Origin of the sequence: Streptomyces sp. NPDC058279 (assembly GCF_042881255.1) — a bacterium.
In the GTDB taxonomy this organism is placed as follows: domain Bacteria; phylum Actinomycetota; class Actinomycetes; order Streptomycetales; family Streptomycetaceae; genus Streptomyces.
The window spans coordinates 414,276-857,631 of the sequence record NZ_JBHVYA010000001.1 but is presented as its reverse complement, the minus strand read 5'-3'; the positions used below and the strand labels follow the sequence as shown (position 1 = coordinate 857,631).

Below are 443,356 nucleotides of genomic sequence, written 5' to 3'. Positions count from 1 at the left end.
CGACGCGCGGGACAAGGACTCGGGGAAGGAAGTGCTGGTCAGGCTGGTCGAGTACGCCGGTCGGGTGCACACCGCCCGGCTGCTCGACGCCGTCGGCGCGCCGCCGGGGCCGCACTGACCGCAGGACGTGGCGGGGCGTCGAGGGAACGGAGGCGGGGCGGGTTACGTGCGGGCGCGGGCGGAGCGGGCCGGACGGGCACCCGCCGTTCCTCTTGAGTCATTTCCGCGCCGGAGGTCCGTCCTCCTTGCCGGGAAGGAGCCGGTGGGGAAGGCTTGCGGACGACCGAGCAGGGTGGGGCGCGGCCACGTGGGCCGCGCCGACGGGGAGGGGCTCCACATGGCACTGGACAAGCAGCTCGACTGGCTGTTGGACGATTTGACGCGCAGGGTGCCGCAGGTGCGGCACGCGGTGGTGCTGTCCAACGACGGGTTGGTCACGGGTGCGAGCGCGGGGTTGGCGCGCGAGGACGCCGAGCACCTGGCGGCGGTCGCGGCCGGACTGCAGAGCCTCGCGAAGGGCTCGGGGCGGCATTTCCGGGCGGGGGACGTCCGTCAGACGATGGTCGAGTACGACGAGGGGTTCCTCTTCGTCATGGCGGCGGGCGCGGGCAGTTGCCTGTGCGCGCTGAGCGCCGCGGAGGCGGACATCGTGCAGGTCGCCTACGAGATGACGCTGATGGTGAACCGGGTGGGCGAGCACTTGGGCGTCACGGAGCGCCGGATCACGGGCGGCTGAGCGGAGTTATCCACAGGCCCTGCGCGGGTCCGTCGCTCTCGGTTACGGTCTTCACACAGAGTGATCGTCACTCGTGGGGGAGGACCGTGATGAAGAGTGATGTGCGGGCGGCCGTACTGGACGTGCCCGGGCTGACCGTGCCGCGGGCGCGGGCGGAGGTATCGGCGGGCACGCCGCAGGAGCAGTTGCTGGGCGCCGTCCAGGCGGCCCGGGAACTGGGTTTGAAACGGGGTGAGTTCGCCCGGGCCGTCCAGCTGGGGCTGGTGCGTGCCGGACCCCGGGCGCCGAGCGGGGCCGCCCGCTTCACCCGGGGGGAGCTGGACCGGGTCCGTGCGGCCGAGGGTTTTCCGCAGGCGTTGCGCGAGCGGGTCGAGACCGTGGCCGGCGCGGACGCCGCGGCCGAGGTGTTGGGGGTCGGGCCGAGCCGGTTGACCCGGCTCGCGCGCTGCGGGCACCTCACCCCGATCGGCTACCGGATCAACCGGTACCGGGCCGTGGTGTGGCTCTATCTCGCGGCGGAGCTGCGGGAGTTCGCAGCCCGGGAAGCCGCGATGCTGACGGGGATCGCCTCCCCGGCGGACCGGGAGCTGATCGCGGCCAAGACGGACCTGCGGCCGCGGGCGTGGCGCGGGCGGCATGTGGGACTGCTGCTGAGACGAACCGCCGATCCCTGGGAGCGGGCGGCCGTAGTGGCCTCCGTCCTCCAGGACGAAGAGGTGCGGGCGGTGGTGCCCGACCCGGCGGAGCGGATCGTGCTGGCCGCCCTCGCCCCTCCGCCGCCGTACGGGCATCCGCAGCTTCCGGCGGCCGCGGCCGTGGCGTCGCGGCTGCTGCGGGCGCAGGAGCCGGATGAGATCCACTGGTACCGCACCAGCCTGGACTTCGCCCTGACCGGGGCGCGCGGTCAGTCGAAGTCGACGGGGGAGAGGGGGCCGACGTAGACCCAGGCCCCGCCCTCCCGGGAGAAGCCGCTCAGTTCGTGCAGGGAACCGGTGTGCCGGCCCTCGCGGTAGTGCGCCCGGAACTCCACCGACCCCTCCGTCTCGAACATCCCGCCCCGCTCGGTGGCGAGGACCTCCAGCCGCTCCCAGCGCTGACCCGGGTCCAGTTCGAGCCCGGCGGGTCGGGTCGAGGAGTGCCAGGAACGCAGCAGGTAGGCGGTGTCGCCGACGGCGAACGCGCTGAACCGGGAGCGCATCAGCAGTTCGGCGGTGGGCGCCTGCCGTTCGCCGGAGTGGAAGCGGCCGCAGCACTGTGGGTAGGGGGCGGGCAGCCCGCAAGGACAGGGGAGGGCCGGCGTGGGCATGGTGGGGCTCAGCTCTTCGGGGACGAGGGGGTGGACGACGTGGACGTGGAAGACGGAGCGGACGAAGGAGACGCGGACGGGTACGGGCGGAAGAGGCCCTCCTGCACGACCGAGACGAGGAGCCTGCCCTCCAGGTCGTAGATACGACCGCGGGCCAGGCCCCGGCCGCCGTGGGAGATGGGTGACTCCTGGTCGTACAGGAACCACTCGTCGGCCCGGAACGGCCGGTGGAACCACATGGCGTGGTCCAGGGAGGCCATGTCGAAGCCACGCATGCCCCACAGGGGTTCGACGGGGATGCGCACGGCGTCGAGGAGGGTCATGTCACTGGCGTAGGTGAGGGCGCAGGTGTGGACGAGGGGGTCGTCGCCCAGTGGGCCGACGGCGCGCATCCACACGGCGCTGCGCGGATCGGCGTCCTTGAGCTCCTGCGGAATCCAGCGGAGCCGGTCCACGTACCGGATGTCGAAGGGCTGTCGGCGGGCCATCCGCTCCAACGCCTCGGGCAGCGCGCCCAGGTGCTCACGGATCTCGTCGACCAGCTTCGGGAGCGTGTCCGGATGCGGGAAGTCCAGTCGAGGAGGCAACTGGTGCTCGATGCCGCCCTCCTCCGGGTGATGGAAGGAAGCGGTCAGATTGAAGATGGTCTTGCCCTGCTGGACCGCGGTGACGCGGCGCGTGGTGAAGGAACGCCCGTCGCGCACCCGTTCCACCTGGTACACGATCGGCACCCCCGGGATGCCGGGGCGCAGGAAGTACGCGTGCAGCGAGTGGACGGGACGGTCGCTCTCGGTGGTGCGGCCGGCGGCCACCAGTGCCTGGCCGGCGACCTGCCCGCCGAACACGCGCTGGAGGGACTCCTGGGGGCTGGCGCCCCGGAAGATGTTGACCTCGATCTGCTCCAGGTCGAGCAGATCGACCAGTCTCTCGGCGGGGTTCGTCATCAGGGGATCTCCACTGTCAGGTCCGACGGTTTCGGCGGGTCCGGTGAGTCCGGTGGCGCGGGCTTGCGGGGGCGGGTCAGAGCCCACCGAGCTCGCCGACCGAGGTGACGCGGATGACCGCCCGGCCCTCCTCGTCGGAAGCCGCGAGGTCGACCTCGGCACTGATGCCCCAGCCATGGTCCCCGTTGGGGTCGGCGAAGGTCTGCCGGACGCGCCACAGGCCGTGCGGCGCGTCCTCCTCGATCTGCAGGAGCTTGGGCCCGCGCGCGTCGGGGCCGGTGCCCAGGTCGTCGTACTCGTCCCAGTAGCGGTCCAGGGCCTCGCCCCAGGCGTCGGCGTCCCAGCCGGAGTCGCCGTCCAGCTCGCCCAACACGTTGACGTGGTCCAGGGCGGCCAGCTCCACCCGGCGGAACATGGCGTTGCGGACGAGCACCCGGAAGGCGCGCGGGTTCGCGGTGACGGGCTTGACCTGGTCGGCCTTCTCCTGGGCCTCCTCCGCCGTCTCCACCTCCGGGTTCGCCAACTGCTCCCACTCGTCGAGCAGGCTGGAGTCCACCTGGCGCACCAGTTCGCCCAGCCAGGCGATGAGGTCCTGGAGGTCCTCCGACTTCAGGTCGTCGGGGATGGTGTGGTCGAGCGCCTTGTAGGCGCTCGCCAGGTAGCGCAGCACGATGCCCTCGGTGCGGGCCAGCTCGTAGTAGGAGGTGAACTCGGTGAAGGTCATCGCCCGCTCGTACATGTCGCGGATGATCGACTTCGGGGAGACCGGGTGGTCACGCACCCAGGGGTGGCTCTTGCTGTACACGTCGTAGGCGTGCAGGAGCAGCTCTTCGAGCGGCTTGGGGTACGTCACGTCCTGGAGCCGCTCCATCCGCTCCTCGTACTCGATCCCGTCCGCCTTCATCGCGCCCACGGCCATGCCGCGTTCCTTGTTCTGCTGCGCGGCCAGGATCTGGCGGGGGTCGTCCAAGGTGGATTCGACGACCGACACCATGTCCAGGGCGTAGGAGGGGGACTCCGGGTCCAGCAGGTCGAAGGCGGCGAGCGCGAAGGTGGACAGCGGCTGGTTCAGCGCGAAGTCCTGCTGGAGGTCGACGGTGAGCCGGATGCTGCGGCCCTCCGCGTCCGGTGTGTCGAGTTGTTCGACCACTCCGCCGTCGAGCAGCGAGCGGTAGATCGCGATCGCCCGGCGGATGTGGCGCAGTTGGGCCTTGCGCGGCTCGTGGTTGTCCTCCAGGAGGTGGCGCATCGCCTGGAAGGCGTCTCCCGGCCGGGCGATCACCGAGAGCAGCATGATGTTGGTGACCTTGAAGCGCGAGGTGAGCGGCTCCGGGTCGGCGGCGATCAGCTTCTCGAAGGTGGTGTCCGACCACGCCACGAAGCCCTCGGGAGCCTTCTTGCGGACCACCTTGCGGCGCTTCTTCGGGTCGTCGCCCGCCTTGGCGAGGGCCTTCTCGTTCTCGATGACGTGCTCGGGCGCCTGCGCGACGACATAGCCCGCCGTGTCGAAGCCGGCCCGCCCCGCCCGGCCGGCGATCTGGTGGAACTCGCGGGCACGCAGCGTCCGCACCCGGTTGCCGTCGTACTTGGTGAGCGCCGTGAACAGCACCGTGCGGATCGGGACGTTGACACCCACGCCCAGGGTGTCGGTACCGCAGATGACCTTCAGCAGGCCGGCCTGCGCCAGCTTCTCCACCAGGCGGCGGTACTTGGGCAGCATGCCGGCGTGGTGCACACCGATGCCGTGGCGGACGTAGCGGGAGAGGTTCTGGCCGAACTTGGTGGTGAAGCGGAAGTTGCCGATCAGCTCCGCGATCTTGTCCTTCTCCTCGCGGGTGCACATGTTGATGCTCATCAGCGACTGCGCCCGCTCGACCGCCTGGGCCTGGGTGAAGTGCACGATGTACACCGGAGCCTGCCGCGTTTCGAGCAGCTCGGTGATGGTGTCGGTGATCGGCGTGGTGACGTACTCGTACGACAGCGGGACCGGCCGGGTCGCGGAGCGGACCACCGAGGTGGGCCGCCCGGTGCGTCGGGTCAGGTCCTCCTCGAAGCGCTTCATGTCACCGAGGGTCGCCGACATCAGGACGAACTGTGCCTGCGGCAGTTCCAACAGCGGGATCTGCCAGGCCCAGCCGCGGTCCGGCTCGGCATAGAAGTGGAACTCGTCCATGACGACCTGGCCGATGTCGGCGTACTTCCCGTCGCGCAGGGCGATCGAGGCCAGTACCTCCGCGGTGCAGCAGATCACCGGCGCGTCCGCGTTCACGGAGGCGTCGCCGGTCAGCATGCCGACGTTCTCGGTGCCGAAGAGCTTGCAGAGGTCGAAGAACTTCTCCGAGACCAGCGCCTTGATCGGAGCGGTGTAGAAGGTGACCTTGTCCTGGGCGAGGGCGGTGAAGTGCGCACCCGCCGCGACGAGGCTCTTTCCGGAGCCGGTCGGGGTGGACAGGACCACGTTCGCCCCGGAGACGACCTCGATCAGCGCCTCCTCCTGCGCCGGGTACAGGGTGATGCCCTGCTCCTCCGCCCACGAGGAGAAAGCCTCGAAGAGGGCGTCGGGGTCGGCGTTCGGCGGGAGCTGATCAATGAGGGTCACACCCCCCATCTTGCCTGGCTTCCGACCGGATCAGGCAACCGGCGGCCGGAAGGAAGATCATCGACTGTACGCTGTGCCGTCGACGCGGCCCGAGCGAATCAGTCACCGGGGCCCGATATCACCGAACCGGGGCGGGAAAAGAACCATGATGGGTCCGGCGCACTCTCTGTCCGGCGCGGCGGCCTGGCTGGGGGTGGGTGCGGCGGCCGCGGCCGCGGGACACCCGATGCCGTGGCCCGTCCTCGTCGTCGGCGCGCTCATCTGCGCGGGGGCCGCCCTCGCCCCCGACCTCGACCACAAGTCGGCGACGATCTCGCGCGCCTTCGGCCCCCTGTCGCGAGGGTTGTGCGAGGTGGTCGACAAGATCTCCTACGCCGTCTACAAGGCGACCCGCGCCCCGCGCGACGCCCGCCGCTCCGGCGGACACCGCACCCTGACCCACACCTGGCTGTGGGCCGTGCTCATCGGTGCCGGGTCCTCCGCCCTGGCGGTCACCACCGACCGCTGGGGCGTTCTCCTCCTGCTCTTCGTCCACCTCGTACTCGCCGTCGAGGGCCTGCTGTGGCGGGCCGCCCGGATGTCCAGCGACATCCTGGTGTGGCTGCTGGGCGCCACCAGCGCCTGGATCCTGGCCGGCGTGCTCGACCAGCCCGGCAACGGAGCGGGCTGGTTGTTCACCGGGGCCGGCCAGGAGTACCTGTGGCTCGGCCTGCCGATCCTGCTCGGCGCCCTGGTCCACGACATCGGCGACGCGCTGACCGTCTCCGGCTGCCCGATCCTGTGGCCGCTGCCCATCGCCGGCAAGCGTTGGTACCCCATCGGGCCGCCCAAGATGATGCGCTTCCGCGCCGGGAGCTGGGTGGAGCTCAAGGTGCTCATGCCGGTGTTCATGCTGCTCGGCGCGGTGGGCGGCGCGGGGGCCCTGAACTTCATCTAGTGCTGTGGCCGGGAAGGTCCACCGGGTCGCGGCGCCCGGCACGGCACCTCCCTGCGTTGTCGGACCACGGAAGTACGTCCGGTACGAGCCGCGGCCCTCCGCCTCGCGATGCACCGCACCTGGGGGCACCTCCCAGCGGTAGCCGGGGGAACCGCGACCCGGCACACCTTCCCGGCCACAGCACCAGCGCACCTGCGACGCGTCCGGGGGAAAGGTCCGGCGGAAAGCAGGCCGAGCCGCCCGGCCACGATCCGCCGAGTCGGCAGGGTGCGGTTCGCGCCGTTTTGCCGCGCGTGCGCCGCAGCGGTGCGGCAGCGCCGTCGCCCGGCGGGAAGACGGTGCCCACGGGTGCGCCAACGCCCCGTAGGGCGGGAGGGCGTCAGGCCGTTGCCGCCGGCGGCACGACGCGTACCGGCTCATTACGGCCACCGACCGGGCAGCGCCGGTTCCGCCCGGCTGTATAACGTTCGGCGGGCGTGACCACCGCCCGTGCGGGGGCGAGGAGCGGGCTGTGAGCGGGATAGTGATCTATCTGCCGCCGGGGAACGGGGGCACGGCAGGCGCGGAGCCGGGCGAGGGCCCGGTGACGTTACGGCTCGGGCCGGGGGAAGTGGCCCGATTCGGGCGCGGCTCGGCCACCACCCCCGTCGAACTCCGCCTCGTCGACGCCGCGATCTCCCGGCTGGCGGGCGAGATCCGGGTCACCGACGACCACTGGCAACTCAGCAATCTCAGCGCGACGCAAAGCTATCTAGTGGAGAACCCGGAAGGGGCCGGCGAGTACCTGCGGGTACCGCCGCGCCGGGCCGGCGCGCCCATCCCCTTCGAGTTCTCCCGGGTCGTGCTGCCGACCCGGCGCGACACCACCGTCTCCTTCCAGGTCTTCGCCCCCGATCACGTCTACCTCGACCCGGACGGCCTCGGCGGCGCGGGCGGCCAGTGGGGCGGGCGAACGGTCACCGCGTACTCACTGGACGAGACGGCCACCTACTTCCTCGTCCTGCTTGCGCTCTGCGAACCGCGGCTGCGCGACGAGTCACCGGTCGCGGTGCCGACCACTCCCCAGGTCGTCGACCGGCTCAGGGGCCATCCGGCCTGCGGCAGGCTGACGGGCCGCGCGGTCAGCTCGCACATCGACTACCTCGCCGAGGAGAAGATGCGCGTCGCCGCGCCCGGCGAGCAGGACCCCGGCCGCGCCGCCCGCCGCAACGGCAAGCGGGAGTCGATCGTCGGCCTCGCCCTGCGGTTCGGGCTCGTACGGGAAGAGCACCTGGCACTGCTGCCGCCCCGCAACGGGATCCGGCGCGACGAGCCGACCGGAGGAGGGAACGGTGCACGGCCCGGCCGACACCTCGGGAAGTGACTGTACGGAGCTGCTTCCGCGCGGCTACCGCGTCGGGAGGTGGGAAGTCACCGAGCCCATCGCGGCCGGCGGGTGGGGCACCGTCTACGCGGGACGCGCGATCGGGCAGGACCGCACGGCTGAGGACCGCACGGCTGAGGACCGCACGGCTGAGAACCGCACCGCTGAGGACCGCCCCGCCGGTGAACGGCCGGCGGACGACGGCGCTGCCGGTGACCGCCCGGCCGAGGACCGGCTGCCGGAGGACGGTGTCGCGCTCAAGTTCCTGCCCACATCCGGGCTCGCCCCGCGCCAGGCCCGCAGCGTCGTGGACACGGCACGGCGTGAGGTCGAACTCGGCCGCCGCGCCGGCCACCCCCGGCTGATCCGCCTCCTGGACTCCGTCGTACTCGCCGAGCCGGGCCACCCCTTCCTCGACGGCGCCCTCGTCCTCGTGATGGAACGGGCCCGGCGCAGTCTCCGGGACCTCCTGCGCGCGGGCGCCGTGAGCGAGTCCGAAGGCGCCCGGCTGATCACCGAGATCTGTGAAGGGCTCGCCCACCTGCACCGCACCGGCTGGGTGCACGGCGACCTCAAACCGGACAACATCCTGCTCATGGCGGACGGTTCCGTCAGACTCTCCGACTTCGGTCTGGCCGCCGAACTCACCGGCACCGACGGCACCCACGGCTACGCGCCCCCGATGGGCACCTTCGACTATCTTCCGCCCGAGCGCCGCAAGGCCCCCCTCGGGGAACACGGCGTCCAAGTCCGGCCCAGCGCCGACATTTGGGCGCTCGGCATCGTGATCCACGAGGTTTTCGCGTCCGGAGCCCCACCCTTCCCCGGTGCTACGCCCATGGCGCGCGTCGCCGCGGCGCAGGAGTACGCCGAAGGCCGCGCCCCCCTGCGCCTGGACCCCGCCGTACCGCCCTTCTGGCGTGCCCTGGCCGCCGACTGCCTGGCCCCCACGCACGCCGCCCGCGCCGCCCACACGGCGCACAACCTCCTCGCCCGCATCACCGCTCGGTCCCAGGCGCGCCGGCAGCCCCGCACGGCCCCCGCGGCCCCGCTGGGCAGGGCCGTCCGCGTCGCGCTCGTGTCCGCGCTGGTGTGCGGGACGGCCGCGGCGAGCGGACCGTACGCCACCCCCCGCGGCGCGTCCGACCCGAACACCGAACCCACCGGCCGGATCCGGGTGTTCAACGCCGAACCGAGCTGCACCACCCGCACCGACCGGGACCCGGATTGCAGCCTCGGCCTCGCCATCGACCCCCGGCGGCCCTACACCTCGGACAACGTCGTCCCGACGAGGGTGTGGCAGGGCGACGAGCTGACCGTCGACTGCCTCCTCGCGCACGGCATTCCCATCATCGACGAGCGGGACGCCTGGTCCCCGCAGTGGTTCCGGGTCCGTCTGCCCGCCGGCACGGCACGGCCCACCGCCTGGCTGCCCGCCGTCCGTACCAAGGACCGCCCCGACGTCCCTCCCTGCCCCGCGCCGGCCTCCGGCCGCTGATCGGTAGGCCGACACCGCCCATCCCGGCGCGCGCGTCTCCCTACTCCAAGCCTTCCTCCTGCCGGAGACGTTCGCTGCCCGAACCCTCCCTATCCGAGACCCTCCGCGGCTGTCACTCCGGATCGTTCCGGATGCCCTGCCCCCGGCACCCGCGGCTAGCTTGCGGGCAGTCGGCGGGCCGACCGTGCGCGCACCGCGCCCCGGAACGCCGAACACCCGCACAGCACAAGGTGATGGCGAAGCGAAGGAGCTGCACGTGCGTGGCACAACAGCTGGGCGCGCGAGATCCGTAACGGCGCTCCTCCTGGTCGCGGCGACCGCGACCGCCCTCGGCGGTGGTCCCGCGTCCGCACGGGGCAAGGCCGACGTGCCCGGTCCCCTCGGGCACACCATGACGGCCGAGTCGTACTGCGACATCCCCCCGGACCGGGACATCGCCGTGACCCGGAAGGTCTACGAGGTCGGACAGCGCCGGGGAGTGTCCGACAAGGTGATGCTCGCCGGCTTCGAGACGGGCTGGGTGGAGTCCCGGATGAACAACCTGGACTGCGGTGACCGCGATTCGCTGGGTGTCTTCCAGCAGCGGCCTTCCCAAGGCTGGGGTTCCCCCGAGCAGGTCCTGGACGTCGACTACGCGGCGAACAAGTTCTTCGAGGTGGCCCAGCAGATGGAGCCCGGCATGGAGGGCGGCAGCGCCGGGGAACTCGCCCAGGCCGTCCAGCGATCCGGCTACCCGGAACGCTACCCGCAGGCGGAGGGCGTCGCCCGGCAGCTGCGGGAGGAGGCGTTCCAGCCCTACGGGACGATCGGCGCCAAGTACGACGGCACGGGCGGACAGGCCGGCCCACTGGGCCGACCCCTGCGCGCCGAAGAGCCCGCCCAACTGGGCGGACGGTTCCAGCTGTTCCAGAACGGGATCGTGATCTGGCATCCGGACGTGGCGTTCGCGGTGTACGGGGAGATCTTGAACAGGTTCTGGGCGACGGACGCGGAGCGTCGTTGGGGTTTTCCGACGATGGACGAGGCGGACGCGGCGCGGGCGCCGGACGGGACTCGGGGCCGGTACCAGTTCTTCGAGCAGGGCCTGTTCATGTGGTCGCCGCAGACGGGCACGCACGTCGTGCACGGTGCGATCTACGAGGCGTTCCACGCGGGTGGTCACGAGGGCGTGTTCGGCTATCCGGTCGGTGACGAGAGCGACGAGCCGGGCGGCAAGGTCCAGCGGTTCCAGAAGGCATCGATCCACTGGAGCCCCGACCGGGGCACCTGGACCACCACCAACTGACCGGGAGACGGCATGAGATCGCTGATCCTCCGGCGCCTGGCCAAGGCCGGCGCGCCGCTGCTCGCCGCCCTCGCGGTCACGCTCTTCCCGGCGACCGCCGCCGGCGCCTCAGAACCGGACGGCTCGATCGGGCGCGGTGAGGTCATGGACCGCGCCTGGTCCTGGGTTGCCGAACAGGTGCCCTACAGCCAGAGCGGCTGCTACGCCAACCGGTTCGGCTGCTACCGCCCCGACTGCTCGGGCTTCGTGTCGATGGCCTGGCACCTGGGCTCGTCACTGACGACGTGGAGCCTGTGGAACGTCACCGTCGACATCCCCGCCGCCGATCTGCAGCCCGGTGACGCGTTGTTGCGCGACTCCGGCGGCACCGACCACGTGGCGCTGTTCGTCCGGTGGGCCGACGCCGCCCACACCCAGCCGGTGGTGCGCGAGACGTACGACTTCGGGCACGTGGCCGAGGAGCGGGTGTGGGGCGACGGCCTGCGCGGATTCACCCCCCGCCGCTACAACACGCTGGACGACCTGATGCCGTACGGCGCGATCAGGGCCAAGTACGACGGAATGGGGGGCCTGGACAGCGTGCTGGGGCCACCCACCTCCGGCGAACGCGACTCCATGATGGGCGGCCGCTTCCAGGGCTTCCGCAACGGGATCGTGATCTGGCATCCGGACGTGGCGTTCGCGGTGTACGGGGAGATCTTGAACAGGTTCTGGGCGACGGACGCGGAGCGTCGTTGGGGTTTTCCGACGATGGACGAGGCGGACGCGGCGCGGGCGCCGGACGGGACTCGGGGCCGGTACCAGTTCTTCGAGCAGGGCCTGTTCATGTGGTCGCCGCAGACGGGCACGCACGTGGTGCACGGTGCGATCTACGAGGCGTTCCACGCGGGTGGTCACGAGGGCGTGTTCGGCTATCCGGTCGGTGACGAGAGCGACGAGCCGGGCGGCAAGGTCCAGCGGTTCCAGAAGGCATCGATCCACTGGAGCCCCGACCGGGGCACCTGGACCACCACCAACTGACCCACCACCCCTACCCATCGACCAGGAGGTCATCGTGAGTGAGCACCGCCCCACCCGCAGGCATCTGCTGAAGTCCGTCGGCGGGCTCTCCGCCGCCATGGCCCTCGGCGGCGCGGGCGTCCTCGGGACGGCAGCCGCGGCGAGCGCGGCGGGCGACGGCTTCGGGCTGCGCATCGTCGACCAGAACGAGGGCGACGCCCGCATGTGGTACTACCGCTTCCAGACCGACGCGATCGGCTGGCAGCCCGCCGTCAACGTCCTGCTGCCCGACGACTACCACACCAGCGGTCGCACCTACCCCGTCCTCTACCTCTTCCACGGCGGCGGCACCGATCAGGACTTCATCACCTTCGACCGGCTCGGCATCCGCGCGTGGACCGCCGGCAGGCCGATCATCGTCGTGATGCCGGACGGCGGGCACGCGGGCTGGTACTCCAACGCCGTTACCTCCAACACCGGCCCCAGGAACTGGGAGTTCTTCCACATCAATCAGCTCCTCCCATGGGTGGAGGCGAACTTCCGCACGTTCGCCGAGTACGACGGCCGCGCCGTCGCCGGGTTCTCCATGGGCGGTTTCGGCGCCCTCAAGTACGCGGCCAAGTACTGGGGCCACTTCGCCTCGGTGAGCTCCCACTCCGGCCCCGCCAGCGTGCGCCGGGACAACGGGGCGGTCGTGCACTGGGCCAACCTGTCCTCCGCCGCCCTCGACCTGGCCGGCGGGACCGTTTACGGCGTGCCGTGGGACCAGGGCCGCGTCACCGCCGACAACCCCGTCGAACGCGTCGAGAGCTACCGCAACAAGCGGGTCTTCCTCGTCGCCGGAACCAGCCCCGACCCGACCAACGCGTTCGACTCGTTCAACGAGACGCAGGTCCTCGCGGGTCAGCGGGAGTTCCGCGGTCTCCTCGACCGGGCCGGGATCCCGCACGAGTGGCACGAGGAACCCGGCGGCCACTTCGTCCGCGACTACATGATGTGGCGCGACCTCGACGGCATCATCGACCGCCTCCGCAAGGCGTAGGGGCGCCCCGTACGGCCTCGCGGACGCCACCGACCCACGCGTGGCGTCCGCGAGGTCACCGCCACCCCGCGAGGCCACAGCCACCCCGCGAGATCCCGCCACCCCGCGAGATCCCGCCACCCCTCGCGAGCCCCCGTCACTTCCGCGAGGCAGGGCCTCAGCCGTGCCAGGACCGCCACAGCGCCGCGTAGGCGCCGTCCGCCGCGACGAGTTCCTCGTGCGAGCCGAACTCGCTGATCCGGCCGTCCTCGACCACCGCGATCACGTCCGCGTCGTGCGCGGTGTGCAGCCGGTGCGCGATCGCGACGACCGTACGGCCGTCCAACACCCGGGCCAGCGAACGCTCCAGGTGCCGGGCCGCCCGCGGGTCCAGCAGCGAGGTGGCCTCGTCCAGCACCAGCGTGTGCGGATCCGCCAGCACCAGACGGGCCAAGGCGACCTGCTGCGCCTGCGCGGGAGTCAGCGCCGCGGCGCCCGACCCCACCTCCGTGTCCAGCCCGGCCGCCAGGGACCGCGCCCAGCCGTCCGCGTCCACCGCCTCCAGCGCCGCCCACAGCTCGGCGTCCCCCGCACCCGTCCTGGCCAGCCGCAGGTTGTCCCGCAGCGAGCCCACGAAGACGTGGTGCTCCTGATTGACCAGCGCCACGTGCTCGCGCACCCGCTCCGCCGGCATCCGCGACAGCCGCGCCCCGCCGAGGGTGACCTCGCCGGTCCGTGGCGCGTAGACGCCCGCCAGCAGTCGGCCCAGGGTCGACTTGCCCGCCCCCGAGGGACCGACCAGCGCCATCCGGGTCCCCGGCGGCACGGACATCGACACCCGGTGCAGCACGTCCACGCCCTCCCGGTAACCGAACCGCACCTCATCGGCGCGGACCGTCCGCCCCCGTGGCGAGACGGACGCGTCGCCGCCGTCGGGTTCGATCTCGTGGATGCCGACCAGGCGGCCCAACGACACCTGCGCCACCTGGAGTTCGTCGTACCAGCGCAGGATCAGACCGATCGGGTCGACCATCATCTGGGCCAGCAGGGCGCCCGTCGTCAGTTGCCCCACCGACATCCAGCCGCGCAGCACGCAGTATCCGCCGATCATCAGCACGGAGCCGAGGATCGTCACGTAGGTGACGTTGATGACGGGGAAGAGCACGGACCGCAGGAAGAGGGTGTACCGCTCCCACGCGACCCAGCGGCCGATGCGCTCTTCCGACAGAGCCACCCGACGTCGTCCGAGCCGGTGCGCCTCGATGGTGCGGCCGGCGTCCACCGTCTCCGTCAGGGCCGCCGAGACCGCGGCGTAGCCGGCCGCCTCGGAGCGGTACGCGGACGGCGCCCGCCGGAAGTACCAGCGACAGCCGATCACCAGCACGGGCAGGGCCACCAGCGCGGCGAGCGCCAGCGGCGGCGCCGTCACCGCCAGCGCCCCGAACAGCAGCCCCGCCCACACCACGCCGACCGAGAGCTGCGGCACTGCCTCCCGCATCGCGTTGGCCAGCCGGTCGATGTCGGTGGTGATCCGCGACAGCAGGTCACCGGTCCCGGCCCGTTCCAGCACTCCGGGCGGCAGCGCGACGGAACGCACCAGGAAGTCCTCGCGCAGGTCGGCCAGCATCTCCTCGCCGAGCATCGCCCCGCGCAGCCGGAGCATGCGGACGAAACAGGTCTGGACGGCCAGCGCCAGTGCGAACAGCAGCCCCACGCGGGGCAGGTGGAGTTCGCGGACTCCTGCCGCCAGGTCGTCCACGACCCGTCCCAACAGGTACGGGCCCACCATCGAGGCGATCACCGCGATCGCGTTGACGCCCACCAGCACCGCGAAGGGCCGCCGGTGCCGTCGGAGCAGGCCGCGCACATAGCCCCGTACGGTCGCGGAGGTGCCGACGGGCAGCGTCGTGGCCGACTCGGGGGCCGCCGGGTCGTAGTGCGGCGGTGCCACGCCGATCATGCGGACTCCTCGATCTCGCTGAGTTCTTCGTCGAGCCGGCCGGTGATCTCCGCGCCCAGCGCGGTCAGGGGCAGCCCGTCGAGGCGCTGTTCCTCCTCCGTCTCGCGCGTCACGACCGCCCGGTAGCGCGGTTCGTCGCGCAGCAGTTCCCGATGGGTCGCCGCGGGCAGGGCCACGCCCTCGTGGATGAGGACGACCCGGTCGGCGCGGTCCAACACCAGCGGTGAGGAGGCGAGGACCACCGTCGTACGACCGGCGCGCAGCCCCGCGATACCGTCCGCGATGCGCGCCTCGGTGTGCGAGTCGACCGCCGAGGTCGGTTCGTCGAGCACCAGCACCTCCGGGTCGGTGACCAGCGAGCGGGCCAGCGCGAGCCGTTGGCGCTGCCCACCCGAGAGCGACCGGCCGCGCTCGGTGATCCGGGCGTCCATCGGGTCCGTCACCCCCTCGGGCGCGGACTGCGACACGGCCTCCAGTACGTCGCCGCACCGCGCGGCCTCCAACGCGGCCGCCGGGGTCACCGCCCCGGACGCCGGTACGTCGAACAGCTCCCGGAGCGTGCCGGACAGCAGCACCGGATCCTTGTCCTGTACGAGGACCAGTCGGCGGGCCGTGTCCAGCGCGAGCTCGTCCAGCGCCACGCCTCCCAGCAACACCGAGGCGTCGTCGTCGGTGACGGTGGGATGGCCGCCCAGGCGTTCCGCGAGCCGACCCGCGAGGTCGGGGTCCCCGCACACGACGGCGGTGAACCGTCCCGAGGGGGCCAGCAGCCCGGTCCGCGGGTCGTAGAGGTCCCCGCCCGGGGCCGGCGCCGGTACGGCGTCCGCCGTCTTCGGCGCCTTCGCTCCCTCGGCGCGGGTCAGCCGCAACACCCGGGCCGCGCGGGTGGCGGAGGGCCGCGAGAACGAGTAGGCCATGGCGATCTCCTGCACGCTGCGCAACGGGTAGAGCGACAGCGACACCGCGCTGAACACGGCGACGAGTTCGCCGACGAGGAGCCGTTCGTCCAGGACCAGCGAAGAGCCGTACCAGACCACCGCGATCAGCAGCAGCCCCGGCAGGAACACCTGGACGGCGGAGATCAGCGCCCACATGCGCGCACTGCGCACCGCGGCCGTGCGTACCTCCTGGGAGGCCGCGCGGTACCGGCCGAGGAACAGTTCCTCGCCGCCGATTCCGCGCAGGACGCGCAGGCCGGCCACGGTGTCGGCGGCCAGTTCGGTCGCCTTGCCCGCCTTCTCCCGCTGGACGTCGGCGCGTCGGGTGGCGCGGGGGAGCAGCGGCAGGGAGGAGAGGGCCAGCAGCGGCATCCCGACGGCGACCACGACGCCGAGGGACGGCGCGTACAGGACGAGGGCGACGCAGACGGCGACGAGCGAGGCGGCCGCCGCGAGGAAGCGGGAGACGGCCTCGACGAACCAGCCGATCTTCTCCACGTCGGCCGTCGATACGGCGACGACCTCACCGGCCGCCACCTGGCGGGTCAGGGCCGAGCCGAGGTCGGCGGTCTTGCGGGCGAGCAGTTGCTGCACCCGGGCGGCGGCGGTGATCCAGTTGGTGACGCTGGTCCGGTGCAGCATGGTGTCGCCGAGGGAGATGGCGACACCGAGCAGCGCGATCAGCGCGCCGACGAGGAGCAGCCGTCGTCCGTCGCCGTCCACGGCCGCTTCCACGCCGAGGCCCACCGCGAACGGCAGCCCGGCGATGGCGCAGTGGTGGACCAGCCCCCAGCACAGGCTCTTGGCCTGTCCGCCCAGTTGGGTGCGGCCCAGCCAGAGCAGGAGACGCGGGCCGGAACGGGCGTCGGGCACCCCGGGATCCGGATGCGGGAGATCGCTGATCTGCATGACGCCCCAAGACGGTCGAGTGACTCAAACCACACAAGGTTCGTCTTCCGGACCAAGCCCCCGCAAACGATTTTCTGGCCGCGCCGATCGTCGGCAGCGAGGTTTGCGGGCGCGGCGCTTGGTGTACGGGCCGCTCAACTGCGCTACGCGGTGCGGTGGGACGGGGAGGCCGTGGTCAGCAGACCCGCTCCGCCGGGGCGTCGGACAGGATGTCGAGGAGGCCGCCGAGCACATCGCGCTGCGCGGCGGTCAAGGGTGCCAGGATCTCCTCCGCCGCGGCGGTCCGCGCGTTGCGCAGTCGGCGCAGAGTGGCGCGGCCGGTGTCGGTGAGCTCGATCCGGATGACCCGCCGGTTGGCGGGGTCGGGCGCCCGGCGCACGCAGTCGGCCGACTCGAGCCCGTCGACCAGCGTCGTCACCGCTCGGGGGACGACTTCGAGACGGGCGGCGAGCTGCGCCATCCGCGGCGGTTCGGCGCCGTCGTAGTGCGAGACCAGCCGGAGCAGCCTTGACTGGGCTGGAGTGATCCCGAGGGGTTCGAGATGACGTTTTTGGATGCGGTGGAGCCGGCGGGTCAGGCGCAGCAGCTGCTCGGCGAGGACGCCGTCGTCGCTGTCGGGCGCGTCGACGCCGTCCGCGCCGGTCACGGTGTTGTCGGAAGCGGTGCTCATGCTGCGGTCCTCATAATGGGAAGAGTATCAGGACCAGACTCATTGTGAGTATAGGTAACAATGAGCTATGCTCAGCAGAGTCTCGTCAGAAGGAGGCCCATGCGCCCCAAGGAACCCGAATGGACGCCGTCCAAGGAATCCCTCGACCCGAACCGTCCCGACCCCGCGGAACAGCCCCGCCAGCTACGCCGCATCATGGGGCTGTTCCGGCCCTACCGGGGCCGCCTCGCCGTGGTCGGCGGACTCGTCGCCGCCTCCTCGCTGGTCTCCGTCGCCTCGCCGTTCCTGCTCAAGGAAATCCTCGACGTGGCGATCCCGCAGGGGCGGACGGGCCTGCTGAGCCTGTTGGCCCTCGGCATGATCCTCACCGCCGTGGTCACCAGCGTGTTCGGCGTGCTCCAGACCCTGATCTCCACCACCGTCGGCCAGCGCGTCATGCACGACCTGCGCACCGCCGTCTACGCCCAGCTCCAGCGCATGCCGCTGGCCTTCTTCACCCGCACCCGCACCGGTGAGGTCCAGTCCCGCATAGCCAACGACATCGGCGGCATGCAGGCCACCGTCACCTCCACCGCGACGTCCCTCGTCTCCAACCTCACGGCCGTGATCGCCTCCGTCGTCGCGATGCTCGCGCTCGACTGGCGGCTGACCCTCGTCTCGCTCCTGCTGCTGCCCGTCTTCGTGTGGATCAGCCGGCGGGTCGGGCGCGAGCGCAAGAAGATCACCACCCAGCGGCAGAAGCAGATGGCGGCGATGGCCGCCACCGTCACCGAGTCCCTGTCCGTCAGCGGCATCCTGCTCGGCCGCACCATGGGCCGCGCGGACTCCCTCACCCAGTCCTTCGCGGAGGAATCCGAGAAGCTGGTCGGGCTGGAGGTGCGCTCCAGCATGGCCGGGCGCTGGCGGATGTCCACGATCGGGATCGTCATGGCCGCCATGCCCGCGCTCATCTACTGGGCCGCCGGCATAGCCCTCCAGACCGGTGCGCCCTCGCTCTCCGTGGGCACCCTCGTCGCCTTCGTCACCCTGCAGCAGGGCCTGTTCCGGCCCGCGGTGAGCCTCCTGTCGACCGGCGTGCAGATCCAGACCTCGCTCGCGCTGTTCGCCCGGATCTTCGAGTACCTCGACCTGCCGGTGGAGATCACCGAACGCGAGGACCCGGTACGGATCGACCGCGCGAAGGGCGAGATCCGGCTGGAGGACGTGCACTTCGCGTACGACGTCAAGAGCGGGCCCACGCTCACCGGCATCGACGTCACCGTCCCCGCCGGCGGCTCCCTCGCCGTGGTCGGCCCCACCGGATCAGGCAAGAGCACCCTCAGCTACCTGGTGCCCCGGCTCTACGACGTCACCGACGGACGGGTCGCCCTCGACGGGATCGATGTCCGCGACCTCGACTTCGACTCGCTGGCCCGGTCGATAGGCGTGGTCTCCCAGGAGACCTACCTCTTCCACGCCTCCGTCGCCGACAACCTGCGCTTCGCCAAGCCGGACGCCACCGACGAGGAGATAGTGGAGGCCGCCCGCGCCGCCCAGATCCACGACCACATCGAGTCCCTGCCCGACGGGTACGACACGCTGGTCGGCGAGCGCGGCTACCGGTTCTCCGGAGGGGAGAAGCAGCGGCTGGCCATCGCCCGCACCATCCTGCGCGACCCACCGGTCCTGATCCTCGACGAGGCGACCAGTGCGCTGGACACCCGTACGGAGCACGCCGTGCAGCGGGCCATCGACAAACTGTCCGCCGGCCGCACCACCATCACCATCGCGCACCGGCTTTCCACCGTGCGCGACGCCGATCAGATCGTCGTCCTGGACGCCGGACGGATAGCCGAGCGCGGTACGCACGAGGAACTCCTCGCGGCCGACGGCCGGTACGCCGCCCTCGTCCGCCGGGACCGGGACGCCGAGTCGGCGCCGCCGTCGGCCGACGCCGAGCAGCCGGCCCGTACCCGCACGGCCCGCACGAAGCCGTTGAACGGGAACGCCGCCCACGGCGGCCCGGCGGAGGAAACCGTCCCCGCTCCCATGAACGTCTGACGGTATGACCGGCGAGCCACCGGAACCGCCGCCCGCCAGACAGGCCGTCCCCCCGGCGGACAGGCCCGTCACCCCGACGGACGAACGGGACGGTCACATGCGCGTCACAGGGCGACGACCCCGGTAAGGGCCGGAGCCCCGACCGCTTCACGGGCCAGGAGGCGGCGGATCTCGCGGACGGCCGCGCCGCCCGCCCGGTTGGCCCCGATGGTGGAGGCCGAAGGGCCGTAGCCGATCAGGTGCACGCGCTCGTCACGGACCGCTCGGGTGCCATCGAGCCGGATGCCACCGCCCCGTTCCCGCAGACGCAGGGGAGCCAGGTGATCGATGGCGGCCCGGAAACCGGTGGCCCACAGGATCAGGTCGGCGTCCACGCTCCGCCCGTCGTCCCAGGCGACCCCCGTCGGGGTGATGCGCGCGAACATCGGCCGGCGTTCCAGCACCCCCGAGTCCAGCCCGGCCCGCACGGCGTCGTTCAGCGCCAGTCCGGTCACACTGACCACGCTCTGCGGGGGCAGCCCGCGGCGTACCCGCTCCTCCACCAACGCGACGGCGGCCCGGCCCTCGGTCTCGCCGAAGCGGGAGTCGCGGAAGACCGGCGGGCGGCGGGTCACCCACGTGGTCGCCGCCGCCACCTCGGAGATCTCCAGCAGGTGCTGCACCGCCGACGTGCCCCCGCCCACGACCACCACCCGGGCCCCGGCGAACGCGGCCGGCCCCGGGTAGTCCGCGGTGTGCAGCATCCGACCCCGGAACGTTTCCCGGCCCGGGTAGCGGGGCCAGAACGGCCGGTCCCAGGTGCCGGTGGCGTTGATCAGGGCGCGGGCCGCCCACCGCTCGCCGGACGCCGACTCCACCAGCAGCCGCCCGTCCGTGCCCTCCCGTACCGCCGTGACGTGCACCGGTCGGCGCACGCGCAGCCCGAAGCGCTCCTCGTACGTGGCGAAGTACTCCCCGATGACCTCCGACGACGGCCGCAGCGGGTCGGCGTCGGTCAGCTCCATGCCGGGCAGCGCGTGCATGCCGTGCACCTTGCCGTAGGTGAGGGACGGCCAGCGGAACTGCCAGGCCCCGCCCGGGCGGGGCGCGTGGTCCAGGAGGACGTGGTCGACGCCCGACCGGGCCAGATGGTAGGCGCCGGACAGGCCGGCCTGCCCCGCGCCGATGACCACCACGTCCACCGCCACCGGGTCCCGCTCCACGAAGTCGTTCACGGTTCTACCAACCCCGGACCGCCCCGCACTCTTCCCCACGCCCGACCACGTGGGCGCCGGCCGGGTGGTCAGGCCGCCCGGTGCTCCCCGAGCCATTCGTACGCGGTCTCCACGTCGAACGCGCCCGGCCCGCCGCGGAACATCAGGCCGGCCGAGGCGAAAGCGGGGTGGCCGGCGGCGCCCGCCGCGGAAGGGATCGCCAGGCACTCCATGCCCGCCGCCCGGGCGGCCTCCGCGCCCGGCGCCGCGTCCTCGACCACCACGCAGTCGGCGGGGTCCGCGCCGAGCCGGCGCGCCGCCTCCAGGAACACATCGGGGTCCGGCTTGCCGTGCGCGACCTCCTCGGCGGAGACCACGACGCCCAGCAGGGCCTCCAGACCGGTCCCGGCCAGCACGGTCTCGATCGCCTCGCGCGAGGAGCCGGACGCCACCGCCGTGGGCACGCCGTCGGCGTGCAGCCGCTCCACGAACCTGCGCATCTCGGGGAACGCCTCGGTCCCGGCGCGGGCCGCCCCCGGGTGGGCGCGCGGCCCGTACCGCTCCTCGCGGTTGTCAGGCGTCTCCCGCGTCCCGATGTCGACGAGGGGGGAGTGCTGTTCCCGGGGTTCCCGGTTGGACTCGGGTGCGCCGTGCCGTTCAAGGGCGCGTCGCCCGGACTCGTAGGGGTTCGGCTCGCTGTCCACGAGGGTGCCGTCGAGATCGAATATGACGGAAAGCATCCGTTGTGCCCGTCCTGCCGGTCGTATTCGTGCACGACCATCTTGTCAGGGTTTGCGCGCTTCTCTTCCCACTGCCTCGACCAGCGGGAGCAGCCTGTGCGGCACCCGCTCGCGCAGTGCGACTTCGGTACGGGTGCGGACGACGCCCGGAAGTCGGATGAGCCGCTGGATGACGTCCTCCAGGTGTGCGTTGTCCCGGGCCGCCACCCGCGTCAGCAGATCCCCGCCGCCCGTGATGGAGAACGCCTCGATGATCTCGGGCACCGCCGCCAGGGCGTCGCCCACCTCGTCCAGATGCCCCTGGGTGACTTCGATGTGGACGAATGCCAGCACCGGGTGGCCGAGCGCGGCGGGGGAGAGGACCGGGCCCGTCCCGGTGATCACCCCGGTACGCTCCAGCCGGTCCAGCCGGGCCTGCAGGGTGCCGCGGGCGACGCCCAGCAGCCGGGCGTACTCGCGCACACTGGTGCGCGGCTGCTCGATCAGCAGGCGCAGGATGCGGGTGTCGAGCTCGTCCACCGCCATGCCGCGACTGTACCAACGGCCCGGGCCACCCAGCCGGGCCCGCACGCCCGGGCGGCGCGGGCCGGCGGCACCGCCCGCGAACCGGGCGGCAATCCGTGCGCGCAAGGCGCATCCGAACCCGCCCGACGCACGGAACCCCCTACGGAATGCCGAGCGGAAGCCCGTGCGGAATCCTGAACGGGGGCACGAGAGTCGAGACAGCCATGACGGGAGCGCCATGACGGACGCGCAGGCCACCCACTGCCTGGTCACCGGGGCCACCGGCTACATCGGCGGCCGACTGGTACCCGAGCTCCTCGACGCGGGGCACCGGGTCCGCTGCCTGGCCCGGACTCCCGCAAAACTGCGCGACCACCCCTGGGCCGGACGCGCCGAGGCCGTGCGCGGCGACGTCACCGACCCGGCGTCGGTCGCCGAGGCGATGCGCGGTATCGACGTCGCCTACTACCTCGTGCACTCCCTCGGCTCCGGCTCCGGCTTCGAGGGCCGCGACCGCGAGGCCGCGCGCGTGTTCGCGGAGCAGGCCCGGGCGGCCGGTGTCCGGCGCATCGTCTACCTCGGCGGGCTCACGCCGGAGGGGATCGCGCCGCGGGAACTCTCCCCCCACCTGCGCTCCCGCGCCGAGGTCGGCGAGATCTTCCTCGACTGCGCCGTCCCGGCCACCGTCCTGCGGGCCGCCGTCATCATCGGTTCCGGCTCCGCCTCCTTCGAAATGCTGCGCTACCTCACCGAGCGGCTGCCCGTCATGGTCACGCCCAGCTGGGTCGGTACGCGCTGCCAGCCCATCGCGGTCCGCGACGTGCTGCGCTACCTCGTCGGGAGTGCCGGCATGCCGTCCGAGGTCAACCGGGCCTTCGACATCGGCGGCCCGGACGTGGTCACCTACGAGGACATGATGCGCCGCTACGCGGAGGTCGCGGAGCTCCGCAAACGGCTCATCATGCGGGTGCCGATGCTCACCCCCGGTCTCTCCAGCCACTGGATCGGCCTGGTCACCCCCGTCCCGAGGGCGTTGGCGAGGCCGCTCGCCGAATCCCTCCGGCACGAGGTGGTCTGCCACGAGCACGACATCGCCGCCTACGTCCCCGACCCGCCCGGCGCCCCGCTGCCCTTCGACCGGGCCCTGGTCCTCGCCCTCCAGCGGGTGCGCGAGGCCAAGGTGACCACCCGCTGGTCCTCCGCCGGTGTCCCCGGCGCCCCCAGCGACCCGCTGCCCACCGACCCCGACTGGGCCGGCGGCAGCCTCTACACGGACCGGCGGGAGCTGCCCGTCGACGCGTCCCCCGCCGCGCTGTGGCGGGTAATCGAGGGCATCGGCGGCGACAACGGCTGGTACTCCTTCCCGCTCGCCTGGGCGGTACGGGGCTGGCTCGACCGGCTCGTCGGCGGCGTCGGCATCCGGCGCGGCCGCCGGGACGCGGCCACGCTGCGGGTAGGCGACAGCCTGGACTTCTGGCGGGTGGAGGAGATCGAACCGGGAGCCCTGCTGCGGCTGCGCGCCGAGATGCGGCTGCCCGGCCTGGCCTGGCTGGAGCTGCGCGCCGACCCCGATCCGGCGGACCGCCGACGCTCCCGCTTCCACCAGCGCGCCCTGTTCCACCCGCGCGGGCTGCTCGGCCACTTGTACTGGTGGAGCGTCTCGCCCTTCCACGCCGTGGTGTTCGGCGGGATGGCGCGCAACATCGCCAAGGCCGCCGAACGACTGGAACGCGAGCTGCACCGGGGCGCATCCGTTCCGCCGTCCGCCGCCGAAGTACCCGGCGCAAGCAGCACCTCACAGCCCTGACCCGGAGCGAGAGCCCATGAACGTCGCGGTGGTCCTCTACACCTCAGACCTGCGCGTGCACGACCATCCGCCGCTGCGTGCCGCGCTGTCCTCGTGCGACCGGGTGGTGCCGCTCTTCGTCCGGGACCAGGCCATCGAGGAATCCGGGTTCGGGGCACCCAACCGCCGCGCCTTCCTGGCCGACTGCCTCGCCGGGCTGGACGACGCACTGCGCGAACGCGGCGGGCGCCTGGTGATCCGCTCCGGGGAGGCCGTCCCCGAAGTGCTGGCCCTCGTACGGGAGGCGGACGCCGACGAGGTGCACATGGCGGCCGGGGTGAGCGCGTACGCCCACGCCCGGGAGGAACGGCTGCGCGCCGCCTTGGAAGCGGAAGGCCGCCGGCTGTACGTACACGACATGGTGGTGACGGCCGTGGCCCCCGGCGCCCTGCGGCCCGCCGCCTCCGACCACTTCGCCGTCTTCACCCCCTACCTGCGCCGCTGGACGGAACTGCCCCCGCGTGCCGTCACCGCGGCCCCGCGGGCGCTCCGGGTCCCCGGCTCCCTGCGGTCCGATCCGGTGCCCGAACGCGCGGCCGTCACCGGGATCTCCCCGGGGCTGGCGCGCGGTGGCGAGCGCGAGGGCCGCCGGCTGCTGACCGCGTGGCTGCGCGCCGGCGTCGACGGCTACCACGACGCCCACGACGACCTGGCCGGCGACGCCACCTCCCGGCTCTCTCCCCACCTGCACTTCGGCACCGTGTCGGCCGCCGAGACCGTCCACCGTGCCCGGGCCGTCAAGGGCCCCGGCGCCGAGGCGTTCGTCCGGCAGTTGTGCTGGCGCGACTTCCACCACCAGGTGCTCGCCGCCCGCCCCGACGCGGCCCACCGCGACTACCGGGAGCGCCGAGACCACTGGCGCAGCGGCGGCGACGCGCAGGAGGAGATCCGGGCCTGGAAGGAGGGCCGCACGGGCTACCCCGTCGTCGACGCGGCCATGCGCCAGCTACGCCACGAGGGCTGGATGCACAACCGGGGCCGACTGCTGGCCGCGAGCTTCCTCGCCAAGACGCTGTACGTCGACTGGCGGATCGGTGCGCGCCACTTCCTGGATCTGCTGGTGGACGGCGACCTGGCCAACAACCAACTGAACTGGCAGTGGGTCGCCGGCACGGGCACCGACACCCGGCCCAACCGGGTGCTCAACCCGGTCCGCCAGGGCGTGCGTTACGACCCCGACGGCGCCTATGTGCACCGGTGGGTGCCGGAACTCGCGGGGCTGCCCGCGCCCCGGGTGCACGAACCGTGGCGGCTGCCGGCGGCGGAGCGGGCCCGGTACGACTACCCGGAGCCGGTGGTGGAACTCGCCGACGGGCTCGCGCGTTTTCGGCAGGGGCGGGGGAGCGCGTGAGCCGCTGCCAGAGCTCCCGCGCCCTATGGTGAGCGGGTGGACCCCGTGCCGCCCCGCCAGCCCGTGCAGTGTCCGCACGACCCCGTGCCGTCCCACGGCCCCGTGCCGCCCGATGCCCCCGAGGAACCCCCGGGGCCGCCGCCGCTGCCCGCCGCCGCGCTGAGCACCGGCGCGGTGGCCCGACGCCTGGGGGTCTCGCCGACCACGCTCCGGTCCTGGGAGCGCCGTTACGCCATCGGCCCCGCCCGCCGCGAGCGCGGTCGGCACCGCCGATGGACCCCCGCCGACATCGCCCGACTGGAGTTGATGTGCCGGTTCACGGCGCAGGGCGTGCCCCCGTCCGAGGCCGCCAGGGCCGCGCTCGACGCAGCCGCCGACGGCTCGGGGACGGCCCGCCCGGCGACCGTGACGCCGGGCGGGTCCACCGCCCTTCCGCTCGGGGAGGTGCGGGCGGAGTGCAGAGGGCTCGCACGGGCCGCCGTACGACTGGACGCGCCGGCGGTCGAGCACCTCCTGGACACCGCGTTGGCGCAGTTGGGCCCGGTCGTGGCGTGGGAGGAGGTGATCGCGCCGACCCTGCACGCCGTGGGCCGCAAGTGGGCCTCGGCGGGGGAACGTTACGTCGAGGTGGAGCACCTGCTGTCCTGGCACGTCTCCGGCGCGCTGCGCCGCCTGCGGCCCGCCCCCCGGCGCTACGAGGCGCCTCCCGTGCTCCTGGCCTGCGCCCCCGGGGAACAACACAGCCTGCCCATCGAGGCGTTGGCCGCCGCCCTCGGGGAGCGTGGCCTGCCGGTCCTGATGTTCGGGCCGGCCCTGCCCGCCGAGGCGTTGCGCGAGGCCGTGCGCCGTACGGGCCCGCGTGTCGCCGTCCTCTGGGCCCAGTCGAGCACCACCGCGGACCACGCCCTGGCCCGCGCGGTCGCCGGTATCGCATGGGGGCCGCACGGCGCCCGGGGGCACTCGGCGGTGCTGCCGGCGGGGCCGGGTTGGGGCGCGGGCGTCTCGGGCCCACGCGTCGAGCGGCTGTTCGGACTGCGCTCGGGTCTCGCGGTCATCGAGCGGCTCGTGTCGGCGCCGGATCCCCGAGCGAGTGGCGCAGCACCAGCAGCGCCCGGCGCATGTGGCTCTTGACGGTGCCCAGCGGCAGCCCGGTCCGGGCCGCGATCTGGGACTGGGTCAGGTCGCCGTAGAACGCCAGCCACAGCACGCGTTGCTGGGCCGCGGGCAGTCGGGCCAGTTCGCCGAACACCACCATGCGGTCGAGGGCCTGTTCGGGCTCCGGCGGCGCGTGGGCGGCGGGGGACCGGACGTGTTCGCGCAGCGCGTGGACGGCCGCCGCGGTGACCCGGGTCCGCCGCGTCCTGGCCTCCAGCGCGTCGGCCACCTTGTGACGGGTGATGCCCGTGAGCCACGCCCCGAGGCCGCCCGGACCGGGGCGGTACTGCCGCCGGCCGCGCCAGGCGGCGAGGAACACCTGCTGGGTGACGTCCTCGGCCTCGCGTTCGTCACCCAGGGCGCGGCGGGCGAGGGAGTGCACCAGGGGCCGCCAGCGACGGTAGGCGGCCTCCACGCAGCGCTCGTCACCCGCCGCGAAGCCGGCCGCCAAGCGTGCCTCCCGGGACGGGCCGCCGCCGGGGGTGCGCCCCGCCCGCGCCGGCTCGTGGATCAGGTCGTCCATGAGTCCGAGCGTGGCGAGCCCGGGCGGCCGGGCCAAGTCGCACCGTTTCCGCATCGAATCCCCCACCCGTGGCGTACATGACACGCTCCGGTCACCCCATCGGCGCGACGGACCGTCTAGGGTCCAAGGATGAGCGACTTGTTGCTGGTGAGACACGGTGAGACGGCCTGGAGCGCCACCGGACGGCACACCGGCCTGACCGACGTCCCGCTGACCGCGCACGGCGTCGAGGAAGCCATCTCCCTCGCCCCGTTCTTCCGCGACCGCCACCCCGCCCTGGTGTTGACCAGCCCGCTGCGCCGGGCGGTGGCCACCGCGGAACTCGCCGGGCTCTCGGGCGGAGTCCCCGACGCCGACCTGCACGAATGGGATTACGGCGGCTACGAGGGCATCACCACGGCCGATATCCGGCGGACCCGGCCCGACTGGTCGCTGTGGACCGACGGCGTCCCGCCGGGCGACGCGGAACACCCCGGGGAGAACGCCGAGCAGGTCGGCGCCCGCGCCGACCGCGCGCTGGCCCGGGTGGACAAGGTCCTGCGCGAGGACCGCGGCGACGCCGTCGTCGTCGCCCACGGCCACTTCCTGCGCGTCCTGACGGCGCGCTACCTCGGCCTGGCCCCGCAGGACGGACGCCTGTTCCTGCTGCGCACCGGCACGGTCGGCGTCCTGTCCACGGAACACGGCCTGCCCGTGGTGGCGGGTTGGAACACCCGCCCCTGAGCCGCGCTCCTGAGCCCCGCGCCGCCGCCCGCTCCCGGCGCCGCTCCGCCTCGCGCACCATCCCCCGGTGCCCGAGCATGCGTATATGGCGCAGGACGGTACGGGCGGCGACGGTGACCGGCGGCGCGGCGGCGATGACGACCGGCGGACCGCGGAGGCCGACGCGGGACTCAAGGCCGACGCGATCGGTTTCCTCGACGCACTCGTCATCGGCCTGAACTCCACCTCGCCCGCCTACTCGTTGGCGGCCGTCATCGGCCCGATCGTCGCGGTGGCCGGTATCTACGCACCGGGCGTGATGCTGGCGTCGTTCGTACCGATGCTGCTCATCGCCGCCGCCTTCTACTACCTCAACAAGGTCGACCAGGACTGCGGGACCACCTTCTCCTGGGTGACCCGGGCCATGGGCCCCTGGGCGGGCTGGTTCGGCGGCTGGGCGATCACCATGACCGGCGTCCTCGTCATCGGCTCGCTCGCCGACGTCGCGGTGCGCTTCGGGCTGCTCGCCGCCGGCCTCGACGGCCTCGCCGCGAACGAGGCGGTCCGTCAGGCGCTCGCCGTCGTCGTCATCCTCGCCATGACCGCCGTCTGCGTCATCGGCACCGAGATGTCCGCCCGGGTCCAGGACGTGCTGATCCTGGCCCAGGTGGTGTTCCTCCTGGTCTTCGCCGTGGCCGCCATCTACCGCGTCTACGCAGGCACCAGCGGCCTCGGCGCGGTCAGACCGTCCGTCGAATGGCTCAACCCCTTCGGGGCGGGTGGCGCGGCGCTCACCGGCGGACTGCTGCTCGGCGTGTTCATCTACTGGGGTTGGGAGTCCGCCGTCAACCTGACCGAGGAGGTGGAGGACTCCGCCACCGCGCCCGGCAAGGCGGGCATCTGGTCGACCGTCGTGCTGTTGGTGACCTACCTGGCCGTCGGCTACGCCGTCGTCGCCTACGCCGGGACCGGCTTCCTGGCGCGCAACGCGGGCCAGGAAGAGGCCGTCTTCGCCCTGCTCGCCCACGACGTGATGGGCGGCTGGGACTGGATGGTGCTCCTGGCGGTCTGCACCTCCGCGCTCGCCTCCACCCAGACCACGATCATCCCCGCCTCCCGCACCGCCCTGTCGATGGCCCGCCGGCACGCGCTCCCGCCGTCCCTGTCCCGGATCCACCCCCGCTTCCGGACTCCGGACGTGAGCACGTGGTGGGTGGCCGGCATCGCCATCGGCTGGTACCTCGTCGTCAACCAGATCAGCGAGAACGCGCTCCTCGACTCGTTGACCGCGCTCTCGCTGCTCATCGCCTTCTACTACGCGCTCACCGGGCTGGCCTGCGCCGTGTACTACCGGCGCCACCTGCTGGACAGCTGGCACAACTTCCTGCTCATCGGGCTCGGCCCGGTCGTCGGCGCGGGGCTGCTGACCTGGCTGCTGGTGGAATCCGTGAAGGACATGTCGGACCCGCAGACCTCGGCCGGGGGCGTCTCCTGGCTGGGGATCAGCCCGCCGCTGCTCATCGGCATCGGCATCGCCGGCGTCGGCGTGCTGGTCATGTGCTTCTGGCGGCTCCGGGACGCGCGGTTCTGGCAGGAGCGGCGCGGGGTGGCCGACCCGGCGCTCGTCCCGGGCCGGCACCGCCCGTCGCCCTGAGGGCCGTCCGTGACGCGCGAGGCGCGTCGGAAAGGGAGAGGAGTACACGATGTCGGTGGTCCTGGGGTACGACGAATCGCCCGGCGCGGAGCGGGCCCTGCGGGTCGCCCTGGAGGTCGCCGCCGCCTTCGGCGAGCCCCTCGTCCTCGTCTTCGGCGCGGCCGCGCCGGGCGGCACCGGAGAGGAGTACCGGGCCCACCGGGAGGCCGTCCGGCAGGCGGGCCACAGCGCTCTCGCCCACGCCGTCGCCGCGGCGGACGAGGCGGGCGTCCCCTCGACGGTCGAGGTGGCCGACGAGAAGCCCGCCCAAGCCCTCCTGGACGCGGCCGGACGCCACCGGGCGCGGGTGATCATCGTCGGCACCTGGGGCGACAGCCCCATCCGCGGCGCCCTGCTCGGGTCGACGCCGCACAAGCTGCTGCACCTGTCGCCGGTACCCGTGTTGTGTGTGCCGACCGAGGAACCGGCCTGATCAGGGGTTGCCCGTGGCGGGGTTGCCCGTGGGCGACGGTCACTCGGCGATTTCGGTGCGCTCCCACCACTCGTAGACGGGTACCCGCCCCTGCGGGGCGTCCCGGAACCGGGACGTGGCCCGGAAGTGCTCGTATCCGCCGCGGTGCGCCACCTTCACGTCCTCGCCCGGTGCGGGGGCCGGGACCAGACGCTCCGGAAGGTCGTCCGGGCCGCCCTCGAGGGCCGCTGTGGTCGCCATGGTCGTCATGGGACCAGTCTCGCCACCCGCCGGGCCCGGCGCACTTCGGCGGGCCGCTCCCGGGGCAGGCGGGCAGAATTGAAGAGGCCGCCCGAGCCCGCCGCGCGGGCGCCGGACAGCCAGCTCGCGCTCGGCGCGCGGAAGGGGGTGGTGATGCCACCGGACCGGCAAGGGGGCGGCGAGGCGGACCCCGGTCCCGTACGGGGCGCCGAGGACCTCGGCCCCTTGCGGTCGGAGCCGGGCTCGCTTCTGGAGCACGTGCCGGTCGCCGTCCTCGGCTTCGACGACGAGGACCGGGTCTGCTACTGGGGTCCCGGCGCGCGCAGCCTCTTCGGCCACGAGTCCGGCGCCGTACTGGGCCGCCCCGCGGCCGTGCTCTTCCCCGGCCGCGACCCCGGCGCCGCCGCGCTGCTCGCCGAGCGCGCCCGCGCCCTCGGCTACTGGCGCGTGCGGCTGCCCGCGCTCCACCGGGACGGAACGGTCTTCGACTGCGGCTTCCGCGTCTTCCCGCTCACCGGCAGCACCGGCCGCTCCGTGGTGATGGGCCTGGCGAGCAGAAGCGTCGAGCTGGACCGGGTCAAGACCAACCTGGCCTTCCTCGACGCGCTCTTCGAGACCTGCCCGATCGGCCTGGTCATGCTGGACGAGGAGCTGCGGTACGTCCACCTCAACCAGGCCCTCGCCGACATGGACGGCATCCCCGTGGACGAGCACCTCGGCCGCCGTATGACGGACATCATGATCACCTCCGACGGCGGGGAGTACCAGCGCCTGCTGAAGGCCGTCGCCCAAGAGGGCCGGACCGTGGTGGACACCCTCGTCGGACTGCGCACCCGGGGCCACCCCGACCGTGACCAGGTGCGGTCCGTGAGCCTGTTCCCGCTCAGCGGCGCGGTGGGCACCCGACGTGGCGTCGGCGGCCTCCTGGTGGACGTCACCGACCGCGAACGGGCCATCATGGAGGCCACCGCGGCCCGGCAGCGGCTCGCGCTGCTGGACCGCGCCGCGGCCGGCATCGGCACCACCCTCGACCTCAACGTCACCGCGCGCGAGCTGGTCGAGGCGGTGGTCCCGGAGTTCTGCGACGCCTGCGTGGTGGAACTGGTGCAGTGGATGTACGAGCCGGAGATCTTCGACCCCCGGCTGCCGCTCGTCACCCGCCGGATCGCACAGGGCACCACTCTCCCGCCGCCCGCCGACGAGCTGTTGGCCGGCCTGGAGCGGGTCACGTACCCGCCCGGCTCCAGCATCCACGCCATGCTCGACACCGGCCGCCCGCTCTCGGTCCCGGTGAACGACGACTTCGTGACCAGGACCGTCACCCACCGGGAGCGGGCCCGGTTGCTCCTGGAGAGCGGCCTGGGCTGCATCCTCATCGCCCCGCTGATCGCACGCGGCACCGTCCAGGGCATCACCATGTTCGGGCGCTCCGCGGCCCGGCCGGCCTTTGCCGAGTCGGACCTCGCCCTGGCGTCCGAGTTGGCCTCGCGGGCCGCCCTGTGCCTGGACAACGCCCGCCTCTACGGCCGCGTCCAGGACATCGCGCTCACCCTCCAGCGCGCCCTGCTGCCCAGCGCCCCCGTCGCCGGCCCGCACGCCGACATCGCCCACCGCTACCTCCCCGGCAGCCGGGTCACCGAGGTCGGCGGGGACTGGTACGACGTCATTCCGCTGCCCGGCGACGAGCTGGCCCTGCTCGTCGGGGACGTGATGGGCCACGGCGTCCCGGCCGCCGCCGCGATGGGCCGGCTCCGCATCACGGCCAAGGCGCTCGCCGGGCACACCCCCGACCCCGAGGCCCTGCTCGCGGAACTCGACGCCTGCGCCCAGGAGGCCGGCATCGAACTGGCGACGTGCCTCTACATCCGCTACGACCCCCACACCGGCCACGCCCGCGTCGCCAGCGCCGGGCACCCCCCGCCCCTGCTGCGCCACCCCGACGGCACCGTGGAGCGGATCGGCGACGTGCTGGGCATCCCCCTCGGGGTGGGTGGCGTGCCGTTCCGCTCGACCGCGACGCTGATCCCCGAAGGCGCCGTCGTGGCCCTCTACACCGACGGGCTCGTCGAAGCCCGCGGCCAGGACATCGACGCGGGCATCGACGCCCTGCGCGACCAGCTGCGCGCCCCGGTGGACTGCCTGGAGGAGACGGTGGACCGCATCCTGGCCCGGCTGCTGCCCGACACCGCGACCGACGACACCGTCCTCGTCCTCGCCCGGCTCCGCCGCGCACCCCGCACGGGGCCACAATGAGAAGGGAGATCTTCCCGCGGGTGCCGGAAAGGCGAAGCCGATGACGTACGCAGCCGTCAGCGCATTGAGCCACGCCGGGCTGCTGCGCGAGCACAACGAGGACAGCCTGGTCATCGGGCCGTGGACGCTGTGCGCCACCGAGACCCGCAACCCGCAGCTGTTGGTGTTCCCTCTCGGCTCGCCGCTGGTCGTCGCGGTCGCCGACGGCATCGGCGGACAGGCGGCCGGCGAGGTCGCCAGCGCGCTCGTCGTGCGGCGGCTCGCGGAGCTCGGGCCGTCGCTGGACGGCGAGGACGCCCTGCGGGAGGCCCTGGAGCTGTGCAACCGCGCGGTCTACGACGCCGCCGAACGGGAGCCGGAGCTGACCGGCATGGGCACCACCGTCGCCGGTACCGTCGTCCTGCCGGAGTCCGTGCTGACCTTCAACGTCGGCGACAGCAGGGTGCTCGACGCCTCCGACGGGGCGCTGCGCCAGGTGAGCGTCGACGACAGCCCGCCGCTCCCCCCGGGCCGCCGCACGACCTCCCTCATCACCCAGGCACTCGGCGGCGCCCGCGCCTTCCACGCCGTCACCCCGCACGTCCGCACCTCCCCGCTCGCCGTCGGCAGCCGGTACCTGATCTGCACGGACGGTCTCACCGACCCGGTGCCCGAAGACGTCCTAGACGCGCTGCTGCGCGAGCACGACGACGGCCGCGCCGCCTTCGAGCTGTGGAAGGCCGCCATCGACGCGGGCGGACCGGACAACATCACCCTGGCCCTGGTGCGCATCGGCGAGGCGTGACACGCCCTGGTAGTCGCGCCCTGGTCCGTTGGCGTCCAGGGGCCGACTCCACCGCCGGTTCGGTGTGCCAATGGCCCAGTACTGCGGGCCCGGCTTGAGCCAGTGGGCCTCCGGATGGTTATCTGTGTCGTATCCATGTACTGACGGCGCCACGCGGCGCCGGACGGCAACGAGGCCGCTCCGGACCGTGGCGCCTTCGCCGTGCCCATACGCCGCCCACCACCCCCGGGCGGACACCGGCCCGGCGCGCACCATCGCGAGGGGGGCGGCACACCGCCGTGAAGAGGATGTTCGTGGCTCCGGACCCGGGGCTGATGAGACTCAGGAACTCGCTGCGCGCCGTCGTCGGCGTGGGGCTTGCCGTCGCCGCCGCCCAGGTCGTGGGTCTCTCCCTGACCGCCTCCATCACCGGGGGGCTGGCCGCCCTGCTGGCGCTCTTCACCGTGCTCGACGCGAGCGTGCGCGCCCAGCGGGTGACCACCGCCCTGCTGCCCGTCGCCGGCTTCCCGGTGCTCGCCCTGGCCACCGCCCTGCACGGCCTGCCGCTCGCCCGCGACCTCGCCTTCCTCGCCGTCGTCTTCGCCGGTGTCTACGCACGCCGCTGGGGGCCGCGCGGCCACGCCCTCGGCGTCTTCGCGTTCATGAACTTCTTCATCACGCAGTTCCTGCACGCGGTGCCCGCGCAGCTGCCGGAACTGTTCGCCGCCGTCGGGCTGGCCCTGCTCGCGGCAGGCGCCGCCCGGTTCGTGCTCTGGCCCATCGAGCGCCGCACCCCACCCCCCGCCGCCCCGCCCGGCCTGCCCGGCACCGGGCTGGCCCGACCCACCACCCGGCAGGCGTTCCAGGCCACGGCTGCCTGCGCGTTCGCGCTCGGCATCGGGCAGGCGCTCTCCGAGGACCGCTGGTACTGGGCCGTGGGCACCGCATGGTGGATCTTCGTGAACACCGCCTCGCGGGGCGAGACCCTCGTCCGCGGCTTCCGCCGGGTCGTGGGCACCGTCACCGGGATCGCCGCCGGACTGCTGGTCGCCGTACCGCTGCACGGCGCGCCGGCGCCGACCGCCGCGCTGGTCGCCGTATGCGTCTTCGGGATCTTCTACACCGCCGCGCCGTCGTACTCGTGGATGATGTTCTTCGTCACCGTGATGGCCGGTCTGCTCTACGGTCTCCTCGGCGTGCTGCATCCCGGCCTGCTCCTGCTGCGCTTCCAGGAGACCGCCATCGGCGCCCTGGGCGCCGCCCTCGCGGTGGTGCTGGTACTGCCGGTGACCACGCACGCCGCCAACGACGCCTGGATCCAGCGCGCCCTGCACTGCGTGCGGGCCTCCACGGCGGCCTCCCTCGACCGCCTCGCCGGCCACCCCGACGCGGACCCGGCCCCGCACGCCGCCGAACTCGAACTGCTCCTGGGCCGCGTCCGGATGGCGCTCGGGCCCCTGGTGCACCCGCTGAGCCCGCTGCGCGCCCGCAAGGCCCGCGCGCGGCAGGTCCTGGAGCTGCTCGACGCGTGTGCCCGCGAGGTACGGGGCCTGGTGGCGGTCGCCGCCGACCCGCAGGCATCGCACGACGCCCGGCTCGCCGCCGCGTGTTGGCGGGTCGAGGCCGCGGTGGAGGCGCTGACCGCCCCGCGGGACGGCGTCCACCCCGCGGTTTCGGCCATGGAGTCCCGGCCCGATCCGGCCGAACCCGTCCTCGCGCACCTGCACGGTCTGGAGCACGCGCTCGTGGCGCTGCACGTCCCGCTGCGGACCCACCCGCGGGCTCCGCTCGTGGTCAGCGCCTGATCGCCGGCCACTACGGGTGCCGAACAGGCGGGCATGTTACGGCACCTGAGGACGGCTTCCCCGGCCGTTCCGCGTAGATCACCCGGAGGAGTGTTCCGGCCGTCGTCCCCCCGCGCCGCTGACCTGCCCCGTGTACAACGGGTGAGGTTCACCGCACATTCATTCGGCATGTCCAGGGTGGATCTGAACGGACAGGGGGTAACGGCCCGGAATGGAAATTCCTGAACAGCGCTCGGGCACCGCTCAGGTGTGGGAGGCCGCCGAGGAGTTCATCCGGCTCTTCCACCACGAGAACCCCGAAGCCGGGGATCCGAACGCCCGACTGGCCGCCGTGCGCGCCGAACTCGCCGGGACCGGAACCTACCGCCACACCCCGACCGAGCTCGTCCACGGTGCCCGGGTGGCCTGGCGCAACAGCAACCGCTGCATAGGCAGGCTCTACTGGAACTCGCTGCGGGTGCGCGACCGCCGCGAACTCGCCGACGCCGACGCCATCGCCGAGGAGTGCTTCGCGCACCTGAGGGAGGCCACCAACGGCGGCCGGGTGCGGCCCACCATCACGGTCTTCGCCCCCGACGCCCCCGACCGCCCCGGTCCGCTCATCTGGAGCGAGCAGCTCGTCCGCTACGCCGGGTACGGCGACCACCCCTCCATAACCGTCGGCGACGCCCGCAACGCCCCGCTGACCGGGGCCCTGCTCGACCTCGGCTGGTCGGGCGGTCCCGGCACCCCCTTCGACCTCCTGCCGCTCGTCGTCCAGGGCGTCGACGACAAGCCCCGCTGGTTCGACACCCCGGCCGATGCCGTGCTGGAAGTTCCGATCCGCCACCCCGACGGACCCGACCACTGGGACGACTGGGGACTGCGCTGGCACGCCGTCCCCGCCATCTCCAACATGTGCCTGGAGATCGGCGGCATCCACTACCCGGCCGCGCCGTTCAACGGCTGGTACATGGGCACCGAGATCGGCGCCCGCAACCTCGCCGACACCGACCGCTACAACCTCCTCCCCGCCGTTGCCCGCAGGATGGGCCTCGACACCTCCAGCGACCGCTTGCTCTGGAAGGACCGGGCGCTGGTGGAGCTGAACCGAGCGGTCCTGCACTCCTTCGACGGGGCCGGGGTGAGCATCTCCGACCACCACACCGAGTCCCGTCGGTTCCTCTCGCACCTGGAGCGCGAAGAGCGCAAGGGCCGCCAAGTGGGCGCCGACTGGTCCTGGATCGTCCCGCCGATCTCCGGGGCGGCGACCCCGGTCTTCCACCGCACGTACGAGGACCGGCCGAGCGCCACCGCGTACGTCCACCACGCCGGGGCCCACGAACGGGCCAAGGGACGGGACTTGGTCTAGACCTTCTGTTACCGTCGTTTTCGACCGGATCCGGGACGGCGGAATGAGGCACCTGTGGATGGCGCGCGCAGCACGGAGCAGGGCGGCGGACACCGGGCCTACATCGGCTCGTTCACCTCGGGGGGCGGCCGCGGCATCACCACCGCGGCCGTGGATCCGGCCACCGGGGCGCTGACGCCCCTGGCGGTCACCGAGACGGCCGAAAACCCTTCCTGCCTCACCCTCGACCGGGACACCGGCGTGTTGTACGCGGTGAGCGAGGCCGAGGACGGTGGGGTCGCCGCCTACCGCACCGGGGCCGACGGGCTGACCGCCCACGGGCCGCTCGTCCCCGTCGGCGCCTCGGGGCCCACCCACCTCAGCCTGGCGGGGCGGCGACTGCTGACCGCCAACTACACCTCGGGCAGCGTCAGCAGCCTTCCGCTCGACCCGGAAGGCATCCCCTCCGGGCCGCCGGCCGTCGTGGCCCACCAGGGCTCGGGACCCGACACCGAACGCCAGGAGGGGCCGCACGCCCACCACGTGACGCCCGACCCGAGCGGCCGCTGGGTGCTCAGCGTGGACCTCGGGACCGACTCCGTACGGGTCCGGGCCCTCGACGCGGCGGAAGGCGGGCCGCGCCTTCACCGGGAGACCGCGCTGCGGCCCGGCTCCGGCCCGCGCCACCTCGCCTTCCACCCGGACGGGGAGACGGTCTACGTCCTGCACGAGCTGGAGCCGCTGTTGACCGTCTGCCGCTGGGACGCGCGGGAGGGGCGGCTGGAACCGGCCGACGAGGTCGCGGTGCTCGCCGAGAAGGCCCCGGCGGACACCCGGCCCTACCCCTCGGTCGTCACCGTCTCGCCCGACGGGCGGTTCGTGTGGGCCGCCGTCCGGGGAGTCGACACCATCGCCGCCTTCTCCCTCGCCGACGGGCCCGCCAAGCCCCGGCTCACCGCGAGCGTGGGCTGCGGCGGCGTCTGGCCGCGCGACCTCGTCGTGGACCCCTCGGGACGCAGGCTGTACGTGGCCAACGAATGGTCCGGCGACGTCACCTGGTTCGACCTGGACGCGGCGACCGGCGAGCCGCGCCGGGCGGGCTCCATCGAGGTGCCGGCTGCCGCCAGCGTGGTCTTCGGGCCGTAGGGATGTCCGCCCGGCCGTGACGCACGAGGGCCCGCGCACCGGTGATCACCGGTGCGCGGGCCCTCGTGCGTGTGCCGGGCAGGGATCAGTGGGCGGAGGCGCCCAGGGTGATCCCGAGGGCCGCGCTGTACTGGGCGACGGCCAGCTTGCCGAGCGCGGGGTAGGCGCCGAGCACCTCGGCGGTGGCGCAGTCGGCCTCCTTGCACGCGGTGTCCAGCAGCCCCTCGGCCGCCTCCGGGCCGATCAGGTAAGGCGCCAGGGCGAGCTGCGTGGAGCCCTCGGTGCGCAGCTGCTCGGCGATCGCGGCCACCGAGCCCTCCTGGTCCAGCGCGGCGGCCTTCACCGGCACCGCGAGGCGCGCGGCCAGCAGCATGCCGGTGATCCCGGCGGCCTGGACGGCCTCCTCGCCGCCGGTGGTGGCCAGGATGATGCCGTCGGCGGCCGTGGTGACGGTGAACAGCCTGGCCCGGTCGGCGCGCGCCAGCCCCGCCTCGGAGAGCCGCACGTGCAGGCCCTCGGCGAGCAGCGGGTGCGGACCGAGGACGTCGGCCAGTTCGGCGGCGGCCGAGGAGTCCATCAGCGCCTGGCGGACACGGCGCAGCAGGTCGCTGTCCGGGCCGACGAGCAGCGGCACGACCACGGCGTCCGGGCCGGTCGGCGCGGGCACCTCGTGGCCGGCGGCGCGGGCGAACTCCGCGCGCGCGGCGCGCTCCCGCGCGACGGCGGTGAGCACACCGGCCAGGGAGGGGAACTCGGAGCCTTCGGAGTCGTCACCCTCCAGGTAACCGATCCGGCCGTCCAGGCCGGGCAGCTCGGAGCGGCCGATGCTCAGGATCTCTTCCGCGAGCCCGCGCGAGGCGGCCGAGGCGGCACCGGGCACGGCGAGCACCAGCGCGGGCGCGCCCTCGGGCGCCACCGCGGGCTCGGGGCGGCGGTGCCGTCCGGCAGGGCGGGGTCGCGGCATTCGTACGGGCAGGCCATTTGCGGGCCCAGTGGGGGAGCTCATGGCGCCGCATGCTACTGGTTTATCGGAACCGGTTGTTCAAGCAGGGTCATTTCCGGCGGCTTCTGTCCGTATTTATCCGCTGAATGTGAGACACGGTCGACTGTAATGGCCATGTATCGTCCATACCTCGGCCGGAACCGCTCAACCCGCCGTCGGCAGCCGCCAGTCCACCGGGGCCGCGCCCTGCCGTACCAGCAGGTCGTTCACCTTGCTGAACGGCCGCGAGCCGAAGAACCCGTTGGCGGCCGACATGGGGGAGGGGTGCACGGACTCCACCGCCGGCAGTTCGCCCAACAGCGGCCGCACGTTGCGGGCGTCCCGCCCCCACAGCACCGACACCAGCGGCTTGCCGCGCGCGGCCAGCGCGCGGATCGCCTGCTCGGTGACCGCCTCCCAGCCCTTGCCGCGGTGGCCGCCGGTCTTGCGGGGGGCGGTGGTGAGCGCGCGGTTGAGGAGCAGGACGCCCTGACGGGTCCACGGGGTCAGGTCGCCGTTCGCCGGACGGGCCACGCCGAGGTCCGCGTTCAGCTCGCGGAAGATGTTGTCCAGGCTCGGCGGCCACGGGCTGACGTCGGGCGCGACGGAGAAGGACAGGCCCATGGCGTGTCCCGGCGTCGGATAGGGGTCCTGCCCGACGATCAGCACCTTGACCTCGTCGAAGGGCTGCTGGAAGGCGCGCAGCACGTTCGATCCGGCCGGCAGGTAGGTTCTGCCCGCCGCGATCTCGGCGCGCAGGAAGTCGCCCATCGCGGCGACCTGCGCCGCCACCGGCTCCAGAGCGCGGGCCCAGCCCGGCTCGACGATCTCGTTCAACGGTCGCGCTGCCACGGGCAGTCACTCTACTGGCCCATCCGCATTCCTATCGACGCAGGACCGCCGCCCGCACGCACAGCACGTCCGGCAGGTGCTCCGCCAGCAACTGCCAACTGTCCCCGTCGTCATGACTCGCGTACAGCTCGCCGTTGCGGTTGCCGAAGTAGATCCCCGCCGGATCCGCGTCGTCCGTGCAGAGCGCGTCCCGCAGCACCGTCCCGTAGTGGTCCTCGGCCGGCAGGCCCTGCGACAGCGGTTCCCAGTTCGCCCCCGCGTCCCGGGTGCGGAAGACCCGGCAGCGGTGCTCCGCCGGGACCCGGTCGGAGTCGGCGTTGAGCGGGAAGACGTAGGCGGTGTCGGGTCGGTGCGGGTGGGCGGCCACCGCGAAGCCGAAGTCGGACGGCAGCCCGGCGCCGATGTCGGTCCAGCCGGCGCCCGCGTCGTCGCTGCGGTACACCCCCCAGTGGTTCTGCAGGTACAGCCGGTCCGGGTCGGCGGCGTCCCGGGCGATCTTGTGGACGCACTGCCCGAACTCCGGCCGCGGGTCGGGCAGGAACACGGCGGAGACCCCGTCGTTGGACGGCGTCCAGCTCGCTCCGCCGTCCGTCGTCCGGAAGACGCCGGCGGTCGAGACGGCCACCGTGACCGCGTCCGGGTCGGCCGGGTGGGTGATCACCGTGTGCAGACCCTCACCGCCGCCGCCCGGCACCCAGCGGGAGCGGGTGGGGTGTTCCCACAGGGCGCGCACCAGCTCGAAGGACTCGCCGCGGTCGGTCGAGCGGAACAGCGCCGCCGGTTCCGTCCCGGCGTAGACCACGTCCGGGGCCTCGGGCCCCGCCGGCTGGAGCTGCCAGACCCGCTCCAGCGAGGCGCCGGTGTCCTGCGGGAACCTCACGGCGGCGGTGCTCGGCTCGCGCCAGCCGGCGCCGAGATCGTCGGAGGTGAAGACGGACGGCCCCCAGTGCGCGCTGTCGCCGCCCACCAGCAGTCGCGGTGTGGAGCCCCGTACGTCGATGGCGACGGCGGACACCGCCTGGGCGTTGAAATGGGGCCCCTCGAACTTCCAGGGGTCGGCGTCGGCGCGCCGGCCGATGAAGAGCCCCTTGCGGGTACCCACGAGCAGTAGCACGTCGGACATGGCCGACACCTCCGGACGTTCCGTCCTGCACGGCAGCTTTCGGCCAGTGTGCACCCGCCCGCTGACAGCGGCCCGGAGCGGCGCCTCCCCGGCGATGTCGCGGCTGCCGGAGGACTCGACCGCCCGGTAGTACGAGGGGTTTCGTAGTACGAGAGCTTTCGTAGTACGGTGATCCTCGTACTTGCCGCCGGTCGCCCCGGCGCGCGTCCCCCGGTCACCCCTGGAGAGCCTGATGAGTGCCGCCCCGGCCGACTTCGCCGCCCTGTTCCAGCCCTACACCGTGCGCTCGGTGACCATCCCGAACCGCGTGTGGATGGCCCCGATGTGCCAGTACAGCGCCGAGCCCACCGGCCCCCGCGCGGGCGTGGTCAACGAGTGGCACGTCGCCCACTACGCGGCCCGCGCCGTCGGCGGCACCGGCCTGATCATCCAGGAGGCCACCGCCGTCTCCCCGGAGGGTCGGATCACCCCGTACGACCTCGGCCTCTGGAACGACGCCCAGACCGAGGCGCTGCGGCCCGTCACCGCCTTCGTCAAGGCGCAGGGCGCGGTCCCGGGCATCCAGATCGCGCACAGCGGGCGCAAGGGCTCCACCGAGCGCCCCTGGAAGGGCGGTCGACCGGTCGGCGCCGAGGCACACGGCTGGCAGCCGCTGGCCCCGAGCCCGGTGCCGTTCGACGAAGGCGACCCCCTGCCGCACGAGTTGACGATCGAGGAGATCCGCGCGATCGTGCGCCAGTTCGCCGACTCGGCCCGGCGCGCCCTGGCGGCCGGCTACGAACTCCTGGAGATCCACGGTGCCCACGGCTACCTGATCGGCGAATTCCTCTCCCCGCACAGCAACCGGCGGACCGACGCGTACGGCGGCTCCTTCGAGAACCGCACCCGCCTCGCGCTCGACGTCGTGGACGCCGTGCGCGAGGTGTGGCCCGAGGAACTGCCGCTGTTCTTCCGGATCTCCGCCACCGACTGGCTGGAGGAGGGCGGTTGGACCGCCGACGACACCGTCCGGCTGGCCGGACTCCTCCGAGCACACGGCGTGGACCTGCTCGACGTCTCCACCGGCGGCCTCGCCCCGCGCGTGAGCATCCCGGTCGGACCCGGATACCAGGTGCCCTTCGCGGCCCGGGTCAAGCGCGAAACCGGTCTGCCGGCGGCGGCGGTGGGGCTGATCACCGAGCCCGCGCAGGCGGAGAAGATCGTGGCCAACGGCGAGGCGGACGCGGTCCTGCTCGGCCGTGAACTGCTCCGTGACCCGTACTGGGCCCGGCGCGCCGCCGTCGAGCTGGGCGTGGCACCCCGCACGCCCTCCCCGTACCACCGGGCCTGGTGAACCGGGGGCGGCGCCCGACCGCCGACGGCCCGGCCCCGTCCGTGTCCTACGATGGTTCTCGTACCTCGGAGGAACGCCCCGCGCCGCCGGGCCGACCGACCGGATCAGTGAGCGAGCGAGTGGAGGATCAGATGCCGGAACCGGCCGCCGCCACTCGCCCGCTCGCCCATCCCGAGACCGCGGAGATCCGGCTGGAGGGCGTCCTGCACGCCCTGTCCGACCCCGTCCGGCTGTCCATCGTCCGCGAACTGGCCGCGGCCACCGAGGGACTGGCCTGCTCCTTCTTCGTGCTCCCGGTCACCAAGTCCACGACCACCCACCACTTCCGCGTCCTGCGCGAGGCCGGCGTCGTCCGACAGACCTACCGCGGCACCACCAAACTCAACGACCTGCGCCGCGCGGACCTGGAATCCCTCTTCCCCGGTCTCCTCGACACCGTCCTCACGGCGGCCACCGCGGAAGCGGTCCGGCTGACCGGCGCGCCCGCCTGACCGGCCCGTACGCCTATCGGGTGGCCCGCCCGAGCGGTCCGTACGCCCGAGCGCTACGTCCCCGCCGCGCCCAGCAGGCCGGCCCAGTCCGGGATCTTGACCGAGCGGCGCCCCAGCGAGCGGCCCAGATCAGCCTCCGCCGTCTCGATGGCCAGCCAGCCCGGCCACCGCACCGGCCGAAGTCCCGCCGCGCGCATCGCGTCCAGGGGGTCCGGCCCCGGCTCGCGGCGGGCCAGTACGCCCGCGTCCTGGAGCAGGGAGGACGCCGTCTCCTTGGCGCACGGGCGATTGGTGCCGATCACCCCGGTCGGGCCCCGCTTGATCCAGCCCGCGACGTACTCGCCGACCGAGGCCCGGCCCTCGCGCAGCACCCGGCCCGCCGCGTGCGGGACGGTGCCCGTCGTCGGGTCGAAGGGCAGCCCGGGCAGCGGCACGCCCCGGTAGCCCACCGAGCGCAGCACCAGCCGCGCCTCGATGTCCTCGTACCCGCCCGTGCCGCGCACCCCGCCCCGGCCGTCGGGGGCGGTCCGCTCGAACCGCACCGCGCCGGCCCGCCCGTCGGGGCCGGCCAGCACTTCCACCGGCCGCAGGTAGAACCGCAGCCTGATGTCCCGGTCCGCCCCGGCCGGGACCGCCGTGACCCAGGCGCGCAGCACCTCCAGGTTGCGCCGGGCCACCGCGGGCAGCGCCGCCGCCGTCCCCGGGTCCTCGTACGCGGGGTCGAGCGCCAGCTCGGCGGGGTCCACCCGGACCCCCACGCCCGGCAGCGTGCCCAGCTCCCGGAGTTCCTTGGTCGTGAACTTGCCCTGTGAGGGCCCCCGCCGGGCCACCATCGACACCGCGCGCACCCCGCTGGCCGCGAGGGCGCCCAGTGCGGCCTGCGGCATGTCGGTCGGTGCGAGCTCGGGCACGCCGCGGGCCAGGATCCGGGTCACGTCGACCGCGACGTTGCCGGCGCCGATCACCACCGCCGACGCCACGCCGGAGAGGTCGAAGGCCGAGTCCGCCGCGTCGGGGTGCCCGCTGTACCAGGAGACGAAGGCCGTCGCGGAGTGGACGCCGGGCAACTCCTCGCCGGGGATGCCCAGATGCCGGTCCTGGGCGGCGCCGACGCAGTACACCACCGCGTGGTACATCTCGCGCAGCCGCTCCGTCGGCAGGGCCGGACCGCCCACCTCCACGTTGCCGAGGAAGCGGATCCGTTCGTCCTCCAGCACGGAGCGCAGACTTCCGGTCAACGACTTGATCTTCTCGTGGTCGGGTGCCACCCCGTACCGCACGAGCCCGTACGGAGCCGGCAGCCGGTCCAGTACGTCCACCCGGACGCCCGGCACCTCGCGTTGCTGGACCAGGGTCTGCGCGACGTAGACCCCGCTGGGGCCCGAACCGACGACGGCGACACGAAGCACGGCGGAGCTCCTCCCGCAGGTGCTTCCCAGCATGACACCGGGTGCCGTACCCGTCAGCCCGTCGCGCGCATCCGGTGGACACCGGCGCGCCGGTCGGCCGCCGGGCGCCCGCACATGCGCCGCGCCTCATACCTGCGCCTCACCGGTTCAGCGGAGGAAAGGTTCCGCCGGGCGGTCCCCCGGCCGGCGGGACGCCGAGCTCCCAGTCCAGCCCGTACCGCTGGAACAACTCCGCCCGCAGCCGCGCCGAGGGCATCGGCGCCCCCGGCAACAGCACCGCCACCACGGAACCCATCAGCAGCGCCCGCAGGAGGGGGTAGTCGGTGTCCACGTCCGCCGAGCCGTACCGGACGACCGTGTCCCGCAGCAGCTCCGCGAGCCGCTGCTGCTCCGCGCACCGGACGAAACCGTCGGCCTGGAGGATGCCCGCCATGTGGGTGCGCATCAGCCGGGGCCGGTCCACGGCGAGCCCCAGGATCGCGTCGATGGCGCGGGCCATGCGCTCGCGGCCGTCGTCGGTGCGGGGCGGCCGCTCCAGGGCCGCCTCCAGGGTCTGGTGCATCAACCGGTGGACGGCGGATTGGAGCAACTGGCGTTTGCCCGGGAAGTAATACGAGACGAGGCCCCGGGCGGCGCCGGCCCGGTCGGCGATGTCGCCGAGGGTGGTGGCCTCGTAGCCGCGTTCGCCGACCAGCTCCACCGTCGCCTGGAGCAGCCGCTCCCGGGAACGTCTCCGCAATTCTTCATTGACCGATGCGCTGCGCGGGACCATGCTTACTCCTGCGTTGACTGGCTCCGAGCCAATATACTCAGCGCGCGGTCTGCTGTTCTGGGCGACGCGGGGGATCGCCCAGAACGGCCGGTCCGGGCAGCGGGTCCGGGCCGGCGGTCCGGGCCGGGCGGCCGCTCAGCCCTGCCCGAAGCCGGGCAGCTCGAAGTGGGCGCCGACGCCCGCACCGTCCACATGGACGACCTGCCGGCCGACGCGGACCGTCTGACTTCCACCCGCGCGCCAGGAACCCTGGGTGCCCTCGGCCCCGCCGAGGGGCGTCCACACCTCCAGGAACGTGCTCCCGTCGGTGTTCGTGCCGGTCTCGACCAGGCCGTCGCCCTCCGGCCGCAGGGCTCCGACGTCCTCCCCGGGGGAGCCGACCTCGTGGTGGAAGGTGACCTGCCGGCCGTCGTAGGAGGTGGTCCCGGCGAAGCCGCGGCTGTCGGCGTAGCAGACCCCGCTCTGGAGCCACACGACGTGCTCGTCCTCGCGCAGCGGTCCGCCGTCTCGGCTGATTCCGGCGCGCAGCCAGGCGCCGGGGGTGGGTGCGTCCATCCCCCCAGCCTGCCGGCCGGCACTACGCGAGCGCGCTCAGGCCCGGGACGAGCGCCACCGCCAGCGGGAGGGCGGGGATCAGGGTCGCCAGCGCCGTCAGTCGCAGCCGCCGGGCGGGGGACAGCCGTGGGGTGGCCGACAGCAGCCGCCGCACCCGCTGGGGCACGTGCGCCTCGGGGGCGGCGCCCAGGCCGAACACCCCGCGGTCCTCGTTGAGACCGACCAGGGCCAGCGCGACGGTGAGCCGCCCGAACCGCCGCGAGGCCACGTCGTCGGCGGCGAGTTCCACCAGGCGGTGCATCTCCGCCTCGAACGCCGCGAACACCGGTACCTGCGGGAAGCCCCCGGCCAGCGCCCGTGAGCAGTGCAGCAGCCAGTCGTGGCGGGCCGCGACGTGCCCCTGCTCGTGCGCCAGCACGGCGTCGAGTTGGCTGCCCTTCAACCGGCCCAGCGCGGCCGTCGTGACCACCAGCTGCGGGACCGTACCCGGCTGCCACCACGCCTCGGGCCGCGGCCCCTCCAGGACGACGAGCCGCGCGGCCTGCGGGTCCTCTCCGGGCAACAGCGGGGCCCGCTCCAGCAGTTCGGCCCCGCGGACGCGCCGCCGGGCGCGTGCCCGCAGCACCTCACGGGTCAGCATCGCGCCGGTCCACAGACCCCCGCCCGCCAGTACCAGCGCGGTGGCCGCGGCCCACACCCCGCCCGCCGCCCCCAGCGCGTAGGCGTCGACCACCCCGCGCGGCGCGACGGCGAAGAGCCGCCCGCGTACCGCCTGCCAGGCCGCCGCCGCGCTCAGCAGCATCGACAGCGCCAGGCACAGCAGCACCGCGCCCACCACGCACTGCCACGCCCACAGCGCCACGACCGGCTCACGTTCGGGCCACTCGGCCCGAGCCAGCAGGCGGGGGGCGAACACCGCGGTCAGTGCGCCGAGCAGCAGGAGAACGGCGGGGACCATCATGGCCGCCACCCTATGAGTGGGGCACTACCTGCGGGTACGGTCCGCGCCATTGGTGACGCAGGACACGTTTCGCCGTCGCTCACATGCTCAGAAGCATCGCCAACATCCCGATTCCCATGGTCAGTCGGCAGGCCCGGGTCAGCTCGCCCGGCGCGTCCGCGGCCGGCCCCCCACCCACCGCGACCGGCTGCGCCCCGCCGGCCGCCACCAGCCGGGCCCCGCCCAGCAGGACGTACGCCGCGAAGTACACGAGCAGGGCGCCCGTCACCAGGGGCAGCCCCGCGCCCGGTCCGTGGCCGGATCCGGGCCCGTGCGAGTGGCCGGCGCCCGCCGACAGCCCGAGGTAGGCGAGGTAGGCCATGGCCAGCGAACCGACCGCGTGGTGCGCGTGGTGGCCGTGGCGCGGGCCGCCGCGCAGCAACCACAGCGCGTGCGCGGCGGCCGCGCAGAAGACCCCCAGCAAGATCGCGGGCCCCCACGGTCCGATGCCGGACGGCGTGGCCATCACCGCCATCCCGAATCCCATCAGGGCCTCGCCCATCGCCGGGCCGCGCGCCGCCCGGTCCGCTCTGCGCGCCCGCAGCAGGCAGTACGTACCGCTGGTCGCGCAGAGTGCCACGAGCAGCCAGCCGGAGACGGCTGAGGCGGCGGAGGGCAGCGCGGATCCGTGCACGGCGGAACCTCCCGGTTCGTCGGCGTCAGGGGAAGAGATGCCCCTGCGGACGGGCCCGCACGCCGCCCCGGGATAGGCTCTGTCTGCCGTACCCGGCATGTCATATGCCGATCAGATGAACGGAGTCGTCGATGTCGACCGCACACCCCGCCGCCCCGAGCTACCGGCCCGCCGTCGAGACGGACGTACCGGAGCTGGTGGCGCTCGTCGAGTCGGCCTACCGCGGTGACGCCAGCCGGGCCGGCTGGACCACGGAAGCGGACTACCTGGACGGCCAACGCACCGACCCGGAGGGCGTCCGCCAGATCATCGGAGCCGCCGACGGCATGCTGCTCGTCGTCGAACGGGCCGGCGAACTCGTCGCCTGCTGCCAGCTCGAACACCGGGGCGACCACGCCTACTTCGGCATGTTCGCCGTACGCCCCGGGCTCCAGGGCGGCGGCCTCGGCAAGGAGGTCCTGGCCGAGGCCGAGCGACGCGCCCGCGAGGAATGGGGCGCCAAGGAGATGCGGATGACGGTGGTCAACGTACGGGAGGAACTCATCGCCTACTACGAACGCCGCGGCTACCGGCGCACCGGCGAGCTGAGCCCCTTCCCGTACGGCGACGAGCGCTTCGGCATCCCGCTCCGCACCGACCTGGCCTTCGAGCTGCTGGTCAAGTCGCTGTAGCGGAACCGGGCCGGCCGCCTCAGGCCGTGAAGCGGCCGGTGCTGCGGATCTCGGGGAAGCCGGTGAGCGCGCCGTCCAGTCCCAGGGCCCGCGCCAGCCGCAGGTGGTCCAGGGAGTCGACCGTCCAGCCGGTCACCCGCAACCCCGCCGTGTGCGCCGCCTCCACCGTCTCCAGCGTGGTCCGACGCAGCCTCAGGGCGAGCGTCCGGGCGTGGGCGGCGAGCGCCCGGTCCACGATGTCGGCCCCGTGCGGGTCCGCGTAGAGGGTGGTGCGCAGGCCCGGCACCCGCCGGGCCACCCCGGCCAGGACCGCGTCCTGGTACGAGGCCACTTCGATGCGGGAGCTCAGGTCCCGGCGCAGGACCAGTTCCGCGAGCACCCCGGCGGCGGCCTCGTCGTGGACCGACACCTGGAGCGGGGTGCGCACCGCTTCGAGCACCTCCTCCAGGACCGGCACGCGTTCGCCGTCGCCGGCGTCCAGCTCGCGCAGTTCCGCCAGGGTCAGTTCGGCGACGGCGCCCACGCCGTCGGTCGTGCGGTCGACCGCGCCGTCGTGGAGGACGACGAGCGCGCCGTCCTTGCTCAGGCGGACGTCCAGCGCGATGACGTCCATGCCGCAGCGTTCCGCGCGGACGAAGGACCGCAGGGTGTTCTCCGGTTCGACACCCATGACCCCGCGGTGACCGATGGTGAGGAAAGTCAAGGTTCTCTCGCTTCCGTCGACGGCGGCTGCCGCGCGGTCCCGGTGTCCCGACCGGCCGCGCGCGGTGAGGACGCATGCTAGTGCGCGGCGCCCGCGAGGGGACCGCCCGTGCGCCGTCCCGCAGGGGCCGCCCGGCCGCTTCCCGCCAGGGTCGGGCGCCCGGTCGCGGCGCGGCGCCGTCACCCGCGGGTGGGCGCGTCCCGTAGGCGTTGACGCGCGGAGTCTTGCTTCTTCAGCTTATGACTACTAGTCATATGCCTATTCGAAGCACATCCTGACTCGGGACGCGCCCGGCGCGGCCCTGCCGGAGGCATCGTGAAGTTTTCCGTGATCTTCGAAGCACAGTTGGCCGACCCGACGGTGGAACAGGAGCACCAGGTCATCCGCGACTGCGTGGAACAGGCCGTGCTCGCCGAGCGGGTGGGATTCGACCGGATCTGGGCCGTCGAGCACCACGCGCTCAAGTGGTACGCACACATGTCCAGCCCGGAGATCTTCCTGACCTGGGTCGCGGCCCGGACCAGCACCATCCGCATCGGCCACGGCGTCGTCTGCATGCCCTTCCGCTTCAACCACCCGGTCCGTGTCGCCGAGCGGGCCGCGATGCTCGACCTGCTCTCCGGCGGACGGCTCGACCTGGGCGCCGGACGCGGCGGCACCACCCAGGAGACCTCGCTGTTCGGGGTGGACAAGGACAACACCACCGCCGAGGTCGAGGAGGCGCTGCGGATCATCGGGCGGGCCTGGCAGGCGGAGGAGCTGGAGTACCACGGCGAGCTGCTGGACATCGGCCCGCACCCGATCCTGCCCCGCCCGGCCCAGACCCCCCACCCGCCGCTGTTCCTGGCGTGCAGCCGGGCCGAGACGCTGGAGCAGGCCGCCGAGCTGGGCGTGGGCGCGCTGGTGATGGGTTTCGCCGGGCCCGAGTCGATCGCGGGCATGCGGGCCGCGTACGACGCCGCGATCGCCCGGCGGGACGGGAAGCGCTTCGTGTCGAGCGCGGTGAACGACCACTTCTCGGTGCTCTGCCCGACCATCGTGCTCGACGACCCCCGGGAGGCCCGCCGCATCGGCATCCGAGGCCAGCGGTTCTTCGCCCAGTCCATCGGCCACTGGTACGGCGGGGCGGGCGTGCCCGACGAGGCCGTGGTGGCGGGCGCCGACGAGGCGGCGGGGATGCGCGAGGCGGCCGAACAGGTGGTGGCCCGCCTCCACGAACTGGAGATCCCGGTGCGGCCCACGTCGACGGCCACCTTCAACGCCGATCACGCCTACGGGAGCGCGCGGGAGGCCATCGCGTACGTCGAACGGCTCCGTGCGGCCGGGGCCGACGAGGTGATGTGCCTCATACAGATGGGCACGGTGCCCCAGGAAGCGTGTCTGGAGACCCTGCGGCAGTGGGGGGACACCGTGATCCCGCACTTCCGCAACGCGGCGGCGGGCAAGGACGGATGAGCGACCGGGACGACCGTATCCGCAGCAGAGGACGGGAAGAATTCCCGTGGAGTGGGGGGTAGCGCAGGATATTTTCCCGAGTCTCCTCTTGAACAGGAGAGCCTCGCCCGCTTACGCTGCTCGGACGTGAGGTTCTCCTGTGGAGGAAGTGACATGACGGAAACTCTTGTGCCGGGCACCGGTGGCGCCGTGATAACCGCCGGGACGCGGGTGGTCGACCACCCGGCGTGGCCCGAGCTCAAGGCCGCCGTGGAGGAGATCCGCCCCTGGCAGGCCGCGGACGGCTCCATCGACCTCGACGCGGAGGGCGCCCCCGGACGGGCCGACGTCGCCGCCGCCGTCGAGCGGGTGATCGCGGGTGTCGAAGCCCTGTCGCCGCTGCTCCCGCACGCCGCCGCCTACCACCGGGCCCTCGTCGCGGACCTGCGCAAGTGGGCCGAGGCCGGTTTCCCCGTGCCGGACTTCCTGGACTCCCTGCTGGCCTTCCACCCGGCCGCCGAGCGCGCCGACGGCCTCCAGCACCTGGTGATCTTCCCGATGTACACGCAGAACGGGAACCCGCACCGCAACCTCGAGGCCGTCGTCCTGAAGATGGTCTGGCCCGAGTGGCTCTCCGAGCTGGAGCGCACCCGGTACGACAACCCGCTGTTCCTCGGCATCACCTTCGAGGACTTCACCCCGGGCTACGACACCCACTCCGCCGTGCTCTTCCCGGAGACCATCGCCGTCCGCCAGGCCCCCGAGCGGTTCACCTGGGGTGGCATCTTCTGCGACCGCGAGGCCGCCCGCTACCGCAAGGTCACCGCGGCCGCCGTCGACATCCTGGGCGTCGAGCTGCCCGAGGACATCGCCCGGATGGTCGAGGACCAGGAGCGCTGCGAGAAGGCGTTCGTCCTGTGGGACATGGTCCACGACCGCACCCACAGCCACGGCGACCTGCCGTTCGACCCCTTCATGATCAAGCAGCGCCAGCCGTTCTGGATGTACGGCCTGGAAGAGCTGCGCTGCGACCTCACCGCCTTCAAGGAGGCCGTGAAGCTGGAGTCCGAGGGCAACGAGCACGGTCGTGACGTGCAGTACGCCGTCCTCTTCGACCGCATGTTCCGCTTCCCGGTCTCCGGTGACCGCAACCGGAACTACGACGGGCTCGGCGGCCAGCTGCTCTTCGCCTACCTGCACAAGCACGACGTGGTGCGCTGGACGGACAACACGCTCAAGATCGACTGGATGCGCGCCCCGCAGGTCACCAACCAGCTCTGCGCCGAGATCGAGGACCTCTACCGGGCCGGCATCGACCGCCCGAAGCTCGTCCACTGGTTCAAGGCGTACGAGCTCGTCTCCACCTACCTGGCCCCGCACCCGGGCTCCAAGTGGGCCAAGGGCCCCGACGCCCTCGACCTGACGCTGCCGCCGCGCAAGCTCGTGGACGACGTGCTTCCGGACGAGTTTCCGCTGAGCATGTTCTACGAGGCGCTCGCCAAGAAGCTCAAGGGAGTGATCGCCTCCACGAAGGGCATCACTGCTGTGAACGCTGACGACGCGCAGCGAGTGGCCGCGTGACCACTCGCCCTCAGGAGGCTGCACGGATGAACGGCTCGGGGAACGACAACGCGACCCTCCATGGAGCGGTGGTGGCGGTGGCCGGCGCCGGCGGGCCCGCCGGGCGCGCCGCCCTGCTGCGCCTCGCCGAGGCGGGCGCGACCGTCGTCGCGTCGGACGCCGACCCGGCGCGGCTGGCCGAGGCCGTGGACGCGGCCCGGTACGCGCACGGCGGCGCCACCGTCATCGGGGACACCGTCGACCTGCTGGACCTCGCCGCCACCAAGGCGTGGGCCGAGCGGATCGAGAAGGACTACGGCCGCGTCGACGGCCTGGTCCATCTCGTCGGCGGCTGGCGCGGGAGCACCTCCTTCACCGAGACGGACCTGGCGGACTGGAGCTTCCTGGAGAAGCTGCTGATCCGCACCGTGCAGCACACCTCGCTCGCGTTCCACGACGGCCTGCTCCGCAGCGACCGCGGCCGCTACGTCCTGATCAGCCAGTCCGGCGCCCACAAGCCGGTGGCCAACAACGCCGCCTACAACGCGGGCAAGGCCGCCGCCGAGGCGTGGACCCTGGCCATGGCGGACTCCTTCCGCAAGGCGGGGGGCGAGGACGGCCCGCAGGCGGCGGCTGCCATCCTGGTCATCAAGGCATTGGTGCACGACGCCATGCGCGCGGAGCGCCCCAATGCGAAGTTCGCGGGCTTCACGGACGTCAAGGAGCTGGCCGAGGCCATCACCGGCGTATGGAACCAGTCCGCCCCCGATGTGAACGGACAGCGCCTGTGGCTCACTCCGCAACCGTGAGAACCGCTAGCGGGACGACCGACGCGCGCCGCCACCACGACCCGGCGGTGCGCGGATTCGCCAGCGACAACTACGCGGGGGTGCACCCGGAGATCCTGGAGGCCGTCGCGTTGGCCAACGGGGGCCACCAGGTCTCCTATGGCGACGACGAGTACACCGAACACCTGCAGAAGATCTTCCGCAGCCACTTCGGCCCGTACGCGCAGGCGTTCCCCGTCTTCAACGGCACCGGCGCCAACGTCACCGCCCTCCAGGCGATGACCGACCGCTGGGGCGCCGTGGTGTGCGCCGAGTCGGCGCACATCAACGTCGACGAGGGCGGCGCGCCCGAGCGGATGGCCGGTCTCAAGCTCCTCACCGTCCCGACGCCCGACGGCAAGCTCACCCCCGAGCTCATCGACCGGCAGGCGTGGGGCTGGGAGGACGAGCACCGCGCCATGCCGCAGGTCGTCTCGATCACCCAGAACACCGAACTGGGCACGGTCTACACGGTCGAGGAGATCCGGGCGATCTGCGAGCACGCGCACTCGCTCGGCATGAAGGTCCACCTCGACGGCGCCCGGATAGCCAACGCCGCTGCCTCGCTCGACGTGCCGATGCGCGCCTTCACCAACGCGGTCGGCGTGGACGTGCTCTCGTACGGCGGCACCAAGAACGGCATGATGGCCGGCGAGGCGGTGGTCGTGCTGAACCCCGACTCCGTGCGGCAGATGAAGCACATCCGCAAGATGTCGATGCAGTTGGCGTCGAAGATGCGGTTCGTGTCGGTGCAGCTCGAAGCGCTGCTCGCGAAGGACCTGTGGCTGCGCAACGCCCGCCACGCCAACGCGATGGCGCAGCGGCTCGCGGCGGGCGTCCGCGAGACGGACGGTGTCCGCATCCTCTACCCGGTGCAGGCGAACGCGGTGTTCGCGCGACTGCCGCACGAGGTGTCGCGGCGTCTGCAGAAGCGTTACCGCTTCTACTTCTGGGACGAGATCGCCGGCGACGTCCGCTGGATGTGCAGCTTCGACACCCAGGAAGAGGATGTCGACGGCTTCCTCCAGGCGTTGAAGGAAGAACTCGCGCGATAAATCGATAGTCATGCGACTTGCTGCATAGGTATGCTCCTGGATCATGGAACTGATCCAGGAGCATCCCGACGTTTCCGCCTATCTCGCCGCCGATGAGGCGATCGACCACGGGCACCCCCTCGTGGTCGAGACCGCCGACGCGCTGTGGACCGCCACCGGCGGCGACGCCTACACCTACGCCGAAGCGGCGTTCGAGTTCGTCCGCGACACGATCCCGCACTCCCGCGACGCCGGAGACCCGCGCGTCGCCTGGCGCGCCTCGGACGTGCTGGGCACCCGCAACGGCATCTGCCACGCCAAGTCCCACGCCCTCGTCGCCCTGTTGCGCGCCAAGGGGGTGCCGGCCGCGCTCTGCTACCAGCGGCTCACCGAGGACGACGGCTCCGAGCCCCTCCTCCACGGGCTGGTCGCGCTCCGGCTGCCCGGCGGCGACCGCTGGGCGCGGCTGGACCCGCGCGGCAACAAGCCGGGCGTGGACGCCCGGTTCGACCTCGAACGGGAGCGACTCGCCTTCCCTGTCCGCCCCGAGCTGGGCGAGGTCGACTACCCGACGCTCTACGCCGGCGCGCACGCCGGCGTGCTCACGGCGCTCCGGGAGTCCGCGGACCGGTCGGAGCTGTGGCGGAGGCTCCCGACGGCCTTGTGACCGCCCTCGGCCCCGTCCCCGGCCCCGTGTCCGCGCAACGGGCCCGGGCCGGGCGCCGAGGACGTGGGGTGCCCCGGCCGGGCGGCTTAGCCCGCTTCCTTGACCTGGGCCGGGGTCGGGGCGGTGCCGCCCAGGTGCGCCGGGAGCCACCACGCGTCCTCGGGGCCCTTGGGCTTGGCCGGATACGCGCGCTGGGCGGCGTCCAGCAGTTCCTGCACCCGCTCGCGCAGGCGCCGCGTGATGGCCCCGGCGTACTGGTCGGTCGGGGCCTCCAGCGGCTCGCCCACCCGCATCGTCACCGGGATGTGGCTGCGCTTGAGGTCCTTCGGGCGGCCCTTGGTCCACAGCCGCTGGGTGCCCCACAGCGCGACGGGGATCAGCGGGACGCCGGCCTCCTGCGCCATCCGGGCCGCACCCGACTTGAAGCTCTTGAGCGTGAAGGACTGGGAGATGGTCGCCTCGGGGAAGACCCCGATGATCTCACCGGAGCGCAGGGACTCCAGGGCGTGCTCGTACGCCGTCTCACCCTGCGCGCGGTCCACCGGGATGTGCTTCATCGCGCGCATCAGCGGGCCGGACACCTTGTGCCGGAACACCGATTCCTTCGCCATGAACCGCACCAGCCGCTTCTGCGGGCGCGCGGCCAGACCGGCGAAGATGAAGTCGAGGTAGCCGATGTGGTTGGACACGAGGACCGCCCCGCCCTTGCGCGGGATGTTCTCCGTGCCCTTCATGTCGATACGGATGTCCAACGCGCGGAAGAGCGTGTGCGCGGCGCCGATCACGGGAGGGTAGACGAGCTCAGCCATGGTGGGGAGACCCCGCTTTCTGCCTGGGGAGGTGCTCCCGGCTGGAAGTTACGGAAGCGTAGGTACGCGACCATGGGGATGGTGCCCCACATACCGGCCGATGAGCCAGCCCGGACGCGCATGCCCGGGGAGATTCTCGTCACGCCGGGAATGCGGCGCACCGACGGGGCGCTCGGATCAGCGTACGACCGAAGCCGGAGCAGGGGTACCGAAGGGAGCCGAGGTGCGGGTGCGCGGGGACGGAGCACGGCTGGGCGTGGCCGAATTGGGCGTGCGGCCGGGGGAGCGGGCCACCCTGGTCCAGTTCTCCAGCGCGTTCTGCCGGCCCTGCGCGGCGACCCGGCGGATCCTCGCCGACGTCGCCTCGATGGTGGACGGCGTCGCGCACGTGGAAGTGGACGCCGAGTCGAACCTGGGACTCGTGCGCGCCCTCGGCATCGAGAAGACCCCCACCGTGCTGGTGTTGGACGCCACCGGGCGGATCGTCCGGCAGGCAGCCGGGATGCCGAGGAAGGCCGACGTGATCGCCGCCCTCGGAGCCGTCCTGTGACGTGCCGGGTGGGCCGCGGGTTCCGTACGCGCCGGTGCGCGCGCCCGTACCCGGCGTGACGCGCCCGACATCTGGCCGGTGCGGCTTGACTGTGTACACGGGAGATCGCCAGGCTGACCGCATGAGGTACGAACTCCTGCTCTACGGACGGGTGCATGTGGACCTGGTCCGCTGTGCGAGCGCGCGCTGTCGGGATCACTGAACGCCCCCGACCCCCGACCCCCGATCGTGCCCGCGCCCGGCGCGGCAGAAGGAAGACCCCTCATGACGGCCCCGACGGCTCCGTCCCCCCGTTTCGCCACCGGCACGGCCGGATCGCCCGATCTCCTTCGTTCCGTCTTCCGGCACCACGCCGCCGGAGTCGCGGTCATCACCGCCACCACGGGCGGCGGCGCCCCGGTGGGGTTCACCGCGACGTCCTTGAACTCCGTCTCCGCCGACCCGCCGCTGCTCTCCTTCACGATCGGCACCGGCTCCTCCACCTGGCCCGCGATACGCGACTCGGACCACCTCGGCGTGCACATACTCGCCGAGCACCAGCGGGAGCTGGCCGGACTCTTCGCGCGCAGCGGCGCCGACCGATTCGGGCCGGACACCGACTGGGCCCAGGGCCCGCACGGGGTACCGGTGCTGTCCGGGGTGCTGGCCTGGCTGGTGTGCCGGGTGGTGGCGCGGGTGCCCGCCGGCGCGCATCGGGTGATCATCGCCGAGGTGGTGTCCGGGAACCCCGCGGTGCCCCCCGGCGGCGAAGGCCGTCCGCTCCTCTACCACCAGGGTCGCTTCAACGCGTTGCGGGACTGAATCGTCCCTGCTGGGGCGGGTTCGGGCGGCGTTGGCCAGATCACAGTTCGACGGCCTTGCAACCGGGGAAGACCCACTGTGTACTGACGAGTAACATTCTGTTCGGGGCGCGGGTCGCCCCGATCGGGATCCGCCCGACAAGGCGCCTATGCTGCCTGCACAAGGCGGTACCAGAAAAAGACGATGCGGTAGGAGAGTCGGCGTGAGCCTGAGGATCGTTGTCTGTGTGAAGTACGTACCCGACGCCACCGGCGACCGGCACTTCGCCGATGACCTGACCGTCGACCGCGACGACGTCGACGGTCTGCTGTCGGAACTCGACGAGTACGCGGTCGAGCAGGCGCTCCAGATCGCCGACGCGGCGGACGAGGCGGAGATCACCGTCCTGACCGTCGGTCCCGAGGACGCCAAGGACGCGCTGCGCAAGGCGCTCTCCATGGGCGCCGACAAGGCCATCCACGTCGAGGACGACGACCTGCACGGCTCCGACGTCATGGGCACCTCGCTCGTGCTCGCCAAGGCCATCGAGAAGGCCGGCTACGACCTGGTCATCACCGGCATGGCCTCCACCGACGGCACCATGGGCGTGCTCCCGGCGATCCTCGCCGAGCGCCTGGGCGTCCCGCAGGTCACCCTGCTCTCCGAGGTCAAGGTCGAGGACGGCACCGTGACCGGCCGCCGCGACGGCGACACCGCCAGCGAGCAGCTCCAGGCCTCCCTGCCGGCGCTCGTCTCGGTGACCGACCAGTCGGGCGAGGCCCGCTACCCGTCCTTCAAGGGCATCATGGCGGCCAAGAAGAAGCCGGTGGAGTCCTGGGACCTGGAGGAGCTGGAGCTCGACGCCGACGAGGTCGGCCTGGAGGGCTCCTGGACCAAGGTCGACTCCGCCGCGCAGCGCCCGGCCCGTACCGCCGGCACGATCGTCAAGGACGAGGGCGAGGGCGGCAAGCAGCTGGCCGAGTTCCTGGCGGGCCAGAAGTTCATCTAAGAGCTTCAGCCGGCACCCTCTCGATCGCCCCCTGACTACTTCGCATTCGCAGGAGCACTCCCATGGCTGAAGTCCTCGTCTACGTCGACCACGTGGACGGCGCCGTCCGCAAGCCCACCCTCGAACTGCTGACCCTGGCCCGCCGCATCGGCGAGCCCGTCGCGGTCGCCCTCGGCGCCGGCGCCGAGAACACCGCCGCCGTGCTCGCCGAGCACGGCGCCGTCAAGGTGCTCACCGCCGACGCCCCCGAGTTCACCGAGTACCTCGTCGTGCCGAAGGTGGACGCGCTCCAGGCCGCGTACGACGCGGCGTCCACCGCGGGTTCCCCGGCCGCCGTGCTCGTCCCGTCCTCCGCCGAGGGCAAGGAGATCGCGGCCCGCCTCGCGGTCCGCATCGGCTCCGGCATCATCACCGACGCCATCGACCTGGAGGCGGGTGACGAGGGCCCGGTCGCCACGCAGTCCGCGTTCGCCGCGTCCTTCACCACCAAGTCCCGCGTCTCCAAGGGCACCCCGGTCATCACCGTCAAGCCGAACTCGGCTCCGGTCGAGGCCGCCCCGGCGGCCGGCGCCGTCGAGGCGCTCGCCGTCACCTTCGGCGCCCTGGCCACCGGCACCAAGGTCGTCTCCCGCACCCCGCGCGAGTCCACCGGCCGTCCGGAGCTGACCGAGGCCGCGATCGTCGTCTCGGGCGGCCGCGGCGTCAACGGCGCCGAGAACTTCCACCTCATCGAGGACCTCGCGGACTCCCTCGGCGCGGCGGTCGGCGCCTCGCGTGCCGCCGTCGACGCCGGCTGGTACCCGCACACCAACCAGGTCGGCCAGACCGGCAAGTCGGTCTCCCCGCAGCTCTACATCGCCTCCGGCATCTCCGGCGCGATCCAGCACCGGGCCGGCATGCAGACCTCGAAGACCATCGTGGCCATCAACAAGGACGCCGAGGCCCCGATCTTCGACCTGGTCGACTACGGCGTGGTCGGCGACCTCTTCACGGTCGTCCCCCAGCTGACCGAGGCGATCAAGGCGCGCAAGGGCTGACCTGCGCTTCTCTTCTCCGTCGTGCGCCCTCGGGGCCGTGTGGTGTTTCTCACCACACGGCCCCGAGTCGTTTGTCCCGAGCGGCGGAGGGACCATTGACGGAGCGGAACCCCATGGCTAAATTCTGCTATGCGGATCTAAGCTTCCGTGAAGCGGAAAAGAGGAGAGTGCACGATGGGTCAGCAGGAGAAGGTGGCGACGAGCCTCGCAGGCGCGGTCAGCGAGGGCATCAGCGCCTCCCTCGCCCCGGTGGACGCGGAACTCGCGCGGCACTACCCGGGTGACCCCGGGACCCGTCAGCCCATCCACACGGTCTACGTCCCCGGTGACGTCTTCGCCGCCGACACCATCCGCTCCTGGGGCGACCAGGCCCTCGCGGCCCTCGACGAGCACGCCCCGGACGCCGCCACCTTCGCCAAGGTGCTCGGCATCTCCGACGAGCTGGCCGTCCCCGTCTACGACCGGGTACGCGCCAAGCTCGCCTCCGAGCCCATCGAGGACCTCCGCGTCGACTTCGAGGACGGCTTCGGCGTCCGCTCCGACGAGGAGGAGGACCAGGCCGCCGCACGCGCCGCCCGCCTCGTCTCGGAGGCGTTCGCCAACGGCACGAACGCCCCGTACATGGGCATCCGCATGAAGTGCATGGAGTCCAACGTCCGCGACCGCGGCATCCGCACCACGGACGTCTTCCTCTCCGGGCTCCTGGAACGGGGCGACCTGCCCGAGGGCCTCGTCCTCACCCTCCCGAAGGTCACCTACGCCGAGCAGGTCACCGCCTTCGTCGAGCTGTTGGAGGCGTTCGAGACCGCCCGGGGCCTGCGCCCGGGCCGGATCGGGTTCGAGATCCAGATCGAGACCAGCCAGTCCATCCTCGCCTCGGACGGCACCGCCACCGTGGCCCGCATGATCGAGGCCGCCAAGGGTCGCGCCACCGGCCTGCACTACGGCACCTTCGACTACAGCGCCTGCGTCGGCGTCTCCGCCGCCTACCAGTCCAGCGACCACCCCGCCGCCGACCACGCCAAGGCGATCATGCAGGTCGCGGCCGCGGGCACCGGCGTACGCGTCTCCGACGGCTCGACGAACGTGCTGCCGATCGGCACCACCGAGCACGTCCACGAAGCCTGGAAGCTGCACTACGGGCTCACCCGGCGTGCCCTCGCCCGCGCCTACTACCAGGGCTGGGACATGCACCCCGGGCACCTGCCGACGCGTTACGCGGCCGTCTTCACCTTCTACCGCGAGGGGCTGGAAGCCGCGGCGGCGCGGCTGAAGGCGTACGTGGCCAAGATCGAGGGCGACGTCATGGACGAGCCCGCCACCGCCAAGGCCCTGGCCGGCTACCTGGTCCGCGGCCTCGACTGCGGGGCCGTCGGCACCGACGAGGTCACGGCGCTGACCGGCCTCACCCGCGCCGAACTCGACGCGTTCGCCATCCCGCGCCGCTCCGCGACGCTGAAGGCGAACGCCTGAGCCCAGGCGGCCCCGGACCCCGCTCGCGGGGTTCAGGCCGGCGGGGGGAGTTCGCCCGAGCCGCGCGGGACGAGGCGGGTCGGCAGTTCGACGCGGGCCGGGGGCAGATCGGCGCCCGCCAGGCGCCGGAAGAGCCGGTCGGTCGCGACCCGTCCCAGGGCCGCCGCGTCCTGGGCGACCACCGTCACGCCGGGGCGCAGCAGGTCGGCCAGTTCGAAGTCGTCGAAGCCGACCAGGGCGACGGGGCGTCCCTCGGCGGCCAGGACGCGTACCACCGTGACCGTCACCCGGTTGTTGCCCGCGAACAGGGCGGTGACCGGGTCCGGGCCCGCCAGCATCCGGCGGGCGGCGGCCGTGACGGGCGCCGGGGCGGTCGGGCCGAGGGCCACCCAGGACTCGTCCACGGGCAGGCCGGCGGCCGCCATCGCGGCGCGGTAGCCCCGCAGGCGTTCCGTCGCCGTGTGGATGTGGGGATGGTCGCCGATGAAGCCGATCCGGCGGTGCCCCGCGGCTATCAGGTGCGCCACCCCGTCCCGGGCGCCGCCGAAGTTGTCCGACAGGACCACGTCCGCGTCGATGCGGCCCGCGGGGCGGTCCACGAACACCGTGGCCACGCCCGCGCGGATCTCCGGCTCCAGGTACCGGTGATCGTCCCCGGCCGGGATCACGATCAGGCCGTCCACCCGGCGGGCGCACAGGGCGAGGGCCAACTCGCGCTCCCGCTCGGGATCTTCGGCGCTGGAGCCGTTGATGAGCAGCGCCCCGTGCGCGCGGGCCACCTCTTCCACGGCCCGGTTCAAGGGTCCGTAGAAGGGGTCGGCGAGGTCCTCCAGGACCAGGCCCACGGTGGCGGTGCGGCCCTTGCGCAGCACGCGGGCGCTGTCGTTGCGGCGGAAGCCCAGGGCGTCGATGGCCTCTTGCACGCGCCGCTCGGTGTCGGGCGTGACGCCCGGCTCGCCGTTGACCACCCGCGAGACCGTCTTGAGGCCCACGCCCGCCTGGGCGGCCACGTCCTTCATCGTCGGTCGGTTGCCGTAACGGGGTACGGACGAGCGGCGGGTGTGGGGCACGGGACCTCCGGCGGAGCGGTCGGGCGGGACACGGGCGGGCGTCGGACAGGGACCCGGGACAGGGCTCTGACCTTGAGGATAAGCACTCCGCCGGGGAGCGGGTTTCCGTGGCAGGGTGAGGCGGGCAAGCCACTGGGGGCTTCGAGGCGAACCATCGGAGAGGGGTAGACGTGATTGTCTGGATCAACGGCGCGTTCGGTGCCGGGAAGACCAGCACGGCCCGCGAACTGACCGGACTCCTGCCGGACGGCACGGTGTTCGACCCGGAGTTCGTCGGGGACGCGCTGCGGACGCTGCTGCCCCGCAAGCGGCTCGCGGAGGTCGACGACTACCAGGACCTGCCGAGTTGGCGGCGGCTCGTGGTGGAGACGGCGGCGGCGATGCTGGCGGAGCTGGGCGGGGTCCTGGTGGTGCCGATGACGCTGCTGCGCCAGGAGTACCGCGACGAGATCTTCGGTGGCCTCGCGGCGCGGCGGATACCGGTGCGACATGTGCTGCTGGCCCCAGCGGAAACGATTCTTCGCCAACGGATCGCGACTCGGGAGGAGCCGGGGGCGCCCGAGCAGGTCGACGTCCGGGTCAGACAGTGGGCGTACGACCACATCCCCGCCTACCGACAGGCGTTGGGCTGGCTGACGGCCGACGCCCACGTCGTCGACAACGGACGGCTGACGGTGCGGGAGACCGCGGAGCGGATCGCGGACGCCGTACGGACGGGGGCGGCGCCGGTCTGCGAGATCGTCCAGACGCCCGAGCCGACGCGGGAGACGGTCGCTTCGGGGGTGCTGCTCTTCGACGAGGCGGGCCGGGTGCTCCTCGTCGATCCGACGTACAAGCCGGGTTGGGAGTTCCCGGGCGGCGTCGTGGAGTCGGGCGAGGCGCCGGCGTGCGCGGGGGTGCGGGAGGTCGCGGAGGAGCTGGGCCTGACGCTGGAGCGGTCGCCCGAGCTGCTGGTGGTCGACTGGGAACCGCCGGTGTCCCCGGCGTACGGGGGGCTGCGGCTGCTGTTCGACGGGGGGCGGCTGGGGGAGCGGGAGATCGCGGGGCTGCGGTTGCCGGGGCCGGAGCTGCGGGAGTGGCGGTTCGCCACCGAGACGGAGGCCGCCGGCATGCTGCCGCCGGTCCGCTTCGAGCGCCTCCGCTGGGCCCTGCGGGCCCGCGAACGCGGCCGCCCCCTGTACCTGGAGGCGGGCCGCCCGGTCCCGTAGGCCGGCCCGTCCGGTGAGCCGCCCGGTCCGGGGTGGCGTAGTCCTGCCGGTCCGTAGTCCCGGCGGGTCCGACGGGCACGCGGTTCCGGCGGGTCCCGCCGGGCACGGTCAGGCGGTCGCGACGGCCGTGGCAGCGGCCCGGAGGGTGTCGGCCGCGGCGCTGGTCAGCGGGTCGCCGTGGCCGAAGCAGGCCATCGACGGCGCCAGATCGGCCAGGTGCCGGAAAGAGGCGACGGCTCGGGCGCGATCCACGTTGAACACGCCCGGCATGACCCGACCGACCCCCGCGACGCAGTCCCCGGTGAACAGCACGCCGTGCTCCGGCAGGTGCACGGCGACGCTGCCCGGCGTGTGTCCGGGCGCGTGCACGATCACCGCGCCGTCCCCGAACGGCAGCCGTTCCCCGTCCTCCACCTCCTGGTCCACCCGGGTCGGCGGCGCCTCCGGGACGGTCAGCCCGTGCGCGTACAGGGGGACTTCCCAGGTCTGCAACACCGGCTCCGGCACCGGCTCCTCGCCCCTGATCACGGGAGCGTCCAGGCGGTGCGCCACGACCCGCGCACCCCACCGGTCGGCGAGTTCACCCGCCGCGCCCACGTGGTCGCGGTGGCAGTGGGTCAGGACGATCCGCTCCAGCCGCTCCGGGAGCAGGCCCAGCGAACGGATCGCCCCCTCGATCGCGTCCGCGGCCCCCGCGTGCCCGGCGTCGATCAGCGTCAGGTCCGCGCCGTCGCGCCACAGGTACGCCTGGCCGATGGGGAAGCGGAGCATGTGCAGACGGTGGGGTACGACCTCCACCAGGTCGAGTTCGGTCATGGGTCGAACGTAGGCCGGGAGGATCCGCTTCCGGCGCGCGGTTCACCGGAAGCGGAGTTCACCCGTGGCGTAGATCGGGTCGCCGCGGATCGGGCCCGCGCGGATCGGGCCGCCGTGGCTCGGCCCGCCGTGGCTCGGGCCCGTGGGCATCGGGCCGTCGTGGCTCGGGCCCGGCGTTTCTCAGGCGCGCTTGGAGCGGGCGTAGTTCACGAGGAACAGGGCCTCCGCGACCGCCAGGCGCTCCAACTCCTGCGGGGAGACGCTCTCGTTCACCGCGTGGATCTGCGCCTCGGGCTCACTCAGACCGATCAGCAGCATCTCCGCGTCGGGGTACAGCGACGTCAGCGTGTTGCACAGCGGGATCGACCCACCCATGCCGCTGACCTGCATCTCCTGGCCCGGGTACGCGACTTCCATGGCCGCCGCCATCGACGCGTACGCGGGGCTGCTCGTGTCCGCCCGGAACGGCTGCCCCTGGCCCACGACCTCCAGCTCCAGTCGGGCCTGCCACGGGGTGTGCGCCACCAGGTGGGCCTGGAGGAGCTTGATGGCCTCCGCGGTGTCCACGCCCGGCGGCACGCGCAGGCTGATCAGCGCACCGGCGCTCGCGTGCACCGAGGGAGTCGCGCCGGCCACCGACGGGCAGTCGATGCCGAGGACGGTGACGGCCGGGCGGGCCCACAGCCGGTCCGCGATCGTGCCCTCCCCGATGAGCCCCACGCCCTCCAGGACCCTCGCGTCGGCGCGGAAGTCGGCCTCCGGGTACTGGAGGCCCTCCCAGACCGCGTCCGAGGCCAGCCCGTCGACCGTCGTGGAACCGTCCGCCGCGCGCAGCGAGTCCAGGAGGCGGATCAGCGCGGCCAGTGCGTCGGGGGCGACACCGCCGAACATGCCGGAGTGCAGGTTCCCGGCCAGGGTGTCGATCTTGACCTTGACGAGGGTCATGCCGCGCAGCGTGGCCGTCACCGTCGGCAGGCCCAGCCGGAAGTTGCCGGCGTCGCCGATGACGATGGTGTCGGCGGCCAGCAGCTTCGGGTGCGCCTCGGCGTACTGCTGGAGCCCGCCGGTGCCCTGCTCCTCCGAGCCCTCGACGATCACCTTCACCCCGACCGGCACGCCACCGTCGGCCTTGAGCGCGCGCAGCGCCAGCAGGTGCATGATGAAGCCGCCCTTGCAGTCGGCGGCGCCGCGCCCGTACCAGCGGCCGTCCCGCTCGGTCAGCTCGAAGGCGGGCGATATCCAGGCGGCGTCGTCCAGCGGCGGCTGTACGTCGTAGTGGGCGTAGAGCAGGACGGTCGGCGCGCCCTCGGGGCCGGGCAGGTACCCGTAGACCGACTGCGTGCCGTCGGGCGTGTCGAGCAGGGCCACGTCCTGGAAGCCCTCGGCGCGCAGGGCGTCCGCCACCCAGTTCGCGGCGGCCTCGCTCTCGCTCCGGGGGAACTGCGAGAAGTCCGCCACCGACCGGAAGGCCACCAGCTCGGCCAGCTCCTGCCGGGCACGGGGCATCAGCGAGGCGATGGTCTCGGCGACCGGAATCGGCGACATGGGCACGCTCCTCTTGGGTGCGACGTTGGTGTACGTGTACGCCTCCCGCATCCGCGTGGTGCGCGTCAGGGGCACGGCGAAAGGACAGCATCGATCCTCGCACAGCGAGGCGAGACGATCTCCCGCCGTAGGATTTCCCCGGCATCCGAGGAACAGCCTGATCAGGAGCAGCAGCACATCGTGAGCAGCGACGACGAGGTACAGGGCCCGAGCGCGGAGCAGAACGACGCCGGGCGGGCCGAAGAGGAGAGCGCCGGGCCGACCGGCGAGGTGTGGGACGTGGTCGTGGTCGGGGCCGGCCCGGCGGGGGCCTCGGCGGCCCACGCGGCGGCCGCGGCCGGGCGGCGGGTCCTGCTGCTGGAGAAGGCCGAACTGCCCCGCTACAAGACCTGTGGCGGCGGCATCATCGGCCCCTCGCGGGACGCACTGCCGCCGGGCTTCGTCCTTCCCTTCAAGGACCGGATCAACGCGGTCACCTTCTCGATGAACGGGCGGCTGACCCGAACCCGGCGTTCGCGCGGCATGTTGTTCGGGATGGTCAACCGGGCCGAGTTCGACGCGGCACTGGTCGCGGAGGCGGAGAAGGCCGGCGCCACCGTCCGTACGGGGACGGCCGTGAGCCGCGTCGAGCAGCACGGGGCGGCGGTGCCCGACCGGCGCACGGTGGCCGTGGTCCTCGCGGACGGAGAGACGGTACTGGGCCGGGCCGTGGTCGGCGCGGACGGCAGCGCCAGTCGGATCGGCGCCCATGTCGGCGTCGAGATGGAGCAGGTCGACCTCGGTCTGGAGGCGGAGATCCCGGTCCCGGAGACCGTCGCCGAGGACTGGAAGGGGCGGGTGCTCATCGACTGGGGTCCGCTGCCCGGAAGTTACGGCTGGGTCTTCCCCAAGGGCGACACCCTCACGGTCGGCGTCATCTCGGCTAAGGGCGAGGGCGCCGCGACGAAACGCTACCTGGACGACTTCATCGCCCGCCTGGGCCTGGCGGGCTTCGAGCCGGCCGTCTCCTCGGGGCACCTCACCCGTTGCCGCACGCCGGAATCGCCGCTCTCGCGCGGCCGGGTGCTGGTCGCGGGGGACGCGGCCGGGCTGCTGGAGCCGTGGACGCGCGAGGGCATCTCCTTCGCGCTGCGTTCGGGGCGGCTCGCGGGCGAGTGGGCCGTGAAGATCTCCGAGGCGCAGGACGCGGTGGACGCCCGGCGCCAGGCGCTGAACTACGCCTTCGCGGTCAAGGCGGGGCTGGGCGTGGAGATGGGCGTCGGCAAGCGCATGCTGGCGCTCTTCGAGGCGAAGCCGGGGCTGCTGCACGCGGCGATCACCGGGCTGCGCCCGGCCTGGATGGCCTTCGCCCGGATCACCCGCGGGTCCACGACGCTGGCCGAGTTGGTCCGCTCGTACCCGCTCGCCCGCAAGGCGCTGCACGTGTTGGACGCGCGCCAGGCGCGCCGGCGTCAGGACTGAGGCGGGGGCGCGAGGCCGCCGCCCGGCCCGGCCACGGGCGCGGGCGGCACCTCGCTTGGTCGCGAGTGCCTGGCGCCTTGTGCTCGGCGCCTCGTGCTTGGTGGCTGGTGCCTGTTGCGGGTCACGGGGGTCGTGGCCGCCGGCGCCGTGGCCGGAGGGGGCGGGCGACCAGGAGGTTCGGGTAGGCGTTACGTGGTGTACGCGGCGCCGGGCACGTAGACCGGGTTTGGCGGATCGCCACCGCGGTCGGGTTCGACCGTCAGTCTCGCGCCATCAACACGATGCGGTGCCCTGCCGTCGGGCCGTACCGGGGCGAGTCGGCTGCTCGGGCGGGCTGACGAAGGCCCACGAGGGCGTGACGGGACGACAGGGGGGCTGCTCGGGGGCAGGTCGTCGGGCCGCGTGAGTGTCCCGGATCGCCCGCATGGCCGAAGGCGGCTCCTGCCTTCCCGGGTGCGAGGCCGGGTCAGCGCGACACGGTGAGGCGGAAGACCGGGTGGTCCACGGCGATGGCCCGCAGTTCGGCGTCGGAGGACTTCGCGGTGACGCCCTGGAAGAACTGGGCCACCTGCCACCCCCACCGCTCCAGGTAGGTGCGCAGCACCGCCGCCTTCTGCGCCGGGTCGGTCATCTCGGTGACGGTGAAGGCGCGGACTTTGCGACCGACGCGCAGCTCGCCGCCGCCGGCGGCGCGGATGTTGTCGACCCACTGCGAGTGGCCGCGGACCGAGACCAGGTACGGGGAGCCCTCGAAGGTGTGCGGATTGACCGGGATCCGCTGCATCCGGCCGGAGGTACGGCCGCGCACCGACAACTCGGCGCTGCCGGCCACGCTGATGCCGAGTCGGGCGAGCTTGCCGAAGAGGGCGTTGAAGCGGATGCCGAGTCGGCTGCGCCCGGCGTAGTAGGGCTTGGGGGTGGACGCGCTCATGACGGCCTCCGCGGCGGTGGGAGAGCGGCGCTCTCGCTTGAGATCAGTGTGCACGGAGCGTCGCTCCAAAACGAGAGCGGTGCTCTCTTAGGTGAGCATCATACTGGGAACAGGGCGCCGCTCTCATTCTTGAGCACTGCTCCGTTCGCATGACACACTGACCGGCATGAGCACCGTGCGAGGGGCCCGCGAACGGGCCCGCGTCGAGGTCACCGCCGCCATCAAGGACGAAGCGCGCCGCCACCTCGCGGAGGAGGGCGCCGCCAAACTCTCGCTGCGCGCCGTCGCCCGCGAACTGGGCATGGTCTCCTCCGCCCTCTACCGCTACTTCCCCAGCCGGGACGAACTCCTCACCGCGCTGATCATCGACGCCTACGACAGCGTGGGCGCCGCCGCCGAGGAAGCCGACGCCGCCGGCCGCGCGGCCGGCGGCGCGCCCCGCGCCCGCTGGGTCTGCGTCTGCGAGGCGGTCCGCGCCTGGGCGCTGGAGCACCCGCACGAGTTCGCGCTGATCTACGGCTCCCCGGTGCCCGGCTACAGCGCGCCCCTCGATACCGTCGGCCCCGCCTCCCGCGTCGCCAACACCTTCATCGGAATCCTCCGCACCGCCCACGCCGGCCACGGCCTGGCCCTGCCCCCGCTGCCCCAAGCCCTGCGCCCCGAGGGCCTGCGCATGACCGCCGACTTCGCCGAGGGCCTGCCGCCCGAGGTGACCGTGGCCCTGGTCGCCGCCTGGGCGCAGTTCGTCGGCCTCATCTCCTTCGAGCTGTTCGGTCAGTTCAACCGGGTCGTCGAGGACCGCGCCACCTTCTTCGCGTACGCCGTGGACCGACTGGCGCACGACGTGGGGCTGTCCGCCGACCCGCGCGGCTGAGGCGACGGTCGCACCCTGGTCCGGCCCGGCGATCGGCTGATGGAAACGATTCGTCGCTCTTCTGTTCGTCGTATGAACACCGGCCGGTTCGACCCGTTCCGCACTGCCGCGCGTCTACTGTTCCTCGGGTCAACCCTGCCGCCGTCGGAGGAACAGCCATGGCCCGCGCCCGCGCCGCGAAGGCGCTGTACGCCGTTGTGACCGTCCTCTTACTGGCCGCCCCGGCGCCGGCCTGCGAGGCGTCGGGGCGCTCCACAGCGGCGGAAGCCCGCGCCGCGACCCCGTCGGCCCCACCAGCCCTGTCGGCCCCATCAGCTCCACCGGGCCTGTCCGCCCCCCGGCCCGCTCCCGCACCGGTCGCGCCGCCCACCCCCCGGCTCCCGGGCGTCCGGGGCCTGGAGATCGCCGTCCCCGCCTACGTGGGGGCGGACGACCCGATGCTGTGGGACCTGACCGCCACCGGCCCGGCCGTGTCGGTGGTCGTCCTCAACCCGGGCAACGGCGACTCCCCCTTCGGCGCCCGCTGGCAGGCCCGCGCGGACGCCCTGCGCGGCGGCACCACGGCGACCGGCGAGCGGCCCAAGGTGCTCGGCTACGTCCACACCGACCACGGCAACCGCGACCCCGCCGCCATCCTGGCCTCCGTCGACAACTACCTGAAGACACCCGACGGCCGGCTGCACGTCGACGGCATCTTCTTCGACGTCGTCAGCCGGGACTGCGGCCCGGCCAACGCCACCCGCGACCTCTACGAGCGGCTGCGCCGCTACGTCGAGGACACCGTGCACGCCGTCGACCCGGCCCTGCCCGACCTGGTCGTGAACAACCCCGGCACCGCCATAGCCGACTGCTACCTACAACCCGGCCACCGCACCGCCGACATCTTCGTCACCTTCGAGGACACCTACGCGGCCTACACCTCCGGCGGCCGGCTCGGCGGCAACGTGTTCGACGAGTCCGGCGGCTACCGGGTCGGCAGCGAACTCGACCCCACCGGCACGGCGTTCTGGCACCTCGTCCACGACGTCCCCGACGCCTCCGCCATGCGCTCCACCCTCCGCACCGCCTTCGATCGCGGCGCGGGCTACGCCTACGCGACCAGCGCCGCCATGCCCAACCCCTGGAACACCCCGCCGGCTTGGCCCTCCTCCGGCCAGACCGCCTTCGCCGCCACGGTCGGCCGGCCCGCCTCCCCGGATCCCGCAGCCCAGTAGGTCCTGTGGCCGGGCAGGCCTTCCAGGAGCGCGGCCAAACCGGCGTCGCTCACGGGCTCGTAGAATTCCCAGGGCGCCAGGCAACCGGGCACCACGAACGATCGGGGCGGGGCCGGCCCCAACCCGGTTGCGGCGGTCACGGCCTCGAAGTCCGCTTCCACCTGCTCGATCGTCGGCCCTGGTCCCGAGTACGGGGCCTGCGGCGACGCCGGCTCCGCCACCCACCCGGAACGCTCAGGGTCCGGGGTCAGCAGGGCACCGCCGACGACCCGGATGCCGGTCAGCAGGACGCCGGCCCGGCTCACGGCGCCGGCTGCCGGGGCCGCTCCCGTCCTCGGCCTCGGCTCCGGCCTCGGCTTCGATGGTTTCCCCAGTCCCGCTCATTTGCCTCCCACCCCGTCACTGCGCTGCCCGGGCCGGTCGGACCGGTGCCGTCAGATGATGGGGGAGGTCTCCGTCCACAGCCGCGCGAGCGGGTGGTCGATGCCGCCGTCCGGGCCGGTGCCGGTGCCGGTCAGGGGCAGGCGGTTCCAGAGGGCCGTGTACAACCAGGCCGCCTCGCCCGTCAGGTCGAGGTCCGCCGGGGCGTCCGTGTCGCCCCGCACCGTGCGCGGCGGTTCCTGCGACAGGTGCACCGTCCACACCGCGCCGGTGTCGGTCGCCCGTATCCGCACGACGCGCGGCTCCGCGCTGCGCACCCGACTGCGCGAGCGCGCGTGGAAGCCGGTCAACAACTCGTCCACCCCGTCCTCGGCGAACTGCGGCGTCACCGCCGAGAACGGGACGCCCAACGCCGCCTGCGCGTCGAACCGGTGGACAGTTGTCTCGTGCGCCTGACGCCGGGCCCAGAACCCCAGGGGTGACGGCGCCGTCGGCAGGAACGTCCAGCACTCGACATCCGCCGGGGCCTCGCCCAGCGTCCGCACCAGCGCCGCGTGCCCCTCCCGGAACCACGCCAGCAGCTCCGGTCCGGTCAGCTCCGGGGCGTCCGGGAACGGACCCGGCTCCCTGACCCGGTCGCCGACGTACCCGGCCGCCCAGCGGTGTACCGCTCCCGTGTGCCGCAGCAGATCGGCGACCCGCCAGTCGGGGCAGGTGGGTACGAGGGCGTCCGTACCCGCCTGTTCGGCCGCCTCCGCCATCAGTTCGCCCTCGCGGGCCAGCGTGTCCACAAAGTCGATGATCTTCATGGAGGGGAGTGTGCCGGCCACCACTGACACAGGTCACCCGATAATGGGGACATGGAAGGCGAACTCTTCCCGCGCGAGCGGACCGAGATCGCCCCCGGCGCGGTGCACGTGCCCGACTGGCTGGACCGGCGCCGACAGCGCGAGCTGCTCGCCGCCTGCCGCGCGTGGGCGCGCCCGCCGGCGGGCCTGCGCACCGTACACACCCCCGGCGGAGGGACGATGACCGCCCGCCAGGTGTGCCTGGGGCTGCACTGGTACCCGTACGGATACGCGCGCACCGCCGTCGACGGCGACGGGGCGCCGGTCAAGCCGATGCCCGCCTGGCTCGCCGAACTGGGGCGGAGCGCAGTCGCCGACGTCTACGGGCGGCCACCGGACGAGGCGTACGACATCGCCCTCGTCAACTTCTACGAGGGTGACTCCCGCATGGGCATGCACCGGGACTCCGACGAGAAGTCGCCGGCGCCCGTCGTCTCGCTCAGCCTCGGCGACTCCTGTCTGTTCCGCTTCGGCAACACCACCTCGCGCGGCCGCCCGTACCGGGACGTCGAACTGCGCAGCGGCGATCTGTTCGTCTTCGGCGGACCGAGCCGGCTCGCCTACCACGGCGTGCCGAAGGTCCTGCCCGGCACCGCTCCGCCCGAGCTGGGTCTGACGGGGCGGCTGAACATCACACTGCGGGTCGGCGGCCTCCTGCCGTGAGCGGCGTCCGGCGACCCCCGCTCGTGCGAGGATCGCTGTCATGAACGGCAACGGGGCCCCGCGGCGGGTGGGGGACGCGTCCACGGTGTCCACGGTCTCATCGGCGGGCTCCGCCGCCGACCGGGCCGCGGCCGCCACGAGGACGAAACTGGAGCGGGGTCGGGGCGCGCTGGGCCCCGCACTGGAACTCGTCCACACCGGTCGGGCCCCGACCCGGGCGGTGCTGACGGCCGAGCTGGGCGTCACCCGCGCGACCGCCGGAGCCGTGGCCGCCGAACTGGAGGCACTCGGTCTGATCCGCGTCGACTCCCGCCCCGGTGGCGCCGGCGGTACCCAGGGCCGGCCCTCGCACCGGCTCGCCGTGGAGGAGAACGGCCCCGTCGCGCTCGCCGCCCAAGTGCACTCGGACGGCTTCCGGGCCGCGCTCGTCGGTCTCGGCGGCCGGATCGTGGCCACCGCCCCCGGCAAGGTCACCGTTTCCGCCGACCCGGCGCAGGTCCTCGGCGCGGTCGTCGACGCGGGCGCCGCGCTGCTCGCGGAGTCCGGGAGGCGCTGCGTCGGCGCGGGCCTCGCCGTGCCGTCGGCGGTCGCGGAGCCGGAGGGCACGGCACTGAACCCGCTGCACCTGGCCTGGCCGGCCGGTTCGCCGGTCCGGGCCATCTTCGCCGAACGGGTGAAGGCGGCCGGGATCGACGGCCCCGCCTTCACCGGCAACGACGTCAACCTCGCCGCGCTCGCGGAGCACCGGCACGGCGCGGGCCGCAGCGCACAGCACCTGCTGTGCGTGGCCACCGGCCACCGGGGAGTCGGCGGGGCGCTGGTGCTCGACGGCCGGCTGCACAGCGGCAGCGCCGGTCTCGCCCTGGAGGTCGGCCACCTCACCGTGAACCCGGAGGGTCGGGCCTGTCACTGCGGCAGCCGGGGCTGCCTGGACGTGGAGGCGGACCCGCTGGCCTTCCTGACGGCGGCGGGGCGCACGCCCGGCCCCGAGGTGTCACTGCTCCAGCAGGCGCGGGACCTGCTGCGCGCCGAGTTCGCGGACCCGACCGTACGGACGGCCGCCGAGGAACTCATCGACCGGCTGGGACTGGGGCTCGCGGGCCTGGTGAACATCCTGAACCCGGACCGGATCATCCTGGGCGGTCTGCACCGGGAACTGCTCCACGCGGACCCCGAGCGGCTGCGTGCGGTGGTCGCGGACCGGAGCCTGTGGGGACGCAGCGGCGGGGTGCCGATCCTGCCCTGCACCCTGGACCACAACAGCCTGGTCGGCGCGGCGGAGCTGGCCTGGCAGCCGGTGCTGGACGACCCGCTGGGAGCGCTGGGCGCGGCGGCCTGACCGGGACCGGCGGCGGCGAGCGCGACGGCCTCCACATGCGACGGCCTCGCAGGCCACGGCCCGGCGCCCGACGGCTCCGCGGACGATGGCCCTGCGGTGGCCCGGCCGCGGCGGCCCCGGACTAGCCGGGCCGGGCTCCGGCCCGGGCCGATACCGGCACGGTGGTGGCGACGGCCGCGGGCTCCACGGCGTAGAGCGCCGCCGGGGCGTGCTCCCGTACGGCCTTGGGGGAGATCCGGACGGTGCGGGTCGGCGCCGCCGGGGCGGGGGCGGCCCGCATGGAGAACCACACGACCTTGCCCGGCCCGTCCTGCTGGTGCCGGGCGCCCCACGCCTCGCTGATCGCCGCGACGAGCGCGAGACCGCGTCCGCAGGTCTCCAGGGCGGCGGACTCGCGCACCACGGGCAGCCGGGGATCGCTGTCGTGCACCGAGACGGTGAGCCGGCCGAGCCGGAACTCGATCTCCACCCGGCACACCTTGTCCGGCTGTGCGTGCCGGTGCACGTTGCTGAGCAGCTCCGTCACTCCGAGCGCGGCCCGATCGATGAGGGGGTCGAGCTGCCAGTGACGCAATTGCGCCGAAACGATTCTGCGGATCTGGCCGATCCGCGCGGGCAAGGCCTGCAGTTCGACGACGCAGTGCCTGCGGGAATGACTTATCACGGCTGCGACTCCCCGACATGAGTGTTACGGGTGCTGCACCCTCTGTGACGCCTCACCAGGGTCACCCACGGTGGGCCGGTGTGCAACCGAACGGGCACGACGATCTGGGCCGGGCCGCCGCGTACCGTCCGAAAGTCATCGGTGGGCCGTCTCAAAGCCGCCCACGGCCACCGGCCGGCGGCCTGCCGGCGGCCCACTCGCGCGGTCTCCCCGTAGCCCCTCCGCGCCGGCCCTAAAGCAATTCGCATGGAGACCCAAAGGAACTGTTTGCGCAGGTGGGGGAGGTACATTGCGAAGGCAGGGGGTCATGGAAGTGATGAAGGAGCAAGGCGCATGAGCACGACCAGCACCACCGCCAGGGCCGATGATGTCGACCGCAGCGACGCCGAGTACCGGGCCTGGCTGAACGAAGCCGTGCGCAAGGTCCAAGCCGACGCCAACCGGTCCGCCGACACCCACCTCCTGCGCTTCCCGCTCCCCGAGGAGTGGGGAATCGACCTGTACCTGAAGGACGAGTCGACGCACCCGACGGGCTCCCTCAAGCACCGCCTGGCCCGCTCCCTTTTCCTGTACGCGCTGTGCAACGGCTGGATCCGTCCCGGCCGCCCGGTCATCGAGGCGTCCTCCGGCTCGACCGCCGTCTCCGAGGCGTACTTCGCCAAGCTGATCGGCGTCCCGTTCGTCGCCGTCATGCCGCGCACGACCAGCCCGGAGAAGTGTCGCCTCATCGAATTCCACGGCGGCACCTGCCACTTCGTGGACGACTCGATGAAGATGTACGAGGAGTCCGCCGAACTGGCCGCCCGCACCGGCGGGCACTACATGGACCAGTTCACGTACGCGGAGCGGGCCACGGACTGGCGCGGCAACAACAACATCGCGGAATCGATCTACCAGCAACTGCGCCTGGAACGCTATCCCGAGCCCACCTGGATCGTGGCGACGGCCGGAACCGGCGGCACCTCCGCGACGATCGCGCGCTACGTCCACTACATGCAGCACGACACCCGGATCTGCGTGCCGGACCCGGAGAACTCCTGCTTCTTCGACGGCTGGACCCAGGGCGACGCGAACGCGAGCAGCGATTGCGGCTCGCGCATCGAGGGAATCGGCCGTCCCCGGATGGAACCGAGCTTCGTGCCGGGCGCCATCGACCGGATGATGAAGGTGCCGGACGCGGCGAGCGTCGCCGCGTGCCGGGCGCTGGAGCAGGCCATCGGGCGCAAGGCGGGCGGCTCGACCGGCACCGGCCTGTGGAGCGCACTCAAGATCGTCTCGGAGATGGTGGCCCAGGGCCGCACGGGCAGCGTCGTGACCCTGCTGTGCGACCCGGGCGACCGCTACCTCGACAAGTACTACTCGGACGACTGGCTGGCGGCTCAGAACCTGGACATCGCCCCGTACACGAAGACCATCGAGACGCTGCTGACGACGGGGGCGTGGCGGGAGCCCTCGGCCTGACCGCCCCCGCATGCCGCCCGGCCCGGCCGCGCAGGCCGCCGGGCCCGGCCGCGCGGCCGGCGTACCGTCACCGCCCGGCCTCCAACCGGGCGTCGAGCGCGCCGACCGCCGAGCGGAACGAGCGCCCGAGCCCGGGGCGGGCGGCGGCGAGGGCGAAGCGGAACGGGGCCGGTCCGTCCGCCGCGAAGGTCCACTGCACCCGGGTGCCGGAACCGGAGGGGCTGAGCCGCCACTCCTCCAACAGTGCCCGGATGCCGGGGACGTTGGTCTCGTCCACCCGGTACGCGTAGCACCGCTCCCGCTCGGCCGCCACGACGGTCTCCCGGAACCGGACCCCGCCCACCAGCGCTATCTCGCGGCCCGCGCCGTCGTGCGTGGACCGGGCCAGGGTGACGGCCTTGAACCAGGCGGGCCAGTCCGCCACCTGCTCGGCGAGCGCCCGGTAGACCGGAGCCGGCGGCTGGGTCACATGCGCGGCGAAGACGAACCGGACCGGCGCCGTCCCGGCGAAGTCCAGTTCCACGGCACGGAGTCGGCGGACCATCGTGATACCCCCTGCGGGAACGCGGTGCGAAGCGGCGGCGCCGAACGGCGGTGCGGGCACCCTACCCGCCCACCTGTCGGATGTCTCCGGGGCACCCCCTTCGCCTCAGGAGGTGGCCGCCACCCCGGCCGCCACTTCGGCCGCCACCCGGGTCGGCAGCGCCGGCAGGTCGGCCGGGAACAGCAGGGTGAGCTCGTCCGTCCCCGGGTCGCTGAGCTGGGCGACGCGTCCCGCGTGCCGCTCTACCATCGACTCGAAGGTCTGCCGGGCGGTGCGGCCGTTGCCGAAGGCCGGGCCCTTGGGCAGCTCCGTGAAGTACGCCAGCAGCGCTTGCGCGGTCCCCTCGCCCAGCCGGTACTCGTGCTCCTCCGCCTGCTGCTCCACGATGCGCAACAGCTCCCGCGGCCCGTAGTCCCCGAAGGTGATGGTCCGGGAGAAGCGGGACGCGACACCCGGGTTGACGGTCAGGAACCGTTCCATCTCCGCCGTGTAGCCGGCGACGATCACCACCACCGCGTCCCGGTGGTCCTCCATCAACTTCACCAGCGTGTCGATCGCCTCGCGTCCGAAGTCGCGACCGGAGTCCTCCGGTGCCAGGGCGTACGCCTCGTCGATGAACAGCACCCCGCCCCGCGCCCGTTCGAACGCCTCCTGCGTACGGATCGCGGTGGACCCGATGTGCTCGCCGACGAGGTCCACCCGGGACACCTCGACCAGATGACCCCGCTCCAGCACGCCGAGGGAGGCGAGGATCTCCCCGTAGAGCCGGGCGACGGTGGTCTTGCCGGTGCCGGGGGAGCCGGTGAAGACCAGGTGCCGGCGCACCGACGCCGCCTTGAGGCCCGCCTGCTGCCGCCTGCGCCCCACCTCGATCATGTCGGTGAGGGCCCGCACCTCACGCTTGACGCTGTCCAGGCCCACCAGCGCGTCGAGTTGGCCGAGCACCTCACCGGAGCCCCGGGCGGGCGCGGCGGCGGGGACCGGCTCGTCGGCGGGGCGGGGCGCCGGTACCTCGGCGGCCCCCGGTGAGGTGCGGGGCGCGGCCGTCACCGTACGGATTCCCGCGCGCTCGCGGGCGGGGCCGCCGCCGGCGGCCGACCGGGCGGCGAGGCGCGGCCCGGATTCGTCGCTGGTGCAGTCCTCCGCGACGGGGCCGTCCTCCGCGAACTCGTAGCCGCCGCGCGCACAGCGCTCGGTGTGGCACTTGGCGAGCGAGGTACGGCTGCCGTCGATCACATGGAAGCCGAAGCCGGAACTGCCGCTCACGCGGCAGGCGGTGAAGGTGCCGCGACCGCCCGCCGAGACGTAGAAGCCGGCCTCGGAGGGGGAGGTGACCACGCAGCGCTCCAGGACCGGGTCGGCGCCCTTGGTGACGATCACGCCCGTCTGGACGGAGTCGACGGCGCAGTTCGCGAGGGTGCCGCCGCTGCCGTGGTCACGGAACCAGGCGCCGGTCGCCGCCTCCCGGATGCGGCAGTCGTCCAGTTGCGCGGTGGCCCCGTCGCTCACCGAGACGGCCGTGTTGCGCACCTGGGACAGGTCGCTGTCGACCACGTCCACGCGCGAGCCCCGGTCCAGCACGAACAACGCGTCCGGGACGTCGTGCACCCGGCAGGAGTCCAGCGAGGCCGTGGCCCCGTCACTGATCCACACCGCCGGATAGTCACCCGTGCTGTCGTGGATCTCGCAGGACCGGGCATCGACCCGGGTCCCCGGGTCCCACACCGACAGGCCGTTGCGGCCGAAGCGGCGCACGGTGGTGCGGCTCAGCGTGAGCACCGAACGCGAGCGCAGGTCCACCGCGTTCTCCGGGATGTCGTGGATGTCGCATCCGTCGAGCGTGAGAACCGCGTCGGTGTCGAGGGTGACCCCGTCCGCCGAAGTGCGGTGCACCGCGCAGTCGGTGAGGCGGGCCGAGGCCCGCGAGGCGACCTGCACCCCGGCGCCCTTGATCTCGTACACCTCGCACCCCAGAGCCTCCAGGCCGGAGCCCTCGCCGGTGACGGCGATGCCCGCGCCCGTGGCGTGGTGGACCCGGCAGCGCTCCAGGCGCGGGTGACCGCCCCGTACCGAGATCCCGCTCTGTCCGGCCGTAACCACCTCGCACTCCTCGAACACACCGCCGCCGCCGTCGAGTACGGCGATCCCGATCCCGGCCGGGTTCTCCACCGTGCAGCGGCGCACCAGGGGCCGGGCGCCGGCGCCGCGGACCTCGATGCCGGCCGAGGAGCGGGTGTTGACCCTCAGGTCGGTCAGCTCGGGCGAACCGTCCTCGACGAGCAGCGCCGGCGCCGTGCGGTCCTGGCCCTCCAGGTACAGGTCCTGCACCACGGCAGAGGCGCTCACGGTCAGGGCGACGCCGTCGGGCGGGGCGATGCGCACGGACCCGACCGCGCCCTCCGGTCCCCGCAGGGTGACGGCGTGGCGCAGCACCAGGTTCTCCCGGTAGGTGCCGGGCGCGATGGACAGGACGTCCCCGTCCCCGGCGACGGCGAGCGCGGCGGTCAGCGTCGCGTACTCCCCGGAGCGGCGCCGCCAGCGTGAAGACCCGCCGTGTGTCAGCTGGACCGTGCCCTGAGCCATGGTGCTGTCGCGCCCCCACCCTCGTCTTCGCGTCGACGGCGATCACCGCCGCGGCCTGCGCCGCGATCCGTCCGCGGCCGGCCTGCCCGGTCCACCGTAGCGCGCGCGGGGCCGGTGAGTTGCCAGGTCAGCTGCCCGCGCCCGTCCGGCCCCAATCCGGCCCGACCGCCGCCCACGCCCGGTCCAGGCGTATGTACCGCCGATGCATCAGTCGCCGTACGATCAGCCGGCGGATCGTCTCCACCAGCGCGGCCACGCCCAAGGCGGCCGCCAGGCCCGCCATCACGGAGTGGAACGCGGCGGCCGAGGAGGCGAGCGGCTGCCCGACGAGCCTGCCGCTGGTGTCCGTCCATATCCGGAACCTGTCCCCGGGCCGGGGCGGTTCCTCGGCGGCCGGCACGGTCCCCTGGTGGCTGGTGCCGTCCGGCGCCGTCCACGAGGCGAGGATCCGCGTCCGCTGGGGTGTCTGCGGCCCCGCCGACCTGTCGGCGGTCACGCCGTCCGCGAGCGTGCTCTGCGCCGGCCGGAGCACCACGGCCGGGACCAGGTACCGCTCCTGCCGCTGCTCGCGCACGGCCTGCTGGAGCGTGTCGTCCACCCGCGTGCCCGCGAACCAGCCGATGGCCGGGGCGAGCACGAGGACGCACACCGCCGCGGCCAACGCCAGCCACGCCTCGAAAAGATCAGTTCTGCGGCGCAGCGGATTGCGCCGCCAACGCCACACACCCACTGCTGTCCACACGGTCCGGCACCCCCTCGCCTCCGCCTGCCTGCGCGTCCCAGCTTCCCGCATGCCCGGCGGACGCGCATTCCGGAACGCGAGAGACGCGCGCATCCGGCCGCGCCCGGTCCGGAACACGTTCCCCCGTGCCCCGACCCCGGCCGCTGCCCCAGCGTCTCGAATGATCCAACGGTGCCGCCGTGCCCGCCGGTTCCCCGCGGCGGGCGGAGCCCCTCGAAGGTGTTATTCCAGAACGCGCACCTCGTCGCCGACGCGCACCGTCCCCAGCCGCACCGGCACCAGTTGCCGTCCGAACGCCAGGGACTTCCCGATGCGCCGGTGCCTGGCCAGCGTCTTCAGCGGCTCCTTGCCGCGTTCCCCGGTCACCTGGTCGGTGGTCGTGACGACGCACCGCCCGCACTCCCGCACCCCGCGGAACACGGCGTCGCCGACGGCGACGCGCCGCCAGCCGTCCTCGGCCCACGCCTCGGCGCCGGCCACGACCAGGCTGGGGCGGAAACGGTTCATCGGCAGCGGCCCCTCCGCCGGATGATCACCCTCGGCGATCAACGCGTTCAGGGCGTCCAGCGAGGCCAGGGTGGTGACCAGCAGCGGATACCCGTCCGCGAGGCTCACCGTCTCGCCCGGCAACGCGTAGTCCGGGTCCACGGGCCGGCGTACGGCGGGGTCGTCCAGGTACACCAGACGGGCGGGCAGGTCGAGGTAGGCCGAAAACCAGTCGGCCGCGGTCCTCGCCGCCACCACGGTCTCGATCTTCTTGCCGAACAGGACGACCGGCTCCAGCGGACCGGCCTCCGGTACCTCCACGATCAGATCCGCCATGCCCGGGGCCGAAAGCGCCACCCGGCCGCCCTCCAGCGGGCGGGCCGAAGCCAACGCCAACCGGGCCTGTTGACGTTGCGTGATGATCGCGCCCTCGATGTCGATCACGGCCCATCGGCGGTCGGCCGCGAGCCCCCAGGGCTCCACGGCCACCGCGTCGGGAGCGATCCCCGCCACCGACTTGACGGGATGGACGTGGAGCGACTGGACGTACAAATTCGACATGAGTGCATCTTGCCAGTCGCCGCCCCCGCGGACCCCGGCACCTCCGAGCGGCCCCGCCTAGTAGCCGCGCCCCTGGTAGGGCCGGCCGTACGGGTCCTCGTACGAGGGGACCTGCGCGGGCGCCTGCATCGGTCGCGGAGCGGCCGGGCGCATGGCCTCGTACCCGGTGCCGGGCGCGACCGGGCGCGGCTGCTGCGGCTGCGGGGCGTATCCGGCGCGGGCGCCCACCGGCTGCTGCTGCGGCACGAAGGGAGCGGGTGCGTGCTGCAGCGGCACGGGCATCTGGGACTGCATCTGCATCTGCGGTGCGGGCTGCTGCTGCTGGTACGGGTACCCGTACGCCGGCGCGCTCTGCTGCTGCGGCATCGAGGGCGCGGACGGCAGGGCGGGCAGGGCGGACGGGAGGGCCGGCAGGTACCCACCGCTCGAGTAACCGGAACCGGGGGTGTCGTAGGCGGCCGGAACGCGGATCGGGGCGATCTGCGGAGTGCCGCGTTCGGCGACGAGGGAGTCGTAGATGGGGGTGTCCGGGAAGGAGGGCGCGGAGTAGTAACCGCCGCCATAAGTGGAGCGGGGGGAGGTCATGGGACCTAAGTTAAGCCCACGACTTCACGGGGTCCATAGCGAGGTGTCGTCAACACCGCCCTGACCTGCATATTCGCAGGTCAGGGCCACAGCTTTCACTTCACGTTCACCTGCACGATTCGCGACTTCCACCCCACCTTGTCTCTACTCGTACTCACCGGTTGGGTGTTGCACACACTTGGCGTTGACGCACCGTCACGATTCGGAATCCCTCGTGTGACCTCGTATGACGCCCCTTCAGTCGGTCCGCGACCGGCCGACGCCGGGTCAGGCGTCGCTCGGCCGGGCATAGGTCCGGCCCTTCCACGCGGCGCCTCGGCCCCGGTAGTGCAGCACGGCCGAGTCGACGGTCATCAGGAGGTAGAGCAGGGCCGTGAACGGAAGCAGCGGAGCGAGGGCGGCGGGCTGGCGGTAGTAGCGCAGCATCGGCAGGTAGGTGCCGGCCATCAGCAGCCAGGCCGCGCCCCCCGCCCACGCGACGGCCGGACGGTCCAGGGCGAGCCCGGTGAAGAGCGCGGCCGGCGGCATCAGGTAGACGAGCGCCAGCCCGGCCACCGTCCCCGCGAGCAGCAGCGGTTGGTGGCGCAGTTGGGCGTACGCGCTGCGCGACACCATCCGCCACAGGTCGCCCAGCTCCGGGTACGGGCGCACGCTGTCCACCCGCTCCGCCAGTCCGAGCCAGATCCGGCCGCCCGAGCGCCGGACGGCCCGGGCGAGCGAGACGTCGTCGATAACCGCCTGCCGGATCGAGTCGGGCACCCCCGCGCGGACGGCGGCCTCCGTGCGCAGGAGCACACAGCCGCCGGCCGCCGCGGCCGTGCGCCCGGCGGGGCGGTTGATCCGGCGGAAGGGGTACAACTGCGCGAAGAAGTAGACGAAGGCCGGTACGACGAGCCGCTCCCAGAACGTGGCCACCCGCAGCCGCGCCATCAGCGAGACCAGGTCGAGGCGGGCGGAGGTCGCGGCGGCGACGAGTTCGCGAAGGCTGTCCGGCTCGTGCGCGATGTCGGCGTCGGTGAGCAGGAGGTACTCGGGCTCGGTGGGGCGGGCGGTGCGCGCGTGCGCGATGCCGTGGCGCAGCGCCCAGAGCTTGCCGGTCCAGCCGGCCTCCGGGGCGCCGGGGGAGACGATGGTGAGGGGCAGCCCCGGGAGTTCCCCGGCCAGGCGCCGGGCGAGGTCCGCCGTACCGTCCGTACTTCCGTCGTCCACGAGGATCACCTCGGCGGCGCCGGGGTAGTCCTGGGCGAGGAGCGAGGGCAGGCTGCGGGGCAGCACCTCCGCCTCGTCCCTGGCCGGGACGACGATCGCGACGGACGGCCAGCGGGCGGGGGCGGTGCGCGGGGGGAGGCGGACGTCGGTGCGCCAGAACATGCCCTGGGCGAACGTGAGCCAGAGCCAGGCGGTGAGGGAGGCGTAGGCGGCGGTGAGGAGGAGGCCCATGGCCGCAGTGTGCCGAACCGGACGGGGCCTGTCGCGCACCCGGGAGCCGTGGCGCCCCGCGCGTCCGGGCCGTGCGGGGGCCGGTTGGTCGCCGTCCCGGCAGTGGGGCTCGCCGGGGGCGACGCCGCCGGGCGGGGCGGTGGGTGGTCGCCGGTAGCGACCCCTCGGGCGCGGGGCGCGGGGCGCGGGCACGTCGGCCGACGCGACGCGGGCCGGGTGGTCGGATCGTCGGGCCGACGACGGCGGCGGCCGGAGCGGGCGCCGCGTCGCGGTGTGCCGGGTCCGGTGCGGCCGGGGGGCTTCCCCGCGAGGGCGGCCGGCGGGGCGGCGTCGGCCGGCCGCGGGTCCGGTGCCGCGTCGGCCGGCTGCCCGCGCCCGGACAGGGCGACCGCTGGTCCCCCGGAGGCGCGGCGTGGCGAAGGCGAGGACGAAGGCGTCGGGACGACGGTGTCGGTTGCGCGGCCCGTCCGGGTCGGCAGGCCGGTGTGACACGCTCGGTCGTGGAGTGGCACCGGGGTGGGGCGGGGGCCGGGCGGGGGCCGGGCGGGGGCCGGGTGAGGAGCTTGGTCGCGGGGCCGGCGGTCCGCGTCGTTTAAGGTGACCAGGTGAAGATCGCCCTCATGGACTCCGGAATCGGCCTCCTCGCGGCGGCCGCCGCGATGCGACGGCTGCGGCCCGACGCCGATCTGCTGTTGTCCAGCGACCCCGACGGGATGCCCTGGGGGCCGCGTACTCCCGCCGACCTCACCGGGCGGGCCCTCGGCGTCGCCCGGGCCGCCGCCGAGCACCGCCCGGACGCCCTGGTCGTCGCCTGTAACACCGCCTCCGTGCACAGCCTGCCCGCCCTGCGCGCGGCGCTGGAACCCGCCATCCCCGTCATCGGCACCGTGCCCGCGATCAAGCCGGCCGCGGCTTCGGGCGGCCGGGTCGCCATCTGGGCGACGCCGGCCACCACCGGAAGCCCGTACCAGCGCGGGCTGATCGCGGAGTTCGCCGCCGGAGCCCAGGTCACCGAGGTGCCCTGCCCCGGCCTCGCCGACGCCGTCGAGCGCGGCGACGAGGAGTCCGTCGTGCGGGCCGTCGCCGCGGCCGCCGCGCTGACCCCGGCCGACGTCACCGACGTCGTACTCGGCTGCACGCACTACGAGCTGGTCGAGGCGCCGATCCGGGCCGCCCTCGCCGAACGGACCGGCGGGGCGGAGCTCGTCTTCCACGGCTCCGCCGAGGCGGTCGCCGTACAGGCGCTGCGCCGCATCGGTGCCCGCCCGGAGCCGGGTCTGCCGCGCACCGGCGGGCTGACCGTCCTGCTCGGCGGGCAGCCGGGGTCCCTCCCGGCCGCCGCGCTCGGCTACGCCGAAGGCCGGCTGCTCGTGGAGGGCGCGCCGCTCGCGCACTGAGCCCACCCGAGGCCCCGGCCCCGGCCCGGCCCGTTCGGGCGTGTCGCGCCGGCGATGAGTTTCCCGCCCCGACGGAGTCGTAAGGGTGACGGGTACCTCACGTGACCGAAGGGCGGCAGGCCATGATCTTCACCCACGTACTCGCGGTGGCCCCGGTCGGCGACATCGAGGTCGCCGTCCCCTGGTACGAGCGGCTCCTGGGCAGGCCGGCCGACGCGCGACCGATGGCCGGCCTCGCCGACTGGCACATCTCCCCGTCCGCCTGGGTGCAGGTCTTCCAGTCCCCGGAGCACGCGGGGACGACCCTGCTCAACCTCGTGGTGGACGACCTGGACCGGGCGCTCGCGGAGTTGGCCGGTCGCGGCATCACGGCGGGGGAGGTCCAGCCGGGTGCGCAGGCGGTGCGGTTCGCCGCCGTGCACGACCCCGACGGCAACCGGATCACCCTGATCGAGAACCCGGTGGCCTGACATCGTCCAACCAGCACCGCCCAACCAACGCTGTCCAACCTCCCCTCTCCCGGCCCGATGGGGCAAACGGGTGGCCCTCGCGGCGGCCCGTGGGTATCGTGGGGTGCGGAACGAGACGAAACGTCTCGTTCTGTAGGCGGTCGATCAAGGACGGACCCCGCCCGGGTCCCGCGCCGCCGACCCCGCCCCATCCGCCGACGAAGGGATCGCCCTTGCGCGCTCGCGCCCCACTCGCTTCCACCCAGATCGTCCTGTCCGAGGTCACCAAGCGGTACGACACCCGCCTCGTCCTGGACCGCGTCGGCTTCACGGTCCGCCCCGGTGAGCGGGTCGGTATCGTCGGTGACAACGGTTCCGGCAAGTCGACCCTGCTCCGGCTCCTCGCCGGCCGGGAGCGCCCCGACCACGGACGGGTCACCGTCACCGCGCCCGGCGGGGTCGGCCACCTCGCCCAGACCCTCGACCTGCCCCCGACCGCCCGGGTCCGGGACGCGATCGACCTCGCGTTGGCCGAACTGCGCGCGCTGGAGCGCCGCATCCGCTCCGCCGAAGCGCGGCTCCGACAGGCCGGTCCCGAGGAACTCGCCGCGTACGCCGACCTCCTCGCCGCATACGAGGCCCGCGGCGGCCCGGACGCCGAACGGCGGGTGGCGACCAGCCTGCGCCGGCTCGGCGAGCGCACCGCCCCCGACCCGGAGCGGCGACTGGGCACCCTCTCCGGCGGGCAGCGCTCACGGCTGGCCCTCGCCGCCACCCTGGCCGCCGAACCGGAACTGCTGCTGCTCGACGAACCGACCAACGACCTCGACGACGAGGCCGTTGGCCGGCTGGAGGAGCACCTGCGCGCCCACCGCGGCACCGTCGTCGTCGTCACCCACGACCGGCTCTTCCTGGACCGGGTCACCACCGCCATCCTGGAAGTCGATCAGGACCGCCGCACCGTACGCCGGTACGGCAACGGATACGCCGGATACCTCGCTGGTCGCGCCGCCGAACGCGCCCGCCGGCAGCGGGAGTACCAGCGGTGGCGCGAGGAGGTGCGGGACGCGGAGCGGCTCGCCGACACCAACATCGACCGGTTCGCGGCGATCCCGCGCAAACTGCCGCGCGGCTTCAGCGGGGCCGGTGCGTTCCGGGCCCGCTCGCGGACCCACGGCGCGGCCGGCCGGATCCGGGCCGCCCGCGAGCGTCTGCACCGGCTGACCGAGAACCCGGTGGCGGCGCCCCCGAGCCCGCTCCGCTTCACCGGGCGGTTCACGGCGGCCACGACGGGCGTGGTGGAGGTGAGCGAAGTCGCCGTGCCCGGGCGGCTCGCACCGACCTCCTTCCGATTGGAACCCGGTGAACGGCTCCTTGTCACCGGGCCCAACGGAGCGGGAAAGTCCACCCTGTTGCACGTCCTCGCGGGAGAACTCGCGCCCGGACGGGGCGCCGTACGCACACCCCGGCGCGTGGGTCTGCTGCGTCAGGACGACCCCTGGGGTCGGGAGTCCCGGTCCGTGACCGAGCTGTCCGGGCCGGAGTACGCGGACCGGGTGGCCACCCTCGGCCTGCTGGCCCCCCACGACCTGAGCCGCCCCGTCCGGGACCTCTCGGCGGGTCAGCGCCGCAAGCTGGAACTGGCCAGGCTGGTCAGCGGCCCGCTGGACCTACTGCTCCTCGACGAGCCGACCAACCACCTGGCCCCGGCCGTGGTGGAGGAACTGGAGGCGGCGCTGGTCGACTTCACCGGGACCCTGGTCCTGGTCACCCACGACCGGCGGCTGCGCGCCGCCTTCCGAGGCCGCCGGCTGGAGCTGACCCCGCACCACCCTCAACCGGCCGCGGACCCGGACCCGGCTCCGGACCCGGCTCCGGCCCCGGCTCCGGCCCCGGCTCCGGCGAGCCGCTGAGCCAACGGCCGCAGTCCGTCCGCGTCCAGCACCCGCCCGCCGAACCCGGGCAGCGGCACGTGCAACGGCCCGGTCCACCCGCCCGGGATCGCCCCCTGGCCGTACCGCGCGCCGGCCAGGGTCCCGGTCACCGCCGCCACCGTGTCGGTGTCCCCGCCCAGGTTCACGGCGGCCCGGACGGCCTCGGCGAACCCGGTGGTGGTGCGCAGCGCCCACACCGCCGAGCCGAGACAGGGCCACACCGCCCCGTTGAACTCGGTGGGCAGGTCGGGGTGCCAGGCCGGGTCGAGCACGCGGGCGTAGCGCTCGCGGTGGTCCGGGTGCACCGCGCCCAGCACCTCGGGGAGGGCGCCCAGCGCGTCGCCTTCGCCTCCCGGGCCCTGCACCGGATCGTCACCGGCCGCCACCCGGCGCTGCGGGACGCCCTGGTCGGGCTGCTCCCCGGCTAGGCGTCCGCGAGGAGGGAGGCGGGCGGCGCCGTGTCGGCGGGCGTGGGCGCGGGACGTGGGTACGCTGCACCCATGACGGGTCACCCCCCGGGTCCGCTCTGGACGGGCCGCGCCTCCAACCGCGTGCAGTGGCTGCTCGCCGCGGCCGGCGCCGCCTGCCTGGCGCTCGCCGTCGAGCTCGCCGTCGACGCCAACCGGACCTCCGGGACGGTGCCGCTGGTCATGTCCGTGATCGGCTGCCTCGCGGCCGGCCTGCTCATCCTCTTCGGCACCCTCGCCTTCGTCCACGTCGCCGTCACCGTCGACTCCCGGGCCGTGGAGATCCGCTGCGGCCACATCGGGCTGCCCCGCCGCACCATCCGGCTCGCCGAGGTGGCCTCCGCCGAGTTCGTACCCCGGATCACCCCGCAGCACTGGGGCGGATGGGGCTACCGCTGGCGCCCCGAGCGGGGCACCGCCGTCATCGTCCGCCGGGGCGAGGGCCTCGAGCTGCGCCTGGACGACGGGAAACTGTTCACCGTCACCGTCGACGACGCCGAGAACGCCGTCCGGGTCATCCGCACCCACCTGCGGGCCCTGGCCCACTGAGCCTCCCGAGGGACCGCGCGGGGCGTGGGGACGTACACTCCGCCCAATGAGCACCAGTGTCACCCGAGCGGCCGGGAACGAGCCCGCGCAGTCCAGCGCACCGGAGAGCGGCGCCACCGCCCTGCACCGCCTGCGGGGCGCCTGGCCGACCCGGGCGGCGCTCGCCGCGCTCGCCGGGGCCCTGCTCTACCTCAGCTTCCCACCCCGCCCCCTGTGGTGGCTGGCCCCGTTCTCCCTCGCCCTGCTGGCCGGCTGCCTGCGCGGTCGCCGAGCCCGGGCCGGCTTCGGCCTGGGCTTCGTGTTCGGGCTGGGCTACCTGCTGCCGCTGCTGGTGTGGACCAGCGAAGGCGTCGGCCCGGTCCCGTGGATCGCCCTCGTCACCCTCGAAGCGCTCCTCTTCGGGCTCACCGGCCTCGGCATCGCCCTGGTCGGCACCCTCCCCGGCCGGGCGCTGTGGGCCTCCGCCCTCTGGATCGCAGGCGAGGCGCTGCGCGCCCGGGCGCCCTTCGGCGGCTTCCCCTGGGGCAAGCTCGCCTTCGGCCAGGCCGACGGCTTCTTCCTGCCGCTCGCCGCGCTGGGCGGCACCCCGCTGCTCTCCTTCGGGGTCGCCCTGTGCGGATTCGGCCTGTACGAGGCCGTCTGCGTCGCCCGCTCCCGGCCGGGCCGCACCGCCGCCGCGCTCGCCGCGCTCATCGTCGCCCTCCCGGTCGGCGCGGCCCTCGCCGCCCGGCCGCTGGTCTCGGACGCCGCCGAGGACGGCACCGCCGTGGCCGCCGTCGTCCAGGGCAACGTCCCGCGCGCCGGGTTCGACTTCAACTCCCAGCGGCGCGCCGTACTGGACAACCACGCCAACCGCACCCTCCTGCTCGCCGACGACGTCAAGGCCGGCCGGGTCCGGCAGCCCGACTTCGTCGTCTGGCCGGAGAACTCCTCCGACATCGACCCCTTCAGCCAGCAGGACGCCCACGACGTCATCGACCGGGCCGTCAAGCGCATCGGCGTGCCCGTCGCCATCGGCTCAGTCCTGGAGCCGCCGACCGGCCCGCTGCGCAACACGATGATCCTGTGGGACCCGGTCAAGGGTCCGACCGCGACGTACGACAAGCGCAAGATCCAGCCGTTCGGCGAGCGCATGCCGATGCGCTCCTTCGTCCGGATCTTCAGCAAGGACGTGGACCGCGTACGCCGCGACTTCGGCCCGGGCAAGGACCCCGGCGTGTTCGACATGGCCGGCAGCCGGGTCGGCATGGTGACCTGCTACGAGGCGGCCTTCGACGACGCCGTCCGCTCCACCGTCCAGGCCGGCGCCCAGGTCATCGCCGTACCGAGCAACAACGCCACCTTCGGCCGGAGCCAGATGACCTACCAGCAACTGGCCATGGACCGGGTGCGGGCCGTCGAACACAGCCGGACCGTGCTCGTCCCCGTCACCAGCGGCGTCAGCGCCGTCATCCGGCCCGACGGCACGGTCGTCCGGCAGACGAAGATGTTCACCGCCGACGCGCTGGTCGCCGAGATCCCGCTGCGCTCGACGTCGACCCCGGCCACCCGGCTCGGACCGCTGCCCGAGTACGCGCTGCTCCTGGTGGCCGCCGGGGCGCTCGCCTGGGCGGCGACCCGCCGGGTTCGCGCCCGCCGGGCCGCATGACGCGGGTGACCGACACCCGACCTCGTAGGGTCGGGCCATGACCACACCTGACTACATACGCGCGATCCGCGAGGCCGGGGCGGGGCACCTGCTGCTCCTGCTGCCCGGCGTCACCGCCATCGTCGTCGACGACCGCGACCGGATCCTGCTCGGCCGCCGCGCCGACACCGGCCTCTGGTCGGTGATCGGCGGCATCGCCGAACCGGGGGAGCAGCCCGCCGAGACGGCGGTGCGCGAGGTGTACGAGGAGACCGCCGTGCGGTGCGTCGCGGAGCGGGTCGTGCTCGTCGAGATGTTGGAACCGATCACCTACCCCAACGGGGACGTCTGCCAGTTCCAGGACATCACCTTCCGCTGCCGCGCCACCGGCGGCGAGGCCCGCCCGCACGACGGCGAGCTGCTCGAAGTCGGCTGGTTCGGCGCGGACGCCCTGCCCCCGCTGGAGCCCTTCGCCGTGCGGCGCGTCCGGCGCGCGCTGCGCGACGAACCGACCTGGTTCCGGCCCCCGGCCCCGGCCGTCGACTGAGGCTCAGCCCGCGACCGCCGCCTCCCGGTACAGCTCCACGGCCTGGTCGCCCATCACCGCGCTGTACGACACCTCCGGGACCAGGCCGCCTTCCTGGTACCCGCCCAGCACCCCGGCCAGGGCGCCGTTCACCAACCAGGGGCTGCCGCTCGTGCCGCTGCTGAGGTCGGGACAGTCGACGCGGCGCTGGGTCGGCGAGAACAGGCTGGTGGCGTTGGTGCAGCGCAGTGGGGAATCGTCACTGCTCGGGTAGCCGACGATCGTCACCGTCGCGTCCGCCGGCTGCTCGGACGCCACGGGGAAGCCGCCCACCGCGTCCTCCACCTGCCGGGACCCCGAGGTCGGGGCGACCGACGCGAACGCCACGTCCTCGTCCGGGTCCCGCTCCTGCGTCCAGCGCGGCGCGACGTACACCCCGGTCACCTTCCACAGCCCGTAGGGGGCCTTCCCGTCCCGGTAGCCCGGCGCGAACACCGTGCTGTCGGGGTTGTCCAGGCAGTGCGCGGCGGTGGCGATCACGCTCCGGTCGTCGCTGTGCACCACGGCGGCGGTGCAGAAGTGCCCCCCGTCCAGGCCACTCGCGAACAGTGCGCCCACCCGGTCGGCGGCGATGCCCGGGTCGGCCCGCGCGGTCACGCCGAGCGGCGGCGCGGCCCCGGCGTCCGGCAGATCGACGCTCAGCAGCGCGGCCATCGCCGCCAGCGCGAGCAGGACCCGGGACGCCCGCCGGACGCGGGAGGAGCCGGTGGGGGCGGCCTGTCGGGGGAGCATGCGGCGGATCATGCACCTGAGCCTGCCCAGCGAGCCTGTGGCCGGCGCCCCCGATTCCATAAGAATCCGCTGTGAATCCCCGATCGGGCATGTGGGAAGTGCCGAAACGGCCCGCATTTCCGACACGTCCGCCGGACGAAAGGCACGAGTCCGCAGGCGGAAGCGGCGAGTCTATGGACGACCCGGACGGTTTCCGGGGCCGGTGTTGTGCACCGCGGAGGGTGATCACGCGGCCCGGCGCCCCTAGCCTCGCCGCAGGAGCACGAACGAGGGGCGGTACCCGGTGAACTGGCTGATCCACGATTACCGCGAGAGCGATCTCGCCGCGGTCGTCCATCTGATCGACACCACGGCGGAACTCGGCCAGGAGTCCGTCTTCTCGCTCGCCGAGTGCATCAGCGCGCTCACCGACCGGCAGCCCTGTGTGGTCGCCGTCCACCAGGGCGTCCCGATCGGTGCCGCGCTCGCCTGCGTCACCGGGGAACGCGCCTGGGTGATGCGCATCGCGATCGCCGCGGGCTGGCGCGGCCGCGGCCTGGCCAGCGCACTGCTCGTCGAGCTGGAGCGGCGGCTGATCGCCGCCCGCGTGGGGCGGATCGCCTACGTCCTGCCCGAGGAGGACCTGCTGGGCGAAGGGCTGCTCAACGCCGGCTACACCCGTCAGCCCGCCGTCGCCTACTTCGAGAAGACCGAGCCGTTGCACGGGCCGGCGGCCGGCCTCCTCGACGACCTGGGCGGCCGGTTCCTGCCCAACGACCTGTGGGCGAAGGTCGCCGGGATGGAGAAGGAGAAGGACCTCATCGAGCGCCGGGTGGTCCTCCCGCTCGCCGAACCCGAACGGGCCGCCGCGCACGGGGTGCGACCGCCGCGCGCCATCACCCTCTTCGGGCCGCCCGGCACCGGCAAGACCACCTTCGCCCGCGCCATCGCCTCCCGCCTCGGCTGGCCCTTCGTGGAGCTGCTGCCCTCCCGGCTCGCCGACGAGGGCAACCTCGCGGCCGCGCTGCGCGACGCCTTCGCCCGGATCGCCGAGCTGGAGCGGGTCCTCGTCTTCATCGACGAGGTCGAGGAGATCGCACCCGTACGGACCGAGCCGGCGCAGCCCGGCGGCATCCACGGCGTGACGAACGAGCTGCTCAAGCTGATCCCCGGCTTCCGGGAGGGCGACGAGCGGCTGCTGGTCTGCGCCACCAACTCCATCCGCTCCCTGGACCCCGCCTTCCTGCGGCCCGGGCGCTTCGACTACCTGATCCCGATCGGCACCCCGGACGCCGGGGCGCGCGCCGCGATCTGGTCCCGCCACACGGCGGGCCGCCCGGACGTCGACGTGGCGGCGCTGGTGGAGGCGACCGAGCTGTTCACCCCGGCCGACATCGAGCACGCGGCGCGCATCGCGGCCCAGGTGTCCTTCGAGCGGGACCTGGAGGCGGTGGGCGCCCGCGGCGCGTCGGCCGCGCAATTGGGGGCGGGCACGGGGGACTACCTGGCGGCGGTCGCGCAGTGCCGGCCGACGGTGACCCCGGCCATGACGGGCGAGTTCGCGGCGGACATCACGGCGCACGCCCGCTTCTGACCGCCGGGCACGCGCGTCACCGGCGTGCCCCACCACAGACGTGCCTGCCACGGACAGGCCGGCCAGGAAGGCCCGCGGCCGCCGCTCACCCGAGCGGTCGCGGGCCTTCGCGCGCGTGGGCCCGCTGCCGGAACCCGGACGCCGGATGCCGCGACCCGGATGCCGGGAGCGGGCCCGGGCCCTACGCCCGACAGCGGTAGGTGAACTCGACGGCGTCGGCCCGCCGCCCCGGCGCATCGAGGCGCAGCTCGGCCCGCGCGGCGTACGTGCCGACCCCTTGGAAGGTCCACAGCAGGTGCAGCCGGGCCTCCTTCCGCCCGCTCGGCACGCGTTCGGTGAGCTGCTCGGATCGCTTCCCGTCGCTGCGCTCCCAGTGGTAGGTCAAGGTGCCGGGGCGCCCGTTGGTCCGTACGACGGCCACCACGTCGGCGGCCGCGTCGCAGCCGGGCCCCTCGGGGTCGGTGGTCACCGCCACGTCCCGGACGGCGAAGGCCGGGCCGAAGCGCTGCCAGCCCAGGTAGCCGAGGACGGCTACCAGGACCACGGCGGCCAGGGTGTACCGACGCCACTGGCCCCGGCGGCGGCCCGGGGCCGCCGCAGGCACGGTCACCGGGAACGGCGCCGGGATCGCCGTGGTGACGCCGGGGCCGAACCGCAGCACCGGTCCGTCGACCCGGTCGGGCGCGGCGCCTGGGACGGTCCGGGGGGTGTCGAACCGCAGGGTGCCGCCCGGCAGCCCGCTGTCGGCGGGGCCGCCGTCGTACCGCTGGGTGGGAACGTCCCGGCGCCGGGTGTCGGTCGGCGGCTGCGGCGGGCCGCTGAACCAGTGGCTGCCGAGGACGGTGGCGCTGTAGTCGTCGCCCTCCGCGGGGTGGGGATCGTTCATCGCGGCGGCTCCTGGCACCTGGGGATGGCCTTCGAGACGATCACGGGCTTCCCGGCGGACGGTGTCGTGGTGACGCGGACGCTCAGATGGCAGCCCGCCCCGCGGGTGAACGTGTGGGCCCGGGTCACCGGCCCCGTACCGGCCCGCACCGGCACGGAGTCCGTGCCGTCCGCGACGCGCAGGTCCGCGAGGTCGTTTCCGAGGAACCACTCCAGTACCACCGTCGCCGGGCCGCCCTTCACATCGAGGGACACCGTCACCTGTCCGGTGCTCGGGCCGGTCAGCAAGGTGGCCTCGACCCCGGAGACGGTGACCGTCGGGGTCGGGCTCGGCTTCGCGGTGGGGGTCGGCTTGGTGGGCGTCGGTGTCGGCGCGGGCGTCGGGCTCTGGCTCGAACTCGGCGTCGCGGACGGCGAAGCCGAGGCCGAAGGGAAGACGGACGTGGAAGGCGACGGCGACGGCGACATCGACGCCGAGGGCGTCGGTGTCGCGGACACGGAGGCACCCGGGACCGGCACAGGCCCCCCACCGCCAGGCGGGCCCGCGCTCGACGTCGCGAACGCGCTCAGCGTCGCCGCCCCGCCGGACTCCCCGGCGACGGCCTCGTACGAGAACAACAGCAGCGCCCCGATCACCAGCATCGCGGCCGCCGCGAGCGCGCCGCGCCGCCCCGGCGACCAACCGGCGGGCGCAGGGGGGAGGACCGTCGTCGCGAGCGCGGTGGTGCCGCCCGCCGTGGCCCCGGCCGACGGGAACAGCAGCGGCAGCAGCGCCGCCAGGGCCGCCAGCTTCCGCTGCCCGCGCTCCTCCCAGCCCGCCCCGTAGCCGGCCAGCGCCACCTGCTCCAACTCCGCCACGAACGCCTCGGCGTTCTCCGGCCGCTCCTCCGGCGTCTTGGCCAGACCCCGGCGGATCAGCGGGCGGACCGGCTCCGGCGCCTGCGACTCCGGTACCGGACCTTCCACGTGCTGGACCGCCAGCTCGGCGAAGTTCGTCCCCCGGAACGGCTTGTGTCCCGTCACGCACTCGAAGAACGTCGCCGTGGCCGCGTACACGTCGGCCGCGGGCGAGGCCGGCCGACCCTGCCACTGCTCGGGCGCCATGTAGGCCGGGGTGCCCGCGACACCCGGGGTGGAGCCGCGCCCGGCCGCGATCCCGAAGTCCACCAGTTTCGAGGAGCCGTCCGCCGCGACCAGCACGTTCTCCGGCTTGTAGTCGCGGTGCACCACCCCTTGCCGATGGGCGGCGGCCAGCCCCAGCAGGGAGCCCTTGAGCAGCACCAGGGCGGCCTCCGGGTCGGTGCCGCCGGACTGCTTCAGCAGGGCGCGCAGGGAGATCCCGTCGACGAGTTCCATCACGATGGCGGCGCCGCCGGGCGCCTCGGCGTACTCGCAGTACTCGTAGAACGCCACCACGTGCGGGGAGCGCAGGCCGCCCAGGAGCCGGGCCTCCGCCCGGAACTCCCCGACGAAGGCCGGGTCCTCGCGCAACCGCTCGCCGAGGTACTTCACCGCGACCGGCGTGCCGGTGGCGTCGTGGACGCAGAGCACCACCCGCCCGCTGCCGCCCGCGCCCAACTCCCGGACCGGCGTATACCCGGGAACCGTCCACACGTCGTTCATCGTTCCCCCTCCGTGGCCCCACCCTGTCCCGGCGCCGGTCCGTACGGCCGGCCACCCCCTGGGACACGGTTTCCGCCATGGCCGGTTCCCGCCCGGACGGGGTGTCTCGGGCGGGGTAGGGCGGAAGCGGAACGGGTCGGTCGGAAGGGGCGAGGCGGTAGGGGTGAGGCGGTAGGGGTCAGGCCACTGCGCGTTCCGCGCCGATCATGGCGTGCAGCCGATCGGCGGCGGCCCGTCCGAAGGACGGATCGTTGATGTGGGTGTCGTAGTCGTGCAGCCGGGCGGCGCTGCCCCGCAATCCGTCGCGCAGTGCCGTGAACAGGGCCCGGTCCGCGCCGGGGTCATGGTACGGGCCACCGGGGGCGCCCAGCGTCGACAGTCCGCGCAGTGGGACGCACACCTCCGTGGGCCCGGTCGCCACCCGGAGCTTGGCGGCGACCCGGCGGCCGAGTTCCGCGCATTCGGCCGCGGTCGTACGGATGACGGTGATCGACGGGTTGTGGACGCGGACCCGCCGGTAGCGGACCCGTTCGGGAAGGCTCTCCAACGGACCGAACTTCACCATGTCCAGCGCGCCCAGGCTCACCACCTGAGGGACACCGGCCCGCCCGGCCGCGCTGAGCCGGTCGGGCCCGGCCGTGAGGATGCCCCCGCACAGGTCGTCGGCGAGTTCGCTGAGGGTGAGGTCGAGGACGCCCGCGAAGATGCCCTGACCGGCCAGCTTCTCCAGGGTGCGCCCGCCGCTGCCGCTGACGTGGAAGACCAGCACCTCGTAGCCGAGTTCGGTCAGCCGCTCCCGGGCCGCGTCCACGCCGATCGTGGTGACGCCCGCCATGCTCGCGGCGACCAACGGCCGTGAACCCGCTCCCAGCCGGGCCGGTCGGCGCTGCTCCAGCCCGGCCCGGGCATGGCCCTTGGCCATGGCGGCGATCGCCTCCACCGCGTTGGTGAGCACCGGGGCGGAGACGCTGTTGATCCCCGCGATGTCCACGACGCTGTACATCATCGTGATGTCCGCGGAGCCGATGTACGGGGCCACGTCGCCGGAGGCCATGGAGGAGACCATCAGCTTCGGTACGCCCAGGGGCAGGGCGCGCATCGCCCGGGTGGCGATGGAGGTCCCGCCGCTGCCCCCGATCGCGAGGACCCCGTGGAGCCGGCCCTCGGCGTGCAGGCGTAACAGCGTCGCCTCGGCGCCCTGCGCCATGGTGGTGACGGCGGCCCCCCGGTCGGCGGCAGCCCGTAGCTCCGACAGTTCCGTCCCCGCTGCCCGTGCGACCGCCTCGCGCGGTATCTGCGCGGGTATCCGGGGCTCGCCCATGATTCCTGTGTCGACCGTGATCACTTCGACGCCGGCCCGCAGCAGCCTCTCGCGCAGCCAGCCGTACTCGACACCCTTGGTGTCCAGGGTTCCCACCAGCACGACATTCGTCATATCTGCAATGTCCAGGCACGTGGGGTTTGTTGGCAAGTCAAGGTCGGGCCAACCCCTCCAATAGGTGCAACAACCGCTCCAGGAAGGGAACTTGACCTGCGATGAGCTTGTTTCTGGCCACCGGGGGAGAGAACCAGGCCACCCGGTCCAGTTCCGGGAACTCCGCCTGCCGGCCGGAGTGCGGAGGCCACTCCATGGTGAAGGTGCCGGGCACCATCAGCGCCGGGTCCAGGTCGGCCCGTACCGCCCAGACCGTGACCAGTTTCCCGCCGGTCATCCGGACCTCGCCGAGCGGCAGGTACGGGCCCTCGGGCGGGGGCAGGCCGATCTCCTCGGTGAACTCGCGGCGTGCCGCGTCCAGCGGTTCCTCGTCCTGGCCGTACTCGCCCTTGGGGATGCCCCACCCCCCGGCGTCGCGCCGCTCCCACAACGGTCCGCCCAGATGGCCCAGCAATACCTCGACCCCGGCCTCCGCCGTGGCCCCGCCCCCGCCCTCGACCGCGTCCTCGGCCCCGGTGTCGGCAGCGGTCCCCGCCTCGCGGAACAGGAGCAGCCCGGCGCTGCGCTTTTGCGTCATGGGGCCATGTATGCCCCGCCGCGCGTTCCGTCAGTGATCGTGCGGGCCCTCACGGTGGACCGGCCCGTGCGCGCCCGCGCAGTGCGGATCGGGCCCCTGCCCGTCCTCCCCGGCGCGGCCGACCGACAGCAGGGCCTCCTGGACGTGGTCCACCTGGAGGGTCGTGTGGGTGATCCCGTACTCCTTCTCCAGCAGCCGCTCCAGGTCCCGGCGTACGGCGTGGCAGTCGCCGGCCGGCTCCACGAGCACGTGCGCGGAGAGCGCCGCCTGCCCGGAGGTGATGGTCCAGATGTGCAGGTCGTGCACCTCGGTCACCGGCGGGTGCCCGACGAGGCGGTCGCCGACCGCGTCCGGGTCCGTGTTCGCCGGGGCGGCCTCCAGGAGGATCCGGCCCGACTCGCGGACCAGGCCGTAACCCGCCTTGACCATCAGCACCACCACGACCAGCGAGGCGATCGAGTCGGCCTGGCGGAAACCGGTGGTCAACACGATCAAACCGGCCACGGCGGTCCCGATGAAGGCGAACAGGTCGTTCAGGATGTGCTGGTAGGCGCCCTCCACAACCAGGGAGGTCCGGTTCGCCTTCGAGATGCACCAGGCCGCCGCCACATTGACGACGATGCCCGCCAGCGCCGTGATCAGGACCAGGCCGCCCGCCACCGGCGGCGGATCGATCAGCCGCCGCACCGCCTCGTACGCCAGCCACACCGCCAGCAGCAGCAGGGTCAGCCCGTTCGCCTGGGCGGAGAGTATCTCCGCGCGCTTGAGGCCGTAGGTGAACCCGCCGCGCGCCGGGCGGGCGGCGAGCCGCATCGCGATCAGCGCGAGGACGATCGAGACGGCGTCGGTCAACATGTGGGCGGCGTCGGAGACCAGGGCCAGCGACTGGGCCAGGACGCCGATGACCACCTCGACGGCCATGAAGCCGCCGATCAGGCCGAGGGCGATGGCCAGCCAGCGCCGGTCGGCGTCCGCGGCCACCCCGTGGCTGTGCCCGGCGTGCCCACCGTGCCCGGAATCCCCGGAGTGCCCGGTATCCCCGGCGCGCCGGTGGTCGTGCCCGTGGTCGTGCCCGGTCATGGCGTCCCCCGTTTGTTCGGTTCCGACGCCTGAAGTCAAGCGCACGTCGCGCGCATCGGCAAAGGCTGCAACGGGGACCGTTGTCATTACCCATAACACCCCGCTGACCAGGTGTTATGCCGCGCCGCCCGGATCGTGGGAAAATCTGTCCATGGTCCAGCGACCCGGTGCGCCGGCCGCACCCGAACTCGTGCTGGAGACCGCCCGGGGCTCCACCCCCATCAGCCCGGGCCGGACGTACCACGTCGGGCGCGACCCCCTCTGCGAGATCTGTCTGGACGACGCCCGCGTCTCCTGGCACCACGCGATCCTGCGCCCCGAGGGCGACCACTGGACGGTCGAGGACGAGGGCAGCACCAACGGCACCTGGGCCGACGGCCACCGCATCCGCGAATGGAGCGTCGGCCCCGGCAGCGAACTGCGCTTCGGCAGCGCCGAGGACGGCCCCCGCGCCGTCCTCCTCGGCCCCGCGCCCGAGCGCACCCCCGCCCGCCCGTCCTCCGTCGCGAACCCCGCCCTGTCCGGCACCTTCCACCGGCCGGCCTCCGTACGACGGCTGCCCGCCCGGACCGTCCGCATCGGCCGGGCCCCCGACAACGACCTCGTCGTCGACGACCTCGTCGTCTCCCGCCGCCACGCCGAACTGCGCGCCCTGCCCGACGACAGCCACGAGATCGTCGACGTCGGCAGCCACAACGGCACCTACCTCAACGGCTCCCGCGTCGAGCGGGCCCCCGTCGCCGAGGGGGACATCGTCGGCATCGGACACACCGCCTTCTGCCTGGTCGGCGACCAACTCCAGGAGTACGTCGACACCGGTGAGATCTCCCTCGACGTCCAGGACCTCGCCGTCACCGTCGACCACGGCCGCAAGGTCCTCCTCGACCACGTCTCCTTCCCCGTCGGCGCCAAGTGCCTGCTCGCGGTCGTCGGCCCCAGCGGCGCCGGCAAATCCACCCTGCTCGGCGCGCTCACCGGGCTGCGCCCCGCCGACCGGGGCACCGTCCTCTACGACGGACGCGACCTCTACCGCGACTACGCCGAACTGCGCAGCCGCATCGGCCTCGTCCCCCAGGACGACATCCTGCACGCCCAGCTCACCGTGCGCCGGGCCCTGACCTACGCCGCCGAACTGCGCTTCCCGCAGGACACCGCGAAAGCCGAGCGGCAGGCCCGGGTCGACGAGGTCATCCGGGAACTCGGACTCGCGCAGCGCGCCGACCAGACCATCCACAGCCTCTCCGGCGGCCAGCGCAAGAGGGTCTCCGTCGCGCTGGAACTGCTGACGAAGCCCTCCCTGCTCTTCCTCGACGAACCGACCTCCGGACTCGATCCCGGCATGGACCGCTCCGTGATGCACATGCTGCGCGGCCTCGCCGACGACGGCCGAACGGTGATCGTGGTCACCCACAGCGTGCTCAGCCTGGACGTGTGCGACCGGCTGCTGGTCCTCGCCCCGGGCGGACGCGTCGCCTACTACGGGCCGCCCGGGGAAACCCTCGGTTTCTTCGGCTTCGCCGAATGGCCGGAGGCGTTCGAAGCCTTCGAGAACCAGCAGGACCGGGACTGGGCGGCCGAGTACCACGCCTCGACCCTGTACCGGACCTACGTCCGAGGACCGGGCCGGCAACCCGCGGCGGCCGGCGGCGCCGCCGGACCGGCCGGCTTCGTCACCGCGCCGCCGAAGGCGCAGAGCTGGGGAGCGCAACTGTCGACGCTCGTCCGGCGCTACGCCGCCGCGCTCGGCGCCGACCGCACCTTCCTCGCCATCATGGTCGCGCTGCCCTTCGTGATGGGCGCGATGGCCCGCGCGCTGGCCGCCGGCTCCCTCACGCAGGAGACGGCCGTCAACGCCCTCCTCATCCTGTGCGTGGGCGGCGTCCTCACCGGTGCGGCGAACGCGGTACGCGAACTGGTCAAGGAGCGGACCATCTACCAGCGCGAGCGGGCCGTCGGGCTGTCGCGCTCCGCCTACCTGATGTCGAAAGTGGTGGTCCTGGGCACGGTCACCGTCGCGCAGGCCGTGGTGTTGACCCTGGTGGCGCTCCTCGGCGTGAGACTCAACGCCCCCGGCGGCAAGGGGGTGCTCCTGCCTCCGCTCGTGGAGATCACGATCGCCGTCGCCCTGTTGTCCTTCACCGCGATGATGCTCGGCCTGCTCGTCTCCGCGTTGGTCCGGAAGGAGGAGGTCACCATGCCGCTGTTGGTCCTCCTCGCCATCGTGCAGGTGGTCTTCTGCGGCGCCCTGCTCCGGCTGAGCGGCGTGCCGGTTATCGGGCAACTGGCCTGGCTGGTTCCCTCGCGCTGGGCGCTCGGCGCCATGGCCGCCACCATCGACCTCGGCGCGATCGTCCCCGGCAAGGTCACCGACGACCCGCTGTTCGCCCACTCCGCCGGGGTGTGGCTGCTCGACATCGGGATGCTCGTCGCGCTGTCCGTGCTGTTCGGTGTGCTGGTCTCCCGGCTGCTGCGCCGGCACGAACCCGCCATCATGCGGAAGTAGCCCGGTGACCTCGATGACGAGCCCTGGCAACACCGCGGACTTCCGGCCCACGCACGTCGTACCGCAGGAGGGACTGCCCGCCTGGGAAGCGCCGGACGTGTCCCGGCCGACCGCCGCCCTGGACCCGTTCCTGCCCGTGCAACTGCTGTCCCGGCAGGGCGAGTGGGGCGAGATCCTGTGCGCCAACGGATGGTCCGCGTGGGTGGACGGCCGCCTGCTGGTGGCGGTGCCGCAGCCGCCGCCGACGGGCGGGCGGCCCCTCGCGCGCAGCGAGGACCCCACCCCGCTGCTCGCCCGCAGCGCCGACGTGTTGGAGCGCTACCGACGGGCGGCGGACCAACTCGCCGCCGGGCGCGTGGACACCGAGGGCTTCCGCAGGGGCACGCGGGGACTGCGGGCGGGCGTGGTGATCGACGGGGAGTCGGTGTGGCTCTACGACGAGGCGGCCGGGCGGTGGCTGTACGGCGCAGGCGGTCCGGCCGCGACCTACGCCGTAGTCTCCGGGCCGGGCTCCGCGGCCGGGCCGCGGCCGCCCGATGGGTCGCGATCCGGTGCGCCGGACGACGCGGGAGCGCCCGCGCCGGACGAGGGCGCGCCGGACGACGCCGGACACGAGTCGACCCTGGTCGTGGAGTTCCCGGAGAGCGGCGAGCGGTGATGTCCGTCGAACCGCTCGGCGGTCGGGCCTCCGACCTGCGCGGCAAGCGGATCGCCGGGTATCAGGTGGAGAGCGAGATCGGGCGCGGCGGGATGGCGGTCGTCTACCGGGCCTTGGACCTGCGGCTGGACCGGACGGTGGCGTTGAAGCTGCTCGCGCCCGAACTCGCCCGCAACGACACGTTCAGGCAGCGGTTCGCCCACGAGTCGAAGGTGGCCGCCGCCATCGACCACCCCCACATCGTGCCCGTCTTCGAGGCGGGCGAGACGGACGGTCTGCTGTACATCGCGATGCGCTACGTCGCCGGGCAGGACCTACGGGCCCTGCTGGACCGGACGGGCCCGCTGCCCGTCCGTACGGCGGCGCGCATCGCGGCGCAGGTGGCGTCCGCGCTGGACGCGGCCCACGCCCACGACCTGGTCCACCGGGACGTCAAGCCGGGCAACATCCTGGTGGCGGAGGGCACCGACAGCGACCACCCCGAGCACGTGTACCTGACCGACTTCGGGTTGACGAAGAAGTCGCTGTCGCTGACCGGGTTCACCAGCGTCGGACAGTTCGTGGGGACCCTCGACTACGTCGCGCCGGAGCAGATCTCCGGCAAGCCGGTCGACGGGCGCTGCGACGTGTACGCCCTGGGATGCGTCGTGCAGGAGATGCTGACGGGTGTCCCGCCGTTCCGGCGTGACGACGACATGGCCCTGCTCTGGGCTCACCAGTTCGATCAGCCGCCTCCGGTGACCTCGCTGCGGCCCGACCTTCCGCCGGCCGTCGACGAGGTGTTGGGCAAGGCGCTGGCCAAGTCGCCGGAGCAACGCTGGCGCGACTGCCTGGAGTTCACGGGGGCGCTGCGGCGGGCGGGGGAGGCGATGGGGCCGGCGGGGGAGACGGCGGCCTCCGCACGCCCGGCGACCCGGCTCGCGGACGCCCTCGGGTCCGCCGCCGACCGGGGTCCCGCACCGCCACCGCCGCGTTGGGCGATGCCGGTGTTCCGGGCGCGCGGCGGCGGTGCGTGAGGCGGATCGGGGTGCGTCGCGGCGGATCGGGGAGAGACGCGGCGTAGGGACAGCGGTCAGGAGTCGGAGACGAGGGCGGAGCGGCAGAGCACGTACGCCCTGACGTCGGCGTGCGCGGCGGAGGCGTACCAGCCCTTGCGGCCGTCCGGTCCGGCTACCGGGTGACTGGCCAGCACGGGCCCGGAGTTGCCGTTCTCCAGCGAGTAGCCGCCGGACTGCACGAGCATGCCGTCGGGGCAGTAGACCGCGCTGGCCGAGATCTCCCGGGGTGTCGCGTCCCGCACCCCGACGGGACCGGCGAGGTAGCGGGCGCCGGTGGGCGTCGCTCCGATGGGGAGTGCGGCGGACAGGGTCAGGGCGACTGCGGAGACGGCAAGCAGGCCGCCGGCATGGAGCGGCCGGAACAGGCCTTTAAACGTGTTCACGGAGGTGAGGTTGGCATGCGGAATCGATTCGCCGCCGAATCGATCCGGGCCGGTTCACCCGTACGGACCATCGGTTGGTCGCCGCGCGGGCGGGGCAACCCCTCAGGTCAGGGCCTCGCGGGACGCTCCGCCCGGGCCACCGGCCCCCGATGGCGCAACGGACGGGCCACGAGGGCGCCGACGTAGCCGGCCACCGCGCCCCACAGCAGGGCCAGGCCGACGGTGCGCCACAGGACCGGGGTGAGTTCGACCCTGCCGCCGAGGCCGCCCACGTCGCCGATCCCCAGGAGCGACAGACCGAAACCGGCCCGCACCCCCACCAGCAGACAGATCGCCAGGACGGCCAGGGCCAGTGCCACGCCCAGGTGCAGCGCGTGCCGCCAGGGCCGGATCCCGGCCGGCGAGCGCACGGCGGCCAGCACGCCCGTGCCCGACAACAGCACGGCGGCGATCACGACCAGCCACCACCAGCGGGAGTCCCGCTCCGCCAGGGAGGACACGTCGACGGTGGAACGCCCCGGACCGCGCAGTACCTGGTCCAGCGCGTGCGGCAACGGCAGCCCGAACGGCCCCTCGACCCTGCCCTCCCAGGCCCCGCCCAACCCCACCGACAGGGCCGGCCACGCCAGGTTCGGCAGGCCCAGCAACACGACCGCCAAGGTGCGTTCGGCATGCCCCCGGGTGGCCGCCACCACGAGTCCGACGACGACCCCTAGCGCGACGTACGCGAGGAGCAGCACCAGGGTGGCGAAGGCGACCGGGCGCACCGCCGTGTGGAAGCGGACCAGTGCGGTCGGCAGCGGAGCGCGCCGCGACACCAGCAGGGACACGACCAACAGGCCGACGATCCAGGCCAGTCCGCCGAGCAGGGTCGCCGGCAGGTCGGCCGCGAAGCCCACCGTCGGGCTGGAGCCGGTCAGTTCGCCGATGTCCGAGAGCAGCGAGTCGCCGGGGGCGAGGGCGAAGGTCTGCCGGGCCGCGAGGCCGGTCCCCAGCAGGGCGAGCAGCCAGAGCGCGGTCAAGGGGACGGCTCTGCCCAGTAGTTCGCGCGGGCCGGCCACCGCCCGGCCGCGCAGGGGCCGCAGGAAGGCGCAGCCCGCGGTCAGCGCCCCGGCCAGGCCCACCGACAGCGGCAGCACGGAGAGCTCCAGCGTGGCCCCGGCCAAGGAGCCGGCCCCGCCGGAGGCGTCGACGGATCCGCCGGCCGCCAACACGACCACGGCGGCGACCACGCGCGGGTAGGCGCCGTCCGGCAGGCCGCCGGCGCCCGCGCAGGCCGCCCCGGCCGCGGCGACGGCGAACATGACCGCGAACCCCGCCAGTACGGCCGCGAGGCCGTCACGCCAGGACTTCGCGCCGCCGAAGGCCGTCGTCGTCGAGGGACTGCTCACCCCGCAAAGGTGGCACCCCCGGCTTGCGGCCACCACCCGGAGGGCGCACACAATGGTCCGCAGGAGTGCGATACACGCGGATGTAATCGGATATGTCCGTACGGCAGCTGCGGAACGTCCACGGGGTCCCGGGCCGCCTCCGCAGGGGAAGAAGAGCCCGTGACCACGCAACCCTCGGGTGAGGAACCGCCGCGGCCACCCCGATCCGGGCAGCCGTGGAACGTCCCACGGCCGCCGTCCGGCTCTCCTCCGTCCGGGCCGCCCTCGGGCCCCCTTTCGGGTGGCGGCGGCCGACACGGCGGTCCGCCGCCCTCGTCCCCCTCCGGGCCTCCCGCCGGACCCCCCTCGGGGGCGGGCGCACCGCCGCCCAAGGGGCCGTGGTGGCGCTCCGTACCCCGGCTGGCCACGGCCGTCGTCGCGGTGGCGGCCGTCGCGGCCCTCGTGGTCGTCCTCACCCGGCCCGGCGGCACCCCGTCGGGCAAGGCCGGTGGTGAGGTCTTCCTCCAGCCCGCCTCCGCGACCGGACCCGCCCCCTTCACCGAATCCACCGCCGCCGACCAGGGCACGCCGCCCCCGCGCAGCCCGTCCCCGCAGGCACCGAGCGCCGCCGCGACCGGCACGGCGACGACCGGGACGACGGTCACCCGCAGCGTCAGCGGGGCGGCGCCCGGGCTCTACGGCGGAACGAAGGACGTCGCCAGTTGTGACGTGGAGAAGCAGATCAAGGCGCTGTCCGCCCAGCCCGCGAAGAACGCGGCCTTCGCCTCGGCGCTCGCCGCCGCACCCACCTCCGTCCCCGGCTACCTGCGCTCGCTGACGCCCCTCCAACTGGGCGTCGACACCCGGGTCACGAACCACGGCTACCGCGACGGCAAGGCCGTCGCCTACCAGGCCGTGCTCCAGGCCGGGACGGCTGTGCTGGTCGACGACAGGGGCGTACCCCGGGTGCGCTGCGCCTGCGGGAACCCGCTGGCGCCGCCGGTGGCGCTCAAGGGCGGCGAACCGAAGCGGACCGGGCAGCCGTGGCCCTCGTACCGGCCCTCCCGGGTGGTGGTCATCGCGCCGTCGGTCACCGTCGTGAACAAGTTCGTGATCTACGACCACCAGGACGGGCGCTGGGTCGAGCGCGACCGGCACGACCACCAGGGCAAGCACGACAAGACGGTGGCGCCGCCGGTGGTCGAGGAGCCGCCGTCGGGGTCGAAGCCGCCCACGCTCTCGCCGCCGCAGTCCCCGCCGACCTCACCTCCCGGGTCGCCGGCCTCGCCACCCGAGTCCCCGCTCTCGCCCCCCGAGTCCCCGCTCTCGCCACCGGAGTCGCCGCCGACCTCCCCTCCGGAGTCCCCGGGCACCTCTTCCGCACCCGCGCCCGGCTTGGTACGCCCGGAGCCGGACACCTCGCACCCCACGGCGAGCACGGCCACGGCGAGTGCGCAGACCCCGAGCTCGGCCACCCCGAGCTCGGCGACCCCGAGCACCGGCACCCCCAGCCACGCCGCACCGGCGGAGCCCGCGCATCCCGCACCGCCCTCGGCCGACGCCTCGGACCTTGCCGACCTGGCCGACCCTTCCGCACCGGCGACGTCCGGTCACACGTGAGACGCTGGCTGTATGGACCAGCGGGGAGAGACGGCCCCCGAAGTCGACTGGCCCGCGCGGCCGGACACCAGCCTCGCGCTGAACCGCATGGGCACGTTCGACTGGGACCTCGACAGCGGGCAGATGCACCTCGACCCGACCGCCCTCGAGGTGCTCGACCTGCGCCCCGACGAGTTCAACGGCACCCCCGACGGACTGCGCGCCCGCCTGGTGTCCGGCGAGGAAGCGCGCGTCGACGCGCGCGTCGCGCAGGCCCTCAAGGAGGGCCGCAGCCACTACGGCGCCTACTTCCGCAGCCGGCGACGTGACGGCAGCGCCGGCTGGACCCACATCCAGGGGCACATCCTGCGCGACCCGCGGGGCCGCCCCTACCGGATCATCGGCATCCTGCGCGACGCCGCCCACGACCCGGGCGAGCCGGGGGCGGACGGGGCGCACGACGAAGGCCGGCGCCGGATGACCGGTGTCGTCGAACGCACCACCGCGATCCTCGCGCACGCCCGCACCGTCAACGACGTCACCGACGTCCTCAAGGACCCCGAGGCGCTCGGACACCTCGGGGCGGTCAGCGTCATGCTCGGCGTCGTCGACGGGGGCCGGATCCACCTGGTCGCGGAGGGCCGGCTGGGTTCGTACGTCCCCGAGATCGAGTACACCCGCATCGACGCGCGCTTCCCGATGAGCGAGGCCGTCCGGGGCCTCAGCCCGGTCTTCATCGCCTCGCGCGACGACTTCCGGGAGCGCTACCCGCTGCTGTGGCCCTACATCGAGCCGCTCGAAGTGTGCAGCGGCGTCTATCTGCCGCTCATCGCCCAGGGCCGGGCCATCGGCGCGCTCGGACTCCTCTACACCCGCGCCGGGGACTTCACCGCCGAGGAACGCAACGTCCTGATGGCACTGGGCAGCGGCATCGCGCAGAGCCTCCAGCGGGCCATCCTCTTCGAACAGGAGCACGACCTCGCCGAAGGGCTCCAGCGGGCCATGCTGCCGCGCCGGATCCCGGAGGTCGCCGGGGTCCGCATCGCCGTCCGCTACCGGGCCGCCAGGGTGGGTCGGGACATCGGCGGTGACTGGTACGACGTCATCCCCCTCGGCGACGGCCGGGTCGGGGTGATGATCGGCGACGTGGAGGGGCACGACACGGACGCGGCGGCCGTCATGGGCCAACTCCGCATCGCGCTGCGCGCCTACGTCGCCGAGGGGCACACGCCCGGCACCGCGATGGCCCGGGCCTCGGCGTTCCTGCGCGAGCTGGAGACGGAACGCTTCGCCACCTGCACCTACGCCGAGGTGGACCTCAACACCGGGACCGTGCGCATGGTCCGCGCCGGTCACCTGGACCCGGTCCTGCGGCGCGGCGACGGCAGCGCCCACCGGGTCCAGGCGGCGGGCGGCCTCCCGCTCGGGCTGCGTCCGCCCGAGGGCGCCGGCGCCCTGCCCGGGTCGGGCACCGGGTACCCCGTCACCGCCCTCGACCTGCACCCGGGCGACACGCTGGTGCTGTGCACGGACGGCCTGATCGAGCGGCCCGGAGGGGACTCCGAGACGGGCATGCGCGAGCTGATGGACGCGGTCCGTGCCGGTCCGACGGACGTCGAGGAACTCGCCGACGTGCTCTGCGAGCTCATCGGCGACGCGGGCGGCGGCGACGACATGGCGCTGCTCCTGCTGCGCCGTCGCGGTACGCCCGCCCCGCGCGGCGGCGGTCCGCTGCACCACCGGCTCGACCCGGGCGATCCGGCGGCCCCGGCCCACGCCCGGCACCTGATCCGCGCGGCGGCGCAGGCGTGGGGCGCCCGGGCCCGCGCGGACGAGATCGTGCTCGCCGCCGACGAGCTGATGACCAACGCCCTGGTCCACACCGACGGCGGCGGCAACGTCGGCATGCGCCAGACCGCGCAGGGGCGGATCAGGGTCGAGGTGGAGGACTCCAGCAGCGCCCTGCCACACCGCCGGGAGGCGGGGGAGTGGGCGATGTCGGGGCGCGGCCTGCTGCTGGTGGAGGGGTTGGCGGACGGCTGGGGGGTGGAACCCAGGGGCGCCGGGAAATGCGTGTGGTGCGAGTTCGAGGTTCCACCGCCGTCCGGTTGAGGGGACCGGCCGGAGCGCGGAGCCGCCGGGCGCCTGTTGCGGTGCCGGACTTTGGCGAGCGCCGGCTCGGCGCGCTGCCGGGCTCGGCACCACACCGGGCTCGGGCGCCCCACGGGTGGCCCGGGGCCGCGGTGCAGGGTCCGGAGGGCGGGGTCGGCGCCGGGGTGGGGGCAGGCGGTGCCCCCGGCCCGCGCCTCCCCCACGGGTGGCCCCGCCCCGGGAGGGGCGAATGGCTGAAACCGCGGGCGTGGCACGGGGAACACGCGCTCGTCGACCGGTCTCCCGTTCGATGCTGCCGGTGTGTCGAACCGACGTCCGCTGCTCCGCGCTTGCCTCCCGGGTCCCTTCCGCCTGTCCCACCCCGCCTTCCCGACCGCCCCGGTCGTCCCCCGGCTCGTCCCCCTGCTCACCTCCCTCCTCGCCTCCCTGCTGTGCACCGCACTCATCGCGCCCCCCGCGCGGGCCGCCGACGACGAGGCCATCGAGACCGCCCGTACCTCCCGGCAGATCGCCCCCGGAGTCGGCCTGGAGTCCTACGACCGCCTCCAGGCCGACCGGTGGCTGCGGATCGACGAACTCGTCGCGGACCTCGGCGGACCCGACGGCGTACGGGCCGAGTACCTCGGCGGCCCCGGACGGAACCCGGCGCACCCCGAGACCCTCGCCGAAGCCGCCGCCCGGCATCCGGTCGGGCCCGGGCGGCGGATCGTCGGCGCGGTCAACGGCGACTTCTTCGACATCCGGGCCACCAGGGCCCCCCTCGGCCCCGGGCTGCGCGCGGGACGGCTCCTGCACTCCGCCTCGCCCGGCCCCGGCGGCGGCGTGGCCATCGGCTTCGGCACCGAGGGCGACGGCCGGCTGCTGCGCCTCGGCCTCGCCGGGACCGTGACCCTGCCGGGCGGCGCGGTCCGGCCCCTGGCCGGCTACAACGCCGCCCGGCCGCCCGCCGACGGCTTCGCCCTCTACACGGAGGACTGGGCCGGTACCGCCCTGCCCGCCGCGGCCACGCGGGCCGTGGAACTCCGCGACGGCCGGGCGACCGGCCCCGCCCGGCAGCCGCCGGGCCGCCCCGCCCCCGGCACGACCCTGCTCGTCGCCACCGGGACCGCCGCCGCCGAACTCGCGGCCCTGCGGTCCGGGGACCCGGTCGCCGTGACGGCCCGCCCGGTCGCCGCCTCCGCCGGACCCGCCCCCGTAACGGCCTTGGGCGGCCGGGAACCGCTGGTCCTGGCCGGAATTCCGCAGGACCACGACGGGGAACGCAACAACGCCGCCGCCCCGCGCACCGCCGTCGGCCTCGCGCCGGACGGGCGACGGCTGCACCTGGTCACCGTCGACGGCCGGCAACGCGACAGCGGCGGCCTCACCCTGACCGGGCTCGGCCGGATGATGCACAGACTGGGCGCGTTCGACGCCCTCAACCTGGACGGCGGCGGTTCCTCGACGCTGCTCGCCGGACGGAGCGGGGCCACCGCGCTCACCGTCGAGAACTCCCCGTCGGACGGCACGCTCCGCCCCGTCCCCAACGGCCTGGTCCTCACCGTCCCCGCCGGCTCGGGCCGGCTCGCCGGGTACCGCGTCGAGCCCCTGACCGGCCCGGCCCGCGCCTTCTCCGGCCTCACCCGCACGCTCCACGCCACCGGCCACGACTCCGCGCTCGGCCCCGCCCCCGGCGCCCCGCGATGGTCCGCCACCGGCGGCCGTGTCGACCCGGACGGGGTCTTCCACGCGCTGCGGCCCGGTCCCGCCACCGTCACGGCCCGGCGCGGCCCGGCCGCCGGCGCGCTGCGCCTCGACGTCCTCGGCCCCCCGACCCGGATCCGGCCCACCAGCGACCGGATCGGCCTCACCGGGACCGCCGAGGCCGCCGGGTTCGGGCTGACCGGCTACGACGCCCAAGGCGCGGCCGCGCCGATCGAACCCCGGGACGTGACGCTCCGGTTCGACCGCTCCCGCTGGAGCGTCACCGACGACGGCCGGGGCGCCTTCCGCGTGAGCGCCCGGGTCCCGCACGCCACCGGGCGGCTGGGCATCACCGTCCCGGCCACCGGGGCCACCGCCGAACTCGCCCTCGGAGTGGGCCTGGAGGAGTTGCCGCTCACCACCCCGGACGACACCGCCCGCTGGACCGGGCCGGGCGCGGCGGCGGCCCCCGGCGCGCTGGCCCTGACACCCGCCCGCGGCCCGGCGTCCGCCACCCCGCCGGGCCCGGTCCCCGTGCCGGAGCTCGCCCGTTCGGTGTCCCTGTGGGTGACGGGGGACGGCTCCGGAGCCCGCCCCACCGTGTACCTGGCCGACGCCGACGGGACCGCCGTCGCCCTGCGCGGACCCGCCGTGACCTGGTCGGGGCGGCGCCGGGTCAGCTTCCCGCTGCCGAAGGGGGCGCAGCCGCCGCTGCGCGTGACCCGGCTCTCGGCGGCGCCCGGGACCCGGCCCGGCCGGCTGCTGTTGGACACCCTGACGGCCGCGACCCCGCCGACCGGTCCGGCCCCCGCCACGCCGGCGGCCACCGACCCCGTCGTGGGAACCGCCGCCCGGGTGGCGGCGCGGCCCTGGCGGTTCGCGGTGGTCCCGGCCGGGCAGGCACCACCACCGGGCGTCGACTTCGTGCTCGGCGGCGGCCGGTCCCGCCCCGGAGACGTGCACCGGGGGGTACGGTTCCTGACGCTCGACAGCGGCCACCGCACACTGGACGCGGGCGCCGGGCTGGCACGGATGAGGGCGGTGCGCGCGGCGTTGGCGACCGCCGCCCGCGAGCCGGACACGGGCGCGGTGGCCGTCGTGGAACGCCATGCGCCCCAGAGCGTCGACCGCAAGGAGGCCGCCCTGCTGGAGGGGCTGCTCGCCGAGTTCCGCCGCACCACGGGGAAACGCGCGGCGCTGCTGACCCTCGACGCGCCCCGCTTCGCCGCCGGCCGCTCCGAGGGGGTCCTGTCGGTCTCGGCGGCCCGCGCCGAGCGGACCCTGATCGGCGTCGACGCCTTCGCCGCCGGGGACTGGCTCTCGGTACGGCCCGGCGCCTGACATCCGGTCAGAGCCGCACGAGGGTCACCTCGGTGGCCTTGACACTGGTCCACACCTCGGCGCCGTCGACCACGCCGAGCTCGGCCGCCGCCTCCGGGGTGATCTCCGCGACGAGGTCGGGCGCCTCGGCGGAGGCGACGAGCACGCGCAGCCGGCTGCCGACCGCGGTGACCTCCCGTACGGTGCCGGGCCACACGTTGCGCGGACTGCCGTCCGGTCGCGTCCGGTGCACGGACACCGCCTCCGGGGCGATGATCGCCAGCGCCTCCGACCCCTCGGGCAGCGCCTCGGGCACCACCAGCCGCCCCCCTCCGGCGAGTTTCAGCCCCTCCGCGGTGGCGGTGCCCGGCCAGGCGTTGCGGCCCAGCATGCGGGCCACCCACGGGGAGCGCGGATGCCGGGTGACCTCGGCGGGCGGGGCGTCCTGGAGGGTCTGCCCGTCGGCGAGCACGAGGACCCGGTCGGCCAGCGACACCGCCTCGACCGGATCGTGCGTGACGATCAGGCAGACACCGCCGAAGCCGGCCAGGTGGGTGCGCAGGGTGTGCCGGACGCGCGCCCGCGTCGTCTGGTCGAGGGCCGCGAGCGGCTCGTCGAGCAGAAGCAGCCGGGGCCGCGCCGCGAGCGCCCGGGCCAGCGCCACGCGCTGCGCCTGCCCGCCGGACAGTTGCGCGGGCTTGCGCCGGGCCAGATGGCCCACGCCGAGCCGGTCCAGCCACTCCTGCGCCTGCGCGCGGGCCGCCGCGCGCGGCACCCGGCGGGCGCGCAGCCCGTACGCCGTGTTGGCGAGGGCGCTCAGGTGCGGGAACAGCGCGCCGTCCTGCGGGACCCAGGCGACCTGCCGCCGGTGCGGGGGCAGGTCGGTGACGTCGGTGTCGCCGAGCCGCAGGGTCGCGTGGGCGCGCGGGGTCAGCCCGAGCAGGGCGCGCAACAGGGTGGTCTTGCCGGCGCCGTTCTCGCCGACGACGGCGATCGTGGTGCCGGGCCCGGCGTCCAGGGTCAGCCGGTTGAAGCCGGTGACCTCGGCGTGCAGCGGCCATCGGCCCTCGTCCGGCCCCCCGTCCCCGTCCCGGTGCGCGGTGGCCGGAGTGACCGGGACGGGGGCGGGGAGGGGTTCGGTGACCTCCCCGGCGATGGTGGTGGCACCCTTGGTGGAGGTACCCGCGCCCGGGGTGCCGGTCCAGCGACCGCGCAGTGCGATCAGCACCCCCATCGCGATCGCGAGCAGCAGCAGCGACACGGAGGTGGCCGCCTCGGGGCTGTCCTGGAGCAGCAGGTACACCTGGAGCGGCAGCGTCTGGGTGGTGCCGGGCAGGTTCCCGGCGAAGGTGATGGTGGCGCCGAACTCGCCGAGCGCCCGGGCCCAGGTGAGCGCCGCGCCCGCGATCAGGCCGGGCGCCACCATGGGCAGCGTCACGGTGAAGAACACCCGTACCGGCGTGGCGCCCAGGGAGGCGGCGGTCTCCTCGTAGCTGCGTTTCAGACCGCCGAGCGCGCCCTCCAGGCTGATGACGAGGAAGGGCATCGCGACGAAGGTGGCGGCGACGACGGCGCCCGAGGTGTGGAACGGCAGCGTGATGCCGAATGTGCCCTCCAGCCACGGCCCGAGCAGCCCCCGACGGCCGAAGCCCAACAGCAGTGCCACGCCGCCGACGGTGGGCGGCAGCACCATCGGGAGCAGCACGAGGGACCGTACGAACGCCTTTCCCTTGAAGTCCACGCGGGCCAGCAGCCAGGCGAGCGGCACACCGAGGAGGAGCGAGAGCCCGAGCGCCCAGAAGGAGACGAGCAGTGACAGCTTGAGCGCCTCCTCCACGCCGGGGCTGCCCAGATGGGTACCCAACTCGCCCCACTGGGTGCGGGTCAGGATGCCGACGAGCGGCAACAGCAGGAACGCCACGGCGAGGAGCGCGGGCAGCGCCAGGGCCGCGGGCGGCCGGACGCGGGTACGGATTCTGCTCATGAGGCGGTTCCTGGCTGGGGCTCCCGGCGGGGCCGGGTCGCGATGTCTGCCGGGCGGCGTTCCGGAAGGGGAAGGGTAGGGCCTGTACGGGCGTCCGCGCGCGGGTGGCGCGGCAACGGCGGGAGGGACTGCCCGTCCCCCCGGACCGGGCAGTCCCTCCCGCCGCGTTCGGCCGCGCGCGCCGTTACGGCTTCTGGAAGCCGGCGTCCTGAAGGATCTTCTGCGCCTCGGGCGAGCTCAGCCAGGCCACGAAGGCGGCGGCGGCTTCGCCGTTCTTGGACTGCTTGATCGCGGCGGCGGGGTAGGAGGCGACCGCGTTCTGGTCGTCCGGGATGTCCACCGTGACGACCTTGTCACCCGACTTGGCGGAGTCCGTCTTGTAGACGAGACCGGCATCGGCCTCGCCCAGCTCGACCTTGCTCAGCACGGCGCGGACGTTGGCCTCCTGGGATACCGGCTTCACCTCGATCTTCTGCGCGTCCAGGATCTGCTTGCTGTACCGGCCGACCGGTACCTCGGGCGCGGCGAGTACGACCTTGAGCTTGTTGTCCGCGAGGTCCTTCAGCTCGTCGATCTTGAACGGGTTGCCCTTGCCGGCGGCGATGACCAGGCGGTTCTTCGCGATGACCGTCGCGTCGTTCGTCTCGGCCTTGAGGCCGTCCATCGTCTTGGTGTCGGCGGTGACCAGCGCGTCGGCCGGGGCGCCCTGCTTGACCTGCGCGGCGAGCTCCTGCGACCCGGCGAAGGAGAAGGTCACCTTCGTACCGGGGTGCGCCTTCTCGTACGCGGTGCCCGCCGTCTTGAAGACGTCGGTGAGCGAGGACGCGGCGAGGACGGTGAGGTTCGCCGCCTTGGTCTCGGCGGAGGCGGACGCGCCGGACGAGGCGCTCGGCGAGGCCGTCGCGTCGCTCTTCTTGTCGGCGCCACAGGCGGCGAGGGCCGGCACCAGGAGGGCGGCCGTCAGGGCGGCGGCAGCGGCGCGGCGGCGGGTCAGGGTCGGGGACATGAGCGGGTGCTCCTCGGTCGGGTCGGCGGCCGGCTCGGGTGCCGGGGCCGCGCGGTGGTGACCCGCGCCGGGGACGGGCGGAGCGGGTGGGGACGTTCGGTGGTGTGGGCGGGGGTCGCGACCGTGGTCAGGCGCGGTCCACGTGCACGCTGGTGGACTTCACGCGGGCGGTGGCCTGCATGCCGACCGCCAGGCCGAGCTCTTCGACGGCCTCACGGGTGAGCAGCGACACCAGGCGGTGTGGGCCGGCCTGGATCTCCACCTGGGCGGCCACGTCGCCGAGCGTGACGGCCGTGACGATGCCCGGGAAGGCGTTGCGCGCCGAGGTGTACGGCTCCTCCTCGTCGCTGTGGGCGCCTTGGCCCACCTCGACGGAGAAGGCGGCCAGGGCGCGGCCGTCGATCAGCCGGCGTCCGCCCTCGTCACGATGGGTCGCGACCCGGCCGGCGTCGGCCCAGCGGCGCGCCGTGTCCGGGCTGACGCCCAGCAGACGCGCGGCCTGTCCGATGGTGTAGGACTGCATGTGCGACAAGGTAGGGGCACCGTCGGCGCATCTGCAATTCCCTCGGCTGGTTGTACGTGGCACTTGCCAGGGTGTTGTGGTATCCGCCGAAAGTCGTTCCGCGTCGGGCCGCCCGTCTCGGTAGGGTCGGGACATGGCTGATGAGGTGACGGGAACGGTCCGGGTGGACGCGTGGATCTGGTCGGTGCGCCTGACCAAGACCCGCTCGATCGCGGCGACGGCCTGCCGCGCGGGTCATGTGAAGGTCAACGGCGAACGCGCCAAACCCGCCCAGGCCGTGCGCGAGGGCGACGAGATCCGGCTCTTCCACGCGGGCCGCGAGCGGATCGTGGTGGTGCGCAGGCCGGTGGCCAAGCGGGTCGGCGCGCCGGTGGCCGCCGAGTGCTACATCGACAAGAGCCCGCCGCCGCCCACCCCCGTCGAGGCGGCCGTGGTCGGCATCCGCGACCGCGGCGCGGGTCGGCCGACGAAGCGCGAGCGCCGCGAGATCGAGTCCCTGCGCGGCCGGTAGAGAGGTGGCGCCAGAGCCGGCCCGGCCGGGCCGGCCCGGTCAGCTCTTGCGGTACGCGTACGCCTCGCCGGCCGCGGCCTCCACCGCGTCCACCGGGGCGCCGGCGGAGACGGCCACCACCGCCGCCACCGCCCCCTCCAGGAACGGGGCGTCGACCAACCGGCAGCCGTCCGGCAACTCACCGTCCACCAACAGCGACTTGACCGTGAGCACCGAACTGCCCAGGTCCGCCAGGATCGCCACGCCCGCGCCCTGATCCACCTCCCGTGCGCCGGCCACGATCAGCTCCGCGCTGGTGCCGAGCCCGCCGTCCCCGGTCCCGCCCGCGACGGCGATGCGCACGGCCGGCGCGCCCCCGGCCAGGCCCCGGGCGAGGCCGGCCACCGAGCGCGCGACCTCGGCGCTGTGCGAGACCAGCACGATGCCGACATCGGCCCGCGGCGCGCTCACGCCCCGTCCTCCGCGACCTCGGCCAAGGCGTTCAGCAGCAGCGCCGACGAGGTCGCGCCCGGGTCCTGGTGCCCGATGCTGCGCTCGCCCAGGTAGCTGGCCCGGCCCTTACGCGCCTGGAGCGGCACGGTGGCCCGCGCTCCCTCCTCCGCCGCGTCGGCCGCCGCGCGGTAGGAGGTGCCCAGCGCGGCCACCCCCGGCACCAGCGCGTCCAGCATCGTCTTGTCGCCCGGCGCCGCGCCGCCGAGCTGCGCCACCGCGCCCACACCGGCGTACAGCGCCTCGCGCAGCGCGTCGTCGGAGACCGCGGGGGCGTCGCCGAGTTCCTTGCCCGCCCGGCGCAGCAGCGTCCCGTACAGCGGTCCGGACGCCCCGCCCACCGTGGAGATCAGGGTCCGTCCGGCCAACTGGAGCACCTCGCCCGGGGAGGTCACGGCCGGTTCGCCGGAGGCGAGGGACGCCCGCACGGCCATGAAGCCGCGCAACAGGTTGCTGCCGTGGTCGGCGTCACCGATGGGGGAGTCGAGTTCGGTCAACCGGTCCGCCTCGCGTTCGACGGCCGCCGTGGCGGTGTCCATCCAGCGCCGGAAGAAGTCTGTGTCACGCACCGGATCTCCTCGCCTCACGTCCGCCCGACCGGTCCCGTACCGCCACCATACGATCCGCGGGCGCGCCGGCGGGGCTTTGACGGCGGCCCGGAGCGGTCACCTGACGGCCGCTCATCGCCCCCACCGCAGGGCGGCGGTCCGGACCGGGGCGTCCCACAGGCGCAGCAGTTCCTCGTCGGCCCGGCACAGGGACACCGAACAGCCCGCCATGTCCAGGGAGGTGACGTAGTTTCCGACGAGCGTCCGGGCGATCGGCACCCCCCGCTCGGACAGCACCCGGGCGACTTCCGCGTGGAACCCGTACAGCTCCAGCAGCGGGGTCCCGCCCATCCCGTTGACCAGCGCGATCACCGGCCCGTCGGCGGGACCCACCTGCGCCAGGTCGTCGAGTACGGCGCCCACCGCCACGTCGGCGATCTCCCGCGCCGTCATCATCGCGCGCCGCTCCCGGCCGGGCTCGCCGTGGATCCCGATGCCCAGTTCGAGCTCGCCGACGGGCAGGTCGAAGGTGGGACTGCCCTTCGCGGGCGTGGTCACGGCGCTCAACGCGACACCGAAGCTCCGCGAGGACTCGTTGACCCGGCGGGCGAGCGCCGCGACCTGCTCCAGCGGCGCGCCCTCCTCGGCGGCCGCCCCGGCGATCTTCTCCACGAACAGGGTCGCGCCGGTGCCGCGCCGTCCGGCGGTGTAGAGGCTGTCGGTGACGGCGACGTCGTCGTTGACCAGTACCTGTTCGATCCGTACGCCGTCCTCGCCCGCGAGGTCCGCGGCCATCTCGAAGTTCAGCACGTCCCCGGTGTAGTTCTTGACGACGAACAGGACGCCCTGCCCCGAGTCGACCGCGGCGGCGGCCCGCACCATCTGGTCGGGCACCGGCGACGTGAACACCTCTCCGGGGCAGGCGGCCGACAGCATGCCCGGGCCCACGAACCCGGCGTGCAACGGCTCGTGCCCGGAGCCGCCCCCGGACACCAGCCCGACCCGTCCGCCGGTCTTGGCGTCCCGCCGTACGACGACCCTGCGCTCGACGTCGACGTCCAGGTCGGGGTGCGCGGCGGCCAGCCCGCGCAGCGCGTCGGCGACGACGGTCTCGGCACTGTTGATCAGCATCTTCACGAGGTTCTCCCGGTGCGGCTGGAGTGGTGCGCGTGTCTGCCCATGCTGACGGTAGGCGGCCCGGTCCGGGGGACGACACCCCACAGGGCGGCGCCGACCCGGTGGGGCGAGCCGGGCTCCGGGGCGGGGACAGCCACTTCCAGCGTCCCACTTCGGCGGGCGGGACGCCCTGCGGGCGGGGTCCGGTTCGGGCCGTGGATGTTCTTCGGGCGACGGGGCAATCCGGCGGCCCGGCGGCGCCGAAGACCCGGCGTGAGGATCCACCGAGCCACCGTCGTCCGCTCCGCCCGCGCGGCGTCGAGCGGCCTGTTGTCGGGCTACGCCGCCCTGGCCGTCGCCGAACTGGCCTCGGCCGCCGTACGGCCCGAGGCCGGCCCGGTGACCGCGGTCGGCGGGGCGGCCGTCGACCGTACGCCGGCCGCGCTCAAGGACTGGGCGATCCGGCACTTCGGCGCCGACGACAAACTCGTCCTGCGGCTCGGCATCCTCGCCGTCCTCATGCTGACGGCCGTCGCGCTCGGCCTCCTCGCCCTGCGCCACCGTCGCTCCGCTTCCCTCGGGGTCCTGCTGCTCGGTGTCGTCGGCGGGGCCGCCGCCGTCACCCGCCCCGACTCCGGCGGCCCCGCCGACGTCCTGCCGTCCCTGGTGGGCGCCCTCGCCGGGGCGGCGCTGTTGTCCGCGCTCAGCGGCCGGCCCGCCGGAGCCGCGGGCGCGGGGACCGGCGCCGGTCCCGACCGCCGGCGGTTCCTGCTGACGGCCGGCGGCGCGGCCGTCGCCGCCACGGCCGCCGGAACCCTCGGCCGCCTGCTGAACTCCTCGCGGGGCCGGGACGCCGCCGCCTCCCGGGCCGCCGTACGCCTGCCCGCGCCCGCCTCGCGCGCCCCGGCCGTCCCGCGCGGCGCGTCCCCGCGCATCCCCGGCATCAGCCCGTTCACCACGCCGACGGCGGACTTCTACCGCGTCGACACCGCCCTGGTGGTACCCGCGGTCACCACCGACGGCTGGCGGCTGCGGGTTCACGGCAAGGGCGTCACGCGGCCCCGCACCTACACCTACGCCGACCTGCTCGGCCGCCGGCTCATCGAGCGCGACATCACCTTGACCTGCGTGTCCAACGAGATCGGGGGCCCGTACGTCGGCACCGCCCGCTGGCTCGGCCTACCCCTGGCCGACCTGCTGCGCGAGGCGGGCGTACGGCCCCCGTCCAAGGGCGGTCCGGCCGACCAGCTCGTGGCGCGCTCGGTGGACGGCATGACCCTCGGCACCCCCGTCGAGGCCGTCATGGACGGCCGTGACGCCATGCTCGCCCTCGGGATGAACGGCGAACCCCTGCCCCTCGCCCACGGGTTCCCGGTCCGGATGCTCGTGCCGGGACTGTACGGATACGTCTCGGGCTGCAAGTGGATCGAGGACATCGAACTGACCACCTTCGCCGCCTACGACCCGTACTGGGTCCGCCGGAAGTGGGCCCGCGAGGCACCCGTCAAGACGCAGGCGCGCATCGACACCCCCAAGCCGTTCGCCCGGCCCGCGCCCGGCGCCGTCATGGTCGCCGGGGTGGCCTGGGCGCAGCACCGGGGTGTCGACCGGGTCGAGGTACGCGTCGACGACGGCCCGTGGGAGCCGGCCGACCTCGCGGCCGAGGCCACCGCCGACACCTGGCGGCAGTGGTCCTACCGCTGGCAGGCAGCCCCCGGCGGACACACCCTCACCGTCCGCGCCACCGACCGGTCCGGGACCACCCAGACCGAGGAACGCACCCCCACCATCCCCGACGGGGCGAGCGGCCGGCACTCGGTCGTCGTCAGCGTCGGCTGACCCTTCCACCCCTCATCCGGACCGTCGTCGCACGGCCCGTCACGACCAAGGAGAACCCTCGTGAACAGTCTTCGTTTCCGCCGTACGGCCCTCGCCGTCGCCGCCGCGGCCGTGCTGCCCTTCGCCCTCGCCGCCTGTTCCTCCGACTCCGGCGGGGAGGCGGGCTACGGCAGCGCCGCCTCCGGGCCGGCCGATCCCGCCGCCGGCGCCGCCTCGCCCGCCACGTCGACGGACGCTCCGTTCGGTCCGGCCTGCGCCGGGGTGCCCCGACAGGGCGCCGGCAGCTTCGACGGGATGGCCAAGGACCCGGTGGCCACCGCCGCCTCGAACAATCCGGCGCTGTCCACGCTCGTCGCGGCAGTCAAGAAGGCCGGGCTGGTGGACACGCTCAACAACGCGAAGGGCATCACGGTGTTCGCGCCGACCGATGACGCCTTCGCGAAGATCCCGAAGGCCGACCTGGACAAGGTCCTCGCCGACAAGGCCACCCTGACGAAGATCCTCACGTACCACGTGGTCGGTCAGGAGCTGACGCCGGCGCAGTTGGAGTCCGGTTCCTTCGAAACCCTGGAGAAGGGCACGCTCACCACGGCGGGCTCCGGCGGGTCCTACAAGGTCAACGGCACGTCCGACGTGGTCTGCGGCAACGTCTCGACGGCGAACGCCAAGGTCTACATCGTCGACACCGTCCTGATGCCCAAGTAGCGGCCCACGGCGGCTCGGGCGGCGGGCACGGGGCCCGGGCCGGCGGCGCCTCAGGCGCCCTGTTCCCTCAGCCGGCGGCCGACCTCACCGAGGCCGGCCGCCAGCGCGTCGAGCTGTTCGGGGGTCAGGACGTCGACGAGGATCTCGCGGACGGTCGCCACGTGCCCGGGCGCCGCCTCCTCCAGTCGGGCGAGGCCGGCCTCGGTGAGGACGGCGAAGACGCCGCGCACATCGGAGGGGCAGCTTCGCCGGCGGACCAGTCCCGCCTTCTCCATCTGGGTGATCTGGTAGGTCAGCCCGCTCTTGGAGTTGAGCAGACCGTTGGCCAGTTCGGTCATCCGCAGTTCCCGATCGGGCGCCGCGGCGAGGCGGACGAGTATCTCGTACTGGGGGTGCGAGAGCCCGGCGTCCTCTTTGAGCTGCTGGTCGAGGCGGCGGTTCACCAGGGCGGATGCGGCGAGGAAGCCGTTCCAGGCGCGCATCTCGCGGTCGTCCAGCCAGTTGGTTGCAGCCATGACACCAGCCTACACGTGTTGTTCCAATTTGAATCAATGCCTTAGGGTCGGGACCCTCGGTTCGAATTTGAACAACCGGCGAACCGCCGCCCGACCGGAAGGATCCCCCCATGACCAGCGCCTCCGCCGCCACGACGCAGGCTCCGGCCGCCGCACCGGCCGCCTCCACCCCCGCCTCCACCGCCCACGCGACCCCGACCACCGTCCACGACACCGGCCTGCTGCTCCTGCGCCTGGTCCTCGGCCTCACCATGGCCGCCCACGGCACCCAGAAGCTGTTCGGCTGGTTCGACGGCGGCGGCATCAGCGGCACCGGCCGGTTCTTCACCGCGAGCGGCTACCCGGCCGGCGACGCCATGGCCGCCCTCGCCGGACTCACCGAGACCCTCGGCGGCCTCGGTCTCGCCGCCGGGCTGCTCACCCCGCTCGCCGGCGCCGCAGTCGTCGGCACCATGATCAACGCCATCGCCGTACACGGCGCCGGATCGTTCTTCGCCCCCAAGGGCATCGAATACGAACTGCTGCTGACCGCCGGCGCCGCGACCCTCGCCCTCACCGGCCCCGGCCGGTACGCCGCCGACCGGCTGCTGCCCGTCCCGGCGTTGCGGACGCCCCGCCCGGCCCACCGCCTGCTCGCCGTCGCCCTCGGCGTGGTCATCGGGGCCGCCCTGCTCCTCGTGCGGAACTGATTGGCCCCCGCCGTTCGCGGGAAGAGCGCAGCAATGACACAACCCATCGAAGACTACGCACTCATCGGCGATCTGATGACCAGTGCACTGGTCGGCCGAGACGGGTCCATCGACTGGCTGTGCCTGCCCCGCTTCGACTCGGCCGCCTGCTTCGCCCGACTCCTGGGCGACGAGGAGAACGGCCACTGGCGCATCGCCCCGGCCGGCGCCGCCGACGACGACGGGTGCACGCGCCGCGCCTACGTCGACGACTCGCTCATCCTGGAGTCCGTCTGGGAAACCGAGGACGGCACGATCAAGGTCACCGACTTCATGCCGCAACGCGACGTCATGCCCGACGTCATGCGGATCGTCGAAGGGCTGTCCGGCACCGTCACCGTACGCAGCACCCTGCGCCTGCGGTTCGACTACGGCGACATCGTGCCCTGGGTCCGGCGGCGCGACGGCGACCGCGTCGCCATCGCCGGACCCGACTCCGCGTGGTTCCGCAGCGAGCCGCCCGTCCGCACCTGGGGCGAGGACAACAGCACCCGCTCCGAGTTCACCGTCACCGCCGGCGAGAAGGTCGCCTTCGTCCTGACCTGGCACCCCTCCCATCAGCCCCGACCCGACCCCCTCGACCCGGACGAGGCGCTCGAACAGAGCCTCGCCGACTGGCACGACTGGGCCGCCCGGTGCGCCTACGTGGGCCCCTACCGCGAAGCCGTCGTCCGCTCCCTGATCACCCTCAAAGCCCTGACCTACGCCCCCACCGGAGGCATCGTCGCGGCCGCCACGACCTCCCTGCCCGAGGAGCTCGGAGGCGTACGCAACTGGGACTACCGCTACTGCTGGCTCCGCGACGCCACCCTCACCCTGGGCTCCCTGCTCGCCACCGGCTACCACGAGGAGGCCCGCGACTGGCGGGCCTGGCTGCTGCGCGCGGTGGCCGGTGACCCCGCCGACCTCCAGATCATGTACGGGATCGCCGGCGAACGCAGGATTCCCGAGACCGACCTGCCCTGGCTGCGCGGCTATGCCGACTCCGCCCCGGTGCGCATCGGCAACGCGGCCGTGGACCAGCTCCAGCTCGACGTGTACGGGGAGGTGATGGACGCCCTCTATCTGGCGCGGGCCGGCGGGCTGCCCACCGAACGGCACGCCTGGAGGATCCAGCTCGCGCTCCTCGACTTCCTGGAGCGCAACTGGCGGCGGCCCGACGAAGGGCTCTGGGAAGTGCGCGGCCCGCGCCGCCACTTCACCCACTCCAAGGTGATGGCCTGGGTCGCCGCCGACCGCGCCGTCAGGACGTTGGAGCACGACCCCTCCATGCCGGGCGACGTGGCACGCTTCCGGGCCATAAGGGACGAGGTCCACGCCGACGTCTGCGCGAACGGCTACGACCCCGAGCGCAACACCTTCACCCAGTACTACGGCTCGCGCGAACTGGACGCCGCCACCCTGCTCATCCCCAGGGTCGGCTTCCTGCCCCCCGACGACCCGCGCGTGATCGGCACCGTCGACGCGGTGCGCGAGGAACTCGGCGGCAGCGGGTTCGTGCGCCGCTACAGCACCGAGGGGCCCTCCGTCGACGGACTGCCCGGCGACGAGGGCGTCTTCCTGGCCTGCTCCTTCTGGCTGGCCGACGCCCTGCACCTGACGGACCGCGGCAAGGAGGCCCGCGAGCTGTTCGAACGGCTGCTGGACGTCCGCAACGACGTGGGCCTGCTCGCCGAGGAGTACGACCCGGTCGCCGGACGCCAACTCGGCAACTTCCCGCAGGCGTTCAGCCACATCGGGCTGGTGAGCACCGCGCTCCTGCTCGGCTGGGGCCCGCCCCGGGACTGACACGCCAGCGCCGGTGCCGGGTTTCCCCGGCACCGGCGCTGCCGATCGGCCGCTCCGCCCGGCGCGGGCCCCGCGCTCCGCGGACCTACGCGGTGGCGACCAGGGCCTCCGGCTCGGCGTCGTCCTCACCCTCGGCGTCCTCCGGGATGCTGACCAGCCAGCGGCTGTCCTGGCGCGGCCGCAGGTACAGGGCCCAGTACAGGGTGGCCACGGCGGTGATCCCGCCCGTCCACAGCAGGTAGCGCGTCTCCTGCTGCGTGAGGATGTACGCGAACACGGCGATCAGCAGCACCGGCACGACCGGCCACAGCGGCATCCGCCAGGCGGCCTTCTCGCGGTGCGCGCCACGGCGGCAGAACAGCGCGGCCACCGCGACCAGCAGGTACATGCCGGTCACCGAGACGCCGGTGACCCCGTACAGCGTGTCCAGGTTGACGAAGCACATCGCGGCGCCCGGCAGGCCCACCAGCAGGGTCGCCACCCACGGCGAGCCGAAGCGGCCGAGCTTGGCCAGCGCGTTGTTGACCGGCTCCGGCCACGCCTTGTCGCGGGCGGAGGCGAACAGCACGCGGGAGTTCTGGATGACCATGACGATGCCCGCGTTGATGATGGCGAGGGCGACACACAGGCTCACGAAGGTGCCGACGGCCGAGTTCGACCAGGCGGTGACCATCGCGCCGAGGTCCCCCGCGCTCAGCGCGTCGAGGTCGGGGGCGCCCACGGTGATGGCGATGACCGGGACCAGGATCACGGCCGTGGAGATCGCGAGGGTGGCGAGCACGGTCCGCGGGACGTTGCGCCGCGGCTTCTCCAGCTCCTCCGACAGGTAGACGGCCGTCGAGAAGCCCTGGGTGACGAACAGCGCGATCGCGAGGCCGGAGACCACCATCATCGCCGTCACGGTCGACGTGCCGCCGCCCTCGGCGGCCACCGAGCCGTGCACCAGCGCGTCGGCGCCCCGCTCGCTGTGGGCGAAGCCGAGTACGGCGACCAGCGCGGCCGCCACGACCTCCAGCACCAGGAAGATGCCGGTGATCCAGGCGTTGGCCCGCAGGTCGAGCAGGCCGGCGAGGGTCGCGAGCAGCATCACCGCGCCGCCGGCGACCGGGGCGGGTATGTGGACGACCGGGGCCAGGTAGTCGGCCGTGCCCATGGCGATCACGGGCGGCACGATCATCACGACCAGCAGCGAGAGCACGAAGACCAGCCAGCCCGCGAGCTTGCCCGCCATGGTCGACACCATCGCGTACTCACCACCGGCGCTGGGGATGAGCGTGCCCAGCTCCGAGTAGCAGAACGCCACGCCGATACAGAGCAGCGAACCGATGGCGATGGTGAGGGCGGTCCAGGTCCCGAGGCCGGCGAACAGGTCGGGAACGACCACGAAGAGCGTCGAGGCGGGCGTCACGCACGAGAGCGTGAGCAGCGTTCCGCCGACCACACCGATGGAGCGCTTGAGCTTTTGGGGGACGGGCGCGGTCGCGGGGGCGAGGGCCTGCGGGGCGCTGATCGTGTCAGTCATCAGTGCGGGGTTCCGATCGGCAGATGCGGGGGAGTGAGCGCGGGAGCGGTATCGCCTCCGGGGCGGTGGTGAGCAAGGTGTTCCGGTGGCTCCCGAGCCGTCATGCAATCTCCGCGAGATCCGCAGGTCAAGAGCTGTTCATGTGCGGATTCCCTTGTCCGCGGACCGCCGGTAACCCGTTTCCGGCGTCAAGAGGGCGTAAACACTGCCCGCACGTGGGTACGCAAACCGCACGTAGATCAGCGCGAATTTTCCTCCGCTTTGCCGAGCGGGGCCCCTACTGTGACCGGCGCGGGCCTCAGCCGGTCGGTCCGGTGCGCCACGCCAGCAGCAGGGCGATGTCGTCCGGCCGGTCCGCGGTGGCCTCGGCCCCGCCCGCCAGCCGGTCGGCGGTCTCGGCCAGCGGGACGGGTGGGGCGGCGGCCAACGCGGACCGCAGCCGTTCCACCCCGGCGTCGATGTCGGCGCCCGGCCGCTCCACCAGTCCGTCCGTGTACAGGGCGAGCAGCGCGCCCGGCTCCAGCACGAACTCCGTCACCGGGTAGGAGGCGTCCGCGGCGACGCCGAGCACCACCCCGCCCGGCAGGTTCAGCACCTCCGTGCGGCCGCCGGGATGGCGCAGCAGTGGCTGCGGGTGGCCGGCGCGGACGGCCCGGGCCCGTCCCGTCGTCCGTTCGAGCTCGACGTAACAGCAACTGGCGAACTGGCCGGGGTCCAGGTCGATCAGCAGCCGGTTGGTGCCGCTCACCACCTGCTCCGGTGTGTTGCCGCCCAGCGCGAAGGCCCGTACCGCGCTGCGCAACTGCCCCATCGTGGCCGCGGCCGCCACCCCGTGGCCCTGGACGTCGCCGATGACCAGCGCCAGCGTGTCCGGGCCCGTCTCCGTGACGTCGTACCAGTCGCCGCCCACGTCCATGCCGACCGTCCCGGGCAGGTACCGGCCCACCGTGACCACGTGGTCGCGCACGGGCAGCCGGTGCGGCAGCAGCGCCGACTGGAGCCCGCGGGCCAGGGCCGCCTCGCTGTCGTAGCGCCGGGCCCGCTCCAGGGCCTGCGCGATGAGCCCGGCGAGCGCGGTGAGGACCGTACGCTCCTCCGCGCTGAAGCCGCGCGGCGTGTCGAAGCCCAGGATGCACGAGCCCACCGGGCGGCCCGAGGCGATCAGCGGCAGGAACGCGCGGGCCCCGACGTGGGTGTCCAGGGGGATACCCGGATAGGCCGCGGCCAGGTGCTCCATCGACTCGAAGAACAGTGGACGGCCCGACGTCAGGGTCTCCACGCCGGGCAACCGCACGTCCAGGCCCACTCCGTCGAAGCGGTCCAGGAAACCCCGGGGGAAACCCGTCTCCCACGCCAGGTGCAGATGGCGTTCATCGAGCAGGTAGATCGCCAATTGACGACCGCCGAAGGCCGGCAGCAACTCCTCGGTGACCACCGCCGACACCTGCCGGGCGGTCACGGCCTCCGTCAGCGCGATCGCCAACGCCACCGGCCGGTACAGGGCGGAGGACCCGTCGCCGTCGGAACCGGCGTCCCGACCCGAGGGGTACGGGTCCGACCCGGCGGCCCCCATCGTCACCGTCACCCCGTCCGGCCCCGGGTGCAGGCCGATCGACAGCCACGTCCCGGACGGCGGGTGTCCTTGCCGGGCCATGAAGTACACCGGGTCGGGGGCCATGAACACCGCCCGGAAGTGGTCCTCGTACGCCGGATGACCGAGCCAGGGCAGCGCCTCCCACAAGACCTCACCGAGCGGTTGCCGCTCCTCGGCGGCGAACAGGGCCACGGCGGCGGCGTTCGCGTAACGGATCCTGCCCTGCCGGTCCATCGACAGCACGGCCTGCGTCAGGCGGTCCACGGCCGTCTCCGCGCCGACCCGGGGAACGGTCGGCGGCGGGCAGAACGGGTCGCCCTCCCACACCACCGGCTCGCCGCCCGCGGTGAGCGCCGCCAACTCGGCCGCCAGCCGGGCGGCGATGTTCCGCATCCGCTCCCGATCCGCGGGACCGACTGCGACGCCCGGGGTCGCCGGGCGCAACACCATCAGCACCCCGAACCGCTCGTCCCCGGCCGTGACGGGCTCGTACAGCGACCCGAACGTGAACGGCAGCCCGGCCGTCAGCTGCGGGAAGCGCCGCATCGCCGACTCGGCGTCGGGCAGGTGCACCGCCTGCCCCGCGCGGTACGCCTCCGCGACCGGGTAGGGCCGGTTCACGTGCATCCGCCACCAGGGCCGGAACAGCCGGCCCGGGAGCCCGTCCAGCGCGGCCAGCCGCAGCAGCCCGTCCGCACGCGAACGCAGGTAGACCCCGCCCGCGTAGCCGCCGACGGCCTCCACGGCGGCCATGGCGGCCCGTGCCAGCACCCGGACCAAGGCGTCGGTGGCCGGGCTGCCGCTGTCGGGTCTCGCCGTCACACAGCCAGGATGCGCCCGGTACGGTGGCCCCGCACCGCCGCGCGGGCCCCGTCCGCCGCGCCCACTGACCCGAACGCCTCCCCCGTGCGGGGGACGGTCCGCGTCCGACGGCTGTCCGCCGGGCCGCGACCGGGGAGGGTCTCGGCATGCGACAGCAGTACGACACGTCGAAGCCCCCGCCCGCCTTCTCGGAAGCCGACGCCCTCACCCTGCGGACCGCGCTGGACGCGCTCGGCGGGGTCCGCGGGCTCGACGCCCTCGATTTGCCCTGCGGGCACGGCGACACCGCCAGACTGCTCGCGAGCGGTGGCGCCCGGCGCACCGTGGGCGTCGACGACTGCCCCGACCGCATCCGCCGGGCGCGCGAGACCCACCACGACGCGCGGATCGAGTACGTCGTCGCCGACGCCGCCGGAATGCCCCAGCTGGGCCCCTTCGACCTGGCGACCGCCGTCTACCTCTTCAACCGGGCCCCCGACCGGGAGGGGCTGCACGCCCTGTTCCGGTCCGTACGGGCCAACCTGCGGCCCGGGGGCCGGCTGCTGGCCATCGTGCCGAACCCGGGGGCGTTCCCCTGCCCGGACTGGGCCCCGTACGGCGTACGCGTCCTGGACCGCGAACCGCACGACGAGGCCCCGCTCGTCCGGGCCCAGTTCGTCAACCGGCCGGACGCGCACTTCGAGTTCCGCGCCTGGACCCACGCCGACTTCTGTGAAGCGGCGGTCGAGGCGGGCTTCGCCACGGCCGGCTGGCAGCCCGTACGCACCCCGCCGCCCGACGCGGAACGTGACGAGGCGTTCTGGGCGGCCTACCGGGCCCGGCCCGTCAGCTCCCTGATGACCTGCCTGGCCTGAGCGTGCGGCCGGTCACCCGGCGCCGCCCGTGCCGCCCGTGCCGCCCGTGCCGCCCGTACGTCACACCGGGGACACCTCGAACACCCCGACGCCCGTCACAGCTCCGCGGCGGCCCTGACCAGGTCCACGATCCGGTCACGGGCCGCCCGACCCTCCGGCACGGGCAGCAACGGGTAACCGTGCGGCAGCCCCGCCGCCTCGTGGAACTCCACCTCCACACCGGCCGCCCGGGCCCGCCGCACCAGCTCCCGGCTGTCGGTGGTCAGCACGTCCCGGGTCCCCGTGAACACCGTCAACGGCGCCAATCCCTCGAAGGACCCGTGCAGCGGGCTCACCCGGGGGTCGTCGGCGGCCAGGGTGCCCGCGTAGAGCCGCCCGGCCTCGGCCAACCCGGGCCGTGCCAGCAGCGGGTCCGACCGCTCGATGCGCGGCTGCGCGGAATGGCTCATCGTCACGTCCAGCCACGGCGAGATCAACACGATCCGGGACGGCTGCGCCCCGGTGCGGTCCCGCAACCGCTGTGCGGCGGCCAACGCCAGACCGGCCCCGGCGGAGTCCCCGATCAGGACCGTCCCGCCCGCCCCGCCGCTCTCGATGAGGCCGCTCAGCAGATCGGCGGCGACCGGAACGGTCCGGTCGGCGGTCCCGCGCGGGGCCAGGATGTAGGCCGGTACGACGACGCGGGCCCGGGCCCGCTCGACCAGGGTGCGGATCATCGTCCAGTGCGGCCGGACCAACTCGTTGATGTACGCGCCGCCGTGCACGTAGAGCACCTGCGCCACCGCCTCGACCCCGCGCGGCGAGATGTCGTACACCGGCCACGCCCCGACGAAGGCCCGCGAGACCTCCGCGACCCGGCCCAGCGAGCGGGGCGGCAGATGCGACGCCGGCCGCCGGGCGGTCTGCGCCACCAGCGCGCGCACCGCCTCGGCGCTCGCGAACCGTCTTCGCCGCCCCGTCGCGATCAGCGCGACCGACAGCGCCCTGCTGCGCAGACTCGGCACGCCCCCCACCTCCCCGTTCCCCTGCTCCCGGCCCGGTCCCGGCCGGCCCTGCCCCGTCACGTGAGGAGCATAGGCGTGAAGCTGCGCTGTCGACCCGCTTAAGAAAGTCTCGATGGACCGATCACCGGGCCGCTCGGCAGATTGGTCCCGTCATCCTCAGAAACCGCACGGGCCCGCACGCCCGCGACGGCACCCCTCGCATGCCTGGAGCCACCGCATGAAGGCACTCGTCAAGCACAAGGCCGAACCCGGGCTGTGGCTCATGGACGTCCCCGAGCCCGAGTACGGCCCCGGCGACGTGCTGATCAAGGTGCTGCGGACCGGTATCTGCGGGACCGACCTGCACATCCGGGCCTGGGACGGCTGGGCGCAGGGCGCCGTCAAGACGCCGCTGGTGTTGGGCCACGAGTTCGTCGGCGAGGTCGCGGCCCTCGGCGCCGACGTCCGGGACATCGAGGTCGGCGCGCTGGTCAGCGGCGAGGGCCACCTGGTGTGCGGCAAGTGCCGCAACTGCCTCGCCGGGCGTCGGCACCTGTGCCGCAGCACCGTCGGCCTCGGGGTCGGGCGGGACGGCGCGTTCGCCGAGTACGTGGTGCTGCCCGCGCAGAACGTGTGGGTGCACCGGACCGCCGTGGACCTGGACGTGGCGGCCATCTTCGACCCGTTCGGCAACGCCGTGCACACCGCGCTGTCGTTCCCGCTGGTCGGCGAGGACGTGCTGATCACCGGCGCCGGTCCGATCGGCATCATGGCGGCCGCCGTGGCCCGGCACGCCGGCGCGCGCAGCGTCGTCATCACCGACGTCAGCCCCGAGCGCCTCGACATCGCCCGCAAGGCCGGTGCCACGCTCGCGCTGGACGTGCGGGAGGCGACGATCGCCGACGCGCAGGCGCAGCTCGGGCTGCGTGAGGGCTTCGACGTCGGCCTGGAGATGTCGGGCCGCCCCGAGGCCATGCGCGACATGATCGACAACATGACGCACGGCGGCCGGATCGCGATGCTGGGCCTGCCCGCGCAGGAGTTCCCCGTCGACTGGGCGAAGGTCGTCACCTCGATGATCACCATCAAGGGCATCTACGGCCGCGAGATGTTCGAGACCTGGTACGCGATGACGGTGCTGCTGGAGGGCGGGCTGGACCTCAGCCCGGTCATCACCGGCCGCTACTCCCACACCGACTTCCAGGCCGCCTTCGACGAGGCGGCGACCGCGCGCAGCGGCAAGATCATCCTGGACTGGACGGCCTGACCGCCGCCCGGGGAAGTCGGGGTGGCCCCACCGCCGTCCCGACTTCCCCGGGGCCCCGCCGCGGCCCATGCCCGGCCCCCGTGCCATCCCCCTCCGGCCGGGTCCCGCACCCACCCCCCTTGCGGGGCCCGGCCCCCCTCCCTCCGCCGACCAGGAGAAAGAGAGCACCGCCCCATGTTCGAGACCGTCCGCGCCGACCTGCGCACCACCCTCGACGAGATCCGGTCCGCCGGCCTGCACAAGCCCGAGCGCGTCATCGGCACCCCGCAGAGCGCGTCCGTCGCCGTCACCTCCGGCGGCTCCGCCGGAGAGGTCCTGAACTTCTGCGCCAACAACTACCTCGGGCTCGCCGACCACCCCGAGGTGGTCGCCGCCGCCAAGGACGCGCTGGACCGCTGGGGCTACGGCATGGCCTCGGTCCGCTTCATCTGTGGCACCCAGGAGGTGCACAAGGAGCTGGAGGCCCGGCTCTCGGCGTTCCTCGGGCAGGAGGACACGATCCTCTACTCCTCCTGCTTCGACGCCAACGGCGGCGTCTTCGAAACCCTGCTCGGCGCCGAGGACGCGGTGATCTCCGACGCCCTCAACCACGCCTCGATCATCGACGGCATCCGCCTGTCCAAGGCCCGCCGCTACCGCTACGCGAACCGCGACCTGGCGGAGCTGGAGACCCGGCTCAAGGACACCCAGGACGCCCGCCGCCGCCTGATCGTCACCGACGGCGTGTTCTCGATGGACGGCTACGTCGCCCCGCTCGCCGAGATCTGCGACCTCGCCGAGCGCTACGACGCCATGGTCATGGTGGACGACTCGCACGCCGTCGGCTTCGTCGGCCCCGGCGGGCGCGGCACCCCGGAACTGCACGGGGTCATGGACCGCGTCGACATCATCACCGGCACGCTCGGCAAGGCCCTCGGCGGCGCCTCCGGCGGCTACGTCGCCGCCCGCGCCGAGATCGTCGAGCTGCTGCGCCAGCGCTCGCGCCCGTACCTCTTCTCCAACTCCCTCGCCCCGGTCATCGCGGCCGCCTCCCTCAAGGTCCTGGACCTGCTGGAGTCCGCGGGCGACCTGCGTGAACAGCTCGCCGCCAACACCGAGCTGTTCCGTACGAAGATGAGCGCGGCCGGGTTCGAGATCCTGCCCGGTGACCACGCCATCGCCCCCGTGATGATCGGCGACGCGGCGGAGGCGGCGCGCATGGCGGAGCTCCTGCTGGAGCGCGGCGTGTACGTGATCGGCTTCTCCTACCCGGTGGTGCCGATGGGCGCGGCCCGCATCCGCGTCCAGCTGTCGGCCGCCCACTCCACGGCGGACGTCGAGCGCGCGGTGGCCGCCTTCGTCGACGCCCGCGCCGCCCTCACGACCGCCGGGGCCTGAGACCGGCGGCGCCCGGGGCGCCGCCGGCCTTGATCACACGGGCCCGGTACCGCCCCACGGAATCCCCCGCCGGGCGGCCCCACCCGGAACAGCTCGCCCGCGACCGGGCCCGGGGGCTGGGCCGCGCCGGACTGCCCGGTGCGGTCTGGGCGGTGCGAACCTCCGCAGGCCGGCCCACCGCCTGCGGCGGGCGCCTTTGGCCTGCGGCCACCCGCGCCCGGTGCTGGCCGCCCGCGGGTCGGCCGGCCCCGGGCTCCCGGGCCTGCTCCCGCGCTCCGACGCGCTTGGCGCCGGCCGGGCGTGAGCCTGCCCGGGCCGGGCCCACCCGATGCCCGGGGCCCTGACCTCGACCACCCGCGCCGGCCCGTCGCGGAGACGTCCGTCCCGCGACGTCGGGACCGGAGCCGCCCGCGCCCGGGGTCGCGCAGAGGCCTCGGGCCTCCCGGGGGTTTCGGAGGGGCGCGGCCTGCGACAATGGCCGGGTGATCGACCCCCGCCGGCTGCGCGTCCTGCGGGCCGTGGCGGACCACCGTACGGTGACCGCCGCGGCCGCGGCCCTCTACCTGACCCCCTCCGCCGTCTCCCAGCAGCTCGCGGCGCTGGAGCAGGAGACCGGGCACGCCCTGCTGACCCGCAGCGGCCGGGGGGTGCGCCTCACCGCCGCCGGGGAGATCCTGCTCGGCCACACCCACGAGGTGCTGGCCCAACTGGAGCGGGCGGAAGCCGAACTCGCCGCCTACGCGGGCGGCTCGGCCGGCGAGGTCACGGTGGCCGCCTTCGCCACCGGCATCGCCGAGGTGCTCGCGCCGGCCATCGTCCGGCTGGCCGTGGACCACCCGGGCATCCGGTTGCGGGTCCGCGACGCGGAGGGCGACCAGAGCCTGCCGCTGCTGCTGGACGGCGAAGCGGACCTGGCCCTGGCCGTGGAGTACCGCGGCGCCCCCGGCGCGGACGACGGCCGACTGTCCGTCCTCCCGCTGTACGCCGAACCCTTCGACGCGGTCCTGCCCGTGGGGCACCCCCTGGCCGGGCTCCCGTCGGTGTCGCTCGCGGAACTGGCCGACTCGGACTGGGTGGGCCAGTACCCCGGCAACCCGTGCCACGACGTGACGCTGCTGGCCTGCGAACTGGCCGGTTTCCAGCCCCGCTTCGCGCATTCCTCCGACGATTTCCGCGCCGTGACCGCCTTGGTGGGCGCGGGCGCCGGCGTCGCCCTGGTCCCGCGCTCCGCGCTGCGCGGCATGGACCTGAAGGAGGTCCAGGTCCGCCCAGTTTCCGGCCCGGCCGCCACCCGACGCGTCTTCGCGGCGACCCGCCGGGGCGCGGAGACCCACCCGCTGATCGCCCCGGTCCTGGCCGCCCTGGCCCGCGAGGCGGAACGCGTCCCGGCGCACTGAGGCCCCGTGGCGAAGCCCCAGGCGCCGCACTCCGGCCGCCCGGCGGCGCCCGGTGGAGCCATGACGACTGCCCCGGCCGACGCCCTGTCACGACGGGTCGGCTCCGACCACTCGCCTGGCCGCGGGGCCTACCCGCCCCCTCGACCGTTCGCGCTACGGAACGGACCGGTCGGGCAGCGGCGCTCAGCGGTGGCCGCGCCGGCTCCCCGCCCTGTGCTCGCGGTGCGGGCCGGCGTCTCCATCCCCACCGGGCGTCCGTGTCACCGCTGGACCGGTCGGCCGGAGCCGTCCAGGACGAGCCGCTCTGCCGGGGTGCCCCCGCTCCGGTACCGGCCGCCGCCGGCGGTCACGCCGTCCCCGGCCCATCGGCTCCGTACGGCCGGCCCGGTGGCGGACGGCCCCTTGCCCAGGGGCCGGTCGCATCGGGGGCCGCGCGCTCGCGCGGCCGGGCCCCGGCGCCGCCTCAGACCCTGCGCACCTCGACCCCCGCCTTCGTGAAGGCGTCAGCGACCGCCTCCGGCAGGCCGGTGTCCGTCACCAGGACGTCCACGGCGTCGGTCGCGCAGATCCGGGCGAAGGCGCGCACCCCCAACTTGCTGGAGTCGGCCGCGATCACCACCCGGCGGGCGCGTTCGCACAGCAGGCGATTCATCGCGGCCTCGTCCTCGTGCCGGGTGGCCGCGCCGTCCGCCGGGTCGAAGGCGTCGACACCCACGACGGCGGTGTCCATGCTGAGCTGCCCCAACACCTGCTGCGCCAGCGGGCCGGTCAGTTCGTACGACTGCGGCCGGGCCACCCCGCCCGTCAGGACGATCTTGAACTGTGGCCGGATCACCAACTCGCCCGCGATGTTGAGGGCGTTGGTGACCACGGTCAGGGCGGGAGAGCCGGGCGAGCCGGTGGCGAGGTCCGGACGGGCGGCGAGGGCCCGGGCGACTTCGGTGGTCGTCGTCCCGCCCGTCAGGCCGATCACCTCGCCGGGGGCGATCAGGGCGGCCACCGCCCCACTGATCCTGCCCTTTTCGGCGGCCCGGCGGGAGGTGCGGTAGCGCAGCGGAAGCTCGTAGGAGACCCCGTGCGGTACGGCACCGCCGCGCGTGCGGACCAGCATCTGCTGCTCGGCCAACTGGTCGAGATCGCGCCGGATGGTCGCGGCGGACACGCCGAGCAGCTCGGCGGCCGGCTCCACCTCCAGCCCGTCCCGCTCGACCAGCAGATCCAGCAGTCTCTGCCAGCGTTCCTTGCGGGTCATGACCCCACTCCCACTTTCCCGGCCCGCCCGTCGGCCCACCGCTTGAGATTAACCCAGACGTTCGAGCGGCACATGCTTGAAGTTGCGTGAAACAGCCCGATACCGTGCAAGAAAACGCATCCGTCGCACCACTGCTCCAGGGAGCCCGTATGAGTCACGTCGCGCATGAGTTGGCCACGCAACCCGCCTGCTGGGAGCGGGCCGCCGAACTGGCCCCAGCGCGGCGGGCGGTGCTGCCCCGACCGGGGGAGCGCGCCGCGATCGTCGGATGCGGGACGTCGTTCTACATGGCGCAGGCGGCCGCCGCCTTGCGCGAGGAGGCCGGACAGGGCGAGACCGACGCCTTCCCCGCCTCGGAGTTCCCCCGCCACCGGCGCTACGACCGGGTCGTGGCGCTGACCCGGTCCGGGACCACCACCGAGGTGCTCGACCTGCTGGCCGGCCTGCGGGACGCCGGCGTGGCGACCACCGCCGTCATCGGCGACCCGGACACGCCCGTCATGACCCTCGCGGACGAACTCGTCGTACTGGACTTCGCCGACGAGCGGTCCGTCGTACAGACCCGGTTCGCCACCACGGCCCTGACCCTGCTGCGCGCGCACGTCGGGGCGCACGGGGCCGCCGCCGTCGCGGACGGCCGCACCGCGCTCGCCGAACCGCTCCCCGAAGGGCTGGAAACCCGAGGGCAGTTCACCTTCCTCGGACGCGGCTGGAGCGTCGGCCTGGCTAACGAGGCCGCGCTCAAGATGCGCGAGGCCTCGCTCTCCTGGGCCGAGTCCTACCCGGCGATGGAATACCGGCACGGACCGATCAGCGTCACCGGGCCGGGAACCGTCACCTGGTCCCTGGGCGAGACCCCCGAGGGGCTCGCGGAGCAAGTCCGGGCGACCGGCGCCACGTGGGTGGCCGGGCGGCTCGACCCGCTCGCCGAGCTGGTCCGGGTCCACCGGCTGGCCCTCGCCGTCGCCGGCCACCGCGAACTCGACCCGGACGCGCCGCGACACCTGACCCGCTCCGTGATCCTGACGGCGGGCGAGGAGGCGGTCCGATGAGCCTCGTACCGGCGGGCGCGCTGGTGGCGGAGGCGGCCGCCGCCGGCCGCGCCGTCGCCGCCTTCAACATCATCACGCTGGAGCACGCCGAGGCGGTCATCGAGGGCGCGGAGCGGGTCGGCCTGCCGGTCATCTTGCAACTCAGCGAGAACGCGGTGAAGTTCAGGTCCGGGCGGCTGCTCCCCATCGCGCGGGCGGCCTCCGCGTGCGCCGAGGCCGCGGGGGTGTCCGTCGGACTGCACCTCGACCACGTCAAGAGCTCCGAGCTGCTGAGGCAGGCCGTCGACGCGGGCTTCGGGTCGGTGATGTACGACGCCGCCCACCTGCCGTACGCCGAGAACCTGGAGGCCACCCGTTCCGCCGCCGACTGGGCGCACGCCAACGGCCTGTGGATCGAGGCGGAGCTCGGCGAGGTCGGCGGCAAGGCCGGCGCCGCCCCGTTGGATCCGCATGCGCCGGGCGCCCGTACCGATCCGGACGAGGCGAGGCGGTTCGTGGCCGACTCGGGGGTGGACGCGTTGGCCGTCGCCATCGGCAGCAGCCACGCCATGACCAGCCGGACGGCGTCGCTGGACCACGGGCTCCTGGCCCGCCTGGCGAAGGCGGTGGAGGTGCCGCTCGTCCTCCACGGCTCCTCGGGGCTCCCGGACGCCGAACTCGCGGCGGCCGTCGCGGGGGGCATCCGCAAGGTCAACATCGGCACCGCGTTGAACGTGGCCATGACCGGGGCGATCCGTGCCCATCTCACCCCGGCCGACCCCCGCCCCTACCTCACGGCCGCCCGCACCGCCATGGCGGCCACGGCCGCGGCCATGATCACCGCTCTCGACTGAACCCGAGCCACACCCGGCCGGCTCCTGCGGGGCGGCCGCGTCGAGCCGGCCGTGGAAAGGTGGGCGAGCACTGGGCGACGACATCGCCGACCTGGGCGAGGGCCGCGTTTCGCGTGTCCATGCCGGGAGCCCAGTCCGCCGCCCTTCCGGATTCTTGTAACAGGTTCTACTCTGCCCCCGCCGACGAACCGACCGCCGACGGACGGACCGCGAGAGACCCGGAGGGGCCGTGCACCTCGAATACACGCCTGAGCAGGAGCGGTTGCGCGGCGAACTGCGCGCGTACTTCGCCGAGTTGGTCCCGCAGGACGTCTACGCCCGCTACCAGGACCCCGCCGCCCAGAAGCGCTTCTACCGCGAGACCATCCGCCGGCTCGGGGCCGACGGCTGGCTCGGGGTCGGCTGGCCCCAGGAGTACGGCGGGCGCGGGATGTCGCCGATGGACCAGTTCATCTTCTTCGACGAGGCCGCGCAGGCCGTCGTACCGCTCCCGCTGATGGCGCTGAACACCGTCGGCCCGACCCTCATGCAGTTCGGCACGGACGAGCAGAAGGCGTACTTCCTGCCCCGTATCCTCTCGGGCGAGATCGACTTCGCCATCGGTTACAGCGAGCCCGACGCCGGCACCGACCTCGCCGCGCTCACCTGCAAGGCGGTGCGGGAGGGCGACGAGGAGACCGGTACCTACGTGGTCAACGGCCAGAAGATCTGGACCACCAACGGCGACACCGCCGACTGGGTCTGGCTCGCGGTCCGCACCGACCCCGACGCCCCCGCGCACAAGGGGATCAGCATGCTCCTCGTGCCGACCTCCGACCCCGGCTACTCGTGCACCCTGATCAACACGCTCGCCTCGCACGACACCACCGCGAGCTACTACGAGGACATCCGGGTCCCCGCGAGCCGACGCGTCGGCCGGGAGAACCACGGTTGGCGCCTGATCACCAACCAGCTCAACCACGAGCGCGTCACTCTCGCCGCCCACGGCACCATGGCCATCCGGGCCCTGCACGACGTCCAACGCTGGGCGGCGGAGACCGAACTCGCCGACGGCCGACGGGTCATCGACCTCTCCTGGGTCCGCGGCCGACTCGCCCGCACCCATGCCCGGCTCGACGCGATGAAGCTCCTCAACTGGCAGATGGTGAACGCCGTCCAATCCGGCACCCTCACCCCCCAGGACGCCTCCGCCGTCAAGGTCTACGGCTCGGAGGCCCGCCGCGACGCCTACGCCTGGCTGATGGAGGTGGTCGGCGCGGCCGGCTCCCTCAAGGACGGCTCTGCCGGCGCGGTCCTGCACGGCGAACTCGAACGCGGCTACCGCAGCGCCGTGATCTTCACCTTCGGCGGCGGCAACAACGAGATCCAGCGCGAGATCATCTCCTGGATCGGCCTCGGCATGCCCCGCGTCCGCCGTTGAGAACCGCTGCGCACCGGTCCCGGCACACGGGAGGGTGTGCCGGGACCGGGACGGGGGGCGGGACCGGGGGCGGGGCGGTCAGCCGAGGCGGAGGAGCGGGGTGGACGGGGCTCCGGCGGTCGGGGCGAGGGTGGTCGGGGCGAGGGTGGCGCGGAGGGTCGGGATGCGGGTCCAGGGGAGGCCGAGGGCGCGGGCCGCGTAGCGGAGGGTGACGTGGTCGGCTCCGTCGGCGGCTTCGCGCAGGGTCCTCATCGCCTCGTCCCGGTCGGGGAAGCCGGCCCTGCCGGTGGGCGGGGCGTGCGGCGTCCTGCGTTCGGGCTCCAGCCCGTGGATGCCGGTGAGCCGGTGGGACAGGTCGGCTGCCGCGCCCAGGGTTACCGGGCGTTCGTCGAGCAGGGCCTGTGCGACCGGGTTGTGGCCGATGGCTTCCGCGAGCGGCAGGTGGTACAGCCGTGCGGACGCCGCCGTGAGGGTGATGGTGTCGTTGACCGTGCGGACGGTGCCCCGGGCACCATGGCCTGCCTCGCCCTCCTACGGGACGCGGCGCGCGAGTTCGCCACCGGACACCACACCACGCACTGGTGGCCCTACCTCACCGCACCGGCCGCGACCCGGCTCGCCCCCCTCTACCCGGAACGCCCCCTCCACCTGGAGGACGACGCCCTCATCCCCCTTCCCGGCGCGGGGATCGACGATTACATCGCCTCCCTGCCCTCGCGGCGCCGGGTCGGCATACGCCGCGAACGCCGCGCCTTCGCCGCCGTCGGGCTCGACGTGCGCCACCGACTGCTCGAAGACTGCTTCGAGGACGCCGGGGTGCTGCTGGCCGGACATCAGCAGGGTCACGGGCACGACCGGGACGGGATCGACGCGATGACCGGGCTGCTGAAGCGGCAGGCGGCCGCGATGGGCAGCGAGGCTCGGGTGGTGAGCGCCCACGACGGGCAGCGGATGATCGGGTTCTGCCTGTACTACCACTACGGGACCACGACGTGGATCCGCGCGGTCGCCGTCGACCGGCACCATCCCGCTCCCCACCTGTACTTCAACCTCATGTACTACCTGCCCATCCAGGACGCCTACGCCCATGGCACGACGGGCTTGCACGCGGGCATGACGACCGTCGAGGCCAAGCGGCGGCGGGGCGCCGTGGTGTCCGGCCTGTACGCGCTGGTCGACCGACCCGGTCAGCAGCCGCCGGAGACGGTGGCGGTGGAGCCGATGGCGAGGGTGGCCGGGGTGGCGCAGCAACCGGCGCCGCCGGTCTCCTCGGCGGCCTCCGGCTGATCGAAGAGGCCCGCGCCGCCGCAGACCCCGGTCTCGGGGAGGGTGAGTTCGACGCGTGCGGCGGCTTCGTGGTCGCCGGCGAGGTGGGCGGCGATGGAGCGGACCTGCTCGTAGCCGGTCATGGCGAGGAAGGTGGGGGCGCGGCCGTAGGACTTCATGCCGACGAGGTAGACGTCCTTCTCGGGGTGGGACAGCTCGATGTTCAAGGCCCTGGGGGACCCCGTCCGTCTGCGCCTGTTCTCCTCCGTCGCCTCCCACGAGGGCGGCGAGGCGTGCGTGTGCGACATCTCCGATGTCGGCGTCTCGCAGCCGACCGTCTCCCACCACCTGAAGAAGCTGAAGGAAGCCGGTCTGCTGACCTCCGAGCGGCGCGGGACCTGGGTGTACTACCGGGTGGAGCCCTCCGTGCTCGCGGCCATGGGCGCACTGCTGTCGGGCGCGACCCGGACGGCCTGAACCGCCGGCGCGTCACCGCGCGCGAAGATGACCGCGACGAGGGCCAGGCCCACGACGACGCCCACCGCCTGCATGCCGATGAAGCCGGGCACCGAGCCGGGGGCGATGCCGGCGAAGGTGTCGGTGAAGGCGCGGCCGATCGTCACCGCCGGGTTGGCGAAGGAGGTGGAGGAGGTGAACCAGTAGGCGGCGCCGATGTACGAGGCGACCGCGACGGGCGCGAAGCGCAGCCGGTCGGTCCGGGCCAGGCCGAAGATCAGCATGATCAGGCCCGCGGTGGCGACGACCTCGGCCAGCAGCAGGTGTCCGGCGGAGCGGTCGTGCCGCGACCACCTGACCAGCGGCTCACCGAACATGGCGTCCGCCAGGACCGCCCCCGCTATCGCGCCGACGATCTGCGCGGGCACGTACACGGCCAACTCCCGGGCGTTGACGCCGGCGCCGCCGCGGCGGGCCGTCCACCACTCGGCCACGGTGACGGCCGGGTTGAAGTGCGCGCCCGACACCGGGCCCAGGAGGGCGATGAGGACGCCGAGCCCGAAGACCGTGGCGGTGGAGTTGGCCGGCAAGCGCAGGGCCACGTCATCGGTGAGCCGCGTGGCCTGGATGCCCGAGCCGACGACGATCGTCACGAGGGCCGCGGTGCCGACCAGTTCGGCGGCGGCGCGGGAGATCAGGGGGGTGCGCGGCGGGGTCGCGCCGGGGGCGGGCCGCGGCGCCTCGGCGGCTGGGAACGACTCCACCGCGGGGGCGGTGCCGACGGGGTCGGTGGCGGTCACGGCAGGTTCTTCTCCTCGGGCGGGCGGGACGAGCACCCACGGGTGCTGCGGGGTCATGGGCAGGACTGCTTGACGTTCGCTTCGGCGGTGCGGCGGGCGGTGGACGCGAGGTCGGCGAACCGACCGGCGAGCGCCTCGATGACATCGGGGCGCAGACGGTAGTAGGTGAACCGTCCACACGGCTCCGTCTCCACGACGCCGGCCTCCCGCAGCACTCTCAGGTGGTTGGAGAGGTTCGTCTGGCGCGCGCCGGTCTCCTCGACCAGATGCGTGGTGCAGAGCGTTTCCCTGGCCAGCAGGGTCACGACCCGGAGCCTGAGCGGGTCGGCCAGCACCCGGAGCAGGTCAGTGTCGACTGACGTCATCATGGACTGATATTTTCACATCAGCCAGGGCAGACAACAGTCCGGGCCCGATGAAGGAAGAATCGATGCCCTCCACCCCGCTCGCGTCCGTGTTGTTCGTCTGCGTCCACAACGCGGGCCGTTCCCAGATGGCGGCCGGCTTCCTGCGTCACCTCGCGGGGGACCGGGTCGAGGTCCGCTCCGCCGGCTCCCTGCCCGGAGAGCGGATCAACCCGTCCGCCGTCGCCGCGATGGCCGAGCTGGGCATCGACATCTCCGACCAGAAGCCCAAGGTCCTCACCCCCGAGGCCGCGCAGGCGTCCGACTACATCATCACCATGGGTTGCGGCGACGCCTGCCCGTACTTCCTCGGCAAGACGTACCTCGACTGGCGGCTGGAGGACCCGGCCGGCCAGGGCGTGGCGGCCGTCCGCCCCATCCGCGACGAGATCAAGGGTCTCGTCGAGGGCCTGATCGCCGAGATCGACGCCCCGGGGCAAGGCTGAGCGCGGCCCAACCGCCTGCGTGGCGATCACCGCGGAGGGACGGGAGAATGGATCTGCCGGGTGGGCGCGCCTCCGGCCGACCCGCTGACTCCCGTCTCCCCACCGCCGTCCCACGGCGGTGTCAGGGAGGGACACAGGTGATCGCCCATGTGCAGATGGCTCGCGTACTCGGGAACGCCGCTGTTGCTCGACTCCTTGCTGTACAAGCCCGCACACTCGCTGATCGACCAGAGTCTGCACGCGCGCATGGGCGTGGAGACGACGAACGGTGACGGGTTCGGCGTCGGCTGGTACACGGGCGAGGACGCCACTCCGGCCGTGCTCCGGGACATCGGTCCCGCCTGGAACAACCGCACCCTGCGGGAGATCGCGGACCACGTCCGCTCCCCGCTCTTCTTCGCCCACATCCGGGCGTCGACCGGTACCGCGGTCCAGCAGTCCAACTGCCACCCGTTCCGGCACGGTCGCTGGATGTGGATGCACAACGGCGCCATCGCGGACTTCCACTTGCTGCGCCGGGACCTCTGCCTCCTCGTGGACCCGGCCCTCTTCTCCGACATCGAGGGAACCACCGACTCCGAGGTGATGTTCTACCTCGCGATCACCTTCGGCCTGGACCAGGACCCGGCCGGCGCCGTGGCCCGGATGGTGGGGGTGGTGGAACGCAGCGGCCGGGAGCACGGTGTGGAGTTCCCGATGCAGATGACGGTCGCCGTGACCGACGGGGAGCGGGTGTGGGCCTTCCGGTACTCCAGCCGGGGAGCCTCGCGGTCGCTGTACTACAGCAGCCGGGTGGACGCGCTGCGCAAACTGCATCCCGACGCGGCCTTCCTGCAGACCGTGTCCGAGGAGACCCGCCTCATCGTCTCCGAACCCCTCTCCGATCTGCCCGGCGCCTGGAACGAGGTCCCGGAGGGCAGTTACGGGGTCGTCCAGCCCGGGGCCGACGAGCTGTACCGCTTCACCCCCGAGCCGGCCTAGCGATGCCGCGGCCGTACCCGCCGATCGCCGAACACGGCCTGATCGGCGACCTGCAGACCTGCGCGCTCGTCTCCTCCGAGGGGGTGTTGGACTGGTTCTGTTCCCCCCGCTTCGACTCTCCCAGCGTCTTCGCCGGGCTCCTCGACCACGACCGCGGCGGCTACTTCTCCCTCACCGCGCAGGCGGTGGCGCCGACGGGGGCGGGGGTAGCGCGCGGCGTCGCGCCCGCCGCGCCGGACCCCGGAGCGGCGATCGTCACCCGACAGCTGTACCTCGCCGACACCGCCGTCCTGATCACCCGCTTCCTCACCCGCGAAGGGGTCGGTGAAGTGGTCGACTTCATGCCCGTCCGCGAGGAGCGGACACCCACCGACCGCCACCAGGTGGTGCGCGTCATGAGGGTGGTGCGGGGATCCATGCGCTTCGCCATGGAATGCCGACCCCGCTTCGACTACGGCCGCGCCCCCCACGCCCTGACCCTGCACGACCACGCCGCGTGCTTCGCCGGACCCGGCGTCACCGCCCACCTGCAAACCGCCGGCCAGGTACCGCTCGAAGCCGACGGAGACGACGTACGCGCGACGGTCGCGCTGACGGCGGGGCAACGCGCCGCCGTCGTCCTGACGGTGTGTGACGCCGGTGCCCCGCCCCCGCCGCCCCCCGACGCCGTGGACATGGCACGGGAGTTCACGGACCTGAGCCGCTTCTGGCACCGCTGGATCGGGCGGTGCCGCTACCGCGGCCGCTGGCAACAGATCGTCAACCGCTCCGCCATCACCCTCAAGCTCCTGACCTACGGGCCGACGGGCGCCCCGATCGCCGCCGCGACCACGGGCCTGCCCGAGCAGGAGGGCGGCGAGCGCAATTGGGACTACCGCTACACCTGGGTGCGGGACGCGTCCCTCGCCGTACGGGTCATGCGCGACCTGGGGTTCACCGCCGAGGCGAACGCCTTCCGCGGCTGGCTGGCGGACCGGTTCCGGGACGGCGGGGCACCCAACGGCGAGCCGCTCCAGATCATGTACCGCGTCGACGGCGACCCGCACCTGCCCGAGGAGGTCCTCGGCCATCTGTCGGGGTGGCGCGGCTCCGCCCCCGTGCGCGCCGGCAACGGCGCCGCCGACCAACTGCAACTCGACATCTACGGCGAGGCGGTCTACGCCCTCGCCCAGGCGGGCCAGACCCCCGACGTGGTGGGATACGACGACTGGCGGCGCTCCGCCGCCCTGCTGGACTGGCTCTGCGACCACTGGGACCGCCCCGACGACGGCATCTGGGAAACCCGCGGCGGCAGCAAGGACTTCACCTACAGCCGGCTCATGTGCTGGGTCGCCCTGGACCGGGGCATCCGCCAGGCCGTGGCAACCGCCCGCCCCGCGGACCTGACGCGCTGGACCGCCGTACGCGACGTCCTGCTGGACCAGATCATGACGCGAGGGTGGAGCAGCGAGCGCCGGGCGTTCGTCCAGCGGTACGACAGCTCGGTCCTGGACGCCTCGCTGCTGATGATGCCGCTGGTCGGATTCATCCCGCCGAAGGACCCGCGCTGGCTGTCCACCCTGGACGCGATGGATCGCGAACTCGTGTCCGACAGCCTCGTCTACCGCTACGACCCCGAGGCGTCCCCGGACGGTCTCAGGGGCTCCGAGGGCACGTTCTCCCTGTGTTCCTTCCTCTACGTGTACGCCCTTGCCAGGGCCGGACGGGTCGAACAGGCCCGCTACGCCTTCGACAAGATGCTCACCTACGCCAATCACGTCGGCCTGTTCGCCGAGGAGATCGGGCCCACCGGCGAACAACTGGGCAACTTCCCACAGGCGTTCACCCACCTCGCGCTGGTCACCGCGGCCCTCGCGCTCGACGCCGAACTGGACGAGGAACCATGACGGACCCGACCGGGAAGGCCGGCGGACCGCAGGAGCCGGAGCTCCTGCGCACCATCCTGCGCGCACCCGGCTACCTCAAGGCCCTCTGCTTCTCCGCCTTCGTCGGCATCCCGGTGTCCCTGGTCGCGTTCTGGTTCCTCGCCGGGCTGCACGCGCTGGAACACGCCGTATGGGTGTCCCTCCCGCACGCCATGGGCCGGGACGCGCCCCCGTGGTGGTGGCCCCTGCCCCTGCTGTGCATCGCCGGGGTCGTCGTCGGTCTGGTCGTCAGGCACCTCCCGGGCGCCGGTGGGCACGTCCCGGCGGCGGGACTGGCCACCGGCGGCACCAAGCCGGCTGCGCTGCCGGGCGTGCTGATCGCGGCGGTGGCGAGCCTGCCGCTCGGCGCGGTCCTGGGACCCGAAGCACCCCTGATCGCACTGGGCGGCGGCCTGTCGCTGCTCCTGCGCGACGTGACGAGGGCCCCGACGAGCCCGTTGACCACCGCGGTGCTCGGCGCGGCCGGAGCGGGAGCCGCCATCGCGGCGATCTTCGGCAACCCGCTGATCGCCGCCGTCCTGCTGATCGAGGTGGCGGGAGTGGGCGGACCCAGGCTGTTCGCGGTGACGCTCCCCGTTCTGCTCTCCAGCGGCATCGGCTCCCTGGTCTTCACCGGCTTCGGGCGGTGGACCGGTCTGGGCACCGGCAAACTCGGCCTCAAAGTCGCCGGGCCGGACCGACTGGATGCGCCGGACGTGCTCTGGGGGGTGGTCATCGCCCTCGGCTGCGCCCTCCTCATGCGCCCGGTGCAGTTCGTGGCGCGCCGGGTCGCGCTGTTCGTCGCCGGAGGCGGTTGGCCGCGTACCGTCCTGTGCGCGCTCGGCGCAGCCGCCTGCGCCGCCCTCTACGCCCTGATCACCGGCCGCTCCCCGGCGGAGGCCGCCCTGTCCGGTCAGGCCACGCTGGCGCAGTTGGCCGCCGATCCACAAGCCTGGGGCACCGGCGCGCTGATCGCGGTCCTGCTGTTCAAGGGCGTCGCCTACGCGCTCTGCCTGGGCAGCCTGCGCGGTGGTCCGATCTTCCCGGCGCTCTTCCTGGGTGCGGCGGCCGGCGTGCTGCTGGCGTCCCTGCCCGGCCTGGGCGTCGTACCGGCGATGACAGCGGGCATGGCCGCCGTCACCGTCGCCGTCCTGCGGCTGCCGGTCAGCAGCGTGGTGCTCGTGGTCCTGTTGCTGGGCAGCCCCGCGATGATGCCGATCGCGATCCTCGCCGCCGTGATCGCCTTCGTCACGACCGAACTACTGCCCGCGCTCCCGGTCCTGCCGCCGGCCGAGCCGGCGCCGGCGCCCGCGGGCCGGCCCGGGGCGAGCGCCGACGCGGGAGCGACCGGGGCCCCTTGACGGCGATCACCCCGCCTGCGGAACGCCCTCCGGAGCCGTTCACCCCCGGGCGTGCGGGTCTTCCGGGGCGAGCCGGGCGGTCAGGGCGGCGAGGTCGGGCAGGAACCAGACGTGCCGACCGCGGTTCGCCTCCCGCACGAGGTCCCGCAGGGCGGTACCGGAACGCAGGTGGGGGGAGAGGTCTCCCACGACCACCAGCCGGAGGCGGTACGTGACGAACTTCTGCATGATCGCCCCGGCCAGCCCGGTGCTCAGGTCGAAGAAGCGGTCGTCGAACCGGGCCGTCGGGACGGCGACGGCGACCACGTTCGGGTCCTGGAAGGCACTGCCGATCAAATGGTCCAAGGCATCCTGCTCGGTGGCGATCCGCGCCCCTTCGGCGTCGCAGACCAGGACGGACACGCCATGCTGTGCCACCACCACGTCAGCCACGGCCGGCCTCCCGAGCGGTGTCGTCCGCCAGGATGCCGTTGCCGGGGCCCAGCACGCCGTCGATGAGGAGCAGCAGGTCGGCGCTCGCGCCGGGATTGCCGAGGATCACGATCTTCATTCGGGCCCGCTCCTTGTCGTAGAGGGTCTGCACGCGCAGGGGTTCGGGGGTGTCGCGGGGGGACCGGCCCGCGGCGGTGACCAGGGTGCCCAACCGGCTCGCCGCGTCCGGGCCGATCGCGTCGATCTCGACGATGCTCGACACCTCCACGTGCCCGCGCGGGGTCCCGGCCCCGGGTGCCGGCCCGCCGGACGCCCCGGCGGTGAACGCCTCGAAGTCCTCGCGGGCGATCCGGTACTGCTTGCCGATGCGCACGGCCTTGAGGCGGCCTTCGCGCACGTACGCACGGACGGTCCGTACATGCAGGCCGAGGCGCTCCGCGACCTCCCCGACCGAGTACAGCTCTCGTTCAGCACTCTCCATGAGTATGCATCGTACTCCAAACAGCCTTATGCAGGCGCGATAGGGAAGGATGGGGAAGTTTTCGTGCGTCGGGCGTACGTCAGCCCCAGCCCGGACGGCTTCACGCCCACTCGTCACCTCCGCCTCACCGGACGCCTGCCGCCCACCATCCCCGCAGGTCGCGCCGACGGTCGCCGCCAGGTCACATCTTGAGAGCGATGCGCCGCACGGGCCCCGGGAGTCGCCCCTCGGCGTACACAGGGCGAACGCCAGCGGCCATACTGGACCGTCCGGGGAGGGCGTAGCACACGACACGGGGGCGGCTGCAAGACATGGCGGAGTCCAGACTGATCCAGGGCCGGTACCGGTCGCTCGATCTGATCGGGCGCGGCGGCATGGGCGAGGTATGGCGCGCCCGGGACGAATCGCTGGGCCGCCAGGTCGCCGTCAAGTGCCTCAAGCCCCTCGGCCCCGAGCAGGACAACCACTTCACCCAGGTGCTGCGCGAACGCTTCCGTCGCGAGGCGCGCGTCGCCGCCGCGCTCCAACACCGCGGCGTCACCGTCGTCCACGACTTCGGCGACGACAGCGCGGCCGGCGGCCCGCTCTACCTCGTCATGGAACTCCTGGACGGCCGCAACCTCAGCCAACTCCTGGAGGACAACGAGTCGCGTCCGCTCCCGGTGGACATCGTCGTCGACATCGCCGAGCAGATGGCCGCGGCGCTCGGCTACACCCACGACCAGGGCGTCGTGCACCGCGACCTCAAGCCCGCCAACATCATGCGGCTCACCGACGGCACCGTGAAGATCTGTGACTTCGGCATCGCCCGCCTCGCCCACGACATCGGGTTCACCGCCAAGCTCACCGGCGGCGGCATGGCCATGGGCACCCCCCACTACATGTCGCCCGAACAGATCGCGGGCGGCGAGGTCGACCACCGCAGCGACCTCTACTCCCTCGGCTGCGTCCTGTACGAGATCGCCACCGGCGCCCCGCCCTTCGACCTGGGCGACTCCTGGTCCGTCCTGGTCGGCCACCGCGACACCGCGCCCGTACCGCCGCGCGAGCACCGACCCGAACTGCCGGAATACTTCGACCGGCTGGTCCTCGAACTGCTCGCCAAACGGCCCGAGGACCGCCCGGGCGACGCCCGTCACCTGCACCGACGGCTCGTGGAGCACCGGCTCGGCCCCGGCGGCCCGGCCGGCGCACCCGCCCCGCTGCCCGAGTGGGCCCGGGGGATGACCGCCGGGCGCAAGGCCGGCATCGACGCCCGCCCCGCCAGCGGGGAATGGGCCGTGCTCACCGGTTCCTGGACCACCGCCCGGCCCGGCGTGACCCGGCCGATCGAGCGGCCCGACGCCGCCGCCGACCCCCGGCTCACCCTCGCCGTGGGAATCGCCGTGCCCCGCGGCGCGGCCACGGCCGCCCCGGAGCACCCCGACGCGCTCGACGCCGCCCACGCCCGCGCGCACGCCCTCAGCCGCGACGGTCGGCCCGAGGCGGCGCTGGCCGGTTACGCGGCCGTGGCCCGGGGGCGGGCCCGGGTGTTGGGGCCCGACCACGCCGACACCCTCGCGGCCCGGCAGGAGGAGGCGTACGAGCTGGGTCGTCTCGGGCGTCACCGCGAGGCGTGCGAGATCTACGGCGAGGTGGTCGCCGCCCGGACCCGCGCCCTGGGCCCGCGCCACCCCGACACCCTGCGCTGCCGGCACAACCTCGCCTGCGCGCTGGGCGCCCTCGGCCGGTACGAGGACGCCCACCGCGCCGCCGCCGAGGTCGCGGCGGACCGCGCGGCCGTGCTCGGCGCCGAACACGCCGACACGTTGCTGACCCGGTACGAGGTCGCGTACGCGCTCGGCCGCCTCGGCCGCTGGGACGAGGCGCTGGCCGGCTTCCGGCAGGTCGCCGCCGTCCGCGAACGCGTCCTGGGCCGCGACCACCCCGACGCCCTCGCCGCCCGCTACGAGACCGGCATCGCGCTCGGCCGCACCGGGCGCGCCGCCGAGGCCCTCGAAGTGTTCCGCGCCCTGGTCCGCGACCGCACCCGTGCCTACGGGGCCGCCGACCCGGAGACCCTGCGCGCCCGGCACGTCTTCGGCGTGAACCTGGGCCGGTTGGACCGCTGGGAGGAGGCGGTCGCGGAGGCCCGCCAGGTCGAGCGGACGCGCGCCGAGGTGCTGGGCGCCGAGCACCCGGACACCCTGGTCAGCCGCCGCGAACTCGCCGTCGGCCTGGGCCGGCTGGGCCGCTGGCACGAAGCGCTGCCCCTGTACCGGGAACTCTCCGGCATCCGCGAACGGTCCCTCGGCGAGGGGCATCCCGACACGGTGCTGGCCCACGCCGACGAGGCGTACTGTCTGGAGCGACTCGGCCAGGTGTGCTACCAAGAGCCATGACGACGACCTCGGCGCCCTTCCGGCAGGCGGCCTACGACGCGGTGATCGTGGGCGGCGGACACAACGGCCTGGTGGCCGCCGCTTACCTGGCCCGGGCGGGCAAGTCCGTACTGGTCCTCGAACGGCTCGGTCACACCGGCGGCGCCGCCGTCTCCACCCGCCCCTTCGCGGGCGTGGACGCCAGGCTCTCGCGCTACTCCTACCTGGTCTCCCTCCTCCCGGCGAAGATCGTGCGCGATCTGGGCCTGGACTTCGCGGTACGCGGGCGCACGGTCTCCTCGTACACACCCGTCGAACGCGCCGGCCGGCCGGGCGGACTGCTCATCGGCGGCTCCGAGGCCCGCACGCGGGAGTCCTTCGCCCGGCTGACCGGCTCCGACCGCGAGTACGAGAGTTGGCGCGCCTTCTACGCGACGACGGGCCGGCTCGCCCGCAAGGTGTTCCCGACCCTCACCGAGCCGCTGCCGACGCGCGCGCGGTTGCGGGCCCGCATCGACGACGAGGCCGCCTGGCGGATGCTGTTCGAGGAACCGCTCGGCCGGGCCGTGGAACGGCACTTCGCCGACGACCTGGTCCGGGGCGTGGTGCTGACGGACGGCCTGATCGGCACCTTCGCCGACGCCCACGACCCGTCCCTCGCACAGAACCGCTGCTTCCTCTACCACGTCATCGGCGGCGGCACGGGCGACTGGAACGTCCCCGTCGGCGGCATGGGCGCGCTGACCGACGCCCTCGCGCGGGCCGCTCGGGCGGCGGGAGCGGAGATCCTCACCGGGCACGAAGCACTGCGGATCGACACGGACGGAACGGGCGCGCCCGCGGAGGTGACGTTCCGGACGGCGACCGGGGAGGGCGCCGTCGCGGGACGCGCGGTCCTGGTGAACGCCTCGCCCCGGGCGCTAGCCGAACTGCTGGGCGAGGCCCCGGCCGCTCCGGCGGAGGGCGCCCAGCTCAAGGTGAACATGCTGCTGCGGCGACTGCCCCGGCTGCGGGACCGCTCGGTCGACCCGCGCGAGGCGTTCGGCGGCACCTTCCACATCGCCGAGGGGTACGAGCAACTCGCACGGGCCCACGCCGAGGCCGCGACCGGTGAGCTGCCCTCCGTACCGCCCTCGGAGATCTACTGCCACTCGCTGACGGACCCTTCGATCCTCGGGCCCGAACTCGCCGCCCGCGGCTACCAGACGCTGACCCTGTTCGGTCTGCACACCCCGGCCCGGCTCTTCGAGAGGGACAACCAGGGGGCGCGGGAGGTGCTGTTGGCCGGTACCCTCGCCCAGCTCGACGCGCATCTGGCCGAGCCCCTCACCGAATGCCTCGCCCTCGACGCGGACGGCCGGCCCTGCATCGAGGCCAAGACCCCGCTCGACCTGGACCGCGAACTGCGCCTGCCCGGCGGGCACATCTTCCACCGCGACCTGTCGTGGCCCTACGCGGACGGCCAGGACACGGGTGCGGGTCGTTGGGGGGTGGAGACGGCCCACCCGAACGTGCTGCTCTGCGGGGCGGGTGCGGTGCGCGGCGGCGGTGTGAGCGGGGTTCCCGGTCACAACGCCGCCATGGCGGTCCTCGGACGCTGAGCCCTTGCGCCCGGCCCGTAAACGAGCCGGCCGCACGGAACCCGGCCGCTACCCGGCCTCTACGCGGGCTGTTCGACCGGTTCGATGACCACGATCGGGATCTCGCGGTCCGTCTTGGCCTGGTACTCGTCGTACGCGGGCCAGTGGCCCACCATCAGCGGCCAGTACGCGGCGCGTTCCTCGCGGTTCGCGGTGCGCGCGGTGGCGTGGAGGATCTTCGGGCCGACCTGGACCCGGACCTCGGGGTGGGCGGTCAGGTTCTTGTACCAGAGCGGGTCCTCGGGGTGGCCGCCCTTGGACGCCACGACGAAGTACCGGCCGTCGGCCTCCCCATAGATGAGCGGGGTGCGCACGGGCTTGCCGGAGACCCGGCCGAGGGTGGTGAGCAGCAGGGTCTGGGTCCCGTTCCAGAACTGGCCCTCGGCTCCGCCGGAGCCGACGTACAGCTTGACGTGGTCGAGCGTCCAGCCGGGCTTGGGGTCGATGGGGTGGTCCCAGTCGATGTCGTTCATGTTCTGCCTGCCTTCGCGTGTCGAAAGGTCAACGAACCTCGGCATTGAACCGCAACGCGGGCGGGGATACGGGCATTCCGCCCGCCCGCGCCGCTCAGTCGGTCGAGCGCGTCCACCCCGTGACCTCCAGGCGGGCGGCGTCGGCGGGGCGGTCCTCGGCGAAGAGCAGGCGGGCCGGTTCGGCGACGCGGATGACGTCGACGTAGACACCGCGTCCCACATAGCGACCGGTGGCGGTGTGGCGCAGGCGCAGCCGGACCTCGTGGCCCGCCCAGGGTGTGAGGGAGGCTTCGAGGCGGTGCCAGATGCGGCCCGACCAGCCGTCGGCGCGGCCCAGGGGCCACGCCTCGGGCGCGCCGCCGGTGGCGCGCACGGTGGTGAAGGGCAGCGGCTGCCAGCTCTGCCCGTCGGGGGAAACCTCCAGGTGGAAGGCGCCTTCGCCCGGCACGGTGTCCCACCACAGGGCGCAGCGCAGCCGGGCGGCCGCGGTGGTGGGGACGAGCGGGGGCAGGGTGAGGGTGCCCGAGCCGCCCGGGGTCATGCCGGAGAACCAGGCGGGGCCGCCGTGCCGGGTGCGGACGGGTACCGCGCGGGCGAAGCGGTTGCCCGTGGCGACCCGGGGCGCGCTGCCGGCCCGCCAGGTCCGCACGGGGTGGACGGAGTTGCCGAGCAGGATCAGGAAGGAGTCGGTGGAGGGGTCCAGGACCAGCGAGGTGCCGGTGAAGCCGGTGTGGCCGGCGGAGTGCGGGGTGGCCATCGCGCCCATGTACCAGTGCTGGTAGAGCTCGAAGCCCAAGCCGTGGTCGTCGCCGGGGAAGGCGGTGTTGAAGTCGGTGAAGAGCAGTTCGACGGAGGCGGGCCGCAGGATGCGCTTCCCGGCGTAGACCCCGCCGTCGAGCAGGGCGCGGGCGAGGACGGCCAGGTCCCAGGCGGTGCCGAAGACGCCCGCGTGGCCGGCGACACCGCCGAGGGCGTACGCGTTCTCGTCGTGGACCTCGCCCCACACCAGACCGCGGTCCAGACCGGACCAGGGCGGACGCTGGACCTCCGTGGCGGCGATGCTCCGGCGCCAGGAGAGCGGTGGGCGGTAGCGAGTGCGGTGCATCCCGAGCGGAGCGGTGATCTCTTCGCGGAGCAGGGTGTCCAGTGTGCGAGCGGTGATCCGTTCCAGGAGCAGTTGGAGCGCGATGAGGTTCAGGTCGGAGTACCGGTACACGGTCCCGGGCGTGTCCTGGGGTCGCACCGACCACAGCAGCCTCAGCTGCCCCTCGCGCGTGGACTCCTGGTAGAACGGCGCCCACGAACGCAACCCCGAGGTGTGGGTGAGCAACTGCCGGACGGTGACCAGCTCCTTGCCGCCTCCGGTGAACTCCGGCAGGTAGCGGTCCACCGGAGCCTCCAGCTCCAGGCGCCCCCGCTCCATCTGCTGCACGGCCAGCAGCGAGGTGAACAGTTTGCTGAGGGAGGCCAGGTCGAAGACGGTGTCCTCGGCCATCGCGATCCGTTCGGCCGCGGGGAACTCCCGGACCCGGTCGGTGCGGCCGTCGTAGTCCGCGTAACGGACCGCGTCGCCCATGGCGCGGTGGAGCGCGACGGTGCGGCCGCGGCCGGCGAGGACGACGGCCCCGGCGTAGTACGGGTGTGCGGGGGAGGGGCCGAGGAAACGCCGGGCCTCCTCCGCCACCCCTTCGAGGTGCTTCTCCAGCAGGCCGGCCTGGCGCGCGGAGCCGTACCGCAGCTTCAGCCCCTGGAGGGCGAGCCGTTCGGCCGGGTTGCCGCGCGCGCCCGCCGCCCCGGGGAGGGCGGCCTGGAGGACGAGCACACCCCCGAGGGCGAGCAGCCGCGCGCCCAGTCGCCTGCGACTCAGCCCGCCGGGCGCGGCCCCGGCGACGCCCCGACCCCTACGGGCCGCGCCCGCGCCGCTCGCGCCCGCGCCGCTCGCCGGTCCCGCCTGCGCGCCGCTCGCCGGTCCCGCCTGCGCGCCGCGGGTCGGTCCCGTACCGCCGCCCGCGCCCGCGCCCGCCGGTCCGGTCCACGCCCCGCCGACTCCGGTCCCATCGACCGGGCCCGCACCCGCCGTTCTCCCGTCGTCGCCCCCGACCGCCCCCGTGAACTCGTCCATGACCGGTCCTCCCGTCCGCCGTCGCACCCTCTCGCAGTATCTGCCCGCGCGGCCCGTGCCTCCCGCACCGACCGGCCCGCAAAGAATCTGACGCGGCATCAGAAAAGCTCTTCCCTCGACCGGCGCGCTGCGGCATCCTCACGCCCATGGAGACGGAGCTGAGCAAGAAACTGGGAGTCGAGCACGCCATCTTCGGCTTCACGCCCTTCCCGGCGGTCGCCGCTGCCATCACCCGTGCGGGCGGATTCGGCGTACTCGGCGCCGTCCGCTACACCGCGCCCGACGACCTCAGGCGCGACCTCGAATGGATGCAGGAGCACACCGACGGCAAGCCTTACGGCCTCGACGTCGTCATGCCCGCCAAGAAGGCCGTCGACGGCGTCAGCGAAGCCGACATCGAGGCGATGATCCCGGCGGGACACCGCGCCTTCGTCCGCGACACCCTCGCCAAGCACCACGTGCCCGAGCTCGCCGAGGGAGAGGCGTCCGGCTGGCGGATCACCGGCTGGATGGAACAGGTCGCCCGGGACCAGCTCGACGTCGCCTTCGACTACCCCGTCAAACTCCTCGCGAACGCGCTCGGTTCCCCGCCCGCCGACGTCATCCGCCGCGCCCACGACCACGGCGTCCTGGTCGCCGCCCTCGCCGGCAGCGCCAAACACGCCCGCCGGCACGCCGAGGCCGGCATCGACGTCGTCGTCGCCCAGGGCTACGAGGCCGGCGGCCACACCGGCGACATCGCCACGATGGTGCTGGTCCCCGAGATCGTCGACGCCGTCGCACCCCTGCCCGTCCTCGCCGCCGGAGGCATCGGCAGCGGCGCACAGATCGCCGCGGGCCTCGCCCTCGGCGCACAAGGGGTCTGGCTCGGTTCGCTCTGGCTCACCACCACCGAAGCCGATCTGCACTCCCGTGCGCTCACCGCCAAACTCCTCGCCGCCGGCTCCGGCGACACCGTCCGCTCCCGCGCCCTCACCGGCAAGCCCGCCCGCCAATTGCGCACCGAGTGGACCGACGCCTGGGACGACCCGGACGGGCCCGGCGCGCTCCCCATGCCGCTCCAGGGCCTGTTGGTCGCCGAGGCCGTGTCACGCATCCAGAAGTACGAGGTCCAGTCGCTGCTCGGCACCCCGGTCGGCCAGATCGTCGGCCGGATGAACAGCGAACGCAGCGTCCAGGCCGTCTTCGACGACCTGACGAGCGGTTTCGAGAAGGCCATCGACCGCGTCAACCGCATAGCCGGCCGCCGGACCCGAGAGGCGTGAGCAGATGCCCGACACCAACGGCTTCTGGGCCCAGGCCACCGCCGAGCCCGACCGCACCGTACTGACCACCCCCGACGGCGAGCAGTGGAGCGCGGGCCGGCTGCACGCCGACGTCAACCGACTCGTCCACGGGCTGCGCGCCGCCGGGATGGAACGGGGCGACGCCTTCGCCGTCGTCCTGCCCAACGGCGTCGCGTTCCTCACCGCCTACCTCGCCGCCTCCCAGGCCGGTTTCTACCTCGTCCCGGTCAACCACCACCTCGTCGGCCCCGAGATCGCCTGGATCGTCGCCGACTCCGGGGCCAAGGTGCTCATCGCGCACGAGCGTTTCGCCGAGGCCGCCACCGCGGCGGCCGACGAGGCCGGCCTGCCCGCGAGCCACCGCTACGCCGTCGGGACGGTGACCGGTTTCCGCCCGTACGAGGACCTCCTGGCCGGGCACCCGGCCACGCCCCCCGCCGACCGCACCCTCGGCTGGGTCATGAACTACACCTCCGGCACCACCGGCCGGCCGCGCGGCATCCGCCGCCCGCTGCCCGGCAAGCTCCCCGAGGAGACGTACCTCGGCGGCTTCCTCGGCATCTTCGGCATCCGGCCCTTCGACGACAACGTCCACCTCGTCTGCTCGCCGCTCTACCACACCGCCGTCCTCCAGTTCGCGGGCGCCGCCCTGCACATCGGGCACCCGCTGGTCGTCATGGACAAGTGGACGCCCACCGACATGCTGCGCCTGATCGACCGGTACGCGTGCACCCACACCCACATGGTGCCGACCCAGTTCCACCGCCTCCTCGCGCTCCCACAGGAGACGAAGGACGCCTACGACGTCAGCTCCATGCGGCACGCCATCCACGGCGCCGCGCCCTGCCCCGACCACGTCAAGCGGGCGATGATCGACTGGTGGGGCGGCTGTGTGGAGGAGTACTACGCGGCCAGCGAGGGCGGGGGCGCCTTCGCCACCGCCGAGGACTGGCTGAAGAAGCCGGGAACCGTCGGCAGGGCCTGGCCGATCAGCGAACTCGCCATTTTCGACGACGACGGCAACCGGCTGCCGCCCGGCGAACTCGGCACCGTCTACATCAAGATGAACACCGGCGGGTTCAGCTACCACAAGGACGAGGGCAAGACACGCAAGAACCGCATCGGCGACTTCTTCACCGTCGGCGACCTGGGACTGATGGACGAGGAGGGCTACCTGTTCCTCCGGGACCGCAAGATCGACATGATCATCTCCGGTGGGGTCAACATCTACCCGGCCGAGATCGAGTCCGCCCTGCTGACCCACCCGGCGGTCGCGGACGCCGCCGCCTTCGGCATCCCGCACGACGACTGGGGCGAGGAGGTCAAGGCCGTCATCGAGCCCGCCGAGGGCTTCGAGGCGGGCGACGCGCTCGCCGCCGAGATCCTGCACCATTGCGAGCGGCGGCTGGCCGCGTACAAGCGGCCCAAGACGGTCGACTTCATCGAGACGATGCCCCGCGACCCCAACGGCAAGCTCTACAAACGACGGCTGCGTGAGCCGTACTGGGAGGGGCGGGAGCGCGCCATGTGACCCACCGGGGGGACGTTCTGGCAAGTTGGCCGACATGAGTACGGCAACGCACAGAACGCCCCTGACCGACTGGACCGTCGTGGTCCCCGTGCTGGCCCTCGTCGCGCTCGTCCTGAGCTGGGGACGCGACCTGCCCGCCGTCGCGGTGGCGCTGGTCGCCCTCTGCCTGGCGGGCGCGGTCCTGGCGGCCGTCCACCACGCGGAGGTGGTGGCCCTGCGGGTCGGTGAACCGTTCGGCTCCCTCGTCCTGGCCGTCGCCGTCACCATCATCGAGGTGGCCCTGATCGTCACCCTGATGGCCGGCGGCGGCGACAAGACCTCCTCGCTGGCCCGGGACACCGTCTTCGCCGCCGTCATGATCAGCTGCAACGGCATCGTCGGCGTGTCCCTGTTGGTCGGCGCGCTGCGCAACCGGGTGGCCGTCTTCAACGCCGAGGGCTCGGGTGCGGCGCTCGCCACCGTCGCGACGCTCGCCGCGCTCAGCCTCGTGCTGCCCACGTTCACCACCTCGAAGCCCGGCCCCGAGTTCTCCAGCGCCCAGCTGACCTTCGCGGCCTGCGCCTCGCTCGCGCTCTACGGCCTGTTCATCGCGGTCCAGACGGTCCGTCACCGCGACTACTTCCTGCCGGTGGACACGCGGGGGAGCGCGTCGGGGCCGGCCGTCGCAGCGGCGGCCCGGACGGTGGCCGGTCACGGAGGCGGGGACGGGGCTGGGGGCGCGGACGGCGACGGCGACGGGGAGGGAGACCACGCCGTGCCGCCGAGCTTCCGAACCGCCCTGATCAGCCTCGGTCTGTTGCTGGTCGCACTCGTCGCGGTGGTCGGCAACGCGAAGGCCGTCTCGCCGACCATCGAGCGGGGTGTCGCCGACGCCGGACTGCCGCACGCCGTCGTCGGTGTGATCATCGCCCTGCTGGTGCTGGCCCCCGAGACCCTGGCGGCCGTGCGCGCCGCCCGCCGGGACCGGATGCAGACCAGCCTGAACCTGGCCTACGGCTCCGCCATCGCCAGCATCGGCCTGACCATCCCGTCCATCGCGCTGGCCTCGGTCTGGCTCTCGGGACCACTGCTGCTCGGTCTCGGCGCCCTCCACATGGTCCTGCTGACGCTGACGGTGGTGGTCAGCGCCCTGACGATCGTGCCGGGGCGGGCGACGCTGCTCCAGGGCGGGGTGCACGTCGTGCTCCTCGCCGCCTACCTGTTCCTGGCCGTGAGCCCGTAGCCGGCGGCCCCGCGGGCTGCGGAGTACGGGCTCACGGGTCGGGGGTCAGCCGTCGAAGTCCGTGCCCCGGCTGACGGATTCCCAGGCGTCCGCTTCGGCGCGGACGCCTTCGTCGTGGGCGCGGATGAACTCGACGGCGTCATTGCCCAGTACGAGCCGCAGTGGGGTCTTCGGGGCGTCCAGGGCGGCGAGGATCGCGGGGACCGCCTTGACGGGGTCCCCGGGCTGGTGGCCGTCGCTCGCCGGGAGCCCGACGCGGACCGGGCCGACGATGTCCTCGTACGCCGCGAGCGGGGTCGTGGACCGCAGCGCGCCGCCGCCCGCGAAGCCCGTACGGAACGAGCCGGGTTCCACGATGAGCACCTTGATCCCGAAGGGGGCCACCTCGGCCGCGAGCGCCTCGGTCAGGCCCTCCAGGGCGAACTTCGTCGCGCAGTAGGCACCGACACCGGGGAAGGCCAGCCGTCCGCCCATGCTGCTCATCTGGACGATCGCGCCGGACTTGCGGGAGCGCATGTGGGGGAGTGCGGCGCGCTGGAGCGCCGCCGGGCCGAAGAAGTGCAGGTCCATCAGCTCGCGGAGTTCGGCGTCGGTCGCCTCTTCCACGGCGCCGACCAAGCCGCGACCGGCGTTGTTGACCAGGACGTCGATGCGGCCGAAGCGCTCCACGACGCCGTCCACGGCCTCTTGGGCGCGGGCCGTGTCCGTCACGTCGAGGGCCAGCGGGACCAGCCGGTCCGGGTGCTCGGCCGCCAGGTCGTCGAGGGCGCCGGTGCGGCGGGCGGCCGCCACGACCGTGTCACCGGCGGCCAGCGCCGCCTCGGCCAGGATCAGGCCGAACCCGGAGGACGCCCCGGTGATCAGCCAGACCCGGCTTTCGGACGCGCCCGTCGGATACTGAGTCGTCATCAATCCCCCTGTGAGTCAACGGCGTTAGTGGATCACCGGCGATCCTCGCACCGGATTGGCCGCCGCGTCAGCCGCTTCCGGGACCGGGGGCATCCGGCCCCTCGTCGGCGACCGCGCCGGACCGGCGCAGCCGGCGCAGGGTGAGCCGTTCGTGGGCCAGACGGCCGACGAGGGAACCGCCGTAGACGACGAAGCCGACACCGACCAGCCAGGACTGGACGACGAGGAGGGTGCCGAACGGCCCGTAGGTGACGGCGCTGGACGCGATCAGCGGGGAGAACACCAATTGGGAGAAGACCCGTAGGCCGAGCAGGCCGAGGCTGGTGGCGACCGCCCCGGGGAACAGGGCCCGCCAGCGCACGCGCCCGCCCAGCAGGAGACGCTGGGAGGTCCAGAAGAAGAGCACCGTGCCCGCGAGGTCGCTCACCGTGCCGATGGCGATGCCGAACGCGTTCTGCGAGGGAGCGGGGATCTCGACCAGGAGGGCGAGGTAGCAGACGAGCAGGGCGAGCCACACGACGTGCCGCCACATGGTGTGCCAGCGGGCGGTGGGCAGGTCCCAGACCTTCTCGTAGCCGGTCTGGACGGCCGAGCCGAACGTCAGGCCGAAGACGGCGAGGGCGGCCAGACCGAAGGCGGTGGTCCGCTCCAGCGCCAGGTCGGCGGCGCTGAACAGCATCTCGACCCGGGCCCGCGAGGCCTCCGTCACCCCCAGGGCCTGGCCCAACCAGCGGCCGAAGCCGGAGCCGCTGCCGGGCGCGGCGGCCGCGACGACCACCAGCAACGGCACGAGGGTCAGGAATCCCAGGGCCGCGAATCCCATCGCCCGGTGCATCAGCTCCATCTGGCGCCCCCGGCTCCAGGCCAGCCCGACGAGGGAGGCCCGGAGCCGGTCATGCGGCGGACGGGGCTTCGAGGTCACACCCTTCACCTACCCGGCCGCACCCCGATCGCCTCGGAGGCGCCGGTGAAAACGGCCCGAAGGGGTGGTGTCCGGCGCCCGCGCGGCGGACTCCGCTCCGCGGCGGCCGTCAGGCCCGTCCCGGCGTCTCCTCCCGCAGGTCCCGGATCCGCTTGATCTTGCCCACCGACCGCTCCAGCGTCTCCGGATCCACCACCTCCACCCGCACGGACACCCCGACGCCCTCCTTCACGGCCCGGACCACCGAGGCGGCCGCCGCTTCCCGTTGCGCGGCGTCCGCCCCGCGCCGGGCCTCGACCCGGACGGTCAGCGCGTCCATCCGGCCCTCGCGGGTCAGTCGGAGCTGGAAGTGCGGGGCCAGGGCCGGGACGCGCAGCAGGATCTCCTCGATCTGCGTCGGGTAGAGGTTCACCCCCCGCAGGATGATCATGTCGTCGCTGCGGCCCGTGATCTTCTCCATCCGGCGGAAGGCGGGCCGGGCGGTGCCCGGCAGCAGCCGCGTCAGGTCCCGGGTGCGGTAGCGGACGACGGGCATGGCCTCCTTGGTGAGCGAGGTGAACACCAGCTCCCCCGGCTCGCCGTCCGGGAGTACCGCCCCGGTGATCGGGTCGACCACCTCGGGATAGAAGTGGTCCTCCCAGATGTGGAGCCCGTCCTTCGTCGAAGCGCATTCCTGCGCCACCCCGGGCCCCATCACCTCCGACAGCCCGTAGATGTCCACGGCGTCGATGCCGAGCCGGTCCTCGATCTCCCGGCGCATCTCCTCCGTCCACGGCTCCGCGCCGAATATCCCCGTACGGAGCGAGGTCGAGCGGGGGTCGATGCCCTGGCGCTCCATCTCGTCCAGCAGCGTCAGCATGTAGGAGGGGGTCACCATGATGACCTCCGGTCGGAAGTCCTGGATCAGTCGGACCTGGCGGTCCGTCATGCCCCCGGAGGCCGGCACGACCGTACACCCGAGCCGTTCTGCGCCGTAGTGCGCGCCGAGGCCGCCGGTGAAGAGGCCGTACCCGTAGGCGATGTGCACGACCTGCCCCGGTCGCCCGCCCGCCGCGCGGATGGAGCGGGCGACGACATCCGCCCAGGTCGACAGGTCCCCCTCGGTGTACCCCACCACCGTCGGCCGGCCGGTGGTTCCGCTGGAGGCGTGGATGCGGCGCACGTCCGAACGGGGTACGGCGAACATCCCGAAGGGGTACTGGTCGCGCAGGTCGGCCTTGGTGGTGAAGGGGAAGAGGGAGAGGTCGGCGAGGGAACGGCAGTCGTCCGGGTGCACGCCGGCCTTGTCGAAGGCGTCGCGGTAGAAGGGCACCCGTTCGTAGACCCGGCGCAAGGTGGTACGCAACCGGCCGAGCTGGAGGGCCGCCAGCTCGGCACCGCTCAACGACTCGCCCGCGTCCGGTCCGGGGCCGCGCCCCGGCAGGCCGTCTCGGTCCCGCTCCTCACCAGCGAAGTCCGACATGTCCTCACCCCATCGTGAAACGTACCGACCGATCATTCGGTAGCCTGCCGGAGAGTGCGGGCCAAAGCAATGACTCGAACGAGTGATCGGTGCTGCCGGCGCCGTGGGACCGGGCGGGAGTGGTGCCCGGGCCGCCGTTCGCCCCACCGGTCCGGCGGTGGTTCACTGTCCGCATGCCGCTCGCCGACTACGGAGTGCTGTCCGGAACACTGCACCGCCACTTCCGTGACGAACCCGATGCCCGGGGCCGCTGGTTCCACGTCAACCTGGAGGTCGACACACCCGACGGCCGCTACCGGTGCGCCGTCGACGTCGACAGCGAGGACGCCGCGATCGGCGTGCGGTGGAAGGTCCTCACCCTCGCGGCCTCGGTGCTCGAACCCGCCTCCGCGCTCGCGCCCGGCCACCACGACCTCGCCCGCACCTCCGGATCGGGCGCCGTCGACTTCCAGCGCCACCCCGCACTGGCCGGCCGGCCCGGCCGCGCGATCGCCCGGCTGCGCGCCCTCCTCGGCCGGCCGGCCCCGACGCACCCCTGGATCTCGGGCTCCTGTCTGGAAGCGTCCCGGGCGCTGGAGCCGCTCCTCGTACCCGGCCGGCCCGTCCTGGTCTTCGGAGAGGTCTTCGACCGCGGCGGCCCGGGCATGCGCAACATCCACCAGAACCAGGGCGATCCGTACGGCAGCCGCTGGTGGGCGGACAACGGGACCTGGCAGGACGGCGCGACGATGACCAGGAGGGACGACGGCTGGTACGACGTCTTCCTCTCCAGGTTCTCCACCCAGGCCGACCGGACCGGTCCCGACGGCCGGCCCGCGTGAGGCGGCCCCACCCGCGGTCTCAGCGGCTGGCGTCCGCCTCCGTGGCCACCGCCTTCGCCCAGCGGTAATCCGCCTTCCCGCTCGGCGAGCGCTGGATCGCGGGCGCGACGACGAGCTGGCGCGGGATCTTGTACCCCGCGAGCCGCGTCCGGCAATGTGCCTGGATCTCCTCCAGCGTCGGCTCCGGCGCCCCCGCGCGCACCTGGACCACCGCCGCGACATGACTGCCCCACGTCGGGTCCGCCACCCCCGCGACCAAGGCGTCGTACACGTCCGGGTGCGACTTCAACGCCTGCTCGACTTCCTCCGGGTAGACCTTCTCGCCCCCGGTGTTGATGCACTGCGAGCCGCGCCCGAGCACCGTGACGATCCCGTTCTCGTCCACCGTCGCCATGTCGCCGAGCAGTACCCACCGCTCCTCGCCCTTGCGGAAGAAGGTCTCGGCGGTCTTCACGGGGTCGTTGTAGTACCCGAGCGGCACGTGCCCGCGCTGCGCGAGACGCCCCGGCCGGCCCACCGGCACCGGCTCGTGAGTCACCGGATCCACCACCTGGGTACGGTCGTTGACCTCCAGCCGGAACCCCTTCTCCGGGCCCGAGTCGTTCGCCGCGCGGCCGTTGGAACCGGACTCCGAGGAACCGAAGTTGTTGAGCAGCACCACGTGCGGCACCAGCCGCTGGAACTCCGCCCGGACCGTCTCCGACATGATCGCCCCGGACGAGGAGACGCTGAACAGCGAGGACAGGTCGGTCCCCCTGAGCGGGCCGTTCAGCGCGTCGATGAGCGGCCTGAGCATCGCGTCGCCCACCAGGGACACGCTGGAGACCTTCTCCTTCTCGATGGTGCGCAGCACTTCCTCGGGCGCGTACTTGCGGTGGATGACCACCCGCTGGCCGTAGTTGAAGGCGATGAACGAGGTCAGCGTCGACGTGCCGTGCATCAACGGGGGCGCCGGGAAGAACGTGAGCCCCGCGCCGCGCGCCGCCACCCGTTCGGCCAGTTCCTCCGGCCGCTTCACCGGCTCGCCCGACGGCTCGCCACCGAACAGCCCGGCGAAGAAGAGGTCTTCGGCCCGCCACATGACGCCCTTGGGCATCCCGGTGGTGCCCCCGGTGTAGATGATGAACAGGTCATCGGGGGAGCGGGGCGCGAAGCCGCGCTCCGGGGACCCGGCCGCCTCCGCGTTCTCGTACGCGACGGGCGCGATGGCGGGCTCCGGGGTGCCCGCGGGGGCCCCGCCGACCCGGATCAGGTGCCGGAGCCGGTGCGTCTGGGGGAGGGCGGCGGCCACCCGCTCGGTGAACTCGCCCTCGAAGACGAGCGCGGCGAGGTCGGCGTCGTTGTAGAGGTAGACCAACTCCTCCTCGACGTAGCGGTAGTTGACGTTCACCGGGACCAGTCGCGCCTTGAGGCAGGCCAGCACCGTCTGGAGGTATTCCACGCCGTTGTAGAGGTGCAGCCCCAGATGCTCGCCGGCCGTCAGGCCGCTGTCGAGGAGGTGGTGCGCGAGACGGTTCGCCGCCGCGTCCAGTTCCGCGTACGTCAGGCGGCGCTCGGCGCCGGTGCCCGGGTGGTCCACGTAGACGAGGGCCTCCCGATCGGGTACCACGTCGACGACCGACTCGAACAGGTCGGCAAGGTTGTACTCCACCGTTCCTCCTGACCCGAAAGTGTCCATGGCTGACCCCATGGCCGGCCCGGCTCGGCGGTCATTAGAGCGCCGGGACGGTCAACTGGGAAGGCGCGCAACAAGAAAACTGACTGTGTGTCAGAAAACTATTGAACTGCATCCTCCCCTCCTGCAACCTGTTCTAGGTCTTCAGACGGGAGGACGGCAATGGGTGGGACGGAACACCTGACCGTGGAACGCCACGGCGCCACGCTGGTGCTCACCATGAACAGGCCGGAGGCGAAGAACGCGCTCTCGCTGCCGCTGCTGGTCGGGCTGTACGACGGCTGGCTGGAAGCCGACGCGGACGACGCCGTGCGCTCGGTGATCCTGACCGGTGCGGGCGGGGACTTCTGCGCGGGGATGGACCTCAAGGCGCTGGCCGGGCAAGGGATGGCGGGCGACCAGTACCGGGACCGGCTCAAGGCCGACCCCGACCTGCACTGGAAGGCGATGCTCCGCCACCACCGGCCGCGCAAACCGGTGATCGCGGCGGTGGAGGGATACTGCGTCGCCGGCGGCACCGAGATCCTCCAGGGGACCGACATCAGGGTCGCGGGCGAAGGGGCCACGTTCGGCCTGTTCGAGGTCAAGCGGGGCCTGTTCCCGATCGGCGGCTCGACCGTCCGGCTGCCACGGCAGATCCCGCGCACCCACGCGCTGGAGATGCTGCTGACCGGCCGGCCGTACACGGCGGCGGAGGCGGCCCGGATCGGCCTGATCGGGCGCGTGGTACCGGACGGATCCGCGCTGGAGCGGGCCCTGGAGATCGCCGAACAGATCAACGCGTGCGGACCGCTGGCGGTGGAGGCGGTGAAGGCGTCCGTCTACGAGGCCGCGGAGCTGACCGAGACGGAGGGGCTGGCCGCCGAGTTGAAGCGCGGGTGGCCGATCTTCGAGACGGCCGACGCGAAGGAGGGGGCCCGGGCCTTCGCGGAGAAACGCCCACCGCGCTACCGGCGGGCCTGAGCGCCGGCCGCGCGGTGGGCGGACGGGTGGGCGGCACGGCCGATACGCCGGTACCGCCGTGGCCGGGTGCCGCCCTCTTACGGGGGCCCGGCGGCCGGTACCGGGACGGCCGAGCCGGGCGGCCGGGGCGAGTCGCTGTGGCGTGTTGTACGACGGTGGGCCGGTCGTCGGCCGCGCCCCGTGCGGTTCGGGTGGGCCCGCCGGAGGTGGCTCGCGTCGGGCGCCGGGGGCCGGCCGGGCCAGGTCACCCGACGATCGACGTGGCCCCGGAGCGACCCGCTCCGACCGTTCCCCTCCGACCCGGGACCGCGTTGTCCGACCCCGGCCGGACCCGGCAGACCGATCGGAAGGTCCCCCCGTCCTGCCGGAAGCCCGGCAGGACGACGGAAGTCGACGGCCACGCGGCCCGGCTTCCGCCGATCCGCTGGTTCACCCGTACCGGTCGCGCCGGTCGGTCCGGCCGGACGGCTGGAACCACCCCGAACCGGTTTCCTCGATCCCGACCGGCCGCCGGCCGGGTCATGGCCTCGGCGGACGGTGGCAAGGCCGCTGGTCCCGCCTTCGGGCTTCCGCCGGTCGGCGGGGCCGCCTCTTTCGGCCGTCCCGGCCAGGTCCGGCCGGAGGGCCCGATCCCGGCCGCCTGGCCGGAGTGCCGAACCGACCCCCGGCCGGCCGGCCCCCGGCCGCCGGCCTACCGACCGCCACCCGGCCCCGGCGGGTGGATCGGACCGGACCGGTGGTGTCCGGCGTGTGACCCGTCGTGCCCGCAGATAGGAGCCCAGCCCATGACCGCAGCCGAAGCCGCCGCGCCGCCGCCCGAGGTGTTGCGCGCGCCCCTCGTCGTCGAGTTCCCGTTCACCCGGTCCCTCGGGCCCGTGCAGAGCGCCTTCCTCACCGGTCTGCGCGACCGCGTCGTACTCGGCGTCCGGACCACCGCCGGACAGGTGATGGTCCCGCCCGTCGAGTACGACCCCGTCACCGCCGAGGAGATCCGCGAGCTGGTCCAGGTCACCACCACCGGCACCGTCACCACCTGGGCCTGGAACGACGAGCCGCGCCCCCACCAGCCCCTGGACCGGCCCTTCGCCTGGGTGCTCGTCACGCTCGACGGCGCCGACACCGCCCTCCTCCACGCCCTCGACGCACCGGGGCCCGACGCCGTCCACACCGGAATGCGGGTCCGCGTCCGCTGGGCCGCCGAACGTACCGGTGCGATCACGGACATCGCGTGCTTCGAGCCCCACGAAGGTCCCGCGCCCGCGGAGCCACGACCCACCCCGCACGACGCCCACTTCGCCGACCCCGTCACCGGCATCGTCGCCGAGGCCCGGCTCGACTACACCTACAGCCCCGGCCGCGCGCAGACCGCGTACATCAACGCCCTCTCCGGGCGGCGGACCGTCGGCGAGCGCTGCCCCTCCTGCCACAAGGTGTACGTGCCCCCGCGCGGCGCCTGCCCCACCTGCGGCGTCGCCACCACCGACCGGGTCGAGGTCGGCCCGGCCGGCACCGTCACCACGTACTGCGTCGTCAACATCAAGGCCCGCAACCTCGACATCGAAGTCCCCTACGTCTACGCCCACATCGCCCTCGACGGCGCGGACCTCGCCCTGCACGGTCGGATCGGCGGCATCCCCTACGACCAGGTCCGCATGGGCCTGCGCGTCGAACCGGTGTGGACCGAAGGCGGCCGGTACCCCGACCACTACCGCCCCACCGGCGAACCGGACGCGGACTACGACGCGTACAAGGAGCTCATCTGATGCCCACGACGAACAGGTACGCCCGCGAGGTCGCGGTCGTCTCCTTCGCGCAGAGCGACCACCGGCGCCGCACCGACGAACTCAGCGAAGTCGAGATGGTCATGCCGGTGCTCCACCAGGTGCTGGCCCGGACCGGCCTCAAGACCGGCGAGATCGGCTTCACCTGCTCCGGCTCCAGCGACTACCTGGCCGGCCGGGCCTTCTCCTTCACCATGACCCTCGACGGCGTCGGCGCCTGGCCGCCCATCTCCGAGTCCCACGTCGAGATGGACGGCGCCTGGGCCCTCTACGAGGCCTGGGTCAAGATCCAGACCGGGGAGGCCGACACCGCGCTCGTCTACGCGTACGGGAAGTCGTCGCCCGGACCGGTACGCGACGTCCTCACCCGCCAACTCGACCCCTACTACCTCGCCCCCCTCTGGCCCGACTCCGTCGCCCTGGCCGCCCTCCAGGCCCAGGCGCTGATCGACGCCGGCGAGACCGACGAGCCCACCCTCGCCGCCATCGGCGCCCGCAGCCGGGCCTCCGCCGCCGGCAACCCGCACGCCCAGCTCAGCGGCGCCGTCCCGCAGGGCGACTACCAGGTCCGGCCGCTGCGCACCGGTGACTGCCCGCCCATCGGGGACGGCGCGGCGGCCGTCATCCTGGCGGCCGGCGACACAGCCCGCCGGCTCTGCGAGCGGCCCGCCTGGATCACCGGCATCGACCACCGGATCGAGGCGCACGGCATGGGCCTGCGCGACCTCACCGACTCGGCCTCCACCCGCCTCGCCGCCGCCCACGCGGGCCTCTTCGAAGCACCCGTGGACACGGCGGAGCTGCACGCGCCGTTCTCCTCCCAAGAAGTCGTGCTGCGCAAGGCCCTCGGGCTCGACGAGGGTGTGCACGTCAACCCGTCCGGCGGGGCCCTGGCCGCCAACCCGATCATGGCCGCCGGTCTGATCCGCATCGGCGAGGCCGCCGCCCGCATCCACCGCGGCGCGTCCGACCGCGCCGTCGCGCACGCCACCTCCGGCCCCTGCCTCCAGCAGAACCTGGTCGCCGTCCTGGAAGGGGACCGAGCATGAGCAAGGCCGCCACATCGAAGGAGCGCGTGGCCGTCGTCGGCGTCGGCCAGACCAAGCACGTCGCCGCCCGCCGCGATGTCTCCATAGCCGGACTGGTCCGCGAGGCCGCCGTACGCGCCCTCGCCGACGCCGAGTTGACCTGGGCGGACATCGACGCCGTCGTCATCGGCAAGGCACCCGACTTCTTCGAAGGGGTGATGATGCCGGAGCTGTACCTGGCGGACGCCCTCGGCGCGGTCGGCAAGCCCATGCTCCGCGTCCACACCGCCGGTTCGGTCGGCGGGTCGACCGCGCTCGTCGCCGCCAACCTGGTGGCGGCCCGCGTCCACCGCACCGTCCTGACCCTGGCCTTCGAGAAGCAGTCCGAATCCAACGCCATGTGGGGCCTCTCGCTGCCCGTCCCCTTCCAACAGCCGCTGCTGGCCGGCGCGGGCGGGTTCTTCGCGCCGCACGTGCGCGCGTACATGCGGCGCACCGGGGCTCCCGACACGGTCGGCTCCCTCGTCGCGTACAAGGACCGGCGCAACGCGCTGAAGAACCCGTACGCGCACCTGCACGAGCACGACATCACCCTGGAGAAGGTCCAGGCGTCACCGATGCTGTGGGACCCGATCCGGTACTCGGAGACCTGCCCCTCCTCGGACGGGGCCTGCGCGATGGTGCTCACCGACCGGGCGGGCGCGGCGCGCTCGCCCCGGCCGCCGGCCTGGGTCCACGGCGGGGCGATGCGCAGCGAACCGACCCTGTTCGCCGGCAAGGACTTCGTGTCCCCCCAGGCGGGCAAGGACTGCGCGGCCGACGTCTACCGGCAGGCCGGGATCACCGACCCGCGTCGGGAGATCGACGCGGTGGAGATGTACGTGCCGTTCTCCTGGTACGAGCCGATGTGGCTGGAGAACCTGGGTTTCGCCGAGGAGGGCGAGGGCTGGAAACTCACCGAGGCCGGGGTCACCGAACTCGACGGCGACCTGCCCGTCAACCCGTCGGGCGGTGTCCTGTCGACCAATCCCATCGGCGCCTCCGGCATGATCCGCTTCGCCGAGGCGGCCCTCCAGGTACGCGGTCAGGCGGGGGAACACCAGATCGCGGGCGCCCGCCGGGCCCTCGGGCACGCGTACGGCGGCGGGGCGCAGTTCTTCGCGATGTGGCTGGTGGGGGCCGAACCGCCCACGTGCTGAGGGACGTTGCGCCGGACGGCCGCGACCGGTTCCCATCGGGGCGACCCGTTCGGCGGGGCCTGTGCGGCGCCCGCCCACGTGGTTAACCTGGCCCTCGGACGACGTACCGGGAGGAGCACGCACGTGGCCGAGAGCATGACTTCGCAGGCCCCCGCAGGCTGGGGAAAGCCGGACCTGGATCTCAGCGGGGCCGACTGGCGATCGAGCAGCCGGGGCACCGGAGACGTACAGATCGCCTTCGTGGAAGGGTTCATCGCGATGCGCAACAGCGAGCGGCCCGACAGCCCGTCGCTGATCTTCGCGCCGGACGAGTGGCGCAAGTTCGTCCTGGACGCCCGGGGCGGAGAATTCGACCTGACCTGACCTGACGCCCGCGCGGTCCGCCGCCGGCACCGGGCGCGGAGCCGCCGCCCGGTGCCTGGCGGGGGTGGACCCGTTCTGCGATCATGGCCGGCATGACGATCAACCGCCGAAAGGGCGATGCCGCGTAACCGTCCCGGCGCGCTACGCGCCCGACGAGGACCGTTCGACGGCCGCCGGCCGCCCGCCTGGACCCGTGAACTGCCGCCCTTGGACCGGCTGTCGCCCGCCGCGAGCGCGCTGATCCACCACGTGCTGCGCGGTCGTGCCCCCGACCTGGCCGTCCGGCTCGCGCTGTACCGCGCCTTCCTGGACCGTCCCGGCGGCCGGCTCCTCCTGGTGCGCCCGACCGTCCCGGCCTGCCCCGGCTGCGCGCTCGACGACATCGCCGCGGTGCGCGACGAACTGGCCGACCTGTACCGCGGGTTGACACCCGAGGCGCGGTCCGCGCTGGGGCGCGTACTGCGCACCCTCGACGCCGAGTTCCGCCGTCGCACCCTCCCCGATCCCGCACCCGTACCCGTGGGGCGCGACCGGTCCGGGCGCCCGCTCCCGTGGTGGCGGCGCCGACTCTACGAGGGCACGTGAAGGCGCCCGCCGGGGCTCGGAGCCGTTCGCCCGCAGCCGAAGTCGTTCGCCGGGAGCCCAAAGCCGCCCGATCCGCCGGCGGCCGGAGCACAGTGGCCGCATGGACGAGATCACCCGGCTCCACCTCTTCCACACGCAGGCACGGGCGTTCGAGAAGGCGGCCCGCACGGCGCTGGACCCCGGCGGCCGGCCACCCCTGGTCCCCTCCTGTCCGGGCTGGTCGGTGTCGGACCTCGTGGGCCACCTGGGCTCGGTGCACCGCTACCTCGCGCACATCCTCCGGGAGCGGCTGACCGAGGCCCCCGACCCCACCGACCTCTCCCTCTACGGGCTCCCCTCGGACCCCGCCGCGTTGGCCGCATGGCCCATGCCGGACCGGACGCCCGGCCTCGATCCCGCGCCGGAAGGCTTGACCGACTGGTTCGCCGAGGGCGCCGCGACCCTGGAGGAACTGTTCCGCGCGCTCGGACCGGACGTGCCGGTGTGGACCTGGTCGGCGACGAAGACCAGCGGTTTCTGGCAGCGGATGCAACTGATCGAGCTCGCGCTGCACCGCTGGGACGCGGAGGCCGCCACGGGCACCCCGGCGCCCGTCGACCCCCGGATCGCGGCCGAGGCCGTCCCCCACACCTTCGAGGTGATGGCCCCGGCCCGGCGCTTCTGGAAATCCGCCCCACCGGGCGCCGGGGAGCGGTACCGCTTCCGCCGGACCGATGCCGCCGGGTCCTGGACGGTCACCTTCAGCGGGGACGAGGTGCTCCTGGAGCGCGGTGCCGCCGGTGCGGTGGACGTCGAAGCCGCCGGGACGGCCTCGGACCTGGCGCTGTTCCTCTGGCAGCGGCTGCCGGCCTCCGCGTTGACGGTCACCGGCGACGCCGACCGCCTCGACCACTACTTCACGCTGGTCCCGCCGGTCTAGGCACGGGCGGGAGCAGCGGTCCCCCGCCGAGCCCCGGCCGAGCCCCCGCCCAGCCCCGGCCGAGGCGGTGCCCCGCCCCGGCCGGGGTACGGCGCGGCCCCGGCGTGGAAGCGGGGCCCGGGGCCGGAAAAGCCGTCCGGACACGTACCATGGCGGCATGTCCTTCCTCCGCCGCCACCGCGCCGCCACCCCCGCCGGCCCGGACTTCGACGTCCTCGCCATGGACCCGGGGGACTGGCCGGGCAACCTCGGGGCCGGGCTGCTCCCCGCCCCCGACGGCAGCTGCCAGGGTGTCTTCCTCCGCTACGACCTCTTCGGCGGCCGCGGCCCCGCGATGATCATCGGCAACCTCCCCGAGGGCTCACCCGCCCGGGAGCTCGCCGACAAGCAGGTCCCCTTCGAGGTGGCCCAGCTCCTGGACGCCCTGGAGAACGACGAGGACGTCGAGGTCACCGGGGTCGAGGACTGCCCCGTCATGCAGGGCGACAACCTCCTCATCGTGCGCAAGGTCAAGCTCTCGGAGTCCCGCATCTCCTGCGTCCAGTTCGACCGCAGCGACAACGTGCTGGTCACCATCGCCAGCTGGGACCGCCCGATCACCGACGACCTCTACGCCCTGCTGAAGCCCCTTCCGGCGGAGCTGTTCCAGCAGGGCTGAGAGGCCCGGCGCGGCGCCGGGCGCCCCTACGCGTCCGCGATGTCGTTCGCCGCCACATAGCCGAACGTCATCGCGGGACCGATCGTCGATCCGGCCCCCGCGTAGCTGTGGCCCATCACCGCCGCACTGGCGTTGCCCGCCGCCCACAGGCCCCGGATCACCGAGCCGTCTGCCCGCAGCGCCCGTGCCCGCGCGTCCGTGACGATGCCGCCCTTGGTCCCCAGGTCCCCCGGCACGATCTTGAAGGCGTGGAACGGCGGCGCCCAGATCGGCGCCAGGCACGAGTTCGGCTGGACGTTGGGGTCCGTGTAGTAGTGGTCGTACGCCGTGTCACCGCGGTGGAAGTCGGGGTCGGAGCCGTTCCACGCCTGTGCGTTGAAGCGGTTCAAGGTCGCCCGCAGCGCGGCGGCCGGCACTCCGATCTGCCCGGCGAGCGCGTCCCAGGTCCACGCCTTCTTCGCGGCCCCCGCCTCGTACCAGGCGTCCGGGAAGGGCAGCGTCGGAAGGATGTCCTTGAACAGGTACCGGTTGCGGTAGTTCTGGTCCACGATCAGCCAGGCCGGGATGTGCGAGCCGGGCGCGCCCCGGTCCTTCTCGTACATCACGTGCACCACGTCGCTGTAGGGGGCCGCCTCGTTGACGAACCGGGTGCCGTTCGCGTTCACCATCAGTCCGCCCGGAAGGGTTCGCTCCGCCAGGCAGAAGTACGGCTGGCCGGGTAACGGGATCGACGGCCCCCACCAGGCGTCCGCCATCAGCGCGAGCGCCGCCCCCACCCGCTGACCTGCCCTGATGCCATCGCCGGTGTTCTCCTTCGCGCCCACCGACCACTCGGTGCCGATCGGCTGCTGCTGGTACTGGGCCCGCATCGCCGCGTTGTGCTCGAAGCCGCCGGACCCCATGATCACGCCCTTGCGGGCGCGTACGACCGCCCGTACGCCCTCCTTCTCCACCACCACCCCGGTGACCGCCCCGCCCTCCTGGACCAGATCGACCAGCGGACTGTCGAGCCACACCGGCACCCCCGCCCGCAGCAGGCCCGCGCGCAGCCCCGCGGCCAGCGCCTGGCCCATGGTCAGCGGTTTCTCGCCGCGCAGCGCCGCCGCCGTGCCCCGCGCCAGGCACTCGGTGGACACCGCGAGCCCCTTCGCGGTGACCGCCGCGAGGTTGAGCCACTTGTAGTCCTGGCTGAACACCACCATCCCGGCGGGCACCGGCATGTAGGCCGGATTGAGCCGGGCGAGTTCGGCACCGAGCAGATTCCCGTCGATCTGGTCGGGCTCGACGGAGCGCCCGTTCGACAGACCGCCGGGCAGGTTCGGGTAGTAGTCGCTGTAGCCGTCCATGAAACGGAACTTCAGCGGGCTGTGAGCCATGACGAAGTCCAGCATGCGGGGCCCGTTGGCGAGGAACGCCCGCTGCCGGTCGACCGGTACGTCGGGACCGACCACCGCCGCGAGGTACGTCGCGGCCTTCTCCGGGGTGTCCGGCACCCCGGCCCCGAGGATCACCGAGTTGTTCGGCAGCCAGATCCCGGCGCCCGAACGGGCCGCGGACCCGCCGAAGGTGGGGGCCTTCTCGACCACCAGCACGCTCAACCCGCGCCCGGCGGCCGTCAGCGCGGCGGTCATCCCGGACGCCCCCGACCCGACCACGACGACGTCGTACTCGCCGAGCGGAGCCCCGTCGGAGGCGGAGTCGGCCGCGGCGCGCGCGGCGGCGGCCGGCAGCACGGTGGCGGCGAGCACCCCGGCCCCGGTACCGGCGAGGACCGTCCGGCGGGCGGGGAACGGGGCGCGTGCGTGATCGGACCGTTCGGACATGGGCGGGCTCCGGGGAGTGGGAGGGGGCGACTGTTCCAGCACGTCTGATGCTGTGTCAGAAACCTGTTCGGAGGATCATGTGATGTCAAGGCCCCCGACTCGGCCACCCGGATGGCGCCGCCCCGTACGCACACGAGCGAGGCCCCGCGGCGGTGGGAGCCACGGGACCTCGCGTACGGGGGGCGCGGTGCGTCAGCGGGTGCCGACCACCGCGCGGACCGCCCTGCGGGCCATCCCGCAGTCGTCGTGCAACCGGCGCAGCAGCAGCCGCTGCTCCTCGCCCGAGGACAAGGCGCCCGCCGGCAGCGGCTGCATCGGGGCGGTGGCCTGCATCGAGCGCTGCACCGCCGTTTCGGACATCCGGATCTCCCGGGTCAGGATCAGCATCAGGTTGACCAGGAACGCGTCCCTGACCGCCGGCCCCTGCTGCTGCGCCAGCCGGCTGATCTGACCGCGCGCCGCCGGTGCGTCGCCCAGTACCGTCCACAGCGTGGCCAGGTCGTAACCCGGCAGGTACCAGCCCGCGTGCTCCCAGTCGAGCAGGACCGGCCCCGCCGGGGAGAGCAGCAGGTTCGACAGCAGGGCGTCACCGTGGTTGAACTGCCAGGACGTACCGGCCAGTTTGAGACCGTGCAGCAGCTTCTGGAGGTCGCCGAAGTCCCGGTCGGTCAGCAAGCCGAGCTGGTGGTCGCGGGCGATCCGACGGGTGTAGTCCAGCGGGTGCCCGAACAACTCGGCCGGCGGTCGCCACTGGTTCACCCGGCACACCGCTCCCAGCGCGGCCCGTACGTCGGCCCGCGGCGGGGCCTCGACGGGATGCCGCTGCAGGGCCGCGACCCGACCCGCCATCCGCTCGACGACCAGGACGCAGTTCTCCGGGTCGGCGGCGATCAACCGCGGCACCCGGACCGGCGGACGGTGCCGGACGAACGCCCGGTACGCAGCTATTTCGTGCCGGTACCGCTCGCGCCACTCGGGCGAATGGTCCAGTAAAACCTTCGCGACGGCGGTCATCCGGCCCGTCGTCCCCACGAGGAGGACCGACCGGCCGCTGCGCCGCAGCACCTGCACGGGCGCGAACTCGGGACAGATCCGCTGCACCGAGGCGAGCGCCGTGCGCAGTTGGGCGCCCTGCGGCCCCGAGAGGTCGATTCTTCCGCTGAGCGGCTGGGCCCCGGTCCCCGGCATCCGCCGGGCCCGTACGGCGCCCTGCGCCGGGGCGGCCGGCCGGCCGGGGTCGAGGTAGGGGCCGCCGCCCGCCTGGAGCGTGCGGTGCGGCCGGACCGGGGCGGACACGGAGGACGTTGCTGCGTACATGGCGTTTACGGTTCCCTTCGTGCGCCGACGAGTTGCGTACGCCGCCCCGCCGGATCCCGTGCTTCACCCTGGGGAGTTCCGCCGGGGGCCGGGTCGGGGAGGCGCATTCCTACATGACACCCCGTCGCGGGTGGCACACCATCTGGCGGACCCTGGCGAACCCTGGCGAATAGTCGCTGGGCACCTGACGGCGGGCTAGTGTCAAGTCAGCCGAGAACCTGGGGGCTTGACGTGAGCAAAGGTCCAAACACCCGTCTGAACGACCTGTTCGGCCTGGCCGGCTGGTCCAAGGGCGAACTGGCGAGGATGGTCAACCGGCAGGCGGCCGCGATGGGTCACCACCAACTGGCCACCGACACCTCGCGGGTGCGGCGCTGGATCGACATGGGGGAGACCCCGCGCGAACCGGTGCCCACGGTACTGGCAGCACTGTTCACCGAGCGGCTCGGTCGTGTCGTGACCATCGAGGACCTCGGGTTCGTACGGCAGCGGCGCACCGCGAAGCGGCAGCCGGACGGGGTGCAGGAGAACCCCGACGGAGTGCCCTGGGCGCCCGAACGCACAGCCGCGGTCCTCACCGAATTCACGGGAATGGACCTCATGCTCAACCGTCGCGGTCTGATGGGCGCGGGAGCCGCGCTCACCGCCGGCTCAGTCCTCAGCAACGCCATGTACGACTGGCTGCACACCGATCCCGCCACCGCCAAGGACGCGCACCGCTTCGGCGGGGGCGCCCACCAGGCCGACCCGACGGGGTACGACCGCTACGAGGCGGCCCCGATCGGCTCGCAGGAGATCGACGCCCTGGAGCGCTCCGTCGAGGTCTTCCGCGCCTGGGACGCCTCCCGGGGCGGCGGACTCCAGCGCAAGGCCGTGGTGGGCCAGCTCAACGAGGTGGGCGGCATGCTGGCCTACCACCATCCCGACCACCTCCAGCGCCGGCTGTGGGGAGTGGCCGCCAACCTGGCGGTCCTCGCCGGCTGGATGTCCCACGACGTCGGCCTCGAACCCACCGCCCAGAAGTACTTCGTCATCGCCGCGCACGCCGCCCGCGAGGGCGGGGACCGGCCGCGGGCGGGCGAGGCCCTGTCCCGGGCGGCCCGTCAGATGGTGCACCTGGGCAAGCCCCACGAGGCCCTGGACCTGATGAAGCTGGCGAAGTCGGGCTCCGGGGAGGAGACCCTGCCGCGCACCCGCGCCATGCTCCAGACCATCGAGGCGTGGGCGCAGGCGGCCATGGGCAAGGGCCAGGCCATGCGCCGCACCCTCGGGGAGGCCGAGGACCTGTTCGTCTCCGACAAGGGCGACGTGCCGCCGCCGTCCTGGATGCAGCACTTCGACGAGGCGGACCTGCACGGGATGCAGGCGCTGGCCTTCCGGACGCTGGCCGACCACGACCCCACGGCCGCGCCGATCGCCCAGCGCCACGCCAAGGAGGCACTGCGGCTGCGCGCCCAAGGACACCAGCGTTCGCAGATCTTCGACTACATCTCCATGGCCTCGGCCTGCTTCATCGCCGACGATCCGGAGCAGGCCGACCGGTACGCCCGGCTCGCCCTGGTGTCGATGAACGAGACGTCCTCGCACCGGACATGGGACCGACTGCGCGAGATGTACCGGCTCACCGGCCAGTACTCCGGCTACCCGCGGATCGAGGACCTGCGCGAGGAGATCAAGTTGGCCCTCCCGGACACCCCGGTGGAGGTGAGCACGGTCTGACGGGAAAGGCCGCGCCCGGCGGCGCGGCCCGGAGAAGACCCGGTTCTCGGAAGGTTCTTGCCCGTAGACCGTCGGGCGTGGTCAGAAACCGATCCGGGCCACGAGCACGCAGGCGTCGTCCTCGCGCTCGTTGTCCCCGAACTCCTCCAGCACGATCCGTACGCAGTCCTGCGCGGACCGCGCCGCCGAGAACCGCGGCGCGAGCGCGAGCAGCCGCTCGGTCCCGTCCGCCCGGCTGAACTCGATGCTGCGCGGGGTCAGTCCGTCCGTGTGCAGGACCACCACGTCACCCGCTTCCAGTCGTTCCTCGGCCTGGCCGTACACCGCCCCGGAGGTCGCCCCCAACAGCACCCCTTCCGGCGGCTGGAGCGAGCGGCCCTGGCCGCCGCGGAACAGCAACGGCGCGGGATGGCCGGCCTGCGCCCAGGACAGCAGGCGCAGCTCGGGATCGTAACGGCAGCAGACGGCCGAACCCAGCGCCGGCTGCACGGAGGTCTCCAGCAGTTGGTTGAGCCAGCCCATCAACGGGCCGGGCTCGATGCCGGCCATGGCCATCCCGCGCAGCGCGCCGAGCATCATCGCCATCCCGGAGGTGGCGGTCACCCCGTGCCCGGTCAGGTCGCCGACCGTCAGCAGCGAGCGTCCATCGGTCAGTTCGAGGGCGTCGTACCAATCGCCGCCGATCAGCGCGCTGCTGGCGGAGGGCAGGTAGTGCGCCGCCACGTCCAGGGCGCCGGTGCTGTCGTGCGGGAACCGCAGCGAGCCGCGCCACGGGGGGAGCACGGCTTCCTGCAGCTCGACCGCCAGCCGGTGCTCGGTGCGCGCGATCTCCCGGCGACGCTGGAGCGAGTCGCGGGATTCGCGCACCGCGCGCTGGCTGCGGCGCAGTTCGCTCACGTCGCGCAGCACGGCCCACATCGATGCCGTACAACCGTCGGAGTCGAGCACCGGCTCGCCCCTCATGTGCAGCGTCCGGACCCGCCCGTCGGCCCGGACGATGCGGAACTCGCCGTCTATGGGCTTGCCGTCCACCAGACAGTCGGTGACCATCGCGGTGAGCAGCGGCTGGTCTTCGGAGAACAGGGTGGAACCCAGCTCGTCCAAGGGCAGCGCGCCGGCTTCCGGGGACCGGCCGAAGATCTGGAACAACTCCTCGGACCAGGTCACCTCGTCCGTCAACAGGTTCCACTCGGCGCTACCGACCCGGGTCTGGCGGTCCTCCACCGGGGGTTCGGGCGCCGCTCCGGGCGGCGCGACGGACTGCTCGGGCGCGGGCGGCAGGCCCTCCTTGAGCTGGCCGAGGTGTTGGCCCAGGTCGTCGAGGTGGTGGACGGCGAGGTCGCACAGCGCGCGCTGCCAGCGGCCCTGGGCGTCGTCGTCGTCCACGACGGTGTCGCGGCGCACGGCGTCCACTTCGCCCCGCAGGCGCCGGGTCTGCGAAATCAGTGCGTCCACCGACCCCGGCTCGGGCGGCTGCGCGGGACGGTCCGCGAACAGGTGGGACGGCATGAGAACTCCGATACAGGCGCGGCACGGCCATGAAGGAAGGACCGGTAACGACTGTTGCACAGGCCGCGACGGCCTGTAAGGCGTTTGGCAACATCCGCTACGGGGTTGCTCAGGGCATATGCCGCAGGCCTTCGGGGCCTCCTTCGTATGTACGAATGTTTCCGGTCAGCCGCCCGCCGCGGGCTACACCTCCAGCGGCACCGGGTGGACCTCGGCCGCCGGGTGCCCGGTCCGCTCGTGGATGCGCCGAACCGCATCGGCGTCCGGTGCCTCGGACAGGCAGTACACCGTGCCCGACTCGGGGTCGGCCCACGCCTGCTTGAAGTGCACGCCTTCCTGCGCCTCGATCGCCAGGTCCGCCCGGTGCGCCTCCATCAGCTGGTCGGCGGTGATTCCCTGCATGCCGGTGTGGATGTCCATGAACGTGGCCATCGCCCCGCACCTCCTCGCTGTCCCGGTCGAGTCCGATTCCTGCACCTCCCATCGTCCACCTGCGGCCGGAAAACCGCTGTCCGATCGGATGGATTCGAGCGCACGCGCGAGGAGCGCGAGCCCCCCGGGCGCTCCGAGTGCTCCCGGGCGCCGGTCACCACCCGGCAGCGGGACCCCTCGAACGAAGGACCCCGCTCCGCGCGATCACATCCCACCCTGTCCGGTGATCGCTACGCTACGCACCGGCAACGCGTCGACGGCGTCCACGTCGGTGGATCCGCGCAGGGTGGGGACACGACGACATGACCGGACAGAGTCCCGACGCGGACCGGCGCGGCCGGCGCTCCTTCCTCACCCGCCTCGTCGCGGCGCCGACCCTCGCCCTCGTCACCCGAGCCGGATCGGACGCCGTCGCCCCGCAGCGCGCCGACGCCGCCATACCGACCCTGCCCGCGATCGCCGACCTGGTGGACCTCTAGCCGTGCGCACCGGCCGGGTCCCCTACCGGTTCCGCCGGGCGTTCCCCAAGACCGATGCGCAGCGTGCGGTCCTGGACAAGGCCGCGCAGGAGGGCGCCTGGGGGCGCCCGATGCCGGGCGGCTGTGCGCAGGGCATCGCCTTCCACGAGGAGTACAAGTCCCGCACCGCCTGCCTGGTCGAGATCGACGCCCGCGATGCGAAGCGCGGAGGCCTTCCAGCAGGGCGGTGAACACACCGGCGTCCCGCCACACCCGAAAGCGTCCGTAGACAGTGGCCCAGGGCTCGAACTCGGCAGGTATCTCCCGCCACTGACCACTGGCTCTTCACAGAGTGGGATCCGGTAGGACTGTGGTCGTGACCCGTAGGCAACGCACCAATGCCCAGTGGAAGTTCATCGAGCCGTATCTGCCGATTGGTAGGTACGGCCCGTACCCGGAGCGGTGGCCGGCGGTCGCCCTGCTCGAGCGCACTGCCGACCCCACGGACGCGGACATCGACGCCATCGCCAACATCTGCCGCTGCGGCACCTACTTCCGCATTCGCGAGGCCATCCGCGCCGCGGCGGCCAAGATGTGAGCGGCGCGGCGGCGGACGGCCGGGACCCGAGCGGACCGGCCCCGGCACCTCCCCCGTTGCCCCCGTCGGCGCCGGGGCCCGACCGCTCGGGTGCCACCCTAGGCGCCGGGCAACCGGTCCGCCGGATGCGCCCCGCACAGTGAGCGGGCGAGACTGGTGTCACAGCGCACAGTGTGCGGCGGCTGGTTGAATGCGGCCGCGCGACGGCCGCGCAACGGCCGCACGAAGGGACCTGTCATTTCGTCACATCCCGCCACCCCGGCGCCCCTCGGCCCCTCCCGGTCCGACGACATCCGCACGGTGCACCGGCTCGCCCACACCGGTGGCTCCGCCGCGCTGTTGCGGTGGCTGGCCACCCGGCTGGGCGGCTGGACCGGGGTGACGGACACGACGGGAGTCGACCGGCCGGGGCGGACCGGAGCACCGGAACTCGCCGTTCGGGCCGCGGCCGAGATGGCCGCCCGAGGCGCCCGTTCGGCGGTGCTGCACGGAGACGGCTCGGCCGCACTGCTGTTCGCGCTGGACGAGCGGCACGCGCTGGCGGCCGTACTGGACCTTCCGCACCACCCCGCGGCGGCCGCCCTGCTCGCGGACGCCGCCGTCCCGCTGGCCCTGGTGTTGGCCGCCGAGGAGGCCCGGTTGCGCGAGGAGCGGGCCCGGCTCGCCGAGTCGCGGGCCCGCGAAGCCGTGCTGCACCTGCTGATGAACGGCCGGGTGTCCACCGCCCGGCAGGTCGCGGCGACCTTGGAGCCCGCCCTGCCCGAGCCGGTACGGCTCTACGTCATCGAGTGCCGGCCGGGGGCGCGGTCCGCCGTGGCCGCGGTGTGCGAGCGGCTCACCGGCGGCCGGGCCTGGACCGTCCACTGCCCCGTGTACGTACGCCACCTCATCGTCCTGGTCCCCGCGGAACCCGCGGCGGGTCCGGGCGGGAGCGACCACCTCGCCGCGGCACTCGTGGAACTGGCCGGGGACTGCGTGGTCGGGGTGAGCGCCGAGGCCCACCTGCGGCAGCTGCCCGCCGCCTACGGCCAGGCCTTCCACGCCCTGGCCGTAGCGCGGGGCCGCGCCGGGCGGCACGCCCGCTTCGGCCCCGGCCCCGAACTGGAACTGGCCGCCCTCGAGGCGGCGGCCGACTGGGCCGAGGCCCTGCTCGCGCCCCTGCACGGGTACGAGCCCCGGCGGCCGCAGGACCCCGGCCCCCAGGAACTGCGCGCCACCGCCCACGCCTGGCTGGACTTCGCCTCGTACGCCACTCGGCTCCTGAAGATCCACCGGAACACCCTGGCCACCCGGATCCGCCTGGTCGAGGCCGTGCTCGGCCTGGACCTCGCCCGCTTGGCCGACCAGGCGGCCCTCTCGCTGGCCCTGCGCCTGATCCCGGCCGGCGGCCGGCCGCCCGGCCTGCCCGCCGCCGTGGGCGCCACCGACCTGGACGGCGTCCTGCGCCACCCCGACCTGGTGGCCTGGTCCCGGGCCCATCTCGGCCCGCTGACCGGGCCCGGCGCCCCCGCCGGTGCGCGGGAGACCGTCCGCGCCTGGCTGCGGCACGACGCGCGGCTCGCCCCGGCGGCCGCGGAACTCGGCCTCTCGCTGCCCGGCACCCGCAAACGCCTCACCCGGGTCGAGGAACTGATGGAGCGTTCCCTGCTCCGCTCGCCGAGCGCCCGCTACGACCTGTGGCTGGCGCACCGGGCCGAGGAACTGGACCGCGCACCGGATCGGGGACACAGCGCCGATGGCGGACGGAATGCCGCGAAAATGGATGATCATGCCTGAATGAGGCGTATCAATGCCAAACGCATGCTGGTCGGTGAGCCGCTCGACACCGCGCGCCTGGGTGAGACGCTGCTGCCCAAGCGACTCGCACTGCCGATCTTCTGCAGCGACCCGCTCTCCTCCGTGGCCTACGCCACCGAAGAGATCCTGCTGACCCTCGCACTCGGCGGCGTCGCCCTCCTCCACCTCGCCTGGTACGCGGCCGCCGCCATCGTCTTCCTGCTGGTCGTGGTCGTCGCCTCGTACCGACAGACCTGCCACGCCTACCCCGGCGGCGGCGGCGCGTACGTCGTCAGCGCGGAGAACCTCGGCCAGACCGCCGCGCTGACCGCCGCCAGCGCGCTGCTGGTCGACTACGTGTTGACCGTCGCCGTGTCCGTCGTCTCCGGCGTCGCCGCGATCACCTCGGCCATCCCCGCGCTCAGCGACCACCAAGTCGCCCTCTCGGTCGCCTTCGTGGTGCTGCTCACGCTGATGAACCTGCGCGGCGTGCGGGAGTCCGGACGGGTCTTCGCCGTACCGACGTACGGCTTCGTCCTCCTCATCTACCTCATGTTCGCCGTCGCCGCGTTCCGGATCGCGACCGGCGACACCATCCGGGCCGAGTCCGCCACGCTCCCGATCACCGCCGAGGGGACGTACGCCGGGTTCGCCCTCGTGCTGCTCGCGATGCGCGCCTTCGCCTCCGGCTGTACGGCTCTGACGGGCGTCGAGGCCATCAGCAACGGCGTGCCCGCGTTCCGCAAACCCAAGAGCCGCAACGCCGCCACCACACTGGCCGCGATGGGCGTCCTGGCGGTGACGATGTTCATGGGCATCACGATCCTCGCCATGGTGTACGAGGTGCACGTCGCCGCCGATCCCACCGAGCTGGGTCTGCCCGCGGGCACCCCCATGTCCACCGCGCTGGCCCAGATCGGCCGCGCCACCTTCGGGGACTGGCACGTCCTCTTCTACCTGCTCCAAGCCGTCACCGCGGGCGTCCTCGTCCTCGCCGCCAACACCGCCTTCAACGGCTTCCCGATGCTCGCCTCCATCCTGGCCCGGGACCGGTACGCGCCGCGTCAGCTCTACAACCGGGGCGACCGGCTCGTCTACTCGAACGGCATCGTGCTGCTCGCGATCGCCGCGATCGCCCTGATCGTCGCCTTCGACGCCGAGCTGACCCGCCTCATCCAGCTCTACATCATCGGCGTCTTCGTCTCCTTCACCCTCTCCCAGGCCGGTATGGTCCGGCACTGGAGGCGCGCGTTGGCGTCGTCCGGCACGGCGGTCGGGGAACGCATCCACATCCACCGCCGGCTCGCCATCAACGCGATCGGCGCCACCCTCACCGCCCTGGTGCTGGTCATCGTCCTCGTCACCAAGTTCACCCACGGCGCCTGGCTCGTCTGCATCGCCATGCCCGCCCTGTTCCTCGGGATGAAGGGGGTTCGCCGCCACTACGACGCCGTCTCGGCGCAGGTCATCGTCCCCGCCGGGGCCCGTCCCCGGATGCCGGCGCGCCACCACGTGCTGGTCTTGGTCGCCTCGGTGCACGCCCCGACGCTCAAGGCCCTCGGCTACGCGCAGGCCCTGCGTCCCGACACGCTGACGGCGGTGTCCGTGGCCGCCGACGAGGACGACATGCGCCGGCTGCGGGACGCCTGGGCGGACCACGCCCCCGGGATCGGCCTGAAGGTGCTGCACTCGCCGTACCGCGAGGTGGTCGGGCCGGTGATGGCCCACATCCAGGAGCTGGCGGCCGCCGAGAGCGCGGACGTCCTGTCGGTCGTCATCCCGGAGTACGTGGTGGGCCACTGGTGGGAGCAGCCGCTGCACAACCAGAACGCCCTGCGGCTCAAGGCCAGGCTGCTGTTCACGCCGGGCGTCGCCGTGATCGACGTGCCGTACCTGCTGGAGTCGGCGAAGGTCGGGGAAGCGGACGGGGCTCGCGCGTCGGGGCCGTGACCCGGCGCGGGGCCACCGGGCGGCGCCGCGGTGACCGGGGCCACGACGGTGACCGGACCCACTACCGTGACCGGACTCGCGGCGGTGGTCGGGCCCACGCCGCCGGCTCAGCGCACGCCGGTGTGGTGGGGCAAGGCGGTGTGTTGGAGCACGGCCGCGTGCGCCAGCGCGAGTTCCACCACCTGCGCCGGATCGGCGAGCGACCGGCCCGTGAGCCGCTCCAGTCGGCGCAGTCGGTTCGAGACGGTGTTGCGGTGGCAGTACAGGCGCTGGGCGGCGTAAGTGGTCGACCCCTGGCAGGCCAGCCAGGTCCCCAGGGTCGTGAGCAGCACCCGGCGGTCCTCCGGCGCCAGCGCCAGCACCGGGCCCAGCACCACCCGGCGCAGCCGACCCGCGAGTTCCGCGTCACCCGCGACCAGCGCCGCGGGGAGCCGTTCGTCCAGCAGGGCGGCGCCCGGCCCGCCCGCCGCGGGGGCGGTACGCAGCGCCAGCGCGGCCAGCCTGCGGGCGCCGGCCAGCTCCGCGGGGGATTCCACCACCGGGCTGACCCCGGCCCGGGCGCCCGCCGGCGCGAGCAGGTCCCGTACGGACTCCAGCGGGAGCGCGCCCAACTCCACCAGGCCGCTCTCGCCGTCGGCCCGCATCCGCCACCACACGCGCGGACCACCGCCCGACGCCGCGCCGGCGGCGGTCGGGGCCCCGCCCGGCCCGAACGCGAGCACGGCGAACCGGCCCCGCTCCGGCAGCCCCAGCCGGACGGCGGCGTCCGCGACCCCGGCTGCGGTCGCCGTACCGTCGAGCAGGGCGTCCAACAGGGCCGCCCTGCGCTCCCGGTCCCGATCGGCGCGCCCGGCCTCGGCCCGCCCGTACGCCTCGCACGCGGCGTCCGACATCCGGTCCACCGCCTCCCAGAGCGCCGCCGCGCCCGGCAGCAGCCGGGGCAGCGCGGCCCGGTCGTGGGCGGCCACCGCTTCGGTCAGCGTCTGCCACAGCAGCCGCCCGGCCCGCCGGTACCCGCGCAACAGGGACTCCAGCGGAAGGCCCCGCTCCGCCGCGTCCGCCCCCTCGGCGCCGGCCTCGCGGACGTCGGCCGGGTCGGGCGGCAGGCCCCGCTCCCCGCCGACCAGGGCCGCGACGGCCCGCTCCAGCGTGCGGTGGATCCGCTCGCGCAGTTCGGCCCGACCGAACTGCCCGGCGTAGCCGGGTTCCTCGGCCAGGGTGCGATCGGCGAGCCGGTCCGCCGCCACCGCGATCCGGCGTCCCAGGTCCTCGCGTATCTCCTCGATGATCCGCTCCATGACGGGCAGCGTGACACGCGCGAGGGTGCGGTGGGGAGGCCCGGGAGACGCCCGCGTACGGCGGGGCGTGCGAGTGCGGGGGCTCCGATCCGGCTGTCCGGCCCCGCCCAACCGGCCGACCGGTGCGTTCCCTTGGGGCAGGACCGGGCCGGGAGACAGGCCGCGCACGAGCCGGCGGTGGTTGATCTTATGCTCAGGTTTACGCGGGTCGGCTGGTTTTGTGGCCGGTGAGCCACTTTGATGGGTTTGCCAGCCTCGTTACCGAGCAGGGGGACTCACCATGGGCACCGACCACATCCACAAGGACAGCGCACCCACCCTGATCGGTTCCGTGCAGCGGGCGCTGCGCCTTGTGGAGGCGATGCACGCCGAGGGCGGCGCGACGGCCAAGCGGCTCTCGCGGATCACCGGGATTCCGCTGCCGACCGTCTACCACCTGCTGCGTACCCTCAGTCATGAGGGATATGTCATGCGCGAGGGCGGGGCGTTCCGGCTCGCGGAACACCTGCCGCTCGCTTCGTGATCGGACCGCCTTGATCAGGCTCTCTTGATCAGAAGTAGACGCGATCCGGCCAACCCGGCACGTGCTACCGCGCATGTTCCAGCGGAAAATGCCAGAACGCCTTTTCGCTCTGCGGAAGTTGAGTAAGTTCCCTCCTGTCGCGCCGAACGACCGTGCACCCAGCACGTCCAGCCGGGAGGGGAGCCCGCGTGCCCGGGATCGACGAATGTCTGCTCGAAGCCATGGCCCTGCCCGGTGCGCGGGGCGCCGCGCTGGTCGACTGGAGCAGCGGACTGGCCCTCGGCACCGCGGGGGACTCGCCCGTGGGCGACCACGAGACCACCGCCGCCGAGACCGCCGAGCTGGCCCGAGCGGCCGCCGAATACGAGTCCTTCGCCCCGACGGAACCGGGAACGGGAACGGGAGGAACGGGCGCGGAAGCGGGCTCCGGGCCCGTCGCCGCCGCGGGACCGCCCGTGGAGGACCTGATCGTCACCACCCGCACCGGTTACCACGTGCTGCGCTTCGTCGAGACCAGCTTCGACAGCAGTGTCTTCCTCCATCTCTGGCTCGACCGCGCCGACGGCAACCTGGCCCTCGCCCGGCACCGGCTCCGCGCCCTCGCCGAGGGGTTGGTGCTCAGATGACCGCCGCGACGGCCACCGTCACCTCGGCCACCGCCGTCTCGCCGCTGCTCACCCGCCTCGCCGCCGAGCGCGCCACCGGCGCCCTGCTGCGCGACCGCGGCACCCTCTTCCTGGAGGACGGCCGGATCGTGCACGCCGAGAGTCCTTCGACGCCCGGCCTGGAGGTCCTGCTCACCACCGGGGGCGGCCTCGCCCCGGAACGCTGGAACGAGGCCGTCAACCAGGCCGGGGCCCGCCGGCAGGTCGCCCGGTTCCTGGTGGACAGCGGAGGCATGGCGGGCGGGGAGCTGGAGATCTGCCATCTCGCCGCCATCTTCGACGCCGCCTTCTTCGCCCTCTCGCCGGGCAGCGGTCCCTCCCGGTTCCGGCGCGGGGCCACGCACTGGATCGGCTCGGTCCGGTCGGTCCCCGCGGCGGCCGTCGAGCGGGAGACCTGCCGGCGCCGGGAACTGCTGGACGCGGTGTGGCCGTACCCCCGGCTGGACACCGCCCCCGTGGTGCCGCGCCCGGCCGCCCCCGGCCAGACGGTCACTGCCCGCCAGCGCCTCCTGCTCCGGCAGGCGGACGGCGTACGCACCCCCGCGGACCTCGCCTGGGCGCTGGGCCGGCCCGCCTTCCACACGCTGCTCGACGTGCGCAGACTCGCGGCCGCCGGCCTGGTCGAGACCCCGCACGAGCCCGCCCCGGCACCGGTGGCCGGGGCCCTGCCCGACTGGATGACCCAGACCCAATCCCCGGACGTGGCGCTGCTCCGCCGGTTACGCGACGCACTGGAGGCAAGCCTGTGAGGCTCCCGCTGCGACCGGTCCTGCGCGCCGACCGCTCCGAGCGCAGGCAGCCCGAAAGGAGGCCGGCCGACATGAACACGGTCGTGATGACCGCGGAGACCGAAGCCGAGATACGCGCGGAGCTGCGGCGGCTGCGGGCCCGCGTCCCCCAGCTCACCGGCGCCCTCGCCGCGAGCGCCGACGGCCTGGTGCTCGCCCACGACAGCGCGGCCACCGAAGCGGAATCCGTCGCCGCGCTCACCGCCGCCGCCCTCGGGGTGGCCCAGCGGCTCAGCGACTGCACGGGCCAGGGGGCCTTCCGGGAACTGCTGGTGCGCGGCGAGCACGGCTACGTCGCCACCTACGCCGTGGGGCAGTCGGCCGTCCTCACCCTGATCGCGGAGCCGCGGGTCAACGTGGGCCGACTCCACCTGGAGGCCCGCCGCTCCACCTCGCGGATCACCGAACTCGTCGAGCACGCCCTCGGCCTGCGGGGCCCGGTCACCCCGCCCATGCCGACCGAGGCGCCCTCGTCCTGAGATCCGTACGACCCCCCGTGGAAACGACAGCAGAAAACGACAGCAGAAAGAGGAACCACTCATGGCCAACGTGGAGACCGCGCTCAAGGAAGCCACCACCACCATCGACGGCGCGCTCGGTGCCGCGCTGGTCGACTACGGCAGCGGTATGGCGCTCGGCACCGTCGGCGGAGGCAAGGACCTGGACCTCGGGATCGCCGCGGCCGGCAATACGGACGTGGTGCGGGCCAAGGTGCGGACCATGGAGATGCTGGGCCTGAAGGACGAGATCGAGGACATCCTGATCACTCTCGGCGGCCAGTACCACCTGATCCGGCTGCTGAAGGCGCACGGCGGCGGCGGCTTCTTCCTCTACCTCGCGCTCGACCGGGGACGGGCCAATCTCGCGATGGCGCGGCACCAGCTCAAGAAGGTAGAAAGCATGCTGGAGATCTGAGGAGGAACAGCGAGGGTCGCGACGACGCGGTGGCGGGCGGCTGAATTCTTTGCCGTCCGCCCGCCGACCAGGGACGATATGTCCGAGATGGGCGGAATTTATCGTCCCGTTACCGAGTAAGATGCTCTAATCGGTTGATCATCAACAAAGCAAAAAGCTGGAGAACCTGCCACCCATGCCCCCGCGCCTGAGCATCGTCGTACCGGTCTACAACGTCGAGCTCTACCTCGACGAGTGCCTGGAGTCCATCGCCGCCCAGACCTTCGATGACTTCGAGGTCGTCCTCGTCGACGACGGTTCCACCGACGCCAGCGCCGCGATAGGCGAGGCGTTCGCCGCGCGGGACGGCAGGTTCCGACTGGTCCGGCAGAAGAACGCCGGACTCGGTGCCGCCCGCAACGCGGGCGCCCGTCACATATCCGAAGGCAGCGAGTACCTCGCCTTCGTCGACAGTGACGACACCATGCCGACGAACGCCTACCAGCTGCTGATCGACGCCCTCGACGAGACGGGCTCCGACTTCGCCGGCGGCAACGTCAAGCGGTTCCGCTCCGTCGGCATGCAGCAGTCCTGGGGCCACCGCGCCCCCTTCGCCACGACGCGGCTGAAGACCCACATCTCCAAGTTCGCGCCGCTGGTCACCGACCGCACCGCGTGGAACAAGGTCTACCGGCGCAGCTTCTGGGACGAGCACGGCTTCCAGTACCCGGAAGGCATCCTCTACGAGGACGCCCCCGTCAGCATCCCGGCCCACTACTTCGCCACCAGCGTCGACGTGATCAGCGACTGCGTCTACCACTGGCGGGTGCGCGAGACCGGCGAGCGCTCCATCACCCAGCGCTCCACCGACCCGGTCTCCGTCATCGACCGCGTCACCTCCATCCGGCTGGTCCGCGACGCGCTCAAGGCCAAGCAGGGCGAGAAGTACGCCCGCTACCTGCGCGAGTACGACCACAACGTACTCAGCGAAGAGCTGCCGCTCATCTACAAGTACGTCGGTGAGGGCGGTCCCGACTTCCGGGCGGCCTTCGTCAAGGAGGTCGGCGGTCTCATCCGCGAGATCGGCCCCGGCCCCTGGTCCGACCTCACCGTCGCCGACCGGCTCAAGGCGTACCTCGCCCGGGAAGGCCGCGTCGAGGAGTTCATCGCCCTCAACAAGCACCAGAGCGACTACTCCTACAGCGTGCCGGTCAAGGGCCTCGCCCGCCCGCAGGCCGACTACCCCTTCCTCACCGCCCCCGTTCCGCCCAAGCTCCTCACGCTCGGCCCGCGTGAACGCCGCGTGGTCAGCCGGCTGGAACAGGCCGCCTGGAGCGACGGCAAGCTGCTCCTGCGCGGGTACGCGCTCCCCGGCCACCTGGGCGCCGAAAGCCGCCTGGGCTCCCGCAAGATGCTGGTCTTCCGGGAGCAGGGCAAGCGCCGCCGCAGCGTCGTCACCGCCCGCACCGTCGCCTCCCCGATGGCCACCGTCAACGAGCCGCACCTCGCGCTGCGGCACGCGGACTGGGCCGGGTTCACCGCCGTCGTCGACCCCACCGTCTTCCAGACGGGCGGCACATGGAACGACGGGACGTGGACCACCTCCATCGCCGTCACCGGCGCCGGCGGCCTGCACCGCGCGCGCCTCAGGGGCGGCGACCACGACAGCGGCCACAACCCGCCCTCGTACTGGGCGACCCCCGACGTCCGGATCGTCCCGACCGTCGCCGGCTCCCTGACGATCAAGGTCGAGGTCGTCCGCGCCCGCGCCCTGGACGTCCTGGCGTCCGGCGACGGCGCCGTCGAGGTGTCCGGCGAGCTGTCCTCCGAGATCGGGCGGGGTGCCTCCCTGCGGGCGACGCACGTCGGCAGCGGCAACGCGCTGACCGTCCCGCTGGACACGGCCGACGCCGCCACGAACGGCCGTGTCCCGTTCACCGGCGTCCTGCGCCTGGCCGAGCTGGCGGACGTACCGCTGCCCGGTCCCGGCGAGTGGGCGCCGCAGGCGTGGAACCTGGCCGTCGTCCGCGCGGACGGCACCGAACACCCCCTGGTCCTCGACGAGCGGGGCGGGTTCACCGGACTGGTCGTGCCCGTGCCCGACGACGCCACCGGCCGCGCCGTCTTCGCCAAGCGCGGCACGTCGGGCCACCTGGTCCTCTCCGTCCAGGCATCGCCGCCGCTCGTGGACACCGTCTCGTCCAAGAACGGCACCCTGACCCTCGGGGGCAGCTTCCACGCGCCCGCGGACGCCCCCGACGAGCCGTACGAACTGGTCCTGCACAACCACCACGGCACCGAGTTCAGCTACCCCGTCACCCGTGCCGGGGACCGCTTCGAGGCGTCCTTCGAACCGGTCCTGCCCGAGGCGTACGCCGGCCGCACCACCCTTCCGCACGGCCGCTGGTGGCCCACCCTGCGCCCGGTGAGCCAGGGCGGTACCACGGCGAGCCTGCTCGGCGTCGACCGCGGCGCGCCGCTCCAGCTCCTGCCGCCGGTGCTGTTCTCCGGACCGCACCACGTCACCACCGACGGCCGCCGCATGCGGGTCGAGGCCCGTCTGTACGACCGGCTGGTGCTGGTCAGCGACCCGCTGATCAGCCCGCACGACCGCTCGCGGTACGCCCAGCGGGTGGCCCGCGACATCACCTACCCGGCCCAGTGCGCCCTGCCGGTCAAGGACATGGTCGTGTACGAGACCTTCCAGGGGAACGGCGCCGGCGACTCGCCCCGTGCCATCCACGAGGAACTGGTGCGGCGCGGCGCGAAGCTGGACCACGTCTGGCTGGTCCGCGACGGCCGCGCCGAGGTCCCGTCGACCGCCCGCGCCGTCCAGTACGACAGCCTGGAGGCATGGGACGTCCTGGCGCGGGCCCGCTACTACGTCGTCAACGACAGCGTGCCGAACCACTTCCGCCGCCGCCCGGGCCAGACCGTCGTCCAGACGTGGCACGGAACGCCGTTGAAGCAGATCGGCCACGACTACCTGCACGACTACTACACGAGCCCCGAGGCGCTCGACGCGCTGCGGCACGACGCCGCCCAGTGGTCGCTGCTCGCCTCCCCGGGCTCGTACGCCACCCCGGTCCTCAAGCGCGCCCTCGGCTACGACGGCGAGATCATCGAGTCCGGCAGCCCGCGCACCGACGCCCTCGTCCGCCCGGACGAGCAGCGCGTCGCCGAGGTCCGGCGGCGGCTCGGCCTGCCTGAGGGCAAGAAGGTCGTCCTCTACCTGCCGACCTGGCGCGAGAACCGCGAGGGCTGGTCGAACGGCTACAAGCTGGACCTGCAGATCGACCTGGACGCGGCCCGCAGCGCGCTCGGCGAGGACCACGTCCTGCTGATCCGCGGCCACCACAAGGTCAACGAGCAGGTCCGCGAGGGAGCCCGCGACGGCTTCGTGATCGACGTGTCGCGCTGGCCCGACACCACGGACCTGCTGCTCGTCGCCGACGTGCTGATCTCGGACTACTCGTCCGCGATCTTCGACTTCGCGCTGACCGACCGGCCGATCCTGCTGTTCACGTACGACCTGGAGCACTACCGCGACACGCTGCGCGGCTTCACCTTCGACCTGGAGAAGAAGGCTCCCGGACCGCTCATCGCCGACTCGGCGAGCCTGATCGAGGCCGTACGGAACGCGGACGCGATCGCCGCCGAACACGCCGATGCGCGGGCGGCGTTCCGAGCCGAGTTCTGCGACCTCGACGACGGCCACGCGACCGAGCGTGTCGTCGACCGGATGCTCGCCATGTAGTCCGGACGAGTGCATTCACGAGGGGACACAGACCGGTCCCCGGCCCACCGATGAGTTCCGGGCCGGGGGCCGGTCTGTATGTGTGAGACGGAACCCGGCCCCGGGAGCCGTCCCGCGCACCCACTCTGGAGGCAGTCATGAGCAGCAGCACCGGCTTCACCACGTGTCTGTGGTTCGACGGCGACGCGGAGGCCGCCGCCGACTACTACCTGTCGGTCTTCAAGGACGGCAAGCGCGGACGCACCGCCTACAAGAACGAGGCGATGCCCGGCGCGGCCGGTGAGGTGTTGATCGCCGAGTTCGAGATCAACGGGCAGAGGTTCGTCGGCCTCAACGGCGGTCCGGAGTTCCCCTTCACCGAGGCCATCTCCTTCCAGATCCACTGCGCGGACGAGGCGGAGGCGGACTACTACTACGACGAGCTGACGAAGGACGGCGGCGCGGAATCCGCCTGCGGTTGGGTCAAGGACAGGTTCGGGGTGTCCTGGCAGGTGATCCCGCCCGGCGCCATCGAGCTGATCGCCGACCCGGACCCGGGACGGGCCACCCGCGCGACGGCCGCCATGATGCAGATGAAGAAGCTCGATGTCGCGGAAATGCGCCGGGCGGCCGACGCCGAGGGCTGAGCGGGCTTCGTGGTCCCGGTCCGGCAGGCGGCGATCCGGGCCGGCGGCGCCCGCAGCGGGCGCGCACGCGCCGGCAGCCGGTCCGGGCGCGAGCAGGTGCCTCAGGCGCGAGCAGGCGCCTCAGGCGCCGATCCGGGCCAGCAGCGCCGGCAGGGCCGTCCCGATCGGCTCGCGGATCACCTCGTCCGCGAGGGGATCGTACGGGGTCTCCTCGGCGTTCACGATGATCAGGCGGGCCCCCGCCTCCGCCGCCATCCCGGCCAGCGAGGCGGCGGGCTGCACCTGGAGGGTCGACCCGACGGCGATGAACACCTGACACCCCTTGGCCACCGCAATGGCCTGCCCCAGCACCTCGGGGTCCAGCCGCTCCCCGAACATCACCGTCGCCGCCTTGAGGATTCCCCCGCAGGCGAGGCACGCGGGATCCGGCTCCCCGGCGGCGACCCGGGCCAACGCCCCGTCCATCCCGGACCCGGCGTGACACGCCGTGCACACCACCGACCGGGCCGTGCCGTGCAGCTCGAACACCTTGCGCGCGGGCATCCCGGCGAGCTGGTGCAGACCGTCCACGTTCTGCGTGATCACCCGTACCGGGGTGCCGCCGCGCTCCAGCTCGGCCACCGCGACGTGCGCGGCGTTGGGCCGCGCCCCGAGGGCGCCGATCTCGGCGCGCATCAGCCAGGAGCGCCGCCGGATCTCCGGATCGGCCATGTAGCAGGCGTAGGTGACGAGCTTCTCGGCATCGGGCTCGCGCCGCCACAACCCCTGCGGCCCCCGGTAGTCCGGAATCCCGGAATCGGTGGACATCCCGGCCCCACTGAACACTGCGACGAGCGGCTTCCCCATGAGCCGACCCTACGCAGCCCGCGCCCCGGGGCGCGAACGGGTTTCGCGCGGTCCCGGTTCCCGCGCACCCGGGCCGGGCGGCGACGGAACCGGCCCGAAGGCCACAGTGGTGAATCCCGCCCCCACTGGGGTGAGGTCCCCGTCGCGTCCCGCCCGGCCGGACGACGCGGACGGTTACAAACCGGACATGAAGCTCACCCCTCGCCTCCCCGGCGCCCTGCTGCTCGCCCTGACCGCCCTCGTGCTCCCCGCGGCGACCGCGGCCCCGGCCCTGGCCGACGCGCCGCCGTTCGGCGAGATCACCGCCCGCGCCCACCGACACACCGCAGCCCAGATCAGCGGCTTCCTGATCGGCTTCTACGGGCACCACGGGCCCTCCGCCCACGACCGCCGGCACCGGGTCTCCCAGCAGCTCAAGGACAAACAGAAGAACTACCCCGACAGCGATGTGCTGCTCTGCGCCCGGAGCAAGCCCAACCGCATCACCGTCGGGCCGGCCACCGTCGCCCAGAACGCCGGTGTCGGCTGGGCCACCGTCACCACCCACTGGGACGGCGGGGCCACGGACACCTTCACCGCCTACGTACGGCTCGACAGCAGGCCGATCCGGCTGGACGACGTGATCTGCGCCGGCTGAAATCCGCCCCACCCCACCCCGCCCCGCGCCGACCGGTGACGGAGCCGGGCACAGCAGCAGGGAAGAGCGGGGGAGAGGCGCGGGAGAAGGCGCGGGAGACGGGGAAGGGCCGGGAAAACCGGTGGGCCGGGGCGGGAGGCGGTCCGTAGGGTGGGCGGCATGCCGACGACCGCCGTCCTCTACTGCCGCGACCCGCTGGACGGGCGCCGTACCGACGCCCACTTCGCGGGGGAGGCCCGGCACCTGCGCGCGGCCGGCGGGAAGGTGCTGCTCCTCGACCACGACGCCCTCCTCGCCGGGAACACCCGCGAGGCGGTGTCCCGCATCCCCGAAGGCGCCGGCGCCCTCTGGTACCGGGGATGGATGATCCCGACCGCGCGGTACACCGCCCTCGACGGCGCCCTGCGCGAGCGCGGCGCCCACCTCGTCGTCGATCCGGAGCGCTACCGGCGGGCGCACGAACTGCCCGGCTGGTACGCGACCTTCGCCGACCACACCCCGTACAGCGCCTGGCTGCCCACGGAGCCGGGGGAGGTCCCCGACCCGTCCGCGCTGTCGGCGCTCGCCGCCGGACTCCCGTCCGGCGCCGCCATCGTCAAGGACTACGTCAAGTCCCGCAAACACGAGTGGGCCGAGGCGTGCCACATCCCCGACACGCGGCGGCCGGACGCCCTCCACCGGGTGGTGAGCCGTTTCGTGGAGCTCCAGGGCGACGACCTCGCGGGCGGTGTGGTGCTGCGGGCCTTCGAGGACTTCGTGACGCCGGACGCGGGGCCCGCGGAGATCCGGGTCTGGTGGCTGGACGGCACGCCCCGGCTGGTGACCGCCCACCCGGACAGCCTCTGCGGCGCGGTCGAGGCGCCCGACCTGGGGCCGCTGCGCCCGGCCGTCGAGGCACTGGACTGCCGCTTCGTGACCACCGATCTCGCACTGCGCGCGGACGGCGTCCGGCGGGTGGTCGAGGTGGGGGACGGGCAGGTCGGCGATATGCACCGGGACGCCGATCCGGCCGCTCTCGTCAGCCTCCTGACGGAGGCTCAGGCCGATCCGGCGGGGCTGCGCGGCCGCGGTGGCGTCTGGTAGAACACCGGACATGACGGGCTTCGAGATCACCGGCGCGAGCGCCTGCGACATGGAACTGATCCGCTCCTGGGCGGAGGAGGAAGGCTGGAACCCCGGTGTCGGCGACCGTTACGCGTTCGCCGTCGCGGACCCCGGCGGCTTCCTCGTCGGCCGGCTCGACGGGGAGCCGGTGGCCTGCGTCTCGGCGGTCCGCTACGGCGCCGGCTTCGGGTTCGTCGGCTTCTACATCGCCCGGCCCGCGGTGCGCGGCCAGGGCTACGGGATGCGGCTGTGGAACGCCGGGATGGCGCGGCTGGACGGGCGTCTCGTGGGCCTGGACGGGGTGGTGGAGCAACAGGACAACTACCGCAGGTCCGGGTTCCGCCACGCCTGGAACAACGCCCGCTACGAGGGAGTGCCGGAGGCCGGCGCCGACGACGGGGTACGGGTGGTGGACGCCGCCTCGTTGCCCTTCGCGGAACTCGCCTCCTACGACCGCAGGTTCTTCCCGGAGCCCCGGGACTCCTTCCTCGCCGCGTGGACCGGGCTGCCCGGGCGGACGGCCCTCGCCGCCGTCCGGGACGGACGGGTCGAGGGCCTCGGCGTGGTCCGCCCGGGCAGCGCCGCCGCCCGGATCGGCCCGTTGTACGCGGCCGGCCCGGAGATCGCGGGCGCCTTGCTGCGGGGCCTCGCGCGGCACGCTCCCGGCGGCCGGGTGGCGGTGGACGTACCGGACGCGAACCCGGCCGCGGTCAAGCTGGTGACCGGGCTGGGGATGGTGGCGACCTTCGAGACCGCCCGCATGTACACCGGCCCGGCGCCCGCGCTCGACCTGGCCGGTCTGTACGGGGTCACGAGCCTCGAACTGGGGTGACGCGGGCCGGACGGCGGTCGCACGACGCCGCCCGGCGGGAACCGGCGTGCCGCCCTACACGTGGAACAGGACGCCCTCGCTGCTGCGCAGCTCGCACGGGTTGGCGAAGACGTGCGCGTAGTTCATGCGGCGGCCCTGCCACACCCCGTCGACCGTCACCGTCATCGGGTTCCACTCCCTCGTACACCGCACGTTGGCGCGCGGTGCGGTCAGCGGGTCCGGGGACCCGCCGTTCACCCGTAATTCGGCGCAGGCGGCGGCCGGGTCCGGGTGCGTGCCCGCCGGCCGCGGCGCGCACACCAGCGTCGTCGCGCGCATCACCGTGGCCTGGGCGGGGTCCTCTCCGGAGGCGACCGAGACCACGAGCGCCGACGGGGCGTAGAGGGTTTCCGCTCCGGTCGGCGCCGCGTCGGCGGCTCCGGACCCGGCCAGCGCGGTGAGGGCGGTGAGCGCCATGGCTCCGGTAGCCAGTCCCAGGCTCCTGCTGATGGACCGACTCCTGCTGATGGACCGCATTTCGAACACTCCTCGGGGTTGTCGTGCCGGATAACGGACGGGAGTCTTGCCCATGCGGCGCCAGAACGCTCGTTCGGGCCGCGAAATCGCGTCACCGTTCGTGAGCGCATGAGTGCAGTCCGCAGCGGTGGTGGGCCGGTGGGGAGCCGTTGACCTGTGCGGAAGGGGCGCGCCGAAACGGCCGAAGACACCCGCTTCGGGGGCCTGATCAGCGGGTCGCGGCGATGCGCGGCGCGTACAGGTCGAGGAGTCGGGTGCGGGTCTGCTGGAGCCGCGTCGCCAGCACCCGCCCCACCCAGTGCCCGATGGCGGAGCCGAAGGTGGGGTCGGCGTCCATCAGCATCCGCACCGTCGGCGCGTCGAACTGGTAGGCCCGGACCAGGGTCATCGCCTCGGCGCTGAGCTGCCAGGTGTAGGGCGGGAACAGCCAGGACCAGCCGACCAGTTCGCCCGGGCCGAGGCTCTCGATGGGAGTGGCGCGGCGGCCGGGGACGGGGAGCTCCAGGGTGACGGTGCCGGAGCGCACGATCCAGAAGGACTCCGCGCGGCTGCCCTCGTCGAAGATCCGCGTGCCCTCGCGGAAATTGATCTCACGGGCCAGCGCCATGAGCCGCCCGCGGTGCTCGGTGGCCAGCACGGCGGCGAGCCGGATGGGGGAAGGTGTGCTCACGACGGCCTCCGATCACGACCCCCCGCGACGGTGCTGCTCTCACCTCAGTGTCGCCGACTTCGGTGCGGGAGGCGGTGCGACGCCGCGATGGCGGCGCCGAGCCGGGTCCGTCACGGGTGGCGGTGGGGCCGGGGGGTACCCGTGGGGCCGGGGGCACCCGGCGGAACCATGGCCGGGGCCCGCCCATGGTTCCGCTGGGCACCCCCGGCTCAGTCCTCGGCGCTCGCCTCCAGGCAGGCCAGCTCCATCGCGTCCAGGACCGCCTCGTGGCTGCGCCGGCTCAGCTCGGCGACGTTCTCGATCTGCGCCGTGGTCCAGGCGGCGAGGGTCATCACCAGGACCCGGAGCCCGTCCGTGCCGTGCTCGGCGAGGATCTCGTCGGCCACGAGCATGGCCTCCTCGGGGACCTGCTCCGGTGGCTCCAGTCCGGCCAGGCCACGCAGCATCGCGAGGGTCCGGCGGGAGATCTCCGGCGTCATCCGCGCCAGCCGCATGTCTTCTTCGTCGTCCATCCGCCCACCTCCGGTGCCGTGCCGAACACGCTCAGGGCACGGTAGAGCCGCCCGACCCGTCGCGGGGCGGTTTTCCCCGGTCTCCGCCCACGCGAACGACCCCCCGCCCCCCGCCGCCGCCCGCCCCGGCCGGAGGTGGCCCGTGCCGCGTCGGCAGGTGTGGCGCTGCGGCGCGGCCGGAGCCGGTCACGCGGCAGCCGGGGTGGGGGCCGCGTGCGGTTCACCCACACCGGCCGGCCGAGGCCGTCCCGCCGCGGGCCCACCGGGTCCGGGCGGAGCCGCTCCGCACGAGCCGGGCGGCCCGCAGGCCGCGGTCGAGCGGAACCACCCCCGGGGCAGGCCTCACCCGTCGGTCGATCCCGCCGAAGCCGTCGCGGGAAGCGGGCGCGCGTGCCTTCCCCGGGCGGCGACCGGCCGGTAACTTGGCGGCGCACCGCCCGGCCGGGTGGGCGTTCGCGGCCGGGGGAGCGACATGAGGAACCTGTTACGGGTGGTCCTGAGCGTGTTGGTGCTGGCGTCGGCCGGGGCGGCCCCCGCGACCGCCGCACCCGTCGCTCCCGCCCAGTCCGTCGCCGTGGACACCTGGCGACCGCCGCTGTCCACCAGCGGCCGGTACGTCGTCGACGCCGACGGCAACCGCTTCCGCCTGCGCGCCGGCAACTGGGACGGCGCCCAAGGCTCCTGGAACGGCTCCGGCGACCGCGCCGACCCCGCCAACCACCACGCCGGTCAGGACTCCCACGGCATTCCGCTCGGTCTTGACCGGGCGCCCCTGCCCGGCCTGCTCGCGGACTTCCGCTCCCTCGGCCTCAACAGCATCCGACTGCCCTTCTCGAACGAGATGCTGCACACCACCGACCCCGTACCGGACGCGGCCGTCGCCGCCAACCCGGCCCTGCGCGGCCGTACCCCGCTCCAGGTCTACGACGCCGTCGTCTCCGCCCTCACGGACGCCGGCTTCGCGGTCATCCTCAACAACCAGACCGGCACCACCCGTTGGTGCTGCGGCCTCGACGGCAACGAACGCTGGAACAGCGGCCGGACCACCGCCCAGTGGGCCGACGACTGGGTCTTCCTCGCCCGCCGCTACCGCGACAACCCGCGCGTCGTGGGCGCGGACCTCTACAACGAGGTCCGGCGCGACACCTTCGACGACCCCAACTGGGGTCTCGGCGACGGCCACGACTGGCACGCGGCCGCCCAGGAGGCGGCGGACCGCATCCTCACCGAAGCCAACCCGAACCTCCTCATCGTCATCGAGGGCATCAACTGGACCGGCATCCCGGTCGACGGCTTCGCCCACGGACGTCCGGCGCTCACCCCCGTCCGTACCCTCTCGCACACCCTCGTCGTGTCCCACAAGCTCGTCTACTCCGCCCACTTGTACGGGTACACCGGCCCGCACCACAGCGGAGCCACCGGCCTCGGCGAGACCAGCGACCCCCGCTACCAGGACATGACCCCCGCCCAGCTCGAACGGACCCTCTACGACCAGGCGTTCTTCGTCTCCGCCGAAACCGGCACCCACTTCACCGCCCCCGTCTGGATCAGCGAGTTCGGCATCGGCGCCGACGAGGGAGGGACCGCCCCGCGCGCCTGGTTCACGCACTTCACCTCCTACCTCGCCGCCTCCGACGCCGACTTCGCCTACTGGCCGCTGGTCGGCTGGAGCACCACCGCCCAGGGCGCCCCCGGCGGCGACAGTTGGGCGCTCCTGCGCTACGACAACGCCGGCCACCGCACCGGCGTCCTCGACCCGGCCGACTGGCGGACCCCCGCCTGGTCCGCGCTCCGCTCCGCCACCGGACGCACCGGACCGGTCCCCGCCACCCCGGCCTGGTACCAGCTGGACACCGACCACCAGGACCACAACGCCTCGCTGCTCACCCGCGCCGGCGGCGACTGGGACAGCGGGGCCCGCAAGGCGGTCTGCCCCGACGGCGCGCTGCTGGCCGGCCTGAGCCACACCGGCGGCCGGGGCCTGTGCGCCGGCTCCGATCTGCGTGCCCCGACCGGCGGCCACACCGTGGTCCGCGACGAGACGTACGTGCAGCCGGGCGGCGACTGGGCCTCCGGGTACACGAAACTGCAGTGCCCCGCCGGACGGTTCCTGATCGGGTACAGCCTGCGGGGCGAGCGCGTCTCGGCGGCCCTGTGCGCGCCGGCCCGGACCGCGCTCCCGGCCGGGACGGGCCGCACGGTCTGGTTCGACCGGGGAGACAACCGCCCGCCGTCCCCCGGCGGCGGGGACTTCGCGTACGGCGGCTACAAGGGCCAGTGCCTGCCGACCGAGTACGCGGCCGGCATCGCCTTCACCACCCGGGCCGGGTCCCGCCCCTCGGCGGCGGCCCTCCTGTGCCGCCCACTGCCGCCCACCTGACGTGGACCGTCTGATGAGGACCGTCCGAGGCTGAGGCGGGCCCGCCCGACGCAGGCCGTACAGCCGTACACCCCGGGCCCCGGTTCGGCATCCGATGGGTCAAGTGCCGTGCCCGGGTGGCCGATCCGCCCTAGGGTGCGCCCGTACGCACGACCCCCGGCCCGCTTCCCGGGCCGGGCGGCCGTACGGCCCGGCGTGGCGCCCGCGCGGCGCGACGCACACCGAACTGGGGGGTTCATGCGTAGATCCAGAGGGCTTGCCACCGCGCTCGCCCTGTCCCTGGCCAGTACCGGCACCGCCATCGGCCTCGGCCTCGTCCCGCCGGCGGCGGCCGTCACCCCGCCCGTGGCCTTCACCGCCGACGCGCTGCCCACCTGGCAGCCCAACGGCGTCGTCTGGGCCCTCGCCGAGAGCGCCGGCACGGTCTTCGTCGGCGGCACCTTCTCGGCCGTACGCCCCCCGGCGGGCGGCGGTGGCAGCGAACGGTCGGCGGTGAACTTCGTGGCGCTCGACGCGGCGACCGGCGCCCCGACCTCCTGCTCGCTCGACTTCACCGTCGGCGGGGGCACCGCGACCGTCCGCGCGCTCACCCTCTCGCCCGACAAGAAGACCCTCTACGCGGGCGGCTACTTCGGGGCCGTCAACGGCACGCCCGTCTCCAGCCTCGTCGCCGTCGACGTGGCGAGCTGCACCGTGAAGACCTCCTTCCGTCCGGCCTTCGCGGCCACCGTGCGGGCCCTCGCCGTCACCGACGACACGGTCTACGCGGGCGGCGACTTCCTGACGGTCTCCGGTCAACCCCGCAAGCGCTTCGCGGCGGTCGGCGCGAGCGACGGCGCCCTCAAGCCCTTCACCGCCGACGCGGACGAACCGGGCCGCGCCGTCGAGGTCACCCCGGATGGCTCCAAGGTCCTACTCGGCGGTGACTTCTTCACCGTCAACGGTACGAACACCCACGCCCTGGCCGTCGTCGACGCGACGAGCGGCGCGCTCACCAAGGCGTACCCCGGCTTCATCGAGACCAACTCGGTGGTCAAGGACATCGCCACCGACGCGACCGGCTTCTACACCGGCAACGAGGGCACGGGCGGCGGCGTCTTCGACGGCCGGATCGCCCTCGACCTCGGCGACTTCAACCAGCGTTGGCGCGACACCTGCCTCGGCGCCACCCAGGCCGTGCTGCCGTACCAGAACGTGCTCTACAGCGCCTCGCACGCACACGACTGCTCCAGCGTCGGCGAGTACCCCGACGGGCAGCGCCACCACCTCCTGGCCGAGCCGACCACCTCCGTCGGCAAGCTGGGCTGGGCGCCCGACACCAACGACGGCATCGGCGAGGGCATCGGCCCGCGCGTGCTGACGGTGGGCTCGAAGGCCGGCGTGCGGTACCTGTGGGTCGGCGGCGAATTCACCACCGTCAACGGGGCCGCGCAGCAGAGCCTGACCCGCTTCGCCTCGACGGGGGACACCGGCGCGCCCACCGTGCCCGTCGCGAGCGCCGTCAGCTTCAAGCCGGGCGAGGTCCAGGTCCGCTGGCGCACCAGCCTCGACCTGGACGACAGCGCGCTGACCTACCGGATCTACCGCAACGGCTCGGCGACCCCGATCGGCACGGTCACGGCCGACTCGCTCTTCTTCAGGCGACCGCAGGCGTCCTGGACGGACACCACCGTCGCCGCGGGGCAGTCCTACACCTACCGGGTGACGGCCACCGACGCGGCCGGCAACACCAGCGCGCTGTCCACGACCGCGCCCGTCACCGTCCCGACCTCGGTCGACGCCTACCCCACCGCGGTCCGGGCCGACGGTGCCCAGCAGTACTGGCGCTACGACGAGTCGGTCGCGCCCTTCGTCGCCGACTCCTCCGTCGCGGGCGACCGGAGCGGCGTCCACCTGAACGGACCGGCGCTGCGCCAGACACCCGGCGCGCTCACCGGCGCGAGCACGGCGATCGGCTTCAACGGCACCAACACGCAGGTGTACGGGGACAAGCGACAGACCGTGGGCAGCAGCTACTCCATCGAGACCTGGTTCAAGACGAACACCACCCGGGGCGGCAAACTCGTCGGCTTCGGCAACAACCAGGACCGGGGCAGCAGTCAGTACGACAAGCACATCTACATGACCAATGACGGCCGGCTGGTGTACGGCGTCTACACGGGAGCCACGCGGACCATCACCACCGGCGGCACCGACCGCTACAACGACGACAAGTGGCACCACGTCGTCGCCACCCAGGGCCCCGGCGGCATGACCCTGTACGTGGACGGCGCCCAGAAGGGCACCCTCAACGTCACCACGCACGAGAACTTCGCGGGCTACTGGCACGCGGGCGGCGACAACCTGAACGCGTGGCCCGACCGCCCGAGCAGCGACTACTGGGCGGGCCTGCTCGACGAGACGGCCGTCTACCCCGGCGTGCTGAGCGCGGCGCAGGTCCAGAACCACTACGCCCTCGCCTCCGCACCCGCCGACTCGGTCGTCGAACTCACGGCGACTGAGGACACCTACGCCAACGCGGGAGCCCCCGACACCAACTACGGGACCTCCGGCTCCCTCGCCGTCCGCGGCAGCTCGTTCTACGCGAGCTACCTGCGCTTCAACCTGCCGACCGCGCCGACGGGCACCGTGCTGAAGTCGGCGACGCTCAGCGTGAAGACCAGCACCATGAGCGGCGCGGGTACGACGGACACCGTCTCGGTGGTCCCGGTCACCGGCGCGTGGACCGAGGGCGGAACGACGTACGACAACCGCCCGGGACTGGGCGGGCCGGCGCTCGGCGGGTTCCCCGGCGTCCCGGACGGCTCGGCCGTCCACACCGCCGGCCTCGACACGGCCACGGTCGCGTCCGCCCTGGGCGGCGCCTACGGTCTGGCCCTGACCAGTGCCGGAACGGACGCCCTGTGGCTGTGGTCCTCGGAAGCCGCGGCCAACGAGGGCACCCCCCGCCTGACGCTGACCTTCGGCGCGCCGTGATCGGCGTCTGAGGCGGCGGCGGTACGGGCCCGACCCCGGGGGCCCGTACCGCCTTACCGGCGCACTCGACGGCGCTCGGGCCGCTCTCCCCGACCCCCGACCCCGTCCCGGCGTTCTCATCGGACCTCGCCGTCCCGGCGGCGCGGGGTGGGGGCAAGGCCGCAGGCCCGGGCGGCCGCGGCTCAGCGGGGCGGTTCGACCTCCAGGAAGCGCCGGCGGCGGGGGCCGCGATACAGCAGGCATTCCCAGCCGTGCCGCTCCAGCACCCGCCCGCACTCCGACAGCCGCTCCTGCTCCTCCTCCGCCGCGCCGCCGCCCGGCGGCCCGAGCCAGGACACGTGCACCCGCCCGGGCTCCGGCGCGGCAGCCACCCGGTAACCGGTGTGCGTGCGCCGCCCGTCCGGGTCCACCGCGGAGGGAGCGAAGCCCGCCGCCTCCAGCACGAGGGCCACCGCGCGCGGCATCCGGCGCAGCTCCCACGGGGCGGGAACCGCCGGGCCGGGCGGACCGTTCACCAGACGGCGGATCTGCAACAGCCCTTCGTACGCCGTCCGGACCTCGGCCGCCCGCCCGGGGCCCGCCGGCGGCGCCGGGCCGTCGCCGGTCGCCGCCTCGAAGCCCTGCCCGCCCGGCACTTCCCTCACGCACACCACCGCCCCGTCTGAGTACCTCACGTCCAACGGCCTGAGTATCCGCACCGATTCCCCGCCCGGCCCGCGCTGGTCGAATGGCGGCATGACGTACGAAGCCGCGCCCGGCACGCACCTGCCGCAGCCCCCGCACCGCCCGCGCCTGCGGCAGGTGACCATCGCCGGTTCGGCGTTGGCCGTGGCGCTGGTGCCGCTGGTGGTCGGGGTCCTGATCGCCAAGGGGATGGCCGCCGACCCGCACACCCCGGTCAACGCCCTGATCACCGGGGGCGGACAGCGCGCCGGGCTGCCCCGCGCCGAGTGGCGGCGGCGCGGACACACCGCCATGCGCCGGCTGCGGACCGCCCGCGAGGGCACGGCGCGTTCGGCCCGGCGCTGCGCCGCCGCCTGCGGGCGCCGCCCGTAGCCCGCCGCCTGCCGCGCGTAGCCCGTCGCGAGCCCCGGCCGGCCCGGCCCCATCAGGGGACCAGCGGCTCCTGGAGTTCGGTGACCCACTGGTCGCGGTCCTGCGGGCAGAACAGGTTCAGCTCGCGGGCGAACCCGGTCGAGCGGTGGCCGTGGGCGTCGATCCACCGGGCCAGCGCCTGGGCCGTCGGCAGCACGCCGTCCATCGACCCTCGGTGCACCACGGTCGCCGCCCGCTCCACCCCGGGCAGCTCCACGATCCTCACCGCACCCCCGAGGTCCTCGGGCCGGACCGCCGTCGCGACGGGCAGCCCGGCATGCACCAGCACGGATCCCGGCGCGGCGTCCGGAGCGTCCTCGTAGTAGGCCAGACCCGGACCCGTCGGAACGACCCCCGCGGCCTCGATCCGGCCGCACAGTTCCTCGTACAAAGGACCGATGACCGGCCCGATCTCCTGCGGCGCGTAGCCGGCGGCCACACCGGTCAGCTCCGCCAGCCGGACCGGTGGCAGGCTCTTGACGACGATCTCGTCGGTGGGCATGGTTCCCTCGCTCTCGATGGTCCGGAGCCTCGTCTCGACCTCCGCCAGCCGCGCCGACGCGGCGGCCACGGCGCTCTCCAGTTCCGTCCGCCGCAGCCGGAGCATGCCGCGCAGCTCCGCCACGTCCGGCCGCTCGTTCAAGATCGCGCCGACCTCTTCGAGGCTGAAGCCGAGCTCCTTGAGCGCGATGACACGGTTGAGGCGGGAGAGCTGCCCGGCCTCGTAGAAGCGGTAGCCGCTGGCAGGGTCGACCCGGGCCGGGCGCAGCAGTCCGAGGGCGTCGTAGTGACGCAGCATGCGGACCGACACCCGGCCGTACTTGGCGAAGTCTCCGATGGTGAACATGACGCCTCCATTTCAGGGCCTGACACGGTGTGAGGGTCAAGCACCGTGCGCCCTAGCCCGCGTTCCGGCCGGTCAGCGGCCGTACTGGCGCACGCACAGGTCCACGACGGACGGCGGTACCACGCCCTCCGCCGCCGCGCACGGCTCTTCCCCACGCTGCCCGCGCGGCACCGCCCCGCGCGGCAGCGCGGGCGGCCGGACCCGGCGGGGACCGGCGGGCTTCGCGGCCCGCTCACCGCCCCGGCGGGGGCGCCGCACGCCGGGCGTCCCCCTCGGCTCCGGGTCCGCGCCCGGCCCGGCGGCGGCATCGGGCACCGGCTCGGGACCGGCGTCGGGAAGCCGGCTCAGCGGCAGCGGCAGTGGCACGGGTCGGGACGAGGGCGCGGCGGGAGGCGCGTCCGGCGCGCCGACGGGTGTCCGGGAAGCCCGCACGGGGTCCCCGGCGGGCTCCCCCGGTCCGACCGACACACAACCGGTGCCCGCCAAGAGGGCGAGAAGGGAAAGGGGCAGGGCGGCCCGGCGGAACTGCATTCCCCCACCATGCCGTACCCCCGGACGGCCCAGCAGCGCCCCTCACGCGTCCGGGTGAAAGCGATTCGGGTCGGATCTTCCGACCGGAGGGAACGGGCGGAACGGACAACGGGCTTGACCGGGGCCGTCCCGGGCGGCAAGAGTGCGCCCGATCCAGAACCACGGCGCGCCCCGCACTTCGAAAGATGCATCCATGCTCCTGTCCGCCCGCACGGCGGTTCCCCGTGCCACCCGCCGGGAGCGGGCCCATGCCTGACGACGGCCCGTTGGTCCGCCCCTACGTCGCCGCGCCGGACCAGCCGTCCCCGGCGACGCACGCCCCGACCTGGCCCGAGGGCGCAACGCCCGCGAGCCGGGGCCCGGAACCGTCCGTCGCCCCCGGACCGCTTTCTTCCCCCACCGCGGCGCTGTCCACCGCGGATCTGTCCGCCGCGGATCTGTCTACCGGGCGGGGGGCCACCGGGCGGGGGTCCGGCGCGCACGGCCGGCGCCGAGCCGGCGGTCGGGGCGGACCGGTCGTGCCCATCGCCCTCGCCCTGCTCGCCCTCGTGGGCGCCGGCGGGCTGGTCTTCCTGCTGAGCGGCCCCGATCCGGAACACCCGCGGGCCGCGGCGCCGCCGGGTCTGACCGTGCCGGTGCTCCCGGCCCGCGGCCCCGACGCCGAACCGGGCCCCTCCTCCGCGGTGCCCACCCGGCCGAAGACCTCCGCCGCTCCGACGCCGGGTTCGGCCACGCCCTCCGGGGCCGGGTCCGCGGCGAGCCCGAGCGCCCGGCCCTCGGGCCCGCCCCCCGGCGGCCCGTCCGCCGCCGCGCCGCCGCCGGCCGACGACGCCCGCACCCTGCGCCAGGGCGACAAGGGGCCCGAGGTGCGCGAGCTCCAACAGCGCTTGTACGGGCAGGGGTTCACGTACGTCGCCGTCACCGGCGTCTACGACGGGCGCACCCGGCGCGGTGTCGCACAGCTCCAGAGCGACCGTGACATCAAGGGCGACCCGCCCGGGGTCTACGGCCCGGCCACGCGGGCCGCCTTCGGCTGAGCCGGCCCCCGGCGGCGCGGCTTGCCGGGGCCGCTCCCGGCGTCCGTGATGGGATGGCGACACGCAGATGATCGCACCAGCTCACGGAGAGGTCGGGTACATGTCCGAGGAAACGATGCGGGCCATGGCGTACGAGACGTACGGCGGTACGGAGGTACTCGCCGAAACCAGGATGCCGATCCCCAAGGTCGCGCCCGGCGAGGTGCTCGTCCGCGTCAAGTACGCCGGGGTCAACCCCGTCGACTGGAAGATCATGTCGGGCGGCCTCGACGCGCTGATGGAGGTCGTGTACCCGGTGGTCCCGGGCTGGGACGTCGCCGGGACCGTCGAGCGGGTCGGCATCGACGTCCCCGAGTTCGCGGTCGGGGACGAGGTCATCGCCTACGCCCGCAAGGACTACGTCCACGGCGGCACCTTCGCCGAGTTCGTCAGCGTCCCCGTACGGGCATTGGCGGCGAAGCCCGCCTCCCTGGACTGGAAGCAGGCGGCCGGGCTGCCGCTGGCCGGTCTCACCGCGTACCAGCTCCTCACCCGCCTCGGCACCGGCAAGGAGGACACCGTCCTCGTGCACGGCGCTTCGGGCGGGGTCGGCTCCCTCGGCGTGCAGATCGCCCGCGCGCTCGGTGCCCGCGTCATCGGCACCGCCTCGCCCCGCAACCACGACCGGTTGCGCGAGCTGGGCTGCGAACCCGTCACGTACGGCGACGGCCTCGCCGACCGGGTCCGCGAGCTGGCCCCCGACGGGGTCGGCGTCGTCGCGGACTTCGTCGGCGGGGTGCTGGACGTGACCCGGGCCGTCCTGGCGGACGGCGGGCGGCACGCCTCCATCGCCGATCACACGGTGCTCGGCGCGGGCGGCCAGTGGATCTGGGTGCGGCCGGTCGCGAGTGACCTCGTCGAACTCGGTCGGCTCGCCGACAGCGGACTGCTGACGGTGCCCGTCGCCGAGACCTTCCCGCTGGCCGAACTGGCGGCCGCCTTCGAGCTGAGCCAGGCCGGGCACACGGCCGGGAAGATCGTCATCGAGCTCTGAGCCGCCGCGACCCGCACGGGTCAGCCGAGCGAGGGGACCGCCCCGCAGTCGGCCCAGGTGACCTCGATGCCCCGCAGCCCCCGGGCCCAGGGCGCGGCCAGGGCGGCGAGCCGGGTCGCGTCGGGCGGGGCGGTGCCGAGGCCGACCGCGTACCGGGCCAGGGTGTCGCCGCGCTCGAACGGGCGGGGCCAGGCGTGCGCGTCGGGCGTTCCGGCGTCCACGAGACCCCCGAGCAGGGCGCCCATCCGGCCCCGCATCCGACCCAGGTTCTCCTCGAACTCCCCGGACCCCGCGCCCCGTACGGTGACCACCGCCCACGCCGCGTGCCGCCGGTGCGGCGGGGCGGGGGCGGCGGGGGAGACGCGACCGGCGTCGGCCTCCAACTCCTCCCACGTGGCGTACAGCTCGCGCGCCAGCAGGTCCCGCATCCCGGGGCCCACGTGGGCCGTGCAGCCGCGTACGGGGTAGGAGGGCGTGAGCACCGTGACCGCCACGTCGGTGCCCTCGACGGCGGCTTCCGGGTCGTTCGGCGTGCTCAGGGCGACCGGGACGCGCCAGTCCCATGCCGCCCAGGTGGCGAAGAACTCCCGCAGCAGGGCGGCGGGGGCCAGGTCCGTGGCATGCGCCACCGTGCGCGCCGCCAGGACCGCCCAGGCGAGCCCCGGCAGGCCGCCGAACGGCGCCGAGTCCAGGCCACGGGACCGGGCCCAGGCCTTCACCTCGCGCGCCAGCCCCGCGAACGCCGCGAACGCCGTGGACGCCTCGGATCGCGCCCCCACGACGTCCCGTACCGCGTCGGCGTCACTCACCGCGCTGAGCGCCACCGCCGCGGCCTCGCCCAGCGCAGCCCGCCGGGCCACCGCCCGGGCCGGGGCCGTCCCGCCCGTGCCGACGGCCACCAAGTCCACGTCCAGGCCGCCGATCCGGAACCGCAGCCCCGGCACCCGCGCCCCCGTGACCAGCCGGAGCCGCCGGGCCTCCGGCAGCGCCGCCGCGATCCGCTCCCGCAGCCGCTCGGGGCTCACCGCGCCCGGCAGCGCCGCCACCAGGTCCAGGTCCGCCCCCGGCAGCTCACAGCCCATGCGCCGGGAACCGGCCAGGTGCACCACCCCGTCGGCGAGCGCCGCCGCGACCCGGGCGGCGACTGCTCCGGCGCCGTCCCGCCCGGGGGTCTCCGCGTCCTGTGGCGACGGAGCCTCCTCGGGAAGCCATCGCACCGCCCCCGTCCCCAACTCGACCGTCGCCCGCACCCGCATCGGCTCGTCCCCGCGCCGCGACAGCACCGCCAACGATCCCACCCGCGCCGCCGAGTCCCTGCCCGCAAGCCGGGCCCCGAACGCCCGGACCGCCTGCTGCGGATCGCGGCTGCGCCCCAGCGTCAGGTGCGGGGTGAACGCCGGCTCGGCCGCGCCCCGCCCCCGACACCCGGGGAAGCGTTCCACGAGCGCCCGCCGCAACTCCTGCCAGGCCGCGTCACCGTCGGCCGCCGGATCCAGCCACAAGGTGGCGTCCTCGCGGTGCCCGAAAGTGTGCACCCCGGCCGTCCGGGCCGTGAACGGTACGGTCTTCGCCGCGACTTCGGCCAGCACCGGCAGCGCCTGCTCGAAGGAGGACTCCGGTACGAAGCCGAACAACAGGTTCACGTGCGCCGGCCACCGGTCGGCCCCCGGGTCGTGCTCCCGCCGCAGCGCGTCCACCACGGGGTCGGGCGGCGGCAGCCAGGCCACCGCCGTCCGCGCGGTCGCCGGGACGTCGAGGGAGCCGCCGGCGCCGTCCGCCCCGAACTCGACCGTGGCCTCGACCCCGTAGTGGTCGGAGACGAACAGCCCCTCGGCGGTGGGGGAAACACCCCGCAGCGCGGCCTCGCGCACCCGCGCGCCCGCCGACCGCAGCAGAACGCGGTCCAGCCGGGCCGCACGCCCCGACAGGGAACCCACCGCGGCCAGCGGATTGGCCACCGGGTCGAAGGTCGGGGTGTCGTCCGCCGGCCCGTGTACGTCGTTCCACGCGTCCCGCAAACCCAGCGCCGCCGCCGGTCCCTCGGCCCCGGACCGGCCGTCGTTGAAGTCGCCGAGCAGGGCCAGCGCCGCCGCCACGCCGCCCAGCCCCTCCGCCAGCCGGGCGAGTTCGGCCGCGCGTCGGTCCGCGCCGTGCTCGGTGTGGTCGCTGGTCAGGTGGGTCGCGGCCACCACCAGCGGGCCGCCCGCCGTGTCGACGCTCACCGCGGTGACCGCCTTGTGCGGACCCAGCACATGCAGGGCCGCCTCGCGCACCGGCAGACGGCTCAGCAGCAACAACCCGCTCTCGGCCACATCGGCGCACCCCGGGTCGGTACCCAGGGTGTAGCCGGCCCGCACCCACGGCTGTGCCAGCAGCAGGACGAGCAGGGCGGGTTCGACCTCCTGGAGCGCGATCACGTCCGCGTCGGCCGCGGCCAGCTCGGCCAGCAGCAGCGGCCTGCGCCGGGCGGTCGCGATGCGCGGGGCGTCGTAGCGGTCCCACAGCGTGTTCCAGGTGAGCAGCCGCACCCGCGCCGGCCCGGTCGACTCCCCGGGGCCGGGCGGGTCCACCGGCCGCCAACCGCCGCCGTCGGCCGGGTCCCAGGCGTGCGGGGTACGGGCGGTGAAGAACGGCGCCCGCAGCAGCCGGGGTTCACGCACCCGCCCGGCCCGCGTCTGGTCGATCCGGTCCACACCCGTGGCCCGGTCCCACACCAACTCGCCGTCGGCCTCGACGAACAGCACCCGGTGCCAGGGGATGTCACCACCCGGCACGAAGGACGGCAGCGGAACCCGCTTGGGGGCGGCTCCGCGCTGGAGCAGCCCGAGCGTGAACCGCGCCGGGTCGAAGCGGGGGTCCCAGCGGACCTGGTGGTAGAGCTCCTCGCTGGTACGCATCAGCCGACCTCACCCGGTGTGGCGGCGCGCGCCGCGTGGTTCTCGGCGGCCACCCGCTCCGTATCCGCCTTCTCCGTGCCCGCCGCGGGTAGGTCCGTACCGACCGGGCCGATGGACCCGGCGGTGTCCGCGACCGTCCCGTCGGCGCCGACGTACCAGGTCAGGTGCGCCTCGCCCGGGTACGGCGGCGCGAACCGGCGCACCTGCGCGGCCAGTACGCCCTCCGGTACGGGATGCGCCCGCGACCGGTTGCGCCGCACCAGTTCCGCCTCCTCGACCCACACCACGGCGTGCGTGACCAGCGCGTCGCGGCGGCGCGCGACCGCGCCGGCCAGGCCCCGCTGCTGCCCGGTGAGGGAGGTGGCGTCCCACACCACTGTCCCGCCGGAGCGCGTGGCGGCCGCCAGAGCGGTGTCGAGCCGGTCCAGGCCCTCGCGCAGCACGTCGGAGTTGGCCCGCTGATCGGAGCGGGAACCCCGGGCGGTGCGCAGATCGTCGAGGCTGACGTACGCCTCCACCCCGGTCAGGTTCCCGGCGAAGGTGCTCTTCCCACTGCCCGAGGGCCCGCACAACTGCAGAAGGTGCGGGAAGGCGCCGTCGCGCCGGCACCAGGTCGCGGCGACCGCCTCCTCGGCGGTGCGCACCCTGCCCTGCCCGAACGCCTCCCGGGCCTGCGCCCAACAGCGGTCGGCGGCGCGCTGCCCGAGCCCGGCCAGCGCCTCCCGCAGCCCCCCGCGCAACGGCCCCAGCGGGTCCGGCCCCAGCAGCCCGGCCTCCTCCGCGTACAAGGCCGACCACTCCACGAGGTCCTGCCCCGCCGTGTCATCGGCGTCCCCCAAGGCCCCGGCCAGCGCATGCAGGACGCCCAGGTCGGCGGCCTCCGCCAGGCGCACCAGCCCGGCCCGTCGCTCGGCGTCGGGGAACGGCCGGCGCAGCGCCGGGTACAGCCCGACCAGGTCCGCGACCCGCCGGGCCGAGGGCATCCCGAGCGGCCCCGCCGCCAGCCGCGCGCCCAGCCGGGCCCGCGGTACGTCGTGCAGCGCGGCGGCGAGCACCCCGGTCAGCCGGCTCTCGCCGGTCCGCCCCAGCCCGTCCAACCGGGCGGCCACGTCGGCGACCGCCTCGGCGATCGCCTCGGCCGGGGCCGCCACGGCGGTCGGCGCGGTGTTTTCGGCGGCGTCGGGCGCCGGCCCCCGGTCCATGCCGAGCGCGCCCAGCAGGGCCGCCGGGTCCGGTTCGGACCCCGACCGGACCGCCCACAGGGGGGCGGCCGGCCCCAGCCCGTTCGGCACCACGGGCGCGTACATCCAGTGCGTGTCGGTCCGTACGTGCCCGCCGCGCACCCACTTGGCCACGCACCGCCCGAAGTCGGCCCGCGCGAAACCGTCGACGGTCCGTACGACGTACCCCTCCCGGCGCGTGGTGTCGATCCGCAACCGGCGCAGCGCGCGCTCGTCGTAGACGCCCCGCCACAGCACGCGCGGGGTGGGGACGCCCAGGTCCCGCAGGAAGCGCACGGTCCGGTCCCAGTCCAGACACTGGTCCCCGTCCCACACCGAGAACCCGTAGAACCAGCTGTCCAGGTCCTCGTACGGGAGGGAGTGCCGGGCGTACAGGTTCTCCCCGCACACCCGGCGGCCCGCCGGTATCCCAGGGCCGATGCGGCCCTGGAGACCCTTCACCCAGGCCCGGGAGGGATGGTGTCCCGAATCGAGGGAGCGCGCGTGCAGCCCGTCCCGGTAGAGGGTGGTGTTCTCCCCGTCGAGCTTCTCGGTGACGACGACCTCCCGCCCGGCCAACGCGACCGGACCGGAGACCCGCACGTCGTCCGGGGTCGCCCCGGGGGACCAGGGCAGGTGGGCCGTACGGGGGTAATGCGTGCGCATGATTCGCTCCTGCTCGACGACGGCCTCCACCGTCACTCTAGGTAGGCGGCACGCGTCGATCCAACCGATATCCGCGACGGGGCCGGGTCCTGCCGTCGAGGCAGGACAGGGCCTACGGTCGGCGGCCCGCCCACGCCACCAGCCGGTCGATGGCGGGGGCGTCGTCGGCCACCGTGACGACCTCCCCGAAGGGAATTCGACCACCGCGCGTGCCGGCGGGCAGGGACCGGCGTACGACCTCCAGCACCCGCTCCACCAGAGCCGTGTCCCATTCCGGGCGCTGCCCGGTCGCTTGCGCCAAGTCCCAGGCGTGCACGGTGAGTTCGTTGGTGTAGATCAGCGCGCCGACCGCTCCCGGCTTGGGCCCGATCGGCAACCGCAGCTCCCGGTCGAGGATGCCCTCGTCCGCCCACACGGCCTCCGCCTCGACGGCGGCCGGTGCCCAGGCCGCCGCCCAGGCGCCGTCCGGCAGCTCGTCGGCGAAGGACGGCACGCCGAACGGGTCCTCACCCCGCCCGATCACGGCGATCCGACGCACGACGGCGACGAGGTGGCTCGACAACCGGCGGACATCGAACTCCTCGCAGGGAGTGGGGAGGTCGTACTGGTCGGGACGGACCGCGGCGAGGGTGCGTCCGGCGAGGGCGATGGCCGTCGAGAGGTCCCGGCGGGGGTCGAAGGCGGGAGCGGAAGGGGTCTGCGGGGCCGCGAGCTGCGCGATGTTCTCGTTCATGTGTTCATCCTCGCGGCTAAAGTGGCCATCTTCCGGCCAGTTTTCCGGGCCGTTCTGCTCCGGTGCCCCACCGGAGGCAGTGAGCCGTGTGGAGGGAGTGGGCATGAGGGCTGACCGGCTGGTGGCGACCTTGCTGTTCCTACAGGAGCGCGGCCGGGTCACCGTGCCCGAAGTCGCGGCCGAACTGGAGGTGTCCCAGCGCACCGCCCGCCGCGACCTGGAGGCCCTGGCCACCTCGGGCATCCCCGTCTACTCGCAACGCGGCCGGGGCGGCGGCTGGTCCCTGGTCGGCGGGGCGCGCACCAACCTCACCGGCCTGACCGCCGCCGAGATCCGAGCGCTGTTCCTGCTCACCGGGCCGCTCGCGGCCACGCCTGAACTACGCACCACCTTGCGCAAGTTGGTACGCGCCCTCCCGCCGGAACTGCGCTCCGACGCCGAGGCCGCCGCCCGCGCCGGCATCACCGACGACACGGACTGGTCCCGCAACCCCGCCACCGCGCAGGCGGCCCACCGCGCGCTGCTGCAAAGCGCCGTGGTGGAGGGGGAGCGGGTCCGGCTCGGCTACGCGGGGGTGGGCAAGCCGCCGGGCGTGCGGGTGGTCGACCCCCTCGGGCTCGTCGCCAAGGCGGGGTCGGACTACCTCGTCGCGGGCACCGAGGCGGGACTGCGGACCTTCCGGCTCGGCCGGGTCACGTCGGTGGAGCCCACCGGTGAACCGGTGGTCCGGCCACCGGACTTCGACCTCGCCTCGGTGTGGCGTGAACGCGCGGAGGTGATCGAGAGCGGCATGTTCGCGGTCACGGCCCGCGCCCGCGTCGCCCCCCAGGCGCTGGCCCGCCTGGAACGGCTGCTCCGTGGCCGGGTCAGGGTCGGCGAGCCGACGGCCGACGGCTGGACGGAGTGCCACATCGACGGGCCGGCCCTGCGCGCCCTGGCCGCCCAGCTCTCGGGATTCGGGGCGGGGATCGAGGTCCTGGAACCGCCCGAGCTGCGCCGGACACTGGCCGGGATCGGCGCCGAACTGACGGCGTTGTACGCATCCGACGCATCCGACGCCTCCGCCTGACCACCGCCGCCTCAGCGGGGCGCCGTCACCAGGCCCATCTCATAGGCTGTGATGACCAGTTGGACGCGGTCCCGGGCGGCCAGCTTGGTGAGCAGGCGTGACACGTGGGACTTGGCGGTGGCGACCGTGATGAACAGGTCCTCCGCGATCTCGGTGTTCGACCGGCCCCGCCCGATCAGGGTCAGGACTTCCCGTTCCCGCTCGGTGATGCCCTCGACCGGTCGCGGTGAGCGCTCCGGCGCGGCGGCGGGGCGCCCGGCGAACTCCGCGATCAGCCGACGGGTCACACCCGGTGCGATCAACGCGTCGCCGGCGGCGACCACGCGGACCGCGGCGAGGATGTCGTCGAGCGCCATGTCCTTGACCACGAAGCCGCTCGCTCCGGCCCGTAGCGCGCCGTAGACGTGATCGTCCTCGTCGAAGGTCGTCAGGACCAGGACCCGGGTCGCCGCCCCACCCGCCGTGATCAGGCGAGTGGCCTCGATCCCGTCCATGCCGGGCATCCGGATGTCCATCACCACGACGTCGGGGGTGACGTCCCTGACCACTCGGACCGCCTCGATACCGGTGGCGGCCTCGCCGACGACCTCCAGGTCGGGGTGATCCTCCATGATCACGCGCAGCCCGGACCGGACCAAGGGCTGGTCGTCGGCGAGCACCACCCGAACGGTCATCGGACCTCCACCGGCGCCGCGACGGGCTCGGGCAGCGGCAACCGTGCCGCAACCCGGAAGCCGCCCTCGGGACGCGGCCCGGCACTGAGCCGGCCGTGCAGCAGACCGACCCGCTCCCGCATGCCGACCAGGCCGAAGCCGTGACCCGGGCTGCTCCCGGTGGCGCCGCGTCCGTCGTCGACGACCTCCACGCACAGCTCCTCTTCCCCGTAGTCGATGGCCACCCGGCAACTCCCCGTGCCCGCGTGGCGGACCACGTTGGTCAGCGCCTCCTGGACGATACGGAAGGCGGACAGGTCGATGTCGGCCGGCAGCGGACGCCGCTCCCCGGTGCGGCGGACGTCGACGCGTATCCCCGCGTCCGAAGTGGCCGCCGCCAGCCGGTCGAGGTCCGCCAGGCCCGGCGCGGGCGCCGCCGGAGCCGGTCCCGGCCCCGCCCCGTCCTGGTCGGCCCGACGCAGCGCCACCAGCGTGCGTCGCAGGCCCGAGAGGGTCTCCCTGCTGGTCGTCTCGATGACGCGCAGCGCTTCGCCGGCCGCCGCGGGCCGGGTCCGGATCACCCGGCTCCCCACCCCCGCCTGGATGGCGATGATGCCGATGCTGTGCGCCACCATGTCGTGCAACTCCCGGGCGATCCGCAACCTTTCGGCCGTCACCGCCTCGGCCACCTCCTGCGAGCGCAACGCCACCGCGTGCTCCCGGCGCTCGCGGCTCAGCAGACCGACCATGCAGGACGCGGCCATCGACAAGAGGGCGATCACACCGTTGACGATCAGGTTGTCCCCGTGCGCGAAGCCGCCGATCAGCAAACCCTGCACTACGAAGGACACCGCCACGGCCACGGTCGAAAGCCGCCGCGTGCGGGTGGCGACGACGAAGCCCAGGACCAGGTCCACCGCGAGGAACGACAGGAACTGCCCCTGGTACGACGCCGACAGGTCCACCCGGCCGTCACTCGGAACACCCGCCACCACGACGGCGGATCCCAGGAGCGTCAGGGCCAGAGCCGTCGCCGGAGTCCGGCGCAGGACGCCGATCAGCAGCGGCGCGGCCAGCAGCGCCCCCACGCCGTGGACCGCGCCCGACGCGCGTGGCGCACCGCCGATCAGCAGACCCACCGTCAGGAGGTACAGGACGCCTCCGGTCCAGGTCATCACCTTCGTTCTCGTCATCGGCCAAGCGCCTTTCGGGTAGCGGTCGGCAGGGGAGTGTGTGTGGTGGGGTTCATGCGGTGAGACTAGCCGGCCGCCGTGCGCACGACATCGGCCCGGGGACGTACGCCCGCGGGCGAAGTCGGCGCGCGCCGTCGGGCTGTTCGGACGCGCCGAGCGCCATCGGGACGGCCCCGGACTCCAGGTCGTCCGGTCCGAGGACAAGCGGGTGCCGACGAACCCGCCGTGAGAGCCGGCGGCGGGGCCGCGATCAGGCGGAGTCGGCGGCGAAGCGGTCGAGAGCCCCGAGTACGTGGTCGCGGGTCGTCGTACTCCCCAGGTGGCCCGCGTCCTCCACGACGTTCAGCTCCGCGTCGGGCCAGGCGCGGGAGAGCTCCCACGCGGTATCGAGCGGTCCGGCCATGTCGAGTCGGCCGTGGACGAGGACGCCGGGGATGCCGGCCAGACGGTCGGCTTCGCGCAGCAGGGCCCCTTCCTCCAGCCATGCCCCGTGGGAGAAGTAGTGGGAGCAGATGCGCACCAACGCCAGGCGGGCGGCCGGCAGACGATCCCCGTACGGGCGGGACGTGCCCTTCGTCTCGCCGGACAGGACCGCGTCCTCCCAGGCGCACCACCGGACCGCGGCTCCGGCGCGGACCGCGGCGTCGGGGTGCTCCATGAGGCGTGCGTACGCCCCGACGACATCGCCGGCGCGCGGTGTGCCCGGGACGCCGGCGAGGAAGCGCTCCCACTGCTCGGGGAAGAACCGGCCGACGCCTCGGTAGAGCCAGTCGATCTCCGAACGCCGGGTGGTGGTGACGCCGGAGACGACGATCTCCGTCACCCGCCGCGGGTGTCGTCCGGTGTAGGCCAGAAGCAGCGTGGAGCCCCACGACCAGCCGTGCAGGAGCCACCGGTCGATGCCCAGGTGGTTCCGGAGCCGCTCCATGTCGGCGATCAGGTGCGCCGTGGTGTTGTACCGCAGGTCCGTGCCGGGGTCGCTCGCGTGCGGTGTGCTGCGGCCGCAGTTGCGTTGGTCGAACAGCACCACGCGGTACCGCTCCGGGTCGAAGTACCGGCGCGCGCCGGGGCCGCAGCCCGATCCCGGGCCGCCGTGCACGACGAGCGCCGGCTTCCCCGCCGGGTTGCCGCAGACCTCCCAGTACACGAGGTTGCCGTCACCGACATCGAGCATCCCCGTGTCGTACGGCTCGATCGCCGGGTAGAGCTCAGCCAAGACCGGTCCGCCCCCTCACGTACGCGCACCAGAGTGCCGTCACATTACGCCGGAGGCGGCCCGTGCGGAGGCCGGAGGCCGCTCGACGGATCCGCAGAACCCCGGGTCGGGCAGCCCCATCCGGGCGCAGAAGTCCCGGCTCACGCCGAGGAGTTCCGCCATGGGGACCGGTCTGCGACTCGTGGCCGCGAGATCCGCGTGGGCCTCCTTCGACCAGAGGGGCGGGAAGACGAAGCCGCCCGAGCCGCCCGGTCCGCTCCGCCTGGGCGGTAGCGGGCCGCGCCGTCCGCCGACGGTCGTCCCGCCGTCGGCGCTCCTTGCACCCGGCTGCGCCCCCACGGGCCGGTCACGTGGTCGGACGGGCGGTTTTCAGGCCGCCTGTCCGCATCAGGGAAGCTAGCAAGATCGACATAATCCGGCCATAAGGAGCTGTCTGCGCGGCAAAGTGGTGCAGACGATTCCGTATCCGCGCGCTGCGCCGTAACCGGACGGCGGCGGGCGCTGTTGCACAGCCGGCGGGTCCCCCCACGGCGAAACGGAGTCCCCATGCCCGAGCTGACCGAAGACACCGGCCAGGCCACCGGGCAGGCCGACGGCCAGTCGAACGGCCGGTCGGGCAGGCAGGCCGACGGCCAGGCCGGCGGGCAGCGGACCGTTCGGGCCGGCACCTGGATGACCCCGGCCGAATACGGCGCCTCGCGCGCCGCGCTCTGGACCGGGGCGGTGGTCCTCGTCACCGACCCCGAGGGCCGGGTGCTCGTCCAGACGGTCGACTACCGGCCCGACCGGCTGCTGCCCGGCGGCGCCGTGGACGCGGGGGAGTCGCCGTCCGCCGCGGCCGCCCGCGAGATGCGTGAGGAACTCGGCGTCGACGGCCACTACCCGCGCGGGCTCGCCGTCGACTGGATCCCCGCCCACACCCCCGGGTTCCCGCCCGAGATGCGCTTCCCCGGAGAGATCCTGTACGTCTACGACGGCGGTACCTGGACCCCCGACCGGATCGCGACCGTCCGTCTCCCGGCCCAGGAGATCACCGGCATCGACTTCGCCGAGCCCGCCGACCTGCCGGCCCTGATGGACGCGGGCGACGCCCGCCGGACCCTCTGCGCCCTGCGCGCCAGGATCGCCGGCGCCGGTCCCGTGTTGCTGGAGGACGGCAGGCCGATCGCCCCCACCGCCCTCGACCGGCTCGGCGTGCTGCGCACCCGCCGCACCCCCGCACGCGGCGCCTGGCATCCCGGCCCGGTGCCCGCCGGGTTGCCGGTACGGCACCGCTCCGGATGGCTGTTCGCCCCGGACGGTCGGGTGCTGCTGCTGATCGCCCGCGCGACGGGCGCCGCGCACCTGCCGGCCCCGCACGCCGAACCCACCGCCGGGGCCGTCCCGCTCGGCTACCGGTACGCCGACCAGGGCGCGCACGCCCGTACCGTCGCCCGTCTCACGGCGGTGTCCGCGCACCGCGACCCCGCGTACGCGCGGCTGCTCGCCACCCCCGAACAGGTCCGCGAGCTCAGCGACTGGGGCGCCGCCGGCCACGCCGAACTGGCGGCCGTCCACGCCGCCCGCGCGCAGCTCTCGCTCCCCGCCCCACCCCGGGTCCCGCCGACCGAACTGCCCCGCGAGGGCGCGCGCTGGTGACGGGGCGAACGAGGCGCAAGGCCGCCGAGCGGGCCGGGCCGGCGCCGCGTCCGCAAATCCTGGTCACGCGGGGCGCGGTCCCGCAGCATGGAGCCCATGAGCGACAGCGCGATCACCTACACCCTCTACATCCAGGCCGACCCCGACCGCGTCTGGCAGGCGCTGACGGAGCCCGCCCTCACGCGCCGCTACTGGGGCGTGAGCTTCGAGACCGACTGGGCGGTGGGCTCGCGCATGGACTGGATCGAACGCGGAGCCCGCACCGGCGACCCGGCCCAGGTGGTGCTCGAATGCGTCCCGAACCGCAGGCTCTCCTACACCTGGCACACCTTCACACCCCAGTGGGCCGCCTCGGTGGGCATCGGCGAGGAGCTGCGCGCCCAGCTGGCCCGCGAGCGGCGCACGAAGGTCACGTACGAGATCGAGCCGGTCGGTGACACGCTCGCCCGACTGACCGTCATCCACGACGGGTTCGAGCCCGGCGGCACCCTCATCGGGATGTGCTCGCGGGCCTGGCCGCTCCTCGCCTCCAGCCTCAAGACCCTGCTGGAAACCGGCGCCCCGCTGCCCGAACCCGGCCACGAGGGCGAACAGGGCAGCGGCGGACACGAGACCTACGAACGCTGACCGCACGCGCCGGCCCCGGCGCACCCCGGCCCCGGCGCGGGCGAGCGCGGGCCGGGAACCCGGCCCCGCACCCCTGGGCGGCGCCCGGTCGCGCGCGTCGTGTGGAATGGGGGCATGGGGAGCAGTGAGCACGAGATACGCCGCGCGGGGAGCGGGGCGCAGGAGCCGCCGGAGCGGTGGCGCTACGCCCGCCACCTCGTGGCGCTCGCGGCCGCGTCCGGCGAAGCGGCCGAGGCCGCGGCGGTCGCCGTGGTCCTGCGGGACCCGGACCCGGTGATGGCCGAGAGCGCCGTCGTCACACACCTGGACCGGCGGGCCGTACGCCTGCTCGCGGACGCGGGGTTCCCCGCCTGGGCCCGGGCCATGGAGACGGCGCTCCACGGCCGGCCGTTCGCGTCCCGGCGGCTGCGCGAATGGACCCTGCTCAAAGCCATCGGCGCGGACGAGCCCTGGTCGGCGGCGGACCTCACCGCCGCCTCCGACTGGTGCCAGCGCACGGCGGCCCAGACGGTGTCCTCGTACGAGGCGCTCGGTGTGCTCGCCGCGTCCGCCCGTACCCAGAGGGTCCGCGCCGTCGCCGCCCGGCGGCTGCGCGGACGCGCCGGCGTCTGAGCGCCGGCGGGACCGTCCGGGTCGCGGGACCGTCCGGGCAGCGGTCGAACGAACCCGGACATACTGGGATGTCGAGGGCGTATCGGCGCGCCCGAGGCACGGATTGCGGACGCTCTCTCACCGAAGCCTCGTCACACGCGCGTTCGGGGGCTTAAGGTCGGCTCACCTGGCCGGGTATCAGCGTTGGACCATGCCATTCCGCTGGAGGATGACTCTCCGTGTCGCACCTTTCACAGGCTCCCGTCAGCACCTCGGAGGCCGAGCCCACTCCGCCCACCCCTCGCGATTTCAGCGAGGTCAAGGGGTGGTTCTCCGCCTATGATCAGGTGCTCTTCGACTGGTTCCTGACCCGGCAGAACAGTGACGCCGCCGCCTCGGGCGACCTCCTGGAACTCGGCGCGTTCATGGGGAAGAGCGCGATCTTCCTGGCCGGATACCTCCGCGACGGTGAGGAGTTCACCGTCTGCGACCTCTTCGACTCGCCCCCGCCGGACGACGACAACCTCAGCGAGGTGCGGGACTCGTACCCCACGCTCACCCGGCGCGGCTTCGAGACGAACTACCTCGCCTTCCACGAGAAGCTGCCCACCCTCATCCAGGCCCCGACCTCCGTGGTCGCCGACCGGGTGCGCGCCAAGAGCTGCCGCTTCATCCACATCGACGCCTCGCACCTCTACGAACACGTCGTGCAGGACATCGCGTCCTCCCGGCTGGTGGCCGCCCCGGACGCGGTGGTCGTCTTCGACGACTACCGCTCCGCCCACTGTCCCGGCGTCGCCGCGGCGGTGTGGGGCGCCGTCGTCACCGAGGGCCTGCGGGTGATCGCCGTATCGGCGTCGAAGCTCTACGCCACCTGGGGCGACCCCGCGCCCCACCAGGCCGCGCTGCTCGGCTGGCTGGAGGGCCGCTCCGACCTGTGGCACGGCGTCGACATCGTGGCCGGCGGTCCGCTCGTGCGGATCGGCGACGAAGGCGTCGTCCCGCTCGCCCCGCCGAAGCCGTTGCGGCCGGTCGAGCAGGCGCCGCCCGCGGCGGTGGCCGCCCCCGCCGGAGTCCGCCGGCCCCCGGCCCGCTGGCGCGCACTGGCCAAGGACCTGCTCCCGCCGGTCGTCACCCGGGCGATCGTGGCCGCGCGGCGCCGCCGCCGCTGAGCGAGGCCACCGCGCGCGGCGTCAGATGCCCTTGCGCACCCGCGCCGCGCGGCGGGCCTCGGCGGCTTGCCGGGCCTCGATGGTCTTACGGGACTCCTTGCCCTTGCCGGGCCGGCCCGGGCGGGTCCCGATGCCCCGGAAGCCGAGGTCCGAGCCGCTCGGCCGGCCCTTGGCGTCCGTCGGCGCCGAACCGGCCAGCGGGACACCGGACGGGGCCTTGGCGCCGGTGATCCGGCTGAGCGCCGCCTCGCCGGAGCGGACCTGGGTGATGGTCGGCCTGATCTTGGCGTCGGCCATCAGTCGGACGATGTCGCGTCGCTGGTTCGGGGTGACGAGCGTGACCACCTTGCCGGACTCGCCGGCCCGGGCCGTGCGGCCGCCGCGGTGCAGGTAGTCCTTGCTGTCGGCCGGCGGGTCCACGTTGACCACGAGGTCGAGGTCGTCGATGTGGATGCCGCGGGCCGCGACGTTCGTCGCGACCAGCACGCTGACGAGGCCGTCCTTGAACTGTCCGAGCGTCCGGGTGCGCTGGGGCTGCGACTTCCCGCTGTGCAGGCCCTCCGCGCGCACTCCCATGGCCCGCAGGTGCTTCACGAACTGGTCGACGCCGTGCTTGGTGTCCAGGAACATCAGCACCCGGCCCTCCCGCGCGGCGATCTCCGTCGCCGCCGAGATCTTGTCCGCCGCGTGGATGTGCAGCACGTGGTGGTCCATCGTCCCCACCGAGGCGGACTGCGGGTCCACCGAATGGGAGACCGGGTCCTTCAGGTAGCGGCGCACCAACTGGTCCACGTTGCGGTCCAGGGTGGCGGAGAACAGCATCCGCTGACCCGCGTGGTGCACCTGGTCCAGGATCTCCGTGACCTGCGGCATGAACCCCAGGTCGCACATCTGGTCGGCCTCGTCGAGGACCGTGATCCGCACCCGCTCCAGGTGGACGTCACGCCGGCCCACGAGGTCGCTCAGCCGTCCCGGGGTGGCCACCACGACCTCGACGCCGGTACGCAGCGCGCCCGACTGCCGACCGATCGAGAGACCGCCGACGACCGTCGCCATCCGCAGCTTCAGGGCCCTCGCGTACGGGTCCAGCGCCTCGGTCACCTGCTGCGCCAGCTCACGGGTCGGTACGAGGACCAGGGCCAGCGGACGCTTCGGGTCCGCCTGCTGCCCCGCCGTACGGGCCAGCAGGGCCAGCCCGAAGGCGAGGGTCTTGCCGGAGCCCGTCCGACCGCGGCCCAGGATGTCCCGGCCCGCGAGCGAGTTGGGCAGCGTGGCGGCCTGGATAGGGAAGGGCTCGCGCACCCCCTGGTCGGCCATCGTGTTCACCAGCTCGACGGGCAGGGCGAGCTCCGCGAACGACGCCACCGGCGCCAGCGCGGGCGAGACCGTCTTGGGCATGGCGAACTCGCCCTGCGGTCCGAGGGTCCGGGGGGCCTTGCCGGGGCCCTTGGCGCCCGGCTTGCCGCCTGCCTTGGCTCCGGCCTTGACGCCGAAACGCCCGTGAGCTGACGGGTTCTTCATGCAGAACCTTCCGTGAGGAGTCCGTGACGAGAGCGAGTGCGGCGCGGCGGCGTCACCGGACGGCAACGAGCCGGGGCCCGTACCCCTCGGTACGGGCCCCGGCTCGTCGTACACGTCCGCACCGGGCGAGAGCGGCCCGCGCATCAAGTTTCCCGCCCATTTTACCAGTCGCGGGGTGAGGGACCCTGCCGGAGGGAGTGGTCACTCCTGCCACCGACAAGGCGACCAAATGTTCGAACGACCCCGGTTGGCCGCGCCTGGGGTGTGGCGCGCGGGGCGGTTGGGCACTATCGAGACGGCCGCGTATGCGGCCCGAGAGGCACGTTGAGAAGGATCAGTACCCATGGCAACTGGCATCGTGAAGTGGTTCAACTCGGAGAAGGGGTTCGGGTTCATCCAGCAGGACGACGGCGGTCCTGACGTGTTCGTGCACTTCTCCGCGATCCAGACCACCGGCTTCAAGGAGCTGGCGGAGGGCGCGAAGGTCGAGTACGACGTGACCCAGGGCCCCAAGGGCCCGCAGGCGGAGCAGGTGGTCCCCATCGGCTGACCCCGCTTCACGAGCCGAGCCGTCCGTGAGCCCCGCCGGAAGCACCTTCCGGCGGGGCCCACGCCGTCCACGGCCGGCCACCCGGGTCGGACGGCCGGCGCCCCGCGCGCGACTACGCTGAGCGCATGACTGTGCTGTTGTACGAAGAATTCGGTGCCGGACGCCACCGCGAGAGCTCCCTGATCCGCCACGCGCTGGGCAACTCCCACGACGAGGCGCTGGTCGCGGGGCTCGCGGGCGGTATCGGCTTCATGTACTTCGTCTTCGAGTACCCGCAGCGTCCGCCGGTCGCCACCATCGTCGCCCAGGCCCATCCCGAGCCGTGGGTGCAGGTCGCCCTCGGCCGGCTGCACGTCCCCTACGACGCCACCCGCAGCACCAAACCCCGCTGGGGCCGGGTCCGCGCCGCGCTCGACGAGGGGCAGCCCGTCGTCTGTGTCGTCGACCGTGCCTCGCTGCCCTGGCACGAAGCGGTGGCCCCGATGCCGGGCGCCGACGCGTACACCGTGGTCATCGCCGGGTACGAGGGCGACGACCTCTTCATCGAGGACGGCGCCGCGGCGCCGTACCGGATCGACCGCGAGGAGTTCGGCGCGGCCTGGAGCGCCCACCCCACGGCCCGCCACCAGCTGGTCGTGCCCACCGGGCCGGCCGAGGCGGAACCGGACCTCGACGGGGCCGTCGCCGCCACCGTCACCCGGCTGACCGGACCGGTGCTCGGCAACGAGTTCGACGTGAACTTCGGCTTCTCGGGCATGGAGCGACTTGCCGCGGACCTGCGCGACGCCGAGACCGCCGCGGGCTGGGAGCGGCGGTTCGGCGCCTCACCTGCCGCCTTCCGCACCGCCACCCGGCGGCTGTACGCCTCCCTGGAGGAGGAGTGGACCGCGCCCGGAGCCACCCGGCCGCTCTACGCCGACTTCCTCGACCTCGCCGGCCGACCCGAGGCGGCCGGTCTCTTCCGGGAATCGGGCCGGTACTGGTCGGAACTCGCCGCCTTGGCCCGCTCCGCCGCGCCGGAAGCCGGCGCGGCCGAGCGCCGCGTCCTGTTCGATGCCTGCGCCGAACTGGTGGACCGCTGCGCCGCGCTCGAACGCGACGCCGTCGAGGTCCTCGCCAAGCAGCCGACCACTCCATAGGCCGCCGCCCGGTGGAGTGGCGCGAGGAAGCGCCCGGGCCGTGGTCCGGCCCGGCCCGGGCGTCCCGTCAGGCATCCTCCACGGAGATGGCCGCGACCGGGCAGGCGCGGGCGGCCTCGCGCACCAGCGGGCTGCCGTGGCCGTCCTCGCGGCCCGGCAGCAGCTCGCTGAAGCCGTCGTCGTCCTGGGTGAACACCTCGGGCGCGGTCAGCGCGCACTGTCCGGCGCCGATGCAGACGCCTTGGTCGATGGAGATCCGCATACGCCTCACCATGCCACGGGGAGTTCGATCATGCCCTGGATCGTGTCGCCGGGCTTGAAGGGAATCAGCTCGGGTTCGGCCGCGAGCCGCAGCCCGGGGAGCCGGGCGAAGAGCGAGCCGAGCGCGATCTCCATCTCGGCGCGGGCCAGGTTCTGACCCAGGCACTGGTGGATGCCGAAGCCGAACGCCAGGTGATGGCGGGTCGGGCGGTGCCAGTCCAGGGAGTCGGGGTCCGCGAAGACCGACTCGTCGCGGTTGATGACGGACGTGGAGAACACCACCCCGTCGTCGGCGCCGATGGTGACCCCACCGATCTCGATGTCCTGCGTCGCCACCCTCAGCATGCCGTCGGCGATCGACAGGAACCGCATCAGCTCCTCCACCGCCTCCGACATCAGCGAGGGGTCCGCCCGCAACTCGGCCAGTTGCTCCGGGTGGCGCAGCAGGGTGAAGGTGCCCAGCGAGATCATGTTCGCCGTGGTCTCGTGTCCCGCGATGAGCAGGATGACGGCCAGGGCGACCAACTCCTCGACATCGGTCTGGCCGGTCTCCAGGCGCTGCGCGATCAGCTCGTCCAGCAGCCCGTCGCCCGGGTCGGTGCGCTTGCGCGCGATCAGCTCCCCCAGGTAGCCGTCGAGGTTGCGGCGGGCGTCCTCCACGTCGGCGAGATCCGGCCCCCGCAGCAGCCGCCTCGACTGGGCCTCGAAGAACTCGTGGTCCTCGTACGGCACCCCCAACAGGGCGCAGATCACCATGGACGGCACGGGCAGGGCGAAGGCGCCGACCAGCTCCGCCGGTGAGCCCTGGGCGGTCATCTCGTCGAGCAGCCGGTCCACCGTCCGCTGGATCCGCGGGCGCAGGGCGGCGATGCGCTTGACGGAGAAACTCGGGATCAACATGCGGCGCTGGGTGTTGTGTTCGGGGTCGTCGACCCCGAGCAGCGCGGTCCGGCGGGTGGTCAGCCCCTTGAAGCGCTTGGTGGTGGCGGGGAAGGCGGCGTTCTGGCGGTCGGAGGAGAGCCGGCCGTCGGAGAGCAGGGCGCGCGCCTCGGCGTGGCCGGTGACGACCCACACCGAGCGGCCGTCGAAGAGGGTGACGCGGGAGAGCGGCCGGGTTTCCCGCAAGGGCGCGTAGGCCGCCGGAGGGTGGTAGGGACAGGTTCGGTCCTGGGGAAAGGCAACGGTTTCGGTCATGCAGCACCTCGCGAGCGATGGTCCGTCTTGCCGGCTCCATTACATGCCCCAGGCACCTATCTCACCTATGCCACTTTCGGCCAGACCGGGCGCAAGTCCCTCGAAGGGCCCAGCGGCCCGTCGGTCGGGTCAGAGGTGGGCTTCGAGGAACGCCCGGAACTCGTCGCGGGTCATCGGGCCGGCGTGGGTCGCCACGGCCTCGCCGTCCTTGACGAGGACCGTGGTCGGCGCGCCCGTCACGCCGTAACGCCTGGTCGGGCCCGGGCAGCGGGTGATGTCGGTCCGTACGGCGGTCAGCCGCGTCCCGTACTCCTGCGCCAGCTCGCCGACCAGTACGTCCATGGCCCGGCACGCCGCCACGGCCTTGGGCCAGGTGCCCGTGAAGTAGGCGAGAACCGGGCCCGGGGACATGTCCAGGATGAAATCGAACTCCTGGTCCTCCAGCGGCTGGTGTACCCGACGTGCCATGCGTGCTGCCCCCTGTGCGTCCCGGCGTCTTACGCCGCGTCCCGGTGTGTCCCGCGCGGTCGGCTCCTCGTGGCGGCCCGCGCCCCTCATCATCCCCCCGTCGGGGCGGCCCGTTGTCAGTGGTGGCCGGCAGCCTGGACGCATGGACGACAGGATGCTGCGGCGCCGGGTCTACGGCGCCGACCACGACGATCCCGACCCGGGACCGCGCCCCGGCCATGTCTACGGCGAGCTCGTGGGCGGCCCGCTCGACGGTCTCCTGCTCGACGTCACGGGCTGGAGCGGGTCCCGACTGGCCGAAGAGGCCCGCCTCCCCACGGAGATAGGCCGTTATGGGCCGGGCGGCCGCGCCCACTACCGGCGCCGGGCGGCGGACCCGCGGCACTGGGACTGGTCGGGGGACAGCCCCTGAGGTGCGGCCCGAGGAGTGGCACAGGGTGGAGGGGGGAGGGGCGCGGGGGAGGCATGGGGGAGCCCCCGGTCCGCCGACGTGTGACCGGGGGCTCTGCGCGGCACTTCCGCCGCGGGGGCCGGATCGGATGCGCCGGACGTCAGCCGGCCGTGGCTCTCCGGCCCACCTCGCGCGCCCAGAGCACCAGCGGCACCTGGAGCGGCAGCCGGGCCAGGGTCACGGCCCGTCGGGCGGGGGCGCCGCGGCGGGCGTCGACCGCCATCTTGACGTTGGCCGGGAAGACGCCGACGAAGAACGCCGCCGTGGCGAGCGCCGCCACCCGGCGGGTGCGCGGATGGGCGACCCCGGCGGCGAGGGCGAGTTCCGCCACACCGCTCGCGTACGTCCACAGGCGGGGGGTGCCGGGCAGGGAGCGCGGGACGATCGCGTCGAACTGCTTGGGCGCGACTGCGTGCGCCACCGCCGCGGTCGCCAGCAGGCCGGCGAGCAGCGCGGGCGAGGAAGGAGTGCGCGGCATGGGGTTCCTCTCGGAGGGGGACGGAGGGCGGTGGAACCGAGGAGCGGGGGACGGCCCCGTGATCCTACTCGCCGGTAGGAACCGGCTGTGATGGCGAACAGCCCGGGCGACCCGGAAAAGAATCCGAAGAACTTTCCCGGGAGCTGTCGATCCGGACGTCTCCCGTTCGACACAGGAGTGAAAGGCGGGAAAGCCCCGCCGAACCGACCGAGGAGTCACCATGCCGCGCTTCCTTTCCCTGATCCGCATCGACGAGCAGAGCCTCCCGGCGGACACGGCCTTCCCGCCGGACTTCGAGCAGCGGATGGGCGCCCTGCTGGAGGAGATCACCAAGGCGGGAGTGATGCTGGACACCGCCGGGCTGCTCCCGACCTCCGAGGGGACCCGCGTGACCTGGTCCGGAGGCAAGCTCAGCTACACCGACGGCCCCTTCACCGAGACCAAGGAGGTCGTCGGCGGCTACGCCATCCTCCAGGCCAAGGACAAGGCCGAGGCCCTGGAGTGGACCAAGCGGTTCCTGGAGGTCCACCCCGAGCACTGGACGGTGGGCGCCGAACTCCGACAGATCGCGGAGGGCTGATCCCCGCCGCGGGCCGAGCCGCGTTTGCCCCGCCTCGTCACGGCTGCTCTGATGGGTGGCCGTGACGGCAGTGACCCCGGCCCAGGCGGTCGAGACGGTGTTCAGGATCGAGTCCGCGCGGATCATCGCCGGCGTGGCCCGGATCGTGCGGGACGTCGGCATCGCCGAAGAGCTCGCCCAGGACGCCCTGGTCGCCGCGCTCGAACAGTGGCCGCGGGACGGGATTCCCGACCAGCCGGGCGCCTGGCTGATGGCCACCGCCCGGCACCGCGCGGTCGACCTCGTCCGCCGCAAGGAGACCTACGCGCGCAAGCTCGCGGAGGTCGGCCGCGCCCTGGAGGATGTACCGCCACCGCCGGAACCGTCGACCCCGGACGACATCGACGACGACCTGCTGCGCCTGATCTTCACCGCCTGCCACCCCGTCCTGGCCGCGGAGGCCCGGATCGCGCTCACCCTGCGCCTGGTGGGCGGCCTGACCACGCGGGAGATCGCCCGCGCCTTCCTCACCTCCGAGCCCACCGTCGCCCAGCGTGTCGTCCGCGCCAAACGGGCGCTCGCCAAGGCCGGCGTGCCCTTCGAGGTCCCGTACGGAGCCGACCGCGAACAGCGGCTCGCCTCCGTCCTGGAAGTGATCTACCTCGTCTTCAACGAGGGCTACTCGGCCACCGCCGGGGACGACCTCGTGCGCCCCGCGCTGTGTGAGGACGCCCTGCGGCTCGCGCGCGTACTGGCCGGACTGATGCCCGGGGAACCGGAGGTCCACGGCCTGGTGGCGCTGCTGGAGTTCCAGGCCTCCCGGATGGCGACCCGCACCGGTCCCGACGGCGAGCCGGTCCTGCTCGCCGACCAGAACCGGACCAGGTGGAACCGCATGCTCATCCGGCGCGGGTTCGAGGCCGTGAGCCGTGCCGGGACCGGCCCCTACTCCCTCCAGGCGGCCATCGCGGGCTGCCACGCCAGGGCGGTCCGGTACGAGGACACCGACTGGCGGACGATCGCGGCGCTCTACGCCGGCCTGGTCCGGCTGATCCCGTCACCGGTGGTCGAACTGAACCGGGCGGTCGCCGTCTCCATGGCCGAGGGCCCCGAGGCGGCCCTGCCGCTGGTCGACGCCCTCGCGGAGGAACCCGCGCTGCGCGGCTACCACCTGCTGCCGAGCGTACGGGGGGACCTGCTGGAGCGGCTCGGCCGCCGCGCCGAGGCCCGCGCCGAGTTCGAGCGGGCCGCCTCCCTCACGCGCAACGCGCGCGAGCGGGACCTGCTGCTGGGCCGGGCCCGGTCCCTGTGATCAGACCCGGACGGGCGCGTCCCATGGCCGTCGGGGCGCGGTGAGCGCGATCGGACGCCGGAAACCGCCGGAGCGCGCGATGTCCCGTACCGTCTCGCGCAGCGCCTCCTGGAAGGCGCCCATCGTGCGGCGCGCGGCCGGGGTGTCGACGTAGATCGAGTTCATGTGCAGCCCGTCCGCGTCGCGTTGGTACCAGGAGCAGGCCCCGTTCGCCCGCGCCGACCACACGTGCGTGGCGGGCCGCCAGTCCTCGTGCCGCTCGGCTCCCCGGCACTTGCGCATGTCGATGTACGAGAAGAAGTTCACCGGGTACGGCCAGGAACGGGCCGCGAACTCCTGCGGTGCCAGCAACTCCCACGCCCGTACGAACGGCACGTCGATGTGGCGGAGCAACTCCCCGAACCCCGACCGGATACCCGCCATCACCTCCGCGAAGTCCCGCCCGGGGGAGGCGTCGAACTCGATGGGCATGGTGTTCACGAACCAGCCGACCGAGTCGGACCAGCCCTCGCGACCGCGCTCGCTGACCGGCATGAAACCCCGGTACACGCCCGGCCCGCCGGCCTCCCGCAGGGCCAGCGCGACGGCGGCGAGCACGCCCATGAACGGCTTGCCGTCGACGGCCAGACAGGACTTTTCGAAGACCTCGGCCTCACCGGCGTCCAGCAGCGGCGACGCCTCGTTGACGATCGGGTACATCCGGTCCGGCTCCACGCCGAGGTCCAGCGGGAACCTCGGGAAGAACTCGCCGTTGCGCGCGATGAAGGACTTCCAGTAGCCGAGCCGTTCGTCGTTCGCGTCGATGGAGAGGTAGCGGCGCCGCTGTTCCTCGGCGAAGTCGAGGTAGCTGGGCGCGGTGAGGGGCAGGGCGGAGCGCTCGCCGCGGCACAGCGCCTCGTAGGAGGTGAGCACCTCGTTCACCACGATGGGCATCGACATGCCGTCGCAGACGATGTGGTCGAAGGCGAGATAGACGGTGGCGGAGTCCTCGCGCAGCACCGCGCCCATCGTGAACAGGGGCCACGACAGCGTGTCGATGCTCCGCCGGAACCGATCCACGAGGAAGGCGCGCAGCAGCTCGGTGGTGGGGAAGTCGCCCACCGGTACGGCGTCCAGGGCGAGTTCGTCGGCCGCGAGCGGCTCGCACGCCAACTCCCCGGCCAACCGGCGGAACTCGCACCGCAACACCTCGTGCCGGCGGACGAACGCCAGCAGGGCCTGGGCCAGGGCCCGTTCGTCGAGCGGACCGCGAACCTCGAACGTCACCGCGAGCCAGGACGCCACCGGGTCGTCGGCGCCACGGCTCTCCTCGGCCACCGTGAAGTGTTTGTCCTGGTTGAAGGACGCCCTCCTGCCCGCCGGGCCGCCCGGGCCGGTGGCCTGGGCGGCCGTGGACCGCACCCGCCACTCGACCACCCGCCCGGGCGCCAAGGTGTGCATCTCCAGAGGAAACTGCCGCATTCCGTCATCCCTTCGCCCCCCGAGTCAACCCCGTGCGCCTAACGACACCCGACCCGTGGAAGTGACGCACGGGGGCGGCGCACCGGGCGGCGCGCGGGAGGCCGGGGTCCGTCGTACCCGGGCGGTGATGACCGACAGTGGTCGGCGTGGAAGCTTCTGACGACGTCGAGCAGGTCATCGACGCCCTGTACGGGTCGGCGCCGGCCGGGTTCACCGCGGCGCGGGACGCGGCCGCGGCCCGGCTGAAGGCGGCGGGGGACAAGGCCGCCGCGAAACGGGTCGCGGGGTTGCGGCGGCCGACGCTGGCCGCCTGGGCGTCGAACAGGCTGGTGCGGGCCGATCCGGAGGAGGCCGGGCAGTTCCTGCAACTGGGCCAGGCGCTGCGGGAGGCGCACCGGGACCTGGACGGGGAGCAGCTACGGAGCCTCTCGCACGAGCAGCACGTGGTGATCGGGGCGCTCGCGCGGGAGGCCGTACGGCTGGCCGAGGAGGCGGGGACACCGGTGTCGGAGGCGGTGGAGCGGGAGGTCGAGCAGATCCTGCACGCGGTCCTCGGCGATCCGGGGGTGGCCGAGGACTGGGCGTCGGGGCGGCTGACGAAGGCCCCGGCGGTGGGGACGGGGTTCCCGGTGGCCGCCCCGGACGCCGTGGCGCGGGCCGCCGAGACCCGTCCCGGGCCGGGGCACGAGCCGGCGCCGGCCCGGGGCCGGGAGGCGGAACGGCGGGCCGAGGCGCGGCGGGAGGAGCTGCGCTCGGCCGAGGAGGCCCGGCAGCGGGCGCTGGAACGGGTCGCCGAGGCGGACACGGAGGTGGAGCGGCTGGAACGGGACGCCGCTCGGGCCCGCGCGGCGCGGGACCAGGCCCACGCGGACCTCGCCGAGGCGGAGAAACGCCGGCGCGCCGCACGCCGCCCCCGCCACCGCACGACCCCGACCGACCGGCGCTAGGGGGTGTGGCACCTGGGGGCACCTCCCAGCGGTAGCCGGGGGAGCCGCGACCCGGCAAACCTTCCCGGCCACAGCACCAGGCGACCCCCGCCGCACCGCCTCCCGGCCCGGCCGCGCACCGGTGTCGACCGGGTCACCCGGCGCGGCCGGGGCCCCGGGGGGTGTATGGCCACCGACCCGGCTCACCCGGCCGGATTCCGCCGGCCCGCACGGATCCGGGGGCGGCCCGGGCCGTCTGTGGTCGTCGTCGTGCGGGACGGGCACATGCCCGCCACCGCCGGGGGGCGCCCGCCGGTCGGACCCCTTGCCCACCGTCCCGCCCCACCCCCGGGGTACGCGCCGCTGCGGGTGAGCCGGCTTCGCTCCTCCGCCGCACCGGCGGGGGCGCAGACCGTGCACCAGCGTGGCTACCGGGCGGGCGCGCGCCGGACCGCCCGGCGCCGTAGGGCCGTCCCGGCGGGCTCCGCCGCCGCGCGGACCCGGCGAACCGGGCGGGCAGCCCCGGGGCGCTCCGGTCTGACCGGACCGCCACCGGAGGATGGGCGCCGGCCCGGCGGTGGGCGGGTACGGGGCCACCGGCCGGGGTACGGCGCCATCGGTCACCGATCCGCCGAACGCCGCCGACGCCGGAGGTTCGGCGGCGGCCGGCACCCCCACGGCGGACGACGGACACCGAGCCGGACGGTCCGGCCCCCGGAAGGGTCGCCGTACGGACGGGCCGAGCCGTCAGGCGCAGAGGTCGAGGATCTCCAGCACGCCCTTCGCGTACGCCCCCGTCACCGAGTCGGGGCCGGTCGCGGCCTCCCGGCGCAGCGTGGGCAGCGCCCTGCGCACGAAGGCCGCGCACTGTCCGTACAGGCCGGCCTCGTGGGAGCCGCCGTCGTCCTCCGTGCCCAGCAGGGCGAGCAGGGTCCAGAGCAGGGCTTCCCGGGTGGTCTCGCGCGGCGGGCCCGCCGCCCACACGGCCATCAGCACCCCACAGGCCGCGGGCGCGGGCGGTTGGAGCCTGGTCTCGGTGAAGACATGACCGGCCAGGGCGTGGAAGGCGGCCGGATGCCCCTCCGCCGCGTCCCACAACATCTCCTCCAGATGACCGGCGGAACGCCCGCAGCCGCACAGGAGGGACTCCCAGTCGTGTCGCGCGATCTCGGCCTCCACCGCCTCGGGTACCAGCGGGCTGCGCAGCGGCTTGTCCGTCCGTCTCATGGCGCAATTATGAGATCCCGGCACCGGGCCGTACCAGGGGGCGAGGAACCGGATCCGGTGATCGTTCGTCCCAGTGGCCGTGTGGAACGCGAAGATAAGACGAAGAGTCCTGACCTTGGTGTTCGCCCTGCTCGCGACGCAACTGGGGTCCCTCGTCGGCCCGGCGTACGCCTGCGGCTGCGGAGCCATGATCCCCGACGGCTTCTCCCGGATCGGGGTCGCCCGGGAGACCTCCGTCCTGCGCTGGGACGGCCGGACCGAACAGATCGTGATGCGGTTCAGGGTCGACGGGGACGCCAAGAAGGCCGCCTGGATCATGCCGGTGCCCGGGCGGGCCACGGTCGAGACGGCCAAGGCGGAGTTGTTCACCGACCTCGCCCGGTTCACCCTGCCCGAGCGCAGGACGCGCGGCTACTTCTGGCCGCGCGAGCACGACTGGCCCTTCTCCTCCGGGAGCGGTGACGCGGTCGGCGCCCCGATGCCCGGCGCGGGCGCCCCGTCCGTGGGCGTCGTCGGACGCGAACAGCTCGGCGACTTCGATGTCGCGCGGCTGACGGCCACCGACCCCGACGCCCTGCGGCGGTGGCTGGAGACCAACGGTTTCAAGCTGCCGGACGGGCTCTCCGCCGAGCTCAAGCCGTACGTCGACCAGAAGTGGGAGTACGTCGCCGTCCGCCTCGCCCCCCGGGACCGGACCAAGGCGCTGGGCGGGGACCTCGACCCGCTGAGCATCCGGTTCGACAGCGACCGGCTCGTCTACCCGATGCGGCTCTCCCGGCGGGCCAAGACCCCCCAGTCGCTCGGGCTGTACGTCCTCGCGGACCACCGGATGGAGCCGGTCTCCCCGATCGGCGGGGCCGCGCCGAAGGTGGCCTTCGCCGGGACCGTCACCCCCAGCGGCCCGGTGGCGGAACTCACCGGGGGCACCCGGCCGGTGTTCCTCACGGCGATCGAGCAGGAGTTCCCCGAACCGGCCCGCATCGACGGCGACCACGAACTGCGCGCCACCGCCGAGGACACCCCGTACCGGCGGACGGTCTACCACGACGAACTCCTCACCGTCGGCGGCGTCCCCGCCTGGCTCCTCACCATGGCGGCGGTCGTGCTCGCGGCGGCCCTCGTCCTGCTCCTCGCGCTCCGGGCCAAGCGCCGCGGCGCCCGGAGCGTCCGACCCCTTTCCGGGACGTAGTACCCCGGCGCGCCCGGGCCGGGGCCGGGCGCGCCGGTCACAGCCCTACCCGGCCCGGTGCAGGGCCAGGGCCGCCAGGGCCTCCGGGGCGCCGGGGCGGCCGCGCATGCCGGGGAAGGCGTTGACGTCCACGATCAGCGGGGTCCCGTCGCCGGTGTCGATGATGTCCACCCCGTAGACGTCCAGCGCGAACACCTCGCCGACGCGGAGCGTCAACTCGGCCCAGGCCGCGGGGGGCTCGCCCCGGACCTGGGCGGGTTCCGGGTCCTGCGCGGCCAGTTCCGAGCGCCGGACGCCCGCGAAGACCCGGTCGCCGATCGCGTACAGCTTGTGGTCCCAGCCGTTGTTGGGGGCGAAGCCCTGTACCACCACGGGTTCCTCGCCCCACCCGGCCGCCAGCTCCCGCAGCCGCGCCGCGTCGTCGACCCGTGCCACCAGGTCGCCCTTGCGGCTGCGCCGGCTCTTGACCACCAGGGGCCAGGGCGACCCCGGCAGCCCCGGCCCGGCGCCGGCCTGCCGGGCCAGCCGGTCCAGGGAGGGGAAGGCCGTCGTCGCCGCGAAGGGCAGCCCGGCCCGGCGGGCCAGCTCCGCCATGTCCCTGCGGTCCTGGCAGCGCGCCGTGGCCGCCGCGGTGTTCACCACCGGCGCGCCCCGATCCTCCAGCGCTCGCGCCAGTTCCAGCGCCCGGGGGTCGCGGGCCTTGAGGAGGTACACGTCGGCCCGTGCGCCGGCCTCCGGCGACCGGCCCCGCGCATCGCGCGGATCCACCACCACCACGTCGTGGGCGGGGCCGAGCGCGGCCGCCGCCCCCGCCAGCAGGGGGTGCCCGGCGTCGGCGGTGATCAGACCGACCCTCATGCGCCGTCACCCGCCCGGGCCGAGACCTGTGCCGGGATCGACAGGTGGAGGGACGGGGGAAGCGGTGGCGGGCACGGCCCCGCACCACCGGACCGGGCCAGGTCGAGGACGGCCCGGGCCACGCGGGCGGCGGCCTCCGGCACCTGACGGAAGCTCGGGAAGTCGTTCACGTCCACCACCACCGGCCCGTCGGGGCCCAGCAGCACGTCCAGGCCGTACAGGTCCAGTCCGTACACCGCACCGACCTGCGCGGCGATCGCGGCCACCTCGGCGGGGAGCGGCACCCGGCGCTCGCGCACCGGACGGTCCGGGTGCAGGGGTGAGCAGCGTTCGGTGGCGAACAGTTCCCCGCCGACGCAGTACACCTTGATGTCGGTGCCCGAATTGGGCACGTACGGCTGGGCGATGAGCATGCCCTCGCCGGCCAGCCGGGGCAGCAGCGCGGCGAGCCGGTCGGGGGAGGCCACCAGGTGCACCGCCCGGCCGGAGCTGCCGTCCGCGGGCTTGACGACCAGGGGGTACTCCGACGCCGGTATCTCGGCGAGCAGCTCGGGCCGCGCCACGGCGTACGTCGGCGGCAGCGGGAGGCCCCGGGCGCGCCCGAGGGCGGCGGCCAGCGCCTTGTCCCGTACGCCGCGGATCGACCGGGCGTCGTTGACGGTGGTCATGCCGGTGGCGGCGGCCGCTTCGAGCAGGGTCAGCCCGGGGCCGCCGGACACCGTCTTGAGCACCCAGGCGTCGTGAACCCCGGTACGCACCAGGTCGGTCATGCGCAGCAGCGAGCCGCCCGGCCGCAGCACGTCCACGTGGTGGCCCCATGCGGTCAGCTGCCGGATCACCTCGTTCGGCATGCCGTCGTGGCGGTAGTGCTCCTCCACCAGGAAGCAGAGCCTCATGGACCTTCCCCATATTTTCCGGACGTCCGCCGATCCCGCCCGGCGAGTTGTGACGTCACAGGATGCCATGGCCGCAATGTGATGATCGGCCGGTGGCGGTAGGGGATTCCGTAGAAAACGCATGAGAACTGCCTTAAGTGGCCATTACTCAGCGTCACGGTCACCAAGAACTTTCCAAACTGATCAACAATTCTCTTATAGTGAGACCTTGTTGCACAGGAACCCTCTCTTCCATTTACGCCCCGGTTTGAGGCTTTGATTGATGACGGCGTCGCCCTCCCCCCTTCGCCCTTCCGCGCTCGCGCTGCTCGTCACGGCCGTGCCGGCCGGAGTGCTCTGCACGGCGGCGGTGGCCGCGGCCCCGTCGACCGTTCGCGTCCCCCTCGGCTGGTTCTCCGTCTTCGGGGTCCTGCTGCTCTCCGTCGCCGCCTTCGCCGTCACCTGGCTGACGCGCACCGGCCGCCTGTTGCGCCGCCGGATAGCCGCCTTGGGCGCCGACATCGCGACGCGTGACGGCCACCTCGCCCGGCTCACCGCCGACGCCGCCCGTGACGCGGCCGCGCGCACCGCCGAACACGCCCGCCTCACCCGGGAGCACGCCGCGGAACTGGAGCGGCTGAAGACCGCCCACGCCGTCGAGCTCGACCTGGTGACCGACGCGCGGCTCGCCGACCGCGAGCGGCTCGGCGAGGAACTGCGGCGCGCCGAGTCCGGACGGGCCGCCGCCATGGCCGCCGCCGCCAACGCCGCCGGCCGGATGCAGGCGCTCGCCACCGGCATGCTGGCCGACCTGCGCGAGATGGAACACCGCCACGCCGACGAGGACGTGCTCGGCGACCTGCTGCACCTCGACCACCGCACCGCCCAGGCGGGCCGCCTCGCGGACTCCATCGCCGTCCTCACCGGAGCCCGCTCGGGCCGTCGCTGGGCGAAGCCGATCGTCATGGAGTCGATCCTGCGCGGCGCCATGGGCCGGATCGGCGGCTACCAGCGGGTCCGGCTCCACTCCACCAGCGACGCCGCCGTCGCGGGGCACGCCGCCGAAGGCGTCATGCACGCCCTCGCCGAACTCCTCGACAACGCCGCCAACTTCTCCCCGCCGACCGCCGAAGTCCACGTCTACGTGGAGGAGGTGCCGGCCGGGGTCTGCATCACCGTCGAGGACAGCGGCCTGGTCATGAGCGAGGTCCAGCTGCGCCGCGCCGAACAGGCCGTGGCGGGCGAGTCCCTGGACCTGGCCGGGCTCTCCGGAACCCGCCTCGGACTCGCGGTCGTCGGCCGCCTCGCCCGCAAGCACGGGCTCACGGTGTCCTTCCGACCGTCCGCGCGCGGCGGTACCGGCGCGCTGATGATGCTGCCGCAGGAGCTGATCAGCCGCGCCCCGGCCGGCGCCGGGCCGACGCCGGCCCTCGTGGCCGCTCCGGCCGGAGCCGCCGGGGAGCGGACCGGGGAACCGGCCGTGCACCACGGGTCCCGCCCGCGCGGGGACGGCGCGGACACCGGTGGCGCCGGGCGCGCGAAGGACCGTACCCGCTCGGCGGCGGGCGACACCCCGGACGCCGTACCCACGGCCCCCGTCGAGGACCCCGCGACCGCCGACGGGGACCCCCGGCCCGGTGACCCGGAACTGCCCCGGCGCCGCCGCGGCCGTACCCTGGCCGCCGCCCACCCCGAAGGACCCGAGGCCGCCGCCCGCGCGGCCCGGACCCGGGCCGCCCCGAGCGGCGCCTCCCAGTCCGCCGCCCGCTTCGGCAGCTTCCGGCAGGCCGTGCGCGGCGCGTCGGCGCAGCAGCCCCCGAACACCCCGCACCCGGAAGGCAACACGCGATGACCGGCTCCACGACCGACGAGACGCTCAGCTGGCTCCTGGAAGGACTCCTGGAACGCACCCCCGGCGCCCGCCACGCGCTCGTGCTCTCCCGGGACGGCCTCAAGCTGTGCCGCACCCCCGAGCTCTCCGTCGACCAGGCCGACCAGCTCGCCGCGATCGCCGCCGGCATCCAGAGCCTCTCGCACGGCGCGTCGATCGAGTTCGGCGACGGCACCGGGGGAGTGCGCTCCGCGATGGCCGAGTTCTACGGCGGCATCCTGTTCATCGTCGAGGCCGGGGAAGGCGCGCACCTGGCGCTCGTCGCCGCCGAGGACGCCGACGCGGGCCTGGTCGGCCACAACATGTCCGAACTGGTGGAGCAGCTCAGCGAGCATTTGATCGCGAGGCCCCGGGGTTGAGCCGGAACAGGCCGGGCCGGGACGACTCCCCGGACCGGCTCTACACCCTCACCGGCGGTCGCAGCAGCTCCGGTTCGGACGCCTTCGACCTCGTCACGCTGATCGTCGCCGAATGCGATCCGGTACCCGGCATGCAGTCGGAGCACGCGGCGATCCTGCGGATGTGCCACTACCCGACGGCGGTCGTCGAGATCGCCGCCGAGCTGGGCCTACCGGTGTCGATCGTCCGGATCCTGCTCGCCGACCTGCTCGGCACCGGCCGGATCAGCGCCCGACACCCGCGTGCGGCGTACCGCCTTCCCGACCCCGACATCCTGGAGCAGGTGCTCGTTGGACTCCGCAACCTCTGACCGGCGTGAAACCCGGCAGACCCTCAGCAGCACCGCCGACAACGGCTTGAAGATCGTCATCGTGGGCGGCTTCGGCGTGGGCAAGACCACCATGGTCCGCTCGGTCAGCGAGATCCGGCCGCTGAACACCGAAGAGACCATGACCAAGGCGGGCGAGGGCGTCGACGACACCGACGGCGTCACCGGGAAGAGCGCCACCACGGTCGCCTTCGACTTCGGCCGGATCACGCTCGACGCGCGGAACGTGCTCTACCTCTTCGGCGCCCCCGGGCAGGAACGTTTCTGGTTCCTGTGGGACCGGCTGTTCTCCGGCACCCTCGGCGCGGTCGTCCTCGTCGACACGCGCCGGCTCGCCGACTCCTGGTACGCCATCGACCGCCTCGAACACCACGGCACGCCCTTCGTGGTGGCCTGCAACGACTTCGGCGGCCCCGGCCACACCGCCGAACAGATCCGCGAGGCCCTCGACCTGCCGCCCGAGGTGCCGCTCGTCTTCTGCGACGCCCGCTCGCGCGCGTCCAGCAAGGACGTCCTGATCTCCCTCGTCCGCCACCTCCAGACGGCAGCCCCGCCCCACACCCCGGAGCCCACCCCGTGACCACCCCCGCCGACCGCGCACCGCAGCCCGTCTACCTCGGTGGCCCGCGGTTCCAGACCGACCCGCTCGCGCTCTACCGGGAGATGCGGCGCGACCACGGCGCGGTCGCCCCTGTCGTCCTCGACGGCGACGTCCCGGCCTGGCTGGTCCTCGGCTACCGCGAACTGCACCAGGTCACCAGCGACCCACAGCTCTTCTCCCGCGACTCCGACCTGTGGAACCAGTGGGACCGCATCCCCGCCGACTGGCCCCTGCTCCCGATGATCGGCCGCAAACAGCCCTCCATCCTCTACACCGTCGGCGAACGCCACCGCGAGCGCGCGGCGGTCGTCTCCGGCGCGCTGGAAGCCGTCGACCCCTTCGAACTCAAGGGGCACGCCGAGCGGTTCGCGGACGAGCTGATCGACCGGCTGTGCGGCAAGGGCGCGTGCGACATCGTCGGCGAGTACGCGATGCTGCTGCCGCTGCGCGTCCTCGCCCGGATCTACGGCTTCTCCGACGAGCAGGGTCCGGGCCTGGTCACCGCCATGAACGACATGATCAACGGCCGGGAGGGCGCCCTCGACGGTCAGCGCCACCTCGCCGAGTCCATGTTCGCGCTGATCGCGGACAAGCTGGTGCGCCCCGAACACGACGTCGTCTCCCGGATGCTCGCCCGACGGGGCGACTTCACCGTCGAGGAGATCGCGCAGGACCTGATGGTGATGCTGGCCGCCGGCCACCAGCCCACCGCCGACTGGATCGGCAACTCGCTGCGCCTCATGCTCACCGACGACCGTTTCGCCGCCTCGCTCGCGGGCGGCCGGCACAGCGTCGGCGAAGCGATGAACGAGGTCCTGTGGGAGGACACCCCCACCCAGAACGTGGCCGGCCGCTGGACCTCCCGCGACACCCGCCTCGGCGGACAGCGCATCAACCGGGGCGACCTCGTGCTGCTCGGTCTGGCCGCCGCCAACGCCGACCCGCACGTACGCACCGACGCGGGGGCCCTGACCGGCGGCAACAACGCCTTCTTCTCCTTCGGCCACGGCGAGCACCGCTGCCCGTTCCCCGCCCAGGAGATCGCCGAGGCCATCGCCCGGACCGGCATCGAGGTCCTCCTCGACCGGCTCCCGGACGTCGACCTCGCCGTGCCCGCCGCCGACCTCGCCCGGCGGCCCTCGCCCTGGCTGCGCGGCCTCTCCGCGCTGCCCGTGACCTACACCCCGACCCCCGCCCTTGGAGCCTCCGGATGACGTGCCCGATCGACCACACGGGACCCGCCGCCATCACCCTGGACCCCCTCGTCGCCGACCTCGACGCCGAGGGCGCCGAGCTGCGCGCCGCCGGACCGCTGGCCCGGGTCGTCCTGCCCGGCGGCGTCGGCGTGTACGCCGTCACCCGCCACGCCGAGGCCCGGGCGCTGCTGACCGACTCGCGGCTGGTGAAGGACATCAACGCCTGGGGCGCGTGGCAGCGCGGCGAGATACCCGCCGACTGGCCGCTGATCGGCCTCGCCAACCCCGGTCGTTCCATGCTCACCGTCGACGGCGACGAGCACCGGCGCCTGCGCGCCCTCGTCGCGCAGGCCCTGACCGTCCGCCGGGTGGAGAAACTGCGCGCGGGCATCGAGGCCCTGACGCACGGGATGCTCGACCGGCTGGCCGAGCACCCGGCCGGCGCGACCGTGGACCTCAAGGCGGAGTTCGCCTACCCGCTGCCGATGAACGTCATCAGCGAGCTCATGGGCGTGGACGCCGCCGAACACCCCCGGCTCAAGGCGCTGTTCGAGAAGTTCTTCTCGACGCAGACACCGCCGGAGGAGGTGCCGCGGATGATGGCCGACCTGTCGGCGCTGTTCTCCCGGATCGTGGAGTCCAAGCGGGAGAACCCCGGCGACGACCTGACCAGCGCCCTGCTCGCGGCCTCGGAGAACGGCGACCACCTCACCCCCGAGGAGATCACCAACACCCTCCAGTTGATGGTCGCGGCCGGTCACGAGACCACCATCAGCCTGATCGTCAACGCCGTCGTGGCCCTGGAGACCCACCCGGAGCAGCGTGCCCGCGTCCTCAAGGGCGAGGTGCCGTGGGAGAACGTCATCGAGGAGACCCTGCGCTGGTCCACCCCGACCTCGCACGTCCTGATCCGCTTCGCCGCCGAGGACATCGAGGTGGGCGACCGGATCCTGCCCAAGGGCGAGGGCCTGATCGTCTCCTTCGGCGCCATCGGCCGGGACGAGATCCAACACGGGCCGGACGCCGGCGAGTTCGACGTGACCCGCACCCCCAACCGGCACATCTCCTTCGGGCACGGCCCGCACGTCTGCCCGGGCGCGGCCCTCTCGCGCCTGGAGGCGCTCGTCGCGCTCCCCGCGCTCTACGCCCGCTTCCCGGACCTCGCGCTCGCCGTCCCGCGCGAGGAACTGCGCAACAAGCCGATCCTGACCCAGAACGACCTCTTCGACCTGCCGGTCCGCCTGAGCTGAGCGGTTTCCGGTCGGCGAAAAATACGAATGCCCGTACGAGGAGCCCTGCTAGGTTGACCACGTGCCGAAGCTGAATCAGATCATCGCCGTCGAAAAGGGCGTCAAGTCCAAGTCGCTCCAGGAGCTCACCCAGGCTCACCAGGACGTCCAGAAGCCCGCCCTGCTCGCGGGCATCTCCCGGACGTACCAGCCCAAGGACGAGGAGGGCGAACAACTGCCGCCCGAGTCCACGCGGGTGCAGATCAAGGCCGAGGACGTGCTGCGCGCGACCGCCGGCACGCTCACCCGACTCTTCGACGTGACGGCCACGAAGGACTGGGCCAACCGCACCGCCGCCGCCGACGTCGTGGTCGACGGACAGGTGCTGCTGGCCCAGGTCCCCGTCCCGTATCTGCTCTTCCTGGAGAAGCAGCTCACGGACCTGCACACCTTCGTACGGAAGCTGCCGGTACTGGACGCCTCGGAGTCCTGGAACCTGGACCCCTCCACGGACTCGTGGAAGACCGACCCCGTCCGCACCATCCGGACGAAGAAGGTCCCGCGCAACCACGTGAAGGCCGAGGCGACCGACAAGCACCCGGCGCAGGTCGAGGTGTACTACGAGGACGTCCCGGTGGGCTACTGGACGACGGTGAAGTTCTCCGGGGCGCTGCCCGCGCGCCGGGTCAACGAACTCCTCGACCGCGTCGAGAAGATCCAGCAGGCCGTGAAGTTCGCCCGCGAAGAGGCCAACGGCGTCGACGTCACCGACCAGCGGATCGGCGACGCCGTGTTCGGCTACCTGTTCAGGTAGCCCCGAGATCGCCCCCCGTGCGAGCGGGGGGTGGCGCGAAGAGCGCAAGCTGAAACTGATGTTGAAGCTGACACGGGGCGTCAGTTGGGGGTTCGAATCCCTCCCCCCGCACCACGTGCGGGGGTGGCCCAAGCCTGGCAGAGGCGGCCCCTGAATCTCAGATTCTCGCTCCAGTCTCAGTATTCGCCGCCGAACACCGGATCGACCGAGCGCGGACGATCATCGATGGATAGGGGTTCAAGTCCCTTCTGTGCCTCTCGTGGCGCGGTAGTTCAAAGGCAGAACACGTCGATTTCAGACTGATCCGCGACTCTTAAACGCCGCCGGTGTGCGCAATTGGGTGGCACCACAGGAGCCCGGGAGCTGGATACGCTCCCGGGCTCCGTCACGCCCGCCGCCGGTCCGGCCGCCGAACGTCAGGCCCGTACCGGGACCGACACGAAGGTCTTGCCCGCCTCGTTCTCGACCAGGACCTCCTTGACGTCGGACACCGCCACGGCCGCCGAACCGTCCAGCGAGGCACCCTTGCCCTCGCCGTGCTCCGTGGCGCCCACGACCCAGCCGCCCGCCGTACTGCGCGTCCCGTCCCGCGAGACCACCACCAGCCGGCAGCGCTCACCCGCGGGCACACCGGTCACGGCCGCGTGCACCCGTACCCACGCCGCGGCCGGTACCACCTGCACCGTCATCCGGGCACCGCTGCCCCCGTCCGTCGCGGACGCCACCCGGGTCCCGGGCACCGCCGACGGCGCCGGTGTCGGCGCAGGCGAGAGCGTCGGGGACGGCGGCGGGGGCTGCGCGACGTTCGCGGCGCCGCCCGTGCCCAGTTGCGTCCCGGCCCAGAACACCGCGGCCAACGCGGCGGCCGCCGCCAGTCCCGCCATCCCGTAGCGGCGCCGCGCCCGGGCCGCCCGCTCGCCGCGGACCTGCCGCAACGTGCGGCGCAACAACAGGTCGCCCCCCTGTGGGGGTCCGTCGAGGAACGCCTCCGGGGGAACCTCGCCCAGGGCCGTCTCCATCTCGCGCAACGCGGCCACCTCCTCCCGGCACTGCACGCAGTCGCCGACGTGCTCCTCGACGCGCCGTACGTCCGCCTCGTCGAGGACTCCGAGCACGTACGGGCCGAGCAGTTCCTCCTCGTGCCGCTGCCGGCTCATGCCACCACCTCCCGCAGTCCGCCGGGCTGCTGGGGCGGCCTGCCCGATCGTTTGCTCCTGTTGCCGTCCCCGGCGCCCTCCGTGAAGACCTCGCGCAGGGCCTTGAGCGCGTAGTGCGCACGCGATTTGACCGTGCCCGCCGGGATGCCGAGCCGGTCGGCGGCCTCGGCGACGCTGCGCTCGCGGTAGTACAACTCGGTCAACACGTCCCGGTGTTCCGGAGTCAGCCGGTCCAGCGCGCCGAGCACCGTCATGGCGTCGACCACGGAGTCCGCGTGGTCCACCTCGACCGGGGGAGCGGCCGCGGCGCCCGACACCTCCGGCGGCCGGGCCGCCTTCGCGCGGTACCGGTCGGTGATGATGTTCCGGGCGACCGTGAGCAGCCAGCCGCGCACCGAACCCTTCCCGTTGACCAGGACCTCGGAGTGCCGCCAGGCCCGCAGGAGGGTCTCCTGGACCACGTCCTCGGCGGCGGCCCGGTCCCCGGTGAGCCGGGTGGCGTACGCGAGCAGGGCATGGCCGTGCTCCTCGTACACCGATGTGATCAGTGCCTCATCGGTCGAGCCCCGCCGAGTGCGGGGCCACAGTGGTCCGGCCATCTCACCCTCTCCGTCTTCCTCGCTTGCGTGGTGCGGTCCGAACACGAGCCCAGGCCGGACCGGGTTCATGTGACCCGCGTCACTCGGCGGGCGCGGCGACCGCGGCGGCTCAGGTCCGGCAGGCGCGGCCCTCGTTGAGGCAGTCCACGACGGCCCGCATCCGCTCGTCGGTCATCACGTTCACGAACATCGCGTGGTCCGTCTTCGGGCTGTGCATCTGCTCGGGGAAGGAGTCGACCGCGAAGGGCGCGCCCGCCGGCACGTCGTAGGTCAGCGAGACACGCAGTTGCGGCACGGGGAAGGTGTCCGCGGGGCAGACGCCGCCCGCGGTGGGGAACCGCAGGTGCGAGCGGTGGCCCGGGCTGTCGGTGTCCAAGCCGTTCCAGCAGCTCGGGAAGACGAGCGTCCGGGTGACGCGCTGCCCGGCGGGACACCGCGGATAGTGCGGGGAGGCGAGGCCCGGCGAGCCCGAACACCCCCAGCGGGCCCGGACGTCCGCGTCGGCGCCCGCCGTGTACGCGACCGCGTCGCCGGTCAGCGCGCGCAGGAAGCGCGGCATGGGCACCACCTTGCCGACCGGGCTGCCGCGGAACTCCACCGTCACGGCCGCCTCCGGCAGGATCTCGCCCGCGTTGCCGTGCCCCGCCGCGTTCTCGTGCGGGTCCCGGCCCGGGCGGTCGGTGCGGCGCAGCACCGGCCAGTAGTACGTCGACCGGTCGCCGCCCGGGCAACTGGTGGGGGCGGCGGCGAGCGAGGCGTCCGTGGACAGGGCGTCGGCGGACAGGTTCCCGACGTAGGAATGGGTGTGGTGGGCGCCGGCCCGCAGCCCCGGCGAGGTCACCAGGTTGTCCTGGTTGTAGTGCCCTTCACCGTTGCGACCGCAATCCACCGTCACCGTTCCGGTCGAGGCGTCCGGACCGGCGGCCGGCCGTCCCGGCTCGGGCAGCATGTCGCGCGGCCCGGCGAAATCCGCCGCGGCGGAGCCCGCGCGCGGTCCGGCCGCCCGGGACGCCCCGACCACGGCGGCCGTCAACCCGCCGCCCAGCACCAGGCAGACCAGCAGCGCGAGCAGTCGCTGTTCGTTCCCCATGGCGGTCACCGTTGCCGCCGGCCGCCACCCGCGTCAACCGGGCATCCGCAGGACGGACGGTCGCGCCCTCCCGCGCACCGCCGACCGGCCCCCGCGCCCGGGCGTCGTCGCACGTCCCCCGCACATCCCGTCGCACGTCCGGTCGGGCGTCCCGTCGCGCGTCCCCCGGCGTCGAAGCCGGTTGGCCGGGGCGTTCCTTGTCCGCGCGGGCGGCGACCGCGCACAGTACCCCGTATGACTCCCGCGGAACGCTTCCAGGCATTCGCCCGCACCCGCGCCTCGCTCGACGGCGCCGAGGTGACCTTCTGGTGGACCGGTGACGTCCACTCCTGGGCGCCCGGTGAGCCCTACCGCCGCCTCTTCGGCTTCGAGGGCCTCAACGTGGCCCGGCTGGTCGTCGGCGAGGGCGCGGACGAGGGCACGTACCGGCTGCTCACCAGGGAAGCCGCTTTCTACCTGGACCCGGGGAGCCGCGAAATCCTGGAGACCTGGGAGGACAAGCCGGTCGTCCACGTCTGGAACGACCCGGCGAACCAGAGGTGGCGCCCCTTCCCCGTGCCCGTGACGGTACTCGGCGACCAGGTGTGTTTCAGCCTGGAGATCCCCCTGGCCTATCCCTCGCCCTTGCCCGTCGCGCGGTACCCGCTGAACTCGGCCGACGACACCTACCGGGCCCTGGAACTGTTCCAGTTCTTCGCGCCCACGACCGTTCTGACCACCGACGCGCCGAGCGTTCCCGCCACCATGTCCTGGACCCGGATGTCCCCGTGGCTGCCCTGGATGGAACAGGGAGCACGCCCCGGCGGCCTCACGTTCCACTGTCGCGGTCGCAAACTCACCTCCTACGAAGACGCCCCCGAACGCACCCGCGCGTACATCGCCGACACCCACCCGGAGTTCGCGCACGCCCCGGAGAAGTGGACCGAGCCGAACGAGACCAGCTGGACGTATTTCCGAGCACTCCACCCGCCCCGGTAGCCTCTTCCCCCAGGAGAGGGGCCGGACAAGGGTTTTCCCCGTATCGAGTTCATCAGGGTGTTGCCTACTGTCTGCCCACCGGCGGTCTTCCCCCGCCACGAACCGCCCCCGCACCAACCCCACATGGTGTGAAGCCTTCCGAGGCCGGGCGGGATCGCCGGTACCGCCGTTGCCCTGCCCCGCCGTCGCGGTCGGGCAACGCGGCGTGCGGTGGTGTCCGGAGCGGGTCTGACCAGCCCGCTCCCGGCCCGCCCGGCCGCCGGCTCACCTCCCACACAGCTCGAACCGGCCGCTCCGGCCTGCCCGGAAACGGCCCGCGAAAGGGAACACGTGCACGCATCCAGACGTCGGCTCATATCCGTGGTGGCGATGTCCGTCACGCTGCTGGCAGGCTCCGCCACCGCCGCCGTGGCCGTGGCCTCCTCGGACCCCGCCACCACCCTCCCGGCCGCCGCGGCCCCCGCCGCGCCCGGCGCCGCGCCCGTGCAGAACCTGATCGTCGGCTACAAGCCCTCCTCCGCCGAAGCCGGCTCCAACAGCGCCGCCGCCGCCGACGCCACCGCCAAGGGCAAGAAGGCCGGCAAGAAGGCGAAGTTCGACCGCCGTCTCGGTACCGGAGCCGCGCTCGTCAACCTGGGCGGTGCGACCGCCCCCGCCGACGCCGCCGACGTGATGGCCCAGTTCCGCGCCGACCCCGACGTCGCCTACGTCGAGCCGGACTCCCGCGCCTACGCCATGGCCACCCCGAACGACACCGAGTACGCCAAGCAGTGGGACCTCTTCGAGCCCACCGCCGGCATGAACGTGCCCGCCGCCTGGGACAAGACGACCGGCTCCGGCGTCACCGTCGCCGTGATCGACACCGGCTACGTGACCCACTCCGACGTCGCCCCCAACATCGTCGCCGGCTACGACTTCATCAGCGACTCCACCGCCGCCCGCGACGGCAACGGCCGCGACAACAACCCGGCCGACCAGGGCGACTGGAGCGCGGCGGGCGAGTGCGGCACCGGCTCCACGGCGAGCGGTTCCTCCTGGCACGGCACGCACGTCGCCGGCACCATCGCCGCGGCCGCCAACAACGCCAAGGGCGTCGCCGGCATCGCGTACAACGCGAAGATCCAGCCGGTCCGCGTCCTCGGCAAGTGCGGCGGCGCCACTTCGGACATCGTCGACGCCATCACCTGGGCCTCCGGCGGCTCGGTCCCCGGCGTCCCGGCGAACGCCACCCCCGCCAAGGTCATCAACATGAGCCTCGGCGGCTCGGGCACCTGCGGCACCAGCTACCAGAACGCCATCAACGCGGCCGTCGCCCGCGGCACCACCGTCGTGGTCGCCGCCGGCAACAGCAACGCCGACGCGGCGGGCTTCACCCCCGCCAGTTGCAACAACGTGATCACCGTGGCCGCCTCCAACCGCACCGGCGACCGCTCCTTCTACTCCAACTTCGGTACCCGCATCGACATCACCGCCCCCGGCGGTGAGACCCGCCGTGCCACCGACACGCCCGGCACCGTCACCACCCCCGAGAACGGCATCCTCTCCTCGCTGAACGACGGCGCCACCACGCCGGGCGCGGAGATCTACAAGCCCTACCAGGGCACCAGCATGGCCTCCCCGCACGTCGCGGGCCTCGCCGCGCTCCTGGTGTCCGCCAAGCCGTCCCTCACCCCGGCGCAGGTCAAGGCGGCCATCAAGGCCAACGCCCGGCCGCTCGCGGGCACCTGCACCGGTGGCTGCGGCGCCGGTCTCGCGGACGCCGCCGCCACCGTCAACGCCGTGATCTCCGCCCCGGTCACCCCGGTGTTCGAGAACACGACGGACGTCGCGATCCCGGACAACGGCGGCGCCGTCTCCTCCTCGGTCACGGTCTCCGGCATCACCGGGAACGCCCCGGCCGCCCTCAAGGTGAACGTCGACATCAAGCACACCTACCGCGGTGACCTCGTCGTCGACCTGGTCGCGCCGAACGGCACCGTCAAGCGGCTGCAGAACTCCTCCGGCGACAGCGCGGACAACATCCTCACCACCTACACCGTGGACGCCTCCGCCCTGCCCGCCAACGGCACCTGGCAGTTGCGCGTCCAGGACGTCGCCGCGGCCGACACCGGCTACATCGACTCCTGGAGCCTCGGCTTCTGAGGCCGGCCCCCACCCCGGTCCGTCAGGCCGCCGGAGCCCCCCAACCCCGGCCCCTGACGGACCCGCTGGTACGGACCAACACCAGCCCCCGGACCTGCCGGTACCCCACGTACCGGCAGGTCCGGGGGCATTCCGGCCGGCTGACTGATTTCTGCGTCACAAAGAGGGTCCACCCCCCGGCCGACCTCGTATTGTCGCGTCTCACAGGAAAGGCACAGGGCGGGGCGCGAAAGGCTGGTGGCTGTGCGTGGCGGCGACGGGGAACGCTGACACAAGCGTCGGGCACGGTGAACTCATCGAGGCGGTCGATCGCGCGCTGACCACCCACGGCCGGGCGATCCTCACCGGGCCGGCCGGAGCCGGCAAGACCGAGGTGGTGCGCGCCGTCGCGGCCGGCGCCGAAGCCCGCCGCGAGACCGTGCTCCACCTCGCCCCGGAAGCCGCCGACCAGTGGATACCCGAGGCATCGGCCGCCGCCCTGCTCGCCTCCGTGCCCCGCGCCGCCCTCGACCGGCTCGCCGGACCCCAGCGCACCGCGATCGCCCTGCTGCGACGCGAGACCGACGCCCCGGGCGACGGGCGCGACCACGTCGCACTGCGCCTCGCCGTCGTCGAGGTGCTGCGCACCCTCGCCACCCGCAACCCGGTCCTGCTCGTCATCGACAACGCCCAGTGGCTCGACGCCGAAAGCACCGACCTCCTGCGCTTCGCCCTGCGCCTCACCCCACCCCGGGTCCGGGTCCTCGTCGCCGAATGCGTCCAAGGCGGTGCCCCCGTCGCCGGACCGCTCTGCGGCCCCACCACCCCCACCGTGCGGGTGCCCCCGCTCGGCGCGGAGGAAGTCGCCGAACTGCTCGTGCGGCACGGGCTGCCCGCCCGCCTCGCCGGCCGCATCCACCAGGCCAGCGGCGGCAACCCGCGCCTGGCCCTCGCCCTCGGGCACTCGCTCACCGAAGCCGCCGGGTCCCGCGACGGCGCTCCCGGCGCCCACCACGCCGACCCGCTGCCCGTCTCCGGGCAGGCCCGCGAAGTCGCCCGGCGGCTGCTCGCCGAAGCACCCGCACGGGCCCGGCGCACCCTGCTCCTCGCCGCCCTCGCCGCCCGCCCCACGACCGCCCTGCTGCGCCGGGCCGGCAGCCCCGACGCCGAGGCGGAACTGGCCGAGGCGGAACGGGCCGCGCTGGTCACCGTGGGCGAGGACGGCGCCGTCAGCTTCACCGCCGGCGCGCTGCCCACGGCACTGGCCGCCGACGCCGGCTGGCCCGAGCGGGCCGCCGGGCACGTCGCGCTCGCCGCCGCCGTCGACGACCCCGTCCAGGCCGTACGGCACCGGGCCCTTGCCGTGGACACCCCCGACGCCGGACTCGCCGCCGAGATCACCGGGGCCGCCGCGGCCTGCCGGCGCCGCGGCCAGCGCGCCCTCGCCGCCGAACTCGGACTGCTCGCCGCCGAACGCACCCCGGGCGACCGGCCCGAGGAGGAACTGGCCCGGCTCGTCACGGCCGCCGAGGACGCGGGCTGGGCCGGGCGCGCCGACCTCGCCCGCCGCGCCGCCCGCGCCGTCCTCGCCCGTGACGCCTCGCCCGCCGACCGGGTCCGCGCCCGCCTCGCCGTGATCGACGCGGCCGGGCAGGCGCTGGCCGATCTCGACGAGACCTTCGCCTACGCCATCGACGACGCGGCCGGGGACCCCGCCCTGCTGGCCGCCGTCCGGCTGCGCGTCGCCTGGAAGCACAACCTCAGCGACGGCGACCCGGTACGCTCCCGCGACGCCGCCGCCGAGGCCGGAGCCCTCGCCGCACTCGGCGGCGACCAGGTGGCCGAGGCCATGGCCCTGACCGTGCGGGCCCGGATGGGCCGTATCCTCGGCGACCCGGGAGCCGAGGACATCCTCGCGGAGGCGCTCGCCCTGCCGGTCCCCGAGGTGCCGCTCGGCATGCGCAACGCGCCGCAGTACCTCGCCGTCCGGCACGCGCTCTTCGACGACCGGCTGGAGGAGGCCCACCGGCAACTGCTCGTGCTGCTGCCCGCCGTGCAGCGCACCGGATCCGCCGAGGACGTCTTCGAAGTGCTGCGCAGCCTCACCGAGGTCGAACTGCGGCGCGGCAGGTGCGCGGCCGGGGCCGCGCACGCCCGGCGCGCCCTGGAACTGACCATCGAGGCGGGCCTCTCTCCCGGCCCCGCGTGGTATGTCGCCGCGACGGCCGAAGCCACCGGCGGCAGCTTCGCCCGCGCCGCCGGCTACGCCCGCCGAGGCATCCAGGCGTCCGAGGAGGAACACGACCAGGTGTTCCTCTCCCGCGCCCTGTTCGCCCTGGGTTCGGTGGAACTGGCCACGGGAGAGGCGGCGAAGGCGGTGGCCACGCTGCGCCGGGTCGCGGGCCTGGAAGCGGCCCAGCAGGTGGTCGACCCCTCGATCCTGCGCTGGCACGGGGAACTCGCCGAGGCCCTGGTCGCGGCCGACGCCCCCGGCGAAGCCGCCGAACTGCTGGACTCCGTCCGTACGGTGGCCCGCACGCTCGGCCGCACCGGTGTGCTGGCCGCCCTCGATCGGGCCCAGGGCCTGTGCCTGTCCGCGCGGGGCGACGCGGAGGCCGCCGTGGCCCTGCTGGAGGCCACGGCCCGACGCTTCGACGAACTCGGCCTGCCTCTCGAACGGGGCCGTACGCTCCTGGCCCTGGCCCGCGTCGAACGCCGCCGCCGGCGCCGCGCCCCCGCCCGTACCGCACTGCGGGAGGCGGCCGAGGTGTTCGACCGGGCCGGGGCGAGACCCTGGCTGGACCTCGCCCGCGACAGCGCTCCCGAAGCCGCCGCCCTGCACCCCGGGGTGGCAGCCCTGACGGAGGCCGAGACCCGCCTCGCGCTGCTCGTCGGCCAGGGCGCCAGCAACCAGGAGGCCGCCGCGAAGCTCTTCCTCAGCGTGAAGACGGTGGAGTCCCGGCTGACCCGCATCTACCAGAAGCTCGACGTCCGTTCGCGGGCGCAGTTGGCGACGGCCCTGCGCGCGCGCTGAGTACGGGCCGCGTCCGGCCGCCTACCGGTCCTCTCCCGGGCCCGGTCAGCAGGTGAGGTGGTCGCCCGGGGTGACGCCCAGCACCTGGGTGAAGCTCTGGTAGGCGTTCACCCTGCTCTGGACCTGCGCCGGATTGCCGCCGTTGCACTCCAGGGAGCCGTTGATCGAGCGGATGGTCTCGCCGAAGCCGGCGCCGTTCACCATCGCGGCGTGGGCGGTCATGGTGCCCGGGCCGTTCTGTGTGTTCCAGTACCAGAGCGCCGTCTTCATCGCGACGGCCGGGTCCTGCTCGACGAGGTAGGGGTTGGCGAGCAGGTTGATGCCGAGGGCGTCGCCCGCCGCCTTGTAGTTGAAGTTCCAGCTCAGCTGGATGGGGCCGCGGCCGTAGTAGGCGGCCTGGCCCGCCGGACAGCCGTAGGGCTGGGACACGTCGCAGTAGTGCGGGTAGTTGGCGGTGTTCTGCTCGACGATGTAGACCAGTCCGCCGGTCTCGTGGGAGACGTTGGCGAGGAAGGCGGCGGCCTCGCGCCGCTTGACGGTGTCGTCCCCGGTGTGCGCGAAGGCGGGGTACGCGGAGAGCGCCGCGACCAGCCCGTTGTAGGTGTAGAAGGGGTTCCGGTTCGGGAACATCCGGTTGAACTGGGCCTCGCTGACGACGAAGCCGGAGGGGTCGCCGGTGCCCGGGTCGGGGTCCTGGCCACCGCCGCCGCAGGCGCCTTGGTCCGACCAGACGCCCCACTGTCCGGTGGTGCCCGGGGTCTCGCCCTGGGTCCACCACTTGGCCTGCCAGTTGTGGCCCGCGTACGAGGCGCTCATGCCGTTCGTGTAGACGCCGGAGGCGGTCCAGGAGCCCGCGCAGGCGGGGGCCGCGGCGGCGGGGGAGGCGGGCAGGACGACGGCGAGGCCGAGGGTCACGGCGGCGGCAGCGGCCATGGAGAGGGCGCGGCGACGTAGCGCACGGATCACGGAAGTGCTCCTTCAGTGGGGGGAGTTGTCGCGGGGACGACTACCGCCACTGAAGCGAAAGTGGTCTGAACCTGTCAAGGTCTAGACCAAAGCTGTTGCTTTTGGCGTGTTCGGCTTGCGCACACACGGGACCGGCGTGACGACGAGGGTCGTCACGCCGGTCCGGGGTGAGAACTGATCAGCTGCCGGCGGACAGGTTGCCGGACAGGATCGGGATGTTGTCCGCGATGTGCGAGAGGGGCTCGTCGCCCTTGGCCTGGGTGGAGTTCTCGGTGCACTGCTGGTTCTGCGGGTTCGACAGGACGTTGATGTCCTGGACGCCGATGTTCAGCGCGGCGAGGATCGACTGGGCGTTGACCTTGGCGGGCAGACCGACGCAGAGCTTGTTCAGCGAGCCCTGGACCAGGCTCAGCTGCGGGCTCATGGCGCCATCGGTCTTCTGGTTGCCGTAGATCTGCGCGGCACCGTTGCCGTTGACGGTGTTCACGCCGTTGTCGTTGCCGATCGCCATCGCCGGGGAGGCGGCGACGGCGCCGGCGCCGATGACGGAAGCGGTGACCGCGGCGGTTGCCATGAACTTCTTGAGCATGGTGAGGAATCCTTCTGTCGCATGAGCTGTCCCCGGCGGGTACGTCCAGATCAACTACCGATCCGCCCGGGGGTTATCACCCGTCACCCATGCGGCCCAACGATCCGGGAACCACGCGATGGCGTCCGCTGGGCGGCGCACCCCGCGCGGGGTCCGGACCGCCCGGCGGAACGCGTCAGCCGGTCTTGCGGCGCACCTTCTTGTTCTTGCCGCCGGGGCCGCTGCTGGAGCCCTGCACCTTCGCCCGGCTCTGGTGGGACTGCTGGGCGTGCGCGTTCGCCGCGTTGCGCTCCAGGGCCTCGCGGAACTTGCGCTTGGCCTCCTCGGCGGGGGATTCGTCCTGCGGGGTGTCGGTCTCGTCGGCCATAGGTCCTCCTGCTAGTGATGAAGCCACCTCAGTCTGTCAGCCCACAGCCGCGCTGACCAGCGCGTTCCCCGCGCGGGGCGGCGGACCGGTCAGCTGTGGGGGTGCGGAGCCCCGGCGCCGCCGCCCGCGCGCACGGCCCGCAGGGCCGCCAGGTGGAGCGCGTGGGGGTCCCCGTGGGCGACCGGACTGCCGGTGAGGGTGTACCACTCGTCGGCGTCGAGGTACTGGATCTCGAAGCGGATCTTGCCGTCCGCTCCCGCGACGGTGCGCAGCGTGAGGTCGCCGGTGATCACGCCGACCTCGTCGGTCATGGCGCCGCCGGGTCCGGCGAGGACGTGGTCCTCCCACCGCCGGGGCGCGCTCATGAGGCGCACGTGTCGATCATCGTGGTGAGCATGGCCTTCTCCGGTGGGGTGACGGTCAGCTTGTAGTAGGACTTGACGGTGGTCCAGGCGCGTCCGTACTGGCACCAGCTCGACTTGTCCGGCGGCTGCCACAGGTCGGGGCTCTGGTCGCCCTTCGAACGGTTGGAGGCCGCCGAGACGGCCAGCAGTTGGGGGCGCGTCAGGTCGTTGGCGAACGCCTTGCGCTTGGCGGCGTCCCAGCCGGCCGCGCCGGAACGCCAGCCCTCGGCGAGCGGGACCATGTGGTCGATGTCCAGTTTCGCGGCGTCGGTGATGTCCGCGCCGTCGTACAGGCTTTTCCAGGTGCCGGACACCGCCCGGCACTGTGCGTCCTGGGTGACGTTCTTGCCGTCGCGCCTGAGGACGACCTCGCGGGTGTCGCACTTGTCGCCCTGCTCGGCCCAGTGCGTGAACTTGTCCCGGCTGTAGCCGGCCATCGTGCCCGGTTTGGCGACCACCAGGGCCGCCAGTCGGCTCCGCGCCTCCGCCGCGCCCACCAGGCCGGGCAGTACGTCGCCGGTGACGGGTTTCGCGGCGCCGCCGGCCGGGGGGCCGCCGCCCGCCCCGTCCCGCTTGCCGTCCGCGCTCCCGGCGCTCCCGCCGCACCCGGCGAGTGCGAACAGCAGCACCACGGCCACCGCCACGCCCCGCGGCCCCGCCTGACGACCCATGAACCCACCCCGCCCCGAACTCCGCGCGCTGTCCCGGGGAAGCCTACCCAGCCGAGCCCGTCCCACCGGCCCGGCGCCCTCGCGAACCGCGGTGTGACGGGACCTCACCCGGATCACGCGCGTCGGCTCGGGCCCAATCGCCGCGGCCGGACGCGGACCGCCCCCGGGCAGGAGGACCGGGGGCGGTTCGGTGCGCGGGCGGGGGATCAGACGGCGTCGGCCGTCTCCACCACCTTCAGGGCCGGGGTCTCGCCGGAGGCCACGGGCTCCGACACGCGGGGGCCGTGCCCGTTGCGCAGTCCGATCCAGCTGATCAGGGCGACCAGGGCGAAGGCCGCCGCGCCGATGCCGAACGTGAGGGTGAAACCGGATTCGGCGGGCAGGGCGGGGACGCCGGGCGGAAGGTGCCCGATCGTCTTGGAGGCCAGGATCGTGGTGACGATGGCGCTGCCGATCGCGCTGCCGGTCGAGCGGGAGATCGAGTTGATGCCGTTCGCGATGCCGCTCTGGTGGTGCGGGACGCTCGACATGATGACGGCGGGCATGGCGGCGTAGCCGAAGCTGACGGCCGCGCCGACGACGACACCGGCGCCGATCACCGAGAAGGTGTGGCCGTGGTCGAGGGCCAGCCAGCCGAAGCCGACGGCGCCGAGCCCGGCGGCCAGGGCGAGCGCGACGCGCGGGCCGCGGTGGCGGACCAACTGGCCGCCGACGGGCGACGCGAGCAGCGAGACGATCGCACCGGGCAACAGGAATTGGACGGAGGCGCGCAGGATCGACGCGTCGAATCCGTACCCGGTCAGCGCCTTCGGCATCTGCACGAGGTAGGAGACGCCGAGGAAGTTCGCGAACATGCCGAACCCGACGAGGATGCCGGCGAGGTTGGCCATCAGGACCGGGCGGTGGACGAACATCCGCATGTCGACCAGGGGCTCGCGCACCTTGCGCTCGACCAGGACCCACACGGCGGTCATCACGGCGGCGCCGGCGAAGCTGCCGAGGGTACGGGCGGAGGACCAGCCCCACTCGTGGCCCTGGGAGATGGGCAGCAGGAGCAGCAGCAGGGCGATGCCCAGAGTCAGCGCGCCGAGGAAGTCGGTGCGGCCGCCGGTCTTGTGCCGGGTGGCCGGAACCAGGAACAGGACCGCCAGGAGGGCGAGGGCGGCGAAGCCGGTCGCCATCCAGAAGGCGTTGCGGTAGTCGGCGCCGTCACCGGAGGTCAGCAGGCCGGTGGCGACCAGCGCCAAGCCGCTGCCGAACGCGAGCGTGCCGCTGACCAGCGCCATGGCACCCGGCAGCTTCTGCGGCCGGACCTCTTCGCGCAGGACCGAGAGGGCCAGCGGGAAGATCGCGGTGGCCGCGCCCTGGAGGACCCGGCCCAGGATGAGCAGCGGCAGCGAGGTCGCGAGGGCGGCGACGACGGAACCCGCGACCATGACGGCGAGTACGGCCACCAGGGTCGGCTTCTTGCCGTGCTGGTCGCCGAAGCGGCCGAGCAGGGGCGTGAAGACGGCGGCGGAGAGCAGGGTGGCGGTGGTCACCCAGCTGACGTTGGCGGTCGAGGTGCCGAGGTCGTTGCGGATCAGGCCCAGGATCGGGACGGGCAGGGTCTGCATCATCGACACGACCATGGCGGCGAGGCTCAGGGCGAAGACGATGACCGTCTCGTTCCCGGGTCTGGCGGCGGAGGGGGCGGATGCGGCGGTGCTCATGGCTGGCAGGACCTTCTTAACGCTTCAGACGCAGATGTTTTATCTCATCAAGTACATGGATGAAGGTAGACGCCAATAGTTAAGGAGGTCAAGTAAACAATTGATAATGGCAACCTTCTTGCGTACGCTCGCCCGTATGAGTGCCACCACCGGACCGGTCGTCCCCCCTCGCCCCACCAAGCTCCAGCTGCTGGAGCTGCTCGCCGCCATCGGCACCGCCCAGTGGCGTGATTTCGCGGCGGCCGCCGCCCGGTACGGCCTCACCTCCACCCAGGCCAGGGTCCTCGCCCAGCTCGAAGGGCCGGTGCCGATGCGGGGTCTGGCCACCCTGTTGGTGTGCGACGCGTCCAACGTCACGGGCATCGTCGACCGGCTGGAGGCGCGCGAGCTGGTGCGGCGCCAGCCGTCCCCGGTCGACCGGCGCGTGAAGCACGTGGTCGCCACGGACGAGGGCCGGGACATCATCAGGCGGGTGCGCGAGGAGATGCAGGCGACGCACGGCGCGCTCGACGCCCTCGACGAGGAAGAGGGCGCGACGCTCTACGCCCTCCTGGAGCGGCTGCGGCCCGCCATGGAGAAGGACGCCTGAGCGAACCGGTCGGACCGGTCGGACGGGGTGGGCCCGGCGGGCCCGAAGGGGTTTAGGGCTCCTCGTCGAGGGCGGCGGCGTCCAGGGTCGCCGTGAGACGGTTCAGACGTGCCTGGAGGTCGCGGATCTCCTCCAGCTCGAATCCCGTCGCCACCGCGATACGGCGGGGCACCTCCACGGCGCGGGCGCGCAGCGCCGCGCCTTCCTCGGTCAGTACGGCGTGGACCGAGCGCTCGTCCTCCGTGCTGCGTTCGCGCCGCACCAGGCCGGCCCCTTCGAGCCGCTTGAGCAGCGGCGACAGCGTGCCCGAGTCGAGCCGCAGGTGCTGCCCCAGCTGCTTGACGGGCGTCGAGCCGTGCTCCCACAGCACCAGCATCACCAGGTACTGGGGGTAGGTGAGGCCGAGGTCCTTGAGGACCACCCGGTAGAGGCCGCCGAAGGCGCGGCTCGCGGCGTTGAGCGCGAAGCAGATCTGCCCGTCCAGGCGCAGGAAGTCCTGGTCGCGGAGGGCGGCGGTGGGCTGCTTGGTCATGTGGGCCAGTGTACCGGGTGACTACTTGCGGGCCATTGAGTTGTGCACAACTGAATTGTGTGGTCTATTGGTGGAGGCGGTCGGTTCACCGGCCGCAGAGGTTCACCTCGAACCGCCTTGCCACCTCCCGAGAGGAACTCCGATGGACGCGCTGTACACCGCTGTCGCCACCGCCAACGGCCGTGAGGGCCGCGCCGTCAGCTCCGACGGCCAGATCGACCTCGCGTTGGCCATGCCGCCGGCGCTCGGCGGCAACGGGCAGGGAACCAATCCCGAGCAGCTCTTCGCGGCCGGCTACGCCGCCTGCTTCGCCAGCGCGCTCGGCCTCGTCGGCCGTCAGGCCAAGGTCGATACCGGTGACGTCTCCGTCACCGCCGAGACCTCCATCGGGCAGGACGGCTCCGGTTTCGGGCTGGCCGTCACCCTGCGCATCGAGCTCCCCGAATCCCTCGCCGGCGAGACCGGCGCCCTGCTGGTCAAGCAGGCGCACGAGGTCTGCCCGTACTCCAAGGCGACCCGCGGCAACATCCCCGTGCAGCTCGTCATCGAGTAGCAGATCCCCGCGCGACCCTCGCGGCACCGCACCCGCCGCGACGGCCCCTCCGGCGCCCCCGTCCACGGGGGCGCCGGAGGCGTCTGCGGCGCCGGTCAACTCCCATGACATACAGCCTGATTGAGGGCAGGGGGAAGTGTGCCGGATCGGCTGCACGCGGCAGCGCCCCACCACTACCGTGGCGGCATGAGCGCCGATGAACTCGACCCCCGGGACGTGTGGCCGTTGCCGCCGGCCTGGATGTTCGACTGCACCGACTGTTTTCGCCTCTACCGGTCCATGAAGCGCATCGAGCGGGTCACCGAGGAGATGTGGCTGACGGGGCAGCGGGGGATCGACCCGGACCCCGCGGACAGCGGACCCGGCTCGCGGATCCGGCTCGCCCGCCATCTGGCCGTCAGCCACGAGAGCCTGCTGCCCGAGTGGGCACCCGAATGCGAGCGCTGTGGCGACCACGAACGCAGACTCGCGCACGCCGACGGCTCGGAGTTCGCTCTCGCGGCCGCCCAGGTGGCCGCCGAACACCGGGCCGCGCACCTCTTCGTCCCGCCCCGCGGACTGGGCCTCGTCTGACCGACGGCGCACCTCTGACCGACGGCGTACCTCTGTCCGACGGCGCGCCGGGGCGGCACGTGCCTACCGGGGCGCCGCGCCCCGGGCCGCGACCACGGCGCAGGCCACCGCGAGCGGCAGTTCCGCACCCGCCGCCAACAGCAGCGCCAACCCCTGGCCGCCGGTCCCGAGCGAGGTCGTGACGTCGAACCAGGCGTCCACCGCCAGCAGCGCGGCCGTCGCCGCCGCCACCGGAGCGGCGCGGGGGTCCCGTCGCCGCAACAGCAGTCCGGCCCCCATGAGTCCGGCCGACAGCATCGCGTCCAGACCGATCCAGGCGGTGGCCCAATGGGACACCCCGGCGCTCCCGGGCAGGGTCTTCGCCGGCACGATCATCCACGGCAGCAGCGCCACCCCCGCCCCGGCGAACACCACGGCCGTCCGGTCGCCGGTCCGTCCGGAGGCCGTGCTGGGGGCGGCGGGGAAGTACGGGACGGTGAGGGCCATGGCCAGGGTCTCCTTCCGGCCCGACGGTCCGTCCGCGGGGCACACCCAACCCTCGTCGCCCACGCGGCGAAGATCAGTAACCCCACGGTCCGAACCCGGGGTGGTGCGGGCTACACCCCCGCGCGGGTGCCTGCGTGGTCGTACGCCTCGGACCGGTGCGATTACCGTATGGGCCATGGCACTTCGCGGCGCGCTCGGGCGTGCGTACACCCGGGTCGCCGCGCACGCCCCCTGGTCGGCGCGGGCATGGCGCAACACGTCCTTCGCCGCGGCCGCCATACCGCCCGCGCTGCCCGTCCCCGCCGGCATCGGCGTCCTCGCGGCGAGCCCCGGGCACAGCCCGCTACCGCTGGTCGCCGCGCTGATCCTGTGCCCGCTGCTCACGCCGCTCCAGCGCAGCCGCTTCCGGGCGCTGCTCGACATCGACGTCCCGGCGGTGGTGCGCGAACACCGGTGGTGGACACCGCGCGGCATGGGCGAGCGGCTGGGCTCGGAAGCGACCTGGCGACAGTACGGTTACCACCTCCTCGTCAGCCCCGTCGCGGCGGCGGCGGGCGCCGCCCTCGTCCTCACCTGGGCAGCCGGCGCCGTCTGCGCCACCGTCTACGGATGGTCCTTCCTGCTGCCCGGACCGGGACCCGGGGGCACCTTCGGCTGGACCGGGTCATACGACGTGATCACCGTCGCGGGCGGCCTGGCCCTGCTCGCCGCGCCCTGGGCGGCGGCCCTCGTCGCCCGCCTCGATTCCTTCGCGGCGGGAGCCCTCCTCGGACCCAACCGGGCGAGCGCGCTGCTGCGCCGCGTGGAAGACCTCGCCGAGAGCCGGGCCGGTGTGCTCGACGCCGCCGACCTCGAACGCCGCCGCATCGAACGGGACCTGCACGACGGGGCCCAACAGCGCCTGGTCTCGCTCGCCATGAACCTCGGGATCGCCCGCGCCACCCTCCCGGACCTGCCGCCCGAGGCCAAGGCCGTCATCGACGAGGCCCACCGCGAGGCGAAAGAGGCGATCGAGGAACTGAACAACCTCGTACGGGGCTTGCACCCGGCCGTCCTGGAGGACCGCGGACTCGACGCGGCGCTCTCCGGCATCGCCGCCCGCGCGCCCCTCCCCGTCGACCTGTCCGTGGACATCGCCGAACGACCCGGCCCGACCGTGGAGGCCGTCGCGTACTTCGTGGTCTCCGAGGCCCTCGCCAACGTCGCCAAACACGCCCGCGCCGACCGCTGCGCCGTCCGCGTCCGGCAGGCCCCCGACGACCACACCGGGCTGCTGCGCATCACCGTCACCGACGACGGTGTGGGCGGGGCGGACCCGTCCGCCGGCACCGGACTGACCGGTCTGCGCAAGCGGGTAGGGTCGGTCGACGGAACGATCAAGATCGACAGCCCTCGCGGGGGCCCGACCGTCATCACCGTGGAGCTGCCGTGCGCGCCGTGATCGCCGAGGATTCCGTCCTGCTGCGGATAGGACTGGTCAAAGTCCTCGAAATGGCGGGATTCGAGGTGGTCGCCGAAGCCGGTGACGCCGAGGCCGTGCTCGCCGCGGTGGAGGAACACCGGCCCGATCTCGCGCTGCTCGACGTCCGCATGCCTCCCGGCTTCACCGACGAGGGAGTACGCGCCGCACTGATGATCCGCCGGCAGAGCCCGGGGACCGCCGTCCTGTTGCTCTCCCAGTACGTCGAAGAGCGCTACGCCGCCGACCTGCTGTCGGGCGAGAACACCGCGGGCATCGGCTACCTCCTCAAGCAACGGGTCGCGGACGTGGAGGAGTTCATCGATGCCCTGCGCCGGGTCGCGGCCGGCGGCACCGCCCTCGACCCCCAGGTCGTCGCGCAGCTCCTGCTGCGCCGGCGCGGCGGACCGGACCCGCTGGAGCGGCTGACCCCGCGCGAACGCGAGGTCCTGGCCCTGATGGCGGAGGGCCGCTCCAACGCGGCCATCGCGGCCGGACTCGTCGTCGGCGAGAGCGCGGTGGCCAAACACATCAACAACATCTTCGCCAAGCTGGACCTGCCTCCGGCCGACGGCGCCCACCGCCGCGTCCTCGCCGTCCTGCGCTTCCTCGACGGCGCGGCATGACCCCGCTCGACGCGCCCGCGTCCCCGGCCGCGGCCCCGAGTCGGCCGGGGCGCCATCGCGCGTGGCACCGCCGCGCCTGGCTCCTCGCGGCACTCGCCGGTGCGCTGCTGGTCCTCGTACCGGCAGGCCGGACGGCGTGGACGCACACCGTCCGACAGGGCCGGGTCGTGGTCGGCGACAGCGGGGGATCGCCCGTGCGGGCGCTGGAGATCGTCGGCCGCGGCGCGGACATCACCCTCACCCCGCGCGCCGACGAGGCCGTCGCGTACCGGGCGGAACTCGGCTGGTCCGGCAAGCCGCCCGCCGTCGAGCAGAGCCGGCTCGGCGACACCCTGCGGCTGACCGTGCGCTGCCCCGGCGATCCGGGCGACCTCGGCGATCCGGGACCCGGCGCCGGCGGGTCGGGCGGGTCCGCCGCCTCGGGCGCCGGCGCCGGCTGCGACGTCCGGCTCGCGGTGACCGCCCCGGCCGGCATTCCCGTACGGGTGTCCGCCGGTTCGGGGCGGGTCGACATCAGCGGCATGGCGGGCCCCGTCGACGCCTCCGTGGCCTCCGGCACCCTGAACCTCCTCGGCCTGCGCGGCGCCCTGCGCGCCCGGACCGGCTCCGGCGCCCTGACCGCCACCGGCCTGACCTCCGCCCGGGCCGACATCGCGGCCGACTCGGGCCGCGCGCAGGCCGTCTTCCTGGCCCCGCCCGAGGAGGTCACCGCCCGGGTCGGCTCCGGCCGGCTCGACCTCGCCTTCCCCCCGGCCACCCGCCTGCGCGTCGACGCCCGCGCGGGCTCGGGCGTCTGCGAGGTCGCACCGGCCCTGCGGGACCCGTCTTCCCCGCACACCCTGACCGTCTCGGCGGAGTCGGGCCGGGCCGAGGCCCGCACGGGCAGCACCGCCCCGGACTGACCGGCTCCACCGGCCTCAGGCCGAGGCCCGCCGCACCAGTACGGTCGGCGTGATCACCGGCTGCGGCGGTCGCGGAGAGCCCAGCGTGCCGAGCAGCAGCCGTGCCATCAGACGGCCCATCCCCTCGACGTCCTGGCGGACCGTGGTCAACGGCGGATCCGCCGCCTCCGCCACCCGCTCGGTGTCGTCGAAGCCGACGACCGCCACGTCCCCCGGCACGTCGAAGCCCCGCTCGCGGAGCACCGCGAGGGCGCCCGTCGCCATCAGGTCGTTCGCGGCGAACACCGCGTCGAGGGCCGGTCGGCGCTCCAGCAGCTCCCGCATCGCGCGGGCCCCGCCCGCCGGCGTGAAGTCACCCACCGCGACCAGCGCGGGATCGCCGCCGACCACCACGTCCCGGTAGCCGTCGAGCCGGTCCGTCGCGGAGGTCTGGTCGAGCGGGCCCGCGATGTGGGCCACGCTCCGCCGGCCCCGGGCGAGCAGGTGGCGCACCGCCTCCCGCGCGCCGCCCCGGTTGTCGGCGTCGACGTAGGGGTCGCCGGGGTCGCCGGGGCCGGCCGTCCAGCCCGGCCGACCGCCGTACACCGTGGGCATGCCGATCCGGCGGGTGATCTCGGGCAGCGGATCGTCGGTGTGCAGGGAGAAGGCGAGCGCCCCGTCGACGTGGCCCCCCGCCAGGTATCGCTCGATCCGTTCGTAGTCCCCCCGGTCCTCGACCATGAGCAGCACCAACTGCGTGTCCTGCGCGGTGAGTTCGCGGCTGATACCGCGAATCTGGCGGGAGAAGAACGGGTCGGAGAAGATCCGTATCTCCGGCTCGGGGATGATCACGGCCACCGCCCCGGTGCGCCGGGTCACCAGGGTGCGGGCCGCGTGGTTCGGTACGTAGCCGAGCTCGCGCACGGCCTCGCGGACCTTGTCCACCAGGTGCGCGCGCACCCCGTCGCCGCCGTTGACGACCCGGGAGACCGTGGCCCGGGACACCCCGGCCAGCGCGGCCACGGCCTCCAGGGTGGGGCGGTCCCCGGGGACACGAAGCTGTTCGGGCACGGGCGCTCCTCACGCGGGCCGGGCGTTGCCTTGCCGCGCAGCAGGTTAACCCGTACCGCCGGGGGTCCCCGGCGGTACGGCCCGCTCAGTGGCCGAAGTCGAACCAGTTGACGTTCACGAAGTCGGCCGGTTGGCCGCTGGTGAAGGTCAGGTAGACGTCGTGGGTGCCGGTGACGGCGCTGATGTTGGCCGGTACCGTACGCCAGCTCTGCCAACCACCGGTCCCGGCGACGGAGAAGCTGCCGACCGGTGGGCTCGTCCGGCTGTCGAGGCGGACTTCCACGAGCCCGCTGACCCCGCCGGCCGCACCGCTCGCGACCCGCCCGTAGAACTGCCGGGCCGCGGTGGTGCCGAAGTCGACGCCCTTGTACACGGCCCAGTCGCCGTTGGCGAGCGAGGCGAGGTCCTGACCGCCGCCGGTGTCGGACGTGGTTTCCTCGGCCGTGCCGGCCTGGTCGTCGTACGACTCGGCCTGGATGGCGGCGTAGGCGTTCCGTCCCCCGGCGGGCGGCGTCGTAGGCGGGGTCGTGGGCGGGGTGGTGGGGGGAGTGGTGGAGCCGCCGGTCTTCTGGAGTACGGACACGTAGTCGACCACCATCGGGTGGCCGGGCTCGGTGCCGGCGTCGGGGCCGCCGCCGAAGGCGTCGGGGAAACCGCCGCCCATGGCCACGTTCAGGATGATGAAGTAGCCGTGGTCGGTGGCGTTCGACCAGGTCGTGGCGTCGACCTGGTTCGCCTTCACCGTGTGGAAGTTGACGCCGTCGAGGTAGAAGCGCATCTCCTCCACGGCCGTGGACCGGTCCCATTCCACCGCGTAGGTGTGGAAGCCGCCCTGACAGGTCGAGCCGGTGCAGGCGCGCTGGCCGCCGATCCCCGAGGTCTCGTTGCACGGGCCGCCCGGGCTGGTCCCGCAGTGCATGGTGGCCCACTCGTTGTTGAGCCCCTGGACGTTCTCCATGATGTCCAACTCGCCGATGCCCGGCCAGTTCCACCAGTTGCCCCGGTACGGGGCCCCGAGCATCCAGAACGCCGGCCAGTAGCCCTTCGCCGCGGCGCCGGTCACGTTCGGCAGCTGGATGCGGGCCTCGGTCCGCAGGGTGCCACCGGCCGGGGGCCGGAAGTCGGAGCGCTTGCTCTCCACCCGGGCCGAGGTCCAGTTGCCGGCCGCGTCCCGACGGGGGGTTATCCGAAGGTTCCCGGCGCCGTCGAGCGAGACGTTCGACGGGTCCGCCGTCATCGTCTCGATCTCGCCGGTACCGAAGCCGGTGGGGCCGCCGGGGTAGCCGCGGCCGGTCGTGTACTGCCAGTCGGCGGTGTTCACGCCGGAGCCGGCGGCGCCGTCGAAGTCGTCCAGGAACACCCGGGACCAGCCGGCCGGGGCCGGGGGAGCGGCGGCGTTGGCGGGCGGGGTGACGGCCACGGCCGCGGCGGCCGCCACCGCCACGGCCAGCGTGCCCAGGGCGGCCGTGACGGAACGGCGGGTGGGGGGACGGCGCCTTCTGCCGGATGTCTCACGCATGGGTGGGGGCCCTCTCTGCGTGCGCCCTGGGGGCGCGGTGGGGGGAGGTGCGGGTTGCGGCCACCGTTCTGAGAGCGCTCTCAGAACGGCGACCGCCCGCCACTGTGCTCCGCGGCACGAGGACCGTCAAGAGATGGAACCGTGAAAGCCCCGAGCCGGTAAGGGAGTTCATTGGTTGAAGGGAGCGGCGCGGGGCAGTCACGGACCGGGGGCCGGCCCGCTACCGGTCGGACGTCCGGCGCAGGACCAGGGAGACGAAGCCGAAGGTGTCCCGGTAGACGTGCAGCCATTCGGAGCGCCGGGCGGAGGCCGTTTCGAGGGCCTCGGCGGCGTCGGGATCGGCGGGCCGGTCAAGGGCCCATGACGCGAGCGATCCCCAGCAGGACCATTCGTAGTCGTCCAACTCGCGGCGCGTGCTGACGTGCCCGTCGACGGGCGTCCACCCGTCGGCGACGACGCGGTCCACGGTGGTCGCCAGGTCGGTGAACTCCCCGAGCATCTCGACGGCCGCACGCGAGGGTTCGCGGTCCCAGAACCCTTCCCCGATCAGGACGCGGCCACCGGGAGCCAGGAGCCGGCGCGCCGCGGCGAGGGTGGGCAGCAGGCCGCCGAACGCGTGCGTGGCCCCGACGCTGAGTACGAGGTCGAACGGCTCGGCCGGGGCGAAATCCGCGGCCGACCGGTGGTGGAGGACGAGGCGTTCGCGAACGCCGAGGCGGCTCGCGGCCCGGCCGGCCTGCGCCAAGGCGTCCTCGGAGATGTCGACGCCTTCGGCGTGCAGGCGGGGATGCGTTTCGAGGGCGCGCAGCAGCCACTCCGCGGTGCCGCAGCCGAGGTCGAGCACGCGGGCGTCGGCGCGGAAGACACCGTGTTCCAGGAGTCGGCGCACCGACCCGTCGTCGAGCGGAGCCTTGATCGGGTGGTCGGCATGGGCGATTCGGGATATCTGTTCACGGTCCACCGGCGCAGCCTGCCGGCGGGCGAAGCCGGAGCGCACCTGGTTTTCGCGGGCCCGGCGACTGCGCGGCGGCTGCCCGGCGGTGCCGTTGGCGGTGCCCGGCCCGATGCCCCACCGGATGCCGCGCCCGGTCGGCATCCTCGGCGCGCCCCGTCCACGAGCTGAGACGTCGCACGGGATCGAGCCGAGTCCCGGGAACGATCGCGCCAATCGCCTCCCGCGGGCGGGGCGTACGCCGTCCCGACCGGATACCGTCCGCCGATGAATTCGAACAAAGTCCCCTCGTTCGAGCGTGCGTCCGCGCACGCCTCCGGGCCGGCGCCGCGTGCGCCCAGCCGCCGGACCGTGCTGCGCACCGCCGTCGCGGGAACGGCCGTCACCGGCTCGGTGCTCGGCCTCGGCTCCGTCTTCCCGGCCTCCGCCACGCCCGCCGGACCCCCGGCGGGACGGCGCCCGAACACCCCGGACCAGGCCCTGCGCGAACTCGCGGCCGGCAACCGGCGCTGGCGGACGTACCGTCAGGAACACCCGCACGAGTCCGCTTCCCTGCGCGTGCGGCTCACCCGGGCGCAGCACCCGTTCGCGATCGTGCTGGGCTGCGTCGACTCGCGCGTCCCCCCGGAACTCGTCTTCGACCAGGGGCTCGGCGACCTGCTCACCGTACGGTCGGCGGGCGAGGTGCTTGACGAGGCCGTGCGCGGCAGCGTCGCCTACGGCGTGCTGGAACTGGCCATCCCCCTGGTCCTGGTCCTGGGCCACCAGTCCTGCGGGGCGGTCGGGGCCGCCGTCCACGCCGAGGAGACCGGCGAGCCGCTGCCGGCGCACATCCAGTACCTGGCCGACCAGATACGACCCTCGATCGACCACGCGCAGCACGGCGACGCCCGCGTCGACGCCACCATCGACGCCCACGCCCGGCGCACCCGCGACCTGCTGTCCGCCGACCCGGACATCGCCCGCCGGATCGCGACGGGCGAACTCGCCGTGGCCGCCGCCCGATACCGACTCGTCGACCAGCGGGTGAGCGTACTGGCCTGACCCCGTGCCGGTGGCCGCGCCTGGCCGGAAACAGCGCGTCCAGGCGGGCGTGGCCGCCGTACTGTGGAGTAATGCCTGTAGTAGACATCAGTTCCGGCGCCGAGAACTTCCACGCCGATCCGTACAGTTTCTACGCCATGCTGCGCGAAAGGGGCCCGGTCCACCAGGTCGTGATGAACGACCGCTTGAAGGAGCCGAGTTGGCTGGTCGTGGGACACGACGAGGCGCGCCAGGCCCTCAACCACCCCGCGCTGCTCAAGGACTGGCGGAAGACCGACCTGTTCCCGGACGTCGCGGTGACGGCCGCCAACGCGAACATGCTGGAATCCGACCCGCCGCACCACACCCGGCTGCGCCGCCTGGTCGCACGGGAGTTCACCGCACGCCGCATGGAAGCGATGCGGCCACGGGTCCAGGAGATCACCGACCGCCTGCTGGACGACATGGCGGCCCGGCCGGAGCGCCGCGCCGACCTGATCAAGTCACTCGCGTTCCCGCTGCCCATGACCGTGATCTGCGAACTGCTGGGCGTGCCCGACCTGGACCGCGAGCGCTTCCGCCAGTGGTCCAACGAGGTGGTGGCCCCCGGCGAGAACAGCGTGCCCGGCGCCGCGCACGAGCAGCTCAGCGCCTTCCTCGCCGAACTCGTCGAGGTCAAGGCCAAGACGCCCGGCGAGGACCTGCTCAGCGCCCTGATCCGCACCCGTGACGAGGACGGCGACTCCCTGTCCGAGGAGGAGCTGATCGGGATGGCCTTCCTGCTGCTCGTCGCCGGACACGAGACGACGGTCAACCTCATCTCCAACGGCGTACGGGCCCTGTTCGCCCACCCGGCTCAACTCGTTGAACTGAGAGCCGACTTCGACGGTCTCCTGCCCGGCGCGGTCGAGGAGATGCTCCGCTACGACGGTCCCGTGCAGAACGCCACCTACCGCTACGCGGGTGAGGACGTGGCGATCGGCGGTGTCGTCATCCCGGCCGGGGCGAACGTCCTCGTCTCGCTGGCCGCTGCCGACCGCGATCCCGCCCGGTTCGGGGAACCCGACACCTTCGACATCCACCGCGCCCCCCAGGGCCACCTCGCCTTCGGCCACGGCCTGCACTTCTGCCTGGGCGCCCCGCTGGCCCGGATGGAGGGCCGCATCGCGATCCGGAGCCTGCTGGAGCGCTTCCCGGACCTGGCCGAGGACCCGGCCGGCGGCCCCCCGGCCTGGCTGGCGGGCAGCCTGATGAGGGGCGTCAGCCGGCTGCCCGTCCGCTGGTAGCACCCGCCGTCAGTGCCCCGCCTGCCTGCTCGCCGGCTGCGGATCAGGCAGCGCGCCACCGGCGCACCGGGCGTCCTCGGCGGGCAGGACGCCGTCGAGGAGGTAAGCCTCGACATGGGCGTCGACGCACGGGTTGTGGTTCTGGAACTGGCCGTGGTCACCGCCGTCCACGGTGATCAGTCGCGAGCCGGCCAGTCCGCGGTGCGCGCGCACCGCCGACTCGTAGTACGTCGCCGGGTCGTTCGTCGAGTTCAGCATGAGCACGGGTGGCAGACCCTCGCCGGTGACCTTGACCCGCGGCGTCCGGGTGACCGGCCAGTCGGCGCAGACCGCGGCGAAGGTCAGCTCGCGCGCCCCGGCGAGCGGGTGGGCGTCCGTGGCCCGGGCGCTGTGCTCCCGCCAGTACCGGGCGTCCCGCGTCCACGGGGTGTCCCCGCAGGTGACCGAGAAGAAGTCGGCGGCGAAATCGGCGCCCAAGGGGTGGGCGAGCCGCGCGGCCACGGCCCGGCGTACGTCCGTCGGAGCCTCGTCGGGGTGGGCGAGGACCCCCAGGAGCGTCGCGAGGCCCTCGAATCCGTCCCCCGCGTTGTAGATCGAGTTCGTCGTCGCCGCGTCGAGGTGGTTGGCCGTGACGACCGTCCCCTCGATGGTCGACGGGTGCGCGCTCAGGGCGGCCCGCAGCCGCTCGAATCCGGCCCGGGCCTCGGCGGGGGTGGCGCCCTGGTGGTAGGTGGAGTCGTGGGCGGCCAGCCAGGGCAGGAAGTCCTCCTCGAACCTGCGCTGGAAGCTCATCGGTTGACCGGTCATGAACGACTGCCAGGTCCCGGTGAAGTCGACGTTGCTGTCGAGCACCACCCGCTCCACGCGGCGCGGGAACTCGGTGGCGTAGTAGGCCCCCAGGAACGTCGCGTAGGAAGGACCGTAGTAGGAGATCTTCCCGGCGCCCAGGAGGTCCCGGTACAGGTCCATGTCGTGCGCCGCCTGATCGGTGGTGATGTACGGCAGCAGGTCGCCCGAGCGGCGCCGGCAGTCGTCCACGAAGCCCCGCGCCCGTTCGACGGTCCGGCGGTCCGCCTCGGGGGAATGGTCGCGCAGGTCGCCGCTGCCGAACAGCGCGTCGACCGTGCCCTGGTCCGAGCAGACGACACGGGTGCTCGCGCCGACCCCGCGCTGGTCGAAGCCGACGATGTCGTACGCCTCCGCCAACCGCGGGCTGTACGAGGCCAATCGCGCCGACCGGCCCAGCCCCGACGCCCCGGGGCCGCCCGCCGCCACCATCAGCACGCCCCGGCGCTTGGCCGGATCCGCCGCGGGGAGCCGGTCCACCGCCACGTGCAGGTCCGGCCCGGAGCCCGGGTGGTACCAGTCCCGGGGTACGGTCATCGTGGCGCACTCCAGCGGGCCGTCGGCGCAGGGGTGCCACTCCAGCCGCTGGTGGCGGTACCGGTCCGGCACGGGCGGGGCGGCCCCCGCCGGCGCGGCGCCCGCGGCGCCGGCCGGCAGGACCGCGGCCGCCAGCGCCCCGCACAACGCGGTCGCCGCCCATCGCACGGGCTTCCTGAACAAGCGCATCTCTTCCTCTTCCCCCTCGAACCTTCCGGACGCGTCGATCGTCGCCCGAGGGGGCCGCCGTCTTCGATCCCGCAGGCACCCGGACCGAAGGTGGTGGCAGGACCACCGTGCCGGGCGGGCCGGGACCGGAGGCGGGCACCGCGGCGGGGCGGCGGTGGGGAGGACCTGACGGACCGTGACCGACACCATGACCGAGGCCGCGCCACCCCCTAGAGTCGTGCCATGACCACGACGCTGCCCCGAGTCGCCCTGGCCACCTCCGGCCCTGGGATGGCCTACGACCCCGATCTGCCGTTGATGCTGCGGGCGCTCGGTGAGCGGGGGATCGACGCCGTGGCGGTGGCCTGGGACGACACCGGATTCGACTGGGCCCGGTGCGCCGCCGTGGTCATCAGGTCGACCTGGGACTACGTCGAGCGGTGGCCGCGGTTCCTGGAGTGGGTCGACGCGGTCGCCGCCGTCACCCGGATCGACAACCCGGCGAGCGTGGTTCGCTGGAACACCGACAAGCGCTACCTGGGCGACCTCGCCGCACAGAGGGTCGCGGTCGTTCCGACGCGGTTCGTCGCCCCCGGTGAGGAAACCTTCCTGCCCGAGCACGGCGACTTCGTCGTCAAGCCGTCCGTGTCGGCGGGGGCCCGGGACAGCGCCCGCTACACCCCCGCCCAGCACGACCTCGCGGCGCGGCACGTCGCCGCGCTGCACCGCGCCGGTTCGACCGCCATGGTGCAGCCGTACCTGACCCGGATCGACGAGGGGGAGCGGGCGCTGGTCTTCCTCGGGGGCGCCTTCAGCCACGCGCTGCGCAAGGGGCCGGTCCTGGGCGAGAGCGGCGTCATCGACAACGACCGCGTCGCCCACCCCGACCTGGTGTCGCATCGGCCGTCGGCCGCCGAGCTCGCCCTCGCCCGGGCCGCGCTGGCGGCCGTCCCGGGGCGGGAGCCCCTCCTGTACGCGCGGGTGGATCTGGCCCCGTCGGACGACGGGACGCCGGTGGTGATGGAGCTGGAACTGGTGGAGCCCAACCTGTTCACGGCCCACAGCCGGTCCGGTTCGGCCCGCTTCGCCGACGTCGTCCGCGAGCGGGTCACGGCGGGCTGACCGGGTCACCGCGGGGCCACCCCGGCCCGGCGGGTCGACGGGGCCCCCGGCGGGCGCGGGCCGTTCGGGTAACCGGGCCGTTCGGGGAACCGGGCCGGTCATCGGCCCGGTCACACGCGGACATGTGCGCCAATTCTCCTACCATGGGCGCTTTGTCGGTGGTCACCGCGAGGAGTCCCATGTCCCCATACCCCGTCTCCGCCGGTCGGTCCGCCGGTCGGACCACCCCGCGCGGGCGGCCCGCCGCGTCCCTGCGCCTGTTCGCGACGGCCCTGGTGGCCACCGGCGTCCTCGCCACCACCGCGCCCGCCCTCGCCTCGGCCCCCGCCCTCGCCTCGGCGCCCGCCCACGACGACAGCCACCACCACGACGACACCCGCCACCACGAAGGAACCCACCACGGCGCCGGCACCGACCCCCTCGGTGAACCCGCCCTGCCCGGCGAGGCCGCCGTCCTCGGCGAGGACCACGCCCGCGCCCACGCCGGCCGCAGGCGGGCCGTCGACGCCCTGCGCGAGTACCCCCAGTCGTGGCGCACCGCCGGCCTGGCCTCGCTGCGCGCCTCTCAGCAGCGGCTCAACGCCGGTTTCGCCGCACCGCTCTTCGGCCGCTTCACCGACTACTTCCCCTCGCCCGACTTCGGCGTGCACGTGGCCCAGCTACCCACCGGCAAGGTGCTGCTCTTCTCCTTCGAACGGGTGGAGGTCAACCCGACCAAGGAGACCGGCCCCACCGACCGGATCGGCCGCACCAACGCGGGCCGGGCCTACCTCTGGGACCCCGCCAAGGGCACCGGCCGCTCGGCGTTCAAGAAGGTGCCCCCGCCCACGGTGCTGATGCCGGACGGCACGTTCGTCCCGCGCCCCGCCCCCTTCTTCTGCGCGGGCCACTCCTACCTGCCCAACGGCATGGTCGGCGTCTTCGGCGGCAACGGCGGCGGCAAGGGCGGTACGGGGGCCAGGCTCTCCTTCGTCTTCGACCCGTGGACCGAGACCTGGTACCGCAATCGCGACCTGGCGGTGGGCCGCTGGTACCCCTCCGTGGTCACCGGCGCCGACGGCCGACAGCTGATCATGTCCGGCCAGGACGAACGCGGCACCGGGCACCCGACCCCGGTGGTCGAGCGCTTCCCGGCGCGCGGCCACCGCGTGCCCTGGCGCCCGTACGACATCGCGGCGGGCGTCCCCGCCGAGCGGTTCGCGGCGGACGCCCCGTTCCGCAACGACTACCCGCACCTGTTCTCGCTCCGGGACGGCATGATCTACGGTCTGGGCCGCGACGCCGACCAGCAGTGGGTGTTCGACCCGGTGAAGGAGACCCGCGGGGATCTGCCCCGGCGGCCGGCCGACTTCCGCGGCTACGGCTCGGCCGTCGCGCTGCCCGCGGGCCTGCGCGGGCCGGACTCCGTCCTGGTGCTGGGCGGCGACCCGCACGACCCGTCGACCTACCGGCTGTCCGGCGGGGCCTGGAAGACCGACACCCCCCGGGCGTTCGGCCGCACCCAGGACGACACCCTGATCCTGCCGGACGGCACCCTCCTGACCGTCAACGGGGCACTCGACACCAGGAACTACGGGTACGGGCCGTTCAACCCGAAGGCCGACCTCAAGTACCGGCGGATCGAACTGCGCGACGCCCACGGCCACTGGAGCCTGGGACCGGCGCAGCGGCTGCCGCGCGGCTACCACTCCAACGCCCTCGTGCTGCCCGACGGACGGGTGATGATCACCGGCGACGAACTCCAGCAGATCGCCAACGACCCCGACATCGGGGACGGGATGGACGGCAGCGTCGAGCTCTACGAGCCGCCCTACCTGCACCGAGGTCCCCGCCCCGCCCTCGACCGGGCACCGCGCGGCGAACTGGCCTACGACGCGGAGTTCACCGTCCGCACCTCCACCCCCGGGGACGTGACACGCGCCGTCCTGCTGGCCCCCACGACGGTCACCCACGCCGTGAACACCAGCCAGCGACACCTGGAGCTGCGCCGGACCGCGACCGCCGGCGACACCCTCACCCTGCGCACCCCGCCCACGGCGGCCGACGCCCCGCCCGGGTACTACATGCTGTTCCTGCTCGACTCCAAGGGCGTCCCGAGCACGGCGCGCTGGATCAAACTGGGCCCGAGGCCGGGCCGCCGCCCAGGCACCGCGACCCGGGCCGCCGCCGGGGCGGGGGCGGCCTACTCGAAGCGGGACGTGTCGCCCGCGCCGTAGCGGACGATCTCGGCTCCGCCGCCCGAGAAGTCGATGACGGTCGTCGGCTTGGTCCCGCACTCGCCCGAGTCGACCACGATGTCCACCACGTGGTCGAGCCGCTCCTTGATCTCCCAACCCTGTGTCAGCGGCTCGGGCTCGTCGGGCAGGAGCAGGCTGCTGGACAGCAGCGGTTCACCGATCTCCGCGAGCAGGGCCTGGACCAGCGTGTGGTCCGGGATGCGGACCCCGACCGTCTTCTTCTTCGGGTGCAGCAGTTGGCGGGGCACTTCCTTGGTGGCGGGCAGGATGAAGGTGTAGCTGCCCGGCGTGGCCGCCTTGATCGCGCGGAACACGTCGTTGTCGATCTGTACGAACTGGCCGAGCTGCGCGAAGTTCTGGCAGACGAGGGTGAAGTGGTGCCGGTCGTCGAGGTGGCGGATGGAGCGGATCCGGTCGAGACCGTCACGGTTGCCCAACTGGCAGCCCAGCGCGTACAGGGAATCGGTCGGATACGCGACGAGCGCGCCGGAGCGGATGCTGTCGGCCACGTTGCCGATCGTGCGCTGCTGGGGGTTCTCGGGGTGCACATCGAAGTACTTCGCCATCCGCCGAGCCTACGGGATCGTCCCGCCCCGCCGATGCACGCGCCCGCGCGCCCGCCCCCGGCCGGGGCCCGCCGGGCGGTCGCGCTGGTCCGTCCGGACGGCATCGTGGCGTGGCGCGCGGGGGAGGGGGCGGGCCCGGGGGCGCCGTTCGCCCACTGTCGAAGCAGACATCCCGTCCGTCAGTACGAGTGCAATCCACGGAGTGCCACCTTGTCGACTGAACCCACCGGTCCCGGGACCAGCACCACCGCCGACGTTCCGGGCGCCGCAGCGCCGCCCGACGCACGCCGCTGGTGGATCCTCGCGGTGATCGGCCTTGCCCAGATCATGGTCGTCCTGGACGCCACCATCGTGAACATCGCCCTGCCCTCCGCCCAGCTCGACCTGGGGTTCTCCGACGGTCGGCGACAGTGGGTGGTGACCGCGTACGCCATGGCCTTCGGCAGTCTGCTGCTGCTCGGCGGCAGACTCGCCGACCTCTTCGGGCGCCGGCGCGCCTTCGTCATCGGCCAGGCCGGTTTCGCGCTGTCCTCCGCGGTGGGCGGCTCGGCCGCCACCTTCGGTCTGCTGGTCGGCGCGCGCGCCTGTCAGGGCGCGTTCGCGGCCCTGCTGGCGCCCGCGGCCCTGTCCCTGCTCACCACGACGTTCACCACCCCCGCGGACCGGGGCAGGGCCTTCGGTGTGTACGGGGCGCTGGCCTCCTCCGGAGGGGCGGTGGGACTGCTGCTGGGCGGTGTGCTCACCGAGCACCTCAGTTGGCGCTCCACCCTGTACGTGAACGTGCTCTTCGCCGTCGCCGCCGTGATCGGGGCGCTCCTGCTGCTCCCGCCACATCCCGCCGTCGCCCGGACCCGGCTGGACCTGCCCGGTACCGCCCTGGCCTCGACGGGCCTGTTCTGCGTCGTCTACGGGCTCGCCGGGGCGGGCTCCCACGGCTGGACGGCGCCGCGCGGCGGGGGCCTGCTCTGCGCCGGCGTCCTGCTGATCGCCGCGTTCGCCGCGTGGCAGGGTCGCTCCCCCCATCCGCTGCTGCCCCTGCGGATCGTGCTCGACCGGGTCCGGGGCGCGGCCCTGCTGGCCATGTTCATCGCCGGTGTCGCCACGTTCGGGGTGTTCCTGTTCCTGACGTTCTACCTCCAGCACACCCGGGGCTACGGGCCGGCCAGGACCGGTCTGGCCTTCCTGCCGATGTCCGGGGCGATCATGCTCAGTGCGATGGGCAGTGGGAGCGCCCGGCTGCGCAAGGTGGGCGGCCGCACCCGCGTCGCCGGGGGGATGCTGCTCGCGGCGTGCGGGATGGCATGGCTGACCCGGCTCTCGGTCGACGGGTCCTACCTGATCGAGGTGTTGCCGGCGCAGATCGTCGCCGGCCTCGGAGTGGGGCTGTTGACGGCGGCGGCCATGAACCTCGCCACGGCCGGGATCGCGCCCGGCGAGGCCGGCGCCGGCTCCGCCGTGGTCAACTCGATGCGTCAGGTCGGTGGTTCGGTCGGCACGGCCCTGATGAGCACCTTCGCGGCCGGCGCGACCGCCGGTTACCTGGCGACGCACCGGCAGCCCGGGCCGCACACCGCGGCCCGGGCTGCTGTGGAGGGCTGTCACGCCGCGTTCACGGCTTCGGCGGCGATCTTCGCCGTCGGAGCCGTCCTGACGTGGTTCATGCTGCCCGAGGGGCTTACGGTGGGGCGGCGCCACGGCCGCCCCGCCGAGCACGCGGCATCAGAGGCAGTTCGCGACTGAGCTGCGGATGCGGTCGCCGGTCGAGAAGTGCTTCACCTTGCAGTGGTTGGTGCCGATGCCGCCGTCGACCTGCCCGTAGCCGGGGCCGATGGTCAGGACGGTGTCGTTCTGGCCGCGGACCTGGTCGTCGCCGGGACCGCCCAGGATGATGCCGGCGGACTCCGAGCCCACCGACTTGCTCTCGATGATGTCGTCGTTGGCGCCGCCGAGGACCCGGCCGCCGAGGTCGACGTTGCCCGTGTGGATCACGTCGTTGCCGTCGTTGCCGAAGACCTGGCCGCCGCCGCGCTCGTACTCGCCGGGGGTTCCCAGCACGCTGCCGGTGGTGATCTTGTCGTCACCGTGGTCGCCGTAGACGGCGGCCCCGTGCGCCGCCGTGCCGACGACGAGGGCGGTGATGATCGTGTCGTTGCCCAGGCCGCCGCGCACCGTCGAATTGCCGTTGCGCGGGAAGAGGTTGTTGACCTGGAGCGTGTCGTCGCCCTCGCCGCCGAGCACCTGGGCGTCGATGAGCATGCCCTTCACCCGGATGTTGTCGTTGCCGCCCTTGCCGTCGATGATGGCGTTCTCGACGTCGTTCTCGCACACGATCGTGTCGGGGCCGTTCGTGCCCTCCACGATCGGTCCCGGCCGGGCCTCCTTGCCGTTGACGTAGCACCAGTGGGACGGCAGGGGTTCGGCGGCCGTGGCCGGCCCCGCGGCGAGCGAGGCGGTGGTGGCCACCGTGGCGGCCAGGGCATACGTCGCGGTGCGAAGCGTGCGGCGAGTGCGCAGCATGGAGTCTCCCGAGCGTGGTGATGGGTTGGAAAGGGTGGAGCGGTGCCCCGGCCGTGGTCGGCCGGCCGGCCGACCCGTGGATCCGCGGGCCCGTCGGTCGCCCGGCCCGTCGGTCAGGACAGGCTGTGGCGCAGTGGTGTCAGCTGCTCGATGTCGTAGCGGGCCCGCAGCTCCCGGATCGCCGAGGCGTCCGGTGCGGCGTTGCCGTCGAGCAGTTCGAGGAGCTCCTCGAAGTACCGTTCGTGGTCGGGCGGGGGAGACGCCTGGAAGAACATCCGGGCCGGTTCCCCCGTGGGGTTGGCGAAGGCGTGCGGACAGCCGGGCGGTACGACGATGACCGTCCCCGGGGTCGCCCGGACGACCTGGCGGCCGTCGAGCGACTCCCAGCGTCGCCAGTCGTCGCCGGAACGGACGCGAGGCTCGAACGCCATCACGTCGAGTTCACCCTCCAGGACGTAGAACAGTTCTTCGCTCCGCGTGTGGAGGTGCGCCCCGACGTCGAATCCGGGCGGTACGACGACCTCGAAGCTGGAGGCGACCCGGGAGTCCTCGCCGGTGACCTTGAAGGTGACCTGCTGGGCGGCGGTGTGCAGGGTGCGACCGTGCCCCGGCGGCACCAGCAGCCCGTCCCGGGCCACGTGCGCCGTCATGACCAGGTCACCGGCAGCGCCTCGGGCCCGCGGATGAGCGCCCCCGGCCGCCAGCACAGTTCCTCCACCGGCACCGCGAACCGCGGGTCGGGGAAACGGTCCAGCAGCGCGTTCACGAGCAGTTCGGACTCCAGGCGGGCCAGCATGTTCCCGGGGCAGAAGTGCGGCCCGTAGCCGAAGGAGACGTGCGCGTTGGGCGTGCGGTCGAGCCGGATCTCGTCGGGGTCGGGGAAGACCTCCGGGTCCCGGTTCGCGGCGAGGTAGGAGACGTACACCGCCTCGCCCGCCCGGATGACCTGCCCGGCGACCTCGACGTCCTCCAGGGCGATCCGGGAGAGCCCGACCGAGTTGCGGTGGGGGATGTAACGCAGGAGTTCGTTGAGGGCCGTGGGCCGCAGGTCCGGCGCGGCCCGCAGCTTCTCCATCAGCTCCGGCCGGGTGAGGAGGATGAACATCATGTTGCCGACGTTGTTGGTGACGGCCTCGCCGCCGATCTGCAGGAGCAGGGCCACACCGACGGCCTCCTCCTCGGTGACCTCCCCGGCCTCGACCGCCCCGGCGAGCAGGCCGATGACGTCGCCGCCCTCACCGCCGGCGCCGGCGCCGGCGGGCGCGGCCCCGCGCACGGCCCGCAGCCGCTCGCCGAGGTAGTCGCACATCCGCGTCTTCGCCTGTTCGCTGCGCTCCACGCCGTGCGCGGAGGACAGGATCATGGCGGTCCACTCGTGGACCTCGGGCCGGTCCTCCTCCGGAATCCCCATGAGGTCGCAGACGACCGCGAGCGGGAACGGCGCGAGCAGCCGCCGCGTGAGGTCCGCGGGCGGCCCGTCGCGCAGCACCGCGTCGACGAGTCCGTCCAACGTCCGCTGCGCCTTGGCCCGCAGGCGCTCCACGCCGCTGGTGGTGAACGCGGCGGCGACGGTGCGGCGCAGTCGCGTGTGGTCGGGCGGGTCCTCGAAGCCGACCGCGCCGGGGGCCGGGATGAAGTGGGGGGCCAGACGGGTGACGTCGTGCTCCATGACGAGCTTGCGGCTGAACCGGGGGTCGTTGGCGACCATCCGCACGTCGTCGTAGCGGCACACCAGCCAGGCCCACCCGCTTCCGTTGGGCAGTTTGATCCGGGTGATCGGCCCCGCGCGCATCAGCTCGGTGAGGACGGGGTCGAAGTCGACCCCGGCCAGGTCCAGGGCGGGCCAGTGCGTGACGGGTGGCCTTGAGGCGTCGGGGCCGTCCTTCAGCATGGTTCGGATTCCTCCCTCACGGGGACGCCGGCTCCGAAACCCAGCTCCCGATTGAGATCTCGGCGGTGATGCCGGGTCCGAACCCGGCGAGCATGCCCTTCGCGGCATCGACCGTGCCGTTCTCGTCGAAGAGCCGACGCAGGGCGTCCAGGACCACCGCGCTTGCGATGTTGCCGTATTCCGTCAGTGTGGCCCGACTGAAGCGGAATGCTTCGGCAGGCACACCGAGGTACTTGCTGAGGTCGTCCAGGATGCGGGGGCCACCCGCGTGGATGATGTAGAAGTCCAGGGCCGAGGCGTCCCACCCATGCGCCTTGGCGAGGCGCTTGAGCGACGGGGCGAGCGGTTCCATCGTTCCCGGGACGCGCCGGTCGAGCTTGAAGTGGAACCCGGTGGCCTTGACGTCGTACATGATCCAGTCTTCCGTTTCCGGGATGATGTACGACCCGTTGCGGTGGAGGTCCATGCCCGTTCCGCCCCGGCCCCGGACCGCCGCGGCGCCGACGCCGTCGCCGAAGAGACCGTTGGAGAGCAGGTTGCCGACCTCCAGGTCGCTCGGCTGGTAACACAGCGAGCAGAACTCGCAGGAGACGATCAGGGCATTCGCGTCCGGGTACGCGGTGCAGAAGTCGTGCGCCCGGTTCACCGCCGCCCCGCCCGCCGCGCAGCCCAACTGGGCGATGGGGAGCTGTCTCGTATCGGTGCGGAAGCCCATCGAGTTGATCATCCAGGCGGTCAGCGACGGCATCAGGAAGCCGGTGCACGACACGAAGATGATCAGATCGATGTCCTGCGGACGCAGCTGGGCGTCTTCGAGGGCCGCCCGCACCACCGCCGGTACCCGGACCTTGGCCTCGGCCTCGTACACGGCGTTGCGCTGTTCGAGGCCGGGGTGTTTCAGGGTCTCCTCGATGGGACGCACGATGTGCCGCTTCGCGACGCCGGTATTCCGGATCAGTCGCAGGGCCAGGTCGAGCTGCGGGTGATCGGCGTGAACGGACCGGGCCAGTTCCAGGGTCTGCTCCATGGTGATCACGTGCTCCGGCACGTGCACCGTTGGCCTACACAGAGTCGCCACAGTCGGCTCTCCTTTCATTTCCCGACAAAGCCTCACGGACCCGCGCCGGTTCCGCGCGCCGGAATCATCCGCCGGTCACTGCGGCCGATCGGGTGACAGTGGCGGGCGCCGGCAGCGGAGCAAGCCGGGGCCGGGAAGGGATCGTCAGCCGGATTCCCGGCACATTCGCCTACCGGGAGTGACATCAAGGCTGGGAGAGAACCATGACGACAGACCCCGACGCGGCTCTCGGGAGACGTACGGACCCGGCTCCGGACGAGCCGGTGCACTGCTGGAAGCTGGAAGATCTCGAAGCCCTCGAATTCGACCCGTTCCTCCACGCTCGGCTGCTGGAGGACAAGGCCGCTCGGGTGCGGTTGCCGTTCGGTGAGGGCAGCGCCTGGCTGATGGCCCGCTACGCCGATGTCAAGGCGGCGACGACCGACCCGCGCTTCAGCAGGGAGGAACTGGTCGGGCGCGCGATCACCAGTTCCTCGCCGCACGCGATCGCCTCGCAGAAGGCGTCCCTGAACTACGCGGACCCGCCACGCCTGAACGACATGCGGCGCGTGGTGGCGCGGGCCTTCACCGGCAAGAGCATGCAGCGGCTGCGGCCGGCCGCGCAGGCCACCGTCGACCGGCTCCTGGACGAGATGGAACGTCACGGCTCGCCCGCCGACCTCGTCGAGCACCTGCACGGCCCCTTCCCCCTGGCGGCCGTCGCCGACCTCCTCGGGATGCCGCAGGACATGCGCGAGGGCATGACTTCCTGGGCGAACGTGATCATGACGCCCGGTCCGGCACCGGAGCGCAGCGCCGATGCCATGAAGACCGTCCGCGACAGCGTCGTCGCCCTCCTCGAGCTGCGCCGTGCCGAGCCGGCCGACGAGCGGGGCGACGACCTCGCGTCCGTCCTGGTGGAGGCCGCCGACGCGGGCGAGATCACCGAGGCGGAGGCCGTCTCCCTCGCCACCGCGATCCTGGTGAGCGGCGCCCACGCGGTGCGCAACAACAGCGCCAACATGATCTACGCCCTACTCACCCATTCGGAGCACATGGCCCGGCTCCGGGCCGAACCGGAACTGATCCCGCAGGCCGTCGACGAGCTGCTGCGCTACATCCCGCACCGCAGCGGCGTCGGCATCCCACGGGTCGCGACGAGGGACATCGAGATCGGCGGTGTCCTGATCCGCCGGGGCGAGGTCGTCTACTCCTCCTACCTCGCGGCCAACCGCGACCCGGCCGTCTTCCCGAACCCCGACGCGCTGGACTTCGACCGCGGCCCGATCGCGCACATGGCCTTCGGCAACGGCCCCCACCACTGCGTCGGCTCGATGCTGGCCCGGATGGAGTCCGAGGTCATGGTGGCCACCCTGCTCGACCGCTACCCGGAACTCGCGCTGGCGGTCCCGCCGGAGCAGATCGAATGGCAGCCGGGCGCCCTGATCCGCGGGCCCAAGACGCTGCCGGTGATCTGGTGATAGGCCGGATCGAGGTGGTCCGGGGCAACCCGGACCACATGGAGCTGGCGGCCCTGACCGCCGCCCTGGTCATCCTGGCGCGCAGCGCCCCGGCCCTCCACGAACATCACCACGGCCACCTCCACCACGGTCACCATCACCGCAGCCGCCGCGCCCACTGGGACCGCCACTGGCCGCTGGTCCACCCCGCGAACTCCTGGCGGGCCCGACCCCCGCTCCACAGAGCGGGACGGGAGGTCTGACGGGCGGCCCCGCACCGGCGCGGGCGGCCCTCGGGGGCACGGCCCGGGGGAGGCTCCGGGTTCGTCTCGGGGTCGGGCCGGGGCCGTCCCCGACGCGGGGGCCGGGCATCGGCCAAGATGATCAGTACATGATCAACGCCAAGCGGCCGGGGGCCGCATTCGTCGTGGGACCGCTCTGCATGACCGTCTACGGGCTCATCCGGCTCACCGACGACGTTCACGGCCCCGGCTTCATCTGGTCCACGAGCCACCTGGCCCTCCTTGCGGGCGTCCTCGCCTTCGTCCCGGTCTTCCTCGCGCTGCGGCGGGCGGCCGCGCACGGACTCGGCCCGGCCGGCCGGTGGTGCGCGGGCGCCGCGGCGGCGGCCGGACTGCTCGGGGTCGCGGCGGTGACGGCGCAGGCCGTGATCGACCTCGTCGTGGGTTTCCTGAGCGAGGACCGGGAAGCCATGAACGACCTCTTCGACCGCGTGCGGAGCCACCCCGGCGTCACGCCCGCCGTGTACACGTTCGGCCCGCTGCTCTTCTACGTCGCCCTCGTGCTGCTGACGACCTGGCTCGCGGCGCTGCGGCGGACCGGGGCCCGGCGCCCGGCGCTGATCGTGGCGGGCGTCGCGGTCTCGATGGTCAACCTCGATCTGCTGCCCCTGGGCGGCCTGCTCTTCCTACTGGCCTTGGCCCCCATGGGCCGGCCCGCCGCCGCCGGGGGATGACACGCCACCGTTCGGCCGATCCCGATCCTCTGCGACATATCAGGTCATAACGTAGCCGACATGAAGACTCGTCATATCCTTTACTGCGCGGGCGCGGCGGTGCTCTGCGCCACGGGGATCGGTGCCGCGGCGCCGGCCGCAGGACCCACCGTCCACCTCGTACGGCCCGGAGAGTCGGTCCAGCGGGCGGTGGACGCGGCGCGCCCGGGCGACACCGTCCTGCTGGCCGCCGGCACGTACCGAGAGAGCGTGCGGGTGGCCACCTCCAGGGTCACCCTGCGCGGCATGGGCCCGCGTACCGTCCTCGCACCGGCCGCCGCGAAGGCGGCCGACGCCTGTGCCCGGGCCGGCAACGGCATCTGCGTCGAGGGCGTGGACGGCCGTCCCGTGGAAGACGTCACGGTCGCCTCGCTCACCCTGTCCGGCTTCGCCAAGAACGGGCTCTGGGCCTCCCGCACCGACCACCTGACCGTACGGAACGTCATCGCCGAGAAGAACGGCCAGTGGGGCATCGCCCAGGAGCGCTCCACGCGCGGGGTCTTCAAGGGCAACACCGCACGCGGCAACGGCGACGCGGGCCTGTTCCTCGCCAACACCATCGCCACCGAAGCCGGGGCCACGGACACCCGGGGCACGGTGGTCGAGCACAACCACCTGCGGGACAACCGCATCGGCCTCACCGTACGCCGCCTCCGCAACCTCGGCGTCGGGCACAACGACATCACCGCGAACTGCGCCGGGGTGTTCGTCGTCGGAGACGAGAACCACCCGCGCGCCGGCGACCTGACCGTGCACGACAACCGGGTGGTCGCGAACAACAAACTCTGTCCGAAGACCGCGCGGCTGCCCTTCCTCCAGGGCAGCGGAATCGTGCTGACCGGCACCGAGGACACCCGGGTGACCGGGAACACGATCACGGACAACACCGGCTCCTCCCCGCTGTCCGGCGGCATCGTCCTCTTCAAGAGCTTCGTGGGCGCCACGAACGAACGGAACCAGATCACCGGCAACACGCTGCGCGGCAACGCCCCGGCGGACCTCGTCGACACCAGCGTCGGCCGGGACAACGTCTTCAAGGGCAACGCCTGCGCCGCCTCGAAGCCAACGGGACTGTGCTGACCTCCCGCCCGTCCCGCACGAACGAGAACAGGAAGGGCGGCACATGACGACCGCACGCACCACCGACCCGACCACGAGTCCGGCACCCCCGCCATCCATGCGGCTACGCGAGCTCGTCTTCGGGGCGGCGTGCACCGCCGCCCTCCGCGCGGCCGTCCGGCTGGGCGTTCCCGACGCCCTCGGGGACAGCCCGATGAGCGTGGCGGACCTCGCCGCCGCGGTGAAGACCGAGCCGAAGCCGCTGCGGCGGCTGCTGCGGGCGCTGTCCTGCTACGGCGTCTTCGCCGAGGAACCGGACGGGACCTTCGCGCACACCGGTACCTCCCGGCTGCTGCGCGAGGACGACCCGCACAGCCTGCGCGCCATCGCCCTGTGGTGCACGGAACCCTGGACCTGGGCCGCCTGGCCCAAGTTGGACGAAGCGGTGCGCACCAACCACAACGTCGTCGAGGACCTGTTCGGCAAGGAATTCTTCACGTACCTGAACGAGGACGCCCCCGAGTCGGCCGACGTCTTCAACCGGGCCATGACCACCTCCAGCCGGCAGTCGGCGCAGGAGGTGGCGGAGTTCCTGGACCTGTCGGGGGCCACGTCGGTCGCCGACATCGGCGGTGGCCAGGGGTACGTGGTGGCGAGCCTGCTGGAGAAGTACCCCGCGATGCGCGGCACCCTGCTCGACCTGCCGCGTGTGGTGGAGAACGCCGATCCGCGACTGCGGCCGGGAGGGGCGCTGGCAGACCGGATGCGCATCGTGCCCGGCGACTGCAGGGTTGACATCCCGGTGCAGGCCGACGTGTACATCATCAAGAACATCCTGGAGTGGGACGACGCCAGCACCGCGCGCACCCTGCGCAACGTGATCGGGGCCGGCGGCCCCCGGGCGAGGGTCGTGGTGATCGAGAACCTGGTGGACGACACCCCGTCCATGCGGTTCAGCACCGGCATGGACCTGCTGCTGCTCCTCAACGTCGGCGGAGCCAAGCACACGACCGAGAGCATGGTCGACAGGCTCACGGAGGCGGGCTTGGCCGTGAACGACATCCGTCCGGTCAACCCGTACCTGCACGCCTTCGACTGCACCGTGGCGCGCTGACCGCAGCCACTCGTTCATCTGTTCGATACCGGTCGCCGGGCCCGCGCACACGCGGGCCCGGCGACCGCGCGTGGTGGGCGCGACAGCGGCCCGACCGGCGGGAGCCGGGTCGCCGGCGCGGAGAGACGGTGGGAGGGTTTGGAGGAACGAGGCCGGTGGTCTGGGCCGGCACAGGGCGCCACGGAGTGAGCGGAAAGGGTTCGGACCATGAGCACGTCCGACGCGTTCCGGGCCGAGATCCACAGCACGGAGGCGGATCCGGCGACATCGGGCGGCCTGCTCGACGTCCTCAGCCTGGCCGCGGTGGTCCTGGACGACCGTGGCCGCATCGTGTTCTGGAGCCCCCAGGCGGAGGACCTGTTCGGCTACTCCGCCCCGGAGGCGCTCGGCCGGCCCGCGGCCCTGCTGCTGGTGGCGGAGGAGAACCGCGACCTGGTGGTCGAGCTGTTCACCCAGGTGATGAAGAGCGGCCGGCGCTGGGCCGGAAGCTTCCCCGTCCGGCACAAGGACGGCAGCACCCGCCTGGTGGAGTTCCGCAACATGCGCCTCCAGGACGACTTGGGGGACTTCTACGCCCTCGGCATCGCCACCGACCACCCCACCCTACGGCGCGTCGAGCGCGACCTGGCGCTCTCCCTGCGGCTGGTCGCCCAGTCGCCGATCGGCCTCGGCGTGACCGACGCCGACCTGCGGTACGTCCTGGTCAACCCGGCGCTGGAGCAGATCAACGGCCTGCCGGCCGCCGAACACCTCGGCCGGACCATCCGCGAGGCGCTGCCGTTCCTGGACGTGGAGACCATCGAGTCCTCCATGCGGGAGGTGCTCGCCACGGGGGTGCCGCTGCTGGACCAGTTCGTGGTCGGCCGCACCCCGGCCGACCCCGAGGACCGCGCCTGGTCCGTGTCCTACTACCGGCTGGACGATCCGGCCGGCCACCCCCTGGGCGTGGCCGTCTCCGTGGTCGACGTGACCGAGCAGCACCGGGCCGCCGCCGACGTCGCCCGCGCCCGCCGCCGCCTCGCGGTGGTGGCGGACGCCTCCGTACGCATCGGCACCACCCTCGACCTGAAGCAGACCGCCCGCGAACTGGCCGAGGTGTGCGTACCGCAACTGGCCGACGTCACCACGGTGGACATCCTCGACAGCGTCCTGCACGGCCGCCGCACCACCGGTGAGCCCGTCGGACCGGCCCGCTTCCGGGCCCTGGCGGTCGTCGCCGCCTACCCCACGGGAGCGGTGCAGGCCACCGACCAGACCGGCGAACTCGCCCAGTACGACACCGATCGCGTCGTCACCCACTGCGTGAACACCGGCCGCCCCGTCCTCGTGGCCCGGGTAACCGGCCAGGACCTGCGGCGGATCGCCCGGGACGACGACGCCGCCGCGCTGCTGGCCGCGGCCGGGGTGCACTCCTACCTGGCGGTCCCGCTGGTCGCCCGCGGCGAGGTGATCGGCGCCGTCGGCCTGATGCGCGCCCGCACCGCGGCCCCGTTCGACGAGGACGACGTCACCCTCGCGGTCGAACTGGCCGCGCGCGCGGCCGTCTGCGTCGACAACGCCCGACTGTTCCAGAACCAGCGGCACGCCGCCCTCACCCTCCAGCGCAACCTGCTGCCACACCAGCCGGCCAACCGGCTGGGCCTGGAGATCGCCCACCGCTACCAGCCGTCCGGGGCCACCAGCGAGATCGGCGGTGACTGGTTCGACGTCATCCCGCTGGCCGACGACAAGACCGCCCTGGTCATCGGCGACGTCATGGGCAGCGGCATCGCCGCCGCCGCCACCATGGGACAACTGCGCACCGCCACCCGGACCCTGACCCAGCTCGACCTCGACCCCTCCCGGGTCCTGCAGTACCTCGACGAGGCGGCGGCGGGCATGGAACACACCATCACCACCTGCGCCTACGCCGTCTACGACCCGTGGCGCGCCGAATGCCACATCTCCCTCGCCGGGCACCTGCCACCGGTCCTGATGCGCCCCGGACGGCTGCCGGAACTGCTCGACCTGCCCACCGGGGCCCCGCTCGGGGTCGGCGGCGTCCCCTTCCACACCACCCGGATCGCCCTCGCCCCCGACGACCAACTCGTCCTCTACACCGACGGGCTGGTGGAGACCCGCGACCAGTCCCTCGACGAGCGCCTCGACCTCCTGCTCAGCCTCCTCGCGGGCCCCCACCGGCCCCTGGAGGACACCTGCGACCTGCTGCTACGGGCCCTGCGCCGCCCCGGGGACCACGACGACGTGGCCCTGCTGGTGGCCCGGATGCTCCCGGTGGAGCCGGACCCGCGCTGAGCGACCGGGCACGTCGAGACGGCCGGCCTACGGGGCGGTCGTGAGCGGAAGTTCCCGCAGGGCGTGGAAGCGGAACGTGGTGGTCCAGGGCAGCTCGTCGGCGGGGCGGGCCGTGCGCAGCCCGGGGAACCGGTCGAGCACCGTGCGCAGCGCGAGGGTGATCTGGAGCCGGGCGAGCGGTGCGCCGAGGCAGTAGTGCATGCCCTGCCCGAGGGCGAGGTGGGCCGTGTCCGCGCGGTGGATGTCGAAGCGGTCGGGCTCCGGGTACCGGGCGGGATCCCGGTGCGCCGACGCCAGGCAGAGCAGCACCGTGTCCCCGGCGGGGATCACGACGCCGCCGAACTCGACCGGCTCGGTGGCGAACCGCCGGATCGTCGTCTGGATGGGCTGGGCGTGGCGCAGCAGTTCCTCGACGGCGGCGGGGAACAGGGCGGGCCGCTCGCGCAGTTCGGCCAGTTGCCCGGGGTGGGTGAGCAGGGTGAGCAGACCGTTGGCGATGACGTGCTGGACGTTCTCGCTGCCCGCCAAGAGGATCAGGAAGGCCAGTGAGACGAGTTCGTCCTCGGTGAGCCGGTCCCCCTCGTCGCGCGCCGCGATCAGGTCGGAGAGCATGTCGTCCCCCGGAGCGGCGCGGCGGTCGGCCACGAGATCGACGAGGAACCGGTGGATCCGGCCGATCGCGTCCACCAGTTCCGCGTGCCCGCGCGGCGCGAGCATGGCGGTGACCCAGCCGGAGAACCGGTCCTGGTCGACGTGCGGCACGCCCAGCAGCGAGCCGATCACCCGCAGTGGGAGCGGTGTGGCGAAGGCGGCGACGGCGTCCGCCTCACCACGGGCGTCCATCGCCCGCGCCACGTCCGACAGGAGGCCGTCCACGATGTCCTGCACGCTGCCCCGCAACTGCTCGACCCGGCGCGGGGTGAAGCCGTGGGACACGAGTCGGCGCAGTCGCCGGTGATCGTCCGGATCGATGTTCAGCAGGTTGCGGTCGAGTGCCGAGGGCAGCGAGAAGCCGGTGTAACCCGTGGTCGAGTGCCGTTTGTCGACGGACAGGCGGGGGTCGGCGAGCCCTTCCCGTACGTCCGCCTCGTGGGTCACCAGCCACACCGGGGAGCCGTCGGGCAGGGCGACCCGGTGGACCGATCCCTTCTCGCGCAGCCGCCGGTACACGGCATGGGGATCCGACGCGAACGCCTCGTCGAAGGGCCGGGGCAGCGGCGCCCCGTCCGTGAGCGGGCCGTCGGGCGTGTGCCGCGTCATGCGTTCTCCTCGGGTGCCGCCGGCGTGGCGGGTCGGGTCCTCGTACCGTCGATCTTGGCAGCCGGCGCCGCGAAGTCGCGCGCCGGCCAAGGTTCTTCGGCCGGTATCCGCCCTACTGCGTGGCGCTTCGGCTCCCTACTATTCCGATGCGATCCGCAACCCGCTCCGCCACACGGGTCGGATGTCCCCCCCCCATCAGGCAAGGCCACCGACAACCGATCGGAGCATCATGCCCGGTGTCTTATTCGTGGGCGGTGCGACCGCCGCGCTCCTCGCCGGCTCAGCGCTGGTCCCGGCCGCTCCCACCCCCTTCACCCCGCCGCCCGACAAGATCGTGATCGACGTCGCGTCCGTCAACGGCTCCGGTTGCCCGCTCGGCACCGCCGCGGTCGCCCTCGCCCCCGACCACACCGCCTTCACCGTCACCTACAGCCAGTACCTGGCGCAGGTGGGCATCGGCTCCCAGCCCACCGACTTCCGCAAGAACTGCCAGATCAACCTGATCGTCCACGTCCCGCAGGGCTACTCCTACGCCGTCGCGAGCGCCGACTACCGCGGCTACGCGCATCTGGAGCGCGGCGCGCGAGCGACGCAGAAGGCGTCCTACTACTTCCAGGGATCGCCCGACACGGCGACCCGCACCCACACCTTCAACGGCGCGTTCGACAACGACTGGCAGGTCACGGACTCCACCGACTGGGACCAACTGGTGTGGGCGCCGTGCGGGGTGCAGCGCAACTTCAACATCAACACCGAACTGCGCGTCGGCGCGGGCACCTCGGACCCGGCGAAGACCAACAGCTTCGTCGCCATGGACTCCGCCGACGGTGACATCCGGACCGTGTACCACTTCGCCTGGAAGACCTGCCCGGGGCGCTGAGCCCCATCGCCCGCCCGCCGACCCGCGCCGGCTCCGGTGCGGCGCCGCTAACGACCACGGCGGCGCCGCAGCCGGAGACCGACGGCGGTCCCGGCGAGGGCCGTCACCGCGACGCCGGCCGTCGTCCACCACCAGCCGTTCCCGTCGCCCGAGGCGTCGGCCGCGGATGTGGTCGGCGCCGGCGTGGGGGCGGTCGGCGCGGGGGCGGTCGGCGCGGGGAGGGTCGGAGAGGGGGTGGTCGGAGAGGGGGCCGGGCCGGTCGGCGCGGGGCCCGGGTCGACCACCGGTACGGCGACCTCCCGTTCGCCGTGCCCCAGGGCCGGGAAGCCCACGTCGACGGAGACCTTCCAGGTGCCGGGCGGCAGGCTTTCGGCCGTGGTCCACCCCGCGCCGCCACCGGTATCGCGGACCAGCCGCCAGGGCCCCGCGGTGTGGGAGCCGTCCGGGCTCGTCGCGTTCACCGTGGCGGCGACCGCCTCGTCCACGGCGTCCCCGTCGTTTTCCCAGGTGACGTCCGTGGTGAGGTGGCCGTCCCGCTGGCCCGTGATCACGACCTTGACGGTGTCACCGTGCGCCTGCGCGGCCGTGGGGGCCGCCAGCGCCCGGGTGAGGGCCAGGGCCAGGAAGCCGGCGGCGGTCAGGGCCTGGAAGGAGTGTCGTCTGCGTCGCATCGTCGTGGTGCTCCCATTGCGGTGGGTGTGGAGAGGAGGAAAGGGGGGAGCGGTGGAGCGGGAACGGCCGTCCCCGCTCCACCGCTCGGGGCCGGATCAGCCCGCCTTCTGGACCGTCCAGACCTGCGTCGCGCGGCCGTCCGCGCGCTGGAGGTCGAGCAGCCAGTCCCCGTAGTAGGGCCGGTTGCTCACGGTCAGGGCGTAGCCGCCGGACGGGTCGGCGACGGTCACCGCGCCCCCGCGCGAGGACACCCGCCAGTTCTGCGCGGCGTTGTTCCCGCAGGGCTGCTGCGCGACCCACACGCCGGCGGCCGGGGTACTGCCGGCCTGGAGGCACTTGCCGGAGGCCGCGGAGCGGATGCGTACGAGTCCGCCGCCCGCGTCGTCGAAGTACCACTGCTGCGGCGCGTAACCGTTGGCCCGTGCCCCGACGAGGACCGTGCCGTCGGCGGTGCGGCCGCCCCAGAGCTCGGCGGCCATGCCGGTGCTGCCGTTGCCGAGCGTGTAGCGGCTGCCGGGGGTGGTGGCGCCGCCGCCGGCGCCCACCGTACGGAAGGACGTGGTGCGGCCGGGGCCGCTGTCACGGCCGGAGCCGTCGCGGACCGACACGGCGACCTTGTAGTCCGTTCCGGGCTGGAGGTTGTAGATGCGCAGGACCTGGGACTGCGTCCAGGTCAGGTGCTTGCCGTTCAGCAGCACCTGGTACCAGACCGCGCCGTCCACCTTGGGCCAGCTGACGACGACCGAGTCCGCCTTGAGCTGACCGGCCGTCACCGTCGGTCCGCCGGTGGGGTTCTTGGTCGGCTTGGGGCTGGGGGTCGGCGTCGGGGTCGGCTTCGGGTTCGGGTTCGGGTCGGTGCCGCCGCCCGTGCGCATCAGGAACTGGTTGTCGGCGATGTTCCAGTGCGTGGCGAGATAACTGCCCGGCTTGGGGTTGGTGTGGAAGTAGTCGTCGTGGTTGCAGTCCAGGATGTTCTCGGCGGCCTGGTTGGAGCAGACGTAGCGCATCTGCGGGTAGTACGGGGTGTCCGAGTAGCACATGACGTCGTACTCGTCCGTGCAGTGCGCGCCCCGGCTGGTGTTCGGCGCGCTGTTGTTGACCGCTCCGAGGTTGTGGCCGAGTTCGTGCGCGGCGGTGTGACCGCCCCAGCAACCGGAGTCGGTACGGCCGTACGAGGGGCCGAAGTTGCTCAGGTTGTCCTGGCCGTGCCGCTCGTCGCCGTTGAAGGTGCCTATGCCGCAGTAGACCTGGGTGTCGGCGAAGATCATGTACTTGCGGTCGCGCCGGTCGAGGCCCTTGCCGGCGAGCGCGTTGTTGGTCGCGCTGAACTCCGAAAGGGCGGACGCGGGGAGCTCGATGTTCAGCACCGTCGGGGTGCAGTCGGCGGCCGTGACGTAGCGGATGTGCCGGACGCCACCGGTTTCCTGGGCGCTCGTCGAGTAGATCAGGTCGGCGTCGGCCGCCCACTTGCGGAACGAGGCGACGTACTCGGAGTACCGGTCGCGGTCGGGGCCGTGTACGTAGACGACCTGGACCCGGTTGCCGGTGCTGCCGTCGCCGTCGCACGGGACGGTCTGACCCGCCGGGCCCGCGGCGACGGCCTGGTCGCCGGACGACGGCGTGGGCGCCGGGGCGGCGGCCGCCTTCGCGGTGCGCGCGTCGGCGGCGGGCGCGTCCTGAGGACGCCCGTCACCTCCGGTGCTCGCGGGGGCGCCGGCCTCGGGATGGGCCGGATCGGCCGCGGCGGCCTTCGTCTTGACGGCCGGGGGTATCTCGGCCTTGATGTCGACGCCCTTGGGCGGCGCGTCGGGGCCGTGGGTGCACTGCCCCGCCTCCGTGCGGTAGACGCCGACGCAGCGGTCGCCCTTGGGCGCGGCCTTGAGGCCGTCGTAGACCATGCCGCGCGTGTCCTCGTTGGCGGGCGCGCCCGAGAGGGGCGCCGGTTCCTGGTCCCTGGCCGGTGCGGCGGCCGGCGCGAACGCCTGGGGGAGCGCTTCGGCCTGTGCGGGTTGGGCTGCCTGGGCACCGTCGCCCAGTCCGGAGTAGGCGAGTCCCCCCGCGATCACCGCCGCCGTGGCCATGGCGGCGGTGACGAGTATCAACCGCCGGGGTTTGCGCCGGTGTTCGGCTCGTCTGCGATGTCTGGTCATGCGCACCTCAACTCGTGGTCGGAAGAGTGGGTGCGCGGAAGCCTGCCAGACGAGCCGCCTGAAGAATTCGGACAAACGGGAAAGGGGGCTGGGATATCGGACCGTTACCTACTCGGCCGTATTTGATGAACCATCACATTCCTTGCGCCACAAGGAATTTACGCGCGTCAACCCGCATTGGTCCAGGCCATTTACCGGTATCTCGTTATCCAATCGAGATATCGGGTGCCGGGTTGTTGACGGTAATTCAGTCAGCCATTCATCTATTTATCACCAGCCGAATTCCCCCCGTCACAAGCGGTGAGTCCGCCGGACCCGTCAGGTCAGGGGTCGCAGACGCGAAAAGGCGTGGACCGCCACCGGTGGTGTGGAAGACGCCTCCCGGGCGGCGGCGAGGGCACTGCCCGCCCGCCAGGCCCGCCAATCCAGGTTCCAGTCGCCGAAGCCGTTCCCGAACGGCGTCATCTTCTCGCCGCCGCTGTTCACCACCTCCACGACGTCCCCCTCGCGCACCGTCGCGAAGAACCAGGCGGCGTCCGCGGTGCTCATGCCGGTACAGCCGTGGCTGACGTTCTCCTCGCCCTGCGCCTCGACCGACCACGGCGCCGCGTGCACGTACTCGCCGCTCCACGTCACCCGCGTCGCGTAGCGCACCGGCATGTCGTAGAACTCGCTGGTACCGCGCTTGATGCCCACGGAGTCGCCCCGCATCCGGACCTCCAACTCCTTTCCCAGCACCACCTTGACTCCCGCCCGGGTGCGGAACCCTTCCTTGCCGGTGGTGACCGGGATGGTCCGGATGACCCGCCCGTTGCGGCGTACGGTCATCTCGTGCGCGGCCGAGTCGGTGACCGCCTCGATCCGGTCGCCGATGGTGAGGTCCAGCCCGTCCGAGGGGCCGCCGTACGCGTGGCCGCCGACCTCGACCCCGTCCAGGCCGCTGCGGACGTGCACCACGGCGTGGGCCGGCCAGTAGGCGCGCGGCCGGTAGTGCAGCGTCGAGTCGTCGACCCAGTGCCACGCGCCCTCCACCGCCGGCTCCGACGTCACTTGGAGCGCCTGCTCCACCCGGGCGCGGGCCGTGCGGTCGTCGGCCGGCACGGGGCGGCTGAGCGAGGCCGTCACGATCTGACCCGCGCCGTACGTCCCCTCCTTCGGCCCGAACTCCACCGTGAGCCGGTCGTCGTCCTTCGGCGGCGCGGTGCGGAACGCCATCGTCACGCCGACCGGTGTGCCCACCGAGTCCTGGGCACCGACGCGCACGGTGTACTCCTCACCGGCCCGCAGCGGTTCGGTGTTGGCCCAACGCCGGCTCCGCGGGTCCAACGCGCCGCCCACATAGCGCCCGTGGCGGTCGTGGACGGTGACATCCGTCAGCCTCCCCGATTCGGCGACCGCGATCTCCAGCGGCCCGTCGGCGTCCGTGGGCAGGGCCACCGTGGGCGCCGAGACCGATCCGGCCGGGCCGCCCAGGACCGACCCGGCGCCCCATGCCGTCGCCAACACCCGCTGCTGACGCCGGCCGTCGCAGAGCCCGGCCCGGCCGGCCCGGGAAGCCCCCGCCACCGTGCACCGAACGGTGACGCCGTCGCGCCCCTCGTCGAGGGCGCGGCTGACCAGCAGCGTGACCGCCGCCTCAGCGCCCTCCGCGGCGAGCCGCGAGGCATCCGAGCCCACCGGGCGGCCCGGCGCCGCCGCCACCACCAGCGCCGCGCCGGCGACCGCGGCGGCCGCGCCCCACCACCTGTTTCGTCCTGCCCCGTGTGCCGATGTCATCGCCACGCAGCCTTCCCGGATCGCCCACGGCCCGATGAGACCAGCAAAACGATGGAACGCCTTGATGATGATCATCCACTCGGGTGGTACGGCCGAACGGGCACGCAAGACAACCCGCACGGAGCAAGCCCGGCGGAGCCGGTGGTAGCTTCCGGCCATGGAACAGCGCATCAGCCTGATCACCCTCGGTGTCACGGACCTGGCCCGTTCCCGGGCGTTCTACGAGAGCCTCGGCTGGCGGGGACAGGAGACCGCGGAAACCGTCTTCTTCCAGGCGGGCGGCCTCGCCCTGGTCCTGTGGGGCCGCGCCGAGTTGGCGCTCGACTCCGGGATCGAGGACACCGGCCCGAGGGGTTTCGGCGGGATCGTCCTCGCGCACAACGTGCGCGACCGCGCCGAGGTCGACGCGCTGGTCGCGGCGGCGCGGGACGCCGGGGCCACCGTGACCAGCCCGCCGGCGACGACGTTCTACGGTGGCTACGCGGGCACCTTCACCGACCCCGACGGCCACCCCTGGGAGATCGCGCACAACCCGGGCTTCACCCTCGTCGACGACGGCACCCTCATCCTCCCGGACTTCGGGGCGGCATAGGGACGCTCGGCGAGACGGCCCGGGCGTCGGTGCGGCAGGTCGGGAGCGCGCGTGGCCGGCCGGCACGCCGACGTGCCCGTCCGCCGCCGGCGCGGGGCGGGGCGGTCAGTCCTGGGGCCGGGCCACCGCCGTGAGGCCGTAGCCCAGTTCGGCGCCGTCGACGAGCAGCGCCTCGACGGTGCCGCTGACGGGATCGATATCCGCCTCCATGCCGTCGCCCGCATACCTCGGGTACCCCGACGCGCCCGTCTCGCCCGTCGGTCGGACGACGGCGGAACGCACGGGGCCACCGGCCGGGGATGCCTCGCCGGGGTTCTCGGCGTTGGTGGGGACGAGCAGGATCTCGAAGGGCTGCGACGACGTGTTCATGGGACGACGTTATCCAGGCGGGACGGTTCAGCGGGGGAGCGGCGCCGCCGAGAGGCCGGACGTGTGGAGGGCGCGGAGCATGGCCGGGAGGTCCCGGGCGGGGTCGTCGGCGACCAGGGCTTCCAGGGCTTCCGGCGTCAGACGGTAGCCCTCCGCGGCGTCGAGGAGGTCCGCCGCCGTGACGCCCTCCACCGGCCCGTCGGTGTCGACGAGCAGATCGAGGACCTGCTCGCGGTCCAGGAAACGGCTCATCCCGCAGTCCAGGCCGTCGTCGGGAAGGCCGCCCGGGTACGGCGCGCGGGCCCAGGAGCCGTTCTCGTACCAGTAGACGCAGCCCAGTTCCCAGCCTTGGAGCAGGTCGCGCAGCTTCTCGTACGGGAGCCAGTCCGGGGCTCCCGCCAGCATGTCGATGGCGGGCTCGTGCCATTTGACGTCGCTCGACTCGTCCTCGCCGTAGAGCACGTAGCGGCCTTCGCCCCCGCGGGACAAGGTCCACCAGGTGCAGCCGGCGTCGTCGAGGTGCAGGCCGGTGCCGCCGACCCAGTGACCCGTGCGGTGCACGCCGCGGCCCTCGTCCTCGGTGGTCGCCTCCAGGACGGCGAGCAAGGCCCAACGCGACCACAGCAGTTCCGGAGCGGGCAGGTCACCGGGCTGCCCCGGTCGGTGGACCGTCATGGTCTGTCCTTGTTCTTCCTGGCGGGACGGGCGGGCGTACGCGTCGGATCGTATCGCCCGCCCCTGACACTCCCGCCGGGCCCTCAACGGGACGTCGGCACCGCCACGTGTTCCAGCACCGAGCGGACCTCCGCGGTGATCGCCCGCTCGTTGTGCTCGAACTCGGGGCCGGTCAGCAGCCGGGGATCGGCCGGCAGTCCGGTCAGGACCGGGGTGTGCAGATGGCCGCCGGGCATCGCCGGGGCGAGCTCGACGCGCAGCCGGTTGGACCGGTAGGCCACCTCGTTGGAGAGGTAGCCGCCCCCGCCGCCCGCCACCGCCCGGGAGCCGGGAGTGGGGCCGTCGGCCCGGTCCACCGGCGCCGTGGCGCCCGCCGGGATCTCGGTGACCTCCGTGTTGCGGAGGACGGGGTACGGCGCCTGGACGGCGCCCGTCACGGCGTCGGTGGGCAGCGTGGTGCCGATGAACTCGGCGCCCGGGCCGAGGCCGGGGGCGGTCACGGGGTGTTCGCGGGTGCCGCCCGAGAGGGCGCCGGTGTTGTCGGGGTACGGGTCCGCCGAGCGGGCCCGGCCGGCCCACGCCTCCAGGGTGAAGATGCCCGGATAGCCCTGGCTGACGGTGGTGATGACGTCCGCCGACGCGGGGCCGCCGGTCAGCCGCGGGGCGAAGGCCCGCTCCACGATCCCGGCGTCGAAGTCGGCGTAGCGTACGGGCAGGACGACGGCGCGGACCTCGGCGAGGCTGCCGTCGGCGAGGGTGAGGCGCCGGCCGCTCAGTTGGAGGACGGCCGAGCCGGACGGGTTAGCCCGGCGCGGCTCGGCGTCGAGCCCGAACGGGTCGAAGCCGCTGATGAAGACCCGCCGTACGCCGGGGCCGGCCCGGAACGCGTTGTCGGTGAGACCGCGCGAGGCGTCCTCGAACCGGCCGCGCAGCGCGGGGCGGTCCACGGGGAAGCCCGGGTCCCAGCGCGACAGTTGGGCGGTCATCGCCAGCCGGGTCCAGTACAGCGGCCGGTCGTCGGCCGCCGGCAGGTCTCCGCCGGGCCGCCGGCCCTGGGCCCGGAGTACGGCGGACTGCCACAGGGCCTCGCCCCAGCCGTCGAGCAGCCGGCCGGCTTCGGCGGGGCCGCGCACCCCGCACAGCGCGGCGGGAAAGCGTCGGACGAAGTCCCCGAAACCGCCGCCCTCGACGAGCGCCGTCGCGCGGGCGTCCGCGAGCCGGGCCTGCTCGGCGTCGAGGGGGACGGTGAGGGAGGTACCGCAGGCGGCGCCGTCGGCGGCCTGCGCGGGGGCGGCGACCGCGATCGGGAGGAGGGCGCACAGAAGGGACGCGGCGGACACCGCGCGCCGTAAGAGGATCATGGGATGTGACATTACACAGCCGTGGCCGCCCCAACCAGAGCCTCTCCGGCCACCGTTACGGGCGGCCGGGCCGGCCGACCGTCAGCGCACCGTGGTCCGCCCGCCCCCGCGCTGGTGCGGAAGCACGGTCGGCGCCGCGGAGGTGGAGAGCGGCGCGTCCTCCCGCTGGAGCGCGACCGTACGCGTCGGGGCGGGGATCGAGATGCCCTCCTCCCGGAACCGCTGGTGCAGGCGCTTGATGAACTCGTGCTTGATCCGGTACTGGTCGCTGAACTCGCCGACCCCGAGGATCGCCGTGAAGTTGATCCTGGAGTCCGCGAAGGTGTGGAAGCGGACCGCGCCCTCGTGCTCGGGGACGGCGCCGTTGATGTCGGCCATCACCGTGTCCACCACCTCCAGGGTCACGCGCTCCACGTGCTCCAGGTCGCTCTCGTATCCCACGCCGACCTGGACCAGCAGGGACAACTGCTGTTCCGGCTGGGTGTAGTTGGTCATGTTCGTCCGGGCGAGCCGCCCGTTCGGGATGATGACCAGGTTGTTCGACAGGTTGCGGACCACGGTGTTGCGCCAGTTGATGTCGACGACGTACCCCTCCTCACCACTGCTGAGGCGGATGTAGTCGCCGGGCTGCACCGTCTTCGAGGCCAGGATGTGCACGCCCGCGAAGAGGTTGGCCAAGGTGTCCTGGAGGGCGAGGGCCACCGCCAGACCGCCCACACCGAGCGCGGTGAGCAGCGGCGCGATGGAGACGCCCATCGTTTCGAGCGCGACGAGCACGCCCATGGTCAACACCACGATGCGGGTGATGTTGACGAAGATCGTCGCCGAGCCGGCCACCCCGGTCCGCGACTGCGCCACGGACTGGACCAGGCCCGCGATGACCCGGGCGGCGCTGAACGTGGCGAAGAGGATCAGCAGGGCGGTCAGGGACTGGTTCACGAGTCCCGCGATCCGGGCCGTCAGCGGCAGCGTCCCGGCCGCCACCGCGGCGCCGGCGATGACGGCCGCTCCCGGCGCGAGCGTACGCAGCGCGTCGACGATGATGTCGTCCCCGGTCCACTTGGTGCGCAGCGCGTGCTTGGCCAGCCAGCGCAGCAGCCCGCGCAGCAGCAGCGCGGCCACGCCTCCGGCGGCCAGCGCGATACCGGCCACCAGCCAGTCGTGCAGGACCAGACCCCGGGTCAACGCGGTCCCTCCGCTCCGCGCCGGACCGGGGGAGCGGCGACGGCCGCCGCGGGCCGTCGTATGGGGTGTGTCGTCACCTTGTCACCTGTCAGTTCGTCGTGCGGAGGCCCCGGTTCGGGCGGATGGGCGCCTCGGGAACGGGAGTCCATCCTGCCCCATGGACGGGGGTGACCCGGCGGCCGGGGCGGGCACCGGCCGGCCGGGCGAAAGCCCCGAAGCCCCGCTTGAGCCGACCGTCCCCGGGTAGGCGCCGATCGACGCACCGTAGATCGGCGGAGGTGGGCCATGGAAGCCTCGGTGGACCGGATCGCCGCCCCGTGGGGCGGCCGTACCCCGTACGCGCGGGGAGCGGACTGGCCGGTACGGACCGACACGCACCTCGCGGCCGGGACCGGCGTCGACGACGTCGACCGCTGGGTCCAGGCGGCGTCGATCCTGCACTCCGACGGGGACGCCATGGACATCGCCGTCCGCGACGGGCGCATCGTGGGCGTCCGCGGGCGCGCCGCGGACCGGGTCAACCGGGGCCGGCTCGGACCGAAGGACCTGTTCGGCTGGCAGGCCAACGCCGCCGATGACCGCCTGACGAGCCCCCTCGTACGCGAGGGCGGCCGGCTGGTGGCGTGCGACTGGGACACCGCGATGGGCAGGATCGTGGCCCGCTCGAAGGACCTCCTGGACCGGCGCGGCCCGGGCTCCATCGGCTTCTACACCAGCGGCCAGCTGTACCTGGAGGAGTACTACACCCTGGCGGTCCTGGCCCGCGCCGGCATCGGCACCAACCACCTCGACGGGAACACCCGACTGTGCACCGCCACGGCGGCCGAGGCACTGAAGGAGTCCTTCGGTTGTGACGGCCAGCCCGGCTCCTACGCGGACGTCGACCACGCCGACACCCTCGCGCTCTTCGGCCACAACATGGCCGAGACCCAGCCCGTCCTGTGGATGCGCGTACTGGACCGCCTCGACGGAGCCGATCCGCCGCGCCTGATCTGCGTGGACCCCCGCCCGACCCCCGTCGCCCGCAGGGCCGACGTCCACCTCGCGCCGCGCCCCGGGACGAACGTGGCCCTGCTCAACGCCCTGCTGCACGAGATCATCCGCACCGACCGCGTCGACCACGGGTTCGTCGAGGCGCACACGGTCGGCTTCGAGGAACTCCGGGAGCGGGTCGCCTCCTGTACCCCCCGGTGGGCCGCCGCCATCTGTGACGTTCCCGCGACGGCCATCACCGAGGCCGCGGAACTCCTCGGCTCCGCCGAGCGGCTCCTGTCCACCGTCCTCCAGGGCGTCTACCAGTCCCACCAGGCCACGGCCGCCGCCGTGCAGGTCAACAACCTGCACCTGGTCCGCGGCATGCTCGGCCGTCCCGGCGCCGGAGTGCTCCAGATGAACGGGCAGCCCACGGCGGAGAACACCCGCGAATGCGGGGCCGACGGCGACCTGCCCGGCTTCCGGAACTGGCAGAACGACCGGCACGTCGCCGACCTGGCCCGGGTGTGGAACGTCGAACCGTCGACCATCCCGCACTACGCGCCGCCGACGCATGCCATGCAGATCTTCCGCTACGCCGAGCAGGGCTCGATCCGGATGCTGTGGATCAGCGGCACCAATCCGGCGGTCTCGCTGCCCGAACTCGCCCGGATCCGCTCCGTCCTCGGCCAGGACCGGCTGTTCACAGTCGTACAGGACCTGTACCTCACCGAGACCGCGCAACTGGCCGATGTCGTCCTGCCCGCCGCGACCTGGGGCGAGAAGACCGGCACCTTCACCAACGCGGACCGCACCGTCCACCTGAGCGAGAAGGCCGTGGAGCCCCCCGGCGAGGCCCGCCCCGACCTCGCGATCTTCCTCGACTACGCGCGCCGCATGGACTTCCGCGACAAGGACGGCGGCCCGCTCGTGACCTGGGACGGGCCGGAGGAGGCGTTCGAGGCGTGGAAGCGGTGCAGCGCCGGACGGCCCTGCGACTACACCGGCATCACCTACGACAAGCTGCGCGGCGGCAGCGGCATCCAGTGGCCGTGCGACGCGGACCATCCCGAGGGGACCGAGCGGCTCTACACGGACGGCATCACCTGGGCCCACCCGGACGTCTGCGAGAGCTACGGCAAGGACCTCGTCACCGGGGCCTCCGTGGAAGTGGTGGAGTACCGCTCGCTCAACCCGGACGGCAAGGCCGTCCTCAAGGCGGCCGAGTACCAGCCGGCCCACGAGGAACCCTCGCCGGAGTACCCGCTTCGGCTCACCACCGGCCGGACCCTCTACCACTTCCACACCCGCACCAAGACCGGCCGGGTCCCCCAACTGAACGCGGCGGCCCCCGAGGTGTGGGTGGAACTGTCCGCCGTGGACGCGGCCGCCCGCGGGCTCGCGGAAGGCGACCTGGTGGACGTCACCACGCCCCGCGGCTCCCTGCGCGGCACGCTGCGGATCACCGCGATCCGCGAGGGCCTGCTCTTCGTCCCGTTCCACTACGGCTACTGGGACACCGCCGAGGGCTACGGGCCCTCGGGGGACGGGCCGGGCAGGGCGGCGAACGAGACCACCGTCACGGACTGGGACCCGGTGTCCAAGCAGCCGCTCTTCAAGACCGCCGCGGCCCGCCTCACCCTGGTCCGGCCGGGCGACGGGGTCCCGGCGCCCGCCCCCACCACCACCGCGTCCGCGCCGGTCGACCCGCGCGGGATCAGCCCCACCACCGGCGGCCCCGAAGCCCACGCGACCCAGCGCACGGACGGCCCCCGGCCCGACGTCACACCGAGTGAGGCGGCCCGGTCATGAACGGCACCACCCTGACCCTGCGCACCCTGCACCACGGTGAACGGCACCTGGAGAAGGAACTGCTGGCCGCGGCCGAGCGGCACCGCGCCGAACACGAGGTCCACCACATCGCCCGCGATCTCGCCCGGTGGTCGCACGAGCACGCCGCCCGCCTCTCGGAGGCGGCCCGGCACTACTCGCTCGACCTCGACGCGCCGCCCGACCACCCCGATTCCGGCGGTCCCCTCACGGCCCTGCGGGAGAGGGCGGCGGAGGCCCTGGGCAGGCGCCCCGAACCCGGCCTGCTCCTGCTGCACGACCTGAAGGACCTCTACCTGGCCGCCGCGGAGAACTCGTTGTACTGGGAGATGCTGGCGCAGACGGCGCAGGCCACCCGGGAGGCCCGCCTCCTGGAGCTCGCGGCCTCCTGCCATCCGCAGACGCTGCGGCAGGTCCGCTGGGCCAACACGATGATCAAGAACCTTTCGCCGCAGATCCTGTCCGGCCTGTGACGGTCCGGCGCGGGCCCGGCTTTTGACGATCCGGCGCGAGGCGGCGGCCCCTTCGGGTCATTCGGCCTCGTTGGCCCGGCGCACCCGCTCGTCATCGGCCTTGGGCTGCGCGCCCGTCCCGGTCCGCGAGGGAGCCCCGGGCGCGCGACCGTGGTCGTCCACCGTTCCGCCCTCGTGCTGGAGCGCGGGCCGGTGCGGGGGCGGCGCCGGCCGCTCCTCGTTCCCGTTCCCCTCTTCCGCCCCGCCCCCCGGCGGGTTCGCCGGGCGCAGGGAGCGCAGCTCGCGGGCCGTCGCGTCCGCGTCGGGGAGCGTCAGCGCGAGGCGACGGAATCCCGCGTCGCCGGAGAGGTCCAGTCGGAGTACCGGGCCTTTGGCCCGTACGGACACGAAGTCGTCGCCCTCCGGGGAACGCCTGACCCCCACGCACCGCCCGGGCCGCCAGCTGCCCGTGGTCGGCACGCCGCGCAGCACGCGCCACCAACTGGACTCGACCGCCACGTCGCGCACCGCCGCCACCGGGACGCGGATGTCCCGCCGGCGGCGCACGGCCAGCCGCTCGCGCAAGGACAGCCGGACGACGACGTCCGTCCCTTCCACCGACAGCCGGGCCATGGCGTGCCTCCTTCGGCCTCGCTCGCGCCTCTCCGAGGGTGCGTCTACCCGGGAGACCCGTCCGCATGGCCCGTCGCTCCGCCTTCCCGCCACCGGTGCCCCGAACGGCGGACTCCGGCCGGTGGTAGGCCACCGGCCGGAGTCCTGTGCGCGCGGGCGCAGGGTCAGCGTGCGTCGCGGGGCATCTCCATGCCCTCGTCGCCCGTCATGTCGTCGTCGAGCGCGCGGTCGTGCGACACCTCACCGGGCTTGCGCTGGCGTCCGCCGCCCGGACGCATCGACCCGGGGTCCTGGCCGGGCTGCTGCCGGCGCGGCTGCCCCTGCTCCTCGCGGCCCTTGCCCGGCTGCTGGTTCTTGTCCCGCATACCGCCCATGACGGTTCACGCTCCTTGATCTCGTCGGAGGGCCTCATTGGCCTCCACGCCCATGACGCTGCCACGGTCTGCTACGGCGCGCACCTTTTCGGTGACCGAGCGTGTGGTTCGGGGGGTGGCTCAGCGTCTTCGGCGCGGGACGGAGGCATCCGAAGAACCGGGTGGTTCGCGCGCATGGGGAGGGTCGGCCGGGGCACTGGCTCCTTCGGAGGTTGATAACTATGGTTCCCCTGCTTCTCGTCCTTCTGCTCGCTCTCGTCCTGTTCGGCGCCGGCTTCGCGCTGAAGGTGCTGTGGTGGGTCGCGATCGCGGTCCTGGTGCTGTGGCTGATCGGCTTCGTCGCCCGTCCCGCGGGCGGTGGCGGACGCTGGTACCGCTGGTAGCGCACCGCCGCACACGCGCACACGAGTGGGGCCCCCTCCCGACCGGGAGGGGGCCCCACAGCGCTGACCGGCTCCGCTGTCCGGCTCAGCCGGTGCTCAGCACTGCCGCAGGCCGTAGGCCGGGTCGTTGTTCGTGTTGACGTCGACGGCGGGCACGTTGCCCCAGGCGCCGTTGTCGAGCTGCGTCCAGTACCAGATGTCGTTCTGCCCCTGGTGCGGGTCGCCGTGGCCCCAGCACACGAACCAGTTGTAGCCGGTGGTGAGCGTGCCGCGGGTCGCGGAGCGGTACGAGCGGTCCGCGTACCCCTTGGCCCCGACCTTGTTGCCGCAGTAGAGCCGGCCGTCCGAGTGGACGCCGCAGTCGGCGGTGGGCTTGGCGGGGGCGGCGGGCGCGGCGCTCGCCGCGGGCAGTCCGGTGGCGGTCAGGGTGGCCGTGAGGGCCGCCGCGCCGGTCAACAGGGCGATCTTCTTGCGTACGTTCACCGTGTACTCCTCGAATCCTCGGATGTGTCGATCAGTCGACGTATCGCTGTGGTTGAAGATGTGTCAGGGGCAGGTGGGGACGCCGTCCAGCCAGGCGGGACCCTGGACGTAGATGTTGGTGATCCACGCCTGGTAGTCCGGCAGGTAGGACCAGGCGTCGTTGTGGTAGCCCTCGGCGTCCACGGGCTGGGCGTGCTTCTGGCAACCGATCCGCACCCGCGTCGGGCCGTCGAACTTGTGGACCCGCGCGCTGGTCGTGGACGGTTCGGAATGCGTCCACACGTCCGTGCCCCAGGTGGAGAAGGTGCCGCCCTGCCCCGGGTCGGCGCCGATGCGGACGGCCCCGTTGTAGTCGCCGCCGAGCCGGACGTCACTGACCATCACGTGGGTGCCGGACTGCCGGGCCTCGACCATCTTCCCCGCGCCCAGGTAGACGGCGATGTGATGGATGCTGTTGTCCCCGCCCCAGGCCAGCAGGTCACCGGGCAGCAGTGGTCCGGTGCCCTGGGACGCGCCGAACCGGGCCGTCACCCGCGACGAGTGGTACTGGCCGTTCGCCGTACCGGCGAGGATGTCCTGACCGGTGGCCTGGGCGTAGGCGTAACGGACCAGGCCCGAACAGTCGAACCCGCGCCGCTCCGGGTCGTGCTGACTGGCCGGATCGGAAGGATCCACCTGCCCGTAGGTGGCGCCCGGCTGCGGCCCGTGGCCGCCTCCCCACGTGTACCAGACGCCGATCTGCGAGCAGGCGGCCCGCACCGCGGCCTGCGCGGCGGCGGACGCCCCCGGCGCGAGGACGTCGCAGCCGGCTTCGGCGGCGGCCGGTCGGGCGCCCGCCGCCGGAGCGGCCCCCGCCTGCGGCGCCGTGGCCCCCACGGCGCAGAGCGCCAACAGGCCGACCGCCGCGACGGACCGCCTCGTTCTGTCAAGGATGGTGCGCATGCCCGGTTCCCCGTTCCCCATGGTGTTCTGACGGGTCGTGTGTTCTCGACGGGTCGTGACCCTCCGCCAGGTCGGCCGGTGACCGTCGTTCGGGTCGGAACACGGCCACCGGCTGCGGTGGTTCGAGACTGGGCCGTGCCCGGCGTCGCTGTCGAGACGCCACGCGTCGCCCTTGCCGTTGGGAAACGGGAAACCCCCGGGGAAACGGGCCGTTTTCCCCGGAGTTCCGTTGTCCCGGGGGTTCCGTTCTCCCGGGGGTTCAGTCGGCCGCCCCCGGACACACCCGGAGATAGGGGAGCCCGGGCAGCAGTTCGACCCAGCGCGCGGGGCCGGTGTCCCCCAGGAGGCGGCACAGCGCGGCCGTGCGCTGCGAGACGTCGGTGTTCCACAGCCGCACCGTGCCGTCGTTGCTGCTGCTCGCCAGCGTGTCCGGCCGCGCCGGGTCGAAGGTGACGCCCCACACGGCTCCCGTATGGCCGCCCAGCGTCGCGGTCTGCTCGCCGCGCCGCGGATCCCACAGCTTCACGCTCTGGTCACTGCCGCTGCTCGCCAACGTCGTGCCGTCGGGGCTGAACGCCACCGCCCGTACCGACCCGCTGTGTCCGGCGAGGGTACCGGCCGAGGTGAGCCGGGCGGTGTCCCACAGCCGGACCGTCCCGTCGTTCCCGCCGCTGGCGAGGGTCCGCCCGTCCGGGGAGAACGCCACGCCGCGGACCGAGCCGGTGTGGCCGCGCAGCACGGCCCGCGGGGCCCGCCCGGCGGCCCCCGCGTCCGCCACGTCCCACAGTCGTACCGTCAGATCATCGCTCCCGGAGGCGAGCGTCCGGCCGTCCGGGCTGAACGCGACGGCGTTGACGAAGTCCCGGTGGGCGTCGAGGGTGGCCTCCCGCCGGCCCGTGCCCACGTCCCACAGCACCACGGTGCGGTCCGCGCCGGCCGAGGCGAGCGTCCGGCCGTCCGGGGAGAACGCCACCGCGAAGACGGAGCCGCCGTGACCGGTCAGCACGGCGACCGGTTTCCCGCTCGCCGCATCCCAGGTCCGGACCGTACGGTCGGCCCCCGCGGCGGCGATCAGGCGCCCGTCGGGCGAGAAGGCGACGGCGAACACCGAACCCCCCGAGCCGGTCAGGGTGGTGCGCAGCCGGCGCCGGTCGGGCTCGAAGACCCGTACGGTGTGATCCGCCTGAGCCGACGCCAGCAGCCGGCCGTCCGGGGAGAACGCCGACTGCCACGCCTCGCTGAACGGCCGGGTGGCCAGGGCGCCCCGGCCGGGGTCCCAGAGCACCACGGACTGGTCGAACCCGCCGGTGGCGAGCCGCTCTCGGGGGCCGGCCGCGACGGCGAGCACATAGTCGGTATGACCCGACAGTGTGCTGATCAGCTTGTCGGTGGCCGGGTCCCAGGACTTGACCGTTCCGTCACCACCGGCGCTGAACAGGGTGTCCCCCGTCCGGCTGAACACGACCGCGTTCACATCGTCGCCGTGTCCGGTGAGCACCGCCCGCGCCGTGCCGTCCGGCAGGTCCCACAGCCGTACGGTGCGGTCGGCGCCGCCGGAGGCGAGTGTCCTGCCGTCGGGGGCGAAGGAGATCCCGAGCACCTGGTCGGTGTGACCGGTGAGCACCTGCGGCCGTCCCGGGTCGGCCGCGTCCCACAGCAGCACGCTCCGGTCGGCGCCGGCGGAGGCCACGCGGGAGCCGTCCGGGCTGAACGCCACGGCCATCACCGCGTCCTCGTGCCCGGTCAGGACCGCCCGCGCGGTGCCGTCCGGCAGGTCCCACAGCCGCACGGTGTGGTCGAGGCCGCCGGAGACCAGGGTGCGGCCGTCCGGGCTGAACGCCACCGAACGGACCGGCCCCCGATGCCCCGTCAGGGTGGCGGCGAGCCGCCGTGCGCCCACGTCCCACAGGCGCACGGTCCCGTCCGCCCCCGCCGTCGCCAGCCGGCCGCCGTCGGGCGCGAACGCCACCGATTGCACCGCCCCGGTGTGCCCGGTGAGCGTGCCGAGCGGCCGGTGCCCGTCCGCGTCCCACAGACGGACCGAGGAATCCGAACTCGCCGAGGCCAGCACGTTGCCGTCCGGGCTGTACGCGACGGAGTTGACCGCCCCCGTGTGCCCGAGCAGCCGCCCGGTGAAGAACTGCGCCTGGCTGCTCAGGAGCGCCCCCCGGGCCTCCGCGGTGGGCGCCGTGCGGTAGGCGGCGGCCGCGAGCAGCATGGACGCCTCCGGCTGCCCCGCCGCGAGGGCCCGCGACCGGACCGCCATGGCCTGCGACTGCGCCGTACGCCGCTGGTCCAGCGCCCGCGCACGTTGCTGGAAGGCCAGCGCCCCGGCCACCAGTGCCACGGCGAGCAACCCCGTCAAGGTGATCACCAAGGCCCGGCGGATCCGGCTCTGGCGCCGCACCGCCCGGCGCCGCCGCTCCTCCTCGGCCTCGCAGGCTGCGACGAACTCCCTTTCCTCGGGCCCCAGCTGCGACGGGTCCTGGCGCTCGACCCACTCCCGGACCCCGACGAGCCGACTGCCCCGGAAGAGCAGGCTGGGGTCGCGCCCGCCGCGCATCCACTCGGCGCCCGCGTCGGAGACCCGCTGGCGCACCACCAGGGCCGCCCGGTCGGACTCGATCCACTCGCGCAGGCGCGGCCACGCGTGCAGCAGCGCCTCGTGGGTGATCTCCACCGAGGCCCCGTCGGCGGTCACCAGCCGGGCCTCGATGAACGCGTCCAGCACCCGTCCGCCCGCACCGGCGTCCGCCACCTGCCGCAGCAGCCGGTCCCGCTCGACCGGCCTGCGCGTCTGGGTACCCGAACCGTCCGCGAGGTGCACGAGCCGGATCAGCAGGTGCCGCGCGATGCGCCGCTCGGCGGTCCCCAGCCGGGCGAAGACGGACTCGGCGGTGCGCGCGACGGCCCCGTGGATCCCGCCGGTCATCTCGTACCCGGCCACCGTGAGCGTCCTGCCGGAGCGTTGCTGCCAGGTGCCGAGCAGCGCGTGGGCGAGGAGCGGGAGGGAGCCGGCGTGCGCCGCCGAGCGGTCCCCGAGGTCGCGCAGCAGCAGTTCGACCAGGCCGACCTCCAGGGTGAGCCCGGCCCGCGCCGCGGGCGCGCAGACGGCCTGGCGCAGTTGCGCGTCGGACATCGGGCCGAGGGCGAACAGACCGTGCGTGAAGACCTCCACCAGCTCGGGGTGGTCCAGGCACTGCCCGCAGAAGTCGGCCCGCATCCCGATGACGACGGCGATGGCGGAGCGGCCGGCCAGCGAGTGCAGCACACGGACGAAGGCGCCGCGTTCCCGGTCGTCCTCGCAGAGTGTGAAGACCTCCTCGAACTGGTCGACGAGGAGCACCAGTCCGGGCCGGCCGAGAGAGCCCGCCACCGCCTCCGGCAGCCGGTCCGGTCGGTCGACCAGCTCCTCGGGAGTGATCGCCGCCGCCGGGGCCCCCAGTACGTCCGCCGCACAGCGCAGCAGCTCCTTGAGGGGGTGCGCGCCCGGCGCGCACACCACCACCGGCCAGTCCCGCGACCCCGCGACCGGCAGCGCCCCGCGGCGCACCGCGGGAAGCAGCCCGGCGCGCAGCAGCGAGGACTTGCCCGCGCCGGACGGTGCCACCACCGCCACCGCGCCCCGCCCGATCCGCTCGGCGAGCCGACCGGTCAGCTCGGCGGTGGCGCTCTCGCGGCCGAAGAACCACTCGGCGTCCCCGGGCCCGTAGGCGGCCAGACCCCGGTAGGGGCAGACCGCGCCGGAACCCTCCGCGTCGGGCCCGTCGTCGCCGGTGCGGGCCGGTGGGACGGCCGGTACGGGCGGGACGAGACGTACCAGTTCGCCGCCGGCGTCGAGGGCCGCGTCGCACCTGCGGGCGACGTCGGGGGTGGGCGGCTTCCGCCCGTTCTCGATCTTGCTGAGGTAGCCCTTGCTGTAGTGGATGGTGCGGGCCAGGTCCGAGAGCGACACATCGCGCCGCCGGCGCAGGCGTCGTAGCTCGGCCGCGAATCCATCGAGGGTCTCGTCGTCCGTCGGCACGGGGCCTACCTTCCCTCGCGGGCGGAAGGTACGCCTGAACGGGAACGAGTTCGCCCGCTCCGGTGGTGCCGGCCCGACGATCCACCGACGACCGCCGCCGGGCCGGGCGTCAACGTACCGGCACCAGACGTCCCCCCGCGTCCCGCGGCGCGCCCGCGCCGCGCGGCCACGCGCGCCACCAGGGGTCCCTGGCCCCCGTAGGCTGCCCCCGCCACTTCGCCCCGCGAACCGAGTTGAGGAGCAACGTGCCCCTGACCATGGACCGTCGCCTGGCCGTCAGCGCGGCCCTGATCGCACTGGTGACCGGGCTCGCTCCCGCCACCACCGCCCACGCCGTCCCGACCGCGCCGACGCTCCGCGGCGTCGGGGCGGCGCCCGATCTCGACGCCCTGACCCGGGCGTTGCGGAACACGACCGCCGCGGGAGCCCCCGGCGCCATGGCCCGTCTCACCGGCCCCTCGGGCGTACGGACGGAAGCCGTCGGAGTCCGGGACCGGTCCACCGGAGCCGCGATGGACCCCAACTCCCGCTGGCGCATCGGCAGTGTCACCAAGACGTTCTCCACCGTGGTGCTGATGCAACTCGTCGACGAGGGGGCGATCGGCCTGGACGTGCCCGTCGACCACTACCTGCCGGGCCTGCTGCCCGACTCCCGGATCACGGTCCGTCATCTGCTCACCCACCGCAGCGGCCTCGCCGACTACACCAACGCGATGTTCGACCGGACCGTCCCCGGCTTCGAGGCGGTACGGAACAAGGTGTTCGACTACCGCGACCTGGTGAGCCTCTCCCTGCGCGAGCCCCGCACCGGCGCGCCCGGCGCGGCCTACTCGTACTCCAACACCAACTTCGTCGTCGTCGGCATGCTCATCGAGGAGGCCACCGGGAACCCGATCGCCGAGGAGTACGAACGGCGTGTCATCAAGCCGCTGAAACTGCGGAACACCTCCTACGTGCACCCCCGGACCGAGATCAAGGGCCCGCACGCGCACGGCTACCTGTACCCCGACGAGGCCGGGGCGCAACCGGTCGACGCCACCGAGCAGACCGCCTCCTGGGCGCAGTCCGCCGGCGCGCTGATCTCGAACGCCGCCGATCTGAACACCTTCGTCTCCGCCCTGCTGGGCGGCCGGCTGCTGCCGGCGCGCACGCTCGACGCCATGCTCGCGATGACGCCCACCGACGCGACGAACAGCCGCTTCTACGGTCTGGGCCTGCGCCGCTACGACCTGTCCTGCGGTACCTCGGTGTACGGGCACACGGGTACGGTCCAGGGCTTCTACACGTACGCCTTCGCGACCCGCGACGGCTCCCGCACCCTCGCCGCCATGGCCAACACCTCCAACCGGGGCCAAGCCAACACCGCGCTCGGCGGCACCCTCGAAGCGGCCTTCTGCGGCACCCGACCCGCCACCGCGAAGGGCCCGGCCCCCCGCCGCGGCTTCGCCGCGCTGCCCGCCGACGCGGACCTGCCCGAGCGCGGCCAGGTGCGCTGATCCCACCCCGGCCCGGCGCCCTGCGGCGCGTCATCACGGCGCCGGCGCGGCCGGGACGGTACCTCTTGTGGGGGGCCGCCGCCACGGCGCCCCCACATCGGGCGAGGGACGGAGCGCGGCTGTGCGGGATTCGACGGGTGACGCGCTGGGCGCTCCGTGCTGGGTGAGCCTGGCGACGCGGGACCTGGAGGCCGCCCAGCGCTTCTACGGGGCGGTGCTCGGCTGGTCGTTCCGGCCGGGCGGACTCGGCGAGGGCCTGGCCGTCGCCGAGGTGGAGGGCGCGCCCGTCGCGGGCATCGGGGCCCTGGCCGGGGAACTGGAGGTGCCCGCCGCGTGGACGGCCTACTTCGCCGTCGAGAGCGCCGACGAGACGGTGGCCCGCATCCGCGAGCGCGGCGGGACGGTGGGGGTCGGGCCCGTCTCCTTCGAGACCGGCGGACGCGGCGCCCTGGCCACCGACCGTGACGGCGCCGTCTTCGGGATCTGGGAGGGCATCGTCTTCTCCGGTTGGCGCGTGGGCTCCGGCCACGCCCCGGCCTGGTTGGAACTGCTCACCCTCAACGCCTTCGACGCGGCCCTCTTCTACGGCGAGGTGCTCCAGTGGACCAACGGTCCCTGCGAGATCTCCTACGAGGACGACCAGGTCGTCCTGCGCCACCTCGGCGAGCCCGTCGCCCGGCTCAACAGCGGGCCGGTGGAGACGGCGGCGCTCCAGCCGCAGGTCCGGCCCCGCTGGCGGGTCCACTTCCGGGTCCCCGCGCTGGAACCCGCCCTGGAGGCGGCCGTCGCGCTCGGCGGACGCGTCATGTCGGACATCGAGCAGAACGCCGCCGAACGCTGGGCCGCCCTTTGCGACCCCGACGGCGCCCTGTTCACCGTGACGGCGGCCCTGGCCGACACCCGCTGAGCCGCGCCCCCGGCCCGCCGATCCCGGCGGGACGCGAGCGGGGCGTCACTCCGCGCGGCGCTTGTCCTCGTCGCTCCACTCACGCGTGTCCCGCGGTTCGACGTACGGCTCCCGGTCCGGCGGGAGGCCGCCCGCGATCGCCCGTGCCCGGCTCATCTCGGCGTCGAACTCCAGGCCGAGGAGGATGGCCAGGTTGGTGATCCACAACCAGATCAGGAAGACGATCACACCGGCCAACGTCCCGTACGTCTTGTTGTACGAACCGAAGTTCGCGACGTACAGCGCGAAGCCGGCGGACGCGGCCATCCAGATCAGCAGGGCGAGGAAGCTGCCGGGGGTGATCCAGCGGAAACCGCGGCCCTTGGCGTTGGGCGCCGCCCAGTACAGCAGGGCGATCATGATCGTGACCAGGAGGACCAGGACGGGCCACTTCGCGATCGACCACACCGTGACGGCGGTCTGCCCGAGGCCCAGGGCGTCCCCCGCCCGCCGGGCGAGAGCGCCGGTGAACACCACGATCAGCCCGCTCGCGCAGGCCATGACCAGCAGCCCCACCGTCAGGGCGAACCGCAGGGGCAGCACCTTCCACACGGGCCGCCCCTCGGGCACGTCGTAGACGGCGTTGGAGGCGCGGATGAACCCGGCGACGTACCCGGACGCCGACCACAGGGCGGCGATCAGGCCGACGACGGCGACGACCGACCCCAGCCCCGTGCCGCCCTGGAGCTGGCGCACCGCGTTCGAGATGATGTCGCGCGCCGAGCCGGGCGTCAGCTTCTGGAGGTTTTCCAGTACCGACTGGGTGGCGGACTTCCCGGCCACGCCCAGCAGCGAGACCAGCACCAGCAGCGCCGGGAACAGCGACAGGACGGCGTAGTACGTGAGGGCGGCGGCCCGGTCCGCGAGCTCGTCGTTCTGGAACTCCCGGACGGTCCGTTTCAGCACGGCGCCCCAGGACTTGCCGGGCAGCTCGGTCGGCTCGTCCGGCGCCCTGCGCTCCACCTCGGGACCGGGACCGGGCCCGCCGGCGCCGAGGCTGTCACCGGGGCCGTTCCGGCGAACGTCGTCCGCGGCGGGCGCCGCGGGCCGGCCCCGCCCGTCGTGGTCGCCCCTGTCACGTGCGGCTGGAGTGTCGTTCATGCCAGGCGGATGTCCACTCGCGCACGGGCGAAACCTCACCCGTCCGAGCCGCGGGCCGCGTCACCCCCGCGTTTGCGGGCACACGCGGGTAGACGACAACGGCAGGGCGATGACAGAACGCCGAGCCCCGGCGGAAGGCGGCGCGGATGTGGACGACGACGGCCGGTGAGCACGTACCGGCAGGCCCGGTATGGCTGCACCTGGCACTGATGGCCGTGGCCCTGCTCATCCTGGTCTACAACCTCAAGCGGAGCAGCCGCTGACCCGCGAGGGACGGCGCGCACCCCGCTCACCACCCACAGGAGACAGACATGGAATCGACTGTTCCCGTCCCGTCCCCCCTCCTCGACGAAGCCAGGACCGCGCTGCGCGACGTCGGCGACCCCGCGGCCCGCGCCCTGGTCCTCGCGGTGCTCGCCGCGGCGCGGGAACTCCAGGAGCTGGCCGGGACCGCCGAGCGCCTCGACGCCCGCCTGGAGGCCGTGAACCAGTACCTCGGGGCCATCGCCAACAAGCCGTAGCCCCTCCACCCACCCGGCGGACCGCGCATGGGAGCCACGAGGCGGGGCAGCCGCCCACCATCGGTACAGCGGCAACGAACGGAAGTGGTGCGGGTGCGTCTGCGCAGCGTCGGGGTGGAGGAAGAACTCCTCCTGGTCGGATCGGAGAGCGGCGAGCCCCTCTCGGTGTCGGGCGCGGTTCTGGCCGAGGCGGAGCGGCACGGTGTGGGGGAGGAGGAAGGCACCTTCGAGAAGGAGCTGATGCGCGAGCAACTGGAGTTCTCCACCAAACCGGTGACGGAGATGGGCGAGCTGGCCGAGGAGATCGTCCGATGGCGTTCGGAGGCCGCCCGGCACGCGGCGAAGGCCGGCGCCGAGGTGGCCGCCCTCGCCACCTCGCCGCTGGCCGTACTGCCCTCGACGAGCCCCGGGGAACGCTACCGGTGGGTCGCGGAGCGGTTCGGCCTCACGGCGCAGGAACAGCTGACCTCCGGCTGTCACGTGCACGTCGGAGTCGACTCCGACGAGGAGGGGGTAGCCGTGATCGACCGCATCAGGCCCTGGCTGCCCGTCCTCACCGCCATCAGCGGGAACTCGCCCTTTTGGCAGGGCCAGGACAGTGGGTACGGCAGCTACCGCAGCCGGGTGTGGAACCGGTGGCCCTCCGCGGGGCCGACCGAGCTCTTCGGCAGCGCCGACCGGTACCACGAGCAGGTGACCGCCATGGTCGCCACCGGGGTGCTCCGGGACAAGGGGATGATCTACTTCGACGCCCGGCTCGCGGCGAACTACCCCACCGTGGAGATCCGCGTCGCCGACGTCTGCCTGGAGCCCTCCACCACGGTCCTGCTCGCGAGCCTCGTCCGCGGACTCGTCGAGACGGCGGCGCGCTCCTGGCAGGCCGGCGAACCGCCGGCGCGCATCGGGGTGAGCCTGCTCCGGCTGGCGTCGTGGCGGGCGGCCCGCTCGGGCATCGACGGGCCCCTGGTCCACCCGGCGACGATGCTGGAGGCGCCGGCCCGCGCGGTGGTGGACGCGCTGTTCGAGCACGTCCGTGAAGCCCTGGAGGACCACGGGGACGCCGTGGCGGTCCGCCGGGGCATCGAGGAACTCTTCACGCGCGGCAACGGAGCGCGCGTCCAACGGGAACTCCTGCGCAGCACCGGGGACTTGGCGGCGGTCGTCCGGGAATGCGCCCGTATCACCACCTCCGCCGCCCCCGCCACCGCGTAGCCCCGGCTCCTGGCCCCTTCCCTATGCCGGTGCCCCGCCCCTCCGACGAGGGGCGGGGCACCGGCACGCGGGGCGTGCGCTCGGCGGCGGAGCGCCCGACGGCCCGCGCGTCACCCGGCCAGGATCGAGTCGTCGAAGGTGCGGGCGCCCGGGAGCCGGTAGCGGGCGGCCGCCAGCGCGGCGTCCACACTGGAGGTGCCCGTCGCGACGCAGAGGGTGTGCGCGACGTCGTCCATACGACCGCGGGTCTCCGGGGTGTCGTCGTGTGCGCACAGGACCGCCAGCGCCCAGTAGCGCTCGACGAGACCGGACAGCACGGCCGGGTGGGCCATCAGCATGGGCGGATCCTTTCGGGAAGCCGGACGATCTTGGCCTTCGGTTGCCCCCGTTGTCCGGCCCTACACCCGGCCCGCCCACCTCGGACTCCGCCGATGCCCCGCGGGGGATGCCACGGTCCGCACGGGGTAACCGCGTCGGCAGGAACGGCACCCCGACGGAGGAAAGGACACGGTGAGGATGATGGCGATGAGGGCAGTGGGGTGGGCCCGTTCCTTTCCGGTGGCGAACGGCGTCCGCGCGGCCAGGCAGTGGACCGCTCAGCACCTCTCGACGCTGGACTGGGCTCCCCACGCCCCCGACACCGTCGACTCGATCCTGCTCAGCGTCTCCGAACTCGTGGCGAACGCGCACGTGCACGCCGCCGAGACCGCGCACCTCGTCCTGACGTGGGACGGCCAGTGCCTGCACGTGAGCGTCGCCGACGCCGATCCCCGGCTGCCCCGGCCCCGCGAGGCCGACGCGAGCGCCACCTCCGGCCGGGGCCTGGGGATTGTCGACGCCCTCGCCGACACACTGGACGTCCACGCCTTCCACGGCGGCAAGGCCATCGACGCCTGCTTCCACCCGCCCGGGATCCCGGCCCCCCACGCCGAGCCCGCCCCCGAATGAACACCGGCGACCGGCCCGCCCCCGGATCGGGGCCGGGCCGGTCGCCGGGAGCGGTCCTCAGCGCACCTGGATGCCGATGAGGCAGGTGTCGTCGTCGGTGTCCGACCGGCTGTGCGTCAACAGCCGGTCGAGCCGCCGGTCCAGCGAATCCGCCTGCCGCCCCGCGAGGGACAGGAGCTGCGACAGGGAGTCCGTCACCGAGACGTCGCGGCGCTCGACGAGCCCGTCGGTGTACATCAGCAACGTGTCCTCGGGCTCCAAGACCTCCTCCTCTTCCTCGAAGTCGGCCTCCGGCAGGGCCCCGAGCAGCAGCCCCTGCGCCATCGGGAAGGCCCGCGCCTCGGTGCCCCGTACCAGGACCGGCGGCAGGTGCCCGGCGCGCGCCCAGCGCAGGACCCGCGTCCGCGGATCGTAGACACCGCACACGGCCGTGGCCGTCACATTGCTGGTCAGGTGGTGGGCGACGGTGTTGAGCCAGGACAGCAGCTGTGCCGGGCCGGCCCCGGTCACCGCGAGACCCCGTAGGGCGTTGCGCAGGATCACCATGCCGGTGGCCGCCTCGATGCCGTGTCCGGCGACGTCCCCGACGGACAGCAGCACCTTGTCGTTGGGCAGGACGACCGAGTCGTACCAGTCGCCGCCGACCATCGCCTCCGACTCGGCGGGCCGGTAGCGGACCGCGATGCGGATGCCGGGCACCTCCAAGGGCGCGGGCGCGGGCGGCATGATGGCGTGCTGGAGCTGGAGGGCGAGCCGGCTGCGCTCGGCCGCCTCCGCCTCGGTGTGGGCGAGCTGGTCCCGGGTCGCGGCGAGGGCCACCTCCGTCCAGTGCTGGGAGGAGATGTCCTGGTAGGCGCCGCGTACCGCGTGGAGGCTGCCCCGATCGTCGAGGACGGGTTCCGCGACGAGACGGATGTGCCGGGTGATGCCGTCGGGGCGCTGGAGCCGGAAGTCCACCGAGGATTCGCGCAGGTGGTGCAGGAGCGTGCGCAGGAACCGGTTGATGGAGACCACGTCGTCGGGGTGGGCGTGGCTCCGCAACTCCTCCAAGGGGACGGGGGAGGAGGCCATGGGCCGCCCGTAGAGGGTGAACAACTGCCCGTTCCAGGTGATCTCACCCGTCGTGATGTTCTCCTCGAAGCCGCCGACCCGTCCGAGGCGCTGGGCGTGCTGGAGGAGGCTGGCCAGCCGCGCCGTCTCGTCCTCTATCCGCCAGATGAGCAGCAGGGCCGAACCGTGCCGGCTGATGCTGGCGTCCGCGATGGCCGTGAGGGGCACGTCGTCCACGAACGCGGTCAGCGCCATGCGCTGGGTCCGGCAGGGCTCGCCGGTCGCGTAGACTCGTTCGAGTTTGTCGAAGAGCCCGTTGTCCTCGGCGGCCGCCGGGTAGGCCTCCAGGAACGACGAGCCGCACACCGAGGTGCGCGGCCGTCCGGCGGGGTCGATGAAGCGGTCGTTGGCGTGGTGGACACGGAAGTCCGCGAGCCGGCCGCCCGCGTCCAGGCAGGGCGTCAACACCAGGGCCGGGTCATACAGGTTGTCGGCGAGGTTGACCATCTCGGCCACCCCGGCGCAAGCCTGCTCCGGGACCGCGGGCTCGGCGGACGGGGTCACGTCCTGATCGCCCAGAGTGTGCGCGCACAGTTCGGCCAACGCCTCCAACTGGCGCAACACCTGCGGGGGTTGCGGTTCGAGCGGATCGGGCCAGCACACCTCCAGCACGCCGTGGATGCGACCGCCGGTGCCGGCGGGCACCACGACGCGACCACCCGACGGGTGCTGACGCCGGCCGATGGAGGGGATGCCGGAGTCGCTCAGTCGCGGTACGACCGTCAACTCGCGCTTGTCCAAGGCCAAATGGGCGCAGGTCGCGACCTCCGGGGGAACGTAGCGCCAGCGGCTCGCCTCCTCCTCGGGGAAACCCGCGTGCCCCACCAACGTCAGCGAGGAATCCGAGCCCGCCACCCAGATCGCGACGCCCTGTGCTCCCAGCGGGACCAAGGCGTTCTCCAGCAGGGCCGCGGCCACCGCCTGGGAGTCGGCGGCGGCCAGCAGCCCGCTCTCGGCGGCGCGCAGCCGCACCGCCGGCGTGCTGGCGCCCGGCGCGGGAGCCGGCCGGGCGGTGTGCTCCAGGAACTCCCGCGCGACCTCGCTCACGTGATCACGCGCGGCCTGGTTGACCACGTCGACGGCCAGCGCGAGCAGGGTCGCCCCGGACTGCTCGGCCAGCTTCGCCAGTTGCCGCGCCGCCTCCGCAGGACCGCATCCGAGGCGCCCGACGAGCACGCCCTTGGCCATCTCGACCAGCGCCCGGCCGTCCGCGGCGGCCTGGGCCTCCCGGACCTCCTGACGCAGCCGCTCGACGGTCGCGGCCAGCCGCCCGGCGTCGGTCACCGCCGGGGACGCGCCGGTCCGGGCCGGCGGGAAGCCGGGACCGGGGCCGTCGCCGCCCCTGCGCGGGGGAAGTTCCGGCGCGGTCGGCACGTCACCGTGCTCGTCTCCTGCGTAGGTGGGGCTGTTCACCGCGGACCGGCTTTCTCGGCGGGGGAGGGGGGTCGGACGTCAGACACCGGCGCCATCCTCGGCCCCCTGTGCGGACTCCTGCGGGAGCAGCCAGCGCCGGACCCGGGCCATCAGGTCGTTGGCGTCGACCGGCTTGGTCACGTAGTCGTTCGCGCCGGAGGCGAAACTCTTCTCCCGGTCGCCCGGCATCGCCTTCGCGGTGACCGCGATGATCGGCAGCTCCGCGTAGGCGGGCATCCGCCGGATCTCGGCCGTCGCCGCGTACCCGTCCATCTCCGGCATCATCACGTCCATCAGGATCAGGTCGATGCCCGGGTTCGCGGCCAGTGCCTCGATGCCCTTGCGGCCGTTCTCGGCGTGCAGGACCTCGATCCCGTGGAGTTCCAGGATGCCGCTGATCGCGTAGAGGTTGCGGGCGTCGTCGTCGACCACCAGGACCGACCGGCCCGCCAGGCGGTCGTCGACGTGCGCCGCCGGGTCGGAAGCCGGCGACGGCGCGCCCGTGCGCACCAGCGGGGGTACGGCTCCGGGCCGCTCGGCCGACAGGTGCAGCGCTATGCGCTCGCGCAGCTCGTCCAGGCTGGAGAGGACTTCGAGCGGCTGGTGGGCGGTGTGCCGGGCCAGGTCCGACCGCTGGGCCGAGGTCAGCCGGCGGCCGTCGTGCGCGAGCACCGGCAGGGACGCCAGGGCCGAGTCGCCCGCCATGGCGTCCAGGAAGCGCAGCGCCTCGCCGTCGCTGCCCAGATCGAGGACGACACAGTGGAAGGAAGCCTGCGCGAGGACGGCGGCCGCCTCCACGGCCGTGACGGCGGTCGCCACCTCGACCTGCTCCTCCGTACCCGACGCGGCCCGCCCCGCCGCGAGGTCCCGGGCGGCGCTCTCCGCGACGAGGCTGAGCAGGCCGTTGCTGCGCTCCTCGATCACCAACAGCCGTCGGGGGTGACGGGTGTCCCCGCCGGCGACGGGCAGCGCGGCCACCGCACCCTCGGCGGGGCCGACCGGCGCCGCGGTGTCGCCCGCCGAGCCCGCCTCCAGGGCCGGCCCCTCCGGGCCGCGGTCGTGGAAGTCGTGGTAGGAGACGGGCAGGTACAACGTGAAGACGGAGCCCTCGCCCGGCACGCTGCGCACCGTGACCACACCGCCGAGCAGCCGCGCGATCTCCCTCGTGATCGACAGGCCGAGCCCCGTGCCGCCGTATCTGCGGCTGGTGGTGCCGTCGGCCTGCTGGAACGCCGCGAAGATGGCCTCCAGTTGCTGTTCGGCGATGCCGATGCCCGTGTCCACGACCCGGAACGCCACCACCGATCCGGCCCGGTCCAGGTGGACGGGCAGCTCGTCGGCACCCGCCGGTTCGATCCGCAGCTCCACCCGGCCGTGCTCGGTGAACTTGACCGCGTTGGACAGCAGGTTGCGCAGGATCTGACGCAGCCGGGAGTCGTCGGTCAGCAGGTCGACCGGCACCCCCGGAGAGGTCACGATCTCGAATTCGAGGCTCTTCTGGGTGGTGAGCGGCCGGAAGGTGGCTTCCACATAGCCCAGGAGCTGCTTGAGGGACACCCGTTCCGGGTTGATGTCCATCTTCCCCGCCTCGACCTTGGACAGGTCGAGGATGTCGTTGATCAGCTGGAGCAGGTCGGAGCCCGCCGAGTGGATGATCCCGGCGTACTCCACCTGCTTGGCCGTGAGGTTGCGGGTGGGGTTCTGCGCCAGGAGCTGGGCGAGGATGAGCAGGCTGTTGAGCGGGGTGCGCAGCTCGTGGCTCATGTTCGCCAGGAACTCGGACTTGTACTTCGACGCCAACGACAACTGCTGCGCCCGGTCCTCCAGTTCCTGCCGCGCCTGCTCGATCTCCAGGTTCTTCGTCTCGATGTCCCGGTTCTGGGTCGCGAGGAGGGCGGCCTTCTCCTCCAGCTCCGCGTTGGAGCGCTGGAGTTCGTCCTGCTGCACCTGCAGCTGCTCCGAGCGCGCCTGCAGCTCGACCGTCAACCGCTGGGACTCGCCCAGGAGTTCGTCGGTACGGGCGTTGGCGACGATCGTGCTGACATTGACGCCGACGGTCTCCATCAGGCGGCCCAGGAAGTCGCGGTGCACCGGCGTGAAGGTCTTGAAGGTGGCCAGCTCGATGACGCCGAGCACCTGCTCCTCCACGACGATGGGCAGCACGATCAGCCCCGCCGGGGCCGAGCGGCCCAGCCCCGAGGAGACCACGTAGCCCGGCGGCACCTCGTCGGCCACGATGATCCGCCGGCTGCGTGCCGCCTGGCCCACGAGCGTCTCGCCGCGCCGCAGGCGCACGGACGCGGGGCTCCCGGCGGGTCGGCCGTAGGAGCCGATGAGGGACAGCCACGTCTCGCCGTCGGCCTCCTCCGCGAGGTAGAAGGCGCCGTAGCTGGCGTCCACCAGCGGGGTCAACTCGTCCATCACGAGTTCCGCGACGGTGGAGAGGTCGCGGTGGCCCTGCATCAGGCCGGAGATGCGCGCCAGGTTCGACTTGAGCCAGTCCTGCTCCTGGTTGGCGCGGGTGGTCTCCCGCAGGGACCCGACCATCGAGTTGATGTTGTCCTTGAGTTCGGCGACCTCGCCGGAGGCGTCCACGGTGATCGAGCGGGTCAGGTCGCCCTCGGCCACGGCGCTCGCGACCTCGGCGATGGCCCGCACCTGGCGCGTCAGGTTCCCGGCCAGCTCGTTCACGTTCTCCGTGAGCCGCTTCCAGGTGCCCTCGACACCCTCGACCTCCGCCTGACCGCCGAGCCGGCCCTCGCTGCCCACCTCGCGCGCCACACGCGTCACCTCGGCCGCGAAGGAGGACAGTTGGTCCACCATCGTGTTGATCGTGGTCTTCAGCTCCAGGATCTCGCCCCGCGCGTCCACGTCGATCTTCTTCGACAGGTCGCCGTTGGCGACGGCGGTGGTCACGAGAGCGATGTTGCGGACCTGGCCGGTGAGGTTGTTCGCCATCGAGTTGACGTTGTCGGTGAGGTCCTTCCACGTGCCCGCCACGTTGGGGACGCGCGCCTGGCCGCCGAGCCGGCCCTCGGTACCCACCTCGCGGGCGACGCGGGTCACCTCGTCGGCGAACGCGGACAGCGTGTCCACCATCGTGTTGATGACCCCGGCGAGCGCGGCGACCTCGCCCTTCGCCTCCACCGTGATCTTCTGCGAGAGGTCGCCCTTGGCGACGGCCGTCGCGACCTGGGCGATGGAGCGCACCTGCCCGGTCAGGTTCGACGCCATGACGTTGACGTTGTCGGTGAGGTCCTTCCAGGTGCCCGACACCCCGCGCACCGTGGCCTGACCGCCCAGGTTGCCCTCGGTGCCGACCTCGCGGGCGACCCGGGTGACCTCGTCGGCGAAGGCGGAGAGCTGGTCGACCATCGTGTTGATGGTGTCCTTCAGCTCCAGGATCTCGCCCCGGGCGTCGACCCGGATCTTCTGCGAGAGGTCGCCCTTGGCCACGGCCGTCGCCACCTGGGCGATGGAGCGCACCTGGGCGGTGAGGTTTCCGGCCATGAAATTGACCGAATCGGTGAGGTCGCGCCAGGTGCCGGAGACGCCCTTGACATCGGCCTGGCCGCCCAGGATGCCGTCCGTGCCCACTTCGCGGGCCATTCGGGTGACCTCGTCGGCGAAGGCGGAGAGCTGGTCGACCATCGTGTTGACGGTGTCCTTCAGCTCCAGGATCTCCCCGCGGGCGTCCACGGCGATCTTCTGCGACAGGTCGCCCCGCGCGACCGCGGTCGCGACCTGCGCGATGTCGCGGACCTGCGTGGTGAGGTTGCCCGCCATCGCGTTCACGGAGTCCGTCAGGTCCGCCCAGCTCCCGGATACGCCCGGGACCTCGGCCTGACCGCCGAGGGTGCCCTCGGTGCCGACCTCGCGGGCCACGCGGGTCACCTCCGAGGTGAACAGCGACAGCTGGTCGATCATGCCGTTGAAGACGGTCGCGATCTCGCCGAGGAGACCGTCGGCCCCGTCGGGCAGCCGGGTGCCGAAGTCCCCGTCACGCACGGCCGTCAACCCGGCGAGCAGCTGGCGCAGCTCCGGCTCTCCCACCGCGCCCGGGGCCACCGGGGCGTCCGGGTCCGGGCCCTGCGTGACCGTAGCGTTCGTCATGTTCTTCCCCACCATCTCCCGACACCTCGCACGGACGGGACGAGGTCTTTTCGTCTCGCGCCGGGACGTAGTCCACCACATCCCGGGCCGCCGCAGGTCCCCGGTGGGAGCCTCGGCACCGTCTCCGGAAAAAAATCCCCACGGCCCCGTGTGAGGTCCGATTCTCGGGGCAAGCGCGTCTCGTCAGCCGTCCGTCGTCGGGAGGAAAGGTCCCCCATGCCTCGCTCCGCCGCAGTTGTAGAACCTGTCCGCAAGACAGACGCGAAGGCCGCACCGGCCACAAGCCGTACGACCGAAGAGGCGGAAGGCCGACTGCCGCAGATCGTCGACGCCCGGGAGGTGGCCCCGGCCGACGCCCGGCAGCTCTCGCGGATCTTCCTGCTGCGGCTGCGGTCCCTGGAGGAGGGCACCCGGGAGTACCAGTACGCGCGCAACACCCTCATCGAGATGAACATCTCACTGGTGCACTTCGCCGCCCGTCGCTTCCGCGCCCGCTCCGCCGGCGGCGGCGTCGACATGGATGACATCCTCCAGGTCGGCACAATCGGTCTGATCAAGGCGATCGACCGCTTCGACCCCGAGCGGGAAGTGGAGTTCGCCACCCTCGCGCTCCCCTTCATCACCGGTGAGATCAAGCGGTACTTCCGTGACACCACCTGGGCCGTCCACGTCCCGCGCCGGCTCCAGGAACTGCGGACGGAACTCGCCAAGAGCCGGGAGGCCCTCACCGACCTCCTGGGCCGCGCCCCGACCGTCAAGGAACTCGCCCAGGACCTCGAACTGAGCGAGGACGAGGTCGTGGAGGGTCTGGTCGCCGCCAACGGCTACACCAGCGACTCCCTCGACGCCTCCGCCGGCTCGGAAGAGGACTCCGCGTCGGGCCGCCGGACCCGGTCGCTGGCCGACACCCTCGGCGAAGCCGACTACGGGATGGAACTCTTCGAGGAGTTCCACACCCTCGCCCCCCTGCTGGCCGAACTCGACGAACGCGACCGCCGCATCCTGCGGATGCGCTTCGGCGAGGAGAAGACCCAGGCGGAGATCGGCGCCGAACTGGGAATTTCCCAGATGCAGGTGTCCCGCCTCCTGTCCCGCACCCTGGCGCGCCTGCGCACCGGGATGCTCGCCTCCTGATCCACACTCCCGCCGAGGCGGCGGGCGGGCCGGTGCCGGCCGAGGACCGGCGGTAGCCTTGTCAGTCGACCCGGCCAACCGCCCGCCCCCGGAGGGAAGAACGTGACCTCGCTCCCGCAGCACCGCCGGCCCCCGGCCGCCCGTGGCGAGCATTCCTTCTTCGCCTACGACGACGACCTGGCATGGGCGGACACCGTGGTCCGCTTCGTGAGCAACGGCCTCGAACGCGGACAGCGCGTCTGGTACAGCGCCGACAGCACCGAGCCGAGCGCCGTCATCGACGTCCTGCGCCGCGGCGCCGTCGACGTCGACACCGCCCGCCGGGACGCCCGTCTGAGCGTCACCGGAACGGATCTGTCCTACCTGCGCCGCGTCCCCTTCGATCCCGACTGGGTCATCTCCATGTTCCGCGCGGCCTGCGCCGAAGCGCTCGCGGACGGCTGCACGGGGCTGCGCGTCCTCGGCGAGATGTCCTGGTCCGCGCGGCAGGCGACGGCCATCGACCGCATCCTGGAAGCGGAACTGCGCCTGGATCGCGAGGTGTACGCGGACCTCCCCCTGACGGGGCTGTGCCTGTTCGACCGCCGACTGATCCCCGCGCCGACCGCCGACCTGTTGACCCGGGCCCACACCACCTGCGCCGAACTGCCCCGCCCCCCGGCCGAAGCGCCCCGCCCCCGGCCCCCGGCCCGGTCCGCCGCCCTGGCCGCCGTCCCCATGCGCGACCGCGCCGGAATCCGGCTGAGCGGCAGCGGCGACATCGACACCCGCCACATCCTGCACTCGGCGCTCGCCGCCCTCGCGCGGATGCCCGGCCCCATCGTCCACCTCGACCTGTCGGCGGTGACCTACCTCGACCCGGGCGCGGTCGCCGTGCTCGTGGACGTCTCGAACTCACTGACCGGGAAGGGCCGGAGCCTCCTTCTCCACAAGCCCCCGTACTCGCTGCGCAAGGTAGCCGAGTTGTTTCCGGAGGAATGTGCCGCGCTGGAGGTCGCAGCATGATGGTCACCCCTGTTCCGGCCCCCGCGGAGCCCGCGGACTTCGTCCACCCCGCCCTCTTCTACCGGGACCTGGAGGAGTACACGGTCGGCATCGGCGATTTCGTGCGCGCGGCCCTGGAAGCGCAGGAGCCGGTCCTCCTGGCCGTGCCCGGCCCGCACCTCGACGCCCTGCGGCAGAGCCTGGGCAGCGACGCGGACGGCATCGACTGCGTGGACATGCGGCAGCTGGGTCGCAACCCCGGCCGCATCCTGTCCGCCCTCCAGGGGTTCGCCGACCGCGAACCCGGCCGGGCCGCCCGGATCGTCGGCGAGCCGATCTGGCCGGGCCGCTCCCCGGGCGAGATCCTCGAAGCCACCCGCCACGAGGCCCTCATCAACACCGCCTTCGCCGGTCGGGCCGCCACGATCCTCTGTCCCTACGACCTCTCCGGTCTCCCGGAGAACGTGGTGGCGGACGCCCGGCGCACCCACCCCACGGTGATCGAGGGCGGCCTGGACGGCGTCAGCCCCCTCTACACCGACGCCGCCGTCGTCTGCTCCGACTGTGATCTTCCCCTCCCCGAACCCACCCGCGACCTCCTCCTCGTGGAATACGCCGGCGGCGAACTCGCCCAGGTCCGCGAACACACCGAGAACTGGGTCCGCGGGGCGGCCCTGGACGCGGCCCGGCGGGGCGACTTCGTCCTCGCCGTCAGTGAAGCGGCCGCCAACTCGGTCGCCCACGGCGGCGGCAAGGGCACGCTGCGGTTGTGGCACACGGCCACGGGCGGCGTCGTGGCGGAGATCCAGGACAGCGGCCGCCTCTCCAACGCCCTCGCGGGCCGTCGGCGCCCCTCCCTGGCGTCGGGCAACGGCGGCCGCGGCCTGTGGATGATCCACCAGCTCTGTGACCTCGTCGAGATCCGGGCCCTCGAAACGGGCCTCACCCTGCGCCTCCACGTCAGCGGCGCCTGACCGCGCCGGCGGAGCCGGCCCCCGGGCCTCCCGCCGGCGCCACCGGCGCCTGTAAAGTTGCGCCAGAACGGCACACGGTCGACGGAGAGGCTGACGTGGGAACTGGCAACCCAGGAGACGGCGAAGTGACTCCACAGGGGGGCACGGCGACAGACGGACCGCAGGGCGCGGAACTCCGCGAGAGCGGGACGGGAGCCGTGGTGTGCGCCATCACCGGAGACCTGGACCTGGACGGCCTCGGCGCCGTCCGCCCGCTGCTGGAGCAGGCGATCAGGTCGGGCGCGAACCGGCTGGTGATCGACCTGACCGGGTTGGGCTTCTGCGACTCCTCGGGCCTCAACCTGCTGCTCGCCGCGCGTCTGGACGCGGAGAAGGCCGGCCTCGGGGTGCGGCTGGCCGCGCCCACACAGCAGCTCCTGCGGCTCCTGGAGATCACGGGGGCGGACACCGTCTTCACCGTCGACACCACCGTCGACGCCGCGCTCGGCGCCCCCTGAGCCCGCGCGTGCCGACCACATGCCCTGCCCGCATACACCGGGGGCACTGCGCCGATCGGGGTAACCACGTGTCCGGGTGGTCAGACCGGGCATACGCACCACCTGAGGCACCGAGGGCGACGACGCCCGGTAGCCCGCCCACACCGGTAACTCGCGATACAGGACGAACAGCGTCAACGACGGGGGTGAGACCACAGTGAAGACCATCGGATCGGACACCAGCGATCCACTGCCCACAGGACCGCCGGTCATGGGCCAGCGCCGTCGGCTCACCCTCGACGGTACCCGCGGCCAGGTCGCCAAGGGCCGGGAGTTCACGTACCGGGCCCTGCGCGACTGGGGCTGGGACGGGAGCGAGACCGCCGACGACGCGCTCCTCATCGTCTCGGAGCTGGTGACCAACGCCAACGTCCACGCGGGCGGCTGCGAACAGCTGCTGCTCGTGGCCGGCGAATGCCTGCGGATCGAGGTGTTCGACGGGGACCCCGAGCCTCCCCGTCCCGCCCTCAAGCACCAGCGCGGAGCCCCCGGAAGCCAGGGCCTCTACATCGTGCGGCGCCTCTCCGACCGCTGGGGCTTTGTCCGCCACGAGCACGGCAAGTCCGTCTGGGCGGAGATAGACGCGGACCGGCTGGTGACCGGGCGGCCCGCACCCAAGCCGGCGCCGCCGGAACCTTCCCTCAACTGAGGACCCGGTCCCGGGCGGTGGGCCACGTCGCCCGAGGAGGGCTCGGATCCCGGCCCGAACGGCCCGGTCGCGCCGCGACCGGGCCGCCGCACGACCGGGCCGCCGCACACACCGCCGCCGGGGCCGCCCGCTCCCTCTTGGGGAACGGGCGGCCCCGGCGCTTGCCCCGCGGGTGCGGGGGAGCGGTGTCAGGCCACGCGGCGCGCGTCCCGGACGGCCTGCTCGGCGGCCTCGTCCAGGGTGTGGGCGCCGGCGGTGCTCAGGCGCCCGCCGCTGCTCTCCAGGTGGGCGCGGACGAACCACTGGAAGAGCTCCAGTCGGGCGAGCTGACCGATGAGCATGTCCTGGGTGACCGGGTCGAGCTCATCGGTGATCTTCATCGCCGCCCGGTGGTCCTCGATGACCCCCGTGTAGACCAGGTCCAGTGCCCCCAGGTGGGCGACCGCGTCGGCTCGACCCACGTCGTAGTCGTCCCAGGTCCGCTCGGCGACCAGGGCGCCCGGGGTGCCGGCGGGGACGCCGCCGAGGGTCGAGATCCGTTCCGCGGTGGTGTCGATCATCTCCCGCACCGCGTCCACCTGGGGGTCCAGCATCTCGTGGACGGCGATGAAATGAGGTCCGACCACATTCCAGTGGACGTGCTTGAGCGTCAGCGCCAGGTCGTTGAGCGAGTGCAGCCGCATGCGCAGCACGTCCACGACGCGAGCGGCTTCCTCCTTCGACATCCCCGGCACGGTGTAGTGCGGTGCGGTGGTGTGCTCAGCCATGACGAAAACTCCGAATCTGTGCCGATGTGCGATATCCACCGTCTGCCTCACTCGCCCCCTTTTTATGCGTGGTACACGCATATATATGGTCCGAGGCGACCGGCTTCCCGGCCACCGCACTAGGCCGCGGGGCGCATCTCCTGGCGGGTCGTCGGCAGTTCGCGTTCGGCCATGATCGCGGCCGCGGCCAGGGCGTCCTCGATCGTGGTCGTCGCGGTCGTGACGCAGAGGGTGTAGGAGACCTGCTCCAGCTCCTGCCGCGCGGTCGCGGAGTCCCGGCCGGCCAGGGAGGCGTACCGGGCGAGGAGGGAACGGACGACGATCGGGGACGGCATCAACATGGAAGGTCCTTTCGGGCCGGTTCACGGGACTGATCACCGAAGTGCCCTCGAAAGCCGAAAAGATGCGCGCCTTCCGTGCGCGCGTACGATGTTTCCCCCCCGACCCGGCCGGCATGCCCGTCCCCTGACCGGGCAGGCGGGCAGTCAGAGGCCCCGCGCCGCTCGCGGGGTCGGCGGTGACGAATCCGGGGAGGCGGGGTACGTATGGCGACTCGATTCACCGACCGCGACGGCGAGGAGATGGTCGGAACCCGCCGCCGGGCCGACATCGAACGGGCGTACGGAAGCCTGGAGCGGTCCACCCCGTTCTCCCGGGGCGCCGCGACCGGCTACCAGTGGGCTCTCGGCCGGGAGGACGAAGGGCCCGTCACCGGGGTCCACGCCGAGGGGCCGCCGGGCATCGACCTGCTGATCGCGGAGGTGGACGCAGCCGTCGTGCGGCTGGAGGAGCAACCGCGGCGCTCCGTGCCGCACGCCCACATCCAGGGGGTGCACGACGCCCTGGCCTGGGTGTGCGGACAGACCGAGGAGCACCCGTCCTGAGCTGACCGGCCCGCCAACGCGGCTGGGATCAGGGCGCGTTGGAAGTCGCCGCCGGGGTACAAGGGCCCGCATGACAACCAGGCCCATGTGGTGGCGTACGAGGAAGACCGACGAGCCGACCGCCCCGGACGCACCGCGCGCCCCCGCCCGGGCCGCGATGCGCGGTCGGCCTCCGGCCTCACCGGTCGTCCGGGCGGTGGCCATGGTCGGTGCCTTCGCGGTGACCGTGGGGTTCAGCGTGGTGCTGGCCCGCCTCACCCTGGAGCCGTCCCCGGCGTCGGTGGCGCTCGTCCACAGCAACGTGCACCCCGGCCGCTCGATCGACGCGTACCTGCACGGGCCGTCCGTGCGCGAGGCCGCGCGTCAGCTCGGCGGCAACGTCCTGCTCGGCGTGCCGCTCGGGGTGCTGCTGCCGGTGCTCGTCCCGCCGGCCCGCGGTCTGCTGAGGGTCGCCGTCGTGACGGCGGTCCTGATGACGCTGGTGGAGCTGATCCAGGGCGCCCTGGTGAGCGGGCGGGCCTTCGACGTCGACGACGTCATCCTGAACACCACGGGCGCGCTGCTGGGGTACCTGCTGGTCGGACGGCGCCTCGGGCGCGCCGTCCACCCCCGCCGCCGGCACTGGTGGCACCGCTGGTCCCGCCCGGCCGAAGCCGGTACGGCGGGGGAGTGAGGCCGGCCCGAACGGGGCGCGACGCCCTCATCGGAGCGGGCGTGCCTCCAGTGCCGGGACGGGGTCCTGGTGGCCGCCCGACGGCAGCATGCGTACCTCGCCGCGGTCGCTGATCTCCGCCCGTACGATGCCGGTCCGGTCCTCGTACACGGGATGGCCGCCCGGCCCCGACTGCTGGGTCCGGGAGACGACCACGGTGTCGGGCTCCGCACCGGGCTCGCCGGGAAGCACCAGTTCGTAGCGCTCGGCGCTCACCTGGGGCCTCCTTCCGTCGGGCCCGTCGAGGGCTCTCCTCCTTCCATCATGGGCGAAGGGGGCTGCCGCCGCGCGAGGGCGGCGCGGCCCGGCGCGGTAGCCGGTGCGGTGGCCCGGTGAGGGGTGGCCCGGTCAGCCCGCGCGGCCGTAGCGCACGTCGGAGGTCCAGATCCGTTCGAGGCGGACCCGGCCGCCCGGCCGCGGGGCATGCCAGATCTTGCCGCCCCCGGCGTAGATGCCGACGTGTTGCATGGTGGCGCCCCGGGGGAAGAAGACGAGGTCGCCGGGGGCGCGCCGGGCGGGTGGGATGTGCCGCGTCTGTTGCCATTGCTGTTCCGCGGTGCGCGGCAGCCGGCTTCCCGCCTTGCGGAACGCGTAGAAGGTCAGTCCCGAGCAGTCGAAACGTTTGGGCCCCGCCGCGCCGTAGGCGTACGGGGCCCCCCGTTTGGAGGCGGCCACCGCGACGGCTTTTACGCCGTGCGATACGGCGGCGTGGGCCGGTGTGGCGCTGCCGGTCACCGTCGAGGCGGCGAGGAACAGGCCGAGGAAGGACAGGGCGAGGACTCGGGGCGAGGGGGCCGTGGGCCCTGGTTCTTCGGGGGAATGCGCGTGTTCCGTTCCGTAGGGGGCCATCGTGATACCTCCGCATTGGGTTGCAGGAACAGCCCCGCATCCGGGGCCGGTCTTGATTGACATGCGCTTGGCTCTCGACGGCCGACCAGTCTTCCTGCCGGTCGGGGCATTTCCGGTGATTTGAAGCTTCAAGCGGTGTATCGGTTGCGTAAAGAGACCCGCCCTCCCCTACGGGGCGGAGGGTGGGGAGGCGGGCGTCGGGCCGGCCGGCGGGTCGGGTCGGGGGGCCGCACCGGCGCCAGTCTCCTCGGCCCTGATCATGCTCGTCGTGCCGGTCATTTCGAGCAGGCGCCGCACCTGGGGCGACCGCACTCCCGCCACGCGCAGGGTCCGGCCGCCGGCGCGGGCGTCCCGCTCCGCGCGGAGCAGCACGTTCAGCCCGGAGCAGTCGCAGAAGGAGACCTCGCTGAAGTCGGCCTCGACGCGCGTCGCGCCGTCGGAGAGCGCCTCGTGGAGCGCCTCGGCCAACAGTGGTGCGGTCGCGACGTCGATCTCCCCCGCCACCGCCACGGTGACGCGCCCGTCGGAGCGGCTCGTCGTGACGGCGGCCGCGACCTCCTCCGGCGTGGGGCCGGGCACGTGTCGACGCCTGGCCATCGCTTGCTCCTTCCTCCTCCCCTCGCCACCCGGTGACCGGGGTCCGCCTCTGTCAGATCTCCCGGCGCTGGGTGTCGCTGTCCCGGCGCAGCCGGTGCGTGTGGCGGGTCATCTCGTCGATGCGCTCGGCGAGCTCGGAGTGCTCGGGGCGCAGGTGGCGCCGGGTGTCGCTGAGCGGGCGGACGAGGTGTGCCGCGTCGTCGCGGGCGAGCGCCTGGTTGAGCTCCCCCAACTGCCGGTCGGCACTGGCGGGCAGGTTCGTCAGGGCGGTGACCTGCCCGGCGAGCCGGCGCAGGCCCGCGGCGTTGTCTCGGGCCCACGCGGTGACGGTGCGGTCGGCCGCCCGCCGGTCGCGCACGGCCTGCACCCGCTGCTCACCGGTCACCCCGGACTCGCCGGGGCGTTGGCGCAGGTAGCGCCGCTCGGCGGCCTGGCGGCTGGCCACGCCGAGGGGCCCGGCCAGGTCCGCCCAACTGGCGCCGGCCTCGCGGGCGGTCTCGATCAGCCCGGCCTCCCAGCCGGCGAGCTGCTCCCGCACGCGGCGCAGCAGCACGAGGCTGGCCAGGGCCGGGTGCGGGCCGTCCGCGACGTGGTCCGCCCGGTGGTCCGCGGCGTCGGTGTTCTGGGCCTCCCGGACGGCTCGGTCGATCGTTTCGAGGGCCGCCGCCGCGGCGAGGAACGAGGCCGGCCCCGTACCCGCTCGGGGGGTGGGCTGCACGGATGGGGTCATGGGCTGCTCCGTAGATCGCTCTCGTCATCCTCCCGATGACGTTTCACTTGTCATCGCCTGGACGACATGTTACAACGGAAGCACGTTGAAGCGCATTGGCAGTTCCTGCCTGAACCGACTGGAGGTGTTTCGCGATGTTGATGCGCACCGACCCGTTCCGCGAGCTCGACCGGCTCACCCAGCAGCTGATGGGGAGCACCGGCACCTGGTCGAAGCCGTCCGTGATGCCGATGGACGCCTACCGCGAGGGCGACGACTACGTGATCGCCTTCGACCTCCCGGGTGTCACCGCGGACGCGATCGACATCGACGTCGAGCGGAACATGCTGACCGTCCGGGCCGAGCGCCGGCCGACGGCCAAGGGCGAGGACGTGCAGATGGAACTCTCCGAGCGTCCCCTCGGCGTGTTCTCCCGGCAGATCGTGCTCGCCGACACGCTGGACACCGAGAACATCAAGGCCGACTACGAAGCGGGTGTCCTGACCCTGCGCATCCCGATCGCCGAGCGCGCGAAGCCGCGCAAGGTCACCATCAGCGCCACCGGCAACGGGCGCAAGGAGATCTCCGGCTGATCGGTCACTCGGCCGCTTGCCCTGTCCGGGCCCCGGCGGACGCGGTCCCGTGGCCCCCGGCCGGGCCCGTGGTCCGACACCGCGTGTGTGCGGAAGATCCGCCCGGCCAGGGCCGAGGCGCGGAGGACGGGTCGCTCACTCCCCCCGGCAGTCCCGTCCTCCGTCACGCGTGCGGGGGCCTGCGGCCCCCGCCCCGGAGACCGTCCCCGCGAGCACCGTCCCGCGGGCCCCCGTCCCAGCGAGCACACGCACCGAGGAGGACAGGCCCATGGCATTGCGTTGGGAGGCGTTCCTCGACCAGGTCCGGGAACGCGGCGAATACGACACCCCTCAGGAAGCCGATCGGGCCGCCCGGGTCGTCCTGGCCCTGCTCGGCGCCCACGTCGTCGGCACCGAACGCGCCGAGTTGGCGGCCCGTCTGCCCGAGACGTACGCCCTGATCCTCCTCAACCCGCTGCAGGCGGTGGAGCCGCTCTCCCCGGAGCGCTTCGTACGCGCCACGGCGGCCTGGATCGAGGGCGCCTCGCAGGCGACGGCTGCCTGGGACGTCGGCGCCGTGCTCAGCGTCGTCGCCGATGCGGCCGGCCAGGACCTCACCCGCCGCATCCTGCTCCAGCTGCCTCCCGGCTACGACCTCCTCTTCGGGAGCCCGCAGCCGACCTGAACCCCGCAGCCGACCTGAACCCTCTCCCATCCCCCTTCCGCCACCCTCCGATCCCTCGACGAGAAAGGCGCACAGCATCCATGTTCCACCGGCCTGAACGGGTTCGGCAGGCGCCGGACATGACCTACGACCAGATGGTGGAGAAGGTGCGGTACGAAGGCGCGTACCCCACCCGGGAGCGGGCCGAGACCGCCGTCCGCGACGTCATGTCCGCCCTCGGCCGCCAGATCACGGGCGACGAGCGCGTGGACCTGGCCGCCCGCCTGCCCGTGGAAGCCGCCCTCGCCTTCACGGCCCAAGTCCCCGACCCCCGGCCCCGCACCGGCTGGGCCTTCGTCAAGGACCTCGCGGCGCAGACCGGCGGCACGCCCGCCACCGCCCGCTGGGAAGCCGGCGCGGTCCTCACCGTCGTGGCGGCCCTGGCCGGGCCCGACCTCCTCGCCCGCGTCCTCTCCGGCCTGCCCGAAGGCTGGGCGCTCCTCTTCGGCCGGGCGCAGCTCCTCACCCCGCAGCCCGCCCGCAGCGCCGCCTGACCCGGCGGGCGCGCCGGAACCGGGGGCGGCGTCCGCCGCCCCCGTCGGCACTGCGCGATGATCAGGGACATGCCCGTCGAGCTCATCTCCGTCACCGCCCTGGTCGTCGTCCTGGTCTGCGCCGTCGTCCGTCCCTTCGGCCGGTCGGAGGCGGTGTTCGCGGTACCGGCCGCGGTGGTGGTCATCGCCGTCGGTGGGATCACGCCGAGCCACGTGCGCGAGGAAGCGGAGCGGCTCGGGCCGGTGATCGGCTTTCTCGCCGCGGTCCTCGTCCTCGCCAAACTCTGTGACGACGACGGGCTCTTCCACGCCTGCGGCACCTGGATGGGACGCTGGGCGGCCGGGCGCCCGCGCCGGCTGCTCGGCGCGGTCTTCGTCCTCGCGTCGCTGATCACCGCGGCACTGAGTCTGGACGCCACCGTGGTCCTGCTGACCCCGGTGGTGTTCGCGACCGCGGCCCGCATGGGCGCACGGCCCACGCCCCACGTCTACGCCGCCGCCCACCTGTCCAATTCGGCCTCGTTGCTCCTGCCGGTGTCGAACCTGACGAACCTGCTGGCCTACACCGCCAGCGGCCTCACCTTCACGCGCTTCGCGCTGCTGATGACGCTGCCCTGGCTGGCCGCGATCGGCGTCGAATACCTGGCCTTCCGCCGTTTCTTCGCCGCGGACCTGAACGCGCCCGCGGAGCGGCCCGAGGCGACGGAACAGCCCGAACTGCCGCTGTTCGCGCTCGTGACCGTCGCCGCCACCCTCGCCGGGTTCGCGGTCGCGTCCGCCGTCGGCATCGACCCGGCCTGGGCCGCGGCCGCCGGCGCGCTGGTGATGGCCGTACGGGCGCTCGCACGCCGCCGCACCACGGCCGGCGCCGTGCTGCGCGCCGCGGCCCCGTCCTTCCTCGCCTTCGTGCTCGCGCTCGGCATCGTGGTCCGGGCCGTCGTCGACCACGGGCTCGGCGACGCCCTCGGCCACGTCCTGCCCGGGGGTACCGGGCTGCCCGCGCTGCTCGGGACCGCCGCGCTCGCCGCGCTGCTGGCCAACCTGATCAACAACCTGCCGGCCGTGCTGGCCCTGGTCCCGCTGGCCGCGCCCGCCGGCCCCGGCGCGGTGCTCGCCGTGCTCCTCGGGGTGAACATCGGACCCAATCTCACCTACGCCGGGTCGTTGGCCACGCTGCTGTGGCGGCGCATCGCCCACGGGCACGACCACCAGGTCAGCCTGGGGCAGTTCACCCGACTCGGCCTCCTCACCGTCCCCGCCGCCCTCGTCGCCTCGACGGTCGCCCTGTGGGCCTCCCTGGGACTCTTCGGGCCCTGACGCGGAGGGCCGCCGCGCATCGCGGCACAACTCCCCCTCTCACCCGTCGTGTTTACCGACGTGATTTTCGGTTACAGGATGTAGTGAAAGACAGTCAGACCGTCAGTACCGACGGAAGGCAGGAACATGAACCTCGTTGCCGGGCTCATCCTCGTCGCGGTCTTCGCCCTCATCGCCCTCCTGGTCGTGGCCCCTTCGGCCCCCACGCGGCGCAACCCCGTTCCCGGGCGCCGGCGTTCCGGCGCGCACCGGCTGAAGACCGTTCCCCAGCAGCGCGGCGCGGGCCGCTTCCACACTCCGCAGTGACCCGCACCGGGGCACATTACTCCCCCGACCCCCTTGTGGGGGAGGGGGAGTTTTTTTGGCCCCGCGTTTGCAACCGGACGACTCCTACCCGTCTCGTCCCGATCTCTTGACGCGGCCCAACGACCCTCACATACTGGCGGCCAAATCGATTTGGCCTTGTTGCCGCGACCCCCGTCCCGGGCCGTGGGACAGCCATATCCGGAACGAGCCGAACGGAGCTCGAACGTGCCCGGTTTCCGTACCGCCAACCGCCGTCCCCTGCCCTCGCAGCCACCCTCGGAGGACCGGTCCGCCCAGGACCAGCCCGGCGAAGAGCAGCAGTCCGCTCGACAGCCCCATCCCGTGGACCAGACCCGCCCCCTGGGCCGGATCCTGCTCTTCGGCGTCCAACACGTCCTGGTGATGGCCGCGACCCCCATCTCGGCGATCTTCCTGATGAGCGCGACCCTGGGGCTGGACTCCCGGCTCACGGTCAAACTCCTCTCCGCCGCCTTCGTCCTGTCCGGGATCGGCTCGCTGATCCAGTCCCTCGGCCCCTGGAAGTTCGGCCCCCGGCTTCCGTTCGTCATGCTGCCCGGGGGCGCTCCGCTCATCCTGTTCCTCGCCATCGCCCAGCAGCACGGCCTGCCCACCGCGACCGGCGCCGTGATCCTCACGGCCGCCTTCTACTTCGTGGTGCTGCCCGTCTTCTCCCGGCTGCTGGCCTTCTTCCCCGCCCTCGTCATCGGCACGATGATCGTCATCGTCGGCGTGAACCTCGTGAAGGTCGGCGCGCTCCTGGTCACCGGCCGGCCCGACGAGCCCGGCTTCGCCGATCCCGGCCACCTCGTGCTGGGCCTGGCCACCATCGGCTTCACCATCGCCTTCTACCGGCTCTTCACCGGCGTCCTGCGCCAGCTCGCCGTCATGCTCGGCCTGCTCGCCGGTACCGCCCTGGCCTTCGCCCTCGGCGACGTCGACTTCGGCCGGGCCCTCCACGGTCCGCTGCTCGGCGCGCCCGAACTGCTGCCGTTCGGCTCGCCGCAGTTCAACCTGGTCGCCGCACTGCCGCTGATGCTCTACAGCCTCGCCTCCATGGCGGAGGCCACCGGGCAGACGGTCATCAACGCGGAAGCGGTCGGAAAGCCCATCGACCGGCGCGTCGACGTACCCAAGACCATCCGCGGCGACGCGGTCGTGTCCCTCCTCGGCGGCTTCTTCGGACTGCCGCTGATGGTCACCAGCGGAGAGAACATCGGCATCGTCCGCGTCACCGGCGTCCGCAGCCGCTTCGTCACCGCCGCGGCCGGCGTCGTCCTCATCTGCGTCGGGTTCCTCGCTCCCGTGACGCGCGCGATCAGCGTCGTACCCGCGGCCGTCGTCGGCGGCACCGCCATGGTCGTCTTCGCCGTCATCACGGTGCTCGGCATCCAGATGCTGGGCCGCGCCGAACTCGACCGGCACACCAACACCTTCATCTGCGCCGTGTCCCTCGCCCTCGGGCTGCTGCCCATCCTGATCCCGGGCGTCTACGGGAGCCTGCCGTCGGGGCCCCGCATCCTTCTCGAAAGCGGCGTCGCGGTCGGGGCGTTCACCGCCGCCCTCCTCAACGTGCTCTTCCACCACCCGAAGCTGACCAGGGCCCGCCCGGCCGAGGCCGCGGAAGCCCCCGAGGCCGCCGAGGCCGCGCCGCAGCCCGAGCCGGGGGCGCCGCCACTCCACGCGCCCGTGCCGCGCGGCTGAACTCCCCCCATCGGAAAGAGAACCATGAACGACGTGTCCCCCGACCACCTCGCCGGCACCGGCCCGCGGCTGCTCCTGCCCGACGTGGTGATCACCCCCGACGGGCCGCTCGACGCACACGCCGTCGTCGTGGCCGACGGCTCCTTCGGCGCCATCGGCCCGGCCGCCGAACTGCGCTCCCGGCACCCGCGGTTGACACCCGTACGACTGCCCGGGCACGCGCTGATGCCCGGCTTCGTCGACACCCACCACCACCTCACCCAGAGCTTCGGCGCGGCCCTCGCGTTCGGTGAACCCTCCGAGATCTTCCGCCGCGTGTGGGCACCGCTGGAGGGCGCGCTGGACGAGGAGTCCGCCTACGTGGCCGCGAAGCTGGCCGCGCTGGAGTCCCTGCGCGGCGGCTTCACCACCGTCGCGGAGGCGGGCACCCGGGCCGCCGTCGAGGCGGACGTCGTCGCGGCCGCCGCGCGGGACGCCGGGATCCGCTGCGTGCTCGGGCTCCTGTGCAACGACGCCCCGGGCGAGGACGCCGCGGACGTCATGGCCCAGGCGCACAAACACCTGGCCCGCTACGACGCCGACGACCTGATCCACCCGTCCCTCGCCGTCTCCATCCCCGAGGCCGCGACCGCCCGCACCCTGCGGGAGACCGCCCGCCTGGCGGCCGAGGCCGGAGCCGTCGTACAGATCCACGTCAACGAGCACCTCGTCGCCGTCGAACGCTCCCTCGTCCGGCACGGTCTGCGCCCCTTGGAACACCTGCACCACGTGGGCGCCCTCGGACCCCAGTTGGTGGCCGCCCACGCGACCCTCCTCACCCCGGCCGAGCTCACCCTCCTCGCCGACAGCGGGGCTGCCGTCAGCTACAACCCGGTGGCCAGTGCCTGGAAGGGGAACGCCGTCGCCCCCGCGGCCCTGATGGCCGAGCGCGGCATCCGCTTCGGACTGGGCACCGACGGCACCCGGGGCGACGCCTTCCGGCTCGCCGACGCCGCGGAGTCCGCCCAGCGGCTCGCCTACGGCCTGGCCTCCGGCGACTCCTCCTGCGGAGCGGGCTGGACCTGGCTGGAGCACGGCTCCCGGGGCGGCGCCGACGCCCTCGGCCTGGGCTCCTTCACCGGAACCGTCTCCGAAGGGGCCGCCGCCGACTTCCTGCTCGTCGACATATCGACCCCCGAGATGCGGCTCTCCTGGGACCTGCCCTGGGAACTGGTGCGGCGCGGCAACCGCGACCAGATCACCGCCGTGTTCGTCGGCGGCCGGCTACGGTTGTGGCGCGGCTGGCCCACGGACTGGGACGGCCCGGCGCTGGTGCGGCAGGCGGCCGAACTCTCCCGTTCCGTACTGGGGCGCGCCGCGGTCACCCGGACCCACCCCACCTCCACGGCCGCCCGCGCCGACCGACACCAGGCGCGGAGCGTGGCACGGTGAGCACGCAGACCCTTGCCCTGCTGGCCGCCACGGTGGCGGTCGCCGCGTTCGTGCAGGGGACCAGCGGGCTCGGGTTCGCCCTGATCGTCGCCCCGGTCGCCGGTCTGCTGGATCCCGGACTGCTGCCCGTGTTCGTCCTCGCGTCGATGATCCCGCTCAACGCCTACGTGGCCTGGCGCGAGCGGGACAGCCTGGACCTGCGGGGCGCCGGCTGGATCACCGGGGCACGGCTGGCGGCCACCCCGCTCGGCCTCGTCCTGCTGTGGGCCATCCCCGACGACCGGCTCGGGCTCTTCGTCGGGGCCGCCACGGTCCTGGCGGCGCTGGTCAGTCTCGCCGCGCCCGCCTTCACCCCCGGCCGGGGCGCGTACCTGGGCGCCGGCCTGATCACCGGGCTCACGGAAACCGCGACGGGGGTGGGCGGCCCGCCGCTCGCGCTGGTCTACCAGCACCGACCGCCCGCCGAGCTGCGGGCCACCATCGCCGTGTGCTTCCTCGTCGGCGAAGTGGCGTCGCTCGCGCTGCTGTTCGCGACCGGCCAGGGCCACCCGGGCCGGCTCCTGCCGGCGTTGCTGCTGCTGCCCGCCCTGGCGGTCGGGGCCTGGCTGAGCCGTCTGGTCCACCACCGCCTCGACGCCCGCCGGATGCGCCTGTTCGTCCTCGGCTTCGCGCTGGTCTCCGGGGTGGTGCTGATGCTCGGTTGAAGGCTGTCCCGCCGGGGAGTGCGGGTCAGCCCTCAGGGCGCCGTCGACGGGCGCGTGCGCAGGGAGGACGCGCGGGCGACCAGGCGGGGAGCGGGGGCCGTGGCGACGGGTGGGGCGTCCTCGCCGCGCAGTCGGCCGAGCAGCAGCTCCACCGCCTGCGACGCCGCGTCGTCCAGGTGCAGGTCGACCGCCGTGAGCGGGGGCTCGCAGGTCCGGGCCCGCAGCCCGTCGTAGCGGGTGACCACCATGACGTCCTCGGGAATCCGTCGACCGCCGTCCTTCAGCGCCCGGACCGCGCCGACGGCGAAGGTGTCCACCAGAGCGCAGACGGCGTCGATGTCGGGGTGGGCGGCGAGCAGCGCCGCACAGGCGTCGTACCCCGCCTGTTCGCCGCCCTCCTCGGGAGCGGTCGCCACCAGCGGCTGCCCGCCGTGCCGGGCCGCGGCCTCCTCGAACACCGCCCGGGCGTCGACGCCGGAGTGGCGCGCGCCGTCCCCGACGATCAGCGCGGGCCGCCGCGCGCCCTGCTCCCGCAGGTGCCCGAGCAGCAGTTGCGCGACGGGGGTGCCGCGCAGGTCGACGTAGGGGGCGGCCTCGGCGGGGGAGACCGGCCGTCCCAGCGCCACGTACGGCAACCCCCGCTCCCGCAACTGCGCCACCGCGACGTCGTCCGTGTCGGGCTCCACGACGATGGCCCCGTCGATGTCCACCGAGTACAGGGGGGACCCGCTGCGGACCGGTGGGACGAGCACCAGCGCGTAGCCGTGGACCAGCGCCCGCTCCGCCGCCGCGGCGGCGACCTCCATGTAGAAGCCGAGCCGTGACGGGCCGCCCGCCACGGCGAACGGCATCGAGGAGGCCAGCGCGATGGCCTTGGCCTCGCCGCGCCGCAGGCGCTGCGCGCGCAGGTTCGGCCGGTACCCGAGCTCCGCGGCGATCGCCTTGATGCGTTCGCGGGTCCGGGGGTCGACCTTCCCGATCCCGTTCAGGGCATGGGAGACGGTCGTCCGTGAGACCGAGGCGGCCCGGGCCACATCGGCGATCGTGGGCGGCCGGGCACCGGTACCGGAAGGCGACATCTGGGGTAACGCTCCTCGCGCTGCGCAGTGGTGACCTCCGCATCTTCGCCGACCGGGGCCCCTGCGGGAAGACGGGGCGGGCGCGGGGCCCCGCGCGGCCCGGGCCGGTTCAGGGCCGGGCGAGGACCGCGACCGCGTTGTGACCGCCGAAACCGAAGGAGTTGCTCACCGCGATCTCGAAGGCGTGCGCGCGGGCCGGTCCCGCGACGACGTCGATCCCCGCCCCGGTGTCCGGCTCGTTCAGGCCGGCCGTGGGCGGAACGGTGCCCTCGGTCAGGGCGAGCACCGTCAGCGCCGCCTCGATGGCCCCCCCGGCGCCCAGCGTGTGTCCCAGTGCCCCCTTGGCCGAGGTGACCGGCGGCCGGTGGGGGAACACGCGCCGCAGGACGCCCGCTTCGACGTCGTCGTTCTGCCGGGTCGAGGTGCCGTGGGCGTTGACGTGGCCGACCTCGGCGGGCGCCACGCCGGCGTCCGCGAGGGCGGCGCGGACGGCCTGCTCGGCGCCCCGCCCCCGCGGGTGCGGGGCCACCAGGTGGTGGGCGTCGGTGGAGGCCGCGTATCCGATGAGCCGCGCCAGGGGTCGGGCCGCGCGCGCCGCCGCGTGTTCGGGTCGCTCCAGGACCAGGGCGCCGGCGCCTTCCGCGATGACGAAGCCGTCCCGGGTGGCGTCGAACGGCCGCGAGCCCGTGCCGGACAGCGCGCCGATCTGGGTGAAGCCCGCGACCACCAGCCGGGTGACGGCCGCGTCCGCGCCGCACACCAGGGCGATGTCGCACCGGCCGGTCGAGAGCAGGTCCCGGGCGAGGCCCAGCGCGGTGGTGCCGGAGGCGCACGCCGTGGAGGTGGAGAGGGTGGGGCCGGTCACCTCGAAGCGAAGGGCGATGTTGGCGCACGCCATGTTGATCAGATAGCCGGTGAGGAAGTAGGGCGAGACGAACTCCGGCCCCCGCTCGGCCAGCCGGGCGAGCGCCGTCTCCTGCGTCAGGAGCCCCCCCAGGCCGCCGCCCGTGACGACGGCGACCCGGCTGCCGTCCCACCGCGCCGGGTCGAGCCCGGCCTGCTCGATCGCCTGGGCGACCGCCACCAGGGCGAAGCGGTCGACCCGGTCGAGACGTCCCGAGCCGCGGTGGCGCAGGACGGGATGGTCCAGTTCCGGCACGCGACAGCTGAGGGAGACGGGCAGACCGTCCAGCGCGGGGTCGGGGGCGGCGGTGGGGCGGCCGGCGAGGACCGCCGACCAGGTGGTGTCCCGGTCGCAGCCGGCCGGCGTGACCAGCCCGATCCCCGTGACGACGGGCGCCGGGCGTCGGGTCATCGGCCCGTGCGTCGTGCGTCGACGGCCTCGGCGAACTCCGCGAGCGTCATGGCGCGCAGTTCCTCCTCCTCGACCTTGACGTCCAGCGTCTCGTGTACGGCGATGGCCATCTCGACCACCATGAGCGAGTCGGTCAGCAGCTCGCGCATCGGCGCGTCCGCCCGCACCTCGTCGGCGGGGACATCGAACTTCTCGACGAGCAGTTCGCTGATCGCGTGGAGGACGGATTCCTGCGCGGAAATGGTCACGGCATCTCTCATTTGCGGTTTCGCGGCCTCGTGCAGCACTCTGGCGCGGTGGCCGACGGTCGAAGGGGAACGGAAAAGCGATTATCCGCGAGGTCGTGGGGCGGGGCCTCGTTCCCACATAAGTACCACGGCCGCCTAATTACTCAAAACGCGTCCGCGATCGGCCTTTTTGCGACCCCTGTGGGGGAGAGTGAGGATCATTCATGCCGGAAATCGTGACCGATTCGACCGTTGAGCCGGTCGACCCCGCCGACCCGATCGCCGACCCGATCGTCGATCCGGTCGCCGTGGCCGATGTCCTCGACGTGGCGGGCGTGGAACTCCGCCATCTGAAGCGGGTGTTGGGGAAGGCAGGGGAGGGCGCCTGGGAGCGACTCCTCGGCTGGCTCGTCGACGAATACTTCCGCCTGGAGGTCACGGGATGGGAGAACATCCCGGCCGAAGGCCCCGCCGTCCTCGTCGCCAATCATTCGGGTGCCTGGGGGCTCGACGCCTTCGTTCTGCAGAACGTACTCGTCCGCGGACTGGATCGGCCGTTGCACGTGCCCGCCGCCCCGCTGGTTTTCCGCGTCCCGGTGATCGGGTCATATGCGCGGAAGAAGGGTGCCATTCCGCTCGACCCGACATTGGGATGGGAACACCTGAACGCCGGGGGGCTCGTCGGGGTGTTTCCCGAGGGAATGGCCGGATTGGAAAAGCCGTTCGACGAGCGATACCGGCTGCGTCCGTTCAGCCCAGGATTCGCCGTCACCGCCGTCCGGGCCGGCGCGCCCGTCGTCCCGGTCTCCGTCATCGGGGCCGAGGAGGCGTGTCCGAGGCTCGGCGACGTACCGGCGCTGGCACGCCTTCTCGACCTGCCCTACTTCCCGATCACGCCGCCCTTCCCGCTGCCGGCCAAGTGGCTGATCACCATCGGCGAGCCGATCCCCGCGCCGCCGCGGGCCGAGTCCCTCGCCGGGCGCTCGGCCGCCGCCCGCCGCCTCTGCGCCGAGGCCCAGTCCGCCGTCCAGGAGTTGGTCGACCGGGAGCGGAGCCGGCGCGAGACGCCGTTCTGGTGAGTCGGCCGGTGGTGACCCGGTCCGGGTCACCCGTCGTCGGTCACCGCCCGCACATCGGGCCAGACCAGGGTGGTCGACCCCCAGGCCAGCCCCGCGCCGTACGCCGTCAGCGCCACCCGCATCCCCGGCCGCAGCGTTCCCGCCGCGGCGGCCTGGGCCAGCAGCACGGGCACGGAGGCCGCCCCCGTGTTCCCGTACGCCTCGATGCCCGACAGCATCCGCCCCGGCCGGAGCCCCAGTTCGGCGGCGAGGCCGTCCAGGATGCGCTGGTTGGCCTGGTGGGCGGCGACCGCGTCCAGGTCGTCGACCGACCACCCCGCCAGGTGCGCCGCCCTCGTCACCGAATCGCACATGCCGACGATCGCCTGCTTGCGTACCACCGGCCCGTCCATCCGGAAGTAGGGCGAGAACTCCTCGCCCGCCGCCAAGGCGCGCTTACGGGCCCGCGCCCCGCCCCCGGGAACCTCCAGCAGGTCGGCCTGCGCGCCGTCGCTGCCCAGGTCGAACGGACCGAGCGCACCCGGCTCGTCGGCGTCGCCCGCCCGCAGGACCACCGCCCCCGCGCCGTCGCCGAAGATGGCCGCCATCAGCCAGTCGTCCGGATCGAGGAAGGCGCTGAACACGTCCGAGGCCACGAGCAGCACGCTGTCGAAGGCCCCCGAGACGATCATCGACGAGGCGACGCCCAAGCCGTACAGGAACCCGCTGCACCCCGACGCCAGATCGAACGCCGGTACCGTCCCGCACCCCAGCCGCGCGGCCACCTCCGGCGCCCCGCCCGGCAGGAGCCGGTCCGGCGAGATGGTGGCCAGGACCACCGCGTCGCACCGCGCGACCCCGGCGGCCGCCAGCGCGCCGCGGCCGGCCCGCACGCCCAGGTCGACCGTGGCCTCCCCGTCGGCGACGCGCCGGCTGCCCACGCCGATACGGGCACGGATCCACTCGTCGCCGACGGGCCGGTTCCCGCACAACTCGGCGTTGGTGACGACCCGCGGCGGCACGTAGGAGCCGAGTCCCGCCACCACCGCGCCCCGGCCGGCACCGGGTACCCGCGCCGTCATCAGCCGGCCAGCCGCTGCGCTGCCCGCCGCACGTCGTCGGCGGCCTGGGCGCACCGCTCGGCGTGGGCGAGGAGGGTCATGCGGAACCCCTCGCCCGCCTCGTCGGTGTCCCAACCGCCGTTCGCGGCGCAGGCGGCGAGGCTCTCCGCGTGGCGCTCCAGCCGGTCCGCACTGGCCTGGGCGAGTGCCCCGTAGGCGGCCGGTGCGTAGCCGTGCGCCGAGAGCGGCACCGCCGCCGGCAGGCCGACCGTCACCCGCCCGTCCCCGGGCAACCCCTCGGCCTCGCGGAAGGCGACGAGCAGCGTGGCCGGGTCCAGCGCCTGCGGCAGCCGGTCCACGTCGAGCCGGGGCGAGATCACCACCGGGTGCGTCGCCTCCAGCACGCGGCCCACGACCGCCTCGGCGACGTGTTCCGCGAAGCGGGCCGCCGCGCAGCCGGACGGGGCCCCGCACAGCGCCGACGGCCCGGCGCCCGAGTGGTCGTCGTCGCGGGCCCAGCCGGGCGCCCACAGGATCTCCGTCCCGGCCTCGACCGCCAGTGACTCCCACACGAAGGCGCCGCCCACCGGGTATACGGCGGCGGGGACGGCCGGGAACCGGCGCATCGCCTCGGCCACCGCCTCGCCGGCCTCGGCCACCGCCCCCACGCCGACCAGGGCCAGCGCCTGGAGGGTGGCCCCGGCCGCGGCCCCGCCGACCACGGCGAGCGCGTGCGCGAGGGCCGGGGCCGCGCTCTCGGGTCCGGCCCCGTCCGCCGCCAACCAGCCGATCAGTGAAGCGGGGTCGCGGTCCGCGAGGTACGGGGCCAGCCGCCGTGCCAGGGCCGCGCCGCGGGCCCCTTGGGAACGGCGGCCCGACTCCGCCGCCGCCCGGGCGACGATCTCGCTCAGCAGGGTGTCCTCGGCCGCCGCCGTGCCCACCACGATCCGCCGCGCGACCCGCTCCATGCCGCGCCGCCACGCGTCCCAGTCGAGCGTGCCGTCCCCGCGCCGGGCCGCGAGCACCCCGTCCACGTCCTCGGCGAGCAGGGCCGCCCACTGCCCCCGCGCCACCGGCACCTCCCGCCCCAATGGCACGTGCGGGGAGAGCCCGTACCGCAGCCCGCCCGGCGTCAGACCGGACGGCGCGCCGAGCACGCCCGCCTCCTCCGCCCGGGCGAGCAGGCCCGCGGCGTCGACCCGGGTCGACGGTACGAGGAAGGTCCCGAACGCGGTGCGCAGCCGTACGGGCCGCCCGGACCGGGTGCGCCGCAGGTGTGCCAGCAGTCCGCTCGTCATCCCCTCGCGGGTGAGCGCGTCCCACCCCAGCGCCCGGGCCGGGGCGTCGGTCCACGGCAGCCGGCGCGCGAGCATGGCCGCGCTGAACAAGGCGTTCTCCAGCGCCAGGGCGGTCGCCGGCCGGCGCGCCGCGCCGGCCGGGCTTTCGGCAATGGTCATCGGTCGCTCTCCCTCGTGGTCGTCACTTGTCACGGAGCATGTACGGCTGGTTCGCGACCACTTCGCCGTCGTAGGCCGTGATCAGCTTGTTGACCTGGTCCCGGTAGGTGGTCAACTCCCCGCGCAGGGTGTCCGAGTACGCCTGCGGGGCGTGCGACAGCGGGTAGTCGTACGACTCGTCGAGCCAGGCCAACTCGACCCAGCTGTCGGGGATGTCGTTGGGCGACGCCGGTCCGCGCCCGTCCAGCATGGGGATCACGTCGTGCTTGTTGACGAGGCTGATCACCTGGGTGGTGTGGTCGGCGGGCCGCTTCCCGTCGATCGGGGAACCCACCGTGATCACGTGCGTGATGCGGTACGTCGACGCCAGGTCCACGTCCGTCGCGAGGTTCATCGCGGTCAGCCCGCCCAGACTGTGCCCGACGATCATCAGCTCCGCCCCGGCCGGCAGTCCGGACCGCAGGATCAGCCGCTTCACGGCGCGGGTGTACGTCGTATCGGTGCGCAGCAGTCCGTCGAACGCGCCGACCAGGTCCTGGGGGGTGCTGTTGCTCAGCAGGCCGAAGCTGGTCCCGGGCAGCAGCAGCACGTGCCGCTGCTGTCCGTCGGCGCACGCCACGCGGCGTAGCAGGACCAGGCCGTGGTTGCCCAGCGCCCCGATGTCGTTGACGTAGCTGACGATGTCGTTGCGGGACGATTCCAGCACCCGCGCCAGGATGGAGTCCGGCTCGGCCCGCTCCGCGCGTCCGGGGCCGGGGTTGAGGTAACCCAACAGCGAACTGGGCAGCCCCAGGAAGGGATCGGTGGTGGGCACCCCGCCGGCGAGGGTCACCCACGAGAAGTCGTCGTTGACGGGGTTCTCGTCGAGCAGTCCGGACAGCGCGAGCAACTCCATGATGACGGGCGACACCGTGGTCAGGGCACGGGTCACGCCCAGCCGCTCGACCAGCGCGTACATCGCCCGCAGCGCCTCCAGCCGGTTGCCGGCCACCATCGCGTCCGTCAGCCGCCTGGCCAGGGGCGAGTCCAGGTTCGGGTGCTCGACCGCGACGGCGCGGATGCGCATGGCGAACGCGTCCACCGCCATGGCCACCTTCGCCGGGCGGCGGTACGTCATGCTCCCCGCCATCCGCGCCAGTTCCCCGAAGAGACCACCGTTCGCCCCGAAGCCGAGCCCCGCCGGGCTGGTGAGCGCCTTCGCGCAGGAGACGGCCGTGCCCAGCGCCCAGCCGGGGCGGCGCAGCGCCTCCCACCCGAACCGGAGGCTGGAGAGCGCCCCGGTCAGCTCCGCGCCCGCCTGTTTGGCGGTGAGCGCCGCGTCCGCCAGCAGGATCGACGCCGCGATGAGCAGTTCCGCGTCGGTCCGTGCCGGGGCGGCGCTCCTCCCGGTGTCGTCGGACCCCTGTTGGGCCGGGACGTGCCGCGTCGTTCCGTCGACCACCTGGCTCACCGGTGTGCTCCCTCTCGTCCCTGGGCGACGGCCGCGCCGCCGTACCCGCTGTTCGCGCAGGCATGGTGGCACCGAACGCGAGCACCCGGACGCGCCCCGCGCGCCGGTCGGTCACCCCCGCGCCCCGGACACCCCGCGCGGACCCCGGCCGCAGGCGGGCGCGGTGCCCGCTCCGCGGCGAAGGAACCGGTCGACCCCGCGGGGATGACGCCGGCGCCGTCGTGTTGACAGACGTCCGCCCGGCGGCGAAGGGTGGCCGGCCGCGCGGCCGACGGGACCACTCGGACCGGACACCGGTCCGCGACGCCCGACATGGGGCCGAAGCGGGCCGACACCGGCCCGGTCGACATCCCGTAGGGCCGGAGGGAGGATGGAGAGGGCGGAGCCCGCGGGACCGCGGGCCGCCGCCGAGAGGTGTGGTGGCCGGGTTGCCCGGCGCCCCGTGACGCGCCCGTGACGCCGCGCGCGTGACTGACCGCCCCCTCCGCTCCCGCATCGTCTCTTTTCGGAAGGGGCACCACCATGGCCCGACCCACACGACGCACCGTGATCACCGCACTGCTCGCGTCCTCCTTCGCCCTGTCCGGCGCGGTCGCCTTGGCGCCGTCGGCCGGCGCTGCCGTGCCCACGGCGAGCTGTACGGTCACCCCGAACGCGAACGGCACCTCCGTCACCATCAGGGGCGAGGGGTTCACGGCCCCGCGCAACCTCAACGACGGCGAGAGCACCGAGCCCCTGAACGTCGACGCGAACGGGAACTTCCAGGTCACGCGCTTCCAGAAGAACGTCGACTACACCGTCCTCGCCGTCCACGAGGACCAGAACTTCACCTTCGTCAACTGCAAGGTCGTCAAGACCGGCGGCACGACGACCAACCCCAGCACCAACCCGAACAACAACATGAAGGACAAGGGCCGCGGTTACGGCGACGGCTACCGCGCCGGACGCGCCGCCGCGCAGAAGAACTGCGACGGCCACGTGACGCCCAACAAGAGCCAGCAGCACTCCGACGCCTATTGGGCGGCATGGCAGCAGGGCGTCGACGCGGCCTACAACAAGGTCTGTGGTTCCGGGAGTTCCGGCTGACCGCCCTACAGCGAGGCTGAACGGCCCCTCCATCGCCTCTCCGGCGCGCCCCGAGTCATCGCCGGCATCGTCTGGGCATCAGCGAGCAACGGAGGGCGCCCGATGAAGACACAGTCGACGCCGGGGGCCGGTCAGGCCGCCGACGGGTCCCTCGCCCTGGTCACCGGGGCGACCAGCGGTATCGGTTTGGCCGTCGCGCGCGATTTGGGCGCCCGGGGCCACCGGGTGTTCATCTGCGCGCGCACGGAGACGGACGTCAAACAGACGGTGGAAGACCTGCGCGCCGAAGGGTTGGAGGTCGAGGGCGCGACGGCGGACGTGCGCAACCGGGCCGAGGTCAAGGGACTGGTCGCGGCGGCCGTCGCGACCTTCGACAGCCCGGTCAGGATATTGGTGAACAACGCCGGACGCAGCGGCGGCGGCACCACCGCCGACCTCACCGACGAACTGTGGAACGAGGTCATCGACACCAACCTCAACAGTGTCTTCCTGGTCACCCGGGAGACACTCACCAACGGCGGTCTGGCCGCCGCCGGCCGCGGCCGGATCATCAACATCGCCTCCACCGCGGGCAAGCAGGGGGTGTTGCTCGGTGCCCCCTACTCGGCGTCCAAGCACGCCGTGGTCGGCCTGACCAAGGCCCTCGGCAAGGAGCTGGCACCCCTGGGCATCACCGTCAACGCGGTCTGCCCCGGATACGTCGAGACGCCGATGGCGGCCCGCGTACGAGCCGGATACGCCCGGGTGTGGGACACGACCGAGCAGTACGTCCAGCAGCAGTTCGAGGCCCAGATACCCTTGGGCCGCTTCTCCACCGCCGAGGAAGTCGCCGGGCTCGTAGGCTATTTGACGACCGACACGGCGGCGTCCATCACCGCCCAGGCCCTGAACGTCTGCGGCGGACTCGGCCGCTTCTGACCCCGCCGCGCCCCCGGCGCCGACCCCCGACCCGATCACGTGACACGACCACGCGTAGACGCACGCATATGGAACTGAGCTTCGTGGCCATGTCCCGTCTCGCGCCGAGGGACTTGACTGTACTCATGACTCGGACCACGCAGAACATCCGGACCACACTCGTCATCGGCGGCACCGGCAAGACCGGCCGACGCGTCGCCGAGAAGCTCTCCGCCCAGGGCCTCCCGGTCCGGGTCGGTTCCCGCTCGGGAGAGCCCGCCTTCGACTGGAACGACCCTGACACCTGGGTGCCCGCGTTGGAGGGCGTCGACCGGGTGTACGTCACGTACTACCCCGACCTCGCCTTCCCGGGGGCCGCCGAACAGGTCGGCGCGTTCGCCAAGGTGGCCGTCGACAACGGCGCCCGCCGCCTGGTCCTGCTCTCCGGCCGGGGCGAGGAGGCCGCCCGGGTCAGCGAGGACAACCTCAAGGCGTCCGGCGCCGACTGGACCGTCGTCCGCTCCAGCTGGTTCAACCAGAACTTCAACGAGAGCTTCTTCCTGGAGCCGGTCCTGGCCGGCGAGATCGCCCTGCCCACCGCCGACGCCGTGGAGGCGTTCGTCGACGCCGACGACATCGCCGACGTGGTCGTGGCCGCCCTGACCGACGACAAGCACATCGGCAAGACCTACGAACTGTCCGGACCGCGCCTGCTGAGCTACAGCGACGTGGCCGCCGAACTGTCGAAGGCCACCGGCCGGCAGATCACGTACGTGTCCGTCACCAACGAGGAGTACCGCGCGGTGCTGCGCGAGAACGACCTCCCGGAGGAGTTCGCCGACCTGTTCACCATGATCCTGGACGGCCGCAACGCGCACCTCGTGCACGGAGTGGAGGAAGCCCTGGGCCGCAAGCCCAAGGACTTCGCCGACTTCGCCCGCGAGGCCGCGGCGACCGGAGTCTGGGACGTCTGACCGCGCCGGGCCCCCCGGGTGGGCGCGGAGCGGCCGCTTTGCGGGCGGCCGCCCCGCGCCCACCCCGCCCGACACGGAGCACGTACGCACGCCGCACCGACCGGCAGGAGGCCCCCGATGCCCACGCACCAGCCGCACCATTCCAGCGAACACGGACTGGACGCGCTCGCGCCGCACTTTCACGGATTCGCCCTGATGCACCGGGCGATGCGCCGCGACGCCGCACGCCTGTGCGACGCCGCACCGGCATGGCGCGGTGGCGGCGCCGAGTGGTGGGGGCGCCTGCGCGAGGTCATCGAATGGCACCACACCAGCGAGGACGACGTGCTGTGGCCCGGACTGCGGCGCCGTGACGCGGACTTCGACGCCCAGGCCGGTGAACTGCACGACGACCACGAGGAACTGGACACCGCCATGGCCGCCGTCGGCACCGCCGTCGCCCGCGGCGGCGACGGGCTGGTCCCGGCGGCGCGGGACTTCCGGGACATCCTGCACGACCACCTGCGCGACGAGGAACGCGTCGTGTTCCCCGTCTTCGAGCGGATGGGGGAGCGCGCCTACCTCGCGGAGGAGCGCAAGCTGGTGGCCACCGCCCCCCGCCGGGTGCTGCTGTACCTCCAGCCCTGGATGTTCGACGGCGCGAGTCCCGCGTCCGTCGCGCACGTCGGCGCCACCATCCCGCCGCCGGTCCGACTGCTCGGCGCGACCCTGCTCCGCAAGCGGTACGAGAACACGTTGAAGGGACTCCACAAGTGACGCGAGCGACTACGGACACGACGGTCGTGACGGGTACGAAGGCCCAGTCGGTGACCCTGGTGGCGGCGACCGTGGGCACCGGTCTGATGGCCGGCCTCTACTTCGCCTTCGACGTCTCGGTGATCCCCGGCCTGGGGCGCGGCGACGACGAGACGTACGTGACGGCCATGCGGAACATCAACGAGGCGATCGACAACGGGCTGTTCGGATTGCTCTTCCTGGGCGCGTTCCTCGCCACCGGCGTGGCCGCCGCGCAACAGCAGCGCGGAGGACGCCCGCACACCGCGCGCTGGGCCTGGACCGCCTTCGCCCTTTACGCCCTCTCGCTGGTCGTGACGGCCCTGGTCAACCTGCCCCTCAACGCCCGACTGGCGCGCGCCGGAAGCGACTTCAGCGCGGCCCGCGCCGGGTTCGGCACCCGATGGCGGGCCGGCAACATCGTCCGCACCCTGGCCTGCGCGACCGCCCTGGCCGCCCTGGGCCGGGCGCTGACCCTGCACGGTCGTCCGCCGGCCCCGTAGCGCAGCAGAGCGTCCCGGCGCCCCGGCGCCCCCGTGAACGGCGTCCGCTCTCCCCACCGTCCCCCGCGGGAGAGCGGGCGCCTCACGCGTACCCGCCCGGCGGGAAACGAGAGAGGATATCCGCATGGACACGCTGACCGGTCTGCTGGAAGGCCCGAAGGCGCGCGGCGCCTTCCTCCTCAAGTCCGTCTTCAACCCGCCCTGGTCGCTGCGCGTGGAGGACCGTGCTCCGCTGTCGGTCATCACCATGGTGCACGGCGACGCCTGGCTGGTGCCGGACCACGGCACTCCCGTACGGATCGGGCCCGGCGACGTGGCCGTCGTCCACGGTCCCGAGCCCTACACGGTCGCCGACTCCTCGGACACGCCGGTCCAGATCACGGTCGGACCGGAGCAGCGGTGCAGTACCGAGAGTGGCGAGGACGTCACCGAGACCATGGCCCTGGGCGTCCGCACCTGGGGCGACCCGCTCCAGGACGCGGGCTCGGCGGTGATGCTCAGCGGCACCTACCAGGCGCCGAGCGAGATCGGCCGACGGCTGCTGAGCGTGCTGCCCACGATCCTGGTACGCCCGGCGGAGTCCGCGGACCACGCCCTGATCACCCTGCTGGCGGCCGAGATCTCCCGGGACGAACCGGGGCAGGAGATCGTCCTCGACCGGCTCCTGGACCTGCTCCTGATCGGCGTCCTGCGCGCCTGGCTCGCGGCCCCGGGCAGTGGCGCGCCGACCTGGTACCGGGCCCAGAGCGATCCGGTGGTCGGCCCGGCGCTGCGGTTGCTGCACGAGAACCCGGCCCACGGTTGGACGGTCGAGGAACTCGCCCGCAAGGTCGGCGTCTCCCGGGCGGCCCTGGCCCGCCGCTTCACGGACATCGTCGGGGAACCCCCGGTCGCCTACCTCACCGGCTGGCGCATCGCCCTGGCCGCCGACTACCTGCGCGAACCCGACGCCACGGTGGCGACGGTGGCCCGCCGGGTCGGCTACAGCGGGGCGTTCGCGCTGTCGGCGGCCTTCAAGCGGGTGCGTGGCGTCAGCCCGAAGGAGTTCCGCGCGGGTGTGGGCGAGCCCGCGTCCGGAGAGGGCCCGCGCTCGCCCCGTACGGTCGTCCTCGACGGGCCGCACCCTGGCCGACCGCACCCGAGCCGACCGCACTCGGGCTGACCTCCCGAGCCGACCTCACCGGCGCCGGGCGACCACCGCGAGAACCAGCTCGGGGGCGGCGGACCAGCGGCCGTGATACACCGGGTCGACGGGTGCGGTCAGGGCGGCCGGGACGTCGAGCGCGCAGGTGAAGGTGCCCTCGGGGGAGAGGGCGACGGTGGCGTCGCGGAACCCCCGCCACACGCCGGTGGCCGGGTACCAGGCCTTGTAGACCGCTTCCTTGGCGCAGAACAGCAGGCGGTCCCAAGGGATACCGGGGTGGTCCGCGGCCAGTTCCCGCAGATGGGCGCGTTCGGCGGGGGAGGTGACCAGCCCCAGGACGCCCTCGGGCAGCGGGCCCGCGGGCTCCGCGTCGATGCCGAGCGCCGCCGTACGGTCGGACAGGTCCGCCACCGCCGCGCGGTAGCCGTCGCAGTGGGTGATGCTGCCGACCACGCCCGCCGGCCAGGAAGGCGCGCCTCCCGGGCCCGGCAGCAGGGGCGCGGGGGAGTGACCGAGGGCGGCCAGGCAGCGACGGGCGCAGGCGCGGGCGGTGGCGAACTGGCGGCGACGGCGGGCGAGGCGGCCCTCCATGAGGGCCGCCTCGGCGGGGAAGAGCGGCGCGGGCGCCTCGTCGTCGAAGGCTTCCGACGACGTGACGCCCGGCGGCAGGAGTGCCTCGATCATCGTCCGGAGGTCACCGCGAGGCGAGTTCGGACACGGCGGACACGACCGGCTCGGGCCGCTCCAGCGGCAGCATGTGGCCCGCGCCCGGCACCGGTTCGAACCGGGCCCCCGGCAGGGTGTCGGCGAGCGTCCGCGCGAGGGCGGGGTCGATGACCTTGTCCGCCGCACCGTGCAGGACCACCGCCGGCACGGTGACGGCGGCCAGTTCGGTACGCAGGTCCCAGCCGCGCGTACAGCGGAAGAAGTCCGCCCGGACCCGCGGGTCCGTCGCCGCGAACAGTTGCCGGTTCACGTCGGACAGGGCCGGATCCACGCCCTTGCCCATGGTGGACGACAGCAGCTTGCGGCCGAGCGCCGGACGACGCAGGGCCCACGAGAAGAGGGCGCTGCCCATCATCTTGACCTCGCCGTCCGGCGTGTCCTGGCCGTGCGCCGCCGTGCCCGCCAGCACCAGGCCGTGCAGCCGCCCGGCCTCCGGCCCGCGGGCCGCGTAGGACAGCGCCGCGAACCCACCGCCCGAGTGGCCCACCAGCACGGCCGTCCGCGCGTCCGTCCCGCCCAGCACCGCCGCGAGGTCGACGCCGAGGCGCTCCACCGTGACGGGGGTCCGGCCGAGGGCGGAGGCGCCGTGGCCCCGCTGGTCGTACAACACCACGCGGTGACCGGCCCGGATGAGCCGGTCGGCGACGGCGCCCCAGGCGCGGCGCGAGTGCGCCCACCCGTGCACCAGGACCACGTCCACCGCGGCCGGCGCGCCCGCCAGCGGGGCGAGCACGGTGACGGCCAACTCCGCGCCGTCGTCGGTCCGTACGGTCAGTTCCCGGGTGACGTCCGGCGCCGTCGTCATCGCCCGGCCCCCACGGAAGGGGAGGACGACAGCCGTCGTCCCAGCGACTCGAAGGCCGCCAAGGTGGCCTTCGAGTGCTCGGCGCCGAGATCGACCACCTTGGCCAGTACCCGCAGCGCGCCGTGCGGCCTGCCGGCGAAGCGCATGGACAGCCGGGTCCGGCCGTCCGGCAGGGGTTCCAGCCGGAAGGCCGCCGGGCCGCGGAACGCCCCGTCGACGTACTCCACGTCGAGCCGGCGGCCGGGCTCCACGGCGACGGTGCGTGCCGTGAAGCGGAGCTTGAGGCCGCCGTTGCCGACGCCCTTGGTGTGGACGGTGACCCCGACCTCGCCCCCGACCCGGTCGGGAGAACCCGAGAGGAGGGCGAAGGTGTTGGCCGGGACCCACCACTGGGCGGCGCCGCGGAACTCCGAGAGGAGCGCGTCCCATACGGCGGTCGCCGGGGCGTCGATCACCGCCTCGTCGATCAGGTCGTACGTTGTCATGTCGAGCCTCCTCGGATGCACGGTCGTGCGGAGTCGCGCGGTGGGGAACAGGGGACGGGGAGGGGGGCCGGGGGTGTGCCCGATCAGGCGAAGAAACCCTGGCCGGGCGTGAGGACGTTGGCCGGGTCGAACTTCTTCTTGGCGTTGACGAACCCCGCCCAGCGGTTGCCGAAGTGGGCCTGCCAGTCCGCCCGCGTCATGTTCGGGACGGCGCCCACCAGATAGCGCTTGGCACCCAGCGACACCGCCAGGTCGTACAGGCGCCGGTTCTGGTCGAGCATCGCCTGGATGTTCGGATCGCCCGGGTTGGGGAAGCGCAGCAGGTCGAAGAGGTACGCCACGGACTCGCCCGGCATCATCGCCAGCGGCCGCTTGACCCGCGAGGTGAGGAAGGGGGAGAAGAGCAGGAACCCGCCCCCGAGGGAGTCGGCGGTCAGCTCCTGTTCGACCCGCTTCATGAACGCCTTGGTCTTGGACGCCGGGAGGAACATGCTCAGCCACGGCTTGGGCGCGTACCAGTGGCCGGACTCCTTGAGGTACGCCTCGTAGGCGTCCAGCCGGAACATGTACTCCCGGTACGTCACGTCCTCGATCACGGCGTCGGCCCGTACGTCCTGCAAGCCCGCGAGCAGTTTCGCCCGGTCCGGCGGCGTCGTGTCGTAGGTCGCCCCGACCTCCATCTTGTAGCGCCAGCCCGAGCCGTCCGGCTTCTGCAACATCTCGCCGGCCTGGACCTGGAACCGGCCGTCGGCCAGCACCTTCTCCGCGTCCTGGAGGTACGTCTCCACGTCCGCGTAGTACAGGGTGAAGATGACCGACCGCTTCGGCGCCGGGACCAGGGCGACCTCGGCCCGGACGATGATGCCGACCTGGCCGCCGCCCGACAGGGCCGCGTTGAACAGGTCCGGGCGGGTCGTCGCCGTCGCGGTGACCAGCTTGCCTTCACCGGTGACGATGTCGATGGACCGGACGGTGTCGCACAACAGCCCGTACTTGGCGACGGTGCCGCCGATCCCGCCGATGCTGATGGTGCCGCCGACCGAGATGTAGAGGTAGTCGGGCAGCGCGGGCGGGGTCTTGCCCACCTGGAGGCAGGCGTCGGTCAGTTGGGCCCATGTCACGCCCGCCTCCACCACCGCGCAGTCCCCGCCGATGGAGATGATCTTCGACATGCTCCGGGCGTCGATGGAGATCCCGCCGGGAACCCGGGCCTGGCCGTACACCGAATGCGATTCGATGTCCGTGCCGGAGCCGCCCTGACCGTTGACCGCGACCTTTATGCCGTTGGTCCGGGCGTAGTTCACGATCTTCACGATGTCGTCGACGTTGCCCGGCCGCAGCACGGCCCACGGCTTGTTGCCCGCGCCGTCCCACAGGTGACCGAAGTCCTTGCCGAAGACCTCGACCACGGAGGGCGTCGTCTCCAGCGTGCCGGTCAACGCCGGTACGGGAACCACGGTCTTGCCGGGGACCTCGGCGGCCGTCGCCCACGTCTGGTCGACGGCGTTCCAGCCGACGACGGCCACGGCGCCCGCCGCGAGCCCGCCGAGGACCCTGCGCCGGGACGGGGTGGCGGCCGTGCCGGCGGCCGCTCTGGGGGTGCTGCTCATCTGCGTACGTCTCCCGTTTCTCATGGCCTGCCGAAGTCCTACTGGTGCGAGGTCGGGGTGGTGGTGCGCACCCGCGAGGCGAGCTGGTACTCGCTGGGGTCGAAGCGCTTGGTCTGGCGGCGGAACCGCCAGGTGTACGTCGGCCAGATGGACGGGTTGCGCCCGTTCTCGTCGAGGTACCAGCTCTTGCAGTTGCCCGCGTTCCACACCGAACCGTCGAGCTTCGCGTCGAGCGCCTCGTTGTAGGCCCGCTGCGCCTCCTCGCGGACCTCGACGCTGGACAGCCCGCGCTTCTGCGCCTGTTCGAGCGCGTCCACCACGTACCGGATCTGCGCCTCGATCATCACCACCTGCGAGGAGTGCCCCAGCGTGGTGTTCGGACCGAGCAGCATGAACAGGTTCGGGAAGCCGGCGATGGTGGTGCCGCGGTGGGCCGACATGCCCTCCCGTCGCCACGCCTCGCGCAGTTGGACCCCGTCCCGTCCGAAGATCCGGCGCGCGACCGGGCGGTCGGTGGCCTGGAACCCGGTGCCCAGGATGATGGTGTCGACCTCTCGCTCCACCCCGTCCCGGCCGACGATCGACGTGGCGCGGACCTCGGCGATCCCCTCGGTGACCAGGTCCACGTTGGGCTGCTGGATCGCCGGGTACCAGGTGTTGGAGAAGAGCAGCCGCTTGCAGGCCATCACGTAGTCGGGCGTCAGCTTCGCGCGCAGCGCCTCGTCCGGGACCGACTTGCGCAGGTGGTCGCTCGCCATCTTCTGCATCTTCGCGGCGACCTTGGGGCGGGCCATCACGAAGGCCAGGATCTCGCGGCCCCACATGTTGAAGTTCCGCCGGAAGCTCTGGTAGCCGGGCACCGAGCGCAGCAGCTTGGCCTGCAGCGCGGTGGTCGCCTTGTCGTTCTTCGGGCCGACCCACGGGGGCGTGCGCTGGTAGAGGTCCAGCCGCTCCACGTCGGGCTGGATCTGCGGGACGAACTGGATCGCCGAGGCGCCCGTGCCGATGACGGCGACGCGCCGCCCGGTCAGGTCGTGGTCGTGGTCCCAGCGCGAGGAGTGGAAGACCTTGCCCTCGAAGTCCGCGAGGCCCTTGATGTCGGGGACGGCCGGCTCGCTCAGGTAGCCGGTGCCGGTGACCAGGAACTGGGCGGTGTAGTCGCCCTGCGAGGTCTCGATCCGCCAGTGCCGCTCGCCCTCGTCCCAGCGGGCGGAGAGCAGTTCGTGCGCGAAGCGGATGTGCGGGCGGACCCCGAAGCGGTCGGCCGTGTCGCGCAGGTACGCGTACAACTCGTCCCGCTTGCCGAAGGTGGACTTCCAGTTCGGGTTCTGCGCGAAGGAGAAGGAGTACAGGTGGGACATGACGTCACACGCGCACCCCGGGTAGCTGTTGTCGCGCCACGTGCCGCCGACCTCGTCGGCCCGTTCGAACACGAGGAAGTCGTCGATCCCGGACCGCAGCAGGCGGATGGCGGTGCCCAGGCCCGAGAAGCCGGTACCGATGACCGCGACCCTCAGGTGCCGGGTCGGTCCGCGGCCCCCGGCGGCGGCGTGCGCCGTCGGACGGGCCCCGCCGTCCTTGGCCGGTTCGAGAATGCTCGTCACGTCGGCCTCCTAGCGGCGCGTGAGGGTCACGCGGAAGTTGTTGAAGAACTTGTCCTCTAGCGTGTACGCGAAGATGTCGAGGTAGCGCTCGAACCGGGCGACGACCTCTTCGCCCTCCATGGCGACGGCCTCGTCCCGGCGCTCGGCCAGCAGCACCAGCCAGGCCCGGCAGGCCATCGCGAACGACTCGCGCTCGTTGACGATCTCGTCGACCTCGAAGAGGCCCTCGGCGCCGGAGGTCAGCTCGTGCAGGTGCGGGATGTGGCAGCCGGCGAACTCGGAGCGCTGGAGGAACTTCAGGTCGTCGAGCAGGGCGCGGTTCATCGGCAGCGCCTCGGCGGTCATGGTGTGCAGGACGAACTTCGCACCGGGGACGAGGGTGTTGGCGACCTGCTGGAAGAAGAAGCGGTAGCGCCTGGTGCGCTCCTTGGGCGGCAGGTTCGAGGAGACGAAGTGCTCCAGCGCGTTGATGCAGAACGCCGCGCCGTACTTCTCGCTGTCGTCCGCGACCTCGTAGTCCGCCCAGCTCTTCACCAGCGTGGTGATGCGCGGGTTGCCCAGGGCGTCGATGAAGGCTTCCTGGGTGCGCGACAGGGTCAGGCCGACGGCTTCCTCCGCGCCGTGCACGGTGGTGAGGCGGTTGAGCATGGTGCCCCAGCCGCAGCCGATGTCCAGCACCCGCTTGACGCCGCCGGCGCGGACGCCGGCGAGGTCCGCGAAGGTGTCGAGCTTGCGCTCCTGGGCCTGGTCGAGGGCGGCGACGAGGTCCTCGCCCTCGTTCCAGTAGCCGCCGGAGTACATCATGGTCGGGCCGAGCAGCAGCCGGTAGAAGTCGTTGCTCACCTCGTAGTGGTGCCTGATCGCATCGACCTCTGGGTCCACCGTCCTGGGGGCGACCGTTGTCATTTCGATCCTCATTCCTGCGGGCGGGAAGGGCGGCTCGGGCCGTCCGTGCCGAATTACGTCCGAGGAAAACCGATCCCCCGCAAGGCGTACGCAACACGGGTCCGGTCCGTGGGAAAAGTGGGGTGAAAGGGAGGGAAAAGGCCGGGAAAAGGGAGCGGTCGGCCACGCGCCGGGCATCTTGCGTCTTCCTTGCGGCCGCGGGGCTTTCATCGCTCTCGAAATGAACGACGCGACTGCCGAGTCGCACCGTCGAGAGAGGACCGACCCCCATGTCGCTGCCCACCATCGAAGAACTCGCGAGCCGGCTGGAGGCCGTTTCCGGCGCCGCGGAGGTCAGCCCCGACGCCCCGCTCCAGCACATCGCGGACGTCGACTCCCTGGACCTCATGGAGTGGCTGTACGGCTTCCAGACCGCGTACCCGCACATCCCCGCGGACGAGACGCTCTTCGCGGACCTCGACGACACGACGACGCTGCGCGACGTCTACGCGAAGATCGTCGATCTCGTCCCGGCCCAGGCATAGCGAGGAATCACGTGACCGGCTTCGACATCACCGGGTGGGGCATGGCCGTACCCGAGCGCATCGTCACCAGCGCGGAACTCGCCGAGCGTTTCGGCGTGGACGAGCACTGGGTCGTCAGCCGCTGCGGCATCCGTGAGCGGCGGGCCGTTGACCCGGGGCAGACCACCGTCTCCCTGGCCGTCGAGGCCGGCCGGCGCGCTCTGGACAAGGCGGGCCTGACCGGCGCCGACATCGCCCACCTGATCGTCGCCACGGCGACGCCCGAGCAGCCGTCCCCGGCGACGTCCGCGTTCGTCCACCACGAACTCGGCATCGCCGGCAGCGCCCACGACGTGAACTCCGAGTGCGCGGGTTTCGTCTACGGACTCGTCTCCGCCATGGCGCTCATCGCGATCGACCCCCGGCCGATCCTGCTGATCGGCTCCGACACCCACACCCTGACCGCCAACCCGGCCGACCGGGACCTGTCCATCCTCGTCGGCGACGGCGCGGGCGCCGTCGTCCTGCGGCCCGGCGCCGAGAACCGGGTCAAGGCGTGGAACCTGGGCGCCGACGGCTCCTGCACCGGCTCCCTCAAGGTGCTCGCGGGCGGCAGCCGGATGCCCGCCACGGCGGAGACCGTGGCGGCGGGCCTGCACTACGCGCAGATCAACGGGAACGAGATCTACCTCAACGCGGTCCGCTACACGGTCCGCACGGTCCGCGAGACGCTGGAGAGCGCGAAGGTCGACGCGGCCGACGTGGACCACGTCGTACCGCACCAGGCCAACATCCGCATCATCAACTCGATCATGTCGCACACCGGACTCAGGCCCGAGGCGTTGATCACCAACCTGGAGAAGTACGGCAACACGGCCTCGGGGTCCATCCCGATCGCGCTGGCCGAGGCCCTGGACGCCGGGCGCATCAAGGCCGGGGACACGGTCCTGCTGGCCGGGTTCGGCGCCGGCATGACATGGGGCTCGATCCTGATGGAATGGGGCGGTACCGCGGCATGAGCAACAAGAACACGGGCGTACGGCCCGAGGCACCGGTCGCGCTCGTCACCGGCGCCTCGGGCGGCCTGGGCCAGGCCCTGGCCCTGGAACTGGACGCCCTGGGCTGCCGGGTCGCCGTCCACTACAACAGTTCGCGCGAAGCGGCGCGGGCCGTGCAGGAGAAGCTGACCAACCCGTCCGTCCTGGTCACCGGCGACGTCGGGTCCTGGGAGACGGTCCAGGGCATCCACGCCGACATCACCGAGGCGCTGGGGCCGGTGGACGTCCTCGTCAACAACGGGGCCATCCGCAAGGACAGCCTGATGGCCATGCAGAACCCCGCGGACTGGGCGCAGGTCATCCAGACCAACCTGATCGGGTCCTTCCACACGGCCCGGGCCGCGGTCCCGGCCATGCTGCGCGCCCGCTGGGGCCGGGTCGTCAACATCGTCTCCCCGTCCGGCATCATCGCCACGCCCGGCCAGACGGCGTACTCGGCGTCCAAGGCGGGACTGATCGGCTTCACCCGCACCCTCGCGGCCGAGTGCGGTCGTCGGGGGGTGACCGTCAACGCGCTGTCCCCGGGTTTCATGATCACCGGGATGACGAAGGACCTCCCCGAGCGGGTCGTCGAGGGCATGGAGGGCAAGGCGCCCATCCCGCGCTTCGTCACCGTCGAGGAGGTCGCCCGCAGCATCGGTCTCTTCCTCGACCAGGACTGCATGACCGGCCAGGTCGTCAGCATCGACAGCGGGGTCTCGATCACCTGACGGGACGTCCGGCACCCCACCGGGGGACGTCCTCACCGCACCTCCCCAACCTCAACGGGACACCAGCCCCGGCCCCCCTCGGGGGGCCGGGGCCGCTCGGGCTGCCCGTACGGGGCCGGCGGGCGCGCCGCGACGCCGTACCGCCGCCGGGGGGCGGCCGTACGGCGTCACGGTCGGACCGACTACGCGGCCGGGGAGGGCGCGGGGGACGGGGCCGCACCGTGCGCGCGGTGGCCGGAACACACCCGCCCGAGACCGCACGGCCGCGGCGCCGAAGCGGTCCGCCCGACCTCGAACACCCCCATCAGGAACGGGTCGAGGGTGGCGGAAGGACGCTGGGGCGCGCGCGGCTCCGGCGCGCGCAGGATCTCCAGGTACGCGGCCTCCGTCTCGGGGGCCGGATCCGTACCCAGCTCCTCGGCCAGCACCCGGCGAAGCTGGTGGTAACTGCGCAGCGCCTCGGCGCGGTTGCCGGCGCGCTTGTGTGCCGTCATCCGGCAGCGGTACGCGCTCTCCCGGAACGGGGCCCGGCGCACCGCCTCCTCCGCGTACCGCAGGGCGTGGTGCTCGTCGCCGAGGGCCGACGACGAAAGGCTCGCGATCTCCAAGGCCGTCAGCCGTAGTTCCTCCAGTTGCTCGCGCATCGCGTTGACCCACTCGCCCTCGTGCGAGGGCAGGAACGACCCGCGCAGATTGGACACCGCTCCGGACGCCAACTGCCGAGCCACCGCGAACGCGCCGTCCGCGAACGCCGCGGTCGCCTCCGTCACCGCGAGGTCCGCGCACTCCACGTCGACCGCCGCGTCGCCGGGCACCCGCAGCACGTACCGGCCGCCCTGCGCCACCAACGCGGCGTCACCCGGCTTGTCCTGAGGCATCGTCACGAACGTCCGTACCCGGCTGACGACACTGCGCAGCGCCGAGGCCCACGTGTCGGGCAACCCCTCCGGCCACACCGTCTCCGCCAGTTGGTCCCGCTCCGTACCACCCGCCCGCTCGACGACCAACCGAGCGAAAGCCACCTGTGCCTGTGCGCCGGAGAGATGCCGCGAGGGCGCTCCGGACGGCTCGATCGTGACAAGTCCTACAAGTCTGATCAGCACTGTGTACCCTCCGAAACTGCCGGGATACCGGCCGTGTCCCCCTGGTCTTGTGCGGAGCGAACATACACACGCCTCTTCTCCGCATGTCAACAACAATCGGGGAACGCACGGCTCGGGATTCGCTTTCGCCCTTTTCGCGTCCCGCTGTTGCGTCGCTCTTGCGCCCCGCAGGCCCTAATCGAATTCCACTAGAGCTCGTCCGGAACGACGGCAGGGCGCCGATGGAGTTCCGTGTCCGCCGGGCGATCACGACGAGGAGATGAACGTGAACGCAACCGAAGCCTGGGCCCGTCTGGAGCCGAAGCTGGCCTACTTCCGCGACCGCGTCCGGTCCTTGGAGTACGAGCCCGTCCGCAAGAACAGCTTCGTGGCCTACACCGTCGAACGCGACTCCGCGTACGCCGACCAGGACGGCCAGCGCCTCCTGATGATGTCCGGCTACAGCTACCTCGGCCTCGCCGGGGACGAGCGGGTCGTCGCCGCCGCCAAGGCGGCCCTCGACCTCTACGGCACCGGAAACCACGGAGTGCGCGCCCTGGCCGGGTCCACCCCGCTGCACGAGGACCTGGAAGCCGAGGTCGCCCGGTTCGCCGGCCGCGAGCGCGCCCTCGTCTTCGGCTCCGGCTACGCGGCGAACGTGGGCACCGTGGGCGCCCTCGTGGGACCGGGCGACACGGTCTTCATCGACAAGTACGACCACGCCAGCATCGTCGACGGCTGCAAGCTCTCCGGCGCCACGGTCACCCGCTTCCGTCACAACGACCCCGGCCACCTGGAGCGCCGCCTCGCCGCCGCCCCCGACACCGGGGTGCGCCTGGTCATCGTCGACAGCGTCTACTCCATGGACGGCGACATCGCGCCCCTGGTGGACCTGCGCAAGGTCTGCGACGCCCACAACGCGCTGCTGATGGTCGACGAGGCCCACGCCCTCGGCGTCATCGGCGCCACCGGCAAGGGCATCGAGGAGCACTTCGACTACGAGGTGAAGGTCGACGTCAAACTCGGCACCCTCTCCAAGGCCATCCCCTCCATGGGCGGCTGGGTCGCCGGCTCCGCCGACCTGATCCACCACCTGAAGTACGCGGCCCGCCCGTTCCTCTTCTCCGCTGCGCTCGGCCCGGCCCAGGCCGCCGCCGCGCTGGAGGCCCTGCGCATCCTCCAACGCGAGCCGGAGCGCGTCGAGTTCGTCCAGCGCGAAGCCGCACGCTTCCGCGGCCTGTTGCACGCCGCGGGCATGAGCACGGTCGACAGCGAGACCGCCGTCGTCCCGATCATCGCCGGCTCCGACACCGCCGCCTACGACTACGCCACCACCTGCCGCAAGAACGGCGTCATCGGGCTGCCCGTCGTCACCCCGGCCGTCCCCAATGACCTGGCACGGCTGCGGATCGCCATCACCGCCGCCCACACCACGGCCGACATCGACTTCGCCGCCGACGCGTTCGTCACCTCCGCCCGCGAGTGCCGGATCATCTGACCCCGCCTCCCGCGCGCGCCGCTTCGACCACCCACCACACTCCAGGGGGAGCACAGATGCCCGGATCGTCCCAGGGCAGTTCGATACGACCGCCGGTCGCCATCACCGGCATGGGCGTGGTCACCCCCGGCGGATGCACCCCGGACGACCTGTGGGCCACGCTGCGGGCCGGCCGCTCCACCGCCGCCGAGCTGACCCACATCGACCTCAGCCGGCACCGGGTACGGATCGGCTGCCGGGTCCGGGGCCTGGACGACCTCGCGGGCCTGGTCCCCGCGAAGGACGCCCGCCGGATGGACCCCTTCGCCCACTACGGCACCCTCGCCGCCCTCGCCGCCCACCGCGACGCCGGAGCGCCCACCGCCGAAGCGGGCCGGACCGCCATCGTCGTCGGCAACGCCGTCGGCGGACGCGCCACCAGCGACCTGGAGTCCGCGCACTTCGGCGAGAGCGGTCCCGCCGGAGTCAACCCGCTGATGCCACTGATGACGATGCCCAACGCCGCCGCGGCCCAGATCGCCATCCGGCTCGGCTGGACCGGCCCGGCCCTCACCCTGGCCACCACCTGCGCCAGCGGCGCCGACGCCATCGGCCACGCCCTGCTGCTCCTGCAGACCGGCCGGGCCGACCTCGTCATCGCCGGCGGCTGCGAACACACCCTCACCCCCGTGACCCTGGCGGGCTTCGGCAACCTCAACGCCGTCTCGCTGCGCAACGACCGGCCCGACCTGGCCTCCCGGCCCTTCGACAAGGACCGCGACGGGTTCGTGATGGGGGAGGGCGCCGGATTCGTCGTCATGGAGCGGCTCGACGACGCCAAGGCGCGCGGCGCGACGACGTACGGGCTCGTCGCCGGGTACGCGGCCACCGCCGACGCCCACCACCTCGCGATGCCGCTCCCCGACGGGGCGGGCGCCGCGGCGGCCATGGCCTCGGCGATCGCCGACGCGGACCTGGACCCCGGCGACATCGTCCACGTCAACGCGCACGGCACCTCCACGCCCCACAACGACCGTTCCGAAGCCGCGGCCCTCACCAAGGTGTTCGGCACCGCCCAGCCCCCCGTCACCGCTCCCAAGTCCGTCCTCGGGCACCTGATCGGCGCCGCCGGAGCCGTCGAACTCATCGCCACCGTGCAAGCCATGCGGCGCTGCGAGGTGCCGCCCACCGCCAACCACGAAGAACTGGAGCCGGGAATGCAGATCGATGTGGTCCACGGCGCACCGCGCGCCGTGCGGCCGGGACCCGCGCTGACCAACTCCTTCGGGTTCGGCGGCCACAACTCCTCCGTCGTGGTGATGCCCGTATGACCTCCGCACCCCTTTCCGCAGCCCCTTCCGCACCCCTTTCCGATCCGCTCGCCACACCGCTGCCGGCGCCCGTCCGCACCCTGACGGTCGGCGAGGCCGAGATCACCGCCTACCGGAGCGCCGCCCGGCGGGGCCTCGCGGCCGCGCCGCCCGGCCAGGCCTCGCCCGTGCACGCCTTCGTACTCGCCCACACCGTCGCGGAGCAGACCGTCACCGCCCTGACGCGCGGCGAAGCGGGCCCGGTCCCGGTCGTCCACCTCGGCCAGGACATCCGTACGCTGCGGCCGGTCCGCCCCGGCGAGCAGATCACCGTACGGCTGGACGTCCTCGGCGTACGCAGGGAGCCGCGCGGCGCCCGGGTCGCCCTGCGCTCGCGCCTCTTCGGGCAGGACGGCCCCGAGCCGTTCGCGGAACTGCTGACCTCCGCGCTGCTCGTCGGCGCCACCGCCCCGGAGCCCTTCGGGGACATCACGGGCGCGGCCGGCGCGCCCACCCCGCTCGGCGCGGGCGAGCCGCAGACGGCGACCCACGAGCTGAGCGCCGACTGGATCAGGGCGTACGCCACCGCCTCGGGCGACCTCAACCCGATCCACCTGGACGCGGCGGCGGCCCGCGAAGGCGGCTTCGAGACCGTCATCGCCCACGGCATGAGCGTCGTCGCGCTCGCCGTCGAGGAGGCCGTCGACCGCTTCGCCGGCGGCGACCCGGCCCGGGTCCGCGGCCTCGGCTGCCGCTTCTCCGCCCCCGTGGCCCCCGGCGTACCGCTGGACATCGTCCTCCAGCCCGACGCGCGGGCCCACGTCGTCCGCTTCACCTGCAAGACGCCGGCGGGCACCGCCGCCAAGGGCGGCTGGATCGAGTTCGCCGAGGAGGGCCCCGATGCCTGAGACGAGACCCACCGACGCCGAAACCGTCACCGATACCGTCCCCGGACTGGTCGACGGCTTCCTCACGCAGGTGCGCGAGCGGCCCGACGCCACCGCCCTGCTCTTCAACGGCGAGGCCACCGGCTACCGAGAGCTGTACGAACGCGCCGGACGCGAACAGGAGCGGCTCGCCGGGCTGCGCCTGGCCCCGGGGGAGCCGGTCGGTGTCCTCGCCGACAAGTCCCCGGCGGCCGTGGCACTCGTACTGGCCTGCCTACTGAGCCGCCGGCCCGTGCTGCTGCCCTCCCCGGCCCTCGCCGACAGCCTCCTCGCGGACCTCTTCGCGCAGGCGGGCTGCGCCCACGTACTCGCCCCGGGCGGTGAGCCCGCGCGCGTCGCCCCCGACCCGCTGACCGAGGCCAGGCCGCTGCCTCCCGAGGAGGCGGCGGAGGTGGCGCTGATGCTCACCACCTCCGGATCCACCAGCCTGCCCAAGATCGTGCCGCTCGGCCGGGAGGCCCTGGACCGCTTCGGCGCCTGGGCCGGCCCCGCCTTCGGCATCGGCCCCGGCCGGACCGTCCTCAACTACGCGCCCCTCAACTTCGACCTGTGCCTGCTGGACGTGTGGACCACCCTCGCCCGCGGCGGCCGGGTCGTCCTCGTGGACCCCGCCCGCGCCACGCACGGCCGGCACCTTCTCGACCTGATCGTCCGACACGACGTCCACGTCGTCCAGGCCGTCCCGATGGCGCTCGGACTGCTCCAGGACGCGGCGGCCGAGCAGGGCGCCAGCTTTCCCGGCGTGGACCACGTGATGTTCACCGGCGACGCCCTGCCCGACCGCACCTACGCCGCGCTGCCCGCGCTCTTCCCCCGGGCGCGCCTCCACAACATCTACGGCTGTACGGAGACCAACGACAGCTTCGTCCACGAGGTCGACCCGGCCGCGCCGCCCCCGGCGCCGATCGGCCGCCCGCTGCCCGGCGTGCACGTCCTCCTCGTCGACCCCGAGACGCACACCGTGGTCGAGGGGCCCGGAACCGGGGAACTGTTCGTCCACACGCCGTTCCAGACGCGCGGCTACCTCGACCGGTCCCGACACGCCGACAAGTTCACCGACCACCCCCTCGGCCGGGACGGACGCCGTTGGTTCCGCAGCGGCGACCTCGTACGGCGCGACGCCCACGGCACCCTGCACCTGACCGGACGCACCGACTTCCAGGTCAAGGTGCGCGGCGTCGCCGTCAACACCGCCGAGGTCGAACGGGTCCTCCAGGAGCACCCCGGCGTCCTGGAGGCGGGCGTGGCGGCCCGGCCCGATCCCATCGCCGGCAAGACGCTCGTCGCCGCCGCCCGACGGGCCCCCGGCTCCACCCTGACCGTCCTGGAACTGCGGGGGCACTGCGCGCGCAACCTGCCCAGGGGCGCCGTACCCACCCGGCTCACGCTCACCGACGAACCGCTGCCCAAAACGGCCACCGGGAAGGTCGACCGCAAGGCGCTCGACCGGATCACCCCGATCACCCCGGCAACCACCCTCACCACCACATCTCTTGCCGAAGGAACCCGATCATGAGCAACGTCGACACCATCAAGAACTTCGTCATCAGCGAATTCCTCCCCGGCACCGCCCCCGCCGAACTCGCCGTCGACCACGACCTGCTCAACGACGGGGTCATCGACAGCCTGGGCGTCCTCAAGCTCATCGCCTGGGTCGAGGACCGCTTCGAACTCGGCGTCGGGGACGCCGACCTCGACCCCGAGAACTTCCGCAGCGTCCAGGCCATCGACCACTTCATCACCCACGCCCGCGCCGCGGCCTGACCCGCGCACCGGCACACCCGACACCCTCACGCGGAAGGATGGAGCAACCGTGCACGAGGCACTCGCCGGCCTGCTCGCACGCGAGGCACCGATCGGCCGCGAGACCTGGCGGTCCTGGTGGGACGAGCTGGGCGCGGGCGGTCTCGACCGCGCCCAGGCCGTCGGCCTGCTGGCCTCGCTGACCAGCCGGCTCCCCGACCACGACACCCTGCGGCACCTGCTCGACTCCCTCGCGGAGCGCCGGCCCCCGGCCACGGTGGGCGGCGGCCCGTGGCAGGACACAGTGAACGTCGTCGGCACCGGCGGCGGCCCCCGGACCTTCAACGTCTCCACCGCCTCCGCGTTCGTCGCCGCGGCGGCGGGGGTGAAGGTGGTCAAGACCGGCTCCCGCGCCTACACCAGCGCGCTCGGCTCCATCGACCTGCTGGAACGGCTCGGGGTCCGGCCGACCTCCTCCTACGCCCAGACCGAGGACGTCCTCGCGACGTACGGGATCGCCTTCGCGGGACCCTTCGTCTACCCGACCCAACTGACCCGGCTGGCCCGGACGGTGGCCCCGCTCGGCATGAAACCCTTCGGTGGTTTCCTGAACGCGCTCGGGCCGTTCCTCGCCGACCTGCCCGTCACGGCCCAGGTGACCGGCGTCAGCGCGGCCGCCCCGCTCGACACGCTGCGCGAACTCGCCGCCACGACCACCACCCGCCGGATCTGGCTCACCGCCAACGACACCGGCGCCGACGAACTGCTGCCCTTCGCGGTCAACACCGTCCACGGGGACCAGGGCGCGACCCGGGTCATCCGGCCGGGCGAACTCACCCCGGGCGACGGCACCTTCGAGGACCTGCGCCCCGCCACCGACCCGGCCGGGGCCGTCCCGCACTTCCTGTCCGTGCTCGACGGCGGCGCCGGCCCCGTGGCCCGCCGTACGGTCGCCCTTGGAGCGGCCGCCCTGCTCGTCGCGGCGGGCCCCGGCCGGGACTGGCGCTCGGCGGTGGCCCTCGCCGACGAGGCGATCGGCTCCGGCGCCGCCGCCGACCTCGCGCGGCGCCTCGCGGCGGCGCGACACCGGCCGGCGGTGGCCCGTGCCTGACACCACCGTGCCTGACCCCACCGTGCCCGACACCACCGTGCCCGACACCACCGTGCCCCGCACCATCGCGCCCACCGCGGCGCCCTTCTTCCCCGACCGGCGGGCCCCGGGCCGGCCACCCGGACTCGCCCTGTTCCTCAACGCGGGAGACCCCCCGCTACCGGTCCTGCGCGACCTCGTCCTGATGCTGGACGAGGAGCGCGTGGACTGCCTCGAACTGGCCGTGCCCTTCCCGGACTCGGTCACCGACGGCCCCGTCATCCGGCGCTCCGCCCGGCGCGCGCTGGAGCGGGGCGGGGCCGCGCTGGACGACGTCCTCGCCTTCGTCGCGGACGTACGCCCCCACCTGACCCACACACGGATCGCCCTGCTCACCGACTGGAGGTACTCCCTGGGGCACCGTGACCTGACCGCCGCCACCCGTGACATCGCCGCCTCGGGGGCGGACGCCCTCCTCGTCCACGCGCTGCCGCCCAGGCTCCGCGCGACGCACCTGGAATCGGCCGCGGCGGCCGCCCTACCGGTCGTCACCACCTGCTACGCCTCCAGCCCCGACGCGACCCGCGCCCGGGCCGCCGCGGACGCCACCGCGTACCTCTACCTCGTCGCCCACTACGGGCGCAGCGGTACCGCGCCCGCCGCCGGCCACGGCGCGCTCGCCCGGACGGTGGCGGACCTACGGGAACACACCGCAACCCCGATCGCCGTCGGCTTCGGGGTCAGCACCCGCCGGGACGTCGAGGCCGTCGGGGCGGCCGGCGCGGACGCCGCCGTCATCGGCTCCGCCGGCGTGGCCGCCGTGGAGCGGGCACAGCAGGCGGGGCGGGACCTCCCCGAGGCGTTCCGGGAGTTCGTCCGGTCCGTCCGGCCCGCGTAGGCGGCCCGCACCGGCCGGCGCGGCGCATCCCACCCCTCATCCGGTACCTCCGCACACCCTTCACAGATCAGGAGACAGCCATGATCGTCCGCGACATCGAGTCCGTGAAGACCGTCGAGTGGGGCAACGGCCTGAGCCGCCGCTTCCTCCTCGCCGACGACGGCCTCGGCTACACGCTCACCGACACCGTCGTGCTCGCCGGCACCAAGTCCCGGCTGGAATACGTCAACCACCTGGAGGCGTGCTACTGCATCGCCGGCTCCGGCGAGGTCATCGAACTGGACGGCACCACGCACGAGATAGTCCCGGGCCGGATGTACGCCCTCGACCGGCACGACGCCCACTACCTCGTCGCCGCCCCGCACGAGGACCTGCGCCTGGTCTGCGTCTTCTCCCCGGCCCTGCGCGGCGACGAGGTCCACCAGCTCGACGCCCACAACTCCTCGGCCTACTGAGTCACCCACCACCACGACGTCCGAGCCGTCCACCGAATCCGACTCAGAGAGGGGTCCGCCGTGATCCGCTGGAACACCGATCAGACCGATCTGCGCGAGGGCCTGGAGCGGTGGGGAGCGGCGCTCAGTGCCGACCACATCGCACTCGACGAGCAGGGCCGCTTCCCGCGGGACAAGTGGAAACTCCTGCGGGAGACCGGAATCCTGTCGCTGCCCTTCGCGGAGGAGTACGGCGGCCTCGGACAGTCACTGCTCACCACCATGTACGCGCTGGAGGGACTCGGCGAGTACAACCGGGATTCCGGCCTGAGCTTCTCGGCCACCACGTCGATCTGCTCGACCGGAATCCCGGTACAACACTTCGGCACCGACGAGCAGAAACGGCGCTACCTGCCCCTGATCGCCTCGGGCGAGGCGATCGGGGCCCACGCCATCACCGAGGCCGAGGGCGGCTCCGACGCCATGGCGATGACCACCCGGGCGGATCGCGACGGTGAGACGTTCGTCCTGAACGGCGCCAAGGTGTTCGTCAGCAACGGCCCGATCGCGGACGTGATAGTGGTCTATGCCCGTACCCACCCCCGCGGCGGCCCCCTGGGAACCACCGCGTTCCTCGTCGAGCGGGACACCCCCGGTCTCAGCACGGGCAAGCCGAGCAAGAAGATGGGGCTGCGGACCTCGCCCCTGTGCGAGCTGTACCTCGACGACGTACGCGTCCCCAGGAGCGCGGTGCTCGGCCGGGTCGGCGGCGGCCTCATGGTCCTGGACCACGTCATGAAGCGGGAAGTCCTCTTCTCCTTCGTCGTCAACGCGGGCGAAATGAGCCACCGGCTGGACCGTTGCGTCGCCTACGCGAAGACCCGTCACTCCTTCGGCCGGTCGATCGGCTCGTACCAGTCGATCGCCAACAAGATCGTCGACATGAAGATCCAGCTGGAGAGCGCCCGCAAATGGCTCTACGACACGGGCGAGAAACTGGAGGCCGGCGAGGACGTCACCGTGGACCTCGCGATCGCCAAACTCGTCACCAGCCAGAGCAACCTCGCCACCAGCCTCGCGGCCGTACAGATCTTCGGCGGCCACGGATACATGTCGGAGTACGGGCTGGAGCAGGACGTGCGCAACGCCGTCGGCGGCACGGTCTACTCCGGCACCAACGAGATCCAGTACAACCGCGTCGCCTCGATGCTGGGCCTCGGGTCGGGCCGATGAGCGGCCCCCCGCCCCGCCCGCTGCTCAAGGTCTGCGGGGCGACGGCCCCCGGCGACATCGAAGCCGCCGCCACCGGCGGGGCGCACTGCGTCGGGCTCTGGCACGGTGTACCCGGCGGCCCCCGGGAACTGGACCCGGACACACTCACCGCCCTGGCCTCGGCGGCCCGTTCGGCCGGGCTGCTGGCCGCCCTGGTCACCTTCCTCGCCGACGCACGCGCGACCACGGAGCTCGCCCGCCGCACGGGGGTCGGCTGGATCCAGCTCCACGCGTATCAGTCACCCGCCGCCGTACGGGCGCTGCGCGAAGCCCTGCTGCCGGACGTCCGGATCGTCAAGGTGCTGCACGTGGCACCCGGCGGCGGGGGCTGCGTCGAACGCCCGCTCATCGGCGCCTACGAACGCGCCGGCACCGACCTCTTCCTCATCGACGCGGCTACCGACGACGGCCGGATCGGCAGCACCGGACACGCCCTCGACCCGGGCGACGTGCTGGCGCTCCTGCCGCGGATGACCCGGCCGTTCCTGCTCGCCGGAGGCTTGGAGCCCACCAACCGGCCCCGGTACGCGGACGTGACGCGCGCCCCGGGCTTCCACGGGATAGACGTCGACACCGCGGCCCGCTCCCCGCTGACCGGCCGCTTCGGCGTCCCCGAGATCACCGCCCTGACCCGCGCCTGGCGCACGGCCCCCGCCACCGGCCCCGCCCGTTTTCGCCACCCGCCCGCCCCCCTGGAGCCGTCGCGATGACCATCCACGACCGGACCGACTTCCCCTTCCTCCGCGCCCTCCTGGCGTCCCCCACCCCCGTTGTGATGGAGGTGAAACAGCGCAACGCCCACGGCCACGAACTGCTCGGCGGCCGCACCCCGGCCGCGGTCGTCGGCGCGTACGAGAGCGCGGGCGCGCCCTGCGTCTCCGTGGTGACGGGCCGCTGGTTCGGCGGTTCGAACACCCTGCTGCGCGACGTCGCCAAGCACACCGAACTCCCGCTCCTCCAGAAGGACTTCATCACCCGCACCCAACAGATCGCCACCGCACGGGACTTGGGTGCCTCGGCGGTGCTCCTGACCGCCGCCCTGCTGCCGGCGTCGAGCCTGGCCAAGCTGGTCGCCCAGTGCCTGCGGACCGGGCTCACCCCCTTCGTCGAGATCACCTCGGAGGCCGAACTGGAGGCGATCCCGCACGCCTCGGAGTGCGTGATCGCGGTCAACAACAAGGACATCAGCACGCGCGAGCGGGACCCGGGCGACCTGCGGCGCAGCGTCGAACTCCTGCCCGCCGTCCGCGCCACCGGCACCCCCTGCCCGGTCAGCGCGAGCGGCATAGCCGACCCGGCGACGGCCGCCCGCCTGCTGGACGCCGGGTTCGGCGGCCTCCTGGTCGGCACGTCGCTGCTGCGCACCGATTCCCCGGCGCGCTGGCTGGACGCGGTGACCGGCGCGCGCAGCGGGTTGGCCGTCCGGTGACCCCATCGGTGCACGGGGTCGGCGTCGCCCGTCCCCACACGCTCGACGCGGCGGGTACCACCGTCTCCGGACTGCTCGCGTTGCCCGAGGCCGACGCCCCCCGCTCCACGATCCTGGCGATCCACGGCCGGGGTATGCGCGCCCGGTACTGGGACTCCTTCATCCCCCTGGCCACCGCCCTCGGTCACGCCGTCCTCGCCGTGGACCGCCCCGGCTACGGAGCCTCCGCCGCCTCCCTGCCCGAAGGCCAGTCGCTCCCCGACCAGGCGAGGACACTGCGCCGGGCGCTGGCGGAACACGCCCGAACCCACCCGCTCGGCGCCGGGGTCTTCCTGCTGGGCCACTCCGACGGCGGGAAGGTCGCCCTGCACACGGCGGCACTGCCCCCGACCGTCCCGCTGCTCGGGCTGGACGCCTCCGGCGTGGGCTACGCGTACCACCCGGACGCCCTGCACTTCCCCACGACCCTCGGCGCCGGCGCCACCCGCCTCAACTGGGGCCCCCTGCACCTCTATCCGCCGGGCACCTTCCAGGCCGGCCGCGCCCTCCTGTCGCCCGTCCCGCCGCGCGAGTCGGCCGACACGCCCTGGTGGCCCCGGCAGTACGAGGCGCTGGCCCCCGGCGTCCGGATCCCGGTCCGGCTGACCTTCGCGGAGCACGAGGGGTGGTGGAAACTCGACGCGGCCACCCTGACCGCGATGACCGACCGACTGACGGCATCCCCGTCGGTGACCGTCGAGCACCAGCCCGCCTCGGGGCACAACCTCAGCCTCGGGCGCACCGCGACGGCCTACCACCTGCGCGTACTGGCCTTCCTGGAGGAGTGCCTCCTCGCGGCGCCCCGGTCCGCCGACCCGGCCGGAGGGCGGCCGACCGACCAGCATGCGCCATCGGCCCTCGTGGAACGCTCGAAAGACGGTCGAGACCCCATGGCCGTGGGGCCCGGCGGATGCCACGATGCGATGTCCGTGCCGATGCGAGCAGCAACCCAAGCACCCAGAAGAGGACGCAGCCAATGACCACACATCCGGCCGGGAACCCGCAGGCGTACCCGCCCCAGCCCGGCGTGCCCAACCCGTACGCCCAATCGGAGCAGCCCCGGCAACCTCCTTACCAGCAGCAGTCGTTGCCTCCGCAGTCGGCGCCGGTCACGGCGGCGGACCGGGGCAAGGGCGCGACGGTCCTGCTCCTCGTCTCGGCGGTCCTGCTCGGTCTGATGGCGGGTCTGTTCTTCGCCTTCGACGTCTCGGTGATGCCGGGCCTGGCGAAGGCGGACGAGCGGACCTACGTCACCGCGATGCAGAACTTCAACGCGGCGATCGACGGCAATCCCCTCTTCGGCATGGCCTTCATGGTCGCGCTGTTGCTGCCGGTGGTGTCGGCGATCCTGGAGTACCGCAAGGGCCGCCGCGACGTGGCGGTGTGGGTCGCGGTGGCCGCCGTCCTCTACTTCGTCGTCCTCATGATCACCTTCACCGTCAACATCCCGCTGAACAACGAACTCGCCGACGCGGGCGACGCGGCGAAGATGACCGATTTCGCGATCGTCGACAAGTTCAAGTCCACGTGGGTCACGACCAACATCCTGCGCACGCTGCTGAGCACGGCGGCCCTGACCGCCCTGTCCCGCGCCCTGGTGCTGTACGGCCGGGCCACGCGCTGAGCTCCCCGCCGGGGAGCGGGCGACGCGACGGCGTGCCACCCTGGAAGGCAGGGGGGTGAGGCTCGACGTTCCGGACGGACCATGGGAGAACCACCATGAAATGTGCAGGACGAAGGAGCACGACCACCGCTGCCTGCTGCTCGCTGCTGCTGGGCGCCGTACTGTCCGCCGGGGCACTGGCGGGCGCCCGGTCGGCGGCGGCGGCCCCGGCACCCGCCTGCAAGGGCGGTCAGCTGTCGGCGAGCGCGGCGGGCTCCACCCAGGTCACGGTGACCGTGACCAACAACGGGTCGAAGCCGTGCGTGCTCAAGGGCTTTCCCAGCGTCGCCCTCGCCGGCCAGGGCTCCCCGGACCGGAACAAGCCGCTGACCGTCCAACGGCAGGGCAGTGAGCGGTCCGTGCAACTCGCCGCCGGGGGCCGGGCCGTGACCCACCTGACGTTCACCCCGGTGCTGGGAGAGGCGGACGGGTACTGCGCCTCCGGCGCGGACCCGACGGTCGCCCCCTCGCTCGTGGTCGGCTTCGCGGGGATCAAGGAGCAGGTGGGCCCCGCCGACGCCGACGGGTTCGCCCTCTGCGGCAACACGGTCCGGGCCACCGCCTTCCGGCCCGCGGGGTCCTGAGCCCGGCGGGCACGGTCCGTCGCCGTCACCCGCCTCAGTCGCCGCGGGCCGCCCCCCGCCACACGGTGACGTCGATGGTGATGTACGTGCTGGGATCCGAGGGGGCTGACGCGCCCCCGTAGACGACGAGGGCGATGTTGCCGGCCTTGGTCCGCACGCACAGCTCCGTGCCCTTGGACAGCGACCCGACCACGACGCGACTGGTGAAGCGGGTGGCGGCCCGGCACGTGGCCAGCGATCCCTGCTCGCTGCCGTCGAGGACGACCAGCTTGGACCCGTAGGTGCCGAGGGTGCAGTCGTTGACCGACGCGCACGAGAAGTAGAGGTCGTCGTAGTTCGAATCGCGGGGCTGCAACGGGTCGTCCCCGAACTCCAGGTGGTACCCGGAGGGGAACTGGAACCGTTGGTAGGTTGCCGGTTTGGGGTCGGTCCGGGGTTGTTGCGTGCCCCCCGAGGGCTGTGTCCCGCCGGACCGCGACGGGTCCGGGGTCGCGGCGCTCGCGCCGCTCCCGCGCGCCGTGTTCCCCTTGCCGTTGTCGGCGAGCATGTTGACGACGGCGCCACAGCCGGCCAGCAGGACCAGCGCCCCGACGATGGACGCGATGACGATGCCCGCGCGGCGACCGGAGGATGCGCCGGAGGCCGGTTGTGGCGGCTGCATGTGTGGTTGCGGGTGCGCGACGGGCTGCGGATACCCGTACGGACCTCCGTACGGACCGGCGGGTGCCACCGTCACCGGCCCGGGCACCGGCTGGTACGCCGGAGGCGTCTGCGGCGCGGCCGGGTGGGGGGCGGCGCCGACCGTCGGCTGCGCCGCGACCGTCGGTTGGTAGGCGGGAGGCGCGACCGGGTAGTCGGGCGCGGTCACCGGGTGCGGGCCGGTGGCGGGGCGCTCGGCGACCGGCGCGGGGACCGCCGGTCGCTGCGCCAGCCCCGCCGCGACGCTCCGCGGCAGCCAGTCCTCCGGGCGGCGCAGCTGAGTCTGGTCGGCGGCGCTGCGGCACAACCCCAGGATCTCCGTCAACGAGGCCCGCTCCGCCGGGTCCTTGGCCAGACAGCGGGTGACGAGCGGACGCAACTCCTCCGACAGGCCGGTGAGTTCGGGCTCCTCGTGGACGATGCGGTAGAGGACCGCGTGCGAGGGGCCGTCACCGTAGACGGAGGTGCCGAGGGCGGCGAAGGCGGCGATCAACCCGAGCGCGAACACGTCGGTGGCCCTGCCGACGTCCCGACCGGACGCCTGCTCGGGGGACATGAACGACGGAGTGCCGACGGAAACGCCGCTCGCGGTGAGGGAGGTGGTGTCGGCGGCCCGCGCGATGCCGAAGTCGATGACCCGGGGGCCGTCGGAGGCCAGCAGAACGTTGGAGGGCTTCAGGTCCCGGTGCACGATGCCCGCGCCGTGGATGACCTGGAGGGCCTCGGCGATACCGGCGACCAGCATGAGCACCGTGCGCGGGGGCAGCGGCCCGCTCTCGGCGACGGCGGCGGCCAGGGTGGGCCCCGGCACGTAGGCGGTGGCCAGCCAGGGCGTCGGACCGTCGGTGTCGCTGTCGATGACGGGGGCGGTGTAAAGGCCCTGCACCCGCTGGGCGGAGTGCACTTCCTGCCGGAACCTGCTGCGGAACTGGGGGTCTTCGGCGAACTCGGGGCGAATCACCTTGATCGCCACGGGACGCCCGCCGGGCGTGTGTGACAGGTACACCTTGCCCATGCCGCCGGCCCCGAGCCGGGCCGCGAGGCGGTATCCGGCGACCATGGTGGGATCGTCGGGCCCAAGTGGCTGGAACACCGGGCCGGTTGCGGGCTCGCTCATTGTCTTGTAATCCCCCGTCGGTACGCGATTCGCGTGGTCACCTTACCGGGGGCGGCGGGCCGGGCGGGCGGTGCTGCCCGCCGGGGCGGTCAGCCGTGGTCCGGCGCGGGAGTGGCCGTCGTGTCGGCGGGGACGTCCTGCGGGGCAGGCGTGGCCGAGGCCGACGGGGTGGCCGTGGCCGACGGGGCGGTGGGGGTCGGTGACGGCTCCGGGAGGCAGGTGACCTCGTCGCGCGGGGTGTAGTGGGTGCGGAACGTCTCGCGCTTGAGTTCCCGGCCGTCCTTCACGAAGACGCGGTCGACGGAGACGTCGAAGCCCTCCAGCGGGGTCTGCTCCTCGCAGGTGTCGCCGGTGGCCGTGCGCTTGGCCGGCGGGGTGATGTGGGTCCGGGGGCCCTTGGTGGCGCGTATCGCGTCGTACTTCTTCGTGCCGAGGAGGGTGATGGTCACCGACGTGTCGGTGGAGGCCGCCCGGATGCGGACGGGGTGGCCCGAGTCGTTCTTCCAGCGCAGGTCGAGGGTGCCCCAGGCGACCGTGGCCTCGCGGCCTTCCGGATAGCGCTCGATGTAGAAGGAGTGGGCGCCGTGCTCCACCGGCTTCAGACCCGCGAAGAACATGGCGTTGTACATCGTCGTGGCGACGGCGGAGATACCGCCGCCGGGCGCCTTCACGTACCGGCCGTCGTTGATCATGATGCCGTCGACGAAGCCGTTCTCCTTCGTTCGCTCGCCGACCGTCTTGTTGAAACTCCAGGTCGCGCCGGGGGAGACCACGGAGCCGTCGATCAGTTCCACGGCCCGCGCGATGTTGTGGGTGCGGTAGGGAGCGGACGGGAACGCGACCGTGAACGAGGACATCTGCTGCTCGGCGGGGGCGGCGGGGGCGGCGGGGGCGGCGACCTGGGGCGCGCGCGCCCCGCCGGTTCCGTCTCCGGCGGCGGACGCGGAGCCCGCGGCGAGCCCCCCGAGGCCGAGGGCCGCGGCGGCGACGGCAGCGGTCAGGGCCAGTCGCCCGGTGTCGGTCCGACGGTGTGTGGTTCGCATGTCACTCCCGGTGGCGGATGTCGCGGTAGGGTCCGGCACCCGCGCGGATCCGAGGCGGCAGACCACGGACCATCGTGAGCTCAATCGGGCCAAAAGGGGTAAAAATGTGCCCCGTCTCACGCACGTCTGACGCACCGGGCAGCGATGCCCCCAGCAGGTGCGGTGGTCCGTCGCAGGGGGCCCGGTGGGGCATGATCGGGGGATGTCTGAACGCATCATTGCCGCCTGCGACGGGGCGGCGAAGGGGAATCCCGGGCCTGCCGGCTGGGCCTGGGTCATCGGCGACGCGCAGGGTCGTCCCGAGCGCTGGGAAGCCGGCGCGCTGGGCCGGGCCACGAACAACGTGGGCGAGCTCACGGCGCTGGAGAAGCTGCTGGAGGCCGTCGCCCCGGGGACGGCGATCGAGGTGCGGATGGATTCCCAGTACGCCATGAAGGCGGTGACCCAATGGCTGCCGGCATGGAAGCGCAACGGCTGGAAGACGGCGGCCGGCAAGCCGGTCGCCAACCGGGAACTCGTCGAACGCATCGACGCGCTGCTCGCCGAGCGCGACGTCGAGTTCCGCTACGTCCCCGCCCACCGCGAGGACGGCGACCACCTGAACGCCATCGCCGACCAGGCGGCGAGTGACGCCGCCACCACGCAGCAGCCCGCCGGCACCGCGCTCGGCGACCATGCCATCCCGGTACCGGCCCCGACCCGCACGTCCCCCGCGCGCACCTCCGCCGCACGCCGCAAGCCGGCCGCCGTCTCCGAGCGCGCCTCCGGCGCCGGCGCCGCGGGTCGCGGCGCACGGACCATCACGGCGAAGTTCAAGGGCACGTGTGCCTGTGGGACGGCCTACGCGGCCGGAGACAAGATCGCCAAGAACGGTGCGAGCTGGGGCCACCCCGACTGCGCCGCTTCGGCTTAGGACGCGGACCGGCCGTGACGGTGCCGGGGAAGGGCGCGGCCGTCGGGGGCGGTTCACCCGATCGGCGTTCAGCGGGGGCGCCCGGCGGTGGGGGCGGCCAGAGTGTGGGGTGCGTGCTGCTGCATCGCGCAGCGGACGTCACGTTCGAGATGCGCGGAGGTCCGGTGGGGCACGTCGTCGCCCGCCACGGCCAGAGGAGGAGCTGAGCATGGTGCGCAACACGATCCGCAACGACTCCACGCGGGCGGCCGACCAGCCCGAGGAGCGCGCGAGACCACGCCGCCAGGCGGCGGAGAGCGTCCGCGGGAGTTCCGAGCCGATCCGGGAGACGGGCACCACGGAGGACCACATCATCCTCGGCGAGGACTGAATCGCGGTCGCGGACCGAGGTCCCCGGGAGCGCGAGCCGCTCCCGGGGACCTCGTCGTTCCACCGTCCGTCCGTGCGGGTCAGCAGCCGCCGCCGCAGTTGTAGTAGGTGACGTCCCAGTGGTTGCCCTCGTCGGCGTAGACGTTCCCCGAGCCGGACTTCCACTGGAGGGCCCCGTCGCCGCGCGGACCGATGTAGGCGAACGTGTGCTTGATGTAGGTGCCGAGGCACGTGGACTTGGCGAAGTCGAGCTTTTGACTTCCGCTCCCTTCCCTAAAGGGAGGGGATTCCTACCACGGTCGGTTGACCGTCTCGGTGGGTTCCTGCTTCTTCGCGCTGTGCCGGGACGGGTCCCGGTCTTACCCGCGCTCGACAGGCTGATACCGCAAGCCCTGCGGCCTTGGCGACGTTGACCGCCGCGTTGATGTCCCGGTCCGGCCACGCGCTGCATGCCTGGCACTGCCAGATGCGGACGTGGAGGGGCTTGGGGCCGTCCTTGACACCACACCGCGAGCACACCTGAGAGGTCGGCTCGAAACGCCCGATGCGCACGAGGGTGCGCCCGTACCGGGCGGCCTTGTACTCCAGCATCGTCACGAACGCCGACCACCCGGCGTCGTGTACGGACTTGGCCATGCGCGTGCGGGCGAGTCCCCTGACCGCCAAGTCTTCCACCGCGACCACTTGGTTTTCGCGGATCAGCCTCGTGGAGAGCCGGTGGTGGAACTCACGCCGCGCGTCGGCCACCCGTGCGTGGGCGCGGGCGACCTTGATACGGGCCTTCGTCCGGTTGTTGCTGCCCTTCGCCTTGCGGGACAGACGGCGCTGTTCCCGCTTGAGCTTCTTCTCCGCCCGGCGCAGGAAGCGGGGGCTGTCGATCTTCGTACCGTCGGAGAGGATCGCGAAGTGCGTCAGGCCCAGGTCGATTCCGACCTGTCCCGGCGTCTCGGGCAGCGTCTCATCCCGGCTGGTCTCGACCACGAACGAGCAGAAGTACCGTCCGGCCGCATCCTTGACCACCGTCACAGTGGACGGGTCGGACGGCAGGGTGCGGGACCACTTCACCCGGACATCCCCGATCTTCGGCAACGACAGGTCCCCGCCAGGGGTGATCTTCCAGCGGGCGTTCGCGGTGAAGCGTACGGCCTGCCGGTTGTCCTTAAGCGACTTGAACCGGGGTGCACCCATGCGCGGACGGTTGCCCTTGAGGCCATCGAAGAAGTTCCGGTAGGCGGTATCCAGGTCCCGAAGGGACTGCTGGAGTACGACGGCGGAGACCTCGCCAAGCCAGGTCCGTTCTCCGGTCTTCTTCGCCTCCGTGATCAGCAGCTTCGACAGGTCCCCGGTCTTCGGGAACGGCGCACCCTCGCAGCGGGCGGTCTCACGAGCGCGAAGCGCATCGTTGTGGACCACCCGCGAGCACCCGAACGCCCTGGCCGGCGCCGAGCGCTGCGGACCATTCGGGTACATCCGGAAGGAGTACCTCAGCTGCACGGCGATCAGCGTACTACGGTCGGTTTATGGCCGAATATCAGAACATTCGTACTGGTCGGCATGGCATTTTCGCCCTCCATGCCCACTTGGTCTTCGTGACGAAGTACCGACGCCAAGTCTTCACCGACGTGCCCCTCAAACGCATGGAGGAGATCATGCGCGCCGTGTGCGCCGACTTCGAATGCGAACTGGTCGAGTTCAACGGCGAGAACAACCACGTCCACCTACTCGTGAACTTCCCGCCCAAGGTGGCCCTGTCCAAGCTGGTCAACTCGCTCAAGGGCGTCAGCTCGCGCAGGCGCCGCCAGGGATACCCGGAACTGGTCCCGCACTACTGGCGGGCGCAGGCGGCTGTGGTCCGGCTCGTACTTCGCCGGGTCGGTCGGCGGGGCCCCGCCGTCGATCGTCCGCCAGTACATCGAGCAGCACAATCGTCCACTGTGACCTCCGGGTTAGGGCAGCCCTGAGAATCGCTTCACCTCCGCCCCAAAGGGCGGCGTGCCCTGCGATTAGTCCCGGTAGCCGTTCCAGTGTGAGTACGTCCCGGAGGCGTGTCCGGTCTCGGTGCCGCCGGTGATGGCGAGCGCGCAGCCGCCGGCGCTCTTGAGCGTCTGGGCGCCCTGTGCGGTGGCGAGGTTGAGCTGCTCGAACGACGTGCAGGTGGGGTTGGAGCGGTCCGAGCAGCCGCCCGACGAGGACCAGGTGATCCCGGAGCCGCGGAACATCGAGGTGGCCGTGGCGTGGCTGATCTTGGTGGCCGCGTGGGCGTCGGTGGCTCCGGTCAGCACCCCGACGCCGGGCGCGGCGACGGTGGCGAGGGCCAGGGTGAGGGCGGTGAGGATCGGGCGGAGCTTCATCTGCGGGTGCCTCCTGCGGCTTGCCGTGCACGGTGGGTTGGCGGTGCAGGTGCGACCGGGGAGCGGCAAGGAGATGGTGCACGACGGCCGGGCCGGTCCGCCAGATGGCCTCGGCGGGAGCGGAAGTGGTGGGGGAGGGGCGGGGGTCGAAGGCGGAGACACTTTTACTCGCGCCTGATGGCATGCTCCGGACAAATCTGCCAGGCTTCCGCCAGTCGTCGCCCTGACCCAGGGGCACGACCGCAAGGAATCTCACCCCAGCGATCGCGCAAGCGATGCGCGCAGCCCGCGGCCGTCCTCCGGCTCACCCAGCCGGTCGAGCGGTCACCGAGCAGGCCGGAATCCCGGCCGCCGCAAAGGAGTTCCGCGTGAGATCAACCCCCCACAAGGCCTTAGCCACGACCGTGCTCACGGTCGCCGCGCTGGCCGCAGCCTCGCTCGGCACCACCCCGGCAGCGGCGGAGCCGTCCGCGGCCCCCCGCGCCGAAGCCTGTACCCCCGCCCAAGTCGTCGCCAACGGCGGCTTCGAAAGCGGGAGTTCGCCCTGGAGCCAGTCGTCCACCAGCGTCATCACCAGCCGCGCGGGCCAGAGCGCCCACACGGGCACGACCTTCGCCTGGCTGAACGGCGTCGGCGGCACGCACACCGACACGCTCTCCCAGAGCGTCACCATCCCGTCCGGATGCAGCACCGCCCGTCTCACCTTCTGGCTGCACATCGACACCGCCGAGACGACCACCTCGACCAAGTACGACAAGTTGACGGCGAAGATCGGCAGTACGGCACTCGCGACCTACTCGAACCTCGACAAGAACACCGGCTACGTCCAGAAGTCGTTCGACGTCTCGTCGTTCGCCGGACAGACCGTGAGCCTCGCCTTCACCGGCACCGAGGACTCCAGCCTCCAGACGAGTTTCGTCGTCGACGACGTCGCCCTCGACACCTCCGGCGGCACGACCCCGCCCGGCGACCCCACCCGTACACCGGCCGCCCCCTCGTACACCGTCAGCCTCAGCAGCGACACGAGCGGCGGCGTATGGAGCGGTCACGAGAGCGCGACCTTCACCAACGCGTCGGCCACCGCACTGAACGAGGTGTACCTGAGGCTCTGGGACAACTACCACGGCACCTGCTCCGCCATGCCCATCACCGTCACCAACGTCACCGGCGGTACCGCGGGCGCCCTCTCGGTCGGCTGCACGGCCCTCCAGATCACCCTGCCCACACCGCTGGCCCAGGGCCAGAGCGCCACGATCGGCTTCGACCTGGGCATCACCGTCCCCAGCGGCGCGGACCGCTTCGGCCACGACGGGGCGTTCAACAACATCGGCAACGCCCTTCCCGTGCTCGCGGTCAAGGACGCGGCCGGCTGGCACCTGGACCCCTACACCAACAACGGCGAGTCGTTCTACTCCCTCGCCGCCGACTTCCGCGTGACCCTCGACCACCCGACCGGTCTCCTGGTCCCGGCCACCGGCACCTCGGTGGACACCGCCGGGTCGAGCGGCCGTACGGTCACCACCGCCACCGCCGCCAAGGTCCGCGACTTCGCCTGGGCGGCCGGCCCCTTCAGCAAGATCTCCGGCACCTCGCCCGGCGGCACCCCGATCAACATCTACTCCGTCTCGGGCATCAGCTCCGCCGACTCCCAGTCGATGCTCACCACCGCCAAGTCCGCCGTGGACGCCCATGCCGCCAGGTTCGGCGCCTACCCGTACGGCGAACTGGACGCGGTGATCGACAACAACTACTGGTTCGGCGGCATGGAATACCCCGGGTTCGTCCTCGACCTGGTCAGCACCACCGCGCTCACCCACGAGATCGGACACCAGTGGTGGTACGGGATCGTGGGCGACGACGAGTACACCAGCCCCTGGCTCGACGAGGCATTCACCGACTACGCCACCGACCTGGCACTGAACAAGACGGGCACCAACTGCTGGAGCGGCGTCTCCTGGGCGTCGACCGCCGAGAAGATCACCAACCCGATGGCCTACTGGGACGCCCATTCCTCCCGGTACTCCACCGTCGTCTACGGCTACGGCAAGTGCGCACTGCACGACCTGCGGCGCGTCCTCGGTGACAGCGTCATGGCCAAGCTGCTCAAGGACTACGCCACCTCGCACTGGTACGGCGTCTCCACCACCGCCGAGTTCAAGGCGGCCGCCCAGGCCGCCACGACCACGGACCTGACCTCCTTCTGGACCCAGCACCGCATCGAGGGCTGACCCCGCGGGACACCTTCCGCCGCACCGGGTCGCACGTCGCACGGCGGCGGCCCGGACGCGGTGGCACAGTGGGCGCCGGCGCCCACTTCGCCGTGAGGGCGTTCGACCGGCCCCGGGCACCCAGGAAGGAAGTCCCATGCAGACCGTCACCCTGAACAACGGCGTCGAGATGCCGATCCTCGGCTTCGGCGTCTACCAGATCCCGCCCGAGCAGACCGAACGGGCCGTCACCGAGGCGCTCGACGTCGGATACCGGCTGCTCGACACCGCGGCCGCCTACCAGAACGAGGAGGCCGTCGGCCGGGCGATCAAGAGCAGTGGCATCCCCCGCGAAGAGCTGTTCGTCACCACCAAGCTCTGGATCCAGGACGCCGGCGAGGAGAACGCCCGCCGCGCCTTCGACACCTCCCTGCGCAAGCTCGGCCTCGACCACCTCGACCTGTACCTGATCCACCAGCCCTACGGCGACGTGTACGGCTCCTGGCGCGCCATGCAGCGGCTCTACCGCGAGGGCCGGGTCAAGGCGATCGGGGTCTCCAACTTCTACCCCGACCGGCTCGTGGACCTCATCGACCACAACGAGGTCACGCCCGCGGTGAACCAGGTGGAGACCCACCCCTTCTTCCAGCGCACGGCCGACCAGGAACTCATGCGCCGGCGCGGGGTGCGGATCGAGTCATGGGGTCCCTTCGCCGAGGGCCGCAACAACCTCTTCTCCGATCCTGTCCTCGGTGGCATCGCGAAGGAACACGGCAAGTCCGTGCCGCAGGTGGTGCTGCGTTGGCTGGTCCAGCGGGAGGTCGTCGTGATCCCGAAGTCCGTCCGGGCCGACCGGATGGCCGAGAACTTCGACGTCTTCGACTTCACCCTCACCGACGGGGAGATGGCGCGCATCGCCGCCCTGGACACCGGACGCTCGCTCTTCTTCGACCACCGCGACCCCGCCATGGTCAGCCGGCTCGGCACCGCCCGGGTGCCCGACTGACCCGCCCGACTGACCCGCCCGACCGGCCCGCACGGCGGGGCGGCGGCTGCCGAACCGCGGGGGTCAGCCCAGGAACGACAGCCGGACGGTGCGGTGCGGATTGTCGCGGTTGGTGTCCACCAGGACCACCGACTGCCAGGTACCGAGGGCCAGCGCGCCGCCGACGACCGGCAGGGTGGCGTGCGGCGGCACGAAGGCGGGCAGCACGTGGTCGCGGCCGTGCCCGGGCGAGCCGTGCCGGTGCCGCCAGCGGTCGTCGGCGGGCAGCAGGGTGCGCAGCGTCTCCAGGAGGTCGTCGTCGCTGCCCGCGCCCGTCTCGATCACGGCCAGCCCGGCCGTCGCGTGGGGGGTGAACACGTTGAGCAGCCCGTCGCGCCCCCGCGCGGCCTCCCGCAGGAACCGCGCGCAGGCGTCGGTCAGGTCGTGGACCGTCTCGGTGGAGCCGGTCGTGAGGTCCAGGGTGCGCGTGGTGAAGGTGTCTGCCATGGGCGTCATTCTCGCCCGGGAGACCCGGACCGCCCCACGACGCCCCCCGCTGGGTCCGATGAGCCGGCTCATTCAGGTGAATCCAAAAATCTATGATGGCTGCGATAGACATCGGGGGCTGGGCCGGTTAGTGTTTCTCTCGTAGACAGGGTCAAGCAGAGACTCGCCCGGGTGAGCGACAGCCGCCCGGTCACCGTCGGAGACCCGAGGGGAAGGTGGTTTCCGGTCACGCGTCCGAGATCCTCGCAGCCCGGCCTTCCCGGGAGTCTGCGGACATGACGAGCCGGCGGCAGTAGAGCCCGGCTGATGGTGTTGAATTTCCTTCGGGGCCCTGGTGCCGTACGGCACCAGGGCCCCTCGACGCATTCCCGTACACAGAGGTGAAAGTGACAGCAGAGAACTCGCTCGGGCGTCTCGACGACGACGACTACCCCGCCTACACCATGGGTAGGGCCGCCGAGATGCTCGGAACCACCCCCGGCTTCCTCCGGGCGATCGGCGAGGCCCGTTTGATCACCCCGCTGCGATCGCAGGGCGGCCACCGCCGCTACTCCCGGTACCAGTTGCGGATCGCCGCCCGCGCCCGCGAACTCGTGGACGCCGGCACTCCGATCGAGGCCGCCTGCCGGATCGTGATCCTGGAGGACCAGCTCGCCGAGGCCCAGCGCATCAACGCCGAGTTCCGGCGCGCGGAGGCCGGGAGCGACGCGGGTGTCGAACAGGCGACGCCGACAGACCGGCCGGCGTGACGCCACCTCCGGCCTCAGCCCCATCGCCCCCCTCCACCGAACGACCTGCGCGTCGCCGGATTCCGGCCCGGCACGTGCCCGGCCGCATGCGGAGCGGCGGCCGGGGCAGGCGGGCAGCCGACGGACCGTTCGACGAGCAAGGAGAAGTGGTCACATGTGGGCTTTCCGTGAGACGGCCGGACACCTGGAGGGAACGGACCTGACGGGCTACAAGGTGGAGGCGACCGAAGGCGTCATCGGCAAGGTCGACAAGCATTCGGACGAGGTCGGCTCCGCCTACCTCGTCGTCGACACCGGTGTGTGGATCTTCGGCAAGGAGGTGCTGATCCCGGCGGGCGCCGTCACGCGGATCGACCCGGACGAGAAGCGCGTCCTGGTGGACCTCACCAAGGAGCAGATCGAGAACGCGCCCGAGTTCCACCGGGACAAGCACCTGGACGACGCCGGATACCACGCACAGCTCGGCACGTACTACGGCACCGGGGCCCCCTTCGGCGGCCGGCCGGCCTGACCCCCTGCCTGACCCCCGGGGGAGGGCCCGTTCGCCCGGTCGGCGCCCGCCCGAACGGGCCGCCGGGTACATCGGGGCGTCCGAGCGTCACGGCGCCGATCGCGCCGATCGCGCCGACGTCCCGGTCAGGCGATGTCGCTGACGCTCGCGCCGTCGGACGGGCGGTCCCGCCGGTCCGGGCGCTCGGGGCGGGTGTGCGCGACCGCGGCGTCGCGGAAGGCGGCCAGCCCGTCGAACAGCGCCCGCCGTTGCTCACGGCTGAGGCACGTCAGTACCGTTTCGAGTTCCCGGGACCGGGCCGCGCGCACGGACGCGAGGACGCTCCGGCCGCTGCGGCTCAGCCGTACCTCCACCTCCCGGCGGTTCGCCGTCGCCCTGGAACGCCGGACCAGACCGGCCGCTTCGAGCCGGTCGCAGAGCCGGCTCACCGAGGGGGGCGTGGAACCGAGCGCTTCGCCGAGGTCCCGGAGATTGACGTGCTCGCGCTCGTCGATCACGGTCAGGGCCCGTAGCTGCGAGGGGGGCACGGGAGCGGGCACGGCTTCCTGGCCGCGACCCCAGAGGACGTCCAACAGCTCCAGGAGCGCGGATGCCTCGGTAGCCACCTGTGCGGCCTGCAGGGGTGGCAAGGGGAAGCTGTGCGGCATCGCACTACTCTCTCATCCGATTGACCGTTTGTCAGCTCGCCTGCCTTGTGGCGGCAGACGGCTACCGCCCCCCGCCCGGGCGGCGGTCACGGGGGCTTCCGCGGTGATCCGCATGGCCAGGGCGAGGGTGTCGTCGGCATGGAGGACGACGGTGTGCATCTCCCCGGCCACGGCATCGGGGATCTCCGCTATCGCGCGGTGGGCGTGCTGTTCGACTGCCTTCACGAGCCGCGACTCACCCTCGATCAGGTCCCTGCGGCTCTCGGTCAGGCCGTCGGTGTAGAGCAGCAGGAGGTCACCCGGCCCCATGTGATCGCGCAGGACCGCGTCGCTGCCGGGGGCGGGGAAACCGATGCCCCGGCCGGTCGCCTCCAGGAACCGCGGCGTGCCGCCCTCCCGTGCGAGCAGCGGGGGAGGGTGACTGCCGCTCGCCACCTGGAGTTCGCCGGTGGCGGGGTCGAGTCGCACCAGGAGAACCGTCGCCATCAGGTCCGCGTTGAACGGCATCAGCAGGTGGTGCGTACGGGCGAGGATGGAGTGCAGGGGGTGCCCCTCCAGGGCCAGGGTGCGCACGGCGTGGGTGACGGTGACCGCGCCGCGGGTGCTGCGCACGCCGTGGCCCAACGCGTCGACCACGGTGACGTGCACCGTCCCGTCGGGCAGGGTGAACCAGTCGTAGAGGTCGCCGCCGGTCGGGGCCGCCGGGTCCGCGGGCGCGTAGTGCACGGCCAGTTCCAGGCCGTCGACCTTCGGCGGCGGCGGACGCAGCGCGTCCTCCAGCTCGCGCAGGACCCGGCCGTGCGCCTTCCGCACCTGCTCGTCCCGCTCGTCCAGTTGCACGTAGAGGGCCAGGACGCCGGCATTGGTCTCGGCCAATTCGTGTTTGAGCATCCGGTGGCCGGCCGTGAGCGAATCCGCCCGGGCGAGGGCGGCGCGCAGCTCCTCGTCGGCCTCGCGCACCCGCGCCGGCAGCGAGTCCGACGTCCTCTCGGGGCACGCGTCGGGCGGGAGGACCGCCTCGAACGGGCCGGCGTGCCGGTCGGGCAGGGCGATGTGCCAGGTCACCGAGTTCGCCGAGGTGAGGTGCGCGGTCAACGGCACGTCCACGCCGCTCAGCGGCCCGGCCGCGCGCGGGGCGGTCAGCGTGACGTTCAACCGGGGGACCTCCTGCGCACCGTCGTACACCGTGGTCAACGTGACGGGATGCCCGGCCTCGAACTCGGGGCAGGCCAGGTCCGTCACGGACAGCACCAGCCGACCCCGTACGTCGGCGGGCAGCCGGTACCGGCGGGCGAGGTCGCGCACCTCCTCGCGGAGCACCATCACGTCCCGGAAGAGCCTGCTCATGACGGACGGTCGGGGGCTCTGGCCACCAGCACGGTGGCATCGTCACGGGTGCGGTGGTAGCCGTGTGCGACGGTCGCCGCGAGGAGCGGGGCGGGCAGCCGCAGGAAGTGGCCGGGCGGGGTGTGCGCCCACCGCAGGTCGATGCCGTCGGTGTGCAGCGCGGTGAGGGTCGCCCCCGTCAGGGGCACCCGATGGGTGCGCGGGGCGGGCATCCGCCAGCCCACGACGCCCGGCTGACCCGTCAGCCGGTGGTGCGCCTCGTCGGGCGAGAGCGCCACCATCCGGACATTGCCGATCCCGCAGTACTCGGCCTCCCCGGCGCGCAGCCGAAGCAGCGCCACCGCGGCCCCCCGGGTGTGCCGCAGCGCCCGGTGCAGGACCGTCATCACCTCCGGGAGATCGCCTTCGGCGGCGCCGCGGAAGGAACGCACGGCGGCCTGGGCGGCCTCCGCCGCCTCTCGGCCGTGCCCCAGGCCGTCGACGACGAGCGCGGTGCGCGTCTCGGCGCCGTCGACCACGAGGGCGGCGTCTCCGCACTCCTCCTGGTTGGCGGCCGGCACACAGACCAGTCCCACCGGCTGCCGCGCCGCCTCACGCCGTCGTGGTAGCGCGAGGCGGGCGCAGACCACGGTGCCGGTATCGGTCCGCGAACTGATGGCGAGCTCCGTCGCGATCCGTCCGACCGCGCCCAGACCGGCACCGAGCGTCCCGGTGGTGGTGTAGCCGTCGGTCAGGCACCGGGCGACCTCCGCTATCCCCGGACCCCGGTCCGCGGCCACGACTTCGATACCGCCGCCCAACGGCAACGGCTGGATGTAGAGGACCCCGTCGCGGGCGTGCTTGTCGATGTTGCTGGCCAGCTCCGACGCGACCACGGCGGCCTGGTCGGGCAGTGCGCCGGGCAGTGCGCACTCCCTCGCCACCGCGCGCGCCGTCTCGGCCGCGACGTGCACCGCGCTGTAGTGGTCGATGTGGACCTGACGCGTCGGCGCCACGGGGACCGGCAACATCAGCGCCGCCAACGGGTGGTGACGACCGTCGTGCCCTCGCCCGGTGCGCTGCGCACCTCGAACTCGTCCATCAGCCGGCGCGCGCCTCCCAGTCCGTGGCCGAGCCCCACACCGGTGCTGTAGCCGTCGGCCAGGGCGGCTTCCACGTCGGGGATGCCCGGCCCACGGTCACTGATCGTCAACCGGAGGCCCGTACGGCCCTCCGCGAGCGCGGAGTCGACCACGAGGTCTCCGCCGCCGCCGTGGATGTAGGCGTTGCGGGCCAGTTCGCTGGCCGCCGTGATCACCCGTGTCTGGTCGATGATGGAGAATCCGGCCGCCACGGCGGCGAACCGCACGGCGTGCCGGACAGCCAGCAGATCGTCCTCCGTGGCCAGTGAGAGCCGGACGGGCCCGGTGCCGGAACCGTCCGCTCGGGCCGTGTCCCGGCCGACCGTCTCGCGGCCGACCGTGTCCGGGCCGCTCGTCGTCCGGTGGCCGTCAGCCAGTGGCGTCATGCGGCGCCCCTTCCCGGGGCTGTGGAACCTGCACCCAGCCCAGCGCTGCCATGCCCTGCTCGGCGTGCAGCGCGGTTTCCACCCCGGTCAGTTCCAGTCCCAGTTCCACGAGGGTGATGGCCACCGGAGGGCGCATCCCGGCCACGATGACCCGGGCGCCCAGCAGCCGGGCCATCCCGGTGAGCTCCATCAGATTGCGCGCCACGAACGAGTCGATGATCTCCAGGCGCGAGATGTCGATGAGGACACCCCGGGCCCGGTCGGCGGAGATCCGCTCGGTGAGTTCCCGGGCGAAGGCCACGGCGGACTTGTCGTCCAGCTCGTTGAGCAGCCCGGTGACCAACACGTCACCCAGGCGCAGGATCGGGACGGCGGAGGAGTGGCCACTCATCGGGCCGCCGGGGCGCGCGGGGCGGGCGCGGAACCGCCGGTGATCTTCATCGCCTCGGACAGGGCTTCGGCGAGCGTCGCCCGGGTCAGGATGTCGAACAGGTCGATGCCCAACTGCGCGATGGTCTGCGCGATGGTGGGGCGGATACCGCTGATGACGCAGTCGGCGCCCATCAGCCGGACCGCCCGTACCGTCTGCATGAGGTGCTGGGCGACCGCTGTGTCCACGGTCGGCACACCGGTGATGTCGATGATCGCGACCTGCGCGTCCTCGTCCTGGATGGCCTGGAGCAGGTTCTCCATCACCACCTGGGTACGCGCGGTGTCCAGCGTGCCGATCAACGGCACGGCGACGACCTGCCGCCACAGGCGGACGACGGGGGTCGAGACCTCCAGCAACTGCCGGCTCTGACGCCGGATGATCTCTTCCCGGCCTTCGACGTAGGTGGCGAAGGACAGGGCGCCGGCGGCGTCGAGCAGCCGGTCGATCAGCAAAGCCGCCGAGAACAGCCGACCGGGATCGTCGATGGTCTCCCGCACGATCTCCAGCAGGACGTCCTTGAGGGCCAGCACCGACATCGAGGTCGCGGTGGGCGCCGCCCCGGCCCGCGCCCTGCGCAGAGACAACTCCCGCACGGCCTCGCGCAGTTCACGGTACTGGTTCACGATCTGATCGACCGGGAGGGAGGTGTCGAGGCCGGCGAGCAGGGCGGAGGCCAGGGTGTCGGCCTCGTAGCGCAGCTCGCGCTCGCCGTTGGCCGGATCCATCGGGGCGCGCTCCAGTTGGAGCAGAACCCAGCGATCAGCTATGTCGTCCGCGCGTCCCTTCAACGACTCCGCCACGAGTTGGCGGACATCGGCGGCACCGGCCGAACTGCTGATCACGCGGGTCTCCCTTCGCTGTGCCCGACGTCGAGATTTAACGCATGGCAATGGTTGTCTCATGGAAAATATACGCACGGGGGCGCCCCGGGGGAAAGCCCCGGGGCGTTTCCGGCGGATCACCACACAGGCGCGGATCACTACACAGGTGCAGAGGATGTCCCCGATTCCGCGCCCCAATCGCCAGCACCACGTGGGAAGGGTCACGGCGTGGCGGCAGTGCCGCGCGGGGCGGCTCGATCAGCGTTGGTGGGACGGGCGGGAGGAGTGGCCGCACACCGCGGAGACGGTGCTCACCACGCCTATCCATGCCGTCACCGCGGCCCAGGCCATGGCCGTCGAACCGCTGACGGCGCCCGCGACGAGGAGTACCAGGCACGTGCCCAGGAGCGCCGCGGCGAGGGCCCGGGTGAGCGGTGGCCGGGCGGGCGTCGCGGCGGTCCGGGTCGACCGCGGCCGGGATTCGGATCGGGTGGGCCACGCGGCGAGCTCGCGCGTGGACAGTCGTCCTCGTGCCGACATGTACGCCTCCAGGTAGCGGGTGCCGCCCTCGGCGGCGTGCGGACGAGGGTCTTCGGGGCGGTCGGTCTTCACGGCGGCTGTCTTCACGGCCGGCGTCTTCACGGGCGGCGTGTTCACTGGGGGCGTGTTCACTGGGGGCGGGGTCCTCACGGCGGGCGGGTCCTCATGGCGGGCGGGTCAGAGTCGGCCGCCGGTCAGGCGGGAGAGGGGGCCGCGGCGCCGCAGCCCGGCCCGGCGGCCGGCCGCGTAGCAGGCGGCGGCGAGGGCGGCCGTGCCGGTCGCGGCACCGGCCGTGACGCCCTTGCGGGCCCGGACGGTCGTCCACAGCCATCCGGTGGGGCCGACGGTGCCCCGCAGGGCGCGCGCCGCCGCGCGGGTCTTTTCCGCGAGGGGCGCGGGCAGCACGGTCGGCGCGTCAGTGCCCACGTTCCCGCCCGTGCCCGTGCCCGTGCCCTCGGCGCCGGAAGTCCGCGGCTTGCCGGCCGCCGACCCGCCGGCGCGGGAACCGGGCGACGCGGCCTTGGAGTTGGAGGAGTTCTCGGGTGCGCTCATGCGGCGCGTCTGACCGCATTCGCGCGAGTTAAGCGGATGGATTTCGGTCTACTGCCGGCGGCGTGGTCGGTGTGGGGTGGCGGCCCGCCGTGCGCGGGTCCGAGGTGACTTCTCGTGGTGATGGCGCTACTTTGAGTAGATGATCGGTACGGCGTCGGCTCCCGCGGTGGATCACCGCATGCGGAGCGCGGCCGTCCTCGCGCTGCTGCTGGCCGTAGCGGTCCATCTCCTCGGATGTCTCCACGGCCCGGCCGGGGACGGCCCGCACCTGCGGACCGATCCCGCCCCGCCACCACTCTCCGCCGGCCCCCTCCCCGTGCTCCCGGCCGACGCCGGGCTGCCGATGGACCGTGTCGAGCGGGGCGAGCACTGTCCCGACGGGCTCGACCACGCCGTCGACCGGGTGCGAGCGGACGCCCAGGCCGCGCCGCCGGCGGCCCGTACGCCGCTCGCCTACGCGGAGCCCGACGCGGGGGTCGCCGCGGCGCGGGGGACGGCCGCGCTCGCCTCGGCCGGGGACGTGGGCTCCGACGGCAAAGGGGTCCTTGCGGTGACCTGTGTGGCGCGGACCTGACAGGTCCGGTACGGCCGCCGCCGTTCCGTCCTGGCCTACCCGCGTCCCTCGTGCGCACCCTCCCGGCGGAACACCCGGCCGTGCGTCTGCGCCCCGAACCGCCGATGCCCCGCGCCGCCGCGCGTCCGGGGCCGAGGAGCCGTGACACCGATGCCGCACACCCCTGTGCAGAGCGCCACCTCCCTGACCGCGCCCGCCTCCCTGACCGCGCCCGCCGTCTCCCACCACGCCCCCGCGTCCCGTTACGAGTCCGCCCCCCTGCCCGCACACCGGCCCGCCGACCTCGTCGGCCGCACGCCGGTGCTGTGGGTCGGCGAGCCCTTCGCGGACCCCGGCCGCGGATTCTGGGCCAAGCTGGAGGGCGCCAACCCGGGCGGCATCAAGGACCGCCCGGCCCTGCACATGGTGGCCCGCGCCCGGGCCCGGGGAGACCTCGCCGACGGGGCGCCGATCATCGAGTCCTCCAGCGGCACCCTGGCCCTCGGACTTGCCCTGGCAGGCATCACGTACGGGCATCCGGTGACGGTGGTCACCGACCCCGGCCTGGAGCCCTCGATCGGCCGGGCGCTCGTCGCGTACGGGGTCCAGGTCGACACGGTCACCGCGGCGCATCCGGCCGGCGGCTGGCAGCAGGCCCGCCGGGACCGGGTCGCCGAGCTGCTCCGCCGCCACCCCGGCGCGTGGTGCCCGGACCAGTACAACAACCCCGACAACGCCGCCGGCTACGTCTCGCTGGCCGCCGAACTCGTGACCCAGCTCGGACGGGTCGACGTACTGGTCGCCTCGGTCGGCACCGGCGGACACTCCGCCGGGATCTCCGCCGCACTGCGCCGGACCTTCCCCGCGCTCGCCCTCATCGGCGTCGACTCCACCGGCTCCACCATCTTCGGGCAGCCCGCCGGACGGCGTCTGATGCGCGGCCTCGGGTCCAGCATCCACCCCGCGAACGTGGCCCACGAGGCATTCTCGGAAGTCCACTGGGTAGCCCCCGCCGAAGCCGTCACCGCCTGCCGCGCCCTGGCCCGCCACCACTACGCCACCGGCGGCTGGAGCGTGGGGGCGGTCGCCCTCGTCGCCGGCTGGGCCGCGCGCACCCGCCCGGCCGGGACCCGGATCGCCGCCGTCTTCCCCGACGGCCCCCACCGTTATCTCGACACGGTCTACGACGACACCTGGTGCCACGGCCACGGGCTGCTCGGCGGCACGCTCCCCGACGCGCCGCAGGAGATCCGCCACCCGGCGGAGCGGGTCGTCACGTCCTGGACGCGCTGCACCGACGTCACCGCGCCGGCGTCACCGCACGCCGCCACCGCCCCGGCCGGTGCGCGATGAGGCGGATGCGCGCCCGGATGCGCTCCTTCGACCCCGCTGTGCGGCTGCTGATGGTCAATCAGTTCGGCATCAACCTCGGCTTCTACATGCTCATGCCCTACCTCGCCGACCACCTCGGGCACGGCCTCGGCCTTGCCGCCTGGGCCGTCGGCCTGGTCCTCGGCGTGCGGAACCTCTCCCAACAAGGAATGTTCTGGCTGGGCGGCACCCTCGCGGACCGGATCGGCTACAAGCCGATGATCCTGGCCGGGTGCGCGCTGCGCGCCGCGGCGTTCACGCTGCTGGCCGTCGCCGACACCCTGCCCGCGCTCGTCGTCGCCTCGGCGGCCACCGGCTTCGCCGGAGCGCTGTTCAACCCCGCCGTACGGGCCTACGTCGCCGCGGGTGCCGGGGGCCGCCGAGTGGAGGTCTTCGCCTGCTTCAACGTCTTCTACCAGGCCGGCATCCTGCTCGGGCCGCTCGCCGGACTCGCCTTGTTGCTGCTCGACTTCCGGCTCGTCTGCGCCGCCGCGGCGGGCGTCTTCGGCGTGCTGGCCGTCGTACAGGCCCGGGCGCTGCCCGCGCGGCGGCCGGAGCCGGACCCGCGGCGGGCGGCCGGCCTGCGTGGCGTCGCCGCCGACTGGCGGGCGATCGCGGGCAATCGGCCCTTCGTCCTCTTCTCCGCCGCGATGGCCGGTTCCTACCTGCTGGCGTTCCAGACCTACCTGGCGCTGCCGCTGCGGGCGCGGACCCTGTTCGGCGACGGGGCCGGCACCGCCATGGGCGTCGCCTTCGCCGTGTCCGCGCTGGTGGCGGTCGTGGGCCAGCTCCGGCTGACCGACTGGGCCCGCGAGCGCCTGGACGCCCCGAGGGCCATCGCGATCGGCCTCGCCGTGATGGGCGCCGCCTTCCTGCCCATGCTGCTGCCCGGAGGCCGCCGGGTCGGGGCGGTCGCCCTGGTCGGGTGCGCGGCACTGCTGGCCGGGGGGTCGGCGCTGCTGTACCCGTTCGAGATGGACACCCTGGCCCGGCTCTCCGGCGAACGGCTGGTCGCCACCTACTACGGGGCGTACAGCACCGCCTCCGGTATCGCCGTCGCGGCGGGAAACCTGGGCGTGGGCGCCCTGTTCGACCTCGCGAGCCGCTTCGGAGTCCCGTGGGCGCCGTGGACGGTACTGGCCGCGGTGGGCGTCGCCTGCGCGGCGGCCCTGACGGCCTTGCGGCGCGGCCCCTGCTTCACCCGGCCGGCGGTCCCCGTGCCGGCGGCCGTCTCGGGGTGACGGGTCCCGGCTCTCGGCTCCGGGGTTTCGGCTCCCGGGTGCCGGCGCCGGCCGGCCACAGGGGTGAATACGTATCCATCATGACAGGTCAGACGGTGTTTTCGTAGGACCGACGGCACAGCCGATTGGCCTTGTTCGGGCACCTGTGCGGCACTCAGAATCGCCGTCATGAGCGAATCGGTGAACATCAATCACGACGCGGTACTGCGAGCACGAGTGGCCCTCCTGGGGTCGGAAAAGCCTTCGGTCGCACAACGGGTCGCCGCCTACCGAGTGCTCGTCCAGGTGAGCCCGTTGGCTTATCTGCCCCTCTTGACCGTCGCGTTGGGCAAGTACAGTCGCCGCGACTTCGCCGACCGGCCGGAGATCGCCCTGGCGCTCCTCGCGGAGTCCGTCGCCGCCGCCCGCCGGCTGTACGCGTTGGAGCCCGACCGATCGGCCCTGCTCGGCGCCGCGTTGGCCGGCTACCGGGAGCAACTGCTCGTCATGGGGCGCCGGTCGGAGACGGGCGCGGTGGACGAGGAGATAGCCGTCCTGCGTCGACGGGCGGGCGACGCCGGGTGACCGGCGACGCCGCGTCCGTGCCGGGTGGGGGAGCGGCCCCGCCCGGCCGGTCCGATCGGACCGGCCTACGGATTCGTCCCTACGCGGTCGGCGTCCCCGCCTCGGCGGTGTCCGCGTCCTCGTACGGCAGGACGTCGTCCGGCGCGACCGCCGCCGGGAGGACGACGGGTTCCGGGGCCGACAGGTCCGCGGTCGGTTCCTCGGACCGGTAGAGCAGGGCCATGCCCGCGAGGGCGGCGCCGAGGGCCGCTAGCAGGACCGCCAGGCCCGTGGGCCACGGCAGCAGGCCGCCGACGGCGCCGCTCAAGGGGGACAGTCCCGTCATGGCCGCCAGCGCGTGCACCGCCAGGAGGCCGAGTCCGGCCGCGGCGGCGGCGGCCCACACCCTGGTGCGGTCCCGCACCACCAGGCACACGCCGAGCGCCGTGCACACCGTCGCGACGCCCAGCAGCAGCCAACTCCCCGCGCCGCCCTCGGACAGCAGGCGGGAGGGATGGCGGGGCAGGTACAGGAGCGCGGACATCGCGAGGACGGCCACGGTGGGCCACCGCAGTCCCCTGCCCGGCGCCCCGGCGGGCCGCGCGGAACGGCGTCGTCCGGCCTTCTCCGCGCGGGCGGCCCGGGGGGCGCGCCGCGCGGCTCGGATGCCGTCTTCTATTCGGTCGGGCACGGGCGCGGCCACCGCTTCCTCCTCGTTGCTCAGGAGCAGCGCGAGGGAGACGACGTCCTCGACGGGGCGGCTGACGGCGGCGGCCCGCAACGCCTCGTTCGCGGCGTCGGGGACCTGGCCGGAGTGCCGCAACAGCGTCACCAGGTCCGCGACCTCCTCCAGGGGCCGGCAGGCGACCGCCGTCTGCAACAGCATGCGCAGGCCGTCGTCGCCGGTGGCCCGGGCCGCGGTGGCCGTGGGGACCGTGGGGACGGCTGTGTCGGCGGGGTCGGCTGTGTCGGCGGGGCCGGCGCCGGCTTCCGCCGGCGGGGTCGGCTCCTCGTCCCCGGCCTGGGGTGGGGGGTAGTCACTCATAGAACGCTCCGTCCGGGTTGACCGTCGCGTGACGACCGCGCACGGCTGGGGGCCGCGGGGCCCCACAACGTGAGGAGATGTCCACTCGCCGTCACGATGCAGCACATCCGGGGACCCCACCATGCGGAGCAAGCAAACGAGTGCAGCCTCCCGCCCGGCTTGCGCCGCGCGACGTTCCGTGTCAGCGGCCGGGCTTGCCGCCGGCGAGCGGCCACTCGCGGTTGAGCGCGCCGAGGGGGATGCGGCGTTCGAGGAGCGGGGTGCCGAACAGGGACAGCTGGAGGTGTAGCTGTCCGCTGAGGTCGAAGCCTCCGTAGAGCGCCCAGGCGCCGTTCACGGAGGTCTTGCCGTCCGTGGACGCGGACGCCTTGACGTCGGCCTCGCCGCGCAGGTAGGGGGCGAAGTCCGCGGAGACGCCCACGGCCCCGTACAGGCCGACGGACGCCTCGGCGCCGAGCGCGCCCTTGACCCGGCCCGCGGCGGTGACCTCGGCCTTGACCGGGGAACCGTGGACGTTTGAGGTGCTGACCGGGGTCCAGCCCCGGCCCGTCGCGTAGCTGCCGCCGACCCGGAAGTCGCCCCTCACGTCCTGGCGCACGTCGAGGGTGACGCGTCCGTCGGCCTCGACCTGTACGTAACAGGTCAGGTCGAGGTTGACGACGACCGGTACGGGGCCCACCTGGATGACCGGCGCGCTGTGCAGCTTGGCGAACGGGATGCGCTTGGGGGCGCCGGTGCTCGCCGCGGCGCGGCCTTTGAGGCTCCACTGCGAGGACCAGTCGCCGCTCATGCCGAGGAAGGCGGAGCGGGGCCCGGAGCCGCCCGAGCCGTCGTACGCGAACTCGACCGTGGGGGCGAGCCGGACGAAGCCGGAGACGGAGGCGCCCGCCGAGACGGGGGCGTCGGGGGCGGTGTCGATCGGGGCGTCGAGGTCGAGGCGCAGGGTGCCCAGGGGCAGTGTCGCGCCCTGGGGGCCGAACCGGGCCCCCTGGCTCTTGGCCCAGGAGAGGGTGACGCCCTTCAGCAGCGGCTCCACGGTGACCGAGGCGGGGTCGACGGGGACCTTGCCGTCGGCCTTGTCGTCACCCAGCACGGAGGACAGGGGGGTGGCGGCCGTGGTGACCTCGGTGCCGCGGTCGGTCTTCGCGCCGACTTCGGTGACTTTGGCGAGAAGACCGTCCGGGGCGCCCGGCGCCGGTGCGCTGGCGATGACGTCACCGACCGCGACCGGCCTTTCGGGCGCCGGGGTGGGGGCGGGGGTCGCGGAGTGGCCGGGCGTGCGGCTCGGTCGGGGGGTGCCGCCCTTCGCGGGCGTGGCTATGACGGCTTTACGGGTCGTCGGATCGTAGGAGGCGACCTTGAGCGACGTCTTCGCCGGTGTCCCCTTGCCGGCGCCGTCCGCGCGGGTGACCGCGGCGGTCGCGTCGGCGTCCTGCGGGGCCGGCGTGACGTCCAGCCGTCGTGTGTCGTCGGCAACGGCGGCGAGAGGAGAGGGCGTTACCGCGTCCACCGCCGCGGTGTGCCCGGTCGAGGAGCAGCCGGTGGCGGTGAGCGCCAGGGCGGCGAGGCAGGGGAGCAGGACGCGTGGGGCGAGCTTGCGCACGTACGTGATGACCTTCTGTTAGGGCGAGTCGCGTTACTGACAAGTAACGTGAGCCCGATCATGCCAGGGCCCCACACCCCACCGGCGACAACCGGCCACCCCTCCAACGGCCTTGGGAACATCGGTACAGCGGTCGGCGCCGAGATCGCGCTGGTCGAACCATTTCCATAAGCTATGAATATAAAAACGCTATGCTTCGGGTATGATTCGTCTAGACACCGCTCCTGGCGCGTCCGCCGCCATCGGGGCAGCCCTCTACGGCCTGGCCACCAGGGCCGCGAGACGCCTGCCCCGGGACATGAGCCTGACGTCCGCCGCCACCCTGGCCACCCTGGACCGGACCGGGCCGCGGCGCATTACCGATCTGGCCGCGGTCGAGGGCGTCACCCAGCCCGCGATGACCGCCCTGGTCCGGGTGATGGAGGGGTCCGGCCTGGTCGAGCGGCGGGGCGACGTCTCCGACAAGCGGGTCACGCTGGTGTGCCTGACCGAGGCCGGCGCCTCCTACGTCCGGACGCGGCGCCAGGCGGGCGTCCACGCGTTCGAGCGGTTGATCGGCGAGCTCACCGGCGACGAGGTTGAGGCGCTGGTGGCGGCCCTTCCGGCGCTGAAGCGTCTGGCAGAGCTCGAAAGCCAGGACCGCGAAGGGCCGAAGGGGTGACCGGGCAGCCGGTCGACGGGGTCGGGGTGAAGGCGTTCCCGGTGGCGCGTTCCGAGACGCGGCTGCTGGTCCCCGCCCTGATGTTCATCGCTCTGGTCGTGGCGGCGGTGGCCGGCCTCGGGACGCCACTCATCACCAGCGTGGCGACCACGTTCCACGTCCCGCTCGGCAGCGCGCAGTGGACGCTGACCGTCGCGCTGCTCAGCGGCGCCGTCGCCACGCCGGTCCTGGGCCGGCTCGGAGCCGGCCCGCACCGGCGGGCCACGATCCTCGCCACGCTGGCGGTCGTCGTCGCCGGCAGCGCGCTCACCGTGCTGCCGCTGCCGTTCGCGTGGCTGCTGGCCGGCAGGGCGGCCCAGGGCGTCGGGCTCGGGCTGACGGCGCTGATGATGGGCGTGGCCCGGGACCACCTCCCCGAGGAGCGCGGCGCGGCCGTGATCGCCCTGATCTCGGTGGTCTCGATCATCGGGGCCGGCGTCGGCTACCCGCTGGCCGCACTGCTCGCCGAACTCGGCGGGGTACGGGCTGCCTACGGCCTCGGCCTGGTCGTCACCGCCGCCGCCCTCCTGACCGCGTGGCGCTCCATGCCCGAAGCGCCCGAAGGCCGCTCCGCCCACGTGGACGTGGCAGGCGCGGTCGTCCTGGCCGCTGCGCTGCTCCTGGTGCTGTTCCTCGCCGGCGACCGGAATCTGTGGAGCCGGCACCTCGCCGTGGCGGCGACCCTCGCCGTCGTCGCGGTGCTGCTGCTCTGCGTCTGGGCCGTCATCGAGCTTCGCGGCACGACGCCCCTGGTCGACGTGCGGGCGGCGCGGCACCCGGCGGTCGCCGGGGCGAACCTCGCCATGTTCGTCGGCGGGATCGGCATGTACCTCCTGCTCACGCTCATCACCCGGTACGCGCAGACGCCGCACGACGCCGGTTACGGCTTCGGGCTGACGACCTTCGTCGCCGGGCTGGTCCTCATCCCGTTCTCGGTGCTGGGGTTCGTCGCCGGCAAGCTCACGCCGCGGGCCCGGACGCGGATCGCCGACCCCCTGCTCCTGGCCGGCAGCGCCGTCGTGGTCGGCGGCGGGTTCGCCCTGTTCGCGGCGGCCCGGTCGGACCTGGCCGGACTGTTCGCGGCGATGGGCGTGCTCGGCTTCGGCGTCGGCGGCTTCTCGGCCGCGATGCCCGGCGTCATCCTGGCCGTCACCCCCAAGAGCGAGACGTCGAGCGCCATGAGCTTCAACTACGTCGTCCGCAGCGTCGGGTACTCCCTGGGCAGCGCCATCGGCGGCCTGATCCTCGCCGCCGGCACCGGCCCCGGCCACCTCTTCCCCGACGACAGCGCCTACACCACCGCGGCGCTGGTCGGCACCGGCGCCATGGCGATCACGGCGCTGACAAGCCTCGCGCTCGCCCGCCTACGCTCGTCCGAGACCAACCCGTAAGTCGGACGCACTCATCCCAACACTGGAGGTTCCATGCCCAAGGGCTACTGGGTCAGCGCCTACCGCACCATTTCAGACCCCGAGAAGTTGGCTGCTTACAACAAGCTGGCCGGTCCGGCCGTCCAAGCCGGGGGCGGTCGGGTCCTCGTCCGTGGCGGTCGGGTCGTGGCGCACGACGCCGGAATCGCCGAGCGCACCGTCCTGATCGAGTTCGACAGCCTCGAGCAGGCCGTCGCGGCGCACGAGAGTGCGGCCTACCAGGAGGCGCTGGTCGCCCTCTCCGACGGCGTCGAGCGCGACTTCCGCATCGTCGAAGGCATCGACTGACATCGACGCCGCCGTCGCCCGGTCGGGAGCCGATCGGATCAATCCGTGACGGGCATGCACTCGACGAGCAGGGCGACGATGTCACGCCAGGCTCGCTGTGCGTGCCGTGGGTGGTAGCCGACGCCGGGAGGCGCGGTGTGGTCGACCGGTGGGTGGTGGAAGGCGTGCAGGGCTCCTCCGTAGACCACGAGGCGCCAGTCGACGCCCGCGGCCTGCATCTCCGCGGTGAACGCCTCCCGTTGCGCGGGCGGCATGATCGGGTCTTCCGACCCGACCCCGGCCCATACCGGGCAGCGAATGCGTGCCGCCTCGCCCGGTCGGCCCGTGGTCAGTGCGTTGACGGTCCCGATCGCGCGCAGGTCGACGCCATCGCGACCGAGCTCCAGTGCGACCGCGCCCCCGGTGCCGTAGCCGACGGCGGCAGTCCGGTCGGGGTCGGCCCGTGGTTCGGCACGCAACACGTCGAGCGCGGCGTGACCGATTCCTCGCATGCGGTCGGGATCGGCGAGCAGCGGCATGCAACGGGCCGACATTTCCGCCGTGTCTTCCAGATAGCGTCCGCCGTGGAGGTCGAAGGCCAGCGCCACGTAACCCAGCTCGGCCAGTGCCTCGGCCCGTCGGCGCTCGACATCGCTGAGCCCCATCCCCTCGGGTCCGATCAGGACTGCGGGCCGACGCTCGGCGCCGGCCGGGAGCGCGAGGTGTCCGATCATCGTCAGGTTGTCGGCCGGGTATGCGACCGTACGGGTTGTGACCGTCGTCATGCGACCGGACGGTAGTGACCGTTGCGCCCGCTCGGGGTGGTGTTCACCGATGGCAGACATCAGTCCGTCCCCGCGCTCGCCCCGATCGGACCGCGATCGATCCCAGCGCCAACCGCTGTACCGATGTTCATCCAGGCCGTCCAAGGCGGTTGGGGCCGGCCCGCCGGCTGTCCGTGCCGTGGTCGTGGCTTGATCGCCGGGAGGCGGCGGGTGAGCATGCCTCCATGACAGAAGTGATCGCAGTCGCAGTCATCACCCTTCTCGCCGTCATCAGTCCGGGCGCCGACTTCGCCATGGTCGTCCGCAACAGCTATCTCTACGGGCGCCCCACGGGACTGTTCGCGGCCGCGGGCGTCGCGGCGGGCGTACTGGTGCACGTCTCGTACACGATGCTCGGCGTCGGGCTGCTCATCGCCTCCTCCACCGCCCTGTTCACGGTGATCAAGCTGGCGGGCGCCGCGTACCTCGTGTGGATCGGCATCCGTACGTTCCGCACGCGGAGCGAGGTCACCGTGGACCTGGAGTCGAAGCCGCGGCTGACGCGGCTCGGCGCGTTGCGGACCGGGTTCCTGACCAATGTGCTCAACCCCAAGACCACGCTGTTCGTCGTCTCGACCTTCACACAGGTCGTGCACGCGGACACGCCCGCGTGGCAGCAGGCCGGTTACGGACTCTTCATGTCCGCGGCGCACCTTGGCTGGTTCGGCGCGGTGGCGCTGTTCTTCTCGAACGAGCGGCTGCGCGAGCGGATGCTCCGGGCGCAGAAGGCGCTGAACCGGGCGATCGGCTCCGTGCTGGTCGGCCTGGGCCTCGGGCTCGGTTTCGCCCGCTGACGGGGCGGCACACCTCACCCGTCCCGGATACGCGTCGGGGCCGGCCCGGGTAGGGCCGGCCCCGACCCGGCGGTCAGACGAGGTCGAACCGGTCCAGGCTCATGACCTTGTCCCACGCGGCGACGAAGTCCTTCACGAACTTCTCCTTCGCGTCATCGCTCGCGTAGACCTCGGCGAGCGCCCGCAGTTCCGAATTCGAACCGAAGACGAGGTCGGCCCGGCTGCCGGTCCACTTGACCTCGCCCGAGGCGGCGTCGCGGCCCTCGAAGGTGTTCGCGTCCCCGGACGTCGCCGACCACGTCGTGCCCAGGTCGAGCAGGTTGACGAAGAAGTCGTTCGTCAGGGTGCCGGGGGTCGTGGTGAGCACACCGAGCTGCGACTGTCGGTGGTTCGCGCCCAGCACGCGCAGACCGCCGACCAGGGCCGTCATCTCGGGAGCGCTCAGGTTCAGCAGGTTCGCCTTGTCGATGAGCAGGTATTCGGCCGGAAGCCGGTTGCCCTTGCCGAGGTAGTTGCGGAACCCGTCGGCGGCCGGCTCCAGCGCGGCGAACGACTCGACGTCGGTCTGCTCTTGCGAAGCGTCCACCCGGCCCGGGGTGAAGGGCACCCGGACGTCGAAGCCGGCGTCCGCGGCGGCCTTCTCGACGGCCGCCGCGCCCGCGAGGACGATCAGGTCGGCGAGCGAGATCCGCTTGCCGCCGCTCTGCGCGGAGTTGAAGGACTCCTGGATCCCCGTCAGCGTGCGCAGCACCGCCGCCAGCTGGTCGGGCTCGTTGACCTCCCACCCGCTCTGCGGCTGGAGGCGGATGCGCGCGCCGTTGGCGCCGCCGCGCTTGTCGCTGCCGCGGAACGAGGACGCCGACGCCCACGCGGTGGAGACGAGCTCGGACACCGACAGGTCCGAGGCGAGGACCCGCTCCTTGAGGGAGGCGATGTCCGCCGCGTCGACCGGCTCGTGCGCGAGCTCGGGCAGCGGGTCCTGCCACAGCAGCGTCTCCGACGGGACCTCCGGGCCGAGGTAGCGCACCTTCGGGCCCATGTCGCGGTGGGTCAGCTTGAACCAGGCGCGGGCGAACGCGTCGGCGAACTCGGCCGGGTTCTCCAGGAAACGGCGCGAGATCTGCTCGTAGGCCGGATCGAAGCGGAGCGAGAGGTCGGTCGTCAGCATCGTCGGCGCGTGGGTCTTCGACGCGTCGTGGGCGTCGGGAACGGTACCGGCCCCGGCGCCGTCCTTCGGCCGCCACTGGTGCGCGCCGGCAGGGCTCTCGAAGAGCTCCCACTCGTAACCGAAGAGGATCTCGAAGAAGCTGTTGTCCCACGTGATGGGGGTGTTCGTCCAGATGCCCTCCAGACCGCTGGTGATGGCGTCGCCGCCCTTGCCGGTGCCGAAGCTGTTGCTCCAGCCCAGGCCCTGCGCCTCCAGCGGGGCGGCCTCGGGGTCGGCGCCGACGTGGTCCGCGGGGCCGGCGCCGTGGGTCTTGCCGAAGGTGTGACCACCCGCGATCAGGGCGACCGTCTCCTCGTCGTTCATCGCCATCCGGCGGAACGTCTCGCGGATGTCGCGGGCCGCTGCCAGAGGGTCCGGGTTTCCGTTCGGACCCTCGGGGTTGACGTAGATCAGGCCCATCTGGACCGCACCGAGCGGGCTCTCCAGATCCCGGTCCCCGGTGTAGCGCTCGTCGCCGAGCCAGGTGGTCTCCGGACCCCAGTAGACGTCCTCGTCGGGCTCCCAGACGTCCGCGCGGCCACCGGCGAAGCCGAAGGTCTCGAATCCCATCGACTCCAGGGCGACGTTGCCGGCGAGGATCATGAGGTCGGCCCAGGACAGGCTCTGGCCGTACTTCTTCTTGACCGGCCACAGCAGACGACGGGCCTTGTCGAGGTTGCCGTTGTCCGGCCAGCTGTTGAGCGGCGCGAAGCGCTGCTGCCCGGCACCGGCGCCGCCGCGTCCGTCGCTGATGCGGTAGGTCCCCGCGCTGTGCCAGGCCATGCGGATCATGAAGGGGCCGTAGTGGCCGAAGTCGGCGGGCCACCAGTCCTGCGAGGTCGTCAGCACCTCGGCGATGTCCTGCTTCACCGCGGCGAGGTCGAGGGAGGCGAAGGCCGCCGGGTAATCGAAGTCCCCGCCGAGGGGGTTGGCGACGGCGGGGTTCTTGGCGAGGATCTTCAGGTTGAGTCGTTCCGGCCACCACTGGCGGTTCCCGCCGCCCTGCGTGGGGTGCGGGGCGCGCTCGTGAGCGACGGGACAGCCGCCTCCGCCTTCCGTCTTGGCGTCTACGACGATTGCATCATGGTTCTCAGACATGGGAATCCTTCCGGACCAGGCGGATCGTGGTGCTCGGTTGTGCATGCGGTCGATCAAGCGGGGCACAGGCCCCCGGTAGCCGGCCTCGGCCTCGTCGGTCGCCCCGACCCGAGGTGGTCACCGTCCGGAGGGTCTCCGGCAGGGGGACGCGGGGCCGCCGCCACGCGCACGTCGGCACCGCCGCGCGGTGCCCCGGCGGTGGCCGCTCACGTCTTCGTCTCCTGCCGTTGTGGAATCTTCCTGTCCCTTGGCCGGCAACGGAACCGATCCTACGATGGACGCAATCCAAGTCAAGAAGCACACCAAGCCCGTATCCAACCGGATTCCGCGCCTTCACGAGCGGGATTCGAGGGGTCCCGCCGGACCGGAAGGCCGGTCCAGAAGGGTGAGCCGACATGAGTGACCTGCTGGAACGACTGCGAGGCCGTGGTTGGCGAATGACCGCCCAGCGACGGGTCGTTGCGGAGGTACTCGACGGCGACCACGTCCACCTCACCGCCGACGAGGTGCACGCCCGCGCGGTACGGCTCCTGCCGGAGATCTCCCGGGCCACCGTCTACAACGCCCTGGGCGAACTCGTCGCGCTGGGCGAGGTCATGGAGGTCTCCACCGACGGCCGCGCGAAACGCTACGACCCCAACGCCCGTCGGCCGCACCAGCACTTGGTCTGCTCGGGCTGTGGCCTCATCCGCGATGTCCACCCCGTCGGCGATCCGCTCACCCACCTCCCGGCCGACGAGCGGTTCGACTTCACCCTCTCCGGCGCCGACGTCACCTACCGCGGCCTCTGCCCCTCCTGCGCCGGCTGAGCGCTGCGGCCGGAGCGGCCGGCCGGCGCTGCCCGGTACCCGCCACGTTTGAATTCTCCCGCAGCGAGCACCCCCGAAGGTGACCAACCGGAGACAGACCGCCGGGCCCGGCGGTCGGGAGGGGGCGGCGACGCCCTCCCCGCGGCCCGGACGACACGGCGCGTAGTGAGCAGGAGTGGACCAATGGCAGTGGAACAGGACGTCGTCGCGGTGATCCTCGAAGACCACCGGCGCATGGAGGACCTCTTCCGTCGGATGCGGAGCGTGGAAGCCGACCGGGCCGCCGCCCTGCGCGAGTTCTCCGCGCTGCTCATCGCGCACGGCGAGGCCGAGGAAGCCGAGGTGTACGGCGCGCTCAAGCGGTTCAAGGGGGTCGACGACGAAGAGGTGGACCACGGCTCCGAGGAGCACGCCGAGGGGAACGAGGCTCTGCTGGCGTTGCTCGAAGTCTCCGAGGTCGGTTCGGACGAGTGGGACGAGCGCCTGGAGGAACTGGCCAAGGCGGTCTCCCACCACATCGACGAGGAGGAGCGGACGATCCTCAACGGCGCCCGGGAGAGCGTGCCCGACGAACGGCGCGCCGAACTGGGGGCGGCCTTCCTGCGTGCACGCGAGCGGCACCTGGCCGCGGACTGCGGCAGCGTCGAGAACGTACGCGCCGTGGTACGCGGATGACCGCAGACGGGACCGCCCGGACCACCGGGCCCGAGCACCCGGCGCAACAGGGCGGCGGGCAGGCCGGCGGACAGGGCGGCGGACAGGACGGCGAAACGCGGCTCACGGTGTGGGTGGCCCTCGCGGCCAACCTCGCCATCTGCGTCGCCAAGGCCATCGGTGGCGTGATCGCCGGCTCACCCGCCCTGCTCTCGGAGGCGGCGCACTCCGTCGCCGACTCCATCAACGAGGTCTTCCTGCTCGCGTCGGTCAAGCGCAGCCGACGTCCCGCCGACACCCGCCACCCCTTCGGCTACGGCAAGGAACGCTTCTTCTGGTCGCTGCTCGCCGCCGTCGGCATCTTCGTCACCGGCGGCTGCTTCTCGGTCTTCCAAGGGGTGGAGGCCTTCCGCTCCGGCGGCGACGAATCGCACAGCGGGTACGTGATCGGCCTGATCGTGCTCTTCGTGGCGCTCCTCGCGGAAAGCGTCTCCCTCATGCGGGCCGTCCTCCAGGTGCGTCGCGCGGCACGCGCCGCCGGGCGCGGCATGGCGGCGGAGGTACGGGCGGGGCGCGATCCCGCCCTCCGCACCGTCCTGGCGGAGGACAGCACGGCCTGCCTGGGCGTCGTCCTCGCCATGGCGGGCATGGCGTTGCACATGGTGACGGGCGAGGTGGCCTACGAGGCGGGCGCCTCCGTCCTGATCGGCGTCCTGCTGGTCTACGTCGCCTACGTGCTCGGCAAGCAAGCCCGGACCCAGCTGATCGGCGAGGCGGTCGACCCCGGCCTGCAGCGCGAGGTCCGCGCCCTGCTCGAAGGCCAGCCGGAGATCGACGCGGTGACATCCCTGCTCACGATGCGCCTCGGGCCCGACTCCGCGCTCCTGGCCGCCGGCATCGACCTGACGGCCGGCTACGACAGCGAGACCGTCGAGGACGCGATGGTCCGCGTCCGCACCGAACTCCAGGAACGCTGGCCCGAACTCGACCGGGTGTTCCTCGACGTCACGGACGCGGCGGCGGCCCGCCGCACGGGCCCCGGGGTCAGTAGACGAGCTTGAGGGTCACGTCCTTGGGGACCGGGGCCGGCGCGGTGTGGGTGTAGAGCAGCCGGATGGTGGTGAAGCGCCGCACACCGGGACGGTCGGGCCACGGTTCCGGCTTCCCGAGGGTCACGGTCACCGGATAGGCGTGGAAGCGGCCCGCCGCGCAGTACGGGCGGCAGTCGTTGACCATGTCGGTTCCCGTAGCCGTCGCGACGCGCGGCCCCCAGGTCTCCCAGCGGAGCCGGACGAGGTTGTTGTTGCCGTCGCCGCAGGCCAGCAGGTACTCCTCGGGGCGTACCTGGGCCTTGGAGAAGCAGTCGACGACCACCACCGGATCGGCCGGCGGATCGGCCACCGTGGTGGGGGCCGGCCGTGCGGAGGCCGGAACGGCGGTCGCCGCGAGAGCCGCCGCCGTACAGAGCAGGCCGGCCGTCCGCGCTCCGGGCCGGCGCCCGCGGGCCCGCCCGCCGTGTCCTGAACCGTCCACGTGGCCTCCTCGCCCGTCGCTCTCGGCGGTCAGTCGCCGCTCTGCCAGCTTCCCCCATGCGGGCGGACCCCGCATCCGGGTGACGACGCCGAGCCGGGATCGGTCGGCGAGCCGGGATTCAGACGCCGAGCCGGGATCAGGGGATCGCGACCAGTTCGACCTCGAAGCCGTCCTCGTTCTCCAGGTAGGCCGCGTAGTGCCCCGCGCCACCGGCGTACGGGTGCCGGTCGCCGAACATCAGCCGCCAGCCGTGTCGCACCGCATCGGCCGCCAGTTCGTCCACCGCCGCGGCGTCCTCGACGTGGAACGCCAGATGGTTCAGCCCGGGGCGGCGACGGTCGTGGTGGACGGCGGTCAGGGCCGGCGACTCCTCGAAGACGAGGTAGACCGCGCCGAGCCGCCAACTCCGTCCGTTGCTCCAGCTCTGGAACGGCGTGTACCCCAGGGCCGCCAACAGCCGGCCGAACGAGTCCACGGCCCGGGCGAGGTCGGGCACCCAGATCTCGACGTGGTGCAGCGCGCCGTGCGTCGGCCGGTTCACCCGGCCCCGCCCGCCTCCGGACCACCCGTTCCGCCGCCGCGGACGGCCCGTTCGCTGTCGATGGGAAGCGCAGTCGTCATGCCGTCGATCCTGCCGGCCGGCACCGACAGTCCGGTCATTAACCGTCCCCGATCTCTTCCTTAAGGCCGTCTCAAGCTCTCCGGCCGGCGGCACGAACCGCACGTTTGTCCGTTTCGTGGTCGCTAGCGTGCTGGTCGATCCCTCATCCCCACGCAGAAGCAGGTCCTCCATGGCTGGCAATTCCCATCGCCGCACCCCGAGCACCAAGGCGAAGGCGGCGGCGGCCCTCGCCGTCGCGGCGGCCGTCGGCGCGACCGCCGTCGCCCTGACCGGTACCGCCCAAGCGGCCTCGATCGGCGCGGTGTTCACCAAGTCGAGCAGTTGGACCACCGGTTACACCGGGCAGTACGTCATCACCAACCGGACGGGGAAGGCCCTGGGCGACTGGACCCTCGAATTCGACCTGCCGGAGGGCACCGCCCTCGCCTCCCTCTGGAACGGCGAACAGAGCGTCAGCGGCCGGCACGTCACGGTCAAGCCGCCCCGCTGGGACACCGCGGGACTCGCCCCCGGCGCCTCCCTGACGGTCGGGTTCGTCACCTCCGCGACCGGCGGCGCCGGCGATCCCACGGGCTGCCTCATCAACAAGGAGAAGTGTTCCCCGGGCACCGGCTCCACCCCGGCCCCCGGCGGGCGGCCGACCACGCGCCCCACCGCCGCGCCGACCCCGGCCCCGTCCACCGAACCCACCTCCCACCCCACGGCCGGGCACACGACGAAGCCCACCGCTCCGACCCCTTCCACATCGGCCCCCACCGGCGGCACCGGGGGCGGAACGGGAGGCGGCAACACCACTTCCGCCGGATTCGCGCCGTACGTCGACACCTCGCTCTACCCGGCCTACGACCTCCTGGACACCGCCGCGACGACCGGGGTCAAGGAGTTCAACCTCGCCTTCGTCACCTCCGGCGGCGGCTGCACCCCCCTGTGGGGCGGGACCACCGCCCTCGGCGACGACCGCGTCGCCTCCCAACTCCCCGCGCTGCGCGCAAAGGGCGGTGACGTACGGGTGTCGTTCGGCGGCGCCGCCGGCTCCGAGCTCGCCCTGGCGTGCGACTCCGCCACCGGCCTCGCCGCCGCCTACGGGAAGGTCGTCGACGCGTACGGGTTGACGAAGGTCGACTTCGACATCGAGGGCGGCGCCCTGCCCGACACGGCCGCGAATACCCGCAGGGCGCAGGCCATAGCCCAGTTGCAGAAGAGCCACCCCGGACTCGACGTCTCCTTCACCCTCCCGGTGATGCCCGAGGGCCTCACCCAGGCGGGCCTCGACCTGCTCGCCAACGCCCGGCGGGGCGGGGTGGCGATCTCCGCCGTCAACATCATGGCCATGGACTACGGACCCGCGTACGCCGGGGACATGGGCGGGTACGCCATCCAGGCCGCCACCGCGACCCAGGCGCAGATCAAGGGCGTTCTCGGCCTCTCCGACGCCGCGGCGTGGAAGACGGTGGCCGTGACCCCGATGATCGGCGTCAACGACGTCGCCACCGAGGTCTTCACGGTCGAGGACGCAACGCAACTGGCCACCTTCGCCCGCTCCAAGGGCATCGGCCGGCTCGCGATGTGGTCCGGAGCCCGCGACCGGCAGTGCGCCGGCGGCGCGAAGAACTTCGCCGACCCCACCTGCTCCTCGATCACCCAGGCCCCGCTCGCCTTCACGAAGGCGTTCGCCGCGCGCGGCTGACGCCCGGCCCGGCCCCGGCGGACCGCCCCGCGAAGTCGGCGGCCCGCCGGGGCCGGGCCGCCCGGTCGGCGTACGCCAGGCCCACGACCACCGCGATCACGGTGATCGGCGCGTACAGGCGTCCGTGAGCCGGGACGCGACCAGGACGGCTGCTCAGGGGACGTACGCGTCCGTACGCGATCTCGGGACTCCGTCGACCGGCTTGGGACGCCCGCGACCGGGTAGGCGGGGTTACGCCCACCGACGCGCTCGCCGGCCGGTGGAGAGGAAAGGATGCGACCATGACCGATCGCGAACGGAACGAGCCGCCGCGCACCACCCCGTCCCACGCTCCGGGTGAGGCCGGTGACGAGGAAGCACGACGGGAAGCCGAACGGGCCGAGCGCGGCCCCCAGGACGAGCTCGCGGACGGCGAGCCGGGAGAGGCGGCCGACGCGCTCTCCCCGAGCACCGGCGCCCAGCGGCGCTCCGGCGACCACGCGCGGGGCGGCGACTCCGACCGAGGCTGACCGGGTCCGATCCGGCGCGCACTGCCCGGCCCGCGCCGGCGGTCGGCGGTGTGCCCGTCAGAGGTAGCGGCGGATCGGCACCACTGCGGCCTCGCGTGCGCGCTGCCCGAGCGGGCGCTTCTTCCACCGGCCGGGACGGATGGCGTCACTGACCTCGAGGTCGGTGTCGTAGTGCGCGTCGAGCACGGCGGTGAAGCCCCGGTCCATGACGGCGAGCATGACCTCCTCGTCGTGGTCGAGGGAGCGCCGGTTGAAATTGGTGGAGCCGATCAGCGACACGACGCCGTCCATGGTGATGACCTTCGCGTGCATCATGGTCGGCTGGTACTCGAAGATCTCCACTCCGGCGGCGGTCAGCGCCTCGTAGTGGCGCTGACCCGCCAGCCGGCACACCCGCTTGTCGGTGTGCGGGCCGGGCAGCAGGATCTGGACCCGCACGCCGCGACGCGCCGTCGCGCACAGCAGGTCGACGAAGTACGTGTCGGGCGCGAAGTACGCCGTCGCCAGCCGCACCCGCTCCTCGGCCGACTCCAGGACGACGCGGATCAGGGTCTGCATGTCCTGCCAGCCGAAGCTGGCCGAACCGCGCACGACCTGCACGATCGCGTCGCCCGCCGGTTCGTGGCCGACGAAGCGGTCCCGGTCGTCGAACAGCTCCGTGTGACACTCCGCCCAGTTCTGGGCGAACGCGGCGGCGATGCCGTCGACCGCCGGGCCCCGCACCTCCACGTGCGTGTCACGCCACTCCCGTTCGTTGCGGGCGTCACCGCACCACTCCTCCGCGATGCCGACACCGCCGGTGAAGGCGGTCCGCTCGTCCACCACCAGCACCTTGCGGTGGCAGCGGTGGTTCTGCTTGAGCGGGGACAGGTAGAGGGGCTTGCGGAACCAGGCGACCTGGACGCCCGCGGCGTCCATCTCCGCCAGGAGCTCGGGTTCTATGAGCCGGCTGCCGAACCCGTCCAGCAGCAGCCGCACCCGCAGGCCGGCGCGGGCGCGGCCGGCCAGCGCCCCGGCGAACCGGCGGGCGATGTCCCCGCGCCAGTAGACGAACGTCATCATGTCGACCGTGTGGCGGGCTCCCTCGATCGCGGAGAGCATCGCGGCGAAGATCTCGTCGCCGTTGCGCAGCGGGCTCACGCTGTTGCCCTCGGTAGCGGCGATGCCGATGAGCCGCTCCAGACGCCTGCGGATACGGGTGATCCGCTCGTCTCCCTCGAACCCGACACCCGGCTCCGTCGCGAGACTGGGGACCGAAGACGTTCCGCTGGTCATACAAGCACTCCTCGATCGGTCCCATGCGACCCCGGACCTTATCGAACAGTGCGATGGAGGAGGACCACCGGCCCCCGTCGAGCAGGGGCCGGTGGCGCCGGGCCGCGCGCCGGTTCCGACGCGGGGCGGCCCGCGCGCGGCTCAGTCGATCACGATCTCCGACTCGAACCGGGCGCCCAACGCCCGCAGTCGCTTCTCGCACTCCTCCCGCGTCGCCGCCGACAGCACCGCCGCGGCGAGGAAGTCCGAGGACAGGGCGGCCTCGGCGAGGACCTCGCCCGGCTCCGCGAAGACGCCGTAGAACTCCACCCACGGCTCCTCGGGCGTCGCGGGGATGCCGCGCACCGTGCCCGGTCGCTTCATCATCAGGACCTGTCCCGCCATCCGGACCGGTTCCAACCGCCCGAACGCGCCGTCCGGGCGGCGCTCGCCGAGCCCGGCGAGCCGCAGGCCCGTGTGCGCCCGCGACGCCAGCTCCACGGGGTGCACCCCGAAGACGGCGGTCAGCACCTCCCGGATCCGCGCCCCCGCCGGTCGGGCCGCGACCTCGCAGACCACCAGCCGGTCGTCGGGCGTGTGGAACACCTCCGCGTGGAAGGCGAAGTCGGCCGGTCCGCCCAGTGCCGCGAGCGCCTCCTCCGCCAGCTCCAGCAGCCGCGGCGTCAGCGGGTCGGAGGGGTCCAGGGTGAGGTCCACCCGGGCCCCGCTGTCGGCCTGGAAAGACGACAGCTCGTACTGGTACTGCGACGGCCAGGCCATGACCGTACGGCCGCCCGCCACCACGCCGTCCACGTGGCACATCCGGCCCGGGACGTACGCCTCCAGCAGCAGGTCCTCGCGGGGCGCGGCGCCCGGTGTGAAGGACTCGGCCAGGTACCCCTCCAGCTCCTCCGCGGTCCGTACGATCCGCAGCCCGACGGAGCCGAAGCCGTCGCGCGCCTTGAAGACGAGCGGCAGGCCGTGCGCCGAGGCGAAGGCCCGCGCCTCCCGCGCCGTCCCGGGCAGCGTGTGCGGGGCGACGGCGATGCCCGCCGCCGCCAGCTTCCGCTTCATCAGCACCTTGTCCCGGAAGGGCAGCACCTCGTCGGGCAGTTGGCCGGGCAGGCCGAACTTCTCCCGGAGCGCAGCGGCCCGGATCAGGTCCGCCTCGTGGTGGGCGATGACGTGCGTGATCCCGTACTCCTGGACCAGGTCGACGGCGAGCCGGTCGACGAGGTCCTCGTCGTCGAAGGTGTCGATGATCTCCAGGTGCCGGTAGCCGCCGGGGCCGTCGGGGACCTGCTCGCGGCCTCCCAGGATCTTGTCCCGGGCGGCGATCAGCACCACGCCGCCGTCGAGCTCCGCCAGCCACCGGTCGTACGGGAAGGGCTCCAGCGGGAACCGGTGCAGGACGAGCGCGGTCACGCCGCCACCTCCATCAGCTGCGCGGCGGGCGCCTGCGTGGGGGTCACGTCGATGCGGATCTCCGAGGTCAGCCGTTCACACAGGGCGATGGCGGCATCGGTGTCGGCTGCCGTCACCGCGGCGAAGCCGAGCCGGTCCCAGTTGTCCCGCAGCGGGCGGACCTCGTCGCCCGGGCGTACGGAGACCTCCACGGCCAGCACGTCCGGTCGGGCCGCGACCTCCGCCACGCCCGACACGGCCGTGACCGTTCCCGGATCGCGGAGCACGAAGCGGGTGCAGGCGCCCGCGCGGGCCATCGGGGGTTCCGGCAACTCCTCCACCAGGCCCAGCGGCCAGGCGACGCCGTACCAGAGCAGGTCGATCCCGTAGGCGGCCTCGACGAGTTCGTTGATGTGGCCGCCGCCGACCCGGTTGTGGGACTCGATGACGACGGGTCCGCGCGAGGTCAGGCGCAACTCCGTGTGGCTCGGCCCGTCGGTGATGCCCATGGTGTCGAGGAAGTCCGCGACCGCGGTGGTCACCCGGTCGTACGCCTGCGGCGTCAGCCGCGCGGGCAGGGCGTGCCCCAGCTCCGCGAAGTGCGTGTCGTCGACGAGCTTCTCGGTCACCGCGACCACCACGTGGCGACCGCCGAAACTGAACCCCTCCACGCTGAACTCGGGGCCGTCGAGGTAGGACTCCATCAGGAACTCGCGCACCGTGAACAGGGTCGAGCCGCGGTCGGTGCGCCGGCCGCGCAGTTCCTCGACGCGCTGCCACGCCGCCTCCAGGTCGGCGGGGCCGCCGACCCGGATCAGGCCGAAGCTCGCGGTCGCGTCCGTCGGCTTGACGATGAAGGGGAAGCCCGCCTTCAGGGCGAAGGTCTCCAGTGAGGCGCGGTCGGTGACGCGGTCCCAGTGGATGGAGAGCCTGCCGTGCTCCGCCAGGTGGCGGCGCATCAGGTATTTGTCGCGCATCCGACGGCTCACCTCGGGCCGGGTGCCCGGGAAGCCGAAGTGGTCGTTGAGCCGGGCCGCCATGTCGAGACCGCCCTCGGTGAGCGAGACGATCACGTCGAACCCCCACACCTCACGGGCGGCCTCGGCCAGCGGCCGTACGGTGTCCCAGTCGGTGTAGTCGACCATCAGCAGGACGTCGGCCAGCCCGGTCTGGAAGGGGTTGATCTTGTCGGGGTGTTGGAGCAGCACCACGCGGACCCCGAGGGCCTTCGCGCGTTCGAGGTGCTGGTCGGTTCCACCGACCAACAGCATCGTCCGTTCGGCGGCAGGCGTCACGGGTGGGGCGGCTGCGGTCGTCGCGGTCCTCGCGCTCATGACAGGGCTTCCTTCGTGCCGGAGGTGCTGGGGGTGCTCGGGGTGCTCGGGGTGCTGGGGGTGATCGTGGTGCGCAGCGTGGCGAAGGCCGCCCCGATCCGTTCGGCGGCCTCGGCGGGGCTCGCGGCGTCGACGACCGCGTAACCGTGCCGGGTGCCGGAGTCGGTGGTGCGCGGCAGGACGTCACCGGGCCGGTAGGGGAAGTGCACGCCGTGCACGTGCTCCTCGGCGCACAGTTCCGCCAGACCCGCCACGGATTCCAGACGCCCGGGGGGCAGTCGGAAGAAGCCGACGGAGGCGTAGCGCCGGGGCGCGGGCGTCCTGACGTCCTCGCCCGCCAGGGCCCGGAAGATCGCCGCTTCGAGATCGAGGCCGGTGGCCACCTCCACGAGCAGCGGGATCTTGTCGCCGCCGAGGCGGGCCTGCGACTCCACGATGCGCGGACCCGCGGGAGTGAGGATCACCTCGGTGTGCGCCGGACCGAACGCGTAGCCGGCCAGGTCGAGCAGGGCGGTCACGGTGGAACGGATCGCGGCCGCGTCGACGGCGGGCAGCGGCGCCGGGTGGACGTGCCCCGTCTCCACGAATCCGGGCGGTCCACTGGTCTGCTTCGCCGTGATCCCGACGATCTCGTGCCGGCCGCCGACGGTCAGCGTCTCGACGCTGAACTCGGGGCCCTCCAGGAAGTCCTCGATGATGTACGGGCCTTCGATTCCGGCCGACTTGACGCGTTCGGTCCACTCCGCCAGGTCCGGGGCCGTGCGGACGAGCCCGATCCCGCGGCTGCCCGCCGAGTTGGCCGGCTTGACCACGGCCGGCAGGCCGAACTCGGCGAGCAGCGGCTCCACTTCGCCGAGCGTCGCGGCTTCCCGGGCGCGGACCACGGAGACGCCGTTGGCGTTGAGCAGCCGGCGCATCGCGTTCTTGTCGTTGAGCAGCCGGACGGATTCGGCGCTGTTCGGCGACAGGCCCAGGGCCTCGGCCTCGGCGACCACCGGGGCCATGCTGGACTCGCTGCCCAGGTGCAGGACGTGCCGGACGTCGTGCTCCTTCGCCATCCGCGCCACCAGCGCGCGGAGCGCGGCCTCGTCCTCGAAGTCGACGAGGGCCAGTTCCTCGGAGTGGGCCGCGACCTGGTCGAGGTAGGCGGCCGGCCTGAGCGCCGGGTCCCAGATGGACCAGACCCGGAAGCCTGCCTCCACCGCCTTGCGGACGAGCTGTTCGTACGGCATCACCATCAGGAGGTGGCCGGGGGTCGGGGGACGGGTCATGACGTGGCTCCGTTCGGGGCCGAGGCGGCGACCGGCCGGGCCGGTTCCGCTTCGGCGGTGTCCTGCTCCGCGGCGGCCACCGCCGCCTGGCGAGCCTCGCGCAGCGGCAGCAGGGAGCGGTAGACGAGGATGGCGCCCAGGCCGAAGACCGCGTACAGCAGGCTCATGCCGACCGGGGAGAGGAAGGCTCCGACGGTCACGCAGAGCGAGCCGATGAGCAGGCCGACGCGGGCGTTGAGGCCGTAGGCGGCCAGGTACTTGGTGCGGGCGGCCGGGTCGACGAGGTCGGCCAGCAGCGCCTGCTTGACCGGGACGTTGGCGATCTCGCCCACCGTCAGCAGGACCGCGGCGGCGATCAGCAGCCAGCCGCTGTTGCTGACGGCGAGGACCATGTAGCCGGCCGTGAACACGGTGAGGCCCGCGTACAGCCGGACCCGGTCGGACAGTCGGCGGAACATGCTGCCCGCGAAGAGCGCGAACACGACGATCAGCGCGGTGTTGACGGCCCGCAGGATGCCGAGCATCGCGACGCCGTCCACCGCGGGGAACCAGCGGTCCAGGCCGGCCAGCGCCTGCTTGGGGAAGTCGTCGGCGAGCCGGACGGCGATGTAGTAGCCGATCTGCACCTCGATGGCCCGGCTGAACGTCGCCGCGGCCAGGAGCCGCAGGAACACCCGGTCGCGGGAGACCGCGAGGTAGCCGCGGAGCATGGCCGGGATGCCGGCCGCCTGCTCCTTGGCGGACTCCGGGGCGCTCTCCGCGATCCACCACCAGGTGACCAGGGCGGTCGCCGCGGAGAGCACCGCGGCGGCGGTCAGCAGCAGGGTGAAGTGATCGCCGTAGAAGAAGCCGCCGATGAGGGCGCCGGCGGTGAACGCCAGGTTGATCGACCAGTAGTTGACCGTGTAGACGAAGTTCCGGTTCTCCGGGGTGGAGACGTCGATCATCATCGCCTCGGCCGCCGGAGTGGCCGCGCTCGCCAGGCAGGTGTTGAGCAGGAAGAGGACGAACGTCACGGCTCCCGACTGCCACCAGGGCGAGTTGGCCAGGGCGAGCAGCCCGAATGTGAGGGCCGCCCCGACCTCGCCCGCCACCATCAGCGGCCTGCGGCCGTGGACGTCGGCGAGGTGGCCGCCGAGGAAGTTGCTGGCGATGCCCGCCGCCGCGACGATCAGGGTGAGCACGCCGGCCGCGGCGGCGCCGTACAGGGTGGCCAGGTGGATGACCATCAGCGGCATCAGCATGATCCCGAGCAGCCGTTGGACGAAGCCGACGCCCATCCTCAGCTTGATGTTCGGGTGCAGGTCACGGAAGTTCATGATCGGCCTCCGGTCGTTGCGCGGACCAGCTCGGCGCGCGGAGCACGGTCGTTGCCCCGCCACCAGTCGACGGTGATCACCGGCATGTCGGATTCCTTTGCGGAGTGGGGGAGTCGGGCGTCGGACGGTGCGACGGCGCGGTGGGCCCGGTCGGGCTCGGTCAGGGCTTGATGATGAGGGCGGCGGCCTGCTCGGCGGCTCGGGCGGCGCTCTGCTCGCCGGGCCGGGTCACGGGCTGTTCGACGGCGCGGGCGGCGGGCGCGTCGCTCTCGCTCCACAGGCTGAGGTAGCGCTCGCCCGTATCGGGGAGGACCGTGACGATCGTGGCCCCGATGTAGTCGGGGTGCGCGGCCAGCCGGGCGCAGGCGTGGGCGACGGCACCGGAGGAGACCCCGGCGAAGACGCCCTGGCGGCGGGCGAGGGCGCGGGCGGCGCGCATGGCGTCCTCGTCGGAGACCGTGACGACACTGTCGATCAGATCGACATCGGTGGTGGGGGCGACGAAGCCGCCGTTGAGACCCGGAATCCGGTGCAGGCCGCCGACGCCCTGGGACAGCACGGGGGAGTTCTCCGGCTCGACCGCGACGACGCGGATCCCCGGATTCTGTTCCTTCAGGTACCGCGCGATGCCGCTGAGGGTGCCGCCCGTGCCCACACCGCAGACCAGGACGTCGATGCGGCCCGCGGTGTCGGTCCAGATCTCCGGACCGGTGGTCTCGTAGTGGGCCCGGACGTTGTCGGGGTTGTCGTGCTGGCAGGGGAACCAGGAGCCCGGCGTCGCCGCGTGCAGTTCCTCGGCCTTGGTGATCGCACCGGCGTAGCCGCTGTCGCGCGGGGTCTGCACCACCTCCGCGCCCAGCGCCTTGAGCAGCGACACCCGCTCGGCGGTGGCGCTGTCGGGCAGCACGATCACGCAGCGGTAGCCGCGGGCGGCGCAGAGCGCGGCCAGCGAGATGCCGGTGTTGCCTGACGTCGCCTCGATGACGGTGCCGTTGCCCGGGCTCAGGTCACCGCGCAGTTCCGCGGCGCGCAGCATGTACAGGGCGGCCCGGTCCTTGCTGGTGGACATCGGGTTGGCCGATTCCAGTTTCGCGAGCACCTCGGTGCCCGGGGCCGTGTCGTCGAAGCGCAGGCGGATCAGTGGGGTCGAGCCGATCAAGTCCTCGATGCTGTCGGCTATGTTGCGCTTCCGGCGGCTTTCCACGTCTGTTCCTCACAAGTCGTTCGGTGGGGCGATGTGTGTCGGTCGGTCGTACGGCGCGTCGTGCGCCGGTACGGTCGCGGTACGGTCCGCGCGGGGGGAACCCGCCGGTCGGTGCGGGATCCGCGGGACGGGAAGGGCGCGGACTACCAGGAGCCGGCCGAGGCGGTGACGGCGTACAGGTCCTCCATGGGCTGCGGAGCCTTGCCGACCGCCTTGATCACGGCGGTCGCGGCGAGGACCCGTGCTCCCGGCGGCACGTCCTTGTTGACCAGGGCCTGCGCTCCGATGACGGCGTGGTCGCCGATGGTGACGGGGCCCAGCACGGTCGCGTTCGTACCGAGCACGACGTGGTGGCCCACCACGGGATGGCGCCGTTCCCCCGCGGGCCGGTCGTTGTCGCTCCACCAGCCCACCGCGCCCAGCGTGACCTGGTGGTAGATGGTCACGTCGTCCCCGATCACGGCGGTCTCGCCGATCACGACGGCCGCGCCGTGGTCGATGAACACCCGCCGGCCGAGCACCGCGCCGGGGTGGATCTCCACGGCGGTGCCGCGGCGGGCGTACCAGGCGATGGTCCGTGCGAGGAACCGCAGGCCGCGCCGGTGCAGCCGGTGCGCGATCCGGTGGGCCCACAGGGCGGGCAGCGCCGCGTGCAGGAGGGCTTCGCGGCGGTTGCGCATGGACGGGTCGCGGGCCACCACCACGTCCAGGTCTTCCTTCATGATCCGCAGGAGGCCGGGTCGGTCGGTCGTCGCCATCAGACCAGCACCTCGGCCCGCTCGTCGAGCCGGCTGAGTTCGGTGAGGACGGCGCGGGTCAGGCTTTCCAGGCGGCCCACGATGTCCGGGTCCGTGTAGCGGCCGTCCGCGCCGGCCGGCGGGCGGGCGCCGCCGAGGGCGACCGGCTCGTGCTCGACGACCCGGGCGCCGCAGCGACCGAGTACGCCGACCAGGCCGGGCTGCGCGTCGATCCCGCCGCGTGCTCCGGGGGAGGCGCTGGTCACGGCCGTCACCTTGCCGGTGAGCGGGCTCCGGCCGCCCGGCCGGGACAGCCAGTCCAGCGCGTTCTTGAGCGCGCCGGGCATCTCGCCGTTGTAGGAGGGGGTGCTGATGAACAGCGCGTCCGCGCCGGCGACCTGTTCCTTGGCCGCGCGTACCTCGGGTGAGCCGTCGGCATGCTCCAGACCGGCCTCGTAGAACGGCAGTCCGGCCACGGACAGCGTCACGGCTTCGTGGTCACCGGGCAGCTCCGCCAGGATGTGGCGCACGGTCGTCAGCACAGCGGTGTTCAGCGAGTCCCGGCGCGTGCTGCCGGATACCAGAACGATCTTGGCCACATCAAACCCCTCTCCTCGGTCCGGAACGTTCGCCCGCGGTTTCCCGGACCCCTCTTGTCGCGGCCCCGACGGTCGGGCCGAACGCACGGACGGGAGAGCGCCGTCGGCAGCGGCACCGCAGTGCCCCCGGCCCGGGGTGGCTCCGGTCCGCGTCGTCTTCGACACGGTCCCAGCCCCGACTGTTGCCGGCCTCGATCGCGACTCGCGCCGCGATGGAGGACCTCAGGAGCGCCCCTGCACTACCGCTCCGGCTCCCGCCGGAAGGGACTGACCTGTGAGGGGTTTCGATCGTTGCAGGGGCATGACCGATTCCATGGTGACGATTCCCGCCGACTGGCTCGCCCGTGTGTTCCTGTCCCTGCGACGCAGCGGCTCGGACGAGGCGCAAGCGGCCGCGGTGGAACTACAGCCGTTCACGGAGAAGCCCGGGCAGCGGGTTCCGGTGCCCCGGACGACGATGCTGCGCACCGAACTGGCGTTGCGCCTCGCGCTGGGCGCCGAGTCGCAGGAGGAGCGGCGCACACGGCTGTCGGAGGAGGCGGCGTACCTGGTCAGCGCCCGACTCGACGACCGCTGACCCCGACCCGACCCCTCTCGCACGTGAGGCGGATACGGGGTATCCGCCTCACGTCGTCGTCTCTTCACGTCGGCACGTTCGCCGGCGTCAGCGCGGCCGTGGGCGCCGTCCCGTGGCGCCGTCAGTCGAGGACGTCCGGGATCGGCTCCGTGGCGCTGCGCCGGAGGGCGGTCTTGGAACCGGCGGCCGGGCCCAAGGCCCAGTCGGAGAGCGCCATCGAGTCCGCGTACCGCTCCTCGTCGTTCAACAGCACACCGATGATCGTCTTGCCGTTGCGGGTCACGGAGAAGACGAGGCACTTGCCCGCCGCCGTGCCGGTGCCGGTTTTGACACCGATCGCACCCGGGTACGCGTACCCGGTCGGGCGCGGCTGGATCAGCAGGTTGCTGTTCGACCACGTCGCGCTGGTGGAGGTGGCGCCGGTGCTGATGGACGTGGTCTTCACCAGCGTCCGGAACGTGCTGCCGCCCATCGCGTATTTGGTGAGCTTCGCGAGGTCGCGCGGGGTGGTGAGGTTGTTGCCCGTCGGCGAGATGCCGTCGAAGGAGTCGTACACGGTGTTGCCCAGGCCCAACGACTTCGCCTTGGCGTTCATCTTCGCGATGAAGCTCGCCGTGCGGGCCTTCGTGGTCGCGCCCGTACCGAAGGTGTCGGCGAGCGCGTACGCCGCGTCACAGCCCGACGGCAGCATCAACGCGTACAGCAGTTGACGGACCGTCGGTCGGGCGCCGGCCTTGAGGTGGGCCGAGCTCGCGCCCTCGCGGACCACGTAGTCCAGGTACTCCTGCTTGACGGTGACCCTCTGGTCCAGGTCCAGGTTCGGCTGGGTGGTGACCACCACCGTCGTCATGATCTTCGTGGTGCTCGCCATCTGGCGCTTGGTGTCGGCGGCCTTGGAGCTGAGCGTCGCCCCGGTGGTGCCGTCCATCAGGAACGCGCCGGCGGCGGAGACCGGCGGAGCCGCGGCCGCCCGGGCCGGCGTGGAGACGGTGAGCAGGGCGCCGGTGGCGATGGTGACGGCGAGGGCGCCCCGCGTGCGGCGCGGCAGAGTCGATATCACGTCAATTCCCCTCTGTGACCGGTCCGGTCGGTCCGCAGGGAGGAGCCGCAGAGGTGTCCCCGCCCGTGCGGGATCCTACTCGCGGGCACACGGATACGGCGTGCCGCGGGCGGAATCCCGCGGCACGCCGTACCGGGAGGTGGTCACGTCACGGTCGGCGAGAGACGTGACGGGCGGATGGGTCGGACGGGTCGGACGGGTCGGGTTGGGTCAGCTGTGGTGACCGCGGCCCTGGCGGCCGCCCCAGGACTCGGTGTCGATGACACGGCCGCGGTCGTCGCGCAGGGTCGCGGTGTCGCGCGCGTCCCAGATCTGCCGGCTGCGGTTCTGGTAGACGTCGGTGTGCGTGTTGCGGCCCTGACCGGTGTGGACCTTGACGCTGTGGCCGCCCGCCAGGCGCAGGCCCGCGAAGCGGTAGCGGTTGCCCTGCTGGTCGGTGAGGGTGTAGCCGCGCAGGTCGACCCCGTGTCGGCCGGTGTTCTTCACCTCGACCCATTCCTGGTTCAGCGCGTGGTTGGAACGATCGTTGCGAGCGTGGCTCTCGTGCTGGACGGAGCCGATGACGACCGCGGAGCGCAGGTGGCGGCCGTTCCCGTGGTCACCGGCGGCGGTGGCCGGCAGGGCGGCGGCGCCGACCAGGGCGCCGGCGGCCAGGAACGCGGCGACGAGGCGGCGGGGAGTGAGAGAAGCAGACATGGCAATGGCCCCTTCCAACGTTGGCCCGCCCCGGGTGCGAACAAGCCGGGCGGGCTGCGAGCGGTTCTCGGCATGTGGCCGAGAAGCCATACTTTGGCTCACATACGCGGCCGGACGGCACGAAATCGCCTCGTGTTGCCTAATACAGACATGTCGGTAACTGTCCCTTTGCCAAAGGGGCACGGCCGAGAGCCGGGAAATGCCTGGTCCCCGGCCGTTCTTCGGACATGTGTACCCGTACTGCTCCGTGCGCCGGACGGGGCGCTCGACCGGCTCAGGAGATCCCGTACCACTGGCTGCCCCAGCCGGTGTTGATGATGCCGGTGGACTGCTCGGCGAGGTTCACGGTCGCGGGCAAGGCGGTCTGGCCGGTCAGGACGGTGCTGTACCGGAGCTGCGGCGGCGTCAGACCGGCGTTGACCGAGATGCCCGCCCCCGTGGATTTCAGGGTGAGGGCGTTGGTCGCCCAGTTGCCGTTGAGCAGCAGGGCGATGAAGTAGGTCCCGGGGGCGGCGGTGAACGGGTTGCCGAGGGGCAGCGGCTTGGCGACCGCCTCGCCCATCAGCTGGGGAGAGATGTCCGAGGTCGCCCCGCGCAGGGTGCCCGCGCCGTCGTACACGCCGAGGTAGCAGTTGGCGAGCTGGGCGTTCTGGTCGACTCCGGCCAGCCCCAGCCAGATGTTCGACCAGGTGATCCGCTCCCGCAGGACGATCCGTACGAGGGTGATCCGGCCGCCGACCCCGGCGGCCGACTGCGCGGTGACGTGCCCCGCGTCATTGGGGTCACCGGTCCAGGCCAGCAGGTTCTGGTCCTGTGGCCGGGGCCCCTGGTACCCCTCGTTCGCGGACCCGCCGCTCTGTGTGGGCGGGGGAGTCGACGTGCCGGCGCCCCCGTGCCGCGGCTCGCCCGGTGCGGTGCAAGCGGAGAGGAGGAGCAGGGCCGCGAGTGCGGCGACGAGGCCCCTCGCGGCGGCGGCGGTGGCGCCGATGGTGGCAGTGGTGGCAGTGGTGGTCCGGGTGCGCATGGTCCCCCCATGAGGCGCGGTGTGCCGACGGGCCATGATCACACGGCCGGGGAAAGGGGCGGCCGCCGCCTGCCCCGGGCGGCCGGAGCCGGGCTCCGCCAACCGCCGACGGACGTGTTCCGCGGCGACCGCGCAGCCGTCCCCAGGACCCTTCGGGTCGCATCCGGGTGTTCCTGACACGCATGGAAGACGGGTCGCAGGAGGAACGCAAGCGCCGTCCGGCCGCCATGGAGTGACGGCCGGACGGGTGATCGGCCACCGGCAGGGGGCTGCCGGTCACGGGCTACAGGTACGGACGGGTGAGCAACTCGATGGCGTGACCCGCGGGGTCCTTGAAGTACACGCCCCGGCCCCCGTGCTCGGTGTTGGTCTCGCCGGGGCGGCGCATGTGGGGGTCGGCCCAGTGCTCGATGTCGCGGTCGCGGAGCCGGCGGTACGCCCGGTCGAACAGCTCGTCGTCGACCAGGAACGCGTAGTGCTGCATCTGGATCTCCACCGGCGGCTCCGCGAACTGGAGCAGCACCCCGTCGGGGAGCCGGATGTTGGTGAACGGGCCCCAGGACGGCGCCTCGGGAAGCTCCAGCAGCTCGCGGAAGAAGCGGGCCGACTCCTCGCGATCCTCGGCGGCGATGATGGTGTGGTTGAACGTGACTGTCATGCGGTTGGCCTCGGTGTGTTCGGCACGGAAAAGGGAACGCTCGCGCGGGAGCGCGAGGAGGTCCGCGTGCCGAACCGTGGGGGTGCCTTCTCGGCACCCGCGGAGGGATCAGTCCTCCACCGGGTAGCCCGTCCGTGTGTGGCGTATCGCCGGTCCGGTGTTCACGTCGGCGATCTTATGTGAGCCAACCGGCCGCGACAACCGGGTTGTCGGGGCGTCCGCCGCACTGCAGGTCAGTGGGTGGCACCGGCTCTAGGCGGCGTCCATTCCGCGGAGGCGTTCGCGGGCGGCCGAGCGGTCGACGCCGAGCCGGTCCAGCAACTCCGCCACCGGGTCGGTGCGTTCACCGGCGAGGAGCGCGAGCAGTAGGTGCTCCTCGCCGAGGCGTCGTCCGCCGGTCCTCTTCACCTCCCCGAGGGCGCGCGGCAGGACCGAGCGGGCCCCGGAGGTGAAGGGCGTGCGCTTGCGCGAGGCGGGGACGGGCGGCCGGTCCACACCCCGGACGTCGATCCCGATCGCGGCCAGCGCCGACCGGTCCAGGTCCGCGAGTGCGCTCCGCGCGTCGTCGAGGCCGACGCCGAGACACCGGACGGCGGGCGAGCCGGGCTCGTGGAGGACGCCCAGGAGGAGGTGCTCGGTCCCGACGCGGCGATCACCGCGCAGCCGGGCTTCCTCCAATGCGTGGGTGACGGCCGTGCGGGCACCCGCTGTGAACTTCTCGAACACCGTCGTCTCACTTCCCGTGTTTGGCGTGTGCGGACTGTCGGGACACGCCGAGGGCGTCCCCGATCTGCTCCCATGACCATCCCTGCTGCCGGGCCCGCGCCACCGCCGCCGCTTCCACCTGCTCGGCAAGCCGGTGCAGGGCGCCCACCGCCCGCAGCCCCACGGCGGGGTCGTGCGACCTGAGACGTTCCGTCAGATCTCCCGTTTCCATGCCTGTCAGTCTGGGTTGACGCTCCCGCCGTGTCAACCCAGCCTGACAGTCTTCCCCGGCGCCGCCGGATCAGGGGTGCATCCGCGCGCCCTTGAGCACCTTGTCCACGGCGTTCCTCGGCCCGTACACGGCCATCCCCACCAGGTCCAGCCGGGCGGCGCCCACGGCCCGCACGGCCGCCCGGTTGTCACGGTCGTTGCCCGTCCCGAACAGGTCCGAGGTGAACACGGCGGTCGGCAGCGCCCGGCTCACGGCGCGGCCGTGGGCGACGGTCAGGTGTTCCTTCGTCGCCTGGAAGACCAGTACGGGCTGGCGGAACATCGGCAGGTAGGCGGTTCCGTCGGCGTCCGCGTACGGCTCGCCGATCACCTCGGGGGCGACCGCGCCGAGCCCGCTGACCAGGAACGCGGTCACGTTGAGCCGCTGCCAGGTTTCGAGGTCGTCCCGCAGCACCACGGCGATCTTGGTGTCGAAGCGGACGGGCGCCGGCGCACCGTCCACATCGGCTCCGGTCCGGGTACCGGCGTCGGTCTCGTTCATGATTCTCATGCTTCGAGACTGCGCCGCGCCCTGCGCCCGGGTCTTGTACGTTCCTTGCATGACGCCCCGGCGGGAGACCTCGGCCTGGCGCCCGCCGGTGGCGGGTGTCGTGGAGGTCCTCCACGCGCACTTCACCGAGCACACCTACCCCATGCACGTCCACGACGCCTGGACGCTGCTCATCGTCGATGACGGCGCGGTCCGCTACGACCTGGACCGCCACGAGCGCGCCACCCCCGGCGACACCGTCAGCCTCCTCCCGCCCCAGGTCGCGCACAACGGCTCACCCGCCACCACCGACGGCTTCCGCAAACGCGTGCTCTACCTCGACATGACCCACCTCGACGCGAGCCTCATCGGCCCCGCGGTGGACGGCCCGGACCTTGCCGACCCCCTCCTGCGCACCCGTGTCGGGCAACTGCACACGGCCCTCGTCCACCCGGGCGACGCGTTCGAGGCGGAGAGCCGCCTGGCCCTCGTAAGCGAACGCCTGCGCGCGCGCCTGCGCCCCGGGCGCGTCGACCAAGCGGTCGGGCGCGGCACCCGACCGGACCACCGTGTGGCGCGGACCCTGCGCGAACTCCTCGACGAACGGCTCCTCGAACCCCTCACCCTGGAGGAGGCCGCGCGTCTCCTGCACGCCCACCCGACGCACCTCGTCCGCGCGTTCAGCGGCGCGTTCGGCATCGCACCGCACCAGTACGTGACCTCCCGCCGCGTCGACCTGGCCCGCCGACTGCTGCTTGCCGGGCAACCGCCGGCCGACGTGGCGACCGGCGCCGGCTTCTACGACCAGTCGCACCTCACCCGGCACTTCAAGCGGATCGTGGGTACCACACCCGCCCGGTACGCCCGCCTCGAAGACCCACGCCCTGTGCTGAGCCCGGCCAGGGCCGCAAGGGCCGTCGCGGCGTCCGAGCCGGCGGGCGCGCTGTAGTTCATCAGGGTCATCTCCGGGTCGTCGGGCGCGCGCACGGCCATGTCGCCGGCCGACGGGATCGTCGTCGCCGGGTCGCCAACGCCGGACCCGGGCACAGCCGCTTCCGCCTCGGAAAGCAGCCGGGTTCGTCCGCCCGCAAGGGTGTTTCCGCCCGGGGGGCCTCTCACCGGCCGGTTCCGGCCAACCTTGCCGCCGTGCTGTGGCGGGGACCCCGACAGGGGCCCGGTACGAGCAGTCGGCGGCCGGCCCGCGGCGGCGACGGCAGGACGGCCAGATCCCGCTGCTCCGGCCCCACGGCTGCTGTGTACTCACTCACTCCAGTTCCCCGGACCCCGTGATCAGCCCTCCCGTTCGTGCAGCCGAGCGGCGCAACTTGCCTTGCCCAGAGCCGAGTTGAAGGAGCAGCGCCATGTCCCAGCAGCAGACCGAGAAGCCGAAAGCGGCCGCCCCCGCCCCGCCCTCCCCACCCGAGTTCACCTTCACCTGGGGCCGACACAACGAGACCATGGAGCAGCTCTCGCTCGGGCACATGGCCCGGCGCGTACCCTCCGCCCTCGCCCGGACCGCCGAGCTCGCTTGGGCGGTGAACCCCACTGCGTTCGTCTGGCTCGTCGCGGCCCAGGTCCTCAGGGGCAGCTGCACCGCTGCCGCCCTCGCCGCGGTCTCCCGGGCCATGGGCCCGCTCCTCGCCGACGGCACCGCCGAGCAGCGCGTCTCGGCCGCCGCATGGCCGCTGATCACCGCCGCGACCATGACCGCGCTCGGAGCTCTGGCCTCCATCGCCGCGGGCAGCGCCGCCCGCCGCCTGACCCCCGGCATGTCGACCGTGGCCGACCTGGCCATGGTCGACGCCCACATGGACGTCGAACTCGCCGCTTACGACGCCCCGGACTTCACCGAGCGCTCCGAGGCCGCCGAGACCGGATCCGTGCGCTCCTCGATGCTGCTCCAAGACGCGCTCGGCTTCACCGGCGGCTTGATCGACATGGTCGCCGTGGCGTCCGTCCTGTCCGTGGTACACCCCGTGCTGCTGCCGCTCCTCCTGCTGTCCGTGATCCCCCGGGGGCTGGGGTCCGTCTACGCGGCCCGCCTCGACCACACCCTCCACAACCAGACGATCGCCTCCCGCAGCATCCGCCACATGATGCGCTGGCACCTCACGACCCCCAAGCTCGCCGATGAACTGCGCGGCAACAACATGAGGCCCTACGCCCACCACTGGTACGCCGCCGTCTGCGCGCGCATCGACGCCAAGATGGTCGACTCCGCACCGCGCTACCTGGCCGTCTACCTCGTCGCAGCCCTCGCGTCCGGCGTGTTCATCGTCCTGACCTGGATGTCCCTGGGGGCGCTCGTCCTCGGCGGATTCATGGCCATCGGTGCCGCGGGCACCGCCATCGTCGCGATGCGGACCTCCACCGCGGCCCTCTCGTCGCTCGTGGTGTACGGGGCGGCGATGTTCCAGCACGCCCTCTACCTCGGGGACTACGCCACCTTCGTCGCCCAGGCGGCCGAGCGGTCCGGACCCCGCGGGCCGCACGCCATGACCGCCCCCGAGAAGATCCGACTGGAGGCCGCCACGTACACGTACCCCGGCAAGGACAGCCCCGCGCTCGGTCCCGTCGACCTCACCCTGCACCGGGGCGAGGTCATCGCCCTCGTCGGTGAGAACGGCGCCGGCAAGTCCACCTTCATCCGTCTCCTCACCGCGCTGACGACCCCGACGGCCGGCACGGTGGCCTGGGACGGAGTGCCGACCTCCGAGGCCGACCAGCGTTCCGCCTGGAACCACGTCGGTCTCGTCACGCAGTCCTACGGGCAATGGCCCTTCTCGGCCCGGGAGAACATCACCCTCGGCCGGCCCGACGAGCGGGGCGAGGCCGCCGTCTGGGAGGCACTGGAAGCCGTCGGCATGAAACGGGCTGTCGAGGAGTTCCCCGACGGTCTGGACACCCTGCTGGCCCGTTCGCTCTGGGGCGGCCACGAGCCGTCCGGGGGCCAATGGCAGCGCCTCGCCTGCGGCCGGGCCTTCCACCGTCGCCCGGCGCTCCTCGTGATGGACGAACCGACCTCCGCGATGGACCCGCGCGGCGAGCACATGGTCTTCTCCGGCCTGCGGGACATGAAGGACGACCGGATCACGGTGATCGTGACGCACCGCATGGAGAACTGCCGCCTCGCGGACCGTGTCGTCGTCCTGGACGGTGGCCGGATCGTCGAGCAGGGCACCTACGACCAACTGGCCGCGGCGGAGGGAGGTGCCTTCGCCGAACTCGTACGGCTCTCCATGGACCGCTGACCCGGCCCCGCCCCCCGGACCGGCCCCCGGCGGCGCCTTCGTACGGCCGCCGGGGGCCGGAGCTCGGCGGCCCCGCGGCCTGCCGGCGGCCCGGCGCGCGTTACGCCTGGGGCAGGGAGTCGCCCTGTACCGCCTGGATGTCCAGCTCCACCCGCAGCGTCGCGCCGATGGCGGCGATGCCCGCCTGGACGACCTGGTTGTAGTTCATCGCGAAGTCCTCGCGGTGCAGTTCGGCGGTGGCGCGGAACGCGGCGCGGGTGCCGCCCCAGGGGTCGGCGCCGGTGCCCAGGTAGGCCAGGTCCAGGTCGACGGGGCGTACGACGCCGCGCAGCGTCAGGTCACCGTGGACCGTCCAGCGGTCCGGGCCGGCCGGGGTCAGACCCGTCGAGCGGTAGCCGATCGTCGGGTACGCCGCCACGTCCAGGAAGTCCGGCGACTTGAGGTGCCCGTCGCGCAGGCCGTTGCCGGTGTCGATGGAGGCGGCCTCGATCAACGCCTCCACCCGCGACGCGGACACGTCGTGCGGATCGACCACGATCCGTCCGGCGAAGTCGGTGAAGCGGCCGTGCACGCTGGAGATCCCCAGGTGCTGGGCGACGGCGGCCACCGACGAGTGCGCCGGGTCGATCGTCCACGGCCCGGGCGGCGGCAACTCGGCGCCCCCCTGCCGGGCGAGGACCACACTGCCGACCTCCGCGCGCCCGCTCGCCGTGACGATCGTGCTCGACGCGGTGGGCGCGTACCCGACCGCCGTGACTATGACCGTGTACGCGCCCGGCGCCAGCGCGGTCGTGTCGCGCACGGCGCCCTCGCCGTCGGCTTGGGCGCGCACGACCTGTGTGCCCGTCATGTCCGTCACCGTGACGACCGCGTGCGACACGGCCCATCCGTCCCGCGTGCGGATCCGTGCGGTGAGTCCCATCCCGTTTTCTCCCTGCGAAAGCATGTCGAGTCAGCCGAAAGAGAACCGGCCCGTGGGGCGCGCCCCGACGACGGGGCGCGCCCCACGGACCGGCGCCCGTCTACTCGCCGGGGTGGGCGAGTTCGATGTCGTGGGCGTCGACGCCGCGACCGGTCACGGTCAGCGCCGTGGCCACCGGCGGATAGCCCGTCGCGATGACGGTGTACTCGCCGCCGTCCAGGTCGGTGAAGGCGTACGCGCCGTCCGCGCCGGTCCGCGCGGTGGCGACCACGTTGCCCGCGGCGTCGACCAGGGTGACCCGCGCGTCACCGAGCGGACCGCCCGGCGCCCGCACGACGCCCTGCACCTGGGCGCCCGAGCTCAGCTCGACCTCCACCCGGGTGACGCCCGCTCCGCCGACCTCCACGTGCAGGGCCTTCGGACGGCGTCCGGGGGCGTTCACCGCGACGGTCACCGGGCCCGGCACCAGTTCGGCGAAGGTGAACCCGCCCTGACCGTCGGTGGTCCCGGTGGCCAGTACGTCCCCGCGCACATCGGTCACGATGACCATGGCGCCCTCGACCGGTGCCCCGGTCTCGGCGGTCCGTACGACGCCGCCCAGACCGCTCGTCCCGCTCAGCAGGATGTCGTAGGAGACCGGCTCACCGTTGACGACGATCGTCGAGGCCAGCGGCTGGAAGCCGTCGGCGGCCGCGATCAGCACGTACGAGCCGCTGCCCGGCGCGTCGACCGCGTACGAGCCGTCGGCCTGCGCCACCGACCGGCCGAGCTGACGTCCCGCGAGCGAGATCAGCGTCACCGCGGCCCGCGGCACGGGCATGTGCTCGACGCCGCGCACGTGGCCCCGTACGGGAACACCGTCGCGCGGGGCACCGGCCGCTGCGCCGGCCGCCGTGTCGACGGCCTGTTCGGGGGCGCTCGCCGGGACCGGACCGTCGGCCTCGGCCTTCGCCTCCCCGCCCGCGCCGGCCCGCTGGGCCGGGACGTCCGGGGCGCCCTGTGCCTCCGCGGCCTGGGCCGCCTGCGCCATGCCGCCCGAGGTCCGCAGCGGGACCTCCTTGATGAACAGCGTCACCAGGAAGGCGATCAGTGCCAGCGGCGCGGCGATCAGGAACACGTCGGCGATGCCGTGGCCGTACGCGCTCTCCATCACCGTGCGCAGCGGGCCGGGCAGGCTGTTCATGTCCGGGATGCTGCTCCCGGAGCTCTGCTGGGCCGCGGCGGCCGCGTACTTCGGGTCGAGGGTGGCGAGCCCGTCCTTGGCGTAGTGGGTGATCCGGTTGGCCATGATCGCGCCGAGCGCCGAGACACCGATGGCGCCGCCGAGGGAGCGGAAGAAGGTCACCGTGGAGCTGGCCGATCCGAGGTCGGACGGCGCGACCTGGTTCTGCGTGCACAGCACCAGGTTCTGCATCATCATGCCGATGCCGAGGCCCAGCAGCGCCATGAAGATCGCGATGTGCCAGTACGTCGTGTCGTAGCGGATCGTGCCGAGCAGACCGAGGCCCGCCGTCACCAGCACGCCACCGCACAGCAGCCACGCCTTCCATCGGCCGGTCTTGGTGATGACCTGCCCCGAGACGGTGGAGGAGACGAACAGACCGGCGATCATCGGGATCGTCATGACACCCGACATGGTCGGGGACTTGTCGCGGGCGAGCTGGAAGTACTGGCTGAAGAACACGGTGCCGGTGAACATCGCGACACCGACGAAGAGCGACGCGATCGAGGACAGCGCGATGGTGCGGTTGCGGAACAGGCGCAGCGGGATGATCGGTTCGCTCGCCTTGGACTCGACGAGGACGAACAGGGCACCCAGCACGAGCGAACCCCCGACCATCGCGTACGTCTGCCACGACAGCCAGTCGTACTTGTCGCCGGCGAAGGTGACCCACAGCAGCAGCAGCGAGACGGCGGCCGAGATGAAGAACGCGCCGCCCCAGTCGACCTTGACCTCGCGCTTGACGACGGGCAGGTGGAGGGTCTTCTGGAGCACGATCAGGGCGATGATCGCGAACGGGACGCCGACGTAGAAGCACCAGCGCCAGCCCAGCCAGTCGGTATCGGTGATCACGCCGCCGAGCAGCGGGCCCCCGACGGTGGCGACCGCAAAGGTCGCGCCGAGGTAGCCGCTGTAACGGCCGCGCTCGCGCGGGGAGATCATCGCGGCCATCACGATCTGGGCGAGCGCGGACAGGCCGCCGACGCCGATGCCCTGGACCACGCGGCAGGCGATCAGCATGCCCGCGTTCTGCGACATCCCGGCGACCGCCGACCCCAGCACGTAGATCACCAGCGCTATCTGGACGAGCGCCTTCTTGCTGTACAGGTCGGAGAGCTTGCCCCACAGGGGAGTGGCCGCCGTCATGGACAGCAGGGCGGCCGTAACGACCCAGGTGTAGGCGGACTGGCCGCCGCCGAGGTCGCCGATGATGTGGGGGAGGGCGTTGGAGACGATCGTCGACGACAGGATCGCGACGAACATGCCGAGCAGCAGCCCGGAGAGCGCCTCCATGATCTGCCGGTGCGTCATCGGTGCGTGCTCGTGGCCGCCGCCGGCTCCGTGCTTGGCGTGAGAGGCCCGCACACCGGCTGGTGTGGTCGTTGCCATGGGCTTCCTTACGTTCTTATGCGGGTGTACGGGTGGTCGGTTCGTTCGGGTGCGGTAGCCGCCCGGTCGAGCGGCAGTCGCCGAAGCTCGTGCGCAGCCGCGTCATGAGCCGGATCAGCCCGCCGACGTCGTCGTCGGACCAGTCGCCCAGCCGCTCGGCGAGGAGCCGCGACGTGCGCCGGGAGAGTTCGTCGAGCCGCTCCTGCCCCGACGGGGTCAGGCGCAAAATGCGCGAGCGCCGGTCGCCCGGGTCCGGGGACCGTTCGATCCAGCCGCGGTCGGCGACGTGCGTGACGTGCCGGCTGGTGACGGAGGTGTCGACGGAGAGCAGCTCGGCGAGCTTGCTCATCCGCATGGCGCCGTGCCGGTCGAGCAGTGTCAGGACCGCGGCGGAACCGGCGGGACAGTCGTGCGGCAGGATCCGCGCCAGGTCCCGCTTGACGGCACCGATGGCGCTGAGTTCGCGCGCCAGCTCCTCGTACTGCGTCCGCTCGGCCACCACGCCTCCATTTCGTTGCTCTAGGCAACCGTAGAAGTAGTTGGTTGCTCCACGCAAACTGGATCGGCCCTTGAGTGCTAAAACCTTCGCAAAGGCAAGCGCCGGCACATGTAAAGCCGCAGCTGAGGGCGTGCGCGGACCGGGCCCGGTGGCTGGAAGACATGCCCGAAGGTCGAAGCGCCGTACGAACGCGCCAAGCCCTTCCGGCCGGCGGACGACGTGCGAAAGCCCGCCGCAGGTCACCCTGCGGCGGGCTCGCTCTGGACCGGAGAGATCACCCCGGGTCACGCATGAGAGTGGTTCGGCCGCCCGCCCCCTTGTTCCGCCCGCTGTGGCGTGGCACCGTCGCAAGCCCTGATCGACCCACCAGCACGAGAGGCCGCGCGATGCCCGACGATCTGGCCGCGGACACCATCCGGAAACTGGCAGACGCCGTGGCGTCCCGCTCGCTGCCGGAGCACACCAAGGGGCTGCTCCAGGTCTCGCTGAGCCAGGCCCGGGCGGCGAAGGCGGCGGGGCGCGATCAAGAGGCGATCACCATCGCCGCCCAGGCCCTGGAGACGGCGCAGAACCCTTCGACGGACCGGTAGCGGCCCGTCAGCAGTGTCCGACGCTGGTCTGGCCGGCCACCAGCGAGGAGTGGACGTAGCCGGTCCCGACGGGGCTGGAGACGCGGAACCACCGGTTGGAGGCGTAGTTGGAGCTCGGCGGGTACACCCACTGGCTGTCCGTCCAGCACAGCATCGTGACGCCCGTCCCGTTGGACAGGTAGCCGAGCGAACCGCACCCGGTGTTGGCGCAGGTGCGCTCGTTCGCCCCGCCGCTGTTCGACGAGATGTAGCTGCCGGCCGCGTCGGCGCCGCCGGCGCCGGCGAGCAGACCGGTCAGCGCTACGGCTGCCGCGGCGGCGGCCAGTCCGGCCCGGGACCGCAGAGTGGTGGTCGTGATGCGCATCGTCGTTCTCCCTCGGAAGACTCACGGTGGTGGTGCGGCGCCCCGGCGGACCCGGCGGCGCTCCACCAGAAAGCCGGCCCGACGGCGGCCGGGGGAAGGAGAAAGCCGCAGGTCGACCAGGCCCGTACGGCGCTCCGTACAACTCCGTACAGGGCGGCACCGGGCCTCGCCCGCTCACCGGCACGGCGGCGCGTACGGCAGACCGGGAACGAGCTGGGCCCACTCCTGCGCGGTGACGGCCGTCCCGGCCCGCGCGCAAAGGCGCCGGGCGATCTCCTCCTCGTCCCGCGTCCAGAGCAGGGCCACCGGTCCCGCACCGCCCGCCGCCAAGGAGCGCCCGTCCGGGCTGTACGCGACGGCGTACGCCTTGCCGCCGAGCCCGTTCAGCACGGTGCCGAGCCGGGGGCGCCGGATGTCGCCGGTGTCCCACAGCCACACCGTCCCGTCCGTGCTCGCCGCGGCGAGCGTCCTGCCCTCGGGGCTGAACGACAGGGCGTACACGTAACTGCTCGGCCCCGTCAGCGTCGGCCCGACGGTGCGCGGTCGGTCCCCGCTCACGTCCCAGAGCCACACGTCGCGGTCCGCCGTGCCGGCGGCCAAGGTCCGGCTGTCGGGGCTGAAGACGACGGACATCACGTAGCTGCCCGGCCCGCGCAGGGTGGACTCCAGCGCCGGTCGCCCGCCGCCCGGAGGCAGCCGCCACAGCAGCACCTGCTTGTCGACGGTGCCGGCGGCGAGCCGCCGCCCGTCGGGGCTGAACGCCACCGAATAGACGTAGTTGGTGGGCTCCGACAGTTCGGCGGAGAGCCGCGGGTGCGCCGGGTCGGCCGTGTCCCACAGGCGCACGGTCCGCCCCTCGCTGCCCACGGCCAGCGTCCGGCCGGTCCGGTCGAACGCCGCGGACTGAATGGTTCCGGCGCCGCCCGTCAGCGGTTCGCCGTAGGGCACGGCTCGGTCGGGGCCGGAGACGTCCCACAGCCACAGCTTGCCTTCCCGGCCGCCGACGGCGAGGGTCCGCCCGTCCGGGGTGAACGCGACCGTCGCGGAGTACCCCGTGGGGTTCGTCAGCGGCGGCCCGACGGGGCGCGGGGCCCAGGGGTCGGAGACGTCCCAGAGCTGTACGTCGCGCCCCGCGACGGCCAGCAGCTTCCCGTTCGGCGCGAACCCGATCGCGTTGACCGTGCCCTGGAAGCCGCGCAGCGGTCGGGGAGGGAGCTGCCACAGGCGTACGGTCCCGTCGGCGGAGCCGGTCACCAGTTGCCGGCCGGCGGGATGGAACGCGAGCGAGGTGACCGGGCCCGGGTGCGGGAACACCCCGGCGAGGGCGTGCGTCCGCGCGTCGTAGAGGCGCACCTGGTTGTCCGCGCTGCCGGTCGCCAGCCACTGCCCGTCAGGGCCGGCGGCGACCGCGTTGACATAGCTGGTCGGGCCGTCGGCAACGGCCGGGGCCCCGCCGATCACGGTGGGTGGTTCCGCGTCGGAGCCGGGTGCCGGGACGGTCCAGATCCGCGTGGACCGGTCCTGGCTCCCGGCGACGAGCCGTGCGCCGTCGGGCGTGAAGGCCAGGCCGAACACCGGGCCGGCCGCCGCTCCTGTCGGCGGTTGCCCGTACGGCAGCGGCCGGCCGGGATCGGCGAGGTCCCACAGGCGTACGGAGCCGTCCGCTCCGCCCGCCGCCAGCAGGGGCTTGCCGCTTCCCGGACGGAACGCGAGGGCGTGCACCGGCCCGGTGAAACCGGTGAGCCGCTGGGCGGCGGGGGTGGCAGGGGTGGCAGGGGTGGCGGGAGTGGGCGTGGCGGCTTCGCCGGTCGGGCCGGTCGGGCCGGAGCCTGCCGAGGCTGCGGGAGCCGCCGAGTCCGGCCACACGTAGACGCCGCCGTCGCCACCCGCCGCGGCCAGCGCCTTGCCGTCCGGTGCGAAGGCCACTCCGTACACGGCCGAGTCGGGCCCCTTGAACACCCGGGCCGGATTCGCCGCCGGAAGCGGGCCCGACGGCTCCCACACCCGTACGGTGCCGTCCCCGGACCCGGCGGCGAGCCGGCGGCCGTCCGGGCTGAAGGCCAACGCGTACACGGTGTCGGCGAACGTGATCGGCGCCGCCCCCAACGGCTTGGGCCGTTCCGGATCGCGCAGGTCCCACAGCGCGACCTGGTGGTCCAGGCCGCCCGCGGCGAGCGTGTGCCCGTCCGGGCTGAGGGCCACCGCCTGTACGACGCCGCGGAACGCGAGGATTCGGGTCACGGCCGGCAGCGCCGAGGCGTCCATCAGTGCCGCCCGGGCCTCGGCGGTGGGCGCCGTACGGTACGCCACCAGTGCGAGCTGCGAGGCGAGGGCGAGGTCGCTGCCCCGCAACCGTTCGGCGCGGGCCGCCACCAGCCGGGACAGGGCGACGGCCTGCTGTCTCTGCGCGTCCCGGCGCTGGACCACGGCGACGCCGGTGAGCGTGCCGGACACGACGACGAGCACCGACAGCAGCACGAGGAGCCGGCGCAGCCGCCGGGCCCCGCGCCGCTCGCGTGTGACGCGGATCTCCTCCGCCTCGCGGCTCGCGTCGAGGAACTCGCTCTCCCGAGCGTCCGGTTCCGCGGCGCGTCCGCTGTCCCGGGCCCAACCGGAGGCCACGGCGAGGCGGGTGCCCCGGTAGAGCAGCGAGGGATCACGGGCGTGCGCGAGCCAGCGGTCCGCGTCACGCGTCAGGTCCTGCCACACGAGCTGCCCGGCCCGGTCGGCGTCGATCCAGCCGCGCAGCCGTGGCCAGGCGGTGAGCAGCGCCTCGTGGGTGATCCTGGCTCCGTCGCCGTCCAGCGTGACCAGCCGCCGGTCCACGAAGCGCTCCAGCACTCCGTACGCCTGCCCGGCCCGATCGGGCCGGCCGGTGGGCGGTGGCAACGGCAGCAGCCTGCGCGTGTCGGGCACACCGTCCCCGACCGCGACCATCCGCAGGAACAACTGCCGCGCCAGCACGCACTCGGACTCCGACAGTCCCGCGTAGACCTCCTCCGCGGTCCCGGCGACGGCGGCGGACATCCCGCCGCCCGCCCGGTAGTCGGCGATCGTCAGGGCGGCGCCGCGTCCGCGCTCCCAGGTCGACAGCAAGGCGTGCGACAGGAGCGGCAGCGCCCCGGGGCCGCAGTCCCGCAGGTCGGCGAGGAGTACGTCGATGAACCCCGCGTCCAGGACCAGACCGGCCTTGGCGGCCGGGCCGCCGACGACGGCGCGGATCTCGTCCTCGCTGAGCGCCCCGATGACGGTCTGGCCGTTCTGCAAGGCGGTCGCGAGGGGGTGTTGGGCCAGGGCCTGGCCGTAGAAGTCGGCGCGCAGACATCCCACGACACGCACGTCGGGGGAGGGCAGGGCGGCCAGGCAGCGCAGGAACAGTTCCCGTTCGGCCGGCTCCTCGCACGCGGTGAACACCTCCTCCAGCTGGTCGACGGCGATCACCACGCGTACGGCCTCCCGCGCGACCAACGCCCGTAAGCGGTCGGCCAGTTCCAGCGGGTTCCGCGCCACCTCCGCCCACCGCGCGCCCTGCTCCGTCTCCCAGCGCGCGGACAGGGCGGACAGAGCGGACCCCAACGCGCCCATCGGGTCGCGGCCCGGTGTCAACAGGACCGGGGTGAAGCCGTGTTCGCCCCGGAGTACGGGAAGCACCCCCGCCCGCAGGAGGGAGGACTTGCCGGACCCGGAGGCGCCGACCAGCAGTCGGGGGACGTCCGCGCCCTGCGTGAGGATCCGGTCCACGACGGCCGCACGCAGGCGGTCCCGCCCGAAGAACCAGTCGGCGTGCCGCTCCTCGAAGCCCGCGAGCCCCCGATAGGGCGAGGTGCCTCCCGCGACGCGCAGGACCCTTGAGCGTCTCAGTTCCGCGAGCCGTTCCAGCCGGCGTTCGACCTCGACCGGGTCGGTGACCCCGCAGACGTGCAGGACCCGGCGGAACAGGGGCAGGGAACCGATCGACGGCAGGTTCTGGCCGGCGAACCAGCCGCCGATGGTGCTGTGGGCGCCCGGTGCGTCGACGCGCGCGGCGACGGCTCGGACGGTGAGGTCGGCCTTCTCCCGCAGTCGGGTCAGCTCGGACGCGAACTCCTCCCGTGACACGGGAGGTTGAGGAAGAAACGGGGTGGGGTCCATGGGGCCTCCGGGGTCCGGTCCGTTACGGCGGCGATGCGGTGGACCACCCTTGCTCCGCCCGGCCGACCCCAGGGCCGGAACACCCCGATCCGGTCGGTTTCTACGCCGCCCCACCGGCGCGTTCCGGCCACTCACCGCCGTCTCGGCATGCCCACCCGTCCCGCCCCTACCGGCGGGTCCCTGCCGGTGGGCCCCGGTGGAGGCGCCTCGGCGTCGCGCTGCCGCGCCTCTTGCCCTGTGTCAGGCTGGAGGGGCAGACCGGCCGGCTGGACCGAACGACCCCGGCAGACCTTGGACACCGCCATGTCTCCACGTCTCTTCCGCTCTTCGCGCAGCCTGCCGTCGGCGCTCGCCGGCGTCTCCCTCGCCGTCCTGTTGACGGCTCCCGGCGCCCTCGCGGCAGGGGCCGGAACCGATCGGCCCGCAACCGGGTCGGCGCCCGCCGCGGCCGTCGCCGACATCCGCGGCGCCACCCTGTCGATACCGGACATCGGCCTCTCCGGGCTGCCCGTCGTCCCGTACGAGGGAAGTCCCGACGACGCGCCGGGCACCCGGATCCAGGACCAGGGGGTGGCCGCGAGCCCGTACGGCCCGGGCGGCGGCGTCGGCCCCGGCGACGTGGGCAACTACATCGTCACCGCGCACCGCAGCGTCGCGGGCGGACCGATGAGCGCCCTGCCGTCGCTGTCCGACGGCTCCTCCGTCTTCGTCACGGCGGGCGGCGTGACGTACCGGTACGTCATCACCTCCACCCGGACGACATCCTTCCGGTCGTCGTCCTCCATGGCGGAACAGCGCGCCCCGGTTCCCGGCTCCAGAGGGACGACCCCTTCCAGCGCCATGATCACCTTGTCCACCTGTCTCACGCCGGAGGACGACGCGGCGGGCAACCACTGGCGCGACGCGCAGGACAACCCCGAACACCGCCTCGACAAGATCGGTGTCCTGGCCGAGACCGGGTCCTGAACCGTCAGGCCGGAGCCAGGTCCCGAACGGTTCTGCCCGTCCGTGTGTCACATCCTCCCGGCGCGGTCCGTCAGGGGAGTGATGAAGCGGCACGGCCCCCACCCGGAGCGACGCATCCGGCGCCTCGGCGCGGGGGTCGACCGAACCGACGGACGGACAGGACCACACGATGCTGACGAATATCATGTACGTGACGCTCCAGGTGGCCGACCAGGACCGCGCGCTGCGCTTCTACACGGAGCAGCTCGGCCTGGAGAAGCGCGTCGACCACACGGGCCCCGACGGACGCTTCCTCACCGTCGGCGTACCCGGCGGCCCCGTGGAGATCCTCCTGTGGCCGCAGGCCGCCGCGGGACAGCCGGCCGACATGCGGGCGGATACGACGGTCGGTCCGGTGTTCCTCGAATCGGACGACCTGCACAAGGACTTCGAGACGCTTCGCGACCGTGGTGTGACCTTCGAGCAGGCCGAGCCCGAGGACTATCCCTTCGGAGTCCGCATCGAGGCGGTGGACCCGGACGGCAACCGGATCGCGCTGCGCCAGCGCCCCCGGGTCCCGGCGAGTGCCGGCTGACCTGAGGAGGGGACCCACCTCGGTACCCCCGGACCCCCGGCCGCAGCCGGGGGTCCGGGAGGGGCCGCGGGACGGGCCGGGGTACGACGGGCAGGCGGGGCGGCCTCCGTCCCGTACCCGTCCGCCGCGCCGGCGGGCTACTTCGGCGTGACCCAGACCTGGCGCTTGTTCGTGTTCGCCGAGTAGAGCTGGACGGCGGTCCCGTTGGCGGTGGAGCCGCCCGTCACGTCGAGGACCTTGCCCGAGGCCACGTGGACGATCTGTCCCTTGGCGTTGACGGACCAGCGCTGCGCCGCGGTGCCGTTGCAGTCGTAGAGGCTGATCTTGTTGCCGTTGGTGCTCGCGTTGTGCGCGTCGTCCAGGCACTTGCCCAGCGCGCGCAGCGTTCCGTCCTTGCCGAGGATCCACGACTGCGCCACGGAACCGTTGCAGGTGTAGAGCTGGATCTGCGTGCCGTTGGCCGCCTTGCCGCCCTTGACGTCCAGGCACTTGGAGCCGATGCCGGTCACCTTGCCCTGCGGCGGCAGCACGGCGCCGCCTCCGGAGGCGAGGAGGCGCAGGCCCTGGACGTCGAACTGCTGGACGTAGGTGCCGGCGCGCTTGTCCTGGTAGGCGTACGCGGGCGAGCACATGACCGGGAACTCGCCGGAGTCGGTGCCCTTGACGCAGTCGCTCTTGTTCATGCTGCGGTTGGCGTGCGTCAGGCCCAGCGTGTGGCCGATCTCGTGGCTGATGTGGTTGCGCATGTACGTCTCGCCCATCGCGGCGGTGGGCTTGCCGGCCGGCGTGAAGAACTCGTCGTCGATGTACGCGTGTCCGCTGGTGGCCGTCTCGGGCAGGGACGAACTGGTGAAGCCGCAGCTGAGGTTCGCCATGCCGGAGCCGTCACGGACCACCTTCCAGCCCGTGCTCCCCATGCTGTCGCCGTCCGGGGGCAGGCACGGGCGGTGGGCGACCCCGATGACGACTTCGCCCCGGGGGCGGGCGTAGTCCCAGCCGACCGGCTTGGTGTCGACGGTGACGGGCAGGTTGGTGATGCGACTCAGGTCGGCGGCGGTCGCCCGCACGTACGGGGCCAACCAGTCCGCGGACTTCTGGTCGTAGAACTTGATGGTGTAGCCGGTCGACAGCCACTTGGTGGCGCTGCTCAGCTTCCACCCGTCGCCCTGGGGAGGCGTGGGCGCGGCGGCCACGGACGACTTCGACGCGGAGCGGGACGCCGGTGCGCCGAGCGACATGACACCGCCCTTGAAGGTCGTTCCGTCGCCGCTGTAAACGGCGGAGTCCTCGGCGTGGGAGTCGACGTCCGCCACGGCCGGCAGCGCCGCCGGGGAGCCGACGGCCTCCGGCGTGGCGTCCTCGGCGGTCTCGGTGCCGAACGCGCTGGAGGTGAGCTGGAGGCTTCCCGCGACCGCGGCGGTGGCCGCCATCGCCGCGAGGATGGATATCCGGTGCTTTCTCGTCAATCGCAAGTGTTCGTTGCCTCTCGTCCCGAATCACCGCCCGTCCCTCTGCGACGGAACGGGCGGCGAGAATCGAACAAATGATAGGCCGTCAGCCCAGTCCTATCGTCACCGGACCGCCCGCCCGGTCGACCCGGGCCGTCCACCGCGATGGCAGCCGCAGCGACCGCGACGGGGACACCGGGCCCGGGAACCGCCGGCGCCACAACAGCCGACCGTCCTGACCTACCGTCACCACCGGAAAAGCCATAGGTGCCCCGGACCGCAGCAGCAGCGGCCGCTCCGCGAGACCGGTGACCCGGTTCGGCGTCACCCAGACCAGGGGTGCCCGCACCACCAGCGGCGGGCCGCACTCCGGCCACCGCGCACCCGACAGACGGGCCAGCACCGCCGTCGCCGCGGCGGCACCCTCCGCGGCGGCGGTGGCCGCGCTCTCGACGCCGTGCAGGGCGTTGCCCACCGCGAAGACACCCGGCGTCGAGGTACGGAACGAGGCGTCCACGCGGGGGCCGCGAGTGCCGGGGTCCAGGGCGACGCCGCCGCGCCGGGCCAGTTCGTGGTCGGGAATCCAGTCGCCGGTGAACACCACCGTGTCGCAGGCGAGAAGGCCCGACCGGCCGTCCGTGTGGCGTACGGACACGCCGGACAGGCGGCCCCGGCCGTGGAGTTCGGCCACCGTCGTCGCCGTGAGCAGCGGAACGCCGGGCACCGCCGTGCCGCGCGGCTGCTCGGTGACCATCGCCACCACCTCCACGCCCGCCCGACGCAGCGCGCGTACCGCGTGCCGGGCCACCGGCTCGGCGCCCGCCACCACCGCCCGTCGGCCGACCGACTGCCCGTACAGGTGCAGGGACTGCTGCAACTCCCCGGTGGTCAGCACCCCCGCCGGACGGGAGCCCGGCACCAGGCGGGCGCTGCGCGGGCGCTCCCGGGCGCCCGTGGCGAGGACGACGGCCCGGGCCGTGATCCGCTCCAGGCCGGCGGGGCTCGTGGTGTCCAAGGACACGGGGCCGGCCCAGCCGGTGGCGGTGACGCCCGTACGGATCGAGGCCCCGGCCCCGACCGCCGCGTCCACCGCCTGCCGCGCGTACGCCGGCCCCCGCAGCCAGGGCCGGGGTGGCCGACCGAACCCGCCGTGGTGGCAGTGGCGCGGTACGCCTCCGCCGTCCTGCTCGCGTTCCAGGACCTCGACCCGCCCCGCGCCCGCACCCGCGAGGCGGGCCGCGAGGGCCAGCCCGGCGGGCCCGGCCCCGACCACCAGGACGTCGACCGTACGGTTCATCGGCGGCCCGCCTCGAACAGCGCGCGGACGGCGGCGCCACAGTGGAAGCCCTGGCAGCGGCCGGCCCGCGCCCGTGTGCGCCGCCGCAGACCGTCCGGCGAGCCGGGCGGGACGGTGGACGCCAGCGCGTCCCGGATCTCCCCGCGCGTCACCCGCTCGCAGTGGCAGACGATCCTGCCGTACTCCGGGTCCGCCGCGATCAGCTCCGCGTCCCGGTACGGCCGGGGGAACGCCTCGCCCAGGTTCGGCATCCGCACCGGCTGCGGCTCCCGCGCGCCCTTCACCGGCAGGCCGCCGTCCGCCAGCAACTCCACCACGTGGGCGGCGATGGCCATGGAGGCGGTCAGGCCCGTCGAACGGATGCCGCCCACGGTGACGTACCGCTGCGCCGGACGGGCGCGGATGGCGTAGTCCTCGCCTCCGGTGGCGGCGCGCAGCCCGGCGTACACGGCGGTGACCTCCTCGTCCAGGAGCGCCGGCAGGATGCGTCGACCTTTCTCCCGCAGCAGCGCGAGCCCTTCGGCGGTCGATCCGGTGGCCGTCTTGTCGTCCAGGTCCTCGGCGGTCGGCCCGAGCAGCACGTTCCCGTACACCGTGGGCGTCACCAGGACCCCCTTGCCGAGCGCGCCGGGCACCGGCAGCAGGATGTGCCGCACCAGAGGGCGCGCGAGTTCGTCGAAGACGATCAACTGGCCGCGCCGGGGCGTCACGGTGAAGTCCGCGTGGCCGAGGAGCCGGTCGACCGCGTCGGCGTACAGGCCCGCGGCGTTGACCAGATGGCGGGTGCGCAGCGGGCCCCGGCTGGTGCCCAGGAGGTGGGGATCGCCCGGAGTCACCGAGGTGACACGGCAGTTGAGGTGAAGGTCGGTGCCCGCGCGCACGGCCTGGGTGGCGTAGGCGAGCGTGGTCGTCCAGGGACAGACGACGGATTCCCCCGGCACGTCGAGCGCCCCCAACACCCCTGGACCGAGCTCCGGTTCGCGGGCCCGTACCTCATCTGCCGGGATGATCCGGGCCGAGCGGTAGCCGTTGCGCACGGCCTTGTCGGCGAGGCCCGGCAGCGCCGCCAGCTGTTCCTCGTCCCATGCCACGAGGAGCGCCCCGAGCGGCTCCACCGGGATGCCGCTGTCGGCGGCGTACGCGGTGAGTCGCCGCTGTCCCTCGCGGACGAGCCGGGATTCCAGGGAGCCGGGCACCGCGTCGAAACCGGTGTGCAGGATGGCGGTGTTGGCTTTCGAGGTGCCGTCGCCGACGTCATCGGCCGCCTCCACCAAGGCGATCCGCAGGGGCAGCCGGGCCAGTTCGCGGGCGATGGCCGAACCGACCACCCCGGCGCCGATCACCGTCACGTCGTACGCCCCGCCGGGTAGCGCTCCGCCCCTGGTGACGCTCATGCCGGGCCGTCGAGCAGGGCCGCCACCGCCGTACGGAAACGGGCGCGGCGCTCCGCGGCCTCCCCGGCGCCGGCCCTCGGTTCGTAGACGGCGAACGGCTTCCACTCCGGGACGGCCTCCCGGACGGTGAGCGTCCGATCGAGCCCCAGCCGGGCCACCGCGCCGACGCCGAGCGCGGTGGCGTCCGGCAGCGCCGACACCTCGACGGGGATCCCGAGCAGGTCCGCCTGGGCCTGCATGAGCAGCGCGGACCGGGTCAGACCGCCGTCGACGCGCAGCGTGGTGAGCGGCGCCCCCAGATCACCGGCGACCGCGTCCGCGAGCTCCGCCACCTGCGCGGCGATGCCGTCGCACAGGGCGCGCACCAGGTGCCCGGCCGTCGTGTCGAGGCCGAGACCGGTGACCGAGCCCCGCAGATCGCCCCGCCACCAGGGGGCGGCGAGCCCGGCGAGCGCCGGGACGAAGGTGACGCCGCCCGCGTCCGGGACGCCGCCGCCCACGACGTCGATGTCCTCGGCACCGGAGATCACGCCGAGATCGGTCAGCCAGCGGACGGCGGAGGCGGCGGTGTACACCTGCCCGTCCAGGCAGTAACTGGTGCGACCGGCGAGCCGCCACGCGACACAGCCGACCAGCCCCGAGGCGCTGCGGCGGGGGAGCGGGCCGGTCTGCGCCAGCAGGAACGCCCCGGTGCCGTAGGTGCACTTGGCGGTGCCGGGCTCGGTGGCGCGCTGGGCGAGCAGGGCCGCCTGTTGGTCGACGAGCAGCCCGGTCAGCGGCAGCGCGGGCCCGAAGGCGGTGGTGGTACCGACCCGGGTGTCGGCGTCGACGATCTCGGGCAGCCGCTCGTCGGCGAGGCCGAAGGCGTCGAGCGCCGCGGGCGACCAGTCCACGGTGTCGAGGTCGAGCAACTGGGTGCGGCCCGCTGTCGCCGCGTCGGTCACGAATGCCCCGGTGAGGCGGTGGGTCAGCCACGCGTCGCTGGTCGTGACGACGCCGTCCCGGGTGAGGTGGCGGCGTATCCAGGCCATCTTGGGCGCGGCGAAATAGGGGTCCAGCGGCAGGCCGGTCGTCTCCCGCAACCACGTCTCGTGCGCGGCCAGTTCGGTGCAGAGCGGTGCGGCGCGCCGGTCCTGCCAGACGATCGCGTCGGTCAGCGGTTCACCGCTCGCCGGGTCCCAGGCGAGAACGGTCTCGCCCTGGTTGGCCAGGCCCACGGCGACGACCGGCTCACCGGCCGCCGCCAACGCCGCCCGTCCGGCGTCGACGACCGAGTCCAGCAGCGCGCGGGGGTCGACCTCCACCCGGCCGCCCGGCAGGTACCGGGGGCGTACGTCCGCGGACCCCGAGCCGATGACCCCGCGGACCGGACAGACGACGAGGGCCTTGGTTCCCGAGGTGCCCTGATCGACCGCGAGCACCGGGCCCGTCATCACCACTCCGTCCCTGGTGTCGGCGTCTTGATCGTCGGATCGTCGCTCGGAAGCCTCCATCAGCGGACGGCGCTCGTCAAGATCCACCCGGGGTCGGCGCCGGCGCTGACGCGAAGTCATCGGTAGCTCATGGCCGGTTAGTTGCGTTCGAACAAGAATCTGGATGCGTAACCGTCCGGTCGCCCTATAGTGATCGCCGATCAACGGGAAGGACGCCGACCGCGGGTCAACGCCGGGGGCGGGGAGCGCACTTGCATCCGGCCCTCGCGATCCACGGCACGGCACGGTCGTGGCGCCGCAGCCGGGCGCCGGCGCCGGACGGACCCACTCTCTACGCGATCCGAGGACTGATGACCACGACCATCGCAGGACGCGCCCGCCCGGGCCGCCCGTCGACCGGGACGAGATGATGGCGGCCGGCGACTTCCGGCCCGTCTACCACCCCGCCGGCCACGACAACGAGCTGCGCGTCGCCGTGCAGGACCTGCGCACCGGCCGCTGGGTGTCGATGGCGCGCCTGCTGGAACGGACCGACGGCTGGGGGCTGTGGACCCAGCGCACCCAGGTCCTCGCCGCGGTCGCCGCCGGATCCGACGTGGTCCAGGCCTGGCGCACCGAGGAACCGCACAACGTCGCCGCGACCGTGATGCACACCCGCGTCACCGTCGAACGGGCCGTTCGCGCCCACCGCGCCGGGCACCCCCGCACCCACGAACTGTGGCAGGAAGCCTGGAGCGCCTGCCGGGACACCGCCGGCCTCAGCCCTGCCGACCCCGTGCCGTGGGTCTGCCTGCTCGCCCTCGCGCCCCTCGACGAACAGCGCCGGATGGACGAGCACCGGCTCGCGCCGCCCGGCCCGATGCTCCCCACCGGCCCCTGGGGCCTCCTCGCCGAGGCCGACAAGCGCGACCCGCACAACCGCGAGGCGTACCACCGGATGCTCCAGTTCGTGTACGCGGGAAACCCCGGACCGCTCGCCGAGGCCACCAACTTCGTGCACTGGGCCGCCGGTTCCGCGCCGCCCGGGTCCGCCGCCCACGTCCTGCCGCTCTACGTGCGCGTCGAGCGCTACCGGCGCGAACGCGGCCAGGAGCGGGCCCTCGACCTGCATTGGGTCGCCGAGGAATCCGTCCGCGACGCCGGCCACGCCCTGGACCGCTGGTTCGACCACGTCGAGCCCCGGCACGCCTCCCCGCTCGATCTGAACCACCTCGCCCACGCCCTGTGGGGAGCCCTCCGGTTCGAGGAGGCGACCCGCGTCTTCGACGCGATCGGCCCCTACTGGACCCCGTTGCCCTGGGCCTACCGGACCCGCTCCCCGGCCGATCAGGAACTGGCCGAGGAGGTGTTCCTGCAGGCCAGGTCCCGCAGCCTGGCCGGCCGGGACTGACTGCTCCCCCCCGCCCCGCCCACCCCCCTTCACCCCCCGCTCACCGTCCCCGTGCCCCACCACCCACCCGGAGGTACCACCATGTCCCGAACCGCATGGGCAGCCAACCAGGGCCGCAACGCCCCAAGCCCGCAGGACGAGGAGGAACGGCTCAGAGAACTCGGCTACCAGCCCGTGCTGGCCCGTCGGATGGGCGGCTTCGGCAACTTCGCCATCAGCTTCTCCGTCATATCCGTCCTCTCCGGCTGCATGACCCTCTACGGCTTCGGGCTCGGCACCGGCGGTCCGGCCGTCATGCTCTGGGGCTGGGCCGGCGTCGGCCTCTTCGTGCTGTGCGTGGGTCTCGCCCTGGCCGAGGTGACCAGCGCCTACCCCACCTCGGGGGCGCTCTACTACATGGCCGACCGGCTCGGCGGACGCCGCTGGGGCTGGTACACGGGCTGGCTGAACCTGCTCGGCCTGCTCGGCGCGATCGCCGGGATCGACTACGGCGCCGCCCTGTTCACCGGAGCCTTCCTCAACCTCCAGTTCGGCTTCGTGCCCACCGCCGGATCGACCTTCCTGATCTTCCTGTGCATCCTGCTGCTGCACGCCGCGCTCAACCTCTTCGGCGTCCGGCTCGTCAGCGTGCTCAACTCCGTCAGCGTCTGGTGGCACCTGGGCGGCGTCGCCCTGATCGTCGGCGCCCTCGCCATCGTCCCCGACCACCACCAGTCGCCCTCGTTCGTCTTCACCGAGTTCGTCAACGACACCGGCTGGACCAACCCGCTGTACGTGGCAGCGATCGGTCTGCTGCTCGCCCAGTACACCTTCTCCGGCTACGACGCCTCCGCGCACCTCTCGGAGGAGACGTCGAACGCGTCCGTCGCCGCCGCCAGGGGCATCGTCCGGTCCATCTGGGTCTCCTGGATCGCCGGATTCGCCCTCCTCGCCGGCCTCACCTTCGCCATTCAGGACTACGCGGCCGTCCAGGACAGCACCACCGGCGTCCCGCCCGCCCAGATCTTCCTCGACGCCCTCGGCTCCGGGGGCGCGAGCGCCCTGCTCCTCGTCGTCATCGTCGCGCAACTCTTCTGCGGCAACGCCGAGGTGGCAGCCGCGAGCCGGATGGTCTTCGCGTTCAGCCGCGACAACGCCCTGCCCGGCTCCGCCCTGTGGCGCAAGGTAAGCGGCCGTACCCAGACGCCGGTCCCCGCCGTCTGGCTGTCGGTCGTCGTCGCCGGGGTGCTCGCGCTGCCGTCGCTCTGGTCCGCCACCGCCTACGGCGCCGTGACCGCCATCAACGTCATCGGCATCACGCCCGCCTACGCGATCCCGATCTACCTGCGGCTGCGCGCCGGCAAGCGGTTCCAGCCCGGCCCGTGGAGCCTGGGGCGCTGGAGCAGGCCGATCGGCTGGACGGCCGTCGTCTGGGTCGCGGTCGTCACCGTCCTGTTCTGCCTGCCGCAGAAGTCGCCGGTCACCATCGACTCCATGAACTACGCGGTGTACGCACTGGCGGTCGTCCTGATCCTCGCCAGCGTGTGGTGGTCCGTCGCCCGACGCTCCTACGGGACCCCGGCGGCCTACGGGAACGCCCGCGAGCAGGCGGAGATCGCCGAAGGCATCGTCTGATCCCCCCCCCGTCGCCGACCTGCCCCTGCCCGCCCGGCCCGCCGGGCGGGCGCACACGTTCCCGGGGACTGCTGACATGTGCCGGCGCGGCGTGGACAATCGGGGAAACGACGTCGGGGGGCGCTGATGGGCCGGGCACTGCGGTGGGGCACGGGGATACTGCTGGCGGGGCTCGCGCTCTGGTACGGCTCGTACTACACGACGATCGTGGTCTGGGAACTCCGCAAGCTCCTCGCCTGGTTGGCCGCCCCGCTGCTGGTCGCGGTCGCCGCCGGGGCGCTGTGGTCGGCGGTGAGGCTGCTGCGCGGGAAGGCGGGGCGCGGGAAGCGGCGCGACGGGGGCGGGGGAGTCGCGGTGGTGGCCCTCGCCTGGGCAGGCGGCGTCCTCGGGCTCGGCATCGGGATCTGGTGGCTGGTGTACGGCGCGTACCTCCAGGACCGCGCGTACATGCAGGACGTCCGGATCGTGTCCGAGCCGGTACCCGAACTGACGCCCCGCGCCCCCTACCTCGTCGGAAAGGCGCAGGCGGCCCCGCATCTGGGCGATGTCACCGGTGAGATCTCCGACGTGACCTACCTGCCCGACGCGGACCGGTTCGCGACCCTGGTCGAGCGGAGCGGCTGGCTGGCCGGGTACGAGGTCGGCCTGGTGCAGGAGATCCCCCTCGGTGGCAACAGCCGCAACCAGCAGCGCTGCGCGTTCGACGTGGACCGGGCCGACGCCCGGATAGGCGGCTGGTTCACCCACAACCTCGGCCGGAAGATCTCGGCACAGAAGCGTGGGGTGCGCTTCGAGGCGTCCGACGCCTACGTGACCTGCTCGGGGGACACCCCGATCGTGGTCGTCCCGCTCAAGCGGCAGACCGGCCTCTTCGTGGTGACCGAACGCCCGGCCGGGGTGGCGCTCTACGACGGGCGGACCGGGAAGGTCACGATCACCACCGACACGACCGGGGTGCCCGGCCCGTCCTATCCGCTGAGCCTCGCCGCCCGGCAGCGGGAGGCGACGGCCGCGGTCGGCGGCTTCAGCGACTGGTGGTTCGAACGCAGCGGCTGGGACGCCTCCGAGGACGGCGCCAACGAGGGCAACGACTCGGAGTTCACCCTCCGCTACCGCGACGCGAGCGGCAACAGCGCGTACGTCACCCCCCTCACACCGCAGGGGCAGGCCAGTTCGGTCGTGGCGGTGTCGACGGTCCCCACCCGCCACCAGGGCGGCGGCCTCGCCCCGCTGACCGTCCACCGGCTCGATCCCACGTGGTCGTCGCCGAAGGCACTGGTCGAGCTGGTCAAGGCCGAGTACCGGGACGTCTGCTGCTACAACGAGGACCGGGTGTTCGAGGTCGTCCCCACCGGCGGCAGCACCTGGACGGCCACCATCGGCAGCGAACAGAACATCCGTTACCGCGTGGAGGGCCGGGGCCAGGTGGGCGGGCGCGAGGCGACCTGCCTCAAAGCCGCCGACGGCACGCTCATCCGGTGCGCGTACGCGGCCCCCGGATCACCGGAGGAGGCCGAGCTCCAACGCCGGGAGCAGGAGAAACAGAAGCCGAAGGAGAACGGCACGGCGCCACCCGGCCAGGTCGACCTGGGCGGGTACACGCCCGAGCAACTCGCCGAGCTCCAGAAGCGCTTGTCCGACGAGTTCGTCCGCCGCCTCAAGAACGGCGGCACCTGACCTCGCCGGGCGCCCACGCGACAGTGGGCATGTCCGAAAGTGTGCGGGTGTTGTCGTTCCGGACCATCGCGGCCGCGTCCGGTCCCCGGCGAGACTGGAGCCCTCAGCACATCGAGAACGGGGACATCATGAGTACGACGGCTGCGGTAGTGGTGTACGGGGCGACGGGTCACACCGGTCGGTTCGTCGTCGCGGAACTGCGCAGGCACGGTTTCGCCACCATCGTCTCCGGCCGTGACGCGGCCCGGCTGGAGCGGCTGGCCGTCGAATGGCCGGACGTGGTGGTACGACCGGCCGCCGTGGACGACCCGGCCTCGTTGGACCGGGCCCTCGCCGGCGCTGCGGCGGTCGTCAACTGCGCCGGACCGTTCGCGGTCACCGCGGGCCCCGTCGTCGAGGCGGCCCTGCGCGCCGGCGTTCCGTACGTCGACGTGGCGGCGGAGATCGAGGCCAACGCGTCGATGTTCGCCGACCACGCGGAAGCGGCCCGGAAGGCCGGCACGCCCGTGGTGCCGGCGATGGCCTTCTACGGCGGACTGGGCGACCTGCTGGTGACCGCCGCGCTGGGGGACTGGCACGCCGCGGACGAGGTGCACGTCGCGTACGGGCTGAGCAGTTGGCACCCCACGCCGGGTACCCGGGAGGCCGGCCAGGTCTCCCATGAACGCCGCGGAGGCCGCCGGGTGCGGTTCGCGGACGGCGCGCTCCGGTACCACGACGACGAGCCGGTGGAGCAGGAGTGGCACTTTCCGGAGCCGCTGGGTCGGCGGTCGGTGCTCGCGGAGTTCACCATGGCGGACGTGGTCACCGTCCCCAGCCACCTTTCCGTGCCCGCGGTCCGCACGTACATGACCGTGGAGGCCGCCCGGGACCTGGCCGGGCAGGACACGCCGGCACCGCGGCCGGTCGACGACCTGGGGCGGTCGGACCAGACGTTCGTGGTGGACGTCCTGGTCCGCGCGGGCGGCGTCGAGCGCCGCGCCTCGGCCCGGGGCCGGGACATCTACGCGGTCACCGCGCCGCTGGCGGTGGAGGCCGTACGGCGCCTCCTCGACGGGCGCACCCGCACGACGGGTCTGGCCTCGGCCGGCGCGATGTTCGACGCGGCGGACTTCCTCCGGGCCCTTGACGGACAACTGTCCGTGGAGCTGCCGGACTTCTAGACGGAGGTGCCCGCCTCGCGAGCGGCCGCCGTGATCGTGCATCTAGTCTGGTGCCGGCAGAGGGCCATGTGACGAGCGGTTGCGAAACGGAGTGTGCGGTGCCGACGGGGGAGACGAACGATGAGTTGGTCGGCAGGACGCTCGGGGGACGCTACCGGGTGACGGCGATGATCGGCCGGGGCGGAATGGGCGTGGTAGCCCGGGCCCAGGACACGCTGCTGGGCCGTGAGGTCGCCGTCAAGGTCCTGCGCGCGTACACCGACGCGGGCGGCCCCGAACTCGCCGACCTGCGCGCGAGGATGCAACGCGAGGCGCAGGCCGCGGCCCGGATCCGGCACGAGGGCGTGGTCACCGTGCACGACGTGACCTCGGAACAGGGCCTGCCCGTCATCGTGATGGAGCTCGTCGAGGGGCCTTCCCTCGACGACGTCCTGACCGAGCGGGGCCCACTGGACCCGTACGAGGCGGCGGCGATCGGCGCCAAGCTGATGGACGCCCTCGATGCCGCGCACCGCGCGGGGGTGCTGCACCGGGATGTGAAGCCGGGCAACGTGCTGCTGGAGCACGGCGGCCGGGTCGTGCTGACCGACTTCGGCATCGCCACCATGGAAGGCCCGGGCGACGAGTCACTCGCCAAACTGACCCGCCACGGTGAACTCGTCGGTTCCCTGGACTACCTGCCGCCCGAACGCGCGCAGGGGCAGGAGCCCGGGCCGGCCTCCGACATCTGGTCGCTCGGCATGACGCTGTACGCGGCGGTGGAGGGCACGTCACCGTTCCGCCGCACCTCGGTGTGGTCCACCCTGTCGGCGATCGTCGCCGACCCGCTGCCCGAGCCGCGCCGGGCGGGACCGCTCGGCCCGGTGCTCCGGGCGCTCATGGCGAAGGACCCCGCCCACCGCCCCACGGCTGAGCGGGCGCGCACGCTGCTGTCGGAGGTGGCCGAGAGCCCCGGGACACGGGGCGTCCCGTCGCCGGCCACGGCCGTCGTGGCGGCACCGGCGCACCCGTCCGTCGGGGCGCCGGCCCCCGCCGCTCCCGCCTTCGGCCCGGCGCCGGACTTCGCTCCGGCGCCCGCCTTCGGCCCCGCTCCCGGCCCCGCTCCGGCGGCCGACTTCGGCCCGGCTCCCGCCTTTCGCCCGGCTCCGCACCCCGGTCACGCACCGGTCGCCGGGCCACCCGTGACCCCGCCGCGGGGGCATTCGTCGGGCGGCTCCGCACGGGGACGCGGCCGTGCCCTCATCGCGGTGGCCGCGGCGGTCGCCGTACTCGGCGCGGGCGGCATCGCGTACGCCCTCACCGGCGGCCACGGTGGCGGGAAGGGCGGCCGGGCCCCGGCGGCGCTGCCCGCGGACACCCTCTCGGCGGGCGGCGACGGGCCGACGACGGCGCCGGGCGCGACCCCCTCCCGTACCGGCGGGAAGCGGTCGGCCAAGCCCTCGCCGGCGGGCACGGCCGGTGCCCGCGGGGCGAGCCCGAGCGCGTGGGCGACCGCGGCCCGCCCCGGCCCCGTACCGACGGGCTGCGCCGGTTGGAGCCACAAGGACGCCGCCCCGGGCAGCTACGCCTACATGGCCGGCGACTACCACCTGGAGACCGGGCCCTACCAGACCTGCCCCGCCGTCACCCTGGCGAAGTCCGGTACCAAGGTCTGGTACCACTGTTACGTCGTCAACGCGCACGGCAACAAGTGGACCTACGTCCGCATCGAGGGCACGAACACCGCCGGCTGGATGTCCAACGACAACCTCACCCGTCAGAAGGGCTCCTCGCCTCCCTGCTGACCGCTGCCCGACATTCCGTGCGGCCCGCGGCCGAGGCAGGAGGTCAGTCGCGGCCGATGCGGTTGCCGATCCATTCCAGCGCGGGCGGGATCTCCCGGCGCCAGGTGGCGAAGTTGTGGCCGCCGTGGTCCAGAGTGATCGACGAGACGCGGGCGGGAGCCTTCACCTTCTCGATGAACTTCCGCGTGGGCTTGTAGTTCGCCTCCCCCTGAGTGGAGGTCGTCACGAGGAAGGACGTCTTGCCCTGCGGCAGGTGGTCCAGGCTCCACAGCAGGTCAGAGCGGCGCTCCTCGGCACTGTTGCCGTGGAAGAGGTCACCCGAGTACCCGTCCACCTCCGGGGCGTAGTCCGCCGACAGGCCCACCCCGGCCGCGTAGCTCTCCGGGTGCTGGAGGGCGAGCTTCAACGCGCAATAGCCTCCGGTGGAGTCCCCCATCACGGCCCAGCCGCGGGCGGTGGCCCCGCTGCGGTGGGGGGCGGTGCGGTAGGTGACGGACACCGCGTTCGGGAGGTCGGTGGCGAAGAAGGTCTCGCTGCGCGGGCCGCCCGGGACGTCCACGCACTGGGTGTTGCGCGCCGATTCGGTGGTCGGCCGCAGCATGACCAGGATCATCGGCCGCGCCTTCTTCTCCTTGACGAGGGCCCAGGCCTTCTTCGGGTAGTCCAGCCCCTTGATCAGGTTCTCCGCCATGCCCGGGAACCCGGTGAGGACGACGGTCGTCGGGAACGTCCGGTCCTCGTTGCCCTTTTGGAAGTACTCGGGCGGCAGGTACACGTACGCGGGGACGTCGACCGCGGAGCGGGCGCCGTGCACCATGACCTTCTCGATCACGCCGGCCACCTGGGGCGGCCCGCCGCCGGGCGTCCCGGTCTGCTGCCGGCCGAGGACCCGTACGGGCTTGTCGGCGGCGTCCCGAGCGGGTGGCGGCGCCGGCTGCGAGTGGCCCGCCAGTTCGGCCCAGGATCCGTAGAGCAGGAACGTGCGGTTCGCGACGAGCCCGACCGTGGCCAGGAGCAGCACCTGTATCAGGCAGAGCAACCCCACCCGGCCCACCACCCGTCTCCAGCCCCGCCCCCCGAGGCGAGGCCACCACCGGATCGCGGCGGCGAACGTGAGGGCGAGAACCAGTACGGCGAGGAGCAGGGGGGTGGCGCTTGTCAGACTCACGGGTCGGTAAAGCCTCTGCGTCGTATCGGAACGGGCCGCCGCGGGCGTCCCGGTCGCAGCCGGTTTCGGCGCGCGTCAGCTTAGACAGGCTTACCCGTCGATCCGTTCCACGCCGGGCCACCTCGGCGCCCGCGATTCGGCCCGCCCGCCGTCCGGGCAGCCGAGAGGCGTTGACTTCGCGAGGTGTGAGTGGTTGGGTACTCACATGAAGAGCGAACGTCCCCGTCAGCTGTCGACCGCCGAAGAGCGCCGCGAGACGGTGCTGCGCACCGCCATCGGAGCCTTCGCGGCCCGCGGGTAC

The 443,356-nt window shown here is 73.3% G+C and carries 415 protein-coding genes and 9 pseudogenes (2 of these 424 only partly in view); 228 read left to right on the top strand and 196 right to left on the bottom strand.

Annotated elements, in window-relative coordinates; genetic code table 11:
- The 3 genes from ACFVXJ_RS04110 to ACFVXJ_RS04100 all read left to right on the top strand — a co-directional run.
- Positions 1-118: the end of an ATP/GTP-binding protein gene (locus ACFVXJ_RS04110; RefSeq protein WP_389658203.1), read on the top strand. The gene continues 521 nt to the left of window position 1, outside the view; the window shows 118 of its 639 coding nt (coding positions 522-639); its start codon lies off the left edge, out of view; it ends in the stop codon at positions 116-118.
- Positions 119-337: 219 nt separating this feature from the next.
- Complete coding sequence (locus tag ACFVXJ_RS04105; protein WP_136211471.1) at positions 338-736, top strand: roadblock/LC7 domain-containing protein; 399 nt, start codon at positions 338-340, stop codon at positions 734-736.
- Positions 737-825: 89 nt separating this feature from the next.
- The gene (locus tag ACFVXJ_RS04100; protein ID WP_389658200.1) at positions 826-1,677 is read left to right on the top strand and encodes a DUF6397 family protein; all 852 of its coding nucleotides are present in this window, start codon (positions 826-828) and stop codon (positions 1,675-1,677) included.
- Here the strand turns inward: ACFVXJ_RS04100 and ACFVXJ_RS04095 are convergent.
- The 3 genes from ACFVXJ_RS04095 to ACFVXJ_RS04085 form a co-directional block, all read right to left on the bottom strand.
- A complete protein-coding gene (locus ACFVXJ_RS04095) occupies positions 1,641-2,042 on the bottom strand; it encodes a YchJ family protein (RefSeq protein ID WP_389658197.1) in 402 nt (133 codons plus the stop codon). The genes ACFVXJ_RS04100 and ACFVXJ_RS04095 overlap by 37 nt on opposite strands.
- A gap of 8 nt (positions 2,043-2,050) precedes the next feature.
- Positions 2,051-2,986, bottom strand: a complete 936-nt coding sequence (locus ACFVXJ_RS04090; protein WP_389658194.1) for an acyl-CoA thioesterase — start codon at positions 2,984-2,986, stop codon at positions 2,051-2,053.
- 76 nt (positions 2,987-3,062) lie between these two features.
- A complete protein-coding gene (locus ACFVXJ_RS04085; protein WP_389658191.1) occupies positions 3,063-5,585 on the bottom strand; it encodes a DEAD/DEAH box helicase in 2,523 nt (840 codons plus the stop codon).
- Between the two features lie 145 nt (positions 5,586-5,730).
- On the opposite strand from ACFVXJ_RS04085, the gene ACFVXJ_RS04080 reads away from it, so the two are divergent.
- The 6 genes from ACFVXJ_RS04080 (at position 5,731) to ACFVXJ_RS04055 (ending at position 12,709) form a co-directional block, all read left to right on the top strand.
- Positions 5,731-6,522 (top strand): metal-dependent hydrolase, encoded by a 792-nt coding sequence (locus tag ACFVXJ_RS04080; RefSeq protein ID WP_389658188.1) that lies wholly within the window; start codon positions 5,731-5,733, stop codon positions 6,520-6,522.
- A 511-nt stretch (positions 6,523-7,033) separates the two neighbouring features.
- Positions 7,034-7,885, top strand: coding sequence for a serine/threonine protein kinase (locus ACFVXJ_RS04075; protein ID WP_389658186.1), 852 nt, complete (start codon positions 7,034-7,036; stop codon positions 7,883-7,885).
- Positions 7,854-9,383: a serine/threonine-protein kinase gene (locus ACFVXJ_RS04070; protein WP_389658183.1), complete on the top strand. Its 1,530-nt coding sequence runs from the start codon at positions 7,854-7,856 to the stop codon at positions 9,381-9,383. The genes ACFVXJ_RS04075 and ACFVXJ_RS04070 overlap by 32 nt, the downstream gene beginning before the upstream one ends.
- A 256-nt stretch (positions 9,384-9,639) precedes the next feature.
- Positions 9,640-10,668, top strand: a complete 1,029-nt coding sequence (locus ACFVXJ_RS04065; RefSeq protein WP_389658180.1) for an LGFP repeat-containing protein — start codon at positions 9,640-9,642, stop codon at positions 10,666-10,668.
- A gap of 12 nt (positions 10,669-10,680) precedes the next feature.
- Complete coding sequence (locus ACFVXJ_RS04060; RefSeq protein WP_389658177.1) at positions 10,681-11,688, top strand: hypothetical protein; 1,008 nt, start codon at positions 10,681-10,683, stop codon at positions 11,686-11,688.
- Positions 11,689-11,722: 34 nt separating this feature from the next.
- Positions 11,723-12,709: an alpha/beta hydrolase gene (locus tag ACFVXJ_RS04055; RefSeq protein ID WP_389658175.1), complete on the top strand. Its 987-nt coding sequence runs from the start codon at positions 11,723-11,725 to the stop codon at positions 12,707-12,709.
- 157 nt (positions 12,710-12,866) lie between these two features.
- Here ACFVXJ_RS04055 and ACFVXJ_RS04050 read toward each other — a convergent pair whose 3' ends face one another.
- The 3 genes from ACFVXJ_RS04050 to ACFVXJ_RS04040 form a co-directional block, all read right to left on the bottom strand.
- A complete protein-coding gene (locus ACFVXJ_RS04050) occupies positions 12,867-14,648 on the bottom strand; it encodes an ABC transporter ATP-binding protein (RefSeq protein WP_389658173.1) in 1,782 nt (593 codons plus the stop codon).
- Entirely contained in the window at positions 14,645-16,495 is a 1,851-nt protein-coding gene (locus ACFVXJ_RS04045; RefSeq protein WP_389658171.1) for an ABC transporter transmembrane domain-containing protein, read from the bottom strand. Before ACFVXJ_RS04045 ends, ACFVXJ_RS04050 begins: the two co-directional genes overlap by 4 nt.
- A 175-nt stretch (positions 16,496-16,670) precedes the next feature.
- Positions 16,671-17,165, bottom strand: coding sequence for a MarR family winged helix-turn-helix transcriptional regulator (locus ACFVXJ_RS04040; RefSeq protein ID WP_389658168.1), 495 nt, complete (start codon positions 17,163-17,165; stop codon positions 16,671-16,673).
- Positions 17,166-17,264: 99 nt separating this feature from the next.
- Between ACFVXJ_RS04040 and ACFVXJ_RS04035 the strand changes: the two genes are divergently transcribed.
- The gene (locus tag ACFVXJ_RS04035) at positions 17,265-19,205 is read left to right on the top strand and encodes an ABC transporter ATP-binding protein (protein WP_389658165.1); all 1,941 of its coding nucleotides are present in this window, start codon (positions 17,265-17,267) and stop codon (positions 19,203-19,205) included.
- Positions 19,206-19,309: 104 nt separating this feature from the next.
- On the opposite strand, the gene ACFVXJ_RS04030 is transcribed toward ACFVXJ_RS04035, so the two are convergent.
- From ACFVXJ_RS04030 to ACFVXJ_RS04020, 3 genes are all read right to left on the bottom strand, one after another.
- On the bottom strand, positions 19,310-20,419 hold the full coding sequence (locus ACFVXJ_RS04030; protein WP_389658162.1) for an FAD-dependent oxidoreductase: 1,110 nt from the start codon (positions 20,417-20,419) through the stop codon (positions 19,310-19,312).
- Positions 20,420-20,487: 68 nt separating this feature from the next.
- Entirely contained in the window at positions 20,488-21,138 is a 651-nt protein-coding gene (locus tag ACFVXJ_RS04025) for an HAD family hydrolase (RefSeq protein WP_389658160.1), read from the bottom strand.
- A 45-nt stretch (positions 21,139-21,183) separates the two neighbouring features.
- Complete coding sequence (locus ACFVXJ_RS04020; RefSeq protein WP_389658157.1) at positions 21,184-21,663, bottom strand: Lrp/AsnC family transcriptional regulator; 480 nt, start codon at positions 21,661-21,663, stop codon at positions 21,184-21,186.
- Between the two features lie 217 nt (positions 21,664-21,880).
- Here ACFVXJ_RS04020 and ACFVXJ_RS04015 point away from each other — a divergent pair, with 217 nt between their 5' ends.
- The 3 genes from ACFVXJ_RS04015 (at position 21,881) to ACFVXJ_RS04005 (ending at position 25,970) form a co-directional block, all read left to right on the top strand.
- Positions 21,881-23,449 carry an SDR family oxidoreductase gene (locus ACFVXJ_RS04015; RefSeq protein ID WP_389658154.1) on the top strand — a complete coding sequence of 523 codons (1,569 nt, stop codon included), beginning with the start codon at positions 21,881-21,883 and terminating at the stop codon, positions 23,447-23,449.
- 16 nt (positions 23,450-23,465) lie between these two features.
- Positions 23,466-24,839 (top strand): cryptochrome/photolyase family protein, encoded by a 1,374-nt coding sequence (locus ACFVXJ_RS04010; protein ID WP_389658151.1) that lies wholly within the window; start codon positions 23,466-23,468, stop codon positions 24,837-24,839.
- 102 nt (positions 24,840-24,941) lie between these two features.
- Positions 24,942-25,970, top strand: coding sequence for a MerR family transcriptional regulator (locus ACFVXJ_RS04005; RefSeq protein WP_389658625.1), 1,029 nt, complete (start codon positions 24,942-24,944; stop codon positions 25,968-25,970).
- Here the strand turns inward: ACFVXJ_RS04005 and ACFVXJ_RS04000 are convergent.
- Complete coding sequence (locus ACFVXJ_RS04000; RefSeq protein WP_389658148.1) at positions 25,891-26,517, bottom strand: RNA polymerase sigma factor; 627 nt, start codon at positions 26,515-26,517, stop codon at positions 25,891-25,893. The genes ACFVXJ_RS04005 and ACFVXJ_RS04000 overlap by 80 nt on opposite strands.
- 129 nt (positions 26,518-26,646) lie before the next feature.
- Between ACFVXJ_RS04000 and ACFVXJ_RS03995 the strand changes: the two genes are divergently transcribed.
- The 3 genes from ACFVXJ_RS03995 to ACFVXJ_RS03985 all read left to right on the top strand — a co-directional run bounded on the left by ACFVXJ_RS03995 (position 26,647) and on the right by ACFVXJ_RS03985 (position 29,345).
- Positions 26,647-27,240 (top strand): histidine phosphatase family protein, encoded by a 594-nt coding sequence (locus ACFVXJ_RS03995; protein ID WP_389658145.1) that lies wholly within the window; start codon positions 26,647-26,649, stop codon positions 27,238-27,240.
- Between the two features lie 67 nt (positions 27,241-27,307).
- Positions 27,308-28,873: an APC family permease gene (locus ACFVXJ_RS03990; RefSeq protein ID WP_389658142.1), complete on the top strand. Its 1,566-nt coding sequence runs from the start codon at positions 27,308-27,310 to the stop codon at positions 28,871-28,873.
- Positions 28,874-28,922: 49 nt separating this feature from the next.
- Positions 28,923-29,345 (top strand): universal stress protein, encoded by a 423-nt coding sequence (locus ACFVXJ_RS03985; RefSeq protein ID WP_389658139.1) that lies wholly within the window; start codon positions 28,923-28,925, stop codon positions 29,343-29,345.
- 39 nt (positions 29,346-29,384) lie between these two features.
- On the opposite strand, the gene ACFVXJ_RS03980 is transcribed toward ACFVXJ_RS03985, so the two are convergent.
- Positions 29,385-29,585: a DUF5988 family protein gene (locus tag ACFVXJ_RS03980; protein WP_389658622.1), complete on the bottom strand. Its 201-nt coding sequence runs from the start codon at positions 29,583-29,585 to the stop codon at positions 29,385-29,387.
- A gap of 153 nt (positions 29,586-29,738) precedes the next feature.
- On the opposite strand from ACFVXJ_RS03980, the gene ACFVXJ_RS03975 reads away from it, so the two are divergent.
- The 5 genes from ACFVXJ_RS03975 to ACFVXJ_RS03955 all read left to right on the top strand — a co-directional run bounded on the left by ACFVXJ_RS03975 (position 29,739) and on the right by ACFVXJ_RS03955 (position 36,882).
- Positions 29,739-31,838 (top strand): SpoIIE family protein phosphatase, encoded by a 2,100-nt coding sequence (locus ACFVXJ_RS03975; protein WP_389658136.1) that lies wholly within the window; start codon positions 29,739-29,741, stop codon positions 31,836-31,838.
- Between the two features lie 40 nt (positions 31,839-31,878).
- Complete coding sequence (locus ACFVXJ_RS03970) at positions 31,879-32,622, top strand: PP2C family protein-serine/threonine phosphatase (RefSeq protein WP_389658133.1); 744 nt, start codon at positions 31,879-31,881, stop codon at positions 32,620-32,622.
- A gap of 287 nt (positions 32,623-32,909) precedes the next feature.
- On the top strand, positions 32,910-34,406 hold the full coding sequence (locus ACFVXJ_RS03965) for an FUSC family protein (protein WP_389658619.1): 1,497 nt from the start codon (positions 32,910-32,912) through the stop codon (positions 34,404-34,406).
- A gap of 211 nt (positions 34,407-34,617) precedes the next feature.
- Positions 34,618-35,757 carry a nitric oxide synthase oxygenase gene (locus ACFVXJ_RS03960; RefSeq protein ID WP_389658130.1) on the top strand — a complete coding sequence of 380 codons (1,140 nt, stop codon included), beginning with the start codon at positions 34,618-34,620 and terminating at the stop codon, positions 35,755-35,757.
- A 54-nt stretch (positions 35,758-35,811) separates the two neighbouring features.
- Positions 35,812-36,882, top strand: a complete 1,071-nt coding sequence (locus tag ACFVXJ_RS03955; RefSeq protein ID WP_389658127.1) for a lactonase family protein — start codon at positions 35,812-35,814, stop codon at positions 36,880-36,882.
- 85 nt (positions 36,883-36,967) lie between these two features.
- Here ACFVXJ_RS03955 and ACFVXJ_RS03950 read toward each other — a convergent pair whose 3' ends face one another.
- The 3 genes from ACFVXJ_RS03950 to ACFVXJ_RS03940 form a co-directional block, all read right to left on the bottom strand.
- Positions 36,968-37,888 carry a sirohydrochlorin chelatase gene (locus tag ACFVXJ_RS03950; RefSeq protein ID WP_389658124.1) on the bottom strand — a complete coding sequence of 307 codons (921 nt, stop codon included), beginning with the start codon at positions 37,886-37,888 and terminating at the stop codon, positions 36,968-36,970.
- 141 nt (positions 37,889-38,029) lie between these two features.
- Positions 38,030-38,716, bottom strand: coding sequence for a uracil-DNA glycosylase (locus ACFVXJ_RS03945; RefSeq protein WP_389658121.1), 687 nt, complete (start codon positions 38,714-38,716; stop codon positions 38,030-38,032).
- Positions 38,717-38,747: 31 nt separating this feature from the next.
- Positions 38,748-39,839 (bottom strand): WD40/YVTN/BNR-like repeat-containing protein, encoded by a 1,092-nt coding sequence (locus ACFVXJ_RS03940; RefSeq protein ID WP_389658118.1) that lies wholly within the window; start codon positions 39,837-39,839, stop codon positions 38,748-38,750.
- Between the two features lie 232 nt (positions 39,840-40,071).
- Between ACFVXJ_RS03940 and ACFVXJ_RS03935 the strand changes: the two genes are divergently transcribed.
- Together ACFVXJ_RS03935 and ACFVXJ_RS03930 are read left to right on the top strand one after the other, a co-directional pair.
- Complete coding sequence (locus ACFVXJ_RS03935) at positions 40,072-41,172, top strand: NADH:flavin oxidoreductase/NADH oxidase (protein ID WP_389658115.1); 1,101 nt, start codon at positions 40,072-40,074, stop codon at positions 41,170-41,172.
- Between the two features lie 131 nt (positions 41,173-41,303).
- Positions 41,304-41,663: an ArsR/SmtB family transcription factor gene (locus ACFVXJ_RS03930; RefSeq protein WP_389658112.1), complete on the top strand. Its 360-nt coding sequence runs from the start codon at positions 41,304-41,306 to the stop codon at positions 41,661-41,663.
- A 53-nt stretch (positions 41,664-41,716) separates the two neighbouring features.
- On the opposite strand, the gene ACFVXJ_RS03925 is transcribed toward ACFVXJ_RS03930, so the two are convergent.
- The 5 genes from ACFVXJ_RS03925 to ACFVXJ_RS03905 form a co-directional block, all read right to left on the bottom strand.
- Positions 41,717-43,072 (bottom strand): FAD-dependent oxidoreductase, encoded by a 1,356-nt coding sequence (locus ACFVXJ_RS03925; RefSeq protein WP_389658109.1) that lies wholly within the window; start codon positions 43,070-43,072, stop codon positions 41,717-41,719.
- A gap of 139 nt (positions 43,073-43,211) precedes the next feature.
- Positions 43,212-43,844 carry a TetR/AcrR family transcriptional regulator gene (locus tag ACFVXJ_RS03920; RefSeq protein ID WP_389658106.1) on the bottom strand — a complete coding sequence of 211 codons (633 nt, stop codon included), beginning with the start codon at positions 43,842-43,844 and terminating at the stop codon, positions 43,212-43,214.
- A 135-nt stretch (positions 43,845-43,979) separates the two neighbouring features.
- On the bottom strand, positions 43,980-44,399 hold the full coding sequence (locus ACFVXJ_RS03915; RefSeq protein ID WP_389658103.1) for a hypothetical protein: 420 nt from the start codon (positions 44,397-44,399) through the stop codon (positions 43,980-43,982).
- Positions 44,400-44,421: 22 nt separating this feature from the next.
- The gene (locus ACFVXJ_RS03910; RefSeq protein ID WP_389658100.1) at positions 44,422-45,360 is read right to left on the bottom strand and encodes a M56 family metallopeptidase; all 939 of its coding nucleotides are present in this window, start codon (positions 45,358-45,360) and stop codon (positions 44,422-44,424) included.
- Positions 45,361-45,439: 79 nt separating this feature from the next.
- Positions 45,440-46,033: a DUF5134 domain-containing protein gene (locus ACFVXJ_RS03905; protein WP_389658097.1), complete on the bottom strand. Its 594-nt coding sequence runs from the start codon at positions 46,031-46,033 to the stop codon at positions 45,440-45,442.
- A gap of 131 nt (positions 46,034-46,164) precedes the next feature.
- Here ACFVXJ_RS03905 and ACFVXJ_RS03900 point away from each other — a divergent pair, with 131 nt between their 5' ends.
- Positions 46,165-46,704 (top strand): GNAT family N-acetyltransferase, encoded by a 540-nt coding sequence (locus tag ACFVXJ_RS03900; RefSeq protein ID WP_389658094.1) that lies wholly within the window; start codon positions 46,165-46,167, stop codon positions 46,702-46,704.
- Between the two features lie 19 nt (positions 46,705-46,723).
- Here the strand turns inward: ACFVXJ_RS03900 and ACFVXJ_RS03895 are convergent, their stop codons facing one another.
- Positions 46,724-47,407 carry a glycerophosphodiester phosphodiesterase gene (locus ACFVXJ_RS03895; protein ID WP_389658091.1) on the bottom strand — a complete coding sequence of 228 codons (684 nt, stop codon included), beginning with the start codon at positions 47,405-47,407 and terminating at the stop codon, positions 46,724-46,726.
- Positions 47,408-47,722: 315 nt separating this feature from the next.
- On the opposite strand from ACFVXJ_RS03895, the gene ACFVXJ_RS03890 reads away from it, so the two are divergent.
- The 5 genes from ACFVXJ_RS03890 (at position 47,723) to ACFVXJ_RS03870 (ending at position 52,929) form a co-directional block, all read left to right on the top strand.
- The gene (locus tag ACFVXJ_RS03890; protein WP_389658088.1) at positions 47,723-48,862 is read left to right on the top strand and encodes an LLM class flavin-dependent oxidoreductase; all 1,140 of its coding nucleotides are present in this window, start codon (positions 47,723-47,725) and stop codon (positions 48,860-48,862) included.
- 153 nt (positions 48,863-49,015) lie between these two features.
- On the top strand, positions 49,016-50,422 hold the full coding sequence (locus ACFVXJ_RS03885) for a DUF6421 family protein (RefSeq protein WP_389658085.1): 1,407 nt from the start codon (positions 49,016-49,018) through the stop codon (positions 50,420-50,422).
- A 26-nt stretch (positions 50,423-50,448) separates the two neighbouring features.
- The gene (locus tag ACFVXJ_RS03880; RefSeq protein WP_389658082.1) at positions 50,449-51,210 is read left to right on the top strand and encodes an SDR family NAD(P)-dependent oxidoreductase; all 762 of its coding nucleotides are present in this window, start codon (positions 50,449-50,451) and stop codon (positions 51,208-51,210) included.
- A complete protein-coding gene (locus ACFVXJ_RS03875) occupies positions 51,189-52,283 on the top strand; it encodes a threonine aldolase family protein (protein ID WP_389658079.1) in 1,095 nt (364 codons plus the stop codon). The genes ACFVXJ_RS03880 and ACFVXJ_RS03875 overlap by 22 nt, the downstream gene beginning before the upstream one ends.
- 43 nt (positions 52,284-52,326) lie before the next feature.
- Positions 52,327-52,929, top strand: a complete 603-nt coding sequence (locus ACFVXJ_RS03870) for a transglutaminase family protein (protein ID WP_389658076.1) — start codon at positions 52,327-52,329, stop codon at positions 52,927-52,929.
- A gap of 86 nt (positions 52,930-53,015) precedes the next feature.
- Here ACFVXJ_RS03870 and ACFVXJ_RS03865 read toward each other — a convergent pair whose 3' ends face one another.
- Positions 53,016-53,738 (bottom strand): lysophospholipid acyltransferase family protein, encoded by a 723-nt coding sequence (locus tag ACFVXJ_RS03865; RefSeq protein ID WP_389658073.1) that lies wholly within the window; start codon positions 53,736-53,738, stop codon positions 53,016-53,018.
- A gap of 223 nt (positions 53,739-53,961) precedes the next feature.
- Between ACFVXJ_RS03865 and ACFVXJ_RS03860 the strand changes: the two genes are divergently transcribed.
- The 5 genes from ACFVXJ_RS03860 (at position 53,962) to ACFVXJ_RS03840 (ending at position 58,587) form a co-directional block, all read left to right on the top strand.
- Complete coding sequence (locus tag ACFVXJ_RS03860) at positions 53,962-54,288, top strand: TlpA family protein disulfide reductase (RefSeq protein ID WP_389658070.1); 327 nt, start codon at positions 53,962-53,964, stop codon at positions 54,286-54,288.
- 264 nt (positions 54,289-54,552) lie between these two features.
- The gene (locus ACFVXJ_RS03855; protein WP_389658067.1) at positions 54,553-55,089 is read left to right on the top strand and encodes a flavin reductase family protein; all 537 of its coding nucleotides are present in this window, start codon (positions 54,553-54,555) and stop codon (positions 55,087-55,089) included.
- 202 nt (positions 55,090-55,291) lie between these two features.
- Entirely contained in the window at positions 55,292-56,077 is a 786-nt protein-coding gene (locus ACFVXJ_RS03850; protein WP_389658064.1) for an electron transfer flavoprotein subunit beta/FixA family protein, read from the top strand.
- Between the two features lie 62 nt (positions 56,078-56,139).
- Positions 56,140-57,114, top strand: coding sequence for an electron transfer flavoprotein subunit alpha/FixB family protein (locus tag ACFVXJ_RS03845; RefSeq protein ID WP_389658061.1), 975 nt, complete (start codon positions 56,140-56,142; stop codon positions 57,112-57,114).
- Between the two features lie 174 nt (positions 57,115-57,288).
- Positions 57,289-58,587: a DUF6986 family protein gene (locus ACFVXJ_RS03840; protein WP_389658058.1), complete on the top strand. Its 1,299-nt coding sequence runs from the start codon at positions 57,289-57,291 to the stop codon at positions 58,585-58,587.
- Positions 58,588-58,619: 32 nt separating this feature from the next.
- Here ACFVXJ_RS03840 and ACFVXJ_RS03835 read toward each other — a convergent pair whose 3' ends face one another.
- On the bottom strand, positions 58,620-59,606 hold the full coding sequence (locus tag ACFVXJ_RS03835) for a LacI family DNA-binding transcriptional regulator (protein WP_389658616.1): 987 nt from the start codon (positions 59,604-59,606) through the stop codon (positions 58,620-58,622).
- 221 nt (positions 59,607-59,827) lie between these two features.
- On the opposite strand from ACFVXJ_RS03835, the gene ACFVXJ_RS03830 reads away from it, so the two are divergent.
- The gene (locus ACFVXJ_RS03830; RefSeq protein WP_389658055.1) at positions 59,828-60,865 is read left to right on the top strand and encodes an NUDIX domain-containing protein; all 1,038 of its coding nucleotides are present in this window, start codon (positions 59,828-59,830) and stop codon (positions 60,863-60,865) included.
- 108 nt (positions 60,866-60,973) lie between these two features.
- Here the strand turns inward: ACFVXJ_RS03830 and ACFVXJ_RS03825 are convergent, their stop codons facing one another.
- Both ACFVXJ_RS03825 and ACFVXJ_RS03820 read right to left on the bottom strand, forming a co-directional pair.
- Complete coding sequence (locus ACFVXJ_RS03825) at positions 60,974-61,681, bottom strand: MBL fold metallo-hydrolase (RefSeq protein ID WP_389658052.1); 708 nt, start codon at positions 61,679-61,681, stop codon at positions 60,974-60,976.
- Positions 61,682-61,861: 180 nt separating this feature from the next.
- Positions 61,862-63,226: a dipeptidase gene (locus tag ACFVXJ_RS03820; RefSeq protein ID WP_389658049.1), complete on the bottom strand. Its 1,365-nt coding sequence runs from the start codon at positions 63,224-63,226 to the stop codon at positions 61,862-61,864.
- 180 nt (positions 63,227-63,406) lie between these two features.
- Here ACFVXJ_RS03820 and ACFVXJ_RS03815 point away from each other — a divergent pair, with 180 nt between their 5' ends.
- The gene (locus ACFVXJ_RS03815) at positions 63,407-64,687 is read left to right on the top strand and encodes a geranylgeranyl reductase family protein (RefSeq protein WP_389658046.1); all 1,281 of its coding nucleotides are present in this window, start codon (positions 63,407-63,409) and stop codon (positions 64,685-64,687) included.
- A gap of 466 nt (positions 64,688-65,153) precedes the next feature.
- Here ACFVXJ_RS03815 and ACFVXJ_RS03810 read toward each other — a convergent pair whose 3' ends face one another.
- Entirely contained in the window at positions 65,154-65,618 is a 465-nt protein-coding gene (locus ACFVXJ_RS03810) for a nitroreductase/quinone reductase family protein (RefSeq protein ID WP_389658043.1), read from the bottom strand.
- A 166-nt stretch (positions 65,619-65,784) separates the two neighbouring features.
- Between ACFVXJ_RS03810 and ACFVXJ_RS03805 the strand changes: the two genes are divergently transcribed.
- Both ACFVXJ_RS03805 and ACFVXJ_RS03800 read left to right on the top strand, forming a co-directional pair.
- Entirely contained in the window at positions 65,785-66,492 is a 708-nt protein-coding gene (locus tag ACFVXJ_RS03805; RefSeq protein WP_389658040.1) for a TetR/AcrR family transcriptional regulator, read from the top strand.
- Between the two features lie 158 nt (positions 66,493-66,650).
- Positions 66,651-67,706, top strand: coding sequence for a spherulation-specific family 4 protein (locus ACFVXJ_RS03800; RefSeq protein ID WP_389658037.1), 1,056 nt, complete (start codon positions 66,651-66,653; stop codon positions 67,704-67,706).
- Between the two features lie 434 nt (positions 67,707-68,140).
- Here the strand turns inward: ACFVXJ_RS03800 and ACFVXJ_RS03795 are convergent, their stop codons facing one another.
- Positions 68,141-68,896 carry a maleylpyruvate isomerase family mycothiol-dependent enzyme gene (locus tag ACFVXJ_RS03795; RefSeq protein ID WP_389658034.1) on the bottom strand — a complete coding sequence of 252 codons (756 nt, stop codon included), beginning with the start codon at positions 68,894-68,896 and terminating at the stop codon, positions 68,141-68,143.
- Between the two features lie 51 nt (positions 68,897-68,947).
- Between ACFVXJ_RS03795 and ACFVXJ_RS03790 the strand changes: the two genes are divergently transcribed.
- Together ACFVXJ_RS03790 and ACFVXJ_RS03785 are read left to right on the top strand one after the other, a co-directional pair.
- Complete coding sequence (locus ACFVXJ_RS03790) at positions 68,948-69,598, top strand: alpha-ketoglutarate-dependent dioxygenase AlkB family protein (protein ID WP_389658031.1); 651 nt, start codon at positions 68,948-68,950, stop codon at positions 69,596-69,598.
- Between the two features lie 40 nt (positions 69,599-69,638).
- The gene (locus ACFVXJ_RS03785) at positions 69,639-70,937 is read left to right on the top strand and encodes an ROK family protein (RefSeq protein ID WP_389658028.1); all 1,299 of its coding nucleotides are present in this window, start codon (positions 69,639-69,641) and stop codon (positions 70,935-70,937) included.
- A 121-nt stretch (positions 70,938-71,058) separates the two neighbouring features.
- Here ACFVXJ_RS03785 and ACFVXJ_RS03780 read toward each other — a convergent pair whose 3' ends face one another.
- Entirely contained in the window at positions 71,059-71,601 is a 543-nt protein-coding gene (locus tag ACFVXJ_RS03780) for an ATP-binding protein (RefSeq protein WP_389658025.1), read from the bottom strand.
- 333 nt (positions 71,602-71,934) lie between these two features.
- Here ACFVXJ_RS03780 and ACFVXJ_RS03775 point away from each other — a divergent pair, with 333 nt between their 5' ends.
- Positions 71,935-73,062 carry a PLP-dependent cysteine synthase family protein gene (locus ACFVXJ_RS03775; RefSeq protein WP_389658022.1) on the top strand — a complete coding sequence of 376 codons (1,128 nt, stop codon included), beginning with the start codon at positions 71,935-71,937 and terminating at the stop codon, positions 73,060-73,062.
- Positions 73,063-73,129: 67 nt separating this feature from the next.
- Here the strand turns inward: ACFVXJ_RS03775 and ACFVXJ_RS03770 are convergent, their stop codons facing one another.
- The 6 genes from ACFVXJ_RS03770 to ACFVXJ_RS03745 all read right to left on the bottom strand — a co-directional run bounded on the left by ACFVXJ_RS03770 (position 73,130) and on the right by ACFVXJ_RS03745 (position 80,003).
- Complete coding sequence (locus tag ACFVXJ_RS03770; RefSeq protein ID WP_389658019.1) at positions 73,130-73,606, bottom strand: SRPBCC family protein; 477 nt, start codon at positions 73,604-73,606, stop codon at positions 73,130-73,132.
- Positions 73,607-73,711: 105 nt separating this feature from the next.
- The gene (locus tag ACFVXJ_RS03765) at positions 73,712-76,189 is read right to left on the bottom strand and encodes a right-handed parallel beta-helix repeat-containing protein (RefSeq protein ID WP_389658016.1); all 2,478 of its coding nucleotides are present in this window, start codon (positions 76,187-76,189) and stop codon (positions 73,712-73,714) included.
- 127 nt (positions 76,190-76,316) lie between these two features.
- A complete protein-coding gene (locus ACFVXJ_RS03760) occupies positions 76,317-76,931 on the bottom strand; it encodes a hypothetical protein (protein WP_389658013.1) in 615 nt (204 codons plus the stop codon).
- Between the two features lie 222 nt (positions 76,932-77,153).
- Positions 77,154-77,978 carry an MOSC domain-containing protein gene (locus ACFVXJ_RS03755; protein ID WP_389658010.1) on the bottom strand — a complete coding sequence of 275 codons (825 nt, stop codon included), beginning with the start codon at positions 77,976-77,978 and terminating at the stop codon, positions 77,154-77,156.
- A gap of 57 nt (positions 77,979-78,035) precedes the next feature.
- Positions 78,036-78,563, bottom strand: a complete 528-nt coding sequence (locus tag ACFVXJ_RS03750) for a DUF6643 family protein (protein WP_389658007.1) — start codon at positions 78,561-78,563, stop codon at positions 78,036-78,038.
- A 267-nt stretch (positions 78,564-78,830) separates the two neighbouring features.
- On the bottom strand, positions 78,831-80,003 hold the full coding sequence (locus ACFVXJ_RS03745) for a glycosyltransferase (protein WP_389658004.1): 1,173 nt from the start codon (positions 80,001-80,003) through the stop codon (positions 78,831-78,833).
- 605 nt (positions 80,004-80,608) lie between these two features.
- Here ACFVXJ_RS03745 and ACFVXJ_RS03740 point away from each other — a divergent pair.
- From ACFVXJ_RS03740 to abc-f, 3 genes are all read left to right on the top strand, one after another.
- Positions 80,609-81,400, top strand: coding sequence for a glutamate racemase (locus ACFVXJ_RS03740; RefSeq protein WP_389658001.1), 792 nt, complete (start codon positions 80,609-80,611; stop codon positions 81,398-81,400).
- Between the two features lie 122 nt (positions 81,401-81,522).
- On the top strand, positions 81,523-81,870 hold the full coding sequence (locus ACFVXJ_RS03735) for a VOC family protein (protein WP_389657998.1): 348 nt from the start codon (positions 81,523-81,525) through the stop codon (positions 81,868-81,870).
- A 212-nt stretch (positions 81,871-82,082) separates the two neighbouring features.
- Positions 82,083-83,762, top strand: a complete 1,680-nt coding sequence (gene abc-f / locus ACFVXJ_RS03730; protein ID WP_389657995.1) for a ribosomal protection-like ABC-F family protein — start codon at positions 82,083-82,085, stop codon at positions 83,760-83,762.
- Here abc-f and ACFVXJ_RS03725 read toward each other — a convergent pair.
- Positions 83,684-84,124 (bottom strand): annotated as a pseudogene (locus ACFVXJ_RS03725) (ADP-ribosylglycohydrolase family protein); the annotation flags it as partial. The gene abc-f and the pseudogene ACFVXJ_RS03725 sit on opposite strands and share 79 nt — an antisense overlap.
- Here ACFVXJ_RS03725 and ACFVXJ_RS03720 point away from each other — a divergent pair.
- The 4 genes from ACFVXJ_RS03720 to ACFVXJ_RS03705 all read left to right on the top strand — a co-directional run bounded on the left by ACFVXJ_RS03720 (position 84,083) and on the right by ACFVXJ_RS03705 (position 86,973).
- Positions 84,083-84,211 carry a hypothetical protein gene (locus ACFVXJ_RS03720; protein ID WP_389658652.1) on the top strand — a complete coding sequence of 43 codons (129 nt, stop codon included), beginning with the start codon at positions 84,083-84,085 and terminating at the stop codon, positions 84,209-84,211. The pseudogene ACFVXJ_RS03725 and the gene ACFVXJ_RS03720 overlap by 42 nt on opposite strands.
- Before the next feature lie 72 nt (positions 84,212-84,283).
- On the top strand, positions 84,284-84,799 hold the full coding sequence (locus ACFVXJ_RS03715) for a hypothetical protein (protein WP_389657992.1): 516 nt from the start codon (positions 84,284-84,286) through the stop codon (positions 84,797-84,799).
- Between the two features lie 46 nt (positions 84,800-84,845).
- A complete protein-coding gene (gene lnt / locus ACFVXJ_RS03710) occupies positions 84,846-86,447 on the top strand; it encodes an apolipoprotein N-acyltransferase (RefSeq protein ID WP_389657989.1) in 1,602 nt (533 codons plus the stop codon).
- 37 nt (positions 86,448-86,484) lie between these two features.
- A complete protein-coding gene (locus tag ACFVXJ_RS03705) occupies positions 86,485-86,973 on the top strand; it encodes an NUDIX domain-containing protein (protein ID WP_389657986.1) in 489 nt (162 codons plus the stop codon).
- Positions 86,974-86,976: 3 nt separating this feature from the next.
- On the opposite strand, the gene ACFVXJ_RS03700 is transcribed toward ACFVXJ_RS03705, so the two are convergent.
- On the bottom strand, positions 86,977-87,744 hold the full coding sequence (locus ACFVXJ_RS03700; RefSeq protein ID WP_389657984.1) for a trypsin-like serine peptidase: 768 nt from the start codon (positions 87,742-87,744) through the stop codon (positions 86,977-86,979).
- A gap of 283 nt (positions 87,745-88,027) precedes the next feature.
- Here ACFVXJ_RS03700 and ACFVXJ_RS03695 point away from each other — a divergent pair, with 283 nt between their 5' ends.
- Positions 88,028-89,317 carry an ATP-binding protein gene (locus ACFVXJ_RS03695; protein WP_389657981.1) on the top strand — a complete coding sequence of 430 codons (1,290 nt, stop codon included), beginning with the start codon at positions 88,028-88,030 and terminating at the stop codon, positions 89,315-89,317.
- A 181-nt stretch (positions 89,318-89,498) separates the two neighbouring features.
- Here the strand turns inward: ACFVXJ_RS03695 and ACFVXJ_RS03690 are convergent, their stop codons facing one another.
- The 5 genes from ACFVXJ_RS03690 to ACFVXJ_RS03670 all read right to left on the bottom strand — a co-directional run bounded on the left by ACFVXJ_RS03690 (position 89,499) and on the right by ACFVXJ_RS03670 (position 94,917).
- A complete protein-coding gene (locus ACFVXJ_RS03690; protein ID WP_389657978.1) occupies positions 89,499-90,203 on the bottom strand; it encodes a hypothetical protein in 705 nt (234 codons plus the stop codon).
- A complete protein-coding gene (locus ACFVXJ_RS03685; protein WP_389657975.1) occupies positions 90,200-91,825 on the bottom strand; it encodes a serine/threonine-protein kinase in 1,626 nt (541 codons plus the stop codon). Before ACFVXJ_RS03685 ends, ACFVXJ_RS03690 begins: the two co-directional genes overlap by 4 nt.
- A 178-nt stretch (positions 91,826-92,003) precedes the next feature.
- Positions 92,004-93,260: a Tm-1-like ATP-binding domain-containing protein gene (locus ACFVXJ_RS03680; RefSeq protein WP_389657972.1), complete on the bottom strand. Its 1,257-nt coding sequence runs from the start codon at positions 93,258-93,260 to the stop codon at positions 92,004-92,006.
- A gap of 37 nt (positions 93,261-93,297) precedes the next feature.
- On the bottom strand, positions 93,298-93,837 hold the full coding sequence (locus tag ACFVXJ_RS03675; RefSeq protein WP_389657969.1) for an NUDIX domain-containing protein: 540 nt from the start codon (positions 93,835-93,837) through the stop codon (positions 93,298-93,300).
- Between the two features lie 30 nt (positions 93,838-93,867).
- Entirely contained in the window at positions 93,868-94,917 is a 1,050-nt protein-coding gene (locus tag ACFVXJ_RS03670) for a cation diffusion facilitator family transporter (RefSeq protein ID WP_389657966.1), read from the bottom strand.
- 151 nt (positions 94,918-95,068) lie between these two features.
- On the opposite strand from ACFVXJ_RS03670, the gene ACFVXJ_RS03665 reads away from it, so the two are divergent.
- From ACFVXJ_RS03665 to ACFVXJ_RS03655, 3 genes are read left to right on the top strand one after another with little or no spacing between them, the layout of a single operon-like run.
- Positions 95,069-97,420 carry an FHA domain-containing protein gene (locus tag ACFVXJ_RS03665; protein ID WP_389657963.1) on the top strand — a complete coding sequence of 784 codons (2,352 nt, stop codon included), beginning with the start codon at positions 95,069-95,071 and terminating at the stop codon, positions 97,418-97,420.
- Positions 97,421-97,433: 13 nt separating this feature from the next.
- Positions 97,434-98,078, top strand: coding sequence for a hypothetical protein (locus tag ACFVXJ_RS03660; RefSeq protein WP_389657960.1), 645 nt, complete (start codon positions 97,434-97,436; stop codon positions 98,076-98,078).
- Complete coding sequence (locus ACFVXJ_RS03655) at positions 98,078-99,094, top strand: serine/threonine-protein kinase (protein WP_389657957.1); 1,017 nt, start codon at positions 98,078-98,080, stop codon at positions 99,092-99,094. Before ACFVXJ_RS03660 ends, ACFVXJ_RS03655 begins: the two co-directional genes overlap by 1 nt.
- Before the next feature lie 56 nt (positions 99,095-99,150).
- Here ACFVXJ_RS03655 and ACFVXJ_RS03650 read toward each other — a convergent pair whose 3' ends face one another.
- Together ACFVXJ_RS03650 and ACFVXJ_RS03645 are read right to left on the bottom strand one after the other, a co-directional pair.
- Complete coding sequence (locus tag ACFVXJ_RS03650; protein WP_389657954.1) at positions 99,151-99,519, bottom strand: hypothetical protein; 369 nt, start codon at positions 99,517-99,519, stop codon at positions 99,151-99,153.
- A 107-nt stretch (positions 99,520-99,626) separates the two neighbouring features.
- Positions 99,627-100,910 (bottom strand): streptophobe family protein, encoded by a 1,284-nt coding sequence (locus ACFVXJ_RS03645; RefSeq protein WP_389657951.1) that lies wholly within the window; start codon positions 100,908-100,910, stop codon positions 99,627-99,629.
- A 420-nt stretch (positions 100,911-101,330) separates the two neighbouring features.
- Between ACFVXJ_RS03645 and ACFVXJ_RS03640 the strand changes: the two genes are divergently transcribed.
- From ACFVXJ_RS03640 to ACFVXJ_RS03630, 3 genes are all read left to right on the top strand, one after another.
- Entirely contained in the window at positions 101,331-102,509 is a 1,179-nt protein-coding gene (locus ACFVXJ_RS03640; protein WP_389657948.1) for a DUF6777 domain-containing protein, read from the top strand.
- 12 nt (positions 102,510-102,521) lie between these two features.
- Positions 102,522-104,600, top strand: coding sequence for a SpoIIE family protein phosphatase (locus tag ACFVXJ_RS03635; RefSeq protein ID WP_389657946.1), 2,079 nt, complete (start codon positions 102,522-102,524; stop codon positions 104,598-104,600).
- A 300-nt stretch (positions 104,601-104,900) separates the two neighbouring features.
- Positions 104,901-107,624: a phosphodiester glycosidase family protein gene (locus tag ACFVXJ_RS03630; RefSeq protein ID WP_389657943.1), complete on the top strand. Its 2,724-nt coding sequence runs from the start codon at positions 104,901-104,903 to the stop codon at positions 107,622-107,624.
- A gap of 7 nt (positions 107,625-107,631) precedes the next feature.
- Here the strand turns inward: ACFVXJ_RS03630 and ACFVXJ_RS03625 are convergent, their stop codons facing one another.
- The 3 genes from ACFVXJ_RS03625 to ACFVXJ_RS03615 all read right to left on the bottom strand — a co-directional run bounded on the left by ACFVXJ_RS03625 (position 107,632) and on the right by ACFVXJ_RS03615 (position 111,116).
- Positions 107,632-109,587, bottom strand: coding sequence for an ABC transporter permease (locus ACFVXJ_RS03625; RefSeq protein WP_389657940.1), 1,956 nt, complete (start codon positions 109,585-109,587; stop codon positions 107,632-107,634).
- Between the two features lie 184 nt (positions 109,588-109,771).
- Positions 109,772-110,593: a molybdate ABC transporter substrate-binding protein gene (gene modA / locus ACFVXJ_RS03620; protein WP_389657937.1), complete on the bottom strand. Its 822-nt coding sequence runs from the start codon at positions 110,591-110,593 to the stop codon at positions 109,772-109,774.
- Between the two features lie 127 nt (positions 110,594-110,720).
- Positions 110,721-111,116, bottom strand: coding sequence for a molybdopterin-binding protein (locus ACFVXJ_RS03615; RefSeq protein WP_389657934.1), 396 nt, complete (start codon positions 111,114-111,116; stop codon positions 110,721-110,723).
- Positions 111,117-111,249: 133 nt separating this feature from the next.
- Between ACFVXJ_RS03615 and ACFVXJ_RS03610 the strand changes: the two genes are divergently transcribed.
- Complete coding sequence (locus ACFVXJ_RS03610; RefSeq protein ID WP_389657931.1) at positions 111,250-111,627, top strand: RNA-binding S4 domain-containing protein; 378 nt, start codon at positions 111,250-111,252, stop codon at positions 111,625-111,627.
- Between the two features lie 39 nt (positions 111,628-111,666).
- Here ACFVXJ_RS03610 and ACFVXJ_RS03605 read toward each other — a convergent pair whose 3' ends face one another.
- The 3 genes from ACFVXJ_RS03605 to dhaK all read right to left on the bottom strand — a co-directional run bounded on the left by ACFVXJ_RS03605 (position 111,667) and on the right by dhaK (position 113,795).
- On the bottom strand, positions 111,667-112,077 hold the full coding sequence (locus ACFVXJ_RS03605) for a PTS-dependent dihydroxyacetone kinase phosphotransferase subunit DhaM (protein ID WP_389657928.1): 411 nt from the start codon (positions 112,075-112,077) through the stop codon (positions 111,667-111,669).
- Positions 112,074-112,685 carry a dihydroxyacetone kinase subunit DhaL gene (gene dhaL, locus ACFVXJ_RS03600; RefSeq protein ID WP_389657925.1) on the bottom strand — a complete coding sequence of 204 codons (612 nt, stop codon included), beginning with the start codon at positions 112,683-112,685 and terminating at the stop codon, positions 112,074-112,076. Before dhaL ends, ACFVXJ_RS03605 begins: the two co-directional genes overlap by 4 nt.
- A 111-nt stretch (positions 112,686-112,796) precedes the next feature.
- Positions 112,797-113,795 (bottom strand): dihydroxyacetone kinase subunit DhaK, encoded by a 999-nt coding sequence (gene dhaK / locus ACFVXJ_RS03595; RefSeq protein WP_389657922.1) that lies wholly within the window; start codon positions 113,793-113,795, stop codon positions 112,797-112,799.
- Positions 113,796-113,999: 204 nt separating this feature from the next.
- Here dhaK and ACFVXJ_RS03590 point away from each other — a divergent pair, with 204 nt between their 5' ends.
- Together ACFVXJ_RS03590 and ACFVXJ_RS03585 are read left to right on the top strand one after the other, a co-directional pair.
- Positions 114,000-115,619, top strand: a complete 1,620-nt coding sequence (locus tag ACFVXJ_RS03590; RefSeq protein ID WP_389657919.1) for a molybdopterin-dependent oxidoreductase — start codon at positions 114,000-114,002, stop codon at positions 115,617-115,619.
- A gap of 60 nt (positions 115,620-115,679) precedes the next feature.
- A complete protein-coding gene (locus ACFVXJ_RS03585) occupies positions 115,680-116,324 on the top strand; it encodes a fasciclin domain-containing protein (RefSeq protein ID WP_389657916.1) in 645 nt (214 codons plus the stop codon).
- A gap of 50 nt (positions 116,325-116,374) precedes the next feature.
- Here the strand turns inward: ACFVXJ_RS03585 and ACFVXJ_RS03580 are convergent, their stop codons facing one another.
- Positions 116,375-116,839 (bottom strand): MarR family winged helix-turn-helix transcriptional regulator, encoded by a 465-nt coding sequence (locus tag ACFVXJ_RS03580; RefSeq protein ID WP_389657913.1) that lies wholly within the window; start codon positions 116,837-116,839, stop codon positions 116,375-116,377.
- A 110-nt stretch (positions 116,840-116,949) separates the two neighbouring features.
- Between ACFVXJ_RS03580 and ACFVXJ_RS03575 the strand changes: the two genes are divergently transcribed.
- Together ACFVXJ_RS03575 and ACFVXJ_RS03570 are read left to right on the top strand one after the other, a co-directional pair.
- Positions 116,950-117,528, top strand: a complete 579-nt coding sequence (locus ACFVXJ_RS03575) for a DoxX family protein (protein ID WP_389657910.1) — start codon at positions 116,950-116,952, stop codon at positions 117,526-117,528.
- 33 nt (positions 117,529-117,561) lie between these two features.
- Positions 117,562-119,355, top strand: a complete 1,794-nt coding sequence (locus ACFVXJ_RS03570; RefSeq protein ID WP_389657907.1) for a glycoside hydrolase family 15 protein — start codon at positions 117,562-117,564, stop codon at positions 119,353-119,355.
- 85 nt (positions 119,356-119,440) lie between these two features.
- Here the strand turns inward: ACFVXJ_RS03570 and ACFVXJ_RS03565 are convergent, their stop codons facing one another.
- Entirely contained in the window at positions 119,441-120,877 is a 1,437-nt protein-coding gene (locus tag ACFVXJ_RS03565) for an APC family permease (protein ID WP_389657904.1), read from the bottom strand.
- A 298-nt stretch (positions 120,878-121,175) separates the two neighbouring features.
- Positions 121,176-123,224, bottom strand: coding sequence for a SpoIIE family protein phosphatase (locus ACFVXJ_RS03560; RefSeq protein WP_389658613.1), 2,049 nt, complete (start codon positions 123,222-123,224; stop codon positions 121,176-121,178).
- A 215-nt stretch (positions 123,225-123,439) separates the two neighbouring features.
- On the opposite strand from ACFVXJ_RS03560, the gene ACFVXJ_RS03555 reads away from it, so the two are divergent.
- Positions 123,440-124,147, top strand: coding sequence for a class I SAM-dependent methyltransferase (locus ACFVXJ_RS03555; RefSeq protein WP_389657901.1), 708 nt, complete (start codon positions 123,440-123,442; stop codon positions 124,145-124,147).
- A 95-nt stretch (positions 124,148-124,242) separates the two neighbouring features.
- On the opposite strand, the gene ACFVXJ_RS03550 is transcribed toward ACFVXJ_RS03555, so the two are convergent.
- Positions 124,243-125,151 (bottom strand): alpha/beta hydrolase fold domain-containing protein, encoded by a 909-nt coding sequence (locus ACFVXJ_RS03550; RefSeq protein WP_389657898.1) that lies wholly within the window; start codon positions 125,149-125,151, stop codon positions 124,243-124,245.
- Between the two features lie 217 nt (positions 125,152-125,368).
- On the opposite strand from ACFVXJ_RS03550, the gene tdh reads away from it, so the two are divergent.
- The 3 genes from tdh to ACFVXJ_RS03535 all read left to right on the top strand — a co-directional run bounded on the left by tdh (position 125,369) and on the right by ACFVXJ_RS03535 (position 129,171).
- The gene (tdh, locus tag ACFVXJ_RS03545; RefSeq protein ID WP_361312071.1) at positions 125,369-126,397 is read left to right on the top strand and encodes an L-threonine 3-dehydrogenase; all 1,029 of its coding nucleotides are present in this window, start codon (positions 125,369-125,371) and stop codon (positions 126,395-126,397) included.
- 174 nt (positions 126,398-126,571) lie between these two features.
- Complete coding sequence (locus ACFVXJ_RS03540) at positions 126,572-127,774, top strand: glycine C-acetyltransferase (protein ID WP_389657895.1); 1,203 nt, start codon at positions 126,572-126,574, stop codon at positions 127,772-127,774.
- 482 nt (positions 127,775-128,256) lie between these two features.
- Entirely contained in the window at positions 128,257-129,171 is a 915-nt protein-coding gene (locus tag ACFVXJ_RS03535) for a LysR substrate-binding domain-containing protein (protein WP_389657892.1), read from the top strand.
- A 463-nt stretch (positions 129,172-129,634) separates the two neighbouring features.
- Here ACFVXJ_RS03535 and ACFVXJ_RS03530 read toward each other — a convergent pair whose 3' ends face one another.
- A complete protein-coding gene (locus ACFVXJ_RS03530) occupies positions 129,635-130,423 on the bottom strand; it encodes a DeoR/GlpR family DNA-binding transcription regulator (RefSeq protein ID WP_389657888.1) in 789 nt (262 codons plus the stop codon).
- Positions 130,424-130,572: 149 nt separating this feature from the next.
- On the opposite strand from ACFVXJ_RS03530, the gene ACFVXJ_RS03525 reads away from it, so the two are divergent.
- From ACFVXJ_RS03525 to ACFVXJ_RS03515, 3 genes are all read left to right on the top strand, one after another.
- The gene (locus ACFVXJ_RS03525; RefSeq protein WP_389657885.1) at positions 130,573-131,475 is read left to right on the top strand and encodes an SIS domain-containing protein; all 903 of its coding nucleotides are present in this window, start codon (positions 130,573-130,575) and stop codon (positions 131,473-131,475) included.
- Positions 131,472-132,308 carry a class II fructose-bisphosphate aldolase gene (locus ACFVXJ_RS03520; protein WP_389657882.1) on the top strand — a complete coding sequence of 279 codons (837 nt, stop codon included), beginning with the start codon at positions 131,472-131,474 and terminating at the stop codon, positions 132,306-132,308. The genes ACFVXJ_RS03525 and ACFVXJ_RS03520 overlap by 4 nt, the downstream gene beginning before the upstream one ends.
- Positions 132,309-132,537: 229 nt before the next feature.
- Positions 132,538-133,728: an acyl-CoA dehydrogenase family protein gene (locus ACFVXJ_RS03515; protein ID WP_389657879.1), complete on the top strand. Its 1,191-nt coding sequence runs from the start codon at positions 132,538-132,540 to the stop codon at positions 133,726-133,728.
- Between the two features lie 78 nt (positions 133,729-133,806).
- Here ACFVXJ_RS03515 and ACFVXJ_RS03510 read toward each other — a convergent pair whose 3' ends face one another.
- Entirely contained in the window at positions 133,807-133,980 is a 174-nt protein-coding gene (locus ACFVXJ_RS03510; protein ID WP_389657875.1) for a hypothetical protein, read from the bottom strand.
- A 45-nt stretch (positions 133,981-134,025) separates the two neighbouring features.
- On the opposite strand from ACFVXJ_RS03510, the gene ACFVXJ_RS03505 reads away from it, so the two are divergent.
- The gene (locus ACFVXJ_RS03505) at positions 134,026-135,015 is read left to right on the top strand and encodes a GNAT family N-acetyltransferase (RefSeq protein ID WP_389657872.1); all 990 of its coding nucleotides are present in this window, start codon (positions 134,026-134,028) and stop codon (positions 135,013-135,015) included.
- On the opposite strand, the pseudogene ACFVXJ_RS03500 reads toward ACFVXJ_RS03505, so the two are convergent.
- Positions 134,916-135,212 (bottom strand): annotated as a pseudogene (locus ACFVXJ_RS03500) (flavoprotein); the annotation flags it as partial. The gene ACFVXJ_RS03505 and the pseudogene ACFVXJ_RS03500 overlap by 100 nt on opposite strands.
- A gap of 1 nt (position 135,213) precedes the next feature.
- Between ACFVXJ_RS03500 and ACFVXJ_RS03495 the strand changes: the two are divergent.
- Positions 135,214-135,471, top strand: coding sequence for an ArsR/SmtB family transcription factor (locus ACFVXJ_RS03495; protein WP_389657869.1), 258 nt, complete (start codon positions 135,214-135,216; stop codon positions 135,469-135,471).
- On the opposite strand, the gene ACFVXJ_RS03490 is transcribed toward ACFVXJ_RS03495, so the two are convergent.
- Positions 135,402-136,250, bottom strand: a complete 849-nt coding sequence (locus ACFVXJ_RS03490) for an aquaporin (RefSeq protein WP_389657866.1) — start codon at positions 136,248-136,250, stop codon at positions 135,402-135,404. The two genes, ACFVXJ_RS03495 and ACFVXJ_RS03490, sit on opposite strands and share 70 nt — an antisense overlap.
- 53 nt (positions 136,251-136,303) lie before the next feature.
- Positions 136,304-136,618, bottom strand: a complete 315-nt coding sequence (locus ACFVXJ_RS03485) for an ArsR/SmtB family transcription factor (protein ID WP_389657863.1) — start codon at positions 136,616-136,618, stop codon at positions 136,304-136,306.
- A gap of 62 nt (positions 136,619-136,680) precedes the next feature.
- Between ACFVXJ_RS03485 and ACFVXJ_RS03480 the strand changes: the two genes are divergently transcribed.
- The 4 genes from ACFVXJ_RS03480 (at position 136,681) to ACFVXJ_RS03465 (ending at position 141,346) form a co-directional block, all read left to right on the top strand.
- Positions 136,681-137,100, top strand: a complete 420-nt coding sequence (locus tag ACFVXJ_RS03480; RefSeq protein WP_389657860.1) for an arsenate reductase ArsC — start codon at positions 136,681-136,683, stop codon at positions 137,098-137,100.
- Positions 137,101-137,247: 147 nt separating this feature from the next.
- A complete protein-coding gene (locus ACFVXJ_RS03475) occupies positions 137,248-138,081 on the top strand; it encodes a class II glutamine amidotransferase (protein ID WP_389657857.1) in 834 nt (277 codons plus the stop codon).
- A gap of 2 nt (positions 138,082-138,083) precedes the next feature.
- On the top strand, positions 138,084-139,967 hold the full coding sequence (locus tag ACFVXJ_RS03470; protein ID WP_389657854.1) for a glycoside hydrolase family 15 protein: 1,884 nt from the start codon (positions 138,084-138,086) through the stop codon (positions 139,965-139,967).
- Positions 139,964-141,346 (top strand): chloride channel protein, encoded by a 1,383-nt coding sequence (locus ACFVXJ_RS03465; RefSeq protein WP_389657851.1) that lies wholly within the window; start codon positions 139,964-139,966, stop codon positions 141,344-141,346. Before ACFVXJ_RS03470 ends, ACFVXJ_RS03465 begins: the two co-directional genes overlap by 4 nt.
- 39 nt (positions 141,347-141,385) lie before the next feature.
- Here ACFVXJ_RS03465 and ACFVXJ_RS03460 read toward each other — a convergent pair whose 3' ends face one another.
- Positions 141,386-141,778, bottom strand: coding sequence for a DUF4180 domain-containing protein (locus ACFVXJ_RS03460; protein ID WP_389657848.1), 393 nt, complete (start codon positions 141,776-141,778; stop codon positions 141,386-141,388).
- Positions 141,771-142,259, bottom strand: a complete 489-nt coding sequence (locus tag ACFVXJ_RS03455; protein ID WP_389657842.1) for a helix-turn-helix domain-containing protein — start codon at positions 142,257-142,259, stop codon at positions 141,771-141,773. Before ACFVXJ_RS03455 ends, ACFVXJ_RS03460 begins: the two co-directional genes overlap by 8 nt.
- Before the next feature lie 311 nt (positions 142,260-142,570).
- On the opposite strand from ACFVXJ_RS03455, the gene ACFVXJ_RS03450 reads away from it, so the two are divergent.
- Positions 142,571-144,640 (top strand): tetratricopeptide repeat protein, encoded by a 2,070-nt coding sequence (locus tag ACFVXJ_RS03450; protein WP_389657839.1) that lies wholly within the window; start codon positions 142,571-142,573, stop codon positions 144,638-144,640.
- A complete protein-coding gene (locus tag ACFVXJ_RS03445; RefSeq protein ID WP_389657836.1) occupies positions 144,637-146,220 on the top strand; it encodes a phytoene desaturase family protein in 1,584 nt (527 codons plus the stop codon). The genes ACFVXJ_RS03450 and ACFVXJ_RS03445 overlap by 4 nt, the downstream gene beginning before the upstream one ends.
- A 59-nt stretch (positions 146,221-146,279) precedes the next feature.
- Here the strand turns inward: ACFVXJ_RS03445 and ACFVXJ_RS03440 are convergent, their stop codons facing one another.
- Both ACFVXJ_RS03440 and ACFVXJ_RS03435 read right to left on the bottom strand, forming a co-directional pair.
- Positions 146,280-146,732, bottom strand: coding sequence for a nitroreductase family deazaflavin-dependent oxidoreductase (locus ACFVXJ_RS03440; protein WP_389657833.1), 453 nt, complete (start codon positions 146,730-146,732; stop codon positions 146,280-146,282).
- Between the two features lie 94 nt (positions 146,733-146,826).
- Positions 146,827-148,854, bottom strand: a complete 2,028-nt coding sequence (locus ACFVXJ_RS03435) for a serine hydrolase (protein WP_389657830.1) — start codon at positions 148,852-148,854, stop codon at positions 146,827-146,829.
- 146 nt (positions 148,855-149,000) lie between these two features.
- Between ACFVXJ_RS03435 and ACFVXJ_RS03430 the strand changes: the two genes are divergently transcribed.
- From ACFVXJ_RS03430 to ACFVXJ_RS03420, 3 genes are read left to right on the top strand one after another with little or no spacing between them, the layout of a single operon-like run.
- Complete coding sequence (locus tag ACFVXJ_RS03430) at positions 149,001-150,119, top strand: nitronate monooxygenase (protein ID WP_389657827.1); 1,119 nt, start codon at positions 149,001-149,003, stop codon at positions 150,117-150,119.
- A gap of 4 nt (positions 150,120-150,123) precedes the next feature.
- The gene (locus ACFVXJ_RS03425; RefSeq protein ID WP_389657824.1) at positions 150,124-151,671 is read left to right on the top strand and encodes an acyl-CoA synthetase; all 1,548 of its coding nucleotides are present in this window, start codon (positions 150,124-150,126) and stop codon (positions 151,669-151,671) included.
- Positions 151,672-151,705: 34 nt separating this feature from the next.
- On the top strand, positions 151,706-152,893 hold the full coding sequence (locus ACFVXJ_RS03420; RefSeq protein WP_389657821.1) for a calcium:proton antiporter: 1,188 nt from the start codon (positions 151,706-151,708) through the stop codon (positions 152,891-152,893).
- Between the two features lie 45 nt (positions 152,894-152,938).
- Here ACFVXJ_RS03420 and ACFVXJ_RS03415 read toward each other — a convergent pair whose 3' ends face one another.
- From ACFVXJ_RS03415 to paaK, 3 genes are all read right to left on the bottom strand, one after another.
- Positions 152,939-153,802, bottom strand: a complete 864-nt coding sequence (locus ACFVXJ_RS03415) for an oxidoreductase (protein WP_389657818.1) — start codon at positions 153,800-153,802, stop codon at positions 152,939-152,941.
- Positions 153,803-153,869: 67 nt separating this feature from the next.
- A complete protein-coding gene (locus ACFVXJ_RS03410; RefSeq protein ID WP_389657815.1) occupies positions 153,870-154,724 on the bottom strand; it encodes a YhjD/YihY/BrkB family envelope integrity protein in 855 nt (284 codons plus the stop codon).
- 109 nt (positions 154,725-154,833) lie between these two features.
- Positions 154,834-156,186 (bottom strand): phenylacetate--CoA ligase PaaK, encoded by a 1,353-nt coding sequence (paaK, locus tag ACFVXJ_RS03405; protein ID WP_389657812.1) that lies wholly within the window; start codon positions 156,184-156,186, stop codon positions 154,834-154,836.
- 173 nt (positions 156,187-156,359) lie between these two features.
- On the opposite strand from paaK, the gene ACFVXJ_RS03400 reads away from it, so the two are divergent.
- Entirely contained in the window at positions 156,360-157,007 is a 648-nt protein-coding gene (locus ACFVXJ_RS03400; RefSeq protein WP_389657809.1) for a DUF2278 family protein, read from the top strand.
- 19 nt (positions 157,008-157,026) lie between these two features.
- Here ACFVXJ_RS03400 and ACFVXJ_RS03395 read toward each other — a convergent pair whose 3' ends face one another.
- A complete protein-coding gene (locus ACFVXJ_RS03395; protein WP_389657806.1) occupies positions 157,027-158,658 on the bottom strand; it encodes an acyl-CoA synthetase in 1,632 nt (543 codons plus the stop codon).
- Between the two features lie 186 nt (positions 158,659-158,844).
- On the opposite strand from ACFVXJ_RS03395, the gene ACFVXJ_RS03390 reads away from it, so the two are divergent.
- From ACFVXJ_RS03390 to ACFVXJ_RS03355, 8 genes are all read left to right on the top strand, one after another.
- Positions 158,845-159,645 (top strand): crotonase/enoyl-CoA hydratase family protein, encoded by an 801-nt coding sequence (locus ACFVXJ_RS03390; RefSeq protein WP_389657803.1) that lies wholly within the window; start codon positions 158,845-158,847, stop codon positions 159,643-159,645.
- 785 nt (positions 159,646-160,430) lie between these two features.
- Positions 160,431-161,408, top strand: coding sequence for an OB-fold domain-containing protein (locus ACFVXJ_RS03385; protein WP_389657800.1), 978 nt, complete (start codon positions 160,431-160,433; stop codon positions 161,406-161,408).
- Entirely contained in the window at positions 161,408-162,475 is a 1,068-nt protein-coding gene (locus ACFVXJ_RS03380; RefSeq protein WP_389657797.1) for a thiolase domain-containing protein, read from the top strand. Before ACFVXJ_RS03385 ends, ACFVXJ_RS03380 begins: the two co-directional genes overlap by 1 nt.
- Positions 162,472-163,653 carry a thiolase domain-containing protein gene (locus ACFVXJ_RS03375; protein WP_389657794.1) on the top strand — a complete coding sequence of 394 codons (1,182 nt, stop codon included), beginning with the start codon at positions 162,472-162,474 and terminating at the stop codon, positions 163,651-163,653. The genes ACFVXJ_RS03380 and ACFVXJ_RS03375 overlap by 4 nt, the downstream gene beginning before the upstream one ends.
- Positions 163,654-163,788: 135 nt before the next feature.
- Positions 163,789-164,016 carry a DUF397 domain-containing protein gene (locus tag ACFVXJ_RS03370; RefSeq protein WP_389658610.1) on the top strand — a complete coding sequence of 76 codons (228 nt, stop codon included), beginning with the start codon at positions 163,789-163,791 and terminating at the stop codon, positions 164,014-164,016.
- Positions 164,017-164,133: 117 nt separating this feature from the next.
- A complete protein-coding gene (locus ACFVXJ_RS03365) occupies positions 164,134-164,601 on the top strand; it encodes a hypothetical protein (RefSeq protein ID WP_389657791.1) in 468 nt (155 codons plus the stop codon).
- A gap of 100 nt (positions 164,602-164,701) precedes the next feature.
- Entirely contained in the window at positions 164,702-165,520 is an 819-nt protein-coding gene (locus tag ACFVXJ_RS03360; RefSeq protein WP_389657788.1) for a maleylpyruvate isomerase family mycothiol-dependent enzyme, read from the top strand.
- Positions 165,521-165,677: 157 nt separating this feature from the next.
- On the top strand, positions 165,678-166,178 hold the full coding sequence (locus ACFVXJ_RS03355; RefSeq protein WP_361312019.1) for a hypothetical protein: 501 nt from the start codon (positions 165,678-165,680) through the stop codon (positions 166,176-166,178).
- A 26-nt stretch (positions 166,179-166,204) separates the two neighbouring features.
- Here the strand turns inward: ACFVXJ_RS03355 and kstD are convergent, their stop codons facing one another.
- Positions 166,205-168,001, bottom strand: coding sequence for a 3-oxosteroid 1-dehydrogenase (gene kstD, locus ACFVXJ_RS03350; RefSeq protein ID WP_389657785.1), 1,797 nt, complete (start codon positions 167,999-168,001; stop codon positions 166,205-166,207).
- Positions 168,002-168,193: 192 nt separating this feature from the next.
- The gene (locus ACFVXJ_RS03345; RefSeq protein ID WP_389657782.1) at positions 168,194-169,318 is read right to left on the bottom strand and encodes an aminoglycoside phosphotransferase family protein; all 1,125 of its coding nucleotides are present in this window, start codon (positions 169,316-169,318) and stop codon (positions 168,194-168,196) included.
- A gap of 231 nt (positions 169,319-169,549) precedes the next feature.
- On the opposite strand from ACFVXJ_RS03345, the gene ACFVXJ_RS03340 reads away from it, so the two are divergent.
- Entirely contained in the window at positions 169,550-171,037 is a 1,488-nt protein-coding gene (locus tag ACFVXJ_RS03340; protein WP_389657779.1) for a hypothetical protein, read from the top strand.
- 81 nt (positions 171,038-171,118) lie between these two features.
- Here ACFVXJ_RS03340 and ACFVXJ_RS03335 read toward each other — a convergent pair whose 3' ends face one another.
- Positions 171,119-172,546: a PP2C family protein-serine/threonine phosphatase gene (locus tag ACFVXJ_RS03335; protein WP_389657776.1), complete on the bottom strand. Its 1,428-nt coding sequence runs from the start codon at positions 172,544-172,546 to the stop codon at positions 171,119-171,121.
- Between the two features lie 183 nt (positions 172,547-172,729).
- Positions 172,730-172,978: an SCO4226 family nickel-binding protein gene (locus ACFVXJ_RS03330; protein WP_389657772.1), complete on the bottom strand. Its 249-nt coding sequence runs from the start codon at positions 172,976-172,978 to the stop codon at positions 172,730-172,732.
- 302 nt (positions 172,979-173,280) lie between these two features.
- Between ACFVXJ_RS03330 and ACFVXJ_RS03325 the strand changes: the two genes are divergently transcribed.
- Positions 173,281-173,457: a hypothetical protein gene (locus ACFVXJ_RS03325; RefSeq protein ID WP_389657769.1), complete on the top strand. Its 177-nt coding sequence runs from the start codon at positions 173,281-173,283 to the stop codon at positions 173,455-173,457.
- A gap of 2 nt (positions 173,458-173,459) precedes the next feature.
- Entirely contained in the window at positions 173,460-173,687 is a 228-nt protein-coding gene (locus tag ACFVXJ_RS03320) for a hypothetical protein (protein ID WP_389657766.1), read from the top strand.
- Here the strand turns inward: ACFVXJ_RS03320 and ACFVXJ_RS03315 are convergent.
- Positions 173,659-173,781 (bottom strand): annotated as a pseudogene (locus tag ACFVXJ_RS03315) (transposase); the annotation flags it as partial. The gene ACFVXJ_RS03320 and the pseudogene ACFVXJ_RS03315 overlap by 29 nt on opposite strands.
- 124 nt (positions 173,782-173,905) lie before the next feature.
- Here ACFVXJ_RS03315 and ACFVXJ_RS03310 point away from each other — a divergent pair.
- From ACFVXJ_RS03310 to ACFVXJ_RS03300, 3 genes and pseudogenes are all read left to right on the top strand, one after another.
- Positions 173,906-174,034 (top strand): annotated as a pseudogene (locus ACFVXJ_RS03310) (2Fe-2S iron-sulfur cluster-binding protein); the annotation flags it as partial.
- Positions 174,035-174,334: 300 nt separating this feature from the next.
- Positions 174,335-175,810, top strand: a complete 1,476-nt coding sequence (locus ACFVXJ_RS03305; protein ID WP_389657763.1) for a helix-turn-helix domain-containing protein — start codon at positions 174,335-174,337, stop codon at positions 175,808-175,810.
- Positions 175,811-177,760: an APC family permease gene (locus ACFVXJ_RS03300; protein ID WP_389657760.1), complete on the top strand. Its 1,950-nt coding sequence runs from the start codon at positions 175,811-175,813 to the stop codon at positions 177,758-177,760. It abuts the gene before it with no gap.
- A 107-nt stretch (positions 177,761-177,867) separates the two neighbouring features.
- On the opposite strand, the gene ACFVXJ_RS03295 is transcribed toward ACFVXJ_RS03300, so the two are convergent.
- Positions 177,868-179,058, bottom strand: coding sequence for a helix-turn-helix domain-containing protein (locus ACFVXJ_RS03295; RefSeq protein ID WP_389657757.1), 1,191 nt, complete (start codon positions 179,056-179,058; stop codon positions 177,868-177,870).
- A 280-nt stretch (positions 179,059-179,338) separates the two neighbouring features.
- Between ACFVXJ_RS03295 and ACFVXJ_RS03290 the strand changes: the two genes are divergently transcribed.
- The 7 genes from ACFVXJ_RS03290 to ACFVXJ_RS03260 all read left to right on the top strand — a co-directional run bounded on the left by ACFVXJ_RS03290 (position 179,339) and on the right by ACFVXJ_RS03260 (position 186,311).
- The gene (locus ACFVXJ_RS03290; protein WP_389657754.1) at positions 179,339-179,581 is read left to right on the top strand and encodes a helix-turn-helix domain-containing protein; all 243 of its coding nucleotides are present in this window, start codon (positions 179,339-179,341) and stop codon (positions 179,579-179,581) included.
- Positions 179,582-179,769: 188 nt separating this feature from the next.
- Positions 179,770-180,207 (top strand): hypothetical protein, encoded by a 438-nt coding sequence (locus ACFVXJ_RS03285; RefSeq protein ID WP_389657751.1) that lies wholly within the window; start codon positions 179,770-179,772, stop codon positions 180,205-180,207.
- A complete protein-coding gene (locus tag ACFVXJ_RS03280; RefSeq protein ID WP_389657748.1) occupies positions 180,204-180,995 on the top strand; it encodes a transcriptional regulator in 792 nt (263 codons plus the stop codon). Before ACFVXJ_RS03285 ends, ACFVXJ_RS03280 begins: the two co-directional genes overlap by 4 nt.
- Positions 180,996-181,081: 86 nt before the next feature.
- A complete protein-coding gene (locus ACFVXJ_RS03275; RefSeq protein WP_389658607.1) occupies positions 181,082-181,513 on the top strand; it encodes a roadblock/LC7 domain-containing protein in 432 nt (143 codons plus the stop codon).
- A 61-nt stretch (positions 181,514-181,574) separates the two neighbouring features.
- Entirely contained in the window at positions 181,575-181,949 is a 375-nt protein-coding gene (locus ACFVXJ_RS03270) for a hypothetical protein (protein WP_389657745.1), read from the top strand.
- A gap of 175 nt (positions 181,950-182,124) precedes the next feature.
- Positions 182,125-185,685, top strand: coding sequence for a CDP-glycerol glycerophosphotransferase family protein (locus ACFVXJ_RS03265; RefSeq protein ID WP_389657742.1), 3,561 nt, complete (start codon positions 182,125-182,127; stop codon positions 185,683-185,685).
- Positions 185,686-185,822: 137 nt separating this feature from the next.
- On the top strand, positions 185,823-186,311 hold the full coding sequence (locus ACFVXJ_RS03260; RefSeq protein WP_389657738.1) for a VOC family protein: 489 nt from the start codon (positions 185,823-185,825) through the stop codon (positions 186,309-186,311).
- Positions 186,312-186,431: 120 nt separating this feature from the next.
- On the opposite strand, the gene ACFVXJ_RS03255 is transcribed toward ACFVXJ_RS03260, so the two are convergent.
- Positions 186,432-187,157, bottom strand: a complete 726-nt coding sequence (locus tag ACFVXJ_RS03255) for an NAD-dependent deacetylase (RefSeq protein ID WP_389657735.1) — start codon at positions 187,155-187,157, stop codon at positions 186,432-186,434.
- A gap of 187 nt (positions 187,158-187,344) precedes the next feature.
- Between ACFVXJ_RS03255 and ACFVXJ_RS03250 the strand changes: the two genes are divergently transcribed.
- The 3 genes from ACFVXJ_RS03250 to ACFVXJ_RS03240 all read left to right on the top strand — a co-directional run bounded on the left by ACFVXJ_RS03250 (position 187,345) and on the right by ACFVXJ_RS03240 (position 189,730).
- The gene (locus ACFVXJ_RS03250) at positions 187,345-187,794 is read left to right on the top strand and encodes a hypothetical protein (protein ID WP_389657732.1); all 450 of its coding nucleotides are present in this window, start codon (positions 187,345-187,347) and stop codon (positions 187,792-187,794) included.
- Between the two features lie 159 nt (positions 187,795-187,953).
- Positions 187,954-188,877 (top strand): ATP-grasp domain-containing protein, encoded by a 924-nt coding sequence (locus ACFVXJ_RS03245; RefSeq protein WP_389657729.1) that lies wholly within the window; start codon positions 187,954-187,956, stop codon positions 188,875-188,877.
- Positions 188,878-188,887: 10 nt separating this feature from the next.
- A complete protein-coding gene (locus ACFVXJ_RS03240; protein WP_389657726.1) occupies positions 188,888-189,730 on the top strand; it encodes a GNAT family N-acetyltransferase in 843 nt (280 codons plus the stop codon).
- 54 nt (positions 189,731-189,784) lie between these two features.
- Here ACFVXJ_RS03240 and ACFVXJ_RS03235 read toward each other — a convergent pair whose 3' ends face one another.
- From ACFVXJ_RS03235 to ACFVXJ_RS03225, 3 genes are all read right to left on the bottom strand, one after another.
- Positions 189,785-190,186 (bottom strand): SSI family serine proteinase inhibitor, encoded by a 402-nt coding sequence (locus tag ACFVXJ_RS03235; protein ID WP_389657723.1) that lies wholly within the window; start codon positions 190,184-190,186, stop codon positions 189,785-189,787.
- Positions 190,187-190,454: 268 nt separating this feature from the next.
- On the bottom strand, positions 190,455-190,916 hold the full coding sequence (locus ACFVXJ_RS03230; protein ID WP_389657720.1) for a Crp/Fnr family transcriptional regulator: 462 nt from the start codon (positions 190,914-190,916) through the stop codon (positions 190,455-190,457).
- Positions 190,917-191,125: 209 nt separating this feature from the next.
- Positions 191,126-191,428, bottom strand: coding sequence for a hypothetical protein (locus ACFVXJ_RS03225; protein WP_389657717.1), 303 nt, complete (start codon positions 191,426-191,428; stop codon positions 191,126-191,128).
- Between the two features lie 472 nt (positions 191,429-191,900).
- Here ACFVXJ_RS03225 and ACFVXJ_RS03220 point away from each other — a divergent pair, with 472 nt between their 5' ends.
- Together ACFVXJ_RS03220 and ACFVXJ_RS03215 are read left to right on the top strand one after the other, a co-directional pair.
- Complete coding sequence (locus ACFVXJ_RS03220) at positions 191,901-193,808, top strand: glycoside hydrolase family 5 protein (RefSeq protein WP_389657714.1); 1,908 nt, start codon at positions 191,901-191,903, stop codon at positions 193,806-193,808.
- Positions 193,809-194,045: 237 nt separating this feature from the next.
- Positions 194,046-196,784 (top strand): DNRLRE domain-containing protein, encoded by a 2,739-nt coding sequence (locus ACFVXJ_RS03215; RefSeq protein WP_389657712.1) that lies wholly within the window; start codon positions 194,046-194,048, stop codon positions 196,782-196,784.
- Positions 196,785-196,966: 182 nt separating this feature from the next.
- Here ACFVXJ_RS03215 and ACFVXJ_RS03210 read toward each other — a convergent pair whose 3' ends face one another.
- On the bottom strand, positions 196,967-197,458 hold the full coding sequence (locus ACFVXJ_RS03210; RefSeq protein WP_389657709.1) for a hypothetical protein: 492 nt from the start codon (positions 197,456-197,458) through the stop codon (positions 196,967-196,969).
- Positions 197,459-197,519: 61 nt separating this feature from the next.
- On the opposite strand from ACFVXJ_RS03210, the gene ACFVXJ_RS03205 reads away from it, so the two are divergent.
- Complete coding sequence (locus ACFVXJ_RS03205; RefSeq protein ID WP_389657706.1) at positions 197,520-197,840, top strand: hypothetical protein; 321 nt, start codon at positions 197,520-197,522, stop codon at positions 197,838-197,840.
- Between the two features lie 52 nt (positions 197,841-197,892).
- Here ACFVXJ_RS03205 and ACFVXJ_RS03200 read toward each other — a convergent pair whose 3' ends face one another.
- Together ACFVXJ_RS03200 and ACFVXJ_RS03195 are read right to left on the bottom strand one after the other, a co-directional pair.
- The gene (locus ACFVXJ_RS03200) at positions 197,893-198,726 is read right to left on the bottom strand and encodes a MerR family transcriptional regulator (protein ID WP_389657703.1); all 834 of its coding nucleotides are present in this window, start codon (positions 198,724-198,726) and stop codon (positions 197,893-197,895) included.
- Positions 198,727-198,798: 72 nt separating this feature from the next.
- A complete protein-coding gene (locus ACFVXJ_RS03195; RefSeq protein WP_389657700.1) occupies positions 198,799-199,257 on the bottom strand; it encodes a hypothetical protein in 459 nt (152 codons plus the stop codon).
- 518 nt (positions 199,258-199,775) lie between these two features.
- Here ACFVXJ_RS03195 and ACFVXJ_RS03190 point away from each other — a divergent pair.
- Together ACFVXJ_RS03190 and ACFVXJ_RS03185 are read left to right on the top strand one after the other, a co-directional pair.
- A complete protein-coding gene (locus tag ACFVXJ_RS03190; protein WP_389657697.1) occupies positions 199,776-200,294 on the top strand; it encodes a peptidoglycan-binding protein in 519 nt (172 codons plus the stop codon).
- 115 nt (positions 200,295-200,409) lie between these two features.
- Positions 200,410-201,327: an NADP-dependent oxidoreductase gene (locus ACFVXJ_RS03185; protein ID WP_389658604.1), complete on the top strand. Its 918-nt coding sequence runs from the start codon at positions 200,410-200,412 to the stop codon at positions 201,325-201,327.
- Between the two features lie 20 nt (positions 201,328-201,347).
- Here the strand turns inward: ACFVXJ_RS03185 and ACFVXJ_RS03180 are convergent, their stop codons facing one another.
- The 3 genes from ACFVXJ_RS03180 to ACFVXJ_RS03170 form a co-directional block, all read right to left on the bottom strand.
- Positions 201,348-204,224: a poly(A) polymerase gene (locus ACFVXJ_RS03180; RefSeq protein WP_389657694.1), complete on the bottom strand. Its 2,877-nt coding sequence runs from the start codon at positions 204,222-204,224 to the stop codon at positions 201,348-201,350.
- Positions 204,224-206,110 (bottom strand): RNA ligase family protein, encoded by a 1,887-nt coding sequence (locus ACFVXJ_RS03175; protein WP_389657691.1) that lies wholly within the window; start codon positions 206,108-206,110, stop codon positions 204,224-204,226. The genes ACFVXJ_RS03180 and ACFVXJ_RS03175 overlap by 1 nt, the downstream gene beginning before the upstream one ends.
- Positions 206,111-206,222: 112 nt before the next feature.
- Positions 206,223-206,843 (bottom strand): TIGR03086 family metal-binding protein, encoded by a 621-nt coding sequence (locus ACFVXJ_RS03170; RefSeq protein WP_389657688.1) that lies wholly within the window; start codon positions 206,841-206,843, stop codon positions 206,223-206,225.
- Between the two features lie 103 nt (positions 206,844-206,946).
- On the opposite strand from ACFVXJ_RS03170, the gene ACFVXJ_RS03165 reads away from it, so the two are divergent.
- On the top strand, positions 206,947-207,912 hold the full coding sequence (locus tag ACFVXJ_RS03165) for a helix-turn-helix transcriptional regulator (protein WP_389657685.1): 966 nt from the start codon (positions 206,947-206,949) through the stop codon (positions 207,910-207,912).
- Between the two features lie 11 nt (positions 207,913-207,923).
- On the opposite strand, the gene ACFVXJ_RS03160 is transcribed toward ACFVXJ_RS03165, so the two are convergent.
- The 4 genes from ACFVXJ_RS03160 to ACFVXJ_RS03145 all read right to left on the bottom strand — a co-directional run bounded on the left by ACFVXJ_RS03160 (position 207,924) and on the right by ACFVXJ_RS03145 (position 211,136).
- Entirely contained in the window at positions 207,924-208,586 is a 663-nt protein-coding gene (locus ACFVXJ_RS03160; protein WP_389657682.1) for a response regulator, read from the bottom strand.
- Complete coding sequence (locus ACFVXJ_RS03155; RefSeq protein WP_389657679.1) at positions 208,583-209,758, bottom strand: sensor histidine kinase; 1,176 nt, start codon at positions 209,756-209,758, stop codon at positions 208,583-208,585. The genes ACFVXJ_RS03160 and ACFVXJ_RS03155 overlap by 4 nt, the downstream gene beginning before the upstream one ends.
- A gap of 250 nt (positions 209,759-210,008) precedes the next feature.
- On the bottom strand, positions 210,009-210,974 hold the full coding sequence (gene pip, locus ACFVXJ_RS03150; protein ID WP_389657676.1) for a prolyl aminopeptidase: 966 nt from the start codon (positions 210,972-210,974) through the stop codon (positions 210,009-210,011).
- A 39-nt stretch (positions 210,975-211,013) separates the two neighbouring features.
- A complete protein-coding gene (locus ACFVXJ_RS03145) occupies positions 211,014-211,136 on the bottom strand; it encodes a hypothetical protein (protein ID WP_389657673.1) in 123 nt (40 codons plus the stop codon).
- Positions 211,137-211,520: 384 nt separating this feature from the next.
- Between ACFVXJ_RS03145 and ACFVXJ_RS03140 the strand changes: the two genes are divergently transcribed.
- From ACFVXJ_RS03140 to ACFVXJ_RS03125, 4 genes are all read left to right on the top strand, one after another.
- The gene (locus ACFVXJ_RS03140; RefSeq protein WP_389657670.1) at positions 211,521-212,612 is read left to right on the top strand and encodes an NUDIX domain-containing protein; all 1,092 of its coding nucleotides are present in this window, start codon (positions 211,521-211,523) and stop codon (positions 212,610-212,612) included.
- 96 nt (positions 212,613-212,708) lie between these two features.
- The gene (locus tag ACFVXJ_RS03135) at positions 212,709-213,239 is read left to right on the top strand and encodes an SRPBCC family protein (RefSeq protein ID WP_389657667.1); all 531 of its coding nucleotides are present in this window, start codon (positions 212,709-212,711) and stop codon (positions 213,237-213,239) included.
- Positions 213,240-213,353: 114 nt separating this feature from the next.
- On the top strand, positions 213,354-213,851 hold the full coding sequence (locus tag ACFVXJ_RS03130) for a hypothetical protein (RefSeq protein WP_389657664.1): 498 nt from the start codon (positions 213,354-213,356) through the stop codon (positions 213,849-213,851).
- A 218-nt stretch (positions 213,852-214,069) separates the two neighbouring features.
- Positions 214,070-215,002, top strand: coding sequence for a class I SAM-dependent methyltransferase (locus ACFVXJ_RS03125; protein ID WP_389657661.1), 933 nt, complete (start codon positions 214,070-214,072; stop codon positions 215,000-215,002).
- A gap of 21 nt (positions 215,003-215,023) precedes the next feature.
- Here the strand turns inward: ACFVXJ_RS03125 and ACFVXJ_RS03120 are convergent, their stop codons facing one another.
- Positions 215,024-216,523, bottom strand: a complete 1,500-nt coding sequence (locus tag ACFVXJ_RS03120; protein ID WP_389657659.1) for a DEAD/DEAH box helicase — start codon at positions 216,521-216,523, stop codon at positions 215,024-215,026.
- A 343-nt stretch (positions 216,524-216,866) separates the two neighbouring features.
- Between ACFVXJ_RS03120 and ACFVXJ_RS03115 the strand changes: the two genes are divergently transcribed.
- Positions 216,867-217,073: a cold-shock protein gene (locus tag ACFVXJ_RS03115; protein ID WP_081524690.1), complete on the top strand. Its 207-nt coding sequence runs from the start codon at positions 216,867-216,869 to the stop codon at positions 217,071-217,073.
- Between the two features lie 125 nt (positions 217,074-217,198).
- Complete coding sequence (locus tag ACFVXJ_RS03110; RefSeq protein WP_389657655.1) at positions 217,199-218,212, top strand: BtrH N-terminal domain-containing protein; 1,014 nt, start codon at positions 217,199-217,201, stop codon at positions 218,210-218,212.
- Between the two features lie 67 nt (positions 218,213-218,279).
- On the opposite strand, the gene ACFVXJ_RS03105 is transcribed toward ACFVXJ_RS03110, so the two are convergent.
- The 3 genes from ACFVXJ_RS03105 to ACFVXJ_RS03095 form a co-directional block, all read right to left on the bottom strand.
- Complete coding sequence (locus tag ACFVXJ_RS03105; RefSeq protein WP_389657652.1) at positions 218,280-218,474, bottom strand: ferredoxin; 195 nt, start codon at positions 218,472-218,474, stop codon at positions 218,280-218,282.
- Positions 218,475-218,479: 5 nt separating this feature from the next.
- Positions 218,480-219,667, bottom strand: coding sequence for a cytochrome P450 (locus tag ACFVXJ_RS03100; RefSeq protein ID WP_389657649.1), 1,188 nt, complete (start codon positions 219,665-219,667; stop codon positions 218,480-218,482).
- 129 nt (positions 219,668-219,796) lie between these two features.
- Entirely contained in the window at positions 219,797-220,135 is a 339-nt protein-coding gene (locus tag ACFVXJ_RS03095; protein ID WP_361311959.1) for a thioredoxin family protein, read from the bottom strand.
- 142 nt (positions 220,136-220,277) lie between these two features.
- On the opposite strand from ACFVXJ_RS03095, the gene ACFVXJ_RS03090 reads away from it, so the two are divergent.
- Positions 220,278-220,547: a hypothetical protein gene (locus ACFVXJ_RS03090; protein WP_389657646.1), complete on the top strand. Its 270-nt coding sequence runs from the start codon at positions 220,278-220,280 to the stop codon at positions 220,545-220,547.
- Between the two features lie 139 nt (positions 220,548-220,686).
- Here the strand turns inward: ACFVXJ_RS03090 and ACFVXJ_RS03085 are convergent, their stop codons facing one another.
- Positions 220,687-221,064: a hypothetical protein gene (locus tag ACFVXJ_RS03085; protein WP_389657643.1), complete on the bottom strand. Its 378-nt coding sequence runs from the start codon at positions 221,062-221,064 to the stop codon at positions 220,687-220,689.
- A gap of 220 nt (positions 221,065-221,284) precedes the next feature.
- Here ACFVXJ_RS03085 and ACFVXJ_RS03080 point away from each other — a divergent pair, with 220 nt between their 5' ends.
- Positions 221,285-221,644, top strand: a complete 360-nt coding sequence (locus tag ACFVXJ_RS03080) for a YciI family protein (protein WP_361311953.1) — start codon at positions 221,285-221,287, stop codon at positions 221,642-221,644.
- Between the two features lie 70 nt (positions 221,645-221,714).
- Positions 221,715-222,935, top strand: coding sequence for an RNA polymerase sigma factor (locus ACFVXJ_RS03075; RefSeq protein ID WP_389658601.1), 1,221 nt, complete (start codon positions 221,715-221,717; stop codon positions 222,933-222,935).
- Here the strand turns inward: ACFVXJ_RS03075 and ACFVXJ_RS03070 are convergent, their stop codons facing one another.
- Complete coding sequence (locus tag ACFVXJ_RS03070; protein ID WP_389657638.1) at positions 222,936-224,396, bottom strand: condensation domain-containing protein; 1,461 nt, start codon at positions 224,394-224,396, stop codon at positions 222,936-222,938.
- A gap of 146 nt (positions 224,397-224,542) precedes the next feature.
- Between ACFVXJ_RS03070 and ACFVXJ_RS03065 the strand changes: the two genes are divergently transcribed.
- Positions 224,543-225,343, top strand: a complete 801-nt coding sequence (locus ACFVXJ_RS03065) for a hypothetical protein (RefSeq protein WP_389657635.1) — start codon at positions 224,543-224,545, stop codon at positions 225,341-225,343.
- A 726-nt stretch (positions 225,344-226,069) separates the two neighbouring features.
- Here the strand turns inward: ACFVXJ_RS03065 and ACFVXJ_RS03060 are convergent.
- Entirely contained in the window at positions 226,070-226,549 is a 480-nt protein-coding gene (locus ACFVXJ_RS03060; protein ID WP_389657632.1) for a hypothetical protein, read from the bottom strand.
- Positions 226,550-226,664: 115 nt separating this feature from the next.
- Here ACFVXJ_RS03060 and ACFVXJ_RS03055 point away from each other — a divergent pair, with 115 nt between their 5' ends.
- On the top strand, positions 226,665-227,738 hold the full coding sequence (locus ACFVXJ_RS03055; RefSeq protein WP_389657629.1) for a DUF2330 domain-containing protein: 1,074 nt from the start codon (positions 226,665-226,667) through the stop codon (positions 227,736-227,738).
- Between the two features lie 45 nt (positions 227,739-227,783).
- Here the strand turns inward: ACFVXJ_RS03055 and ACFVXJ_RS03050 are convergent, their stop codons facing one another.
- Positions 227,784-228,596, bottom strand: a complete 813-nt coding sequence (locus tag ACFVXJ_RS03050; RefSeq protein ID WP_389657626.1) for a RimK family alpha-L-glutamate ligase — start codon at positions 228,594-228,596, stop codon at positions 227,784-227,786.
- Complete coding sequence (locus ACFVXJ_RS03045) at positions 228,593-229,492, bottom strand: RimK family alpha-L-glutamate ligase (protein ID WP_389657623.1); 900 nt, start codon at positions 229,490-229,492, stop codon at positions 228,593-228,595. The genes ACFVXJ_RS03050 and ACFVXJ_RS03045 overlap by 4 nt, the downstream gene beginning before the upstream one ends.
- 262 nt (positions 229,493-229,754) lie before the next feature.
- Between ACFVXJ_RS03045 and ACFVXJ_RS03040 the strand changes: the two genes are divergently transcribed.
- The 7 genes from ACFVXJ_RS03040 (at position 229,755) to ACFVXJ_RS03010 (ending at position 235,929) form a co-directional block, all read left to right on the top strand.
- Positions 229,755-231,323: a sensor histidine kinase gene (locus ACFVXJ_RS03040; RefSeq protein ID WP_389657620.1), complete on the top strand. Its 1,569-nt coding sequence runs from the start codon at positions 229,755-229,757 to the stop codon at positions 231,321-231,323.
- Positions 231,320-231,721, top strand: coding sequence for a roadblock/LC7 domain-containing protein (locus tag ACFVXJ_RS03035; protein ID WP_136214855.1), 402 nt, complete (start codon positions 231,320-231,322; stop codon positions 231,719-231,721). Before ACFVXJ_RS03040 ends, ACFVXJ_RS03035 begins: the two co-directional genes overlap by 4 nt.
- Positions 231,718-232,071, top strand: a complete 354-nt coding sequence (locus ACFVXJ_RS03030; protein ID WP_389657616.1) for a DUF742 domain-containing protein — start codon at positions 231,718-231,720, stop codon at positions 232,069-232,071. The genes ACFVXJ_RS03035 and ACFVXJ_RS03030 overlap by 4 nt, the downstream gene beginning before the upstream one ends.
- Positions 232,052-232,669, top strand: coding sequence for an ATP/GTP-binding protein (locus tag ACFVXJ_RS03025; RefSeq protein WP_389657613.1), 618 nt, complete (start codon positions 232,052-232,054; stop codon positions 232,667-232,669). Before ACFVXJ_RS03030 ends, ACFVXJ_RS03025 begins: the two co-directional genes overlap by 20 nt.
- Positions 232,666-233,904, top strand: coding sequence for a cytochrome P450 (locus ACFVXJ_RS03020; RefSeq protein WP_389657610.1), 1,239 nt, complete (start codon positions 232,666-232,668; stop codon positions 233,902-233,904). Before ACFVXJ_RS03025 ends, ACFVXJ_RS03020 begins: the two co-directional genes overlap by 4 nt.
- Positions 233,901-235,136: a cytochrome P450 gene (locus tag ACFVXJ_RS03015; RefSeq protein WP_389657606.1), complete on the top strand. Its 1,236-nt coding sequence runs from the start codon at positions 233,901-233,903 to the stop codon at positions 235,134-235,136. Before ACFVXJ_RS03020 ends, ACFVXJ_RS03015 begins: the two co-directional genes overlap by 4 nt.
- 61 nt (positions 235,137-235,197) lie before the next feature.
- A complete protein-coding gene (locus ACFVXJ_RS03010; protein ID WP_389657603.1) occupies positions 235,198-235,929 on the top strand; it encodes a hypothetical protein in 732 nt (243 codons plus the stop codon).
- Between the two features lie 416 nt (positions 235,930-236,345).
- On the opposite strand, the gene ACFVXJ_RS03005 is transcribed toward ACFVXJ_RS03010, so the two are convergent.
- The 3 genes from ACFVXJ_RS03005 to ACFVXJ_RS02995 all read right to left on the bottom strand — a co-directional run bounded on the left by ACFVXJ_RS03005 (position 236,346) and on the right by ACFVXJ_RS02995 (position 238,775).
- On the bottom strand, positions 236,346-237,086 hold the full coding sequence (locus ACFVXJ_RS03005) for an anti-sigma factor family protein (RefSeq protein WP_389657600.1): 741 nt from the start codon (positions 237,084-237,086) through the stop codon (positions 236,346-236,348).
- Positions 237,083-237,685, bottom strand: a complete 603-nt coding sequence (locus ACFVXJ_RS03000; protein ID WP_389657597.1) for a sigma-70 family RNA polymerase sigma factor — start codon at positions 237,683-237,685, stop codon at positions 237,083-237,085. Before ACFVXJ_RS03000 ends, ACFVXJ_RS03005 begins: the two co-directional genes overlap by 4 nt.
- 109 nt (positions 237,686-237,794) lie before the next feature.
- On the bottom strand, positions 237,795-238,775 hold the full coding sequence (locus ACFVXJ_RS02995) for a DUF1996 domain-containing protein (protein WP_389657594.1): 981 nt from the start codon (positions 238,773-238,775) through the stop codon (positions 237,795-237,797).
- A 234-nt stretch (positions 238,776-239,009) separates the two neighbouring features.
- Here ACFVXJ_RS02995 and ACFVXJ_RS02990 point away from each other — a divergent pair, with 234 nt between their 5' ends.
- The 3 genes from ACFVXJ_RS02990 (at position 239,010) to ACFVXJ_RS02980 (ending at position 244,908) form a co-directional block, all read left to right on the top strand.
- The gene (locus tag ACFVXJ_RS02990) at positions 239,010-239,753 is read left to right on the top strand and encodes a DUF1838 family protein (RefSeq protein ID WP_389657592.1); all 744 of its coding nucleotides are present in this window, start codon (positions 239,010-239,012) and stop codon (positions 239,751-239,753) included.
- 369 nt (positions 239,754-240,122) lie between these two features.
- The gene (locus ACFVXJ_RS02985) at positions 240,123-241,895 is read left to right on the top strand and encodes a S8 family serine peptidase (protein WP_389658598.1); all 1,773 of its coding nucleotides are present in this window, start codon (positions 240,123-240,125) and stop codon (positions 241,893-241,895) included.
- A gap of 247 nt (positions 241,896-242,142) precedes the next feature.
- Entirely contained in the window at positions 242,143-244,908 is a 2,766-nt protein-coding gene (locus ACFVXJ_RS02980; RefSeq protein ID WP_389657589.1) for an AAA family ATPase, read from the top strand.
- A 45-nt stretch (positions 244,909-244,953) separates the two neighbouring features.
- On the opposite strand, the gene ACFVXJ_RS02975 is transcribed toward ACFVXJ_RS02980, so the two are convergent.
- The 6 genes from ACFVXJ_RS02975 to ACFVXJ_RS02950 all read right to left on the bottom strand — a co-directional run bounded on the left by ACFVXJ_RS02975 (position 244,954) and on the right by ACFVXJ_RS02950 (position 249,617).
- Complete coding sequence (locus tag ACFVXJ_RS02975; RefSeq protein ID WP_389658595.1) at positions 244,954-245,841, bottom strand: glycoside hydrolase family 19 protein; 888 nt, start codon at positions 245,839-245,841, stop codon at positions 244,954-244,956.
- 211 nt (positions 245,842-246,052) lie between these two features.
- Positions 246,053-246,463, bottom strand: a complete 411-nt coding sequence (locus tag ACFVXJ_RS02970) for a rodlin (protein ID WP_389657587.1) — start codon at positions 246,461-246,463, stop codon at positions 246,053-246,055.
- 175 nt (positions 246,464-246,638) lie between these two features.
- The gene (locus ACFVXJ_RS02965) at positions 246,639-246,830 is read right to left on the bottom strand and encodes a DUF5302 domain-containing protein (protein WP_361311931.1); all 192 of its coding nucleotides are present in this window, start codon (positions 246,828-246,830) and stop codon (positions 246,639-246,641) included.
- Between the two features lie 89 nt (positions 246,831-246,919).
- The gene (locus ACFVXJ_RS02960) at positions 246,920-247,195 is read right to left on the bottom strand and encodes a hypothetical protein (RefSeq protein ID WP_389658592.1); all 276 of its coding nucleotides are present in this window, start codon (positions 247,193-247,195) and stop codon (positions 246,920-246,922) included.
- On the bottom strand, positions 247,192-247,905 hold the full coding sequence (locus tag ACFVXJ_RS02955; RefSeq protein WP_389657583.1) for a DUF1524 domain-containing protein: 714 nt from the start codon (positions 247,903-247,905) through the stop codon (positions 247,192-247,194). Before ACFVXJ_RS02955 ends, ACFVXJ_RS02960 begins: the two co-directional genes overlap by 4 nt.
- Positions 247,906-248,111: 206 nt before the next feature.
- Complete coding sequence (locus ACFVXJ_RS02950) at positions 248,112-249,617, bottom strand: MFS transporter (RefSeq protein WP_389657580.1); 1,506 nt, start codon at positions 249,615-249,617, stop codon at positions 248,112-248,114.
- A 136-nt stretch (positions 249,618-249,753) separates the two neighbouring features.
- Here ACFVXJ_RS02950 and ACFVXJ_RS02945 point away from each other — a divergent pair, with 136 nt between their 5' ends.
- Entirely contained in the window at positions 249,754-250,206 is a 453-nt protein-coding gene (locus ACFVXJ_RS02945) for a MarR family winged helix-turn-helix transcriptional regulator (protein WP_389657577.1), read from the top strand.
- Between the two features lie 52 nt (positions 250,207-250,258).
- Here ACFVXJ_RS02945 and ACFVXJ_RS02940 read toward each other — a convergent pair whose 3' ends face one another.
- Positions 250,259-250,738, bottom strand: coding sequence for a MarR family winged helix-turn-helix transcriptional regulator (locus ACFVXJ_RS02940; RefSeq protein ID WP_389657574.1), 480 nt, complete (start codon positions 250,736-250,738; stop codon positions 250,259-250,261).
- A gap of 142 nt (positions 250,739-250,880) precedes the next feature.
- Between ACFVXJ_RS02940 and ACFVXJ_RS02935 the strand changes: the two genes are divergently transcribed.
- Positions 250,881-251,291, top strand: a complete 411-nt coding sequence (locus tag ACFVXJ_RS02935) for an organic hydroperoxide resistance protein (RefSeq protein ID WP_389657571.1) — start codon at positions 250,881-250,883, stop codon at positions 251,289-251,291.
- Positions 251,292-251,477: 186 nt separating this feature from the next.
- Positions 251,478-251,864 (top strand): hypothetical protein, encoded by a 387-nt coding sequence (locus tag ACFVXJ_RS02930; RefSeq protein WP_389657568.1) that lies wholly within the window; start codon positions 251,478-251,480, stop codon positions 251,862-251,864.
- Positions 251,865-251,927: 63 nt separating this feature from the next.
- Here the strand turns inward: ACFVXJ_RS02930 and ACFVXJ_RS02925 are convergent, their stop codons facing one another.
- A complete protein-coding gene (locus ACFVXJ_RS02925; RefSeq protein WP_389657565.1) occupies positions 251,928-252,350 on the bottom strand; it encodes a hypothetical protein in 423 nt (140 codons plus the stop codon).
- Positions 252,351-252,525: 175 nt separating this feature from the next.
- Here ACFVXJ_RS02925 and ACFVXJ_RS02920 point away from each other — a divergent pair, with 175 nt between their 5' ends.
- Genes ACFVXJ_RS02920 through ACFVXJ_RS02910 form a run of 3 tightly spaced genes read left to right on the top strand, consistent with a single transcriptional unit; the run spans position 252,526 to position 255,337 of the window.
- A complete protein-coding gene (locus tag ACFVXJ_RS02920) occupies positions 252,526-253,791 on the top strand; it encodes a histidine kinase (protein ID WP_389657562.1) in 1,266 nt (421 codons plus the stop codon).
- Complete coding sequence (locus ACFVXJ_RS02915) at positions 253,779-254,435, top strand: response regulator (protein WP_389657559.1); 657 nt, start codon at positions 253,779-253,781, stop codon at positions 254,433-254,435. Before ACFVXJ_RS02920 ends, ACFVXJ_RS02915 begins: the two co-directional genes overlap by 13 nt.
- Entirely contained in the window at positions 254,432-255,337 is a 906-nt protein-coding gene (locus ACFVXJ_RS02910; RefSeq protein WP_389657557.1) for a hypothetical protein, read from the top strand. Before ACFVXJ_RS02915 ends, ACFVXJ_RS02910 begins: the two co-directional genes overlap by 4 nt.
- A 15-nt stretch (positions 255,338-255,352) precedes the next feature.
- Here the strand turns inward: ACFVXJ_RS02910 and ACFVXJ_RS02905 are convergent, their stop codons facing one another.
- The 3 genes from ACFVXJ_RS02905 to ACFVXJ_RS02895 all read right to left on the bottom strand — a co-directional run bounded on the left by ACFVXJ_RS02905 (position 255,353) and on the right by ACFVXJ_RS02895 (position 258,867).
- A complete protein-coding gene (locus ACFVXJ_RS02905) occupies positions 255,353-256,387 on the bottom strand; it encodes a LacI family DNA-binding transcriptional regulator (RefSeq protein WP_389657554.1) in 1,035 nt (344 codons plus the stop codon).
- A gap of 85 nt (positions 256,388-256,472) precedes the next feature.
- Positions 256,473-257,906, bottom strand: a complete 1,434-nt coding sequence (locus tag ACFVXJ_RS02900; protein ID WP_389657551.1) for a glycoside hydrolase family 16 protein — start codon at positions 257,904-257,906, stop codon at positions 256,473-256,475.
- Between the two features lie 220 nt (positions 257,907-258,126).
- The gene (locus ACFVXJ_RS02895; protein WP_389658589.1) at positions 258,127-258,867 is read right to left on the bottom strand and encodes an SAM-dependent methyltransferase; all 741 of its coding nucleotides are present in this window, start codon (positions 258,865-258,867) and stop codon (positions 258,127-258,129) included.
- Positions 258,868-259,125: 258 nt separating this feature from the next.
- Between ACFVXJ_RS02895 and ACFVXJ_RS02890 the strand changes: the two genes are divergently transcribed.
- Together ACFVXJ_RS02890 and ACFVXJ_RS02885 are read left to right on the top strand one after the other, a co-directional pair.
- Positions 259,126-259,902, top strand: a complete 777-nt coding sequence (locus tag ACFVXJ_RS02890; protein ID WP_389657548.1) for a carbonic anhydrase — start codon at positions 259,126-259,128, stop codon at positions 259,900-259,902.
- A 71-nt stretch (positions 259,903-259,973) separates the two neighbouring features.
- Complete coding sequence (locus ACFVXJ_RS02885) at positions 259,974-261,167, top strand: cytochrome P450 (protein ID WP_389657545.1); 1,194 nt, start codon at positions 259,974-259,976, stop codon at positions 261,165-261,167.
- A gap of 9 nt (positions 261,168-261,176) precedes the next feature.
- Here the strand turns inward: ACFVXJ_RS02885 and ACFVXJ_RS02880 are convergent, their stop codons facing one another.
- On the bottom strand, positions 261,177-262,739 hold the full coding sequence (locus ACFVXJ_RS02880; RefSeq protein ID WP_389657542.1) for an alpha/beta hydrolase: 1,563 nt from the start codon (positions 262,737-262,739) through the stop codon (positions 261,177-261,179).
- 222 nt (positions 262,740-262,961) lie between these two features.
- Here ACFVXJ_RS02880 and ACFVXJ_RS02875 point away from each other — a divergent pair, with 222 nt between their 5' ends.
- Both ACFVXJ_RS02875 and ACFVXJ_RS02870 read left to right on the top strand, forming a co-directional pair.
- Positions 262,962-263,840, top strand: coding sequence for a RimK family alpha-L-glutamate ligase (locus ACFVXJ_RS02875; protein WP_389657539.1), 879 nt, complete (start codon positions 262,962-262,964; stop codon positions 263,838-263,840).
- 179 nt (positions 263,841-264,019) lie between these two features.
- Entirely contained in the window at positions 264,020-266,056 is a 2,037-nt protein-coding gene (locus ACFVXJ_RS02870; RefSeq protein WP_389657536.1) for a galactose oxidase-like domain-containing protein, read from the top strand.
- Here ACFVXJ_RS02870 and ACFVXJ_RS02865 read toward each other — a convergent pair.
- A complete protein-coding gene (locus ACFVXJ_RS02865; RefSeq protein WP_389657533.1) occupies positions 266,023-266,643 on the bottom strand; it encodes an L-threonylcarbamoyladenylate synthase in 621 nt (206 codons plus the stop codon). The two genes, ACFVXJ_RS02870 and ACFVXJ_RS02865, sit on opposite strands and share 34 nt — an antisense overlap.
- Positions 266,644-266,853: 210 nt before the next feature.
- Here ACFVXJ_RS02865 and ACFVXJ_RS02860 point away from each other — a divergent pair, with 210 nt between their 5' ends.
- A complete protein-coding gene (locus ACFVXJ_RS02860) occupies positions 266,854-268,383 on the top strand; it encodes a DHA2 family efflux MFS transporter permease subunit (RefSeq protein ID WP_389657530.1) in 1,530 nt (509 codons plus the stop codon).
- Here ACFVXJ_RS02860 and ACFVXJ_RS02855 read toward each other — a convergent pair.
- The 4 genes from ACFVXJ_RS02855 to ACFVXJ_RS02840 all read right to left on the bottom strand — a co-directional run bounded on the left by ACFVXJ_RS02855 (position 268,363) and on the right by ACFVXJ_RS02840 (position 272,129).
- The gene (locus ACFVXJ_RS02855) at positions 268,363-269,160 is read right to left on the bottom strand and encodes a hypothetical protein (protein WP_389657527.1); all 798 of its coding nucleotides are present in this window, start codon (positions 269,158-269,160) and stop codon (positions 268,363-268,365) included. The genes ACFVXJ_RS02860 and ACFVXJ_RS02855 overlap by 21 nt on opposite strands.
- 113 nt (positions 269,161-269,273) lie before the next feature.
- Complete coding sequence (locus ACFVXJ_RS02850) at positions 269,274-269,810, bottom strand: cupin domain-containing protein (RefSeq protein ID WP_389657524.1); 537 nt, start codon at positions 269,808-269,810, stop codon at positions 269,274-269,276.
- Positions 269,807-271,051: a cytochrome P450 gene (locus ACFVXJ_RS02845; RefSeq protein WP_389657521.1), complete on the bottom strand. Its 1,245-nt coding sequence runs from the start codon at positions 271,049-271,051 to the stop codon at positions 269,807-269,809. The genes ACFVXJ_RS02850 and ACFVXJ_RS02845 overlap by 4 nt, the downstream gene beginning before the upstream one ends.
- A gap of 16 nt (positions 271,052-271,067) precedes the next feature.
- Positions 271,068-272,129: a type III polyketide synthase gene (locus ACFVXJ_RS02840; protein ID WP_389657518.1), complete on the bottom strand. Its 1,062-nt coding sequence runs from the start codon at positions 272,127-272,129 to the stop codon at positions 271,068-271,070.
- Positions 272,130-272,332: 203 nt separating this feature from the next.
- Here ACFVXJ_RS02840 and ACFVXJ_RS02835 point away from each other — a divergent pair, with 203 nt between their 5' ends.
- The 6 genes from ACFVXJ_RS02835 (at position 272,333) to ACFVXJ_RS02810 (ending at position 279,051) form a co-directional block, all read left to right on the top strand.
- Positions 272,333-273,589 (top strand): cytochrome P450, encoded by a 1,257-nt coding sequence (locus tag ACFVXJ_RS02835; protein ID WP_389657515.1) that lies wholly within the window; start codon positions 272,333-272,335, stop codon positions 273,587-273,589.
- Positions 273,586-273,831: an acyl-CoA carboxylase epsilon subunit gene (locus ACFVXJ_RS02830; RefSeq protein WP_389657511.1), complete on the top strand. Its 246-nt coding sequence runs from the start codon at positions 273,586-273,588 to the stop codon at positions 273,829-273,831. Before ACFVXJ_RS02835 ends, ACFVXJ_RS02830 begins: the two co-directional genes overlap by 4 nt.
- Positions 273,832-273,959: 128 nt before the next feature.
- On the top strand, positions 273,960-274,544 hold the full coding sequence (locus tag ACFVXJ_RS02825; protein ID WP_389657508.1) for a hypothetical protein: 585 nt from the start codon (positions 273,960-273,962) through the stop codon (positions 274,542-274,544).
- 60 nt (positions 274,545-274,604) lie between these two features.
- On the top strand, positions 274,605-275,663 hold the full coding sequence (locus tag ACFVXJ_RS02820) for a nitrous oxide reductase family maturation protein NosD (RefSeq protein ID WP_389657505.1): 1,059 nt from the start codon (positions 274,605-274,607) through the stop codon (positions 275,661-275,663).
- A 43-nt stretch (positions 275,664-275,706) separates the two neighbouring features.
- On the top strand, positions 275,707-276,756 hold the full coding sequence (locus tag ACFVXJ_RS02815; RefSeq protein WP_389657502.1) for a methyltransferase: 1,050 nt from the start codon (positions 275,707-275,709) through the stop codon (positions 276,754-276,756).
- A 207-nt stretch (positions 276,757-276,963) separates the two neighbouring features.
- Complete coding sequence (locus ACFVXJ_RS02810; protein WP_389657499.1) at positions 276,964-279,051, top strand: SpoIIE family protein phosphatase; 2,088 nt, start codon at positions 276,964-276,966, stop codon at positions 279,049-279,051.
- Between the two features lie 27 nt (positions 279,052-279,078).
- Here the strand turns inward: ACFVXJ_RS02810 and ACFVXJ_RS02805 are convergent, their stop codons facing one another.
- Positions 279,079-280,311: a cytochrome P450 gene (locus tag ACFVXJ_RS02805; protein ID WP_389657496.1), complete on the bottom strand. Its 1,233-nt coding sequence runs from the start codon at positions 280,309-280,311 to the stop codon at positions 279,079-279,081.
- A 229-nt stretch (positions 280,312-280,540) separates the two neighbouring features.
- Between ACFVXJ_RS02805 and ACFVXJ_RS02800 the strand changes: the two genes are divergently transcribed.
- Positions 280,541-281,191: a DUF4360 domain-containing protein gene (locus ACFVXJ_RS02800; protein ID WP_389657493.1), complete on the top strand. Its 651-nt coding sequence runs from the start codon at positions 280,541-280,543 to the stop codon at positions 281,189-281,191.
- A 47-nt stretch (positions 281,192-281,238) separates the two neighbouring features.
- Here the strand turns inward: ACFVXJ_RS02800 and ACFVXJ_RS02795 are convergent, their stop codons facing one another.
- The 3 genes from ACFVXJ_RS02795 to ACFVXJ_RS02785 all read right to left on the bottom strand — a co-directional run bounded on the left by ACFVXJ_RS02795 (position 281,239) and on the right by ACFVXJ_RS02785 (position 285,789).
- Positions 281,239-281,862 (bottom strand): hypothetical protein, encoded by a 624-nt coding sequence (locus tag ACFVXJ_RS02795; protein ID WP_389657490.1) that lies wholly within the window; start codon positions 281,860-281,862, stop codon positions 281,239-281,241.
- A gap of 96 nt (positions 281,863-281,958) precedes the next feature.
- Positions 281,959-284,013, bottom strand: a complete 2,055-nt coding sequence (locus ACFVXJ_RS02790) for an RICIN domain-containing protein (RefSeq protein ID WP_389657487.1) — start codon at positions 284,011-284,013, stop codon at positions 281,959-281,961.
- Between the two features lie 318 nt (positions 284,014-284,331).
- Complete coding sequence (locus ACFVXJ_RS02785) at positions 284,332-285,789, bottom strand: Ig-like domain-containing protein (RefSeq protein WP_389657484.1); 1,458 nt, start codon at positions 285,787-285,789, stop codon at positions 284,332-284,334.
- 157 nt (positions 285,790-285,946) lie between these two features.
- Between ACFVXJ_RS02785 and ACFVXJ_RS02780 the strand changes: the two genes are divergently transcribed.
- Positions 285,947-286,381 (top strand): VOC family protein, encoded by a 435-nt coding sequence (locus ACFVXJ_RS02780; RefSeq protein WP_389657481.1) that lies wholly within the window; start codon positions 285,947-285,949, stop codon positions 286,379-286,381.
- Positions 286,382-286,486: 105 nt separating this feature from the next.
- Here the strand turns inward: ACFVXJ_RS02780 and ACFVXJ_RS02775 are convergent, their stop codons facing one another.
- The 4 genes from ACFVXJ_RS02775 to ACFVXJ_RS02760 form a co-directional block, all read right to left on the bottom strand.
- Positions 286,487-286,750: a hypothetical protein gene (locus ACFVXJ_RS02775; RefSeq protein WP_389657478.1), complete on the bottom strand. Its 264-nt coding sequence runs from the start codon at positions 286,748-286,750 to the stop codon at positions 286,487-286,489.
- A 27-nt stretch (positions 286,751-286,777) separates the two neighbouring features.
- Complete coding sequence (locus ACFVXJ_RS02770) at positions 286,778-287,425, bottom strand: hypothetical protein (protein ID WP_389657475.1); 648 nt, start codon at positions 287,423-287,425, stop codon at positions 286,778-286,780.
- Positions 287,426-287,508: 83 nt separating this feature from the next.
- Entirely contained in the window at positions 287,509-288,786 is a 1,278-nt protein-coding gene (locus ACFVXJ_RS02765; protein WP_389657473.1) for a pyroglutamyl peptidase, read from the bottom strand.
- An 81-nt stretch (positions 288,787-288,867) separates the two neighbouring features.
- Positions 288,868-289,971, bottom strand: a complete 1,104-nt coding sequence (locus tag ACFVXJ_RS02760) for a mechanosensitive ion channel family protein (protein WP_389657469.1) — start codon at positions 289,969-289,971, stop codon at positions 288,868-288,870.
- A 285-nt stretch (positions 289,972-290,256) separates the two neighbouring features.
- Between ACFVXJ_RS02760 and ACFVXJ_RS02755 the strand changes: the two genes are divergently transcribed.
- Positions 290,257-292,755 (top strand): molybdopterin oxidoreductase family protein, encoded by a 2,499-nt coding sequence (locus tag ACFVXJ_RS02755; RefSeq protein ID WP_389657467.1) that lies wholly within the window; start codon positions 290,257-290,259, stop codon positions 292,753-292,755.
- A complete protein-coding gene (locus tag ACFVXJ_RS02750) occupies positions 292,752-293,246 on the top strand; it encodes a hypothetical protein (protein WP_389657465.1) in 495 nt (164 codons plus the stop codon). Before ACFVXJ_RS02755 ends, ACFVXJ_RS02750 begins: the two co-directional genes overlap by 4 nt.
- Before the next feature lie 57 nt (positions 293,247-293,303).
- Here ACFVXJ_RS02750 and ACFVXJ_RS02745 read toward each other — a convergent pair whose 3' ends face one another.
- Both ACFVXJ_RS02745 and ACFVXJ_RS02740 read right to left on the bottom strand, forming a co-directional pair.
- A complete protein-coding gene (locus ACFVXJ_RS02745) occupies positions 293,304-293,858 on the bottom strand; it encodes a hypothetical protein (protein WP_389657462.1) in 555 nt (184 codons plus the stop codon).
- A 164-nt stretch (positions 293,859-294,022) separates the two neighbouring features.
- On the bottom strand, positions 294,023-294,232 hold the full coding sequence (locus ACFVXJ_RS02740) for a hypothetical protein (protein ID WP_389657460.1): 210 nt from the start codon (positions 294,230-294,232) through the stop codon (positions 294,023-294,025).
- Between the two features lie 221 nt (positions 294,233-294,453).
- Between ACFVXJ_RS02740 and ACFVXJ_RS02735 the strand changes: the two genes are divergently transcribed.
- Positions 294,454-294,615, top strand: coding sequence for a hydrophobic protein (locus ACFVXJ_RS02735; protein ID WP_361311860.1), 162 nt, complete (start codon positions 294,454-294,456; stop codon positions 294,613-294,615).
- Positions 294,616-294,711: 96 nt separating this feature from the next.
- Here ACFVXJ_RS02735 and ACFVXJ_RS02730 read toward each other — a convergent pair whose 3' ends face one another.
- The 5 genes and pseudogenes from ACFVXJ_RS02730 to ACFVXJ_RS02710 all read right to left on the bottom strand — a co-directional run.
- Positions 294,712-295,098 carry a hypothetical protein gene (locus ACFVXJ_RS02730; protein ID WP_361311858.1) on the bottom strand — a complete coding sequence of 129 codons (387 nt, stop codon included), beginning with the start codon at positions 295,096-295,098 and terminating at the stop codon, positions 294,712-294,714.
- A 63-nt stretch (positions 295,099-295,161) separates the two neighbouring features.
- Positions 295,162-296,040: a C40 family peptidase gene (locus tag ACFVXJ_RS02725; RefSeq protein WP_389657456.1), complete on the bottom strand. Its 879-nt coding sequence runs from the start codon at positions 296,038-296,040 to the stop codon at positions 295,162-295,164.
- A 259-nt stretch (positions 296,041-296,299) separates the two neighbouring features.
- A complete protein-coding gene (locus ACFVXJ_RS02720) occupies positions 296,300-298,258 on the bottom strand; it encodes a WD40 repeat domain-containing protein (protein ID WP_389658586.1) in 1,959 nt (652 codons plus the stop codon).
- Positions 298,259-298,594: 336 nt separating this feature from the next.
- Positions 298,595-299,863: pseudogene (locus tag ACFVXJ_RS02715) on the bottom strand (ATP-binding protein); the annotation flags it as partial.
- A 3-nt stretch (positions 299,864-299,866) separates the two neighbouring features.
- A pseudogene (locus ACFVXJ_RS02710) lies at positions 299,867-300,064 on the bottom strand (helix-turn-helix domain-containing protein); the annotation flags it as partial.
- 245 nt (positions 300,065-300,309) lie between these two features.
- Between ACFVXJ_RS02710 and ACFVXJ_RS02705 the strand changes: the two are divergent.
- Together ACFVXJ_RS02705 and ACFVXJ_RS02700 are read left to right on the top strand one after the other, a co-directional pair.
- A complete protein-coding gene (locus tag ACFVXJ_RS02705) occupies positions 300,310-301,560 on the top strand; it encodes a serine hydrolase domain-containing protein (protein ID WP_389657453.1) in 1,251 nt (416 codons plus the stop codon).
- A 121-nt stretch (positions 301,561-301,681) separates the two neighbouring features.
- Positions 301,682-302,467 (top strand): VOC family protein, encoded by a 786-nt coding sequence (locus ACFVXJ_RS02700; RefSeq protein ID WP_389657450.1) that lies wholly within the window; start codon positions 301,682-301,684, stop codon positions 302,465-302,467.
- 45 nt (positions 302,468-302,512) lie between these two features.
- On the opposite strand, the gene ACFVXJ_RS02695 is transcribed toward ACFVXJ_RS02700, so the two are convergent.
- Positions 302,513-303,607, bottom strand: coding sequence for a YihY/virulence factor BrkB family protein (locus tag ACFVXJ_RS02695; protein ID WP_389657447.1), 1,095 nt, complete (start codon positions 303,605-303,607; stop codon positions 302,513-302,515).
- Positions 303,608-303,918: 311 nt separating this feature from the next.
- On the opposite strand from ACFVXJ_RS02695, the gene ACFVXJ_RS02690 reads away from it, so the two are divergent.
- Positions 303,919-304,128 (top strand): hypothetical protein, encoded by a 210-nt coding sequence (locus ACFVXJ_RS02690; RefSeq protein WP_389657444.1) that lies wholly within the window; start codon positions 303,919-303,921, stop codon positions 304,126-304,128.
- Between the two features lie 99 nt (positions 304,129-304,227).
- Positions 304,228-305,340 carry a glutamate--cysteine ligase gene (locus tag ACFVXJ_RS02685; protein ID WP_389658583.1) on the top strand — a complete coding sequence of 371 codons (1,113 nt, stop codon included), beginning with the start codon at positions 304,228-304,230 and terminating at the stop codon, positions 305,338-305,340.
- Between the two features lie 110 nt (positions 305,341-305,450).
- Here the strand turns inward: ACFVXJ_RS02685 and ACFVXJ_RS02680 are convergent, their stop codons facing one another.
- Positions 305,451-305,678 carry a DUF5133 domain-containing protein gene (locus ACFVXJ_RS02680; RefSeq protein WP_389657441.1) on the bottom strand — a complete coding sequence of 76 codons (228 nt, stop codon included), beginning with the start codon at positions 305,676-305,678 and terminating at the stop codon, positions 305,451-305,453.
- 187 nt (positions 305,679-305,865) lie between these two features.
- On the opposite strand from ACFVXJ_RS02680, the gene ACFVXJ_RS02675 reads away from it, so the two are divergent.
- Positions 305,866-306,288, top strand: a complete 423-nt coding sequence (locus ACFVXJ_RS02675) for an ATP-binding protein (protein WP_389657438.1) — start codon at positions 305,866-305,868, stop codon at positions 306,286-306,288.
- Positions 306,289-306,345: 57 nt separating this feature from the next.
- Here the strand turns inward: ACFVXJ_RS02675 and ACFVXJ_RS02670 are convergent, their stop codons facing one another.
- Positions 306,346-308,811, bottom strand: coding sequence for a SpoIIE family protein phosphatase (locus ACFVXJ_RS02670; protein ID WP_389657435.1), 2,466 nt, complete (start codon positions 308,809-308,811; stop codon positions 306,346-306,348).
- A gap of 39 nt (positions 308,812-308,850) precedes the next feature.
- Positions 308,851-312,924 carry a HAMP domain-containing protein gene (locus ACFVXJ_RS02665; protein ID WP_389657432.1) on the bottom strand — a complete coding sequence of 1,358 codons (4,074 nt, stop codon included), beginning with the start codon at positions 312,922-312,924 and terminating at the stop codon, positions 308,851-308,853.
- A 216-nt stretch (positions 312,925-313,140) separates the two neighbouring features.
- On the opposite strand from ACFVXJ_RS02665, the gene ACFVXJ_RS02660 reads away from it, so the two are divergent.
- From ACFVXJ_RS02660 to ACFVXJ_RS02640, 5 genes are all read left to right on the top strand, one after another.
- Complete coding sequence (locus ACFVXJ_RS02660) at positions 313,141-314,058, top strand: SigB/SigF/SigG family RNA polymerase sigma factor (protein WP_389657429.1); 918 nt, start codon at positions 313,141-313,143, stop codon at positions 314,056-314,058.
- A 102-nt stretch (positions 314,059-314,160) separates the two neighbouring features.
- A complete protein-coding gene (locus tag ACFVXJ_RS02655) occupies positions 314,161-315,063 on the top strand; it encodes an MEDS domain-containing protein (protein ID WP_389657426.1) in 903 nt (300 codons plus the stop codon).
- On the top strand, positions 315,060-316,016 hold the full coding sequence (locus tag ACFVXJ_RS02650) for an anti-sigma factor RsbA family regulatory protein (RefSeq protein WP_389657423.1): 957 nt from the start codon (positions 315,060-315,062) through the stop codon (positions 316,014-316,016). Before ACFVXJ_RS02655 ends, ACFVXJ_RS02650 begins: the two co-directional genes overlap by 4 nt.
- Before the next feature lie 125 nt (positions 316,017-316,141).
- Positions 316,142-316,513 carry an STAS domain-containing protein gene (locus ACFVXJ_RS02645; RefSeq protein ID WP_361311826.1) on the top strand — a complete coding sequence of 124 codons (372 nt, stop codon included), beginning with the start codon at positions 316,142-316,144 and terminating at the stop codon, positions 316,511-316,513.
- 250 nt (positions 316,514-316,763) lie between these two features.
- Entirely contained in the window at positions 316,764-317,201 is a 438-nt protein-coding gene (locus tag ACFVXJ_RS02640; RefSeq protein WP_389657420.1) for an ATP-binding protein, read from the top strand.
- A 188-nt stretch (positions 317,202-317,389) separates the two neighbouring features.
- On the opposite strand, the gene ACFVXJ_RS02635 is transcribed toward ACFVXJ_RS02640, so the two are convergent.
- Both ACFVXJ_RS02635 and ACFVXJ_RS02630 read right to left on the bottom strand, forming a co-directional pair.
- Positions 317,390-317,968 carry a Dps family protein gene (locus ACFVXJ_RS02635; protein WP_389657417.1) on the bottom strand — a complete coding sequence of 193 codons (579 nt, stop codon included), beginning with the start codon at positions 317,966-317,968 and terminating at the stop codon, positions 317,390-317,392.
- A 119-nt stretch (positions 317,969-318,087) separates the two neighbouring features.
- A complete protein-coding gene (locus ACFVXJ_RS02630; protein ID WP_389657414.1) occupies positions 318,088-318,309 on the bottom strand; it encodes a DUF5133 domain-containing protein in 222 nt (73 codons plus the stop codon).
- A 204-nt stretch (positions 318,310-318,513) separates the two neighbouring features.
- On the opposite strand from ACFVXJ_RS02630, the gene ACFVXJ_RS02625 reads away from it, so the two are divergent.
- Together ACFVXJ_RS02625 and ACFVXJ_RS02620 are read left to right on the top strand one after the other, a co-directional pair.
- Positions 318,514-318,852 carry a hypothetical protein gene (locus tag ACFVXJ_RS02625; RefSeq protein WP_389657411.1) on the top strand — a complete coding sequence of 113 codons (339 nt, stop codon included), beginning with the start codon at positions 318,514-318,516 and terminating at the stop codon, positions 318,850-318,852.
- 70 nt (positions 318,853-318,922) lie between these two features.
- A complete protein-coding gene (locus ACFVXJ_RS02620) occupies positions 318,923-319,525 on the top strand; it encodes a VanZ family protein (protein WP_389657408.1) in 603 nt (200 codons plus the stop codon).
- Positions 319,526-319,552: 27 nt separating this feature from the next.
- On the opposite strand, the gene ACFVXJ_RS02615 is transcribed toward ACFVXJ_RS02620, so the two are convergent.
- From ACFVXJ_RS02615 to ACFVXJ_RS02600, 4 genes are all read right to left on the bottom strand, one after another.
- Positions 319,553-319,780 carry a DUF6296 family protein gene (locus tag ACFVXJ_RS02615; protein ID WP_361311812.1) on the bottom strand — a complete coding sequence of 76 codons (228 nt, stop codon included), beginning with the start codon at positions 319,778-319,780 and terminating at the stop codon, positions 319,553-319,555.
- 132 nt (positions 319,781-319,912) lie between these two features.
- Positions 319,913-320,413 carry a C40 family peptidase gene (locus tag ACFVXJ_RS02610; RefSeq protein WP_389657405.1) on the bottom strand — a complete coding sequence of 167 codons (501 nt, stop codon included), beginning with the start codon at positions 320,411-320,413 and terminating at the stop codon, positions 319,913-319,915.
- A 168-nt stretch (positions 320,414-320,581) separates the two neighbouring features.
- On the bottom strand, positions 320,582-321,010 hold the full coding sequence (locus ACFVXJ_RS02605) for an STAS domain-containing protein (RefSeq protein WP_389657402.1): 429 nt from the start codon (positions 321,008-321,010) through the stop codon (positions 320,582-320,584).
- A gap of 52 nt (positions 321,011-321,062) precedes the next feature.
- A complete protein-coding gene (locus ACFVXJ_RS02600) occupies positions 321,063-321,740 on the bottom strand; it encodes an HSP18 transcriptional regulator (protein WP_389657399.1) in 678 nt (225 codons plus the stop codon).
- Between the two features lie 134 nt (positions 321,741-321,874).
- On the opposite strand from ACFVXJ_RS02600, the gene ACFVXJ_RS02595 reads away from it, so the two are divergent.
- From ACFVXJ_RS02595 to ACFVXJ_RS02560, 8 genes are all read left to right on the top strand, one after another.
- A complete protein-coding gene (locus ACFVXJ_RS02595; RefSeq protein WP_389657396.1) occupies positions 321,875-322,312 on the top strand; it encodes an Hsp20/alpha crystallin family protein in 438 nt (145 codons plus the stop codon).
- A 268-nt stretch (positions 322,313-322,580) separates the two neighbouring features.
- Positions 322,581-322,976, top strand: a complete 396-nt coding sequence (locus tag ACFVXJ_RS02590; protein WP_389657392.1) for a DUF2267 domain-containing protein — start codon at positions 322,581-322,583, stop codon at positions 322,974-322,976.
- A gap of 119 nt (positions 322,977-323,095) precedes the next feature.
- Positions 323,096-323,509 (top strand): DUF2267 domain-containing protein, encoded by a 414-nt coding sequence (locus tag ACFVXJ_RS02585; protein ID WP_389657389.1) that lies wholly within the window; start codon positions 323,096-323,098, stop codon positions 323,507-323,509.
- Between the two features lie 69 nt (positions 323,510-323,578).
- Positions 323,579-324,826, top strand: a complete 1,248-nt coding sequence (locus ACFVXJ_RS02580) for an SLC13 family permease (RefSeq protein WP_389657386.1) — start codon at positions 323,579-323,581, stop codon at positions 324,824-324,826.
- A gap of 126 nt (positions 324,827-324,952) precedes the next feature.
- Positions 324,953-325,132 carry a hypothetical protein gene (locus tag ACFVXJ_RS02575; protein ID WP_389657384.1) on the top strand — a complete coding sequence of 60 codons (180 nt, stop codon included), beginning with the start codon at positions 324,953-324,955 and terminating at the stop codon, positions 325,130-325,132.
- Positions 325,133-325,357: 225 nt separating this feature from the next.
- Positions 325,358-326,854: a uracil-xanthine permease family protein gene (locus ACFVXJ_RS02570; protein WP_389657381.1), complete on the top strand. Its 1,497-nt coding sequence runs from the start codon at positions 325,358-325,360 to the stop codon at positions 326,852-326,854.
- Between the two features lie 24 nt (positions 326,855-326,878).
- Positions 326,879-328,285 (top strand): amidohydrolase family protein, encoded by a 1,407-nt coding sequence (locus ACFVXJ_RS02565; protein WP_389657378.1) that lies wholly within the window; start codon positions 326,879-326,881, stop codon positions 328,283-328,285.
- Positions 328,282-328,989 (top strand): sulfite exporter TauE/SafE family protein, encoded by a 708-nt coding sequence (locus ACFVXJ_RS02560; protein ID WP_389657375.1) that lies wholly within the window; start codon positions 328,282-328,284, stop codon positions 328,987-328,989. Before ACFVXJ_RS02565 ends, ACFVXJ_RS02560 begins: the two co-directional genes overlap by 4 nt.
- Before the next feature lie 32 nt (positions 328,990-329,021).
- On the opposite strand, the gene ACFVXJ_RS02555 is transcribed toward ACFVXJ_RS02560, so the two are convergent.
- The 3 genes from ACFVXJ_RS02555 to ACFVXJ_RS02545 form a co-directional block, all read right to left on the bottom strand.
- On the bottom strand, positions 329,022-330,068 hold the full coding sequence (locus tag ACFVXJ_RS02555; protein WP_389657372.1) for a LacI family DNA-binding transcriptional regulator: 1,047 nt from the start codon (positions 330,066-330,068) through the stop codon (positions 329,022-329,024).
- Positions 330,069-330,177: 109 nt separating this feature from the next.
- Positions 330,178-331,383 carry a beta-ketoacyl-[acyl-carrier-protein] synthase family protein gene (locus ACFVXJ_RS02550; protein WP_389657368.1) on the bottom strand — a complete coding sequence of 402 codons (1,206 nt, stop codon included), beginning with the start codon at positions 331,381-331,383 and terminating at the stop codon, positions 330,178-330,180.
- Positions 331,380-331,631 (bottom strand): acyl carrier protein, encoded by a 252-nt coding sequence (locus ACFVXJ_RS02545; protein WP_389657365.1) that lies wholly within the window; start codon positions 331,629-331,631, stop codon positions 331,380-331,382. The genes ACFVXJ_RS02550 and ACFVXJ_RS02545 overlap by 4 nt, the downstream gene beginning before the upstream one ends.
- A 203-nt stretch (positions 331,632-331,834) precedes the next feature.
- On the opposite strand from ACFVXJ_RS02545, the gene ACFVXJ_RS02540 reads away from it, so the two are divergent.
- Complete coding sequence (locus ACFVXJ_RS02540; protein WP_389657362.1) at positions 331,835-332,689, top strand: lysophospholipid acyltransferase family protein; 855 nt, start codon at positions 331,835-331,837, stop codon at positions 332,687-332,689.
- Positions 332,690-332,715: 26 nt separating this feature from the next.
- On the opposite strand, the gene ACFVXJ_RS02535 is transcribed toward ACFVXJ_RS02540, so the two are convergent.
- From ACFVXJ_RS02535 to ACFVXJ_RS02525, 3 genes are read right to left on the bottom strand one after another with little or no spacing between them, the layout of a single operon-like run.
- A complete protein-coding gene (locus tag ACFVXJ_RS02535; protein WP_389657359.1) occupies positions 332,716-333,750 on the bottom strand; it encodes a beta-ketoacyl-ACP synthase 3 in 1,035 nt (344 codons plus the stop codon).
- Positions 333,750-335,186: a hypothetical protein gene (locus ACFVXJ_RS02530; RefSeq protein WP_389657356.1), complete on the bottom strand. Its 1,437-nt coding sequence runs from the start codon at positions 335,184-335,186 to the stop codon at positions 333,750-333,752. Before ACFVXJ_RS02530 ends, ACFVXJ_RS02535 begins: the two co-directional genes overlap by 1 nt.
- 22 nt (positions 335,187-335,208) lie before the next feature.
- Positions 335,209-336,636 (bottom strand): hypothetical protein, encoded by a 1,428-nt coding sequence (locus ACFVXJ_RS02525; RefSeq protein ID WP_389657354.1) that lies wholly within the window; start codon positions 336,634-336,636, stop codon positions 335,209-335,211.
- A 522-nt stretch (positions 336,637-337,158) separates the two neighbouring features.
- On the opposite strand from ACFVXJ_RS02525, the gene ACFVXJ_RS02520 reads away from it, so the two are divergent.
- From ACFVXJ_RS02520 to ACFVXJ_RS02495, 6 genes are all read left to right on the top strand, one after another.
- A complete protein-coding gene (locus ACFVXJ_RS02520; RefSeq protein ID WP_389657351.1) occupies positions 337,159-337,722 on the top strand; it encodes a hypothetical protein in 564 nt (187 codons plus the stop codon).
- Positions 337,723-337,824: 102 nt separating this feature from the next.
- Positions 337,825-338,640: an SDR family NAD(P)-dependent oxidoreductase gene (locus ACFVXJ_RS02515; protein WP_389657348.1), complete on the top strand. Its 816-nt coding sequence runs from the start codon at positions 337,825-337,827 to the stop codon at positions 338,638-338,640.
- Positions 338,641-338,765: 125 nt separating this feature from the next.
- The gene (locus ACFVXJ_RS02510; protein ID WP_389657345.1) at positions 338,766-339,593 is read left to right on the top strand and encodes an NAD(P)H-binding protein; all 828 of its coding nucleotides are present in this window, start codon (positions 338,766-338,768) and stop codon (positions 339,591-339,593) included.
- Between the two features lie 117 nt (positions 339,594-339,710).
- Entirely contained in the window at positions 339,711-340,349 is a 639-nt protein-coding gene (locus ACFVXJ_RS02505) for a hemerythrin domain-containing protein (protein ID WP_389657342.1), read from the top strand.
- Positions 340,346-340,870, top strand: a complete 525-nt coding sequence (locus ACFVXJ_RS02500) for a DUF1772 domain-containing protein (protein WP_389657339.1) — start codon at positions 340,346-340,348, stop codon at positions 340,868-340,870. Before ACFVXJ_RS02505 ends, ACFVXJ_RS02500 begins: the two co-directional genes overlap by 4 nt.
- A gap of 124 nt (positions 340,871-340,994) precedes the next feature.
- Positions 340,995-342,032, top strand: a complete 1,038-nt coding sequence (locus ACFVXJ_RS02495; protein WP_389657336.1) for an AraC family transcriptional regulator — start codon at positions 340,995-340,997, stop codon at positions 342,030-342,032.
- A gap of 15 nt (positions 342,033-342,047) precedes the next feature.
- Here the strand turns inward: ACFVXJ_RS02495 and ACFVXJ_RS02490 are convergent, their stop codons facing one another.
- The 6 genes from ACFVXJ_RS02490 to ACFVXJ_RS02465 form a co-directional block, all read right to left on the bottom strand.
- A complete protein-coding gene (locus ACFVXJ_RS02490) occupies positions 342,048-342,698 on the bottom strand; it encodes a 4'-phosphopantetheinyl transferase (protein ID WP_389657333.1) in 651 nt (216 codons plus the stop codon).
- Between the two features lie 10 nt (positions 342,699-342,708).
- Positions 342,709-343,545 carry an alpha/beta fold hydrolase gene (locus ACFVXJ_RS02485; RefSeq protein ID WP_389657330.1) on the bottom strand — a complete coding sequence of 279 codons (837 nt, stop codon included), beginning with the start codon at positions 343,543-343,545 and terminating at the stop codon, positions 342,709-342,711.
- On the bottom strand, positions 343,542-344,030 hold the full coding sequence (locus ACFVXJ_RS02480; protein WP_389657327.1) for an SRPBCC family protein: 489 nt from the start codon (positions 344,028-344,030) through the stop codon (positions 343,542-343,544). The genes ACFVXJ_RS02485 and ACFVXJ_RS02480 overlap by 4 nt, the downstream gene beginning before the upstream one ends.
- Positions 344,031-344,113: 83 nt before the next feature.
- Positions 344,114-345,640 carry an FAD-binding protein gene (locus ACFVXJ_RS02475; RefSeq protein WP_389657325.1) on the bottom strand — a complete coding sequence of 509 codons (1,527 nt, stop codon included), beginning with the start codon at positions 345,638-345,640 and terminating at the stop codon, positions 344,114-344,116.
- A 38-nt stretch (positions 345,641-345,678) separates the two neighbouring features.
- Positions 345,679-347,244 carry a flavin-containing monooxygenase gene (locus ACFVXJ_RS02470; protein ID WP_389657322.1) on the bottom strand — a complete coding sequence of 522 codons (1,566 nt, stop codon included), beginning with the start codon at positions 347,242-347,244 and terminating at the stop codon, positions 345,679-345,681.
- Between the two features lie 9 nt (positions 347,245-347,253).
- Entirely contained in the window at positions 347,254-348,150 is an 897-nt protein-coding gene (locus tag ACFVXJ_RS02465; RefSeq protein WP_389657319.1) for a class I SAM-dependent methyltransferase, read from the bottom strand.
- Positions 348,151-348,419: 269 nt separating this feature from the next.
- Here ACFVXJ_RS02465 and ACFVXJ_RS02460 point away from each other — a divergent pair, with 269 nt between their 5' ends.
- Genes ACFVXJ_RS02460 through ACFVXJ_RS02450 form a run of 3 tightly spaced genes read left to right on the top strand, consistent with a single transcriptional unit; the run spans position 348,420 to position 350,421 of the window.
- Positions 348,420-348,674, top strand: coding sequence for a hypothetical protein (locus ACFVXJ_RS02460; protein ID WP_389657316.1), 255 nt, complete (start codon positions 348,420-348,422; stop codon positions 348,672-348,674).
- Between the two features lie 11 nt (positions 348,675-348,685).
- Positions 348,686-349,672, top strand: coding sequence for a 3-oxoacyl-ACP synthase III family protein (locus tag ACFVXJ_RS02455; protein ID WP_389657313.1), 987 nt, complete (start codon positions 348,686-348,688; stop codon positions 349,670-349,672).
- Positions 349,669-350,421 carry an SDR family NAD(P)-dependent oxidoreductase gene (locus tag ACFVXJ_RS02450; protein WP_389657309.1) on the top strand — a complete coding sequence of 251 codons (753 nt, stop codon included), beginning with the start codon at positions 349,669-349,671 and terminating at the stop codon, positions 350,419-350,421. The genes ACFVXJ_RS02455 and ACFVXJ_RS02450 overlap by 4 nt, the downstream gene beginning before the upstream one ends.
- Before the next feature lie 182 nt (positions 350,422-350,603).
- Here the strand turns inward: ACFVXJ_RS02450 and ACFVXJ_RS02445 are convergent, their stop codons facing one another.
- Positions 350,604-351,443 carry a BTAD domain-containing putative transcriptional regulator gene (locus ACFVXJ_RS02445; protein WP_389657306.1) on the bottom strand — a complete coding sequence of 280 codons (840 nt, stop codon included), beginning with the start codon at positions 351,441-351,443 and terminating at the stop codon, positions 350,604-350,606.
- Between the two features lie 340 nt (positions 351,444-351,783).
- Between ACFVXJ_RS02445 and ACFVXJ_RS02440 the strand changes: the two genes are divergently transcribed.
- The 14 genes from ACFVXJ_RS02440 to ACFVXJ_RS02375 all read left to right on the top strand — a co-directional run bounded on the left by ACFVXJ_RS02440 (position 351,784) and on the right by ACFVXJ_RS02375 (position 364,389).
- Complete coding sequence (locus ACFVXJ_RS02440; RefSeq protein ID WP_389657304.1) at positions 351,784-353,001, top strand: aminotransferase class I/II-fold pyridoxal phosphate-dependent enzyme; 1,218 nt, start codon at positions 351,784-351,786, stop codon at positions 352,999-353,001.
- A 56-nt stretch (positions 353,002-353,057) separates the two neighbouring features.
- The gene (locus tag ACFVXJ_RS02435; RefSeq protein WP_389657300.1) at positions 353,058-354,311 is read left to right on the top strand and encodes a beta-ketoacyl-[acyl-carrier-protein] synthase family protein; all 1,254 of its coding nucleotides are present in this window, start codon (positions 353,058-353,060) and stop codon (positions 354,309-354,311) included.
- Positions 354,308-355,198 (top strand): MaoC/PaaZ C-terminal domain-containing protein, encoded by an 891-nt coding sequence (locus ACFVXJ_RS02430; protein ID WP_389657297.1) that lies wholly within the window; start codon positions 354,308-354,310, stop codon positions 355,196-355,198. Before ACFVXJ_RS02435 ends, ACFVXJ_RS02430 begins: the two co-directional genes overlap by 4 nt.
- Positions 355,191-356,753 (top strand): AMP-binding protein, encoded by a 1,563-nt coding sequence (locus ACFVXJ_RS02425; RefSeq protein WP_389657294.1) that lies wholly within the window; start codon positions 355,191-355,193, stop codon positions 356,751-356,753. Before ACFVXJ_RS02430 ends, ACFVXJ_RS02425 begins: the two co-directional genes overlap by 8 nt.
- Positions 356,750-357,001 carry a phosphopantetheine-binding protein gene (locus ACFVXJ_RS02420; protein WP_389657291.1) on the top strand — a complete coding sequence of 84 codons (252 nt, stop codon included), beginning with the start codon at positions 356,750-356,752 and terminating at the stop codon, positions 356,999-357,001. The genes ACFVXJ_RS02425 and ACFVXJ_RS02420 overlap by 4 nt, the downstream gene beginning before the upstream one ends.
- A 49-nt stretch (positions 357,002-357,050) precedes the next feature.
- Positions 357,051-358,091 carry a hypothetical protein gene (locus ACFVXJ_RS02415; protein WP_389657288.1) on the top strand — a complete coding sequence of 347 codons (1,041 nt, stop codon included), beginning with the start codon at positions 357,051-357,053 and terminating at the stop codon, positions 358,089-358,091.
- The gene (gene trpA, locus ACFVXJ_RS02410) at positions 358,084-358,968 is read left to right on the top strand and encodes a tryptophan synthase subunit alpha (protein WP_389657285.1); all 885 of its coding nucleotides are present in this window, start codon (positions 358,084-358,086) and stop codon (positions 358,966-358,968) included. Before ACFVXJ_RS02415 ends, trpA begins: the two co-directional genes overlap by 8 nt.
- Positions 358,969-359,048: 80 nt before the next feature.
- Entirely contained in the window at positions 359,049-359,423 is a 375-nt protein-coding gene (locus tag ACFVXJ_RS02405) for an ectoine synthase (RefSeq protein ID WP_389657282.1), read from the top strand.
- 60 nt (positions 359,424-359,483) lie between these two features.
- Positions 359,484-360,635, top strand: coding sequence for an acyl-CoA dehydrogenase family protein (locus ACFVXJ_RS02400; RefSeq protein WP_389657280.1), 1,152 nt, complete (start codon positions 359,484-359,486; stop codon positions 360,633-360,635).
- Positions 360,632-361,384 (top strand): N-(5'-phosphoribosyl)anthranilate isomerase, encoded by a 753-nt coding sequence (locus ACFVXJ_RS02395; RefSeq protein ID WP_389657277.1) that lies wholly within the window; start codon positions 360,632-360,634, stop codon positions 361,382-361,384. The genes ACFVXJ_RS02400 and ACFVXJ_RS02395 overlap by 4 nt, the downstream gene beginning before the upstream one ends.
- Positions 361,381-362,103: an indole-3-glycerol-phosphate synthase gene (locus ACFVXJ_RS02390; RefSeq protein ID WP_389657274.1), complete on the top strand. Its 723-nt coding sequence runs from the start codon at positions 361,381-361,383 to the stop codon at positions 362,101-362,103. Before ACFVXJ_RS02395 ends, ACFVXJ_RS02390 begins: the two co-directional genes overlap by 4 nt.
- The gene (locus tag ACFVXJ_RS02385; protein WP_389657272.1) at positions 362,100-363,122 is read left to right on the top strand and encodes an alpha/beta hydrolase; all 1,023 of its coding nucleotides are present in this window, start codon (positions 362,100-362,102) and stop codon (positions 363,120-363,122) included. The genes ACFVXJ_RS02390 and ACFVXJ_RS02385 overlap by 4 nt, the downstream gene beginning before the upstream one ends.
- Complete coding sequence (locus ACFVXJ_RS02380; RefSeq protein ID WP_389657269.1) at positions 363,119-363,766, top strand: DUF1772 domain-containing protein; 648 nt, start codon at positions 363,119-363,121, stop codon at positions 363,764-363,766. Before ACFVXJ_RS02385 ends, ACFVXJ_RS02380 begins: the two co-directional genes overlap by 4 nt.
- A gap of 95 nt (positions 363,767-363,861) precedes the next feature.
- A complete protein-coding gene (locus ACFVXJ_RS02375; RefSeq protein ID WP_389657266.1) occupies positions 363,862-364,389 on the top strand; it encodes a DUF4232 domain-containing protein in 528 nt (175 codons plus the stop codon).
- 34 nt (positions 364,390-364,423) lie between these two features.
- Here the strand turns inward: ACFVXJ_RS02375 and ACFVXJ_RS02370 are convergent, their stop codons facing one another.
- Together ACFVXJ_RS02370 and ACFVXJ_RS02365 are read right to left on the bottom strand one after the other, a co-directional pair.
- Entirely contained in the window at positions 364,424-366,205 is a 1,782-nt protein-coding gene (locus tag ACFVXJ_RS02370) for a protein kinase (RefSeq protein ID WP_389657263.1), read from the bottom strand.
- 89 nt (positions 366,206-366,294) lie between these two features.
- Positions 366,295-367,068, bottom strand: a pseudogene (locus ACFVXJ_RS02365) (VanW family protein); the annotation flags it as partial.
- Positions 367,069-367,450: 382 nt separating this feature from the next.
- Between ACFVXJ_RS02365 and ACFVXJ_RS02360 the strand changes: the two are divergent.
- On the top strand, positions 367,451-368,161 hold the full coding sequence (locus ACFVXJ_RS02360) for a ribonuclease H (protein WP_389657260.1): 711 nt from the start codon (positions 367,451-367,453) through the stop codon (positions 368,159-368,161).
- A gap of 208 nt (positions 368,162-368,369) precedes the next feature.
- Positions 368,370-368,531, top strand: coding sequence for a hypothetical protein (locus ACFVXJ_RS02355; RefSeq protein ID WP_361311746.1), 162 nt, complete (start codon positions 368,370-368,372; stop codon positions 368,529-368,531).
- 272 nt (positions 368,532-368,803) lie between these two features.
- Here ACFVXJ_RS02355 and ACFVXJ_RS02350 read toward each other — a convergent pair whose 3' ends face one another.
- Entirely contained in the window at positions 368,804-370,024 is a 1,221-nt protein-coding gene (locus tag ACFVXJ_RS02350; protein ID WP_389657256.1) for an RNA-guided endonuclease InsQ/TnpB family protein, read from the bottom strand.
- Positions 370,025-370,050: 26 nt separating this feature from the next.
- Between ACFVXJ_RS02350 and tnpA the strand changes: the two are divergent.
- Positions 370,051-370,468: pseudogene (gene tnpA / locus ACFVXJ_RS02345) on the top strand (IS200/IS605 family transposase).
- 71 nt (positions 370,469-370,539) lie between these two features.
- Here the strand turns inward: tnpA and ACFVXJ_RS02340 are convergent.
- A pseudogene (locus tag ACFVXJ_RS02340) lies at positions 370,540-370,881 on the bottom strand (hypothetical protein); the annotation flags it as partial.
- Positions 370,882-371,249: 368 nt separating this feature from the next.
- Between ACFVXJ_RS02340 and ACFVXJ_RS02335 the strand changes: the two are divergent.
- Positions 371,250-373,109, top strand: a complete 1,860-nt coding sequence (locus tag ACFVXJ_RS02335; RefSeq protein ID WP_389657253.1) for a M1 family aminopeptidase — start codon at positions 371,250-371,252, stop codon at positions 373,107-373,109.
- 136 nt (positions 373,110-373,245) lie between these two features.
- Positions 373,246-374,094 (top strand): aldo/keto reductase, encoded by an 849-nt coding sequence (locus ACFVXJ_RS02330; RefSeq protein WP_389657250.1) that lies wholly within the window; start codon positions 373,246-373,248, stop codon positions 374,092-374,094.
- A gap of 63 nt (positions 374,095-374,157) precedes the next feature.
- Here the strand turns inward: ACFVXJ_RS02330 and ACFVXJ_RS02325 are convergent, their stop codons facing one another.
- Positions 374,158-374,580 carry a YjbQ family protein gene (locus ACFVXJ_RS02325; protein WP_389657248.1) on the bottom strand — a complete coding sequence of 141 codons (423 nt, stop codon included), beginning with the start codon at positions 374,578-374,580 and terminating at the stop codon, positions 374,158-374,160.
- Positions 374,581-374,966: 386 nt separating this feature from the next.
- Here ACFVXJ_RS02325 and ACFVXJ_RS02320 point away from each other — a divergent pair, with 386 nt between their 5' ends.
- Together ACFVXJ_RS02320 and ACFVXJ_RS02315 are read left to right on the top strand one after the other, a co-directional pair.
- A complete protein-coding gene (locus ACFVXJ_RS02320) occupies positions 374,967-375,329 on the top strand; it encodes a MerR family transcriptional regulator (protein ID WP_389657245.1) in 363 nt (120 codons plus the stop codon).
- Between the two features lie 154 nt (positions 375,330-375,483).
- A complete protein-coding gene (locus ACFVXJ_RS02315; RefSeq protein ID WP_389657242.1) occupies positions 375,484-375,840 on the top strand; it encodes a PRC-barrel domain-containing protein in 357 nt (118 codons plus the stop codon).
- Positions 375,841-375,965: 125 nt separating this feature from the next.
- Here ACFVXJ_RS02315 and ACFVXJ_RS02310 read toward each other — a convergent pair whose 3' ends face one another.
- The 8 genes from ACFVXJ_RS02310 to ACFVXJ_RS02275 form a co-directional block, all read right to left on the bottom strand.
- Positions 375,966-376,487 carry a MarR family winged helix-turn-helix transcriptional regulator gene (locus ACFVXJ_RS02310; RefSeq protein ID WP_389657239.1) on the bottom strand — a complete coding sequence of 174 codons (522 nt, stop codon included), beginning with the start codon at positions 376,485-376,487 and terminating at the stop codon, positions 375,966-375,968.
- Positions 376,488-376,499: 12 nt separating this feature from the next.
- Positions 376,500-377,834, bottom strand: a complete 1,335-nt coding sequence (locus ACFVXJ_RS02305) for a PP2C family protein-serine/threonine phosphatase (protein ID WP_389657236.1) — start codon at positions 377,832-377,834, stop codon at positions 376,500-376,502.
- Positions 377,831-378,829, bottom strand: coding sequence for a SpoIIE family protein phosphatase (locus ACFVXJ_RS02300; protein WP_389657233.1), 999 nt, complete (start codon positions 378,827-378,829; stop codon positions 377,831-377,833). Before ACFVXJ_RS02300 ends, ACFVXJ_RS02305 begins: the two co-directional genes overlap by 4 nt.
- Positions 378,830-378,843: 14 nt before the next feature.
- Positions 378,844-379,341: an ATP-binding protein gene (locus tag ACFVXJ_RS02295; protein WP_389657230.1), complete on the bottom strand. Its 498-nt coding sequence runs from the start codon at positions 379,339-379,341 to the stop codon at positions 378,844-378,846.
- The gene (locus tag ACFVXJ_RS02290) at positions 379,325-379,732 is read right to left on the bottom strand and encodes an STAS domain-containing protein (protein WP_361311715.1); all 408 of its coding nucleotides are present in this window, start codon (positions 379,730-379,732) and stop codon (positions 379,325-379,327) included. Before ACFVXJ_RS02290 ends, ACFVXJ_RS02295 begins: the two co-directional genes overlap by 17 nt.
- The gene (locus ACFVXJ_RS02285) at positions 379,729-380,616 is read right to left on the bottom strand and encodes an STAS domain-containing protein (protein WP_389657227.1); all 888 of its coding nucleotides are present in this window, start codon (positions 380,614-380,616) and stop codon (positions 379,729-379,731) included. The genes ACFVXJ_RS02290 and ACFVXJ_RS02285 overlap by 4 nt, the downstream gene beginning before the upstream one ends.
- Before the next feature lie 237 nt (positions 380,617-380,853).
- The gene (locus ACFVXJ_RS02280; protein ID WP_389657224.1) at positions 380,854-381,222 is read right to left on the bottom strand and encodes a hypothetical protein; all 369 of its coding nucleotides are present in this window, start codon (positions 381,220-381,222) and stop codon (positions 380,854-380,856) included.
- A 90-nt stretch (positions 381,223-381,312) separates the two neighbouring features.
- Positions 381,313-381,687: a hypothetical protein gene (locus ACFVXJ_RS02275; protein WP_389657220.1), complete on the bottom strand. Its 375-nt coding sequence runs from the start codon at positions 381,685-381,687 to the stop codon at positions 381,313-381,315.
- A gap of 139 nt (positions 381,688-381,826) precedes the next feature.
- Between ACFVXJ_RS02275 and ACFVXJ_RS02270 the strand changes: the two genes are divergently transcribed.
- The 4 genes from ACFVXJ_RS02270 to ACFVXJ_RS02255 all read left to right on the top strand — a co-directional run bounded on the left by ACFVXJ_RS02270 (position 381,827) and on the right by ACFVXJ_RS02255 (position 385,416).
- Entirely contained in the window at positions 381,827-382,261 is a 435-nt protein-coding gene (locus ACFVXJ_RS02270; protein ID WP_389657217.1) for a hypothetical protein, read from the top strand.
- Between the two features lie 150 nt (positions 382,262-382,411).
- Entirely contained in the window at positions 382,412-383,593 is a 1,182-nt protein-coding gene (locus ACFVXJ_RS02265; RefSeq protein WP_389657214.1) for a PLP-dependent cysteine synthase family protein, read from the top strand.
- Positions 383,590-384,852, top strand: coding sequence for an MFS transporter (locus ACFVXJ_RS02260; protein WP_389657210.1), 1,263 nt, complete (start codon positions 383,590-383,592; stop codon positions 384,850-384,852). Before ACFVXJ_RS02265 ends, ACFVXJ_RS02260 begins: the two co-directional genes overlap by 4 nt.
- A 168-nt stretch (positions 384,853-385,020) precedes the next feature.
- Positions 385,021-385,416, top strand: a complete 396-nt coding sequence (locus tag ACFVXJ_RS02255) for a hypothetical protein (protein ID WP_389657207.1) — start codon at positions 385,021-385,023, stop codon at positions 385,414-385,416.
- Positions 385,417-385,495: 79 nt separating this feature from the next.
- On the opposite strand, the gene ACFVXJ_RS02250 is transcribed toward ACFVXJ_RS02255, so the two are convergent.
- Together ACFVXJ_RS02250 and ACFVXJ_RS02245 are read right to left on the bottom strand one after the other, a co-directional pair.
- Positions 385,496-386,440, bottom strand: coding sequence for a hypothetical protein (locus ACFVXJ_RS02250; RefSeq protein WP_389657205.1), 945 nt, complete (start codon positions 386,438-386,440; stop codon positions 385,496-385,498).
- Positions 386,441-386,621: 181 nt separating this feature from the next.
- Positions 386,622-388,043: a hypothetical protein gene (locus ACFVXJ_RS02245; RefSeq protein ID WP_389657202.1), complete on the bottom strand. Its 1,422-nt coding sequence runs from the start codon at positions 388,041-388,043 to the stop codon at positions 386,622-386,624.
- A 298-nt stretch (positions 388,044-388,341) separates the two neighbouring features.
- Between ACFVXJ_RS02245 and ACFVXJ_RS02240 the strand changes: the two genes are divergently transcribed.
- Genes ACFVXJ_RS02240 through ACFVXJ_RS02230 form a run of 3 tightly spaced genes read left to right on the top strand, consistent with a single transcriptional unit; the run spans position 388,342 to position 390,461 of the window.
- On the top strand, positions 388,342-388,704 hold the full coding sequence (locus ACFVXJ_RS02240) for a MarR family winged helix-turn-helix transcriptional regulator (RefSeq protein ID WP_389658580.1): 363 nt from the start codon (positions 388,342-388,344) through the stop codon (positions 388,702-388,704).
- Positions 388,701-390,134, top strand: coding sequence for an MFS transporter (locus ACFVXJ_RS02235; protein WP_389657199.1), 1,434 nt, complete (start codon positions 388,701-388,703; stop codon positions 390,132-390,134). Before ACFVXJ_RS02240 ends, ACFVXJ_RS02235 begins: the two co-directional genes overlap by 4 nt.
- Positions 390,135-390,167: 33 nt before the next feature.
- The gene (locus tag ACFVXJ_RS02230) at positions 390,168-390,461 is read left to right on the top strand and encodes a DUF1330 domain-containing protein (RefSeq protein ID WP_389657196.1); all 294 of its coding nucleotides are present in this window, start codon (positions 390,168-390,170) and stop codon (positions 390,459-390,461) included.
- A gap of 38 nt (positions 390,462-390,499) precedes the next feature.
- On the opposite strand, the gene ACFVXJ_RS02225 is transcribed toward ACFVXJ_RS02230, so the two are convergent.
- Positions 390,500-391,225, bottom strand: coding sequence for a dienelactone hydrolase family protein (locus ACFVXJ_RS02225; protein ID WP_389657193.1), 726 nt, complete (start codon positions 391,223-391,225; stop codon positions 390,500-390,502).
- 224 nt (positions 391,226-391,449) lie between these two features.
- Here ACFVXJ_RS02225 and ACFVXJ_RS02220 point away from each other — a divergent pair, with 224 nt between their 5' ends.
- Positions 391,450-392,058, top strand: a complete 609-nt coding sequence (locus tag ACFVXJ_RS02220) for a LysE family translocator (RefSeq protein ID WP_389657190.1) — start codon at positions 391,450-391,452, stop codon at positions 392,056-392,058.
- A gap of 73 nt (positions 392,059-392,131) precedes the next feature.
- Here the strand turns inward: ACFVXJ_RS02220 and katG are convergent, their stop codons facing one another.
- The gene (gene katG, locus ACFVXJ_RS02215) at positions 392,132-394,363 is read right to left on the bottom strand and encodes a catalase/peroxidase HPI (protein ID WP_389657187.1); all 2,232 of its coding nucleotides are present in this window, start codon (positions 394,361-394,363) and stop codon (positions 392,132-392,134) included.
- Positions 394,364-394,758: 395 nt separating this feature from the next.
- Between katG and ACFVXJ_RS02210 the strand changes: the two genes are divergently transcribed.
- The 3 genes from ACFVXJ_RS02210 to ACFVXJ_RS02200 all read left to right on the top strand — a co-directional run bounded on the left by ACFVXJ_RS02210 (position 394,759) and on the right by ACFVXJ_RS02200 (position 396,887).
- Complete coding sequence (locus tag ACFVXJ_RS02210) at positions 394,759-395,172, top strand: Fur family transcriptional regulator (protein ID WP_389657183.1); 414 nt, start codon at positions 394,759-394,761, stop codon at positions 395,170-395,172.
- 183 nt (positions 395,173-395,355) lie between these two features.
- Complete coding sequence (locus tag ACFVXJ_RS02205) at positions 395,356-395,847, top strand: hemerythrin domain-containing protein (RefSeq protein ID WP_389657180.1); 492 nt, start codon at positions 395,356-395,358, stop codon at positions 395,845-395,847.
- A complete protein-coding gene (locus ACFVXJ_RS02200; RefSeq protein WP_389657177.1) occupies positions 395,844-396,887 on the top strand; it encodes a cation diffusion facilitator family transporter in 1,044 nt (347 codons plus the stop codon). Before ACFVXJ_RS02205 ends, ACFVXJ_RS02200 begins: the two co-directional genes overlap by 4 nt.
- Here the strand turns inward: ACFVXJ_RS02200 and ACFVXJ_RS02195 are convergent.
- Positions 396,871-397,359 (bottom strand): hypothetical protein, encoded by a 489-nt coding sequence (locus tag ACFVXJ_RS02195; RefSeq protein WP_389657174.1) that lies wholly within the window; start codon positions 397,357-397,359, stop codon positions 396,871-396,873. The genes ACFVXJ_RS02200 and ACFVXJ_RS02195 overlap by 17 nt on opposite strands.
- Positions 397,360-397,495: 136 nt before the next feature.
- A complete protein-coding gene (locus tag ACFVXJ_RS02190; RefSeq protein ID WP_389657171.1) occupies positions 397,496-397,900 on the bottom strand; it encodes a VOC family protein in 405 nt (134 codons plus the stop codon).
- A gap of 250 nt (positions 397,901-398,150) precedes the next feature.
- Between ACFVXJ_RS02190 and ACFVXJ_RS02185 the strand changes: the two genes are divergently transcribed.
- Both ACFVXJ_RS02185 and ACFVXJ_RS02180 read left to right on the top strand, forming a co-directional pair.
- Entirely contained in the window at positions 398,151-399,668 is a 1,518-nt protein-coding gene (locus ACFVXJ_RS02185; protein ID WP_389657168.1) for a cellulose binding domain-containing protein, read from the top strand.
- A 281-nt stretch (positions 399,669-399,949) separates the two neighbouring features.
- On the top strand, positions 399,950-400,177 hold the full coding sequence (locus ACFVXJ_RS02180; protein ID WP_389657165.1) for a hypothetical protein: 228 nt from the start codon (positions 399,950-399,952) through the stop codon (positions 400,175-400,177).
- Positions 400,178-400,234: 57 nt separating this feature from the next.
- On the opposite strand, the gene ACFVXJ_RS02175 is transcribed toward ACFVXJ_RS02180, so the two are convergent.
- The 8 genes from ACFVXJ_RS02175 to ACFVXJ_RS02140 form a co-directional block, all read right to left on the bottom strand.
- Complete coding sequence (locus ACFVXJ_RS02175) at positions 400,235-401,452, bottom strand: phosphatidylserine/phosphatidylglycerophosphate/cardiolipin synthase family protein (RefSeq protein ID WP_389657162.1); 1,218 nt, start codon at positions 401,450-401,452, stop codon at positions 400,235-400,237.
- 141 nt (positions 401,453-401,593) lie between these two features.
- Complete coding sequence (locus ACFVXJ_RS02170) at positions 401,594-402,856, bottom strand: acetyl-CoA carboxylase biotin carboxylase subunit family protein (protein WP_389657160.1); 1,263 nt, start codon at positions 402,854-402,856, stop codon at positions 401,594-401,596.
- The gene (locus tag ACFVXJ_RS02165) at positions 402,853-404,169 is read right to left on the bottom strand and encodes an ATP-grasp domain-containing protein (RefSeq protein WP_389657157.1); all 1,317 of its coding nucleotides are present in this window, start codon (positions 404,167-404,169) and stop codon (positions 402,853-402,855) included. Before ACFVXJ_RS02165 ends, ACFVXJ_RS02170 begins: the two co-directional genes overlap by 4 nt.
- The gene (locus ACFVXJ_RS02160; protein ID WP_389657154.1) at positions 404,166-405,440 is read right to left on the bottom strand and encodes an ATP-grasp domain-containing protein; all 1,275 of its coding nucleotides are present in this window, start codon (positions 405,438-405,440) and stop codon (positions 404,166-404,168) included. The genes ACFVXJ_RS02165 and ACFVXJ_RS02160 overlap by 4 nt, the downstream gene beginning before the upstream one ends.
- Positions 405,437-406,759, bottom strand: coding sequence for an MFS transporter (locus ACFVXJ_RS02155; RefSeq protein WP_389657151.1), 1,323 nt, complete (start codon positions 406,757-406,759; stop codon positions 405,437-405,439). Before ACFVXJ_RS02155 ends, ACFVXJ_RS02160 begins: the two co-directional genes overlap by 4 nt.
- A 160-nt stretch (positions 406,760-406,919) precedes the next feature.
- A complete protein-coding gene (locus tag ACFVXJ_RS02150) occupies positions 406,920-407,963 on the bottom strand; it encodes a PLP-dependent cysteine synthase family protein (protein WP_389657149.1) in 1,044 nt (347 codons plus the stop codon).
- 143 nt (positions 407,964-408,106) lie between these two features.
- Positions 408,107-408,721, bottom strand: coding sequence for a serine O-acetyltransferase EpsC (gene epsC / locus ACFVXJ_RS02145; RefSeq protein WP_389657146.1), 615 nt, complete (start codon positions 408,719-408,721; stop codon positions 408,107-408,109).
- On the bottom strand, positions 408,721-409,299 hold the full coding sequence (locus ACFVXJ_RS02140) for an NADPH-dependent FMN reductase (RefSeq protein ID WP_389657143.1): 579 nt from the start codon (positions 409,297-409,299) through the stop codon (positions 408,721-408,723). Before ACFVXJ_RS02140 ends, epsC begins: the two co-directional genes overlap by 1 nt.
- Positions 409,300-409,600: 301 nt before the next feature.
- Here ACFVXJ_RS02140 and ACFVXJ_RS02135 point away from each other — a divergent pair, with 301 nt between their 5' ends.
- Positions 409,601-409,876: a hypothetical protein gene (locus ACFVXJ_RS02135; protein ID WP_389657140.1), complete on the top strand. Its 276-nt coding sequence runs from the start codon at positions 409,601-409,603 to the stop codon at positions 409,874-409,876.
- A 121-nt stretch (positions 409,877-409,997) separates the two neighbouring features.
- Here ACFVXJ_RS02135 and ACFVXJ_RS02130 read toward each other — a convergent pair whose 3' ends face one another.
- From ACFVXJ_RS02130 to ACFVXJ_RS02100, 7 genes are all read right to left on the bottom strand, one after another.
- Positions 409,998-410,933: a D-alanyl-D-alanine carboxypeptidase family protein gene (locus ACFVXJ_RS02130; protein ID WP_389658577.1), complete on the bottom strand. Its 936-nt coding sequence runs from the start codon at positions 410,931-410,933 to the stop codon at positions 409,998-410,000.
- A gap of 213 nt (positions 410,934-411,146) precedes the next feature.
- Positions 411,147-411,632, bottom strand: coding sequence for a lamin tail domain-containing protein (locus tag ACFVXJ_RS02125; RefSeq protein ID WP_389657137.1), 486 nt, complete (start codon positions 411,630-411,632; stop codon positions 411,147-411,149).
- Between the two features lie 274 nt (positions 411,633-411,906).
- Entirely contained in the window at positions 411,907-412,656 is a 750-nt protein-coding gene (locus tag ACFVXJ_RS02120) for a hypothetical protein (RefSeq protein WP_389657135.1), read from the bottom strand.
- A 283-nt stretch (positions 412,657-412,939) separates the two neighbouring features.
- The gene (locus tag ACFVXJ_RS02115) at positions 412,940-413,314 is read right to left on the bottom strand and encodes a VOC family protein (protein WP_389657132.1); all 375 of its coding nucleotides are present in this window, start codon (positions 413,312-413,314) and stop codon (positions 412,940-412,942) included.
- Positions 413,315-413,566: 252 nt separating this feature from the next.
- Positions 413,567-414,040, bottom strand: a complete 474-nt coding sequence (locus ACFVXJ_RS02110; protein WP_389657129.1) for a Clp protease N-terminal domain-containing protein — start codon at positions 414,038-414,040, stop codon at positions 413,567-413,569.
- A 7-nt stretch (positions 414,041-414,047) separates the two neighbouring features.
- Positions 414,048-414,251 (bottom strand): helix-turn-helix domain-containing protein, encoded by a 204-nt coding sequence (locus tag ACFVXJ_RS02105; protein WP_389657127.1) that lies wholly within the window; start codon positions 414,249-414,251, stop codon positions 414,048-414,050.
- Between the two features lie 69 nt (positions 414,252-414,320).
- Complete coding sequence (locus tag ACFVXJ_RS02100) at positions 414,321-414,791, bottom strand: DUF2000 family protein (protein WP_389657124.1); 471 nt, start codon at positions 414,789-414,791, stop codon at positions 414,321-414,323.
- Between the two features lie 58 nt (positions 414,792-414,849).
- Here ACFVXJ_RS02100 and ACFVXJ_RS02095 point away from each other — a divergent pair, with 58 nt between their 5' ends.
- Entirely contained in the window at positions 414,850-415,728 is an 879-nt protein-coding gene (locus tag ACFVXJ_RS02095; protein ID WP_389657121.1) for an AraC family transcriptional regulator, read from the top strand.
- 412 nt (positions 415,729-416,140) lie between these two features.
- Positions 416,141-418,030 (top strand): ATP-binding cassette domain-containing protein, encoded by a 1,890-nt coding sequence (locus ACFVXJ_RS02090; RefSeq protein ID WP_389657118.1) that lies wholly within the window; start codon positions 416,141-416,143, stop codon positions 418,028-418,030.
- A gap of 100 nt (positions 418,031-418,130) precedes the next feature.
- Here ACFVXJ_RS02090 and ACFVXJ_RS02085 read toward each other — a convergent pair whose 3' ends face one another.
- The 3 genes from ACFVXJ_RS02085 to ACFVXJ_RS02075 all read right to left on the bottom strand — a co-directional run bounded on the left by ACFVXJ_RS02085 (position 418,131) and on the right by ACFVXJ_RS02075 (position 422,062).
- Complete coding sequence (locus ACFVXJ_RS02085) at positions 418,131-418,952, bottom strand: YceI family protein (RefSeq protein ID WP_389657115.1); 822 nt, start codon at positions 418,950-418,952, stop codon at positions 418,131-418,133.
- 100 nt (positions 418,953-419,052) lie between these two features.
- Complete coding sequence (locus ACFVXJ_RS02080; protein ID WP_389657112.1) at positions 419,053-421,563, bottom strand: MFS transporter; 2,511 nt, start codon at positions 421,561-421,563, stop codon at positions 419,053-419,055.
- A gap of 16 nt (positions 421,564-421,579) precedes the next feature.
- The gene (locus ACFVXJ_RS02075; RefSeq protein WP_389657110.1) at positions 421,580-422,062 is read right to left on the bottom strand and encodes a MarR family winged helix-turn-helix transcriptional regulator; all 483 of its coding nucleotides are present in this window, start codon (positions 422,060-422,062) and stop codon (positions 421,580-421,582) included.
- A gap of 386 nt (positions 422,063-422,448) precedes the next feature.
- Between ACFVXJ_RS02075 and ACFVXJ_RS02070 the strand changes: the two genes are divergently transcribed.
- Complete coding sequence (locus ACFVXJ_RS02070; RefSeq protein WP_389657107.1) at positions 422,449-422,652, top strand: hypothetical protein; 204 nt, start codon at positions 422,449-422,451, stop codon at positions 422,650-422,652.
- A gap of 7 nt (positions 422,653-422,659) precedes the next feature.
- Here the strand turns inward: ACFVXJ_RS02070 and ACFVXJ_RS02065 are convergent, their stop codons facing one another.
- Complete coding sequence (locus ACFVXJ_RS02065; protein ID WP_361311613.1) at positions 422,660-423,016, bottom strand: hypothetical protein; 357 nt, start codon at positions 423,014-423,016, stop codon at positions 422,660-422,662.
- A 174-nt stretch (positions 423,017-423,190) separates the two neighbouring features.
- Complete coding sequence (locus ACFVXJ_RS02060) at positions 423,191-427,114, bottom strand: hypothetical protein (RefSeq protein WP_389657104.1); 3,924 nt, start codon at positions 427,112-427,114, stop codon at positions 423,191-423,193.
- 336 nt (positions 427,115-427,450) lie between these two features.
- Between ACFVXJ_RS02060 and ACFVXJ_RS02055 the strand changes: the two genes are divergently transcribed.
- Together ACFVXJ_RS02055 and ACFVXJ_RS02050 are read left to right on the top strand one after the other, a co-directional pair.
- Positions 427,451-428,113, top strand: coding sequence for a sortase domain-bontaining protein (locus ACFVXJ_RS02055; RefSeq protein ID WP_389657101.1), 663 nt, complete (start codon positions 427,451-427,453; stop codon positions 428,111-428,113).
- A 169-nt stretch (positions 428,114-428,282) separates the two neighbouring features.
- Positions 428,283-428,687: a VOC family protein gene (locus ACFVXJ_RS02050; protein ID WP_389657098.1), complete on the top strand. Its 405-nt coding sequence runs from the start codon at positions 428,283-428,285 to the stop codon at positions 428,685-428,687.
- 137 nt (positions 428,688-428,824) lie between these two features.
- On the opposite strand, the gene ACFVXJ_RS02045 is transcribed toward ACFVXJ_RS02050, so the two are convergent.
- The 4 genes from ACFVXJ_RS02045 to ACFVXJ_RS02030 all read right to left on the bottom strand — a co-directional run bounded on the left by ACFVXJ_RS02045 (position 428,825) and on the right by ACFVXJ_RS02030 (position 434,259).
- The gene (locus ACFVXJ_RS02045) at positions 428,825-430,117 is read right to left on the bottom strand and encodes a ricin-type beta-trefoil lectin domain protein (protein WP_389657095.1); all 1,293 of its coding nucleotides are present in this window, start codon (positions 430,115-430,117) and stop codon (positions 428,825-428,827) included.
- Between the two features lie 124 nt (positions 430,118-430,241).
- A complete protein-coding gene (locus ACFVXJ_RS02040) occupies positions 430,242-431,432 on the bottom strand; it encodes an NAD(P)/FAD-dependent oxidoreductase (RefSeq protein ID WP_389657092.1) in 1,191 nt (396 codons plus the stop codon).
- Complete coding sequence (locus tag ACFVXJ_RS02035; protein ID WP_389657089.1) at positions 431,429-432,826, bottom strand: FAD-dependent oxidoreductase; 1,398 nt, start codon at positions 432,824-432,826, stop codon at positions 431,429-431,431. Before ACFVXJ_RS02035 ends, ACFVXJ_RS02040 begins: the two co-directional genes overlap by 4 nt.
- Complete coding sequence (locus ACFVXJ_RS02030; protein ID WP_389657086.1) at positions 432,823-434,259, bottom strand: FGGY family carbohydrate kinase; 1,437 nt, start codon at positions 434,257-434,259, stop codon at positions 432,823-432,825. The genes ACFVXJ_RS02035 and ACFVXJ_RS02030 overlap by 4 nt, the downstream gene beginning before the upstream one ends.
- Before the next feature lie 409 nt (positions 434,260-434,668).
- On the opposite strand from ACFVXJ_RS02030, the gene ACFVXJ_RS02025 reads away from it, so the two are divergent.
- From ACFVXJ_RS02025 to ACFVXJ_RS02005, 5 genes are all read left to right on the top strand, one after another.
- Positions 434,669-435,649, top strand: coding sequence for a hypothetical protein (locus tag ACFVXJ_RS02025; protein ID WP_389658574.1), 981 nt, complete (start codon positions 434,669-434,671; stop codon positions 435,647-435,649).
- A gap of 81 nt (positions 435,650-435,730) precedes the next feature.
- Positions 435,731-437,263, top strand: a complete 1,533-nt coding sequence (locus ACFVXJ_RS02020) for an amino acid permease (RefSeq protein WP_389657083.1) — start codon at positions 435,731-435,733, stop codon at positions 437,261-437,263.
- Between the two features lie 126 nt (positions 437,264-437,389).
- Complete coding sequence (locus ACFVXJ_RS02015) at positions 437,390-438,940, top strand: hypothetical protein (RefSeq protein WP_389657080.1); 1,551 nt, start codon at positions 437,390-437,392, stop codon at positions 438,938-438,940.
- Between the two features lie 128 nt (positions 438,941-439,068).
- Entirely contained in the window at positions 439,069-440,103 is a 1,035-nt protein-coding gene (locus tag ACFVXJ_RS02010; RefSeq protein WP_389657077.1) for a saccharopine dehydrogenase family protein, read from the top strand.
- Positions 440,104-440,201: 98 nt separating this feature from the next.
- Entirely contained in the window at positions 440,202-441,887 is a 1,686-nt protein-coding gene (locus ACFVXJ_RS02005; protein WP_389657074.1) for a protein kinase, read from the top strand.
- 43 nt (positions 441,888-441,930) lie between these two features.
- Here ACFVXJ_RS02005 and ACFVXJ_RS02000 read toward each other — a convergent pair whose 3' ends face one another.
- Complete coding sequence (locus ACFVXJ_RS02000; protein ID WP_389657071.1) at positions 441,931-443,055, bottom strand: alpha/beta hydrolase; 1,125 nt, start codon at positions 443,053-443,055, stop codon at positions 441,931-441,933.
- A gap of 205 nt (positions 443,056-443,260) precedes the next feature.
- Here ACFVXJ_RS02000 and ACFVXJ_RS01995 point away from each other — a divergent pair, with 205 nt between their 5' ends.
- Positions 443,261-443,356, top strand: partial view of a TetR/AcrR family transcriptional regulator gene (locus ACFVXJ_RS01995; RefSeq protein ID WP_389657068.1) — the start only. The gene runs 468 nt beyond the window's last position; only the first 96 of its 564 coding nucleotides appear in the window; the start codon lies at positions 443,261-443,263; the stop codon falls past the right edge of the window.

Excerpts from the sequence above, each read along its gene's own strand:
- ACFVXJ_RS02610 (WP_389657405.1), bottom strand. The coding sequence starts at position 320,413 with ATGGCCCCCTACGGAACGGAACACGCGCATTCCCCCGAAGAACCAGGG.
- ACFVXJ_RS02735 (WP_361311860.1), top strand. The coding sequence starts at position 294,454 with ATGGTTCCCCTGCTTCTCGTCCTTCTGCTCGCTCTCGTCCTGTTCGGC.
- ACFVXJ_RS02435 (WP_389657300.1), top strand. The coding sequence starts at position 353,058 with ATGCCCGGATCGTCCCAGGGCAGTTCGATACGACCGCCGGTCGCCATC.
- ACFVXJ_RS04035 (WP_389658165.1), top strand. The coding sequence starts at position 17,265 with ATGCGCCCCAAGGAACCCGAATGGACGCCGTCCAAGGAATCCCTCGAC.
- ACFVXJ_RS02180 (WP_389657165.1), top strand. The coding sequence starts at position 399,950 with ATGACCGATCGCGAACGGAACGAGCCGCCGCGCACCACCCCGTCCCAC.
- ACFVXJ_RS02050 (WP_389657098.1), top strand. The coding sequence starts at position 428,283 with ATGCTGACGAATATCATGTACGTGACGCTCCAGGTGGCCGACCAGGAC.
- ACFVXJ_RS04010 (WP_389658151.1), top strand. The coding sequence starts at position 23,466 with ATGAACGTCGCGGTGGTCCTCTACACCTCAGACCTGCGCGTGCACGAC.
- ACFVXJ_RS03980 (WP_389658622.1), bottom strand. The coding sequence starts at position 29,585 with ATGGCGACCACAGCGGCCCTCGAGGGCGGCCCGGACGACCTTCCGGAG.
- ACFVXJ_RS03360 (WP_389657788.1), top strand. The coding sequence starts at position 164,702 with ATGGACGAGATCACCCGGCTCCACCTCTTCCACACGCAGGCACGGGCG.
- ACFVXJ_RS03560 (WP_389658613.1), bottom strand. The coding sequence starts at position 123,224 with ATGGCCGCCGTGGAGGCCGTCGGCGGCTACGCGGGCGGGGTCTACCTG.
- ACFVXJ_RS03475 (WP_389657857.1), top strand. The coding sequence starts at position 137,248 with ATGTGCAGATGGCTCGCGTACTCGGGAACGCCGCTGTTGCTCGACTCC.
- ACFVXJ_RS03705 (WP_389657986.1), top strand. The coding sequence starts at position 86,485 with ATGACCACACCTGACTACATACGCGCGATCCGCGAGGCCGGGGCGGGG.
- ACFVXJ_RS03665 (WP_389657963.1), top strand. The coding sequence starts at position 95,069 with ATGGTCCAGCGACCCGGTGCGCCGGCCGCACCCGAACTCGTGCTGGAG.
- ACFVXJ_RS02535 (WP_389657359.1), bottom strand. The coding sequence starts at position 333,750 with ATGACGGCGCGGGTACCCGGTGCCGGCCGGGGCGCGGTGGTGGCGGGA.
- ACFVXJ_RS03480 (WP_389657860.1), top strand. The coding sequence starts at position 136,681 with ATGCCCTCCACCCCGCTCGCGTCCGTGTTGTTCGTCTGCGTCCACAAC.
- ACFVXJ_RS02805 (WP_389657496.1), bottom strand. The coding sequence starts at position 280,311 with ATGACGCGGCACACGCCCGACGGCCCGCTCACGGACGGGGCGCCGCTG.
- ACFVXJ_RS03120 (WP_389657659.1), bottom strand. The coding sequence starts at position 216,523 with ATGAAGAACCCGTCAGCTCACGGGCGTTTCGGCGTCAAGGCCGGAGCC.
- ACFVXJ_RS03715 (WP_389657992.1), top strand. The coding sequence starts at position 84,284 with ATGACGGGTCACCCCCCGGGTCCGCTCTGGACGGGCCGCGCCTCCAAC.
- ACFVXJ_RS03110 (WP_389657655.1), top strand. The coding sequence starts at position 217,199 with ATGACTGTGCTGTTGTACGAAGAATTCGGTGCCGGACGCCACCGCGAG.
- ACFVXJ_RS02420 (WP_389657291.1), top strand. The coding sequence starts at position 356,750 with ATGAGCAACGTCGACACCATCAAGAACTTCGTCATCAGCGAATTCCTC.
- ACFVXJ_RS03660 (WP_389657960.1), top strand. The coding sequence starts at position 97,434 with ATGACGAGCCCTGGCAACACCGCGGACTTCCGGCCCACGCACGTCGTA.
- ACFVXJ_RS03080 (WP_361311953.1), top strand. The coding sequence starts at position 221,285 with ATGCCGCGCTTCCTTTCCCTGATCCGCATCGACGAGCAGAGCCTCCCG.
- ACFVXJ_RS03495 (WP_389657869.1), top strand. The coding sequence starts at position 135,214 with ATGTTCAAGGCCCTGGGGGACCCCGTCCGTCTGCGCCTGTTCTCCTCC.
- ACFVXJ_RS02680 (WP_389657441.1), bottom strand. The coding sequence starts at position 305,678 with ATGCTGATGGCCCACCCGGCCGTGCTGTCCGGTCTCGTCGAGCGCTAC.
- tdh (WP_361312071.1), top strand. The coding sequence starts at position 125,369 with ATGAAGGCACTCGTCAAGCACAAGGCCGAACCCGGGCTGTGGCTCATG.
- ACFVXJ_RS04025 (WP_389658160.1), bottom strand. The coding sequence starts at position 21,138 with ATGCTTTCCGTCATATTCGATCTCGACGGCACCCTCGTGGACAGCGAG.
- ACFVXJ_RS03235 (WP_389657723.1), bottom strand. The coding sequence starts at position 190,186 with ATGGCGCTCACCGCCCTCACCGCGCTGGCCGGGTCCGGAGCCGCCGAC.
- ACFVXJ_RS03090 (WP_389657646.1), top strand. The coding sequence starts at position 220,278 with ATGGACGACAGGATGCTGCGGCGCCGGGTCTACGGCGCCGACCACGAC.
- ACFVXJ_RS02460 (WP_389657316.1), top strand. The coding sequence starts at position 348,420 with ATGTCGCTGCCCACCATCGAAGAACTCGCGAGCCGGCTGGAGGCCGTT.
- ACFVXJ_RS02565 (WP_389657378.1), top strand. The coding sequence starts at position 326,879 with ATGAACGACGTGTCCCCCGACCACCTCGCCGGCACCGGCCCGCGGCTG.
- ACFVXJ_RS02480 (WP_389657327.1), bottom strand. The coding sequence starts at position 344,030 with ATGACAACGTACGACCTGATCGACGAGGCGGTGATCGACGCCCCGGCG.
- ACFVXJ_RS02270 (WP_389657217.1), top strand. The coding sequence starts at position 381,827 with ATGATCGGTACGGCGTCGGCTCCCGCGGTGGATCACCGCATGCGGAGC.
- ACFVXJ_RS02890 (WP_389657548.1), top strand. The coding sequence starts at position 259,126 with ATGAATTCGAACAAAGTCCCCTCGTTCGAGCGTGCGTCCGCGCACGCC.
- ACFVXJ_RS03415 (WP_389657818.1), bottom strand. The coding sequence starts at position 153,802 with ATGACGACTCAGTATCCGACGGGCGCGTCCGAAAGCCGGGTCTGGCTG.
- ACFVXJ_RS02185 (WP_389657168.1), top strand. The coding sequence starts at position 398,151 with ATGGCTGGCAATTCCCATCGCCGCACCCCGAGCACCAAGGCGAAGGCG.
- ACFVXJ_RS03085 (WP_389657643.1), bottom strand. The coding sequence starts at position 221,064 with ATGCCGCGCACTCCTTCCTCGCCCGCGCTGCTCGCCGGCCTGCTGGCG.
- ACFVXJ_RS02155 (WP_389657151.1), bottom strand. The coding sequence starts at position 406,759 with ATGAACTTCCGTGACCTGCACCCGAACATCAAGCTGAGGATGGGCGTC.
- ACFVXJ_RS03825 (WP_389658052.1), bottom strand. The coding sequence starts at position 61,681 with ATGACCGAACTCGACCTGGTGGAGGTCGTACCCCACCGTCTGCACATG.
- ACFVXJ_RS03450 (WP_389657839.1), top strand. The coding sequence starts at position 142,571 with ATGGCGGAGTCCAGACTGATCCAGGGCCGGTACCGGTCGCTCGATCTG.
- ACFVXJ_RS03470 (WP_389657854.1), top strand. The coding sequence starts at position 138,084 with ATGCCGCGGCCGTACCCGCCGATCGCCGAACACGGCCTGATCGGCGAC.
- ACFVXJ_RS02630 (WP_389657414.1), bottom strand. The coding sequence starts at position 318,309 with ATGTTGATGCCGTCCCCGATCGTCGTCCGTTCCCTCCTCGCCCGGTAC.
- ACFVXJ_RS03130 (WP_389657664.1), top strand. The coding sequence starts at position 213,354 with ATGGGGAGCAGTGAGCACGAGATACGCCGCGCGGGGAGCGGGGCGCAG.
- ACFVXJ_RS03845 (WP_389658061.1), top strand. The coding sequence starts at position 56,140 with ATGGCTGAAGTCCTCGTCTACGTCGACCACGTGGACGGCGCCGTCCGC.
- ACFVXJ_RS03770 (WP_389658019.1), bottom strand. The coding sequence starts at position 73,606 with ATGGTCCGCCGACTCCGTGCCGTGGAACTGGACTTCGCCGGGACGGCG.
- ACFVXJ_RS03755 (WP_389658010.1), bottom strand. The coding sequence starts at position 77,978 with ATGTCGAATTTGTACGTCCAGTCGCTCCACGTCCATCCCGTCAAGTCG.
- ACFVXJ_RS02675 (WP_389657438.1), top strand. The coding sequence starts at position 305,866 with ATGAGGGCAGTGGGGTGGGCCCGTTCCTTTCCGGTGGCGAACGGCGTC.
- ACFVXJ_RS02095 (WP_389657121.1), top strand. The coding sequence starts at position 414,850 with ATGACGCCCCGGCGGGAGACCTCGGCCTGGCGCCCGCCGGTGGCGGGT.
- ACFVXJ_RS03335 (WP_389657776.1), bottom strand. The coding sequence starts at position 172,546 with ATGCCGTCCCACCTGTTCGCGGACCGTCCCGCGCAGCCGCCCGAGCCG.
- ACFVXJ_RS03565 (WP_389657904.1), bottom strand. The coding sequence starts at position 120,877 with ATGACTGACACGATCAGCGCCCCGCAGGCCCTCGCCCCCGCGACCGCG.
- ACFVXJ_RS03840 (WP_389658058.1), top strand. The coding sequence starts at position 57,289 with ATGGGTCAGCAGGAGAAGGTGGCGACGAGCCTCGCAGGCGCGGTCAGC.
- ACFVXJ_RS03950 (WP_389658124.1), bottom strand. The coding sequence starts at position 37,888 with ATGAGCTCCCCCACTGGGCCCGCAAATGGCCTGCCCGTACGAATGCCG.
- ACFVXJ_RS03435 (WP_389657830.1), bottom strand. The coding sequence starts at position 148,854 with ATGGACGAGTTCACGGGGGCGGTCGGGGGCGACGACGGGAGAACGGCG.
- ACFVXJ_RS02900 (WP_389657551.1), bottom strand. The coding sequence starts at position 257,906 with ATGCGTGAGACATCCGGCAGAAGGCGCCGTCCCCCCACCCGCCGTTCC.
- ACFVXJ_RS02070 (WP_389657107.1), top strand. The coding sequence starts at position 422,449 with ATGCCCGACGATCTGGCCGCGGACACCATCCGGAAACTGGCAGACGCC.
- ACFVXJ_RS02765 (WP_389657473.1), bottom strand. The coding sequence starts at position 288,786 with ATGATCCTCTTACGGCGCGCGGTGTCCGCCGCGTCCCTTCTGTGCGCC.
- ACFVXJ_RS02585 (WP_389657389.1), top strand. The coding sequence starts at position 323,096 with ATGACCTACGACCAGATGGTGGAGAAGGTGCGGTACGAAGGCGCGTAC.
- ACFVXJ_RS02665 (WP_389657432.1), bottom strand. The coding sequence starts at position 312,924 with ATGACGAACGCTACGGTCACGCAGGGCCCGGACCCGGACGCCCCGGTG.
- ACFVXJ_RS03635 (WP_389657946.1), top strand. The coding sequence starts at position 102,522 with ATGGACCAGCGGGGAGAGACGGCCCCCGAAGTCGACTGGCCCGCGCGG.
- ACFVXJ_RS03655 (WP_389657957.1), top strand. The coding sequence starts at position 98,078 with ATGTCCGTCGAACCGCTCGGCGGTCGGGCCTCCGACCTGCGCGGCAAG.
- ACFVXJ_RS02425 (WP_389657294.1), top strand. The coding sequence starts at position 355,191 with ATGCCTGAGACGAGACCCACCGACGCCGAAACCGTCACCGATACCGTC.
- ACFVXJ_RS03095 (WP_361311959.1), bottom strand. The coding sequence starts at position 220,135 with ATGGCACGTCGGGTACACCAGCCGCTGGAGGACCAGGAGTTCGATTTC.
- ACFVXJ_RS02625 (WP_389657411.1), top strand. The coding sequence starts at position 318,514 with ATGGCGACTCGATTCACCGACCGCGACGGCGAGGAGATGGTCGGAACC.
- ACFVXJ_RS02115 (WP_389657132.1), bottom strand. The coding sequence starts at position 413,314 with ATGACAGTCACGTTCAACCACACCATCATCGCCGCCGAGGATCGCGAG.
- ACFVXJ_RS03175 (WP_389657691.1), bottom strand. The coding sequence starts at position 206,110 with ATGCGCACGCATTACCCCCGTACGGCCCACCTGCCCTGGTCCCCCGGG.
- ACFVXJ_RS02620 (WP_389657408.1), top strand. The coding sequence starts at position 318,923 with ATGACAACCAGGCCCATGTGGTGGCGTACGAGGAAGACCGACGAGCCG.
- ACFVXJ_RS03880 (WP_389658082.1), top strand. The coding sequence starts at position 50,449 with ATGAACGGCTCGGGGAACGACAACGCGACCCTCCATGGAGCGGTGGTG.
- modA (WP_389657937.1), bottom strand. The coding sequence starts at position 110,593 with ATGTCCCCGACCCTGACCCGCCGCCGCGCCGCTGCCGCCGCCCTGACG.
- ACFVXJ_RS02600 (WP_389657399.1), bottom strand. The coding sequence starts at position 321,740 with ATGACCCCATCCGTGCAGCCCACCCCCCGAGCGGGTACGGGGCCGGCC.
- ACFVXJ_RS03140 (WP_389657670.1), top strand. The coding sequence starts at position 211,521 with ATGCCCGAGCTGACCGAAGACACCGGCCAGGCCACCGGGCAGGCCGAC.
- ACFVXJ_RS03680 (WP_389657972.1), bottom strand. The coding sequence starts at position 93,260 with ATGACGAATGTCGTGCTGGTGGGAACCCTGGACACCAAGGGTGTCGAG.
- ACFVXJ_RS03345 (WP_389657782.1), bottom strand. The coding sequence starts at position 169,318 with ATGTACGCAGCAACGTCCTCCGTGTCCGCCCCGGTCCGGCCGCACCGC.
- ACFVXJ_RS02990 (WP_389657592.1), top strand. The coding sequence starts at position 239,010 with ATGACTCCCGCGGAACGCTTCCAGGCATTCGCCCGCACCCGCGCCTCG.
- ACFVXJ_RS03115 (WP_081524690.1), top strand. The coding sequence starts at position 216,867 with ATGGCAACTGGCATCGTGAAGTGGTTCAACTCGGAGAAGGGGTTCGGG.
- ACFVXJ_RS02220 (WP_389657190.1), top strand. The coding sequence starts at position 391,450 with ATGACAGAAGTGATCGCAGTCGCAGTCATCACCCTTCTCGCCGTCATC.
- ACFVXJ_RS02485 (WP_389657330.1), bottom strand. The coding sequence starts at position 343,545 with ATGACGACGGCGCCGGACGTCACCCGGGAACTGACCGTACGGACCGAC.
- ACFVXJ_RS02540 (WP_389657362.1), top strand. The coding sequence starts at position 331,835 with ATGCCGGAAATCGTGACCGATTCGACCGTTGAGCCGGTCGACCCCGCC.
- ACFVXJ_RS03700 (WP_389657984.1), bottom strand. The coding sequence starts at position 87,744 with ATGCTCCCCCGACAGGCCGCCCCCACCGGCTCCTCCCGCGTCCGGCGG.
- ACFVXJ_RS03015 (WP_389657606.1), top strand. The coding sequence starts at position 233,901 with ATGACGTGCCCGATCGACCACACGGGACCCGCCGCCATCACCCTGGAC.
- ACFVXJ_RS03670 (WP_389657966.1), bottom strand. The coding sequence starts at position 94,917 with ATGACCGGGCACGACCACGGGCACGACCACCGGCGCGCCGGGGATACC.
- ACFVXJ_RS02955 (WP_389657583.1), bottom strand. The coding sequence starts at position 247,905 with ATGGGTCGTCAGGCGGGGCCGCGGGGCGTGGCGGTGGCCGTGGTGCTG.
- ACFVXJ_RS03525 (WP_389657885.1), top strand. The coding sequence starts at position 130,573 with ATGAGTCACGTCGCGCATGAGTTGGCCACGCAACCCGCCTGCTGGGAG.
- ACFVXJ_RS03855 (WP_389658067.1), top strand. The coding sequence starts at position 54,553 with ATGACGGCCCCGACGGCTCCGTCCCCCCGTTTCGCCACCGGCACGGCC.
- ACFVXJ_RS02755 (WP_389657467.1), top strand. The coding sequence starts at position 290,257 with ATGGAAGCCTCGGTGGACCGGATCGCCGCCCCGTGGGGCGGCCGTACC.
- ACFVXJ_RS02820 (WP_389657505.1), top strand. The coding sequence starts at position 274,605 with ATGAAGACTCGTCATATCCTTTACTGCGCGGGCGCGGCGGTGCTCTGC.
- ACFVXJ_RS02065 (WP_361311613.1), bottom strand. The coding sequence starts at position 423,016 with ATGCGCATCACGACCACCACTCTGCGGTCCCGGGCCGGACTGGCCGCC.
- ACFVXJ_RS03800 (WP_389658037.1), top strand. The coding sequence starts at position 66,651 with ATGGCCCGCGCCCGCGCCGCGAAGGCGCTGTACGCCGTTGTGACCGTC.
- ACFVXJ_RS02975 (WP_389658595.1), bottom strand. The coding sequence starts at position 245,841 with ATGGCCGCTGCCGCCGCCGTGACCCTCGGCCTCGCCGTCGTCCTGCCC.
- ACFVXJ_RS02030 (WP_389657086.1), bottom strand. The coding sequence starts at position 434,259 with ATGACGGGCCCGGTGCTCGCGGTCGATCAGGGCACCTCGGGAACCAAG.
- ACFVXJ_RS02870 (WP_389657536.1), top strand. The coding sequence starts at position 264,020 with ATGTCCCCATACCCCGTCTCCGCCGGTCGGTCCGCCGGTCGGACCACC.
- ACFVXJ_RS03970 (WP_389658133.1), top strand. The coding sequence starts at position 31,879 with ATGACGTACGCAGCCGTCAGCGCATTGAGCCACGCCGGGCTGCTGCGC.
- ACFVXJ_RS02750 (WP_389657465.1), top strand. The coding sequence starts at position 292,752 with ATGAACGGCACCACCCTGACCCTGCGCACCCTGCACCACGGTGAACGG.
- ACFVXJ_RS03355 (WP_361312019.1), top strand. The coding sequence starts at position 165,678 with ATGTCCTTCCTCCGCCGCCACCGCGCCGCCACCCCCGCCGGCCCGGAC.
- ACFVXJ_RS03775 (WP_389658022.1), top strand. The coding sequence starts at position 71,935 with ATGAGCACGACCAGCACCACCGCCAGGGCCGATGATGTCGACCGCAGC.
- ACFVXJ_RS02590 (WP_389657392.1), top strand. The coding sequence starts at position 322,581 with ATGGCATTGCGTTGGGAGGCGTTCCTCGACCAGGTCCGGGAACGCGGC.
- ACFVXJ_RS03455 (WP_389657842.1), bottom strand. The coding sequence starts at position 142,259 with ATGGAGAGTGCTGAACGAGAGCTGTACTCGGTCGGGGAGGTCGCGGAG.
- ACFVXJ_RS03375 (WP_389657794.1), top strand. The coding sequence starts at position 162,472 with ATGAGCAAGGCCGCCACATCGAAGGAGCGCGTGGCCGTCGTCGGCGTC.
- ACFVXJ_RS03465 (WP_389657851.1), top strand. The coding sequence starts at position 139,964 with ATGACGGACCCGACCGGGAAGGCCGGCGGACCGCAGGAGCCGGAGCTC.
- ACFVXJ_RS04080 (WP_389658188.1), top strand. The coding sequence starts at position 5,731 with ATGATGGGTCCGGCGCACTCTCTGTCCGGCGCGGCGGCCTGGCTGGGG.
- ACFVXJ_RS02865 (WP_389657533.1), bottom strand. The coding sequence starts at position 266,643 with ATGGCGAAGTACTTCGATGTGCACCCCGAGAACCCCCAGCAGCGCACG.
- ACFVXJ_RS02595 (WP_389657396.1), top strand. The coding sequence starts at position 321,875 with ATGTTGATGCGCACCGACCCGTTCCGCGAGCTCGACCGGCTCACCCAG.
- ACFVXJ_RS02775 (WP_389657478.1), bottom strand. The coding sequence starts at position 286,750 with ATGAACACGTCGTCGCAGCCCTTCGAGATCCTGCTCGTCCCCACCAAC.
- ACFVXJ_RS02845 (WP_389657521.1), bottom strand. The coding sequence starts at position 271,051 with ATGCTGAAGGACGGCCCCGACGCCTCAAGGCCACCCGTCACGCACTGG.
- ACFVXJ_RS03690 (WP_389657978.1), bottom strand. The coding sequence starts at position 90,203 with ATGAACGATCCCCACCCCGCGGAGGGCGACGACTACAGCGCCACCGTC.
- ACFVXJ_RS03160 (WP_389657682.1), bottom strand. The coding sequence starts at position 208,586 with ATGACCGTTCGGGTGGTGCTCGCCGACGACCAGCCCTTGGTCCGGTCC.
- ACFVXJ_RS02080 (WP_389657112.1), bottom strand. The coding sequence starts at position 421,563 with ATGGCAACGACCACACCAGCCGGTGTGCGGGCCTCTCACGCCAAGCAC.
- ACFVXJ_RS03145 (WP_389657673.1), bottom strand. The coding sequence starts at position 211,136 with ATGGCGGAACTCCTCGGCGTGAGCCGGGACTTCTGCGCCCGGATGGGG.
- ACFVXJ_RS03555 (WP_389657901.1), top strand. The coding sequence starts at position 123,440 with ATGCGACAGCAGTACGACACGTCGAAGCCCCCGCCCGCCTTCTCGGAA.
- ACFVXJ_RS03930 (WP_389658112.1), top strand. The coding sequence starts at position 41,304 with ATGCCGGAACCGGCCGCCGCCACTCGCCCGCTCGCCCATCCCGAGACC.
- ACFVXJ_RS03975 (WP_389658136.1), top strand. The coding sequence starts at position 29,739 with ATGCCACCGGACCGGCAAGGGGGCGGCGAGGCGGACCCCGGTCCCGTA.
- ACFVXJ_RS03180 (WP_389657694.1), bottom strand. The coding sequence starts at position 204,224 with ATGCGTACCAGCGAGGAGCTCTACCACCAGGTCCGCTGGGACCCCCGC.
- ACFVXJ_RS03430 (WP_389657827.1), top strand. The coding sequence starts at position 149,001 with ATGGAGACGGAGCTGAGCAAGAAACTGGGAGTCGAGCACGCCATCTTC.
- ACFVXJ_RS02330 (WP_389657250.1), top strand. The coding sequence starts at position 373,246 with ATGCAGACCGTCACCCTGAACAACGGCGTCGAGATGCCGATCCTCGGC.
- ACFVXJ_RS02920 (WP_389657562.1), top strand. The coding sequence starts at position 252,526 with ATGGCACTTCGCGGCGCGCTCGGGCGTGCGTACACCCGGGTCGCCGCG.
- ACFVXJ_RS02305 (WP_389657236.1), bottom strand. The coding sequence starts at position 377,834 with ATGAGCAGGCTCTTCCGGGACGTGATGGTGCTCCGCGAGGAGGTGCGC.
- ACFVXJ_RS02255 (WP_389657207.1), top strand. The coding sequence starts at position 385,021 with ATGAGCGAATCGGTGAACATCAATCACGACGCGGTACTGCGAGCACGA.
- ACFVXJ_RS04045 (WP_389658171.1), bottom strand. The coding sequence starts at position 16,495 with ATGCAGATCAGCGATCTCCCGCATCCGGATCCCGGGGTGCCCGACGCC.
- ACFVXJ_RS02850 (WP_389657524.1), bottom strand. The coding sequence starts at position 269,810 with ATGACGGCGCACGTGGCCCGGGACGGGCTGCTGGTGCCGCCGGGGCAC.
- ACFVXJ_RS02795 (WP_389657490.1), bottom strand. The coding sequence starts at position 281,862 with ATGCGACGCAGACGACACTCCTTCCAGGCCCTGACCGCCGCCGGCTTC.
- ACFVXJ_RS02800 (WP_389657493.1), top strand. The coding sequence starts at position 280,541 with ATGCCCGGTGTCTTATTCGTGGGCGGTGCGACCGCCGCGCTCCTCGCC.
- ACFVXJ_RS02035 (WP_389657089.1), bottom strand. The coding sequence starts at position 432,826 with ATGAGCGTCACCAGGGGCGGAGCGCTACCCGGCGGGGCGTACGACGTG.
- ACFVXJ_RS03135 (WP_389657667.1), top strand. The coding sequence starts at position 212,709 with ATGAGCGACAGCGCGATCACCTACACCCTCTACATCCAGGCCGACCCC.
- ACFVXJ_RS02690 (WP_389657444.1), top strand. The coding sequence starts at position 303,919 with ATGGAATCGACTGTTCCCGTCCCGTCCCCCCTCCTCGACGAAGCCAGG.
- ACFVXJ_RS02465 (WP_389657319.1), bottom strand. The coding sequence starts at position 348,150 with ATGACAACGGTCGCCCCCAGGACGGTGGACCCAGAGGTCGATGCGATC.
- ACFVXJ_RS02985 (WP_389658598.1), top strand. The coding sequence starts at position 240,123 with ATGTCCGTCACGCTGCTGGCAGGCTCCGCCACCGCCGCCGTGGCCGTG.
- ACFVXJ_RS03005 (WP_389657600.1), bottom strand. The coding sequence starts at position 237,086 with ATGAGCCGGCAGCGGCACGAGGAGGAACTGCTCGGCCCGTACGTGCTC.
- ACFVXJ_RS04000 (WP_389658148.1), bottom strand. The coding sequence starts at position 26,517 with ATGGACGACCTGATCCACGAGCCGGCGCGGGCGGGGCGCACCCCCGGC.
- ACFVXJ_RS02240 (WP_389658580.1), top strand. The coding sequence starts at position 388,342 with ATGAGCCTGACGTCCGCCGCCACCCTGGCCACCCTGGACCGGACCGGG.
- ACFVXJ_RS03155 (WP_389657679.1), bottom strand. The coding sequence starts at position 209,758 with ATGACGAGAACGAAGGTGATGACCTGGACCGGAGGCGTCCTGTACCTC.
- ACFVXJ_RS04040 (WP_389658168.1), bottom strand. The coding sequence starts at position 17,165 with ATGAGCACCGCTTCCGACAACACCGTGACCGGCGCGGACGGCGTCGAC.
- ACFVXJ_RS03865 (WP_389658073.1), bottom strand. The coding sequence starts at position 53,738 with ATGGCTGAGCTCGTCTACCCTCCCGTGATCGGCGCCGCGCACACGCTC.
- ACFVXJ_RS02825 (WP_389657508.1), top strand. The coding sequence starts at position 273,960 with ATGATCAACGCCAAGCGGCCGGGGGCCGCATTCGTCGTGGGACCGCTC.
- ACFVXJ_RS02395 (WP_389657277.1), top strand. The coding sequence starts at position 360,632 with ATGAGCGGCCCCCCGCCCCGCCCGCTGCTCAAGGTCTGCGGGGCGACG.
- ACFVXJ_RS03685 (WP_389657975.1), bottom strand. The coding sequence starts at position 91,825 with ATGAACGACGTGTGGACGGTTCCCGGGTATACGCCGGTCCGGGAGTTG.
- ACFVXJ_RS02370 (WP_389657263.1), bottom strand. The coding sequence starts at position 366,205 with ATGAGCGAGCCCGCAACCGGCCCGGTGTTCCAGCCACTTGGGCCCGAC.
- ACFVXJ_RS03205 (WP_389657706.1), top strand. The coding sequence starts at position 197,520 with ATGACGTACGAAGCCGCGCCCGGCACGCACCTGCCGCAGCCCCCGCAC.
- ACFVXJ_RS02660 (WP_389657429.1), top strand. The coding sequence starts at position 313,141 with ATGCCTCGCTCCGCCGCAGTTGTAGAACCTGTCCGCAAGACAGACGCG.
- ACFVXJ_RS03940 (WP_389658118.1), bottom strand. The coding sequence starts at position 39,839 with ATGTCCGACGTGCTACTGCTCGTGGGTACCCGCAAGGGGCTCTTCATC.
- ACFVXJ_RS02250 (WP_389657205.1), bottom strand. The coding sequence starts at position 386,440 with ATGAGTGACTACCCCCCACCCCAGGCCGGGGACGAGGAGCCGACCCCG.
- ACFVXJ_RS02855 (WP_389657527.1), bottom strand. The coding sequence starts at position 269,160 with ATGCTGCGCACTCGCCGCACGCTTCGCACCGCGACGTATGCCCTGGCC.
- ACFVXJ_RS02390 (WP_389657274.1), top strand. The coding sequence starts at position 361,381 with ATGACCATCCACGACCGGACCGACTTCCCCTTCCTCCGCGCCCTCCTG.
- ACFVXJ_RS03300 (WP_389657760.1), top strand. The coding sequence starts at position 175,811 with ATGAGGCGTATCAATGCCAAACGCATGCTGGTCGGTGAGCCGCTCGAC.
- ACFVXJ_RS03195 (WP_389657700.1), bottom strand. The coding sequence starts at position 199,257 with ATGCAGTTCCGCCGGGCCGCCCTGCCCCTTTCCCTTCTCGCCCTCTTG.
- ACFVXJ_RS03060 (WP_389657632.1), bottom strand. The coding sequence starts at position 226,549 with ATGAGACGGACGGACAAGCCGCTGCGCAGCCCGCTGGTACCCGAGGCG.
- ACFVXJ_RS03870 (WP_389658076.1), top strand. The coding sequence starts at position 52,327 with ATGGAACTGATCCAGGAGCATCCCGACGTTTCCGCCTATCTCGCCGCC.
- ACFVXJ_RS03215 (WP_389657712.1), top strand. The coding sequence starts at position 194,046 with ATGCGTAGATCCAGAGGGCTTGCCACCGCGCTCGCCCTGTCCCTGGCC.
- ACFVXJ_RS03330 (WP_389657772.1), bottom strand. The coding sequence starts at position 172,978 with ATGGCCACGTTCATGGACATCCACACCGGCATGCAGGGAATCACCGCC.
- ACFVXJ_RS02440 (WP_389657304.1), top strand. The coding sequence starts at position 351,784 with ATGAACGTGAACGCAACCGAAGCCTGGGCCCGTCTGGAGCCGAAGCTG.
- ACFVXJ_RS03280 (WP_389657748.1), top strand. The coding sequence starts at position 180,204 with ATGACCGCCGCGACGGCCACCGTCACCTCGGCCACCGCCGTCTCGCCG.
- ACFVXJ_RS03785 (WP_389658028.1), top strand. The coding sequence starts at position 69,639 with ATGAACGGCAACGGGGCCCCGCGGCGGGTGGGGGACGCGTCCACGGTG.
- ACFVXJ_RS03420 (WP_389657821.1), top strand. The coding sequence starts at position 151,706 with ATGAGTACGGCAACGCACAGAACGCCCCTGACCGACTGGACCGTCGTG.
- ACFVXJ_RS02105 (WP_389657127.1), bottom strand. The coding sequence starts at position 414,251 with ATGGAAACGGGAGATCTGACGGAACGTCTCAGGTCGCACGACCCCGCC.
- ACFVXJ_RS02720 (WP_389658586.1), bottom strand. The coding sequence starts at position 298,258 with ATGCTGCTCGCGGCCGCCGCCTACCGCACGGCGCCCACCGCGGAGGCC.
- ACFVXJ_RS03240 (WP_389657726.1), top strand. The coding sequence starts at position 188,888 with ATGACGGGCTTCGAGATCACCGGCGCGAGCGCCTGCGACATGGAACTG.
- ACFVXJ_RS03225 (WP_389657717.1), bottom strand. The coding sequence starts at position 191,428 with ATGGACGACGAAGAAGACATGCGGCTGGCGCGGATGACGCCGGAGATC.
- ACFVXJ_RS02360 (WP_389657260.1), top strand. The coding sequence starts at position 367,451 with ATGTCTGAACGCATCATTGCCGCCTGCGACGGGGCGGCGAAGGGGAAT.
- ACFVXJ_RS04105 (WP_136211471.1), top strand. The coding sequence starts at position 338 with ATGGCACTGGACAAGCAGCTCGACTGGCTGTTGGACGATTTGACGCGC.
- ACFVXJ_RS03255 (WP_389657735.1), bottom strand. The coding sequence starts at position 187,157 with ATGGGGAAGCCGCTCGTCGCAGTGTTCAGTGGGGCCGGGATGTCCACC.
- ACFVXJ_RS02490 (WP_389657333.1), bottom strand. The coding sequence starts at position 342,698 with ATGATCGAGGCACTCCTGCCGCCGGGCGTCACGTCGTCGGAAGCCTTC.
- ACFVXJ_RS03385 (WP_389657800.1), top strand. The coding sequence starts at position 160,431 with ATGACCGCAGCCGAAGCCGCCGCGCCGCCGCCCGAGGTGTTGCGCGCG.
- ACFVXJ_RS02635 (WP_389657417.1), bottom strand. The coding sequence starts at position 317,968 with ATGGCTGAGCACACCACCGCACCGCACTACACCGTGCCGGGGATGTCG.
- ACFVXJ_RS02935 (WP_389657571.1), top strand. The coding sequence starts at position 250,881 with ATGGACGCGCTGTACACCGCTGTCGCCACCGCCAACGGCCGTGAGGGC.
- ACFVXJ_RS03625 (WP_389657940.1), bottom strand. The coding sequence starts at position 109,587 with ATGAGCAGAATCCGTACCCGCGTCCGGCCGCCCGCGGCCCTGGCGCTG.
- ACFVXJ_RS02695 (WP_389657447.1), bottom strand. The coding sequence starts at position 303,607 with ATGAACGACACTCCAGCCGCACGTGACAGGGGCGACCACGACGGGCGG.
- dhaK (WP_389657922.1), bottom strand. The coding sequence starts at position 113,795 with ATGCTGATCAACAGTGCCGAGACCGTCGTCGCCGACGCGCTGCGCGGG.
- ACFVXJ_RS02325 (WP_389657248.1), bottom strand. The coding sequence starts at position 374,580 with ATGGCAGACACCTTCACCACGCGCACCCTGGACCTCACGACCGGCTCC.
- ACFVXJ_RS03325 (WP_389657769.1), top strand. The coding sequence starts at position 173,281 with ATGACCGGACAGAGTCCCGACGCGGACCGGCGCGGCCGGCGCTCCTTC.
- ACFVXJ_RS03040 (WP_389657620.1), top strand. The coding sequence starts at position 229,755 with ATGACGGCGTCGCCCTCCCCCCTTCGCCCTTCCGCGCTCGCGCTGCTC.
- ACFVXJ_RS03220 (WP_389657714.1), top strand. The coding sequence starts at position 191,901 with ATGAGGAACCTGTTACGGGTGGTCCTGAGCGTGTTGGTGCTGGCGTCG.
- ACFVXJ_RS02785 (WP_389657484.1), bottom strand. The coding sequence starts at position 285,789 with ATGACATCGGCACACGGGGCAGGACGAAACAGGTGGTGGGGCGCGGCC.
- ACFVXJ_RS02950 (WP_389657580.1), bottom strand. The coding sequence starts at position 249,617 with ATGAGCACCGCCGCATCCGCCCCCTCCGCCGCCAGACCCGGGAACGAG.
- ACFVXJ_RS02120 (WP_389657135.1), bottom strand. The coding sequence starts at position 412,656 with ATGCGCACCCGGACCACCACTGCCACCACTGCCACCATCGGCGCCACC.
- ACFVXJ_RS03295 (WP_389657757.1), bottom strand. The coding sequence starts at position 179,058 with ATGGAGCGGATCATCGAGGAGATACGCGAGGACCTGGGACGCCGGATC.
- ACFVXJ_RS02910 (WP_389657557.1), top strand. The coding sequence starts at position 254,432 with ATGACCCCGCTCGACGCGCCCGCGTCCCCGGCCGCGGCCCCGAGTCGG.
- ACFVXJ_RS02515 (WP_389657348.1), top strand. The coding sequence starts at position 337,825 with ATGAAGACACAGTCGACGCCGGGGGCCGGTCAGGCCGCCGACGGGTCC.
- katG (WP_389657187.1), bottom strand. The coding sequence starts at position 394,363 with ATGTCTGAGAACCATGATGCAATCGTCGTAGACGCCAAGACGGAAGGC.
- ACFVXJ_RS03885 (WP_389658085.1), top strand. The coding sequence starts at position 49,016 with ATGACGGAAACTCTTGTGCCGGGCACCGGTGGCGCCGTGATAACCGCC.
- ACFVXJ_RS02230 (WP_389657196.1), top strand. The coding sequence starts at position 390,168 with ATGCCCAAGGGCTACTGGGTCAGCGCCTACCGCACCATTTCAGACCCC.
- epsC (WP_389657146.1), bottom strand. The coding sequence starts at position 408,721 with ATGGCGACGACCGACCGACCCGGCCTCCTGCGGATCATGAAGGAAGAC.
- ACFVXJ_RS03260 (WP_389657738.1), top strand. The coding sequence starts at position 185,823 with ATGAGCAGCAGCACCGGCTTCACCACGTGTCTGTGGTTCGACGGCGAC.
- ACFVXJ_RS02260 (WP_389657210.1), top strand. The coding sequence starts at position 383,590 with ATGAGGCGGATGCGCGCCCGGATGCGCTCCTTCGACCCCGCTGTGCGG.
- ACFVXJ_RS03510 (WP_389657875.1), bottom strand. The coding sequence starts at position 133,980 with ATGAGGACCCTGCGCGAAGCCGCCGACGGAGCCGACCACGTCACCCTC.
- ACFVXJ_RS02310 (WP_389657239.1), bottom strand. The coding sequence starts at position 376,487 with ATGCCGCACAGCTTCCCCTTGCCACCCCTGCAGGCCGCACAGGTGGCT.
- ACFVXJ_RS03675 (WP_389657969.1), bottom strand. The coding sequence starts at position 93,837 with ATGACGCAAAAGCGCAGCGCCGGGCTGCTCCTGTTCCGCGAGGCGGGG.
- ACFVXJ_RS03805 (WP_389658040.1), top strand. The coding sequence starts at position 65,785 with ATGAGCACCGTGCGAGGGGCCCGCGAACGGGCCCGCGTCGAGGTCACC.
- ACFVXJ_RS02815 (WP_389657502.1), top strand. The coding sequence starts at position 275,707 with ATGACGACCGCACGCACCACCGACCCGACCACGAGTCCGGCACCCCCG.
- ACFVXJ_RS02085 (WP_389657115.1), bottom strand. The coding sequence starts at position 418,952 with ATGGGACTCACCGCACGGATCCGCACGCGGGACGGATGGGCCGTGTCG.
- ACFVXJ_RS02995 (WP_389657594.1), bottom strand. The coding sequence starts at position 238,775 with ATGGGGAACGAACAGCGACTGCTCGCGCTGCTGGTCTGCCTGGTGCTG.
- ACFVXJ_RS02165 (WP_389657157.1), bottom strand. The coding sequence starts at position 404,169 with ATGAGCGCGAGGACCGCGACGACCGCAGCCGCCCCACCCGTGACGCCT.
- paaK (WP_389657812.1), bottom strand. The coding sequence starts at position 156,186 with ATGTCGGACTTCGCTGGTGAGGAGCGGGACCGAGACGGCCTGCCGGGG.
- ACFVXJ_RS02510 (WP_389657345.1), top strand. The coding sequence starts at position 338,766 with ATGACTCGGACCACGCAGAACATCCGGACCACACTCGTCATCGGCGGC.
- ACFVXJ_RS03485 (WP_389657863.1), bottom strand. The coding sequence starts at position 136,618 with ATGATGACGTCAGTCGACACTGACCTGCTCCGGGTGCTGGCCGACCCG.
- ACFVXJ_RS02355 (WP_361311746.1), top strand. The coding sequence starts at position 368,370 with ATGGTGCGCAACACGATCCGCAACGACTCCACGCGGGCGGCCGACCAG.
- ACFVXJ_RS03100 (WP_389657649.1), bottom strand. The coding sequence starts at position 219,667 with ATGACCGAAACCGTTGCCTTTCCCCAGGACCGAACCTGTCCCTACCAC.
- ACFVXJ_RS02015 (WP_389657080.1), top strand. The coding sequence starts at position 437,390 with ATGGGCCGGGCACTGCGGTGGGGCACGGGGATACTGCTGGCGGGGCTC.
- ACFVXJ_RS03400 (WP_389657809.1), top strand. The coding sequence starts at position 156,360 with ATGCCGCTCGCCGACTACGGAGTGCTGTCCGGAACACTGCACCGCCAC.
- ACFVXJ_RS02020 (WP_389657083.1), top strand. The coding sequence starts at position 435,731 with ATGTCCCGAACCGCATGGGCAGCCAACCAGGGCCGCAACGCCCCAAGC.
- ACFVXJ_RS02940 (WP_389657574.1), bottom strand. The coding sequence starts at position 250,738 with ATGACCAAGCAGCCCACCGCCGCCCTCCGCGACCAGGACTTCCTGCGC.
- ACFVXJ_RS03935 (WP_389658115.1), top strand. The coding sequence starts at position 40,072 with ATGAGTGCCGCCCCGGCCGACTTCGCCGCCCTGTTCCAGCCCTACACC.
- ACFVXJ_RS04060 (WP_389658177.1), top strand. The coding sequence starts at position 10,681 with ATGAGATCGCTGATCCTCCGGCGCCTGGCCAAGGCCGGCGCGCCGCTG.
- ACFVXJ_RS02835 (WP_389657515.1), top strand. The coding sequence starts at position 272,333 with ATGACGACAGACCCCGACGCGGCTCTCGGGAGACGTACGGACCCGGCT.
- ACFVXJ_RS02575 (WP_389657384.1), top strand. The coding sequence starts at position 324,953 with ATGAACCTCGTTGCCGGGCTCATCCTCGTCGCGGTCTTCGCCCTCATC.
- ACFVXJ_RS02045 (WP_389657095.1), bottom strand. The coding sequence starts at position 430,117 with ATGGCGGCCACCGCCGCGGTCGCGGGAAGCCTCCAGCTCACCTCCAGC.
- ACFVXJ_RS03275 (WP_389658607.1), top strand. The coding sequence starts at position 181,082 with ATGACCGCGGAGACCGAAGCCGAGATACGCGCGGAGCTGCGGCGGCTG.
- ACFVXJ_RS03790 (WP_389658031.1), top strand. The coding sequence starts at position 68,948 with ATGGAAGGCGAACTCTTCCCGCGCGAGCGGACCGAGATCGCCCCCGGC.
- ACFVXJ_RS02160 (WP_389657154.1), bottom strand. The coding sequence starts at position 405,440 with ATGACCCGTCCCCCGACCCCCGGCCACCTCCTGATGGTGATGCCGTAC.
- ACFVXJ_RS02885 (WP_389657545.1), top strand. The coding sequence starts at position 259,974 with ATGCCTGTAGTAGACATCAGTTCCGGCGCCGAGAACTTCCACGCCGAT.
- ACFVXJ_RS02090 (WP_389657118.1), top strand. The coding sequence starts at position 416,141 with ATGTCCCAGCAGCAGACCGAGAAGCCGAAAGCGGCCGCCCCCGCCCCG.
- ACFVXJ_RS02430 (WP_389657297.1), top strand. The coding sequence starts at position 354,308 with ATGACCTCCGCACCCCTTTCCGCAGCCCCTTCCGCACCCCTTTCCGAT.
- ACFVXJ_RS02725 (WP_389657456.1), bottom strand. The coding sequence starts at position 296,040 with ATGCGCACCATCCTTGACAGAACGAGGCGGTCCGTCGCGGCGGTCGGC.
- ACFVXJ_RS03765 (WP_389658016.1), bottom strand. The coding sequence starts at position 76,189 with ATGGCTCAGGGCACGGTCCAGCTGACACACGGCGGGTCTTCACGCTGG.
- ACFVXJ_RS03390 (WP_389657803.1), top strand. The coding sequence starts at position 158,845 with ATGGGTGGGACGGAACACCTGACCGTGGAACGCCACGGCGCCACGCTG.
- ACFVXJ_RS03900 (WP_389658094.1), top strand. The coding sequence starts at position 46,165 with ATGTCGACCGCACACCCCGCCGCCCCGAGCTACCGGCCCGCCGTCGAG.
- ACFVXJ_RS03370 (WP_389658610.1), top strand. The coding sequence starts at position 163,789 with ATGACTTCGCAGGCCCCCGCAGGCTGGGGAAAGCCGGACCTGGATCTC.
- ACFVXJ_RS02770 (WP_389657475.1), bottom strand. The coding sequence starts at position 287,425 with ATGACGGTCCACCGACCGGGGCAGCCCGGTGACCTGCCCGCTCCGGAA.
- ACFVXJ_RS03035 (WP_136214855.1), top strand. The coding sequence starts at position 231,320 with ATGACCGGCTCCACGACCGACGAGACGCTCAGCTGGCTCCTGGAAGGA.
- ACFVXJ_RS03365 (WP_389657791.1), top strand. The coding sequence starts at position 164,134 with ATGCCGCGTAACCGTCCCGGCGCGCTACGCGCCCGACGAGGACCGTTC.
- ACFVXJ_RS02295 (WP_389657230.1), bottom strand. The coding sequence starts at position 379,341 with ATGACGCCACTGGCTGACGGCCACCGGACGACGAGCGGCCCGGACACG.
- ACFVXJ_RS03440 (WP_389657833.1), bottom strand. The coding sequence starts at position 146,732 with ATGAACGACATCGACTGGGACCACCCCATCGACCCCAAGCCCGGCTGG.
- ACFVXJ_RS02650 (WP_389657423.1), top strand. The coding sequence starts at position 315,060 with ATGATGGTCACCCCTGTTCCGGCCCCCGCGGAGCCCGCGGACTTCGTC.
- ACFVXJ_RS02605 (WP_389657402.1), bottom strand. The coding sequence starts at position 321,010 with ATGGCCAGGCGTCGACACGTGCCCGGCCCCACGCCGGAGGAGGTCGCG.
- ACFVXJ_RS02040 (WP_389657092.1), bottom strand. The coding sequence starts at position 431,432 with ATGAACCGTACGGTCGACGTCCTGGTGGTCGGGGCCGGGCCCGCCGGG.
- ACFVXJ_RS02380 (WP_389657269.1), top strand. The coding sequence starts at position 363,119 with ATGACCACACATCCGGCCGGGAACCCGCAGGCGTACCCGCCCCAGCCC.
- ACFVXJ_RS02100 (WP_389657124.1), bottom strand. The coding sequence starts at position 414,791 with ATGAACGAGACCGACGCCGGTACCCGGACCGGAGCCGATGTGGACGGT.
- ACFVXJ_RS03750 (WP_389658007.1), bottom strand. The coding sequence starts at position 78,563 with ATGACCTCCCCCCGCTCCACTTATGGCGGCGGTTACTACTCCGCGCCC.
- ACFVXJ_RS03070 (WP_389657638.1), bottom strand. The coding sequence starts at position 224,396 with ATGCGGCAGTTTCCTCTGGAGATGCACACCTTGGCGCCCGGGCGGGTG.
- kstD (WP_389657785.1), bottom strand. The coding sequence starts at position 168,001 with ATGTCCGAACGGTCCGATCACGCACGCGCCCCGTTCCCCGCCCGCCGG.
- ACFVXJ_RS02135 (WP_389657140.1), top strand. The coding sequence starts at position 409,601 with ATGACCGATTCCATGGTGACGATTCCCGCCGACTGGCTCGCCCGTGTG.
- ACFVXJ_RS02530 (WP_389657356.1), bottom strand. The coding sequence starts at position 335,186 with ATGACCATTGCCGAAAGCCCGGCCGGCGCGGCGCGCCGGCCGGCGACC.
- ACFVXJ_RS02875 (WP_389657539.1), top strand. The coding sequence starts at position 262,962 with ATGACCACGACGCTGCCCCGAGTCGCCCTGGCCACCTCCGGCCCTGGG.
- ACFVXJ_RS03200 (WP_389657703.1), bottom strand. The coding sequence starts at position 198,726 with ATGTTCACCATCGGAGACTTCGCCAAGTACGGCCGGGTGTCGGTCCGC.
- ACFVXJ_RS03965 (WP_389658619.1), top strand. The coding sequence starts at position 32,910 with ATGTTCGTGGCTCCGGACCCGGGGCTGATGAGACTCAGGAACTCGCTG.
- ACFVXJ_RS03165 (WP_389657685.1), top strand. The coding sequence starts at position 206,947 with ATGAGGGCTGACCGGCTGGTGGCGACCTTGCTGTTCCTACAGGAGCGC.
- ACFVXJ_RS02505 (WP_389657342.1), top strand. The coding sequence starts at position 339,711 with ATGCCCACGCACCAGCCGCACCATTCCAGCGAACACGGACTGGACGCG.
- ACFVXJ_RS04015 (WP_389658154.1), top strand. The coding sequence starts at position 21,881 with ATGACGGACGCGCAGGCCACCCACTGCCTGGTCACCGGGGCCACCGGC.
- ACFVXJ_RS02275 (WP_389657220.1), bottom strand. The coding sequence starts at position 381,687 with ATGAGCGCACCCGAGAACTCCTCCAACTCCAAGGCCGCGTCGCCCGGT.
- ACFVXJ_RS04090 (WP_389658194.1), bottom strand. The coding sequence starts at position 2,986 with ATGACGAACCCCGCCGAGAGACTGGTCGATCTGCTCGACCTGGAGCAG.
- ACFVXJ_RS02555 (WP_389657372.1), bottom strand. The coding sequence starts at position 330,068 with ATGTCGCCTTCCGGTACCGGTGCCCGGCCGCCCACGATCGCCGATGTG.
- ACFVXJ_RS03820 (WP_389658049.1), bottom strand. The coding sequence starts at position 63,226 with ATGTCGCCGATTCCGGTCGCCGAGACCATCGCCTCGCTGATGCCCCGT.
- ACFVXJ_RS02550 (WP_389657368.1), bottom strand. The coding sequence starts at position 331,383 with ATGACCCGACGCCCGGCGCCCGTCGTCACGGGGATCGGGCTGGTCACG.
- ACFVXJ_RS03425 (WP_389657824.1), top strand. The coding sequence starts at position 150,124 with ATGCCCGACACCAACGGCTTCTGGGCCCAGGCCACCGCCGAGCCCGAC.
- ACFVXJ_RS03000 (WP_389657597.1), bottom strand. The coding sequence starts at position 237,685 with ATGGCCGGACCACTGTGGCCCCGCACTCGGCGGGGCTCGACCGATGAG.
- ACFVXJ_RS03910 (WP_389658100.1), bottom strand. The coding sequence starts at position 45,360 with ATGATGGTCCCCGCCGTTCTCCTGCTGCTCGGCGCACTGACCGCGGTG.
- ACFVXJ_RS02290 (WP_361311715.1), bottom strand. The coding sequence starts at position 379,732 with ATGAGTGGCCACTCCTCCGCCGTCCCGATCCTGCGCCTGGGTGACGTG.
- ACFVXJ_RS03835 (WP_389658616.1), bottom strand. The coding sequence starts at position 59,606 with ATGAAGGACGTGGCCGCCCAGGCGGGCGTGGGCCTCAAGACGGTCTCG.
- ACFVXJ_RS03045 (WP_389657623.1), bottom strand. The coding sequence starts at position 229,492 with ATGAGGCTCTGCTTCCTGGTGGAGGAGCACTACCGCCACGACGGCATG.
- ACFVXJ_RS03445 (WP_389657836.1), top strand. The coding sequence starts at position 144,637 with ATGACGACGACCTCGGCGCCCTTCCGGCAGGCGGCCTACGACGCGGTG.
- ACFVXJ_RS02745 (WP_389657462.1), bottom strand. The coding sequence starts at position 293,858 with ATGGCCCGGCTGTCGGTGGAAGGGACGGACGTCGTCGTCCGGCTGTCC.
- ACFVXJ_RS02025 (WP_389658574.1), top strand. The coding sequence starts at position 434,669 with ATGGCGGCCGGCGACTTCCGGCCCGTCTACCACCCCGCCGGCCACGAC.
- ACFVXJ_RS02205 (WP_389657180.1), top strand. The coding sequence starts at position 395,356 with ATGGCAGTGGAACAGGACGTCGTCGCGGTGATCCTCGAAGACCACCGG.
- ACFVXJ_RS02450 (WP_389657309.1), top strand. The coding sequence starts at position 349,669 with ATGAGCAACAAGAACACGGGCGTACGGCCCGAGGCACCGGTCGCGCTC.
- ACFVXJ_RS03590 (WP_389657919.1), top strand. The coding sequence starts at position 114,000 with ATGTTCTTCGGGCGACGGGGCAATCCGGCGGCCCGGCGGCGCCGAAGA.
- ACFVXJ_RS03735 (WP_389657998.1), top strand. The coding sequence starts at position 81,523 with ATGATCTTCACCCACGTACTCGCGGTGGCCCCGGTCGGCGACATCGAG.
- ACFVXJ_RS02495 (WP_389657336.1), top strand. The coding sequence starts at position 340,995 with ATGGACACGCTGACCGGTCTGCTGGAAGGCCCGAAGGCGCGCGGCGCC.
- ACFVXJ_RS03920 (WP_389658106.1), bottom strand. The coding sequence starts at position 43,844 with ATGGTCCCGCGCAGCGCATCGGTCAATGAAGAATTGCGGAGACGTTCC.
- ACFVXJ_RS03575 (WP_389657910.1), top strand. The coding sequence starts at position 116,950 with ATGACCAGCGCCTCCGCCGCCACGACGCAGGCTCCGGCCGCCGCACCG.
- ACFVXJ_RS03615 (WP_389657934.1), bottom strand. The coding sequence starts at position 111,116 with ATGCAGTCCTACACCATCGGACAGGCCGCGCGTCTGCTGGGCGTCAGC.
- ACFVXJ_RS03185 (WP_389658604.1), top strand. The coding sequence starts at position 200,410 with ATGCGGGCCATGGCGTACGAGACGTACGGCGGTACGGAGGTACTCGCC.
- ACFVXJ_RS03250 (WP_389657732.1), top strand. The coding sequence starts at position 187,345 with ATGAAGCTCACCCCTCGCCTCCCCGGCGCCCTGCTGCTCGCCCTGACC.
- ACFVXJ_RS02970 (WP_389657587.1), bottom strand. The coding sequence starts at position 246,463 with ATGCTCAAGAAGTTCATGGCAACCGCCGCGGTCACCGCTTCCGTCATC.
- ACFVXJ_RS03265 (WP_389657742.1), top strand. The coding sequence starts at position 182,125 with ATGCCCCCGCGCCTGAGCATCGTCGTACCGGTCTACAACGTCGAGCTC.
- ACFVXJ_RS02520 (WP_389657351.1), top strand. The coding sequence starts at position 337,159 with ATGGCCCGACCCACACGACGCACCGTGATCACCGCACTGCTCGCGTCC.
- ACFVXJ_RS03540 (WP_389657895.1), top strand. The coding sequence starts at position 126,572 with ATGTTCGAGACCGTCCGCGCCGACCTGCGCACCACCCTCGACGAGATC.
- ACFVXJ_RS03245 (WP_389657729.1), top strand. The coding sequence starts at position 187,954 with ATGCCGACGACCGCCGTCCTCTACTGCCGCGACCCGCTGGACGGGCGC.
- ACFVXJ_RS02475 (WP_389657325.1), bottom strand. The coding sequence starts at position 345,640 with ATGAGCAGCACCCCCAGAGCGGCCGCCGGCACGGCCGCCACCCCGTCC.
- ACFVXJ_RS02315 (WP_389657242.1), top strand. The coding sequence starts at position 375,484 with ATGTGGGCTTTCCGTGAGACGGCCGGACACCTGGAGGGAACGGACCTG.
- ACFVXJ_RS03270 (WP_389657745.1), top strand. The coding sequence starts at position 181,575 with ATGGCCAACGTGGAGACCGCGCTCAAGGAAGCCACCACCACCATCGAC.
- ACFVXJ_RS02055 (WP_389657101.1), top strand. The coding sequence starts at position 427,451 with ATGTCTCCACGTCTCTTCCGCTCTTCGCGCAGCCTGCCGTCGGCGCTC.
- ACFVXJ_RS02640 (WP_389657420.1), top strand. The coding sequence starts at position 316,764 with ATGGGCCAGCGCCGTCGGCTCACCCTCGACGGTACCCGCGGCCAGGTC.
- ACFVXJ_RS03915 (WP_389658103.1), bottom strand. The coding sequence starts at position 44,399 with ATGGACGCACCCACCCCCGGCGCCTGGCTGCGCGCCGGAATCAGCCGA.
- ACFVXJ_RS03745 (WP_389658004.1), bottom strand. The coding sequence starts at position 80,003 with ATGGGCCTCCTCCTCACCGCCGCCTACGCCTCCCTCACCGCCTGGCTC.
- ACFVXJ_RS02375 (WP_389657266.1), top strand. The coding sequence starts at position 363,862 with ATGAAATGTGCAGGACGAAGGAGCACGACCACCGCTGCCTGCTGCTCG.
- ACFVXJ_RS03580 (WP_389657913.1), bottom strand. The coding sequence starts at position 116,839 with ATGGCTGCAACCAACTGGCTGGACGACCGCGAGATGCGCGCCTGGAAC.
- ACFVXJ_RS04095 (WP_389658197.1), bottom strand. The coding sequence starts at position 2,042 with ATGCCCACGCCGGCCCTCCCCTGTCCTTGCGGGCTGCCCGCCCCCTAC.
- ACFVXJ_RS02265 (WP_389657214.1), top strand. The coding sequence starts at position 382,412 with ATGCCGCACACCCCTGTGCAGAGCGCCACCTCCCTGACCGCGCCCGCC.
- ACFVXJ_RS03530 (WP_389657888.1), bottom strand. The coding sequence starts at position 130,423 with ATGACCCGCAAGGAACGCTGGCAGAGACTGCTGGATCTGCTGGTCGAG.
- ACFVXJ_RS02200 (WP_389657177.1), top strand. The coding sequence starts at position 395,844 with ATGACCGCAGACGGGACCGCCCGGACCACCGGGCCCGAGCACCCGGCG.
- ACFVXJ_RS02125 (WP_389657137.1), bottom strand. The coding sequence starts at position 411,632 with ATGTCTGCTTCTCTCACTCCCCGCCGCCTCGTCGCCGCGTTCCTGGCC.
- ACFVXJ_RS02580 (WP_389657386.1), top strand. The coding sequence starts at position 323,579 with ATGCCCGTCGAGCTCATCTCCGTCACCGCCCTGGTCGTCGTCCTGGTC.
- ACFVXJ_RS02790 (WP_389657487.1), bottom strand. The coding sequence starts at position 284,013 with ATGACCAGACATCGCAGACGAGCCGAACACCGGCGCAAACCCCGGCGG.
- lnt (WP_389657989.1), top strand. The coding sequence starts at position 84,846 with ATGAGCACCAGTGTCACCCGAGCGGCCGGGAACGAGCCCGCGCAGTCC.
- ACFVXJ_RS02945 (WP_389657577.1), top strand. The coding sequence starts at position 249,754 with ATGAGTGCCACCACCGGACCGGTCGTCCCCCCTCGCCCCACCAAGCTC.
- ACFVXJ_RS02740 (WP_389657460.1), bottom strand. The coding sequence starts at position 294,232 with ATGGGCGGTATGCGGGACAAGAACCAGCAGCCGGGCAAGGGCCGCGAG.
- ACFVXJ_RS02010 (WP_389657077.1), top strand. The coding sequence starts at position 439,069 with ATGAGTACGACGGCTGCGGTAGTGGTGTACGGGGCGACGGGTCACACC.
- ACFVXJ_RS03795 (WP_389658034.1), bottom strand. The coding sequence starts at position 68,896 with ATGAAGATCATCGACTTTGTGGACACGCTGGCCCGCGAGGGCGAACTG.
- ACFVXJ_RS02780 (WP_389657481.1), top strand. The coding sequence starts at position 285,947 with ATGGAACAGCGCATCAGCCTGATCACCCTCGGTGTCACGGACCTGGCC.
- ACFVXJ_RS04050 (WP_389658173.1), bottom strand. The coding sequence starts at position 14,648 with ATGATCGGCGTGGCACCGCCGCACTACGACCCGGCGGCCCCCGAGTCG.
- ACFVXJ_RS03170 (WP_389657688.1), bottom strand. The coding sequence starts at position 206,843 with ATGAACGAGAACATCGCGCAGCTCGCGGCCCCGCAGACCCCTTCCGCT.
- ACFVXJ_RS04020 (WP_389658157.1), bottom strand. The coding sequence starts at position 21,663 with ATGGCGGTGGACGAGCTCGACACCCGCATCCTGCGCCTGCTGATCGAG.
- ACFVXJ_RS02225 (WP_389657193.1), bottom strand. The coding sequence starts at position 391,225 with ATGACGACGGTCACAACCCGTACGGTCGCATACCCGGCCGACAACCTG.
- ACFVXJ_RS03050 (WP_389657626.1), bottom strand. The coding sequence starts at position 228,596 with ATGAGGGTCGGTCTGATCACCGCCGACGCCGGGCACCCCCTGCTGGCG.
- ACFVXJ_RS03290 (WP_389657754.1), top strand. The coding sequence starts at position 179,339 with ATGGGCACCGACCACATCCACAAGGACAGCGCACCCACCCTGATCGGT.
- ACFVXJ_RS02405 (WP_389657282.1), top strand. The coding sequence starts at position 359,049 with ATGATCGTCCGCGACATCGAGTCCGTGAAGACCGTCGAGTGGGGCAAC.
- ACFVXJ_RS02880 (WP_389657542.1), bottom strand. The coding sequence starts at position 262,739 with ATGCGCTTGTTCAGGAAGCCCGTGCGATGGGCGGCGACCGCGTTGTGC.
- ACFVXJ_RS03570 (WP_389657907.1), top strand. The coding sequence starts at position 117,562 with ATGACACAACCCATCGAAGACTACGCACTCATCGGCGATCTGATGACC.
- ACFVXJ_RS02810 (WP_389657499.1), top strand. The coding sequence starts at position 276,964 with ATGAGCACGTCCGACGCGTTCCGGGCCGAGATCCACAGCACGGAGGCG.
- ACFVXJ_RS02175 (WP_389657162.1), bottom strand. The coding sequence starts at position 401,452 with ATGACCAGCGGAACGTCTTCGGTCCCCAGTCTCGCGACGGAGCCGGGT.
- ACFVXJ_RS02965 (WP_361311931.1), bottom strand. The coding sequence starts at position 246,830 with ATGGCCGACGAGACCGACACCCCGCAGGACGAATCCCCCGCCGAGGAG.
- ACFVXJ_RS03380 (WP_389657797.1), top strand. The coding sequence starts at position 161,408 with ATGCCCACGACGAACAGGTACGCCCGCGAGGTCGCGGTCGTCTCCTTC.
- ACFVXJ_RS02925 (WP_389657565.1), bottom strand. The coding sequence starts at position 252,350 with ATGGCCCTCACCGTCCCGTACTTCCCCGCCGCCCCCAGCACGGCCTCC.
- ACFVXJ_RS02930 (WP_389657568.1), top strand. The coding sequence starts at position 251,478 with ATGAGCGCCGATGAACTCGACCCCCGGGACGTGTGGCCGTTGCCGCCG.
- ACFVXJ_RS02210 (WP_389657183.1), top strand. The coding sequence starts at position 394,759 with ATGAGTGACCTGCTGGAACGACTGCGAGGCCGTGGTTGGCGAATGACC.
- ACFVXJ_RS03105 (WP_389657652.1), bottom strand. The coding sequence starts at position 218,474 with ATGCGGATCTCCATCGACCAAGGCGTCTGCATCGGCGCCGGACAGTGC.
- ACFVXJ_RS04100 (WP_389658200.1), top strand. The coding sequence starts at position 826 with ATGAAGAGTGATGTGCGGGCGGCCGTACTGGACGTGCCCGGGCTGACC.
- ACFVXJ_RS02960 (WP_389658592.1), bottom strand. The coding sequence starts at position 247,195 with ATGAGCGCGCCCCGGCGGTGGGAGGACCACGTCCTCGCCGGACCCGGC.
- ACFVXJ_RS03960 (WP_389658130.1), top strand. The coding sequence starts at position 34,618 with ATGGAAATTCCTGAACAGCGCTCGGGCACCGCTCAGGTGTGGGAGGCC.
- ACFVXJ_RS03610 (WP_389657931.1), top strand. The coding sequence starts at position 111,250 with ATGGCTGATGAGGTGACGGGAACGGTCCGGGTGGACGCGTGGATCTGG.
- ACFVXJ_RS03995 (WP_389658145.1), top strand. The coding sequence starts at position 26,647 with ATGAGCGACTTGTTGCTGGTGAGACACGGTGAGACGGCCTGGAGCGCC.
- ACFVXJ_RS03810 (WP_389658043.1), bottom strand. The coding sequence starts at position 65,618 with ATGAGCGCGTCCACCCCCAAGCCCTACTACGCCGGGCGCAGCCGACTC.
- ACFVXJ_RS03520 (WP_389657882.1), top strand. The coding sequence starts at position 131,472 with ATGAGCCTCGTACCGGCGGGCGCGCTGGTGGCGGAGGCGGCCGCCGCC.
- ACFVXJ_RS03985 (WP_389658139.1), top strand. The coding sequence starts at position 28,923 with ATGTCGGTGGTCCTGGGGTACGACGAATCGCCCGGCGCGGAGCGGGCC.